At 49.1% G+C, this 461,373-nt stretch carries 405 protein-coding genes, 3 tRNA genes, 9 pseudogenes and 1 riboswitch (2 of these 418 cut by a window edge); of the genes and pseudogenes, 165 read left to right on the plus strand and 252 right to left on the minus strand.

What is annotated here, in order from left to right; all coding sequences use genetic code 11:
- A protein-coding gene (locus tag P0078_RS11940) for an alkaline phosphatase D family protein (protein WP_282934549.1) crosses the window boundary here: on the plus strand, positions 1-1,167 show its 3' portion. It extends 495 nt beyond the left edge of the window; 1,167 of the gene's 1,662 nt are visible here — the last part of the coding sequence; its start codon lies off the left edge, out of view; it ends in the stop codon at positions 1,165-1,167.
- 68 nt (positions 1,168-1,235) lie between these two features.
- Here P0078_RS11940 and P0078_RS11945 read toward each other — a convergent pair whose 3' ends face one another.
- Positions 1,236-3,323, minus strand: a complete 2,088-nt coding sequence (locus tag P0078_RS11945; protein WP_282934550.1) for a GGDEF/EAL domain-containing response regulator — start codon at positions 3,321-3,323, stop codon at positions 1,236-1,238.
- A 381-nt stretch (positions 3,324-3,704) separates the two neighbouring features.
- Positions 3,705-4,745 carry an EF-P beta-lysylation protein EpmB gene (epmB, locus tag P0078_RS11950; RefSeq protein ID WP_282934551.1) on the minus strand — a complete coding sequence of 347 codons (1,041 nt, stop codon included), beginning with the start codon at positions 4,743-4,745 and terminating at the stop codon, positions 3,705-3,707.
- 750 nt (positions 4,746-5,495) lie between these two features.
- Here epmB and P0078_RS11955 point away from each other — a divergent pair.
- From P0078_RS11955 to epmA, 4 genes are all read left to right on the plus strand, one after another.
- Positions 5,496-6,206 carry an iron-containing redox enzyme family protein gene (locus P0078_RS11955; protein WP_282934552.1) on the plus strand — a complete coding sequence of 237 codons (711 nt, stop codon included), beginning with the start codon at positions 5,496-5,498 and terminating at the stop codon, positions 6,204-6,206.
- A 202-nt stretch (positions 6,207-6,408) separates the two neighbouring features.
- Positions 6,409-7,203 (plus strand): aldolase, encoded by a 795-nt coding sequence (locus tag P0078_RS11960; RefSeq protein WP_282934553.1) that lies wholly within the window; start codon positions 6,409-6,411, stop codon positions 7,201-7,203.
- Between the two features lie 313 nt (positions 7,204-7,516).
- Positions 7,517-8,089, plus strand: a complete 573-nt coding sequence (gene efp / locus P0078_RS11965; RefSeq protein WP_108731510.1) for an elongation factor P — start codon at positions 7,517-7,519, stop codon at positions 8,087-8,089.
- A gap of 53 nt (positions 8,090-8,142) precedes the next feature.
- On the plus strand, positions 8,143-9,096 hold the full coding sequence (gene epmA / locus P0078_RS11970) for an EF-P lysine aminoacylase EpmA (RefSeq protein ID WP_282934554.1): 954 nt from the start codon (positions 8,143-8,145) through the stop codon (positions 9,094-9,096).
- On the opposite strand, the gene P0078_RS11975 is transcribed toward epmA, so the two are convergent.
- From P0078_RS11975 to P0078_RS12025, 11 genes and pseudogenes are all read right to left on the minus strand, one after another.
- Complete coding sequence (locus P0078_RS11975; protein WP_282930216.1) at positions 9,083-9,895, minus strand: GNAT family N-acetyltransferase; 813 nt, start codon at positions 9,893-9,895, stop codon at positions 9,083-9,085. The two genes, epmA and P0078_RS11975, sit on opposite strands and share 14 nt — an antisense overlap.
- Positions 9,896-9,987: 92 nt before the next feature.
- The gene (gene cysE, locus P0078_RS11980; protein WP_413664156.1) at positions 9,988-10,815 is read right to left on the minus strand and encodes a serine O-acetyltransferase; all 828 of its coding nucleotides are present in this window, start codon (positions 10,813-10,815) and stop codon (positions 9,988-9,990) included.
- Between the two features lies 1 nt (position 10,816).
- A pseudogene (locus tag P0078_RS11985) lies at positions 10,817-11,802 on the minus strand (serine/threonine protein kinase).
- Between the two features lie 159 nt (positions 11,803-11,961).
- On the minus strand, positions 11,962-12,432 hold the full coding sequence (locus tag P0078_RS11990; RefSeq protein WP_282930217.1) for an ankyrin repeat domain-containing protein: 471 nt from the start codon (positions 12,430-12,432) through the stop codon (positions 11,962-11,964).
- Positions 12,433-12,488: 56 nt separating this feature from the next.
- Positions 12,489-13,988: a catalase gene (locus tag P0078_RS11995; RefSeq protein ID WP_282930218.1), complete on the minus strand. Its 1,500-nt coding sequence runs from the start codon at positions 13,986-13,988 to the stop codon at positions 12,489-12,491.
- Between the two features lie 165 nt (positions 13,989-14,153).
- Complete coding sequence (locus P0078_RS12000) at positions 14,154-14,540, minus strand: DUF6632 domain-containing protein (protein ID WP_282930219.1); 387 nt, start codon at positions 14,538-14,540, stop codon at positions 14,154-14,156.
- Between the two features lie 25 nt (positions 14,541-14,565).
- Complete coding sequence (locus tag P0078_RS12005) at positions 14,566-14,943, minus strand: VOC family protein (RefSeq protein ID WP_282930220.1); 378 nt, start codon at positions 14,941-14,943, stop codon at positions 14,566-14,568.
- A 154-nt stretch (positions 14,944-15,097) separates the two neighbouring features.
- Positions 15,098-15,514: a hypothetical protein gene (locus P0078_RS12010; RefSeq protein WP_282930221.1), complete on the minus strand. Its 417-nt coding sequence runs from the start codon at positions 15,512-15,514 to the stop codon at positions 15,098-15,100.
- 197 nt (positions 15,515-15,711) lie between these two features.
- The gene (gene acs, locus P0078_RS12015; RefSeq protein WP_282934599.1) at positions 15,712-17,649 is read right to left on the minus strand and encodes an acetate--CoA ligase; all 1,938 of its coding nucleotides are present in this window, start codon (positions 17,647-17,649) and stop codon (positions 15,712-15,714) included.
- A gap of 216 nt (positions 17,650-17,865) precedes the next feature.
- Positions 17,866-18,231, minus strand: coding sequence for a cupin domain-containing protein (locus tag P0078_RS12020; RefSeq protein WP_282930222.1), 366 nt, complete (start codon positions 18,229-18,231; stop codon positions 17,866-17,868).
- 40 nt (positions 18,232-18,271) lie between these two features.
- Positions 18,272-18,766 (minus strand): 2-thiouracil desulfurase family protein, encoded by a 495-nt coding sequence (locus P0078_RS12025; RefSeq protein WP_282930223.1) that lies wholly within the window; start codon positions 18,764-18,766, stop codon positions 18,272-18,274.
- Between the two features lie 169 nt (positions 18,767-18,935).
- Between P0078_RS12025 and P0078_RS12030 the strand changes: the two genes are divergently transcribed.
- Complete coding sequence (locus P0078_RS12030; RefSeq protein ID WP_282930224.1) at positions 18,936-19,853, plus strand: polysaccharide deacetylase family protein; 918 nt, start codon at positions 18,936-18,938, stop codon at positions 19,851-19,853.
- A 44-nt stretch (positions 19,854-19,897) separates the two neighbouring features.
- On the opposite strand, the gene panD is transcribed toward P0078_RS12030, so the two are convergent.
- Together panD and panC are read right to left on the minus strand one after the other, a co-directional pair.
- Positions 19,898-20,284 carry an aspartate 1-decarboxylase gene (gene panD / locus P0078_RS12035; protein WP_108731498.1) on the minus strand — a complete coding sequence of 129 codons (387 nt, stop codon included), beginning with the start codon at positions 20,282-20,284 and terminating at the stop codon, positions 19,898-19,900.
- A 13-nt stretch (positions 20,285-20,297) separates the two neighbouring features.
- Positions 20,298-21,146: a pantoate--beta-alanine ligase gene (gene panC / locus P0078_RS12040; RefSeq protein ID WP_282930225.1), complete on the minus strand. Its 849-nt coding sequence runs from the start codon at positions 21,144-21,146 to the stop codon at positions 20,298-20,300.
- Between the two features lie 293 nt (positions 21,147-21,439).
- On the opposite strand from panC, the gene P0078_RS12045 reads away from it, so the two are divergent.
- From P0078_RS12045 to speB, 5 genes are all read left to right on the plus strand, one after another.
- Complete coding sequence (locus P0078_RS12045) at positions 21,440-22,108, plus strand: DUF6515 family protein (RefSeq protein WP_282930226.1); 669 nt, start codon at positions 21,440-21,442, stop codon at positions 22,106-22,108.
- Between the two features lie 234 nt (positions 22,109-22,342).
- Entirely contained in the window at positions 22,343-24,265 is a 1,923-nt protein-coding gene (speA, locus tag P0078_RS12050) for a biosynthetic arginine decarboxylase (protein WP_282930227.1), read from the plus strand.
- A gap of 71 nt (positions 24,266-24,336) precedes the next feature.
- On the plus strand, positions 24,337-25,530 hold the full coding sequence (locus P0078_RS12055; RefSeq protein ID WP_282930228.1) for a saccharopine dehydrogenase family protein: 1,194 nt from the start codon (positions 24,337-24,339) through the stop codon (positions 25,528-25,530).
- A 70-nt stretch (positions 25,531-25,600) separates the two neighbouring features.
- Entirely contained in the window at positions 25,601-26,794 is a 1,194-nt protein-coding gene (gene nspC / locus P0078_RS12060; protein ID WP_282930229.1) for a carboxynorspermidine decarboxylase, read from the plus strand.
- Positions 26,795-26,857: 63 nt separating this feature from the next.
- On the plus strand, positions 26,858-27,730 hold the full coding sequence (gene speB, locus P0078_RS12065; RefSeq protein WP_282930230.1) for an agmatinase: 873 nt from the start codon (positions 26,858-26,860) through the stop codon (positions 27,728-27,730).
- Between the two features lie 78 nt (positions 27,731-27,808).
- Here the strand turns inward: speB and P0078_RS12070 are convergent, their stop codons facing one another.
- Positions 27,809-27,985: a hypothetical protein gene (locus tag P0078_RS12070; protein ID WP_282930231.1), complete on the minus strand. Its 177-nt coding sequence runs from the start codon at positions 27,983-27,985 to the stop codon at positions 27,809-27,811.
- Between the two features lie 44 nt (positions 27,986-28,029).
- On the opposite strand from P0078_RS12070, the gene P0078_RS12075 reads away from it, so the two are divergent.
- Positions 28,030-28,530 carry a DUF6515 family protein gene (locus P0078_RS12075; RefSeq protein WP_282930232.1) on the plus strand — a complete coding sequence of 167 codons (501 nt, stop codon included), beginning with the start codon at positions 28,030-28,032 and terminating at the stop codon, positions 28,528-28,530.
- On the opposite strand, the gene P0078_RS12080 is transcribed toward P0078_RS12075, so the two are convergent.
- From P0078_RS12080 to rpsF, 9 genes are all read right to left on the minus strand, one after another.
- On the minus strand, positions 28,520-29,605 hold the full coding sequence (locus P0078_RS12080; protein ID WP_282930233.1) for a winged helix-turn-helix domain-containing protein: 1,086 nt from the start codon (positions 29,603-29,605) through the stop codon (positions 28,520-28,522). The two genes, P0078_RS12075 and P0078_RS12080, sit on opposite strands and share 11 nt — an antisense overlap.
- 552 nt (positions 29,606-30,157) lie before the next feature.
- Positions 30,158-30,346, minus strand: a complete 189-nt coding sequence (gene csrA, locus P0078_RS12085; RefSeq protein ID WP_282930234.1) for a carbon storage regulator CsrA — start codon at positions 30,344-30,346, stop codon at positions 30,158-30,160.
- Positions 30,347-30,986: 640 nt separating this feature from the next.
- On the minus strand, positions 30,987-31,589 hold the full coding sequence (locus P0078_RS12090; RefSeq protein ID WP_282930235.1) for a hypothetical protein: 603 nt from the start codon (positions 31,587-31,589) through the stop codon (positions 30,987-30,989).
- On the minus strand, positions 31,586-31,711 hold the full coding sequence (locus tag P0078_RS12095; protein WP_282930236.1) for a hypothetical protein: 126 nt from the start codon (positions 31,709-31,711) through the stop codon (positions 31,586-31,588). Before P0078_RS12095 ends, P0078_RS12090 begins: the two co-directional genes overlap by 4 nt.
- A gap of 455 nt (positions 31,712-32,166) precedes the next feature.
- The gene (gene dnaB, locus P0078_RS12100) at positions 32,167-33,609 is read right to left on the minus strand and encodes a replicative DNA helicase (protein ID WP_282930237.1); all 1,443 of its coding nucleotides are present in this window, start codon (positions 33,607-33,609) and stop codon (positions 32,167-32,169) included.
- Between the two features lie 109 nt (positions 33,610-33,718).
- Positions 33,719-34,165, minus strand: a complete 447-nt coding sequence (gene rplI / locus P0078_RS12105; protein ID WP_282930238.1) for a 50S ribosomal protein L9 — start codon at positions 34,163-34,165, stop codon at positions 33,719-33,721.
- 36 nt (positions 34,166-34,201) lie between these two features.
- A complete protein-coding gene (locus P0078_RS12110; protein ID WP_282930239.1) occupies positions 34,202-35,044 on the minus strand; it encodes a hypothetical protein in 843 nt (280 codons plus the stop codon).
- A 43-nt stretch (positions 35,045-35,087) separates the two neighbouring features.
- On the minus strand, positions 35,088-35,318 hold the full coding sequence (rpsR, locus tag P0078_RS12115; protein ID WP_108731487.1) for a 30S ribosomal protein S18: 231 nt from the start codon (positions 35,316-35,318) through the stop codon (positions 35,088-35,090).
- A gap of 12 nt (positions 35,319-35,330) precedes the next feature.
- Positions 35,331-35,774 (minus strand): 30S ribosomal protein S6, encoded by a 444-nt coding sequence (gene rpsF, locus P0078_RS12120; RefSeq protein WP_282930240.1) that lies wholly within the window; start codon positions 35,772-35,774, stop codon positions 35,331-35,333.
- Positions 35,775-36,127: 353 nt separating this feature from the next.
- Between rpsF and P0078_RS12125 the strand changes: the two genes are divergently transcribed.
- Both P0078_RS12125 and P0078_RS12130 read left to right on the plus strand, forming a co-directional pair.
- A complete protein-coding gene (locus P0078_RS12125; protein WP_282930241.1) occupies positions 36,128-36,955 on the plus strand; it encodes an alpha/beta fold hydrolase in 828 nt (275 codons plus the stop codon).
- A 230-nt stretch (positions 36,956-37,185) separates the two neighbouring features.
- Entirely contained in the window at positions 37,186-37,992 is an 807-nt protein-coding gene (locus P0078_RS12130) for an isocitrate lyase/PEP mutase family protein (protein WP_282930242.1), read from the plus strand.
- A 453-nt stretch (positions 37,993-38,445) separates the two neighbouring features.
- Here P0078_RS12130 and P0078_RS12135 read toward each other — a convergent pair whose 3' ends face one another.
- The 3 genes from P0078_RS12135 to rnr all read right to left on the minus strand — a co-directional run bounded on the left by P0078_RS12135 (position 38,446) and on the right by rnr (position 44,478).
- Positions 38,446-40,356 carry an RCC1 domain-containing protein gene (locus tag P0078_RS12135; RefSeq protein ID WP_282930243.1) on the minus strand — a complete coding sequence of 637 codons (1,911 nt, stop codon included), beginning with the start codon at positions 40,354-40,356 and terminating at the stop codon, positions 38,446-38,448.
- Between the two features lie 615 nt (positions 40,357-40,971).
- Positions 40,972-41,727, minus strand: coding sequence for a 23S rRNA (guanosine(2251)-2'-O)-methyltransferase RlmB (gene rlmB, locus P0078_RS12140; RefSeq protein WP_282930244.1), 756 nt, complete (start codon positions 41,725-41,727; stop codon positions 40,972-40,974).
- 12 nt (positions 41,728-41,739) lie between these two features.
- Positions 41,740-44,478 carry a ribonuclease R gene (gene rnr, locus P0078_RS12145; protein ID WP_282930245.1) on the minus strand — a complete coding sequence of 913 codons (2,739 nt, stop codon included), beginning with the start codon at positions 44,476-44,478 and terminating at the stop codon, positions 41,740-41,742.
- Between the two features lie 242 nt (positions 44,479-44,720).
- Between rnr and P0078_RS12150 the strand changes: the two genes are divergently transcribed.
- Positions 44,721-44,807 (plus strand) — tRNA-Leu (locus P0078_RS12150).
- Positions 44,808-44,970: 163 nt separating this feature from the next.
- On the opposite strand, the gene P0078_RS12155 is transcribed toward P0078_RS12150, so the two are convergent.
- From P0078_RS12155 to P0078_RS12170, 4 genes are all read right to left on the minus strand, one after another.
- Positions 44,971-59,358 (minus strand): filamentous hemagglutinin N-terminal domain-containing protein, encoded by a 14,388-nt coding sequence (locus tag P0078_RS12155; protein WP_282930246.1) that lies wholly within the window; start codon positions 59,356-59,358, stop codon positions 44,971-44,973.
- Positions 59,359-59,417: 59 nt separating this feature from the next.
- A complete protein-coding gene (locus P0078_RS12160) occupies positions 59,418-61,379 on the minus strand; it encodes a ShlB/FhaC/HecB family hemolysin secretion/activation protein (protein WP_282930247.1) in 1,962 nt (653 codons plus the stop codon).
- Positions 61,380-61,459: 80 nt separating this feature from the next.
- Positions 61,460-63,967 (minus strand): bifunctional serine/threonine-protein kinase/formylglycine-generating enzyme family protein, encoded by a 2,508-nt coding sequence (locus P0078_RS12165; RefSeq protein WP_282930248.1) that lies wholly within the window; start codon positions 63,965-63,967, stop codon positions 61,460-61,462.
- Entirely contained in the window at positions 63,951-64,091 is a 141-nt protein-coding gene (locus tag P0078_RS12170) for a hypothetical protein (protein WP_282930249.1), read from the minus strand. Before P0078_RS12170 ends, P0078_RS12165 begins: the two co-directional genes overlap by 17 nt.
- Before the next feature lie 589 nt (positions 64,092-64,680).
- Here P0078_RS12170 and P0078_RS12175 point away from each other — a divergent pair.
- The 6 genes from P0078_RS12175 to P0078_RS12200 all read left to right on the plus strand — a co-directional run bounded on the left by P0078_RS12175 (position 64,681) and on the right by P0078_RS12200 (position 70,482).
- On the plus strand, positions 64,681-65,169 hold the full coding sequence (locus P0078_RS12175) for an Hcp family type VI secretion system effector (protein WP_282930250.1): 489 nt from the start codon (positions 64,681-64,683) through the stop codon (positions 65,167-65,169).
- A 163-nt stretch (positions 65,170-65,332) separates the two neighbouring features.
- Positions 65,333-67,240 (plus strand): type VI secretion system Vgr family protein, encoded by a 1,908-nt coding sequence (locus P0078_RS12180; protein WP_282930251.1) that lies wholly within the window; start codon positions 65,333-65,335, stop codon positions 67,238-67,240.
- Between the two features lie 13 nt (positions 67,241-67,253).
- Entirely contained in the window at positions 67,254-67,832 is a 579-nt protein-coding gene (locus P0078_RS12185) for a DUF6931 family protein (protein WP_108731475.1), read from the plus strand.
- Positions 67,833-67,835: 3 nt separating this feature from the next.
- Positions 67,836-68,129, plus strand: coding sequence for a PAAR domain-containing protein (locus P0078_RS12190; RefSeq protein ID WP_282930252.1), 294 nt, complete (start codon positions 67,836-67,838; stop codon positions 68,127-68,129).
- 692 nt (positions 68,130-68,821) lie between these two features.
- Complete coding sequence (locus P0078_RS12195; protein ID WP_282930253.1) at positions 68,822-69,301, plus strand: DUF6795 domain-containing protein; 480 nt, start codon at positions 68,822-68,824, stop codon at positions 69,299-69,301.
- Between the two features lie 26 nt (positions 69,302-69,327).
- Positions 69,328-70,482 (plus strand): lipase family protein, encoded by a 1,155-nt coding sequence (locus tag P0078_RS12200; RefSeq protein ID WP_282930254.1) that lies wholly within the window; start codon positions 69,328-69,330, stop codon positions 70,480-70,482.
- A 97-nt stretch (positions 70,483-70,579) separates the two neighbouring features.
- Here the strand turns inward: P0078_RS12200 and tssH are convergent, their stop codons facing one another.
- The 19 genes from tssH to P0078_RS12295 all read right to left on the minus strand — a co-directional run bounded on the left by tssH (position 70,580) and on the right by P0078_RS12295 (position 94,826).
- Complete coding sequence (tssH, locus tag P0078_RS12205; RefSeq protein WP_282930255.1) at positions 70,580-73,246, minus strand: type VI secretion system ATPase TssH; 2,667 nt, start codon at positions 73,244-73,246, stop codon at positions 70,580-70,582.
- 41 nt (positions 73,247-73,287) lie between these two features.
- A complete protein-coding gene (gene tssG / locus P0078_RS12210) occupies positions 73,288-74,418 on the minus strand; it encodes a type VI secretion system baseplate subunit TssG (RefSeq protein WP_282930256.1) in 1,131 nt (376 codons plus the stop codon).
- On the minus strand, positions 74,382-76,211 hold the full coding sequence (tssF, locus tag P0078_RS12215) for a type VI secretion system baseplate subunit TssF (RefSeq protein ID WP_282930257.1): 1,830 nt from the start codon (positions 76,209-76,211) through the stop codon (positions 74,382-74,384). Before tssF ends, tssG begins: the two co-directional genes overlap by 37 nt.
- A complete protein-coding gene (tssE, locus tag P0078_RS12220; RefSeq protein ID WP_282930258.1) occupies positions 76,211-76,684 on the minus strand; it encodes a type VI secretion system baseplate subunit TssE in 474 nt (157 codons plus the stop codon). Before tssE ends, tssF begins: the two co-directional genes overlap by 1 nt.
- Positions 76,685-76,689: 5 nt before the next feature.
- The gene (tssC, locus tag P0078_RS12225) at positions 76,690-78,204 is read right to left on the minus strand and encodes a type VI secretion system contractile sheath large subunit (protein WP_282930259.1); all 1,515 of its coding nucleotides are present in this window, start codon (positions 78,202-78,204) and stop codon (positions 76,690-76,692) included.
- 108 nt (positions 78,205-78,312) lie between these two features.
- Positions 78,313-79,800, minus strand: coding sequence for a type VI secretion system contractile sheath large subunit (tssC, locus tag P0078_RS12230; RefSeq protein ID WP_282930260.1), 1,488 nt, complete (start codon positions 79,798-79,800; stop codon positions 78,313-78,315).
- Positions 79,797-80,318 (minus strand): type VI secretion system contractile sheath small subunit, encoded by a 522-nt coding sequence (tssB, locus tag P0078_RS12235; protein ID WP_282930261.1) that lies wholly within the window; start codon positions 80,316-80,318, stop codon positions 79,797-79,799. Before tssB ends, tssC (P0078_RS12230) begins: the two co-directional genes overlap by 4 nt.
- Before the next feature lie 44 nt (positions 80,319-80,362).
- Positions 80,363-81,658 carry a type VI secretion system protein TssA gene (tssA, locus tag P0078_RS12240; RefSeq protein ID WP_282930262.1) on the minus strand — a complete coding sequence of 432 codons (1,296 nt, stop codon included), beginning with the start codon at positions 81,656-81,658 and terminating at the stop codon, positions 80,363-80,365.
- A gap of 178 nt (positions 81,659-81,836) precedes the next feature.
- Positions 81,837-82,607 (minus strand): hypothetical protein, encoded by a 771-nt coding sequence (locus tag P0078_RS12245; protein ID WP_282930263.1) that lies wholly within the window; start codon positions 82,605-82,607, stop codon positions 81,837-81,839.
- A gap of 145 nt (positions 82,608-82,752) precedes the next feature.
- Positions 82,753-83,478, minus strand: a complete 726-nt coding sequence (locus P0078_RS12250; protein WP_282930264.1) for a SapC family protein — start codon at positions 83,476-83,478, stop codon at positions 82,753-82,755.
- 18 nt (positions 83,479-83,496) lie between these two features.
- A complete protein-coding gene (gene tagF, locus P0078_RS12255; protein WP_282930265.1) occupies positions 83,497-84,171 on the minus strand; it encodes a type VI secretion system-associated protein TagF in 675 nt (224 codons plus the stop codon).
- Positions 84,172-84,185: 14 nt separating this feature from the next.
- Positions 84,186-87,728, minus strand: a complete 3,543-nt coding sequence (gene tssM, locus P0078_RS12260) for a type VI secretion system membrane subunit TssM (protein WP_282930266.1) — start codon at positions 87,726-87,728, stop codon at positions 84,186-84,188.
- Between the two features lie 57 nt (positions 87,729-87,785).
- Positions 87,786-88,649: a type IVB secretion system protein IcmH/DotU gene (gene icmH / locus P0078_RS12265; protein WP_282930267.1), complete on the minus strand. Its 864-nt coding sequence runs from the start codon at positions 88,647-88,649 to the stop codon at positions 87,786-87,788.
- A gap of 1 nt (position 88,650) precedes the next feature.
- Positions 88,651-89,988, minus strand: a complete 1,338-nt coding sequence (tssK, locus tag P0078_RS12270; RefSeq protein ID WP_282930268.1) for a type VI secretion system baseplate subunit TssK — start codon at positions 89,986-89,988, stop codon at positions 88,651-88,653.
- Between the two features lie 70 nt (positions 89,989-90,058).
- Positions 90,059-90,667, minus strand: a complete 609-nt coding sequence (gene tssJ / locus P0078_RS12275; RefSeq protein WP_282930269.1) for a type VI secretion system lipoprotein TssJ — start codon at positions 90,665-90,667, stop codon at positions 90,059-90,061.
- A gap of 28 nt (positions 90,668-90,695) precedes the next feature.
- Complete coding sequence (gene tagH, locus P0078_RS12280; RefSeq protein WP_353057003.1) at positions 90,696-91,493, minus strand: type VI secretion system-associated FHA domain protein TagH; 798 nt, start codon at positions 91,491-91,493, stop codon at positions 90,696-90,698.
- Complete coding sequence (tagH, locus tag P0078_RS12285; protein WP_282930271.1) at positions 91,469-92,440, minus strand: type VI secretion system-associated FHA domain protein TagH; 972 nt, start codon at positions 92,438-92,440, stop codon at positions 91,469-91,471. Before tagH (P0078_RS12285) ends, tagH (P0078_RS12280) begins: the two co-directional genes overlap by 25 nt.
- A gap of 89 nt (positions 92,441-92,529) precedes the next feature.
- A complete protein-coding gene (locus P0078_RS12290) occupies positions 92,530-94,026 on the minus strand; it encodes a type VI secretion system contractile sheath domain-containing protein (protein ID WP_282930272.1) in 1,497 nt (498 codons plus the stop codon).
- A gap of 80 nt (positions 94,027-94,106) precedes the next feature.
- Complete coding sequence (locus P0078_RS12295) at positions 94,107-94,826, minus strand: transposase (RefSeq protein WP_282930273.1); 720 nt, start codon at positions 94,824-94,826, stop codon at positions 94,107-94,109.
- A 191-nt stretch (positions 94,827-95,017) separates the two neighbouring features.
- On the opposite strand from P0078_RS12295, the gene P0078_RS12300 reads away from it, so the two are divergent.
- From P0078_RS12300 to P0078_RS12315, 4 genes are all read left to right on the plus strand, one after another.
- Positions 95,018-95,881, plus strand: a complete 864-nt coding sequence (locus P0078_RS12300) for a Stp1/IreP family PP2C-type Ser/Thr phosphatase (protein WP_282930274.1) — start codon at positions 95,018-95,020, stop codon at positions 95,879-95,881.
- Positions 95,882-95,897: 16 nt separating this feature from the next.
- Positions 95,898-98,648 carry a DUF6531 domain-containing protein gene (locus P0078_RS12305; RefSeq protein WP_282930275.1) on the plus strand — a complete coding sequence of 917 codons (2,751 nt, stop codon included), beginning with the start codon at positions 95,898-95,900 and terminating at the stop codon, positions 98,646-98,648.
- On the plus strand, positions 98,606-98,986 hold the full coding sequence (locus P0078_RS12310; RefSeq protein WP_282930276.1) for a hypothetical protein: 381 nt from the start codon (positions 98,606-98,608) through the stop codon (positions 98,984-98,986). The genes P0078_RS12305 and P0078_RS12310 overlap by 43 nt, the downstream gene beginning before the upstream one ends.
- 93 nt (positions 98,987-99,079) lie before the next feature.
- The gene (locus P0078_RS12315) at positions 99,080-100,102 is read left to right on the plus strand and encodes a succinylglutamate desuccinylase/aspartoacylase family protein (RefSeq protein ID WP_282934600.1); all 1,023 of its coding nucleotides are present in this window, start codon (positions 99,080-99,082) and stop codon (positions 100,100-100,102) included.
- A 7-nt stretch (positions 100,103-100,109) separates the two neighbouring features.
- Here P0078_RS12315 and P0078_RS12320 read toward each other — a convergent pair whose 3' ends face one another.
- The 13 genes from P0078_RS12320 to P0078_RS12380 all read right to left on the minus strand — a co-directional run bounded on the left by P0078_RS12320 (position 100,110) and on the right by P0078_RS12380 (position 115,541).
- Positions 100,110-101,330, minus strand: coding sequence for a lytic murein transglycosylase (locus P0078_RS12320; protein WP_282930277.1), 1,221 nt, complete (start codon positions 101,328-101,330; stop codon positions 100,110-100,112).
- Between the two features lie 177 nt (positions 101,331-101,507).
- Positions 101,508-102,161, minus strand: a complete 654-nt coding sequence (gene trhA, locus P0078_RS12325; protein ID WP_282930278.1) for a PAQR family membrane homeostasis protein TrhA — start codon at positions 102,159-102,161, stop codon at positions 101,508-101,510.
- 141 nt (positions 102,162-102,302) lie between these two features.
- The gene (locus P0078_RS12330; RefSeq protein ID WP_282930279.1) at positions 102,303-103,625 is read right to left on the minus strand and encodes an adenylosuccinate synthase; all 1,323 of its coding nucleotides are present in this window, start codon (positions 103,623-103,625) and stop codon (positions 102,303-102,305) included.
- Between the two features lie 112 nt (positions 103,626-103,737).
- A complete protein-coding gene (locus tag P0078_RS12335; RefSeq protein ID WP_282930280.1) occupies positions 103,738-104,931 on the minus strand; it encodes an ATP phosphoribosyltransferase regulatory subunit in 1,194 nt (397 codons plus the stop codon).
- Positions 104,932-105,130: 199 nt separating this feature from the next.
- Complete coding sequence (gene hflC, locus P0078_RS12340; RefSeq protein ID WP_282930281.1) at positions 105,131-106,003, minus strand: protease modulator HflC; 873 nt, start codon at positions 106,001-106,003, stop codon at positions 105,131-105,133.
- An 11-nt stretch (positions 106,004-106,014) separates the two neighbouring features.
- Positions 106,015-107,169: an FtsH protease activity modulator HflK gene (hflK, locus tag P0078_RS12345; protein ID WP_282930282.1), complete on the minus strand. Its 1,155-nt coding sequence runs from the start codon at positions 107,167-107,169 to the stop codon at positions 106,015-106,017.
- A gap of 186 nt (positions 107,170-107,355) precedes the next feature.
- Positions 107,356-108,666: a ribosome rescue GTPase HflX gene (hflX, locus tag P0078_RS12350; protein WP_282930283.1), complete on the minus strand. Its 1,311-nt coding sequence runs from the start codon at positions 108,664-108,666 to the stop codon at positions 107,356-107,358.
- A gap of 131 nt (positions 108,667-108,797) precedes the next feature.
- Positions 108,798-109,082 carry an RNA chaperone Hfq gene (gene hfq / locus P0078_RS12355; protein WP_020413623.1) on the minus strand — a complete coding sequence of 95 codons (285 nt, stop codon included), beginning with the start codon at positions 109,080-109,082 and terminating at the stop codon, positions 108,798-108,800.
- A 191-nt stretch (positions 109,083-109,273) separates the two neighbouring features.
- Complete coding sequence (gene miaA / locus P0078_RS12360; RefSeq protein ID WP_282934601.1) at positions 109,274-110,197, minus strand: tRNA (adenosine(37)-N6)-dimethylallyltransferase MiaA; 924 nt, start codon at positions 110,195-110,197, stop codon at positions 109,274-109,276.
- A 70-nt stretch (positions 110,198-110,267) separates the two neighbouring features.
- Complete coding sequence (gene mutL, locus P0078_RS12365) at positions 110,268-112,154, minus strand: DNA mismatch repair endonuclease MutL (protein ID WP_282930284.1); 1,887 nt, start codon at positions 112,152-112,154, stop codon at positions 110,268-110,270.
- A gap of 45 nt (positions 112,155-112,199) precedes the next feature.
- Complete coding sequence (locus P0078_RS12370) at positions 112,200-113,510, minus strand: N-acetylmuramoyl-L-alanine amidase (RefSeq protein ID WP_282930285.1); 1,311 nt, start codon at positions 113,508-113,510, stop codon at positions 112,200-112,202.
- Between the two features lie 55 nt (positions 113,511-113,565).
- On the minus strand, positions 113,566-114,060 hold the full coding sequence (tsaE, locus tag P0078_RS12375; RefSeq protein ID WP_108731443.1) for a tRNA (adenosine(37)-N6)-threonylcarbamoyltransferase complex ATPase subunit type 1 TsaE: 495 nt from the start codon (positions 114,058-114,060) through the stop codon (positions 113,566-113,568).
- Positions 114,060-115,541, minus strand: coding sequence for an NAD(P)H-hydrate dehydratase (locus P0078_RS12380; RefSeq protein WP_282930286.1), 1,482 nt, complete (start codon positions 115,539-115,541; stop codon positions 114,060-114,062). Before P0078_RS12380 ends, tsaE begins: the two co-directional genes overlap by 1 nt.
- 134 nt (positions 115,542-115,675) lie before the next feature.
- On the opposite strand from P0078_RS12380, the gene queG reads away from it, so the two are divergent.
- Positions 115,676-116,785, plus strand: a complete 1,110-nt coding sequence (gene queG, locus P0078_RS12385) for a tRNA epoxyqueuosine(34) reductase QueG (protein WP_282930287.1) — start codon at positions 115,676-115,678, stop codon at positions 116,783-116,785.
- Positions 116,786-116,798: 13 nt separating this feature from the next.
- Here the strand turns inward: queG and orn are convergent, their stop codons facing one another.
- Positions 116,799-117,338, minus strand: coding sequence for an oligoribonuclease (gene orn / locus P0078_RS12390; protein ID WP_282930288.1), 540 nt, complete (start codon positions 117,336-117,338; stop codon positions 116,799-116,801).
- A gap of 86 nt (positions 117,339-117,424) precedes the next feature.
- On the opposite strand from orn, the gene rsgA reads away from it, so the two are divergent.
- From rsgA to asd, 3 genes are read left to right on the plus strand one after another with little or no spacing between them, the layout of a single operon-like run.
- Entirely contained in the window at positions 117,425-118,465 is a 1,041-nt protein-coding gene (rsgA, locus tag P0078_RS12395) for a small ribosomal subunit biogenesis GTPase RsgA (protein WP_282930289.1), read from the plus strand.
- Positions 118,462-119,256 carry a sulfurtransferase gene (locus tag P0078_RS12400; RefSeq protein ID WP_282930290.1) on the plus strand — a complete coding sequence of 265 codons (795 nt, stop codon included), beginning with the start codon at positions 118,462-118,464 and terminating at the stop codon, positions 119,254-119,256. Before rsgA ends, P0078_RS12400 begins: the two co-directional genes overlap by 4 nt.
- Positions 119,257-119,281: 25 nt before the next feature.
- Positions 119,282-120,145 (plus strand): archaetidylserine decarboxylase, encoded by an 864-nt coding sequence (gene asd, locus P0078_RS12405; RefSeq protein ID WP_282930291.1) that lies wholly within the window; start codon positions 119,282-119,284, stop codon positions 120,143-120,145.
- A gap of 51 nt (positions 120,146-120,196) precedes the next feature.
- Here asd and P0078_RS12410 read toward each other — a convergent pair whose 3' ends face one another.
- From P0078_RS12410 to P0078_RS12465, 12 genes and pseudogenes are all read right to left on the minus strand, one after another.
- The gene (locus tag P0078_RS12410; protein ID WP_282930292.1) at positions 120,197-121,168 is read right to left on the minus strand and encodes an HD-GYP domain-containing protein; all 972 of its coding nucleotides are present in this window, start codon (positions 121,166-121,168) and stop codon (positions 120,197-120,199) included.
- The gene (locus P0078_RS12415; protein WP_282930293.1) at positions 121,165-121,548 is read right to left on the minus strand and encodes a DUF3391 domain-containing protein; all 384 of its coding nucleotides are present in this window, start codon (positions 121,546-121,548) and stop codon (positions 121,165-121,167) included. Before P0078_RS12415 ends, P0078_RS12410 begins: the two co-directional genes overlap by 4 nt.
- A gap of 170 nt (positions 121,549-121,718) precedes the next feature.
- Positions 121,719-122,798, minus strand: a complete 1,080-nt coding sequence (gene hemE, locus P0078_RS12420; RefSeq protein ID WP_108731435.1) for a uroporphyrinogen decarboxylase — start codon at positions 122,796-122,798, stop codon at positions 121,719-121,721.
- 160 nt (positions 122,799-122,958) lie between these two features.
- Positions 122,959-124,377 (minus strand): glutamate synthase small subunit GltD family protein, encoded by a 1,419-nt coding sequence (locus tag P0078_RS12425; protein ID WP_282930294.1) that lies wholly within the window; start codon positions 124,375-124,377, stop codon positions 122,959-122,961.
- Positions 124,378-124,397: 20 nt separating this feature from the next.
- Entirely contained in the window at positions 124,398-128,846 is a 4,449-nt protein-coding gene (gene gltB, locus P0078_RS12430) for a glutamate synthase large subunit (RefSeq protein WP_282930295.1), read from the minus strand.
- A gap of 341 nt (positions 128,847-129,187) precedes the next feature.
- A complete protein-coding gene (gene aroB, locus P0078_RS12435; protein ID WP_282930296.1) occupies positions 129,188-130,273 on the minus strand; it encodes a 3-dehydroquinate synthase in 1,086 nt (361 codons plus the stop codon).
- A gap of 67 nt (positions 130,274-130,340) precedes the next feature.
- The gene (gene aroK / locus P0078_RS12440; RefSeq protein WP_282934602.1) at positions 130,341-130,862 is read right to left on the minus strand and encodes a shikimate kinase AroK; all 522 of its coding nucleotides are present in this window, start codon (positions 130,860-130,862) and stop codon (positions 130,341-130,343) included.
- The gene (locus P0078_RS12445; protein ID WP_282930297.1) at positions 130,862-133,078 is read right to left on the minus strand and encodes a type IV pilus secretin PilQ; all 2,217 of its coding nucleotides are present in this window, start codon (positions 133,076-133,078) and stop codon (positions 130,862-130,864) included. Before P0078_RS12445 ends, aroK begins: the two co-directional genes overlap by 1 nt.
- On the minus strand, positions 133,078-133,608 hold the full coding sequence (locus P0078_RS12450) for a pilus assembly protein PilP (protein ID WP_282930298.1): 531 nt from the start codon (positions 133,606-133,608) through the stop codon (positions 133,078-133,080). The genes P0078_RS12445 and P0078_RS12450 overlap by 1 nt, the downstream gene beginning before the upstream one ends.
- Positions 133,605-134,222 carry a type IV pilus inner membrane component PilO gene (locus P0078_RS12455; protein WP_282930299.1) on the minus strand — a complete coding sequence of 206 codons (618 nt, stop codon included), beginning with the start codon at positions 134,220-134,222 and terminating at the stop codon, positions 133,605-133,607. Before P0078_RS12455 ends, P0078_RS12450 begins: the two co-directional genes overlap by 4 nt.
- Positions 134,223-134,233: 11 nt before the next feature.
- Positions 134,234-134,809 carry a PilN domain-containing protein gene (locus P0078_RS12460; protein ID WP_282930300.1) on the minus strand — a complete coding sequence of 192 codons (576 nt, stop codon included), beginning with the start codon at positions 134,807-134,809 and terminating at the stop codon, positions 134,234-134,236.
- A gap of 1 nt (position 134,810) precedes the next feature.
- A pseudogene (locus tag P0078_RS12465) lies at positions 134,811-135,884 on the minus strand (pilus assembly protein PilM).
- 148 nt (positions 135,885-136,032) lie between these two features.
- Between P0078_RS12465 and P0078_RS12470 the strand changes: the two are divergent.
- Positions 136,033-138,693 (plus strand): penicillin-binding protein 1A, encoded by a 2,661-nt coding sequence (locus P0078_RS12470; RefSeq protein WP_282930301.1) that lies wholly within the window; start codon positions 136,033-136,035, stop codon positions 138,691-138,693.
- 63 nt (positions 138,694-138,756) lie between these two features.
- Here P0078_RS12470 and P0078_RS12475 read toward each other — a convergent pair whose 3' ends face one another.
- The 6 genes from P0078_RS12475 to pilG all read right to left on the minus strand — a co-directional run bounded on the left by P0078_RS12475 (position 138,757) and on the right by pilG (position 149,520).
- Positions 138,757-139,236, minus strand: a complete 480-nt coding sequence (locus P0078_RS12475; RefSeq protein WP_282930302.1) for a chemotaxis protein CheW — start codon at positions 139,234-139,236, stop codon at positions 138,757-138,759.
- Positions 139,237-139,271: 35 nt separating this feature from the next.
- Positions 139,272-145,529 (minus strand): hybrid sensor histidine kinase/response regulator, encoded by a 6,258-nt coding sequence (locus P0078_RS12480; protein ID WP_282930303.1) that lies wholly within the window; start codon positions 145,527-145,529, stop codon positions 139,272-139,274.
- A gap of 139 nt (positions 145,530-145,668) precedes the next feature.
- The gene (locus P0078_RS12485; protein WP_282930304.1) at positions 145,669-147,810 is read right to left on the minus strand and encodes a methyl-accepting chemotaxis protein; all 2,142 of its coding nucleotides are present in this window, start codon (positions 147,808-147,810) and stop codon (positions 145,669-145,671) included.
- A gap of 160 nt (positions 147,811-147,970) precedes the next feature.
- On the minus strand, positions 147,971-148,510 hold the full coding sequence (locus tag P0078_RS12490; protein WP_282930305.1) for a chemotaxis protein CheW: 540 nt from the start codon (positions 148,508-148,510) through the stop codon (positions 147,971-147,973).
- Positions 148,511-148,526: 16 nt separating this feature from the next.
- The gene (gene pilH / locus P0078_RS12495) at positions 148,527-148,889 is read right to left on the minus strand and encodes a twitching motility response regulator PilH (protein ID WP_108731421.1); all 363 of its coding nucleotides are present in this window, start codon (positions 148,887-148,889) and stop codon (positions 148,527-148,529) included.
- A 235-nt stretch (positions 148,890-149,124) separates the two neighbouring features.
- Entirely contained in the window at positions 149,125-149,520 is a 396-nt protein-coding gene (pilG, locus tag P0078_RS12500; protein WP_020413651.1) for a twitching motility response regulator PilG, read from the minus strand.
- Between the two features lie 350 nt (positions 149,521-149,870).
- On the opposite strand from pilG, the pseudogene gshB reads away from it, so the two are divergent.
- The 9 genes and pseudogenes from gshB (at position 149,871) to P0078_RS12545 (ending at position 158,484) form a co-directional block, all read left to right on the plus strand.
- Positions 149,871-150,826 (plus strand): annotated as a pseudogene (gshB, locus tag P0078_RS12505) (glutathione synthase).
- A 92-nt stretch (positions 150,827-150,918) separates the two neighbouring features.
- Positions 150,919-151,830, plus strand: a complete 912-nt coding sequence (locus P0078_RS12510) for an energy transducer TonB (protein ID WP_282930306.1) — start codon at positions 150,919-150,921, stop codon at positions 151,828-151,830.
- Between the two features lie 34 nt (positions 151,831-151,864).
- Positions 151,865-152,449 (plus strand): YqgE/AlgH family protein, encoded by a 585-nt coding sequence (locus P0078_RS12515; RefSeq protein ID WP_282930307.1) that lies wholly within the window; start codon positions 151,865-151,867, stop codon positions 152,447-152,449.
- Between the two features lie 20 nt (positions 152,450-152,469).
- The gene (gene ruvX / locus P0078_RS12520; RefSeq protein WP_282930308.1) at positions 152,470-152,892 is read left to right on the plus strand and encodes a Holliday junction resolvase RuvX; all 423 of its coding nucleotides are present in this window, start codon (positions 152,470-152,472) and stop codon (positions 152,890-152,892) included.
- Positions 152,893-152,969: 77 nt separating this feature from the next.
- Positions 152,970-153,887 (plus strand): hydroxymethylbilane synthase, encoded by a 918-nt coding sequence (gene hemC / locus P0078_RS12525; protein ID WP_282930309.1) that lies wholly within the window; start codon positions 152,970-152,972, stop codon positions 153,885-153,887.
- Position 153,888: 1 nt separating this feature from the next.
- The gene (locus tag P0078_RS12530) at positions 153,889-154,671 is read left to right on the plus strand and encodes a uroporphyrinogen-III synthase (RefSeq protein ID WP_282930310.1); all 783 of its coding nucleotides are present in this window, start codon (positions 153,889-153,891) and stop codon (positions 154,669-154,671) included.
- Between the two features lie 120 nt (positions 154,672-154,791).
- Entirely contained in the window at positions 154,792-156,120 is a 1,329-nt protein-coding gene (locus P0078_RS12535; protein WP_282930311.1) for a uroporphyrinogen-III C-methyltransferase, read from the plus strand.
- The gene (locus P0078_RS12540; protein WP_282930312.1) at positions 156,117-157,367 is read left to right on the plus strand and encodes a heme biosynthesis HemY N-terminal domain-containing protein; all 1,251 of its coding nucleotides are present in this window, start codon (positions 156,117-156,119) and stop codon (positions 157,365-157,367) included. The genes P0078_RS12535 and P0078_RS12540 overlap by 4 nt, the downstream gene beginning before the upstream one ends.
- A gap of 88 nt (positions 157,368-157,455) precedes the next feature.
- Positions 157,456-158,484, plus strand: a complete 1,029-nt coding sequence (locus P0078_RS12545; RefSeq protein WP_282930313.1) for an alpha/beta fold hydrolase — start codon at positions 157,456-157,458, stop codon at positions 158,482-158,484.
- A gap of 196 nt (positions 158,485-158,680) precedes the next feature.
- On the opposite strand, the gene P0078_RS12550 is transcribed toward P0078_RS12545, so the two are convergent.
- The 16 genes and pseudogenes from P0078_RS12550 to P0078_RS12625 all read right to left on the minus strand — a co-directional run bounded on the left by P0078_RS12550 (position 158,681) and on the right by P0078_RS12625 (position 174,048).
- The gene (locus tag P0078_RS12550) at positions 158,681-159,010 is read right to left on the minus strand and encodes a hypothetical protein (RefSeq protein WP_282930314.1); all 330 of its coding nucleotides are present in this window, start codon (positions 159,008-159,010) and stop codon (positions 158,681-158,683) included.
- A 307-nt stretch (positions 159,011-159,317) separates the two neighbouring features.
- Positions 159,318-159,821 (minus strand): hypothetical protein, encoded by a 504-nt coding sequence (locus tag P0078_RS12555; protein ID WP_282930315.1) that lies wholly within the window; start codon positions 159,819-159,821, stop codon positions 159,318-159,320.
- A 578-nt stretch (positions 159,822-160,399) separates the two neighbouring features.
- A pseudogene (ubiD, locus tag P0078_RS12560) lies at positions 160,400-161,865 on the minus strand (4-hydroxy-3-polyprenylbenzoate decarboxylase).
- 156 nt (positions 161,866-162,021) lie between these two features.
- Positions 162,022-162,291: an RNA-binding regulator gene (gene rbp, locus P0078_RS12565; protein ID WP_108731407.1), complete on the minus strand. Its 270-nt coding sequence runs from the start codon at positions 162,289-162,291 to the stop codon at positions 162,022-162,024.
- Between the two features lie 270 nt (positions 162,292-162,561).
- A complete protein-coding gene (gene rho / locus P0078_RS12570; protein ID WP_108731406.1) occupies positions 162,562-163,821 on the minus strand; it encodes a transcription termination factor Rho in 1,260 nt (419 codons plus the stop codon).
- A gap of 365 nt (positions 163,822-164,186) precedes the next feature.
- Entirely contained in the window at positions 164,187-164,516 is a 330-nt protein-coding gene (gene trxA / locus P0078_RS12575) for a thioredoxin TrxA (RefSeq protein WP_282930316.1), read from the minus strand.
- Positions 164,517-164,663: 147 nt separating this feature from the next.
- Entirely contained in the window at positions 164,664-165,878 is a 1,215-nt protein-coding gene (hemW, locus tag P0078_RS12580; protein ID WP_282930317.1) for a radical SAM family heme chaperone HemW, read from the minus strand.
- Positions 165,871-166,488, minus strand: a complete 618-nt coding sequence (gene rdgB / locus P0078_RS12585) for an RdgB/HAM1 family non-canonical purine NTP pyrophosphatase (protein WP_282930318.1) — start codon at positions 166,486-166,488, stop codon at positions 165,871-165,873. The genes hemW and rdgB overlap by 8 nt, the downstream gene beginning before the upstream one ends.
- Before the next feature lie 92 nt (positions 166,489-166,580).
- Positions 166,581-167,030: a DUF4426 domain-containing protein gene (locus P0078_RS12590; RefSeq protein WP_282930319.1), complete on the minus strand. Its 450-nt coding sequence runs from the start codon at positions 167,028-167,030 to the stop codon at positions 166,581-166,583.
- A gap of 140 nt (positions 167,031-167,170) precedes the next feature.
- Positions 167,171-167,761: a methionine biosynthesis protein MetW gene (gene metW, locus P0078_RS12595; protein WP_282930320.1), complete on the minus strand. Its 591-nt coding sequence runs from the start codon at positions 167,759-167,761 to the stop codon at positions 167,171-167,173.
- The gene (metX, locus tag P0078_RS12600) at positions 167,761-168,945 is read right to left on the minus strand and encodes a homoserine O-succinyltransferase MetX (protein WP_282934603.1); all 1,185 of its coding nucleotides are present in this window, start codon (positions 168,943-168,945) and stop codon (positions 167,761-167,763) included. Before metX ends, metW begins: the two co-directional genes overlap by 1 nt.
- A 137-nt stretch (positions 168,946-169,082) precedes the next feature.
- Positions 169,083-171,005 carry a dynamin family protein gene (locus tag P0078_RS12605; RefSeq protein WP_282930321.1) on the minus strand — a complete coding sequence of 641 codons (1,923 nt, stop codon included), beginning with the start codon at positions 171,003-171,005 and terminating at the stop codon, positions 169,083-169,085.
- Between the two features lie 323 nt (positions 171,006-171,328).
- Complete coding sequence (locus P0078_RS12610) at positions 171,329-171,937, minus strand: YggT family protein (protein ID WP_282930322.1); 609 nt, start codon at positions 171,935-171,937, stop codon at positions 171,329-171,331.
- A 67-nt stretch (positions 171,938-172,004) separates the two neighbouring features.
- Entirely contained in the window at positions 172,005-172,838 is an 834-nt protein-coding gene (proC, locus tag P0078_RS12615) for a pyrroline-5-carboxylate reductase (RefSeq protein ID WP_282930323.1), read from the minus strand.
- A 179-nt stretch (positions 172,839-173,017) separates the two neighbouring features.
- Positions 173,018-173,305 (minus strand): hypothetical protein, encoded by a 288-nt coding sequence (locus P0078_RS12620; protein ID WP_282930324.1) that lies wholly within the window; start codon positions 173,303-173,305, stop codon positions 173,018-173,020.
- 38 nt (positions 173,306-173,343) lie between these two features.
- On the minus strand, positions 173,344-174,048 hold the full coding sequence (locus P0078_RS12625) for a YggS family pyridoxal phosphate-dependent enzyme (protein WP_282930325.1): 705 nt from the start codon (positions 174,046-174,048) through the stop codon (positions 173,344-173,346).
- Positions 174,049-174,117: 69 nt separating this feature from the next.
- On the opposite strand from P0078_RS12625, the gene P0078_RS12630 reads away from it, so the two are divergent.
- Positions 174,118-175,152, plus strand: a complete 1,035-nt coding sequence (locus P0078_RS12630) for a type IV pilus twitching motility protein PilT (protein ID WP_108731395.1) — start codon at positions 174,118-174,120, stop codon at positions 175,150-175,152.
- Between the two features lie 60 nt (positions 175,153-175,212).
- Positions 175,213-176,364, plus strand: a complete 1,152-nt coding sequence (locus P0078_RS12635) for a PilT/PilU family type 4a pilus ATPase (RefSeq protein ID WP_108731394.1) — start codon at positions 175,213-175,215, stop codon at positions 176,362-176,364.
- Between the two features lie 643 nt (positions 176,365-177,007).
- On the opposite strand, the gene P0078_RS12640 is transcribed toward P0078_RS12635, so the two are convergent.
- Positions 177,008-177,754: a LytR/AlgR family response regulator transcription factor gene (locus tag P0078_RS12640; RefSeq protein WP_282930326.1), complete on the minus strand. Its 747-nt coding sequence runs from the start codon at positions 177,752-177,754 to the stop codon at positions 177,008-177,010.
- Positions 177,751-178,908, minus strand: a complete 1,158-nt coding sequence (locus P0078_RS12645) for a sensor histidine kinase (RefSeq protein WP_282930327.1) — start codon at positions 178,906-178,908, stop codon at positions 177,751-177,753. The genes P0078_RS12640 and P0078_RS12645 overlap by 4 nt, the downstream gene beginning before the upstream one ends.
- Positions 178,909-178,997: 89 nt before the next feature.
- Between P0078_RS12645 and argH the strand changes: the two genes are divergently transcribed.
- Positions 178,998-180,422, plus strand: a complete 1,425-nt coding sequence (argH, locus tag P0078_RS12650) for an argininosuccinate lyase (RefSeq protein WP_282930328.1) — start codon at positions 178,998-179,000, stop codon at positions 180,420-180,422.
- Positions 180,423-180,429: 7 nt separating this feature from the next.
- On the opposite strand, the gene cyaY is transcribed toward argH, so the two are convergent.
- Positions 180,430-180,756: an iron donor protein CyaY gene (gene cyaY / locus P0078_RS12655; protein WP_282930329.1), complete on the minus strand. Its 327-nt coding sequence runs from the start codon at positions 180,754-180,756 to the stop codon at positions 180,430-180,432.
- A gap of 107 nt (positions 180,757-180,863) precedes the next feature.
- Here cyaY and lptM point away from each other — a divergent pair, with 107 nt between their 5' ends.
- The 4 genes from lptM (at position 180,864) to P0078_RS12675 (ending at position 184,262) form a co-directional block, all read left to right on the plus strand.
- On the plus strand, positions 180,864-181,214 hold the full coding sequence (gene lptM, locus P0078_RS12660; protein WP_282930330.1) for an LPS translocon maturation chaperone LptM: 351 nt from the start codon (positions 180,864-180,866) through the stop codon (positions 181,212-181,214).
- A gap of 11 nt (positions 181,215-181,225) precedes the next feature.
- Positions 181,226-182,536, plus strand: a complete 1,311-nt coding sequence (lysA, locus tag P0078_RS12665; protein WP_282930331.1) for a diaminopimelate decarboxylase — start codon at positions 181,226-181,228, stop codon at positions 182,534-182,536.
- A 34-nt stretch (positions 182,537-182,570) separates the two neighbouring features.
- The gene (dapF, locus tag P0078_RS12670) at positions 182,571-183,401 is read left to right on the plus strand and encodes a diaminopimelate epimerase (protein WP_282930332.1); all 831 of its coding nucleotides are present in this window, start codon (positions 182,571-182,573) and stop codon (positions 183,399-183,401) included.
- 123 nt (positions 183,402-183,524) lie between these two features.
- Complete coding sequence (locus P0078_RS12675; RefSeq protein ID WP_282930333.1) at positions 183,525-184,262, plus strand: DUF484 family protein; 738 nt, start codon at positions 183,525-183,527, stop codon at positions 184,260-184,262.
- Here the strand turns inward: P0078_RS12675 and P0078_RS12680 are convergent.
- The 5 genes from P0078_RS12680 to P0078_RS12700 form a co-directional block, all read right to left on the minus strand.
- The gene (locus P0078_RS12680; RefSeq protein ID WP_282930334.1) at positions 184,252-184,560 is read right to left on the minus strand and encodes a hypothetical protein; all 309 of its coding nucleotides are present in this window, start codon (positions 184,558-184,560) and stop codon (positions 184,252-184,254) included. The two genes, P0078_RS12675 and P0078_RS12680, sit on opposite strands and share 11 nt — an antisense overlap.
- A 383-nt stretch (positions 184,561-184,943) precedes the next feature.
- Positions 184,944-185,282 carry a P-II family nitrogen regulator gene (locus P0078_RS12685; RefSeq protein WP_108731383.1) on the minus strand — a complete coding sequence of 113 codons (339 nt, stop codon included), beginning with the start codon at positions 185,280-185,282 and terminating at the stop codon, positions 184,944-184,946.
- A gap of 87 nt (positions 185,283-185,369) precedes the next feature.
- The gene (locus P0078_RS12690; protein ID WP_282930335.1) at positions 185,370-186,629 is read right to left on the minus strand and encodes an ammonium transporter AmtB; all 1,260 of its coding nucleotides are present in this window, start codon (positions 186,627-186,629) and stop codon (positions 185,370-185,372) included.
- A gap of 54 nt (positions 186,630-186,683) precedes the next feature.
- A complete protein-coding gene (locus tag P0078_RS12695; protein WP_282930336.1) occupies positions 186,684-187,022 on the minus strand; it encodes a P-II family nitrogen regulator in 339 nt (112 codons plus the stop codon).
- A 51-nt stretch (positions 187,023-187,073) separates the two neighbouring features.
- The gene (locus P0078_RS12700; RefSeq protein WP_282930337.1) at positions 187,074-187,799 is read right to left on the minus strand and encodes a TorF family putative porin; all 726 of its coding nucleotides are present in this window, start codon (positions 187,797-187,799) and stop codon (positions 187,074-187,076) included.
- A 420-nt stretch (positions 187,800-188,219) separates the two neighbouring features.
- On the opposite strand from P0078_RS12700, the gene P0078_RS12705 reads away from it, so the two are divergent.
- From P0078_RS12705 to P0078_RS12715, 3 genes and pseudogenes are all read left to right on the plus strand, one after another.
- The gene (locus P0078_RS12705) at positions 188,220-188,468 is read left to right on the plus strand and encodes an accessory factor UbiK family protein (RefSeq protein WP_282930338.1); all 249 of its coding nucleotides are present in this window, start codon (positions 188,220-188,222) and stop codon (positions 188,466-188,468) included.
- Between the two features lie 29 nt (positions 188,469-188,497).
- Positions 188,498-189,325, plus strand: a pseudogene (locus tag P0078_RS12710) (YifB family Mg chelatase-like AAA ATPase); the annotation flags it as partial.
- Between the two features lie 79 nt (positions 189,326-189,404).
- Positions 189,405-191,291: a hypothetical protein gene (locus P0078_RS12715; protein ID WP_282930339.1), complete on the plus strand. Its 1,887-nt coding sequence runs from the start codon at positions 189,405-189,407 to the stop codon at positions 191,289-191,291.
- A gap of 91 nt (positions 191,292-191,382) precedes the next feature.
- Here P0078_RS12715 and P0078_RS12720 read toward each other — a convergent pair whose 3' ends face one another.
- The gene (locus tag P0078_RS12720) at positions 191,383-192,252 is read right to left on the minus strand and encodes an ImmA/IrrE family metallo-endopeptidase (protein WP_282930340.1); all 870 of its coding nucleotides are present in this window, start codon (positions 192,250-192,252) and stop codon (positions 191,383-191,385) included.
- On the minus strand, positions 192,253-192,645 hold the full coding sequence (locus P0078_RS12725) for a helix-turn-helix domain-containing protein (protein WP_282930341.1): 393 nt from the start codon (positions 192,643-192,645) through the stop codon (positions 192,253-192,255). It lies immediately after the preceding gene.
- 286 nt (positions 192,646-192,931) lie between these two features.
- On the opposite strand from P0078_RS12725, the gene P0078_RS12730 reads away from it, so the two are divergent.
- The 6 genes from P0078_RS12730 to P0078_RS12760 all read left to right on the plus strand — a co-directional run bounded on the left by P0078_RS12730 (position 192,932) and on the right by P0078_RS12760 (position 197,386).
- On the plus strand, positions 192,932-193,156 hold the full coding sequence (locus P0078_RS12730; protein ID WP_282930342.1) for a DUF2188 domain-containing protein: 225 nt from the start codon (positions 192,932-192,934) through the stop codon (positions 193,154-193,156).
- A gap of 95 nt (positions 193,157-193,251) precedes the next feature.
- Positions 193,252-193,608: a patatin-like phospholipase family protein gene (locus P0078_RS24595; RefSeq protein ID WP_353057071.1), complete on the plus strand. Its 357-nt coding sequence runs from the start codon at positions 193,252-193,254 to the stop codon at positions 193,606-193,608.
- 188 nt (positions 193,609-193,796) lie between these two features.
- Positions 193,797-194,159 carry a patatin-like phospholipase domain-containing protein gene (locus P0078_RS12745; protein WP_282930343.1) on the plus strand — a complete coding sequence of 121 codons (363 nt, stop codon included), beginning with the start codon at positions 193,797-193,799 and terminating at the stop codon, positions 194,157-194,159.
- Positions 194,153-195,295 carry a CBASS cGAMP synthase gene (locus tag P0078_RS12750; RefSeq protein ID WP_282930344.1) on the plus strand — a complete coding sequence of 381 codons (1,143 nt, stop codon included), beginning with the start codon at positions 194,153-194,155 and terminating at the stop codon, positions 195,293-195,295. Before P0078_RS12745 ends, P0078_RS12750 begins: the two co-directional genes overlap by 7 nt.
- A complete protein-coding gene (locus P0078_RS12755; RefSeq protein WP_282930345.1) occupies positions 195,292-196,923 on the plus strand; it encodes a ThiF family adenylyltransferase in 1,632 nt (543 codons plus the stop codon). Before P0078_RS12750 ends, P0078_RS12755 begins: the two co-directional genes overlap by 4 nt.
- 172 nt (positions 196,924-197,095) lie before the next feature.
- Positions 197,096-197,386 carry a Mov34/MPN/PAD-1 family protein gene (locus P0078_RS12760; RefSeq protein WP_502867276.1) on the plus strand — a complete coding sequence of 97 codons (291 nt, stop codon included), beginning with the start codon at positions 197,096-197,098 and terminating at the stop codon, positions 197,384-197,386.
- 265 nt (positions 197,387-197,651) lie between these two features.
- Here P0078_RS12760 and P0078_RS12765 read toward each other — a convergent pair whose 3' ends face one another.
- The gene (locus P0078_RS12765; protein ID WP_282930347.1) at positions 197,652-199,178 is read right to left on the minus strand and encodes a hypothetical protein; all 1,527 of its coding nucleotides are present in this window, start codon (positions 199,176-199,178) and stop codon (positions 197,652-197,654) included.
- Between the two features lie 461 nt (positions 199,179-199,639).
- Between P0078_RS12765 and P0078_RS12770 the strand changes: the two genes are divergently transcribed.
- The gene (locus P0078_RS12770; protein ID WP_282930348.1) at positions 199,640-200,188 is read left to right on the plus strand and encodes a GmrSD restriction endonuclease domain-containing protein; all 549 of its coding nucleotides are present in this window, start codon (positions 199,640-199,642) and stop codon (positions 200,186-200,188) included.
- 171 nt (positions 200,189-200,359) lie between these two features.
- Here the strand turns inward: P0078_RS12770 and P0078_RS12775 are convergent, their stop codons facing one another.
- The 3 genes from P0078_RS12775 to P0078_RS12785 all read right to left on the minus strand — a co-directional run bounded on the left by P0078_RS12775 (position 200,360) and on the right by P0078_RS12785 (position 204,762).
- A complete protein-coding gene (locus P0078_RS12775; protein ID WP_353057072.1) occupies positions 200,360-200,914 on the minus strand; it encodes a 3'-5' exonuclease in 555 nt (184 codons plus the stop codon).
- Positions 200,915-201,133: 219 nt separating this feature from the next.
- Positions 201,134-203,758: a S8 family peptidase gene (locus P0078_RS12780; protein WP_282930349.1), complete on the minus strand. Its 2,625-nt coding sequence runs from the start codon at positions 203,756-203,758 to the stop codon at positions 201,134-201,136.
- A gap of 32 nt (positions 203,759-203,790) precedes the next feature.
- Positions 203,791-204,762 (minus strand): AAA family ATPase, encoded by a 972-nt coding sequence (locus P0078_RS12785; protein WP_282930350.1) that lies wholly within the window; start codon positions 204,760-204,762, stop codon positions 203,791-203,793.
- A 136-nt stretch (positions 204,763-204,898) separates the two neighbouring features.
- Here P0078_RS12785 and P0078_RS12790 point away from each other — a divergent pair, with 136 nt between their 5' ends.
- Positions 204,899-205,204 carry a helix-turn-helix domain-containing protein gene (locus tag P0078_RS12790; RefSeq protein ID WP_282930351.1) on the plus strand — a complete coding sequence of 102 codons (306 nt, stop codon included), beginning with the start codon at positions 204,899-204,901 and terminating at the stop codon, positions 205,202-205,204.
- A gap of 131 nt (positions 205,205-205,335) precedes the next feature.
- Here P0078_RS12790 and P0078_RS12795 read toward each other — a convergent pair whose 3' ends face one another.
- From P0078_RS12795 to P0078_RS12810, 4 genes are read right to left on the minus strand one after another with little or no spacing between them, the layout of a single operon-like run.
- Positions 205,336-206,445, minus strand: a complete 1,110-nt coding sequence (locus P0078_RS12795; protein ID WP_282934605.1) for a TniQ family protein — start codon at positions 206,443-206,445, stop codon at positions 205,336-205,338.
- Positions 206,402-207,289, minus strand: coding sequence for a TniB family NTP-binding protein (locus P0078_RS12800; RefSeq protein WP_282930352.1), 888 nt, complete (start codon positions 207,287-207,289; stop codon positions 206,402-206,404). Before P0078_RS12800 ends, P0078_RS12795 begins: the two co-directional genes overlap by 44 nt.
- A gap of 2 nt (positions 207,290-207,291) precedes the next feature.
- Positions 207,292-209,184 (minus strand): TnsB C-terminal domain-containing protein, encoded by a 1,893-nt coding sequence (locus P0078_RS12805; RefSeq protein ID WP_282930353.1) that lies wholly within the window; start codon positions 209,182-209,184, stop codon positions 207,292-207,294.
- 4 nt (positions 209,185-209,188) lie between these two features.
- Entirely contained in the window at positions 209,189-209,845 is a 657-nt protein-coding gene (locus P0078_RS12810) for a TnsA endonuclease N-terminal domain-containing protein (RefSeq protein WP_282930354.1), read from the minus strand.
- A gap of 20 nt (positions 209,846-209,865) precedes the next feature.
- On the opposite strand from P0078_RS12810, the gene P0078_RS12815 reads away from it, so the two are divergent.
- The 4 genes from P0078_RS12815 to P0078_RS12830 all read left to right on the plus strand — a co-directional run bounded on the left by P0078_RS12815 (position 209,866) and on the right by P0078_RS12830 (position 211,635).
- On the plus strand, positions 209,866-210,573 hold the full coding sequence (locus tag P0078_RS12815; RefSeq protein WP_282930355.1) for an ATP-binding protein: 708 nt from the start codon (positions 209,866-209,868) through the stop codon (positions 210,571-210,573).
- A 129-nt stretch (positions 210,574-210,702) separates the two neighbouring features.
- The gene (locus tag P0078_RS12820; RefSeq protein WP_282930356.1) at positions 210,703-210,990 is read left to right on the plus strand and encodes a putative quinol monooxygenase; all 288 of its coding nucleotides are present in this window, start codon (positions 210,703-210,705) and stop codon (positions 210,988-210,990) included.
- A gap of 7 nt (positions 210,991-210,997) precedes the next feature.
- On the plus strand, positions 210,998-211,441 hold the full coding sequence (locus P0078_RS12825) for a MarR family winged helix-turn-helix transcriptional regulator (protein ID WP_282930357.1): 444 nt from the start codon (positions 210,998-211,000) through the stop codon (positions 211,439-211,441).
- Positions 211,438-211,635: a putative antibiotic biosynthesis monooxygenase gene (locus P0078_RS12830; RefSeq protein WP_282930358.1), complete on the plus strand. Its 198-nt coding sequence runs from the start codon at positions 211,438-211,440 to the stop codon at positions 211,633-211,635. The genes P0078_RS12825 and P0078_RS12830 overlap by 4 nt, the downstream gene beginning before the upstream one ends.
- Positions 211,636-211,667: 32 nt before the next feature.
- Here P0078_RS12830 and bla read toward each other — a convergent pair whose 3' ends face one another.
- The 5 genes from bla to P0078_RS12855 all read right to left on the minus strand — a co-directional run bounded on the left by bla (position 211,668) and on the right by P0078_RS12855 (position 214,500).
- Positions 211,668-212,540 (minus strand): subclass B3 metallo-beta-lactamase, encoded by an 873-nt coding sequence (bla, locus tag P0078_RS12835; protein ID WP_282930359.1) that lies wholly within the window; start codon positions 212,538-212,540, stop codon positions 211,668-211,670.
- 197 nt (positions 212,541-212,737) lie between these two features.
- Positions 212,738-213,295: a GNAT family N-acetyltransferase gene (locus P0078_RS12840; protein WP_282930360.1), complete on the minus strand. Its 558-nt coding sequence runs from the start codon at positions 213,293-213,295 to the stop codon at positions 212,738-212,740.
- A gap of 10 nt (positions 213,296-213,305) precedes the next feature.
- On the minus strand, positions 213,306-213,809 hold the full coding sequence (locus tag P0078_RS12845; RefSeq protein WP_282930361.1) for a GNAT family N-acetyltransferase: 504 nt from the start codon (positions 213,807-213,809) through the stop codon (positions 213,306-213,308).
- A 17-nt stretch (positions 213,810-213,826) separates the two neighbouring features.
- Complete coding sequence (locus P0078_RS12850) at positions 213,827-214,279, minus strand: YaiI/YqxD family protein (RefSeq protein ID WP_152450565.1); 453 nt, start codon at positions 214,277-214,279, stop codon at positions 213,827-213,829.
- A 2-nt stretch (positions 214,280-214,281) separates the two neighbouring features.
- Entirely contained in the window at positions 214,282-214,500 is a 219-nt protein-coding gene (locus P0078_RS12855; RefSeq protein WP_282930362.1) for a DUF3565 domain-containing protein, read from the minus strand.
- A 153-nt stretch (positions 214,501-214,653) separates the two neighbouring features.
- Here P0078_RS12855 and rep point away from each other — a divergent pair, with 153 nt between their 5' ends.
- Positions 214,654-216,687, plus strand: a complete 2,034-nt coding sequence (rep, locus tag P0078_RS12860) for a DNA helicase Rep (protein WP_252084133.1) — start codon at positions 214,654-214,656, stop codon at positions 216,685-216,687.
- Between the two features lie 514 nt (positions 216,688-217,201).
- Here rep and P0078_RS12865 read toward each other — a convergent pair.
- A complete protein-coding gene (locus P0078_RS12865; RefSeq protein WP_282934606.1) occupies positions 217,202-217,624 on the minus strand; it encodes a c-type cytochrome in 423 nt (140 codons plus the stop codon).
- A 321-nt stretch (positions 217,625-217,945) separates the two neighbouring features.
- Between P0078_RS12865 and P0078_RS12870 the strand changes: the two genes are divergently transcribed.
- Positions 217,946-218,022, plus strand: a tRNA-Arg gene (locus tag P0078_RS12870).
- Between the two features lie 160 nt (positions 218,023-218,182).
- The gene (locus P0078_RS12875) at positions 218,183-219,163 is read left to right on the plus strand and encodes a site-specific integrase (RefSeq protein WP_282930363.1); all 981 of its coding nucleotides are present in this window, start codon (positions 218,183-218,185) and stop codon (positions 219,161-219,163) included.
- Positions 219,164-219,233: 70 nt separating this feature from the next.
- On the opposite strand, the gene P0078_RS12880 is transcribed toward P0078_RS12875, so the two are convergent.
- Both P0078_RS12880 and P0078_RS12885 read right to left on the minus strand, forming a co-directional pair.
- Complete coding sequence (locus P0078_RS12880) at positions 219,234-219,671, minus strand: hypothetical protein (RefSeq protein WP_282930364.1); 438 nt, start codon at positions 219,669-219,671, stop codon at positions 219,234-219,236.
- 202 nt (positions 219,672-219,873) lie between these two features.
- Complete coding sequence (locus P0078_RS12885) at positions 219,874-220,071, minus strand: helix-turn-helix transcriptional regulator (protein ID WP_282930365.1); 198 nt, start codon at positions 220,069-220,071, stop codon at positions 219,874-219,876.
- Positions 220,072-220,270: 199 nt separating this feature from the next.
- Here P0078_RS12885 and P0078_RS12890 point away from each other — a divergent pair, with 199 nt between their 5' ends.
- Both P0078_RS12890 and P0078_RS12895 read left to right on the plus strand, forming a co-directional pair.
- Positions 220,271-221,254: a DNA cytosine methyltransferase gene (locus tag P0078_RS12890; protein WP_282930366.1), complete on the plus strand. Its 984-nt coding sequence runs from the start codon at positions 220,271-220,273 to the stop codon at positions 221,252-221,254.
- Positions 221,255-221,878 carry a hypothetical protein gene (locus P0078_RS12895; RefSeq protein ID WP_282930367.1) on the plus strand — a complete coding sequence of 208 codons (624 nt, stop codon included), beginning with the start codon at positions 221,255-221,257 and terminating at the stop codon, positions 221,876-221,878.
- A gap of 40 nt (positions 221,879-221,918) precedes the next feature.
- Here P0078_RS12895 and P0078_RS12900 read toward each other — a convergent pair whose 3' ends face one another.
- Positions 221,919-222,899: an IS630 family transposase gene (locus tag P0078_RS12900; RefSeq protein ID WP_282930368.1), complete on the minus strand. Its 981-nt coding sequence runs from the start codon at positions 222,897-222,899 to the stop codon at positions 221,919-221,921.
- Here P0078_RS12900 and P0078_RS12905 point away from each other — a divergent pair.
- Both P0078_RS12905 and P0078_RS24600 read left to right on the plus strand, forming a co-directional pair.
- Complete coding sequence (locus P0078_RS12905; protein ID WP_282930369.1) at positions 222,898-223,155, plus strand: PDDEXK family nuclease; 258 nt, start codon at positions 222,898-222,900, stop codon at positions 223,153-223,155. The genes P0078_RS12900 and P0078_RS12905 overlap by 2 nt on opposite strands.
- A 52-nt stretch (positions 223,156-223,207) precedes the next feature.
- Complete coding sequence (locus tag P0078_RS24600; RefSeq protein ID WP_353057073.1) at positions 223,208-223,474, plus strand: restriction endonuclease; 267 nt, start codon at positions 223,208-223,210, stop codon at positions 223,472-223,474.
- Here the strand turns inward: P0078_RS24600 and P0078_RS12910 are convergent.
- The 3 genes from P0078_RS12910 to P0078_RS12920 are packed head-to-tail and all read right to left on the minus strand — an operon-like array spanning position 223,446 to position 227,510.
- Positions 223,446-223,880, minus strand: a complete 435-nt coding sequence (locus tag P0078_RS12910) for a very short patch repair endonuclease (RefSeq protein ID WP_502867277.1) — start codon at positions 223,878-223,880, stop codon at positions 223,446-223,448. The two genes, P0078_RS24600 and P0078_RS12910, sit on opposite strands and share 29 nt — an antisense overlap.
- An 11-nt stretch (positions 223,881-223,891) precedes the next feature.
- Positions 223,892-225,322: a hypothetical protein gene (locus tag P0078_RS12915; RefSeq protein ID WP_282930371.1), complete on the minus strand. Its 1,431-nt coding sequence runs from the start codon at positions 225,320-225,322 to the stop codon at positions 223,892-223,894.
- The gene (locus P0078_RS12920; RefSeq protein WP_282930372.1) at positions 225,303-227,510 is read right to left on the minus strand and encodes an ATP-binding protein; all 2,208 of its coding nucleotides are present in this window, start codon (positions 227,508-227,510) and stop codon (positions 225,303-225,305) included. Before P0078_RS12920 ends, P0078_RS12915 begins: the two co-directional genes overlap by 20 nt.
- A 231-nt stretch (positions 227,511-227,741) precedes the next feature.
- Between P0078_RS12920 and P0078_RS12925 the strand changes: the two genes are divergently transcribed.
- The 3 genes from P0078_RS12925 to P0078_RS12935 all read left to right on the plus strand — a co-directional run bounded on the left by P0078_RS12925 (position 227,742) and on the right by P0078_RS12935 (position 229,929).
- Positions 227,742-228,113, plus strand: coding sequence for an HNH endonuclease (locus tag P0078_RS12925; RefSeq protein ID WP_282930373.1), 372 nt, complete (start codon positions 227,742-227,744; stop codon positions 228,111-228,113).
- Between the two features lie 816 nt (positions 228,114-228,929).
- Positions 228,930-229,277: a hypothetical protein gene (locus P0078_RS12930; RefSeq protein WP_282930374.1), complete on the plus strand. Its 348-nt coding sequence runs from the start codon at positions 228,930-228,932 to the stop codon at positions 229,275-229,277.
- Complete coding sequence (locus tag P0078_RS12935) at positions 229,267-229,929, plus strand: hypothetical protein (protein ID WP_282930375.1); 663 nt, start codon at positions 229,267-229,269, stop codon at positions 229,927-229,929. The genes P0078_RS12930 and P0078_RS12935 overlap by 11 nt, the downstream gene beginning before the upstream one ends.
- 71 nt (positions 229,930-230,000) lie before the next feature.
- Here the strand turns inward: P0078_RS12935 and moeA are convergent, their stop codons facing one another.
- Positions 230,001-231,242, minus strand: coding sequence for a molybdopterin molybdotransferase MoeA (gene moeA / locus P0078_RS12940; protein WP_282930376.1), 1,242 nt, complete (start codon positions 231,240-231,242; stop codon positions 230,001-230,003).
- A 41-nt stretch (positions 231,243-231,283) separates the two neighbouring features.
- Positions 231,284-231,949: a two-component system response regulator NarL gene (narL, locus tag P0078_RS12945; RefSeq protein ID WP_108731363.1), complete on the minus strand. Its 666-nt coding sequence runs from the start codon at positions 231,947-231,949 to the stop codon at positions 231,284-231,286.
- 198 nt (positions 231,950-232,147) lie between these two features.
- Between narL and P0078_RS12950 the strand changes: the two genes are divergently transcribed.
- Entirely contained in the window at positions 232,148-233,761 is a 1,614-nt protein-coding gene (locus P0078_RS12950) for an MFS transporter (protein ID WP_282930377.1), read from the plus strand.
- Positions 233,762-233,815: 54 nt separating this feature from the next.
- On the opposite strand, the gene P0078_RS12955 is transcribed toward P0078_RS12950, so the two are convergent.
- The 13 genes from P0078_RS12955 to P0078_RS13015 form a co-directional block, all read right to left on the minus strand.
- On the minus strand, positions 233,816-235,015 hold the full coding sequence (locus tag P0078_RS12955) for a hypothetical protein (RefSeq protein WP_282930378.1): 1,200 nt from the start codon (positions 235,013-235,015) through the stop codon (positions 233,816-233,818).
- Between the two features lie 100 nt (positions 235,016-235,115).
- Positions 235,116-236,234, minus strand: coding sequence for an ATP-binding cassette domain-containing protein (locus tag P0078_RS12960; RefSeq protein WP_282930379.1), 1,119 nt, complete (start codon positions 236,232-236,234; stop codon positions 235,116-235,118).
- On the minus strand, positions 236,234-236,956 hold the full coding sequence (gene modB / locus P0078_RS12965) for a molybdate ABC transporter permease subunit (protein WP_282930380.1): 723 nt from the start codon (positions 236,954-236,956) through the stop codon (positions 236,234-236,236). The genes P0078_RS12960 and modB overlap by 1 nt, the downstream gene beginning before the upstream one ends.
- Positions 236,953-237,735 (minus strand): molybdate ABC transporter substrate-binding protein, encoded by a 783-nt coding sequence (gene modA / locus P0078_RS12970; RefSeq protein WP_282930381.1) that lies wholly within the window; start codon positions 237,733-237,735, stop codon positions 236,953-236,955. Before modA ends, modB begins: the two co-directional genes overlap by 4 nt.
- Positions 237,720-238,199 carry a molybdopterin synthase catalytic subunit MoaE gene (gene moaE / locus P0078_RS12975; RefSeq protein WP_282934607.1) on the minus strand — a complete coding sequence of 160 codons (480 nt, stop codon included), beginning with the start codon at positions 238,197-238,199 and terminating at the stop codon, positions 237,720-237,722. The genes modA and moaE overlap by 16 nt, the downstream gene beginning before the upstream one ends.
- 10 nt (positions 238,200-238,209) lie before the next feature.
- Complete coding sequence (gene moaD, locus P0078_RS12980) at positions 238,210-238,455, minus strand: molybdopterin converting factor subunit 1 (RefSeq protein ID WP_282930382.1); 246 nt, start codon at positions 238,453-238,455, stop codon at positions 238,210-238,212.
- Positions 238,456-238,476: 21 nt separating this feature from the next.
- The gene (gene moaC / locus P0078_RS12985) at positions 238,477-238,968 is read right to left on the minus strand and encodes a cyclic pyranopterin monophosphate synthase MoaC (RefSeq protein WP_282930383.1); all 492 of its coding nucleotides are present in this window, start codon (positions 238,966-238,968) and stop codon (positions 238,477-238,479) included.
- A gap of 3 nt (positions 238,969-238,971) precedes the next feature.
- Positions 238,972-239,514, minus strand: coding sequence for a molybdenum cofactor biosynthesis protein B (gene moaB / locus P0078_RS12990; RefSeq protein ID WP_108731355.1), 543 nt, complete (start codon positions 239,512-239,514; stop codon positions 238,972-238,974).
- A 2-nt stretch (positions 239,515-239,516) separates the two neighbouring features.
- The gene (gene mobA / locus P0078_RS12995) at positions 239,517-240,116 is read right to left on the minus strand and encodes a molybdenum cofactor guanylyltransferase (RefSeq protein ID WP_282930384.1); all 600 of its coding nucleotides are present in this window, start codon (positions 240,114-240,116) and stop codon (positions 239,517-239,519) included.
- Between the two features lie 4 nt (positions 240,117-240,120).
- The gene (moaA, locus tag P0078_RS13000; protein WP_282930385.1) at positions 240,121-241,098 is read right to left on the minus strand and encodes a GTP 3',8-cyclase MoaA; all 978 of its coding nucleotides are present in this window, start codon (positions 241,096-241,098) and stop codon (positions 240,121-240,123) included.
- Positions 241,087-241,237, minus strand: a riboswitch (molybdenum cofactor riboswitch). Its footprint overlaps the gene before it by 12 nt.
- 195 nt (positions 241,238-241,432) lie before the next feature.
- Positions 241,433-242,650: an alginate export family protein gene (locus tag P0078_RS13005; RefSeq protein WP_282930386.1), complete on the minus strand. Its 1,218-nt coding sequence runs from the start codon at positions 242,648-242,650 to the stop codon at positions 241,433-241,435.
- A gap of 143 nt (positions 242,651-242,793) precedes the next feature.
- Positions 242,794-243,177 (minus strand): MFS transporter, encoded by a 384-nt coding sequence (locus tag P0078_RS13010; protein WP_282930387.1) that lies wholly within the window; start codon positions 243,175-243,177, stop codon positions 242,794-242,796.
- Between the two features lie 23 nt (positions 243,178-243,200).
- Positions 243,201-244,094 (minus strand): MFS transporter, encoded by an 894-nt coding sequence (locus tag P0078_RS13015; protein WP_282930388.1) that lies wholly within the window; start codon positions 244,092-244,094, stop codon positions 243,201-243,203.
- Between the two features lie 411 nt (positions 244,095-244,505).
- Between P0078_RS13015 and P0078_RS13020 the strand changes: the two genes are divergently transcribed.
- From P0078_RS13020 to P0078_RS13035, 4 genes are all read left to right on the plus strand, one after another.
- Positions 244,506-245,981 (plus strand): NarK family nitrate/nitrite MFS transporter, encoded by a 1,476-nt coding sequence (locus tag P0078_RS13020; RefSeq protein WP_282930389.1) that lies wholly within the window; start codon positions 244,506-244,508, stop codon positions 245,979-245,981.
- Between the two features lie 101 nt (positions 245,982-246,082).
- Positions 246,083-247,855: a bifunctional protein-serine/threonine kinase/phosphatase gene (locus P0078_RS13025; protein ID WP_282930390.1), complete on the plus strand. Its 1,773-nt coding sequence runs from the start codon at positions 246,083-246,085 to the stop codon at positions 247,853-247,855.
- A gap of 262 nt (positions 247,856-248,117) precedes the next feature.
- Entirely contained in the window at positions 248,118-249,206 is a 1,089-nt protein-coding gene (locus P0078_RS13030; protein ID WP_282930391.1) for a GTP pyrophosphokinase, read from the plus strand.
- A gap of 27 nt (positions 249,207-249,233) precedes the next feature.
- Entirely contained in the window at positions 249,234-250,670 is a 1,437-nt protein-coding gene (locus P0078_RS13035; RefSeq protein ID WP_282930392.1) for an SEFIR domain-containing protein, read from the plus strand.
- Between the two features lie 72 nt (positions 250,671-250,742).
- Here P0078_RS13035 and csrA (P0078_RS13040) read toward each other — a convergent pair whose 3' ends face one another.
- Positions 250,743-250,931, minus strand: coding sequence for a carbon storage regulator CsrA (csrA, locus tag P0078_RS13040; RefSeq protein WP_282930393.1), 189 nt, complete (start codon positions 250,929-250,931; stop codon positions 250,743-250,745).
- A gap of 912 nt (positions 250,932-251,843) precedes the next feature.
- On the opposite strand from csrA (P0078_RS13040), the gene P0078_RS13045 reads away from it, so the two are divergent.
- From P0078_RS13045 to P0078_RS13105, 13 genes are all read left to right on the plus strand, one after another.
- Entirely contained in the window at positions 251,844-252,341 is a 498-nt protein-coding gene (locus tag P0078_RS13045) for a DNA-deoxyinosine glycosylase (RefSeq protein ID WP_282930394.1), read from the plus strand.
- Between the two features lie 95 nt (positions 252,342-252,436).
- Positions 252,437-252,700: a hypothetical protein gene (locus P0078_RS13050; protein WP_282930395.1), complete on the plus strand. Its 264-nt coding sequence runs from the start codon at positions 252,437-252,439 to the stop codon at positions 252,698-252,700.
- Positions 252,697-252,852, plus strand: a complete 156-nt coding sequence (locus tag P0078_RS13055; protein WP_282930396.1) for a hypothetical protein — start codon at positions 252,697-252,699, stop codon at positions 252,850-252,852. The genes P0078_RS13050 and P0078_RS13055 overlap by 4 nt, the downstream gene beginning before the upstream one ends.
- Complete coding sequence (locus P0078_RS13060; protein WP_282930397.1) at positions 252,852-253,115, plus strand: type II toxin-antitoxin system RelE family toxin; 264 nt, start codon at positions 252,852-252,854, stop codon at positions 253,113-253,115. The genes P0078_RS13055 and P0078_RS13060 overlap by 1 nt, the downstream gene beginning before the upstream one ends.
- Before the next feature lie 366 nt (positions 253,116-253,481).
- The gene (locus P0078_RS13065) at positions 253,482-253,787 is read left to right on the plus strand and encodes a hypothetical protein (RefSeq protein WP_282930398.1); all 306 of its coding nucleotides are present in this window, start codon (positions 253,482-253,484) and stop codon (positions 253,785-253,787) included.
- Between the two features lie 285 nt (positions 253,788-254,072).
- The gene (locus P0078_RS13070; protein ID WP_282930399.1) at positions 254,073-254,477 is read left to right on the plus strand and encodes a YybH family protein; all 405 of its coding nucleotides are present in this window, start codon (positions 254,073-254,075) and stop codon (positions 254,475-254,477) included.
- Between the two features lie 210 nt (positions 254,478-254,687).
- Positions 254,688-255,179, plus strand: a complete 492-nt coding sequence (locus tag P0078_RS13075; protein WP_282930400.1) for a DUF4240 domain-containing protein — start codon at positions 254,688-254,690, stop codon at positions 255,177-255,179.
- Positions 255,180-255,305: 126 nt separating this feature from the next.
- Positions 255,306-255,623 (plus strand): hypothetical protein, encoded by a 318-nt coding sequence (locus tag P0078_RS13080; RefSeq protein ID WP_282930401.1) that lies wholly within the window; start codon positions 255,306-255,308, stop codon positions 255,621-255,623.
- Between the two features lie 109 nt (positions 255,624-255,732).
- Positions 255,733-256,077, plus strand: coding sequence for a hypothetical protein (locus P0078_RS13085; protein ID WP_282930402.1), 345 nt, complete (start codon positions 255,733-255,735; stop codon positions 256,075-256,077).
- A gap of 183 nt (positions 256,078-256,260) precedes the next feature.
- Positions 256,261-256,713, plus strand: a complete 453-nt coding sequence (locus tag P0078_RS13090; RefSeq protein WP_282930403.1) for a hypothetical protein — start codon at positions 256,261-256,263, stop codon at positions 256,711-256,713.
- A 505-nt stretch (positions 256,714-257,218) separates the two neighbouring features.
- Positions 257,219-257,611, plus strand: coding sequence for a hypothetical protein (locus P0078_RS13095; RefSeq protein ID WP_282930404.1), 393 nt, complete (start codon positions 257,219-257,221; stop codon positions 257,609-257,611).
- Positions 257,612-257,763: 152 nt separating this feature from the next.
- On the plus strand, positions 257,764-258,126 hold the full coding sequence (locus P0078_RS13100; protein ID WP_282930405.1) for a hypothetical protein: 363 nt from the start codon (positions 257,764-257,766) through the stop codon (positions 258,124-258,126).
- 95 nt (positions 258,127-258,221) lie between these two features.
- Entirely contained in the window at positions 258,222-258,554 is a 333-nt protein-coding gene (locus P0078_RS13105; protein WP_282930406.1) for an energy transducer TonB, read from the plus strand.
- A 778-nt stretch (positions 258,555-259,332) separates the two neighbouring features.
- On the opposite strand, the pseudogene P0078_RS13110 reads toward P0078_RS13105, so the two are convergent.
- Positions 259,333-260,494: pseudogene (locus P0078_RS13110) on the minus strand (IS3 family transposase).
- An 852-nt stretch (positions 260,495-261,346) separates the two neighbouring features.
- Between P0078_RS13110 and P0078_RS13115 the strand changes: the two are divergent.
- From P0078_RS13115 to P0078_RS13130, 4 genes are all read left to right on the plus strand, one after another.
- Positions 261,347-262,612, plus strand: coding sequence for an efflux RND transporter periplasmic adaptor subunit (locus P0078_RS13115; RefSeq protein ID WP_282930407.1), 1,266 nt, complete (start codon positions 261,347-261,349; stop codon positions 262,610-262,612).
- Between the two features lie 462 nt (positions 262,613-263,074).
- The gene (locus tag P0078_RS13120) at positions 263,075-263,782 is read left to right on the plus strand and encodes an ABC transporter ATP-binding protein (RefSeq protein WP_282930408.1); all 708 of its coding nucleotides are present in this window, start codon (positions 263,075-263,077) and stop codon (positions 263,780-263,782) included.
- Positions 263,775-266,204, plus strand: coding sequence for an ABC transporter permease (locus P0078_RS13125; protein WP_282930409.1), 2,430 nt, complete (start codon positions 263,775-263,777; stop codon positions 266,202-266,204). The genes P0078_RS13120 and P0078_RS13125 overlap by 8 nt, the downstream gene beginning before the upstream one ends.
- 135 nt (positions 266,205-266,339) lie before the next feature.
- Positions 266,340-267,419 carry a glycosyltransferase family 2 protein gene (locus P0078_RS13130; protein ID WP_282930410.1) on the plus strand — a complete coding sequence of 360 codons (1,080 nt, stop codon included), beginning with the start codon at positions 266,340-266,342 and terminating at the stop codon, positions 267,417-267,419.
- Positions 267,420-267,742: 323 nt separating this feature from the next.
- Here the strand turns inward: P0078_RS13130 and P0078_RS13135 are convergent, their stop codons facing one another.
- Positions 267,743-269,449 carry an ABC transporter ATP-binding protein gene (locus P0078_RS13135; RefSeq protein WP_282930411.1) on the minus strand — a complete coding sequence of 569 codons (1,707 nt, stop codon included), beginning with the start codon at positions 269,447-269,449 and terminating at the stop codon, positions 267,743-267,745.
- Positions 269,450-269,851: 402 nt separating this feature from the next.
- Here P0078_RS13135 and P0078_RS13140 point away from each other — a divergent pair, with 402 nt between their 5' ends.
- The 7 genes from P0078_RS13140 (at position 269,852) to P0078_RS13170 (ending at position 282,383) form a co-directional block, all read left to right on the plus strand.
- Positions 269,852-270,844 (plus strand): glycosyltransferase family 2 protein, encoded by a 993-nt coding sequence (locus tag P0078_RS13140; RefSeq protein ID WP_282930412.1) that lies wholly within the window; start codon positions 269,852-269,854, stop codon positions 270,842-270,844.
- Between the two features lie 328 nt (positions 270,845-271,172).
- The gene (locus P0078_RS13145; protein WP_282930413.1) at positions 271,173-271,952 is read left to right on the plus strand and encodes a GNAT family N-acetyltransferase; all 780 of its coding nucleotides are present in this window, start codon (positions 271,173-271,175) and stop codon (positions 271,950-271,952) included.
- Positions 271,953-272,008: 56 nt separating this feature from the next.
- Positions 272,009-273,217, plus strand: a complete 1,209-nt coding sequence (locus P0078_RS13150; RefSeq protein WP_282930414.1) for a DUF6271 family protein — start codon at positions 272,009-272,011, stop codon at positions 273,215-273,217.
- A gap of 35 nt (positions 273,218-273,252) precedes the next feature.
- Complete coding sequence (locus P0078_RS13155; protein WP_282930415.1) at positions 273,253-279,798, plus strand: non-ribosomal peptide synthetase; 6,546 nt, start codon at positions 273,253-273,255, stop codon at positions 279,796-279,798.
- Between the two features lie 2 nt (positions 279,799-279,800).
- Positions 279,801-280,280, plus strand: coding sequence for a thioesterase domain-containing protein (locus P0078_RS13160; protein ID WP_282930416.1), 480 nt, complete (start codon positions 279,801-279,803; stop codon positions 280,278-280,280).
- Between the two features lie 123 nt (positions 280,281-280,403).
- Positions 280,404-281,483 carry a cupin-like domain-containing protein gene (locus P0078_RS13165; RefSeq protein ID WP_282930417.1) on the plus strand — a complete coding sequence of 360 codons (1,080 nt, stop codon included), beginning with the start codon at positions 280,404-280,406 and terminating at the stop codon, positions 281,481-281,483.
- A 159-nt stretch (positions 281,484-281,642) separates the two neighbouring features.
- Entirely contained in the window at positions 281,643-282,383 is a 741-nt protein-coding gene (locus P0078_RS13170) for an aspartyl/asparaginyl beta-hydroxylase domain-containing protein (protein ID WP_282930418.1), read from the plus strand.
- Between the two features lie 374 nt (positions 282,384-282,757).
- Here the strand turns inward: P0078_RS13170 and P0078_RS13175 are convergent, their stop codons facing one another.
- The 8 genes from P0078_RS13175 to P0078_RS13210 all read right to left on the minus strand — a co-directional run bounded on the left by P0078_RS13175 (position 282,758) and on the right by P0078_RS13210 (position 291,922).
- Positions 282,758-282,994, minus strand: coding sequence for a carbonic anhydrase (locus P0078_RS13175; protein WP_282934608.1), 237 nt, complete (start codon positions 282,992-282,994; stop codon positions 282,758-282,760).
- A 134-nt stretch (positions 282,995-283,128) separates the two neighbouring features.
- Positions 283,129-283,467, minus strand: a complete 339-nt coding sequence (locus P0078_RS13180) for a hypothetical protein (RefSeq protein WP_282930419.1) — start codon at positions 283,465-283,467, stop codon at positions 283,129-283,131.
- 170 nt (positions 283,468-283,637) lie between these two features.
- Positions 283,638-284,285: a carbonate dehydratase gene (gene can, locus P0078_RS13185; RefSeq protein WP_282930420.1), complete on the minus strand. Its 648-nt coding sequence runs from the start codon at positions 284,283-284,285 to the stop codon at positions 283,638-283,640.
- 1 nt (position 284,286) lies between these two features.
- On the minus strand, positions 284,287-285,111 hold the full coding sequence (locus P0078_RS13190; protein WP_282930421.1) for a peptidylprolyl isomerase: 825 nt from the start codon (positions 285,109-285,111) through the stop codon (positions 284,287-284,289).
- A 54-nt stretch (positions 285,112-285,165) separates the two neighbouring features.
- Positions 285,166-285,855, minus strand: a complete 690-nt coding sequence (gene narI / locus P0078_RS13195; protein WP_282930422.1) for a respiratory nitrate reductase subunit gamma — start codon at positions 285,853-285,855, stop codon at positions 285,166-285,168.
- Between the two features lie 4 nt (positions 285,856-285,859).
- On the minus strand, positions 285,860-286,582 hold the full coding sequence (gene narJ, locus P0078_RS13200; protein ID WP_282930423.1) for a nitrate reductase molybdenum cofactor assembly chaperone: 723 nt from the start codon (positions 286,580-286,582) through the stop codon (positions 285,860-285,862).
- Between the two features lie 19 nt (positions 286,583-286,601).
- Positions 286,602-288,149, minus strand: coding sequence for a nitrate reductase subunit beta (gene narH / locus P0078_RS13205; protein WP_282930424.1), 1,548 nt, complete (start codon positions 288,147-288,149; stop codon positions 286,602-286,604).
- A 2-nt stretch (positions 288,150-288,151) separates the two neighbouring features.
- Positions 288,152-291,922 (minus strand): nitrate reductase subunit alpha, encoded by a 3,771-nt coding sequence (locus P0078_RS13210; protein ID WP_282930425.1) that lies wholly within the window; start codon positions 291,920-291,922, stop codon positions 288,152-288,154.
- A 320-nt stretch (positions 291,923-292,242) separates the two neighbouring features.
- Here P0078_RS13210 and P0078_RS13215 point away from each other — a divergent pair, with 320 nt between their 5' ends.
- Positions 292,243-294,093: a histidine kinase gene (locus tag P0078_RS13215; RefSeq protein ID WP_282930426.1), complete on the plus strand. Its 1,851-nt coding sequence runs from the start codon at positions 292,243-292,245 to the stop codon at positions 294,091-294,093.
- 481 nt (positions 294,094-294,574) lie between these two features.
- Positions 294,575-295,168: a hypothetical protein gene (locus P0078_RS13220; protein ID WP_282930427.1), complete on the plus strand. Its 594-nt coding sequence runs from the start codon at positions 294,575-294,577 to the stop codon at positions 295,166-295,168.
- Between the two features lie 205 nt (positions 295,169-295,373).
- Here P0078_RS13220 and P0078_RS13225 read toward each other — a convergent pair whose 3' ends face one another.
- The gene (locus P0078_RS13225; RefSeq protein WP_282930428.1) at positions 295,374-296,573 is read right to left on the minus strand and encodes an alginate export family protein; all 1,200 of its coding nucleotides are present in this window, start codon (positions 296,571-296,573) and stop codon (positions 295,374-295,376) included.
- Between the two features lie 386 nt (positions 296,574-296,959).
- Here P0078_RS13225 and P0078_RS13230 point away from each other — a divergent pair, with 386 nt between their 5' ends.
- On the plus strand, positions 296,960-297,403 hold the full coding sequence (locus P0078_RS13230; protein WP_282930429.1) for an SRPBCC family protein: 444 nt from the start codon (positions 296,960-296,962) through the stop codon (positions 297,401-297,403).
- Between the two features lie 201 nt (positions 297,404-297,604).
- Here the strand turns inward: P0078_RS13230 and rtcA are convergent, their stop codons facing one another.
- The 5 genes from rtcA to P0078_RS13255 all read right to left on the minus strand — a co-directional run bounded on the left by rtcA (position 297,605) and on the right by P0078_RS13255 (position 301,690).
- Complete coding sequence (gene rtcA / locus P0078_RS13235; RefSeq protein WP_282930430.1) at positions 297,605-298,624, minus strand: RNA 3'-terminal phosphate cyclase; 1,020 nt, start codon at positions 298,622-298,624, stop codon at positions 297,605-297,607.
- 45 nt (positions 298,625-298,669) lie between these two features.
- Positions 298,670-299,830, minus strand: a complete 1,161-nt coding sequence (locus P0078_RS13240) for a slipin family protein (protein ID WP_282930431.1) — start codon at positions 299,828-299,830, stop codon at positions 298,670-298,672.
- 369 nt (positions 299,831-300,199) lie between these two features.
- Positions 300,200-300,271 (minus strand) — tRNA-Ser (locus tag P0078_RS13245).
- A gap of 14 nt (positions 300,272-300,285) precedes the next feature.
- On the minus strand, positions 300,286-300,414 hold the full coding sequence (locus P0078_RS13250; RefSeq protein WP_282930432.1) for a hypothetical protein: 129 nt from the start codon (positions 300,412-300,414) through the stop codon (positions 300,286-300,288).
- Positions 300,415-300,460: 46 nt separating this feature from the next.
- The gene (locus P0078_RS13255; RefSeq protein WP_282930433.1) at positions 300,461-301,690 is read right to left on the minus strand and encodes an RtcB family protein; all 1,230 of its coding nucleotides are present in this window, start codon (positions 301,688-301,690) and stop codon (positions 300,461-300,463) included.
- A 219-nt stretch (positions 301,691-301,909) separates the two neighbouring features.
- On the opposite strand from P0078_RS13255, the gene rtcR reads away from it, so the two are divergent.
- The 3 genes from rtcR to P0078_RS13270 all read left to right on the plus strand — a co-directional run bounded on the left by rtcR (position 301,910) and on the right by P0078_RS13270 (position 305,930).
- On the plus strand, positions 301,910-303,508 hold the full coding sequence (gene rtcR, locus P0078_RS13260) for an RNA repair transcriptional activator RtcR (protein WP_282930434.1): 1,599 nt from the start codon (positions 301,910-301,912) through the stop codon (positions 303,506-303,508).
- Positions 303,509-303,568: 60 nt separating this feature from the next.
- Complete coding sequence (locus P0078_RS13265) at positions 303,569-305,059, plus strand: C13 family peptidase (protein ID WP_282930435.1); 1,491 nt, start codon at positions 303,569-303,571, stop codon at positions 305,057-305,059.
- Between the two features lie 91 nt (positions 305,060-305,150).
- Entirely contained in the window at positions 305,151-305,930 is a 780-nt protein-coding gene (locus P0078_RS13270; protein WP_353057005.1) for a TSUP family transporter, read from the plus strand.
- 84 nt (positions 305,931-306,014) lie between these two features.
- On the opposite strand, the gene P0078_RS13275 is transcribed toward P0078_RS13270, so the two are convergent.
- The 11 genes from P0078_RS13275 to P0078_RS13325 all read right to left on the minus strand — a co-directional run bounded on the left by P0078_RS13275 (position 306,015) and on the right by P0078_RS13325 (position 318,610).
- Entirely contained in the window at positions 306,015-307,241 is a 1,227-nt protein-coding gene (locus P0078_RS13275) for a glycosyltransferase family 2 protein (protein ID WP_282930437.1), read from the minus strand.
- Positions 307,238-308,221: a glycosyltransferase family A protein gene (locus P0078_RS13280; protein ID WP_282930438.1), complete on the minus strand. Its 984-nt coding sequence runs from the start codon at positions 308,219-308,221 to the stop codon at positions 307,238-307,240. Before P0078_RS13280 ends, P0078_RS13275 begins: the two co-directional genes overlap by 4 nt.
- Before the next feature lie 268 nt (positions 308,222-308,489).
- Entirely contained in the window at positions 308,490-309,161 is a 672-nt protein-coding gene (locus tag P0078_RS13285; RefSeq protein ID WP_353057074.1) for a DUF5700 domain-containing putative Zn-dependent protease, read from the minus strand.
- Positions 309,083-309,532: a hypothetical protein gene (locus P0078_RS13290; RefSeq protein ID WP_282930439.1), complete on the minus strand. Its 450-nt coding sequence runs from the start codon at positions 309,530-309,532 to the stop codon at positions 309,083-309,085. The genes P0078_RS13285 and P0078_RS13290 overlap by 79 nt, the downstream gene beginning before the upstream one ends.
- A gap of 252 nt (positions 309,533-309,784) precedes the next feature.
- Entirely contained in the window at positions 309,785-311,569 is a 1,785-nt protein-coding gene (locus P0078_RS13295) for a DUF885 domain-containing protein (protein ID WP_282930440.1), read from the minus strand.
- A 199-nt stretch (positions 311,570-311,768) separates the two neighbouring features.
- Positions 311,769-312,506 (minus strand): YopT-type cysteine protease domain-containing protein, encoded by a 738-nt coding sequence (locus P0078_RS13300; RefSeq protein ID WP_282930441.1) that lies wholly within the window; start codon positions 312,504-312,506, stop codon positions 311,769-311,771.
- A 979-nt stretch (positions 312,507-313,485) separates the two neighbouring features.
- Positions 313,486-314,310, minus strand: a complete 825-nt coding sequence (locus tag P0078_RS13305) for a hypothetical protein (protein WP_282930442.1) — start codon at positions 314,308-314,310, stop codon at positions 313,486-313,488.
- A gap of 1,115 nt (positions 314,311-315,425) precedes the next feature.
- Positions 315,426-316,433, minus strand: coding sequence for a fumarylacetoacetate hydrolase family protein (locus P0078_RS13310; protein ID WP_282930443.1), 1,008 nt, complete (start codon positions 316,431-316,433; stop codon positions 315,426-315,428).
- A complete protein-coding gene (locus P0078_RS13315) occupies positions 316,430-316,990 on the minus strand; it encodes a VOC family protein (RefSeq protein WP_252084079.1) in 561 nt (186 codons plus the stop codon). The genes P0078_RS13310 and P0078_RS13315 overlap by 4 nt, the downstream gene beginning before the upstream one ends.
- A gap of 14 nt (positions 316,991-317,004) precedes the next feature.
- On the minus strand, positions 317,005-318,084 hold the full coding sequence (gene hppD / locus P0078_RS13320; protein WP_282930444.1) for a 4-hydroxyphenylpyruvate dioxygenase: 1,080 nt from the start codon (positions 318,082-318,084) through the stop codon (positions 317,005-317,007).
- A gap of 274 nt (positions 318,085-318,358) precedes the next feature.
- Positions 318,359-318,610 (minus strand): hypothetical protein, encoded by a 252-nt coding sequence (locus tag P0078_RS13325; protein ID WP_282930445.1) that lies wholly within the window; start codon positions 318,608-318,610, stop codon positions 318,359-318,361.
- Positions 318,611-318,960: 350 nt separating this feature from the next.
- Here P0078_RS13325 and P0078_RS13330 point away from each other — a divergent pair, with 350 nt between their 5' ends.
- Both P0078_RS13330 and P0078_RS13335 read left to right on the plus strand, forming a co-directional pair.
- Positions 318,961-319,941, plus strand: coding sequence for a calcium/sodium antiporter (locus P0078_RS13330; protein WP_282930446.1), 981 nt, complete (start codon positions 318,961-318,963; stop codon positions 319,939-319,941).
- 139 nt (positions 319,942-320,080) lie between these two features.
- Positions 320,081-321,067, plus strand: coding sequence for a glycerophosphodiester phosphodiesterase family protein (locus P0078_RS13335; RefSeq protein ID WP_282930447.1), 987 nt, complete (start codon positions 320,081-320,083; stop codon positions 321,065-321,067).
- A 6-nt stretch (positions 321,068-321,073) separates the two neighbouring features.
- Here the strand turns inward: P0078_RS13335 and P0078_RS13340 are convergent, their stop codons facing one another.
- The 7 genes from P0078_RS13340 to P0078_RS13370 all read right to left on the minus strand — a co-directional run bounded on the left by P0078_RS13340 (position 321,074) and on the right by P0078_RS13370 (position 327,003).
- On the minus strand, positions 321,074-321,394 hold the full coding sequence (locus P0078_RS13340) for a chaperone modulator CbpM (RefSeq protein ID WP_282934610.1): 321 nt from the start codon (positions 321,392-321,394) through the stop codon (positions 321,074-321,076).
- Between the two features lie 5 nt (positions 321,395-321,399).
- Entirely contained in the window at positions 321,400-322,371 is a 972-nt protein-coding gene (locus P0078_RS13345) for a DnaJ C-terminal domain-containing protein (protein WP_282930448.1), read from the minus strand.
- Between the two features lie 242 nt (positions 322,372-322,613).
- Positions 322,614-322,982, minus strand: coding sequence for a hypothetical protein (locus P0078_RS13350; RefSeq protein ID WP_282930449.1), 369 nt, complete (start codon positions 322,980-322,982; stop codon positions 322,614-322,616).
- Positions 322,983-323,292: 310 nt separating this feature from the next.
- Positions 323,293-323,856, minus strand: a complete 564-nt coding sequence (locus P0078_RS13355) for a TFIIB-type zinc ribbon-containing protein (protein ID WP_282930450.1) — start codon at positions 323,854-323,856, stop codon at positions 323,293-323,295.
- A 121-nt stretch (positions 323,857-323,977) separates the two neighbouring features.
- Positions 323,978-325,687: a flotillin family protein gene (locus P0078_RS13360; RefSeq protein WP_282930451.1), complete on the minus strand. Its 1,710-nt coding sequence runs from the start codon at positions 325,685-325,687 to the stop codon at positions 323,978-323,980.
- Entirely contained in the window at positions 325,688-326,341 is a 654-nt protein-coding gene (locus P0078_RS13365) for a YqiJ family protein (protein WP_282930452.1), read from the minus strand.
- Positions 326,341-327,003, minus strand: coding sequence for a PspA/IM30 family protein (locus P0078_RS13370; protein WP_282930453.1), 663 nt, complete (start codon positions 327,001-327,003; stop codon positions 326,341-326,343). Before P0078_RS13370 ends, P0078_RS13365 begins: the two co-directional genes overlap by 1 nt.
- A gap of 560 nt (positions 327,004-327,563) precedes the next feature.
- Here P0078_RS13370 and P0078_RS13375 point away from each other — a divergent pair.
- From P0078_RS13375 to P0078_RS13425, 12 genes are all read left to right on the plus strand, one after another.
- On the plus strand, positions 327,564-327,701 hold the full coding sequence (locus tag P0078_RS13375; RefSeq protein WP_282930454.1) for a hypothetical protein: 138 nt from the start codon (positions 327,564-327,566) through the stop codon (positions 327,699-327,701).
- Between the two features lie 37 nt (positions 327,702-327,738).
- Positions 327,739-328,881: a nicotinate phosphoribosyltransferase gene (locus tag P0078_RS13380; RefSeq protein WP_282930455.1), complete on the plus strand. Its 1,143-nt coding sequence runs from the start codon at positions 327,739-327,741 to the stop codon at positions 328,879-328,881.
- Positions 328,799-329,005 carry a hypothetical protein gene (locus P0078_RS24605; protein WP_353057075.1) on the plus strand — a complete coding sequence of 69 codons (207 nt, stop codon included), beginning with the start codon at positions 328,799-328,801 and terminating at the stop codon, positions 329,003-329,005. Before P0078_RS13380 ends, P0078_RS24605 begins: the two co-directional genes overlap by 83 nt.
- Before the next feature lie 341 nt (positions 329,006-329,346).
- Positions 329,347-330,978 carry a TldD/PmbA family protein gene (locus tag P0078_RS13385; RefSeq protein WP_282930456.1) on the plus strand — a complete coding sequence of 544 codons (1,632 nt, stop codon included), beginning with the start codon at positions 329,347-329,349 and terminating at the stop codon, positions 330,976-330,978.
- Positions 330,979-331,013: 35 nt separating this feature from the next.
- On the plus strand, positions 331,014-332,345 hold the full coding sequence (locus P0078_RS13390) for a TldD/PmbA family protein (protein ID WP_282930457.1): 1,332 nt from the start codon (positions 331,014-331,016) through the stop codon (positions 332,343-332,345).
- A 27-nt stretch (positions 332,346-332,372) separates the two neighbouring features.
- Complete coding sequence (locus P0078_RS13395) at positions 332,373-334,004, plus strand: TldD/PmbA family protein (protein ID WP_282930458.1); 1,632 nt, start codon at positions 332,373-332,375, stop codon at positions 334,002-334,004.
- Positions 334,005-334,218: 214 nt separating this feature from the next.
- Positions 334,219-334,944: a DUF4159 domain-containing protein gene (locus P0078_RS13400; RefSeq protein WP_282930459.1), complete on the plus strand. Its 726-nt coding sequence runs from the start codon at positions 334,219-334,221 to the stop codon at positions 334,942-334,944.
- Between the two features lie 2 nt (positions 334,945-334,946).
- Positions 334,947-335,945 (plus strand): AAA family ATPase, encoded by a 999-nt coding sequence (locus P0078_RS13405; protein WP_282930460.1) that lies wholly within the window; start codon positions 334,947-334,949, stop codon positions 335,943-335,945.
- A 5-nt stretch (positions 335,946-335,950) separates the two neighbouring features.
- Complete coding sequence (locus tag P0078_RS13410; RefSeq protein ID WP_282930461.1) at positions 335,951-336,853, plus strand: DUF58 domain-containing protein; 903 nt, start codon at positions 335,951-335,953, stop codon at positions 336,851-336,853.
- Between the two features lies 1 nt (position 336,854).
- Positions 336,855-338,075 carry a BatA domain-containing protein gene (locus P0078_RS13415; RefSeq protein ID WP_282930462.1) on the plus strand — a complete coding sequence of 407 codons (1,221 nt, stop codon included), beginning with the start codon at positions 336,855-336,857 and terminating at the stop codon, positions 338,073-338,075.
- The gene (locus P0078_RS13420; protein WP_282930463.1) at positions 338,068-340,299 is read left to right on the plus strand and encodes a hypothetical protein; all 2,232 of its coding nucleotides are present in this window, start codon (positions 338,068-338,070) and stop codon (positions 340,297-340,299) included. Before P0078_RS13415 ends, P0078_RS13420 begins: the two co-directional genes overlap by 8 nt.
- On the plus strand, positions 340,292-341,983 hold the full coding sequence (locus tag P0078_RS13425) for a hypothetical protein (protein WP_282930464.1): 1,692 nt from the start codon (positions 340,292-340,294) through the stop codon (positions 341,981-341,983). The genes P0078_RS13420 and P0078_RS13425 overlap by 8 nt, the downstream gene beginning before the upstream one ends.
- Here the strand turns inward: P0078_RS13425 and P0078_RS13430 are convergent.
- Positions 341,972-342,535 (minus strand): lipocalin family protein, encoded by a 564-nt coding sequence (locus tag P0078_RS13430; protein WP_282930465.1) that lies wholly within the window; start codon positions 342,533-342,535, stop codon positions 341,972-341,974. The genes P0078_RS13425 and P0078_RS13430 overlap by 12 nt on opposite strands.
- 140 nt (positions 342,536-342,675) lie before the next feature.
- Entirely contained in the window at positions 342,676-343,452 is a 777-nt protein-coding gene (locus P0078_RS13435; RefSeq protein ID WP_282930466.1) for a ferredoxin--NADP reductase, read from the minus strand.
- 124 nt (positions 343,453-343,576) lie between these two features.
- Between P0078_RS13435 and P0078_RS13440 the strand changes: the two genes are divergently transcribed.
- The 3 genes from P0078_RS13440 to P0078_RS13450 all read left to right on the plus strand — a co-directional run bounded on the left by P0078_RS13440 (position 343,577) and on the right by P0078_RS13450 (position 345,646).
- Positions 343,577-344,458: a LysR family transcriptional regulator gene (locus tag P0078_RS13440; RefSeq protein WP_282930467.1), complete on the plus strand. Its 882-nt coding sequence runs from the start codon at positions 343,577-343,579 to the stop codon at positions 344,456-344,458.
- Positions 344,459-344,732: 274 nt separating this feature from the next.
- Positions 344,733-345,224, plus strand: coding sequence for a hypothetical protein (locus P0078_RS13445; protein WP_282930468.1), 492 nt, complete (start codon positions 344,733-344,735; stop codon positions 345,222-345,224).
- A gap of 23 nt (positions 345,225-345,247) precedes the next feature.
- Complete coding sequence (locus P0078_RS13450) at positions 345,248-345,646, plus strand: hypothetical protein (protein ID WP_282930469.1); 399 nt, start codon at positions 345,248-345,250, stop codon at positions 345,644-345,646.
- A 54-nt stretch (positions 345,647-345,700) separates the two neighbouring features.
- Here P0078_RS13450 and P0078_RS13455 read toward each other — a convergent pair whose 3' ends face one another.
- From P0078_RS13455 to P0078_RS13545, 19 genes are all read right to left on the minus strand, one after another.
- On the minus strand, positions 345,701-346,234 hold the full coding sequence (locus P0078_RS13455; protein WP_282930470.1) for an acyloxyacyl hydrolase: 534 nt from the start codon (positions 346,232-346,234) through the stop codon (positions 345,701-345,703).
- 36 nt (positions 346,235-346,270) lie between these two features.
- Positions 346,271-347,497 (minus strand): beta-ketoacyl-ACP synthase, encoded by a 1,227-nt coding sequence (locus tag P0078_RS13460; protein ID WP_282930471.1) that lies wholly within the window; start codon positions 347,495-347,497, stop codon positions 346,271-346,273.
- Positions 347,497-348,225, minus strand: coding sequence for a 3-oxoacyl-ACP reductase FabG (gene fabG, locus P0078_RS13465; RefSeq protein WP_282930472.1), 729 nt, complete (start codon positions 348,223-348,225; stop codon positions 347,497-347,499). Before fabG ends, P0078_RS13460 begins: the two co-directional genes overlap by 1 nt.
- The gene (locus P0078_RS13470; RefSeq protein ID WP_282930473.1) at positions 348,226-348,672 is read right to left on the minus strand and encodes a hotdog family protein; all 447 of its coding nucleotides are present in this window, start codon (positions 348,670-348,672) and stop codon (positions 348,226-348,228) included.
- Between the two features lie 5 nt (positions 348,673-348,677).
- A complete protein-coding gene (locus P0078_RS13475) occupies positions 348,678-349,838 on the minus strand; it encodes a beta-ketoacyl-ACP synthase (protein WP_282930474.1) in 1,161 nt (386 codons plus the stop codon).
- A 2-nt stretch (positions 349,839-349,840) separates the two neighbouring features.
- A complete protein-coding gene (locus tag P0078_RS13480) occupies positions 349,841-350,287 on the minus strand; it encodes a DUF3261 domain-containing protein (protein WP_282930475.1) in 447 nt (148 codons plus the stop codon).
- A gap of 131 nt (positions 350,288-350,418) precedes the next feature.
- Complete coding sequence (locus tag P0078_RS13485; protein ID WP_282930476.1) at positions 350,419-351,603, minus strand: NAD(P)/FAD-dependent oxidoreductase; 1,185 nt, start codon at positions 351,601-351,603, stop codon at positions 350,419-350,421.
- A 3-nt stretch (positions 351,604-351,606) separates the two neighbouring features.
- On the minus strand, positions 351,607-353,871 hold the full coding sequence (locus tag P0078_RS13490; RefSeq protein ID WP_282930477.1) for an MMPL family transporter: 2,265 nt from the start codon (positions 353,869-353,871) through the stop codon (positions 351,607-351,609).
- Positions 353,872-353,875: 4 nt separating this feature from the next.
- Positions 353,876-354,490, minus strand: coding sequence for a LolA family protein (locus P0078_RS13495; RefSeq protein ID WP_282930478.1), 615 nt, complete (start codon positions 354,488-354,490; stop codon positions 353,876-353,878).
- A gap of 2 nt (positions 354,491-354,492) precedes the next feature.
- Complete coding sequence (locus P0078_RS13500) at positions 354,493-354,927, minus strand: acyl-CoA thioesterase (protein WP_282930479.1); 435 nt, start codon at positions 354,925-354,927, stop codon at positions 354,493-354,495.
- On the minus strand, positions 354,917-356,476 hold the full coding sequence (locus P0078_RS13505) for an HAL/PAL/TAL family ammonia-lyase (protein WP_282930480.1): 1,560 nt from the start codon (positions 356,474-356,476) through the stop codon (positions 354,917-354,919). The genes P0078_RS13500 and P0078_RS13505 overlap by 11 nt, the downstream gene beginning before the upstream one ends.
- Positions 356,473-357,396, minus strand: a complete 924-nt coding sequence (locus P0078_RS13510; RefSeq protein ID WP_282930481.1) for a lysophospholipid acyltransferase family protein — start codon at positions 357,394-357,396, stop codon at positions 356,473-356,475. Before P0078_RS13510 ends, P0078_RS13505 begins: the two co-directional genes overlap by 4 nt.
- On the minus strand, positions 357,393-358,133 hold the full coding sequence (locus P0078_RS13515) for a glycosyltransferase family 2 protein (protein WP_282930482.1): 741 nt from the start codon (positions 358,131-358,133) through the stop codon (positions 357,393-357,395). The genes P0078_RS13510 and P0078_RS13515 overlap by 4 nt, the downstream gene beginning before the upstream one ends.
- The gene (locus P0078_RS13520) at positions 358,126-359,832 is read right to left on the minus strand and encodes an ApeI family dehydratase (RefSeq protein ID WP_282930484.1); all 1,707 of its coding nucleotides are present in this window, start codon (positions 359,830-359,832) and stop codon (positions 358,126-358,128) included. Before P0078_RS13520 ends, P0078_RS13515 begins: the two co-directional genes overlap by 8 nt.
- A gap of 9 nt (positions 359,833-359,841) precedes the next feature.
- Entirely contained in the window at positions 359,842-360,369 is a 528-nt protein-coding gene (locus P0078_RS13525; RefSeq protein ID WP_282930486.1) for a COG4648 family protein, read from the minus strand.
- A 20-nt stretch (positions 360,370-360,389) separates the two neighbouring features.
- Positions 360,390-360,644: an acyl carrier protein gene (locus P0078_RS13530; protein ID WP_202862844.1), complete on the minus strand. Its 255-nt coding sequence runs from the start codon at positions 360,642-360,644 to the stop codon at positions 360,390-360,392.
- Positions 360,645-360,655: 11 nt separating this feature from the next.
- Positions 360,656-360,913: a phosphopantetheine-binding protein gene (locus tag P0078_RS13535; RefSeq protein ID WP_282930487.1), complete on the minus strand. Its 258-nt coding sequence runs from the start codon at positions 360,911-360,913 to the stop codon at positions 360,656-360,658.
- The gene (locus tag P0078_RS13540) at positions 360,910-361,695 is read right to left on the minus strand and encodes a lysophospholipid acyltransferase family protein (protein ID WP_282930488.1); all 786 of its coding nucleotides are present in this window, start codon (positions 361,693-361,695) and stop codon (positions 360,910-360,912) included. The genes P0078_RS13535 and P0078_RS13540 overlap by 4 nt, the downstream gene beginning before the upstream one ends.
- The gene (locus P0078_RS13545; RefSeq protein ID WP_282930489.1) at positions 361,685-362,410 is read right to left on the minus strand and encodes a beta-ketoacyl synthase chain length factor; all 726 of its coding nucleotides are present in this window, start codon (positions 362,408-362,410) and stop codon (positions 361,685-361,687) included. The genes P0078_RS13540 and P0078_RS13545 overlap by 11 nt, the downstream gene beginning before the upstream one ends.
- Before the next feature lie 355 nt (positions 362,411-362,765).
- Between P0078_RS13545 and P0078_RS13550 the strand changes: the two genes are divergently transcribed.
- Positions 362,766-363,485 carry a 4'-phosphopantetheinyl transferase family protein gene (locus P0078_RS13550; RefSeq protein ID WP_282930490.1) on the plus strand — a complete coding sequence of 240 codons (720 nt, stop codon included), beginning with the start codon at positions 362,766-362,768 and terminating at the stop codon, positions 363,483-363,485.
- 27 nt (positions 363,486-363,512) lie between these two features.
- On the opposite strand, the gene P0078_RS13555 is transcribed toward P0078_RS13550, so the two are convergent.
- Positions 363,513-365,138, minus strand: a complete 1,626-nt coding sequence (locus P0078_RS13555) for a M28 family metallopeptidase (RefSeq protein WP_282930491.1) — start codon at positions 365,136-365,138, stop codon at positions 363,513-363,515.
- Between the two features lie 231 nt (positions 365,139-365,369).
- On the opposite strand from P0078_RS13555, the gene P0078_RS13560 reads away from it, so the two are divergent.
- Positions 365,370-366,508, plus strand: a protein-coding gene (locus P0078_RS13560) for an IS3 family transposase (RefSeq protein WP_282930492.1) whose coding sequence is annotated in 2 segments (ribosomal slippage) — positions 365,370-365,619 and positions 365,619-366,508 — 1,140 coding nt in all. Because the reading frame shifts where the segments join, the coding sequence is not laid out codon by codon here.
- Between the two features lie 162 nt (positions 366,509-366,670).
- On the opposite strand, the gene P0078_RS13565 is transcribed toward P0078_RS13560, so the two are convergent.
- The 10 genes from P0078_RS13565 to P0078_RS13610 all read right to left on the minus strand — a co-directional run bounded on the left by P0078_RS13565 (position 366,671) and on the right by P0078_RS13610 (position 376,235).
- The gene (locus tag P0078_RS13565; RefSeq protein WP_282930493.1) at positions 366,671-367,312 is read right to left on the minus strand and encodes a hypothetical protein; all 642 of its coding nucleotides are present in this window, start codon (positions 367,310-367,312) and stop codon (positions 366,671-366,673) included.
- 20 nt (positions 367,313-367,332) lie between these two features.
- On the minus strand, positions 367,333-369,558 hold the full coding sequence (locus P0078_RS13570) for a zinc dependent phospholipase C family protein (protein ID WP_282930494.1): 2,226 nt from the start codon (positions 369,556-369,558) through the stop codon (positions 367,333-367,335).
- Between the two features lie 242 nt (positions 369,559-369,800).
- Entirely contained in the window at positions 369,801-370,565 is a 765-nt protein-coding gene (locus P0078_RS13575) for a hypothetical protein (protein WP_282930495.1), read from the minus strand.
- A gap of 14 nt (positions 370,566-370,579) precedes the next feature.
- Positions 370,580-370,990: an ACT domain-containing protein gene (locus tag P0078_RS13580; RefSeq protein ID WP_282930496.1), complete on the minus strand. Its 411-nt coding sequence runs from the start codon at positions 370,988-370,990 to the stop codon at positions 370,580-370,582.
- Between the two features lie 360 nt (positions 370,991-371,350).
- The gene (locus tag P0078_RS13585) at positions 371,351-372,025 is read right to left on the minus strand and encodes a hypothetical protein (RefSeq protein ID WP_282930497.1); all 675 of its coding nucleotides are present in this window, start codon (positions 372,023-372,025) and stop codon (positions 371,351-371,353) included.
- Positions 372,026-372,070: 45 nt separating this feature from the next.
- Positions 372,071-372,550 (minus strand): hypothetical protein, encoded by a 480-nt coding sequence (locus tag P0078_RS13590; protein WP_282930498.1) that lies wholly within the window; start codon positions 372,548-372,550, stop codon positions 372,071-372,073.
- A gap of 265 nt (positions 372,551-372,815) precedes the next feature.
- Positions 372,816-373,280, minus strand: coding sequence for an ecotin family protein (locus P0078_RS13595; protein WP_282930499.1), 465 nt, complete (start codon positions 373,278-373,280; stop codon positions 372,816-372,818).
- Between the two features lie 44 nt (positions 373,281-373,324).
- Complete coding sequence (locus P0078_RS13600) at positions 373,325-374,521, minus strand: c-type cytochrome (RefSeq protein WP_282930500.1); 1,197 nt, start codon at positions 374,519-374,521, stop codon at positions 373,325-373,327.
- A gap of 123 nt (positions 374,522-374,644) precedes the next feature.
- On the minus strand, positions 374,645-375,331 hold the full coding sequence (locus P0078_RS13605) for a thiol:disulfide interchange protein DsbA/DsbL (protein WP_282930501.1): 687 nt from the start codon (positions 375,329-375,331) through the stop codon (positions 374,645-374,647).
- A gap of 229 nt (positions 375,332-375,560) precedes the next feature.
- Complete coding sequence (locus P0078_RS13610) at positions 375,561-376,235, minus strand: c-type cytochrome (RefSeq protein ID WP_282930502.1); 675 nt, start codon at positions 376,233-376,235, stop codon at positions 375,561-375,563.
- A 124-nt stretch (positions 376,236-376,359) separates the two neighbouring features.
- On the opposite strand from P0078_RS13610, the gene yihA reads away from it, so the two are divergent.
- Positions 376,360-377,019: a ribosome biogenesis GTP-binding protein YihA/YsxC gene (yihA, locus tag P0078_RS13615; protein ID WP_282930503.1), complete on the plus strand. Its 660-nt coding sequence runs from the start codon at positions 376,360-376,362 to the stop codon at positions 377,017-377,019.
- 75 nt (positions 377,020-377,094) lie between these two features.
- Here yihA and P0078_RS13620 read toward each other — a convergent pair whose 3' ends face one another.
- The 4 genes from P0078_RS13620 to polA form a co-directional block, all read right to left on the minus strand.
- Positions 377,095-377,307 carry a hypothetical protein gene (locus P0078_RS13620; protein WP_282930504.1) on the minus strand — a complete coding sequence of 71 codons (213 nt, stop codon included), beginning with the start codon at positions 377,305-377,307 and terminating at the stop codon, positions 377,095-377,097.
- Positions 377,308-377,320: 13 nt separating this feature from the next.
- Positions 377,321-377,779, minus strand: a complete 459-nt coding sequence (locus tag P0078_RS13625; protein ID WP_282930505.1) for a hypothetical protein — start codon at positions 377,777-377,779, stop codon at positions 377,321-377,323.
- A gap of 740 nt (positions 377,780-378,519) precedes the next feature.
- Positions 378,520-379,488, minus strand: a complete 969-nt coding sequence (locus P0078_RS13630; RefSeq protein ID WP_282930506.1) for a ribose-phosphate diphosphokinase — start codon at positions 379,486-379,488, stop codon at positions 378,520-378,522.
- An 864-nt stretch (positions 379,489-380,352) separates the two neighbouring features.
- Positions 380,353-383,091 carry a DNA polymerase I gene (gene polA / locus P0078_RS13635; RefSeq protein WP_282930507.1) on the minus strand — a complete coding sequence of 913 codons (2,739 nt, stop codon included), beginning with the start codon at positions 383,089-383,091 and terminating at the stop codon, positions 380,353-380,355.
- 334 nt (positions 383,092-383,425) lie between these two features.
- Here polA and P0078_RS13640 point away from each other — a divergent pair, with 334 nt between their 5' ends.
- Positions 383,426-383,719, plus strand: a complete 294-nt coding sequence (locus tag P0078_RS13640; protein WP_282930508.1) for a hypothetical protein — start codon at positions 383,426-383,428, stop codon at positions 383,717-383,719.
- Positions 383,720-383,793: 74 nt separating this feature from the next.
- Here the strand turns inward: P0078_RS13640 and P0078_RS13645 are convergent, their stop codons facing one another.
- Positions 383,794-384,564, minus strand: coding sequence for a metal ABC transporter solute-binding protein, Zn/Mn family (locus P0078_RS13645; protein ID WP_282930509.1), 771 nt, complete (start codon positions 384,562-384,564; stop codon positions 383,794-383,796).
- A gap of 232 nt (positions 384,565-384,796) precedes the next feature.
- On the opposite strand from P0078_RS13645, the gene znuC reads away from it, so the two are divergent.
- The 3 genes from znuC (at position 384,797) to P0078_RS13660 (ending at position 389,225) form a co-directional block, all read left to right on the plus strand.
- Positions 384,797-385,582 carry a zinc ABC transporter ATP-binding protein ZnuC gene (gene znuC / locus P0078_RS13650; protein ID WP_282934611.1) on the plus strand — a complete coding sequence of 262 codons (786 nt, stop codon included), beginning with the start codon at positions 384,797-384,799 and terminating at the stop codon, positions 385,580-385,582.
- A complete protein-coding gene (locus P0078_RS13655) occupies positions 385,583-386,383 on the plus strand; it encodes an iron chelate uptake ABC transporter family permease subunit (RefSeq protein WP_282930510.1) in 801 nt (266 codons plus the stop codon).
- 229 nt (positions 386,384-386,612) lie between these two features.
- Complete coding sequence (locus P0078_RS13660) at positions 386,613-389,225, plus strand: TonB-dependent receptor (protein WP_282930511.1); 2,613 nt, start codon at positions 386,613-386,615, stop codon at positions 389,223-389,225.
- Between the two features lie 82 nt (positions 389,226-389,307).
- On the opposite strand, the gene P0078_RS13665 is transcribed toward P0078_RS13660, so the two are convergent.
- From P0078_RS13665 to P0078_RS13710, 10 genes are all read right to left on the minus strand, one after another.
- On the minus strand, positions 389,308-389,478 hold the full coding sequence (locus P0078_RS13665) for a hypothetical protein (RefSeq protein ID WP_282930512.1): 171 nt from the start codon (positions 389,476-389,478) through the stop codon (positions 389,308-389,310).
- A gap of 2 nt (positions 389,479-389,480) precedes the next feature.
- A complete protein-coding gene (locus P0078_RS13670; RefSeq protein ID WP_282930513.1) occupies positions 389,481-389,660 on the minus strand; it encodes a hypothetical protein in 180 nt (59 codons plus the stop codon).
- Positions 389,661-389,672: 12 nt separating this feature from the next.
- Positions 389,673-389,804, minus strand: coding sequence for a hypothetical protein (locus P0078_RS13675; protein ID WP_282930514.1), 132 nt, complete (start codon positions 389,802-389,804; stop codon positions 389,673-389,675).
- Between the two features lie 186 nt (positions 389,805-389,990).
- Entirely contained in the window at positions 389,991-391,187 is a 1,197-nt protein-coding gene (locus P0078_RS13680; protein WP_282930515.1) for a dipeptidase, read from the minus strand.
- A 197-nt stretch (positions 391,188-391,384) separates the two neighbouring features.
- Positions 391,385-392,176 carry a CPBP family intramembrane glutamic endopeptidase gene (locus P0078_RS13685; protein WP_282930516.1) on the minus strand — a complete coding sequence of 264 codons (792 nt, stop codon included), beginning with the start codon at positions 392,174-392,176 and terminating at the stop codon, positions 391,385-391,387.
- A gap of 56 nt (positions 392,177-392,232) precedes the next feature.
- Positions 392,233-392,901 carry an SCO family protein gene (locus P0078_RS13690; RefSeq protein ID WP_282930517.1) on the minus strand — a complete coding sequence of 223 codons (669 nt, stop codon included), beginning with the start codon at positions 392,899-392,901 and terminating at the stop codon, positions 392,233-392,235.
- 7 nt (positions 392,902-392,908) lie between these two features.
- On the minus strand, positions 392,909-393,802 hold the full coding sequence (cyoE, locus tag P0078_RS13695; RefSeq protein WP_282930518.1) for a heme o synthase: 894 nt from the start codon (positions 393,800-393,802) through the stop codon (positions 392,909-392,911).
- Positions 393,803-393,839: 37 nt separating this feature from the next.
- Complete coding sequence (locus P0078_RS13700) at positions 393,840-394,931, minus strand: COX15/CtaA family protein (protein ID WP_282930519.1); 1,092 nt, start codon at positions 394,929-394,931, stop codon at positions 393,840-393,842.
- 25 nt (positions 394,932-394,956) lie between these two features.
- Entirely contained in the window at positions 394,957-395,595 is a 639-nt protein-coding gene (locus P0078_RS13705; RefSeq protein ID WP_282930520.1) for a redox-active disulfide-containing membrane protein, read from the minus strand.
- Positions 395,582-396,358 carry an SURF1 family protein gene (locus P0078_RS13710; RefSeq protein WP_282930521.1) on the minus strand — a complete coding sequence of 259 codons (777 nt, stop codon included), beginning with the start codon at positions 396,356-396,358 and terminating at the stop codon, positions 395,582-395,584. The genes P0078_RS13705 and P0078_RS13710 overlap by 14 nt, the downstream gene beginning before the upstream one ends.
- Positions 396,359-396,473: 115 nt before the next feature.
- On the opposite strand from P0078_RS13710, the gene P0078_RS13715 reads away from it, so the two are divergent.
- Entirely contained in the window at positions 396,474-396,614 is a 141-nt protein-coding gene (locus tag P0078_RS13715) for a hypothetical protein (protein ID WP_282934612.1), read from the plus strand.
- Between the two features lie 45 nt (positions 396,615-396,659).
- Here P0078_RS13715 and P0078_RS13720 read toward each other — a convergent pair whose 3' ends face one another.
- From P0078_RS13720 to coxB, 4 genes are read right to left on the minus strand one after another with little or no spacing between them, the layout of a single operon-like run.
- Positions 396,660-397,550, minus strand: coding sequence for a cytochrome c oxidase subunit 3 (locus tag P0078_RS13720; RefSeq protein ID WP_282930522.1), 891 nt, complete (start codon positions 397,548-397,550; stop codon positions 396,660-396,662).
- A gap of 5 nt (positions 397,551-397,555) precedes the next feature.
- Complete coding sequence (locus tag P0078_RS13725; RefSeq protein ID WP_282930523.1) at positions 397,556-398,128, minus strand: cytochrome c oxidase assembly protein; 573 nt, start codon at positions 398,126-398,128, stop codon at positions 397,556-397,558.
- A 3-nt stretch (positions 398,129-398,131) separates the two neighbouring features.
- Positions 398,132-399,682 (minus strand): cytochrome c oxidase subunit I, encoded by a 1,551-nt coding sequence (ctaD, locus tag P0078_RS13730; protein WP_282930524.1) that lies wholly within the window; start codon positions 399,680-399,682, stop codon positions 398,132-398,134.
- Positions 399,683-399,702: 20 nt separating this feature from the next.
- Positions 399,703-400,848 carry a cytochrome c oxidase subunit II gene (coxB, locus tag P0078_RS13735; RefSeq protein ID WP_282930525.1) on the minus strand — a complete coding sequence of 382 codons (1,146 nt, stop codon included), beginning with the start codon at positions 400,846-400,848 and terminating at the stop codon, positions 399,703-399,705.
- Between the two features lie 953 nt (positions 400,849-401,801).
- On the opposite strand from coxB, the gene P0078_RS13740 reads away from it, so the two are divergent.
- Entirely contained in the window at positions 401,802-402,248 is a 447-nt protein-coding gene (locus P0078_RS13740) for an MATE family efflux transporter (protein WP_282930526.1), read from the plus strand.
- Entirely contained in the window at positions 402,191-403,087 is an 897-nt protein-coding gene (locus P0078_RS13745; RefSeq protein ID WP_282934613.1) for an MATE family efflux transporter, read from the plus strand. The genes P0078_RS13740 and P0078_RS13745 overlap by 58 nt, the downstream gene beginning before the upstream one ends.
- Before the next feature lie 211 nt (positions 403,088-403,298).
- Here the strand turns inward: P0078_RS13745 and P0078_RS13750 are convergent, their stop codons facing one another.
- From P0078_RS13750 to P0078_RS13760, 3 genes are all read right to left on the minus strand, one after another.
- Positions 403,299-404,000: a hypothetical protein gene (locus P0078_RS13750; RefSeq protein ID WP_282930527.1), complete on the minus strand. Its 702-nt coding sequence runs from the start codon at positions 403,998-404,000 to the stop codon at positions 403,299-403,301.
- Between the two features lie 124 nt (positions 404,001-404,124).
- Entirely contained in the window at positions 404,125-404,403 is a 279-nt protein-coding gene (locus P0078_RS13755) for a YheV family putative zinc ribbon protein (protein ID WP_282930528.1), read from the minus strand.
- A gap of 35 nt (positions 404,404-404,438) precedes the next feature.
- The gene (locus tag P0078_RS13760) at positions 404,439-406,487 is read right to left on the minus strand and encodes a M3 family metallopeptidase (RefSeq protein ID WP_282930529.1); all 2,049 of its coding nucleotides are present in this window, start codon (positions 406,485-406,487) and stop codon (positions 404,439-404,441) included.
- A 65-nt stretch (positions 406,488-406,552) separates the two neighbouring features.
- Here P0078_RS13760 and P0078_RS13765 point away from each other — a divergent pair, with 65 nt between their 5' ends.
- The 3 genes from P0078_RS13765 (at position 406,553) to P0078_RS13775 (ending at position 408,645) form a co-directional block, all read left to right on the plus strand.
- Entirely contained in the window at positions 406,553-407,107 is a 555-nt protein-coding gene (locus P0078_RS13765) for a gamma carbonic anhydrase family protein (RefSeq protein WP_282930530.1), read from the plus strand.
- A gap of 19 nt (positions 407,108-407,126) precedes the next feature.
- Positions 407,127-408,041 carry a LysR family transcriptional regulator gene (locus P0078_RS13770; RefSeq protein WP_282930531.1) on the plus strand — a complete coding sequence of 305 codons (915 nt, stop codon included), beginning with the start codon at positions 407,127-407,129 and terminating at the stop codon, positions 408,039-408,041.
- Positions 408,042-408,126: 85 nt separating this feature from the next.
- Complete coding sequence (locus P0078_RS13775) at positions 408,127-408,645, plus strand: hypothetical protein (RefSeq protein WP_282930532.1); 519 nt, start codon at positions 408,127-408,129, stop codon at positions 408,643-408,645.
- Between the two features lie 32 nt (positions 408,646-408,677).
- Here P0078_RS13775 and P0078_RS13780 read toward each other — a convergent pair whose 3' ends face one another.
- The 9 genes from P0078_RS13780 to P0078_RS13820 form a co-directional block, all read right to left on the minus strand.
- On the minus strand, positions 408,678-409,079 hold the full coding sequence (locus P0078_RS13780; RefSeq protein WP_282930533.1) for a hypothetical protein: 402 nt from the start codon (positions 409,077-409,079) through the stop codon (positions 408,678-408,680).
- Between the two features lie 15 nt (positions 409,080-409,094).
- Positions 409,095-409,928 (minus strand): shikimate dehydrogenase, encoded by an 834-nt coding sequence (aroE, locus tag P0078_RS13785; RefSeq protein WP_282930534.1) that lies wholly within the window; start codon positions 409,926-409,928, stop codon positions 409,095-409,097.
- Complete coding sequence (locus tag P0078_RS13790; protein ID WP_282930535.1) at positions 409,925-410,374, minus strand: DUF6841 family protein; 450 nt, start codon at positions 410,372-410,374, stop codon at positions 409,925-409,927. Before P0078_RS13790 ends, aroE begins: the two co-directional genes overlap by 4 nt.
- A 30-nt stretch (positions 410,375-410,404) precedes the next feature.
- The gene (gene hemF, locus P0078_RS13795; protein WP_282930536.1) at positions 410,405-411,310 is read right to left on the minus strand and encodes an oxygen-dependent coproporphyrinogen oxidase; all 906 of its coding nucleotides are present in this window, start codon (positions 411,308-411,310) and stop codon (positions 410,405-410,407) included.
- Between the two features lie 28 nt (positions 411,311-411,338).
- The gene (tsaC, locus tag P0078_RS13800) at positions 411,339-411,905 is read right to left on the minus strand and encodes an L-threonylcarbamoyladenylate synthase type 1 TsaC (RefSeq protein WP_282930537.1); all 567 of its coding nucleotides are present in this window, start codon (positions 411,903-411,905) and stop codon (positions 411,339-411,341) included.
- 16 nt (positions 411,906-411,921) lie between these two features.
- Positions 411,922-412,047 carry a hypothetical protein gene (locus P0078_RS13805; RefSeq protein WP_282930538.1) on the minus strand — a complete coding sequence of 42 codons (126 nt, stop codon included), beginning with the start codon at positions 412,045-412,047 and terminating at the stop codon, positions 411,922-411,924.
- A gap of 152 nt (positions 412,048-412,199) precedes the next feature.
- Positions 412,200-413,633 carry a catalase gene (locus P0078_RS13810; RefSeq protein ID WP_282930539.1) on the minus strand — a complete coding sequence of 478 codons (1,434 nt, stop codon included), beginning with the start codon at positions 413,631-413,633 and terminating at the stop codon, positions 412,200-412,202.
- A 128-nt stretch (positions 413,634-413,761) separates the two neighbouring features.
- A complete protein-coding gene (dprA, locus tag P0078_RS13815; protein ID WP_282930540.1) occupies positions 413,762-414,928 on the minus strand; it encodes a DNA-processing protein DprA in 1,167 nt (388 codons plus the stop codon).
- Between the two features lie 78 nt (positions 414,929-415,006).
- Positions 415,007-416,077: a LysM peptidoglycan-binding domain-containing protein gene (locus P0078_RS13820; RefSeq protein WP_282930541.1), complete on the minus strand. Its 1,071-nt coding sequence runs from the start codon at positions 416,075-416,077 to the stop codon at positions 415,007-415,009.
- Positions 416,078-416,260: 183 nt separating this feature from the next.
- Between P0078_RS13820 and def the strand changes: the two genes are divergently transcribed.
- The 9 genes from def (at position 416,261) to P0078_RS13865 (ending at position 426,328) form a co-directional block, all read left to right on the plus strand.
- Positions 416,261-416,767, plus strand: coding sequence for a peptide deformylase (def, locus tag P0078_RS13825; RefSeq protein WP_282930542.1), 507 nt, complete (start codon positions 416,261-416,263; stop codon positions 416,765-416,767).
- A 70-nt stretch (positions 416,768-416,837) separates the two neighbouring features.
- Positions 416,838-417,785, plus strand: coding sequence for a methionyl-tRNA formyltransferase (gene fmt / locus P0078_RS13830; RefSeq protein ID WP_282930543.1), 948 nt, complete (start codon positions 416,838-416,840; stop codon positions 417,783-417,785).
- Between the two features lie 2 nt (positions 417,786-417,787).
- Positions 417,788-419,095, plus strand: coding sequence for a 16S rRNA (cytosine(967)-C(5))-methyltransferase RsmB (rsmB, locus tag P0078_RS13835; RefSeq protein ID WP_282930544.1), 1,308 nt, complete (start codon positions 417,788-417,790; stop codon positions 419,093-419,095).
- Positions 419,096-419,125: 30 nt separating this feature from the next.
- On the plus strand, positions 419,126-420,511 hold the full coding sequence (trkA, locus tag P0078_RS13840) for a Trk system potassium transporter TrkA (RefSeq protein ID WP_282930545.1): 1,386 nt from the start codon (positions 419,126-419,128) through the stop codon (positions 420,509-420,511).
- A gap of 86 nt (positions 420,512-420,597) precedes the next feature.
- Positions 420,598-422,049, plus strand: coding sequence for a TrkH family potassium uptake protein (locus P0078_RS13845; RefSeq protein ID WP_282930546.1), 1,452 nt, complete (start codon positions 420,598-420,600; stop codon positions 422,047-422,049).
- 97 nt (positions 422,050-422,146) lie between these two features.
- Entirely contained in the window at positions 422,147-423,178 is a 1,032-nt protein-coding gene (locus P0078_RS13850) for an efflux RND transporter periplasmic adaptor subunit (RefSeq protein WP_108731210.1), read from the plus strand.
- A gap of 46 nt (positions 423,179-423,224) precedes the next feature.
- A complete protein-coding gene (locus tag P0078_RS13855; protein WP_282930547.1) occupies positions 423,225-423,920 on the plus strand; it encodes an ABC transporter ATP-binding protein in 696 nt (231 codons plus the stop codon).
- Positions 423,917-425,077 carry an ABC transporter permease gene (locus P0078_RS13860; RefSeq protein WP_282930548.1) on the plus strand — a complete coding sequence of 387 codons (1,161 nt, stop codon included), beginning with the start codon at positions 423,917-423,919 and terminating at the stop codon, positions 425,075-425,077. Before P0078_RS13855 ends, P0078_RS13860 begins: the two co-directional genes overlap by 4 nt.
- A 63-nt stretch (positions 425,078-425,140) precedes the next feature.
- A complete protein-coding gene (locus P0078_RS13865; protein WP_282930549.1) occupies positions 425,141-426,328 on the plus strand; it encodes an ABC transporter permease in 1,188 nt (395 codons plus the stop codon).
- Positions 426,329-426,361: 33 nt separating this feature from the next.
- Here the strand turns inward: P0078_RS13865 and P0078_RS13870 are convergent, their stop codons facing one another.
- Positions 426,362-426,625, minus strand: a complete 264-nt coding sequence (locus P0078_RS13870; RefSeq protein WP_282934614.1) for an LpxL/LpxP family acyltransferase — start codon at positions 426,623-426,625, stop codon at positions 426,362-426,364.
- 2 nt (positions 426,626-426,627) lie between these two features.
- On the minus strand, positions 426,628-427,248 hold the full coding sequence (locus P0078_RS13875) for a lysophospholipid acyltransferase family protein (RefSeq protein ID WP_282930550.1): 621 nt from the start codon (positions 427,246-427,248) through the stop codon (positions 426,628-426,630).
- Between the two features lie 159 nt (positions 427,249-427,407).
- On the opposite strand from P0078_RS13875, the gene glyQ reads away from it, so the two are divergent.
- From glyQ to P0078_RS24610, 5 genes and pseudogenes are all read left to right on the plus strand, one after another.
- Positions 427,408-428,364, plus strand: a complete 957-nt coding sequence (gene glyQ / locus P0078_RS13880; RefSeq protein WP_282930551.1) for a glycine--tRNA ligase subunit alpha — start codon at positions 427,408-427,410, stop codon at positions 428,362-428,364.
- On the plus strand, positions 428,364-430,445 hold the full coding sequence (gene glyS / locus P0078_RS13885) for a glycine--tRNA ligase subunit beta (protein WP_282930552.1): 2,082 nt from the start codon (positions 428,364-428,366) through the stop codon (positions 430,443-430,445). The genes glyQ and glyS overlap by 1 nt, the downstream gene beginning before the upstream one ends.
- Before the next feature lie 56 nt (positions 430,446-430,501).
- Complete coding sequence (gene gmhB, locus P0078_RS13890; protein ID WP_282930553.1) at positions 430,502-431,053, plus strand: D-glycero-beta-D-manno-heptose 1,7-bisphosphate 7-phosphatase; 552 nt, start codon at positions 430,502-430,504, stop codon at positions 431,051-431,053.
- Between the two features lie 301 nt (positions 431,054-431,354).
- A pseudogene (locus P0078_RS13895) lies at positions 431,355-433,660 on the plus strand (S8 family serine peptidase); the annotation flags it as partial.
- 273 nt (positions 433,661-433,933) lie between these two features.
- The gene (locus tag P0078_RS24610; RefSeq protein WP_353057077.1) at positions 433,934-434,335 is read left to right on the plus strand and encodes a hypothetical protein; all 402 of its coding nucleotides are present in this window, start codon (positions 433,934-433,936) and stop codon (positions 434,333-434,335) included.
- Between the two features lie 66 nt (positions 434,336-434,401).
- On the opposite strand, the gene P0078_RS13900 is transcribed toward P0078_RS24610, so the two are convergent.
- Together P0078_RS13900 and P0078_RS13905 are read right to left on the minus strand one after the other, a co-directional pair.
- Entirely contained in the window at positions 434,402-435,676 is a 1,275-nt protein-coding gene (locus P0078_RS13900; RefSeq protein ID WP_282930554.1) for a serine hydrolase domain-containing protein, read from the minus strand.
- Between the two features lie 426 nt (positions 435,677-436,102).
- Positions 436,103-437,098 carry a GlxA family transcriptional regulator gene (locus P0078_RS13905; protein WP_282930555.1) on the minus strand — a complete coding sequence of 332 codons (996 nt, stop codon included), beginning with the start codon at positions 437,096-437,098 and terminating at the stop codon, positions 436,103-436,105.
- Between the two features lie 369 nt (positions 437,099-437,467).
- Here P0078_RS13905 and P0078_RS13910 point away from each other — a divergent pair, with 369 nt between their 5' ends.
- From P0078_RS13910 to P0078_RS13920, 3 genes are all read left to right on the plus strand, one after another.
- On the plus strand, positions 437,468-438,640 hold the full coding sequence (locus tag P0078_RS13910) for a class I SAM-dependent rRNA methyltransferase (protein WP_353057006.1): 1,173 nt from the start codon (positions 437,468-437,470) through the stop codon (positions 438,638-438,640).
- A 159-nt stretch (positions 438,641-438,799) separates the two neighbouring features.
- On the plus strand, positions 438,800-439,243 hold the full coding sequence (locus tag P0078_RS13915) for a GNAT family N-acetyltransferase (RefSeq protein ID WP_282930557.1): 444 nt from the start codon (positions 438,800-438,802) through the stop codon (positions 439,241-439,243).
- Between the two features lie 128 nt (positions 439,244-439,371).
- A complete protein-coding gene (locus P0078_RS13920) occupies positions 439,372-440,052 on the plus strand; it encodes a phosphoadenosine phosphosulfate reductase domain-containing protein (RefSeq protein ID WP_282930558.1) in 681 nt (226 codons plus the stop codon).
- A 221-nt stretch (positions 440,053-440,273) separates the two neighbouring features.
- Here P0078_RS13920 and P0078_RS13925 read toward each other — a convergent pair whose 3' ends face one another.
- Positions 440,274-440,780 (minus strand): SRPBCC family protein, encoded by a 507-nt coding sequence (locus tag P0078_RS13925; RefSeq protein ID WP_282930559.1) that lies wholly within the window; start codon positions 440,778-440,780, stop codon positions 440,274-440,276.
- Between the two features lie 96 nt (positions 440,781-440,876).
- Between P0078_RS13925 and P0078_RS13930 the strand changes: the two genes are divergently transcribed.
- Positions 440,877-441,770, plus strand: a complete 894-nt coding sequence (locus P0078_RS13930; RefSeq protein ID WP_282930560.1) for a LysR family transcriptional regulator — start codon at positions 440,877-440,879, stop codon at positions 441,768-441,770.
- A 251-nt stretch (positions 441,771-442,021) separates the two neighbouring features.
- On the opposite strand, the gene P0078_RS13935 is transcribed toward P0078_RS13930, so the two are convergent.
- From P0078_RS13935 to dnaA, 5 genes are all read right to left on the minus strand, one after another.
- Positions 442,022-443,803: a hypothetical protein gene (locus tag P0078_RS13935; protein ID WP_282930561.1), complete on the minus strand. Its 1,782-nt coding sequence runs from the start codon at positions 443,801-443,803 to the stop codon at positions 442,022-442,024.
- A gap of 310 nt (positions 443,804-444,113) precedes the next feature.
- Positions 444,114-446,534 carry a DNA topoisomerase (ATP-hydrolyzing) subunit B gene (gene gyrB / locus P0078_RS13940; protein ID WP_282930562.1) on the minus strand — a complete coding sequence of 807 codons (2,421 nt, stop codon included), beginning with the start codon at positions 446,532-446,534 and terminating at the stop codon, positions 444,114-444,116.
- A gap of 18 nt (positions 446,535-446,552) precedes the next feature.
- Positions 446,553-447,659, minus strand: a complete 1,107-nt coding sequence (recF, locus tag P0078_RS13945) for a DNA replication/repair protein RecF (RefSeq protein ID WP_282930563.1) — start codon at positions 447,657-447,659, stop codon at positions 446,553-446,555.
- 117 nt (positions 447,660-447,776) lie between these two features.
- Positions 447,777-448,883 carry a DNA polymerase III subunit beta gene (dnaN, locus tag P0078_RS13950; protein ID WP_108731194.1) on the minus strand — a complete coding sequence of 369 codons (1,107 nt, stop codon included), beginning with the start codon at positions 448,881-448,883 and terminating at the stop codon, positions 447,777-447,779.
- A 33-nt stretch (positions 448,884-448,916) separates the two neighbouring features.
- Positions 448,917-450,560, minus strand: coding sequence for a chromosomal replication initiator protein DnaA (gene dnaA, locus P0078_RS13955; protein ID WP_282930564.1), 1,644 nt, complete (start codon positions 450,558-450,560; stop codon positions 448,917-448,919).
- A gap of 511 nt (positions 450,561-451,071) precedes the next feature.
- Between dnaA and rpmH the strand changes: the two genes are divergently transcribed.
- From rpmH to atpB, 11 genes and pseudogenes are all read left to right on the plus strand, one after another.
- On the plus strand, positions 451,072-451,206 hold the full coding sequence (gene rpmH / locus P0078_RS13960; RefSeq protein ID WP_020413885.1) for a 50S ribosomal protein L34: 135 nt from the start codon (positions 451,072-451,074) through the stop codon (positions 451,204-451,206).
- Positions 451,207-451,235: 29 nt separating this feature from the next.
- The gene (rnpA, locus tag P0078_RS13965) at positions 451,236-451,622 is read left to right on the plus strand and encodes a ribonuclease P protein component (protein ID WP_282930565.1); all 387 of its coding nucleotides are present in this window, start codon (positions 451,236-451,238) and stop codon (positions 451,620-451,622) included.
- A complete protein-coding gene (yidD, locus tag P0078_RS13970; RefSeq protein WP_108735100.1) occupies positions 451,619-451,852 on the plus strand; it encodes a membrane protein insertion efficiency factor YidD in 234 nt (77 codons plus the stop codon). The genes rnpA and yidD overlap by 4 nt, the downstream gene beginning before the upstream one ends.
- An 8-nt stretch (positions 451,853-451,860) precedes the next feature.
- Positions 451,861-453,530 (plus strand): annotated as a pseudogene (gene yidC / locus P0078_RS13975) (membrane protein insertase YidC).
- A gap of 79 nt (positions 453,531-453,609) precedes the next feature.
- Entirely contained in the window at positions 453,610-454,986 is a 1,377-nt protein-coding gene (mnmE, locus tag P0078_RS13980; RefSeq protein WP_282930566.1) for a tRNA uridine-5-carboxymethylaminomethyl(34) synthesis GTPase MnmE, read from the plus strand.
- 865 nt (positions 454,987-455,851) lie between these two features.
- A pseudogene (mnmG, locus tag P0078_RS13985) lies at positions 455,852-457,740 on the plus strand (tRNA uridine-5-carboxymethylaminomethyl(34) synthesis enzyme MnmG).
- 85 nt (positions 457,741-457,825) lie between these two features.
- Positions 457,826-458,455 carry a 16S rRNA (guanine(527)-N(7))-methyltransferase RsmG gene (gene rsmG, locus P0078_RS13990; protein WP_252083956.1) on the plus strand — a complete coding sequence of 210 codons (630 nt, stop codon included), beginning with the start codon at positions 457,826-457,828 and terminating at the stop codon, positions 458,453-458,455.
- A gap of 126 nt (positions 458,456-458,581) precedes the next feature.
- Complete coding sequence (locus tag P0078_RS13995) at positions 458,582-459,391, plus strand: ParA family protein (protein ID WP_282930567.1); 810 nt, start codon at positions 458,582-458,584, stop codon at positions 459,389-459,391.
- A gap of 12 nt (positions 459,392-459,403) precedes the next feature.
- Positions 459,404-460,306 (plus strand): ParB/RepB/Spo0J family partition protein, encoded by a 903-nt coding sequence (locus P0078_RS14000; RefSeq protein ID WP_282930568.1) that lies wholly within the window; start codon positions 459,404-459,406, stop codon positions 460,304-460,306.
- 202 nt (positions 460,307-460,508) lie between these two features.
- Positions 460,509-460,871: an ATP synthase subunit I gene (locus P0078_RS14005; RefSeq protein ID WP_282930569.1), complete on the plus strand. Its 363-nt coding sequence runs from the start codon at positions 460,509-460,511 to the stop codon at positions 460,869-460,871.
- Between the two features lie 49 nt (positions 460,872-460,920).
- A protein-coding gene (atpB, locus tag P0078_RS14010; protein ID WP_282930570.1) for a F0F1 ATP synthase subunit A crosses the window boundary here: on the plus strand, positions 460,921-461,373 show its 5' end (the start). It continues 474 nt past the right edge of the window; only the first 453 of its 927 coding nucleotides appear in the window; it begins with the start codon at positions 460,921-460,923; its stop codon lies beyond the right edge, outside the window.

A 461,373-nucleotide genomic window follows, 5' to 3' on the forward strand; every position in this document is an offset into this window, starting at 1 on the left:
CTGCACCTGGGGGATTACATTTACGAGTACGGACCCGGTGGCTACGGTACCGGCACGGGCCTGGGGCGAGAGCCAATCCCCGCCAAGGAAATGGTGGATATCCAGGATTACCGCCTGCGCTACGCCCAGTACCGCTCCGACCCGGATTTACAGGAAGTACACCGCCAACACCCGTTTATCTGTGTCTGGGACGACCATGAAACCACTAACAACGCATGGGCTGGCGGTGCCGAGAACCACAATGTCCAAGATGGCGAGGGCGACTGGTTTGTACGCCGCTCGGTAGCCAACCAGGCCTACTTCGAGTGGATGCCCATCCGCGATAACGGCATCTTTGATCTATTTGGTGACAGGGCCATCTACCGCAGCTTCCGCTTCGGCAATCTGATGGACCTGATGATGCTGGATACCCGCATCGCCGCGCGCTCCGAGCAGGCCAACTGGTTCGATCAGCAGACCGCCGATGACCCGGAGCGCAGCATCCTCGGTACCCAGCAGGAACAATGGCTGCTCAGTAGCCTGACCCAGTCCCAGTCGGACGGCGTACGCTGGCGGGTATTGGGGCAACAAGTAATGATGGCGCAACTCACCCTGGCCAGGGATTTGTCTGTGAATATGGACCAGTGGGATGGTTACACCGCATCCCGCGAGCGTCTGTTCGACCACATTGCCGACAATAATATCGACAATTTTGTCGTCCTCACTGGAGATATCCACAGCTCCTGGGCCTGGGACCTGGCCAGCAATCCTTTCAGTATTTTGAAATACGGGCGTCTGACCGGACGCGGCGCCCTCGGCGGAGAATTTGTCACCCCCGGAGTAACCTCCAGCTTCCTGGACAAATCCCACCTGACGGATGTTGCAGCGATTGCTATGGACGGGTTAATACCACACCTCAAGTGGGTGGAGATCACCCAGCGCGGTTACCTGTTGATGGATGTTTCCCACTCCCGCGCCAAGGCCCACTGGTATCACGTGGATACAGTCACCAGTCAGAATTACAACGCCAGCCTGGCAAGGATTTATAAGCAGGAAGCGGGGCAGAACCATATCCAGCGTGCCTGGAGTGAAAGCACAGCTGATGAGTTGGTACCGGCACCGGCACCGCAGTACGGCGCCCTAGCGCGCAATACCATCGCCGCCCTACGCAGCCGCTACAACGTCTGATTTGCAGGCAATAAAAAACCGCACCCCTGTTAAGGCGGTGCGGTTTTTTAAAAGCTTACAGAGAAAAATTATTCGAGACTGAAATCGAAGTTCATATCCTCCGCCGGCGCCTGCACATAGTACCCCTGAATATAATCAGTACCGGTCTGCCACAAAGTCGGCAGCATACTGGCCTGCTCAATATGGGGCACTATCACCTTGGTATCCGCCTCACCCAAGCGCTGTACCAATCCTGCCAGGGAGTCACTGCTCTCGCCTTCATCCTGGACCTCGCGCACGAAGGAGGGATCGATCTTGGCGATATCCACTTTCACATGCTCAAGAGCCTTGAACGGATTGAGTCCGGTGCCGAAATGACAGACCGAAACGCGACAACCCAATTGCTGGACCTGAGTGGTAAAGTCCCGGGCCGCGTGCAGGTTGCTGTTGATATCCTCCTGACGCAACTGGAAGATCACCGTTCCCGGAGCAACCTTGGCAGCTTTGAAGGCAACCCCCAGCCAGCCGGGTAAGCTGCTGTCCACCAGTGAAGCAGTGGTGATATGCAGCATCAAAGAAATATTCTTACCCTCAGCCCTGGCGGCTGCGGCGGCCTTGATCGCGGTAATAATTACCCAGCGATCCATTTTCGCCGACAGGCCCGCATCGCCGAGTTCCTGCAGGAAGGCCAGCGGTGCCAGCTCTTCCTTGTCATCGAGCATACGCACCAATACTTCGTACAACTGCTCGCCAGTTCCCTGCAAACTGAGAATTGGCTGGTAGAGCAGCTTCAGACTGCCGGCCTCCAGGGCCTGAACCACCCGTGCACGGTGATAGGTATCGGCGTCGGCACCACCTTCAGTATCCGGCTCGTAGAGCGCAAAATTCCCACCTTTCTTTTCTTCACCCAGAGCCTGCTTGTGAGCAGATAACGCTTGGTCCAGCACCTGTTGCGCACCGCTGGAGGCTTCACTCATCAAGGAAATACCGATAGAGGCGGTAATTTGCAGGGTTTTGCCATCTGCATCGAAGATGGTGTCGGAAATCTTCTTCAATATATCCTGCGCGCGTTGCTCGATGCTGTCCGGAGTCGTATTCGGGCTGAGCAGGCAGAAGGCATCTTCACTGTACCGGGCCAGGGTATCGCCACTGCGTTGGCAGGATTTAAGTAATTCCGCCATGCCTTTTTGCAGAGCATCGGCACCGGCCACCCCAACAACTTTCAACACTTCATCTTCAAAGCGATCCACTTCAATCAGCATCAGACCGCCGGTATTGTGGGAGTCCGCTGCAGATTTGATGCTGGAATCCAGTACCTGCAGGAAGTGCTGACGATTGAAAAGCCCCGTCAGCGGATCGCGGTTCTTGATATCGCTGAGCTGCGCTTCCAATTGCTCCGTATCACCCCGGCGCGAGGCAATACGCACCTGCAGACAGCGCTCATCGTCGTAGGTGGTACTGAGTACCTCTGCGCGGGTGGGCAGGGATTCGCCAGAGGCGGTCTTAGCGGTAAATTTCCACTCTTTCGCCTCCAGCTCATTGTTGTCGATAGCGCAGCTTTTGAGGAATTCACGCCCCTCTTCCTGCTCATTTTCAGCCAGCATATCAATCAGTGGCTGGTATTCGATGTCCTCGCCAGAGTCGTAACCAAAGCGCTCTGCAAGGGAGTCATTGGCGTAGACAATCAAGCCATCAGAAATATAAGCGATGGCATCTTTGGAGCTATCAAGTAGCTCCTTGGCACGGTTAAGGGTCGCGTGATAGCGGCGGTCGTGTAGGCGAGCCTGACGGCGATTGGCGAGCGCCCCCAGCTCCCGCTGTATCACAAAGAGAAGGTGTTGGTCTTCATCCACCACTACGACATCGCGGGCTCCGAGCTTCAAACCTTCCACCACGGGTTGGGCACCGGTGCGCTCGGTCAGCATAATTACCGGGACATCTTTTTGCAGCTTGCTGATGGTGCGCAACGCCACTGAGGGGGGCACCTGAGTACTGCTTTCAGCCGCGATCACTAAATCCCAGGTTTTATCCTGGAGCAGGCGGTTAAACACAGCCTCGCTGGCCACATGCTGTGCTCGGTTGGGACGGCCTGCGTTGTGCAGCATACTCACAAGGCGCTGGGCTTCCGACGGGGTATCGTGAATCAGGAGAAGTCGTATTGTGTCGTTGCTACTCATTATTTGCTCTATTTTTTTAATGGCGGCACACAGCTACCGCTGGCGGTAATTTTAGGGGGCGTCAAGGATGGCATACAAGGGTAGATCAAACTGGTACCTGTGATCTAAATCACACAACGCTCCCCTATAAAAGCTTCCGCCTTTCCCATTTGCGAAACCACAGCCGCTAACCAAACTTTCCCAACCTAAGAAGCCCCTGAATACAGCGCTATAAAGCGAAATAGCAGCTGCTGAATAGGTCGACCGGCCAACTATATCTGGCACGGGCGTTACGGGGTTAGCCTAGATCAATTTGGCGATATTTATTCGCCCAACCTATTTCTCTTCATGAAAATCCCTGTCGAATATACAAAGACAACCCTTACAGCTATCAGCTGAGGTTTAGCTATGTTCAGCAACTACCGGGGACTTTGATGGGACGCCGGGGATTTCACGCACCAGTTTGGGTACCAGATAACCGGGTAACTGCTGGCGGAGATGTTCGATTAACTCCAGCGCTTTCGCATCAGAGACTTCAAAATGTGCGGCACCATTTACTCGATCCAGCTGATGCAAATAGTACGGAAGTACTCCTACTGCAAAGAGGGATTCGCTCAACGCGCCCAGCGCCTCACGACTATCATTGACGCCTTTCAATAGCACCGCCTGGTTGAGCAGGGTAACCCCTGCGCTTCGCAACTTTTGCAGTGACTCCCGCACCTCACTATCAATTTCATTGGCGTGGTTGCAGTGCAACACCAGCACGGGCTTCAAGCGGGAACCAGTAAACCAATCCAGCATTTTCTGGTTTACCCGGCTGGGAGCAACTATCGGGAGGCGGCTGTGAATTCGCAGCTTATCCACATGGGGAATGTCGGCCAGCTCATCAGTGAGCCAGGCCAATTGACGGTCACTCATTACCAAAGGATCACCGCCGCTCAGAATCACTTCGCGCAGCTCAGTGCGCGCGCGAATGTAGTCTAGAGCTGCCAGGCTCTGTCTGCGAGTTAAGTGGTTGTCGCCGTATGGGAATTCACGTCGGAAACAGTAACGACAATTGACCGCACACTGGCCCGCAGTGATCAGCAGTAGGCGCCCGTGGTATTTGTGAACAACTCCAGGCAGAGGGTTAGCTTCTGCCTCTTCGAGAGGATCTGAACTAAATCCCGGCACTTTCTCCAACTCATCCGCACCGGGTAAAACCTGTAACAACAATGGGTCTTCGGGATCGCCGCAACGCATGCGCCGGACAAAGGGGCGCGGCACGCGCAGGGAAAAGCCAGAAGCTGCTTGCAAGGCCTTCGGGAGCTTATGCGGGTCTAGCTGTAGTAATTGAATCAACTCTGCCGGATCAGTGACCAGATCAGACAACTCATCCTGCCAGCAGCGGGATTCCTGTGTGTCGATTAGCTCTATACCGGGGGCCGATGATGACGCCATCATGGGAATACACTACAAAATAAGAGATTGTATCAGATCCCCCGCTGCATTCTCCCGCTACCACTGACAGTGACGCCCACATAGGGTGCCATGACCAAGTAGACATGAGAATTCGCACAACTTCATTAAATAAACGGTATCTGTTTCAGCCCCTATCTAGCGAGTTAGTTAAGCCCTCAAATCGATTTCCCAGGGTAATTACATAAACTGAATTTATCTTTTCAGAAACTCCATAAACATAACCAACAAATCTCCATCAATCTTCTACGGAAAAATATCGGATAGTTGGACTATATCTTTAAGCAACCAGAACCTTAACTCTTCTTTACCTGATTTTAGGAATAGACTCATTATCGGCGAAGCAAGTATTCACTCCACCTACCAATAAAAACTCCTACCTCACAAAACACTCCACTGCAATAAAGAAAATCTACACAGTCGACATTTCTACAGTGAATTCAGGGAGCAAAAAACATCCCCCCTTGATAAATCCGGCAAGGATAAAGCAAAGCAAAAATTATTTATTAATAAAATTTTTATCACTAGAAAAAACATCTTCCAAAAACCATCAGCAAATATCAAAAAATTCATAATTCCCTTATTCACAATAGGGATAATTCGGTGTTAATTTAAACGTCGACAAAGAGAAACCACTTTGTCAGCCCTGCCATAGGCGGGCACTACCAAGAAATAAATAAAACACCTAAAAGGTGTTCAAACAGTAAGTTTAGAATTACAAAAAGGAATTACTCAATGGAAATGCAGCTTGAATTGCTTGAAGCCAATAAAGACCTACTGATTGAGCAAACTCGCGCACATCCTTTCTTGAAGCGTTGCCGTGAAGGTTCCATTACGCTGGACGAATTAAAAATATTTTTGGTTCAACAAGGGATCTACAGTGGATTTTTTGTTAGATACCTCTGTGCAATGATGGCAAACCTCCCGAGTAACCACGAAGTCCTGGAGCTAGCCGAAAACCTAATGGAAGAGCTGGGCCTGGAACCAGATAGCCCCAAACCCCACGCAGAAATCTATCGCGAAACCCTCGAGCATTTTAATTTGACCCTGGAAAACGCGGAAGTTTTACCAGGCACTCAGCACCTGATCGATACCATGTTCAAAAACTGCCGGGACCTCAGGGCCAGTGCAGGGTTGGGTGCCCTATGCCTGGGAGCCGAAGCCCTGGTACCCGATTTATATACAGATATTGTTGCCGGATTCCGCTCTTGCGGCGTATCCGATGCAGAAATGCAATTTTTCCTGCTGCATATTGAATGTGATGACGGCCATGCAGAAACCATTCGCGATATTATGGTAGATATCGGCTCCAAGGATCCCAGCCAACTGGACATAATGCTTGAAGCCGGGCGCCACCTTGTAGAGGCCCGCTTACAATTCTTCGATTCTATTGAAACCGCCTACCACTCCACTAAACATAAAAAAGCTGAAGCTGTTACAGCTTAATTAGCAAGCACTTATCAACCCACTCACAGGTGTTGTTGGAGAAAGCACGGGCATAGGGAAATGCCACCAGCATAAATTCGGCAGAGATCGAATCATTTTGAGTTAGGTTTTTAAAAATTATTCTGCGATAAGAAAATAAAAAAGGAAAATTTATTAAATATCGCAGAATTAATATGACTTGCTGTGAGAATTGGAGATAACAATGGCTGAAACACTATCACTGGCAAAAAACGAACTGGTTGAACGAGCCAGTGAAGCAATGAAACAGCACCTCAGCACCCCCGAGTGGTCTCTGAGAGAAAAGCTTTCGCTGACTTGCCGAATTTTATTTAACGATGGTCACGACTCCGGCCTGGCTGGGCAAATTACCGCCCGCGCGGAAAAACCCGGTACTTATTACACCCAACGCCTGGGCCTCGGCTTCGATGAAATTACCTCATCCAATTTATTGGAGGTCAACGAAGACCTCGAAGTACTGTCCGGAGAGGGCATGGCCAATCCGGCCAACCGCTTTCATTCCTGGATCTACCGGGCGCGGCCCGATGTGAACTGCATCGTGCATACCCACCCCATGCACGTATGTGCGCTTTCCATGCTGGAGCGCTCGCTAAAGATTTCCCATATGGACGCCTGCATGTTGTATGAGGATATTGCCTTCCTCAAAGACTGGCCGGGTGTACCCGTGGGTAACAGCGAGGGCGAGCTGATTTCCGCCGCTATTGGGGACAAGCGCGCAATCCTACTGGGACACCACGGCCTGATTATGGCCTGTCGCTCTGTAGAGGAAGCCTGTGTAATGGCGGTTCAGTGCGAGCGCGCTGCCAAACTGCAAATACTGGCTGAATCCGCCGGCACCATCCAGGATATTGATCCCGAACTGGGCCGCGAAGCCCACGACTGGATTCTCCAGGAAAAACGCACGCAAGCGACTTTTGCTTACTTTGTGCGCCGGATGCAGAGGAAAGGTTATGGCGGCGGGGACGACCCATTAAGTTAAGTGCTTTTGTGCAATGGGCCAAGGCCCATTGCACTGCCGGTTGCAGCAATAATTGCAGCTTGGCTATAACAACCGAAGCGCCTCCCCTCCATTTCTCTCTGGCTATTCGTTCAAGCTCCCACCCTCCTGTATAATCCCGCTCCATCATGCAGGGCTGGCGGTGAAGTCTCTTTTCCCCAGCCAGACGAGTTACCTGCGGCTACCATTTGTGGCGGAAGCGGAGGGCGTTAGCCCAGCCTTGGCCGGAATCGGCTAGAAACAAAAAACTCGTTAAAAATCATATAGATAAATGACTTAAAGGGCTCTATTTGCTATGGCTAGTTACTCCACTAACGAATTCAAGGGCGGCCTCAAGGTGATGCTGGACGGCGACCCCTGCTCAATCGTGGAAAACGAATTCGTCAAACCTGGTAAGGGCCAGGCGTTCAACCGCGTGAAGCTTCGCAACCTGAAAACCGGTCGCGTATGGGAACGCACCTTCCGCTCCGGTGAAAGCCTGGAAGCTGCGGACGTGATGGATCGCGAAATGGAATACTTGTACAACGATGGCGAGTTTTACCATTTCATGGAGCCCGAGACTTTTGAACAGCACCAAGCCAGCAGCGATGCTGTGGGCGATGCTTCAAAATGGCTCAAAGAGCAGGATATCTGCACTGTAACCCTGTACAACGGCTCTCCGCTGGCAGTTACTCCACCCAACCACGTAATCCTGGAAATTACCGATACCGATCCGGGCCTGCGCGGAGACACCGCCCAGGGCGGCACCAAGCCGGCCACTTTGGCTACCGGCGCCGTTGTGAAGGTTCCTCTGTTCCTGGAAATCGGTGAAACCATCAAGGTAGACACCCGCACCGCCGAATACCTGGGCCGTGCCAAGGAAGACTAAGTACCTCCTCCCCTCGAGCGGCCTACGGCCGCTCATCTCCAGAGCTACCTCCCATGAGCACAGATACCTGGCACCCCACCGCCACTATTGCAGCCCTGCGCCAACGCGCTGCTCTACTCGCTGAAATACGCACATTTTTTGCTGAACGAAACGTTGTGGAAGCCGAAGTTCCGGTGCTATCCCAGCGCGCCACCAGCGACCCCCATATCGAGTCCATCACCACAGAGTGCCGGGGCGAAAACGCCTACCTGGCCACCAGCCCGGAATTTGGTTTAAAGCGTTTACTCGCCGCAGGACTCGGAGATTGCTACTACTTGGGTAAGGCTTTTCGCCAGGGCGAATCCGGCGGTCGACACAACCCCGAGTTCACCATGTTGGAGTGGTACCGCTGCGGTTGGGACGATCACCAACTGATGGAGGAGGTCGCCAAGCTGCTCTGCGGTATTTTGGCGACGGACCAGGTTCAGTCCCTCAGTTACCGGGAATTGTTTTTACAAGAGCTGCAACTGGACCCCCACAGTGCCAGCGAAGCCGAGCTGATTTCCTGCGTTAAGCGGGAAATGGAATTGTCTTTTGTACCCCGTGAACGCAGTGAGTGCCTGGACCTGCTGATGAGCCACCGCCTGGAACCCACCATGAGGGAGGGCATCACCCTGCTCTACGACTTCCCCGCAGAGCAAGCGGCACTGGCAAAAGTCGTAGCGGACGAACAGGGGACCCCCGTCGCCAGGCGCTTCGAAGCCTATGTCGGTGGATTGGAACTGGCCAATGGCTATTGGGAGCTGACCGACAGCGTGGAACAGCAGCGCCGCTTTGAAAAGGATCTGGAATACCGCCGTGCTAACCAGCGCCCTGTACACCCCTTTGAAGAACGTCTGGTTGCGGCCCTGGATCAAGGCATGCCCGAGTGCGGCGGGGTCGCGCTGGGAGTCGACCGACTGCTGATGTTAAAAGCCGGTTACCAATCGATTGATGAAGTTATCGCCTTCCCTTTCAGTCGGGCTTAGCGGCCGCCGGCGCCGGAGTGTATTGATAGCGGGCAACCTCGCCAACTGCAAAAAAGCCACTATCGAGCAGTAGCTGCTGACGATCCGCCGGCACTAAAGCCACCAGATTTTTATGGTGGCTACCCTGGGCAGCGGTTAGCAGATGCTTGAACAGGGCCCGACCAATCCCGCGACCCCGGTAGTCCGGAAGCGTCACCATGTCATAGAGTCCCAGTGCATCCGCTGCCGCAAACAGGCACCCAGCGGCAACCGGCACACCATCCAGCTTAGCGAGAAATAATTTCAGTCGCCCGCGTCGCTGCTCGGGAATTTCCTGCAGGCCCTGATAGAAGTGCGCCAACTGTGCCCCCTCCAGCTCCCCTGCCGCCGCTGCCTGCACCGCGCCGTAATCAGGCAAGGCCTCCTTTTTCACCGCACTAATAGTCAGCTGTTCCACTACCGGAACCTCGGCAACGCTGAGTCGGGGTATCTCGGCGGCCATAGCTACCAGGGACTGGCGCCGCTTTAGCCCAAGCTCATCCAAAGCGTCATTGTCCAGGGGTTTGGAGGCACTGTGCCAAAGAGTGAAGGGGCTGTGCCGCTCGGCAAAATAATCCAGCGCAAAACGCTGAATAATGCGCGGTGGCATTACCATATTGGAAATCACCTGATTGAGCCCAATGGAAGGCAGGCCGCTATCACTGCGGACAATACCTGTAATTTCCTTGGTGCAATCCGGAGTTACCAGGCTCGCGCGGTAATCCGCATAAGCCTCCAAATTTCGGCAGGTAAGATTTTTAGCGCTGAGACTATATTTCATGGGTCAAAGGATAGTGCCAAGAACAGTGCCGTTGCATCATTTCCCCAGTGATCCCAGCCCCGCAGCCGGTGTTCGCTACGGGGCGACAAGCCTTACTTCTGTACTTGCGACAGGGCACACTGATCCATGGATAATGCCGGTTCAGCACAGGTGGCTGCCCCGACAACTTTTGCCGGCACTCCGGCCACTAACACCTTTGCCGGTACCGTTTTAAGAACCACACTTCCGGAAGCAATTTGGGCGCACTCGCCAATTTCAATATTGCCCAGCACCTTGCTGCCCGCACCGATTAAAACCCCGTGGCGGATTTTCGGGTGGCGGTCCCCGCTCTCTTTGCCAGTGCCGCCCAGTGTAACGGACTGCATGATGGAAACATTGTTTTCCACTACAGCCGTTTCACCTATAACGATACCGGTCGCGTGATCCAGCAATATACCGTCACCCATACGCGCAGCCGGGTGAATATCCACACTGAATACGACAGAGACACGGTGCTGTAAGAACATAGCCAGGGAGCGGCGCTGCTGCTGCCACAGCCAGTGGGCCACACGGTGAACCTGCAAGGCGTGAAAGCCCTTAAAGTACAGGAAGGGCTCGTGCAGGGAGTGGCAGGCGGAATCCCGCAGGTAAATTGCGTTCAAATCCGCTCGCGCCGCATGCCCTATGGAAGGGTCAGCTTGTAGCGCCTCATCGATAACCTCGCGAATTAACAGCGCCGGTGCCACCGCATTGTCCAGCTTGTTGGCCAGGTGAAAGCTGAGCGCCGCCTCCAGGGAATTGTGGTTCAGGATGGTCGCGTGTAGAAAGCTGGCCAGGATCGGCTCCCGCTCTACCTGCTGCGCCACCTCTATACGAATCTTCTCCCAGATCAGATCCGCCTCGGCCTCGGTGCATGTCGCATCCATTATTGCTTTCTCCATGTTACACAGCCCCCAGGGTCAAGGGGGGCTCCAGCAGCGCCGACTGCTGCTCGCGCAATGCCAGTATATGCTCTGCCCAGTAACGGGCAGTATTAAACCAGGGAAACGCCTGGGGAAAAGCCGGGTCCTGCCAGCGCCGCGCCAACCAGGCAGCGTGATGCATCTGCCGCAGGCAGCGCAGAGGCTCCACCAGCTGCAACTGCTGGGGATCAAAACTATAGAAGGTTTCATAGCCTTCCAACACTGCATCCAGGTAGGCGGTTTGCTCTGCGCGATTGCCGGAAATCAACATCCAGATATCCTGGATCGCCGGCCCCATCAGGCAGTCGTCCAAGTCCACAAACCAGGGAGTCTCATCCCGCCACAGGAAGTTGCCACTGTGACAATCACCGTGCAGGCGCAGCATATCCCAGTCCCGCTCAAACAGCGGGGCTATCTGTTCGATAATGTGGCCCGTGACGGAAGCGTAGGCCTCCTGGTTCTCACGTGGCAGGAAATCTCCATTCAGGATAAATTCCCGGCTATCGATTGCGAATCGCTGCAAAGTGAGGGATGGGCGATAGCTGAAGGGTTTGGCGCTGCCAGCCGCATGAATGCGACCCAACATGGTCCCCACCTGCTCCAGGTGATCAAAGTTATCCAGCTCCAACTGGCGACCGCCCCGTCGGGGAAAAGCGCAAAACGGAATCCAGCGGACTCCATCAGGGTGCGCCCATCAAACTGTATCGGTGCCACCACAGGAATTTCGGCCTCTGCCAGCTCCAGGGTGAACTGGTGCTCCTCCATTATCTGCTCATCACTCCAGCGCCCCGGGCGATAGAACTTGGCAATCAACGGCTCGGCATCCTCAATACCCACCTGATAGACGCGGTTTTCATAACTGTTTAAAGGGAAAATACGCGCATCGGAAATCAGCCCGGTAGTCTCGACACAGTCGATCACCACGTCCGGCGTGAGGGCTTCATAGGGATGATGATTCGAGGTCATAGTGGGTACCAACTGGATTGCAGCTGGCTATGCTAACGCGGTCGCGGGGGCGGGGACAAACTGAGAAATGTGCCGCAAGCTAAAGCGGCCAACTCAAGGGGAGTTCACGCAGGACAGGAGCGGTGACACCACCCAATGCCAACCGCACAAAAAACTGGCTTAACCGCCATTTGCCCGCTGTTGCTGCAATAGCTGAACCATTTGGTCACGACCAAAAACTTCGGCAAAATCCTCTGCGGAGTGGCCGGCCTTATTCACCTGCTGCGAATCGCAATCCTGCTTTAGCAGGGTTCGTGCAAGGGCAAACTCACCGCGAAAAATCGCTGCCATCAGGGCAGTATTGCCACGGCGATCCTGGGCACAGGCATCTGCACCTCTCTGCAACAGGTAGTCCACAGCCTCCCCGTTGCCGTTGTAAGTGGCAATCATCAGTGCCGTATAACCTTTCGGGCTGCGTACATCCAGGGGGAAACCCGCTTGCGAAAATTCACGCAGCACCTCGGTATCACCAATCCTGGCTGCGGCAAAATAATACTGGGAGAGTTCGATAAAATCAGATTCCGTTTTTTCCGGCTCCCCTGCCTGAACCCCCAGGGTGAGAAAGAGTAGTGCGAATAAAAATGATCTCATAATTTCACCTGTATAAATTTAGCGGGCGACCTCTGTCGCCCGCACTTGGGTAAAAATTACCGGGCCAGTTTTTTCACGCGATCCAGATCTCCACCAACTGCTTTGGTTAAGCGCTGTCCGTAGTCCTTGTCCGCTTGATAGAAGTGGCTCAGCATAATGTGCTTAGTGTTTTCATCACTCACTTTACCCAGATCACCAGCGAGGTTTTCAATCAGGTTCTGACGCTCTTCAGGACTCAGGCTGCGGTAGAAAGCACCCGCCTGGGCAAATGGCAGTTTCTTTTCAATGGCCTTTTGCTGGGTGCTGCCATTCAATGCCTTGTTGCTATAAAGACCTTTGGGGTCCTCGTTGCGCGCATCGATGCGGCTCGGCTGATAGTTCACATCTGAAGTCTGCTGGCCGTAGTTACCCGCTCCATCCTGGTTCCAGTTACTTACTGCAACGAGGGGCCGGTTGATAGGCAATTGCTGGTGATTGGCCCCCAGGCGATACATTTGCGTATCGGAATATGAGAACACGCGGCCTTGTAACAAGCGGTCTTCCGAAGGCTCAATACCCGGAACAATATTGGCCGGCGCAAACGCGGATTGCTCAGTTTCCTGGAAGAAATTAGTGGGCACACGGTTGAGTGTCATGGTGCCGACTTTGGTTTCCTTCACGTCCAACCACATTTTGGTGGCGTCCAGGGGGTTGTAATTAAAGCTGTTAAGCTGGGAGGGCTTCAGAACTTTAATAAACAGATCCCACTGGGGGTGCTCGCCTTTTTCAATCGCGGCATACATATCGCGAGTTGCGTGGCTGAAGTCCTTGCTCTGAATTTCTGCTGCCTCTTCCGCAGTCAGGTTCTTGATACCCTGACGGGTTTTCCAGTGGAATTTCACATAGTTCACTTCACCCTTGTCATTGATAAACTTATAGGCGTGAACACCCCAGCCATCCATCTGGCGCAAGTTAGCCGGTGTTCCGTAATCGGAATAGACCCAGCTCAGCATATGGGTGGATTCCGGCACATGGCTAAAGAAATCAAAGAAGCGGTTGGGGTCCTGTTGATTAGTCACCGGGGAAGGCTTCAGGGAGTGAACCATATCCGGGAATTTAATCGCGTCGCGGATAAAAAATACCGGCAGGTTGTTACCCACCAAATCCCAGTTACCCTCTTCCGTATAAAACTTGGTGGCAAACCCACGGGGATCACGCAGGGTTTCCGGGGAACCTTTTGAGTGGATTACTGTTGAAAAACGCACAAACACTGGCGTTTTACTACCGCGCTCAAACACCGCTGCGCGGGTTAAATCACTGAGGTCAGCCGTCGCAACAAATTCACCGTGAACACCAGTTCCACGAGCATGAACTACACGCTCGGGAATACGTTCACGGGCAAAACGCTGCAATTTCTGAATCAGTTGAACATCTTGCAGCAAATTACCGCCATTTTCTCCAGCAGTTTGTGCGTTCTGGTTGTCTCCGACTGGGGCGCCATTATCGCGAGTCAATGTCTCTGCATTGGCACCGCCTATCAGACCGATAGTTAATGCAAATAAGGGTAAGTATTTCATGGGATTATTTATCTCTACTGCCATCTCTATTACAGGAGTAGAGCTTATAGGGGAGAACAATAAGCGGGAAATTAGACCTTGTTATCGCTCTTATAGCAGGGATCAATAATGATGAGTCAGAAAGAGCAATTCAAATTTTTCAACAAGTCAAAATAAAGAAACTGTTCAATCAGATTTTTCTTGCTTGGGCATAAGGTACCAAAGCACAGCGGCAATCAAAAAAAGGGCGGGGATATCTCCCATCAAATTAATCCGTTCTGTTTTATCCACCAATGCCTGCACCAACATAATGACGGCATGTACAAGGCTGGACCATATGGTAAACCAAATTAAACTGGCATTCGCAGCGGGATTTTTTGCAGCGCGTATCAAGAACACCCCCAGGGTGACATAAATACCGATAATCATTTGCTCATACTCAGGCTGCCGTGGGGTCCAGCCCCACCCTTCCGGCCAAATCCACATCATCATCGGGTAAATCGCCAGAATAAAAAGCACTCCTACAACGACCAGCGCTATTGGCAGGCATTTTGCCCGGGCTGTCTCATTCATAATTTACTCCCAAATCTCGATCGACTTATTCCTGTAAGTCCCCCGGTAAATGACACACTACTTCCAGGTTATGTCCATCGGGATCAAGTACGTAGGCGGCGTAATAACCAGGGTGATATTGTTCGTAGACAGCCGGTGCACCATTGTCCTTGCCTCCGGCCTCCAGGGCCAAGCGATAGAATTCCCTGACCACTTGCCGCTCTTCAGCGCGAAAGGCGATATGCAATTGTGGAGTGGTGCTGGTCCCCCCACGAATCCAGAGTTCCGCTTTATCTGCCCAACCAAAGCCCGCCCAATCGTCAAACTCCATCACCAACTGGTATCCCAGTGGCATCAGCGCCTGCTGATAGAAGTCCTTACTGCGTTCATAGCTGTGCACATAAAGGCGGATATGATCAAGCATCGTATAAACCTTGGGAGGGAAGCGGATACTTCTGCAAGATAGCCTAGCGAGGGGAGTCACGCCGACTTGCCGACTTTTAGACGTGCGAGACAAAGAGGAGGTTGTGGCAGGTAGTTCACTTCATGCAGTCATACCCGCCACTGCAAGGTTGGGATTAAGGGGCGATATACCAGTGATAAATACCGTAAGAAGCGACGCCCAGACCAAAGAACAGCTGCCCCACCAACAAAACCCTGAAAGCGAAAGTGTATCGGGCCAAGTCACCTCGGCGAATGGCATCGTTGGAAAAAATTCTCGCTTCCTCAGGGAATCCCATTTCCAGGGTTTTCAGTGCCGGAACAGCAAGCTTGATAAGCTGGCGGCTGCGAATGTCCATCAGCCAAAATACGGTTACCAGTATGACCACAGACCCTCCCAGCAACGCCAGGATTAGAGGGTGGAAGTCTTTCTCCATGGCAGTGAAAATTCCGCCCTCAACAAACATGGTTAACACAACAAAAAAATTAAAAACCTTGAGGCGCTGATCGGCGGCGAAGCGGTAGTGATCGCAGAGGTACTGTCCCTGTTCCAAACGGAATCTCCTTAACTGTAAATACCCTGAAAACAATATCCGGAGTTAGAGGGTTACTAACTGTGCAAAGCAGCAGGCATTTACTTGTCTATTTAGCTGAAAATGGCGCAAAAATCGGGGAGGAATTTAACCTCTTGCCCCAATGAAAAGGCCGGGCTATGCCCGGCCAATAAAACCTTCACGCGCCAAACCTATGGTCAGCGATTTTCGCGGTGATCAATCAATGCGTCAACCACAGTGGGATCGGCAAGAGTGGAAACGTCTCCCAGATTGTCCAGCTCATTGCAGGCAATCTTCCTCAGGATACGCCGCATGATTTTGCCGGAACGGGTTTTTGGCAGTGCAGGCGCCCATTGGATAAAGTCAGGCTTGGCAATTGGTCCTATCTCCTTGCGGCAGAGTTCAATTAATTCTGCCTTCAGCTCATCACTGGGTTCATGGCCGGATTTAAGCATTACAAAGGCATAGATTCCCTGCCCTTTGATATCGTGGGGATAACCTACCACCGCCGCCTCCGCCGTATCATTGTGCAGTACCAGGGCGCTCTCAATCTCAGCTGTTCCCAGGCGGTGTCCAGAGACATTTAACACATCATCAATGCGCCCTGTGATCCAGTAATAACCGTCACTATCGCGGCGGGCACCATCGCCGGTAAAGTAATAACCGGGGAATGCGGAAAAATAAGTATCCAGCATTCGCTGGCGATTGCCGTACACATCCCGAATCATGGAGGGCCAGCTCTTTTTAATCACCAGAGAGCCCTCGCCCTCCCCTTCAATCTCCCGGCCTTCACTATCCAGCAGCGCGGGCTGGACGCCAAAGAAGGGCCGAGTGGCTGACCCGGGCTTCAATGCCATGGCACCGGGCAATGGGGTGATCATCTGCGCACCGGTTTCAGTTTGCCACCAGGTGTCCACAATCGGGCAGCGCTCATCGCCCACCACGCTGTAATACCATTCCCAGGCCTCCGGGTTTATGGGCTCACCCACGGTGCCTAAAAGTCGCAGGGAGCTGCGCTCGGTGGCTTTTACAAACTCGTCACCCGCTCCCATCAGCGCCCGAATCGCTGTCGGCGCGGTGTAGAAAATATTGACCTGATGCTTATCCACAACCTGCCAGAAGCGTGAGGCATCCGGGAAAGTGGGCACGCCCTCAAACATCAGACTGGTGGCCCCGGCACACAATGGTCCATAGACGATATAGCTGTGCCCAGTGATCCAGCCCACATCGGCAGTACACCAAAAAATCTCTCCCTCGCGATAATCAAAGGTATATTTGAAGGTCATGGTGGCCATCAGCAGATAGCCGGCAGTGGTATGCAGGACCCCTTTGGGTTTACCGGTAGAGCCCGAGGTATAAAGGATAAACAGCGGGTCCTCCGCTCCCATCACTTCAGGCGTGCAGTCCGGCTCCATCTCACCTATGGATTCGCCATACCAGATATCCCGCTTGCTATTCCAGTCTACCGGTGTGCCCGTGTGTTTAACCACAATTGTCGTATGCACATTGGGGCAGTCCACCAGTGCTTTATCCACATTGGCTTTTAGCGGTACTCGCTTACCGCCGCGAACGGCTTCATCAGCAGTGATCACCAGGCGACAATCGGAATCGAGAATACGGTCTTTCAGAGACACCGGGGAGAAACCACCAAATACTACCGAGTGCACAGCGCCGATACGGGCACAGGCGAGCATGGCGTAGGCCGCCTCGGGGATCATCGGCATATAAATACACACCCGATCCCCCTTTTTAACTCCCCGGGATTTCAGCAGATTGGCCAAGCGACACACATTTTCGTACAGGCTCTGATAACTGATCGCCTTACTGTCAGCGGGATTATCTCCCTCCCACAGAATTGCGGTCTGCTCGCCACGGCTGGCCAGGTGCCGATCGATACAGTTCACGGTCACATTCAACTGGCCATCGGAGAACCAGGCGGTATGGCCTTTGTGCAGATCCTCCTCAAGAACCTGGGTGAACGGCTTGTCCCACTGCAAAAAGTCCTTGGCCTGTTGTGCCCAAAACGCCTCCGGGCTTTCCACCGACTGGCGGTACATTGTCTCGTAGTCTTCGGCGCTAATAAGCGCATTGGCAGCAAAACCGGGGGAGACTGGGCGGGTATGCACTTCAGACATCATCTTCTCCTTTATTATTAGCGTGGCATGGCTAGCCTAGAGAAATCTGAGTTTATTAGAGCTTTATTCTTGTCACTTTATAACATAGCCGCTGCGAAACAGTCCCCTCATCTCAAAATTAGGCATGGGCCGAGGACAATCCAACGCAGGCCCTGAAAGGTGCAAGTTAATCAGACAAGCAAACAGCAAAAGAAAGTTGATTAACAGCTCAATCACTTAGATCCAGACATCATTTTTCGCAGTTAGATCTCCACCGGCATCGCCCGTATTAACGACCCCTTTAGGCTCAATCAATAGTACTTCACATTCCTGTTCAGCTCTGGGTTTATGCTCCACACCCTTAGGTACTACCGTCATCTCACCAGGTCCAAGGGATATAACACCATCGCGAAACTCGATCTGCATATGCCCGGAAACTACAACAAACACCTCATCGGTAACGGGATGATCATGCCAGGTAAATTCACCCTGGATCTTAACCAGTTTAAACTGGTAATCGTTCATCTCGGCAATCACTTTAGGGGACCAGTGCTCTGAGAACAGGTTCAATTTTTCTTTAAAATTGATAACTTTAGAATTCACTTTTATACCTACCTTTAATATGACTATATATCTGGAAAACTTATTTATCTCTGGATACTTCCAAAAGTTTTCTAAGCCTGCCCACAATATTCTGGTTAAATACCTGTATACCCTCCCTCTTCAGTAGCGCAGATACAACGCCAGAACCAACTATTTTCGCACCAGAAAAACTACCATCGTAAATATAATCACTACCACATGATGGGCTATTTTCCGTAAGTACTGCGTACTTAATATTGTGCTGCAGACACAGCTGTAATGCCCGTTTAGCTCCCCGTATAAATTGCTCAGTTAAGTCTTCGTTATTTATCCCTAAAACTTTGGCTGAGCCCGCTAAAACCTCTACACCCCTACCGCCGCTAATCTCAGCCGGCACCCTGGGAACAGGCAGTCCGGCTACAACCTCTGGACATAGAGGTACTATCTCTTGAGTTTCTATAATCCAATCAAAGTGATTGTTGTGGACCTCAACATGACTACCGTTGTAACGCACAGCACACCCCAGGAGACAAGAACTCACTAATATTTTTGCCATATACACCCGCGACCAAAGTGGACACAATAGAGAACAATGTTTAAACGATGCTTAGATTACCCATATAGATTGCCCAGCAAGTAAATTAAGACAGAAAACCGGCGAACCGAGACAAATAAATCCAAACTTAGCAAACGGCCTCTATATTAACTTACAAGAGAAATAAACCATGCAGCGCTCAATCTTTATTTTGATAAGCTACCTGTTAATAATTCCTGTGGTTAATGCCAAACAACTGGCCATCACATTCGATGACGCTCCCCGCAAAGCCGACGGTTACTTTGACGGGCCCACTCGGGCCAAAACGCTCATTGAAAGCCTGGAACAGCATAAAATCGGCAAAGTAGCCTTCTTTTCCAATACCCAATCCTTCGATAAAGAAGGATTGGAACGGATGCACCGCTACGATAAGGCTGGGCATATTATTGGCAATCACACCCATAGCCATCCCAATTTTCTGGAAACAGGGCTATCCACTTATCAAGCGGATTTTTTGCAGGCCCACCAGCTGCTTCAACAATTTGACAACTTTAAACCCTATTTTCGCTTTCCCTATCTGCGCGAGGGAGAAACTGTCGAAAAACGCGATGGTATCCGGGATCTACTACAGAAAAATAACTATCAAAATGCCTATATCACCTTAAATAACTACGACTGGTATATCGAGGAACTTTTCCAAACAGCAGTGAAAGACGGAAAACCAGTTGATATGGAGAGACTCTCCAACTTTTATGTCGACGTTCTTATGGCGAGCATTAAGTACTACGACGATATGGCAATTAAATATCTCGGGCGATCCCCAAAGCACGTGATACTGTTGCATGAAATGGATATTTCAGCCCTGCTTATTGGTGATCTGGCTGAACGACTGAGGAAGGAAGGCTGGGAGATAATTCCTTTAGAGGAGGCCTATCGGGACCCCATCGCCAAATACCAACTCGCCCAACCGATTAAATATAACCCTGGCAGAATCGGCAAAATCGCTTTAGCTAAAGGACAAAAGAAAAATCTCTGGCACTACACCCTGGACGAGTCCTACCTGGAAAAGAGGTTTAATCAGGAAGTGTTATTAATGTCTGGTCAATAAGCAGCGGGGATGCTACAGGGCACAACGCCCTGTAGCGAAAAGAGTCAGGCTTCGGCTAGCTGAACCGGAATAGTATTAGTGCTGCGCTCTACCTTGTTGTTCTCATCCAGGTAGACCAGCTTGGGCTTGTGGCTATCGGCTTCGCCCTCTGTCATCTGCGCATAGGAAGCAATAATAATACGGTCACCCACCTGTACTCTGCGTGCAGCGGCGCCGTTCATGGAGATAATACCGGAACCGCGCTCGGCGAGGATCACATAGGTGTGGAAGCGCTCGCCATTGCTCACATTGTAAATATCGATTTTCTCGAATTCACGCAGACCAGCCAGTTCTACCAGGTCCTCATCAATTGCACAGGAACCGTCATACCAGAGTTCGGCCTGAGTCACTGCGGCCATGTGCAACTTGCACTTCAACATTTCAATTTGCATAGTTGGATGCCCCTCAGAGTTCCAGGGAAACATTGTCGATCAGGCGCGCTGCACTGGTGTACATAGCTCCCAGGATCGTGATTTCTTTATCGTCATCTGCCGCTGGCTGTAAATCCTTGCTGTAACAGATGGAGAAGTAGTCAACTCGAAAGCCACTCTCTTCAATTCTCTTGCGCGCCTCTGTCTCGAGGTCGGCGAAATCCCGGCGTCCAGCCACAATTTCATCCTTAGCCCAGTTAAGTGACTGGTTGAGCACGGCAACCTTCGGTCGCTCTTCCGCAGTGATATAACCATTGCGGGAGCTCAATGCCAAGCCATCTTCCTCACGGTGCACCGGCGCCGCCACAATTTCCACCGGCATACACAGGTCTTCCACCATACGGCGAATCACTGCTAACTGCTGGAAATCCTTAATCCCGAAAATAGCCTTATCCGGCTGCACAATGTTGAAAAGCTTCGACACTACGGTGGTGACCCCTTCAAAGTGACCCGGTCGGCTGGCGCCGCACAGGACATCGGTCATTGCCGGACAAACCACGCGGGTCTGCTGGTCCATGCCATTGGGGTAAATTTCACTCTCATCCGGATGAAACAGGAAGTCACAGTCCGCTTCGCGCAGCCTGGCCATATCCCGCTCCATAGTGCGCGGATACTTATCCCAATCCTCGTTCAAACCGAACTGCAGTCGGTTGACGAAGATGGATACCACAACCAGATCGCAGTGTTGCTGGGCGATTTTGACCAGCTCTATATGGGCATCGTGCAAATTGCCCATGGTTGGCACAAAACCGACGGTCTTGCCGTCTTTGCGGGCCTGGGCCAGCGCCTCGCGCAGACTTGCTACGTGGTGGAAGACTTGCATCTTGCTACCGCTCACTATGAATCAGCGCGGCATCATACTCGCTGAGACCAGGTGTCTCAACATAGCAAAATTGCCGTTCTCTATAAGGTTTCGCCGCAGAATCCCGCCTGTGGCCCCACCAGCCAGTCACCGCCAAAACCTGAACTACTGGTCATCAGAAGCATTATCGGCTGCCGCCGAATTTTAACGCATTCAGTTCAGGAAGTGTTCAGACCCGCCAAGGCAAACTTCACGCCAAGATACACAAAAGACCTGAATTGAAAGAAAAGAGCCCAGTGCTCGGGAGAGATGTTATGAGACACCTCACTACGGCTATCGCCACCCTAAGTCTGCTGCTGATCGCGGCACCCGCCCTGTCCGAGTCGCATCGCGGGCACCAGCGCGCCATGGACGACCACCACAAATATGGGAGAGCCGAACGCGAGCAACGCCATATAGAGCGCAACCACAGTAAGCAGCATCAGAAGCAGGAAAAAAAGCAACGCAAACAGGAACGCAGGGAAGAACGTCAGCACCGCCGCGAAGTGCGCAATGCCTATAAAGCAGGCTATAGCAAAGGTTACGATAAAGGACATCGAAAAGGGCACAATAGCGGCCATCGTCACGAGTACCGCGCCACCTACAGGCCCCGATACCGCCATGGGTACAGTGGACACCGCCCTCACTACCGTCCCTCACACTACGGTTACGGCTACCGCTGGCGTCACCTGCCAAAAAATTTCGTCAGCATCAGTATTGGTGCTGCGGGTTTCTACTACAGCGATGGGATTTTTTACCGCCCAGCTACTTCTGGCTACGTAGTAGCACAGCCCCCCCACGGCGCTATCGTGCACAGCCTGCCGGCTTCAGCGCTAACCGTAGTTGTGGGTGGACACAATTACTACGTGGCCTACGACACCTACTACCTGTGGGACCACAGCCATCGCGGCTACCGGGTTGTCCCCAGACCCAGCGTGATTTAGTACCCAATACCATCCCCTGCGTGCGGCCTCCGGGCCGCCTTTTTTCCAGTCTGCCTCCCTGTATTAATTGCCAATTACGGCACCCTGTCACTGCGAGCAAAAGCACCGCTGTAATACTGCTTGTCCATTTACTTTTTTATACACAAAAATTAGCGTTTTTTTATCTATAGTTATTGCTTTCCGGCCCTGCTGGGCCCAAGATTCGCGCCCGCCAAATATCAACAGAAAGGCGCCATGAAGAAGCAACAAGTAAAAGACTGGACTTGCGAAGATTCGGCCGAACTCTACGGCATCCGCAATTGGGGCGCCGGATATTTCGATTTGAACGAAAATGGTGAAATTTCACTGCAAGTCGACGGCCCCAACGGGGTATCACACAGCGTTTCCCTAATGGACATTGCCCGAGGCGCCACCGAGCGCGGCCTGGGAATGCCCCTGCTATTGCGTATTGAGAATTTACTCGAAGCGCAGATTGCCCGGATTAACGAATCCTTTGCCCGCGCTATCGATGACTGCGGCTACGGCAACGTTTTTCGCGGTGTATTTCCCATTAAGGTGAATCAGCAGTGCCAGGTGATTGAAGAAATTGCCAATGCCGGCCGCCGTTTTAATCACGGACTGGAAGCAGGCAGTAAAGCGGAGTTAATTGCCGCGCTGTCCATTCTGGATAACACCGAATCCCTGATCGTCTGCAACGGTTACAAGGACGAGGAATTTATTAACCTCGGTCTACAGGCCCAGCGCCTGGGCGTGCAGGTTTTCTTCGTCGTGGAAACTCCCTCGGAAGTAGAAACCATTATCCGCTGCGCCGAGCGCGAGCAGGTGCGCCCGAATATTGGCGCCCGGGTAAAGCTCGCCTCGAAAGTTGGCGGCTACTGGAATGCAACCAGCGGCGACCGCAGTATTTTCGGCCTGGGCAGTAACGACCTGATCGCCATGGTCGATCAGCTGCGCAATCACGATATGCTCGACTGCCTGAAACTACTGCACTACCACCTGGGATCACAGGTACCCAATATCCGCGATATCCGCACCGGAGTTTTGGAAGCCTGTCGCTACTACGCCGATCTGGTGGAAGAAGGCGCGCCCATGGGCTACCTGGACCTGGGCGGTGGCCTGGCAGTGGATTACGATGGCAGCAAGACCAATTACACCCACTCCAAGAATTACTCCCTGGATGAGTACTGTGTCGATGTAGTGGAAGCCATTATGGGCACCCTCGATAGTGAGGGGGTCGAGCACCCGGTAATTATCACCGAATCCGGCCGCGCCACTGTGGCTTACTCCTCAGTGCTGCTGTTCGATATTCTCGACACCACCCGTTTCGAACCGGTGGAACTCGAACACACCAGGATCAGCGAGGGCGACCACCAGATGCTGCTCAACCTGCAGGACGCAGTGCGCAGTATCACCCCCAAAAACCTGCAGGAGAGCTACAACGACGCCCTCTACTATCGCGACGAGGTGCGCTCCCTATACCTGCACGGCCAGGTGAGCCTGCGCGAGCGCGCCAATGCGGAAAACTTGTTCCTGCAGGGCGCCCAGGATATTCGCAAACTACTGGATGAAGCCGAGGAGATTCCTGCAGATCTGCAAGCGCTGCCGGAGGTACTGTCGGATATCTACTACGCCAATGTGAGCGTATTCCAGTCGGTGCCGGATATCTGGGCTATCGACCAGGTATTTCCATTGTTGCCGATCCACCGCCTCGACGAAGCACCGACCCGCTCCGCCATCATCGCCGATATCACCTGTGACTGTGACGGAAAGATCGACCGCTTTATTGGCCGGGAAAAAGAGCAGAAAACCCTGCCGTTGCACGAACTAAAAGATGGCGAAGACTATATCCTCGGCACCTTCCTGATCGGCGCCTACCAGGAAACCCTGGGCGACCTGCACAACCTGTTTGGGGACACCAACGTGGTGAGCGTGCGCATTCAGGAAGACGGCAGCATCGACTTCAGCCATGAGATTCACGGCGACAGTATTTCCGATGTACTGAGTTACGTAGAATATCAACCCAAAGCGCTGTTCGAGCGCTTCCGCCGCCTGGCGGAACGCGCCGTTAAACAGGGGCTGATTACCGCTGCCCAGCGCAAGCAGATTCTGCAGACTTATACCGCCAGCATGAGCGGATACACCTATTTCGAAAAGTAAGTTTGAATAATAAGGCGCCAGCGCCTTTGAAAAGATAGCGGCAGTAAAAGCCGCAGATTAAGGAGATCTTTATGGCCAACGTACTGATCATCGGCGCCGGCGGTGTCGGCCAGGTGGTTGCACACAAGTGCGCACAGGTTGCTGAAGTATTTGAAAATATCACCCTGGCAAGCCGCACCAAAAGCAAGTGCGACAAGATTGCCGCTATGCTGCCGCGCAAAATCGACACCGCTGAAGTAGATGCGGACAATGTGCCTGAATTGGTAAAGCTGATCGAGAAAGTGAAGCCGGACTTGGTCATCAACGTGGCCCTGCCCTACCAGGACCTGCACATTATGGATGCCTGTTTGGAAACCGGCGTGCACTACCTGGACACCGCCAACTACGAGCCGCCGGAAGAGGCCAAGTTCGAATACAAATGGCAGTGGGCCTACCAGGAAAAGTTCGAGAAAGCCGGCCTGATGGCTCTGCTGGGCAGCGGTTTCGATCCCGGCGTCACCAGTGTATTTACTGCCTACGCCAAGAAGCACCACTTCGATCGTATCCACACCCTGGATATCCTCGACTGCAATGCCGGCGACCACGGCCTGCCGTTCGCCACCAACTTCAACCCGGAAATTAATATCCGCGAGATCACCGCCAACGGTCGCTACTGGGAAAATGGCCAGTGGGTTACCACCAAGCCGATGGAAGAAAAACGCGTATTCAACTTCCCCGAAGGCATTGGCGATAAGGATATCTACCTGCTGTACCACGAAGAGCTGGAATCCCTGTCCAAGCACTTCCCGGAAATTGAGCGCGCGCGTTTCTGGATGACCTTTGGCGAGAGTTACCTGAAGCACCTGGAAGTCCTGCAAAACGTCGGTATGACCGGCATTGAGCCAGTGGAATTCCAAGGCCAGCAAATTGTACCTATCCAGTTCCTTAAAGAGCTGCTGCCAGACCCCGCCAGCCTCGGCCCACTGACCAAAGGCAAGACCTGCATCGGCAACATTATCCGTGGCACCAAAGACGGCGAAGAGAAAATCTACTACGTCTACAACACCTGCGACCACCAGGACTGCTACAAAGAAGTTCAGTCCCAGGCGATCTCTTACACCACCGGTGTCCCGGCAATGATCGGTGCCAAGATGATGCTGGAAGGCAAGTGGATGAAACCCGGCGTGTGGAATATGGAACAGATGGACCCAGATCCCTTTATGGACGACCTGAACAAGTACGGCCTGCCCTGGCAGGAAACCTGGCTGGATAAACCTTTCCAGTAAGCCGTACTTTTCTCAGACCTCCGGGGTGGGCCCCAGCGCCCGCCCCAACGCACCAGGATATAACGCCCCCATGGACCTCACTCCCCGCGTTGACTACTTCGGACACTTTGATCCCTACCGCGTACCCTCACCCTGCTTCGTCGTGGATGAGATCGCCCTACGCGACAATTTGGCACTGCTCGCCGACGTACAAGAGCGCAGCGGCGCCAAGGTACTGGCAGCGCTCAAAGCCTTTTCCATGTTCAGCACCGGACCCATCGTGGCTGAATACCTTTCCGGCACCTGTGCCAGTGGCCTGCACGAAGCCAAGCTGGGTTACGAAGAATACGGCGGTCGCGACAAAGGCAAGGAAGTCCATGTATTTAGTGCCGGTTACAAGGACGAGGAACTGCGCGAAATACTGCAATTCGCCCACCATGTGGTTTTTAACTCTTTTTCCCAGTGGAAGCGCTATCGGGAACTGTGCCTGGATATGCAGAAGCAGCGGCCAGAGCTAAGTTTCGGCTTGCGGATTAACCCGGAGCACTCCGAGGGCCACACCGATCTCTACGATCCCTGTGCCCCCTGCTCACGCCTGGGAATCGTGCGCTCGCTGTTTGAAAACGAGTCCCTTGAGGGCATTAGCGGCCTGCATTTCCACACTTTATGTGAGCAGGATTTCAAACCCCTGGAGCGCACTATCGCTGCGGTAGAGGAAAAGTTTGGCGACCTGATTCCGCAGATGGAGTGGATCAATTTTGGTGGTGGCCACCACATTACCCGCCGCGACTACCAGGTGGACGAACTGGTCGAAGCGGTGCGCAATTTTGCCGAAAAATACGATGTGCAGGTTTACCTGGAACCCGGCGAGGCAATTTCCCTTTTCGCCGGTATCCTTGTGGCCGAGGTAGTGGACATCACCTGGAATGGCGAAAACCAGGCCATCCTGGACGCCTCCGCCACCTGCCATATGCCCGATGTGCTGGAAATGCCCTACCGACCGGAAATTACCGGCGCCGCTCGCCCCGGTGACCTTCCCCATACCTATCGCCTGGGTGGGCAAAGTTGCCTCGCCGGCGATAGCATCGGCGAATACAGTTTCAGTCAACCATTGCGGATTGGCGAACGCCTGGTATTCGAGGAAATGGCCTATTACACCATGGTAAAAACCAATACCTTCAACGGTATCCCCCTACCCGCAATTGCCCTGTGGAACTCGGATACCGACGATTTGAAGATGATCAAAGCTTTCGGCTACGAGGATTTCAAGGAACGCCTCTCTTAAATAGTGCCGATAGAGATAGATGCGGCAGGCAATGAGTTCTTGCCTCCGCCAGAGGACCAGTAGATGTTGTCAGAAAACGAATACCCCATTTTTCTCGGCTCCGAGATCGAGCAGCCGAAGCCGGAAGACGCCCTCTTTCACATTATCCCCATCCCCTATGAAGAGACCGTCTCCTACGGCGGCGGCACCGGCAAGGGCCCAACTTCCATTCTGGAAGCCTCCTGGCAGCTGGAGACTTTCGACAATTTCTCCAATCCCTGCGATCTGGGCATTTACACTCGCTCACCGGTCTCGGTTTTCGGCCCCGCAGAACAGGTGATGGACAATATCGCCGCAGCCACCAAAGAGGTATTGGCACTGGGCAAGATGCCGGTGGGTATCGGCGGCGAACACTCCGTGACCTGGGGCATTATCAAGGGGCTACTGGACGCCGGTGAAACAGACTTTGGCGTAGTGCAAATCGATGCCCACGCCGACCTGCGCGATCGCTATGAAGGTCACAAACACAGCCACGCCAGCGTGATGCGTCTAGTGGTAGAAGCCGGTGTTCCCCTGTTCCAGCTGGGAATCCGCGCCTATTGCGAAGAGGAAGTACAGGCCCGCAAGGACCACAACGTAGGCTACCTGGATGCCCACCAACTGGTGCCCAACAACGTGCAGGAATTCCAGTTACCGGAGAATTTCCCCAAGAAAGTCTTCTTTACCCTGGATGTGGACGGTATGGACCCATCGGTCTTCCCTTCTACCGGCACCCCGGTACCCGGCGGTCTCGGCTGGTACCAGACCCTCAACTTATTCGAATCTGTTGCGCGACAAAGAGAGATAATTGGCTTCGATCTGCTGGAATTTGCGCCGATCGAGGGCTTTCACGCCTATGACTTTGCCGCCGCACAACTGATGTACAAATTGATGGGAATCATCCAGCGCAACCGCTGACTGCAGCTCCAGGCTCCGGCACTTTGACAATTCTTAACCAATTAACCTGTCTTTAATGTCAGTTTAAGAGTTAGTATGTCAAATGTGAGTAATCACTTCGCTGGAGAGACTGTGAATAAACTGAATGTCGTAATTGGCGCCAGTGCGTTCCTGGCACTGGCCGCTTTTGCCTTTAGCCCACCCGCCGATGCGCGCGGTTATGAGCGCGGGGAGATCATCGCCACCACCACCGTGGTGGAGGTTATCGCGGACCACGTATTTCGATCGGATTCATTGCACCCGTTCTACCTGTGGGCCATGTGCGTGTCGCAGTCGGCGGACGCCCCTTTTACTACCATGGCGGACATTTCTACCGCCACGGCCCTCGTGGTTATGTGGTTGTCGCTGCCCCCCTGGGCGCCTCGGTAGTCACCCTGCCAACTAGTGCTGTGAGAGTCCAAGTAGGCGGAATTACTTATTACCAGTACGCCGATGCCTATTATCAATGGCACCCGGCTACGCGCACTTATGTTGTGGTAGCACCACCCGCAGTGGCTGTAGCTCCAGCACCCGTGGCCGTTGTTCCTGCGCCAGCGCCGGCTGTAGCAGTCCCCGTTGCAACGGCAGCAGCTCCCGCTACTGTGCCTGCAACCCCGGACCCTGGCCCCCAGGGCTTCCAGCCCGGACAAGTGGTGGAAACCTTACCCAAAGGCTACGCCGCTGAAATTATCAATGGCATCCAGTACTACCGCTATGGCGGCAATTACTTTATGCCGACCCAGCGCGATGGCCAGGAGGTCTACGTAGTCGTCAAGCTGTAAGCGCGGCTTCGCTTTGCAGCCCGTGAAAACGGGCAAACTGCCCCAGAGCCCGGTGGTAGCTCGCCTCTAGCGAGACACCGGGTTTCTTATTCCAGTGCAGGGCCTCTACCCTCAATACACCCGCATCCCGATCAGCCTTCAAGTCCACCTGCCCCACGAATTGGTCGCCATATAAAATCGGTAGGCAAAAATAGCCATAGCGGCGCTTGGCCGCCGGCACATAGCACTCCAATTGATATTCAAAATCAAACAACCGGCGCAGGCGTTTGCGCTGCAATATCAGCGGATCAAATGGGGATAACAGGCGCACTTTGCGAGATGGTCGTACCGGCTCCCAGTCCAGGTGCTCAGTGAGCATCAGCTCTTTTCCCCACTGCGTGAGTTCGCCGGTTGCCAGCATACGCTTAATTGCCAGCTGGATAAGGGGTTTGTCTTCCCGGCGCAAGTAAGCAATTTCCTCCGCTCGGCCAATCCCCTGGCACCCCAGAAAAGTGCGCACCAGATGGCTGCCGTACTCAATTTCCGAGGCGGCATTGGTCGGGATATTTGCCGGCAGTATCCGCTCCGGGAGATCAAAGACTTTTTGAAAGCCCTCCCGGTGGCTGACCATCAGCTCACCTTCATGAAACAACTGCTCCAGGGCTTTCTTCTCATCGGACCACTCCCACCATCCACTCTTGGTGCGCACAAAATCGCTGGCCCTCAGCGCGCCCTCCTCTCGCACACGATCGAGAACATAGCGGCACAACTTGGCATTCTTCTCAAACCAGTGGCGCTGACCCGCGCGGATACGATCCATACGCACCCGTGCATAGTGGTAATGGGCCATTGGCAGATAGGCGGCGGCGTGGGACCAATACTCGAATATTTCGCGACGTTGCTCCGCTTCAGCCAGGTGTGTCTCGCGGTAGCGGGGCAGGCGATTGTAGAGCTGGTGATGGTGGGCCCGGGTAATTCGCTGAATGGCATCCAACTGCAGGGCCCCCAGATGTTGTAACAACTGCGACAGCCCACCGCTCCAAGGGTTGTGGATAAATTGGCGCTGCAGCACCAGTGCGCGGATCTTTTGCTCCATTAGCAAAGTGCGGTTCCCCTTTACCGATGAACAGTAAATACTCTAAAACTCTCAAGGTATAAATTAAAGAGCCCCTGAATAACTCCGCAATATCCCTGCGGGTATTGCAGGCTACCGATGTTAGGCGCAACTCGCCGCAAATGGCTAGCCCTTTGCAAGAACTGCACTTTAGGGCTTGCAGAGACATCACGGAGGTGTGCAGAAATTTCCTGATTTAAAACAAATCGATAAACCTATATATATCCCGAATTCAGATGCCCATGCTTTCAACATATTTGAAGAAATTACTACTGGGGAGGAAGGAAAGAATACACTTCACTCGAGACACGCTGTGAATACATCCCTGTAAGCTCCTAATCGGCATCCATGCCTCATAGGGTCCCGAGCGCAGTGTATTATTTCCTTCTCCCTTTTTAGTAAATATAACCAGAAGTGAAAAGAAAGTGGCAGCAGCGGATGAGTCAAACCATTACCTTTTGTGCCGTGGGCTGCACGAAAACTGTAGATTAAACTTACCGCTGTGCCAGGCAGTCCATAGCCACAACTAGACTCTCAACAACTTCCATTCCTCTGTGTTACTTCCTTTCGGACACGTATATATATTTCTTCACGGTGCACGGGTAAGGATTTTGGAGCACGTATTCCTATCTTCACCTGATTACCCTTAACTTCCAATACGGTGACTGACACATTACTCCCTATCCTTAAGTTTTCACCTGTACGGCGCTTTAAGATCAACATAGTTATTGCCTACTGATACTCAAATCATGGGTAGCCCCTCCGTAATGGAAGGCCAAAAAATAATGTTTTAGGGAAATACGGGGTGGTGCGCGGGAACGGTAGGCGAAGAAGAAGAAAAGGCGGGCACTACGCTCCCAGAGCTTGGGGAATCGCTCCAAGCCGCTGAATGTTCTCCACTTTATTGAAGACGAGCGGGTTTCTAGCGTACTATGCATATAGCCATCTTGATAGGGTCTTTATCAATTTGGTCAGCTGGCCCCTGGTGTTCGCCCACCTTGGGTCAGCGCCTTTTACTTACTCTTACGTCACACTACCGTTCTCCTTTGAGGGGAGGGTTGTTGAGAAAACTCTTAGATATTTTGATTCTCTCGAATCCCTTTGGCCACCGGCCTTCAGAAAGCCACTAAATCACAGCCAAAATACCGATAAATATCTATCGATTCTACGCAGCTTTGATACTAAAACAAACTTAATAAAATCCAATAAGATAATTTTTGTGCCAATTTTTCATCTGCGACTATAAAAATTTATCTCACTATAAAATTGGAAATTAGAAATATAAGAGCGAGCGTTTAAAAACAGCCGTAAGATAGTATATAAATTATTTATTGATACCCCATGGCAGACCGCTCCCGAGCTCTTAACCTATATTGATAAGGCGAGACTGTTTTGAATTGGCAGAAAGAAGAGCTGTACCAAAGCTCAAGCCTTCCAGATCGAATTCTTCGCAAAGATTTTTGAATTTTTCATTGCAAAAGCAAACTGAACATCCTTCCCAATAGCTCCTGAATAATAGCTTTTCCCTAGCCTCTTCACCAAATACTAACGATTTAATAGTCTGTGTGTCTGGCTCGCTATGGAAACTACGCGATAAATCTGGACTCAAATCAGTCAGGTTATTAAATAAGTAATAGTTGTACCCTGAAACATTTAAAGGAAGAAATTCACCAAAGTCGTCCAGCATCAGGCGAAAGACAGCATACGCCCTCTCTGAAAAAACAAGGTTGGGTCCCGACCAGATACAAATACTGGGGATCTTAACTGCCTCAGGAAATGCTGGTGGAGACTGGAAAACTGTTTTTATTGGCCCCCAATAGCCAGCTAGCTTCTTTTCCTTTATCCCCATATAGACAAAATCCATAATATGATCATCAGCATTTAGTTGATCAGCAATATCCTCCATATCAAGAGGTATCTCCTTGTATATTGCAGGATTGGTAGTTAACCTATAAATCTGTTTCATACCCTGTTCCAATCTATATTCTCAGGCTCTAAAATCTCCCTTGGATATCCACTGCCTTTTAGCTTTAAATCCTTTAAAGCTCTTAAAAACATCCCATCAACTAATGTGAGTTCCATATTCACAACGACCCCTCTTTCATAATTATATCCATATAATGGATTGTGGATGGGGCGGCCAGGGATTGACCAGGAAACGGCCTTAAAAAGAGAGGCTATTTCTTACCTATGATTATTTATAGATTTCCTGAAGAAAAAGAATACGCAGAGTACTACGCTGAACGCCCATCCCCCCTAATCCAGTAACGCGCAGAACAATCTTGGGCATCCATAGACTTAATTTAGCGGCACTGCTCTCTTTCAGCCGGGTGAGACTCGCGGCAAAGGGAGGCAATGGTAGAGCTGGTGGTGGACCCGGGTAATTCGTTGGAGGGAGCCCAGGTGTTGCGCCAGCCCCAACAGCCCTTCAGTCCAGGAGCTATGGATAAATTAGCGCTTTAGCACCAATCTTTTTTTTCGCATAACAAGAGGTGGCTCCCCTAGGTTCGGATATTCGACAGCCGCGAACCTAGCAGAAAGGCTTATTCGCCCTGGTAGTATTCCGGCGCCAGATTATCGAAGCGAGTGTATTTGCCTACAAACGCTGCGCGGCAGGTGCCGATCTCACCGTTACGCTGCTTGCCGATAATCAACTCGGCCATCCCTTTATCCGGGCTGTCCTCGTTATAGTATTCATCGCGGTAGATAAACAGGATCACGTCAGCATCCTGCTCGATCGCTCCGGATTCCCGCAGGTCCGAGTTCATCGGCCGTTTGTTGGGGCGCTGCTCTACTCCCCGGTTAAGCTGCGACAGGGCAATCACCGGGCATTCGTATTCTTTCGCCAGCGCCTTGAGAGAGCGGGAGATTTCGGAGATCTCCTGGGTACGCCCCTCGGTAGACCCCTTCACCTGCATCAGCTGCAAGTAGTCCACCATAATCATGGCGGGCATACTCTTGGCCTCAGCGTCTTCGCGGCTTAACTTGGGGTTCTCGCGCATCAATTTGTTGATGTGATCGCGCACCGTGCGCTTGGTACGTGCGCGCACCTCGCTGGGACTCAGTGCCGGCGTATCGTCGATATACAGGGACTTGCCTTTCATCTTCTGCACGGCGCTGGACAGCTTGGGCCAATCCTCTTCCTGCAGCTTGCCGTTCCTGATGCGCCCCTGGTCGATACGACCAATAGAGGACAACATCCGCATCACCAGGCTGTCCGAGGGCATCTCCATACTGAAGACCAGCGTCGGGCTCTCCTGGCAGAGCATGGCGCTCTCGATAAAATTCAATGCGAGCGCGGTCTTACCCATGGAGGGACGCGCGGCGAGAATAACCAGTTCGCCCGGCTGCCAGCCGGAGGTGCGCTGGTCCAATTCGGTAAGACCGGTACTGATACCGGTGATATCACCCTCGGTCTTGAACAGCTCATCGATGCGCTCGACAGTCTTTTTCAGCAGCGTATCCACGCCGACAAAGCCGCCCTCTTTGGCGCGCCCCTCGGCGATTTCCGCCACGCGGCGCTCGGCCATCTGCAGCAGGTCGGCGGAAGCGAGACCACCGGGATTAAAACTGGTGCGGCTGATCTCACCGGCAGCGGCGATCAGCTGGCGCAGCATGGAGCGCTCACGCACGATCTTGGCGTAGGCGACGATATTCGCTGCGGAGGGAGTGTTTTCGGCCAATTCCGCCAGGTAGGCAGGGCCACCCACTTCACCGAGCAGGTCGCGGCTGGCGAGGCCTTCGGCGAGGGTAACGATATCCAGGGGCTGTTCGCCATTACTCAGCTCGCCCATAACCGCAAAGATCTTGCGGTGACTGGCGCTGAAGAAATCCTCTTCACTCAGCTGTTCGGCAACGGCATCAATACGGCCCGGGTCCAGCATCAGGCCGCCAAGCACAGACTGCTCCGCCTCTACCGAATGCGGTAGGGGTGAACTCTCTTCGCTGTGGATCTCTTCTTCAGGGGCGGCGTATTCGTCGATCATGGGACTTTACTGGATAGTAAAAACAAAACAGGCGCTGGACCCGATAGGGTGCAGCGCCCGATTGTAGCGCGGCTGGCGCCCGAAGCACCAACCGTTCGTCAACAAAACCTTACTCGGCTTCGATAACGACTTTAACTGCAGCAATTACGTCGGAGTGCAGCTGTACGTCTACGTCGTACTCGCCCACTTCGCGCAGCGCGCCTTCCGGCAGCTTAACTTCAGCTTTAGCTACTTCAACGCCACCAGCAGAGATCGCTTCAGCGATGTCGCGAGTGCCGATAGAACCGAACAGCTTGCCTTCGTCGCCAGCGTTAGCAGCGATGGTAACAACCAGGTCGGCCAGCTTGGTAGCGCGGCTCTCAGCTTCAGCCAGCTTAGCGGCAGCAGCGGCTTCCAGTTCAGCGCGCTTAGCTTCGAACTCAGCAATGTTAGCGGCGGTAGCAGCAATTGCCTTACCAGTCGGCAGCAGGAAATTGCGGCCAAAACCGGCTTTAACATCAACGCGGTCACCCACGTTGCCCAGTTTGCCTACTTTATCGAGCAGAATAACTTCCATCTCGGTTTCCTCAATTTCTGTATTGTGCGGGCGCGCTTATTTGGAAGAGCGTCCGCGAATATCTATCCAGCTATCTACCAGGGCCAGGCCGCAGAGGAAGCCCGCCAGGGGCAGCCCTCCAATCACCAGCATGATGTACATCGCTACCAGGGGACCTACCCCCCAACCGCGACTGGCAACCAACCAGTGGACCAGGGCAATACCAGCTACCACCATCGGGAACGCAATCACCGCTCCCCAAAATGCGTAGCCTGGGGTTACCAAGCTGACTACCCACAACAACATGCTTGTCGCTGACAGCCACAGGGGCAGGCGCAGCTGGTGGAACTCCTGGCGGAAACCGCCGGGGTTGTACAGCAGGGCCTGCCAGTAACGCCCCAGTACCAGAGCCAATGTGGCACTTATCGCCGAAATCAGGCTCAGGTAACCGGTAATTTGCAATTCACCCGAAAATATCTGCTTCAGTTCATCCATTGGAACAGTATTGGGCTGTTCCGCTGCATTCTCGACTGCCTGCAAGAACCCTTGCATCAGTCCTCCACTGAAGAGAGAGGTCAGCAATATGCCTGCTGCCGATACCGCCGTTACAGCCACCAGGCCAGTGGCCCAGGAGCGACTGCTGCGCAATGCCATGGCGCCGCAAAAAACTGCAACAAAATGGCCTGCGGATATACCAGTCACCAGTGGTGGTACATGACCACTCATACCCATAACGACAATCGGCAACAGAGCCCAGGCCAAAACCATCAGGCCGTCACTGCCGCCTCGACGCAAACTCACCAGAGCGAGAATTGCCGGGCTTATCAGCGGAATCCCCAACATGGTGAGGATTACCGCCCTGACGCGTCCGCGCATAATAAATTCAGCTACGGCGCGCATATCTAGATAGCTTCTCTATTAATGAGTCTAAGCAAACTGCGGCTTAGGCTTCGTGGCTGTCCGTGTACGGCAGCAGGGCCAGGTAGCGAGCGCGCTTGACCGCAGAGGCCAGCTGACGCTGATACTTGGCTTTGGTACCGGTGATACGGCTAGGAACAATTTTGCCAGTCTCGGAGATGTAGGCTTTCAGGGTATCGAGATCTTTGTAGTCGATACGCTTAACACCTTCAGCGGTGAAACGGCAGAACTTGCGACGACGGAAAAAACGTGCCATCTGATAATCCCCTTACTCTTCGCTTTCAGCGTTATCGGAAGAAGCTTCTGCAGCGTCGGAAGAAGCTTTCTCTTCTCCGGCGCGCTCGCGACGCTCGGTGCGCTCTGCACGGGCAGCTTTGCGCTCACGGCTTTCTTTTTCCGCTTTCATGATCGGGCTCTCTTCAGTGATCGCCTCGTCTTCACGAATTACCAGATTACGGATAACCGCATCGTTGTAACGGAAGTTGGTAGTCAGTTCCTCAAGGGCTTCTTCAGAACATTCTACGTTCATCAGAATGTAGTGAGCCTTGTGGATCTTGTTGATCGGGTAAGCCAGACGGCGACGGCCCCAGTCTTCCAGACGGTGAACCTGTCCACCGCTCTCCTTGATGGACGCAGTGTAGCGCTCCACCATGCCAGGTACCTGCTCGCTCTGGTCCGGGTGAACCAGGAATACAATTTCGTAATGACGCATTTTAGCTCCTTACGGGTTAATCAGCCTCTCGGACAGTCCGATGAGGCAAGGAGTACAACGGGCACGGATAAACCGGGCCCATTGCGGGCGGCGTATTCTAGGCAGTTGTGGGATTGGTTGCAAGTTGATCAATTACTTCAGCCCAATGCCTTCGCTAACCCGGTTGCAAGTTAACCAGTTGCATCAGGCCCTGTGCCTTCGCCCACCCGGTTGCAAGTTGATCAAGATGACCACCCTGCCACCTTTTTGATTTCCCTGATTTGGCGGATTGGGACACAGCACTGCGCGGTCTGGTCATGGGTTTGGCAAGCTGGCTTCGCCTATGATGCCGGACTGCTAACGGGAGAAGTACCATGCCCCAACAAACCCACCAATTAGAATTTGGCGCCTTCCAGGTACCAGTAACCACAGTACACAACGGCGAAGGCCCCCTGGTATTGGTACTTCCCGCGATGGGCGTACCGGCCAACCGCTACCGCCTGCTCTTGGAAGAATTGCAAAAGCTCGGTTACAGCACCGCTATCAGCGAACTGCCCGGCACCGGGGAGAGCCTGCCGCGCCCCCACCGAAATGCAGACTACGGTTACAACGATCTGGTGTTTTCATTTATCCCACAGTTAATCCAACTGCTGGAACAGCAATTCCCCCAGGGGCCAACACTGATTCTCGGCCACAGTATCGGCGGCCAAACCAGTACGCTGGCGGCCCGCGCCGGCCTCACCGGTAACGCCAAGGTTGTCAGTATCGCCTCCGGCCATGTGGACCACCGCAGCTGGAGTGGCCTGCACAAGTACGCCATCCTGCTCTTCGCCTCAATTGCCAGTGTGACCTCAAGCCTGCTGGGTTATTTCCCCGGTGCGCGCATGGGATTCGGCTGGCGCGAAGCCCGCAGACTGATGAAAGACTGGGCACGATCCATATTTAGCGGCCGCTTTGCACCGGAGGATCGCTTTGGGCAAATGGAAAAGACAAGCCAGCCCACCCTGCATATTGCGCTGGACGGCGACCCCTTCGCCCCTATCCAGGCCGCCCGCAAATTAGCGGCAATCGTCGGCGGTGAAACCCGGGAGATGCAACCTACCTACCCCAAAGGCAATCCTCACCTCAGCTGGATCAAGAATCCCGCCCCCGTAGTTGAGGCGGTACAGCAGTGGCTACATAAAGATCCCGCTCTCAACTGATTTTCCTTTTTTCCTTTTTCTGTCTCTTTCCTACATGGCTAAGAAAGTAATTCACAGCTTTCTCGGCCATGCATTAATAACACTTGTCTGCTCCCCCTCTCCCACATCGCAACCAACAACCTTAATTGCCCTTCCAGTTTTCACGGTTCAGTTCCGATTGTGGCCAGTGAACCAATCTCTTGAGCGGTAAATTCACTACTCAAACAACATCGCTCAAGTAGGTTATCCCCATGAACAACAGCCCATTCAATACCTTCATCAAGTTGCACCAAACTGACTCCCCATTGATCCTGCCAAATGCGTGGGATGCTGCCAGCGCTTTAATCTGCCAAAACACAGGCGTCCAAGCAGTGGGCACCAGCAGTGCCGCCGTCGCCTGGTCGCTGGGTTATGCCGACGGCGGTACCCTGCCAGTTGAGGAACACTTAAGCGCTATCGCACGAATTGCCCGGGTAACCTCTTTACCTCTGAGTGTGGATATTGAAGGTGGATATTCCCAAAATCCCAAACAGGTAGCTGAGCTGGCCTGTAACATGGTTGCGCTGGGCGTTGCAGGCATCAATATTGAAGATGGTAATGACACCCCCGAATCTCTTGGCGAAAAAATCAGCGCTATTCGCCAAGCGCTTAACGGCCGCCCGCTTTTTATTAATGCCCGTACCGATGTTTATCTCAATGCACTCGCCAGCGGTGATAAAGCGGTAAATATGTGTGCAGAGAGGTTAGAGCTTTATCAGAGTGCCGGTGCTGACTGCGGCTTTGTGCCTGGGCTCTCTTCCATTGAGGAGGCAAGGAGTTTGGCAGCGGGTATCGACCTGCCAATCAATATTATGCTGCTTCCGGATATGGCCCCTCTATCGGATTTTTCTGCCGCAGGTATAAAACGTTTTAGTACCGGACCGGCTTTATTCCAGTCTGTCTACGGGCACTTAAGCGAATCATTAAAGCCGCTGACAGTGGTTAAAAGTGATAACGGTTTGTTTGGCAATGCGCTGGACTACGGTACATTGAATTCTGCATTTGTTGAGAGTATTTAGAGAGAAGCTTATAGCCAGGGTATATCAGTTTATGGCTTTTAGCTATTTACGGGGATTCTTTAGCTAACCTTCTGCACAAAACAAAAAGATAAAATAAGAAAGGGTCAGAAGAAAATATTGGGGGTATATGATTCTAATAGCGGACTGGAACAGAAATCCCAATAAAAGATCCATCAGAAAACTGCTGTCACGCAAATAGCTATTACCGGGATACCCCACTAAAAATATGAAGTAATCTTTTGAGCTGCAAATAAAATATTATTTGTACGAGGTATATTTAGCAAAGCAGATGGATGCTAGACAGCTAATATATTTATCTTGGCAAGCCGACAATCAATAGCTACCTGATTGTCGGCTTAAGGCATACCAGTCTGTAATATCCACCAGATCAACCGGCAGCATTACCATCAGAAGTCAGTAAACCGCTCCCAATTCCAGCAATATAATTTCTATTTAATAGAAATCAATCTCACTGCTGTCGCCAGCCCCTGTTTCATCGCCCCAAGTCACCACAGACTTGTCATCTTTTATTGCTGCAAAGGATGAATAATTGGTAAAAACCTCCAACACCCCACTCTCTAATTGATCACTGACACTGCTAGTATCAGTATAGTCACTGAGCCCCCAACTAATTACCGATCCATCAGCTTTTAGCGCGGCAAAACCCACATTACTCGCACCACTATAGGGATAAATCATTGCCACATCTCCAGTTAACTCAGCACTAACCTCGCTGCTATCGCCACCCCGGTCAGAAGAACCCCAGGTAACGACCGAACCATCTGATTTTAAAGCGGCATAAGCATAATTAGCAGTAAAGAGAGTTTCGACATCGCTCGCAATCTGATCACTCACTTCACTACTATCGCCACCATAGCCAGAACCACCCCAGGTAACCACCGAGCCATCTGATTTAAGGGCTGCTATAGCTCCGGCAGTTGCAAATACATCAACAACACCGCTGGAGAGTTCTGTGCTCACAGTACTGCTATCGCCACCATAGCCAGATGCACCCCAGGTAACGACCGAACCATCTGACTTAAGTGCGGCAAAGGAAACTTCCGATGCAAAGATAGTTTCGACTTCACTGGAGAGTTCCGCGCTAACGGCACTGCTATCACCACCGAGATCCTCGTCCCCCCAGGTTACAACAGAGCCATCTGACTTAAGTGCGGCAAAAGCATATCTATTCGGAAAGACAGTCACTACATCACTGGAGATTTCTGCACTAACGTCGGTGCTATCACCACCTTCATCTTCGTCTCCCCAGGTCACTACAGAACCATCAGATTTCAGTGCAGCAAAAGCATCTTTGCTTGAGACAATAGCCACTACATCACTGGAGATTTCCGTGCTAACGTCACTGCTATCGCCACCGACAGTTGCGCTTCCCCAGGTTATTACGGAACCATCGGATTTCAGCGCTGCAAATGCATATTCTGATGAATAAATATTAACAACATTATCAGCTAGGTCCGCACTCACAGAGCTGCTGTCTCCACCATAATCAGCAACTCCCCAGGTAACAACAGAACCATCAGATTTTAATGCCGCGAAAGCAGAATTCGCAGAAAAAATCTCAATAACATCTCCGGTTAAGTTGCCACTAACCTCACTAAAGCTGACATAATCATCATCTTCATCATCGGGCCATGACACAACCGAGCCATTATTTTTTAATGCCGCAAACTTATACCGGGACGAAAAAATTTCACGCACATAGACAAGGTGTTCAATTTCCATATCCGCCGTTTCACCGCTAAAGGAGGCGGTCAAGGTAGCTGAGCCACTCTCCAGTGCGGTGATAAGGCCAGCCTCTACCGTCGCCAAGTTGGTATCGCTTATCGACCACTCCGCTTCTTCTGTAACATCTTCTGAGGAGTCATCGTCATAGTAAGCGGTGAGATAATATTGATCAAAATTTGAGGTATCCCTGTCCAGCTGTACGCTTTCAAGGATAGGGGCCAACTCAACATCCACCTCAGTATCCACCCCTTCATAGGAGGCATACAGAGTAAATGACCCACTATGTAGCGGGGTGAGCAGCCCGGCATCCACCGTTGCCAGGTCAGTGTCACTCACGGACCAATCCGCATCACCCGTAACATCAACGGAAGAGTCATCACTGTAGTAAGCCGTTAAAAAATACTGGTATTCATTCGAGCTATCTTGTTCCAGCCCAATACTTTCCAATGTAACGGTTTCTGTGGTGCCGTTACCGCCACTACTGCTTCCGCCACCACCACAAGCACTGAGTAGACCAACCGTGAGCGTTAGTATTCCCAGGCGTAAAATGTGCAAAATGTGCAAAATGTGCAAAATGTGCAAATGCCAAGACTGATATTGGCCTTTAATTCCATTCATATAAACCCCCTCCAATAAAGCCGTCATAATAAAAAGCCAAGTGCCATATAGCAATTAAAATGGCTTTCGAATTGCAAATATTTCGACTCACTCCAACTATATAAGCATCATAAAAATCAAAACATTAAAGGATAAAGCCCTACCTTTATATTTGAATAAATACGAACAAGATATACAGATACAGGAGTACCACTTAAGGCACTCAACCCCAATACCCTGGAGGTTTCCACTTACTATTGCGATTAAAAAACAATTTTTTAACCTGCATTTAGATCTATATTTTTATTGGAAAGCTTAAGCTGCGGTAAATTAGAGATAATTAAATACGGGCATTTAAAAATTAAGCTCCGCCTTCCCCAAGAGGAATTTCACGAAAACAATATCGCTGTATAAAACTGGCAATCCGCCGATTATTATTTATCAAAAAATATAACCATGGCGAATCTAAAACCGCTAAGTATATCCGTAAAGCACGGCAACTGCCGCTAACCTATGGTTACGTTAATGAAGTCAAGGTATAAGTTTTGTAAACGAGTCTCTGAATAGTTCGGTAAGGCCTCTGGCTTTCAGAGGCCCCATAAACTTTCCTCAGTCCGCACATCTCATACAGGCTACTTAGCCGTTGCGCTGACGCACAGCCTCGAACAGGCAAACACCCGTGGCAACAGAAACATTCAAGCTGCTGACCTCTCCCGCCATAGGAATTTTAATCAGGTGATCGCAGTGTTCCCGGGTTAAGCGCCGCAAGCCGCTGCCCTCGGCACCCATAACCAGCGCCAGGGGGCCGGTTAATTGGCTTTGGTATACATCCTGTGTCGCCTCACCGGCTGCACCATATATCCACACTCCCGCCTGCTGCAGCTGCTGCAGTGCGCGAGCCAGGTTAGTCACGGTAACAAAGGGTAATACTTCGGCAGCGCCGCAGGCCACCTTGCGGGCTGTTGGTGTCAGCCCGGCGGATTTATCTTTCGGCGCAATCACCGCATGTACTCCGGCAGCCTCTGCCGAGCGCAGGCAGGCACCCAGGTTGTGGGGATCAGTCACTCCATCCAGCACTAATAAGAAAGGTGCTTCCCCCCGCTGATCCAGTTTTTTCAGCAGGTCGAACAGGAATTTTTCATCGTGTACCTTTGTTTTGCCAGAACAGATAGCAACGACACCCTGGTGATTAGCGCCATCCTCTACTTTGTCATCCAGCGCTCGCCGGTCAATAAAGCGCACGGCAATATCATTTTTTTCTGCCTGCTGAATTATTTTTTGCAGGCGCTGGTCCTTGCGTCCACGCAGTAGCAGAAGCTCCGATACATTCTGCGGAGAACCTTTTAGGAGGGCCTGCACCGCGTGCAGGCCATAGATAACTTCCTGACTCAATTTATTCCTCGATCACTTTTTCTTTTTACTGCTAGAAGAAACCTTTTTCTTCTTTTTTAACTTACCCGAACGGGTTTTGGCGTTTTCAGCCTTTTGCGCGGCTTTACGGGCAGCCACTGCAGGCCGCTTTCCGCCTTTGCGTGTCGGGGTACGCTTTTTAATCTTGCGTTTGGGCTGGGCATCTTCGCTTTGCCCGCCTTCACCTCGCCTATTGAGCGGCTCTTTTTCCGGTTTTGCTACAGGGGCTTCAACACTGGCCTCTACTGGCACAGCCTCATCTGATCCCACCTTGCGCTTGCGGAAAGGCGAGGACTTGGCTGTGGTTTCGGTATGCTTGGCCCAGGGGTTAGCACTGGTATTGCTGGGTTTTTCTTTTTTATCGCGGCCCCGGCGCTCGCGTTCCAACTGATGTTCTACTGCCATTTCCATAGCGCGGGCACTCACCCGCGTACTCTCTTTCTTTTTCTTCGACTCACGCTTTGCGCGTGGGACCAGTTCATTCAAGGTGAAATCCACCTTGCGCTCTTCGAGATCCACCCGTGCAACCTGCACGGTGACAGAATCACCCAAATGGTAACGCTTGCCACTGCGCTCCCCGATAAGACGCTGGTGCGCCTGCTCAAAACGATAATAGTCTTTGGGCAGGGCAGTGACATGAATCAGGCCCTCCACGTAGAGTTCATCCAACTCCACAAATAACCCAAAGCCGGTTACCGCACTGATAACACCGGAATAGGTTTCGCCCACATGGTCCTGCAGGTATTCACATTTTAGCCAGCTAAGCACATCCCGGGTCGCATCATCGGCGCGCCGCTCGGTCAGCGAACACTGCTCCCCAAGTTGCAACATGGCCGGCATGTCGTAGGGTAAAATCTGCTCTCGAGCAATCGGTTTGGCGCCGGGCACAGAGTAAACTTTTTTTACTACCGCAGCTGGGTTGGCGCTGCCGTTGCGTATCAACCAGCGCAGCGCCCGGTGCAGGAGCAAATCCGGATAGCGGCGAATCGGGGAGGTGAAATGGGCATAGGCCGGGTAATCCAAACCGAAGTGTCCGCGATTCTCCGGCTGGTAAACCGCCTGGTTCATAGAACGCAGCAGCATCACCTGAATAATATGCGCATCTGCACGGCCCTCAATCTGCTCCATCAGGTCCTGGAAATCTTTGGGCTGGGGCTCACCACCACCGGGAAGGCGCAATCCCAATTCACCCAGGTATTCGCGCAAATTACTGAGTTTTTCCTCTTTGGGCGCATCGTGTACCCGGTAGAGTGCGGGCAGTTCCGATAGCTCCATCAGACTCGCCGCGCTGACATTGGCCGCGAGCATACACTCTTCGATCAGCTTGTGAGCATCGTTGCGCACCACCGGAATAATCCGCTCAATTTTTCGTTGGGCGTCAAATATTATCCGGGTCTCAGTCGTCTCAAAATCAATAGCACCCCGGCGCTCCCGCGCTTGGCGCAACGCCAGGTAGAGGTCGTGGAGATTGTCCAGGTGTGGGGTGAGGGTCGCAAATTGCTTGCGGGCACCACTGTCGCGGTTATCCCGCTCATCGAGTATTTGCCCTACCTGGGTATAAGTCAGGCGCGCGTGGCTGCGCATAACCGCCTCAAAGAAACGGTAATCCTGAATTTCACCGCTTCGGGTGATGTGCATTTCGCAGACCATACACAGCCGATCGACATCGGGGTTCAGGGAGCAAAGGCCGTTGGACAATTTCTCCGGCAGCATGGGTACAACGAAATCCGGAAAATAAACCGAGTTTCCACGGCCGTGCGCTTCCTCATCCAGCGCACTACCCGGACGTACATAGTGGGAAACGTCGGCAATGGCCACCAGCAATTTCCAATTGCCATCGGGTAAAAGTTCACAGTAGACCGCATCATCAAAATCCCGCGCGTCTTCACCATCGATAGTAACCAATGGTAACTGGCGAAGATCCACCCGGGATTTCTTGTGGTCCTCAAGCACTTCATCGGCAATTTCATTGACCTCGGCCGTCAGTGCACTGGGCCAGGTGTGGGGAATTCCGTAATTGCGAATCGCAACGTCAATCTCCATACCCGGGGCAAGGTGGTCACCGAGAACTTCGCTAACCTCACCTTGCGGCACTTTATCCCGGCCCGGTTGGGTAACAATTTTTACTACGACATACTGGCCGTGATCGGCTCCGGCGGTATCCTCAGAGGCCACCATAATATCCAGGTTAATACGGGGATTGTCCGGGCGCACAAAACAAATACCATTTTCCCGGTACAGACGCCCAGCCAGCTGCTCGGTATTGTGCTTGATCACCCGAACAACAGCGCCCTCGCGTTTACCGCGAAAACCTCCGGGCGTTTCCCGCACTAATACTTCGTCACCATCAAAGACTTTGCGCATCTGTCGGTGGGATAAAAAAAGATCGGTGCCGCCATCGCTGGGGATAACAAAACCAAAACCGTCCCGGTGCCCCATAACCCGGCCGCGTATCAGGCTCATTTTATCCAGAACACCAAAATCACCGGCACGGTTGCTGGCAATCTGCCCATCCCGGGACATGGCGATCAAACGGCGCCGCACCCCTTCGCGGCGATCCTCATCGGTTATTTCCAGTAAATCGGCCACCGCTTCCCAGGGCACAGGTTCCGCCTGCTTCTCAAGGACTTGTAACAAGTACTCCCGACTGGGCACGGGCTTTTCATATTTCTCTGCCTCGCGCTGGGCATGAGGGTCAATATTGAAGGGGTCTGAGGTATTTTTTTGAGTCAAAACAGCATCCGTTGTTGGGCAGTTGCCAGGGTTGGCAACCTCCGGAGATTATCCGGCCATAAAGAAAGGCGGCGCCGATGGTGGATTCCTGGTCAATAATTCGCCGCTATTGCACGCATTATAAGCGATTTCGCCGATTTTCCCGACCCAAGAAAAAAATGTTGAAAAAAGCGCAACGCAGCCGTTGACACAGGGGGGCAGATCTCTATAGTTCGCGTCCTCAACGGAGCACACGTTGAATTGCCCAGGTGGCGGAATTGGTAGACGCGCTAGCTTCAGGTGCTAGTGACCTTACGGTCGTGGAGGTTCAAGTCCTCTCCTGGGCACCAATTCCAAAAAGGCTGACTCGCAAGAGTCGGCCTTTTTTCGTTTGGGCGATTAATTTTCCGGCCTTCACTTTTAGCTCTCTCCTTCTCAAATCCCTGCCAGGAAAATTCCGGGCACAAAAAAAGCCGGCCCTGAAGACCGGCTTTTTGCAAAGGAGAGTTTACTTTAGTGCCCTGCACTGCCTCCATTAAAGTCCCCAAGATCTACAGCGATATCGCTGGGTGCATCGCTGGTACCCAGCTCCAGTTCAGCATCAAACTTAGGTGTGGTTTCCGCCTCCTCAGCAGCTGAAGCTACGGCAGGACTCAGCTCTCCAGACTTGAGACGCATCTCAGGGGAGTTCACTGCATCGACACCACTACTGTAAGGCTTCACAGCACTAAAGATCGCGGGGTCTACATGGCTGAAATCCTCTACCGCATTCTGAACTGCTGATTTGAGGCCCTGGGATGCCTGGGCACCAGCAACTGACTGCAGCTCGTCACCAGTACTGGTAACCGTCGGGATCTGGCCAATAAAGTCGGGCTCATAGTAACTGACGGAATAGATATCCAGTGTATTGGTGACATCCATGCGGAGAGGGTTAGTCGCCTCACCAATAATGGTCCACAGCTCAGTTTCTGTTCCCAGGGTCACAGCGGATGCAGTGATATGGGTATCTCCGTAAGTTTCAGCGGTCAGGATGCCAAAGCTGGAGCTGGCCAGGGAGACAGTGCCCCGCCCTGCATCGATCTCGTCAATCACAAGATCTCCAGCAGCGAGCACACTGATATCGATATCCGCGCCCGAAGTGGCAACACCCAGGACACTAACATCCGTCTCAATATCTACATCGCCACCAACAACCAGTTCGGCACGATCAGCGGTCAAGCTACCGCCGATTGTGTCTGTTGAGCTGCTGGTGACATAAATATCGCCCTCACCATCGTAGCCCAACCGCATATCGCTGAACTGGAGTCCGGCCCCGTTTTTATTGAAGCTTTCGGATCTATTTCCGCCATCTTCAAAATCAAATGCACGATCGGTCAGGACGGTAATACTGTCAGAGGTGTTATCCAGATATTCGAAGCCTGTGAAGCTAAAGTTACCTACCTGGTTGCCACTGCTATAAATCTCCCAGGTAGCACCGGACAGGTTGTATTGGAAATCATCAGATCCGCCACCACCAGCAAGCTCTACATCCTGGCCAATATCAGTTTCTACCGTCAGCAGGTCATTGCCAGCACCAAGGGAAATACTGTCAATCACAGTGCCGGAGAAGGTGACGGTGTCACTGCCTGCACCAGTATCAATCCCGGTGAGTTCACCACCGTTTAAATTAAACTCGTCAGCACCTGAACCGGCAGTAATAGACTCGATACCGGTAATCGTGAGTGATTCCCCACCACTGGAAACTGTGTGTTCAGAGTCATTGATATCCCAGACGGCATCAATATCTGCACCATAAACAGTATCTGTGCCGGAACCTGCAGCAACACTATCCAGGTCGGCAAACGTTACTCCGCCAATCGTCATGGTATCCAGAGCGCTAAACTCATACTCACCATCGATATCCTGGCCAATATAACTTCCCGCCCCTTCTACGAGTTCGAGGTTATCAAAATAGACGGTCAAGCCATTTACTTCAGCCTCTACACTGCCTTCGACAAGTGAGTTGCCGGAGCTCGTGGAGGTCCAGGTAGCGCCATCCGCACTAACGGTGTCGCTACCACCTGCGCCATCTACCGTTTCCAGCCCACTGAAGTCGATGCCCGCAACACTGATATCGCCATCGGAGCTAAGGGTAAAGTCATCGTCACTGTCAGTGGCCACCAGGGTGTCATTACTACCCGACGTATTTACTTCTTCAAGGCCGGTAAAACTGATGCCCGCAGTTTCCAGTGCCTGATCCCCCTGCAACTGGAACTCAGCAGAATCGTAGGTGTTTGTCAGGACGGAAGTGACCGCACTGGAAATGTTATAGAAGGACAGTGAGCCAGCAGCTACCTGGTTATCAGTACCCGTTAATGACAGGCCATCACTGTAGGCGCTGGCATCCAGGCTATCATCACCGCCATTGCCATCCACCGCAGACATGCCGGATACGGTCATGCTGTAAACTTCTACATCCGCATCAGACTGGAGCACAAATGCATCATCATTGGTTGTAGCAACCAAATCTGCATTTACGGCGGTGAGATTATCGATGTTGGTAAAAGTGATGCTGCTGTTAACGGCTTCGTTATCAGTTCCCGTGAGGCTCCAATCTGCACCGTCTGCACCAGTAGCAGTATCATCACCCGTTCGAGCGTTAATGGTACTCAATCCGGTAAAGGCGATACCGTAGCTGGTCGCGGCATTATCACCATCTATAGTGAAGCTATCCGCGCCAGTAGTGCCTATCAGCGCTGAAGTCACGGCACTGACGATGCCATCAAAAGTCAGGCCAGCCACCGTTACCTGATTATCGGTGCCGGTAAGCCTCAAGCTATCGCTATAGGCGCTGGCGTCCAGGCTGTCATCACCACCCTGACCATCGACAGCAGACATACCGGAAACGGTCATGCTGTAGACTTCGATATCACCAGTCGACTGCAGCGTAAAGGCATCTGCACTGCTGCTTCCCAACAGATCGGCATCGGTTACAGCAAGGCTATCGACACCGGCGAAGCTAATGCCACTGCTGCTGGCTTCATTATCATCCCCTTCCAGAGTCCAATCAGCACCGCTAGCGCCAATAACACTATCGCTGCCAGAGCCCGCCTCAACGGTATCCACCTCGGTAAAGTTAATTCCGGCGACCTCTAAGGCATTATCACCGGTGATGGTGAAGCTATCCGCATCACTGGTACCGGTCAGCACTAAGGTCTCTGCATCTGAAATGCCGGAAAACACTAAGGTGCCGGCGCTGACTTTTTTATCCGTGTCGGTGAGGGTCAGGCCATCGGTAAAGTTCGTGGCATCCAGGATGTCATCACCATTGCCAACCACCTCGGACATGCCGGAGACCGTCATATCATTGACTTCGACATCGCCGCCAGAGGTTAGGAGAAACGTTTCTGTACTGTTGCTGTAACCCTCAAGGTTGGCATTGACGGTAACCAGGGTTTCCACGCCGGTAAAGGTGATACCGTGATTGGTCGCCTCATTAGTATCGCTTCCCAGGACCCAGTTTTGACCGCTGGCCCCGGTGACACTGTCTGTGCCATCCATGGCGTTAACGCTGTCAATATCGCTGAAGGCTATCTGATTGGCCTTCAGGGCTTCATTGCCTGTTACCTCGAAGGTATCGTTCCCCGCCGAACCTTCCAGGTCACCGCCACTGACACTCTCAATATCGCTGAAGGTGATTGAGCTTGTAGTCGCCTCATAGTCATCACCAGTCAGGGTTACGGTGCTGATCGCAGTAACACTGTCACTGCCTGTTCCCGCATCCCCCGCATCGACCGTGTCCACACTGCTAAAGTTGATGCTATTGGCAGTTAGGCTGTTATCACCGGTTACGACGAAGCTATCTGCTGAATCAGAGCCTTCGAGGCTATCCGCAGTGACGCTTTCAATATCACTAAACGTAATTAAGTTCGTTTCGGCTTCATAGGCTGTGCCGGTCAGGGTTACGGTGCTGATCGCGGTAACACTGTCACTGCCGGTTCCCTCATCCCCGGCATCGACCGTGTCCACACTGCTAAAGTTGATGCTATTGGCAGTTAGGCTGTTATCACCGGTCACGACGAAGCTATCTGCTGAATCAGAGCCTTCGAGGCTATCCGCAGTGACGCTTTCAATATCACTAAACGTAATTAAGTTCGTTTCGGCTTCATTGGCTGTGCCGGTCAGGGATACGGTGCTGATCGCGGTAACACTGTCACTGCCTGTTCCCTCATCCCCCGCATCGACCGTGTCCACACTGCTAAAGTTGATGCTATTGGCAGTTAGGCTGTTATTACCGGTCACGACGAAGCTATCTGCTGAATCAGAGCCTTCGAGGCTATCCGCAGTGACGCTTTCAATATCACTAAACGTAATTAAGTTCGTTTCGGCTTCATAGGCTGTGCCGGTCAGGGTTACGGTGCTGATCGCGGTAACACTGTCACTGCCGGTTCCCTCATCCCCGGCATCGACCGTGTCCACACTGCTAAAGTTGATGCTATTGGCAGTTAGGCTGTTATCACCGGTTACGACGAAGCTATCTGCTGAATCAGAGCCTTCAAGGCTATCCGCAGTGACGCTTTCAATATCACTAAACGTAATTAAGTTCGTTTCGGCTTCATTGGCTGTGCCGGTCAGGGATACGGTGCTGATCGCGGTAACACTGTCACTGCCTGTTCCCTCATCCCCCGCATCGACCGTGTCCACACTGCTAAAGTTAATGCTATTGGCAGTTAGGCTGTTATCACCAGTTACGACAAAGCTATCTGCTGAATCAGAGCCTTCGAGGCTATCCGCCGTGACGCTTTCAATATCACTAAACGTAATTAAGTTCGTTTCGGCTTCATTGGCTGTGCCGGTCAGGGATACGGTGTTGATCGCGGTAACACTGTCACTGCCTGTTCCCTCATCCCCCGCATCGACCGTGTCCACACTGCTAAAGTTGATGCTATTGGCAGTTAGGCTGTTATTACCGGTCACGACGAAGCTATCTGCCGAATCAGAGCCTTCGAGGCTATCCGCCGTGACGCTTTCAATATAACTAAACGTAATTGAGTTCGTTTCGGCTTCATTGGCTGTGCCGGTCAGGGTTACGGTGCTGATCGCGGTAACGCTGTCACTGCCTGTTCCCTCATCCCCGGCATTAACCGTGTCCACACTGCTAAAGTTGATGCTATTGGCAGTTAGGCTGTTATCACCGGTCACGACAAAGCTATCTGCTGAATCAGAGCCTTCGAGGCTATCCGCCGTGACGCTTTCAATATCACTAAACGTAATTGAGTTCGTTTCGGCTTCATTGGCTGTGCCGGTCAGGGTTACGGTGCTGATCGCGGTAACGCTGTCACTGCCTGTTCCCTCATCCCCGGCATCGACCGTGTCCACACTGCTAAAGTTGATACTATTAGCAGTTAGGCTGTTATCACCGGTCACGACAAAGCTATCTGCTGAATCAGAGCCTTCGAGGCTATCCGCCGTGACGCTTTCAATATCACTAAACGTAATTAAGTTCGTTTCGGCTTCATAGGCTGTGCCGGTCAGGGTTACGGTGCTGATCGCGGTAACGCTGTCACTGCCTGTTCCCTCATCCCCCGCATCGACCGTGTCCACACTGCTAAAGTTGATGCTATTGGCAGTTAGGCTGTTATCACCGGTTACGACAAAGCTATCTGCTGAATCAGAGCCTTCGAGGCTATCCGCAGTGACGCTTTCAATATCACTAAACGTAATTAAGTTCGTTTCGGCTTCATTGGCTGTGCCGGTCAGGGATACGGTGCTGATCGCGGTAACACTGTCACTGCCTGTTCCCTCATCCCCGGCATCGACCGTCGTCACGCTGGTAAAGCTGATATTTGCAGCATCCAAGGCGTTATCACCGGTGATGGTGAAGCTATCCGCATCACTGGTACCGGTCAGGGCTAAGGTCTCTGCATCCGAAATGCCGGAAAATACCAGGGTGCCGGCGCTGACTTCATTAGTGCTACCGGTGAGGGTCAGGCCATCGGTAAAGTTCGTGGCATCCAGGCTGTCACTACCGTCGCCAACCACCTCTGACATGTCGTAAACCGTCATATCATTGACTTCGACATCGCCGTCGGAGGTCAGAACAAACGCATCCGCATTGCTGCTACCCTCAAGGTTGGCACTCACGGCAACCAGGCTTTCCACACCGCTGAAAGTAATACTGCTATTGGTTGCTTTGTTATCTTCAGTAGTCAGGGCCCAGTTTGCACCACTGGCACCAGTCACACTATCGTCACCGTCTGCGGCATCAATAGTAGTGCCAAATCCTGTCACAGTAATCTCATTGGCTGTGACTTCTGTAGCGCTCACTACGACAAAAGTATCGTTATTGCTAGAGCCGGCCAGGGTGCCGGCAGCCGTAATACTTTCAATATCGCTAAAGGTAATGGAGCTTGAGGTTGCTTCATTATCATTGCCGGTCAGGCTTACGGTGCTGGTCGCAGTAACACTGTCACTGCCTGTTCCCTCATCCCCAGCCTTAACTGTCGTCACGCTGGTAAAGCTGATATTTGCAGCATCCAGGGCGTTATCACCGGTGATGGTGAAGCTATCCGCATCACTGGTACCGGTCAGCACTAAGGTCTCTGCATCTGAAATGCCGGAAAACACTAAGGTGCCGGCGCTGACTTTTTTATCCGTGTCGGTGAGGGTCAGGCCATCGGTAAAGTTCGTGGCATCCAGGCTGTCACTACCATTGCCAACCACCGCTAACATACCGGAAACCGACATCTCATTGACTTCGACATCGCCGTCGGAGGTCAGAACAAACGCTTCTGCACTAGAGGTACTCACAAGGTTGGCATTGACGGCAACCAGGGTTTCTACGCCGGTAAAGGTGATACCGTAGTTGGTCGCCTCATAATCATCGCTTCCCAGGGTCCAGTTTTGACCGCTAGCCCCGGTGACACTGTCTGTGCCAGCCATGGCGTTAACGCTGTCAATATTGCTGAAGGCAATCTGATTGGCCTTCAGGGCTTCATTGCCTGTTACCTCGAAGGTATCGCTCAACCCCGAACCTTCCAGGTCACCGCCACTGACACTCTCAATATCGCTGAAGGTGATTGAGTTTGTAGTCGCCTCATAGTCATCACCAGTCAGGGTTACGGTGCTGATCGCGGTAACGCTGTCACTGCCTGTTCCCTCATCCCCGGCATCGACCGTGTCCACACTGCTAAAGTTGATGCTATTGGCAGTTAGGCTGTTATTACCGGTCACGACGAAGCTATCTGCTGAATCAGAGCCTTCGAGGCTATCCGCCGTGACGCTTTCAATATCACTAAACGTAATTGAGTTCGTTTCGGCTTCATAGGCTGTGCCGGTCAGGGTTACGGTGCTGATCGCGGTAACGCTGTCACTGCCTGTTCCCTCATCCCCGGCATCGACCGTGTCCACACTGCTAAAGTTGATGCTATTGGCAGTTAGGCTGTTATCACCGGTTACGACGAAGCTATCTGCTGAATCAGAGCCTTCAAGGCTATCCGCAGTGACGCTTTCAATATCACTAAACGTAATTAAGTTCGTTTCGGCTTCATTGGCTGTGCCGGTCAGGGATACGGTGCTGATCGCGGTAACGCTGTCACTGCCTGTTCCCTCATCCCCCGCATCGACCGTGTCCACACTGCTAAAGTTAATGCTATTGGCAGTTAGGCTGTTATCACCAGTTACGACAAAGCTATCTGCTGAATCAGAGCCTTCGAGGCTATCCGCCGTGACGCTTTCAATATCACTAAACGTAATTAAGTTCGTTTCGGCTTCATTGGCTGTGCCGGTCAGGGATACGGTGTTGATCGCGGTAACACTGTCACTGCCTGTTCCCTCATCCCCCGCATCGACCGTGTCCACACTGCTAAAGTTGATGCTATTGGCAGTTAGGCTGTTATTACCGGTCACGACGAAGCTATCTGCCGAATCAGAGCCTTCGAGGCTATCCGCCGTGACGCTTTCAATATAACTAAACGTAATTGAGTTCGTTTCGGCTTCATTGGCTGTGCCGGTCAGGGTTACGGTGCTGATCGCGGTAACGCTGTCACTGCCTGTTCCCTCATCCCCGGCATTAACCGTGTCCACACTGCTAAAGTTGATGCTATTGGCAGTTAGGCTGTTATCACCGGTCACGACAAAGCTATCTGCTGAATCAGAGCCTTCGAGGCTATCCGCCGTGACGCTTTCAATATCACTAAACGTAATTGAGTTCGTTTCGGCTTCATTGGCTGTGCCGGTCAGGGTTACGGTGCTGATCGCGGTAACGCTGTCACTGCCTGTTCCCTCATCCCCGGCATCGACCGTGTCCACACTGCTAAAGTTGATACTATTAGCAGTTAGGCTGTTATCACCGGTCACGACAAAGCTATCTGCTGAATCAGAGCCTTCGAGGCTATCCGCCGTGACGCTTTCAATATCACTAAACGTAATTAAGTTCGTTTCGGCTTCATAGGCTGTGCCGGTCAGGGTTACGGTGCTGATCGCGGTAACGCTGTCACTGCCTGTTCCCTCATCCCCCGCATCGACCGTGTCCACACTGCTAAAGTTGATGCTATTGGCAGTTAGGCTGTTATCACCGGTTACGACAAAGCTATCTGCTGAATCAGAGCCTTCGAGGCTATCCGCAGTGACGCTTTCAATATCACTAAACGTAATTAAGTTCGTTTCGGCTTCATTGGCTGTGCCGGTCAGGGATACGGTGCTGATCGCGGTAACACTGTCACTGCCTGTTCCCTCATCCCCGGCATCGACCGTCGTCACGCTGGTAAAGCTGATATTTGCAGCATCCAAGGCGTTATCACCGGTGATGGTGAAGCTATCCGCATCACTGGTACCGGTCAGGGCTAAGGTCTCTGCATCCGAAATGCCGGAAAATACCAGGGTGCCGGCGCTGACTTCATTAGTGCTACCGGTGAGGGTCAGGCCATCGGTAAAGTTCGTGGCATCCAGGCTGTCACTACCGTCGCCAACCACCTCTGACATGTCGTAAACCGTCATATCATTGACTTCGACATCGCCGTCGGAGGTCAGAACAAACGCATCCGCATTGCTGCTACCCTCAAGGTTGGCACTCACGGCAACCAGGCTTTCCACACCGCTGAAAGTAATACTGCTATTGGTTGCTTTGTTATCTTCAGTAGTCAGGGCCCAGTTTGCACCACTGGCACCAGTCACACTATCGTCACCGTCTGCGGCATCAATAGTAGTGCCAAATCCTGTCACAGTAATCTCATTGGCTGTGACTTCTGTAGCGCTCACTACGACAAAAGTATCGTTATTGCTAGAGCCGGCCAGGGTGCCGGCAGCCGTAATACTTTCAATATCGCTAAAGGTAATGGAGCTTGAGGTTGCTTCATTATCATTGCCGGTCAGGCTTACGGTGCTGGTCGCAGTAACACTGTCACTGCCTGTTCCCTCATCCCCAGCCTTAACTGTCGTCACGCTGGTAAAGCTGATATTTGCAGCATCCAGGGCGTTATCACCGGTGATGGTGAAGCTATCCGCATCACTGGTACCGGTCAGCACTAAGGTCTCTGCATCTGAAATGCCGGAAAACACTAAGGTGCCGGCGCTGACTTTTTTATCCGTGTCGGTGAGGGTCAGGCCATCGGTAAAGTTCGTGGCATCCAGGCTGTCACTACCATTGCCAACCACCTCCGACATGTCGTAAACCGTCATATCATTGACTTCGACATCGCCGTCGGAGGTCAGAACAAACGCATCCGCATTGCTGCTACCCTCAAGGTTGGCACTCACGGCAACCAGGCTTTCCACACCGCTGAAAGTAATACTGCTATTGGTTGCTTTGTTATCTTCAGTAGTCAGGGCCCAGTTTGCACCACTGGCACCAGTCACACTATCGTCACCGTCTGCGGCATCAATAGTAGTGCCAAATCCTGTCACAGTAATCTCATTGGCTGTGACTTCTGTAGCGCTCACTACGACAAAAGTATCGTTATTGCTAGAGCCGGCCAGGGTGCCGGCAGCCGTAATACTTTCAATATCGCTAAAGGTAATGGAGCTTGAGGTTGCTTCATTATCATTGCCGGTCAGGCTTACGGTGCTGATCGCGGTAACGCTGTCACTGCCGGTTCCCTCATCCCCGGCATCGACCGTGTCCACACTGCTAAAGTTGATGCTATTGGCAGTTAGGCTGTTATCACCGGTTACGACGAAGCTATCTGCTGAATCAGAGCCTTCAAGGCTATCCGCAGTGACGCTTTCAATATCACTAAACGTAATTAAGTTCGTTTCGGCTTCATTGGCTGTGCCGGTCAGGGATACGGTGCTGATCGCGGTAACACTGTCACTGCCTGTTCCCTCATCCCCCGCATCGACCGTGTCCACACTGCTAAAGTTGATGCTATTGGCAGTTAGGCTGTTATTACCGGTCACGACGAAGCTATCTGCTGAATCAGAGCCTTCGAGGCTATCCGCAGTGACGCTTTCAATATCACTAAACGTAATTAAGTTCGTTTCGGCTTCATAGGCTGTGCCGGTCAGGGTTACGGTGCTGATCGCGGTAACACTGTCACTGCCGGTTCCCTCATCCCCGGCATCGACCGTGTCCACACTGCTAAAGTTGATGCTATTGGCAGTTAGGCTGTTATCACCGGTTACGACGAAGCTATCTGCTGAATCAGAGCCTTCAAGGCTATCCGCAGTGACGCTTTCAATATCACTAAACGTAATTAAGTTCGTTTCGGCTTCATTGGCTGTGCCGGTCAGGGATACGGTGCTGATCGCGGTAACACTGTCACTGCCTGTTCCCTCATCCCCCGCATCGACCGTGTCCACACTGCTAAAGTTGATGCTATTGGCAGTTAGGCTGTTATCACCGGTCACGACGAAGCTATCTGCTGAATCAGAGCCTTCGAGGCTATCCGCCGTGACGCTTTCAATATCACTAAACGTAATTGAGTTCGTTTCGGCTTCATTATCATTGCCGGTCAGGGTGACGGTGCTGATCGCGGTAACGCTGTCACTGCCTGTTCCCTCATCCCCGGCATTAACCGTGTCCACACTGCTAAAGTTGATGCTATTGGCAGTTAGGCTGTTATCACCGGTCACGACAAAGCTATCTGCTGAATCAGAGCCTTCGAGGCTATCCGCCGTGACGCTTTCAATATAACTAAACGTAATTGAGTTCGTTTCGGCTTCATTATCATTGCCGGTCAGGGTGACGGTGCTGATCGCGGTAACGCTGTCACTGCCTGTTCCCTCATTCCCGGCATTAACCGTGTCCACACTGCTAAAGTTGATGCTATTGGCAGTTAGGCTGTTATCACCGGTCACGACAAAGCTATCTGCTGAATCAGAGCCTTCAAGGCTATCCGCCGTGACGCTTTCAATATAACTAAACGTAATTGAGTTCGTTTCGGCTTCATTGGCTGTGCCGGTCAGGGCTACGGTGCTGATCGCGGTAACGCTGTCACTGCCTGTTCCCTCATCCCCGGCATTAACCGTGTCCACACTGCTAAAGTTGATACTATTAGCAGTTAAGCTGTTATCACCGGTCACGACAAAGCTATCTGCTGAATCAGAGCCTTCGAGGCTATCCGCCGTGACGCTTTCAATATAACTAAACGTAATTGAGTTCGTTTCGGCTTCATTATCATTGCCGGTCAGGGTGACGGTGCTGATCGCGGTAACGCTGTCACTGCCTGTTCCCGCATCCCCGGCATTAACCGTGTCCACACTGCTAAAGTTGATGCTATTAGCAGTTAGGCTGTTATCACCGGTCACGACGAAGCTATCTGCTGAATCAGAGCCTTCAAGGCTATCCGCAGTGACGCTTTCAATATAACTAAACGTAATTGAGTTCGTTTCGGCTTCATTGGCTGTGCCGGTCAGGGTTACGGTGCTGATCGCGGTAACGCTGTCACTGCCTGTTCCCTCATCCCCGGCATTAACCGTGTCCACACTGCTAAAGTTGATGCTATTAGCAGTTAGGCTGTTATCACCGGTCACGACGAAGCTATCTGCTGAATCAGAGCCTTCGAGGCTATCCGCCGTGACGCTTTCAATATAACTAAACGTAATTGAGTTCGTTTCGGCTTCATTATCATTGCCGGTCAGGGTGACGGTGCTGATCGCGGTAACGCTGTCACTGCCTGTTCCCTCATCCCCGGCATTAACCGTGTCCACACTGCTAAAATTGATACTATTAGCAGTTAAGCTGTTATCACCGGTCACGACAAAGCTATCTGCTGAATCAGAGCCTTCGAGGCTATCCGCCGTGACGCTTTCAATATAACTAAACGTAATTGAGTTCGTTTCGGCTTCATTATCATTGCCGGTCAGGGTGACGGTGCTGATCGCGGTAACGCTGTCACTGCCTGTTCCCGCATCCCCGGCATTAACCGTGTCCACACTGCTAAAGTTGATACTATTAGCAGTTAGGCTGTTATCACCGGTCACGACAAAGCTATCTGCTGAATCAGAGCCTTCGAGGCTATCCGCCGTGACGCTTTCAATATAACTAAACGTAATTGAGTTCGTTTCGGCTTCATTGGCTGTGCCGGTCAGGGTGACGGTGCTGATCGCGGTAACGCTGTCACTGCCTGTTCCCGCATCCCCCGCATCGACCGTGTCCACACTGCTAAAGTTGATGCTATTGGCAGTTAAGCTGTTATCACCGGTTACGACAAAGCTATCTGCTGAATCAGAGCCTTCGAGGCTATCCGCCGTGACGCTTTCAATATAACTAAACGTAATTGAGTTCGTTTCGGCTTCATTGGCTGTGCCGGTCAGGGTGACGGTGCTGATCGCGGTAACGCTGTCACCGTCTGCTCCCCCATCCCCTGCATCAACCTTGGTCACATCACTAAACCTGATGCCTTTGGCCCTTAGACTGTTATCACCCGTCACCTCGAAGCTATCTGCTGAATCAGAGCCTTCGAGGCTATCAACACTCATAGTGTCAATATTACTAAACGTAATTAAGTTTGTTTCGGCTTCATAGTCATTGTCGGTCAGGGTCGCAGTGCTGATTGCTGTGATATTGTTATCACCACCACCCAAATCAACTTCTTCAATACCAGAAAAGGAAATGGTATCGAGGGAAAATGCGTTGTCACCAGTAATGGTTATATCATCGTTATCATCTGACAATGTGAATTTATCTGAATCACTGCTGCCTGTAATAGTACCGGCATTACTTACAGTAAGGTCGCCCAACGTATTTTCTGTTGCATCAGATCCGGTATCACTATATGAGTCATAACCTACGGTTAAATCAAAATTATAAACATCGATAGTGCCTGAGTTAGTAAAAGCTCCGCCGGCCTGAATAATCAGGTCACTACTACCAGTGGCCTTAATAGTGGCTTTTGAATCGACTGTCACATCACTGTAAGAAGTTAGCGTGAGTGTTGTATCCTCGCTCCAGCTAATACTTTCATTAACTAGGATGCCGTAGCCCCCATCATTTCTTGACTCTCCTGTATCAGTGACATTAATTACATAATTATTATTCTCTAGTCCTTCTTCAATTGATCCTGCGGTAATACAGTTCGACGCATCGCCACAGTCACCGTCACCCACGATATCCATCCAACCCGGGTCCAACAACCAGGTGCCGGTCTCCCCATCCCCATAAGCAAGGGTGGAAACAAACATGTTGTCTTCATCCAGATTCAGGTAAATCTTGCCGGAAGTTTCTACCAGGCCGCCATCACCGCCGTCTTCCCCTGACTCGGCGAGAATCGTACCGCCAAAATCAGTAGTGTCATCGGCCCAGACAATAACGGTGCCACCATCGGCATCGCCAACACCGCTGGCATCGATATTGGCTTCTGCCGTGACCATGGTGGTTTCGGCATTACGAACATCTTCATTATTCCCCTGGTAGTCGCCGCCAATAAGGACTTCACCACCGGAGGAAGTACCACGGGCATCAATATTCCCGCTGACAACAACTTCATCACCCAAAACAGCAACGTAACCGCCACTGCCAGAGTCAGCGGCTACCGAAATATCTCCGCTGTGCTCAGCAAAATCGCCCTCCAGGACAACCTCACCACCGGCGCTGCCGGATGCATCCAGAGTTCCACTATTGACGACCCCGGAACCCGATCCAAACAGGCGGATCTTGCCTCCGCTGGTATCAATACCACGAGCGGTTATTGTGCCTTCATTGTTTACTGCGGCAGTAAACAGGTCGCCGGAAACACTGGCTTCCATCACAACTTGGGCGCCGTCAATGGAACCTTCGTTTAATACGGCACTATCGAGGCCGAGGTCATTTTCCATAACCTCTTTAGTTACTTTGAGGCCGATCAAGCCATCCGCATCAAAAGTTAATAAAGCTTCATCAGCTGCTGCCAGGGTAACAAGTTCTGCACTGATTAAACCGCTAGAGGCATTTGTTACCTGCTTACCAACCAGGACTGCGCTGGACGCATTAATTACACCCCGGTTAATAACAACCCCTGAGGAACCCGACTCGCCTTTAAAGGCAAAATCGCCGTTCATAAAGTCTTCAGGGCTCATATCGAGCCCGGACGCGGTTATCGCACCGACATTAACTGTGGCTGTTTCGGTAAAGAGAACTCCTCGCGGGTTCACCAGGATAACGTGGCCGTTGGCTTCTATCGCACCTTGGATCGTGGTGACATCCTGATCCAGGATTCGGTTCAGTACGATAGAGGAGGAGTCCGGCTGCAGGAATTGAACCAGTTCCTCTTCACTTAAATTAAAAGAATCCCAGTCGATTGATAACAGGTCTGTTACCTGGTCGACCGTTGTTGTGGCCCCATCGACATCGATGGTGCCGCTACCGCCGGTTACCACACCGCCTTCAGGTCCAGCATGAACCATCGGACTGATCAGCCCTGCAAACAGGCCTGCATAGGCAAAACTTGATACCTTAATGGCACTTGCTAATTTTCTTAACTCAAGCTTTTTGTCTTTGGCTTTCATACCAGCACCTTGCGAAGAGGAACCTTGCTACTTTTAAGTTTCGAGGAAACAGTATTTGTTCAGTTATAAAAAACGGAGAAATCAGCGTAGACGGTGGGTTCGTCTTCACCAATTGCAATATTCGTTATCGAGGAACTCGACATAATTGGCCAAGCGACAGAGACCTTACTTGAGAAGCTGTCACTCCAATTCATCTTAAACAGCATTCCGCCTCCGGAGAATCGAGCCCAGTCATCCTCCACAGTCTCCTCATAGTTATTCACATAGCCATAGCCCACATCGGCAATCAGTGCTACTTGGAAAATGTCATTTAAACGCTGATTAAACAGGATCGGGTTCATGAACTCAGGGAAGTTGAGGTACCACTCTGCGGTAACCACTGCCCCAATATCTGCAGAGAAATCTCTTGCTGAGAACGCGCGCACGCCATTGGCGCCACCGAGGGATAATTGCTCAAACCCTGGCAGATTACTCTCACTGTATTGAGCTCTTCCTTTCACGATTAACCTTGAACGATCATCAGTAAAAGGCATGGGTAAAAAGAGCAGTGAGCTGGTGTTAATTGCCAGTTTATTAAAGTCGTCCCCTCTTCCCTCTTCAACCGTATTTTGATGCTCACCATATTGTGCTGTAGCACTCAAAACATTGAGCATTGGAATGAAGCCACTGGAAAGGCTATCCATATAAAAACCGACTTCACTGCCATAGACGTGGTCATTAGTGAATTCAATAATGCCATCAAGGTCTGATTTCTTTTCTGTCAGACCGAAAGAGCCAGTGAGATTGAAATCCCTGGAGCGTCGGAATTTATGGTCTAAAGACAATGCATAACTTTTATTAACACCGGAAATTTCCAGTAAGTTAATTACGTTATCTTCATCGGTCTCATCGTAAAGACTAAATTCATTATGATCGGCAGATATTTCCAGGCGGGTGCGAGGGCCAAATAACGGGAAGCTATATCTGAACTGGCCGAGGTCAGAACCAAAATCGTCATCTGACTCAGGGTTTGATTTCAAATATCCCAGGGTCAATGCATCACCAAACCCAAGGGGGTTCAACCAGTCGACAGTTGCGTAAAGTCGCTCACTACCGGTATACAGTGAACCGTGGTTATCAGCCCTGAAAGTTGCACGCCAGGAGTCTGATTCGCGCACTTTTAAATTGAGCTTGGTTTCACCAGGGTTATCCCCCGCACTGAAATACCCAGTAACATTTAATCCGGGCAAGTCGTTAAGTAAATATAACCCTTCCTCGATATTCTCATGATTTACCAGGTGGCCGCGCTGCTCTTCGAAGGGCTCCGCCAGTTTTTCGTCTGAGTAATTTTCGTTATCTTCTGCAACAACCTGTCCGAGGAGTCCCTCTTGTACGGTAAGAGTGACCACCCCATTTTCTACATCTTGAGCGGGAATTTGCACTTGGGCCAAAAACAGCCCCTGGCGACGATAGAAACTTGTCAGTTCTGCGGCGATCTCTTCGAGATCTCCATAACTTAAGCCTCTTTCTCTATTTTGTTTTTCAATTACACCGACCAGTTTCTTGAGCTCCGCTGGCCCCAAGCCACCTGGATTAAACTGGGCGTTCATGTTGCCGAGCAATATTGCCAGCTCTTCAAGGTTATCTACGGTGTAACCGCTAGCGAGAATTTGATCCTCTTTCATGAATTTTGCCCGAAGATCCTCTGCCATTTCCTCTACAACTTCTCGGGAAATACCAAACTCTGGAAACTCTTCTAAGCGGTGAAACTTGAATTCTTTTACAGTGATCCGCGGTCCCTGGTTCCTCTCGGAGACCTCAGGGATTTCAGTGTTTAAGTTGGGATCTTCTGCTTCATAAGTACGCTGCAGGAAATCTTTAGTTACATCCACCTCAGTAATTGTGGAGGTATCCTGATTAAAGGCTTCCCGGACCCGGCTGCGAAAACTGGATCCATCATCCTGGGCAAAAACCGGTACTTGCGATACAAGAAAGCCAGCACCAATAAATAATGCCAACTTACTTTTTTCTAGCCCAAGCATATTTCCCCCAGTCTTAATCTCTAAATTTTTAATCTAACCAACTTGACTATCGTATCGACATTCGCTGGTAATTGTTTAACCTAGTTAACATCTCTAACGATACGGAAACCGGTGAATTCGTCGGGCTGGCCATTATGGAGTTTCTTGGTTGTTGCCAGGCAGCGGCTCATCGGGTCAATACGACTTCCCCCGAGAGCAAGTAATTCACCTTCTGTACCCAGCCCCCACTCCTGGACATTACCTACCGCATTCAGCAGCCCAAATCCGTTGGAGGACCCGGCCCGGGTGGGAACCATTTCAGCGCCTTTTTCGATGCCGCCATACTTCAAGTGGCAGTTTCGATCCGCCACCTCGTCCTCTCCCCTGGCACTGGCGGCTGCAAACCACTCCTGTTCCGAGGGCAAGCGGTAACGATAGCCTGTCTCATCACTGAGCCAGCTTAAATAAGCCTCCGCTGTTGCCAGGGATAGGTTATTGGCCGGCAGCCCTGATGCAGCCGGGGTCTGCTCCCCGCATTGACCAGCTATACGGCAGAATTGAGCCAACTCGGTGCTGCTGACCTCGTACTTACCCACTGCCAGCGACCTGCCACTCAACCCTTTGATCACGACCATTGTCGGCCCTCTGCTACCATCCGCTAAGCGATCGCGGCAGGTATAGCGGTCGCCTCTGCGACCACTTCCGGGGACTAAATGGCCGCAGAAGTCCAACTTGAAATCTTTCAATGGTTGGTATGCAGGCAGGAGAGCCCTGAACTGATCAACCAGGACCTCTGTTTGAATTGGGTCTTTCATACCCAGGTTGGTTGCGCAATTCACAAGCTCTTCACCCACTACAGGGCGTATCTGCAAGGCTTTTGCACTATCCAGTTTTGCCAGGCGGGCCAACTGGGAGCCTACTGAGGAGGCGCTCATTGTAAAACCACAGGTAAGCGCCACTTCCATATCATCAAGAACAGCGTCGATCTGCTTTTGCTTGAGGGCAGCCAGACGGCGGCGTTCCGCGCGCTCTTCAGCCAAACGGATGCGCTCGGCCTCACGCTCTTCTGCAATCCGCTCCGCCTCTAGGCGCGCACGCAAGCTCTCTCTATCATTCGCCAGCTGAGTCTTGATAGCTTCAGCTTCTTTTGACTCGCCATACCAGTTGGCTACACCCGCTAGCATGACATCGGCCTGATCGAGGTTACCCAGATTTAACTGACCCGTTGCAGCGGCGAGGAAAAGTTCTGAGACTTGGCGACGGGAAGAATCCAAAAATTCTTTATCCACAGGGTTCAGCTCGGAGTATTCCTCTAACTCCAGCTGAAGATCCCGCTCCCAGGCTGGGGTCAAAATACTCAAGCCAATCAGCCGGGTGATAGCCTCTTTCTTGTCGCTAATGCGCCGGGCCAATAACTCCTGCTCATGCTTAAGCTCAAGCTCAACCCTGACTCGCTCTTGCTCTGCAGCATTTTGCTGCTGCAGGTGGCCGTAACCTACAACTGCGCCCCCCAGAACCATCACAAACGCACTGCCGAGCACCCACTTCCAGGCATGGCTAACAAAAAATGCCTGAACGAATTTATCAACCGTACTTGTACGATTTTCCCGCTTCAGCTCAAGTGCTGACTCAAGCGCCCGCCACTGCCGGCGGTTGAGCCCTTTGATCCGCTTGGGCCGTAAGCCTTGCTCCAAGGCTTTGTCTGCTGGCGTTTTGTTGTAAGGGTGGCGACCGCAGAACAGCTCGTAGGCAACACACCCCAATGCATATACATCATCACTCGGTGCCGGCTCTGCCCCCTTGAGCATCTCAAGGCTCGCATAGGCCGGGGTGAGAGCTCCGAGAGTACCTGCATCAAATACTGTGGTTTCACCAGCCTTATTAGCGATGCCACCCTCAGAAACTGCTCGGGCAATACCGAAATCAAATACCTTTGCACCCTTTTTATTGGTGACAAAGATATTGCCCGGTTTAAAGTCTGAGTGAACAATCTTGTGGGAGTGGGCGTATATCAGGGCCTGGGAGATATCCCAAAATACCGAGCGGGCACGCTCTGGCTCCAGCCCCACATCCGCATGATCGCGTAACAACTTGTCCAACGGAGCACCCTCAAGGAACTCCATTGTCATAAATACGCGATCCCCATCACGGTCAAAGTCGTAAACCGTTACGATATTAGGGTGCGCGAGGGTCTGAGACTTCCGTGCTTCCCTCTGGAGAGAGATAAATGCATCAGGGTGCTTTTGGAAGTCATCATTAAGCAGCTTGATAGCGACATAGGGCTCGCTGTCATTGGCTTCCAACTTCCGGCGGTCCAGAGCTTTGTAAACCGCTCCCATTCCCCCTACACCCAGAAGCTTATCCAGCTCAAACCGGCCTTTGATCACCGTTTTGGTCACGGCATTTGAGCCGGCCGCCTCCAGAGGCTCAGACAATATAGCTGAATCGGCAGAGACCCCACCCAAAACCTCATCAACCCCAGCTGCATCCCCTGTTCGTCTTGGGGTGGACACAAAAACTGTCGCATCAGAGCTAAAACCGGCGGCAGCCGAGGGGATTACAGGTTGCGCACCTTTAACAGGTTGAGCACCTTTAATGGGGGTGATCATTGGCTCCGGTCTTATCCTGCTGGACAATGACGGTGATATCACCATCTTCTGTCAGCCCACTGGTAGATTCGCTCGAGCCCGGCGGAGTGCCACTCGGCCGAACAATACGTGTCTTATCGTTCAATTCCGCCTCCATGGAAAACCATTACGACACATCCAAATTCGCAAAAGCTTTGTTATTGGTCGATTGGGTAAGGCAATAAAGTAGGGTGCGAAGTATATCGAACAGCCTATGGGGCAACAATGAATCAATATTCAAATAAATTTGCCTTAACGCGCCATCAAACTATTATTCGAATCCAGCCCCCGAAATCATTGAGCATTACCTCTTTAAAGGGATGGATTACATATTATTACATAGCGAGTTTATCAAAATAGTACGGTTAAATGCTTTCAAATAGATGTTCGCCTGTCAATCAATATCCATGACCAAAATCATCAACTTAGCCTCAACAATGAGTTGTTAATTTTTATAAGTAAAAAAATAGTGTCAGAGTCAATTAGAGCAAACAGGCAGAATCCGTAACAGCTGAAAACCGCTTCGCGAAATTAGTGCCAGAGTCGATTAAATAACTAGAAAATTAGTTTTTTTTTCGCGTTCTCTTTGTTTAAATCACCTCAGTTGCTACCGCGACAACAACCTAAACAACTGCAAGTCGCGATGGTACGGAATTAACCACCAACATCACACGCCAACCAATGAGGGACACCCCATGGCTATTTACATGAACTACAACGACAAAGCTGTAAAAGGTAATGTTACTGCTTCTGGCTACGAAGACTGGATTGAAATTGACAATCTGCACTTCGGCGTTGGCCGTGGCATCACCATGGAAGCCGGCGCTATGGCAAACCGTGAAGCTTCTCGCCCAAGCCTGAGTGAATTAACTTTCAGCAAGCGCTTGGACGCAGCTTCCGGCGGCCTGCTCAAAGCTTCTGTAACTGGTGACGAAGGCGTTAAAGTAGAGATCCACGTAGTTCAAACCGGTGCGAACTCTGTTGAGAAGTATGCTGTTTACAAACTGGAGAACGTCCTGATTTCTTCTTACAGCACTTCAGCTTCTGCTGGCGGTCCTCCCTCTGAGTCTGTTGCTCTGAGCTACGCCAAAATCGAAACTGAGCTCAACCACGCTGACAAGAGCAACAAGAACCCAACCAGCATGCGTGTTGGATACTGCCTGGAAACTGCCAAGGCCCTGTAAGCCAGATCAAAGTGCGATCTGCTTACAAAATGGTCTGCGGAAACCCCGCAGACCATTGTCTGGCAGTTCTTTAGCTGAGCGCTTACCGAGCTTTCAGCTAAAGAACTGAATACACAAAACTATTACTACTCTCAAGGCACCGTAGGGATAGTAGGGGCTGCCCATGACTACATTAAATCAAGATAGAAGACTAATTAAGGTCGACAGCCCGCTCGGTACCGATGCGGTAATCGCTACCAACTTACAAGGTGAAGAGCATATATCCAAACTCTTCCGCTACGAAGTTCAGCTTCTCTCTGATGATCATGCCATAGACCAGAAAGATATCGTTGGTAAGGCCATCACCATCTCTGTACATCACTCAGAAACCCCTCGTTATATCAATGGTTACGTAACTCAGCTATCTCTTCGCGATGTTACCGCAGAAGGAATACGTAGCTATAGCGCCACAGTTCAACCGGGCCTGTGGTTTACCAGCCTCGGGGGCTCCAACAGAATCTTCGAAAAGAAATCAGCAAAACAAATTCTTGAAGAAGTTTTGGGTGAATACAGTAAGGTTATCAAAGTAAGCACCAAGTTAAATGCTGAATATATAACCCGCGAATACTGTGTGCAGTTCGATGAAAGCGATTTTGAATTTATCAATCGCCTTATGGCTGAAGAGGGAATCTCTTACTACTTCAAACACTCAAACGGGCAACACGAGCTTGTTCTCTGTGATGATAGCCAGGACTTCTATGACTGCGACAGCGAGCAAATAGAATACGATGGTGGAGGTAGCCACCCAACAAAAAATACTATCAGTAGCTGGCAGCGAAACTTTAATTATCACGGTGGCGGTTTTGAGTTAAAAGATTACTGTGAATTTACCGCTACAAAAGACAATAAGCAGCAGGTTAAAACCACCAGCCAGCTAAATGATGTCAGCAATTATTTGCGCGGAATGTATGGGTTAAACCACTTCCAGGCAGATGGCGAAAATAAACATAAATTTACCGATAGCTACCACAAGGCGCTCGCGGAGCGCTCCATGGAAGCGCAGGAAGCTTTATTTGACGTAAGCCATGGCCGCAGCGATTGCCCTTCATTTACAGCTGGCGGCCGCTTTAATTTTGATCACACTGTATCTTCAGAGAAAGGTAAGTATCTAATTACCTCTGTACATATCTCTGCAAGCGATAGTAATAGCGACGCGACTCATTTCCACAATACATTTAGCTGTATTCCTGCAACAGTAACACCAAGGCCTGAGCCCTCTATCTTTGCGAAGAAAGTTCACTCTCCACAGGTCGCACGGGTTCTTGAAGTTAAGGCTACAACCTCAGATAACTCTCAGGACCCCTATACCCAAATCAAAGTGAAATTCCCATGGAACTCACAGCAAAACAGCTGCTGGGTACGGGTAATGCAATCTTTTGCTGGAAAAAACTGGGGGGCAAACTTTGTTCCCAGGGTAAATCAGGAAGTTATTGTAACTTACATAAATGGTGACCCAGATAGGCCGCTGATTACTGGGGCTGTATACAATGGTGACAACCCAGGACCCAATTACACAGCAACTCAAAGCGGCTGGAAAACCGAGTACGAAAGTAGCGCCTTTAATGAACTTCGCTTTGATGATAAAGGCGGGAGTGAAGAAATTTATATGGAGGCAGGTAAAGACCATAACTTTGTCGTCCATAATGACCAAACAGGCAAGATAGAAAACAAGCAGACCCTAGAGGTTAAGCAGGATCGCTCTATTACGGTTACCGATGGCAGTGAAGTTGTTACCATCGCAAAAGGTGATCAAAAACTTAATGTCAGCAAGGGTAATCAGGTTGTAACTATCGGGTCGGGAAATCATACGCTCAAAGTCAGTAAGGGCTCGCAAACTACCGATGCTATGGGAGCAATTAAGATTACTTCCAAAGCATCTATAGAATTGAAAGTTGGCAGCAGCAGTATCAAACTAACTCCAGCTGGCATCACCATCAAAGGAACAATGCTCTCCTGTAAGGGCGACGCTACTGCGGAAGTTAAAGGTGGTGGCATGCTGACGCTGAAAGGCGGCGTCACCATGATTAATTGATGGGGAGATAGCAATGACAGACCTCATTAAAGTAGAAGCATTAACAGCCGATGAGCTTCTCAAGAATTTTGAAGTTAGTGACGAGGCAGAAGAACACCTGGTGCCAGATACCGCACCAGAAGTCAGTATAAACCGCCTTGTAGATGCCGGTTTATTTCCAGATGCAATTAAGCTATTAGCTCACGGCCTCCCTAAGCGGGAAGCCGTATGGTGGGCCTGTCTCGCTGCTCGAGACATCCAGGGGCCACAAACTGATGAAGACAATGTTAATGCTTTGAATGCAGCGGAGACTTGGGCGAAAAAGCCTAGTGAGGAAGCTCGATTACGCTGCAAGCTGTTTGGTGAAAAAACTAAACATAAAACTCCTGCGAGCTGGGCCGCTACTGCAGCAAGCTGGTGTCATGGCAGTTTAGCTGCTGAGGGTGAGCCTGTGGTAGAGCCACCCGAGCATCTATATGCTCACGCGGTCGCCGGCAGTGTCACTCTTGCTGCCGTGTTATCTGACCCTGTTGATCCAAATAAGAGATTCATGCGCTATATGGAGCAAGGCCTTGACCTGGCCAGAGGCGGAAATGGTAGGGCTGAGGGATAAATCATGGGAAAACCAGCTTCTCGTGTTGGTGATATGCACGTATGCCCAATGGTCACTGGCACTGTTCCCCATGTAGGCGGCCCAGTACTTAGCCCAGGAGCCCCAACTGTTATTATCGGCGGAATGCCTTCAGCCACTGTGGGAAGCAGCTGTACCTGTGTCGGTCCACCAGATAGCGTCGCAATGGGAAGTACAACGGTAATGCTGCAGAAAAAACCTGCAGCGAGAATGGGCGACACTACCGGCCATGGTGGAAATATAGTTATTGGCTGCCCTACAGTGTTAATAGGCGGATAAACTGGGACTATCTTGGCTGATTACTAATTTCGGCGTAACGGCATAGATAAAATTGGAGACCAACTCTCCCCCCAAGCAAGATCACCTCATATCTATAGTGAAGAACATTGAAACGTGTCCGCTTTTTTAAGTGGACCGTTCCAACGCATCGCAACCGCTAAACAAAGATAGCGGCTAAAAAATTGACCTTAATCCGCAAGGTAATATTTCTCGCGATATAAAAATATCGCCTTCTTTATTAAGATGTTTCGCCACCTGCAATGGGTGAGCTATTTCCCCATCAAAAATAACTTATATCAAGAAGTCTTTGCCAAGTATATTAAAGCTTACTTAGACAGACCGAGAACAAGCAATTCAACAGTCAGGCACTCAGTCAAAGCAAGCGGAAGCTGTCTAGCCGCTAGAGATACTCTATCAACTAAAACCTCAACCTTAAAAGAGAGGCAAGCCAATCTTATTCCGTTAAAATTAGCACAAAAATACCAATTAAATATAAACAATATGTTTATAACAACCACAGCATAATAATTAAAATATTTCACACAAAGCAAATACAACATATTCCAAAAGCGGAATATTTGAATATTTTTGAAAACAACATTTACCCAAATTAACCTAAGGCAAACTTAGAGTTAACAATACAAGCAATCAAACAACAATTACCTTAATCAAAAAGGTTTGAGCATTTCAGCATGCATGAAAAATATATATTTAATTTATTTTCAATATTTTTTCTATTAATTCTTGTGTCACCTGGAGGAACTTACGCTATGGCTTCTTTTAATCCTTTTAAAGCTTGTACATTTTCAGAAATGAAAATCAAGCTAACCTTAAATGGTAAGCCTATATCAGGAGCCCAAATTACACGCTCAATCCAATGGCAAAAAGAATGGGTAGATACCTTCACATCAGATGAAGATGGGGTTGCTGTTCTCCCAGCTAAGTTTTCAAACTCCTTAACCCAGGTCTTACCTGTTGAATTTGTTGTCTCTCAGGCTATTGACGTCAACTATGAAGATAAAAATTATGAGATCTGGGTTTATGCAAAAAGAAACCCCGGGGAAAACTCCGAAATGGGGAAACCTTTTAACTTAACTTGCGAGCTAACTGACGAAACCAGACTGGAAGAAGTATTCGATTCCGCCCTATTGACTTCATGCCAATTTAATTGAATAAAAACAAAAGGAGTAGATATATTATGCTGAGTCCGAAATATACTGCAAAACTTGCTGCAGATACTTACCTGGTAAAAGAAAGCAGGACAAGGAAATTATTCTATGAATTGTATAAAAATGATTTTGACATAGATGAAAAAATAACAAACAAAATAGATGCCGAGGCCGGCGCTTTTATTTTCTTGAAAAGCACTGACGCAAGAGGCATAGCGACCCTAGGAAAAGGGCAACATAAAGGACAGGCTTTCTTTAGTATTTTAGGTACTGATAGCCTGTACGATCTATTAACAGACCTAAATACTGGAGTTAGGCGATTCCATACTGGTGGCGCTGTACACCAGGGATTTTATTATACTTTCGAATCTCTATTACCTCAGCTCGAAAGATTTGTACAAAACCTGCCTAGTGATATTCACACCATTAATTGCCTTGGTCACAGCCTTGGCGGAGCGATAGCTACACTTGCTGCAGATTGGCTATCATCCAATACAGAAAAATCTATAAAACTGTATACGTTTGGTAGCCCAAGAGTTGGGCTTGACCACTTCGCAAGCGGCTGTAAACGCAAACTTAAATCCGAAAATATTTATCGCGTTTACCATCGCGCAGACCCCGTTCCTATGGTCCCCACATGGCCGTTTATTCATGTTCCAAATGGTGGTACCGGGGATTTTGAATTACCGACCCCCAGCCACAACCCTGGAACTAATCACAGCAGTAAAACTTATGTAAAGTCTGTTTCCCCCAACGGAACCAGTCTAGATTGGGACACAGTAAGACTTAGAAAACCCAAAGGCAATATAGAAAAAAGCGTTGAAGCATGGTTAAGATCAGATGGAGTCCTATCCTTAACCTTAAATACAGCATGGATAGCTGGTGAAGCACTACTGTGGGTTCTTAAAAAGATAGCTCACCTTGCAGGAATTTCTCTGGTAGTGGCAGGTGGTACTACCTTCACGCTTCTCGATAGACTTGCGATCTTCCTACACAAGGCTTATGAAATCAGCAAGGACATCTCTTTCTGGGTATTGCGGCTTATCCGCAGATTAGCTCAGCTTATTGGTATAGCTGTTGTGGAGGGTGCCGATATCACTGTCTCCTTTATACGCATGATATTTTTACGCATGCACCATATGGTATCGGAATTGGTAATGAGAGCAGGCAGAGGCAACCAGTAAATTTTCATTAAAACCAGTTGTATCTTTATGGTTATTAGTGGTAACTAGCCCAGCAGTAAAATCTAACAGCATTACTGCTGGGCTAATTCGCTCTACGTTATTCTACGGTGTAGCTGAAATCTCCCTCTTCTGTAGCAGAGACTTTAATTGCTTTAACTTCTTCACCCCTTGCCATTTTATCCAGGCATTCACTCGCTAATTCTGGCAACAAGGTTTTGTTCAGAATTACTTCAATATTTCGAGCACCTGTATCTGCTTCGTGACAACGAGCAACAATGTTAATTAGAACATCTTCATCGTAACTGAAGGAGGCTCCGTAATGCTCATGAACACGCTTCTCGATCTTGCGCATGTTAATTCTGCAAATTTCTACCAGGTTCTCATCATCGAGAGGGTAGTATGCGATTACATTCGCTCGCCCAAGGAATGCGGGCTTGAATTTCTGCAACAAGTGCGGACGGATATTATCCATTAACACATCAGGCTCAGGCTTTTCTTCAACTTGATTAAAGATAGCCCTGATTGCATCCTCTCCCGCGTTGGAAGTCATTATTATCACGGTATTCTTGAAGTCGATGTCCCTTCCCTCACCATCCTTGATGGTGCCCTTATCAAAGAGGTTATAGAAGACATCCTGTACGCCGGGGTGAGCTTTTTCCATCTCATCCAGCAGGATTACAGAATAAGGTTTGCGACGTGCGGCTTCCGTGAGTACACCACCCTCTCCATAACCGACATAACCGGGAGGAGAGCCCAGGAGCATAGATACTTTATGCTCTTCCTTAAATTCAGCCATATTAATGGTTGTGATATTTTGTTCACCACCAAATAACTCATCGGCCAGTGCAAGAGCAGTTTCTGTCTTACCTACACCACTCGTACCACAGAACATAAACACGCCTACTGGTTTACGTGGATCTGTCAGTCCCGCGCGAGAAGTACGAATCGCCTGAGCTACTGCTTCAATTGCATGAGGTTGGCCAATAACACGCTTGTTCAGGCGCCCTGCCAAAGTTTTAACGGCGACAATCTCATCACTAACCATCTTACCAACGGGAATCCCGGTCCAGTTAGCAACCACCGCAGCAATCGCCTGCTCATCAACAGCAGGTTGCATTAATGGGGTATCACCTTGAATGGCCTCAAGCTCAGCAGTTAATAATTTGAGCTGTTGCTGATAATCAGCTAGCAGGGCTTCGTCTGGGGTTTCTTCACCGCCATCCTGAGCCTTCATAAACTCAACATCAATTTGGTCGCGGAGCTGTTGAATCTGCCCAATTAATTCATTTTCTTTAAGCAGCTGCTGCTCAAGAACCTCTAAACGCTCTTCTTCAGAGGATTTAAATTCTTTAAGCTCAGCCAATTGCTCTTCATGCTCACCCATTGCTGCGTTTTCACGCTCTAGTTTTGCTAAGGTGGTATTAGTACGATCAATATTAATTCGAGCATCCTCAATCGCACCTGGAGTAGCAGACTGACTCAGAGCGACACGGGCACAAGCAGTATCCAGCAGACTGACGGACTTGTCTGGTAGCTGGCGCCCTGGGATATAACGATGGGATAGTTTGACTGAAGCTATAATTGCCTCATCTAAAATTCGTACTTTGTGGTGCTCCTCTAGTGAGGTTGCAATACCACGCATCATGTCAATCGCATTACTCTCATCGGGCTCCTCAACCTTTACTACCTGGAATCGACGAGTTAACGCGGGATCACGCTCAAAGTACTTTTTATATTCTGCCCAGGTTGTAGCGGCTAAAGTGCGAAGTTCACCGCGCGCCAAAGCTGGCTTCAGAAGGTTTGCCGCATCGCCTTGACCTTCCTTACCTCCCGCACCAATCATCGTATGCGCTTCATCAATAAACAAAATAATTGGTGTAGCAGATGCCCGCACTTCTGAAATTACAGATTTCAGGCGGTTTTCAAACTCTCCTTTTACACTTGCGCCAGCTTGCAGTAAGCCCAGATCTAGCGTGCGCACTGCAACACCACGAAGAGGTTCGGGCACATCACCACTAGCAATACGAAGTGCAAAACCTTCAACTACCGCAGTCTTACCAACACCCGCCTCACCAGTCAGGATGGGATTATTCTGGCGCCGGCGAGTAAGGATATCAATACATTGGCGAATTTCTTCATCACGCCCAAGTACAGGATCAATCTCACCTTTTTTTGCTCTCTCGGTCAAATTGATGGTGTATTTATCTAATGCCGGAGCTTTAGAAGCTGCCGCAGCGACTGCTGCTGCACCATCACCCATATCTGCAGCTGCACTAATATGGCTGGATTCACCACTTTGCCCAAACATTGCACGAGCAGTTTCACGAATAGATTCCGGGGCGATTTCTTTAAGTTCTGGGCAAGACTCTAAAATTTGGCGACGAGAAGTTTCTTCCAATAAAAGCGCTGCCAATAAATGCCCAGAACTAATTGCTTTATGACCATAGTCAATGGAAGCCAACATCCAGGCATTCTTTGCAGCTTCTACAATGGTAGGAGACAAAGAAGGGGGACGGCTGCTACCAGCACGGAACCCGGCAATTGCAGTAGCCAGTTGCTTGGCAAAATTCGCCGGATTACAGTCGTGCTTTTCGAGCAAGTGGTACAAGTCGGTATCAGACTGGTCCAGTAGTTTTAACAACCAATGCTCTAGTTCAACATTGTACTGGTTCTGCGATAAACATAGCCCCGCAGCCCCTTCAAGTGAATCCCGCATATGCGGTGTCATGGTATCAACCAATCTCTTCAAGTCGATATTGATCACGTTGATTATCCTTTCCTAAATAATAATGTTGTTAATTGTACTTATGCAGCAGGTAAAGCTTCATCAGGTGGAATATTGTCTGCACTCAAGGTAATCTGAACCAGCCTCTCTCCATCTTGCTCACTGGCCATATGAGTATTCCATCCCAATAATGGCTCATTCTCAGCTTTTCTATTTAACTGAATTGGTGCTACTTGGCTGGTTGAAAGTGTCACTGACAACTCGAAATCCATTTCAATGCCAGCACTAAAACGGATAAATTCCTTAAGTGACTCTAATTTCTTCGTACCAGGTGCAATAGTCATATATTGCTCATAAGGCATTGACTCGATAATTACCTGGAATTTATTTTGGGCCTGGAAACAGTGCGTACCCAAAATGGTGTTTACACCCAGGCAATTATTAACCCCATTGGGCGCCTGAACGCTCGGCAAACGACACAGAATATCATCGGGCAATTCATCCCACTGCCCTTGAAACTGCTCAATACTTACAGATAAATCAAAGAAGTGCTTAATCATGCTGGATAAAGCAGTTGCTGAGCAGCGTCCACTGGAGAGGTGCCCACCCATGCCCACAAGCGCTTCATCTGGCATGGGCATACGATAGCGCATTTCACTGGTCCCAAGCCCAGCTAAAGAAGCAAGAGCTTGGGTAAACTTGTCTGGCTCTCGGGAATTCTGTAAACGCTGCCGCTCATAATTCACCGGTAACTGATACTTATGCCAAGCCTGGTAAAAAAGTGAAATACTGCGGTGATTAAACATATCAAGGAAATCACGCAGCGCGGTACTTTTTTCTCTGAGTTCCCTTTGCACAAGCTCTGTCAGGTAATAAGGCAATACCCCCTGACTACCGATTAACCCCGTGAACCCCACTTCCATTTGCCATTGGTGTGAATCGTCTTCATTAGGGTCTTCATGCTCAACAGCCTTTTTCTCTAGACGCAGGACATCTGAGCCTGTAAAAGACAAATTAGGTTGGGAGCTAAATTTTATCAATTCTTTAGCAGGTGGAGCCGCACTGGCTATTGGCTCCTTATTAAAATTAGCACCTGCTAAATGAACCGCCCGCTCGACTAACCTTACCGCTTGAAAAAAATCAAAGTTATAAGGCTCTCGACGCAAGCGCTCAATTACAGTAACGCTTTTTCGCCGGCTCGAGGTGGCCATCGCTTCAACTCCCCATCCCTATCACTCATAGTGGCAATCAGTTTTGTAAATGAATTAATCGAGCAATAAAGCCCAAGAAAACGCTCTATTATACTGGCAAATAGCAATGGGCTTGTTCCATTTAGCATCATAGAATCAAGCTCAATTTCAACTTCTGTACCACGACACAACACTACACTTTGGTCAATTTGAATTGGTGCAGTGACGGGCTTGGTATTAAGCTTTAACAATGATTCAATCAGGTTGCGAGTGCTCGCAGAATCACGAAAATCATAAAGCCTAAATATTTCTTTTAGAGCATTACACCCTTCTGGTCCGGATAAAGATAGGTGATTCAAGTTTAGATGAGAGATAAGCCTCCAATACCCCCTCTCCCGACGAGGAGGCCTCAACGTTGCTGTTGGGGAGACCACACAACTAATTCGACTTACCGGTAAATCGCCATCAACAACTTCCAAGTAAGGCTGGGCATTACCATTGGGTAGCTTTTTAGCCAGATTTCTATTACAACAGGTTAGTTTTATATCTAAAGTCTGATCACTAATTCTATGTGGATTGAAATCTAGATCGACTAAAGTAATATCGATCTCAGACGCCTGCTCGTTTCGATGCTCGCCTTCAATTACATCTCTACGACGGCTATACCAGAAAGCCGACTGATCTGCGTGGTGTTTACTATGCTGAATACCATAGAAGGGCCGGTAATTAGTTACTCCTCCATCACCATCAGTCGCTGCGACTTGATCAATTGAATATATTTCCAGGCCTTCGCTGCGACGAGCATCAGGAACCACATGGTAATTATATTGCGTGTGACTGAGTGGTATCGGGTCTGCACTTTGCTTAAATAGATTTACAGCCGGAGCACATCCCAAAGCAAACATACTTGGGCTAAGTTGCTTTTCTAATTCTTCATGAGTCTCAGACAAGTAAAAATATAAATTTAATGTGTCTTCAAAATTCTCATTTAGAGCCTCACCAACATCAAGCACATCCAAAAATAAGAACTTTTCTGGAAAAGCAAAATATTCTGTGAGTAACCTATACCCTACAAATGCGGTATCAGGATATGGCAACAAGCCTTCGTCCGGACTAAGGCCCACTTGCTGTATTTTATCTGATGAGATAAAGGTCGGCTTAGGATCACTCTCTCCACTAGCAACAACAAGCTGTACACATTTACTTAAAATTAAATCATATAAGCTATATATGTGAGACGGCTGTCCACGCAAGAAGAAGCGTAGATTCTTTAAGTCCAGGTCAGAAAATTTCAAACTTGGGCTAAACGTTTTTAGCGATAGTTTTAGAACTGCGTTAGCTCCCTGAACGTCATTACAACCTGGCGCTATGAAAGGCCTTGGCATAAGGCTGGCGCTTACAGCCTGAAAAGGACAAATCTCTGCTGGGTAACACGTTGTGAATCGACAGGTTTGCCCATGAAAACTATCACTCTCCAGTAGAGTTTCTTTTTCTACAGGAGTTATCGCATCCAAATCCTTCTCGGGTTCAAACTGAACAATTGCACAGGATGGAATTGGGCGAAGATAGTGGGGATAAAGAGTCTCCAGCATTGCATCTGTTAACTCTGGGAAATCATCGCTTAGCTTTTGCTGAACTCTGGCATTCATATAAGCAAAACCAGACAGCAAACGGCCCACTAGAGGGTCATCGACCGTATCTGCATTTAGCTGAAGCCTAGATGCAGCAGCAGGGTGCATTTTTGCAAATTCAGCAGATGTTTGCTGAATAAATGCAAGTTCACGCTCATAGAGATCTATTAATTTTTCACTCATCACATAATCTCTGAAACATCAACCAGCTGGGTAACCGGATTGAGTGCCGAGTCAAATACAATTACTTCTGATGCTGGATTAACGTGTAATACTGCTTCCACCCGAAAGCGAATGCTCGGATCTTCAACATCTACCTGATCTTGGGTAGTCACTTTGACCGAGCGTATTCTCGGTTCAAAATTTAGAATTGTTTTTTCAATATCCCGGCAAAATTGTTTTCGGCTAGTCGCTGAAGTCAGGTTTACTGTTGATAGGTCCGGCAATCCATAGTTAACATTAGACTTCTGTAAATTTTCATGAGTTGCCGGCGCGGAAATACATTTGTATCGTGTATTGAATAAGTATTCCAAATCACGGCGCACCCCTTCGCGGAGCTGTCTCAACACTTGGTGAGATTGATGCACATCCATTTTATTAGACGATTGCAACAGTCGATCAAGCACCGGAGCCAATAAACGCTTTTCTCTCACCATAATAATTAATTAGCTCCTGCGCCAATTGTTGCCAGAGCTGTTGTAAGCTTCAGTTCGGATACAAGATGATCAACGGTATAATGGCTCTTAAGGTGAATAACACTTTGATAGCTACCTGCCTTTCCTGGCTCATCCATTACTTGAACACGAGATTCCCGCAGTGGATATCTAGCCTGCATTTCCCAGGAAAGATCATCTCTACCTGTCGTATAGTCATTTAACCAGCTCTGTAACTTCCGCTCGCAGTCTGCTGCATTCAAATAGGAGCCGACCTTATCCCTGATCATTACCTTGATATACTGAGCAAAACGGGAGGCGCAAAGGATTTGCTGTAACATCGAGCTAATACGCGCATTAGCTGTTGCAGCCTTAGTGGAATATTGCTGTGGCCTTTGTAGTGACGGAACACTATTAAAAGCGCTGTACGGAGTATCATAACAGTGACTTAGGCAAACATAGCCCAGTTCACTTAATTCTCTCTCTGCAAAATCAGTAATCAAAATCGAGGTAGCCATCTGAATCATGCCAGGACTACTATCTACTCGATAAGGCATCATCGGTAATTGAGTCACGAGCCCTCCGCCCAGGTGGTCGCGAGCAACCCCCCTGACATGTGAAAACCACCCAACCTCACTAAATTCTCGAATTAATACAGCACCTAAAGCAAAGCAGGCATTACCCCATAGATAATTTTGGTTATGTGACGCTCTTACCTGTTCTTGAAATCTCAGACCTCGATAGCAAGAAAACTCTTGATTATAAGGTTCCCTCATCAGTATTTGGGGGAGAGTTATCGCAATAAAGCGACTATCTTCCAAATCTCTAAGTCCACTCCATCGAATATATTCTTTTTGACGAAAAACCTCAGAAAAATTAATGGGCTTTGCCAGGTCTGAATACTTGTCGACACCAAAAAGCTGTGGTGCCGAAGAACAAATAAAAGGAGCAAATGCTGCAGCCGCCGTATGAGCTATACCTTGTAAGGTAAAAACATCGTCATAAGGATGGTCAGGTAAAGGACGGTGAGATACGTAGTAATCCCCAAGTAAAAAGCCAAAAGGCTCGCCTCCAGGGGTACCAAATTCTTCATTGTATACAAGGTGAAATAAGCCAGATTGATCAAAGTCTGGAGCTCTCTCAATATCTTTAGCCAAGTCCTTCCAACTGGCATCCAGGACTTTGATCTTGATATTGTCAGCGTGTGGTGTATCAAACACCAACAGGGATAAACCTCTCCAACTTGCTTCCAGCCGCTGAAACTTCTCGTTATGAATTATACGATTTAACTGATCACAAATTAACTCGTCCAGCTCTGCGATAATTCTACTTAAGTATTGACGAACGGAGTAATTCTCTCTATTTGCACAAGAGCACAATTCCGTTAGCCAGTATTCAAATGCAAAAAAATCATCCGGTTCTTGCAGAAATTTTCTGAGTTCATTCTGCTGCCCTCTCGCCAATTTTTTCGACAGAATATCAGATTGATTTTCTGCTATTTGGTCATGTCCTGCACGGGGCACCGGTATACTCCAACTAGAATTATTGTTTGAATAAATGACGATATAACTTAGACCTTGAATAAGGTCCTGTGAAGAGAAGGCCCCACCCAGAAGGGTGAGGCCAGAACATTATCCCGCAGATGGGATATTTGCCACCATGCGCAGAGATGTCGTCAATTCTTCCATCTGCAGCCAAGGCCTCAGGTAGGCTACTGCACTGTAACATCCGGGCTGACCAGGAATTTCTTTAACTTCCACCCGAGCCTCAGACAGCGGATATTTCGCTTTCATTTCTGCACTGGCATCAGGGTTAGCATTTGTATACTGGGAGATCCACTTATTCAGCCAGCGCTCACAATCACTCGCTTCCATAAAGGAGCCCACTTTATCCCGTGCCATTACTTTTAAGTAGTGAGCGATACGAGAAGTTGCCATCAGGTAAGGCAGACGTGCAGAGATTTCCGCATTGGCAGTTGCATCGGGGTCGTCGTATGCCTTTGGCTTTTGGGCACTTTGAGCACCAAAGAATACAGAGTAATCGGTATTCTTGTAGTGACACAGAGGCAGGAAGCCCTGAGCACTGAGTTCAGCTTCTCGGCGATCGGTAATTCCGATCTCGGTGGGGCATTTCTGGTCGAGATCACCATCATCACTCTTGAATACGTGAGATGGAAGCCCTTCCACTTTACCGCCACCTTCAGCACCACGGATAGCGGTACACCAGGAATTCTCAGCAAATGCTTTAGTCATGGTGGTACCCATAACATAAGAAGCATTCATCCAGCAGTATTGATCGTGCTCTGCAGGGCGGGAAACACCGTCTTCATCCACCTCGAACTCTTCAAAGTCAAATGCTTCAATCGGCTTGGTATTAGCGCCGTAAGGAGTACGAGCCAGGGTACGAGGCATTACCAGCGATACGAATCGGGAGTCTTCACTATCACGGAAGCTACGCCATTTAATATATTCGGCAGACTCAAAAATACCACCCAAGTCTCTCGGCTTGGAAAGCTCTGTATAGTCATCAAAGCCAAACATGCCGGCACCTGCCGCAGCAACAAACGGACAGAAGCCTGCCGCAGCAACATTGGACATCTTACTTAGGAGCTCGATATCTTCTGGATGACTGGTGAACTCGAAATCACCAATCATTACACCGTAAGGCTCACCACCAGCAGTGCCAAACTCTTCTTCATAAATTTTCTTGAAGGTCTGGCTCTGATCGAACTCAACCGCTTTGTCCAAATCGCGGAACAACTCGCGCTTGCTCAGGTTGAGCATACGAATTTTCATGGTCGCACCGGTTTCGGAATTCATTACCAGGTGATTTAGACCACGCCACGACCCTTCCAGCTTCTGGAATTTCTCGTCATGTAAAATCGCAGACAACTGCTTAGACATAGCTTTGTCAATCGCGCTTACAGCGCTCTTGATAGTCTGAGTCAGGCTGCGGTCCCAGGTAACAGTCCCCTTCAGGACCTGCTCCGTCAGATTCGCAAGTAAATCTTGCGCTTCTTGGGGAGCAGTTTGCTTGGTTGCGGCAATAGCCTGGTCGAGAAGGCTTGCTGACTGTTCTTCAGCCTCACTGCCTGCAACATTTTCTACTTCTGTACTCATTCTGAATCCTCTCCTTTATCCTCACCCAAGCCCAGCTGCTCAGAAATTGCGCTGACATTTTCAGTACTCTGAAGGATATCCTCGAGCACTTTCTCAAGCTCTTCTGAACGATCGGCCTTACTCAGCAAATCGCGTAATTTACTGCGGGCTTCTAGTAACTGTTTGAGAGGCTCAACCTGCCCAACAATTTTTTCTGGTGAAAAGTCATCCATATGGTTGAAGTCGAGATCAACAGCCATTTTGCTGCCGTCATCAGATAGGGTGTTCTCCACCTGAAGATTCAGCTTGGGATTTACTTTGCCCATCACATCGTTGAAGTTGTCGCGGTCGATTTGGACAAATTTACGATCTTTCAGCGCCTTACGATTCTCTGCGTTATCACCAGAGTAATCACCCATAACGCCAGCCACAAAAGGAAGCTCCTTTTTGACTTCGGCTCCGTTAGTTTCAACATCGTAAGTGATATGTACACGAGGCTTACGCACACGCTTAAGTTTATTGTGGATGCTTTCAGACATCTAAGGTCTCCTTTCCGACTTTAGGGACTGCTGTTCTTAGTTAATTACCAACCAGTGCTGGCTTCTTCTTGCGGTTGCTCACCCCAACCTTCATCAGAGACTGGCGCGGATACACCTTCACTAGGTGTATCTGCGGCAACCGCAGGAGCTGATGAAGTGCCACTTGTAGTCACTGGTGGGGTTATATATTTTTGTGTATCCGTGCCATCGAGGCGAACTCCCGTCAACTGCGAGTAAAGCGCCTTCGAATGGTCATCGGGTAGCAATTCAGACATCAGTTCAGACACTGTCATTCGTCCCCAGCCTATCAACCTTTCTAGGCCAGGAGCCAGCGGCGTATGGGGCTCATAAGTACGGAAATACTTTGCCGCCTGCTCGAGCAACTTTAAAGCATCTTCCCTGGATACCACTGGACCTGAGGGAATAGCCACTGCACCTGTAGAGACAGTAGCAACTGCAGCACCCGCTGCCTGTTCCTCACCTGTAGGCTCCTCAGAAGATTGCGACTCCAGCTCAACTTGAGCCTGCTCTAGAGATTCCAATTTGGCTTTATAAACAAAGCGGCTTGTTCTCAACACCTCATCCAGCAGGGATGAAATATTAGTGGAGGGAGGTGCATCATGGCCACAGCTTTGTCTCAAACTGTCATTGATTGCCTTGAAGTGCTCAATCGCTCCCTCAATTGTCTGAATCAGGTTCTGAGCCCATTCCGCGCTCGCGCTACTTACACATTGATCGACCTGTTCGTAGCTATAACCCAGAGTCTCTATTCGAGCAGCCTTCGCATCCTCATCTGCGATCTTGTCAGCATCTCGGGCCTGCTGATATTGGAAGAATGAGAAATCTCCATAATCACCTTCTGGGGTAATAGCGGCGCTGCGAATGGGCATCATCAAGGTGCCATCTCCACCATCACCATTCAGGCCCGTAATGGGGGCAACCTTGGTCTCAAGACCATCCTCGTCTGGCAAGGGGTACAGGCCTTCCCAGTGCTGCTCGATCAATGAGTCAATCAGTTGCAGGCCATCTCTTAAGCCAATAAAACCGTGCAGGCGAATCAAGGCTTCGGTATACCAACTGGCAACCTCCAAATCCTTGCTCTTTTTCCCGAGGATGCCTTCAGCGGCCTTGGCCACATCTCTCCACGGCGCTAACAGATCTGTATCTACATCGTCGAACATCGCTGAGCGCTCAGCGGCCCGCGCGCTGTTGCGTGCATCTTTGATCGAGTAGTAATCAGAAGTCGGCGAACGATCCTCTCGGATATCATCCCCTACGGGGTTATCCTCTGAGATTGGAGCAACTAGTTCATCGATATTTATCGTGTTTGGGAATGCCATCAAAAAAGGCCCTTATACCGAATCAAATCCTTTAATCAGAATTCTGAGAAGAGTACACGTTGTAGATATCTAATCAAGGCAAATAATGCGCTTGGTACCTATTACTTTAAAAAACACGTGCGGTTGACTATTTTACGCTATTTATTTTTGTTAAATTTTGGCTTCTTATTCCAAGCCATTACATAGGAACTAGTGTTGATTCGCAACTGCTCGGACTAGTCATAACTTTAAATGTGGCAAAAATATGCAAGAATTCAGATCTACTGTTTTCAAAGTTCTCTAAGGATGACCACAAAAACACAGAATAAAAACTATCCTGACACTCAAAGAATGTGACTAAGTAGCGAACTGGCGTTTTTGTTACCTCGGCAGACATCTCATAGATATGGCCATTTTGAGTGTTACTTATCAATGGTTCCGGCCCGGATATAAGGGCTCCGTTATCAACCCGAGTCAGGCACTGTTCTATTTGAGCTTTACCGAAATGGTCGACCGATAATTCCTGAGGAAGCTGAGACCGATCTTGCTTCAGCACAATTAAATAGCGGTTTAATTCTGGATTCCCCGCCTGAATTACCGCCTCGCCATTCAAATTGTCAAACTTTTGCCAGCCAACCGGAATACCAATTGAAATTGTCCCCGCTGCATTGCCCATAAATTCAAGAGCAGGAGGCAAAGGAGAGCCACCACAATTACTGGACTTTGCAGTACAGTGTATTAAATGATCATCCAAATTGAGCTGCGTATGCCAACCGGCCTCCCAGAATTTTTGCATTAGCTGGCAGGCTTCCACCCTGTCGTCAGTAATTTTAATTTGAGATTTCGTGCCTGTAAGAAGTCCTTTAATCTGACTGAACCCCAGTCCAAATTCACGACCTAGTGCGGCTATTGCATAGCGCCGCTCTACAGAACTTCTTATCTCCCCGGTAAAAACTATTCCATAAGACATACCAGTAACCTTAGCTTCCTGCTCTGATAATTTTTTGAAAAACCAGAACCTCTGATACGCTTTTTCTGACTTTGATCAGATCTTATACGTTTTCTTTCTTAATCGTTCTGGATCAACAATCCTTAAATTAAAAACCAAGCTCCCATCAATGAAGAACTTTTGAATAATTTTTTTTATGCAGCGCCCTTAGATTTGATGATTGAAGTAGCGAAAACAAATGTGCATAAATAAATGGTAGGCAACCTATATCGCGTAATTTTAAGAATTCTGTAGCTCCAAGCTTTCGCACCTTATCTTCCGAAATACAGTAAACTCCTTTCAGTTTATGTTTTGTTTCACCGGGCAAATCTATATTTATTTCTTGCTCTTTAAGTAAATCAAACTTCTGCAGCGATTCAACAAACTTCCAGGTTTGTAGTTTTTTAAGGTGTATATTTTCCAACTCTCTTTGCGCTGCTAAAAGGTGTTTACTTGGCTCTCCATTATGCTCAAACAAAGCAACCCCTTGAGAGCTGTCTTTACTCGCGCACAAGAGAGAAGACTCAACACAAACATATGCATTGGATAAGTCATCCTTTTTGTATCTCAAGTAAAAAGGATGACTGCGAATAGAAACGGGAATATAGTCCCCTTGCCATCGACCTTCTTGCCAAAAAAGATTTTCCCCTGGAGTTACGCCAAGCAGCGCACAACTTTCAAGTTTTCCCGTCTCTTTTGACTTTGTAAATATAATGGGGCTTGTACGAGAGACCGATATAAACTCAGACAATAGAATTGGACAAATATGTAAATTCTTACTATGTGAAAGATCATGCTTAAGCAATCGATAGTTTCTGTGTTTCTTCTTATCTAGAACAACCAACTGTCTCACGTCACCCCCTAAATCCCATCATAATTGTTGCTGTTGTCGCACACCTAGCATTGAGCTATAGAGCTCGGGGCCCGGCAGTGAGGGAGAAAGTAAAGCCGTCGGCGCCAAATGTTGTGAGCCCTCACTCCACCAAAGACTATAGGTTGAAAAGGTATTCTTTCCCATTTGCCCCAGTAACCCAGCAAAACTTCTTTCCAAGTTGTTTGATTGTCCTGAAGAAATTATGAAACCCTCCTGCGCTGGAGGCAGGGAAATAATGCCTGCCCCCTCAGGAGGAGGACTAAATGCCTCACATAACTGATCTGCATGCAACATATTTTGCAGGGCTGTAATTGCTAACTCAGATAAACTCTGGAACCAATTTTTAGCATCTGACATAAAAGCAAATGCATCTATTACAGGGGAAAGGGGCGTAGCAAATGTTAAAGGGAAGTAGCGCCCAACACTATCTACGCTGGGCACTAAAATTCCTGCCCATGCATTGGCGTCAATAACCCCTTTGCAGTGAACAAATCGCCAAATAGGGCTGGTCAAGTAGTAGTCCAGCCACTCTTGACCTACCAATTCACGCGATCCAAAAACGGCACGCTGAAGCCACTCATCCCATACCGAGACAAAACTGCCGGGCAGCTGCCGCTGAACAAAGTCCCCATGCCCAGGCAACTTACCAAAAATACCTACTGTATTCTGCAAATCACGTACTCCGTCTACAGGCTCTCAGGGCATCGATATCCACGCAGCAAGCTACGATCAAAAGGATTGTTAACATTAGATGCGATTAATTTAAATTGAGCTTTGCGCCCTTCCTCTGAGAAGGTAACAAAGTGCTCCGCATTGCTGCGTCCTGCTTCCAAGTCGGAACTCGCCAGTAATCTGTACCACGCCCAATCCCCTTCAAAGTGCTTACGATGTACCGTCTCGTTTAAATCTTCGAAGATGATACGCACACGGTTACTTTCACCACCTTGCCAAGTCAGCTTTTTAGCAGTTTTCGGGCCATGGGAATAAGGTACTCGCTGCTCACCTAACTCAAGTTCAAACAAGCGCACACTTGAGTCCAGTTTCGTTGGTTCAATACGGAAAGAATATGAAGCTCCCTCACCGATACTAAAGAAGGTTTTGCGGATACGCTCTGCTCTCCGAAGCTGAGAGAGTGCCTCTCGAGAAAGACTGATTCCCTGCCCTTCAACATACTTAATTTTCCAGTTTCTGGTATCCACAAAGGGCTTCAGATACTGATTAACAAATTTCTCTTCAATGCCCCCCGGCTTGAAGTACTGGTTAAACTCCATTACCGGCACTTCCTGCTCTCGGTCACTTCGTAGGGGGTATCGATTAGCCAAGCTATTGCTATAGCTTTGATACACTTCTTCTCGCCAAACGCGATTGATATGTGCTTTCGTCTTGGCCATTACAAGCCCCCAAGCACTATCAGCGATATCAGTTAACCACTGATCAAATGGTGCTGGCGCATTAGCAGCTTTGACCCGGAGTTGCTTAATGGCATCACTACCGCCTGCGAAGCGCGCTTTTGCTCGACCAAAAGCGGCCTGATTAGAATCTGGGGCGCTATCAATCTCCGTTAGATACTCCTGAATTTGATTGATCGTCGTAAGGTACTCTTGGATCCTAGCCGGCCGACCTTTTTCACTCTGGGTGATTCTTTGAATTTCTTCAAACCTCACATCCACGATGTTGGGCTTATAGTGATCCTGTAAAGCGCTAGTGGCGCCACCTAATGCTGCTTGCCCGAGTTTTCGAGTGGTGCTCGATACTGGTAAAGGTACTCCTGAAGCACCAACAGGTACCTCAGGGCGCAGAGTTAAGCGCGTGTTATCAGAGGTAATCTCCGTAATCGCCAACAATGGCGAATAGATCGGATCAGACAGTTTTGACAGGACATCCAGAGCTTGGGAGGTACTACCAAATCTTTGGATCTTGAACCCACCAATAAAGCCCTGCCAGCGCTGTAAGTACTCACCCAAATAGATTCGCTTCACTTCCTCACCGAGTTTTTCCCGATCGGCTTCAGTAAAGTCCTCTCCACTCAGATCACCGCCATAAATCCAGCGCTCTTCAGCCATATTTGTCATTAGCTGAGAGTCTGCTCCAAAGTCCAATTCTTTATAGCCAGCTTTGGTGTAAAGGAATGGGATCGTAAAGCTTGGACTATTGGCCCCCATACCAAAAATTTGCTGGGTGTCACCTCCAATTTCCTGGTAGAGGTCTACAGGAGTCAATCCGAAATCACTATTTTGTAACTGAGCAAACAAACGCTGAGGTACTGGGATTCGACGTAATTGCTGTCTTGCTCGAGCCACTACTCTTTCATTTGCCTCAATTGAACTGGGCAAAGGTTGAGTAAATAGCTGGTCCAGATGGTAACGTAGCTCTTCCTGCCGAGCCGCTTCACCTGGCAGTTGCCGCTCCCACCTTGATGTGTAATAAGCTTCTATAGTTTTCAGGTCCAGCTTATCCTTGTTGAAGAACATCAAATAGGTTTTGAGTGTACTTACCAGCGCAGGATCATTACTACCGAGACGACTCAGGTCACTTTCAATATCACGCAGCAAGGCGGGCAGGTAAATAAACTCTAGCTTATGTCGATAAAGATCATTTGCTGCCGTATCTATTCTGGTGTCATATAGCCCCAAATTAGCAATCCAAGGGTGCTCCTCGCGGTCATATACTGCGCTGGCACGCTTGAGAGGCTCGAGCAAGTTCAATGCACTGATAGGCGTAATACTTTTGCCCTTCAGCTCATTTTCCGCACCTTGGTATTCACTTAGGTTCTCACTGACTTCACCCATGGATAATTTGTTCTGCGCAAGGCTTCCACTCCACAGGAAAATGGCTCCGACAAAGCCGGCCGTTAAGGTGGCAAATACCCCCCGGCGCAACCAAAGATTGGCCGACTCAATCCGGCGATTAACGCCTACAAGCTCTGCCTCAGGAAAAACTACATCCTTAAGCAGCCTGTTTAAGAAAAAGCTCTTCCCAACACCTTGGAATTTCGGCCCTACACTTCGCTCCAACCCAAAGTCAGCGGTTACAGAGGACATCATTCGGTCAACAGGGCTACCTTCCTGTGTGCCACTGGTAAAATAAACTCCCCTGACCATCGGTACTGTTTCATAGCGATTTGGGCCAAAAGTTTGTTTTACAAAATCTGCCAGGATATCCGTTAGGCTCTCCATTCGAGCAGGGAAACCTTGCAGTAATGCCCGCTTCTCTATATTTCGTTCCTGATGAACACGCCATAAAACTCGCTGGTTCAAACGCTCTATCAGTTGCTCAAATTCACCTTTAAAGTTATCGAGAGGGGCACCAACTGTTGCATTGGCTTCGCGGGGGAAGCTCATTCCCCAAACTTGTTCACGCTCAGCTTGTGAGAGATTGTCGAAAAATTCAGTAAAACCTGCCACCAAGTCACATTTTGTGAAAGTGAGGTAGATAGGAAAACGAATTCCCAGCTCTTGCTGAAGTTCATTTACTCGCTGACGAAGAACTTTTGCTTGGTGTTGTCGCTGCTCTTCTGTTTGCACCATTAAGTCTTGCAAACTAATTGCAACCAAAGCGCCGTTAATCGGACGTCTACGACGATACCTTTTTAACAAGCTCAAAAAAGCCTTCCAGGCACTATTATCGTAAACCCGGTGGCTATCTTGGGTTGTATAACGTCCAGCAGTATCAATTAATACTGCATCATTGGTGAACCACCAATCACAGTTACGGGTACCACCTACCCCACCGAGAGCTTCTTTCCCATGACTCTGAGCCAAGGGAAATTCCAACCCGGAGTTCACCAAGGCCGTTGTTTTACCACACCCGGGAGGACCAATAATGATGTACCAGGGAAGTTGATAAAGGGATACCTGTCCCTTGTCTGACTTGAACCGGGCACTGCGTAACACACTCATTGCTTCACGGAAGCGACCTGAAAGGGCTTCCATCTCCTCAAGAGAGCGCTCTTCGTCTGGATCTGCAGAATCAGCTTCTTGGGACTCTTCAATGCCTTTAATTAAAGCTTGATTTTGGCGCCGTTCCACCAGCCACTGACTAAGGTTCCACACCAGCCAAATAGCAAAAATAAAGACGATAATCGTTAGCCGGACAGAGTGCGAAAGCGTGGCATTATCGCTGCCAAACTTAATGTAATCAGCCGCAAACCAAATAAGAAGGGAAAGGGCTGACAACCCTATAAACCCCAGCACCCACTTATTGGTAAAAAAATTACGCAAGTGTTTCATGAATTGCTCCATCTTCCAGAGTATCTATCGCACCCCGGATCAATATCAGCCCGAGTGTTACCCTTCCCCTTGCGGAGACTCACTATCACTTTTGGACAAATCTAAAATTTGGTCTGCGACTGGTGTCGTCGTTTCATATAACCACCAGCGATAACCACTGTAAGTTGCAACTAACAAGCCCAGGACCACACTCATAATCACCCATAGGGGAATGTAGTGAATAAGCCGTGACTTTCGCTCTACACATCCCTCCCAGCGCGGCGAAAGATCTCTATCCATTGGCTGCTTGTGTTGCTCAATTGTTCTGTACAGCTCATCACGAATTTGTTCTATCTGCTCATGCCCACGTTGCACGAGTCGATATTTGCCCTGAAAACCTAGGCTTAAACACAGATAAAAGAGTTCGAGCAATTCCAGATGACTTGCGGGGGTTTCCAGCATTCGCTGTAATATGACAAAACACTTCTCCCCACCAAATGTCTCCTTGTGGAATAGACTGAGCAGGGAGTGCTGGCTCCAACCGCTGGCAGTCCCCCAAGGTGTTGTCAAAACTACCTCATCTACAACAGTGCAAAGCAGATAACGGGCAGTTAGTACTGACTCTGGCGTAAGGGCAAGCTGCTTTGCTTCCCTTTCGAAGCTTTGAATTTCCGTGGTAAGCCGTTTATGCAGATCAGGAACATTAGCGTGATTCATTGTTGTACGTAACTTAATGATTACGCCTAATAACTTTGAGGCCGCAGATACTAACGGGTTAAGGCTATTGCGCACCTGGGCCTCGACAGGGGCATCCTGGCTGGCAAAGAATTGTGGCTGGGCCTGAGCTGCTGTCGGTGCCGCCGCAGCACCGGGTGTTGGAATCAAAACTGTTCTATCACCGGCATTGGGCGCTCGCGGCGGAGTAAAACTATCATTACTCATATCAATTATTCCTTATAGCCCAGAGTTCCATGGTCAATCCAGGAAACTCAGCGCCAAGATGTACCGCAAAACCGCCCGAACGAGTCATGGCTTGCCACAGTTCTCCGCTACGCTCGACTTCAAAGTAAGTAAACCCAGCATGGTAAGGAATTTGTCGAGGAGCTACAGGCAGCGGACGCAGAGTCAAACCAGGCAGCTGTGCAGAGATTAGCTCTCTAATCGCTTCGACAGGGGCGACCTTCGCCTGTGTCGGGAATCGGCTACGCAATAGGTCGCCAGGCATATCGGCTTTAGCAGCCATAATAAAGCTGGCCGACTTTAATAATGATGGGTCCGTAACGGGCGCAACATAAATTCCAAACTTGCGCTGAACCAACTCCATTGCGATCGCTGTTTGCTCCAGTACAGTGGACAGAGACTGCCTAAGCGCCGAAAACAATCCGGCAAAGCTAACCTGTAAATCTTCATGGGCATAAGCAGGAATTTCTGGAGGACGTTTGGACTGAGAAGTAAAAGTCGAAAGCTCACCGGCCAACTGGAGCAATTCAAGAAACAAGCTATGCGGATGCAAGCGAGGCTGAGCCGTAATTTGTTTCAAAAGAGGCTCAAAACGGTTTATTACTTGCAGCAATAAATAATCAGCAATTTCTGCAGAGCCACTACGACCACTATCACTTAGGCGATGGCCTAGAGCTGAACCTCGGTGATCAAGTAACCCTTTAACTTCTTCAATATACGCATTGATTACCGAGGAGGTCTCCGCATTTAGCAACGGCGGAATATAGTCAGCATCCAACTCCACCGGCTTTTCCGGTTGGCGCTCTTTAATTCGGGCAACGCCAACCGCAGCGTAACCGCTGAGGTCATCACTGCCCAACTTCAGACAAGCCCTTAACTTTCCGACCTGAATCCGTGCGGATTCACCGGATGACGCAGCACTATTTCTAGCGTCAAAATTCGAAGCCTGATAACGAGCCTGAGGGAAATCCTCTTGATCCCTAATAGACTCCTGGCTACCCGGGCGCTTCATCGGCACACACAGGTAAACTACTTCATCGCGAGTATTAACCGGAACGTCCAAAACATCCGGCAAATGCTCAGTCTCAGGGGCAAGTATCGGAGTGCCATCTGGAAAAACAGCTTTCACTCTCGATAGAGAAATTTTCCCCATCGATAACGGTTCGCTGTCAATTGCCAGTTCCACAATCCCCCAGGTGTAAGGTCCAAGGGGAGCTGTGCGCGCTTCGACAAGCTGTTCGAGATAGCGATCCTGTTGTTGAAAATGCTGAGGGCGCAAAAACATACCCTCGCTCCAGATCACCTTATTGTTTGCCGACATAAATGTTCCTTAGAAAAGCTCGCATAATATTTTTAGGGCAAAAGTTATTACCCTAGCAATAACTTTTGCCCTACTGAGATTGCTGCATATCAGGGAGCGTCTTTTTCATTCGTTCATAATCTTCTTTGGAGATAGTCACTGTATCTCCATTTTCATCATCGTCACCGCGAGTAGTCAGCTTTGCCCTGCGGCGCTTGGCAATATCTTCGGGCGAACCAATTCGCGTATCGGCAAGCGATACCTCATATTCATTTTTCTTGTGATCTGTAATTGGCAGCACCATTAATGCCTGAGCATCTTGATACTGTACAAACTCCGCTAATAGACCGATATATTTAACATCTGGTGTAAGTGCCAGTTCTTCTATTCGCTGCTCTCCCGGAGCGAGTTCCTTGAGAATCACCGTATCAATCAAGTCATTACCCAAACGCGATTGCGCATTTTCATAAAGATTCAGGAAGTCTTCACGAGCAAACTGGCGCTCATCCGCAAGCATAAATACTCGGATAACGACGGGTGAAGCTCGGCCATCATCATCGGGGTTTATATCATTTTGCGTTTCAACAACTAATTCGAGGCTGGTATCCAGGTTTAACGTTCGCCTTGTCGTTTGACAACCGACAACTGCGACAGTCAGAACCGCTATTAAACTGAGTTGAAATAGTTTCTTAATCGACACAAGCAATTCCCTCTTTTTCGTCAACTTATTAATTTGTAATATTTCGAGCATTTTTTAACTCTGATAACTGATTTTCATATGTAACTGCAAATTCATCACCAAATAACTTGCGATAGCAATTATCTGGATCACCTACTAGCTCCCTGTAAATTGCAGTGAATCCTTCCCATTTTTTTGCATTTTTGTTTCCAAAAACACCGGAAGTATTTCCCAGTCTCCGCTCAATGTTCTCAGGGCTAAAGAATTTGAGCATGGCACTGTAACCAGCTCTCATTCCAGCCAAAACCGCAACTTGATGATCTGACAAATCATCAAAACTATCTTTCACTGCCTCAGCCGGATTCATAAACGCACCGGTACCCGCAAACATAGCTTCCAGAGCATCCCTTTCTGTAACACTGAACTTCAGAGGGTTGTTGGCCTCTGTTTGAATCATGGTTCTCTGAACACGCAACTCATTCTTAATACTGTTTCGCGCGCGTAAAAGGTCAATGAGACGAGCCACCGTCTCTCGCACAATCTCTGCAGCTTGTTGGTCCGCCTGTTGTAATTGGGCTGGATTCATATTCAGGCCGAGGGTGGAGGCAAAAACACTACCCCCAGAGGCTCCCATGGGTTGTGCAGCTGGCGGCTGTTGCAAATGCGAAAATTGTTGGGCCTGAGTTGCCATATCAGGTTGCGGGGTTGCCATATTCGGTTGCGGAGTTGCCGGCCCCGTACTAAACCCTGGAGCGCCATCGACTTGCTGCCCCTGCATAGCAGCAAAAGAACCAGCGAAGGGGTTATCCTGCGCTGGTGGAGTTACTGGCTGCTGGGTAACCTGCACGGGCGACTGAGGCTGCGCAAGCTGGGGCTGGGGCTGTATAGCCTGAGGTTGTGGTATCGGAGCCACCACAGGCTGCGACATTTCCTGGAATCCCCCATTGGAACTTGGGGCTGGGGAGGTGCCATTTGAGGTTCGGGCACTGCAACTGTTTCAACAACAGGCTCCGGCACCGGCTGAGGGTTTAGCTGCATTGAGTGCTGGTCAGCTGGTACATGGTCTTCTGCACTTCCATCTTTCCACCACTCATCATCAGACCACTGATTACCCGATTGCTGTTGATCAGTAGAACCTAATAACCCTCCCATTGGTGATGCTTCTGGAGCACCACCAGCGAGGCCGGACTGACTAAAGGTGGCAAGCGGATCTAGGGGAGCCGATTCCGCAGTAAGGAGGCTATCGCTGGAAGGGGTATTACTCTGACCGCCTAACCCCACTGAACCCCACTCCCCGGTTTCAGCAGCACCTGTAGGTGCGCCTGAACCCGGCTCAAGCCAACTATCTAATTCCTTTGCTTCAGCCTGGCTTTGCATTTTTGCCATGGCATCTGCACTAAACGTTGTCCGATCCGAGGTATCGAGAAAATCTGCACTGCCCAGCCCTTTGGGAAGCTCCCCTTGCTCTTTGGGCTTACGCAATGAAACTTTTAATTTATATTCTCCGAGAACGATAAGATCGCCCTCTTTTAATGGAACCTGGTTTCCCTTCCCTAGCGGATTTTCCGAATCATTGTAATAAGTACCATTAGTACTTGTATCTACCAAAAAATATTGATTTTCAGCAAAGGAGATCTGTGCGTGCTTTGAGGAAACCACCCGATCCGGATCAGGTAAAACCCAATAATTATCGGCAGAGCGACCCAGACTGCCACCAGCTTTCGTGAACAGTTTTGTATGTTTAAGCATATTGGCGCCAGAAGGGTCGGCCAATACAGATAGAATTAGATCCATTTATTCCTGACTCACAATAGTGGTTTATTCAAGGTCTTCAGGTAAATCTTTTGCTGATTTAATTCTGCAAAAATCCAGTCCTTGGGCAGTTAAGCCCAAGGACCTTTGAGTGTACCGCCCCCGAGGGAGTTAAAACGTGGAAGAATTACCTGATCACTGCCCTGTACCGAACGCATGGTACTAATGCCCGCCTGCATAAACTTTGCAGCTGAGCGATCTGTCAGTAGTGCTTCTGCGCATGGAGTTAACAACTCCCCATGCGGTAACTTGCGTAAATGAAGGGGCAAATTCTCATAACTTGCGGATGATGGAGTCTGTAGCTTGCCAGTCAGAGAAAAATCTTGGCAAACAGCTAAAGCCAACAGGTAAACACTATTTCCCCAAAGATAATATTCATGCCCCTGTTCAGAGGTTAACTCTTCAAAATCAAAAAACTCGGTAGTCGATGTATCTTTTCCAAAGGGAAGTCTCAGCATAAACCTGGGAGCTGCCAGTGCTACATGTTCACTAGCGGAGTATTCCCGTACAGCCTGCCAACTTTCTGCAAACTGATCACTCAAGGGGTAATACCAATCATCTGGGTCTACTGAACCCGATAAATTTGGACATCCCGCTAGTTTTGGATCTCCCCCCAGTAAGAGAGCACTATTTGCCGCTTCTGCTATCGTCGACAAATCTATCAAAAGATGCAGATCTCGCTCTTCATCAGTAATGAAATAGTCACCTATGACCAGGTTGTAGGGAATATTTCCTGCCGCGGTTTCGCGCTCAACCAACAATTTAAATGTCTGTGATTTTTCCAGATCACTTTCAGCTTCAGCAAAATCAGCAAGGAGTTCTTCTTTGCTGACATCTATTAAATAAAAATCCAGATTTCCATGCTCTTCCACACGCCTTAACAAAAGCTGCAGGCTCAACCAGCTGGCCTCCAACTGGCGAAAATCACTGTGATGCATCAATTTACGCATTGCATCAGAGGTAGCCTCAGCCAGTGCATTTAAGTACTCAGCTTGACGGGGATCTTCACTTTTCTGCACATAAGGGGCGACAATATCTTTTATAAGCTGGTCAACCTGGAAGGTACTTTGCCCCTCTTTAGCATTGCGTTCACGGCCCGCAGCCAGAATCTCATCCAGGATTGACTGCTCACTGTTACGCGCTTCCAAGCCTGGCTGAGAAGCCAACTCTGGCTTCCACTGTTGAATCTCTTCAGCAGCTTGCTGGAATTGGCGAGGGTCCAGCAATCTGCGCTCCAGCTCAATAAACTTCTTAAATAAGGGCAGACGGCTATATAAATAATCTGGGTGCAAATCATCGAAACAAGGTAGACCCAAGGGGCGGTCCAATACGGGTAGCTGTAATCTCACCGCCAGATCTGCAAAAACCCCCTCAAAAGTATCGCGGTTCAGCAGATATACCCTTCGACTGGAAATCGTATCGGGTTCACACTGACGACGACTTGCCCTTCCACTGAAGTCACCCAGGATTGCTACTTTCAATCGATCAGTGCCTGAATCCATAACTGTTTTTTCCTTATTGTTATCGCCAAGGATCTGAAATCCCGCTGAAATGCTGGGCCTACTCACAATTTGTCACCTGCTGACAGGGCTTAATCGCCCTGATTATTTTGACCTGTTAATGCCTACTGCTCATTTTGGGGCTTCAACTAGGCAGTATCTACAGCTTCTTTTTCGCTTTTATTTGCCTTTTTGGGCCGGCCCCGTTTAAGCGGTCGCACCCTTTGGTTAACGATCTGTTCAATTTTCTCTTTAAATGCATCCCCGCCAAGTACATGGCCTAACTTAATCGTTTCAGCGATGTAGTCGAGCAGCTTTCGATCAAAACTGTACTGAAACAACTCTCTGTAGGATTGCGCCCGCTCCACCACAGTGTCGCCAAGAGACAGATATAAACGATGATCTTTAATCAAATTATCTTTTTTAATATTCACATGGTGGTTAAAACTTGACCACTCATAATTCTCTAGGGAGTCTGCCAATCCCAAATACAAGGGGCGCAGCTCTACATACCGGTAGCAAGTCAACAAGTACGCGTCAGAATCAATCAAGCTAGACTTGTATCGCCCTCGCCACAGAGTCCCTGAACGCTTATAGCGGTGGTTTATAAACTGCACATAGCGGCGCCCAAGGGATTGCATCATAGATGATATCCCATCCAGTATCCTGGGCGTAGCTATGATCTGGATCATATTAGGTAATAAAACATATGCGTGAACGTCAACGCCATATTGGTCTGACGCGTTACGCAAACTAATCAAATAATATTGATAATCTTCTTCATCATAAAAGCAGGGCAGATTGTTGTGTCCAACCTGCACAATATGCTGAGGAACATTTATCAAATTGAGCCGGGGCAAACGAGGCATTTTGCCTATAGATCCTTTGTTATCAGGCGTAAAGCCTTTTCTGTAGAGGGCATAAAGCCCTTATTATCGCAAATCAGTGAAAAGTATTTCAAACTTGGCATTCGGGCAAGTTAACATTACCCTCGGTGATCGGCTGTATTACTATTACGCCGCATTGTAATGCTTTTTATTAAAGGGGAGTTGCACCAGACATGGATCAAATTAGTCTGGCGGTCAACGGGCGCACTGACATTGGTCAGGTTCGTGAGGAAAACGAAGATAGTATTCGCTGGCACGCGTCGGCGGAGCAGCCCTTTGCCTATATTGTGGTAGCCGATGGCATGGGCGGTTATACGGGCGGTGCCACCGCCAGTAAAATCGCAGCTGAGACAGTTCAAGCCCATCTCGATGACCTGCTGAAACATACTTTTTTCTCCTGCACCTCTGAACAACAACAGCTTATATTGCGCGCGACCCTTATAGACGCAGTAAACAGCGCAAATACAGCCCTCATCAACACTAAAAACCTAAACCCCCAGTTCTCTAACATGGGGACAACACTGGTTGCTGCGGTTATGTGGCGCGACTTTTTAATTGTTGCGCACGTTGGGGATTCTCGCGCGTACCTGTGGAACAATTATGGATTGCAGCGTCTTACAAGAGATCACAGTGTTGTACAGGAGATGATTGATTCTGGTCAATTGACCCCCGAACAGGCCAAAGAATCCAATATTCGCAACCATATTACCCGTGCCTTAGGCGTTTCCAATAATGTGGAAGCGGATATTAACAGCTGGAAACTTACACAAAACGCACTCCTTTTGTTATGTAGTGACGGCCTCACCGAGTATCTTGATGATCACGCGATAGAGCGTGTGCTAGCTACTCATCGACCAGCGCTGGAATGCGTATATCGGTTTATTGACGATGCGAATCGCCTCGGAGGGCGAGATAATATTACTGCGGGAATACTGGAATACTCCTCGCAGCCACTACACCAGATTCTCCCTCACGAACAAAATGTTACTGAACGTCCCAAATCCCCAGACGTAACAATTCGAAAGTTACACCGCTAATTTGATCTACCGGATAATGCAATATGACACCGGAACGTCTTACCCAGCTGATACCCCACTTACTCGACACGCTCACCCCCCCGAAATCAACCTTTCCCACGAGAGCCCTGCATCAGCCGCACGCTGGCTCTCCCAGATTGAACAAATACCAGAAAATTCGATAAGCAATCTACAGAGGGAGGATATTTGGCCTGAGCTGCCACAGATAACCGCCAATCGTTACAGTATTGATTCGGCACCTGTAGTGCCCCTCTTGTATGAAGCTGACAGCTTTCCAACCCAATTAACCAACACTCCTGGCGTTAACCCTGCAAATGAGGTAATTCCAAGCCTGGAACGTTCACATCAGGTCGCTGGGCATATTATCAGCGCAACTGGGGAAGTCGCTTTTGAGCGGACAGATGTAACCATTCCTGGACCATTGCCATTTGAGTGGAAACGCTACTTCCGATCATCCCTTAGTGAAGACGTCGGTATTGGTGCCGGTTGGCGGCACTCTCTAAGTGAAAGACTTGTTGTGCATGACAATAGTGTCAAGCTAATCACCGCAGAAGGCAGGTCTGTAAGCTTCAAATTACCTGCCATTGGACACGGCAGCTACAACCGCTTTGAACGGTTGATGCTATTTAGGCAGAGCCTACACAGTTATCGTTTGACGACATTTGATCAACACCACAAAATTTTTCGCGCTGACGGTGTAAATAGTGCCCTCCCCCTTGCAGAGATAAGAGATCAATTTGGCAATGCATTAACAATTGACTATGAAGAAGGCTTACCTAAAAAAGTAGTCAGTTCATGGGGCCGTGTTATTGAATTTCATTGCCAGAACGGTCATATCTCTAACTTAGTAAATAGTCATGCCGTAGAGGGGCAAAACAGCCTCTGCAGTTACAATTATTACGAGGGCCAGCTACTCGAAAGTTGCAGTGGACTTAGTAAGGAGAGCTACCAATATAACAACACACAGCTAGTTCACCTGAAAAACAGCCATTTCGGAAGCTATAGATTTACATATGATGCGTACAACCGGTGTCACTTACTCAACTCGAATGAGTTAACCACTCACTTAAGTTGGCACGCGAGTAATAATACCTGCACTATCGAGCCAGAACTTTCCAGTCCAATTTATATACGCTTCAATAAGTACGGCCAAAGAATCTCTAAACAGCAACAAAGCCGCACCCTTACCTGGCTATTTGACTCTTATGGCAATCTCTGTGAGGAGATAAAGGCAGATGGCAACAGGCTTTTTTATCGTCATGATGAATTCGGCCGACTGGTTCGCTCCACCTCCAACAACAGTAGCAGTCGATATCTTTATGACGATCGAGGCTACCTGAGTGCAGCTCTCATTAACGATGAGACATTGTGGCATTACCAGTTTAACGATCAGGGGCGCCCAGAACGCATTATCGATCCGGCAAAACAAACCTGGAAGTTTCTCTACACAGATCGGGGCCAACTCACACAGATTCAGGACCCCGAAGGGGGCAAAGTAGACTTCAGCTGGGATGGGCAAGGTCAACTACAAACGGTACGTAGGGAAGAGAAACAACTGGGGTTTGAGTACGACCACTGGCAGCGAATCACTTCAATAAAAATGAATGGCGAAGTATGGAGTGAATGGAGTTATGGTAATGCCGGTGAATTGCGTGAAGCCCGCCTCGGTATTCACCAATACGGTTTGGACTACTCCGATCGCGGCCTGCCCAATGCCATTCATGGAGATAGCGGCCAAAGCATCCTTTGTGATTATGACAACGCCGGCAGGCCCACCTATATCAACTTTGCCGATGGCAACAATTGGAAGCTAAGCTACTCCCCGAAAGGCGAACTGACCTGCCTGGAGAGCCCGGCGGGAAATTACTATTGGAAATATGACAGCCACGGGCAATTAACTAGCCATAAAGCCCCTCAGGATCGGATCTGGCGCTGGCACTACAATATCAACGGTAGCCTGCATGAGTATTGTGATAATGATTCCCGCTGGTACTTTAATTACAATAACAGCGGAGAATTAACCAGTATTCGCAATAACAGCGGCCAAAATAGTGAGTTCCACTACGACCAACAAGGCAGGTTGGTTCAAGCAGATAACTCGCTCTCCTCCGTTCGCTTCAAATACGATAGTCGCAGTCGAGTGATTGCGGAACATCATGATAGTGCCGAGATCCGGGACTTCAGCCTTCAGTACCAGTATGACAACCGTGGTTGGCTAAAGAGTGCCAGTTCTGACAACCTCGATTTGTCTTATACATTTGCCCCTTCTGGGGCTCTGTATGGGATCGATGCCAACGGCGAAGCCATAGTGCGTACCGAGCCTACAGATCGGGGCATCCTGCAGGTTCAGGGAGAAATTCGCAGCAATCACAATTATTCATTTGGGCGCTTGATTGGCCTGGAATGTGGTCAAACCCTTTCCTGGCATTTTGATAAATCCCCCTCTCTACAAATGACCAACCCCCTGCGAGCTCAACAAAGTCCGCCACAATCCCAAACCGAAAGCGATAAGCGTGGCAATGTTATTTGCGAGCGCAATATTCCTGGCCGAAAAGACTATCAGTATCAATACGATGGCTGGGGCCTAATGAGCCATGCGGAGTGCGGGGAGTTTAAAACTTACTTCCGCTACGATCCTTTTGGCCGGCGGCTAAGCAAAACCTGCACTCACCGAAAATCCACGCGCCAACGGCGTGTTGTCACTATCTGGAGTAGCCTTGGTATTTGGGGGAAGCTCATAATATTGACGGCAAATCCCGAGGCCTAAGCCACTGGATTCACCAACCTCAAACCAATGCCATCTTATGCCAATGGACTACTGACAACATCGAATACTACCTTTCCAACCCCGATGGAAAACCGCTGGCGATTTTCGATGCCCAAGGCACCGTGCAATGGTCCCAAGGTGGTGAGACCGGGGAAAAAGGTAAGGACCCCCACAATCAGGGGCCTAGCGCCTGGCGGGGAACTAACTTGCTCGCGGATGTAGAGACCGGGCTGTGGTACCACCCCTCAGGCTACTGGAGCCCTGCCCTCGGTATCTGGCTAAATGGGGACCGCTCTCATAACTTGACGACTTCTGCCCAATCAATCGGGCAGCTGTAGCGAAGTACTCGGGCAGCTGCATCAACATTTGCTGCCCGGGTCAACTCTTATCTGCCTATACACTATGGGAATATCTATTTGCCCGTGAGTGTTATGGAAGAGCGCTCGGATTTTGAGATCGGTGGGGTCCATGTCGCCAGGGGCGAGTCCTGCCATATTGATCTGCCCGTTGTGCGGCTTTACACAAGCACAGAAATGGCAATCCCGGTTTATGTGCAGCGCGGTAAAAAAGATGGCCCCAGGATGTTCGTTTGTGCCGCCATACACGGTGACGAACTCAACGGTATTGAAGTAATAAGCCGGCTTATCCAAAGCGGCCGCTTGAAGTCATTGCGCGGGACCCTGGTTGCAGTTCCAATGGTTAATGTTTACGGGGTACTGCAGCACACTCGCTATCTACCTGACAGGCGCGACCTAAACCGCTCGTTCCCAGGGTCGGCAAAGGGGTCTCTCGCCGCACGTATGGCTCACGTCTTCCTCAAGGAAATAGTCACCAAATGCGACTATGGCATCGACTTACACACAGGAGCCGTACATCGCAGTAACCTTCCCCAAATTCGCGCTAACTTGGACGACGAGCAAACCCGAAAACTCGCCAAGGCCTTCGGTGTTCCCGTGCTACTCAACGCTTCTATTCGCGACGGATCCCTGCGCCAAGCAGCCGCGGATCTCGGGGTGAGAGTATTACTGTATGAAGCTGGTGAAGCCCTGCGCTTTGATGAACTCAGTATCCGCGCGGGTGTTAAAGGTGTGATCAATGTGATGAAGCACCTGGAGATGTTGCCGCAAACCCGAAAGACAAATGTGATAGAGCCATTTGTTGCTCGACGCAGCGGTTGGCTTCGCGCGGGGGATAGCGGTATCGCCAATCATCTTAAGGCACTCGGGGACCAGGTCTACCGGGGCGACCTACTGGCGACCATTGCAGATCCATACGGCCAGGAACTGGACCAACTGACCTGCGATGAGGATGGAATCATTATTGGGCGACAGAATATCCCTCTGGTCCAGGAAGGCGAGGCGATGTACCACATCGCCTACTTCCGTGAACCCGAGGGTGTTGTCGAGAACCTGGAACTACTCCAGGATACGCTCCTACCGGATGAGAACTTTTAGGGAGTCCCTATTGTTTCTTCAACAACTCCAGGACTTCCCTGCTCGGGTAGCCCTGAACTTCAACGCCGGCACTCTTTTCAAATTCACTCACCGCTTTGCGGGTACCCGGACCTGCCTTGCCATCAATTTCTCCGGTGTAAAACCCTTTTTGTTTGAGCAACTTCTGCAACTCCTCCACTTGAACACTATCCAGTGGAGTAAATGGGCGCTTCCAATCATTTACCAAAGGCGCACCGCCGCCAATCCGGTCTGCCAACAGGCCTATAGCTATCGCATAGCGATCTGAATTGTTGTAACGCTTGAGGACAAAGAAGTTCTTGAACACTAAAAATGCCGGGCCATTGCGGCCGTCTGGTAACTTTAATTCGGCAATGGCTTTCTTGCTGGGAAAGGGCTCGCCATTGGCTCGTGTGACGCCGAGCTTCTCCCATTCGGCTACCGACATCTTCCCTGCAGGCATTTTACGAGCGGGAATCTTGACCTCATAGCCCCAGGGTTTTCCTCGCTGCCAACCGTTACTGGATAGCAGGTTGGCGGCAGTCGCGAGCGCATCCGGAATGGAGTTCCAGATATCCCGTTTACCATCACCATCGATATCCACCGCATAGGCTTGATAACTGGTGGGAATAAATTGGGTATGCCCCATAGCTCCGGCCCAGGAGCCCAACAAATGCTCACCCTCGATATCACCGGCCTGCAAGATTTTTAGCGCGGCCAGCAGTTGCTGACGGCCAAACTTTTTACGCTGGGGATCCGCATAGGCGAGTGTTGCCAGTGAGCGAATGACACTGCGCATTACCTTGTCGTTGCCGAGGATGCCGCCAAAACTGGATTCCACAGACCAGATCGCAAGCAGGATATTGGGGTCCACCCCGAAGCGCTTCTGGATCTTATCCAGCCAGGGCTTCATTTTCTCCTTTTCCCGCTTGCCTCGCTCAATCGCTCTCTTTTGCACCCGGTTATCAAAGTATTGCCATACCGGAGCTTTGAATTCAGGCTGATAGGCTGCACGATCCAGAACCCATTGGTCTGGAGAAGTGATTCCTTTAAAGGCTTGGTCGTAAACCTCCGCGGAGATTCCACTCTTGATCGCGGTTTTACGGAACTCCTTTACCCACTGTTCGAAGGCCGGATCGGCCTTCTCTTGTGCATGGGTACTGGAAACCAGGAGAACCGCGCTTATCGCGAGAATGGCAGACAGATATTGAAACCATTGCAGTTTGGGCATGGAGTTACCTTCGACACAACTTTTGCTCGCTCAAGGGTAGAACGAGCCACTCTTATCCGAAAGGTGGATTGGCCGATAACCGTTGAACTTCCCACCTACTATTAAACTGGACAGTCACATGAGAGGGAAGTTCGTGCTGCTCACCTTTAGGGTAAGCTCTGCCGCAAAACGGGAAGATTAGGGAATGACGTAAAACAGCACCGCAAAGAAGTGCAAAATACCGCCCGCCAGCACAAAGAGATGCCAAATCGCATGGTGGAAGCGCAGGCTGCGCCAGAGGTAAAAAGCGATTCCACCGGTGTAGCAGAGACCACCGAGAACTAACAGCCACAAACCGCCAGTTTCCAGGCTGTCCGACAGCGGCTTGATCGCCGCCACCACGACCCATCCCATCAAGGCACTGAGAGTAATAGACAGAGCTCGGATCTTCTTCAGCGGGGTGAACTGAATAATCAATCCGATCAGCGCGAGCCCCCAAATAATACCGAACAGCCACCAACCCCAAGGGCCCCTCAGGGTAACCAGGGTGAAGGGAGTATAGGTTCCAGCAATCAATAGAAAGATTGACGAGTGGTCCAGGGTCCGCAGTATTGCTTTGGCGCCGATATGGCTGACTGCGTGGTACAGCGTGGAGGCTAGGAAACAGAGTATCAGGGTGGAGGCATAGACGCTGGAGCTGACAATATGCCAGGCGTCCCCGCGCAGGGCAGCAAATCCGGTCAATACACCCAGACCGGCAATCGCCAGAAGCGCTCCAACACCATGTGTCACACTGTTGGCGATCTCTTCAGCAAAACTGTAACGACTGGCAACGGAAACGGAAGATGACATAAATTAGCCCGGTTAAATTCAGGTCATAAGCCTGCGTGTAGTGCACGACCAATAACTTGGAACAGGTCTAATGATCAGAGGCCTCACTTAAAATAGCAAGGCCATCACCAGACTGCACATTCACAACCGGGCGGTCAGGGCTTAAACGCTAGCGTTGTGAATACCCATTTCGCACAAAGCGGAAGATTCGCGAACAATGGTTTCGTTGCGATCGGGGCCTGTAGAAACAATGTCTACCGGAGCGCCCACCAGCTCTTCGATTCGAGCGATATAGGCGCGTGCATTGGCCGGCAAATCCGCTTCACGACGCACACCGACAGTGTTCTCTGTCCAACCGGGCATAGACTCATAAACCGGCTCGACACCTTCCCAACCTGCAGCATCAAATGGTACTGGGACTTCTTCACCAGCGCTGTTGCGGTAGCCCACACAAACCTTTACCTCCTCGAGACCATCGAGAACATCCAGTTTGGTCAGGCACAGGCCAGAAATACTGTTGATTCGGATCGCGTGGCGCACAGCAACAGCGTCAAACCAACCGGTGCGGCGCTGGCGGCCAGTAGTAGCGCCAAACTCGTGACCTTTTTCACCCAGGTGACGACCAACTTCGCAGTCCAGCTCGGTAGGGAATGGGCCACCGCCAACGCGGGTGGTGTAGGCCTTGGTAATGCCCAATACATAATCCAGGTACAGAGGACCAAAACCAGAACCAGTAGCGGTACCGCCAGCAGTGGTATTAGAGGAAGTTACGAACGGGTAGGTACCGTGGTCAATATCCAGCAGGGAACCCTGGGCGCCTTCGAACAGGATATGCTCTCCGTTCTCGCGCGCTTTGTGCAGGTGATCGGCAACGTCGGTGATCATCGGCACCAGTTGCTCGCGCCAGATCTTGGCCTGCTCAACGGTGTCCTCATAACTGACCGGGTCAACTTTGTAGTATTCGGTCAGAGCGAAGTTGTGGTAATCAATCAGCTCTTTCAGCTGGTGGCAGAAGTTATCCCAGTTGCACAGATCACCCAGGCGAAGACCGCGACGAGCAACTTTATCTTCGTAAGCGGGACCAATACCGCGACCTGTAGTACCGATCGCTTTGGCGCCGCGTGCTTTTTCACGGGCCTGGTCGAGGGCAACATGCACAGGCAAGATCAGCGGACACGCCGGGGAAAGACGCAGGCGCTCGCGCACAGGAACTTCGCGCTCTTCCAGCTCAGCCATCTCTTTCAGCAGCGCCTCCGGGGAGAGCACCACACCATTGCCGATCAAGCAGGTTACGCTGGGGCGCAGGATACCGGAGGGAATCAGGTGCAGTACGGTTTTTTCGCCATCGATAACCAGGGTGTGGCCCGCATTGTGACCACCCTGGAAACGCACTACCAGCGAGACCTTCTCGGTTAGCAAATCGACAATCTTGCCCTTGCCCTCATCGCCCCACTGGGTACCCAGTACTACTACGTTCTTGCCCATCTGTATAAATCTCTAAACTCAGGTTTTTCTCTGCGGGAGCCGGGGCCCCACATAAATGGATGTCTGCGGGTAGGCCCGCGCGATAATAGGCACATCCACTGCGCCCGAAAAATCAGTCTCGTGGTTTTACTACCCACGAATCACCCTCAGCAACCAACTCTCGGTCACAGCGGGAATCCAGTTCACTATCGGCACCACCAGCAAGGGCTGTGATGACCACTTCACCTTGAGCCCGCAGCTCGTGAATCGCCTTCCACAGTTCAGCGCCCTGGGAGCCTCTGACATCTGGCGCCAATATCGCAGCGCCCTCTTCAACGGCAGTGCTGCCCAGATTACTCAATGCCACCAGGTCACTACTGAAGCCTGTTGCTGGGCGATCGCGCCCAAACACGGCTCCGATACCGTTGTAGCGTCCACCATTGGCCAATGCCTGGCCGTGGCCCGGTGTGTAGGCGGCGAATACCAGACCTGTTTCATAGTCGTAGCCGCGTACTTCACTCAAATCGAAGAACAGTGTCACCTCTGGATAGCGCTCATTCAGAGCCTCAGCTACCTGCCTCAAATCGGAGACTGCCGCCAGCAAATTTTGCGGGGCTCCAGAAAAGAGTTCGCGGGCCTTATCCAGGCATTCCCGTCCCCCAACCAGCCCCGGGAGCGCCTTCAGCCACTCGGCAGCCTTCTGGTCGCCAACATTCTCCTCGACCCACTCGCACAGATCAGCAGTCGCCTTGCTCTGCAACATGGCCAACAGGGCGCTGCGCTGCTCGTCATTGAGGCCCGCCGCTTCAACCAGACTCTGGTAAATCGCGACGTGGCCCAGGTCCAGGTGCACTTGGCTGACACCCGCTACCTGAAGGCTTTGCAGCATCAGCGAGATCACCTCAAGGTCTGCACCGAGGTTGTCCACACCAAACAGTTCGGCGCCAACCTGTATCGGCGCTCGCGAACCCATCGGGGTTCGCGGCTTGGTGTACACCACCTGACCGGCGTAGCAGAGGCGGTTGGCGCCTCTGCGGGGAAAGCTGTGGGCATCAATCCGGGCAGTCTGCGGAGTCATATCCGCGCGTATACCCAAAGTGCGTCCAGATATCTGGTCGGTAACCTTAAAGGTGCTCAGATCTACATCATGGCCCATCCCAATCAGGAGGGACTCGGTGAATTCCAACATCGGCGGTATCACCAACTCGTACCCCCAGCAGTGGTAGAGGTCCAGTAGTTGGCGGCGCAGAGTCTCCAATTGCACGGCATCCGCAGGCAGAATTTCTGCAATGCCATCCGGTAACATCCAGCGATCGGCTTGAGTCATGATGAAATGAATTCGTCAGCGAAGAAATTGCGGTGCCACAGCGCTTGCCACAAACGAGCCGCAGCACTTCCCACAAAAAAACCGGGCTGGGCCCGGTTTGCGTGATTTTAGCATCAAGTGCTAACAGGAAGGTAGGGTTATCGAATCTAACCCGGCGCCTATAGCACCAGTTGCCCAGTGCTACACAGCATTTTCAGCCCTACTCTCCTTTCGGGTCTTTCAGGTAGCGGAAGAATTCGCTATCTGGATCGACCAGCAGCATATCAGACTTGCTCCGGAAGGACTCCTTGTAAGCCTGCAGACTGCGGGTAAAGCGGTAAAACTCCGGATTCTTGCTGTAGGCCGCAGCGTAAATAGCTGCCGCCTCTGCATCACCCGCACCGCGTAACTCTTCCGCCTGGCGGTAGGCCTCAGACTCAATCACCACTCTTTGGCGATTGGCATTAGCCTTGATACGCTCACTGGCCTCCTGACCCTTGGCGCGATGATCCCGCGCCTCCAGCTCACGACCAGCGCGCATACGCTGGAACACAGACTCGGAGACTTCCGGTGGCAGGTCAATCCGCTTGACGCGCACATCAATCACATGCACTCCCAGGTCATCCTGAGCCACCTTATTCAGGTTCTTGGTGATCTCCGCCATCAACTCATCGCGCTCGCCACTGACTACCTCATGCAGATCGCGCACACCAAACTCGTTCCGGAGCTGATCATTGATCCGCTCCGACAGCAGGCGCACCGCATTGCGATCGTCACCACGAGTGGCGATATAAAACTTATCCACATCAGAGATTCGATATTTGGCATACGAATCAACCATCATGAATTTGTTTTCACTGTTGAGCATACGAACGGGGCTGGAATCCACCGTCTGAATACGCGCATCAAACTTGCGCAACCTTTCCGCAAAAGGGATTTTGAAGTAGAGACCCGGCTCGGTGTAGGTGCGCACCAGCTCACCAAAGCGCAGTAACACGGCTTTTTCAGTCTCTTTCACTACAAAGGCGCTGGAAGAAAGTACCAATACTCCAACCAGGATGACAACAATGATACCCAGTGTTTTGTTATTCATATCATCCCCTCCTAGCGAATAGTCTGACTGCGACGGGTGCTGGCGTCATCCCGACGAAGGCGCTCAATAACACGCTGATAGACTTCCTCAATCATTACAGGCGAGGTGTCCTGGCTTTGGGCTGCTCGCGCTGCTCCAGCGCCGCCTTGTGCCAATTTATCTAGTGGCAGGTACATCATGTTATTGCCGCCCTCGACATCCACCATCACCTTGGAGGTGTTGGCCATCACGTCCTGTACCGCATCCAGGTAGAGACGCTCGCGGGTAACTTCCGGGGCACGCTCATATTCAGCCAGCAGTTTCTCAAAGCGCACAGCTTCACCTCGGGCACTCTCGATGACGCGGGCTTTGTATGCCTCGGCCTCTTCGATAATGCGCTGAGCCTGACCGCGGGCAACCGGGATTATCTGGTTAGCATCAGCCTGAGCTTCATTTTGCAGACGCACCTCGTCCTCACGGGCTTTGGTTACATCGTCAAACGCATCCTGCACTTCGCGCGGCGCCTTAGCATCAGTCAGGTTAACCACATCAATGCGTATACCGGTCTGGTACAGGTCCAGATATTCCTGTAATCGTTCCTGCGTATCGGCAGATACTTGGGTCCGGTTCTGGGAAATCACACCGTTTAAAGTGAGAGAGCCCACCACGTGACGAAGGGCGCTGTCGGTGGCTTCCTGCAAGCTCTTCACCGGATCGCGAACACGCAGTACAAAAGACTCAGCATCCCCAACCTGCCACTGCACAGTGAGTACCACTTCTACGATATTGGCGTCTTCGGTCAGCATCTGACCGGTAGTGCGCTCGGTACGCACCTCAGTCATATTGACCTTGGTGACGTTATCGATAAGCGGCGGATTCCAGTGCAGGCCAGCAGATTCCGTGGAGTGGTATTTGCCCAGGCGCAAAACAACCGCCTGTTCGTTGGCGTTGACCTGGTAAATCCCCAGGCCGCCATAAATCAATACGGCGAGACCAATAACCAGTACCCAGGGAAATTTGACAGAGTCGCCACTTGGGCTGCCGCTGCCACCACCACCAAACAGGCCACCTAGTTTCTGCTGAATTTTTCGCAGTAGTTCATCGAGATCGGGCGGGCCTCCATTATTGCGGTTACCGCCACCACCCCAGGGGTCTTTATTGTTACCACCCGGCTCATTCCAGGCCATTTAACTTACTCCAACTATGATCACTTAATCTTTTACTTCGGCGGATTCTAGCATCCATTGCCGACAAAATATTGCCGACAGGCCCTAGCCTGAGGCAAGTGGGCAGTCTGCGGAGACCAATCCCGAACAAATTCGACTAAAGGTCGCAATATGACCTGAATTTTAAAATCAATGTTTATACAACAACTACTCGGCAATGGGTTCTTCCAAAACCCATTCCGGCGCGTCATTGCCAGCAATATGTGGCGCCAGCAGACGCTGGAAATCACTACGCGGCAATAATATTTGCAATTCACAGTCACCATTGTCGCGGTAGACTTCCGACTGCACCGCATTAATTTCAAATAGCTGCGCTCGCAGCCTGGACTGATGAGGCTTCACTACCAATTGCCCGCGCACCATTTGCTCGCCCAGGCGCTCGACAATAGCCTCAATCAAAAGCTCACAACCCGCACCCGTTACCGCAGAAAGCCAAACTGCCCGGGGTACACCCTGATCATCCCGGTCTATACGCGGTTCAAAATCTGCCAGCAGATCAATTTTGTTATAAACCACCAGTTGCGGCAGTTCCGAAGCATCAATTTCTTCCAGAACCGTTTGCACTTCTTCCATCAGGTGTAACCGATCATCTGCTGCGGAATCCACCACATGTAGAAGCAACGTCGCACTGGCGGCCTCTTCCAGGGTTGCCCGGAATGCCTCTACCAGTTTATGCGGCAAGTGGGAGACAAATCCCACCGTATCAGCCAATACCATGGCGCCAACATTGGGTAATTCAACCCTGCGCATAGTCGGGTCGAGGGTGGCAAACAATTGGTCCCTGACATAGACATCTGCATCGGTCAGGCGATTAAACAGGGTCGACTTGCCCGCATTGGTGTAGCCAACCAGAGATACGGTGGCCATTTCTGCCCGGGAGCGCGCGCGGCGCCCCTGCTCCCGCTGGCGGCGTACCTTTTCCAGCCGCTTCTCGATGGAGTCTATGCGCGCGCGCAGCAATCGCCGGTCTGTCTCCAACTGGGTTTCACCGGGTCCACGCAGGCCTATACCACCCTTTTGCCTCTCCAGGTGGGTCCAGCCTCGTACCAGCCGCGTTGCCATATGGCGTAGCTGGGCCAACTCCACTTGAAGCTTACCTTCGTGAGTTCGCGCACGCTGGGCAAAAATATCCAGAATAAGCCCTGTGCGATCCAGCACCCGGCACTTTAATTCGCGCTCAATATTGCGCTCCTGACTCGGAGACAGGATGTGATCAAAGATAACCAGGGCGGCTTCCTGATCCTTGACCACCTGGCGAATCTCCTCCAATTTACCTCGGCCAACAAAAGTCTTTGGGTCTGGAGTGGCGCGCTGGCCGAAAATAAAACTGACAGGATCTGCTCCGGCAGATAGGGCCAACTCCTCAAATTCACGAGGGTCGTCGGGACTGTCGATGGCGGAGAGTTCTAGGTGTACCAGTACTGCGAGCTCACCGGATTCCGGTCGATCGAAAAACAATGGGAATTCTCTATTGCGAAAAGGGCGTGATAAGCCCTGACTGAGGTGACAACCGGCAAGCCCTGCAAGGGGCTCACCGAGCTGCTGGCGCCCCGGCAAAACGGGGTGCAGGTGAAATTGATACGGATCTTTTAGCTAAAGGATTCGCGCTCACCGCCTTCACCATTACCCTCGCCGCCGTGCTGGGCTGCGGGATTCAATAGCGGTACGCGCACTGCACGCGACGGAACAACCGTAGAAATGGCGTGCTTATACACCATTTGGCTCACAGTATTTTTGAGTAACACCACGAACTGGTCGAAGGATTCAATTTGCCCTTGGAGCTTGATGCCGTTTACCAGATAGATAGAAACCGGAATACGCTCTTTGCGCAATACGTTGAGGTAAGGGTCTTGTAAGCTGTGCCCTTTTGACATCTTTTTTCTCCTTGTCAAAAAGCTGAATGCGGTATGCAGGCCGCAATCGCACCCGCGAAGAGCGCGGATCAAAAAACGACTGAGGTTGAATACGCGTATAAGTAGTGTAGTAGCGAGCCGGAAAAGGCCGGACTCTGTGAAAACTGACTGAACGGGCTTGTCGTTTAATAGCCCAACCACGTTATGGATGCTTAAGCGAGAAATTTCAAGGCTTCAGCCAATATTTCGTCATTCTCACGCACCCCACCTTGCTCATCCTGAGTGTACAAAGTTAGCAGGTCTGGCCAGCGCCGCAGCCAGGTTAACTGGCGCTTGGCAAGCTGCCTCGTCGCCGCAATTCCAGCGGCCACCATATCATCGTAATCGGTTTGGCCTTGCAAGTGTTGCCAAACTTGTCGATATCCCACCGCGCGAATTGCCGGTAAGTCCTCGTGCAGGTCTCCCCGGTCCAGCAGACCCTTGACTTCATCAATAAAGCCCGCCGCTAGCATCTTGCGAAAACGCAGTTCGATGCGCTGGTGAAGCAGGGAGCGATCGCGGGGCATAATGGCCATCTGGCACACTTGGTACTGCTCCTGTATTCCCCCAGCTTCCTGCTCGCGACGCAACTGCGAAAGCGGAACACCGGTGAGGCGGTAAACTTCCAGTCCCCTTTCGATACGCACCGAATGGTTGGGATGTAGCTCTGCCGCCAACTGCGGGTCCACCTGGGCCAGCTCCGCATGCAATGCAGGCCACCCTTCACGCTCTGCGCGAGCTTCAATTTCTGCTCTCACCGCTGCGTCCGCCTCAGGCAATTTTGCCATGCCTTCCAACAGAGCACGGAAATACAACATAGTTCCGCCAACCAGTAATGGCACTTTACCAGCAGCGGTAATTTCTGCCATAGCTTCCAGCGCATCTTTGCGGAAGCGGCCTGCCGAATAAGACTCGGATGGGTCGCAGATATCGATCAAACGGTGAGGGTAAGCAGCTAGTTCTTCCACTGAGGGCTTGGCCGAGCCGATATCAAGGCCTCGATATACGAGAGCAGAATCAACACTAATTAATTCCACCGGCAAACGATCGGCGAGCGCCATGGCCAGATCCGTTTTGCCGGAGGCCGTTGGACCCATCAAGAAAATTACACGGGGCTTATCACCCGGCAAGCTGTTATTCAAACTACCACCCACTTCTGCCGCGTACCTATTGGCCGCGCATAAACCACTTATCCATATCTGCCAGTTTAACCTGAGTCCAGGTCGGGCGACCGTGGTTGCACTGGCCACTGCGCTCCGTGCGCTCCATGTCCCGCAGCAGAGCATTCATTTCAGGGATTGTCAGACGTCGGTTTGCGCGAACAGAACCGTGACAAGCCATTGTCCCCAGCACTTCGTTGATACGCTCAGCAATACGGGCGCTGTCGCCCTCGCCGAGCAGATCCGAGAGTACATCGCGCACCAGCTGTTCCACTTCCGCACCGTGTAGCATTGTGGGTACCTGGCGCACCAGCAAAGTCTCCGGGCCGGCCCGCTGCAATACGAAACCAAGCGCGGTAAACACCTTGCTGCGCTCCTCGAAGCAGTCCGCTTCCCGCTGGCTGACGGCCAGGCTCACAGGAACCAGAAGGGGCTGAGCCTGGATTCCACCGGCCGCATAAGCCACTTTCATCTGCTCATAGACAATGCGCTCATGGGCAGCATGCATATCGACAACAACCATCCCGTGCTCGTTTTGCGCGAGAATATAGATTCCATGCAACTGCGCCAGAGCAAAGCCCAGCGGCGGCACTTCTGATTCGCTTTCAATGCCCGCACCGGCCCCTATGGTCGTCCCGGAAGGCGCTTGGGGCACGGGCACTGGCCGGCCGCTAGGGGCACCTTGCGGCTGTTGTGTCGCCGGGGATGAGTCCTGATACGGTTGGTGCAGAGCGCCGTAAGCGTTCATCTGCTCGCGCAAATTTGAGGGCGAGGGGCGATTGCTGAGTGGCATTTTATGCTGCCCGGCAAATTCACCGGCCTGCAAACCCGTGACCTGTTCCTGGCGCTCCTGCTCTGGCTCGCTTTCTGTTTCCTCTTTCTGCCCCGGACGCACATCCGCCAGGGCCCGGTGCAAACTGCCAAACAGGAAGTCGTGTACCAGGCGACTATCGCGAAAACGCACTTCGTGTTTGGTCGGGTGCACATTCACATCGACGGAAGCCGGGTCCAGCTCCAGATAAAGTACAAATGCCGGATGGCGACCGTGGTACAAAACATCGGCGAACGCCCGGCGCACCGCGTGGCTGACCACCTTGTCGCGAATAGCCCGGCCATTGACATAAAAGAATTGTAAGTCGGCCTGGGAGCGCGAGAATGCGGGCTCCGCAACCCACCCCCACAGGCGCAGGCCGCTGCGCTCCACATCGATATGCAGCGCATTCTGCATAAACGCCGGCCCACACACCTGGGCGACACGGCGCTCCATTTCCACCCGCCCGGTGCCCGCACGCAGATTATGCACACCCTTGCCGTTGTGGCGCAGGCTGATAGAGACATCAAATCGGGACAGCGCCAAGCGCTTAATTGTCTCGTCAATGCGATTGAATTCTGTTTTTTCTGTGCGCAGGAATTTCCGCCGAGCGGGCGTATTGAAGAACAGGTCGCGCACATCCACCGTGGTGCCACGGGGGTGAGCCGAGGGCGCGAGCTGTGCCTGCATGTCGCGGCCCTCCGCACTTACCTGCCACCCCTTGCCACTTTCATCGCGGCTGCTGGTCAATGCCAGACGCGCCACCGAGGAAATACTGGCGAGGGCCTCGCCGCGAAAGCCCAGGGTGGCCACCGCCTCCAGATCCTCCAAAGCGTGAATCTTGGAAGTCGCGTGGCGGGCCAGGGCCATTGGCAGGTCTTCCCGCTCTATGCCCTTGCCGTTATCGCGCACTTTCATGCGCTTGCTACCTCCGCCGTCCACATCGACCTCAAGTCGTGTAGCGCCCGCATCAAGGCTGTTTTCCAGCAACTCCTTGATTACTGATGCCGGGCGCTCAACTACCTCACCGGCGGCAATCTGGTTGGCAAGGCGAGGAGAGAGTTGCTGGATTTTATCGTGCATGAATCTGGCCTGTTAATGCTGCAAGGACCGCTCGACACTGAGGTCTCAGCCGGAAGGAATGCTCAGGGTCTGCCCCACTCGAATCACGGAATTCTTGATGCCATTCGCTCTCATCAGGGCGGCGACGGAGATATTATATCGCGCCGCGATACCCGAAAGGGTCTCCCCGCGGGCGATAACGTGGTTGCGAGATTTATCGCTCTGGTTGGCGGCGAGCCAGGTATCCGCCGGGGGGCGGCTCTTAAAGTGCGCCACTATACCGTCACTGAGCTTTTGCGCCAGCTTGCGCTGGAAACTGGGATCGCGCAGGCGTTTCGCTTCCTGGGGATTGGTAATAAAACCCGTCTCCACCAAAATTGAAGGCACATCCGGCGAACGCAGCACCGAGAAATTGGCCTGCTCCACCTGTTTTTTGTGCAGATGAGTGACGGTGCCAATCTGTGACAGCACACTGGCACCAATATCCAGGCTGGCATTCATGGTGGCAGTCATGGAGAGGTCGAGCAATACGCCGGCAAGGGTGTCGTCCTTATCGCCCAGGCTCAAACTGCCGGCGCCACCGATAAGATCGGACTCGTTTTCCCGCGCGGCCAAAAAGCGGGCGGTTTCACTGGTTGCGCCCCGGGAGGAGACCGCATAGACCCCAGCGCCACGGGCATCTTTACGGGTAAAGGCATCGGCGTGGATCGACACAAAAAGGTCCGCACGCATATTGCGCCCAATTTTTACCCGTTCCCGCAGAGGAATATAGTAATCCCCGGTGCGCACCAGTTTGGCGGTAAAGCCCTTCTCACCGTTTATCTTTTTGTGCAGCTGTTTGGCAATCGCCAGCACCACATCCTTTTCCCGCAAGCGACCGGGACCGGAAGCCCCGGGGTCTTCCCCGCCGTGCCCTGCATCAATAGCGACAATGATATTGCGCTCACTACTGACCTGCTCCAGCGTCTTCTCGCTGCCTTTAACCTCGTCGTAAAGATCGATCACCAATCGATCCGGCAGGTTTTCATGGCGCCGCAAAGCAAAGCTGCGCGGATTGGCCTGCTGCTTAAGGTCCAATACAACCCGTAGATCTTTTTTATTCTGACGGGCGTGGCGCACCCGGGCGATCGGCGTCTTCTCCAGGTCCAACTTGTCCAGCTCGGCCTTCAACTCGGTATCAGAGAGGTCGACAACCACCCGGTGGGGACTCTTGAGGGTGAATAACTTGTGCTCTGCCGGGCCGCTCAAATCTAAAACCAGACGCGTATGGTCGGGTGCTCGCCAGACGCGCACACCTTCCACTTGCGTCGCAGAAGCTGGCAGGAAAACTGCCAGCCACAGCGCGACAACTAACAGAGACCGCCACATAAAACTCATTACTTCCCAGCCCCTTTGCTTATTGGTATCAGTATTTCCCTGTGTTCAGGCGTTTTCAGGATGCTCGCAGCAGCTTCTGCAGCAGGTCTATTACGCGCTCCCCCTGGGGCGAGTGCGCAATTAACCTGAGCTGGCGACCACTTTCCGGCACTTCCAACTCAACTTCCAAGTCTGGAGCGGGCAATATGCCCTCGCCCCGCTCAGGCCACTCTACAAGGCTCAAGCTCTGCGCAGAGAAATAATCCCGCACCCCCATAAACTCCAACTCTTCCGGATCACCCAGACGATAAAGATCGAAGTGGTAAACCCGGTGAGCCTCGAGTTCGTAGGGTTCCACCAAGGTGTAGGTGGGGCTCTTTACCGCACCCTCGTGCCCAAAGGCCCTCAGTACCCCCCGACAAAAAGTTGTCTTTCCCGCGCCCAGCTGGCCATTTAAATACAGCGTCAGCCCCTGTTGCAGGCCCGCCGCAAGACAGGCCTGCCCGAGCGAGCTGCCGCCGGATACGGTGGCTGCTTCATCGGCCAAATGTAATTTCAATTCACTCGCCATCAATCTACCAAACGTCTAATCCAGGGCAATAAATCCGTAGCGAGTAATCCCCGCATACCCTCTTCGGCAGCGCGATTACCCGCCTCTCCATGTAACCACACCGCCAGTCGGGCAGCCTCCACCAGCGGCAAGTGCTGGCCAATCAATGCTGCAACAATACCGGTGAGAAGGTCTCCCATACCACCGGAAGCCATACCCGGGTTACCGCTGTTGATAAGGTCAACACCACCATCATGTGCAATCAGGGTGCCGGCGCCTTTTAATATCACCACGCCACTGAATTTTTGCTGAACTGCAATAGCAGCTGCGCGCGGATCGGCGAGCACCTCGGCGGTATCACAACCCAGGAGGCGGGCGGCCTCCCCCACATGTGGGGTCAACACCCAGTCATCCCGCCGGACCCCGGCCAGAACCCGGCCCTCGGCGAGAATATTCAATGCATCGGCATCTACGACCAAGGGCGCCTCAGCTCGGCCGGCTCGCGCCAGCAGCTGCTCACTCCAGGGGGAGCGTCCCAAACCGGGGCCCACTGCAATTACGCTGGGGCCTTCGAGCAGCGGTTCCAGCTCCTGCCCGGAAATCACCGGATGGGCCATCACTTCTGGACTGCGAGTTAACGCTGCGGACAAATGCTCAGGGCGGGTCGCCAGGGAAATCAGCCCGGCTCCACAGCGCGCTGAGGATTGCGCAGCCATCAATGCAGCACCGCCAAATCCGGTATCACCGCCGACAACCAAAATATGGCCAAACTGGTTTTTAAAGCTATCGGCGGCACGCGCTGGCAGGCGACGGATGGCATCAGCCTCGTAACGCATAGCCAAAGGCTCAACTGCTCGGTAGGCAGCCTCAGGTGCCCCCAAGCCTTCGAAAATTACCTCTCCGCAGAGCGCCGGGCCGCGACCGCAGTAGAGCCCCATTTTGCGGCCGATAAAAGTCACCGTCATATCGGCACTAACCGCCTCGCCGGCACTGCCGGTATCGGCACTCAGACCGGAGGGGATATCCACAGCCAACACCGGGCCGGGGCTTTTGCGGATTCGCTCAACCGCATGCGCCACGCCGGAGCGCAGCTCACCGCTAAAGCCCGTTCCCAGCAATGCATCCACAATCAGTGTATTGGCGTCTGCCGTATCCAGCTCTGCGAGAGAGTTCACCACCTGGACACTTTCCCGGCAGGCGTACTCATAGGCCTCCCGGGCATCGCCACTCAGGTGCTGAGAATCGGTACACGCATAGACGGTGACCGGGATTTTCTTTTGCGCGGCGAGGGCGGCAATCACATAGCCATCCCCACCATTGTTCCCACCACCGCAGAATACCTGGAGGCGGTCGATCTCCGGCCAGCGCCTGCGTAGATGTGAAAAAGCCGCGCGACCGGCGCGCTTCATCAGTTGAATGGAGGGGATTTCCAGTGCAGCAATCGTCTGTCGATCCAGCTCACGTACCGACTCGGCACTGTATAGAGGTTGAGGCGTGTCCATGCAGCTCCCGCGATGTGGTCAAGAATTCATCTGTGGCAAAATAGGCAATTACATCGCCATCGTTTGCGCCAACCGCAAAGTATACCGCCCCGGCCAGGCATTGTGCTTGCAGGGAATATCGAGCCGCTTTATCTATGACCGAATCACTGCTCGCCGACTTAGCCCAACAGATCAAAATTTGGGGCAGAGAACTGGGCTTCCAACAAGTGGGTATTACCGATTGCCAGCTGGAGGAGGAAGGGGAACGCCTGCGCGCCTGGATTGATGCGGGCTATCACGCTGATATGGACTGGATGGGCGCTCACGGTGAGAAACGCTGGCGCCCCGAATTATTGGAGCCGGGAACACTGCGGGTAATCAGCGTGCGTCTGGACTACCTGCCGCCGGACACCCAGCCGATTAAAGTGTTGAAGGATGCGAGTAAAGCCTATGTATCCCGCTATGCGAATGGCCGCGATTACCACAAGTTGATCCGCAAACGCCTGGCCAATCTATCAAAGCAAATTGATACCTATTGCGCCGAGCGGGGCATTGAATCGAAAGGTCGGGCTTTTACCGACAGCGCCCCGGTGATGGAGAAGGCCCTGGCAGCTAAGGCCGGCCTGGGCTGGATTGGTAAAAATACGCTGGTACTCAACTCGACCGCCGGCTCTTACTTTTTCCTCGGCGAAATCTACACCAACTTGCCACTCCCCATAGATATCAGCGAGGAGCATGATCAGTGTGGCGACTGTGTCGCCTGCCTCAGGGTTTGCCCCACCGATGCCTTTATCGATGACCGCACCCTGGATGCGCGGCGCTGCATCTCCTACCTCACTATTGAAAACAAAGGCCCAATCCCTGAGGAATTTCGCGAGCCCATCGGCAACCGGATATACGGCTGCGACGACTGCCAAATAGTGTGCCCTTGGAATAAGTTCGCCAAGCCCACCAAGGAAAAAGATTTTCATCCCCGACACGGACTGGACAATGGTGAGCTACTGAAGTTGTTTACCTGGAGCGAAGAGGAGTTCCTGCGCAAGACTGAGGGTTCGGCGATTCGCCGAATCGGCCACGAGCGCTGGCTGCGCAACCTGGCTGTTGCCTTAGGCAATGGGGAGGCCACGCCCGAAGTCATCAATACCCTGGAGAGTGCGCGCGCCGACGCCACGCCCCTGGTGCTAGAGCATATCGATTGGGCGCTGGAGCGGTTGCGCAGCGGGCGCAGGCGCAAGCGTAAAATCAAACGCAAGCCCGCTGGCTAATCGAGAGTGGGGGTCAGAGGCGGAAAAAAGTCTCGCGGTAGTGGCGCAATTCCTCAATAGAATCGCGGATATCATCGAGCGCCAAATGGCTGCTGTGTTTTTTAACTCCATCCAAAACCTCTGGGCGCCAGCGACGAGCCAATTCCTTCACCGAGCTGACATCCAGGTTGCGATAGTGGAAATAGGATTCCAACTCCGGCATATATTTCACCAGGAAGCGGCGATCCTGGCCGATAGAGTTGCCACACATGGGAGATGCTCCCTCAGGGACCCACTGTCGCAAGAACTCCAGGGTCTCCCTCTCCGCGCCCCTTTCGGAAATACGGGACTCTTTAACCCGCGTTACCAGCCCGGAACCACCGTGCTGATCGGTATTCCATTCATCCATTGCATCTAGCAGGGCATCGCTCTGGTGGATGACCATTGAGGGCCCCTCAGCGAGAATCTCCAGGCGTGAATCCGTCACGATTGTGGCAATTTCAATAATGCGCTCTTTGTCCGGATTTAGGCCTGTCATCTCCAGGTCAATCCAGATCAGGTTGTTCTGATCCACAACGGGTCTCCTCAAACTTTCCGCGCAAGTTACCGCAACTACCCTGCAATAGCTATAATCCGCCGCTAGTCTCCAGGTGCTAGTGCATGAGTAAACGCAAATTAAATCGCCGCCAACAGTGGCGTATCAACAAAATCCAGCAGGAACGCGAAGCCCGCGCCCGCAAGCGCGAGCAATCTGCCGAAGAGGCCCTGGAAGAGGGGCAACTGGGGCAGGAACAGATCGGTCTGGTTATCGCCAACTATGGCACACAGGTTTTAGTGGAGAGCGAGAGTGATCCGAGCCTGCGCCAGCGTTGCCATTTGCGCGCCAATATCGAAACCCTGGTGACCGGCGATCGCGTTGCCTGGCACCCTGCCAGCGAAGACAGCGATGGGGGCATTGGTGTTATCGGCGCGCGCCTGCCGCGCAATTCCGAGCTGCAAAGACCCGATCGCTACGGCGACCTGAAAACGGTCGCCGCCAATATCGATCGCATATTGATCGTTATCGCCCCCTACCCCGAACCCTTTGCCAATGCTATAGACCGCTACCTGGTAGCCGCAGAGACCACCGGCATAGCACCCATGCTACTGCTCAACAAAACCGACCTGATCGATGAGCGCAATCGCGATTCATTGGAGGAGCTACTCGCCCCCTACCCGGAGCTCGGCTACCCGGTTTTACGGTTATCGACCAAAACTGGCGAGGGCCTGCCCGAGCTGCTGGAAACCCTTGCGCAAGGATGTAGCGTTTTTGTAGGGCAGTCCGGGGTGGGCAAGTCATCCCTGGTCAACGCACTGCTTCCCAGTGCCGGCGCCCGCACCGGTGCCCTTTCAGAGGCCACACAGAAGGGGACTCACACCACTACAGCGGCGGAACTGTTTCACCTGCCCAGTGGGGGTGATCTGATAGACTCCCCAGGCATTCGCGAGTTTGGACTCTGGCATATGGAGGAGGCCGCCCTACTGGAAGGGTTTGTGGAATTCCGACCATTTATAGGACACTGCCGCTTTCGCGACTGCCGCCACCAGGGCGAACCCCGTTGCGCTATCCAGGAGGCTCTGACCGATGGAAAAATTAGCGAGCGTCGCATGAATAGTTTTCTGCATTTGCGCAACAGCCTGGAATCGGAGAACAAGTTTTGAAACTGATCATCGAAGCGGATGAGCTCGCGACTCAGCTTGAGCGCGAAGAACTGCTGATTGTAGACCTCAGCTCACCCCACAATTACCTCAACGGCCATATCCCAGGGGCCGTTCACCTGCCGTTCCAGGCGCTGATGGCTGGCACCGCGCCCGCACCGGGCAAACTGCCCGGCATCGAACAGCTGACCCAGGTGTTTCAAGCTATCGGCTTAAAGCCGGAACAACATGTGGTCGCCTGTGACGACGAAGGCGGCGGTTGGGCTGGGCGCTTTTTGTGGACCTTGGAAATGATAGGCCACCGCAATTACAGCTACTTGAATGGTGGCATGTTGGCCTGGCGAGGCGCCGGCCTTCCTCTCACTACCGAGGCACCGGATATCGAGCCGAGTGATATTCAAATCACCGTCAACAGCACAGCTGCGATGGACGCCCAGCAAATCCAGGATCAACTGGGCAATGATGAATTCCTTGTTTGGGATGCTCGCTCACCCCAGGAATATCGCGGTGAGCGAGTCCTGGCAATGAAGGGCGGTCATATCCCGGGAGCAATCAATTGCGAGTGGACCCAATTGATGGACCCGCAAAAAGACTTGCGTATTCGTGCGGATGCCCGCGAATTCCTCGCTGCACTGGGAATTGATAGCTCACACAAAATTGTCACCCACTGCCAGAGCCATCACCGCTCCGCTTTTACCTGGTTAGTGGGCAAGTCCCTGGGATTGGATATTCGCGCTTATCCAGGCTCCTGGAGTGAGTGGGGCAATTTGCCCAATACGCCGGTACAGCAGTAGATACATTGAGAAAAGACGTAGATTTATGAACCCTAAACTTTTTGCCGCCCTGCAATACCTAACGCCGCAACACGCACTCTCCCGCGCTGCCGGCTGGTTGGCGAATACAGAACTCAAGTGGATCAAAGATCCTTTCACCCGCTGGTTTGTGGATAAGTACGGTGTAGATATGCAGGAGGCCAAAGAGAGCGACTGCACTGCCTACCGCACCTTCAATGAATTCTTTACCCGCGAACTGGTGGACGGAGCCCGCCCCATTGTCGAAGGGCAACACACCCTCGCCAGCCCTGCCGACGGCGCCATAAGCCAGCTGGGCCAGATCCATAACGGCCGTATTTTCCAGGCTAAAGGTCACGACTACAGCCTAGTTGAACTGGTGGGCGGTGATCCCAAGGTAGCGGCGCAATTTAATGACGGACACTTCGCCACTGTGTATCTGTCACCGAAGGATTATCACCGGGTGCATATGCCCATGACCGGCACCCTGCGCAGCATGACCTATGTGCCCGGGCAGCTTTTCTCTGTAAATACGGTAACGGCAGAAAACGTTCCGCGCCTGTTCGCGCGCAATGAGCGTCTGGTCTGTGTATTCGATACTGAAGCCGGACCCATGGCAATGATCCTGGTGGGTGCAATGATTGTCGCCGGTATCGAAACCGTATGGGCCGGACAAGTCGCTCCTATCCAGCGCAAAGTCATCAATACGGATTATCTGGATAAGGCACCCATCCACTTGGAGAAAGGTGAGGAGATGGGACGCTTTAAGCTGGGCTCTACCGTCATTATGCTATTTGGCGCAGACCAGGTGAGCTGGCTCGACCAGCTGGAAGCCGAGTCGCCTGTGCGCATGGGTGAGCATTTCGGTAATTTACTATCCGGCAAGGACTGATATTAATAAGGAGAGGCGGCAGTTTTAACAGCCGTCTCTGAAAAAGGGGGCTTATTTTGTCAGGCGCGTCAGCAGCTGCCCCAGTCGACCACCGCGGAATAAATAATTGTCGCGAATATTCGCCGCATCCACCTGAGGGTAAGCTCCGGGTTCTATATCCCTGAGGATACTGATCTTTTCCTCGACACTCATCTTGCCACGCTCGATAAGCTTCTGTTCTCGATCCTCAACTTCAGCCAAGTCACACAGGCGAGGCTTGCTGAGCGTCTGTTTTTGCCCATCGAGAACGATCATTACCTTTGGTCGCAAGCGCCGGTCGTAGGTCTGTTCCACCACCACGCCAACCTCTCCAGTGGACAGCTCTACCTGGGTACCAGTGGGGTAGAGACCAATAGCCTGGATAAACTCCACCACCAGCTGTTCTTGATAGGCGATACCCCGCAGGTCATATAACTTGGCAACCGCCCGGGATGGCGCTACCGGCTCACTGGAACCTCTTGGGTTAGTGGCTTCATCATAAAAAGTCACTATTCCGCACATGCGCGCCAACACTGAAATCCTGTCACCGCGCAAGCCCTCAGGGTAACCACTACCATCGTGGCGCTCGCAGTGGGCACTAATGACTTCGATAACCTTCGGATCTATTTCTGGGTCTGCCGACAGCATCTTGACGCTGTGCTGCACAAACTTTCGATACTCCAATTCACTGCGCGGGTCGCGCTGCTTCATCTGCAGCACTTCCCCGTCGATAGCCAGCTTGCCTACATCCTTCAGCAGAGTAGCCACCCCGAGCTTTAGTAAATCACTGCGTGAAAGACCGATATGGCGGCCGAATAGCACCGCCCAAATACTGGCACGCACCGAGTGACTGTAGGTGTGCTCATCCTTATCTCGCACACGAGCCAGCCAGGCAAACGCATCGGGACTGCGCAACACACTTTCTACTAAATCCTCAACGACTTGGTTGACCTGCTGCACCGGTATGGGCCTGTTGTTGGAGACAAGCCCCATTACCTCATTCATACCATAGAGGATCTGGCCGTGAAGCTTGCGCGCATTACTGGCTTCCCGTTGCGCCGGCTGCGGAGGGGGTATTTTTTATGGGAAACAGTGACAGGTTTGCAGGGGATAGTGACCGCTGTGCGGCCGGAAGCACGGCCCTTTGCGGAAGTGTCGCTGCCCCCGAGTAATCGGCGCAGGGTAACTCCGGCACTGCCGACAGTTTTGTGTATATCGACATAAACAAACCGGCAGTATTTCTGTAGCTGCCGAATTTCTTCCAAATCGCGGATATAAAAACCCTGCAGCGCAAATGGAGTGCGTGTCCAAGGCCTGTCGAGCTTGGAGACAAACATGCCGCGCTGTAAATCACCGACAGAAATTTTTGCTTGTTCGATTGCCACTGGGGAAGGTGCCGACAACTGTAGTTAACGCTAAAAAGCTGCCCTGAAAGACCCCGTGGCGTAAAATCCTCGGTCCTCTGGGCAAGCTCACCTTTATATCATGGAGAGATATTAAGGTTCACCCGCCCAAAGTGAGACTGCATTCACAGACTCAGAGATCAGTGACCCGTTTAGGCGTGATATTGGGCTGACAGCTCTACCACAGCTTCAATCATGGCTCCAGCATGTTTCGGATCTACCTTGGGGGTAATTCCGTGACCTAAATTGAAAACGTGGCCACTACCCTGACCAAAAGACTTCAAAACAGCCGCCACTTCTGTGCGAATTCGTTCGGGACTCGCATAGAGAACAGCTGGATCCAAGTTGCCTTGCAGGGCCACCTTGTCTCCCACTCGGGCGCGGGCACTGCCAATGTCTGTCGTCCAATCCAAGCCCAGGGCGTCAGCGCCAGTATCAGCCATTGCTTCCAACCACTGACCACCTCCCTTAGTGAACAGGATGGCCGGCACTCGACGACCGTCGACTTCTTTAATCAGCCCCTGGAGAATTCTCTGCATATATTTCAGGGAGAATTCACGGTAAGCACTGTGGCTGAGTGCCCCGCCCCAGGTATCAAAGATCTGTACGGCCTGGGCTCCAGCGCGAATCTGGGCGTTCAGGTAATCGGTAACAGAGTCGGCCAGCACCGTGAGTAACTGGTGCATCAGCTCAGGGCGGTTGTAGAGCATTTCCTTACAGCGGGCAAAATCCTTGCTGGAGCCACCTTCAACCATATAAGTCGCCAGCGTCCAGGGGCTGCCGGAGAAGCCGATAAGCGGCACGCGACCATTCAACTCGCGGCGGATGGTGGACACGGCATTCATCACATAGTCCAAATCCTTTTCGCTGTTCACCACTTCCAGGGCTTCGATATCAGCCGCCGTGCGCAGGGGCTTGTGGAACTTCGGGCCCTCTCCTTCAGAGAAATAGAGGCCCAGGCCCATGGCATCGGGAATAGTCAGGATATCGGAAAACAGAATGGCGGCGTCCAGCGGGTAGCGCTCCAGAGGTTGCAGCGTTACCTCACAGGCCAGCTCAGTATTGCGGCACAGATCCATAAAGCTGCCAGCTTCGGCGCGGCTGGCTCGATATTCCGGCAGGTAGCGCCCCGCCTGTCGCATCATCCACACGGGCGTTCGATCCACTGGCTGGCGCAGAAGGGCGCGAAGAAAGCGGTCGTTTTTCAATTCGGACGGTTTGGTATCAGACATAGGCACACCGAGCGGGCTAAAAAAACGGGCATTGTACAGGGGCTTGGCCGCTATACACAGGGTGGCAAAGATATTGCGAGGTGCCTATTGGGACTGGCACAAATGTGCACGGAATAATTGGGCAGTGAGGGACCGTGCCCCCACTGCAAATCAGAAACGATTAAATATCCAGGTAATCGAGAATACCTTCACCGGCCTGGCGCCCTTCCCAGATAGCGGTCACTACCAGGTCGGAGCCGCGCACCATATCGCCGCCGGCAAACACCTTCTCATTGGAGGTCTGGAATTTGTATTTTTGTTTTTCTGGAGCGACGACGCCACCCCAGTCGGCAACTTCAATATTGTGCTGCGGAAACCACTCCGCCGGGCTGGGACGGAATCCAAAGGCCACCAGAACGATATCCGCCGGGATAATTTCTTCAGAACCGGGCACCACCTGAGGGCGACGGCGGCCGTTTTCATCGGGCTCACCGAGCTCCGTAGTAACCACTTTAACCCCGGCCACCTTGCCATCTCCAACGATCTCAACCGGCTGGCGATTGAACAGGAACTGTACGCCCTCTTCCTTGGCATTGGCCACTTCCCGACGTGAGCCGGGCATATTTTCCTCATCGCGGCGGTAGGCACAGGTTACGCTCTTAGCACCCAATCGAATCGAGCTGCGGTTACAGTCCATGGCGGTATCACCACCACCGAGAACCACCACGCGCTTGCCCTCAACCGAAACAAATTCGGAAGCATCGCGCTCCCAGCCCATATTGCGATTTACGTTGGCAATCAGGAATGGCAAAGCATCGTGAACACCGGGCAGATCTTCACCGGGGAAGCCGCCCCTCATGTAGTTGTAAGTGCCCATCCCCATAAAAACAGCATCGTAGTCATTGAGCAGCTGCTCAAAACTGATGTCCTTACCCACCTCAGTATTGAGACAGAACTCAACGCCCATCTCAGTAAACACTTCCCGGCGCTGCTGCATTACCGACTTCTCCAGCTTGAACTCGGGAATACCAAAGGTAATCAGGCCACCAATTTCCGGGTGCTTGTCGAACACCACCGGCTGCACGCCATTGCGTACCAAAATATCAGCGCAGCCCAGCCCAGCCGGGCCGGCACCAATCACCGCTACTCGTTTACCCGTTTTCTCAACATGGCTTAAGTCCGGGCGCCATCCCAGGGCGAAGGCTGTATCAGTAATGTACTTTTCCGCATTGCCGATGGTGACCGCACCAAAGCCATCATTGAGGGTACATGCGCCCTCACAGAGGCGGTCCTGGGGACACACCCGGCCACAGACTTCCGGCAGAGTATTGGTTTCGTGGCAGAGTTCAGCTGCCTCAATAACATTGCCCTCGCTGATCAGCTTCAACCAGTTGGGAATGTAGTTGTGTACCGGGCACTTCCATTCGCAATAGGGGTTGCCACAATCCAGGCAGCGGTGCGCCTGGCTGGCCACCTGTCGCTCGCTGAAAGGCTCATAAATTTCAACAAACTCGCCGGTGCGGGTGATGATGTCCTTCTTCGGCGGATCGATGCGACTTACGTCGATAAACTGGAAGTCGTTGTTCAGTCTGTCTTTCATACTGTTTCTCCACCCCGCCTTTATTCGCCGCGCTTGCGCACGTCGGAAAGAAGATCTGCAAGGCTCGCCGCCTTTGGTTTAACCAGCCAGAAACGGCTCAAGTAATCATCGAAGTTATCCAATAACTCGGCGCCCCAGGCGCTCTGGGTCTCCGCCGCATACTCTTCGATAACTTCGCGCAGGTGACTCTGGTGTGGCTCGAGAATTTCGCTGCTGATTCGGCGCAGCTCGATCAACTCATGGTTGCAGCGATCGAAGAAATCCCGCTCCATATCCAGGACATAGGCGAAGCCACCGGTCATACCGGCGCCGAAGTTAAATCCGGTGCGCCCGAGAACCGCGACCATACCCCCGGTCATATATTCACAGCAGTGATCTCCAGCCCCTTCGACTACCGCAAAGGCACCGGAGTTGCGCACGGCGAAGCGCTCACCGGCACAACCCGCCGCAAATAACTTGCCGCCAGTGGCACCGTAGAGACAGGTATTGCCGACAATACTGGTTTCCTGGGAGGCGAATAAGCTACCTTGCGGCGGTCGTATAACCAGCTTGCCGCCGGCCATGCCCTTACCCACATAGTCGTTGGCATCGCCATCCAGATACATATCCAAACCACCGGCATTCCATACACCGAATGACTGGCCGGCGACCCCTTTGAGGCGCAGTTTCACCGGAGCTTCAACCATGCCCTGGTTACCGTAGCGCTTGGCGATCTCACCGGACAGGCGTGCTCCCAGGGATCGGTCACAGTTGGTCACGTCGTAGCTGAACTCGCCACCTTTAAAGCCTTCGATAGTCGGCAGGATATCCGCCACCATCTGCTCCGCCAGTTCGCCTTTATCCCACGGATCATTCGTCGCGGACTGACAGGTTTGCGGCTTGCTGTCCAACAGCTCATCCGTATGTAATAGAGGTGCGAGATCCAGCTTTTTCTGCTTGTCAGTTTCGCCATCCAGTACGCGCAGCAAGTCCACACGCCCCACCAACTCTTCCAGGCTGCGCACCCCGAGCTTGGCCATCCACTCGCGGGTCTCTTCGGCGACAAAACGGAAGAAGTTCATCGCCATTTCTGCGGTGCCAATATAGTGCTCGTCACGCAGGTCTTTCTTCTGGGTGGCGATACCGGTGGCACAGTTATTCAGATGACAGATGCGCAGATACTTACAGCCGATCGCCACCATGGGTGCCGTACCAAAACCGAAGCTCTCGGCACCGAGAATTGCCGCCTTGATCACATCGAGGCCAGTTTTCAGACCCCCATCGGTTTGTACCCGAACCTTGCCGCGCAAATCATTGGCACGCAGGGTCTGGTGGGTTTCCGCCAATCCCAGCTCCCAGGGCGACCCGGCATAGCGAATCGAGGTGATTGGGCTGGCTGCTGTGCCGCCGTCGTAGCCGGAGATGGTGATCAAATCCGCATAGGCTTTGGCAACACCCGCAGCAATGGTGCCAACCCCGGGCCGCGATACCAGTTTTACCGAGACCAAGGCATCGGGATTGACCTGTTTGAGGTCGTAGATCAGCTGCGCCAAGTCTTCGATGGAATAGATATCGTGATGCGGCGGCGGGGAAATCAGGGTCACACCGGGCACCGAATAGCGAAGCCGCGCGATCAGTTCGTTGACCTTGCCACCGGGCAGCTGACCGCCTTCACCGGGCTTGGCGCCCTGGGCTACCTTAATTTGCAATACCTCGGCATTTACCAGGTAGTGCGGTGTTACGCCAAAACGACCGGAGGCAATTTGCTTAATCTTGGAGACTTTATCAGTGCCAAAACGGGCAGGATCTTCACCGCCCTCGCCACTGTTTGAACGCCCACCCAGGCGATTCATCGCTTGAGCCAGGGATTCATGGGCTTCGGGGGACAGGGCCCCCAGGGACATGGCCGCCGTATCAAAGCGACGCAAAATCTGCTCTGCCGGCTCCACATCTTCCAGAGCTACCGGTTCGATGTTCTCCTTGAAGTCCAGCATATCCCGCAATGTCGCCACCGGGCGCTGGTTAACCAGCTCCGCGTAGTCCCGCCACGCGGCATAGTCACCGGTGCTGGCAGCGCGCCGCAGGGTAGTCACCACATCCGGGTTAAAAGCGTGATACTCCTGGCCGTAGACAAACTTGTGCAGGCCGCCGGGGGAAACAGGTTTGCGGGCTTTCCAGGCAATTTCAGAGCGGGCCGCCATATCGGCTTGCAGCTCGGGGAAGCCGGCACCTTCAATGCGAGTGGGCGCTCCGGGGAAACACAGGTCCACCACATCCTTGGAAATACCCACCAGCTCGAACAGCAGTGCGCCGCGATAAGAGGCAACGGTGGAAATGCCCATCTTGGACAGGATCTTTAACAGGCCCTTGATAATGCCGTTGCGGTAATTTTTCTGCGCCTCAGCGGCATCCAGCAGCAATTCACCGGTATCGATCAGGTGATTGATAATGCTGTAGGAGAAATACGGGTGTACTGCGGTGGCACCGACACCAACCAAACAGGCCAACTGATGTGCATCGCGGGCGCTGGCGGTATCCACCACAACATTGGAGTCACAGCGCAAGCCCGCATGTACCAGGTGGTGGTGCACCGCGCCTGTCGCCAGCAGTGCATCGATTGGCAAGTGCCCCTCGCGAATATCGCGATCGGACAGTACTACAATCACAGCCCCCGCCCGCACTGAGGCCTCAACTTTGGCGCAGAGCTGTTCAATCGCCGACTTGAGGTCCTGTTCAGCGGGGTCGTAGTTCAGGTCGAAGATCTCCGCTTCGAAGCCCGGGCGATCAAGGGATAAGAGTGCCGTGTACTTCATATGGGAAAGTACTGGCGAAGACAGGATCACCCGATCCGCGTGCTCGGGGGTTTCCTCAAATACGGATTTCTCTCGACCCAGGCAGGTTTCCAGGGACATCACCACAGTTTCCCGCAGGGGGTCAATTGGCGGGTTGGTTACCTGGGCAAACTGCTGCCGGAAGTAGTCATAGAGCGAGCGGTTGTAACGGGACAAAACCGCCATCGGCGTATCATCGCCCATTGAACCGACTGCTTCCTGGCCCGCCTCAGCCATGGGCCGGACGACTTTGTCGCGCTCTTCCAGGGAGGAGCTGAACAGCTTTTGGTAGACCTTGAATTGCTGGTGGGAGAAGTTGTTGTCCACCGGCGCGGTAACCAAAGTAGAGCGGATACGGCGTGCTTTATCCTTTAGCCAACGCTTATAGGGCTGTGCCCGCTTGAGCATATTATCGATGTCAGCGGTGTGGTAGAGCTTACCCTCTTGGGTGTCCACCGACAGCATCTGCCCCGGTCCAAGGCGGCCCTTAGCCACAACATCTTCAGGGGCATAGTCGTACACGCCCACTTCGGATGCCACGGTGATCAGGTCATCCTTGGTAATCACCCAGCGCGAGGGGCGCAAGCCGTTGCGGTCCAGGGTACACACGGCATAGCGGCCATCCGTCATCACCAATCCAGCCGGCCCATCCCAGGGCTCCATATGCATGGAGATATATTCGTAAAAAGCGCGCAGGTCCGCATCCATTCCTTCAACATTTTGCCAGGCCGGCGGCACTAGCATGCGCACGGCCCGGTGCAGCTCCATGCCGCCCGCCAACAGCATCTCCAGCATGTTGTCCAGGCTGGAGGAGTCGGAACCCTCACGGTTAACCAGGGGCACCAGCTCATTCAGCTCTGGAATCAGGTCAGTGGCAAATTTACTGGTGCGAGCAACAGACCAGTTACGGTTGCCGGTAATTGTGTTGATCTCACCATTGTGCGCCAGCAAGCGGAATGGCTGAGCCAGGGGCCAGCGGGGCATGGTGTTGGTAGAGAAGCGCTGGTGGAAAACACAGATCGCGGTTTCCAGGCGCGGGTCGGCCAGTTCTGGGAAAAACTTGGGCAGATCAGCCGGAATCATCAGGCCTTTGTAGGAGAGGACACTGGTTGAAAGGCTGGCAATATAGACTTCGCTACTTAAGCGCAACTCGGCTTTGCGACGGGCCACATAGAGACGGGCATTGAATTTCGCCTCGCCGAGGGGCTCGTCTGCATTGTTGATCAGCAACTGCTCAAAGTGTGGCAGGCAATCCCGGGCAATAGGGCCCAGACATTCCGGGTTAGTCGGTACGGTGCGCCAGCCGACGGTCTTTAGGCCCTGAGCTTGCAACTCAGTTTCGAGAATTTTGCGGGCTTTATCGGCTTCGGCTTGATCTAGTGGGAGCATGATTGATCCCACTGCGTAGGTTGCTGTCAGCTCAGCACCAAACAGGGTCTTGGCTTCTGCGCGGAGGAAAGCATCCGGCTTTTGCAGCAAAAGACCGCAACCATCACCGGTTTTACCATCGGCGGCAATACCACCCCGGTGGGTCATGCAAGTGAGGGATTCAATGGCCGTCTGCACTAACTTGTGACTTGCCACACCGTGCAAATGAGCGATCAGACCAAAACCGCAGTTGTCCTTAAACTCATCCAACTGATACAGACTGCTACCCATAGAATTCCTCGTCGCTATCGATTGGGGGACCACTGGCGCTTAAAAAAAGAAGTGCCTGTTATGGGCGAATGTCACTTTAAGCTTCGCGCTACGCTCTCCTGCGGTCCCTTGGAAAAAGATCCCGAGATAAAAAAAGCCCTCTGCTGGGGCTTTTTTTGTTGTTATTGGCGGTTTTTTGCCCCGCCTTTCCTTTCGGGGGGCGCAATATTACTTGCCCAACACTACATTTTCAACTTTTAGCAGTGTATTAGTCTGTCAAATCAAACAAAACCAAACTTATCTTCTAGCAGTCAATCTTTCTGGTACTCAATCCTATTTTTAAGACAATAAGAGCAGGGTTATCACTCAGCACCACAGTTTTTCAGTGCATTTATAATCATTTTTCTAGGGGTATCATCGACAATAATTGCTTCTCCCAGCGCCTTTAGCAGTACCAAACGCAATTTTCCGTCCAACACCTTCTTATCCACCTGCATTACTTGGAGGAATTCATCGGTTGTCATACCTTCCGGTGCCTGCTGCGGCAAATCAGCCGCCTCTAGCATCACTCGCAACCGCTCCACCAGCTCTGCATCGATATCTCCGCGCAATCTGGATAACTCCAACGCCATAACCATGCCGGCGGCAACGGCCTCACCGTGTAACCAACTGCCATACCCCTGGACTGCCTCAATAGCGTGGCCGAAGGTATGGCCAAGATTCAGTATCGCCCTACGACCACTCTCGCGCTCATCACTGGCAACAACATCCGCCTTGTCGGCGCAACAGCGCTCAATAGCGTAAGCCAGTGCTGCGGGCTCCCGCGTTAGTAACTTTTGTAAATTCTCCTCGATCCATTCGAAGAATGGGCTGTCACAGATCAATCCGTATTTAATGACCTCGGCGAGGCCTGCGGAAAATTCACGTGCAGGCAATGTGGCAAGGGTATCGGTATCCGCAAGGACAAGGCGGGGCTGGTGGAAGGCGCCAATCATATTTTTACCAAGAGGATGATTAACGCCGGTCTTTCCCCCAACAGAGGAGTCAACCAAAGACAGCAGGGTAGTCGGTACCTGAATAAAGTTAACCCCGCGCTGATAACAGGCTGCAGCAAAACCGCACATATCTCCAACGACACCACCGCCCAACGCGATTAGTGTCGTAGTGCGGTTGTGACGCTTTTCCAGCAGCACATCAAAAATTCGATTCACTGTGTCGAGTGATTTAAAAGCTTCACCATCGGGAAGCTCGACAACATCCACTTTATCGAGCCCTTTTAGCCCTTCCAATAATGTCGCCAAATAAAAAGGAGCAATAGTTTCATTGGTAACAATGCAAACTTGCCGGCCTTTAATGTAAGGGAGGATATATTGCGCGTCACCGAGCAAACCTGAACCAATAATTATCGGATAACTACGCTCGCCGAGTTCTACGTTAAGGCTTTGCATACTGCTCTCAATCCCCTAGTGCTTATCTCAACAGAAGTGAGACGCACTTTAGCACAGACGCTTGGGACTAATCGGACAGCAGGCTGCCTAAGTGTTCTGCGACCAGGAGGGATGCTTGTTTGGGGGAGAGGTCATTGGTGTCGCAAATAATATCTGCAACCTCACGATACAGAGGTTCGCGCTCCTGCAAAATTTCCGCAATACGCTGACGGGGGTTGGGTACACGAAGCAACGGGCGATTGGTATTCTTTGAAGTACGCTCCAGAAGCTGATCGATATTGGCCTGCAAATAAACTACATGGCCATATTTTTGTAGCTGGCGTCGATTCTCCTCGAGCAAAACTATTCCGCCACCGGTACCGATAACCTGGCACTCACCCTGGCAGAGCTCTTCCAATATTTCACTCTCACGACGGCGAAATCCGGCTTCGCCTTCCACATCAAAAATCCAGGGAATATCCGCACCAGTGCGCTCTTCCAGCACTTTGTCGGTATCGGCAAAAGGCAGCTGCAATTGCGCTGCCAACAACCTGCCGATCGTAGACTTGCCGGCCCCCATGGGGCCGACCAGGAAAATAGAGCGGGTGATCACTTAGAGTAGAAAGCCTCGTCTTCAAGAATACGCGGTGTGATAAACATCAGGATCTCACGTTTATCGTCCGTGCGTATAGTCTTCTTAAACAAGTTACCGACATAAGGGATATCTCCCAACAAAGGAACTTTTGTTTCACTCTCTACGACGGTACCTTCAAAAATACCACCGAGAACAATTGTTTCTCCATTGCGAACTAGTACCTTCGTAGCTAAGGTATTGATATTAATCGAGGGAACCTCGCCATCCCCCACACTGACATATTCTCCAATACTATTCTGCTCAATATTTAAAGACATAATAATATTGTTGTCTGGAGTGATTTGAGGGGTCACATTCAGCTCTAATACCGCCTCCCGGAAAGTAATTGAAGCAGCTCCAGAAGAGGTAGTTTCCTGATAGGGAATCTCAACACCAGACTGAATATTGGCTTCTTGTTTATCTCCAGTGACAACTTTAGGCTGGGAGACTACTTCGGCCAACCCACTGTCCTCTAGGGCTGACAACTCCAATCCAAGGTAAAAATCATTTTTCAGTATTGCATAAGCAATACTACCTGCTGGGTTAGCCACCCCCAGATCGACTAGGAGCGGATCAAAGTCTCCTCCACTCAAGCTTCCCAATGCTTGATCTTCATCTAGAGAAACACCGCCAGCGCCCACACCATAAGTACTATCATTTACATCAGTTCCATCTACAAAATCCCACTGCACACCCAATTCACGCTGGAAGTCGCTAGTAGCAGTAACAATTCGGGCTTCAATCATTACCTGACGAATAGGGATATCAATTACTTCGATCAACTCTCGGAACTGAGCAATCTTATCTTCGGTATCAGTTAGAATGATAGTGTTTGTACGCTCGTCTACAATTGCACTGCCACGAGAAGACAACATAGTTGGAGTATTTGCGGAACTGTTACTAGTGCCGCCACCAGCAAATCCTCCTTGGCTGGATCCACTATTCTGCCTTCCAGAAAAAAGCTCGAATAGCTCTCCCGCATCGGCATAACGAACACTAATATACTCCGTTCTCAGCGGGGCTAACTCTTCTAACTGCTTGCGAGTCTCCAATTCTTGGCGCTCTCTCTCAGCTATTTCCGCTGCTGGAGCAACCATAATAACACTGCCTTCCTGACGCTTATCCAAACCTTTGGCTTTCAGAATTAGAGCCAGGGCTTGATCCCAGGGTACTCCATCCAGCCGAAGTGTAATTCGCCCCTGAACAGTATCACTCGCCACTAAATTAAGATCAGTAAAATCTGCAATGACCTGTAGAACTGAACGAACTTCGATGTCCTGGAAATTAAGAGACAGCTTCTTTCCATCAAACTGAAATTCTTTTTCTTTCTCCCGAATTTCTTGAGCGGAAAGAGGTTTGACGCTAAGCACATATTCAGTATCTGCTTGATAGGCCAAATAATCGTATTCAATATCACTTGGATCTACAGAGATAACCGTATTACGGCCATCATAATCCACAGTAATTGAGCTTACGGGGGTAGCAAAATCCGTGACGTCCAGTCTCTGGCGTAAACCTTCTGGCAGCCCTGCCCCAAGAAAGGTTAAATAGATTTTTCCGTTTGTGCGTTCAACATCAATGTTTACCGCAGGGTCAGTCAGGCTAACGATGACCTTACCCTCACCCTCCTCGCCTCTACGAAAATCTACATTGTTTACGGCTACATTACCTGCAGATTGAAACTGTTTTTCCCCACCTAAATCCAAACCACTGTCATGTGCATTTGCATTTGCATTTGCATTTGCATTTGCATTTGCAACCTGATTAATAACCTGAACCTCATTTTCTGAAGTTTCAGACCCTATTTCCATCACCAACTGATTACCCTGGCGCTCACTTGAGTACACCGGTAGCTCATCAAGGTTCACTATCAGGCGCGTGCGGTCTTCACCAGAAACTATCACGGCACTTCGAGCGGCACCAATTCCAAGAGAGTATTTTTTTTGCGGGAGCGCACTTTCAACCCCAGCAAAATCTAAAACGATTCTAGCAGGCTGCTCTATTGTATAGCCTGTCGGCTCCGGGGGAGCCTCACTAAAAGTCAGCCGAAGTTGGACTCGGCTCCCAGGAAGTTCAGCAAACTGAATATCATTAAGCTGGTTTATTTGAGCATGCGCGACCGAAAGCATTGATAGACCAACCAGAATCAGTTGGAGTCGAGCCATAAAAAAGGCGAACTGCTTAATGTTCATTATCCGTTGTCCCTCTCTTCCAACGTCAGTGCCCGTGGCCGTTCAATCCAGCCTCCGGTACCATCCGGGATAATTTCTAAAATATCTAGCTGTGCATTAGTGGCATTTACCACTCGGCCATGATTTTTTCCAAGATAGTTACCAACCGTAATACGGTGAATCCCTCCGGCACCATCATTAATCAAGGCCCAGATCTGACCATCCTGGGACAAACTTCCGACCATCGATATTGCATCGATGCTAACTCCTTCCAGCAACTCTCGTTGGCGAGTTAAGTCCGGAGCAATATCAAGCCTGCGCCCAACTATCCGTTGCTCAGACTCAAGAACAGGGCGAGTAAAAGGACTTCTTTGCGCAGCAGCAGCGTAAATATATGGGCTGTATGGAGTAAATGTAGGAATAGGTTCAATTTGCCCCTTTGGTCGACTCTCCACTTTAGCCATGCGGTCGCGCAACTCGGTATAGTCAGAGCTGGAATCACACCCGGCAATGACTAAAAAGGCGGCTACAATCGCGAGGTTTTTAATCATCCCTCTTCACCCTGATCTTTATAACGATAGGTCTTGGCGTTAATCGTCATACTGAGCAAACCGCCTTCTTTATCATTTACGATCTTAAAATCGTGTAAAGTCACTATTCGGGGCATACCCGCAATACCACTGACAAAAGCTCCAAATTCATGGTATCCACCTTTAACAGATATCTGGATTGGCAATTCCACATAGAATTCTCCAACCCGCTCTCTCTGCAGGTCAATATCATTAATCGTTAGGCCACTTCCACGACCATATTCATCAATATCTTCAAGAAGTCCTGGCACTTCAGTATCTTTAGGAAGCTGTTCAAGCAATGCTCCAAAAGTTAGATTCATTTCTTTTAATTGAGCTCGATAGGCATCCAAATTAGCAGCCTGCTTTTGCTTACTCTCAAACTGTTTAAACAGTTGCTGCTCTTTACTCTCTGCAAGTTCCAGTTGTCTATAGCGCTCATTAATCAAAGCGTAATAACCGAGGCCCGTAATCACCGCCGACACAATAATTAGTAGTGCTATGCGTCCAGGTAGGGGCCAAACTCCCATACGGGAGAGCTCGATATCACTGAGATCAAGCTCGTTTATCTGCTTTAGCGTTTCTGCCAATGCCATGGTCCGATCCCTTATTTTTTCTCAGTGCCTTGTTCTTCATCCTGCTTTCTGCCGGTAACGTTAACCGTCAATTTGAAAGAACTTGCTTGTTCACCAAATCTTGGGCTCGCGGTAACTCCAGCTAAAGCCGGCGACTCATACCAATCAGACTGGTCAAGATTCCGCATAAAGGAAGAAACACGATTATTAGACTCTGCCACACCCGAAATAGATAGCTTTTTCCCCTTCCGCTCAATTGAATTAAGCCATAGTCCCTCTGGAGTAGCTTGTACTATTTCATCAAAATAACGCACAGAAAGAGGCCTGTTCCCTTGCAACTCCTGGATCACCCGCATACGGTCAATCAGCTCCTGCCGGCGTTTCTTGAGATCCTTAATCTCTCTTACCTGAATATCTAGCTCTTTAATCCTGTTCTTCAGAATCTGGTTATCTGCATTTTGGTCGACTATTTGTGCATCGACAGTCTTCATCCAGCCAAATACAGCAGCGGCCACTATAAGAACAACCACGACTATTATTTGCTGAAATTCTTTTTGCTTTTGTGCGCGATACTCTTGGCGCCAAGGCAGAAGGTTAATCTTTGCCATATCAGTAATCCTTCTCCCTCATCGCCAAACCAGTGGCAATCATCAATGAGGGGGCCTCATTTGCTAACGCCTGGCGATTTACCCGTGAAGACACACTCATTTTCAGGAATGGATTAGCAACTAAGGTAGGGCGGCCCAATTTCTCACTAATCAGCTCCCCAATCCCCTCCATAGCGGCAACCCCACCTCCTAGAAGGATATGGTCAACATCACTATATGAAGTAGAGGAATAGAAAAACTGCAAGGACCGGGTTACCTGTTGCACTACTGCATCGCGGAACGGCTCCAATACCTCAGCGAAATAATCATCGGGCAGCCCGCTCCCCCTGGCGTTTTGCTAGGCTCGCCTCTTCAGCTGAAAGGCCATAACGACGTTGAATCTCATCGGTAAGCTGGCGCCCTCCAAAGAGTTGTTCACGGGTATACACCGTTTTGCCATCCACAAGAACCGACAAGGCACTCATCGTCGCCCCAATATCGATTACCGCAACTACCAGTTGCTCTTGCGGGGAAGTTGATCTTCCAGTAGCGTGTAAGTGCGCTCAATAGCGTATGCCTCAACATCCACTACACCGGGTTCCAGCTCCGCCTCTCCCAACGCTGAGATCCGCTGCTCAATATTTTCTGTACGGCACGCCGCGAGCAGGACCTCCATTTGGCCTTCCCCTTTTTCAGAAGGCCCCTGCACCTCAAAGTCCAGGCTGACTTCTTCAAGTGGATAGGGAATATACTGGTCAGCTTCAGCAGCAATCTGAGACTCTAAATCATCATCAGTAAGGTCCGCTGGCATTTCGAGGGTCTTGGTAATCACTGCTGATCCAGACACCGCAACGGCCGCTTCTCGCAAGCGTGTCTTGGAGCGTCGTACAACTTTGCGAATAGCCTCAGCCGTCGCCCCCACATCATTGATATTCTTATCAACTACAGCATTGGGTGGGAGAGGTTCCACGGCGTAACTTTCGACACGATATTTGTCGCCGTTGCGACTTAGCTCCAGCAACTTGACCGCAGTAGAGCTAATATCGAGTCCCAACATGGCCTTGGGGCCTTTGCTCAGAAAAGGGAAAATTCCCATTTTTTCTTATCTTTTCCGTGGGTTATGAGGGTTTGATGTTATAGCACTTTAAATTAACGCTTCAACCTGCATTTGCATAGGTAATAGCGCACAATATTCGTATAATTATTCACCTAATCACTTTGATGAAGTACACAGAAGCAGTTTCATGACCGTAAAAGCCCGCAATCGTCTGCTCGCACTGCTTTGGCTCGGCCTTGCCGGTGTAGCCGCTACAGCAATGGCCCTGGCCAGTATCTATCTCTACCTCAAACCGGGGTTGCCCTCAGTGGAGAGCCTCCGCGATATCCGCTTACAAACCCCTCTTAGGGTCTACTCACGGGATATGAAGCTAATCGGTGAGTTCGGTGAAAAGCGGCGCAACCCTATCACGATCGAGCAAACGCCAGAACCCTTTATCAAAGCGATTCTCGCCGCTGAGGATGCAAGCTTTTACTCCCACAATGGTGTTTCCATCAAAGGTTTGATGCGGGCGGCCTCGCAACTGATTAAGACCGGCTCTATCCAGTCTGGTGGTAGTACACTGACAATGCAGGTGGCGCGCAACTTCTTTCTCAGTCGAGAGCAGCGTTTTGTGCGCAAGTTCAATGAAATTTTGCTATCGCTGCAAATCGAGCAAGAGCTGACCAAGGACGAGATCCTCGCCCTTTACATCAATAAGATCTTTCTTGGAAACCGCGCCTATGGTTTCCAGGCTGCAGCTCAGGTGTATTACGGCAAAGATATCAAGGATCTGAATCTGGCTCAGTGGGCTATGATGGCGGGACTCCCCAAAGCGCCATCAACCTTCAACCCTCTCGCCAACCCCTCCCGAGCCTTGGTGCGCCGCAACTGGATCCTGATGCGGATGCTCGATCTCGGCTATATCAACCAGGATCAATATAACCAATCTATCACTGCGCCAGTAACAGCCAGCTATCACAGCCGCGACCTCGACCTGGATGCACCCTATATTGCCGAGATGGCACGGAAGGAGGCAGTAGACCTCTTTGGCGACAACGCTTATACCGATGGCTACCAGGTCATAACAACGGTAGACAGTCGACTGCAGGAGTCGGCTCGCAATGCGCTTCAGCACGGTCTGGAAACCTATGATGCGCGCCACGGCTATCGTGGCCCAGAGCAGCGTCTAGCACCGGAATTGCTGCAAGATAGCGACCAACTTATCGACTTACTCAACGAGATTCCGATTCTCGGTGGTCTGGAACCCGGCGTTGTCACTGCAGTAGAACCCAAGAAACTTCAAGTTCAACTGAGGGATCGGCGCGTAATTGAATTGCCTTGGAGCAATGGGCTCAGTTCTATCAGGCCCTATATTTCTGAGAGCGCCCGGGGAGCACGCCTTCAATCCGCTGAAAAAATGTTTGCTCCCGGGGATGTTATTCGGCTGCGCAAGGTCGTTAAGGAAAAGAAAGAGAGCAACTCCAGTAGCGAGATGATCGCCACCGCCGTAGATGAGCCTCTTCAAGCCGATCCATTTGCGGATCCCGAGGGCGGTGATATCGAGCCTGCCGAACCCCAGGTGACCGAGGAGTGGGTTCTAGCCCAGGTCCCGGAAGCACAGGGCGCCCTGGTATCTATTGAACCGGAAGATGGCGCTATCCGCGCCCTTGTCGGTGGTTATGACTTCCGCCAGAGCCACTTTAATCGGGCCACTCAGGCAGCCCGGCAACCCGGCTCCAGTTTCAAGCCCTTTATTTACGCCTCCGCGATCGAGCGCGGATATACAGCGGCGAGCATTATCAATGATGCCCCGATTATCTTTGAGGAAACCAACCTGCAAGATGTATGGCGGCCTGAGAATGACGGGGGGACCTTCCTCGGCCCAACCCGCCTACGTATGGCTTTGTACAAGTCCCGCAATATGGTCTCAATCCGGTTGCTACAATCCCTAGGACTGGACTACGCCCTGGGCTTTGTCGAGGGCTTTGGGTTTGAGCGCAGCAAGCTCGCCCGCAACCTGACCATTGCTCTAGGTAGCTCCGCTCTCACGCCCTTGGAAATGGTGCGCGGCTATGCCGCCTTCGCTAATGGTGGCTACCGAGTGGAGCCCTACCTGGTTGACCGGGTATTGGATGTTAATGGCGAAGTCCTGTATCAGGCACTGCCTCTCACTGTATGCGATAACTGTCCCGAGCCGGGCACAGGCTCTGAAACCCTGTCCGCTGAACCCGTCGATCTCGCGGAATTACAGCTGGAAGGACAAGGGGTCGATCATGGTCAAGAGCCAGCAGAGCTACACGTACTGCCCGTTGGCCCCCTCGACCCGAGCAAGAGCCAAGCGCGTCCTCGCGCTCCGCGAGCCATGTCCGCAGAGACGGCATACATAATGGATTCGATGCTCAAGGATGTTATCAAAAAGGGTACCGGGCGCCGCGCTCTGGCGATGAAACGCGGTGATATTGCCGGAAAGACCGGAACCACCAATGGTCCACGGGATGCGTGGTTCTCGGGTTACAGCCCCTACCTGGCAACCAGTGCCTGGGTTGGCTTCGATTCCTATGGCGAACTGGGTAAAAATGAATACGGTGGCTCGGCCGCCCTGCCTATCTGGATCGATTTTATGAGCAGCGCCCTCGAAGGTCTTCCCGAGCGCCACCTGGCTCAACCTGATGGCATAGTCACGGTACGCATCAACCCCCAAAATGGCTTGCGCACCTCTTACGGGGGCATGTTTGAGATATTCAGGACCAACCGGGTGCCCGGCCGCGAGGTATATAACCCATATCGCAATCGTTACACCGATGAAGATATGGATATGCCCAGCCAGGATGGCCGGGAAGATTCTTTACCGGAAGAGCTGTTCTAAGCGAACAGCCCAACCAAAAAAGGGGCCTTTGGCCCCTTTTTTGGTAATACATTGCAAAACAAGTCAGTCACTGCGATAGCGCAGGCAGGCCCGCTCTAATCCCTGCAGGTCGGGAATAACCGCCTCCTCACCAGACAGCGCCACATGCATTAACTCTCCAGGGCTTAGCGGCTGCTCTCGCAGCGCCAACTCCTCAGGGGTAACCCGTACCAGGCGCGGAGTACCGCGCAAGAGCAATGCAAAATACGGCAGCTCACCATCGGGGTTTCCCGTACTCAGCACCGCAATACGCCCCTCTTCTGCAACTGCTCCCAAGGCACCGCCACGCATCACTTCAAAAGATACCACTGGCAGGCGCTGCTCCCGCCAGATCAGATCTCCCAAATACCATTCGGGCACGTCTTGAACTGCCATCGGCGTTTGCATTGCAACAACCTCTGAGAGGCTGTCCACCGGCACCAGCAGCTGCCCCTGCTCAAGGGGCAATAACAGGCTGCTCACTTCCTGGGGGACATCTACCGGCAGCGCTTCAACTTCACTCATTGCCTATCTCTATATTATTCCTGATATTTGCCGCCTCAGCTTCCGACAGCTTCGGCATCTGCGTACTCACGAATAGCCGCCAGCAGTACATCTTCCTGGTAAGGCTTACCCAGGTAGTGGTTAACTCCCAGGGACATAGCGTGATCGCGGTGCTTATTACCGGTACGCGAGGTGATCATTACGATAGGAATATCGCGTAGGCGGCTGCTGGAGCGAATATGGCGCGCAACCTCGAAGCCATCCATACGCGGCATCTCAATATCCAGCAAGATCAGATCCGGGATCTTATCCTGCAGCTGGATAACAGCATCCTGACCATCCTTTGCAGTGCTAACCAGATAGCCCTCTCTCTCCAGGAAGCGCGTCGTTACCTTGCGCACTGTAACTGAGTCGTCCACAACCATAACGGTCTGCTGGCGCGCCTCCTGCTCGGACCGAACTTCAGGCTCTTCCTGAATTTGAAGCTGTGGCACTTCCGGCCTTGCCAGCTGAGTGGCCTGGCGACGCAGCAGGGCGTGTGCGTCGAGAATCACCACGACGCTACCGTCACCAGTTACCGTTGCACCTGATACCCCTTGAACCCCGGAGAACTGTGGGCCGAGGCTTTTCACTACAATCTCGCGGCTTCCCTTAATGGCATCTACCTGTAATGCCATAGCGTGCCCTTCCGAGCGCACCAACAAAACGGGCAGTTGCATATCATCGACACTGAGCTTGGGTTGAGCACCAGACTTCAGCAGAGTACCGAAATAGCTAACCTGATAGAGTTCTCCCGCGTATTCGAAACGCGCATCATCTGAGCGATAGTAGTGCTCCAGCTCAAATGGGCTGAGGCGCACAATACCTTCGATGGTATTCAGCGGCAGTGCAAACAGGTCATCGCCAATTCGCACCATCAAAGCGCGGTTAACCGAAACTGTGAAAGGCAGACGAACGACAAATTCTGTTCCTGCGCCTGCTTCTGAATTGATGTGAACGCTACCACCAATCTGCTTCAGCTCGGCGGATACAACGTCCATGCCCACACCCCGGCCAGAGATCTGGGTAACTTTTTCTGCAGTGGTAAAACCGGCCTGCAGAATGAACTGAAGAATCTCATTATTCGAGAGCTCAGCATCCGGCCTCATCAGGCCATTTTCCACCGCCTTTTCCCTTACGCGGATCAAGTTGACACCGGCACCATCATCGCGGATGGTGAGGACAACTTCACTGCCCTCCCTTTTCAGCGCCACATCAATACGCCCACGCTCAGACTTGCCGGCAGCCAAACGCTCCTCTGGCATTTCAATGCCGTGGTCTACAGCGTTGCGGAGCATGTGCTCCAGCGGCGCAACCATACGCTCCAACATGGACCGGTCCAGCTCGCCTTCAACGTTGGAGAATCCCAGCTCGACCTGCTTGCCCAGCTCAGCACTCACCTGGCGAACGATACGACGCAGACGCGGTACCAGGCGGGAGAAAGGTACCATGCGGCTGCGCATCAGACCTTCCTGCAATTCGGTATTTACTCGGGACTGCTGGAGCAACAGGGTCTCTGTATCACGCGCCTTGTTATTCAGGGTGGAGCGCAGCTCCATCAAGTCAGATGTGGACTCCAGCAGGGAACGGGACAATTGCTGAATAGACGAGTAACGGTCCATTTCCAGCGGATCGAAGTCGCCGTCCTGCTCAGCCAACTGCTCCTGGCGGAACAGGATCTGGGCCTCGGTCTCGCGGTCCAGGCGGCGCAGCTGTTCGTTGAGACGCACCAGCGTCACATCCATCTCGTCCAGGGCGAGACCGAACTCACTCATCTGCTCTTCAAGACGACCACGGGAAATTGCAGTCTCACCGGCGAGGTTTACCAACTCCTCCAGAAGTTCAGCAGCGACACGCACCATCTCCTGGGGCTGGTTCCGGGTCGGTGCCGCTACCTCCTGCTCTGCATTACCGGCTTTGCGGATAAACGGCAAAACGTTATCGCTTTCCTGACCTACAGCAATCTCGGGCAGCTGTGTAGCAACTACATCAGCATCCGGCTGAGCACTCTCGGCCGCAGTAACCTCATTACCATGTTCCGCATCCGCTGCAAGCACAGTTTCTTGAGGTTGTTCGTCTGAAACTTCAGATTCAATAACTGCTTCTGCAGCTGCCGAGTTAGCCGGCTTCTGATCCGCCCAATCGGTGCTGACCAGCTGTACAAAAGCATCAAGCTGTTCACCAGCCATCCAGGCGCGAACTGTCTCTACTCCATCGGCGAGACGATCGTGGATACCATGGGCATTGGCGAAGAAATCTGCGGAGGGCCGATCGTTGTCGCGCATGCCTTCGATCACCGTTTCAAAACGGTGAGCTACTTCACCCAACCCCATTAGGCCAGCCATACGTGCACCACCTTTAAAGGTGTGCAATACACGCTTCAGGGCCTCACCTTGCTCGCGGCCTTCCGGCTCCTCTTCCCAACTCTGGATCAGTTCCTCTAGCTCATCGGTAAGATCTCCCGCCTCCTCCATAAAGACATCGACAACATCCGGGTCAATGTCTGCCAACAACTTCTGTAAATCGACTGATCGAGCGGAATCCTGTGATGACACCTCGCTACCCGGTTGCTCGATAGCCAGGTCGCCAGCAGGTTCAACTTCAGGTGCAGAGAAGGGTTCTTCAAGTTGAGAAACGTCCTCAACGGCGGCCTCTACTTCTATGGCCTGCAATTGAGGAATTTCCGAATCCTCAGCCTCGCCATCGAGAGATTCCCCATCGTGCGACACCTGTAATACAGGTGGCTCAATCCACTCATCAGGGGATGCTTCTGAAACCAGAAGCTCGGTTACTTCCGTGGGCTCCGGCGCCCGCTCTTCAGGCTCGGCAATAGCCAGTGCTTCGCTATCGATTCCCAGTTCATCGAGATCGTAGTCATCTTCTGCTGAAGAACTGGTTTCCTCACCCTGAGCCAGGTAGCGAAGCGCCTCTTCCACAGCTTCGCTGACTTCAGGGAGGTCTTGTGCTGCTGCTACTGCATCGATTAAATCGAGCAACTCGTTGTGTCCCTGCTCAAGAGAGGCCCATAGCGCTGGCTCCTGCTCAAGATCACCAGCAAGGACTTTGCGATAAACATTCAGCAACAGCTCAGCGAGTTCGGCGAGGATCGGCAACTGCGCCCGGCTGGCCGCCTCCTGCAGAACATTGAGTTCGTCAGCGACCAATACAACACGACTTTTATCTGCCGGGTCGGCGCGCCACTCAGTCAGCATTTGGTCTGCATCAAGCAGCACCCGCATGCCATCAGCCATCAAGACTTCGAGAAGCTGGGGATCGACCGCGCGAGGTTCATTCGCCTCACGCTCGCGAATCAAGTGACCTACAGAGCGCTCCTGCAATTCGGCAACGCGGGCAAGGAACTGTTCCGATTTCTCTATTGCGAGAGGCTCTGAAGAGCGAATCTGTTCCAGCACTTCACGCACATAGGTGGCGCTATCATTGATCAGATCAAAAATATCTGCATCGATAGGCACCTGATAAATACGCAGCTCTTTAGCGAAGCGCTCCAGTGGCGCCATAATTTCGGCAACCACTTTGACTTCCGCCATATGTGCGGAGCCTTTTAGTGTGTGGAGTGCCCGGTGCATTGGATCGCTGGGAACACCATACAAAGGCGCGGCAGCCTGCATATCCAACAGATACTCATCTACGACATTGAGGTGCGTCTCTGCCTCCTGGGCAAAAATTTCCCAGAGTTGAGCCAGGTCTTCTCCGGTGTCCTCAACAACGTCAACTGCCGCGACACCGCCTGCACTTTGGGCTTCCAGATCAGCGGGCATCTCTCCCGCACTCAGCTGCTCAGCCCAAGCTTGTAACTGCAGGGTAAGCTGCTGATCGGGGTCGCTCTGTCCGTGTTTAAACGCCTCAATCATTGAGGGGAACTTCTGATACACCTGCTCAATCAGGTATACATGGGCAGGCCCGGGTTTCACACTGCCATCGATAACCCGGTTGAGCATATTCTCCACAGACCAGGCCAGTTCACCAATATCCAGGGCCTCGACCATACGGCCCGACCCCTTCAGGGTATGGAAGCCCCGACGAAACTCTACCAGGGCATCCTGATTGGCAAAATTGGCAGCCCACTCCGGGAAGTAGCAACTGATATGCGCAAGAACTTCCCCGGCTTCTTCCAGGAAGATCTCGATAATTTCATCGTCAATCAGGCTCTCAGTGTCATCACCGAGTTCCTCCGTCGTATCCGCGACCTCTGCAACTGCAGCAACCGGCTCAACCTCAGCAGGCTCTACTACCGGTGCAGCTTCAATGAAGTCAGCAGGCGCTTCTTCAGCCTCAGGAGCCTCTATCCCAGTTTCAATTTCAAGTGTCGGGGCAGCTTCAACCTGAGGAGTCCCATCAGAGAACCAAGACTCCTCCGGAGCTGACTCTTTGTCGATTTCCAGCTCGGACTCCACAACAGAACCTGCGTCATCGACAGGCAGCTGCAAAGTTATGGCAGATGACTCTTCCGCTTCTATTTCAGCTTGAGAGTCCAGAGGTTCGTCAGAAACCACAGTGGCTTCATCATCGGGGATTAAATCGTAATCAATAAGATCTGGCAGTTCGGGTTCTGATACCGGGGACGCTTCGAGACTGGCGTCGGCCTCACTCCCACCGACGATCTTCAGCGAAACGCCCAAAGCCTCTACGCTATCTTCAGCCAGTGCCAAAAGCATTTCTGCATCAGCCAGACCTTCCGCACGACGCTCCAGGTAGTATTCGACACTGGTAATGGCATCTGCCAGAGTATCCAGCATTGTCCATTCGGGCTGTTCCCCAGCCTCAATCAGGGAGCTGCCAATATAGCGGTTGCAAGCGGAGATGATTTCACCCGCTCGCTGGTAACCCACCATTTCGAGACCACCACAGACTTCCTGTAAACGCTGTGGCACACGGCTCAGGTAACTGATATCCCAGTGGCTGGCCACATACTCCATGACCGCTTCTTTTACCGCTTCCAGACCGAGTCTGGCCTCGCGTAATACAGAGTCAGTGGCGTCGCCCATAATGGGCTGCTCATCGTCGACTTTTTTATTGCGATCGACAGTGGCGGCAAGCGCTGAATCGAGCTGAACCAATTCCCCGGCGGCACGCATCAGGTACTCTTCAACGTCAGTACCACGGGAAGCATCGCGAAGGTCTTCGTAGATACTGCGAGCACGAACCCGCTGCGCCTCCAATCCCAAAATACCGAGTGTATCCGCGAGACGCTTGGCCACAGCGGCAGTGTCAGACAGCGAGGGTTGTTCTGTATCAGTTGTACTGGGCTCCAGTGCTTCACGCACCAACTGCAGTTCATCGCGCACTGCAGCAATTGCACTGCCTAAGGCTTCTGGCCCCATCGCCAATACGTCTTCAGTATCCGGGCGAGGTGTACCGGGAACTGCCTTATCTAGTGCGAAGCGCTGGTAGAGTTTTTCACAGTGCGGCCCATTCGGACCGGCGAGGTAGACATAAAAAAGTAGGTTGCGCAGAAAGTCCTGATCCAGGCGTGCATCCAATACCTTTGCGCCACGCCCCTGCAACAACCTGAATTCAATATCCACCTTGCGCAGCAAGTGACGTAGCGCAGGTTGCACATTGATACGGTGCTCGCTAATTGCCTCCAAAATTCCGAACAGTACCTCCCACAGGGACTGGCGGCTGCTGCCACTGTAAAGCAGCTGCATTTTTTCAATAATTTTGGTGAGGTAAGCCAGGCTTTCGCCACTGTTTACATCCCGGATCAGACCAGCAGCCGCAACGTGATACATCTTGCGCAGCTTGGTGACCAAGTCATTTAAGCGGGCGCTATCGGCAACGAGAGGCTGACGCTTTCCGATCACCCTTGCCAATGAAGACAATTCCGGCGAGAAAATGGCTCCTTCACTGATCAATCGCTCACGACGCACCGCGCGCAAGTCATTCATCAGGGGGAGCAAGAGAACGGCATTGTCACGACGCTGAAAAGAGACCTTTTCAAGATAGAGGGGCAACTCCAGTAGCGCGCGCATCAGAAATTCGCGCGTCTCATCGGTATTTTCTACCGCTCCAGTGGCGAGGGCCTGGATAAGCTGCTCCATCTCTTCAGCCAGCATTGCAGCACCGCTGAGCTGTGCCATATGCAAGCTACCATGCACTTGGTGCACCAGTGACAAGCTATTTTGCAGAAGAGAGGCACCCGCATCGGGTTCTACAGCGAACGTCTCAAGAAATTGGCGCGCTTGTGCCAAAGTCTCGTTAATTTCACCGATCAGCCAATCCAAGGCCATGAAGTTCGGATTGTCGTGACTCACGCCAAGTCCCCAATAATTTATTCAGTACTCAAGCGCTACAGTTTTCTGCGAGAAAAACTCGCGGATTTATCGGAAGCAATTCCGTGCGCCCCTTTTGCGCCCGGCCAACTTTCATAATGGCCGGGCATTATTGTGTGGGTTAGGCCAGGGCCCGGTCTTCGCGGGACTCCAATGAATGAGTATCTTCACCTTCAATAGCGAAAGTATCTGTATCCATTTCCGGCAACTCCACGTCATACAGCTCGCTGTTGCTTTCAACACTTTCCTCTTGCGGAAGTTTGAAACCGGCAACGGATTCGCGCAGTGCACTCGCGGTCTGCGCCAGGTTACCAATGGACTGGGCGGTAGCTTGGGTACCCGCAGAAGTCTGCGAGGTAATTTCCTGAATCACGTTCATCGTGTTGGAAATGTGGCCTGCAGACGAAGCCTGCTGACGAGCAGCGTTAGAAATGTTCTGAATCAACGATGCCAGGTTGTTGGATACACTTTCAATTTCTTCCAGTGCAACACCCGCATCCTGGGCCAGACGAGCTCCACGTACCACCTCACTGGTGGTTTGTTCCATGGAGATTACCGCCTCGTTGGTATCGGACTGAATCGCTTTTACCAGACCTTCGATCTGCTTGGTTGCAGCTGCAGAGCGCTCCGCAAGTCGCTGTACCTCATCCGCAACCACCGCGAAGCCCCGACCGGCATCACCGGCCATGCTCGCCTGGATCGCGGCATTCAATGCAAGAATGTTGGTCTGATCGGCAATGTCATTAATCAAACTTACGATATCGCCAATTTCCTGGGAGGATTCACCCAGGCGCTTAATTCGCTTGGAGGTATCCTGAATCTGCTCGCGGATGTTATCCATGCCTTTGATGGTGTTCTGTACCACCTTGGCGCCATTACTTGCGATATGTACCGAGCGCTCGGCTACCTGGGCAGATTCAGAGGCGTTGGCAGATACCTGGTCAATGGTGACCGCCATTTCGTTAACCGCAGCGGAAGCTCCGGCGATCTCCTGCGCCTGGTGTTCAGAGGCCTCGGCCAAGTGCAGTGCAGTCTGCTGGGTTTCCTGGGACAAGCCAGATACTTCCTGTGCAGCACCATTAATCCGCGATACCAGCACACGCAGCTGGTCAATAGTAAAGTTAATGGAGTCGGCAATCGCACCAGTAAAGGCTTCGGTTACCGTTGCAGAGGTGGTCAAGTCACCGTCGGCGAGGTCGGCCAGCTCGTCCAGCAGCTGCATAATCGCGTGCTGGTTACGCTCGTTGGTATCTTCCTCTTTTTTCAGGTTTCGGCGGGTACCGGAGAATGCCATCGCCATCATACCGAAGATCAACAATACGAAGACCAAAGCCAGTGCAGCAATGGTCAAGTTGTTGGGCTGGCGATCATCTGAAAGGTTTACGATTCGGTCATTCAGCGTACTCAATGCTTCGATCAGCTGGGGAGATGACGCGATAATGCCGTCAGAGGCCTGGCGGGTAGCAAACAGGGCCGGAGTTGCTTCGAAGATATCCCGTACGGAGGTACTTACGAAGCCGAACAGCTCAGTAATTTCATCCAGTGAGTGGCGAGCCTCTTCATCAGTAATACGGGAAATCCCCATCACCACATCGCCGCTCTTCATGCCGTCAACCACCTTACCGAAAAGACTGGCGTCGGTATTAAACTGGTCAGCGGCGGCTTCGGCATCATCACCACCTTGGAGCATTTTATCGATATTTCGACCAATACGCTCCGCACGCCATACCTGTAACTGGGCCTGTTCCACCTGATTTGCCGGGGCGTTGTTAGCCAGCAGAATTTCTACAATATTGTTGTGCTCCGCCTGCAGTTCAGGAAGCGAGTCACTCAGCGTTGAAGCGATATCGTTAAGAAATACGATGGTTTCCTGGTTGCCGATAATCGTGTCAACCTGCTCGCGCAAGCTGCGCCAAACCTGGTCGTAAGCAGACAGCTGCGCGCCCAGAGCACGGCGACTATTGTCGTCCATTCGCTGAAGCTGGTTCCAGGCAGTAGCCATTTCTTCGGTAACGTTTTCCAGTTCGGCGAAAGCCTCACTGTCACCCGCAGTAGCCGCCGGCGCATAGGAAACTACCTGATAGGAAAGGGCCCGCAACTCGGCAACTTGCTGCAGATATTGTTTATCCTGCTCGTCTCGAGTCTGTACCAAATAAATACTGACAATAAGCCCCGCCAGCGTGGCGAGTACCAGTAGACCTAATACCAGCGCGGCAGGATTACTGCGCAACGCGGAAAAGGAACTCTGGGAGCCTGGTTTCATAATTTACTCCTAGCGGGCCATTGCATTAGGCCGGTTTAATACCACTTTAGTTTTAACGCTTTAATGACAAGACCCCTCAGTCAGTGCTGCACATCCCTGCACTAATTGCGGGCCACCCGGTCGGCCACCCTCGGCTACCGGAAAGAAAGAACTGGATTAGTCAGCGTAAAGCTGCATCCATAAAACGCGCATCGTTGATCAGTGCCCGCATATCGAGAACGAGCCAACGTTGCTGCTGTAAAACAAACTGGCCGTGCACCATTGGCGCAAATGGTGCACTCAAATCTGTCGGTGCCTCACGGGCATACTCAAACGCCAAGTGCTGCATCCCAAACAATTTATCCACGATAAGCCCCACGTAGGTCTTATCCCTCTCGAGCACCAAGACACGACGTTGCTGGCGCGGACCTGAGAGGTAGCCACCATAAAAAGCAGCGAGATCAATAAGGGGAAGCAGGCGACCACGAACATTAGAGACGCCTTTTACCCAAGGCTGAGCGCCGGGGATAAAGGTGTGCTGTGGCACTTCGAGCAATTCCACAACGTCATCCATAGAGGCGACAAAGTGGTTATCCAGAAGAGAGAAACCGATACCGGTCCAGTAGGGTTTGATTTCCCGGCGGCCGGGCAGACCGGTGGCCTGCGCTTTGGCGCGCCGTGCAATATCAACCAGAGCTAAGTAAGGTGTTTGTGACTGCACTTTTCGCAGCTGGCTATTAGGCCAACACCTCCCCGATCGCATCCAGCAATTTACTCTCATCGACAGGTTTGGTCAGGTAAGCCCTGGCTCCCTGGCGCATACCCCAGACACGGTCTGTATCCTGATCTTTGGTAGTTACCATAATGATCGGAATTTCGCCGGTATTGCTGTCTTTACTCAATTGGCGGGTGGCCTGGAAACCGTTGAGACCCGGCATCACAATATCCATCAGGATTAGATCGGGGCGTTCGGCGCGGGCTACTTCAACTCCGCTTTCACCGTTGGGAGCGGTGATTACTGCGTGGCCATTTTTTTCAAGAATGGTTGTCAGCTTATGTGTTTCTGTAGGAGAGTCATCAACTATTAGTACTCTTGCCATCATTTCCCCCATGACATCTTTTCGGCAACAACTACTGCGCTCGGCGGTTTTTGTTGTGATTATCCTCGCTAGCATGTGCCGAAATGCACTATGACTACCGATAGTGTGGGTACAAAAATTAATCGGCCTGTAGCAACCGGAAAATCTGTACTCTAATTAAATTTTGGTACCGAGCTTGTGGGCACAATGCCCACAATGGAATCCGTTATCTATATTTTCTTTTTCTGTTAGCCGCTTATGCGGCATGGTGCGGCTTGGCATGAGCGGAAATAGCACCCAGCAGCTCGCTCTTACTAAAAGGTTTGGTCAGATATTGATCGCAACCAACAACACGCCCTTTTGCCTTATCGAACAAACCATCCTTACTCGACAGCATTACAACAGGGGTGGAGCGGAATTCGCTGTTATTTTTTATTAACGCACATGTTTGGTAGCCATCCAGGCGCGGCATCATAATATCGACAAAAATGACATCCGGACGGGAGTCCGCGATTTTTGCTAACGCATCAAAACCGTCTGTCGCGGTGACCACGGTACAGCCCGCCTTTTGCAGCAACGTCTCCGCAGTGCGGCGAATTGTCTTACTGTCGTCGATCACCATGACAGTCAGACTTTCCCAGTTAAGCTCCATAGTCTTTTTTGAATCCCCTGTTTACTTATTTTCGGGCACGCGAAAACTTTAGTTGCGCCCTTTTTTCAAACCGCTTGCGGGGTCCGGGCGCCTAGCCTGGCGAAGGTCGCACGCTGAGACGAACTTTTATCACAGAACCCCAGGCGAATCTAGCTGAGTCGACACACTGCAGGCGACACAGTTCAAATTATCACCACTTATGCATTCATTGGAGGTATTGCGTTAAGAAGGTTGCACCTTCGCAAAGCTGCTCTTACCTTATCTATCCAACAACGCTGGTAGCGGCCACAAATTTGGGAGCAAAACCAGTGATAACTGGGATAGAAATACCCAACGATTTGGAAACCCGTATGAATTATTCCCTCGGTGTGGTGATGGACCCCATCGCCCAGATCAATTTTAAAAAAGATACGACGCTTGCACTGTTACAAGCCGCACAAGATTGTGGTTTCCAGCTGTTTTATTTCGAGCAGAGCCATCTTTACCTGGAGAATGGGCGCGCAACTGGGCGCGGCTGCCCTATGCAGGTTTTTGACGATGCGAATCGTTGGTTTTCTCTGGGAGAGTCTAGAGAAATGCCACTCGGCGACCTGGATGTAATCCTGATGCGTGTCGACCCCCCTTTGATAATGAATATATTTATTCCACTTATATTCTCGAAGCCGCAGAGCGCGAAGGTGCAACGGTAGTCAACAAGCCCCAGGCACTACGCGACTGCAATGAGAAAATTTTTGCGACAAGTTTCCCCCAGTGTTGCCCACCGGTTCTAGTTAGCCGCGATATGACCAAACTGCGGGAATTCCACCAAACCCATCAAGATGTCATTTTCAAACCTTTAGATGGTATGGGCGGTGCAGGAATTTTCCACTGTAAACCTGACGGCGCCAACCTGGGAGCGATTCTGGAAATGCTCACCGATCACGGCCGCCAGCAAATTATGGCGCAACGCTACATCCCCGAAATCAAAGACGGGGATAAGCGTATCCTGGTCGTTAACGGTGAAGCAATTCCCTACTGCTTGGCGCGAATTCCGGAAGCGGGGGAAACTCGTGGCAACCTTGCAGCCGGCGGACGCGGTGAAGCACGTCCCCTCACCGATAGGGACCGCTGGATCGTTGAGCAAGTCGCTCCTACTTTGAAGGAAAAAGGTCTGTTATTTGTCGGGCTGGACGTTATTGGTGACTACCTAACAGAAATTAACATCACCAGTCCCACCTGTGTACGGGAAATCGATGCCGCTTACAATACAAACATCGCAGCTCGACTAATGAGCGGCATCACACACCTGTTGGCACAAAAAAGGTAAACTGGGTGTTTGATAACCCTCAGGGCGATTTACCACTGGGTACAAGGCTGTGTGATATACACGCCCGAATAAGTAGTAGTTGATAATAGATAATGAATTCCTCTGCCAACGCGACACAACTTCACGCAATACAACGTGATCGCTTTGTGTTCTCATTATTTCTTGCCGTCGCCCTGCACGTGCTAATTATCTTTAAGCTGGTTATTAACAAGCCGGAAGGGGCTCAGGCGCCGCCAACGCTTGAAGTAACACTTTCTCTGCAAAATTCCGCTCAAGCACCTGAGGATGCCTATTACTTGGCACAACACAACCAATTAGCCAGTGGTACTGCTGACTCTCCCAAAGAGTTATCCACTAAGCGCCGTGCAGAGTTTGCCGATACGCAAATTCATCGAGTAAACCCGTTACCCCAACAACAAGCTGCACGACCAGCTGAACAGCGACGCCTATTAGTTACCACAATTGGTGAAAGTCCGATTCAAGCTCCCGAACTTTCAGCGGAAGACAAGTTTTCTACGGAAAAACGCGGCGATGCTCCCAATGACCTGCCACTGAGTAACCCAAGAATAGCCAGCTTAGAGGCGCGCCTCGATAAAATTCGCCAGACTATTGCCGAGCGCCCCAGAGTTCGCAGGCTAACTTCTGTAGCTACCAGGGCTTCTGCAGATGCTGCATATTTACATGAGTGGCGCCAGAAAATAGAAGCTGTTGGCAACGATAACTTCCCGGAAGAAGCCCTGGAGAAACAAATTAGTGGCGAACTGCGAATGATGGTTAGACTACTTCCCACCGGAGCAGTCGAAAAAGTTGTTATCCTTCAATCTTCTGGTGAGCGTATTCTCGACGATGCGGCCCAACAAATTGTGCGACTGGCTGCACCTTTCGCCCCATTCCCAGCAGAGATAAAGAGCGAAGTGGACCGACTGGAAATCATCCGGACCTGGCAATTCGAAAGAACCGGGGGACTCACTACTTCTGCAGGGGATCTGCCCAGCCGAGGCTAAAATAGGCTTTCAACTGGCGGTTTATTAGTGATCTATGCCGAATTCGAATATTGATAGCGACCTGACTCACGGAAACCTGCGCGGCCAATTCCTTCTGGCCATGCCCGGCATGGAGGACCCGCGCTTCAAGCACGCTATCGCACTGATTGTTGAGCACAATAGCGACGGTGCCATGGGCATAGTGATCAATATGCCCAGTAAGGTGCACTGGCACGAGGTATTCGAGCAGCTGTCTCTGGAGGATCTCAGCTTGCGCGGTGACGAACCAGTTCTACTGGGCGGTCCCATGTCACCAGAGCAGGGATTTGTACTGCACGGCACCGGCATGCACTTCGACTCTACCACCGAAATCAATTCAGATATCAGCCTGACTGCCTCCAAGGACATCCTCGAATCCCTCGCCGCAGGACGCGGCCCTGACGATGTACTACTCGCCCTCGGCTACGCGGGCTGGGGGCCCGGTCAGTTGGAGCAGGAGCTGACAGAAAACGCCTGGCTGACACTGCCGGCAGAGCCCGAAACCCTATTCGCCACACCGGTCGAAAAACGCTGGCAAAGCGCCGCCGCCCGCCACGGCATCGATCTTTCCGGCCTCGGCTCCCAAGCTGGGCACGCCTAACAGAAAAATTACTGCCCCCTATGAATAAACCCGTCACAGCGCTAGCTTTTGACTTTGGAACCCGCTCGATTGGCGTAGCTTACGGCCAGAGCCTTACCGGTGGAGCACGGGAACTGGCCCCACTGCCCGCTAAAGATGGCAAGCCCAATTGGGACTCCGTCGAAGGCCTGATCAAAGAGTGGCAGCCCCACCTTTTACTGGTTGGCCTCCCCCTCAATATGGATGGCAGCGAAAGTGAATTTGGCGTGCGTGCGCGAAAATTCAGCCAGCGCCTGCACGGTCGCTATGGACTACCGGTAGAGCTGATCGACGAGCGTTTAAGCACTCGAGCCGCCAAGGAAGAGGCTAACGAACGCGGACATCGTGGCAACTACGCAAAAGACCCAGTGGACTCAATAGCCGCACGGATAATTCTCGAAGACTGGCTGCGCACCAGGGGCTAGCCCCTCGACTACAGAGAGCCTCACTGCATTGCGACTCTGTTAGAATGGCCGCTTCAACCAATAAGTGATTGAGCCGCATGTCTATAGATCGTATTCGCATTGCCACCCGACAGAGTGCTTTGGCTCTGTGGCAGGCCAACTATGTCAAAGACCGCCTGCAACAGGCGCATCCCGAACTTCTTATCGAGTTACTGCCCCTCACCAGCCGGGGTGACCAGGTTTTGGACATCCCACTAACCAAAGTGGGCGGCAAAGGCCTGTTCGTTAAAGAACTGGAAGTGGCGATGCTCGAAGGCCGTGCGGACATCGCAGTTCACTCGATGAAAGATGTCCCCATGGAATTCCCCGAAGGACTTCACCTACCGATTATTTGCGAGCGTGAAGACCCCCGCGATGCCTTTGTCAGTAATATTTATGACAGCCTTGATGACCTACCCCAGGGAGCAGTAGTCGGCACTTCCAGCTTGCGCCGACAGTGCCAATTACTTGCCCGTCGCCCGGACCTCAAAGTCACCTTTTTACGGGGCAATGTGAATACCCGACTGGCCAAGCTGGATGCCGGCGATTACGACGCAATCATCCTCGCTGCGGCCGGACTGCTGCGACTTGAGATGCCGGAACGCATCCGCAGCTTCCTGGCAACAGACATCCTGCTCCCCGCTGGTGGACAGGGCGCAGTGGGTATCGAGTCGCGCCGCGATAGCGAACTGGAAGCCTTGATCCAACCGCTCCACTGTCCGGAAACCGCAGCCCGACTCAGTGCGGAGCGCGCCCTGGTTAAGCGCCTCAACGGCGGCTGCCAAGTGCCTATCGGCTGCTACGCCGAGCTGGATGGTGACACCCTGTGGTTGCGCGGACTCGTTGGCAGTCCCGATGGCAAAACCATGATACATGCCAACAATCGTGGCCCTGCCGCTGAGGGAGAGCGCCTGGGTACTGAGCTCGCGGAACAGTTACTGGCCGATGGTGCCGATAAAATCCTCGCCGCTATCTGATATGAGCGATCTCACCTCCGACCTTCTGCAGGGCAAACGTATTCTCAGTACGCGGCCAACGCAGCAGGCTGATAACTGGTGTGCGCTACTGCGCAGCCTGGGGGCCCAGGTAGATAACATCCCCATGCTCGGCATAGAGCCAATTGAGGATCAAGCTGCCATACAGGCCTTAAAAAACTCAATCCTCGATTTCGATCAAACGGATGTCGCGATCTTTGTTTCCCAGAACGCCGTGCGCTACGGCGTAGACTGGCTTGAAGATTATTGGCCACAGTTTCCCCAGGGTCCTCGCTTTTTGGCGATCGGCGCAGCAACCGCAAGCGCCCTGGAAAAGCGCGGTATACCCAGCGAGCAAAGTGGCAATACGATGAACTCCGAGGAGCTGCTGCGCCTACCCTGTTTACAGCAGTTGGATGGGAAAAGAGTCCTTATTTTTCGCGGCTCCGGTGGCCGCCCTCTTATCGGCGACACCTTGAGTGATAGGGGTGCGCGAGTAACTTATTGCGAACTCTATCGGAGAGTGCTGCCACCGGAGGCTGCAACCTCCCTGGCTGAGTATAAATTCCAACCCGATATTATCAGTGTGCACAGCGGTGAAACACTCGATAACCTGGTTACCTGTATCCGCCAGATAAACCGCAATACACTCTTTGAAACCGCTCTTATCTGCCCGAGTATACGAGTTGCCAATCGGGCAAATGAGCTTGGTTTTGCCCGTTGCTATAGCGCGCTAAATGCCGGCGATAACGCTATGCTGGAAACACTGCGTAAAGCCCTCGGCTGATTTGCTATCGAATTCTCGACCGCTTTGCGCTAAAAATCTTAAAACGGCGTTTAGCCCGCTATTAAGGCTCGCGCCACTCGTTATAATCTGACGACATTTTCCACCTGCGCCGCCATACCCATGACCGATAAAAAAGATCAAAATATAGCCGCGACCAATGAGCCCCCGGAAAACACAAAGCCTGTAAAAGGCAAAAGTAATTTCGCCAAAGCCTCAGAGGAAAAAGCCTCTACTGGTAAAGCCAGCGGGGGTGCTGCGGCCAGTAGATCCAATGGGCTGTGGTGGTGGCTACTGTTCATCCTCATTTTGATTGCTGTGGCCTCACTGGCCTGGTTTAACTCTCCTCAGCTGCGCGAACACCTTGGCGCTTACCTCGACTATCTACCCGGAAAAACGGCAGCCCCGGAGAGCACCACCACTATTACCCCTGCAACGGAAGTGCCGGTTGCCGCTGAAAACACCACCCAAGCGCCGACCTCCAATATCACTTCGGAAACCCCAGCTGCTACCCCTGCCCCAACTGAACCCCAAACCCCCGATTATTCCGGGGAGTTCAATCAGCTGGAGCAGGCCGATGCCAATTTACGCAATCAACTGGAGCGACAAAATCGCACTATCGCCCAACTGCAGCAGCAACTGGCTTCCATGCAGCGCAGTGTCACCGCACAGGGAAACCGCTTGGGTCAGCTGGGAAATGTAAGCCGCGACGATTGGCAATTGGCTGAGGCAGATTATCTGTTGCGTCTAGCCAATCAGCGCCTGCTTCTCGAAGACGATAGTCGCGCTGCGCTGGGGCTGGTCGAGCGCGTGGACGAGATATTGCGCGATGTGGACTTACCGGATCTGTACGGGGTACGCCAACAGCTTGCCCGTGATATCACCTCACTGAAGCTGGTCCAAAACATCGATCGCCAGGGTTTATACCTCCGTCTCAGCGCCTTGGAAGAACAGCTAATCCGCACAAATATCCAACCACAATTCGATATGGCTTCGGCAGAACAACCCAGTGAAGAGCAGCCCACAATTGAGGAGAGTGCCCCCCTATGGAAGCGGGAGTGGCACAACTTCACCCGCTTCATGCGCGAATCGGTGCGCCCCATTGATGGAGACATCAACCCGGTAATGCTGTCCCCACAGAGTGAAGCTCGCTTTCGCCAGACTCTGCGCCTTTATATGGAGCAGGCCCAACTGGCATTGCTTCGCGGCGATACCACGGTTTACAGGGACGCTCTGGATAGTGCGCGGTCGCTACTACTCAGTTACGGCACTGCCAGTCCGCAGCGCGATGCACTGGCCCAACAACTGACGGACCTTAGCAAACAGCGCATCCAGGTCGAAATGCCCGATCTCAGCGCCTCCCAACTTGCCCTGCGCAATTTTATTGAGCGCTTACACAAAACATCCGGCACCGCCGCACCAACTGCCTCGCAACAGGAGGAGAACCAGTGAAAAAACTGTTCTTCACCGCACTGGTACTACTGCTGCTCGGCGCTTTTCTACCGGAGGCTATTAACAATTATCCCGGCTACCTGGTAATCGGTATTGGCGGTGAGCTGAATAAAGGCTACGAGATGAACCTCTGGTTCGCAATTTTCTCGCTGGCAGCAGCTCTAATTATCCTCTTCTTTGCCATTTGGCTGGCTCGCAGTATCTTTCGCGGATTCCGAGGTAGTGTCGACCGGCTGAGGTTTGGTCGCCAGCGTGTAGCGCGCCGACGCCTGACCAGCGGCTTGGTGGAATTTATGGAGGGCAACTGGTCCCGGGCACGCCGTCAGCTGCTGAAGAGCGCCCCTCGATCTGAAGCCCCGCTGATCAATTATTTGGCGGCAGCGCGCAGCGCCTTTGAGCTGGGCTTTCGTGAGGAAGCCAATGAATTACTCGCCAAAGCGGAGGCCTGTGGTGAAGATACCCGCCTCGCTGTAGCACTAAGCCAAGCTCGTATGCAGCTCCTGGATAAACATTACGAGCAGTGTATAGCCAGCCTGGAACGCGCCAAGCAGCTCGAGCCGAAACATCCTGCCCTGTTACAACTTCTCAAGCAGGCTTATTACCTTCTGGGTGACTGGAGCCGTCTTCGCGCATTACTGCCCGAATTGGAGAAACATGCGAACATGCCCGAAGCTGAGCTGCACCAGCTTGAACTCGAGGTGTATCAACATCAGCTGACCGAAGCAGCTAATCGCAAAGATATCGATAAATTACACGATACCTGGCAAAGCCTGAGTGGCCGCTGGCAACGCAACGAAGCCCTGCGCAGCCTCTACGCACAGCAACTGCATCGGATTGGTGAAGACACAGAGGCAGAGAAGCATTTGCGCTGGCTACTCAATCGAGCTTGGGACCCCAAGCTTGCCGAACTCTACGGCTGCCTGGTAGGCGCCGACCCTGCGGCACAAATATCTGCAGCTGAAGGCTGGCTGAAAGAGTATGGGGAAAGTGCTGCATTGCTAACCTGTCTCGGGCGCCTCTCAATGCGCAATGAACTTTGGGGCAAAGCTCAGCAATATTTTGAGAAAAGCCTATTGTTGCGCCAAGATCCCGCTACCTCCGCTGAACTGGCTCGCCTATTTCAATCCCTTGGGGAAAAAGATAAAGCAGCAAAACTCTATGAGGAAGGCTTGCTACAAGCAGTCAAGGACTTGCCCCAGTTGCCTATGCCCAGTCAAGGCACTCCCCTACTAGGCGCTCACGCCTGAATCATCTCCCCTGAAAGGCCGACGGGCCTTTCAGCCACTCCCCAATTGCGCCTATAGTGAACTCCCGTTTACCAATAAGGACACGGCTGTGACCCTCTTTGTGCACTACATAGTTGCCTTACTTTTTACCGCCAGTGTGTTTTTTACTGGCCATGCATCCGCTGAATATTCAGTAACGCCTCAAGATAAAGCCTTAACTGATTACGAATATCCCTATCCAGTTCATCACCTTCATTTCGCACAACAGGGGCAGCCACTGGCAATGGCCTTTATGGATGTACCGCCTGCAGAGGGTAAAAATGCAAGAGGAACGGTACTCCTGTTGCACGGTAAGAATTTTTCGGCGGCCTACTGGAAGGAGACTATCTCCCAACTCAGTCAGCTAGGGTACCGGGTTATAGCACCGGACCAGATCGGTTTCGGAAAATCCAGTAAACCGCTTACCCAATATACTTTTCAGGGGCTTAGCAACAATACCAAAGTTTTATTGGATAAATTGAAAATAAGAGAAGTTATGGTAGTTGGGCACTCTATGGGAGGTATGCTGGCTACCCGGTTTACCCTGATGTACCCGGAGCGAGTCAAAAAGCTAGCACTTGTAAACCCTATAGGCCTTGAAGACTGGAAGCGATGGGTTCCCTATGAACCTTTGGACAAAGCCATTGCTCGCGAGAAAAAACAAACTCCAGAATCTATCAAACGCTACATGAGTAAAGCCTACTTTTCTGAGCAGTGGCGCGAAGAATATAACCCGCTACTGGATATTCAAGCTGGCTGGACCCTGGGACCCGATGCGGCTCATATGGCAACCGTGGATGCCCTAACCTCCGAAATGGTATTCACTCAACCTGTACTTTATGAGTTTGCCAATATCAAGGTGCCCACCCTACTGATTATAGGTACCCGAGATCGAACAGCTATTGGCCGCGCCCGTGCGCCTAAAGCTGTACAAGGAAAATTAGGGCGTTACGATAAATTAGGCAAACGTGCAGCAGCAGAAATCCCCAAAGCCGAATTAGTCGAAATGGAAGGGGTTGGACATTTACCCCAATTCGAAGCCTTTCCAGCTTATATTGATGTTTTAAGTAAATTTCTTGCAGCTCCTATTGGAAAGTAGGACCTCCTGCCTGCCCAGTAGAAACCCAATCCAGGAAACACATCATTGGCACGGAGGCTGATGTGTAGAGCATCCATTTGCAGAAAGTTATAGCTTGCACGCAAGGAAACTATTAGTAATCAATGATAGTGCAAATGGCGATTTAACATTTAATAAGTTGCCGCTTGCAGACTTTCTACGAGAATTTATTTCGTTTTTAAACAGCCCAGGGCAATCCCACAAAGAGTAGCATGGCAAAATAAGTAATTATCCCTTGTAAAAGGGCAATTAGAATAGCCTTTAAAAAACCCGTACCAAGTACCAGCATATAGGCAATAGCAGCCAGGGGAATTGTCATTAAAATTCCAGCGCTATCCGTCACACCCGGCAACATGCCGCCAACAATTCTTTGAATAATTAGGGCCAACAGCAAAGCGAAAAGACAATAAAATACACCCGTATTTTTCGCCCCCAACATGGCAGCTGCCAACTTCAGAGGCAGAACAAGAACTGCCACCATAATAATTACAAAAATAATTAATTCCATTTGTTACCTCTCCATTTAATTTTAGTTATTTACTCACTTCCAACTTCTACCGTTTCCCAACCCCAGGAATTAGATATCCACTTGTTTTCAATGCAGCATGTCGCCATAAGCAAAAACACAACCCGGACATAGCGCGCACTGTCACCCCATGCCAATAAGCTGGCAACAGCATGCAAATTCAGTCGCGAATCATACTTATATAAACCAAAACCACAATAAAGTTCACAAATAAAAAAGCTGGCGCGAATTTCGCTCCAGCTTTGAGAAATAATACATCTAAACTATCAGTTAATAACGATTTGGCAGCTTATTTACGTATCAGGGTCAGGGATGAGGGTAACTGCTCCCCGTTCTTCAAGTAAGTCTCTTCCCGCTGTAACTTGCCGTTACCTAACCAGGTCAAAGTGAGACTATCCAGACGACTCTTACTGTCCAAAGTAAAATTAGTTACATCCTTGAAAGAGAATGCCAAACTATTTTCAGCACTATTTTTTTGCCAACTTAGCCTGGGCTGATTACCCTGGGGACAATAGTGCGCCACTATTAAATTATCATTATCCAAGTGGTAGACCGTCAGGGAATGTTGGCGCCCGTTATAGAGCCAACTTTCCAGTACTACACTTCCCCCAGCTGTATCGGAAAAACTAATAACAAAATCGTCATTTTTTGCCCCTTCCTCTCTCCACTCTCCAGCTAGCCCTTTGATCTTTTCAAAAATTGCCTCTGCACCATTACCCTGGCTGGCAATTACAGGCTGAAATATTGCTATACCAAAAAATAGAACTACTAGTTTTGATAAATTTCCTATCATATTCCCGTCCAACCTTAGAAAAATACACAACAAGCCCCCTCAAAATAGAAATTTCAAGAGTGGTCATCCCACAGTTGTTTTTTTATATTTTCATGAGACGAATAGCAATACGCTTCATCGCATTGGCCGAGTTAATATCCATATCTCTGTTCATCAAGAATATTAATTATATTTAATTTCCAATTCAAAAATAAATGGCGACAAATACGCTCGAATTAGCCCCCACACTTTTATTCTGGCAATGGCTATTCAAGGTATGGCTGCATACCAAATAACTACAGATATAAACTCTTCGATATTATTATTTCCAGTATTTTATTCCTGCTCACTTGGTACTAATACCAAAATACGAAAACAACTATCTCTATCAGGCGTACTAAATAAATTCTCCTCATTAAAGCATTCCTTATAGTTAATTCAGAGCCACGGTCGACCCCATACCTAACTGCGACGCCAGCAATAAAAATTATATATGTAGAGAAAGAGGAAAAATAAAGAGTGACCGCTAAGCGGTCACTGTACTGAGCGCCATCAGAGGCGCTTATTCGGACGGGGGTGCTGAGAATATAACGCCGTGCTTATTCGAGGCCCAATTTAGACCATATTTCATCAACCTTTTTAACCACATTCGGGTCGCGCTCAATAGGTACACCCCACTCACGACTAGTTTCACCTTCCCATTTATTAGTCGCATCAAAACCTATTTTTGAGCCTAAACCGGAGACCGGTGAAGCAAAATCTAAATAATCAATCGGAGTATTTTCTACCATCACCGTATCCCGCGCCGGGTCCATACGTGTGGTCATCGCCCAGATTACATCTTTCCAATCCCTGGCATTGACGTCTTCATCAGCGACAATAACAAATTTGGTGTACATAAATTGACGCAGGAACGACCAGACACCCATCATTACCCGCTTGGCGTGACCTGCATACTGCTTCTTCATGGTGACCACGGCGAGACGGTAAGAGCATCCCTCCGGCGGCAAATAGAAATCGACAATTTCAGGAAATTGCTTTTGTAGGATTGGCACAAAAACCTCGTTTAAAGCCTCGCCTAAAATCGCAGGTTCATCCGGTGGGCGCCCGGTATAGGTGCTGTGGTAAATGGGGTTTTTCCGGTGCGTAATCTTCTCTACCGTAAATACAGGGAAACTGTCCACTTCGTTGTAGTAACCGGTGTGGTCCCCATAGGGCCCCTCGTCAGCCATATCATCGGGATAGATAAAGCCTTCCAGAACATATTCGGCACTGGCAGGCACCTGAAGATCACTGAGTAAGGCATCGGTCACTTCTGTCTTATCCCCCCGCAGCAGGCCGGCAAAGGCATACTCAGACAAAGTATCCGGCACTGGGGTAACGGCCCCCAGAATTGTGGCGGGATCGGCACCCAGGGCAACAGCTACCGGATAGGGTTCACCGGGATGCTTCTTACACCAGTCCCGATAATCCAGCGCCCCCCGCGATGACTGAGCCAGCGCATAATCAAGCGGTTCTTTCCGATTAATTGCATCCGGTATATGCCCAGGTTTTGCCGTTTCTTCTCAGGCCCTCGGGTAATTACTAAGGGCCAAGTGACCAGCGGAGCGGCATCTCCCGGCCAGCAAGTTTGGATTGGCATCTGATGCAGATCAACCTGATCCTTCTCAAGGACTATCTGTTGGCAAACTGCACCCTTTACGACTTTTGGCCCCATATTCAGGACCTGCTTAAAGACCGGCAACTTCTCCCAGGCATCGCGGAGATTTTCCGGTGGCTGCGGCTCCTTGAGAAAAGCCAGCAGTTCTCCCACTTCACGCAGTTCGGCAACACTCTCTCTTCCCATCCCCAGGGCGACTCGCTCTGGTGTTCCGAAAAGATTGGCAAGAACTGGGGTCTCAAAGCCTACCGGGTTCTCAAACAACAATGCAGGCCCCTCAGCTCGCAATACGCGATCGGAAATTTCTGTCATTTCCAAAATGGGGTCAACAGGGTGCTTGATTCGTTTTAGTAGGCCGCGCTTTTCCAGCAACTTAATAAAGTCGCGTAGATCTTTATATTTCATGGGCTAACAAGGCGTGACTATAAACCAGAGCGCAGTGTAAAACAGAAGGCGCAGGATGGGTAACAACACACCAATTGGAATGAAGAGAGAGGCGGGAGGGAGTCGCGGCTCGCAAGCCTAGGCTGCGAGCCGCGGAAATAATAAGCTTTTTACAGCTTAGAAGCGGGGGCGACGCGGACGATCTTCGCGAGGCTTAGCTTCGTTAACGCGGATGTTACGGCCAGACATAGGCTGGTCGTTCATCTCTTCGATAGCTTTGCGTGCTTCATCGTCGTTAGGCATTTCTACGAAACCGAAGCCTTTAGAGCGGCCAGTCTCACGGTCGGTGATAACAGTAGCCCGAGAGATCTCTCCGAATGCACCGAAAGCTTCGTGCAGGTCGTCAGAGGTTACCGCGTAGGCCAGATTTCCAATATAGATATTCACAAAAGGTTCTCACTAGGTGTGTGGGCTGTCGTGCAGTCACAAATGGATAACCAGCTCCACCAGATTAACCATTTGAGATTGGCCCTTTCGGAGAAACTCCTGGGCCAATTCAGTAAGGCGCGTTGCCTAAAATCCATATCAAGCGCCACAATGTGGAACTTTATATGCCTAATGGCTCGCCTTTTCAACAGTAATAGACGTAATTAACCGCCTTATTCTGCTTTAAGTAAATAAAGAGCGCCTTTATAGACGCTACTTTATATACAACAATTATTTCCGTTTCATGGATAGGAAGAATTCATCATTTGTCTTGAAATCTTTCAATTTATCCACTAGGAATTCAGTCGATGCCACATCTTCCATATCGTGTAACAGCTTACGTAAAATCCACACTCGCTGCAGCTCGCCCTCTGGCATTAACAGCTCTTCCCGGCGAGTGCCAGATCTGCGCACATTAATGGCCGGATATACGCGTTTTTCAGCAATCTTGCGATCCAGCTGCAATTCCATATTACCGGTACCTTTAAATTCCTCGAAAATCACTTCGTCCATTTTCGAGCCGGTATCGATAAGTGCAGTAGCAATAATAGACAGACTTCCGCCTTCTTCAATATTTCGCGCTGCCCCAAAGAAGCGCTTCGGGCGCTCTAAGGCGTGAGCATCAACACCACCGGTTAATACTTTACCGGAGCTAGGAACTGTTGTGTTGTAAGCGCGAGCCAGGCGGGTGATAGAGTCGAGCAAGATAACCACATCTTTCTTGTGCTCAACCAGGCGCTTGGCTTTTTCAATTACCATTTCCGCAACTTGTACGTGACGTGCCGGCGGCTCATCAAAAGTAGAGGCAACAACTTCACCGCGCACGGAGCGCTGCATTTCTGTCACTTCCTCAGGACGCTCGTCAATCAGCAGTACGATCAAATGGCACTCTGGATTATTGCGCGTAATGGCCTGTGCCATATTTTGCAACATAATCGTTTTACCGGCCTTCGGCGGCGCAACAATCAAGCCGCGCTGACCTTTCCCGATTGGAGCTACAAGATCAATAATACGACCAATCAGGTCTTCGGAGGAGCCGTTTCCGCACTCGAGGGTGAGGCGATCGTTGGGGAATAGAGGAGTGAGGTTTTCGAAAAGAATTTTGTTACGTGCGTTTTCCGGTTTGTCAAAATTAATTTCGTTAACTTTTAATAAGGCAAAATATCTTTCACCTTCTTTCGGTGGGCGAATCTTTCCGGAAATTGAGTCACCCGTACGTAAATTAAATCGGCGAATCTGACTTGGAGATACATATATATCATCCGGTCCCGCAAGATAAGAGGAGTCAGCAGAACGCAAAAATCCAAAACCATCTTGAAGGATTTCTAATACGCCGTCGCCATAAATATCTTCACCGCTTTTGGCGTGGCGCTTGAGGATATTGAAAATAATATCCTGCTTGCGCGAACGGGCCAGGTTTTCAAGGCCCATGCCTTTGGCTATTTCAATCAACTCTTCAATGGGTTTGGTTTTTAATTCGGAGAGATTCATACCAATTGCTTATTAATGTTTCTGTTGTCATATGGCGCGGACACGCCTGAAATTTTGAGGAGGGGTTTGATATTAGAGATTAGCTCGTTTATTTACCCGATACACCTAGGTACCTTTTCCTACCAAGAACACAGTACTCAGTAAACTTTTGCTCTCCATAATCAATTTATGGAGCATTATCAGAACAAGTTCAACTCGAGGAGTATACGCGCCGGGGATGGTCAGGGACCCTGTGGAGGGGCGTTTTGTCAGCTCGTCTCATTTAATTCAAGACCGCTGAACTATTTCAGAATTACAGCCAGTATAACGGGTGTTTCCAATCCTGCAAAGAAATTTACCCCCTTTGCAGGATGGAAACGACAGTCTTACAGCTGACCGTCGATAAACTCAGTCAGTTGCGCGCGGGACAGTGCGCCGACTTTAGTACCTTCGACATTGCCGCCTTTGAACAGCAGCAGCGTGGGGATACCACGGACATTGTATTTGGCCGGGCTCTCTTTATTCGCATCAACGTCTACTTTTACGATCTTCAACTTATCGCCGTAGTGGCCTGCCAGGTCTTCCAGCACTGGAGCGATCATCTTGCACGGACCGCACCACTGTGCCCAAAAATCTACCAACACCGGGCCTTCAGCTTTGAGAACTTCTGCTTCGAATTCAGCGTCAGATACGTTGACGATTGAGTGCTCGCTCATATTGCATTCCTGTTCTTTAGTTACTCGATGCGTGGGCACCGCCGACGCATCTTCTCACGGTCACAGCAGTGGTTATACAGCTGCGATGCACCATTGCCCTCAAAATTGGGGCGCAAAATGGGATTTCAAGTCTTTCCTGCCACAGACTTACGCCTGCTCCAGGAAGCGCTGCAAAATCTCATCGATATAGTCAAAGCCAAAAGCCGTGGCAGCAATCCGCTTATCGAGACACTCTACAAGCTCCATTGCCATCAGGGTAGGCCATTGTTTTTGCAACTCGGACATCGGCAGCCCGGTGTAGCGGGTAAAAGTATCACTGGGAACACCATCCGCCAGGCGAAGGGCATTCATAAGAAACTCCAGTGGCAAATCCTCATTCTCAACCCTGTCAGTATGGGGTTCAGACAAGGCACTGTGCAGCAGCTCGGGCTGTTGCCTGGCGATAGACAAGTAGTCCCTTGGAGTACGTGTGCGACGACTGCGCAGAATTTGCCCAGTTTCAGCTAGGGTTACCTTGCCATGAGCACCGGCACCAATCCCCAGATAATCTCCGAATGACCAATAATTAATATTATGACGGGACTCAAGTTCGGGTTTGCTATAAGCCGACACCTCGTAACGACGATAGCCCTCGGACGCCAGTAGTTCGCGTCCGCTGCCCTGCATACTGGCGATCAGCTGGGAGCCGGGGGTGACTGGTGGCGCACTGTAGAATGCGGTATTTGGCTCAATCGTTAATTGGTACCAGGAAATATGCTCTGGAGACAAGGAAATTGCCCGGCGCAAATCGCCAAGGGCTTCCACCTCGGTCTGATTGGGCAATCCGTGCATCAGGTCGAGGTTAATATTGTCAAAGCCCGCGCGACGCGCCATCGCCAGGGCACCTTCGGCCTCTTCTCCACTGTGAATACGTCCCAACTGTTGTAGCTGATTGGAGTCGAAGCTTTGCACTCCAATAGAAAGACGATTAACTCCAGCAGATCGATAGCCCGTGAACTTGGCTTGTTCAAAAGTGCCGGGGTTGGCCTCCAGGGTTATCTCGACCCCCTCAGCAAAACCCACCACCTGCTCAGCAGCCTCCAGGATCTGCCCAATTGCTTGGGGGGAGAACAGGCTCGGCGTTCCGCCACCAAAAAAGATGGACTGCAATTTTCGCCCCTGCACCCAAGGCAACTGGCTGATCAGGTCCTGGCGCAACTGCGCCACATACTCGGATTCCGGCAGGGCGTAGTCGGAATTAGCCCGGTCTCTATCAGCCTGGTGGGAGTTGAAATCACAGTAGGGACATTTGCGCACACACCAGGGGATATGGATATACAGGCTCAGCGGCGGCAGCTGTAATTCAGCAATCTGATCAGGCAAGGTCGGCACCCTGCATATTTTGCTGCCATAAAAGCTCAAATTGAGACATAGCCTGGGCTCTGTGGCTCAGTCGATTCTTCAAATCTCTCGGCAGTTCAGCGGAAGTCATTCCCTCAGATTCAACAAAGAACAGCGGGTCATAACCAAAACCCTGCTCTCCCGCCGGCTCCCGCAAAATTGTCCCGCTCCATTTTGCACTAGATACCAAAGGCACCGGGTCATCCCATTGCCGCACAAAAGCCAGCGCGCAATGGAAACTGGCAGTGCGATGCTTAGATTCAACATCCACCATGGCCTCCAATAACTTCGCATTGTTTTTTTCATCAGTCGCCCCGGTACCTGAGTAGCGTGCAGAGTAAATTCCCGGCGCACCACTCAATGCATCTACCGACAGCCCGGAGTCATCGGCTAATGCCGGCAGGCCACTGATACGGCTGGCGTGGCGGGCCTTAATCAAAGCATTCTCAATAAAGCTCAATCCGGTCTCATCAGCGTCACTTACCCCAAAGTCAGACTGAGGAAGAACCTGTATATCCCATGAGGCGAACAGCTGTGAAAATTCGCGAAGTTTGCCGGCATTACCGCTGGCAAGAACAATTTTATTTACCATATTGCTTCAAACAAAAAGCGGGCCTCGGCCCGCGGTGAATCTTAAAGAAGGGGTTTCGACCAGCTCTCAGCTAGCGGAACCTTGGCAGATGTCTATCGGTTCAATCTGCGACGGAAAGTAATCGTCTCACTTTTACCATTGGGCAGCTTGATATCTACGTTAAAGGTAAGGGTCTCCTCATCCTCAAAGCGCAGGGGTGCGAGATAGTAAACAGCATCCCCTTCCCGAATTTCTTTGAACTTAAGTGGTCTTGACTGCTGGATCAGGTTGGTAGCTGTGCCAGACATCTCAGCGCTGAGGCCATGGGTTCCGCCCTCTTTCTTGACGACAGAGACATTTACATAGGCCCGATCTTTTGCTCGAGCCAACTGGTACTGACGGGCGATATCCGGCTGGATAAAATCGCTATTGAACACTGAATAGACTACTCGATAGTCGCCAAAATCAGCGTAGTTCTTAATCGTACGCGCTTCTTGCGCGGCAGCGCCGACAGATAAAAATAGCAAGGCCACAAAAGCAGCCAGGGTAAGGATGCGTTTCACGCTCCACCTCCAGTTGTTATAGGCACCACCTCTCCCGGTAGGTTTGGTGGTCAATTCCAGTCAGGCCCCCTCAGGAGTGCCTCTCTCGATCTATTTATCGCGCCAAAGTCCTCCACAAAAGAGCTGGCGCAAATCTTAGTTTAGCGAGTTAGATGATAGATGGCTGTCTCACCAAACAAATTTGGTAAAAAGTCTTTGAATGCCCGCCCAACCATGGACTCAGAAACCACTTGCCGATGCAGAATCGCCCAGCCGTTTTCCCGGCATAACACCTCAAAGTCTGTAAAAGTACAAAAGTGAATATTGGGAGTGTCATACCATTCGTATGGCAATAAGTCGGATACTGGCATGCGCCCGGAGAATGCGAGGTGCCAGCGGGCCTTCCACTGCCCAAAATTGGGAAACGTAATAATGCAATCCCGCCCAACCCGGAGCATTTCCTCTACCACTAAATGAGGCTGACTCAAGGTTTGCAGTGCCTGGGTCATCACCACAGCATCAAAGCTGCCATCAGCAAAATTTCCCAGCCCTGTATTCAGATTTTGCTCGACAACATTGACCCCACGGGCCACACATCGCTCTATTTGCTCGGGATCAATCTCCAGGCCATAGCCTTTCACATTTTTATTTCTCCCCAGCTGATCGAGCAGCGCACCATCGCCACAGCCGAGATCGAGAACCCGGCTGTTGGGAGCGATCCATTCCTGGATCACATCCAAATCTATCCGCATCAGTACACCTCCTCAGCAATTTCTGCCGCAACTCTCTGCATATAGGCACGAAATACACCTTCATAACGACCATTGGGCAGCAGGAAGGCATCGTGTCCCATTGCTGACTCTACTTCGGCATAGCTGACTGGAATATCCGCGTGCATCAGGGCATCGGCGATTTCCCTCGAGCGCTCCGGCGCAAAGCGCCAATCAGAAGTAAATGACACCAATAAAAACCGACACTTGGCATGGGAGAAGGCCTCTACCGGGTCATCCCCGTATTCCCGAGCTAAGTCGAAGAAATCTAGCGCTCGAGTCATCAGAATGTAAGTATTGGGATCGAAGGTGGTGGAAAAACTGGCTCCCTGGTAGCGCAGATAACTTTGTATCTGAAACTCCACCTCTTCATCCGATCCCTGTTGAAAGCTGCCACTGCGCAATTCTCGACCAAACTTGCGCCCCAACCCGTCGTCGGATAAATAAGTGATATGTCCGATCATACGCGCAACGGCCAGGCCTCTACGGGGTAACTTATCCTGTTGGAGGTAGTGCCCATCACAAAAGTCTGGATCGGATGTTATCGCTTGGCGTGCGGTCTCATTAAACGCGATATTCTGTGCAGATAACTTCATGGCAGAGGCAATCACCACACAATTACGCAGGCGCTCAGGGTATTCCAGTGACCAGCGCATCGCCTGCATTCCACCGAGACTGCCGCCAACAACCGCCGCCCATTGTCGAATACCTAGCATATCCGCCAGACGCGCTTGACTGTGGACCCAGTCGCGGACACGCAGTGATGGAAAATCCGGCCCCCAGGTAGTGCCGGTATCCGGGTTGATGGATACGGGGCCGGTAGATCCGTGGCAACCGCCGAGATTATTAACGGACACCACAAAGAAATGATTAGTATCTATCGGCTTACCCGGACCGATATAGTGGTCCCACCATCCCGGGCGCTTATCGTCAGCACTATGTCGTCCCGCAGCATGATGGTGCCCAGACAGGGCATGGCAAATCAGGACTGCGTTACTCTTTTCCCTATTTAGTTCACCGTAGGTTTCATAAACCAGAGTGTAATTTTTGAGAACGCGGCCACAGGCCAGCTCCAGAGGCTCACTAAAATGATGGCTTTTGGGCTCCACAAGGCCCACGGAGCCAGCGTCATCAGTTGTGGCAGTTTGGGCTTCCGGGGAAGCGATAGGGTTTTCCGTTGGCAAGGCACTGTATCTGTCAGGTTGAAAGGCACTGCCTGGCAAATTGCCGAAGCAGTCAGTGAACAAGAACACTGCAACTTATAACAAATGCCAGCCAGAACCAATATCAATTAGTACCCGGTTCAAGTGATTTGGGAGGCCTTCAAAGGCGTAACATTGTGCGCACGCGGCGCCGGTGCAACAGGCTGTGGCGCTGAACTGTTGTGCCGCAGTAGATCCTCTAGCGCCACCAGCGCCTTATCATTTCGTTGAACCTCATCCTCCAGTGTTCGAAGATCAGTACGGCGGCTGCGAGTTTTCTGCTTTAACTCGGTAAGCTTAATCAGATGGCGATTAAGTAATTGCTTCTGGTATTGCGCGTGCTGCTTGAGGGGTTCGAGAGCCTGCTCCAGCCAGCTCTCAGCATTGTTACTCATTTCGTCGTAAAGCCTACCCACTTCGCTGGCAAGCGTAGTAATAAAACGCTCACTGAGACGATTGCGACGCGCCAGTAGTAACTGCGGCGAGCGCCTCAGCTGTGCGGCCTGGCGATGCAACCCGCGCAACGCAAAGCGGAATTTGCGAATCGTGAAATACTGCTCGGCATCATCCACTTTCTTTAAACTGGAGCGCTCGAAAACAGCGTCGAGCAAGCGATTAGCCTGATCCACTTCCCGCTCAAGATTGGAGAGTTGGTGATCCACTCCCTCCATAAAGGTATCAATAGCCTTGGCCATTCCCATGGGCGTCCAACGGCGATTGAGAGTAGCCAGGGTATCGTCAATCAGCGCCTGCAACTGCTGCCTGGAAATCGGCGTCAACAGCGATGCACTCTGTCTAGAGAGCATTCTCTGGCTCGACTTAAGTGTCAGCAACTCCTGATGGCAAAGCTTATGTTGTTCACGAACAGTCACCTGCAGCTGCTCTAACTCTGCAAGCTGTTCAGAAGTATTACCACTGTTACGCTGTAAGTGAGCTAGTGCCGCACGCCCACTATTTAAGCGACGCTTGAGTAGATCGCGGGTATCAGCCATCAAGGTAAGCGCTTGATGTAGTGAGCGGTGTTCTGCCATTTTATGACGATGCTCTAACAGACGCTGCACCAACATCCGCTCAAACTCACCAAAGCGGCTGTTTCGGATCAAATCCGCATCTCGTTGCTGTCGCCCCAGCAGGGCCATCTTTGCAGATACCCCTGCAACACTTTCTTGCGGCAGGGAGAGGAGACGGGCTACTTCTGCACGCATGCGGCGCAACAGTAACTCAGCGTCCTCTTCGGGGTCATCCCATAGCACATCCATCTTGTTTAGCAGTGCCATCACAGAAGTTCCGCGATGCTCCTGCAACGGTGCCAGGTGAGTCTCCCACATGCTCATATCAGTGCCACTTACGCCCGCATCAGCGGCCAACAAGAAGGCAACAGCCTGAGCACCAGGTAAAGTGCTCAAAGTGAGTTCCGGCTCATTGCCGAGGGCATTCAGCCCGGGAGTGTCGATAATACGCAAACCTTGATCTAACAATGGATGCGGCAAGCAAATCAGAGCAAAACGCCATGCTGGGATTTCGACAAGATTCCCTTTGCCATCCAGATGGCGGCGGTCAAAACCGTAGCGGGCCGCCTCTTCCGGCATTACTGACTTGGTTGAGGCAACCTTTAACAAAGTCTCCCTGGTCGCCTCTGGATCATTGGCATCAAACTCGTGAGTTACCCACTTTTGCGGTATTCGACGGAAACTTTCGAGACTGGTATTTGTTGCCAGGGTCTCAATTGGGAGTAGCCGCAAGCTAGCCCGTTCACCACCATCACTGAATATTTCGGTTGGGCACATCGTCGTACGCCCGGGTCGTGAGGGAAGTAAACGCTGGCCGTAAGTTTGCGACAGCAGCGCGTTGAGCAACTCCGTTTTCCCACGTGAAAACTCCCCGACCAAAACCAGGGTAAACTGGTCGTCGGCGAGCAAGGCGCGAGCCTGTTGTACAACCTGGCAAGCACCTGCAGAGTTGGAAAAGTGCTGCTCTAGCCATTGACTGAAGTGGGCAAATTGGCGATCGAGATTTTTTTCCAACGGTCGTAGTCGGAAATATGCTGGCGTAAATGTGCGTCTTCCATTTCACGATGTTCTTTTTATTGAGACCCAATGACTACCGGCCGCCCCCTAAGACGAGGGAAAGGGCCGTCAATTGATAGTATTAGAGTCTAACATCGCGCCAGGTGCGATCCAGTGTGCGTAGGTGAAGAAATGTTCAGCCGGTCACAATTTAGAAGCGGCCCCACAGGAATATCTGAGCCTTTCGAGGGGGCGTAATGCAAAGTGTGGACCGGCGGGCAAGCCCCGAACCGAGAGTAGGTTGAGGCTGCAAAGATATTGTTGGGTGGTACAGTGGCTATTTAAAAGCCGGGGATATGCCAAAACAGGCTGTAGACAAAAGCAGGCATATTGGCCATTTGGGCAAAACCAATTAGCAGTCTGTTAATCACAGTGAGCAGGATAAAGACAAATATTGGGCTGATATCAATCACCCCCAAAGGCGGAATCAGGCGCCGCACAGGCCCGCAGAATGGCTCCAGGAGTTGGTGCAGTAAAATTAGAATTGGATGGCCGCTATTCGGCGCAATCCAGCTGGCAACGATAGAGACCAATAAACCGACAAACACCATCGCTATCACAGTGGAAACACAGCCGATCAACGACCACAGCAGAGCACTGAGGGGGTTTACCAAACCGTAACCTGCCATCACAGCGCAAGCCATAATCATCGCCCAACCGACTATCAACGCCAGCACTACGGAGGCCATATCAACGCCAAAAAGTCCTGGCACCACTTTGCGCAACGGCAGCAGCAAAGGGTTGGTAACCTTCACAACTCCCTGAGATATGGGGTTATAAAAATCCGCACGGCCCAACTGCAATAGGAAACGCAATAACACGGCGAAAAGGTACAAAATGCCCAGTATGCCCACGACATAAACGCCGATATCGCTGAAGGTATTGACCATGGATAAACCCTAAACAAAAAGATTTTTAGCAGCCACCGCTGCACCTACCCAATTGGATCGGAACCTGTTACCGATCCAATTCCTTTGCCATTTCCGTCGCCCGCTCCTCGCAATCGCGCATGGCATCGGCCACTAACTGCGGCAACCCACCCTTCTCGAACCGTTGAACAGCTCGCTCAGTGGTTCCACCTGGTGACATCACATTGCGCTTCAACTGGGCGACGTCAACATCGCTGGCGACCGCCAGTTTGGCGGCGCCCAGGGCAGTTTGCAACACAAGGCGCTCCGCATCCGCACGAGCAAGGCCACCGGCGGAAGCCGCATCAATCATGGCCTCCATAAACTGGAAAAAGTAAGCCGGTGCCGATCCCGCTACCGCAATCACCTGGTCGATGCCACGCTCTTCCTCAACCCAGTAGGAGATACCCACCGCATCGACAATGCGCTCGGCAAGTTCCTTCTGTTCACCCGTTACCTTGCTATCGGCATAGAGACCGGTAACTCCGGTTTGCACCAGGGCCGGGGTGTTAGGCATAGCCCTGACAATAGGGAGGTGTATTCCCATCCAACGGTGGTAAGCCGCGAGCGGGATTCCTGCAGCAAAAGTGATAATCAAGGGCGAGCGATCCACCAAATGGGGTTTCAGTCCTTCACAAAGTTCCCGCATAACCTGCGGTTTCACCGATAGCACAATTACATCGGCATCGACAATAGCGGCAATATTGTCGTCACTAATAGCTACCCCGTGGCTCTCGGCAAAAGCATTGAGTTTATCCCGATCACGGCCTGTAGCAGTGATCTGGTCCGCCGGATAACCGGAGGCCACCAAACCACCGATCACTGCCCCCGCCATATTGCCGGCGCCACCAATAAAAACCATCTTAGGGTTCGCTGTACTCACTCATATCACCTTGGGCGGTTGCAAAATTTAGTCGCATTCTCCTCCTGGGAGGATTCATTAATATGTGGTCGTTCAAGCCCAATAACAAGACACACAAGGCGATAGTCTTAGTTAGAAGAGGGAGCTATTCAATTAGCTTCATTTGGCTAAGTAGCGCTATCAGAATAGAGAAACAAGCATCAACGAAACAAAAAAGGAAATGTTTCCACAATCGCAATCAAGTTAAGAACAATCGCCAATATCCAAAGCCAATAACGGCTCTTATCCCCGAATATCCCAGTAACTGCCGAATTCAAAAAGCCGGTAACCAATGAGATTTTGGGAGAGACAAATGCAAGCAGGCAGATAAAAGCCAACCACTCAAGCGCCACCCAAGTCACCAGTACACTATTCGTTACAGACAGAGATAGCACTGCGCTCACTGATAAAAGCAGCAGCAATACATCTACAGTCCCAGATTTTGTCATCCTATATCCCAAAAAAATCTACTTGCGTACTAATTCTGTCATGCAGAATAGTTTCGTGCCCCAAAAATATCTGTGCCGATACGCACAATAGTGGCGCCGCTGGCAATAGCAGCCTCCATGTCTTTAGACATCCCCATGGATAGAGTATCTAAGGCCTGCTCGGGAAATGCTTCGCGAAGACTTCGCAGCAGCCCTGCCAACTGGATAAATGGTTTTTCCTGCTCAAATACATTGTCACGAACAGCGGGAATCGCCATCAAGCCGCGCAGGCACAGCCCCGGCAATGTCATCACTTCACGCGCCAGAGCCACCAAATCCTGTGGAGCTATGCCAGACTTGCTCTGCTCGCCATCGATGTTCACCTGCAAGCAGATATTGAGTGGCGCCATGTTACTGGGGCGCTGCGCCGACAGGCGCTGGGCGACTTTTAAGCGATCCACCGTGTGTATCCAATGGAATCGCTCCGCCACAGCTCGACTTTTGTTCGATTGCAGCGGCCCGATAAAATGCCAGTGAATATCCAGGTCGGACAGGGCATCCTGCTTTTGCAGGGCTTCCTGTAAATAATTTTCGCCAAAGTGATGCTGGCCAGCTGCAAAAGCGATCCGCAAGTCTTCCGCCGGCCGTGTTTTGGAAACCGCCAGTAGAGTAATTTCTGCGGGGTTGCGATCGCAGTTGTTGCAGCATGTCACAATCCGCTCACCTACTGCATTCAGGTTTTCGACGATTGTCTCTTTGCGCATATACTGATGCCCTTACCGATTTGAGCGGCGATTTTACCTGAGCCCAAACAAGAACCATAAGGTAGCAGTATGGATATCACTGAACTCCTCGCCTTTAGCGCCAAGCAAAACGCCTCGGACTTACACCTCTCGGCGGGCCTGCCGCCGATGATCCGTGTCGACGGCGACGTGCGCCGTATCAACCTGCCCTCAATGGAGCACAAGCAGGTACACGGCCTAATCTACGAGATCATGAACGATAAGCAGCGCAAGGATTACGAAGAACTACTGGAAACAGACTTTTCTTTTGAAGTCCCCGGTGTCGCCCGCTTTCGTGTAAACGCCTTTAACCACAACCGAGGTGCCGGCGCCGTATTCCGGACCATTCCCTCCAAAGTTCTCACTATGGAAGACCTGGGAATGGGTCAGGTATTCAAGCAGATTTCGGATACTCCCCGTGGCTTGGTGCTGGTAACCGGGCCCACGGGTTCCGGTAAGTCCACCACCCTGGCGGCGATGATGGACTACATCAACGACAACAAATACGAGCATATCCTCACCATCGAGGACCCGATCGAATTTGTGCACGAATCCAAGAAGTGCCTGGTGAACCAGCGGGAGGTACACCGGGATACCCACGGCTTTGCCGAGGCACTGCGCTCTGCACTGCGTGAAGACCCGGATATCATTCTCGTGGGTGAGATGCGGGACCTGGAGACCATTCGCCTGGCGCTGACTGCGGCAGAGACCGGTCACTTGGTATTCGGCACCCTGCACACCACTTCCGCCGCCAAAACCATTGACCGTGTGGTGGATGTATTCCCGGCGCAGGAGAAAGCCATGGTGCGTTCAATGCTATCGGAATCCCTACAGGCCGTTATCTCCCAGACGCTGATGAAGAAAAACGGCGGTGGCCGGGTCGCTGCCCACGAAATTATGCGCGGTACCCCAGCCATCCGTAACCTGATCCGCGAAGACAAAATCGCGCAGATGTACTCGGCCATCCAGACCGGAGCCAGCGTCGGCATGCAGACCATGGACCAATGCCTGGAAGACCTGGTGGCACGTCGCATCATCAGTCGCGAAGTGGCTCGCGAAAAAGCCAAGATGCCGGAGAACTTCTAAACGGCCAAAACCCGCCCCCAATCTGGGGAAGAAAAGTCGAGATAAAACGCGGTAATCACCATGGATATTGAAAGACTTCTACAACTGGTTGTAGAGAAGGGCGCTTCGGATTTATTTATCACGGCGGGCGTCCCGCCCTCCATCAAACTGCACGGCCGAGTGGTGCCCTGCAGCAGCACCGCGCTCACGCCAGAGAAAGCGCGCGAGCTGGTGGTGGGAACCATGAACGAGAAACAGCGGCGCGAGTTTGCCGAGCAAAAGGAATTGAACTTCGCGATTGCAGTGCGCAACGTGGGGCGTTTCCGGGTATCGGCCTTCTTTCAGCGCAATCTGGTGGGTATGGTGCTACGTCGCATCGAAACCAAAATCCCCACTATCGATGGACTCGGACTACCCGACGTACTCAAAGACCTGGCCATGACCAAACGCGGGCTGATCATTTTTGTGGGCGCCACCGGTACCGGTAAGTCCACATCCCTCGCCTCCATGATCGGCCACCGCAATGAGAACACCAAGGGCCATATCATCACCATTGAGGACCCGATCGAATTTATCCACCAGCATCGCGGCTGTATTGTGACCCAGCGCGAAGTGGGCCTGGATACCGAGTCTTTCGATGTAGCCCTGAAAAACACTCTGCGTCAGGCACCAGATGTTATTCTGATCGGTGAGGTACGCTCCCGTGAAACCATGGACCACGCCATCGCTTTCGCCGAGACCGGCCATTTGTGTCTGTGCACCCTCCACGCCAACAATGCTAACCAGGCCCTAGATCGGATCATTCACTTCTTCCCGGCAGACCGCCACAAACAGTTGTTTATGGACCTGTCCCTCAACCTGAAGGCGATGGTGGCCCAGCAGCTGGTACCGACCCCCGATGGCGATGGCCGCCGTGCCTGCCTTGAGATCATGATCAATACCCCACTGATGTCGGACCTGATTCGCAAGGGCGAAGTGGATAAGATCAAGGAGTTGATGAAGCGCTCTGGTGAGCAGGGAATGCAGACCTTCGACCAGGCACTCTACGAGCTCTACGATGGAGGAGAAATTACCTATGAGGATGCCCTCTCCCACGCTGACTCTGCCAACGATTTGCGCCTGATGATTAAACTCAAATCCGAATCCGATGCCGAGTACTTAAATAGTGCCGCTGGAGAGTTGAGTCTGCAAAATGATTCAGAGTACGGAGACGGTGGTCCTCAACTCTACTAGCCCCCGATCCAGCCAGATCAAAACCGTTTACAGGCCCCAGGCTTGTAAACGGTTCTCACCCGTTATAGTCCACTGCGGACATCTCTGCGGAGCAAAAGCTGATCCCGCCCGATAATAAATATCCTTGTTGGCCTCTACTTGCAACGCTTTTATTGGAGGAAACATAACCTCTCTCTGAGCCTCCGAATTCCTGCGAAAATCCCGTTTATAGAGTGGACAGTCAAAGTGAATAAAAAGTCGCTTTGATCACTGGCGGCAACCGGATCATCGGTACCACTACAGCCCGATTACTCGCCCTGATGGGATACCAAGCTGCCATTAGTTACCGGCCGCTTAAGCAGCAAGTAAAGGAGCTGCCGATACACTGATCGTCGGTCTACTCAATTGGGAAGTTGCCGATGACGGTGTTCGCGTAAATGATGTAAGACCCGGGTTTATTTATATTGATATGCACGTTGATGGTAGCAACGTCCAACTTTACCATCGGTTCACTTATTGATATCGCAGGTGTGAAGTGGGAATAAAAGTTAGGTAAGAGGCCGTTTTTTCATAAACCCAGGCAGGCGCGAATAATCAGGGTATGTTTTTGGAATTAATGGTGGCAACCGTACTCGCTGTTTTTATCCGCAGAAGTATTTAAGTTCTAACACATCTCTGCGATTAGGCCTTTTACCGAAGGCAGCATACGCCGACTCACCAGCGGCGCTGCTGTTACACCGTCCAGCTCTACCCGGTAATTTGTACCATCCCGTCTCAACCCGGCTATATATTGTACGGCCACCAGCGCACTGCGATGTATACGCACGAATCGCTGCCCAAACTCACCCTCTAACTCTTTTAATGACTCATCCAGAATGGTCTCTCCAGCGGGGTGGTAGGCTACAACATACTTGCTGTCGGCGATCAGGCAACGGATAGAGTCTACATCCAGCAGCTCTACCCCCAGGCGACTAATCGCCTTGATACGGCTCCGACCACTGAGCTCCACCTGATCCTGCTTAGTTAACAACTGCTGCTGCGGCTTACTCAGACGCTGCGCTTTGGAAACTGCCTCCCGCAGCTGTTCAACATTCACAGGTTTTAATAGATACCCAACCGCTGAGGTGGCAAAAGCGGGCAAAGCAAACTCATCGTGAGCAGTGCAGAAAATTATTGCCGGCGGACACGCAAAACTGGATAACTGCTGAGCCAATTCCAGGCCGCTACCACCGGGCATTTCAATATCCAATAGCACAAGGTCCGGGTCGAGGTCGCGGATCTGTGATAATCCAACTTCAATATCTGCCGCTTCTCCCACAGCAATACAATTATCAATCTTCTCCAACTGCCGGTGCAGACGGGCACGAGCCAAAGGCTCGTCATCAATAATCAGTACGCGCAATTGGGTCACTCCATCACCTCGATAGTTTTCTTGGATTTTATGGTGGTCTCTGTTTCCCGCCGGTCCACTTCCCGGGGAGATAAGGGTAGCTGTAGTATGACCCGATACCGGCCCTCCTCCCGACAAGCGGTAAATTTGAAGCGATCGCCGTAGTACGCAGTGAGACGCTGGCGAATATTCTCTGTCGCCATGCCATTACCAGCCTTTGTCGAAACTGCACTGCCCTGCGGCAATGGGTTTTCAATAACAACCTTGAACATGCCCTCCTCTTGCGAGAGTTGCACGCTAATCTCCCCGCCTGCCCGCAACTGTGCCACACCGTGCAACACCGCATTCTCCAATAGGGGTTGAAGCAACATACTGGGCAGCTGAACCTTATCCAGGCCCGCGTCTAGCTGCCAACTCTGGCGCAAACGCTCCCCCAGACGCAGGGCTTCAATCTCCAAATAGCGTTGGGCTAGAGTAATCTCTTGCGCTAAAGGCACCAGCTTTGGATCGGCGAGGCTTGCACGAAATAATGCACATAAATCCTCGACCAACCGCTCCGCGCGATCAGGATCAACAGCGATCAAACTAGCCAGACTGTTCATACTGTTAAAAAGGAAGTGGGGGCGAATCCGCGATTGAAGTGCCTCGATTCGGGCGCCGAGCTCCGCCTGCTGCTGGTTGTAGAGTTGCTGTTGAAGATAGGCGTAGCGCAATACCACTCCCGCACAAATAGCCCCAAGCAGGCAGTCGCCCGCAAACCCCCAGCTGTCAAAGCTGGTCTGTAACAGCACCGCGCGCAGGGAGCGCTGCACTGCCATCACCAATATGAGCACCGACAGCACTGCAATAAAACTCAAGCCGCCAGCGAGTTTGTGGGGCATTTTCGCCAGGCTCGGCCGAAGTCGGCAAAGTAGCGCGGCCGAGGGCAATATCACCCACTGGATCACCAGAGAGATCAGCCCCAGGCGCTGCCAGCTGAATTCCGGTAAACCATCCAGGGCCAGGACCAGTACCAATGCCAGCAATTCCCCCATCAATACCAGTACCGCCAGAGAGGTGACACTACAGAGGTCTGGCAGAAACGGAAGCTGCCCAGATAGCGCAGAATCCTTATTTCCTGTGCGATATTTTCGAATTTTCTGCGTTATAATGCCCGACGGCCAGGGGAATGACATGCAGTTGTTATTCTTGATTGTCCCAAAGTTCCAAGCGCAAGATATCACCAAGCTCCCCAGCCTTTCATCTCACTGCAGCCAGGAAAACCATGAGTAACGAAAAATCCCCCTCCGAGTCCGCCAACAATCCTGCCGCCAAACTCTGGGGCGGCCGCTTTAGTGAAGCCACCGATGCCTTTGTCGAGCGATTTACCGCCTCGGTGACTTTTGACCAGCGCATGGCCATGGAAGACATCCAGGGATCACTTGCCCACGCGCAGATGTTGTCAGAAGTGGGGGTATTAAGTGCTGATGAATATCACAAGATAGCCGACGGCCTGAAAGGCATCGCCGAAGAGATAAAAGCGGGAGAATTTCCCTGGTCTGTGCAGCTCGAAGATGTCCATATGAATATCGAAGCGCGCCTGACCCAACGCATTGGTGCCACTGGCAAAAAACTGCATACCGGCCGCTCGCGCAACGATCAGGTGGCAACCGACATCCGCCTGTGGCTGCGTGGGCGCATCGATCTGATTGCTGCCGAACTGACCCGCCTGCAAAATGGCTTGGTCGATTTGGCGGAGCGCGAAGCCGATACCATTATGCCCGGCTTTACTCACTTACAGAGCGCGCAACCGGTGACCTTTGGCCACCACTTACTGGCCTGGAATGCCATGCTGAGCCGGGATTTCGAGCGCCTGATGGATTGCCGCAAACGGGTTAACCGCTCACCGTTGGGGGCCGCAGCACTGGCCGGCACCAGCTATCCGATCAATCGCGCACGCACAGCCGAGTTGCTGGGCTTCGATGCCCCCACAGAAAACTCCCTCGACTCAGTCAGCGACCGGGATTTCGCTATCGAGTTCTGTGCTTTCGCCGCGCTGCTGCTCACCCATCTGTCTCGGGCCAGTGAAGAGCTGGTGCTGTGGACTTCCAGCCAGTTCGACTTTATTGACCTGCCCGATCGCTTCTGCACCGGCTCCTCAATTATGCCGCAGAAGAAAAATCCCGATGTTCCGGAGCTGGTGCGCGGAAAAACCGGCCGGGTTAACGGCCACCTGATTGCGCTGCTCACACTGATGAAAAGCCAACCGCTGGCCTACAACAAGGACAACCAGGAAGATAAAGAACCGCTATTCGATGCCGCCGATACCGCACTGGATTGCCTGCGCGCGTTTGCCGATATGGCGCCGGCACTGAAGGCAAAAAAAGAAAATATGCTGGAAGCTGCGGCCAAGGGCTTCTCCACCGCGACGGATCTGGCCGATTATCTGGTACGCAAAGGGGTGGCCTTCCGCGATGCTCACGAAATTGTCGGGCAGTCCGTATCCTTTGCTATTGAACAGGATAAAGACTTATCCGAACTCAGCCTGGCCCAACTACAACAGTTCTCAACAGAAATTGGCGAAGATGTATTTGAGGTGCTGACTTTAGAGGGCTCGGTTGCGGCTCGCGATCATATTGGCGGTACCGCACCGAACCAGGTGCGCGCGGCCTGTAAGCGCGCACGGGAAGAGATTTCGCAGCGCGTTTAAGCGTTGTTTAAGCGGATAATCCGAGGGAAACCTGTTCGCCTTGCTGCTCGCTCAATACGCGGTCGAGCAAAGTCGGCAGGTCCTCACCGGTCGTGGTGCACTTCCAACCAGGGTTTTCAAAAGAAAGATGGTAGCCACCGGATTTGGCGGCGACCCACAACTCCCGGTTGGCGGACTGGCGCGAGAGAATTACCTGGCTGCCATTGTCTTCCAGGGTCAGGGTCAGCACCGCATCACTGCGTTCGTAGTCGATATCCCAATCGCAGTGATCGAGTGCATCCTCAATACCGATTAGAGTCTGCTCCACAGCCGCATCATATTCCGCTTGGCTCATCTTTGGTTACTTCTGTTACCGTGTAATGTGTTGAATCAGGTGGGCCGCTATACTATCAGGCTTTTGCCGGTTGCCGCTGTGAATCTCCGACTCTCAGGATGTTATCGATGCTCAAAAAACGACTCTCTCTATTAACAATCACCATCGGTGCCACTGCACTGTTACTGGGCTGTGGCCAAAAAGGTCCTCTCTATCTTCCACAGGACCCCGCCATGCCCGCCTCCAATATTCCAGGTGGCCCGCCGGAGACAGTACCCACCAGTGGTGCAGCACAACCCGGCGAGCCCGGCTCTGCAGCAGAGCAAGCGGTGGAAACCGTTGATGAAATTGAATCTGAAGACGGCTATGGGCCCGACTTTGATATCGATGACACCATTGAGACCGGCCCGACTATCGAAGTCGACGACGAATCGGGCACAGCGGATGACTCCAATGTCGAGGAAGATTTAGAAGAGTAAGAACCGGTCATATGAGAGAGTTTAGTTATCGCGACGGTAGCCTGTGGGCTGAGCAGGTTTCACTGGAACAAATAGCTGAGAATTTCGGCACCCCCACTTATGTGTACAGCCGCGCACACTTTGAACGGCAATATCGGGATTACGCCGAGGCCCTCGGCAATCGTCCCGGCCTAATCTGCTACGCAGTGAAAGCCAACAGTAACCTGGGCATTCTGTCAGTGCTGGCACAGCTGGGGGCGGGCTTTGATATTGTTTCCGGCGGGGAACTTGAGCGAGTGCTGCTCGCCGGCGGCGACCCATCGCGAATCGTATTTTCCGGAGTGGGTAAAACCTCAGAGGAAATGCGGCGCGCTCTGGAGGTTGGGGTGCACTGCTTCAATATTGAATCAGAAGCGGAAATTGATCGCCTTGAGCGCGTGGCCGCAGAGTGTGGCAAGACCGCCCCAATTTCCATCAGGGTCAATCCCGATGTGGATGCCCAAACCCACCCCTATATTTCCACCGGTCTCAAAGAAAATAAGTTTGGCATCGCCATAGACAAGGCGATCGAGGTTTATCAGCACGCGGCGGATTCCGAGCATCTGAAAATTACCGGTGTGGACTGCCATATCGGTTCCCAGCTCACCGAAGTCGCCCCCTTCCTGGATGCACTCGATCGCCTGCTGGTTCTTATCGATCAGCTCGCCGAGCTGGGAATTACCCTGGAACACCTGGATCTGGGCGGAGGCCTCGGTGTGCGTTATCGGGGTGAGGAACCACCCCCTGTCGGGGATTACCTGGCGGAGGTCCACAAGCGTATCGGCGAACGCAATTTATCCCTGATTCTCGAACCCGGCCGCTCCATTGCCGCCAACGGCGGCGCCCTGCTGACCCGGGTCGAATACCTGAAGCGTACCGAAGAGCACAACTTCGCTATCGTCGACGCCGCCATGAATGACAACCTGCGTCCGGCCCTTTACCAGGCATGGCAGGATATTGTGCCAGTGACACCGGACGAGAGTGAAAGTACTCTGTGGGATATTGTCGGTCCGGTATGCGAAACGGGTGACTTCCTGGGTAAAAACCGCTCCCAATCTCTGCGAGAGGGGCAACTGTTAGCCATGTTGTCGACCGGTGCCTACGGTTTCACCATGAGTTCCAATTACAACAGCCGCTGTCGCGCTGCTGAAGTACTTGTGGATGGCGACAAAACTTACCTGGTGCGTGAGCGGGAGACTTTTGCCGACTTGGTTCGCGGTGAGACCACTGTCCCCAAAAGCCTGATCAGCTACTTGCATCGCAGTGGGGTCCATTTTTCAGCCCGGGCCCCAAACCGCAGCTAACGCCGCGGAAAATCAGTACGAACAGAGAAATGGAATGCGCGTTAAATTCAGCAAGATGCATGGGCTCGGCAACGATTTCGTGATGCTCGACGGCGTCAGCCAAAAAATTAAACTGACCCCGGAAAAAACTCGTCGCCTGGCAGACCGCTGCCTCGGCGTGGGCTGCGACCAGGTACTGCTGGTGGAGCCGCCCCGCACACCCGAGGCGGATTTTCGCTATCGCATATTTAACGCCGATGGCAGCGAAGTGGAAAATTGCGGCAATGGCGCCCGCTGCTTTGCCCGCTTTGTACGTGAACGCCGCCTTACCGGTAAGAAAAATATCCAGGTAGAAACTGCCGCCGGTTTACTACACCTGAGAGTACTGGACGGGGATCAGGTTAGTGTCGATATGGGAGCACCGGTCCTCGAGCCCCAAAAAGTACCTTTTTCCGCCGATCGCCGTGCAGAGTCCTATCCCCTGGAAGTGGACGGGGAGACCTTCACCATTGGTGCTGTATCCATGGGCAACCCTCACGCGGTTCTGCTGGTGGAAGATATCGCTTCCGCACCGGTAGAAAGACTCGGGCCCCTAATTGAACGCCACCCGCGGTTCCCACAAAAGGTCAACGCTGGCTTTCTGCAAGTGGATACACGCACCGAAGCCCAGCTCAGGGTATTTGAGCGCGGGGTTGGCGAAACTCGTGCCTGTGGCACAGGCGCCTGTGCTGCCATGGTATACGCACGCCTGCGAAACCTGGTGGATGACAAAGTCCAAATTCAGCTCCCCGGCGGCATACTGACAATTCACTGGAGCGGACCCGGCCAGCCAGTTACTATGATCGGGCCCGCAACCACGGTTTTTCACGGGCAGATTATTCTCTAAACAATTGTCCGGGTATTTGGCAGTAAACCCGCCACAAGCGGGTACGGGATAACTCAGAGAGCAGAACGCTTCATCACATCAGTTGTCCGATGCCCCATCCCCGTGCCAGAAAAAGCAAACACAATGGAACACACAGACGCCAATCAGCCCCCAGAAGAGATTGCCGGCGACACTCACAAGGAAACCCAGCGTGACGATAAACTGCTGGCACGGCAGGTAGCTCGCTACCTGATTCAAAATCCAGAGTTCTTTGAAGAGCGCATGGAACTGCTGGAAACCATCAAGTTGCCGCGGGAAAATGGCAAGACCGTGTCGCTGATGACCCACCAAACGAATTTGCTGCGAGAGCGCAATATCGAAATGCGCCAGCGCCTCGACCAGCTCTTGCACAACGCCCGGGACAACGACCAGTTATTTTTCAATAGCCGCCGACTTATCCTGGCACTGCTGGAAGCTGAAAATATCGGTGAAGTCACAGAAGCTCTCTATGCCAGTTTCGCCGCTGACTTCAATGTTGAGTTCACCAGCCTGACTCTATTCGAGCCATTATCTGCTCCCCGCCAAAGCCTGGGACAAGTTCAGACCAGCATATTTTCCGATGCCGAGACGGCAATTGGCGGAATAATTCGTAACGGCCGCCCCATCTGTGGTGTTTTGCGCCAGCGGGAAAAAGAATTCCTATTTGCGGAAAAAGCGCAATATATCGCTTCAGCTGCCGTAGTTCCTTTGGGCAATCAACTTGGCACCCTAGCGGTAGGCTCTGCTGATCCCCAGTACTACCGGTCTAGCCTGGGTACTTTATTCCTATCCTATATCGGCGAAGTCCTGGAGCGCCTGCTACCGAAACTGCTCAATCGGTAAAAGCTCTGAGAGGCTGAGAGGGGTTTGGCCAACTGTCACTCCTCCTGCAGGAGGAGCAACAGCGACCAGAGAGATTAGATAGGGCGGCTGCCATATTTTGGCTGCGGTTTGCGCGGGGGTCGGCGGTAACTTCTGGATCAACTTCACTAATCGCGCCGCCACCGGCGAGAAACTCCTCTACATCGGAACTTAACTGGCTTCTGGCGCGCTGGCGAGAGGTGATACTGCGTTCTTCTGCAAATTCCTCGGAGTCCTTGCTGCGAGAGTTCTTACCCTGATCTTCATAACCATCTTTCATAGCTAAAACCCTGTAACCTTTACTCCTGTTACAGAGGGAGTACCTCTGTGCCGCCCCTTTCCCGCGGCATCTACAAAACTGACAACCACTTTTCAGTGGCGATCCCCTACCGCGTCAATAGCGGCGATTAATTTATAGGCAGTTCCCCACCCCCGTGCCAGTAACACAAGGAGGAGGCTGTAGAGTTTTTTGTTGGGAAATGAAATGGGAATATTTCAGTTAGTTATGCAGATTTTTGCGCCTGCCCCCGTAGCAGGTATTTCAAGCAAAATAGATAACAAAGATCGAAGGCGAGATAGCGGGACTTATCAGAAGTGCGTATAAAGCCCCTTGCGGGGCTTATGATACTCAATCGCTACGTTATGAAAGAGTTATCAAACAGGTTACACAGCTTCGCTACCGGTTTCACCGGTACGGATACGAATGACTTCTTCGAGAGCCGTGATAAAGATTTTGCCGTCACCGATTTTGCCGGTTTGCGCCGCCTTGGTGATTGCCTCAACAGCGGAGTCCACCATCTCATCATCAACAGCGAGTTCCAATTTTACTTTCGGTAGGAAGTCCACCACATATTCGGCGCCACGATAAAGTTCTGTATGGCCTTTTTGACGCCCAAAACCTTTTACCTCGGTGACGGTCATTCCCTGCACGCCCACTTCAGACAGGGCAGTGCGTACATCATCCAATTTGAAGGGCTTTACTACAGCCGTAATCAATTTCATCTTGAGTATTTCCCCTGATTCGTCCTCGTCGAGAGAACCTTACCCAGGCCACTGCCCCGCCTATGGGGCAGCACCGACACTGTTAACTTACTTGTTCATAAATTCCGGGTAAGCTTCCATTCCGCATTCGGTCAAGTCAACACCCTCTTGCTCCTCATCTTCGCTCACACGGATACCAGTGACGAGCTTGAGGAGGTACCACACTGCAAATGAACTGACGAATACCCAGCCAAAGATGGTCAGTGCACCAATCAATTGCCCGCTGAAACTGGAATCATTGTTAGTCACAGGTACCAATAGCAAACCGAGCAAGCCGACAACGCCGTGTACAGAGATAGCGCCCACCGGATCATCAATTTTCAGCTTATCCAGGGTGATGATAGAGAAGACCACCAACACACCGGCGATCATACCGAAGAGGGTTGCCTGCAATGCAGTCGGGGTCGAAGGCTCCGCTGTAATTGCCACCAGACCGGCCAGGGCACCATTTAGCAACATGGTCAGATCAGCTTTACCGAACAGGATACGGGCGGTGATCAGTGCAGCAATAGCACCACCGGCAGCAGCGGTATTGGTATTCACAAAGACCATGGCTACGGAGTGTGCACTGGCAGCATCTCCCAGTTTCAGCACCGAGCCGCCGTTGAAGCCAAACCAGCCCATCCACAGGATAAACGTACCCAAGGTTGCCAACGGCAAGTTAGCACCGGGAATAGCATACACCTGACCGTTGGGGCCGTATTTGCCTTTACGCGCGCCCAGCAGCAAGACACCAGCAAGCGCAGCCGCTGCGCCCGCCATATGCACGATACCGGAACCGGCAAAATCAGAGAAACCGAGATCGCCCAAGTTATACAGGCCGAAAACCTCTTTACTACCCCAAGTCCAGGCACCTTCCAGTGGATAGATGAAACCGGTCAAAACTACTGCAAAGGCCAGGAAGCTCCACAGCTTCATACGCTCGGCAACCGCACCGGACACAATGGACATGGCGGTAGCTACAAAAACCACCTGGAAGAAAAAGTCTGAAGCTCCGGAATAAACGGAGTCACCTTCAAAACCATTTTCTGCAGAATCGCTGAGGACGCCTTCCAGACTAAACGCCTCAATACCGGACAATGCCCAGCCACCATCGTACATAATGGCGTAGCCAGTCAGCAGATACATAATGCAGGCAATCGCAAACAGGGCCACATTCTTGGTGAGAATTTCCGTGGTATTTTTGGAGCGCACCAAGCCGGCTTCCAGCATGGAAAAGCCGGCGGCCATCCACATTACCAAGGCGCCGCACATCAGAAAGTAAAAAGTATCAATTGCATACTGCAATTGAAAAATTTGGTTCTCCATATTCCTCTCCGTTCAAATCTGGATATTTATTAAAATTATGTTTTCGGTTTTTAATTAAATTGCTGCATTACCGGTTTCTCCGGTACGTATGCGCACGACCTGCTCAAGCTCTGCGACAAATATTTTTCCGTCACCGATCTTGCCACTCTGCGCGCTAGAACCAATTGCTTCGATAACCGCATCCAGTTGCGAATCTGCCACCGCTATTTGCAGCATGGTTTTCGGAAGAAAATCCACCACATACTCTGCGCCGCGATACAATTCCGTATGCCCTTTTTGGCGACCAAAGCCCTTCACTTCAGTGACCGTTACACCATTAACCCCCGACTCCCGCAGGGCATCTCTCACAGCATCCAGCTTGAAGGGTTTAATGATTGCAGTGATTAATTTCATGGTATTCCCCTAAAGAAAACGAGCCCTCGCATTAACGAAGGCCCTTTTGTATTACCAGGTATAAGTCGCGCCGGCGAGCAATGTAGGTTCGCACCAGTCAGTCTCGTAACATTCGCTATCGCTAACATCGGTGCCCACGAAAGAAGCGCTCAGGCTCAAGCCACCAAATTCTTTACTGAGGGAAACGGAGTAATCGATATAGGAATCAGATCCATCGAGAAAACCTTCTTCTTCAAAGAGGTTTAATCCCAGATGTAGATCGAGAGAAAGATCTGAGGGAAGAGCGAAACTATATTCCGCATAAGGGTAATAAAATTCACCGGTATCCGCCCAATAATCATCGGAATAGGCAAACCCCAACGTTAAATCTGAAAAACTCAGGCTGCCGTATATTTCCTGATAATCTTCATCTTCACTTCCGCCGTGATAGGCGTAATAAATGTAGCCAACATCAAAGCTAACGCTGTCATTGATATCCGCACTATAACCGCCGTAAAAATCCTGTTCATAGTCGGTTTGATCAGTCTCGTAATCAAAATCCACTTGGGATGCCCAGGTGCCAATATAAATGCCGTTTCCAAAATCGACATCGACACCACCCTGTAATGCGGGGCCTCCATCAGTCTGGCTAATACCACGGAATCTATAGTCAGAAACAAGACCCACATTGGCACTAATGCTGGGACCGCCCTCGGCAGCCATCGATAAATTTGCAGCGCCCAGTGCGAGAACGGCACCGGTGACGAGAGTGGCAACTTTATACATTTTATTTTCCACTTTGATCCTCCAAGGCTTTTGAAGCTGTTTTTTCGAGTGCTTTTATGGCGCCGCCTGCAATCAGTCCTTCACTGTCGGGTGTGACAGAGGGTCGCTTGCGTCTCGTGAACTGCTACTTTCCCAGACTCCCAATGATCGTTAATGGGACACCTGCACAGATTGTTTGCAGACTTGATGCCAACACTGCAACCGCAAGCAAAATCAATAAGTTAGGAGTAATTGAATTAGTAAAATTCGTACGAATAGAAACTCGGAGGCAAAGTGCTGCACCAACATGGAACTGCCTTTCTTCCTTTGCACTGAAGTGGGGAGGTAAAGATTAAGGTGCGCTCAGAACGGTGCGCTGTTAGGCTGCTTTTTCCAAAAAATGCACTGGGTTACAATCCCGTGCTATTCATATCCATCTTATTTAGCGAGGAAATGCCCGTGGCAGCAGATAAACTGCAACAGCTGCTGAAAGAGCTACAACAACAGGGCGCCGTGGTGACCAGTGACTTGCGCAGTGCTCTGGAAGTATCACTGGATAAATTGCCATTGGTCTCCCAGCGTGAGTTCGACACTCAGGTGGAGATACTGCGCCGGACCCGGGAAAAGCTGGCACGACTCGAGGATAAGGTCGAAATGCTGGAGCAAGCCCTGGCGCAGAGAGACAGCGCCGCCAAGGACTAAGCCCAGGGAGCCACTTCAAGGATGAAATCGTGAGCCTCTCAGTCACCTACTCCCGAGCTCAGCTCGGGGTCTCTGCACCTCTGGTAACCGTAGAAACCCACCTCGCAAATGGCCTCCCTGCTTTTCATATTGTGGGTTTACCGGAAGCGGCGGTACGGGAGAGCCGCGACCGTGTGCGCAGCGCCCTAATCAACAGCCATTTCGACTTCCCCCAGCGCCGTATTACCGTCAACCTCGCCCCCGCCGACTTACCCAAGGAAGGTGGTCGCTACGATCTGGCCATCGCCATCGGCATTCTCAGTGCCTCGGGACAGGTTCCCACCGAAATTCTGGAACACTATGAATTTATTGGCGAGCTGGCACTCACCGGCGCCTTGCGGGAAGTAAGTGGTAGCTTACCGGCAGCCGTAGCCTGCACCAATGAAGACCGTAAACTCGTTGTGCCTACCGAGAACGGTGCGGAAGCCGCGCTGGCAACCGGCGAAGTCAGCATTGCCAACTCCCTACTGGAAGTTTGCGCCGAACTTCATGGGCGTGAATCTATGCCCAAAGCTGTTGCAGAGCCTATTGCCGAAGCGCACCTGTGCGCAGACTTGGCCGATGTGCGCGGCCAACTAAAAGCCCGCCGCGCTCTCGAAGTGGCAGCAGCCGGGAGCCACAATCTGCTTTTTTACGGTCCGCCCGGCACCGGCAAAACCATGCTGGCCAGCCGCCTGCCAGGAATATTGCCCCCGCTGACAACTGAAGAGTCACTAGAGGTAGCGAGCGTTTACTCCAGCGCAGGCCTACCTCACCAGAGCCTGCGCCCTTTCAGGGCCCCACACCACAGCGCCTCCCCAACAGCGCTGGTCGGTGGGGTGTAAGTTCCACAGATATTTGCAAATGAACAGTAGAAAGTGTAAATATGACTAAGTTGAATAAGAATCAGCCTTTTCTATGTCCTTCCTTAATACTGCCCGCCTTGCTGGCAAAGTAGGGATCTGGCGTGTAGATGGAGTTGGCGAAGTATCTTTACACCCAAATTCCGCACCGACAATTGAGATTCACTACTCAGGGATAACCCCCCACGCAGTAAATAATCCCTATCACAAGTCAGCTCCTAACGGGGTACATTTGACCGTGAAGCACTTTGCTTCAGAGCTTCGCGACTACCTAGTAGGCTCAGTTTGGGATGGGAGTTCCGGTAACTGTATCAGGCGGCCGGGTGACAAGCCTCTCAGAGTGGAAATAGATACTAGAGGTGCAAGACTACTTAACTTAAATGCCCCTGTTGAAATCAACTCTCAAAAAATACGGTCTTTAATTCCAAAAAAATATCTAAGGTTTTCCGATAGAACTTGGCTAAACCTAAGAAATAGTTTTTATTGTCTCGTGCCTACTGTAGATGATAGAAAGAGCGGCCTGAAATGGTTGGTAATACCAGCTTCCGAACTATATCGAAGATACATAGCCGTTAGTCGGAAGTTCTGCAACTCAGGGCTAACAGGAACAATTGATAAATTTGTTGATTGGAATGAATCTATTACCGCAAATGGGGAGGCTAATATAACACTTAGAAGGCCATTGGAGTCCCTAGAAAAACGCGTTATCTCAAGGGCTGTTTTTTCTCCATATGCAAAACTCTCAATGTTAACTCCTCACAAATACCTTTCTATGGTTACCTCCAAAAACAGAACAATAAATAGTAACGATAAGTTAGCGCCAGTTATTAAGTTCAACTTTCCTTTTTTAGACACCACCCATTTAACTGTCACCGGAAAAAGGATGCCGCTTGGAAAAAGAGGCGGCTCATACAAAGAAGAATGGGCATTATATGTGATGGAGATACATCGATGCCACTATGAAATGGATTTTCACTCTAACTTTATAAAACAGTACGATCCTGAATATACTCCTCAGCATTCTACTTCAACTATCCAGGGTGATTCATTCTCTCCTGGCATATACAATTCGCCTTTGCTTGATAAAAACATTGATATAAATGATCTGCCGGCCGACAGCAATATTCAGCGCCTTTCGGGCGTGTACTTTAGCGATCCTTTTCCTGGATTAACAGGTACATTTAGATACACCCGCCCAACTAGCCAACAAAGTAAAAATAAAAATAAATCCGAGGTCGTCGACGAGGAGGAGATTACCGGACATACAAATAATGACGGAAATTACAGTAAAGATTCAAAAGGAAATCAAGGTATATCAACAGCAGACCAACCTATCCAAACACTTAATAAGGATATTTCTCTATTTATTGATACTGTAATTGAGTTCAGAAAAATTGTTAAAGACAGAAAATGGAAAGTAGTAACCAGAAAGGCCGAAGATGGAACAGTGGAAAAAGGGGAAAAAGTCGCCATGTTTCCATCTTATATTGGATCACAAAGAACTTGGCATAAAATAGATAAAGACTTGGAGAATTCAAGAACTAGGCAAGTTGTTTGGGTAGAAATAGATATCGGTAGTAATTGTTATCTATATATGGCTGAAATGGAATTAAGGCCTACAGAAAAGTCAGGCCAGTGCACTCTCCTAATGAAACTAAAGAAGTCAAAGCAAATGTCAGAAGTAGTTTTCAAGGAACTTCTGAGATTAACTTGCCTACAGTATAGGTGGCCTATACCAAGGCATAAGTGGAAAGAAGAAAAAGATGCAACCAAAGCACAATACCTATTTAATATACTTGATATTAAACGGCAAAAACATCCGATTGCAAAAAAGGCTTCAAATTCTAAGAGCACCCCTAAGAAAGTTTGCCCAAAGGAGTGGGCAGAGGTTTTACTAAATAAAATTGATCGAGAATTACTAACCAGCATTCATATAGAGTAATAATAACTAATTATACCCACGTAAAGTTATCATAAAATTTAATAGTGATATCATTTAAGCAAATACCGCATCCTACGCCGGACTGACTACGTTATCGGCGTCGATTACGCCCTGGCCAAGGAAGCTCTCCAGTAAGTTCGGGCAGGAGACCATCGTCTCTAACTCGCAAGTTGAAGCGATTTACTTCAACTTGCGGTAATTCTTCGTGTTCCAGCCAAAGTAAAGAGATGGTTGTATCGGTCTGAGAGTAGTGCCGGGAAAGCTCCCAGAGATAAAGACCTTTTTCCCAATCATCAAACCAAGCATCTTGGGTAACCTCGTCTGTTTCCGTCAAGCTCTTACCTGTGGATCGGATACGGTGAGCCACTGATCCAGCTGGGATTGTCGATTTAGGGGGTATCCAAGCTCCAACTTGCCTCAATGAAGTAGAGCGTGCGGTATATCTTACTGCGCCACGATCCATAGTGACGAACGCGCATGGCGCATCACTGAGACTGGCATATCTTGACGCAGCGGCCGGGAACGATGTTCTGAATTGATCGGCCATGAACTGAATAAGTTCCAAGGAGGGCCCTTCCCTGGGAACCACCGAAAGCCATTGCTGATAAGGCATGAGTAGTTCTGCAGCAAATGTATCGCAGGCTACCTCATTAGGGTGCCGCTTAGCATATGACCAAGAAGGAATCTCCTCGTGACTCGACTCCAAGCCCAGTACAATATGAGCTATCTCGTGGCAAACAGTAAAGCGTTGACGCTCTTCAATTTCCTGGGAATTAATCGTGATGATGTGTTTCCCGTTTGGCTTGGTAATGGTATACCCGGACTCCCCCTCCCCAAGCTCATCCTTCTTTAGCTTCGCATTGGCTGCACTTACATAGGGCGAGAGATCGTTCTGGATATCAGAGATATCAACTTTCGCAATGAATGTACGTGCCCTATGTCTGACTTCTGCTTCGTTCACTCAATCATCCTCATCCTCATCCTCAAGGGCCTTATAGATTCGTTTTATCAAATTCGCAGGTTCCGGCCTCGCGTTGCCCCGGTGCCTGACACCGGCTGCCATCGTAAACACGTAGCCTTCAATAGAGGGTTCTTGTAACACATATATAACGAGATCTGGATCTGTATCCGCATGGGAGGCTAGCCAAGTTACGATTTCTGAGTCTCTTTCTGACGGCTTTAGTACTTTTAATAGCTTTTTAACTAGGTCTAGGGATGGATTGGTCTTCTCACCGGTTTCTAAGCGGTGAATGTATGCGTGATCCACTGACGATAGCTGCCCCATCTCACGCAGGGAAAGTGTTCTTCGTTCGCGTAGCGTCTTAATCGCGACGCCCAAGCCTGTTCGCGGCATAAGTTCTGATCCTTGTTTTTACATTTCAAAGGTTTGATCGATATTTAAACAGCCCTGCTTTCAGTCGGGCTAACAAGCACATCCTGTAAGGAAGTTGCATCACTACCAATGCGCTGATACATTGTTGTCCAGCCAGGCAACGAATGCAGTAAATATTATGAATTTCTTAAGCTCTGGCTTGGCCCACCTGTTGTCTGTGTGAACAACGAATTGTCCTGCAGAGGGCGGCCACTGACAACTCAGCTAAGTAGCTGGGATTCACAGATTTGACATCAGGAGAGCCACTATGGCTAAGAAAAATCAGCATGTCGTTCCTCACAAGGATGGCTGGGCTGTGAAAGGTGCCGGCAATAATCGAGCAACGTCTGTACATGACACACAGCAACAGGCAATTAATGCGGGGCGGGATATTGCTCAGAATCAGCAGTCCGAACTTGTCATCCATCGTCGAGATGGCCGCATCCGCGATAAGGATAGCCATGGCAATGATCCTTATCCGCCGAAGGGGTAGGCACCGTGACCGATATCCCGACATATCATGTGCTTGCGCTGTCCGGGGGCTACCGTGGCCTGTATACGGCCACGGTACTTGCCGAGCTCGAGGCCGTGCTAGGTCGCCCTATCGCTTCTCATTTTGACCTGATTTGTGGAACGTCTGCAGGAGGAATGCTGGCTCTGGGATTGGCATCGGAGATCCCGGCTGGTGACCTCAAAGCGCTGTTCGAGGATGAGGGCAGCCGCATTTTCGGCAATCGCAGCACTATACGACGACTATTGGGATTTTGGCTGAGAGCAAAGCACGACTCCCAAGGTCTTCGAGAGGTACTAACTGAGCGCTTCCAGGCCGCGACTATAGGCGACTTGAAGCACCGTGTCCTTGTCCCGGCCGTTAACTACACGACAGGACGAGGACAGTTCTTCAAAACCCCCATCACCCTTCATTTGAGCTCGACCACCGTCTAAAAATTGTCGATGCTGCATTGGCCACAGCTGCTGCGCCGGTTTATTTTCCACTTGCGCGTAACAGTCGTGGTGTCTTCGCAGACGGGGGGCTGGTAGGTAATGCACCTGGCCTGTTTGGGCTGCACGAGGTCAGAACGTTCCTAGCACCTGAACAAAACGCGCGGATTCGGGTTCTAGCTATCGGCACTATGACTATCGGCGCGACCATTCGAGGCGATACCAACCTTGACCGCGGGTTCGGCAAGTGGGGGGGCGACCTCTTCGACCTAGTGATATCTGCACAGGAGTCCTCGGTAGACTACATGCTTCGGCAGTCCTTGGGGGACGACTACTTCCAAATAGACGATCAGGCCACGCCCGATCAAAGCAAGGATGTGGAAGCATTGGATCGCGTATCTGTTGGAGCCACGAATACGCTCAGGGATCGGGGTATCCATGCTGCGCAGCGTGTACTTGGTAATCACCGCTTTCAACCATTTCGGGAGCACCGGGCTGGTGAACCTACCTTTTACCACGGTCCCAATAAAAATACCCAGGAGGCCACATGCTAAATCTCAGTCCACTGTTCTTCACCAGCGCTGCTGATGAAACCTGCATGCACGAAAAGCTGGATCTGACACGTGAGCAACGCGACACGATTACCAGTGCGCGTAATGACGTTCGCAATTGCCTCCGCATGGGTATCCCCCGAGTATTAGAAAAGAGGGGATATACAGAGACAGTGCCTCAACCCCGGTTCTTTACTCAAGGCTCCTGGGCATATAAGACACTAAACTCCCCGGCGCAGCAGCCGCAACAGGCTGACATCGATGATGGCTGCTACCTACCATTGAGCTTCTTGTCGCAAACACGTCGGCCAAGCACTGCTGCCTCAGTGTTCTTTGCCGCTACGGAAGAGGCATTGCGGACCTTAGTCCAGGAGCGGGGATGGAAGCTCGAAACCAATAAGGCGACCTGCATACGTATCGTGATTGACACATATGCTCATATCGATATCCCGCTGTATGCCATTCCAGACGAAGAATTTGGCACGCTCACCAAGGCCTCTATTGAGCGATATGGATATAGGTCACTCGAGGAGGCGATGACTAGCGCTGAGCGAGATGCTTGGACAGCGTTACCTGCCGGCAGAGTTCTACTGGCTCATCGCGAGTGCGATTGGATGCCCTCAGATCCTCGACCGGTGAAGGATTGGTTTCTGGGTGAAGTAGATGCTAAGGGTGAGCAGTTTCGCCGAGTTGTTCGCTACTTAAAGGCGTTTCGGGATTGGAAATGGCCTAGCGGCGGACCCTCATCCATTCTGCTTATGGCCGCTGCGGCCCCAATCTTTGAAAGGCGTGATCGACGCGATGACCTTGCTCTACTGGACGTTGTCACGGAAATACCGACTCAATTGCGCGCAGGGGTCAATAACCCTGTGGATAGTGCCGAATCATTGACTGACAGGCTTGGTAAGGACGACGTAGAGGAAGCTGCAAAGGCATTTGAAGAATTTGAGAGGGTACTTCGTGGGGCTACGAGCGCGGATAGTGCTTCGCAAGCCTGCATTTGGGTACAGAATGAACTTGGCCCTCGCTTTCCGAACGACCCCAACCGAGTAAAGGTGGTATCTGTAGCGGCAACGATCGCGGCAGCTCCTGCCACTGCCGGCCCGAGTGAGCTCATTGGGCGCACGAAAGCCGGATGAGGGGTAATACAGCCATAGCGGATGTGGTCGAATCCCTCAGGGAACGAGGCTTTCAGTTTGTTGGGAAGTCGACCAACGGCTGGTTCAAATTGAATGGTCATTTGTGCCCCCCTGGCGCCGATAGAGTCTATCCATGTGAAGTTCAGTTTGATCCCACATTCCTCAATATGCCCCGTATCCGGTTACTCGAGACTCCCTCGGGATTGCCAGCAGTTGTACCGCATCTCGGTGCAGGTGGCGATCTTTGCTATCTCGCCGAAGGCTCTGTCACATTGGATATTTACGACCCTGTAGGGCAAACGCTCGCCTGCCTGGATCGCGCCTCTTCCGTACTTGGTCGGATTATCGGCGGAGAAATGGTTGAAGATCTCGCGGAAGAGTTTTTTGCTTACTGGCGCGGCGAGTGCTGCTTCGTTGACATAGAAGGCAATAGCTTGGGGCGGCAGCAATGTATCGTCGCTGAGGCAGGTGGGAGATTTCTATGGTTTATCACTGACAACGAGGACAGAACTGTAGAAAAGATTAGGTCGCTCAGCGCTAAAATCGCCCCAATAACAATTCTGACCTACCGTATCAAAACTAGCGCGCAGCCTCGTCCCCTAATCAGTAATTGGCCCCCTGTAACAGTAGGAGACATCTTATCGTGGCAATCCACTCTAGACCGTCGCTGTCGTCGCAAGATCCATGCCCGTATCAAGGAAGGCATTAAAAACAAGGCCAACGGTGCCCTTATCATTATCGAATCGCCATTAATGACTTATGGACTTGCGATATGGTTCGACCGAAAATTATTGAGTCAAAAGGAGAAGCGAGCAGATCGCAGAGATTTGAGCTTCGGACTGAAAGTTATTCCCCTCTCGGTAGTTAGAATTGACAGTAAATATCTTGCCCAGCGGAACATACCTGGATCAAAAACATTGGCAGGTATCAATTTAGCGATAGCAGGGTGCGGAACGATTGGTGGTTATCTATCAGAAATGCTTGTGAAGGCTGGCGCAGGAACTTGCGGCGGAACGCTCACTTTGGTGGACTTTGACCACCTTTTCCCACAGAACCTAGGGCGTCACCGCTTGGGGTTTTCAGACTTGTTGAAGAATAAAGCTGAAGCAATGGCGAATGAACTCAGACGCTTAGCGCCAGGAACTGACATTCGTGCACTCCCGGTGGATGTAAGGCAGGCCGAGCTCGGGAGATTGGATCTACTTATCGATGCAACCGGCGAAGAATCTCTTGGGCATTGGTTGTGCCGTAGCTATTCACCTCCATTACCCATGCTGTCAATTTGGATTGAAGGGCCAGGGACGGCTATTCGAGGTTTTTTGAGATCGACAACGTCGGGAGCATGTTATCGGTGTCTTTGGCATAGTAATAGAAGAGGGGAACTTCATACTACAGTCGAACCCCTTCCGACCACTTTAGCCGGGCATGGGTGCGAAGGGCTCTACGTTCCGTTCCCTGCATCGGTGTCAGTACAAGCCGCAAGTTTAGGGGCTGAAATGGCGCTTGACTGGATCAATGGTGCTCTCTCACCCGCGTTACGAACCCGATTGGTCGATCCCTCTGCGCAGCTTGCAACACCTGATTGTGATCCAATTAAAGATCCGGATTGCCCCATATGCAATTCTTGAGCTCCTGGACAACCACTGACAAAAGAACTTTGCTGCATTTCTCAGAAAGCACATTACAAACGTTCACTCAGTTTATTCAGCGCTGTTACGGTGACCACGAAGCTGGGGGCTATTACTTGGGTCAGTTCATGGAAACCACATGTGGATTGAGCAAGCAACAGCTCCTACTGAAATGGACAGGCGTCTCCCCTGTATGTTTGAGAGGATGCAATATGGCCATGAGAGCATTGCACAATCTCGATGGGTAGCGACTCACGGTACTATCCGATACCTTGGCGAATGGCACACCCACCCAGAAGACGACCCTTATCCGTCCGGTCTAGATATCTCCGAATGGGACCGCCTTGCAGGAAATCGCAAAGATAATCGCCCGCAACTTGCTGTCATTGTGGGGAGAAAATCCCTTTACGTTGAACTGGTGCCAAATATGGAACCCAATATCGTGCTTACACCCATCGACTAATTACATAGAAAGTTAAATGTTAGTTTACATATAACGATCTGATATTGATAAGGGCGCTCTGTAACAACGTTTAAGTATTGTGTAAGTCGCATTATCTGTATTAGCTCAAGTCTGAGCTAATACGAATAAATTCATCGGTAAAGGGATTTACCGCAACCTCAAAAACTCAAAAACTCAAAAACTCAAAAACTCAAAAACTCAAAATGCGAAATTTAGTATAACCCAATGTAAACTGGACCTTCGGATTAAATTTTACTACCCACCTTTAACCAGAGCATTCACCTTCCATCGATTTATCAAAAGCTCTTTCTAGCTTTGATAAAGGATGTTTATAGAAGTGCTCGTCATATGATTTTAAGAGGGATTTAGGCCTAACTCTTTTAATATATTCGCGTACGGCCTCACCATCTTTATACCCAATGGAGTACTGCTTTATTCGTTCAGCTAATTGTTTTAAATATTCCTCGGCTTCATCCTCAAAACCACCACATGTCCAATACTCAAAATAGAACTTACTTTCTCTAAATCTACTTTCCTGCCTCAACAATCTTGCAATGGGAACCACACGATCTTTATACCAGCGCTCTACTTCTTCTTTTTTTATACGGACAGTTGGCTGATAAGCTTTACATTCATAAATCCAAACCTGTTTATGCTCAAGGACACGAAATATATCGATTTCATATGATTTCGCTAGTGCAGGATCGTTAATAATCTTTCCGATATCTATCGACCCATGATCTTCTTTTAAAACACAATGACCAACTAGTAATTCAAATAATGATCCACGAATATTTTTTGCGGCGCCTTCAATATGTCCAATTTTTTGGAAAATTTCGTCGACTATTTCCGGCCGCTTTGCCGCCATACTCGCCATTCGAGATAAAGTATCAATAAGTGACGACAAACCTTCAGCGATATTTTTTCCAAAAAGATTCTCAATAGTACAAACTATTATCCCAGCACTCTTTGCTGCCTGGAATGCTTCTTTCGTAAATCCTTTGGCAACTATACAGAAAAGTACCGGATTTAATTTTTTCAGTACGGAAGTAAGTTCTGTTTTTCTAATAAACGCCTGTATCGAACGCATGTCCATTATTGCATCTACAGCAATATCACAAACAAAAAAACCAGCTTTTAGACTGCTATCTCGTCCATTTCGTAAAAAGGGTCTTAAATAGGATGGAGCGGTAATATCCCAATTGAAAGTTCCAACTGTAGGTAAATGATCTTCTTTTTCATCACGACATTCGATAGCATTATAGCTAACAATATTTAACTTACGCGCCCATTCTCTTACTGCTGAGATTAAGATTTGCTCTGCAATTATCTGACCTCGAAATTCTTCTAAAGAAATTCTATTTATTCTAATGTGACAGTTTTGATGAAAAGTTATACAAGGCCCTATACCGTCATAATTAATCGTCTGAATTACATTTACTGCCTTAAGTCGTTCAAGAACATCATCGCTTGCAACTTGCTTTTGCTGTCTTATCGGGGAACCTGAGATAATCGGAAAATACTTTTCAAGTACAATCCCGCCCCTAGCCCGAAGGGAGTTTAATGCGGCAGAGTAAGCTGGACTCGAATCATCAATCGCTTGAATCAAAGCGTCCCAATACTCCGGCGTACCATAAGTATTCTCATGGTATAAAAAGCTCACTTTTTTTGGGAAGGTGATACCAATTAATCGCTTAATTGAGCCCTGATCTACAGCTCTTTGTATTCTCTTACGAGCAGTTGCGTGTTTAACCCCATTCTTAGCTATCTCCTCAATGAGGTCTGCTGACAAGCAAGGCCCACACCTTAATAAGTATCCCGGAATATCCATAGTCCCCTCAGCTAGATGTCACACAGCGCTATTTATAATACTTTTCTACCTATACAAGAGTCAATTTTGGCCTTGCCACTGACTTGGAATTTTTTGTATATAAATCAATGAGTTATGAGTATAGGTTTCTGAAAAAATCAACTTTGATGTCACAGACTCGATTCACAAGTAGTCATTCTATTGGTTTACAGCGCTAATTTGATAAGACACCAACAGGAGCCTTGCTTGCTAATTGATCACCTTTAGTTTTATAGACTTACCGGTCACAATGGCGCTTACGTGAAGCTCTCAGAGGTAGGATACGAAACAGAGACCGATACAACGCTGAGGCTAAGCAGTACCTCTATATGCCTAGAGTAAAGTATATTTAAGCGACCCCAAACCTAATATACGGCCCCTCGCAACTAAGCAGAGACATTGCTATGCGTCTAATCCTATCGGCCATCTTGTTAACAGTCCTTACCGACTGTCTCGAAGTAAAAGCCAACGATAGCAGAGGCTACAACCTTCGCGAGTGGCTACCTCGTTGGTCTGATAGCGATGGTGACTGTCAAAGCACCCGCCATGAATTGCTTATCAGGTACTCTTTAGCCCCCGTAACATTCACCAATGAAAGCGGTTGCATTGTTGAAACGGGTTTATGGTTAGACCCTTATACAGGGCAGTTTTTCAGATTAGCCTCCGATTTAGATGTAGAACACATTGTTCCCCTTTCTTGGGCTCACAAACATGGTGGCTCGGAGTGGACTGTAGAGCTTAAGAGGAAGTTTTCTGAAGACCCCGAAAATCTTTGGCTTGTAGACGATGGTAGAAACCAGAGTAAAGGGGACAAAGGGCCAAATCGCTGGCTGCCACCTTACGAGCCAGTACAATCTATCTACATTCAGAGATTCTTAGCCATAGTAAAAAAGTATGACTTACAGATTAACAAGGCCGAATATGATCAGATTTTAGCCCAGCTTGAAAATTGAGCTCTTCTTGTATGGGATACTATTCTTGCTTTCCTTCAGCAGTAGATGAGTCATAGAAGTACTAAATGTTAATTTTTGATGATCGCATTTGATTATACATGGAGGATAGAAATTAAATTCTACTTGCGCCGACATAAAGAAACTATTTCCTAAAAAAGGATTGGTCAGAAATTATATCCATTTCTCTAGTTGAGGAAGTATCCTTGCAATATTACAGGCATCGTCTTCACCACGATGTGGTTGTCCCTCAAACTCTAAATCTAAAAACTTGAGAGCACTTCCTAAACCAGTACGGCGCTTTTTACCTAGCTTTTTTTGCCATAGTGCCTTCAGGTTTATATGAGGCTTATCAAAAAATATTGGGGCACAGTTGTGACGCTCTTGTTCCACCTGGATTTGGTTATAATCATATTTCCCCCAGCTAGCCCAAGCCTGATAGTCATAGTTTTCCAACCATTTATTTATCAGGACTGTCGACTCCTCAAAACTTGGAGCCATCAGCACATCCTTAGGGTCAATACCAGTAAGCTGACTACAGAAACTACTAAGAATAGGGTTAACTGTGGGTTTCACTAGTTCGCTATGGCTTGCTAGCACTTCTCCTTTTAAACTAGCAATGGCTAGCCCAAACTCAATCACCTCCATATCTTCAACAGACTGCGGACGATCATCCCAACATGTTGCTTCAAGGTCTACGACTAATAAATGGTTGATGTTAGCCTTAATATACTTTTTCCTCGTCTACTTGTCTCAATGTAAGGTTTATTTGTATTTATCTCAAAGAATATAATTTTTCACTCTCGATAAGAGTATAAGATAAGAAAAGAGTCAAACTATATTAGTTCTGCCTGATTTGACAAGGGGGCTTACAAAGATTATGCCAGCCCCTTAAAGTGTAATTATTTTCTTATGACTGATAAAGAATATTGATTATCTCAATTTATTTTAAACCACATCGATTTCGCTCTTCACACCTTCAAAGATTGCTTCTCGAACTTCTTCATAAATTGGCAGATCTGTGCCAGGGCAATCCAAGGTTGCTACGATGGCATATGGCACATTTACTTCAGCAAAGCCAGCAATAGCTCTACAATTTACTGTTACTTTCAATATGTCATCATCTGAAAAGTTTGATGCTTGGTCACCGGTTCTAACCTCATGGAAAACAGTTCCACTCTTTAGATGATGATGGTAATAGTCGCCATCTTGGACATTGAGAACCTTTCTATTTGTTGATACCCAAAGCTGTGCGCCTCTATATTCTTGATGCCCAGCATTTATAGGTGATGTCCAGGCTACAGTAATAATAAGTCTTCTGAAAACAGTTTTCGCTGAAAGGCTCTGCGGTAAAGGAAATGTAAATTCCTGCGCCTCATCACCTTTTATAACACCAGTTCTAAGTAATGTAGCCTGATTAGATCTACAGCCATGTATCCTTTGTTCATTAACCTGTCCAAAACCTAATATTTGATTCAAGTCAGACTTGAATGTTCTACTATTTTCCTTCTTTTTTAGGTGTTCCTTTATTAGCCCAGTAACATTGGTACAATGTTCAGATCCATGAACTAGTAAAGCTTTCAAAATTACAGAATCTGGAGCACTGGACAAGGCATGGCTATCTGAAATTCCACGCAAGTCACTTATTGTTTCATATAGAGATGCTAAACGCCTGGTAGCTAAAGCGGCAGCGTTACTTGTTCCTGATACATAGCAGTAATTATTTACATTACCTATTGATGGGCCAGGAAAAGCACATTTTAATCCTGGACCAAACCTAGGAGTGTCTGCAGCTTCAAGTCTTACATCATCATTCGCGGTATAAGTCCTGTTTATATATGTTAACTTTCCGCCCGGCATCATCAACTCAGGTTTTACTGAGCGTTGTCTCCCTAAAGTAATGGGATTAATAGGGCTTGGCATTCCTTTGGTAGTAATAGGATCAATCTGACCTACAGGTATTTCTCCTTCAAACTCATCTTGATGTACAGCTTTTACAGTTATCGCATTTACGGCCTCTGCGGGTGACATCATACGAAGAGTGTGCCTTTGTTTATCAGTCGCTTTTAAGAATTCAGCTTCTATATTTTCAGGGCTTAATTTCTTAAAAGTCTCTTCATTGATTCCTTTCAAAACTATACTTTCACGGATGTTTCCAGCACTTATTACAAAAAGTACGTCATATTTAAAAGACAACCAGTCAATCATTTTTGCCCAGGGGCTTAATTGATTATCAAACAGTCTATAGGGATCACCAATAGAAAGATTAATGATCTTTATATGAGGAGCCTCAGGAGGTTGTCCATTTTCTCCAACTTTCATACGACGCACTGCCCTATGAACTAAGTCCAAAGGAAGGTGATTCTCAGGAATTGTTTCTGTTCTTCTTCCGTTAAAGTCAGGCTTACCTGGAAACATGATTGGCCTGACATACAGCTTTCTCATTAATGGCTTTTCAGGTCTGCTAAGATCGCCATGAAGTATTAGAGAGCACATAGAGGTACCATGTACCTGATTCCTGGGGCTATCATATTCCGCTTCAAAATCATCGGGATCATCAATAGAAATTCTCCCTTTTAAGGCTGTATGATTTTCTAAAGGAAGTCCATCTAAAACGGCCACTACGGGCTCACTAGCCTTGTATTCTTCTAGGTTTGATGCGTCATCAAAATCAACAGATGAATTAAATCCCGTCCCGTCTGTAGGAGCTACTGCACATTGTCCAACGGGTCGGAAATACATCACTTCATCGCACCGCATTAAGTCAAGCTCTTCCCCATGTGAGCGAACAACTGCATCAACTTGACTTATCGGGAGCGTTCCAAGCAGTGCATGGTACCCAATTGATTCAAATGTATATTGGCTAACAATATTACCCCCAGAAGAAATAATTGTCTTTCTTACTTTTTCTTCTGCTAACTGCCTAGCAATGGAAGACTTCCTGAACCATAACTCAATTTCAAAATTTACTAATTTTTCAGAATCAATATCTCTATAGTAATCGACTTGCTCTTTCCAATCTTCAAGCAAGAAAGTATTTGCTAAGCGATCTTGTGTATCCCAAAATCTTATATCTGACAGCTGCAGAAAAGCATCTCTTAAAGCGACATTATAACCAATCGGTAGTTTATTATTTTCCTTATACTCTTTCCAGATTGAATGAAGTAGCTTTAACCCAGATATATTGCTCATTGCCAAATAAGCAAATTTCTTTACAGGCTTTATATCTTTTTTTTCACTTTTACTGAAAAAGATATCTGACTGGAATTTATCTTCGATAAGATTTTGAGAAAGGTACTCAAATCCATTAACTTTTGATAGTTCATCCGAGAATTTTTGTATATCCCCGGCCACTTCTAGAACTAGCACTTTCTCAGGAGTAAACCCATCTGGAGATTCGCTTAATTCGGTATGCTCAGAAAACTTAAGTTCAAGCTTTTTAAGCTTAGGAGAAATTCTTTTAAATTGTTGGCCTGCTGTTGGCGTATATATTTTTGGACCTCCGCCGTTAAGGTTATCTCGTTTTTTACCTACAGCTTGCTCTTGAAAAGTTAAAAGGGGGCGCACATCCATTTGCAATCCTTAACAAGTATGTAAAAAGACTATTACTCTGTATTTTTATATCTATTTTTCCAGTAGGAAAGTCTGCTTGTCGTTATCGACTTAATTTTTTTTGTACTATCAGGCAAGCTCAAAACATATCTACGCTGTACGTCCAATCCGAATTCTTCTAATTCCGCAAAACTTAGTCCAGATAGATGCTGAGCAAGTGTACTTGAAGCAAAACCAAGAGAGTGCCCTATACGTTCCTGAAAACTATCAAACCACTTTTCAGCCATTTTTTTTGTAGGCCTAGGTATATCTATTTGAACTTGAAAGCGTCTCCAAACTGCTTTATCTAGCATTGAAGCGTGATTTGTAGCTCCAATCACAACTACATGACTAGGAAGCATATCAATTTGCTTTAGAAGAGAATTTACAACGCGCTTAATTTCTCCGCTTTCATTTAAGTCTTCTCTTTCTTTACTAATCGCATCAAATTCATCAAAGAAAAGGACGCACCGTTGAGACTTCACATGCTCAAATAACATATCTAGATTCTGGGCACTCTCACCCAAAAATCTATTTATAATACCCTCGTACTTTACTACATATAGCGGAATGCTTAGATGATTGGCGAATGCTTCTGCGAGAGTTGTCTTACCATTTCCTGGCGGCCCAGATAAGAGAATTTTATGCCTAGGCTCTAAGTTATAAGATCTAAGTAAATCTTTCCTTGCTTGCTCCTCAATAATTTCTTTGAAGGTTGAAACTACACTATTGGGGAGAGTAAGGTCATCTAAAATTTTTTGTGCAGGAAGCTCATAGAATGCATTTTGCAATTCAGGCGCAAAAGTAAATTTTTGTTGATTAACCTCAACGGAAGTAACCAGAAGATTACGTAATTTCTCTGCCAAATGATGATGCTGCCTAGAGGCAGCTTCTGCAGCCAATGCTTCTGCTGTTTTCTTAAAACGTGGCAAATCTCCCTTGATGCCCGTTTCTACTAGGCTGAGTACTAAATCCGCCCTAGCCATATTTCCCTCCAAGCCGAATCCATTTACGGCACTCGTAAGACTAATCCTACATTGACATGATTACAATACTGGTTATTTTAATTCAAATAATGAATACTTTCTATTGGATTATGCATGTAATGACACGGATGATGACATGAATTTTGCCAATACAATCTTAAAAGCGAAACAGCTAAAGGGAATGAATCAGCTAGAATTCGCTAGTTTTCTTGGAAAAAGCCAATCTCAAGTTTCCAAATACCTTAATGGCAAAAGTGTACCACCATATGACGTATATATTCGTTGTATGAATATCACTTCAGTAGAACAGGAACTAAATACCAATTCAAATGAGGTATATGCTCAACTGAAGGAAGCCATTAGATTTTTGAGAGGGAAAGAAAATATAGAGTTTTGTCAGGCACTACTATCTATAATTACTGCATATAGAAATCAAATTTAAACCTAGCACTAGGCATTGATATTTATTGCAAAACAGGGGCATTTATACTAGTTAGCTATATCTTTTAAAAACCTTTACAGCATTCCTGGCGGTTTCTCTTGAAACCCCCAAGATATCTGAGAAAGTTTCGGTCACAACAGGAAGATTCTTTTTTTGATGTACTCTCCAGCACAAACCATCTCAGTTTGTGTGGGGATATAAGGTCTAAGCTCCAATTCTGTATTTATTACCTCATAGAGCCAAAACGGCAACTCATTTATATGGTCTGAGAATGATGACCGAGTTATCCCTGTCTTGGTACAGAAACGAACAAATCTAGTTGGCCAATCCTGTATCACCCAAGAAACGAAAGTTAAAACTTTAATTCTTTTATGGCAATCTAGATAATCTAAAGACCAATCTTTCATTTCTTCGACAAAGAGTAAATCGACCCCTAATTCTCGCTTGATTCTAACTCTAGCCAAATGCCCCCTTCTGCCCAATACAGCACTAACAATAAAATATAACCCTGAATAAAATGATATAGAGCATGGTAAACTATATCCAGGAACTGCCCAGCGATTGGCCTTAAAGTTAGTTATTAACTCTATATAATTATCTATCAATCCACTTTCAAAGTCATCATGGACAATAGAAGGAGCTTCTTTGAAATTAAAAAAGCAATTATAACAAACCTCAACCCCAAAAACAGGGAAAAGGCTTTTCTTTTTACCTGTACCAATTCTATGGAACATTATTAACGATAAACATCTAGGACACTTATCATAAAGCACACAATCATGCCTCTCACACATAGCAAATAAAGATAGTCTCCAGTGCCTTCGGTAGTATATTTTCTCCTCTAAACATCGAGGACAAAACTGTAATCCTGGTCTTTTGTGTTCTCTATGATAGATCCCTAATGGCATAATCCATCTTGAATTTCCATTGATCGTTACAGAATCGAATAAATATCCAAGATAATTATTTAATGTAAGTCTTTTTAATTTTTCAATTGATTGACCTGATTGCTTTTCTAAAAGCTCTAACAAACCTTCAGGTTGATGCCTATCTATATCTACATTCCAAATAGATTGCTTATATAGAAGCACCTTTGAATAAAAGGTATGCGGGAGATATCCATTCGAAAATGACAGACGAATCATCCAAGAAGACAGCAATTCGTCTTCATAGGGATGAGGATGGATTGGTAGCATACTATACTCTTGATGCTCTAGCTTTTCTTTCACTTGGAGAAACATAGCCACATTGATTTAAGTCTCCATCTTCAATCTTTTCTTTTCCCTTTAATAGGACATATTCTGCTGCAGAATTTAGCAGCATAGAGATTTCCCCAATTGTCCCTTCAGCCATAGCAAGTATTTTTCCCGCAAGAGGTGCATTATAAATAAAGGAACGCTCCTTCAATGGCAGCAATGCTTCAAAGGATGCAAGAAGCTGTCTATATTCTTTGTTCATCTGCCATTGGGGAAGAATCTCTGGAACAAATCTATTTTCAATTTGTGAATCAACGCTGACAGCTCTAAGAAGATCTCCTGTGCCACACCCAACTATTGATATCTGAAGCTGATTACTTAAATACTTTATCATGTTAAGAAACTGCTGTTGTCTAACTGATGCACCGGCCAAAACGTTATGGAGTTCATCAATTATTAGCACTTTCAATTGTATTCTTTCAAGTATATTTATTACTTTTGCTCGCTTTACATCAGTTGAGCCTGCCGGGACAGTTTCAAATAACCCGCCAAGTATTTCAGAGTAAAAACCCGCTTCACTTGGAGATGGTGGTGCCTGTATGTAAATGACTGGCGCAATAATATGTTCACCCTCTGGATTTTCAGATGCTTGATTTAAATTTGCAAAATGTCTTACTAGTTTTGTCTTTCCGTTATTTGTTCTGCCGACTAATAACATATTTGGCATTCTGGATTCTTTTGGATGACGAACTAAGTCATCAAGCTTTGAAAGCACTTCCTGAGCTCTTGGATATCCTATCCAGCGTGGCTCCTTTATCCACTGTATTCTTGCTTGCCTATCAAGCTCAACGACATTATGTATTCTTGGATGCAAGTGTTCTAACAACATTCTTAATCTCGGCCTACCTGTATATCATTAAAAGGTTTTATGTCTTCATCGTTAATTTCAATTTCTTTACTAGGATTTTCAAACTGAGGAGCTTTATCACTTTTTGAGTGAATATCTTTCCATCCAGGCCTACGAGCAGCCATTCTTCGCTTTCTCTTTTCTGATGCGCGGTGTTGCCTTGCTAATCGAGTTTTCTCAATAGCCTCAGCTTCCACTTCTCGCATCTTTTTAATCCCCTTAAAAATCATATTTTCATCAATATGTGTATATTCGTCTTCATTTAATTTTTTAACAACGAACTTTAGCTCCCATAGACTGATGGCCGGTCGAGTATTATTTAGATATGGGACAGGGCAGTATGTATTAGTTATCGGGTCTAGGAAATAAATTACACTTATATCTCTAGGGTCCCTAGCAAAAATAAATTTTCTTGCTCTTCTCTTGTCATTCGGATCAGTACTCCCAACCCACGGACGTAGTATTGGTGAATAGTAATATATATTATCTACCACAACTCCATCACGTTGAATGGTTCTTTCGACATACGGGGTAAAATTAAGTCTGAAGGTCTCCTCATCATCAATGGGAGCAGGGAGGCCAACACCAGGGAATTCTGAAGTACCTTGAATATATTTTTGATAGAGCTTAATTGGAGCAACATCATTAATCCCTCTATGTTCTCGATGGTGATAGCAATAGACAATAAATATTGTAAACCAAAGCTCTAGTTCAGAAAGTGTCAGGCACGCTCTTCCCTCTGAATCATAATCTAGTTTTTCTCCTACACTTGAGAAGGTAGTCCCGGGGAGATTATGGCTTTCTTTCATGAAAGTTCGGAATGCACGCTCTACGTGGGGGCCATAATTTGGTTGCCCCCTCGGTCGATGCTCTAGTGTAATTCCATATTCTCGGCATGCCCTCTCTAGCATTTTGCCTCTAAATTCCTTTGCATTATCTACATGGATCATTTCCATTTTTCCATAGACTGGCCATTCTGCATGAACATCTCTCTTTGCTAACCAATGTTCTTTTCTTAATACAGCATGCGCAATACACAATCCAGCTGTAGACGCGCTTGGTGGATCTAAAGTTATCCTAAAACCAGTTATCATTTTTGTGGCTACATCAATAGCAATGGTCATATAGGGCCTTCCAATTGGAAGCCTATGATCCTCATCTACTATTATCAGATCTACTTTAGTGTGATCGATTTGAACAATCGCATTTGGAAATTTACCTCCAGGAAATTGACCCTTTATTGGCTCATATTTCTGCTTAGCGACTTTAGTCCCATATCGTTTTTTTATTCTTTGCTTTTCATCTATTTCATGTACTCTTGCATAAATAGTATTTTTATGCGGAGGATCTAAATCTAACTCTTTACATTCGTTTTTTATATCGTTATATAGCCTAACTACTGAAGGGCGTTCCTTTCTTAAATAATTTTTTTGTATGAATAGGTTAACAATCTCTTCTACTTCCTGGGATAGCTTTGTTTCACCTTTATCTGCCCTTTCAACTCTCAAGAGAGACGAAACTAGTCCAGTTTCTTCAAATCTTCTAATCCACCTATAAATTGTTGTTATACTTTTCCCAGCATTATTTGCAGTGTTTTTTACATCTTCGGCTGTTCTACATTGCATTTCTAGAAGAGGCTTTATCAACTCAAAGCGTTTAACTGCTTTATCCCACTCTTTGTCATCTGCTGATAGATGAGGTGCATGTTTTTTGGGAGACGATATTGATGGTGATATACTGATATCTTTTATATGTGCTATTTCTGTTTTTGAATTATCCAGAGTTCGAATTATGAATTCAGAAAACCCTTTTAACTCAAGGACTATGGCAGCTTCATCTCGCCAATAAATAAGCTGCCCAGGCTTTATATTCTTCATTTAATTATTTCTCTATTGGCCATAACTTTGAACGCATACTTAGAGGGGAATTTAGGTCACATCCGATTACACCTGAAAATACTAAATGCCAAATTACTGGTATCATACGCGCTCTATTATTTCGATCCTTACAAAGCGCACACAATAGTAAATCTGGATCAGCTTCATCCAGATCCCACAATGTAGTCATTACATGTCTTTTCATTTCATCAGAAACATTTCGATCTTTGAATGCCCATAGAAATTTCACATTATCTAAATATGGTGTCCTAATTTCCCTCTCCGTGTATACATGGAAGCGCCATCCCCTGTTGAGGCACTCAGTCTTAGCCGCACGAAATTTAGGTAGTAGATTCTTCCACTCTTTCCGGAAGTCACAGCGGTACTTCACTTCATACAGGATGGGGAGTTCCCCAGCACTAGGCTGGAACTGTATCAGACCGTCAGGTGTATAAGATAACGATCGTCCTTTCCCATCTATATAATCGATCGTCAATGGCTGAGGCGTGAAATTCAACACTAGAGGGTCAAAACGAAGCACCTCCATGAGATCACGCTCTAAAGAGGATTCATAACGCCCCATATCGGGTACCAGGCCAGATACGCTGCGGTTGGTAATCCCTATAAGACGCACTGGTCGATGCTGTAATATGGCGCTCATTTGCACTTACCTGTGTATTTTTGAAGAATATTGCCACTTTTCGGTGTATCTTACATGGGGGCAGTACTCCACGGCCCGGTGAGATATCCCTCGCGCACCGGGGAGTCCTATTCCTTGATGAGATGCCCGAATTTCCCAGGCACGCTCTGGAGATACTGCGGGAACCTCTGGAGAATGGTGAAGTGCGAATCTCCCGCGCCCGAGCCCAAGTCACCTACCCCGCCCACTTTCAGCTGGTCGGGGCTATGAACCCCTGCCCTTGTGGGTATTTAGGCGAGCCCCGCTGTCGCTGTACCCCAGACCAGATAGATCGATATCGCAACAAGCTCTCAGGCCCTCTGCTGGATCGTATCGACATGCAGGTAGAGGTGGGCACTATGAATGCCGTGCAATTACAGGACTCAGCTCCCGGAGAAACTTCCGATGCCGTGAGAGAGAGAGTTTGTGCAGCACGTAAACGACAAATACAGCGGCAAGGCAAGACAAATAACTTGTTAAAAGGCACAGAACTGGAAAAACACTGTGCCTTGGGGGAAAAGGAGAAACACCTCTTACGTCAGTCGGTGGAAAAACTGGGGCTATCCGCGCGTAGCTACCACCGTATTCTTAAAGTAGCTCGAACCCTGGCAGACCTCGCTAATTTGGAAAGTATCAGTACTGCGCAAATTGCCGAAGCCTTGGCTTACCGCAATTTGGATAGACGTCAGACGGTAATTTCTTCAAGTTAGAAACTATTTATTCAATCTTGCCATTAATAAAAAACATTATCCTGATTTAGTACAGAAATCATTATTTTATTGACCACCAAAACAATATGATTATCATGGTAACTATATTATTATTGATGAGTAGTAATCATGAATCACAATCTCTTCATTATTGCCAAGATTTCTCCCAAGACAGAGTTCTTTGACCAAGCCAAGCAGGCCATCTTATCCATAGTGACTAATACGTTGAAGGAAGAGGGCTGCCTGCAGTTTTCTGTGCACGAGGACGGGGAAAACCTGTTTTTATACGAGGAGTGGCGCAGTCAGGAAGATCTCGATAAGCATTACGCTATGCCCTACATCGCCCCGATATTCGAAGCCTATCAAGAGTGGCTAAAAGAGCCTGTGGAGATCAATAAGCTGGAGAGGTTAGCTTAATACCCTTATGTTTTTTCTCAAAGAACTTCCCTCACAACAGATGGTTGAGGGATATTCCAAACGATTTTCTGTAAAAGATCCCGCTGCCGTTCAGGGTGCTCTTACCATGATGCGGGATGCGAGTCTGCTATTGCGGGAGCTGGAGAGTTATTTTTCCGAGCACGGAACCTCCCAGCTGCGCTTCCTGGTGATGATCGTTATCGACCGGGAGCCTCAAAGAGACACTTTGCTGGCTTCAGAAATTGCAGAGCGCATCGATGTTTCTCGACCGGTAATGACACGAACCCTGAAAAGCATGGTGGAAGATGAGCTCATCGTTATGGAAGCAGACTCCAGCGATGGTAGGGCAAAATGTGTAGCACTTACCAAGAGTGGAAAACAATTTTTACAGAAAATATTGCCGAGATATTTTAAGACAATTTCCAAATTTATGGAGGAATTGAACAAATGAAGAAACCGATACTACACGCCCTGTGCATCTGGGCATTGGTTTACCCTATTGTTACTCTATTACTTCTAGGGATGCAGGCACTGGAATTACAAATTGCAATTGGTTTAAAAGCGCTAATAATGACCGCTATTTTGGTCCCACTAATGTATTTCTATCTTGTGCCAAAGGTACATCAATTTTTGGCTCGGCATTAATTATGCCGAGCCATATTTTGTAGCACCAATATCTAGTCAGTAGAATCTCTCTCAGATTCTAGCTGTTCATTTAATTTTTCTTCCGCTTTCTGTGCATACTGAAGGCAGCTTACTGATTTTTTCTGTATAGCTGTGTTTTTAAACTCCCAGCCGCTGGCAGGTACATGGGGGGTAACTAGTAAATCACAAGGTAAATCGCGCACACGGGCAAAGCTTGTGCGGAAGTCCTCTACTATATTGGGATAGCGGCGGTTATCAATCAGTTGATAACTAGGCGCTGTAAGGCTATCCACATAAGCTATATCTGTAGCTTTACCTTCAACATTGTCTTCCCAGGTCCAGGCCATACTGCCTGGTGTATGGCCTGGGATAAAATGTACGCGTAGACGCAAATCCCCTAGAACCACTTGCTCTCCATCGTGCAGAATACGATCCGCCTTTATTGGCGGATATAAAAGTTCGTCGGCAAAGTGAATATCATTAGCGCCGCCGCGAGCCATTAACACCGCTGACTCGGCATTGGTTACTACCTGAGCGCCCGTCACACGTTTTAACTCAGCTATAGAACCAATGTGGTCTGCATGAGCCTGGCTGTGCAAGATTAATTTGAGATCCGAAGGGGCAACTCCCAATCTGCGTATATTCTCCAATAGGTGCTCGGCCGTCTGCTCCATGCCACCGTCAATTAGAATCGATCCCTCTTTGCCTTTTAATAACAGTGAGGTAATTCCCTCGGTACCTATTTGCCACGTATTACCTGCAATCTTTAGCGGCGCTACTGGCTGGCGCCAGGATTCCGGTACCTTGTAGGTTTCCAGTTGTGGTAAGACAGCAAAGTTTTCCGCTGCCGAAAAACTGGGATAAGCTGCCATTACTATTGCGGCCAATTTGATTCTTATCTTCATCCACTATTCTCTATATTTCTGCACCAGATATAAAAACAAAAGCTTCACTTAATACAGTATTTTTAACCCCTGAATTCAGTCAAAACTATAAGCCATCAGGAAAAATTTTAATTTCCTGTAGTTTATGGTTTCTATTGCCTCCCAAAAAAGCTTGATCCTATCTGAGCGCTGAAAATCTTGAATCGAGGCCAGTCAAATCAAATCTTTTGCCACTCATCAGCACTCAATCGATAAAGACAATGCCGCTGTAAATTACTGTCATTAGGGACCAAAGGGTGCTCAAAGACAAGAGAGTCTCTCTGCATCCCAAGCCGCTCCATCACCCGCTGGGAACGAAGGTTTTGCAGTGCAGTAAAGGAAACAACTTCGCTGAGATTCAGGGCATTAAAAGCTACATCCAAAGAGGCTTGTGCGGCTTCAGTGGCATAGCCTTTTCCCCAGTGGGGAAAGGCCAAGCGCCAGCCTATCTCTACCGCTGGAGTGAAGGGCAAATCTTCAGTCACATTTTTCATGCCCACAAATCCAAGAAGCTCTTTAGTCTCTCTCAGCTCCAAGGCCCAAAAGCCCCAGCCGTATTTCTCAATATGCGCAATACTGCGATCCACACCGGCGTCGCTCTGTTGTCGCGTCAGCAATGAGGGGAAGAACTCCATCACCCTGGGGTCGGCATTCATTTCTGCAAGTACAGGCTTATCTTCCTCTCGCCACTGGCGCAGCTGTAAGCGCTCTGTCATAGGTTGTATTAATTCAGGCATGGAATATTCGCTATTCAATATTTTGTTTCTGCTGAAAATCTACAGACGGTGCGACCATAAAATCGCACTGATCCAGCCATTTTCGCTGCTCTGGATAAGCCGCTTCCTCAAAGCCCAATTTCTGGTAGAGAGTCCGTGCCGCTAGATTAGTACGCAGGACAAATAAAGAGCACTCGATTGTATCCAGGGCTCTGGCTCCTGTTTGTGCAAGCTGTACTGCTAGCGCACGCCCTAATCCGGCTCCGCGATGATTGGGAGAGACAATTAAGCGACTTAAGTGGCAGCGGCCCAGGTGTTGGTAATACTGCCCAAAAGCCAGCACATCACCGCTGCTGTCCTGAAGTGCGTAGCTGGGCAACTCCGGCCAACGACAATCCTCCAAGAAGGACCTCCCCTCGAACGGAAACCTGAAATCAGGACCACCCCACTGTTGGCACTGCTCCCTATCAGGTAGCCAGGACATCAATGTTGGGAATTGCCACTCTTCCATTGGCTTCAGTCTCAAGTTCTCCACGGCAATTCTCCTTAAAGTTACTTGCGACTCTTTGCCAGCCATCTATCTAACTGATCGGCAAAAGCTTTGCGGTCCGCCTGGCTAAGGGCCGGTGGTCCGCCGGTATGCACGCCGCTGGAGCGCAGAGTATCCATAAAGTCCCGCATATTCAGACGCGCGCGGATATTGGCTTTGGTATAGCGCTCCCCACGGGGATTAAGGGCTTCAGCACCCTTGTCGATCACCTCTGCTGCCAGGGGGATATCGCTGGTAATAATCAGATCCCCCGCCTCGCAGCGCTGCACTATCTCGTTATCCGCCACATCAAAACCCGCTGTCACTTGCACGGAGCGAATATAGCGCGACGGCGGCACCCGCACCGCTTGGTTGGCCACCAAAGTCAGTTCTGTGGCTGTGCGCTCAGCAGCGCGAAACAGGATTTCCTTGATGGCGACCGGGCAGGCGTCGGCATCGACCCAGAGTTTTGTCATGGCTATACAACCTTATCGAGCGTATCGGGCGGTGCGCCCTCATCGCATTTCTTGCAATTGAGCTGGAATCCCAGCATAGACTCGCGCCCTTGTTCAGTGATCACCCAGGGCCGGTTGGTCCAAGGAGGATTGTGGCGTACATGTTGGAAGTGGCCACAGGCGAGCTCCGCCACCCAGTGATTCTCTTCATCCAGGTGGTAGCCGGCGATGGGTTGTTGCACGGGGTTACACAAGCAGGGAATAAGGCGCAGTTATAGCCAATCCCAAGGGCAAAGTATACGTGTGGCCGGTGGTTCGCACTGGTACTGGGATGATTCGAGCCAAGACTGCTAGAATCTCCCGCTTTTCCGCGACGCGAAGATGCAGCCCCATCTATGACCCAGCTCAACCCCCGCCAATCCGAAGCCGTGAAGTATGTCGATGGCCCCTGCCTGGTACTGGCCGGTGCCGGCTCCGGCAAGACCAGCGTAATCACCCGCAAGATCGCCTACCTGATCGAGCAGTGTGGCTACGCCGCGCGCAATATCGCCGCCCTCACCTTCACCAACAAGGCGGCACGGGAGATGAAAGAGCGGGTCAGCAAACTGCTGGCGGGCCCGGATGGCAAGCGCTCAAAAGCGAGTCACGGTCTCACCGTATCCACCTTTCACAACCTTGGGCTGAATATCCTGCGTAAGGAATACCGCGCCGCCGGCTTTAAGCCCGGTTTCTCCATCTTCGATGCGGAAGACGCCCGCGCCCTGATCAAGGAGCTGATGCTCAGGGATGGCGACCTGGATACAGACCTGTTGGATCGAGTACAGAACCAGATCTCCAATTGGAAGAACGATATGCTCACCCCGCGCCGTGCCCTGGAGCAGGCACAGAGCCCCGGTGAGCAGGCCATCGCGGTTGCCTACGATCGCTACTGTGAAGCCCTCAAGGCCTACAATGCCGTCGACTTCGACGACCTGATCCTGCTGCCGGTGCAGTTGTTCGACAAAGATCCAGAGTTGCTGCAACGCTGGCGCAAAAAGATTCGCTACCTGCTGGTGGACGAATATCAGGACACCAACAACTCCCAGTACCTGCTGGTGAAGCTGCTGGTGGGCGGGCGTGGCGGCCTCACAGTGGTGGGAGACGATGACCAGTCTATCTACGCCTGGCGCGGCGCGCGCCCGGAGAATATGAGTGCGCTGAAGACCGACTTCCCCAATCTGCGTCTGATCAAACTGGAGCAGAACTACCGCTCCACCAGCCGCATCCTCAAAGTGGCCAACCACCTGATCGCCCACAATCCTCACGAATTCGACAAAGCATTATGGTCCGATCGCGGTCTGGGTGAGGAGATCCGCGTGCTCAAAGTGGCCAATGAAAACGAGGAAGCGGAGCGGGTCGCCAACGAGATTTTTCTGCAAAAGAGCCGTCGCGGCTGCAAGTTTATGGATTTTGCCGTGCTCTATCGCGGCAACCACCAAGCGCGCCTGATCGAAATGAAATTGCAGGAGCACCAGGTTCCCTACCAGATGTCCGGCGGTACTTCCTTCTTCGCCCGCGCCGAAATCAAGGACGTGATGGCCTATCTGCGCCTGTTGGTAAACCCGGATGATGACAACGCATTCCTGCGCATTATCAATACCCCGCGTCGCCAAATAGGTACCAGCAGCCTGGAAGCCTTGGGCAACTACGCCAAGGGCCGCGAGATCTCCATGTTCAAAGCCTGCTCGGAATTGGGCTTTAAGGAGCATATCAACGAGCAGGGCTACGAACGCCTGAATCGCTTTGCCCTGTGGCTCGAAGGGGTACAGCGCAACTGTCGCGATACCACTGCCAATGGCGCCCTGCGCGAGATGCTGGAAGATATCGACTACGCCGGCTGGCTATCGCAAAACGCCAGCAGCGAGAAAGTGGCCGAGAAGCGCATGGAGAATGTGTATTGGCTGTTGGAAAGCCTCAACAAAATTATGGAGGGCACCGACGACGAGCTGGAGCAGGATATTCGCCTGGAACAGGCCATCTCCAAACTGATCCTGCGGGATATGCTGGAGCGCCAGGAAGAAGAGGAAGCCACCGATAAGGTCAGCCTTATGACCCTGCACGCCGCCAAGGGCCTGGAATTCCCCCACGTGTTTATGATCGGTATGGAAGAGAACTTACTTCCCCACCGCAACAGTATTGAAGACGACAACATCGAAGAGGAGCGCCGCCTCACCTACGTGGGTATCACTCGCGCCCAGCGCACCCTCACCATGACTTTGGCAGGCAAGCGCAAACAGTTCGGCGAAACCCAGGACACAACACCCAGCCGCTTTATTGACGAATTGCCGGAAGAAGATGTGTTGTTGGAAGGATTTGGTAAGGCGACGCCGGAGCAGAATCAGGCGAAGGGAGAGGAAACTTTAGGGTCTTTGCTGAGTATGTTTGATTAGTTCAAAACTATTCTACCTACGACACAAGTACCCAATATCCCAGGGCCGCCCTTCTGCGGCCTTTTCCTTTCTATAACTTAACGACCCGCAAAGGTGTCACGAAGCTGCTCAAAGGAATCTCAGGTATCTTATCGGCTTTTTAGTGCCTCTAACGTTTTACAATACTTAACCAGTACCTTCTCGGTTGCCCTTTTAACTTCAGCTGGAGTCGCAACCTTCACAATACGTCCTAATACTTCCTTATCTTGGACCTGAACAGTTCCAGTCTTAGTTTTTACTGTGTAAACCTGATTCATTTAAAGCCCGCCTAGTGTTTCTCAATATTCTTGTAACCCTACGATCCCAAAAATTTTTACAGTAAACAACGGTAAATCCATGGTGCCCTATTAATTCAGCCTAGGAACACTCACTGACGGCGAATCAGCAGCACCTAGATAGTGAGAATGAATATCAATAATTATCCACAAATAAAAAAGGCCACTCAATGAGCGGCCTTTTTTCAATAGGAAACAGCTTACTTACTATTATCCACCATGTAATTCACAGCAGCCTTGATCTCGTCATCGCTACAATCCATACACAGGCCTTTGGCCGGCATGGCATTAATACCGTTAATGGCATTGTTGTAGAGAGTATCCATGCCCTTAGCGATACGCGGTGCCCAAGCTGCGGCATCACCGAATTTAGGCGCACCTGCAACGCCCATTGCATGGCAGGTCTGGCAGCTTGCGTTGTAGATATCCTGGCCACTGCGAGCAGCACCGCCGCTAGCACCTTCAGGTGCTGCCGCTACCGCCGCCGCACACTCTTCACCTTTCATGCAGGTTTCACCTGCCGGAGCAATTCGCTCTGCGATTTCTTCATCGACAGACTGCTGGGCCACTGCTGTAGCCACACTGACGGCCAGTGCCGCCACAATTCCCAAAATACGCTTCATCATATTCCCCCAAAAGGACCGAAGTGAGTTGGCCCACAAACGTTCAAAATATCGTCGCAAACTCCTACGCGGCGCATTATAAGCACTGCATCGCCACCTGCCAAAGACTATATAACCCAATAGAATGTCCTTTAACCCTACCCCCAGCTTCTGTATAATCCGCCTCCTATTGGCACAGATAGCCAATTAAACCGCCCGTAGCTCAGCTGGATAGAGCGTCGCCCTCCGGAGGCTGAGGGAACGGGAAAAAGCGGTAAAATACAGAGGCTTTGGCCCTCTTAAAACTGCCAAAGAGGTTAGCAGTTACATACCTCACACTACCCGCTCGTAGCTCAGCTGGATAGAGCGCCACCCTCCGGAGGTGGAAGTCGGGGGTTCGAATCCCTCCGAGCGGGCCATCTTTCTTTTGGCCAATCGGGCCAAAATCGGGACACTCAGATTCAAAACGACGAAATAACACCTTTACGGGTATTCCCGCAGAACGGTGTTTCGGACGTTCTGAATTACAGTACGCCATGAGCGCGCGCCATTCATCCTTTGACTGGCAACGAGGTACACATGGCATCAATTACCCAGACACCCGATGGATCGTATCGGGTCAAAATTAGAAAACGTGGCTACGAGCCTATCTCCCGTAACTTCACTCGTAAGGGGGAGGCTCAACGCTGGGCGCGCGAAGTGGAAACCGAGATGGACAAGGGGATCTTTGTCTCCACCATTGAGGCGGAAACCATTCTTGTTTCTGACATTATGGACCGCTACCAGGAGGAAGTGGCTTCAACCAAGAAATCGTTCTATGACATCAAATGCAGATTGAAATTGCTGCGAGCGAGTTTTGGCCATCTGACTTTGGCAGCTGTAACCCCTTCTATAATCAAATCCTACAGGGACGAGCGATTGACAACCCGCCAGCCCGAAACCGTCCGCAAGGAGCTGGGAGTACTTAACAGGCTTCTGGATTTTGCGATTCGAGACTGCGAAATCTATATGCCTCGCGGCAACTCTATGGCGAATGTGCGCCTTCCTCCCAAAAGTAAAGGGCGCGAACGTCGCCTCAACCACGGCGAAGAACAGCAACTGGTTCAAGCGCTATCCGAATACGGCGGTTTCATCCTGCCCTTCTTCTTATTCGCACTGGAAACCGGTATGCGGCGTGGGGAGATAGTTAAACTTGATTGGAAGGACATCAACCTTCAGAGCAGGACAGCTGTATCCTGGGATACAAAAAATGGAGAAAATCGAACAATTCCGCTATCCACACGAGCTGTATCAATCTTGCAAACTATGCCTCGACATATCAGCGGTCGTATTTTCCCGATTCGGGGAGATTCAGCAACGAAAGCGTTTTCACGGTGCCGTGAACGTGCAGAAATCAAGGACTTGCGCTTACACGACCTCCACCATGAAGCCACCTCAAGATTTTTCGAGCTGGGTCTTTCTCTCATGGAAGTATCAAGTATCACAGGGCATAGAGATCTCGCCATGCTGCAACGCTACACACACCTCCGACCTCAAGATATAGCGAAAAAGCTTGGCTAGAGCAACAATCAGCCATAGCAAGCTTAGTTAACAAGCAAGAAAGTCCCGGAGGAAAATCCGGGATCAAATATTATCTACCAGGAAATATCTCTAACTTCTGCTCATCATTAGTCTTATAAAACTGTTTTTTGTGCCTGTTAATCATCCGACGAATGTCTTTCATTAACCAGCTCATCTCGCGGAATCGTTGAAATTTTGCCTCTGTAAAAGCGCAAATCCAATATTCGCCATCGCTACTGGAAAAACGCTTAAGTTGGGAGTGTGTGTATCCACTCTTACGCGGGTTTATTGCTGTCCGAACAAACGTCAATCCATCAGTTGGGCGACGCTGATAAAACCGGTACTGGTTTGAGCCATTTTCCTGTCTGACATACGACCCAATATATCCATAGCGCTCTCCCCATCGGCGCAGTCCCAGTTTCTCATCATGAAAATCGTCACAGGCGTACTTTCCAGCCAAGGCTAACCCGTCATAGAAAACATCTAATCGTTCGACAATTCCCAGCAACTCCTCAAATACTACGTAATAAAAATCCCAAGAACCTGGGTAAACTTCAGCCCTAGTCAGTTCGTCAGAATTTAAGTATTCAGCTAGCCGGTCAGGATCAAAGATAATATTTCGTGCCAGCTCCCGATAGCGTTGCTTGCCATCGTAATCATAGCTCTAAAGAGATTGCCTCAATGCGGAAACAGACAAAGCATCAAATGAATCAATTTCCATAGCGCCCTCCTGAAGTATCAACACGATGCATCTCAATCCATTCGTTCACCTCGGACTCTTTGTAGAGAGGCTGCTTACCGGGTCTATAATAGGGAGGCCCACTGCCATCAGCATTGCGGTTCAGCAAAGTTTTTCGGCTTATTCCGAGCTTCTCTGCGGCTTCATCAATAGTTAAGAATTTACTCATCTTTTCCCCTGCTAGGTTGATTGCGATGAGAGAGATATTACCTGTACAGGCCACCAACACCCTTCTGCAGATAGCACCGTAAAGGTGCTATTTTTTAGTTTCAGGCAATTTTTATAGCCAGTTGATTGGTGCCCTTTAAATTAGGGTTGTCGGGATAAACCTGGTACTATTCAGCCCCAAGGAAAAAGGGCTATTTGTAATGATTAAATTTGTGGATTTGTTCTGTGGGGGCGGCTTCGGATGCCGTGGTGCCGTTACAGCTGGGGCGGAGCCCATCCTGGCTGTGGATGCCTGGGATCTGGCTGCTGAGACCTATCAAAGCAACTTTCCAGATGCAGAGGTTCTCTGCTCACCAATCGAAGAGCTGAATCCCAAGCAACTTGCCAGGAAGCACAAGCCTGACGTACTTCTGACCTCCCCGGAATGCACCTCTCACTCTATTGCCAGAGGAGCCAAACCTGGCTGTGAGAAGAGCAAGGAAACAGCTATAGGCATCATCCCCTGGATTGAAGCCATGCAGCCGCGCTGGCTGATCGTAGAGAACGTCAACCGCATGAAGAAGTGGGGGCGACATAACGAGCTGATTTCGACCATAGAGTCCTATAACTATACAGTTAACGATTTGCTGCTCAATGCAGCCGACTTTGGCACTCCGCAAGCCCGCAAGCGTATGTTCTTGATATGCGACCGTGAAGGCACGGTCATCACAGAGAAGGATCTTAAGGCTTTACATCGCCGGAGCAACAAAACTGCCAGAGATATCATTGATTGGTCAGGACAATATAAGAGCAACCTTCTCTATAAAGAAGGCCGGGCTCAGGCAACTATTGACCGCGCAGAACGCGCCATGAAAGAACTGGGCAAGAAGAAAGACTTTATTATTGTCTACTATGGCTCCGACTATGCAGGTGGCTGGCAATCCCTTGATTCCCCGCTGCGCACCATCACCACACTGGATCGTTTTGGGCTGGTTACCTGGCAAGGCAACACACCATATCTAAGAATGCTCCAACCCCCTGAATTAATGAAAGCAATGGGAGCCGGGTCAAAACATGCTCTTCCTCACGGGAGCAGGCGAGATAAGGTAAAGCTCTGTGGTAATGGAGTCTGCTCGCCTGTCATGGAAATCATTTTTAAGAAAATATCTCAGGTTTATGCCAGTGAAATGGAGCTTGCCTCATAAATGGATTTAGCCCAGTGCGACTTTATTGTTGATCAAGTATACGGTGGGTCGCGCAATGGAAACGCATCTGACGATCCTCTACCAAAACTACTGGGCGTAGATAATAGCGCTGGCTTCCGTCACCTGGGGAAACGCCCCGGTGTTGAAACCCTAAAACTGCTCGCACTAAAGTCGAACTTTAACGACCCCGACTGGCCGGATAACCTGAATACCGAGAACGGCCTATTCACCTACTACGGTGATAATAAGTCGGTTGGCGATATTCATGATACACCCAGGCAGGGAAACCTGATTCTCCGCAATCTCTTTGATGCAAGACACTCCATTACTGAATTTGATCACTTTCCAGTCATACTTCTGTTCGGAGGCACCGGCGAATACCGGGATGTAAGGTTTCTTGGGCTGGCAGTCCCTGGAGCACAAACACTGGGACCAGATGAAGATTTAGTAGCCATCTGGCGTGCAAAAGGAATAATCAACGAACGGTTCCAGAACTACAAATCTACATTCACTGTCCTGGATGTACCTACAATAAAACGGGCATGGATCAACGACATCAAAAATGGCACCGCCGTTACATCACCACACGCCCCCAAGCCCTGGCTTGACTGGATTACTACCTAGGCAGCAGCAAAGAATACAGTCGACTCTTGAAAAAATGATTTCACAAGTTTTCTATTTTTTTGATGCTCTGCAAATCTGCATTTGCACGGCTCAGTAGTGCCTCACCTTTTTTCAGCGGCTTCTTTGAGGTCCCTATATTTCTCATATGATTCCAGACCAACTCATCTGGATTTAGGTCTGGTGCATATGGCGGTAAGAACACCATTTCAAGCTTTCCATCCTGTGAATCGACATACTCCAATACCTTTTTCGATTTGTGTACTGGGTGCCCATCAACAATGAGAATCACTGGTCTTTTCTGACTTCTCTGGAAATTTTTGAAGCATTCTACGCACTTTTCTGCCGTGAACTTTCCACTATAAATATGATACCAGAAGCCACCTCTATTCGATAACGCTGAGATCGCATTGATTGACTGTCTTTGACCACTCGTTTTTACCACTGGAGTTTTTCCTTTTTCTCCCCATGTCCTTTGGAGTGGATCGTCTGATCTGATACTAGCCTCGTCCAGCCAAAATATTTCTGCACCAGTTTTTTTCGCATAAGATTTAATCTTTGGGTAGACTTCCTTTACCCATTTATTCACCGCCTTCTCATCTCTCTCGTAAGCTCTTCGTAGAGGCTTTTGTGGCGTCAGGCTCAGTCGATGTAGAAGTGTGCCGACACTAGAAACGCTAAGTTCAATTTTGAATCTCTCAAAAATCAAATCCGATACGATCTGACGTGTCCACAATCCGAAATCAAAGCCATATTGCCTTGGATCGCCACCAATAATCCATCGCTTGACTTCCTCTTCTTCAATAGCTGACAGTTTTCTACCGCGTCCAGGTCTAATTTTTGGAGATAGCGCTTCAATACCTTTCTCCCGAGCAGTCCTTAACCATGGGAAAATAGTTCTGCTCCCCAGCCCTAAGCTACGACTAACCTCCGCCGCAGATTCTCCATCAAATACTCGCTGAACAGCAATTTTACGTATGAGGTGCTGCTCCTCAGTACTAAGTTTTCTGGCATCGTATTTCATGCAGTTTATATTACCAGAGAGTACTGATCATTTCTGCCCCGCTAGTAAGTCCCGAACGTACAAACCTCTCTATGCACCTCATAGCATAGAAATACGCAGCAAAGAGCAACAGCTTCCAAAAAACCAGGAAAGCCAAAAAGTCTTATCCCTGGTTTACGATAAATTTAAAGATAATCCGTTTGATTTTGAAAAGTGTGCCGTTGAAATTGCTCGACTAATGATGCCCGATATTGGCTCCTGCGAGGTAACCAGGTGATGGAGGAAGGGATGCTGTAGGAACGTATAAAATAGGCTCAGGACCCAGCGCTATTGAAGTAGAATTTGCCCTGGAAGCCAAATGTTACAAACCCGGATCAAGCGTGGGAGTTAAAGAGCTCTCGCGGCTGCTATCCCGGCTACGCCATAGGCAATTTGGCGTTTTAGTCACCACCTCCTATCTTGGCAGCCAAGCATATAGTGAGCTCAAAGAGGATGGCCACCCTGTCGTGATTATTTCCGCCGAAGACATAACTTCATTATTGAAGGAGCGAATAGGCTCTACATCTTCTATAGCCCATTGGCTGGAGAATATTTAGCTTTTCGGTCAGAGAGAATCGCCACCAATCGTTCAGCACAGTCAGCAAGCGATTCCTTGATCTCATGTTCCCACACACGGATAACAAGCCAGCCCTGCTCCTTTAACAGGCGATCATTTTTCCTGTCTCGATTGACGTTTCCTGAGATTTTGTTTTCCCAGAACTCTGCTCTCGTCCTGGGAGGCTGGTAGTGCTCTGGGCACCTATGCCAAAAACAACCATCTACAAAAACGACTGTTTTAAAGGAAGGGTAAACAAAGTCAGGTTTTCCTGGCAGCTTGTTTTTTATTCGATGCCTAAAACCCATTGCCCACAACGACTTCCTTAGGGCAACCTCTGGCTTTGTATTTCTCCCCTTTATTTGGGACATGCAATATGAGCGTTGCCCGGGAGTCAAAACATCCATAAGAGGAAAGCCTATCTGAGGCTAACGATTCCAGGTCGGGTTACCATTCCACCAAACCACGCTAAAACTTCCTGTAATAACTGCTCTCGAATTCGGCCTTTAAGCTGTAGCCGGTCTACATCAGGTGTATGTTCTTCAGCCACCTCGACTTCGCCAGACCTTACAGAAATATATTCACCTTTATCTCCCATTGGCAGAATAAGCTTTGAATTAAAAATAAATCTATACTGCGATTTCTCATCTATGAATATCGGGGTTTCTTTTAAATAGTCTCCTGCCAGCTTTTTACCTCCAGTATAAAAGTGTTTTTTGCTTTTATCAGGAACTTTTAAGCCAACCAAAAACTTCCGCCAAAATGCTTTATTGTTTGCATGGTCACATGCAGGAGTGACATCCATAATAACCAAGCTGACATCATCAGCCAGATCATTATCTGACTCAGCATCACGCCTCTTATTTTGGTCTTCCGCTACAAACGCATCAATAACAAACTCTTTAATATTTTCTCTTGATACATCAATACCCCCAAGATTTACCGGTGTTCCATATGGCCATTCATAAATACAACCCGGAGAACGCCTTATGCTTTTATTCTCCCCGTCCCAATGAAGCATTGTATTAATCAAACAAGACTTAATACTCTGTTTAACGGACTCATCCACCAGGACTTCGTCTACGGCCATATGCCCAACCTGGTCATATAGCAAGCTGGATAGAATTTGGTACAAAGGGAAAGATAGATCTTCAGACTTACTCAGCCTCTTTCCTTCCTGGGCTTGCGCCAGCTGAAAAAGAACTCCACCTAAAGATCGATCCATTTCCTCAACAGTGTTTGTTTGAACCATACCCCACAATTTATTAATAACCCTGGACGCACTGGATCTGATATTTGCTTCCCATAGATTGAGAGCATCTAATGACTTAGCCAGTGAGATAGAATCTTTAACACAAGCGAGCAATTGATCTTTCTCCTGACCACTAAGCTCCGACTCACTCTTTAAAACACCATGCTGGCCATCTGTTGCATAAGGTCTTTTATCTATAACTGCGAAATGATAGGGCTTTTTCCCCTCGGGAAGGTGTTCCTTCAGATACTCGAATAGATTCTTGGCATACTCATCTCCCTTATCTGGGTCCTCTCCCCATGTAGACCACGCGATCATGAACCAAGGGCCATTCGCATCTGCCAAAAGGCGGTTTATACCGGCTGCCGCCGCCGCATAGTCATCATGACCGGGAAAATCAGGGGATACTAATGCAATATCCTGAAATATGACTCTGATACCCTCAAACTGTTTGCTTTGATCAAGATCCGCAATAATTTCCTCATCATAATGAAGGAAAAAGCTTGGGATTTGAGATTTCCATAGCCGACGAACTATAGCCTCACCATCTTCTGGCTTATCATCTATTACTAAGACTCTATTTCTGTACGGCATCATTTACTCCTTTAAAGACCATAGCTATCACAGCCCCATCACATGCTTTTGGTGTTTCAACTGCATGCCTCTCTGGAAAGCTCAACCTACCTCCGTGAGATTTCATCATCATATCGCTGTAATACAACCCGATCCCCATACCATCCGTTTTTCTCGAAAAAAATGGCTGGACTATATCTTCAGGGCTATCGACAAAACCAGGCCCATTATCGGCCACAATGATTGAAGGCCCATCTAAATCGAAGCTTGGCCCAACCCAAATTATGGATTGATCACTCTCAGTCTGTGACGCCCAGTAAATTGCATTATCAATAAGATTAACCAAGGTCGCCGTTAACATTCTACGGACACCCTTTATTTCAAAATCTAGATCCTTAAGATTTTCAAAACCATTAACAAATTTTATATTGTGATGCTTGAAGCGAAGCTCTTGTGTTATACACGCGTAAGACACCAAGCGCGAAGCGGATATCTTCTCCATTTTCCCCTTGCTAACCATATACATGGCGCCGCGGAGCAGAGAAACAAGCCCTTTTGACTGTTCTTTTAAATGATCAACACTTTCGCCTTCAGATATAGCCGCATGTAAATTTCTGACGCCGCGCTCCAGCTCGTGAAATACAGTAACCAAACCAAGACCAGCTCCAGCAGAGGAAAGAAGGACATCCCTGGTTTCCTTATAGGATTTAGAAACCTGATCAACCAAGTCTCCAATTTCTGCCTCTAGTTTTTTCTCATGCACTGTAGCTTTCAAGTCATTTAAAAGCTCGTCGGTTGTTTTCTTCTTCCTTGGTTCATTTCCCGGCTTACCTGGAGGTATGCTCAACACAGATCTAAGAACCTTCTTATCCTTATTCCTCTCTGCCTCAAATTCCGTAAGAATACAGATCATTGCATACTGTAATTCGTTATAGGCTGCGTTTTCTATAAAACCTTCCCTATTAGTTTTTTCTTTCAAATTAAAACTGTGTTCAAGTTCTAAATGAACCTCACCAAGCATAAGTTGATTGCTTAATTTTCCTGTTGGCCGCTGAATTCTTCTATGATCGAGCCCTAGCCAATCATCTCCAGGTTCGCCATAGTTATAGACTCGAAGGTCATCACGATAGACACGAATTCCGCCTTGATCCTTCAAAAACTCTGAAAGCCCGGACATCTCATCCTTCAAGTATCGGTCCTTAACTTCTCGGTCCAGATCAAAGGCAATTATTGATCCTTTCAATGGACCAATGCCGAGGCCACTATCATCCGTATTCGACGCTCCTAGAATTGGGCGTTTTGGACGCTTATTTCTCTTCTTCCAGCCATCTTCATCCGGAGGACTCTTCGTGAAGAACTCAGAGTATTCCCTCGTAGCAGATACAGATCGATCATCTACCAAGCCAGGGTAGTCCGCCTTGATAGATTCGAGAGGGTGGAAGGAATACTCATAGCTCAGGCCATGATCATCCATCTCAAATGTTAACCTGAACATCGATTGATCACGCGCTGTATCTGGATCGAAGAAGCCGTCCAGCCATTTCTTATCTGGCTCTAAACTAAAATTCACAGAAAATCCGGTTTCCGAGCTTTTGTCCACTTTTCCACTGGTCATGCCCAGAACAGATCTGTATAGCTTTCTTATATCCCCTCTTCGCCATTTCTGTTTTAAGTTGGATATGGTAATTCTTGTTCCATGAGAATCGCCCAAGAAGGTCTCAGGAACCCTCTCCTTGATATCGATTTTTGCTTCATCTAGGTATTTATGTTGCTCCAGATCAGACCAGTTTATTTTGACATGAACTTCTGCACTATCTTTAGCTCGAGTTACCAGTTCAATCTGTGTCCCTAGCCTGTGAACAGCAAACCTGCCTACCCCTTTTTCCCCAATAGGTAATCGCCCTTTCTCTGTACGAATTCCTTTAGCCCTAGACTCACCTTTATGACCATGAGCCGGCTCCATCCATATATTCGTAACTGTATTGAAGTCCATTCCATCACCATCATCCTGGATTTCAATTTCTCCACCGTCTTCGTCGATGTTTAAGAGTAGCAATGAGACATTACTGGCATCTGCGTCATATGAGTTCTTGATTAACTCAAACAAGGCTAGAGTGTGATTTTTGATCAACTGCTCTCCCAAAAGCTCCATTATCCGAGCTCTGGGGCGAAAGTCCTTTTTAGTCTTCTGTAGATCGTTTTCACTCGTCATTCTTATATGTCCCAGCTGAAATTCAGCTCCATTTTCATATCTACTGTCTACTTAATAGGTCAAGGCCTTCGTGGGGATCTACTCCAAGCCCCGCGCAATAAACTGAATACTCATATATATCTAGCCTTCTTTCCATCATCTCTACCTTCTGCACAAACGAGTGCGGCTCGTCCAAAATCTCGGCGAGTGCCCGCATGATCCTACCACGTACTCTTTCAGAATCGGGGGTTGATGATGCTATTCAATGACATGATGTCACGGTCTCTTGAGCTGGCAAAAGATATGCTACCTCCTGAAGAGACGGATCAACTATTTGTCAGACCCGGTATTCTGAAACGTAAGTCCATACCCAAATGGGTTCAACGAGCTGTTTTCTTTAGAGATCGAGGGCGCTGTGTCCTCTGCGACAAAGACTTGTCGGGCACATTAAACCTCGAAAACCTGGAGAACTATGACCACATAGTGCCGCTGTCAAAGCACGGATTGAACGATGTCACTAATATTCAGTTGCTATGCAAGGAATGTAATCAAATTGATAAGAAAGGTGGCCAGCCCATCACGTCTAATAAATACCAATCCTGGTATTCATACGACGATACCTAAAAATCGGGCCAAAATCGGGACACTACGAGTGGGATTTAACGGGAATTAGCTTGCATCAGCGGGAATCAAAGTTATTATAAATCAAGGCGTTAGCGCTAAGTGGTTGTCCCGGTTAGTGCCGAATTCGCCCTCCGGAGGCGAAGGTCAGAGGTTCGAATCCTCTCAGGCGGGCCATATACAAAAAAGCCCGCTGATGCGGGCTTTTTTGTATATGGCTAACTCCCAGGGTTTTGTTCGGACTCAGGTTCGACTCGGAGGCAGCAAAGCTGCCGTAGAGCAGCGAGCCCAACGGGCGAAGCTAATCCTCCCGCACACTACCCGCATAAGCGGGCTTCCTTGTATATGGCTAACTCCCAGGCTTCGCTCGAACTCAGGTTGGATTCGGAAGCAGTAAAGCTGCCGCACAACACCAAGCCCAAAGGGCGAAGCTAACTTTCCTGTCAGAATTATTCACTTCAAGCAAACCGGGTACGCACCTCTCCCTAACCTCCCCCAGTTTTTTAAACCCACAATAAATCAAAAGACTTTATAGCGGCCATAAGTGAAACCATTCTTGTCTCATATTTTATTTATGTGATTCAAATAGGTAGATACATTAAGCTATTACGAAAAATTTTATGCCAAGCACTAGATAATACAATTAAGTTACTAATTAGATGCTTTAGAAGACCACACCCAAAATGTAATCTAATGTACTCTCTTGATCGCTTCCCGCAAGGGCGCTTTCTTGCTTAAATAGTATAAATATCTTATTACTTTGGATAATTTAATCTAAGAAATGAAAAACCTTACATGATTTGTTAAGGAGGTTACGTAATGGAAATAATATCTGTATGGCTTATTGAGCACAAAGCATCGCTTGATGAGTTTTCTCCCATGAATGAAGATGGCTCTGAATTCATGATTGGAACAGGATTTGTTCCAGCCAGTAGCCAAGAAGACGCCATGTCTTTATTTGAGCAATACCTTGATAAGCAGGGAATGAAAATATTGGAGCTGAAAAGCTGCAAGCAATACGACCCTGATGATTTTGCCGAATCTAGTGAAGATGACAAACGTGTAATGCTTGCGGCATCCAGCTCAATGGAAGATGAGCAGATCCGCTATATCGGCATTTCTTCTGAAGCAATGGACTGCGATGAGGTAGGGAGGCATGAACAATAACCCTAGAGGTGCTATGACCTTCGCTGAAGGTATGTATGACTACAAAGTTGATGTAGATGTTATTTTTAACAATGGTAGAGACAAAAAAGATTTTGTCTTGAGGACCAGCTTATGCTCATATTCTGACTGGAAAGCAAACTATTGTAAGGGAGCATCACCTTTTAAACTTTTTGTAAAAGGTGCAGAGAGAAAAGCAGCTATCGTTGATCGTGAACTATGGGTATTTGAAATTGATGCAACTGATGTTGCCGATATTATCGCAGCAGTAACCATAGCATCCGAATACTTTAGGGTCAGTCCTGCAGATATCATTGGCAATATTTATGTAAAAAACTTAAATGCCGAGTTTGAGCGGGATATGCAACCCCAAGCTTTGGTTAATGCAAATAAAGGTCTATATCAAAATACTTGCAGTGCAATAGTTGCAGCTGCCAGAAGCCTTGGGTATGCGGGGCCTCTAAATTTTTGGGTGTTTAGCAATAGCAAAAACCCAAAAATACGCCAACAAGCCCTACATGATGCTTTAGTTGCGGGTGGAGCATCCAACGTATCTACAGACCCAATATCACATAAATATTGGGTAGGTAGTAATGACGGCTTCGCCCAAAGAGAAATAAAGACTAATCTACATTTGGCCAAGCTAAATATTTGAGCAACTCAACCTTTTGCAAATAAGAAGATGTAAATAATTTTATTGGAAGCTTCCAGTAATGCTGGAAGCCCCTACGCCAACGGCACCCCCAAAGGCTCAATCACCACCTGCTCCCCAGCCTCTACACTGCCACTCTCTCGCGCTAAAACGATAAAGCAGTTAGCAGCAGCCAGACCGGAAAGAATATGGCTCCCCTGGGTACCAACCGGTTCTACTACCAACAACCCATTTTCATCACTGCCATAAACACCCCGCTGGAAATCGGTTCGGCCGGGCTTTTTCTTCAGGGGTTTTAACAGTTTCGCCTGTAAGGTCTGCGGGCCAGTCCACTGATCGCCTTTCATCACACTCAAGGCGGGCACGGCCAGCTGGTAGAAAGTTACCAGGGCGGAAACCGGGTTGCCGGGTAGGCCGAAGAACGGGGTTCCCTGTAGGAAACCAAAGGCAAAAGGTTTGCCGGGCTTCATCGCCACTTTCCAGAAGCCGATCTCTCCCAGTTCCTCCAACACTTCACGGGTGTAATCCGCTTCGCCAACGGAGACTCCACCAGAGGTAATAATGGCATCGGCCTCTTCGGAAGCGCGCTGCAAGGCATCCGTAATGGCCTGTTTGTTATCGGGCAATATACCCAAGTCCAAAACATCCAGGTCCAGCTGTTCCAGGGCGGATAACAGGGCGATGCGGTTGCTATCGTAAATATCGCCCTTACCCAGGGCTTCACCGGGCTGACGCAATTCATCGCCGGTGGAGAAAAGTGCGACTACCGGTTTGCGCACGACTTTCACTGTGCCCACTCCGGCAGCGGCGAGCAGGGCAATATGAGGAACGCTAATGCGCTCTCCGGCCTTAAGGAGGCTATCTCCTTCGGCTACGTCTTCACCGCAGCGGCGGATATGGTCGCCAGTGCGAACTTCGCAATTTATTCGTATCGACTCCCCTTGGGCATCGACATTTTCCTGCATCACTACCGTATCTGCACCGGCCGGTACTGCGGCTCCCGTCATAATGCGTACGCAAGTGCCGGGGTTTACCACACCGTCAAAAGGTGCTCCGGCGAATGATTTGCCGATCAGCTCCAGCGGCAAGCCACTGGCCAGGTCTTCGAAGCGCAGGGCGTAACCGTCCATTGCGGAGTTGTCGCAGGGCGGTAGGTTTACTGTGGAGATAACATCCTTAGCCAATACCCGACCGGCGGCTTGTGCCAGGGGCAAAGTCTCAGTGCCACTGATTGAGCTCAGTGCCTCAAGAAGTTTTTCGCGGGCGCTTTCGATGGGCATCAGGCCCGGTTGGCTACAGCAGTCGATAGTGGGCATGGACAATATCTCTTACTTCATTCCTTTGTAGTTGGGAAAAATCAGTGGCTGCGGTTTTGCGATTCCGGTCGCTTTTGATTAACCATCCACACAGCGGCTTCCACCCGGGAGCGCATGCCCAACTTTTTCAATAAGTGTTTAACGTGAACCTTTACAGTGGCATCACTGATATCCAATTCACGGGCGATTAACTTGTTACTGAGGCCATCGGCAATCAATTGCAAGATCTGGTACTCACGACTTGTGAGCGTCGACAGGGTATCCGCACCGGAATTGTCCGGCTTGCGCAGGGCGGAGGCGAGGATCTCGGTCAGGCGCTGGCTGATAGCGAGCTTGCCGTGTGTGGCCTGGATAACCTGATCGAGAATATCTTCCGGCTCCATATCCTTGAGCAGGTAGCCATCGGCACCGGCGCGAATACAGGAAACCACGTCCGCGTTGTTATCGGACACTGTCAGTATCACGATGCGTGAAGCTACATCGGCCGCGCGCATTGCCCTCAGGGTATCCAGCCCATCCATACCGCGCATATTCAGGTCCAACAGAATAAGGTCCGGCTCATGCTGTTTGGCCAGCTCCAACGCTTCCTCTCCGCTACTGGCCTCGGCTACTAACTCCAAGCTGGGCTCCATAGCAAACAATTGCTTGAGACCTTTACGAAACAGAGGATGGTCATCAACCATCATTACCGTGGCAGAAGAAGTCATGGGGTGTCCTGCTTCATTGCTGTAAGTTGTACTAATTCTGAACAGTGACTTTAACACAGGGCTCAGTGCCTGCGCTTACCCCCAAAGGGGTAGCTATTACGCGCGGGGGCAAAAGGGTTACTTACTGTTGGTAATTGAGCAGGGATACACCCCGGCCCATAGTGGCTGGACGAATCATTTCGAGGAGGAGTGGCCGCCGTGTCTGACATCTACGAGTGGGCCCCAGAGGACAGCAAATTCTGGCAGTCCAAGGGCAAAAAAATCGCAAACCGGAATTTGTGGATATCCATTCCCAGTTTGCTGTGCGGCTTCGCCGTATGGCTCTACTGGGGCATTATTACCGTTCAAATGCTCAACCTTGGCTTCCCCATTGCCAAAGCCGATCTGTTTACCCTGATGGCAATTGCCGGCCTCACCGGCGCTACCCTTCGAATACCCAGTAGTTTCTTTATTCGATTGTTCGGTGGGCGCAACACTATTGTATTCACCACGGCCCTGTTGATGATTCCCGCCCTCGGCACCGGTATCGCACTGCAAAGCAAGGACACCCCACTGTGGGTATTCCAGTTGCTGGCACTGCTGTCTGGTATTGGCGGTGGTAACTTCGCCTCTTCCATGTCCAATATCAGCTTCTTTTTCCCCAAGGAAAAGCAAGGCTTGGCACTTGGCCTGAATGCGGGCTTGGGTAACTTCGGTGTTACCACCATGCAGATCCTGGTACCGCTGTTTATGACCTTCGGTGCTTTCGGCGCTGCTGGCGGCGATCCCATGACCCTGGTGAGCAGCTCTGGCTCTCTGATTGGTAAAGTACCAGCCGGTTCTGAAGCGTGGATTCAAAATGCCGGTTTTGTATGGCTGCTGTTCCTGGTTCCACTGGCCTTTGTCGGCTGGTTCGGTATGAACAACCTGCGCACCGACGAAGTAACCCCGGATGTGGGCAGCTCTATCGGCGCGATGTTGAAGATGACCATGATGTTGGGAATCGGCCTCTTCACCGCAATCACAGGTCTGTGGCTGTTGCTTCCCGAAGCGGCCAACGGTTCAGGCTGGGGGGTGCCCAAGGAAATCGTTCTGGTACTGGTAATCGCCGCTACCGTGTTCGGCTTGAAGCTTCTGCCCGGTGAGATTAAAACCAGCTTGCAGCGTCAGTACCGTATCTTCAACAACAAGCACACCTGGGTGATGAGTGTCATTTACACCATGACCTTTGGCAGCTTTATCGGTTTCGCAGCGGCCTTCCCCCTGGCTATCAAGGTCATCTTCGGATACAGCCACGTAATGGTGGACGGGGTTATGACTCACGATACCATCAACAACAATGGCCCCAGCGCCCTGATGTACGCCTGGATGGGTCCATTTATCGGCGCTCTGATTCGCCCGGTAGGTGGTTGGATCTCCGACCGCATCGGCGGAGCCCTGGTTACCCAAATCTGTGCTGCAATCATGGTGGGTAGTGCCCTGGGTGTGGCTTACTACATGAAGGCCGCCTACGGCTCAGCCACTCCGGAAGAGTTCTTCCTGCCCTTCTTCCTCCTGTTCCTGGTGCTGTTCGCCGCTACCGGTATCGGCAATGGCTCTACCTTCCGCACCATCGCCATGGTGTTCCCGAAAGAGCAGGCAGGCCCGGTATTGGGATGGACCTCAGCAGTTGCCGCCTACGGTGCCTTCTATATTCCCAAGGTCTTCGGCGAGCAGATCAAAGCCACCACTCCGGAATACGCTCTGGCAGGCATTGCCATCTTCTACGCGGTTTGCCTGGTAGTTAACTACTGGTTCTACCTGCGCAAAAACGGTGAATTCTACAATCCATAATTTGGTCTCACGGGCGGGGAACCGCTGTTGCGGGGAGGTTTAACCTCCCCTTTTTTATTTCACCTGAACCAATATCGGTGTTATATCCGAACCTTCAAGCAGGCTGGATATCAGCTGTCTCTCGGTATCCCTGCGATAGTAGATCGTCACTTCATCCAAGTCTTCAACGGTCGGCATCGTCGGGCATAGATACCTGGCAATAGCCATACACATCTGCTCATAAAAATCTAAATCGTGCAGCTTATCCAGATAGATATGGCCCCCTGCGATATCCTCAGCACTAATCGTATAGTTGTAACCTACCGGCGGCTGAAAATAGTAGGCCTGCACAGTAATAGATCCATCTGCACTTTCAGTGACTTCGTATTGGACAGGTCTGCCGCAGATACTCTGTTGGTACCCAATAAGATCCTCCGCAACTGAGGCAAGACTGTCATCTGTCTCAATGGTGCTCTCAATTTCACTGTAGGCTTGATGAATAGCTTCAAAGCAGCTCAAGCAAGACATAACACCCGCTTCTTGCAGCTCTGGCAGCAGTTCTGTCGCCATATCTTCAAGCAATTGCACCAGCTTTTCTGCCGAAATAGCGTCGCGAAAATAGTAAGAGCCTTCTCCCTCAATCGCCGACTGGAAGATTTTTAGCTTGCGCTCCGGGCAATAGAAATCGAGGTGGTAGAGAGGCTGTTCTGGATCGGAAGTGTGGTTACTCAGCTCTACCTTGCCCAAATACGGAATAAAGAAGGTAAAGGACCAATACTCCGGGCAGTGTATAAATCGCCGGCAGTGCTCTTCGATATAACCGGGCAAATGTTGAAGGTCGAAGAAATTGGCCAGATGGTAGTTACCACCCTGGTATTCCGCTATGGAGTCAAAGTTATAAAACGGGTGCTCGCCGTGGAAATCTATCTTAACTCTCTGCCCACTGGCTGCGCGGCAAGCCAGATGAAAGTACAAGGCATCGTCTTTGTAAGTAGAGTGGATAACGATAGCGTCGCCCTTTCGGCGAAGCTGATAGCGGAAAGCATTGACCCGGTAGGGCTCACAATCCTCAAGTAGCTCGGCAATTTCCAGCTCACCCGATTCCAGGCGGCTTACTCGATAGTTGTGCCCGCCTTCTTCTATGCAGCGAGTAAGTACCGGGTGTAGATCCTCAATGGTCACAGCTTTCGCTAAAGGTAAGCCCTCGACCTGTGCTTTTTCCCGGTAAAACTTATCGCTCTCGTTAAAGAGGGAAATTCCCAACAGAACGCCCATAGGAGCACCACTCAGTTAGCTGGTGTTCAAACTTAGCAAAAAAATTGCTGGGGTTTTAGGGATCGAAGAAATGCACTTTCAGAAATTGCCCTGGAACTACTTACAAACCGGCAAGACTACCGGCCTTAAACTGGGCAAAGTAGGTAGTGCCTTCACGCAATTCCAGGCGCTCGCAGGAGAGACGGGAAATATCTGCGTAGAACACCTGATCAGCAGCGGCTAACTGTAAACGAATGCGGCCATCGGTAAGCTTCTGCTTAGCAACTAAAGTTACCGGCAGGCAATTGAGGATACTGGAAAGTCCCGGCTTCTCCACACTAAGGCTGATATCTCCAGCTTCCAGCAGAAAAGCTGCGGTATCACCTTTTCGATAATGGCCTGTCACCCTATCTGCAAAGATGGAAATCCCACCTAAATCCAAAGTCAGCAGGCCATTGTTTAGGGCTTCCACTCGCGCTTCAATCCGGCTGCGACAGCTATCCCCTACGCCGTGGCTATTCAGGCGCTGGGCAATTTCAGGTAAAGGAAGTGGTGCGGACAAATTGGCAGAATCCATCCACAAACAGCGCTGGGCCAGAAGCTGGATTTCATCAAAGTCGTGACTGGTCCAGATTACCAGTGCCGGATATCGGGCCCAGAAATCCCGCAGGGTCGGCAATAGGCGCCGAAGTACCTGGGCGCGGTCAACCGCTGAAAGCGGCTCATCAAATAATTGCAGCGGCGCGTTGTTATAAAGCTGGCGCAATACAGCCACTCGCTGGGCCTCTCCACCAGAGAGTAACTCCACCGGCTGATGTAGCAGCGCTTCAATACCAAAAGCCTTTAGCAGCCGACCACACTCTTCCTCGGACAATGGCCTGCGGCTGTAACGGCGGGCTAGTGCCAGGTTATCTGCCACCGACTGGCCGGCAAACAGGCGGCTATCCTGAAAGCCTAAAGAAAGTGTTCTTTTGTGGGTAACCAGGGCGCGGCGTCCGCGCTGCCAAACCGTATTGGCAAAAGTGATATTGCCACGGCAGTGACGCTGGCCCGCCAAAGCAGCCAGTAATGTGCTCTTGCCACTGCCGGAGGGACCGGTAAGGCCAAAAATTCCAGAGGCTGGCAGCTCTAATTGCCAGGGAGTCGCAGCGTTAAGCAGAGTCACCAGCCCTGTAACACTCAGTCCGGTAGAATCAGAGGTGGTAGACGCAGTACCGAATAGGGGCAAGGTGATTTCCACTAGCCCAGCACCCCCATTACCGGTTTAGCCTGCTCGTTGTTCGATCCGCGCGGGGCCAAACTATGTCCCAGCCAACGGGCAGCGAGTAGCAGTACCGTAGTAATTCCCATCAACATCAAAGCCAGCCGGTGCGCCGCACCGTATTCCATCGCCTCCACATGTTGATAAAGAGCAATAGAAACCACCTGGGTCTCACCGGGAATAGAGCCACCAATCATCAGCACTACCCCGAACTCACCCAGGGTATGGGCAAACGTTAAAGCGCAGGCACTCACAATAGCGGCGCGACTCGCCGGCAAAAGAACTTTTAACAATGCCGCCCAGGGCGGTATACCCAGCACTGCGGCAGCCTGGGTCAAGCGCTGGCCATTGGCATTAAACGCGGCCAACAGCGGCTGCACCATAAACGGCAGGGAATAAATTACTGACGCAAATACCAGGCCGGTAAAGGAAAACACCAAAGGGCCATCAAAAAGTTGTGACAGCCACTGCCCGGGGGCATAGTTAGGGGAAAATAAAAGCAGTAAATAAAAACCCAAAACCGTGGGTGGCAGTACCAGCGGCAGGGTAATTAATACCTCGATACCGTGGCGCCAGCGGCTCTGCCATTGGCTCAATTTCCAGGCCAGGGGCACGCCGATAATAAACAGGAGCAAGGTAGTTAAGCCGGCCAATTTTAAAGTTAGCCACAGGGCCTGCCAGTCGGCAGCGGCGATACTCATGAGCCACTCCTTCCATCTCTACTTCGATATTGAGTCGGTAAAACACCGTAACCCAAGTGGTATAACTGCGCCTGCACTTCCCCTGAACGTAAATAGTTAGCGAGGGATTGTGCCTTTTTAGGTCGGCGACTCTGGGTGGGAATCAGCAGCTGCTGTTCAATGGGTTTATACAAATGCTGCGGCAACAGCCAATAGTTATCGCGGCCGGCTGCTTGCATCTGGCTGGCGGCGACAAAGCCCAGCTGCGCATTGCCGGAATCCAGCATTAAATAGGCTTGGCCGGCATTGTGAGCCCGGGCCAATTGAGTTTGTTTTTTCTTCCACAAATCCAGGCTTTGCAGCGCTTGCCGTGCGGCACTGCCGAATGGCGCTACTTTCGGATCGGCTAATACAATTTTATCGGGCCAGGTTTGCAGTAACTGCTCGATATTCGATTCCGATTTTGGGTGCCAGAGGGCCAGTAAACCCAGGGCGTAAGTCTGACGACTGTTGCCCAGTGCCCCGCCCTGCTTTTCCAACAGTTCGGGGCGCTCGCGATCGGCGGACAGGAATAAATCGAAGGGCGCGCGGTGCGCTATTTGTTGGTAGAGCACCCCGGAGCTGCCGCTACTGATTTGCACCACACAGGCATGGCGACGCTCAAATTCCGGCAGTACCTCTTCCAGTGCCGGGCGGAAGCTGGCCGCTACCGCCACCCGTAAGGTGCAGTTATCCGCATTAACCGGTAGCGCAATAGCCACCAGTAAAGCGGATAGCAGCAGGCTCAGCCGGCGGACCACTTTTCCATCTCCGCAGCATCGCTGGCCCGGGCTTCGACCCAGCGCTCTGAAGGCTTACCGGACTCTTCCGCAACCGCTTCGCGCTTCCAGAAAGGCGCCTCAGTTTTGAGGCGATCCATGATGTATTGGCAGGCAGCAAAGGCAGCCTGGCGATGAGGGCTGGTGACGCCGACAAAAACAATCTCATCGTTGATCTGCATGGGGCCAACACGGTGGACGATAGTCGCACGCCCCAGGGACCAGCGATCGCGGGCATCATTGATAATCCGTTGCAGGCTTTTTTCGGTCATGCCCGGATAGTGTTCCAGGGCCAGGCCGCAGACATCACTACCGGCATTGAAGTCCCGCACCGAACCCACAAACAAGGCGCAGGCACCATCACCACTGTTGCCCTGCAGCGCAGTATATTCAGCCGCTACGTCGAGGGGCGTTTCACAGACTTCAATACGATCAACGGCTTTCATATTGGCACCACTAGCCGCCGGTAACCGGCGGGAAAAATGCAACTTCATCCCCGGCCTTCACCTGGGCTCCGGTTTCTGCCAGCTCCTGGTTCAGGGCCATACGGATATCGTCTCTTTGCAGGTGCGGGCTCCAATCCGGGTGCTGTTCACATAGGGTTTTGCGCAACTCGCTGATACTGCCGGAAAAGTCCTTCAGGGTAGTCTCGCCCATGCCCAATTGCTGGCGCAGACGCGCGAAAAACAGAACCTTTACCATCGCTTTACACCTCTGAAATTTTTACGCCTTGTCCGCAGCATCGCCGCGCCAGTGGCCGCGCTTACCGCCGGTTTTTTGCAGCAGGCGGGTCGGGCCGATTTCCATCGCCGGGTCCACGGCTTTGCACATATCGTAAATGGTCAGCGCCGCTACCGAAGCTGCGGTTAACGCTTCCATCTCAACGCCAGTGCGCCCGGCCAAGCGGCAGAAAGCGGTGATATGCACACTGTGTTTTTCCGGCTGTAATTCGAAATCCACCGCTACTTTGGTCAGCGCCAGTGGATGGCACAGGGGAATTAAATCCGAGGTTTTCTTCGCGGCCTGGATGCCGGCGATACGAGCTACAGAAAGCACGTCACCTTTTTTATGCGCCCCTTGGCTCAGCAGTGCAAAAGCCTCTGCACTCATACTGATACTGCTCTCGGCCAGGGCGCTGCGGTCAGTGATGTCCTTCTCGGTAACATCCACCATGCTGGCTTCGCCGCGCTGGTTTAAATGGGTTAATTGGCTCACAAATTACCCCCGGCTCTCGCAGGGCGCGCTGGCAAAGCGCACATGGGGGATAAAGTTACAGGGCTTGTGGCGGGCATCCAGCTGCTCCAGCAATATGCCTTCCCAAGCCGTGCGGCAGGCTCCGGTGGAACCGGGCATACAACATATCAGCGTGCGATTAGCCAGGCCGGCGAGCGCGCGGGACTGAACGGTGGAGCTGCCGATATCCCCCAGGGAAATATGGCGGAACAGCTCGCCGAAGCCGTCGACGGTTTTATCGAACAGCGGGCTCAGGGCCTCTGGCGTGGAGTCGCGATCGGTAAAACCGGTACCGCCAGTCACCAATACCACCTGCACTTTGGGATCGGCAATCCAGGCGGAGACCACCGCGCGCATCTGGTAAACATCGTCCGGGGTAATGCGCTTATCTGCGAGCTGATGGCCGGCAGTTTTGAGGGCTTCCACCAGGTACTGGCCAGAGGTATCAGTCTGCTCGTTGCGGGTATCGGATACGGTAAGTACCGCGATATTGAGCGGTACAAATTCTTTGCTAGCGTGTGCGGACATAATCAGTGGTCTCTCAAAAAACTGTTTTCTGGAGTTTTATCCGGCGTACTCAAGCCGAGATAATCTGCCGGCGTATTGATATTGCGATGCCAATCGCCAGCATTTTTTATGGGTATGGATTTGGCCCCCAGGTGACGCAGCAGCGCGCCGACAGAATTGCGCGCACTGCCTTCGATGGCACGGCGCAAATAATCCAGGCAATCGCCATTTAAAGGCAGCCACAGGGGAAAAAAGAAGTTTTCAAAATAACAGGGCCGGCCACTTGTCTGCCCTTCAGCCAATAACTCTGCGAGGTGCTTCCGCCCGAGCAGAGGCATATCTACCGGAATCACCAGGGCCGAATCGGCACCGGTTGTCAGGGCCACCGAATAAAGGCCGCCCAGTGGGCCACGCTCTGGCACCAGATCCTCGATAGCTCCGGGGCGGGCGCCGCTGGTGACGACTTTTGCCAGCGGAAGCTCACTCAACAATGCCTCAGCATGCTGCAAGAAATTGCCCTGTTGGGGGTGGGCCAGCAGGGCCTTATCGCGGCCCATCCGGCTGGAGCGGCCGCCGGCCAGCACCACGCCGATTGTCGATTTACTAACAAGAGCCCTGGCCATAACCCTAGCCCCCCAGCATCGCCAGGTTGCGGGTAGCGCCGGTAAAACCTTCATGCAGCTGATGGCCTGCGGTCTTATCGACTATCAACTCGCGGATATGAGTTGCCAGTGCCTCGCTATCGCCATCGGCGATGATTTCGCGCATATCAAAGCCCTGGTCGGCAAACAGGCACAGGTGCAGCTTGCCCTGGGCCGATACCCGCAGGCGATTGCAGCTTGCACAGAAGTCCTTGCCGTAAGGGGTAATCAGGCCGATACGACCGGCGTAATCCGGGTGGAAATACTCCCGCGCCGGACCGGCATCGCGGGTGCGGATAACTTGTTCCCAGCCTTCCCGCAGCAGCAGAGTTTCTATATCGCCACCGGAGACATGGTTGCTGGCGAAGAACTCGCGGTTATCGCCGGTGCGCATCAATTCAATAAAGCGCAGGGTCACCGGAGTCTCGCGAACCCAGGCGAGGAAATTATCCAGCTCGGCCAGGTTGTACTGGCGCATCAGCACTGCGTTGACCTTGGTATCGATACCCAAGGCCAGGGCGCGATCCAGGCCTGCTAAGGCTTTATCCAGGCGATTGTGACCGGTGATATGGTGGAATTGAGCCGGGTCGAGGCTGTCGATACTGACATTCACCTGATCCAAGCCCGCGCGGTGCCAGTCGTCAATCTGACTGGGCAAGCGGTAACCATTGGTGGTGATGGCTAAGCGGCGAATCTTATCGCTAGCGCGCACGGCTTCGAGCAGCGGCACCAGGTCTTTGCGCAGGGAGGGCTCTCCGCCGGTAAGGCGTACCTTTTCCGTACCCAGTGAAGCGAAAGCGCGCACTAATGTGCCCACCTCAGCGACTGAGAGAGGATTTTCCCCTTCCAGGGAACGTCCGCAACCGATGCCCTCGGGCAGGCAGTAGTTGCAGCGGTAGTTGCAGATGTCCGTCACGGACAGGCGCAGGTAATAAAACCTACGGCCAAAATTGTCTTGTAACATTAAACGCCTTTCCAATTTCGGGAGGCCGCGCAGTTTCCCGCTAGACCCTGGTGGCCGGTACGGCCACGGTCCCGGCACCTTGCAACGTCAATAAAAAATGGCGCTGTTTAGGTAGCGGGACTCGGTGTTTAAACTGATGTCAGTGTATCAAGCTGGTTAATTTATGCTTGGGGCAAAGGTGGTACTCCCTTGGCGCTCGAATTGATGTCCCTTTAGGGACATCAAAATGTGGAGCTTCAGTCGATTATAATTTATAGATCAGAAAATCAGGTTCAAGGTGCGGGGAAAACCCCGGCCGAAGCCGGGGGCCTCGCTAAGGAGTTCTTTCAGCCGCTTAGAAATTAGCGGTTACCATGATCCAAAGTTTGTCGGTGTCAGCATACGCTGTGGAGTCATCATCAGCATCGAAAGCGGCGTACTTAACCAGAGCGGAAATATCCTCGGTGATTTTGCGCCCATAGCTCAGGTTCCACTCATCTCCGTAACTTTCAGAACCCTCGGCCGCTTCAAAATTGTGATAGGTCAAACCCAGCTTGCCGCCGGCCACTTTCATGGAACCGCCAACATACAGATCTTCGACACCATCAGCGGGGGTTCCCAGGAATTTATCAGTGAAACCCTGGAATTTATGCAAGGTAGCCAGCGGGGTTTTAAAACCAACGTCATTGTCGGAACCCAAAACTTCATAACCGAGTTTTGCCGCAACTGGACCCAGATCAGCCCCAAGCTCTGCCAGGTAATAATTGGCACTATAGTCATACTGGTTATCACCAATATCTGACTGGTGCGCATAACTCAGGTTGGCTTTTACCGGACCGAATTTACCTTTGTAATCTACCCCATAAGTGCGGCTGGCATTATCGGTGAGATCTTCCAGATCCAGGTTGTAAACAAAAGCGCTGATTTTATGGTTTTCAGCTACTGGATAAATCGCGTGTAGCAGTTGGATGTCGCCGCCCATATCGGAACCAGCACTGTCTTCACCGAAAATACGGTTAACGTTGTAGACGTAGCTATAATCCAGCTGGAAACTATCGGCACTGCCATACTGATAACGCACACCATCGTAGGTCTGCTCGTTTTGTCTCCAGCCAACACCGCCGACAAATCTTTGCCCATCCAGGTTAATGCGCTGGCGGCCGGCGGTAATTATGGAATTCTCACCGCTGTAGCGAATGTAGGCCTGGTTAATTTCAGTTCCTTCCGGATCAGCCACCACCGGATATCCATCTTCACCATTAACAGTGGAGTTGTAGCTGTCATTGCCAACCGCAGTTACATCATCCATTTCCAGGAAGCTGGTAAAGCCACGGTAGCTGCCACTGCGCCAGTTGAGACGGGTTCTTAAAGTGGATGCAACTGCTTCATCATCGATACCATCCTGATCAACAGTCTCTACGCGGTAACGCAGATTCAATCCGACTTCACCGGATTTCAACGCATCTACCAGAGTGGCATTTTCACTTTCCTGCGCAGCGGCCTGCAATGCGACAGTGCTGCAGGCCCCCAACAGTAAAGCACCGAGAATTTTTGGAAATTTGGAAACGGTCATGACGCTTTTCCTTTGCAACAACGGAGTGAACAGTGACAAATTACAATTTTTCAGACTCGACTGAAACCATATATTTTTTCCTGCTTAATTAATCTTTACTCCCTAGCCTTTACACAGGCGTAATCCCTTATTGGTAGTGGGCACTACCTATCCGGCAAAGCCTCGGTTTCACTGGTTTCCTCAAGCAGGAAATTATTTTGCTGTGCGTACTGTAAACGCTGCATATAATTTTCTCTTTGAATCGCCAAATACATAACCAACATACAAATAGCGAGCACACCGTAGAGCAGCATAAAGGCCGCACTGTGGATACCTACTAAGTCCTGAGCGATTCCAAAAAGAACAGGCAGGGTAAAACCACCGAGGGCACCAATAGTGGCTACGGTACCGCCAACACTCCCCATATGCGCGGGGAAATTATCGTGCAGCGCTTTGTAAACAGAAGCGCGGCCAAATCCCTGGGCGATACCAATAACCAGTAGCAGTAAAGTGAACAGCTCAATACCCACTTCAATATTTAAATGCACATCCCGTTCCACCCCATGAATCGTCATGCTGGTGGGCGGGTAACTGAGGAAGAAAAGACAGACCAGGCAGGTCCAAAAAACACTCCAATTGACGGTGCGCGCACCGTAGCGATCGGCAAACCACCCCCCAAAGCGCGCAGTGAACTGGAAAGGGCCACAAACAACAGGGTTAGAGCCATTGCCACCGGCGTACTGACTTGGTACACCGACAGATAGTAATTCGGTAACCACAATAAAAGCGCAAGAAAACTGCCAAAAACAAAGTAATAGTAGAGCCCATAACGCCAAACCCGGATTTGCGTTAACGGCTTTAAATGACTGCGCAGATCCGGTTTTCCCCGGCTGCGCATATAGCGGGTTTCCTCTGGTGCAAAAAATTCGAATAAAACCATCATCAGGATAATCCCGGCTCCGTAAACCGGCCCTATCCACTCGCGGCCAAACCAATTTTGAATGGCAGGAGCCAATGCCAAGGTAATTGCAGCTCCGGCATTTCCTGCACCAAAAATGCCCATCGCAGTACCCTGTCGCCCTCTTTCGAACCACGGGCTGATATAGCGAATTCCCAAAACAAAAGACACCCCGGAAATACCCAGCCACAACCCCGCCAGCAAATGGGCCCCGTAGCTATCGATAAAGGGCAACAAAAAGAGCACCGGCAGCAATAACAGCATCTGCAATAAAATCAGCTTTTTCGCAGAAAAATATTCCACCAGAAATCCCGCCGGAAAACGCAGCAGCGCCCCGCTCAAAATCGGCGCAGCCAGTAGAACCCCGTATTCAGTTGCAGACAGATCCAACTGTCCGCGAATCTCTACCCCCAATACCGCGTAGAGCGTCCAAACAGAAAAGTTAGCGGCGAACATGGCCGAGGCAAATATCAGCGCACGCCCGGCGAGTTGCTGTGTATATTGCACGGCAGGCATCTCCAAAATATTGGCTGTCGAAAATTAATTGCCACCCCGGTTATGCACCGCATTGAGCCCCGCCCCAGATAAGTGATCACAGAAATACAGCGGGGGCGAGAAATCTACAGAGGCAAGCTACTGGCAAGATGCACAAAAAATCGGCTAGCGACAATTACTCCCAAAAACCCTTTTTAATCATTATCAATTTCCGCCAACTACCCCCACAGGGGTAGAAACGCACTAAAAACCGCCCCTACCCACTCCGAGCGACTAACCCCAAGGGGTTACTCCCTTCCAACTACAAATCGATTTCCCTTCCACTTACCCCTTTTGCGCGCTTTCCCTCTGGCGCTGCTCAAATACTATCGGTCATGACCCTATCCACCTCTAAAAATTTCTGAGAAGCCGGAGAAAATAGTCATGAGTCAATCCAGCGGCCTCAATTTATTTAATTGGGGCGATCCCAAAATAAAGACGCTGCACGTTACTTGGTTTGCGTTTTTCCTGACTTTCGTGGTGTGGTTCTCCCACGCTCCGCTGATGGTCTTTATCAAGGAAGCGTTCGACCTCACCAGCCAGCAAGTAAAAGCCCTGTTAATCCTTAACGTGGCACTCACCATCCCCGCCCGTATCATTATCGGTATGCTGGTGGATAAATTGGGGCCGCGCTTGGTGTACAGCGGGCTGCTGATGACCTCATCTTTAATCTGTTTGGGCTTTGCCACCGCAGACAGTTATGAATCCCTGGCCCTGTTCCGCTTCCTGCTGGGATTTGTGGGTGCCGGCTTTGTAATTGGTATCCGCATGGTGGGTGAATGGTTCCCAGCCAAACAAGTTGGCTTGGCAGAAGGTGTTTACGGCGGCTGGGGGAATTTCGGTTCTGCTGCCGGTGCCATGACCCTGCCCACCATCGCCCTGCTGTTCGGCGGTGAAGATGGCTGGCGCTATGCCCTGGGCCTCACCGGCATCATCGCCGGCCTGTACGGCATCATCTACTACCGCGTTGCCCGCAACACTCCTAAAGGTTCCACTTACTTCAAGCCGAAGAAGAGCGGCGGCCTGGAAGTGACCAGCAAGCGGGATTTCTACTTCTACCTGCTGATGAATGTGCCCATGTACCTGGCACTGGCAGCGTTGGCTTACAAACTGTCTCCCAGCGGCGTAGCCCTGCTGAGCCAGAATGCCACTTACGCAATGTGGGGACTGCTGGTAGCACTGTTTGCCTTCCAGACCCGCATGATCTGGAATGTAAACAAAGACCACCTGCGCGAAGGTGTGCCCGAGCTGGAGAAATACAACTTCAAGCAGGTAGCCATCCTCGACCTGGCCTACTTCGTCACCTTCGGCTCAGAGCTGGCCGTGGTTTCTATGCTGCCCCTGTTCTTCCTGGAAACCTTTGAAGGATTGAGCCCGGTGAAGGCCGGCCTGCTCGCCTCTGGCTTCGCCTTTATGAACCTGGTGGCTCGCCCAACCGGTGGATACTTCTCTGACAAACTGGGGCGCCGCCGCAGCCTGATGTTCCTGATCGGCGGCCTGGCAGTGGGTTACTTTGTACTGAGCCAGATCAACGGCGGCTGGTGGATTCCCGCTGCGGTAATTGCCACCATGTGCTGCTCTTTCTTCGTGCAGGCCGGTGAGGGTGCCGTATTCGCCGTCGTACCCCTGGTGAAGCGTCGCATGACCGGGCAGATCGCCGGTATGGCCGGAGCCTACGGCAACGTGGGTGCGGTTACTTTCCTTACCGCCCTGTCTTATGTCAGCTACAGCCAGTTCTTCCTGATTATCTGCGGCGCAGCAGCGGTGATCTTCTTCGCCTGCCTGTTCCTGGAGGAGCCCAAAGGCAATATCGCCGAAGTGCTACCGGATGGCACAGTGCAGCTGATCAGCGTGGAATAATTGGAAAGCAATTATCCAGCAACAAACGCAAAGGAGGGCCAATGGCCCTTCTTTGTTTTTCGCCGTTGGTCTGAGGGGACGAAACGAGAGTGGAGAAAGCTGTGAGCGAAACCAATTCCGGGGTGCAAACAGAAACCGAAGCAAACCCCGAAGCCCAGACACCGCGATTGAGCCACGGCCTCTGCACCAGTGCCGGCATCAAACCGCAGAACGAAGACGCGGCAATCTATCACTGGCCAGCCAGCCCGCACTTACAGGAATACCTGGGCGCAGTCGCCGCACTGGCCGATGGAGTCAGCTCCGCCGAAGCCGGTGCCCAAGCCAGCCACACCGCCACCGAGCAGTTTGTGCGGGACTATTACAAGGTGCCGGATACCTGGTCTGTGGCCCACGCCGGACAGAAAATCCTCGCCTCCATTAACAGCAAGCTATACCGCAAGAGCCACGACTTTCCCCAACAGGAAAAGGGCTTCCTCTGCACCTTCTCTGCCCTGATTTTTAAATCCCGCACCGCCCACTACTTCCATATCGGCGACAGCCGTATCTATCACCTACGCGGTGACAACCTTAAATGCCTCACCCGGGACCACAATATCACCCTGGCCCACCGCCAGCAGATGCTATCCCGCGCACTGGGAATGGATACCGGCCTGCAAGTGGATTACGGCCAGCTCAGCCTGGCTAAGGACGATGTACTGCTGATTACCAGCGACGGTGTGCACGACTTTATCAAACAGGATTTGCTGCGCGAGCTGCTGGCAGATACCCAAATAAGCGAACAGGAAACAGCGGAAACCCTGGTGCGCCTCGCCGAGGAAAACGGCAGTGACGATAACCTCTCCGCATTAGTGGTAAAGGTAAAGGCATTGCCACAAACCACCCTGGACGACTACAGCCGCCAGCTTACTCGTCTGCCATTCCCGCCGGAATTGGAACCCGGCATGGTACTAGACGGTTACCAGGTGGAACGGGAGCTATTCTCCTCCCAGCGCAGCCAACTGTACCTGGTGCGCGACAGTGCTACCGGCGAAATCCTGGTAATGAAAACCCCCTCGGTAAATTACGAGGACGATATCCACTATATCGACCGCTTTATTCAGGAAGAGTGGATAAGCCTGCGTATTCGCAGCCCCCAGGTAGTGCGCCTGCACCGCCAGACCCGGCCGCGCACCGCGCTCTATTACCTGATGGAATATGTGCAGGGCAGCACCCTGGAGCAGTGGATCACCAACAACCGCTTTCCCAAACCGGCGGAAGCGTTTCGCATCCTTAAGGAGATTGCCACCGGACTACAGGCCTTCCACGATCAGGAAACCATTCACCAGGATTTGCGCCCGGCCAATATCATGATCGACAGCGATGGGCGGGTAAAAATTATCGATTTCGGTTCAGTCTACGTCGCCGGCAGTGCCGAGATTTTTCGCCCCCTGGAGCACCCGGAAGCGCTAGGCACCGCCAGCTATTCCGACCCCCACTATATCCTTGGGCACAACAGCGGTATTCGCGGCGATATCTATGCCCTCGCCACCATTGCCTACGAAATGTTTACCGGCGAACTGCCCTTCGGCGAAGAGATCGAAAACTGCCGCTCCCACGCCGACTTCGAACGCCTGCGCTACCGCACCGCCAGCCAGTTTAATCCGGTAGTCCCCATCTGGTTCGACCGCGCCCTGGAACGCGGATGCAGTATCGACCTGGAACAGCGCTACTCCACCCTCACGGAATTTATGCGCGATCTGGCTAACCCCAACCCGGATTACCTAAGGGAAGATCCTACTGAGAAAGGGGATGCCTCTTTGTTTTGGAAGATCCTTTGTGGGATTTGGGTGGCTACTTTGTTGGCGGTGGCGGCGTTGTTTTCTTCTAGTACATAAAAATACAGACTTTGGCACGAAAGTACCGATTCGTATATCTGCAGTATTGGATACGCAAGGCCATTGACTTTTATTGAGATAAGTATTTATTTCACAAAATTAAATACTAGCTATATTACAACCGGAGCATATTCCAGAGTAATTTATTGCCAATTCTGGCTAACATGCTAATTTATTACCCTCCCTATTATTGAGATGTACGAGCAAGTAGTATGATACATCTTAATTTTAAAAACATAATTAGCTTTCATAAGGTTCAAGAATGAATAAAGCCATTGAAGAGTACTCAAAAATAAGGCCTTTGTATTATTCTTACACTGAGAGGATTAAGGATCTTGTTGCTGAGCTTCTTCAACTTAATGACATTAAAATTCATTTAATTGAAGGCAGAGCAAAATCTGTTGAAAGCTATTCTGAGAAAATCAACAGACCAGGAAAATCATATAAAAATCCAATTAAAGAACTATCAGATTTATCTGGAATAAGAGTGATAGTTTATTACCAAGATGATGTTAATAAAGTAGCCGAAGTATTAAGGCAGGAATTGGATATTGTTGAATCAGAGGTTTCACACCAACCTAATAAATACTCGCCAGATCAGTTTGGATATATATCACTACATTATGTTATTCAGCTTGACAATGCTCGAACAAAGCTTCCTGAATGGAAAGTTTATAGTTCCTTTAGAGCTGAAATACAAATTAGAACCGTACTACAGCATAGCTGGGCTGCTGTTTCACATGCTCTTCAATACAAACATGAGTCAGATGCGCCGAAACAACTAAGGCGAAAGTTATTTAGACTGGCTGGACTTTTTGAACTGGCTGACGAAGAATTCGTATCGGTTAGAAAAACAACTTTTGATGTTAGAAATAATGCTGCACATGCTATAAAGAATGGAGATAACACCCTTTTAATAGATGCTCTTTCTTTGCAAGAATTTATTTCTCAGTGGAATGATCTAGCCGCTATAAAAAGCTATATGCGTCATATTGGGTATAAGTTTGAATATGATGAAGGGTATGAAGATGATGTCGACTATTTTGGCTCAATTGCATTTCATTGTGAAAGAATAGGAATTGAGAACATAGGACAATTAAAAGATGCATTAAATAGAGATTTTAAACGCTACCTAAAGATAATAAGCTCTAACAAGGCATGGCATGTATCAGATAGTTTTACACTTTATTTACTATTAATTCGATCTAAAATTGAAAATTTCACTACTATGGACTTAGTTAACACTGAGTGGGATAAATCCATCTCAGAAAGAGTTATACAAGGGGCAATCAAGGATTCCCAGGAAGAAGCCAATAAGGGAACACAGCCATCGACAGAACCTATTACATGATCTACTAAGCAATATAGAGAACAATAAATGGAAGCAATAAAGTTATTTATATCTTATAGTTGGACCAGTCCTACACATGAAGCATGGGTCTTAGATCTAGCTACTGACCTTCGCACATCGGGTGTAGATGTAGTATTGGACAAGTGGGATCTGAAAGAAGGACATGATGCTGTTGCCTTTATGGAAAAGATGGTCACAGATAAATCGATTAGTAAAGTAATTATTGTTTCTGATAGGGCTTATGCCGAAAAAGCAGACGGTAGAGCTGGAGGTGTAGGAACAGAGACACAAATAATTTCTAAAGAAGTTTACGATAATGAAGAGCAAGATAAATTTGTTGCAGTAGTTCCAGAAAAAAATATTGAGGGCAAACCATATTTACCAACATATTATAAATCCAGAATCTATATAGATTTATGCGAACCAGATACCCACTTAGAAAACTATGAAAAGCTACTACGGTGGATTTTTGATAAGCCCCTACACGTAAAACCAAAAATCGGTAAACCTCCATCATTTTTAGATAATGAAAACCTAATATCTCTAGGAACTTCAGCAGCATACAAAAGGGCTGTTAATGCAATTAAAGAGTCAAAAGCATATGCTTCTGGTGCATTAGATGAATACTTAACTATTTTTTCAGAAAACTTAGAAAAATTTCGCATAACAGAATATGAAGGAGAACCTGATGATGAAATTATAAATAATATTGAGTCATTTCTTCCATATAGGAATGAGATAATTAAAGTATTTTTTGTAATATCACAGTACGCTCCCACAAAAGAAAATGCATTAAAAATCCATCGTTTTATAGAATCAATAATCCCTTATCTGGACAGGCCTGAAGGAACAAATAGCTGGAGCACGTGGGATTTTGATAATTATAAATTTATTATTCATGAACTATTTCTATATGCCGTTGCAATTTTCCTAAAAACTGAGAGATTTGAAATGGCAAATATTCTTTTAAAGAAACAATATTATGTTTCGAAACGATCCGAAACCACCAGCAGCGGAATGCTACAATTTACTGAAATCCGCCAATATATGGAGTCTCTAGAACATAGAAATCAGAGGAAAGAAGCCAGAAGACTCTCTTTAAGATCCGATTTGTTAGAGCAGCGTTCTCATGGATCAAGCCTGGACTTTAGGTATTTAATGCAAGCTGATTTTCTACTTTTTATGCGGGCAGCTGTAGAGGACAATGACGGATATTCAGGTTGGTGGCCTGAAACACTATTATATTTATCTAGGTTCCATTCCGCTTTTGAGATTTTTGCTAGATCTGTGTCCATTGAGTATTTTAATAAAGTCAAACCTCTATTGGGAATTGAGAAAAAGGAAGACTTAAACCCCGTATTTGAGAATTTTAGAAAAGATCGTCAAAGGTTGCCTAGATGGGACATACATTCTATCAACCCTGCCGGGCTTTTAGGGTTTGAATTGATAGCTACTAAACCGTAAAGGTACAGAATAAGCGCCTACAAACCGACCTCCGACAGTTTAGATGGGCGCTTCATACTAATGCCCAGATTTTCAACAAAGCTTGTTTCCCAGAGTTCGCTCCTTTCGAACACGGATATAAATTTCTTCACGGTGAACAGGTAAAGATTTGGGAGCACGTATTCCTATCTTCACCTGATTGCCCTTAACTTCCAATACAGTGACTGAGACATTGGCTCCAATCCTTAAGTTTTCACCAGTCCGGCGCTTTAAGATCAACATAGTTATTTCCTACTGATACTCAAACCATGGGTAGACCTTCCTACGATGGAAGGCTGAGAAAGTAACGTTGTGAGGAAATACGGGTGGTGCGCGGGAACGGTAGGCATAGAAGAAGAAAAGGCAGGCACAACGCTCCCAGAGCTTGGGGAATCGCTCCAAGCCGCTGAATGTACTCCACTTTATTGAAGACGAGCGGGCTTCTAGCGTATGATCCATATAGCCATTTTGATAGTCATATTATCAATTTGGTCAGCTGGCCCCTGGTGTTGCTGCACCTTGGGTCAGCGCCTTTTACTCTCTCTTACGTCACGCTACCGTTCTCCTTTGAGAAGATGGTTCTTTAGAAAACTCTTAGGTGTCTTGATTCTCTCGAATCGCGTTGGTCTTTGGTCACCGGCCTATAAAAGGCCACCCAATTCCGGCCAAAATACCAATAAACATCAATCGATTTTACGCAGCTTTGACACTAAAACAAACTGAATAAAATCCAATAAGATCATTTTTGTGCCTATATTTTTATGTGTTCACACTGTGGAAATTTTCAGTTGTCCATAGAAAAAGGGGATTGGATAGGTAGTTTTCTCCAGTTGTAACATTGGAATTCATGAATCAACTAATCACCAATACCACCGCTCTATGAGTTTGCCAGTCTTATATCGATATAAAAGACCTCACTACCTAGGTATCTTGTAGCCTTTGAAAATATTGCTATGGGTTATCGATGACCACCCTATTTTTAGTGGCGACGATATTTTCGTTAAGTACTTAAATCTTGGCCGCTTGGTACGATAGTCCATTCTGGTTAATATTGTTGATTCAGAACGTCCTTTGATTAAGGTGATCTCCCATTATTGAAATATGTTGGCAAGTGGTATAATCCAGCTTCTTTTGAACACCCTGTTAGGCACCACAATGAGCACTATTGCAGGCTTCAGTCCTATCGCAGATAAAGCATCTCGTATTCTAATTTTAGGTAGCATGCCGAGTGAGCTTTCACTCGAATACAGCCAGTATTATGCCAACCCCCGAAATGCATTCTGGAATATCATGGCTGGCATTGTTGGCTTTAGTGCTGAGTTACCCTATGAAGCTCGTATAAAGGCATTAAAAGCATCAGGGATCGCACTTTGGGATGTACTTCATACTTGCGTTCGTTCAGGCAGCCTTGATAGCTCTATTAAATCAGGCTCTCGGGTTCCAAATGACTTTCAATCATTCTTTGAAAAGTATCAAAATATTTGTAAAGTTGGGTTCAACGGAGTAGAGGCAGAAGAGAGCTTTAATACTTATGTTAAACCCAATATAAACTGTGAAACTATTAGCTTTGTTCGCTTGCCTTCATCAAGTTCTGCTTATGCAGTAACCTTGGAAAATAAAATTGAAATATGGCAAGAGAAACTCACTCCCTAACAAACGGCGACATTATCATACGTCTCAAAAGACGCGCTTCGCTCGCCTGAGTAACGAGCATATGCTCAATATAAAACAAAACTAAGGAGATCTAAATGGGTATTGATGAATATATAGAAAAAGATGTAACTGATACGGAATCCATTTTGAATTTCGTAAACTCGATCGAAAAAAACAAGTCGGAATTAGTTTTATCGACTAAAGGGAAGGTTGTTGGGGCGATACTTACAGCTGAACAATACGAATGGTTTCTTGACCAAATAGATGCTCAGCAGGATATTGAAGAAATTAATAGCCGCTCAAAGGATAGGCAAGGATCTCAGAGTTTAGATGACTTTAAAAAGGAGCTGGATAAATGATCGACAGTGAAGATAAAAAGCTTACAAATGAAGAAAGAGCTGAAATTGCTAAGCGAAAGCTGGAAATGGAAATCCAAAAAAAAGCAAATCAAGTAACTTCACTTTCTGAACTTAAAAATGAATTAAGAGAACCAAATAAAGGGAATTGGTAATGGCATATGATGTAGTAATTCACCGTGAAGCAAAAAAGGATATTAAAAAACTACATCCTCAAATTAGGGACCGTGTGATTTCGGCATTAGAAGCAATCTCTGAAGACCCAAGGCTTCATGGATCTATTCAACTATCTGGTTACTCTGACTTATACCGGTATAGAGTGGGGCATCATAGGATTGTATATAGGATTAATGATGGTGAATTGGAGGTTTTAGTATTGGATGTAAAGCCGAGAGGCGAAGTATATAAAAAGTACTAATATAAAAAGATTGTATTGCCTTTAAAAGGTATGGGCTGGGACGGCTTACACTACGTGTTGTACCGTCTTAGCTCTTATATTCTCGTATTCTGTGCTATGAATTAGCTCTTAAACTAACTTGAATGCTATAATTTTTTGGCTGCATTTTAGCCCCTGAAAACTGAAAACATATCGTACGTCCGGCTCCTCAAGCAAAAGACTTACACATATTTTTATATTCAAAAGGCTTAAGTTCGAAAAAGACAGAAATAAAAAGGGCCACTATTTCTTAACCGTTACAGATCAAACGCTTCTTACTCAGTTAGTTTCAAAACTTAAGATTGTTGCCCCAAGAATGGCGTTAATAAGAGAAGGTTTTTCTTACCTATGATTACTTATAAATTTCCTGAAGAAAAAGAATACGCGGAGTTCTACGCAAAAAAGTTAGATGATGAACTTATCCTGCAATTCCTTCAAAATGGCATTATTTTAAACAAATCTCAAGCCGAGCATATCTGTCGTTTCTTTTGGGCTATGGTAGATGCATCAATTGAGGGCGAAAATAACGGAGTAAAGCTTCAATGGAATGAAGGAGCTGAATTTTGGAACGGGAAAATAATGAACTCTATTTCAGCACACCTTGAAGCCCTAGGCTATGAAGAAGAATGGGAAAATGAAGTCGATAAACAATAAGCATAACTTATAACAAAAACGTAGTATTCTAGTGTACACGCTTAGAGGGTTATAGTTATCCGAACCCCAGCAATTAACAAACCGCTGTAGTTCCATACGTTGGTCGATGCGGCGTTATGAGTAATTAGGAATTTTACGCCAATAAATACAAATACGTTATTATCGAGGTTTTTTAGACTGGAGTGGTTCCCCATTTTTAGAGTATATTCCCGGGTGCTATGATGAGGTTTTTTGAATACGCTGTTTATATGTCTTTCAAACCACTAATCTAATGAGAGCCAACCAATGAATAAAGCTAGCGTCGATGAAATAAAATCACTTCTTTCCGACTGGGCCGAATCAACTCGCCAAGATAAAAAAGACAAAATCTTGGAAAATCATCAACCAGAAGCGGTCATCTTTGATGTCCTGGCTCCCATTAAGTATGAAGGGAAGCTTGCGTACAGAAAGAGCTTTGATGAATGGCAGCCACCTTTCGCCATTCCATGCCTTTTCGAGCTATCAGAACTAAACATTCAAGCGGGAGATGACACGGGTTTTGCTCATTGTCTTATAAATTGTGGAGGTACCTTACCGGACGGAAAACAGGTTAAAGACACCGTTCGCGCAACCTTTTGCTTTGTTAAAACTAAGGATTCATGGCAATTTGCTCACCACCATATTTCGTCGCCAATGAAGGTTGGTAAGTGAGCCGAAACTTATAGCAAGGGAAACTATACTGAACACCCATAGGTCAGTGGTGTGCTTAGTTACATAGATACCTCTCATATTTTTTACAAATATCAGCTGGCATAATAATAAATATCGCTCTATTCAGAGTGCATTTAGACTCTTGATATTTGTCAGTGGATGATATGATACAGCTTAGTTTGAATACGCTGCTGTATAAAAGGAGGGGCCGTGGAAGACTCTAGGTTTTGGGATATTGTTGAAAGCGTTACAAATCGAGTTTCTGATATTGAAGACATTTTCGAGGGGTTAGTTGAGGTTGTAAGCAAACTCACCCCTAAAGAAATTATCGCATTCAAGCAAAAGCAATATGAGGTAAGTGACCTCGTTTATCGTTGGGATATTTGGGCTGTAGCCTATATCTTAAATGGTGGCTGTTCCGATGATGGCTTTACTTATTTCAGGGCCGGCTTGATCTCTGGTGGGCGAGAGAAATTTGATGCAGCACTTAAAAATCCTGAATCGCTTGCCGATTGGCTACCTGAAGACTTCGAAGCGGAGGACTTCATGTATATAGCTAATGATGCCTACGAGAAGGTCACAGGAAAGGAGTTTCCTTATGACCGCCTTACTTCTGAAGGCAGAGATGATCCCGTTGGCGAAGCGTGGGATGAGGACGATTTACCCAAGCGATATCCTGCTTTATATAGTAAGTATTTTTAACTTCGGGTATTGTCCATAGTAAAACTATATACAGTAAGCAGATTTCCCATCGTTTGATTTCATAACGAGCGTTATGTTCGCACAAGACGAGCAAAAAGAAAGCTGCTACTTGATTATGGGGTTATCTTGCGAAGCAAAGTGAATAAAAAATTACTCGGCATACTCCCTGGTATAGGGGCCTATGTCTATACCTTGGCAACTCAAGAAACTTTATCAGCCTCCAGCGTATTTGGATGGTTGGCATACTCTATATCCATTGGATCAATAATATTCTTTGCCATCAGTGCCCCCTATGATAAGCAGAGCTCATTCACTGTCTTTGGCCGAAATCAACGCTATAGGACTGCTGTACCCGTTATCCCAACCAACGTAGCACTCAGTATCGTTGGGGCTATAGCAGCCTCTCTAACAATCAGTTTTGTTCTCTACCATGTCAGCCAGTAGCCACTTAATAAGGCTTGCAGGCAAGACAGTCTACTCCTCCTACCTTCATCTGCAGTTATTATCTACTAGGCAAAGCTTAAATTCCCATGTCAACTCTAGAAGTAAGTAAATGAAAGAAGTCATCCCGATATCTGAGCAGCAAGCAAAAGCGAAATTGGTAGAGCTTCAAGGAGCAAAGGTCTCTTATGCCTGGAGAGGGCATGGAAGCGCAATCTTTTTGGAGTTGGGTGAGCTGACCCAGTCGAAACGAGGAAATAATCCTTCCGGTGATCAAACAATAATGATTGAATGGTCATGGCGACTGGAGAATAAAGATTCAATATTACTGGGAAGCTGGAGTGACCCAGATGAAATCAAACGGTTCCCAAAATTATTAGTTGACACCAATATAAAGAAGATCGATTTCTTTAGCCGAATTCCTGAACTAGAGATATCACTGAGCAAAGACCTATGATTGCTGACGTTTATGACGGAGAAAGCGTATCCTGAGTGGTCAATCAGGTTTAAAAATGGACAGTGGCTATATTATGACAAAGGTTCTTTCAACATTGAAACAACAAGTGCATAGTGAATTTTCACAAACAGATTTTAGATTTTTAAATAGCATTCTCTAATACGAATTTATATATCAATAAAGATGAAATTTAAGTTTAAAAATATAACAATCTTGTCACTTTTTTTAATGCTACTATCGCCTTTTTCATTTTCTTGCACTGCAATTGATAGTGTCAGATTTTATGAAACTGAAGTTGAGGTTGTATTGCGAGAATGGAACCAAAAGGGATTTGGCAATAAGATCGAAACCTCTACGATAACGATAATAACCGCACCTGATTATAAAGGTGATATCGTTATTCTACGCAATAATGACGAGAAGTCCGGTTTCATTGCGGAAGTTTACAAACCAAAACCGAATGCACTGAACCCTGATCTATGGAAGTTTGTAACTGGTAATGTTGAAAAATCCATAGTGAAACAACCTAACGGCACATTCCATTTATCTGAGATGATTGATAACGGGGTAAGGGTTGAGATTATTAATCTTAATAATAAAAGCTTGAAACCAATGAATTTCTCAGAAAGTGGTTAAATTATCAGTTTCATTTATAGTGAAATTGCTTACAAGCTTGGATATAACAAGTTCCTCGGTAAAGCAGGCTCTAATTACCAAAATCAAGCAGATCTTTTAAAGAGAAGATAGTATTATCTCAAGAATAGATATAAAGTCATACAACTATAGGCATGATGAAGCGATCAGTCACAGTTATTATTGGGTTAGGCATTCTGCTATTCGTGGGCGCTTTATTGCTTTCGCAACCCATAGCTTGCAGCACAGATTACGAGTTTCAAAAATCCCCTGTTGTAAAACATATTGAATCTAAAGGTTGGCCAATAAAACATCTTACTCCAATGAATAATCCTGATAACAGTTGCCAAGCAAGTTTTCTTTATAGATCAGACAATCAACACGTAAAGTTTGTTGTTGTCGCCGGCACTAAAGTGACATGGTGGGACTTCAATGAACGCGATTAATAGAAATTCCAAAAAACTGGCACTATTGAACAGCTAGTTATGTATCAAGTAGGAAGAAATGAATGGCAATAAAATGCCCTGAATGCAAGTCGAAAAATGTAGATGAAGTATTCCCCTTTAGTTTTTCTAAGTCGCGCTGCCCAGATTGTGGTTTTGAATACATTTTAAGTATTTGGTACCGCCTATCTGTTCATACGTTTTTGTGGTCGGTGCTGATATTCTTAGTCATTCCTTTTAACTTTATTGCGTCAGCTGATAATATTTCTAATACAGTAGGGTTTACATTGATTGGCTTGATGATGATTTGTCCTATGGCCTACTGGTATATCACGTATACATGCTATCGAGTAGAAACTCCCAATAGGGTTAGTAAAACCAATTTTTTGATTTTTTGGGTTCTTACAGTGGCAACATATACCCCAGCAGTTATCTATATGGCAGGCTCTAATGCATAACAATGCGCTGTATGTCAAAGGCCAACTTTGTGCATTTTTACCCAGTCGCTGCGCTCCCATTATCGTGCATAAAGCGTCCAAAACTGTCCGCAGCTGAACGTGGCGATATTAATCAATTACTAACATCAGCCTTAAACTAAAGAAGAAGAAAATTGAAATATCTATTCCTGACTCTTATCTTTCTTACCATTTTCGGCTGTGCTTCTCAAGCGCCGAGAGAAATTTTGTTACCGAAGATCATGAATATTGAAGGTAAGAATTTCATTTCTGCAAATGTATTCAAAGAGTATGAATTAGAAATAAGCAGGCCAAAGGGTGGTGAATTCACTGTAAATATACCAGAAAAGGAAGCACCAAATTACTATGCATGCGGTGGAGTTTACTGGGACGAGTCCCTATATGCTCAAAAGATTCTAGAAGAAGCAGATTTAGTATTGGATTTTAAGGGCGTGAAAGAAGTTTGGGTCCCAATTGAAGGCGAGCCTAAAAAACTATATATTTTCGAAGTTCGGTAGTATAGCGAGTTTCTGTATCCGATTGTGTACACTTTTTTCGCCATACTGAAGCAGGACGGATTCATTCCGATAGGACAATAAGGAATCAATACCTTATGAGAATAGCCACATTATTTATATTGCTTTTTTTCGCTACATTTAGCTATTCTGAAGAGATTACCAATTGCCCCCAAAAACTTCAACGAATTGAAGGATATGACCCTAGTTATCCAATCCGAGAGAGCCGACAACCTGTAGATGGCTGGGTAGTTCTAACCGCTCGCCTTAATCCAGATGGGGAATTAGAAGAAGTCGACATTGTAGAATCAGTGCCACATAAATTTTTTGATCAATCTGTTTTAAATGCTGTAAGCAGTTGGAAGTTCGACTGGTCGGGTAGCTGGTGTAAGTATAAAACTAAGATTATCTTCGTATTTAGTGGCTTGTAGTGGCACACCAGATTTGGCCACTTGACTTTGAGTGGTATTATCACGCTCAACAGAATCAGATGGAATAGTGACCAAGTCGAGCAAAAAACATTTTCCTCCCGGATTCCGTTGGGAATCTGCGCAGCTTGTAGTCGACCAAAACTATACGATGAAAGAAGCTTACGAAGCCATGGGAGTAAGCAAGTCTACGATAGAGTCGTGGGTTCGTAAGCTTCGCTGAGTGCGAGATAGAAAAGCACCTGAAAGTATCGCAATCACACCTGACCAGCTACGCATTCAAGAGCTCGGGCGATAGCTTAGATGGGTTGAGGAGGAAAGAAATTCTAAAAAGGCTACGGCCCTCTTGATGTCTGACTCGCTGAAAAATTCACGGTAATCGAGCGATTGCAGAAATGCTATGCTTTTTAAAAACTGAGTGAAGTAATTAGTGTACACCGGAGCTGCGAGACAGGCCTCATGAGCAAGAGCCAGAAGAAATGCAATTGTAGGCTCTAATTAGAGCCGCCTATAAAGTTGGCAACAGCTCAGCCGATACCGCGCTGGACAGTGAATAAAGCTACTTGGCCTAGAAAGCGCTCAACTACCGAGCCATCGATACAGGAAATCCGAGCAGCCACATATTGATGTGCCGAATTATCTAGACCGGAAGTTCGATGTAGTTGAACCCACGGCGATATCACGTATATGTGGATAGGAACTCGCTGAGCATATCTTGCCGTAGTGTACGTAAACCTGTTGGGTGGGCGTTTGATTCTACCCATCAACAACGGACACACCGCTAAGCGACTAGTTGTTCCTCAAACGCCTCGGGGCTGGGATAGCCATTGGCGCTGTGTAAGCGATTTCGATTGTAGTCTATCTCTATATACTCAAATACGGTTTCTCGCATGAGGCACCTCGCAGGAAAGCGGTTACCATGGATTGCTTCTACCTTAAGTGAGTGGAAGAACATTTCGGCACAAGCGTTATCATAGCAATTACCTTTGGCGCTCATGCTGCACCACAGATCATAAGCTGTAATTAAAGATTGATAATCTTTAGAGCAATACTTACTTCCCCTGTCAGTATGCACAATAACATTCGTAGGTTTCTTACGGCGCCACAAAGCCATTTAAAGAGCGTCACAGACCAATGTAGCTGTCATCATTTCTGACATCGCCCAACCAATAACCAGCCGACTATATAGGTCTATCACTACAGCCAGATATAACCAACCTTCTTCCGTTCGTAGGTAGGTAATATCCCCAGCCCATTTCTGACTCGGCACTTCCGCATTGAAGTTCTACTTGAGCAGAGTTAGAGCTACTGGCAGACCATGTTTTGAGTAGGTTGTGGCTTTATATCTTCTGCCTACTTTAGCCCGTAGGCTCTGCCGACGCATGCTGGCAGCAACTGCTTCTTGATTATATTTACTCCCCTCACTGGCCAACTCCTTCGTAAGGCAAGGCGCGCCACTACGTTCTTTACTGGCTATAAAGCGCTGCTGTACCAAGTTATCGAGCTGCATCCGGTACTGCTGCTGCTTGGATTGGTCGGCCGATCTTGACACCCAATCGTAAAATCCACTGCGGGATACGCCGAATACCTTGGCCATCGCTTTGATGCTGAATTCATGCCTGTGCTTTTGTATGAAGGCGTACCTCATTTCAGGCTCTTTGCAAAGTACGCTGCGGTCTTTTTTAAGACTGCCAACTCCTCTGCCTACTCAGCCAGCTACCGCTTAAGTCCAGCATTCTCTGTGGCAAGCTCTCTCTCGGCATCTCCTGGCTCTGATGTAACTTTACCTTACTTCGCCATCCGTAAATCTGGGAAGGATGCAACCCAAGCTGTTTAGCGGCAACGCTTACCCCGACCTTAAGCGCCAGTGCTAGGACATCCTTTCTATACTCCTCCGAGTATTGTTTACGAGTGGTTTTGGTTGGATTACTTGGTCTTGTCATAGAGCACCTCTGCTGCGTAGTTTATCGCTTAAGAGAGTATCCGTCATAGGTGGGTAGGATCATTGTAATTCTCGGAGATCTTTAGAGCTTGGGTAGCCGCCGTATTGTAAGCTGCCCCTGTCATACAAGCTAAGAAATAATAAAAATATTTAAAGTCGTAAACGTCGCTAATTTAGTAGAACTTTATACTTATCATGAAGCTTTAATCACTAAATGTCGTAGTATTAAAGGCAAATAGCTGTTTATGGAATATACTAAAAAATATTAAGGACGTCTGAAAAAATTGTATTCCTTAAAAATAGGACATACCGATAGAACCCTCATGAAAAATTAATAAAATAAAACAAATTTTTTAAAGATGATACACAAATCAAAATAAGTATCACAACAAAGTGAAAAAATAACAATATTCATCTTGGGCTAAACACTCCTCAACTATTCACTGCTATACGGTAAGCTGGATATCCACCCCATTGCCAGTTTGACATTGCCATATTGCATATCTACTCCCAAAATATGAACGTATAACTATTACCCACTTCTTTAGTAATAATGCAAGTTTTCCCTAAATTCCTGGTTAAGATTCGAAGAGTTAGCACACGTAGTTAGATCACAAATTGGTTACTTGTGAAAGCAAATTTCGTGTGCTAATACCGATAACGCTCTGTTAATTTTTGTCAATTACATATTCACCTTATCTTTATACTTGCCATGCACCCCTTGTTTTGCGTATTTTATCGCAAAGAGAGGTTTCATCATTGCTGGGTAAGATCTTATCAAGTTTACACATAGTAAACCGATCCGCATGGAAACTAGAGATCAATGGTCTGAAAACAATAAGCAGTCGTACATATGGATGAAGTAATACAGAGACGCAAGCTACCCTTAAAAAAAGCAACAATAGTAATAGGGGCTCTGATACTTGTAGCTCTGATAGTTGTCTCAATATCAGGTAACCCGGCCTCAATTGAGGTAGATACTAAAAGACTCGTTATTTCTCAAGTCGAAGAAAAGATATTTAGCGAGTATATCCCAGTAATTGGTACGGTTACGCCTCAAACAACTGTCTATTTAGATCTACAAGAAGGCGGTATCGTCAAGGAAATATATATTCAGGGGGGGACACTGGTTCAAAAAGGAGATGTTATTCTCCAGCTTGCTAATGCTAGTGCGCAAAAATCAAATGTTGACTCCGAATCGCAAGCTCTAAGAACACTTAATGACCTAAGAACTCAGAAAATTAACTTAACCCAACAGTACTTGCAGAGTAAGGAAAATCTTTTAGATCTAAATAAGCAACTACTTGATGCTCAAAGGCTATTTTCAAAGTTAACTAAGCTTTACGAAAATGATGGGGCTAATATCACACAAAATGAATATGAAGAAGCCCGTGATATGGTTTTATATCTCAAAAAGAAAATTGAGTTAAAAGAAGAACGCATCAAACAAGAGAATACTTTAAGATTACAACAAGAAGAACAAATTGATGATTCTATTAAAAGGTCAAATAGAAGTTTAATTATTCTTTCGGATATTATGAACAGCTTGGAGGTAAGAGCACCTATAAGTGGGCAATTGTCATCCATGAATGCAGAAATCGGGCAGAGCTTTAATCGTGGGCAGCGTGTCGGACAGGTGGATAAGTTAGACCACTTTAAAGTGCGTGTAAAAATTGACCAGTACTATATATCCCGGGTATCAGAAAACCAAAGTGGTCATTTTAAATTTAACGGTAAAAATCACGAAGTTATTTTAAGTAAAATATATCCAGAGGTTATTGATAATCAGTTTATTGCTGATATGGACTTCATCGATGGCTTTCCTATTGGAATTAAACGAGGTCAAACACTCAGTATAGATTTAGAGCTTGGAAATGCATCTACCACAAAGACTTTAAAAAAAGGTGGGTTCTATCGCTATACAAGTGGAAAATGGGTATATCGGGTATTAGAAGATGGCTCTGGAGCAAAAAAAGTAAAAATCACACCAGGGCGTCAAAACCCTCAAACATTTGAAATTCTTAATGGTTTAAGTGCTGGTGACAAAATCATAACCACTAATTATGAAGATTTTGGCGATGCAGACGAAATAACGTTCAAGTCACCAATTCAAGGATAAATTACTTTATAGCAAGTGCCAGGGAGTTAGCTCTGGCATAGCTGTTACTTCTGACAAATAAATTATGCTCAATGGGAAAGTTCACAAACTGAAGTGGGTTGGTAACTTGGATCAAGCACAAACAAATTCGATAAATTATTATAGCAGCTAAAAATGATTTAACAGCGCCATTAAAAGTATAGCGGTTATATTTAACTTTAAATATAAGTTTTACTGTTAAGGCCCTAAATATTAACACAAAAAAGGTATTGGCAATGCGAAATAATACTATAAACATGCTGGAAAGAATTCACTTTGAAGTTGCGGATATATGCCTAATTAAAAACACCATTATTCAGATTCAATACCATCTATAAAGGTTAATTTTGGTATACCCTCAAGTAAAATTTTATGAATATGAAGTTGTAAACTTCTAACAAAAAATATTTAAATAAATAAATTAGGCGAAACTAAGGCAGGCAAATGACGAATTCACCAGTTATCCTTATCGACAATCTAAAAAAAATATTTCTTACAGAGGAAGTAAAAACGACTGCCCTGAACGGAGTTAGCTTAGAAGTTCAAAAAGGGGAATTTGTAGCCCTTATGGGCCCATCTGGATGTGGGAAATCCACTCTGATGAACATATTAGGACTTATCGATAATCCTAATTCTGGTAGCTACAAGTTTCTAAATGAGGAAGTCGGAAAATATAATGAAAGGCAGCGGGTTCGTTTGAGGAAAGAAAACATAGGCTTTGTTTTTCAAAGCTTTAACCTTATCGATGAACTAACTGTATATGAGAACGTAGAACTACCATTGCTGTATAACAAAGTACCAAGCTCAGAAAGAAAAGCAAAGGTAGAAGCAGTTATAGCAAAAATGGATATGACTCATCGTATTCACCACTTCCCGATGCAGCTATCTGGCGGTCAACAGCAGCGGGTTGCCGTTGCTCGTGCACTTGTCCACTCTCCGGACATAATTCTGGCTGACGAACCTACTGGTAACTTAGACTCAGTCCATGGCGAAGAAGTTATGAAAATATTTCAGCAACTTAACTCTGAAGGGACGACTATCGTAATGGTTACCCACTCAGTGAAAGATGCTACCTATGCCCATCGGGTTATTCGCCTTCTCGATGGGAAAGTCACAGAAGAGGAGATAGCTGAGGTATCACTAAATGTTTAAGAATTACCTACTAGTCGCATTACGAGGCCTGTCTCGCGAAAAAGTATATGCCGGTATAAACCTCATAAGTTTATCTTTGGCTGTTGGCTGCTGCTTAATATTATCTCTCTATATCCGTAGCGAACTCACATATGACAGGCACCATGAAAATCACAATAGTATTTACCGCGTTACAAATGAAATTTTCAACCGAGGAAAAGGTGAACGATTTTCCATCACTTCTCAAGCGCTGGGGCCATTACTAGTAAAGGAATACCCAGATATAGGTGAATATGTTCGCTTTAAATCAATGGGCAAAACTCTTCTAAAAACTGAAGATAATGAGGCATTTTGGCAAGACGTCATAATGGCAGACCCAAACGTATTTGATGTGTTTACTCATGAAATAATATATGGAAATACAGAAGATGCATTATTAGACCCATATGCAATTATTATTAGTCAAAGGACATCTGACTTCTATTTTGGTAATGAAAACCCTGTTGGTAAAACTCTGTATACAGATACAGGGAGCTATCAGATAAAAGCCGTTTTCCGTAATCTTCCAGATAATACTCATTTAAAGTATGACATAGTTATGTCTACTAAACTCCTCGATAACCTGGGGCAAGGTGATGCAACACTTACACCTAGGCGGCTATTTTACATTGGATTCATGACATACTTTCATCTGGCAGATACATACTCTGAATCAGATTTACAACGAATTCTCGCAGAATTTAATGAAAAAATCATGACTGAACCAGGTAGAGAGTTTGAACTAACCATAGACTTTCATACTCAGCCCTTACTAGATGTTTATTTTTCTAGTGGTTGGCAAGGTGGCCCTCCGAGTGGAAATATATTTTTTATTTACGGATTTATTGCTGTAGCAATATTTATTCTATTGGTAGCCTGTATTAATTATACAAACCTAGCAACAGCCAGAGCTACGAAACGAGCTAAAGAAGTCGGTGTACGTAAAGTTCTAGGCGCAGAGAAATTTCAGTTAATTTGTCAATTTTTAGGTGAGTCAATTGTATATACAATTTTGGCATTTATAATAGGTATCATTGGAGTAAAACTTGCTGAAACTTATACACCATTAGTCTACTTGCTTGATAAGCTTAGTCTTGTTGACTTCTCAGAAGACAAGTTATTTCTATGCGCTCTCTTTTTTGGAGTTAGCATTGTCGGTATAATAGCCGGAGTTTATCCAGCTTTCTACTTATCATCTATACCTCCAGTTGCATCACTTACAGCAAATAAAAAAGCATCTGCTAATCGAATAAGTATTCGACAGGTATTAATCTTTATTCAATTCTTTGTATCAATCAGTGTTGTAGCTTGTACATTGATTATGGGGCAGCAAATGCATTATGCAGCTAATAAATCCCTAGGATACCAACAAGAAAATAAGCTCGCTATTCAACTATATGGTGCGGAGGCAATCCAAAAAATCCCACTTATAAAAAATGAACTTATGGCAGATCCAAATATTCTCGGCGTCGCTGAAACTTCATTTGTTCCAGGTAGCGGAGCGAGAATTAGTCTTATGAAAATTGAAAACAATGAAGGGGAATTTGAGAAAGTTGGCCTCTTTCACATGACTGTTGGAGATGAGTTTGTCGATGTAATGGGGTTGGATATTATTAAGGGGCGAGGGTTCTCTAAAGGACAGTCTTCCAATGAGCAAGGTGCAGTACTGGTCAATGAGACATTGGTCAAAACTCTTGGCTGGGATAATCCATTAGGAAAACGAGTCGAGATGTTCAATGCTACAGTTATAGGAGTGGTACGTGACTTTCATGTAGGTTCATTACATGACCCTATTCCATCCCTTATTCTACGTCCGTTTAATATTGTTGATTATTCAAGCTTGTCTAGCTCCCAATTAAGCATGATGAATAGAACTCTGGCTATAAGTATTAAAAATACTAATGTTAGAGATACTATTGATAAAGTTGAGAGCGTAGTATCACAGTTTGACCAAGAACATCCATTTGAATTCAAATTTTACGACAATCTTCTTCAGGAACTATATGCCGATGAGAGCAATTTAATGAGCTTAATCGGTATGTTTGCCGCAATTTGTATATTCATTTCATGTCTGGGTTTATTTGGTTTATCAGCATTCACAACGGAACAAAGAACCAAAGAGATTGGAGTTCGAAAGGTTCTTGGTGCATCAACGTATCAAATAATTTATATGCTAGTCAAACCGCAAATGATTTTAGTAATAATCGCTTCATTTGCTGCCTCTCTCACTTCTTATTGGATAATGAATGATTGGCTTAATACATTTGCTTACAGGGCAGATATTGAGATTTGGATCTTTATCCTAGCCACCCTCATTGTTGCAACAGTTGCATTTATAACGGTGGTATTACAATCCGCAAGTACTGCAAATGCTAATCCAGTAAAATCTTTAAGATATGAGTAATATTGATTTCTAAATGTAAATCATTTTACCTTTTGAACCATATACTTGAACCCGCTCTATAAATTGGAGCGGGATTGTTTTAACTCAAGTGGATAATGCTTCTTGTGGATATAAACTCAATTTGGAGTATAGCCTATGACTAACTATTTAGTGTCGGTAGTCTTACCTTATAGTAATAATAAATGTAGCTTGTTAAGTACTTTAGAATCACTTCAGAATCAGAGTTTGTGTTCTTTCGATTATGAAATAATTGTAGTAGATGATGGGTGTCAAGACGACAATATAGAGCAATTGATTTATACAAAGATCCCTGATGCCAAGATTAATTATTATAGTTATTCTGACAAAAAGGGAGCTGCTTACGCGCGAAATTTTGGATGGAAAAAATCTACAGGACAAATAGTTATTTTTTTGGACTCAGATCAAATCGTTAAATATAATTTTGTAGAACAGCATTTAACTTTTTTTGATGCAATACCAAGTAGTGAATCTATAATTCAAATAGGTTTTAGAAATGAGGTTGATATAAATACTCATGCCGGTGATAAAAAAATTTATAATAAAGTGACCCATAAAGATCCAAGGTTTTCCATATTTGAATGGTATTCTGAAAATATGCAAATGCTTTTAGGAGCATGGCACCTTTGTTTTTCACATAATATCTCTATCAGGCGAGAAGATCTTGAAAAATATGGTGGATTTGACGAGGACATTTTTTCTGGGTGGGGCTTAGAGGATAGTGAGTTCGCATATAACCTATCAAAAAATGGCGTTAAAATTGCGTACAACCCTAATATATTAGTGTATCATCTTAGCCATCCTGTAAGCTGGAATTCCGACAGCGGCTACAAAGCTTGGAACAATAATTTACAAGCTTTTATTGAAAAACATCCAGATTATCCTGTAATAGCTCAATCAATATTTAGTGAATTTTTTAATCCTGAAAAAAGGCGACATCACATACAAAAAGGTGATGATAGGCCATGGATTTCTTGCTATCGCAAATTTGAGGAAGTAATTAGGACATTTTTTGGATACAGGAAGTATAACAAAGAAATAGTTATGAAGAACCCAAGATGGAACGATATAATCCAAAAATTAAATCAATTTCCCGATAAAGATATAACAGTTCTAGTGCCAAAAGGGGACATAGAGCTAATAGCTAAAATTCAACTATCTAAAGTCACTGAGCGAATTGCACTCTTCACATACTAATTTAGTTTAAAAAATAAATATTTACAATCCAGCAACGCCTTTTCGGTGCCTATGTCTACATCTATCAACTTTAATTTACCTCACATCAACACTATTACTAAGAATTTAAGTGTGTGAAGTACATCTATTCCAATTATCCCAATAGATATTTGATAGTTTGAGGTAGGTAAGACAATATCAGCCAGATATCACACACAGTCTAAAATTTAAGTAGAACTCGTAAATAGGATCATACCCAAAACGGCTCTTAGATTTGTCACCTTGATTATAATGGCTACCCAAATTTTCAAGGTGACTTCCTAAAAATAGCTGGATTCACTCTATCAAGCTTTTTCTAAAGTAGTAGTATGTCCTTTAGACTGATGTAACCAAAATCGCGAATAGACACCACCCATCTCTATAAGGGATGAGTGGGGGCCTTGCTCAACGATAGTACCATTTTCAATCACAACTAACCTATCGAGCTTTGATAAAGTTGATAGCCTATGCGCAATGACAATTACTGTACGTCCTGTCATCAATTCATCTAGATTCTGTTGGATCGAATTCTCAGCTTCTGAATCTAGTGCAGACGTGGCTTCATCCAATATTAATATAGGTGAATTCTTCAAGAACGCTCGTGCTATTGAGAGTCTCTGCCGTTGCCCCCCACTAAGGGTAACCCCACGTTCACCTACATGCGCTTCATATCCTCGTCTACCCTGGGAGTCCTCCAGAGATAAAATGAAATCATGTGCAAAAGCTCGTTTTGCTGCTTTAATTATATCCGAATCTGATGAATTGGGACTTCCGTATCGTAAGTTTTCCCAGATAGATCGATTCATTAGAGAGACGTCCTGGCTCACTACAGCAATATTTTTTCGTAAACTATCTTGACTGACGGTGCTTATATCTTGGCTATCAATCAGAATTCTACCACCCTGAATGTCATACAACCTAAGAAGTAACTTAATAAGTGTTGATTTCCCGGCTCCCGAGGGACCTACAATTCCCAATCTCTCACCCGCATTAATCTCTAAATTTAGGTTCCGTATTACAGTATTACTATTATCATATCCAAAACTAATATTGCTGAATTCAATTGATCCGTAGGATAGATTTAGTGGCTGAGCTGAAGATTTATCCTGGACATCCTTTCGCTTCGTGAATGTAGTAATGCCGTCCTTAATCATCCCGAAGTTTTCAAAAAGGGACGAAGTTTCCCACATTATCCAATGGGAGATGCCGTTCATTTTTAAAACTAGAGCACCTGCAGCCGCTATAGCGCCTGTGGTTATAGCGCCTTTTGACCAAAGAAGAATACAAAGAAAACCTACACTCAAAATAAGGAACGTACTCAAAATCCATACACGGCTAGTAACTCCGGTTGCCAATCTACTGTTCTTATAGCTTGAGGTGAGGAGTAATGACATCGCGTTTCTAGCATAGTTTCTCTCTAACTCAGCACTAGAAAATAGTTTTACCGTCTCAATGTTTGAGTAGGTATCAACAAGTCTTCCAACTAAACATGAATTAGCGTCCGCCCTTTCTTTTGCGGCTAGAGCCAATGTTGGTAAAGCCCTGTAGAGTATGAAAAAGTATGCCAGTAGCCATATCAAGAAGGGAACAACTAAATATAGGTTTAGGGCTGCAACTAAGCCAAGCGAACTAACTAGGTAAATACAAACATACAGGACACCGCAAATCATTTTCCTTGTGGCTTCTTGCATAGCAAATGCAGTCTGCATTAACTTTGTTGCTAGCCTTCCGGACAATTCATTATTGTAATAATTCAAGCTATGTGTGAGTAATTGGCGGTGCAGAGACCAGCGAATACTCATAGGAAAATTTGTTAATATGGTTTGATTTATAAACAGTGTTTGTAGAATTGATAGTGCAGGTAGTGCAACTAAAGTACAACCTGCCCAGATTAGAACATTATCTTCTGTGAATGAGAATGCTGTTTCCGGGGTGTGATCATCCAACCAGTCAACAACTCCACCAACTAGACCATAAAGAGACACTTCTAAAATCGCGATAGTAGCGGTCAAAACTGCGGCGACTAGGATATATTTCTCTACCCCTAGTGTAATATCTGAAAAATTTAACAAATTGATTAGATGGTGTGTCTTCTGGCCAGTTCGGAAATGATGCGAGTAAACGTTCAAAAAAGAAATACATTCTTTAGTCCCAGAGAATTTATGTTATGGAACAACTATGGAAAGGCTGTGCTTAGTTCAACACCTTTCGGCGCTATGCTCAACACAAGACAGTCTAACTTTAGTGCTTCTATAAATTTCAAGCAAATAGTGTGGATAGATGCAATCTGTATTTTGGAACGTAAGTGCGAAAATTTTTGTGAAGTGTATCTTGCTTAAAATTCCAGAAGAAATGAGCATACTAAATAATTGCTTCCAGCCGCACAAAAGTTTCTGGAAATCAGGGAGATCTTAGTGAAATATCTACCAGTCATATCTGTAATTATTCCTGTTTACAATAAAGAAAAAACTATAGAACGCACATTAATTTCTGTTTTTCGTCAAGAATATCGATCAATCCAGGTGGTAATCATTGATGATGGCAGCACTGACGATAGCACCATAGTTATTCAAAATCTGCAGAAAGAACACCATGCAATTGAGTTTATTAGACAAGAGAATACAGGTCCGGGACATGCACGCAATGTTGGACTAGATCGTGCCACCGGTGATTATGTTGTTTTTTTAGATGCTGATGATGAATGGGAACCTGACTTTCTCACTCATGCAGTCAATACTTTCCAAGAACATAAAGATATTAATGTCTACGCTGCCTCGCACTACCGAACATCTAGCGGTCAAAAAAAGTCTTATAGTGAATTTTTTAGTGAGTTTGGAGTACCAAGAGGAAAGTTTAAGGTAACTTCATCTATGTCTGTATATTCACTGCTAGGATTAGTTTGGTTTTTCCATTCAAGTATGATTGTATCAAAAATTTCAACAATAAAGAGATACGGTGGATTCTACGATCACAATAAATCCGTTTTTGGGGAAGATTCATACTTGTGGATACAAGTTCTGCTTAATGAGACTGGATTTTGCGAACTTGAACCTTTAGGTTGGTATCATACAGAAGATTCTTCTCTTTGTGGAGCGGGACCAGGGCTTGAAAAGGCTGCATTTCTTAGATTTCCGGAAAGATTAAGGGAAACCTGCCCAGAGTCCATGAAAGATCTACTTGAGAAACTTCTTGGTGTATTTAATCTGTTATATATGCTGTCTTCACTAGGTAAGACGCGAAATAAAATTCAATCAGCTCTCAGTAGCTATCCTGGACTAAAATCCCTAAATGATGGTAAGAAATTTGAGTCTACAATCAGAAAAATAGATAGTCAGCTACTTGAATTGTCAGACCAATTAGAAGTGATAAATTTTACACGTGGCCCCAAGCTTAATGGGCCGTGGTGAAAGATTCAAACTATATGTTCTTTATTTATCTATTTATAGATAGTGATAGCTATTTGATTTGGGATAGAATCAATGGAAATTTCGAAATTGAGCATTATTTATAATATAAAATATTAAGAATTTGATTCTTTTGATAAAAATTAACTTAGCAAGATCAATTTTAGAAATTAAATCTAAAAATATAAAATTTTTCGGTTTAGTGAAAAATTATCACTTTGTTACCAAAGAGACTAAGAAATAAAGTATAAATGTAAAGGGTTTTCACGGTACTTATATCCAAGGAATAATTTTTTAGTTTAACTCCGACCTGTCAAAGAAAGGAACAAAGGTGGCTTTTGAGTATAGTCACAGACTGAGGATGTCGCTTGTGGTAACAGTCTGTCCGCTAGGACATAATAACACACTCAAACCATTATTTGATAAAAATACACCCAATAAAGCCATATTGGATGCTGTATTTAATGGGACAATTACTGGCCGTGCCTATGTCGATACAGAGAAATCGCCAGCGCAGGCAATACTAGTATCAGACTTTCTGAAATGCGCTTTTATAAGCACAAATTGTACGACTGAATTTTTAGTTCAGTTTTCGGCCTTACATTTATCAAACGGTTTAGAGTATATATTTACGCACGAATATTTATTTTTTGAATTAGAGAAATATCTCGACATATCAATCCGAAAGGAATTTATTCGAGATCCCTTAAAACCCATACCTATCTCTGGCCGTATAGCTAGCATACCAAGCATAGAGCAATTTTACTCTGCTCAGTGGAAAGATATCTTCACACCATGTTGTGGTGATTTTAATACCTTTATATCAAATCATATTGCTATTTATGAGATTAGGCACGGGATTATCGTTAGTGAAGGTTATGCGATTTGTGGAGAAAATATAGCTGAACTCGGTGCCATTTCACATGCTGAGTTTCGTGGTCAAGGCGGGGCAACCACAACCTGTTCACATATTTTGTCTTTTTGTAAAAAAAATAATTTAACACCTGTCTGGACATGTCGAGCGGATAACTCTGCTTCTATCGCCACTGCCTACCGTTTAGGTTTCGAGCATCATCGAGATTATATGTTTGCTAGGTGGCAGAGGTCTTAGCTTGTACAAAAATACATCTTTTCCATTTTTCGCTGTCTAAAGTTATGAGGGATAATATGCGGCGCTCAAAAAATGCCTACTGGATACCGACAAATCGATGTGTAATGCAGAGTCTTAAATCTTATGCACACGAACTTAGTGAATGTGCACCATATATTCCAATGATTATTATGGATTCCGGTGATAAGGAAATAGAAGCACACAATGAACAAGCTGTTAAATTTGTAAACAAAAAATATAACAATATAAAAATATATCATTTTAATCAGGAAGAGCAGGCTAAAGTTATTAGTAAAATTCTGCATCACGCTGGTTATGAACACCTTTTCAAATTGTTCATACATTCAGGGGTTAATTACGGTGCAGTAATGAACCGAATATTTCTGCTAAGTGCAGCAATGAATATAGATATAATTCACCGCCGTGACTCAGATACTCATCTCCAACCTAACTGCCCTTTTCCAATTGAAGCTGAAATACAGCTCATGAATTGTAAGGGCAACTATGTGGCAGGAAGTGGATATGTGGGAGAATGGAGCCTAGATCTTAAACCTTTTATTAAGCAAGATGCTGCTCTATTCAGTGTATTTTTTTCTGCTTTAGGTGTCCCTGAAGATCTGCACGATCAAGCATTTAATTGCTTGGAAAGCGGCGCTAAAAGTTATTTTAAAAACGATGACTTTAACAAAGCGAATACGGAAGGGTTTTATTACCCTGATGCTGGAAACTTTGTTTTGAAAGATCTTCATAAAGAGTTTCCATGTCTACCATCTGATGCAATATCATCTGATTACTTCATGTTTCGCATGGCATATGCATTTGGTAAAAATGTAATTTTTCATGAGCGTAGGGTAAGCCATAAATATCACGATAAACGAAACAGTAATTATAATTCATATATTAAATCATTGATTAAATACAGCGATATGCGCCCAATTTACTGGAGCTTGAAAGATGAGATTTACGATATTTCTGACCAAATAAATAAAACATGTAACACATCAAGAAATAAATATATCGCAGACATAATTGTCAATAAGTCTCAAGATAATATTAATCACCGAATAAAAAATATTGAAAACATAGCCTCAGAATTTATCTCGAAAGTATACCCAGAGGCGGCCAAAGATATTTTAGAAAATAGCGATAGAATTATAGAAGATTGTAACAATGATTATCAAAATCATGCCCATTTACTCTATGCATGGCACAAAATTATAGCTTCCGCAAATAAAATATCTTTCGAGTTGGAAAACCTAAATTAAATGCAAATTTATGGCTATAATTTTGAGAATGCAAAATGAACAATAAAACACATATTAAAACTGATGATTTTAATCTAAATAGCCTTTGGGATAATATTTTTCCATATGTAAAAAATAGGCCTGCGATCTATTTCAAAGAGAATACAATTTCTTATTATGAGTTAAATAATCGCATATGTAGACTCGCTAAAAAGTTAATTGATAATGGAGTAAGTCGAGAATCCATTGTGGCCGTTCATTGTGCTCGAGGCCCCGACGCAGTAATAGCTCTGCTTGCTATTATTCGAATTGGTGCAGCATATCTTCCTTTGGAACCTGCATTACCACTGCAAAGGAAAGAATTTATTCTTCAAGATAGTAATCCGGCCTTGGTCGTCATTGATAGTCATGAAAATAGTTTGTTTAATCTTTCAGGTATCAATGAGATAAATATTAATGATATTTACTATCCAAACCAGCTAGAAGCAATAAACTTCAAAAATTGTACTTATAAAAATACTCTTGCATACGTAATATATACTTCTGGAACTACTGGCAAGCCAAAAGGGGTTCTAATTGAACACGCAGGAATCACAAATTTTCTTCTAACCTATAAAAAGATATTTTCAATAACTCCAGACGATCGAATCGTTCAGTTTGCAGCATTATCATTTGATGCATCTATATCTGAGATTCTAATGGCCTTACTCAATGGTGCTTGCTTATATATATTACCAGATGAAATACGTAAAGATGCACTACTTACTCAGCAATATTTGAAAGAGAATCAAATAACTATTGCTACTTTGCCTCCTCAGTTTTTGTCTTGTATTGAGCCCTCTTTAACTGAACTTAGGACAGTTATAGCAGCCGGCTCACCGTCAAATTGGAAAACAGTAAATCGCTGGAAACCATTTGTTAAGTACTACAATGCATATGGTCCATCTGAAGTAAGTATTGGAACTACTGTTTCTTTAGTGAATACCTGTGAACATATGAATGGCCCTGTACCCATCGGTACCGCTAATGATAATCTGGAACTATTTGTACTAGATAAGAACGGAGATCTAGTAAATTATGGTGAGGTAGGAGAGCTATGCATTGCAGGCATCGGCCTTGCACGTGGCTACTTAAATCAAGAAAAATTAACTAATTCAAAATTTATTCCGGCAAGTAATTCTTTTCCTCGCTATTACAAAACCGGAGACTTAGTAAGGTATCGTACTGACGGGCAATTTGAGTTTATAGGAAGACTTGATGACCAAATTAAAATAAGAGGACATAGAGTTGAGTTAAAAGAAATTGAAACTGTACTTCAAACATTTTCCACCATCAAAGATGCGTTTGTGTCTGCCGAAAGTAGAGGAGATGACACTGAGATAATCGCTCACATAATACTGCATAATCAGAAAGAGATCACCTCAGTAAAAGAAGAAATAAGTTCAATACTTCCTCAATATATGTTACCCCAACATATTATTAGTGTCGACAAATTCCCATTAACCATAAATGGTAAAGTTGATGCCTCAGCTTTACCCACGCCTAGTATATCTGAATTCTCTGGTGCGTTCCTACTACCCACACAAAATAAAGGAATGAGTTTATTTGTTGACGCTATTTCTTCAATACTCAAAATTGACAAATATAAAATCCCTGCTGAATTTAGCTTTACACAGCTCGGTGGTGACTCAATTAAGGCTATTCAAGTATGTAGTATTTTAGCAAAATACGACCATTTTTTAAAAACAAGTGACCTAATGGAATCGCTATGTCTAGATGATGCTATAAAAAAAATTACTCTAAACTTTAAAAGACCATTGCAGGAGACGTTAAGTGGCGAATTACCTCTCAACCCTATTCAGAAATGGTTTTTTGAACATGCTATCGATGGCTACAATCATTTTAATCAAAGCGGGTATATTAACTGGCATTGCACACTTGATTTAGATTTGGTGCAGAAAACTCTTAATTATTTATACGCTTATCATGATGGTTTAAGAACTAGATTCAAACTTAATCAATCTAAAGAATGGATTGCATCTATAGGACAACCTAAAGCTGTTAGCTTAGAGAGCTTTGATTCTGGGAATATAAATTTACTTTATGAAAAAGCAACTGAAATACAAAGTCAATTTGATATCGAGAAAGGTGCTTTGTTGCATGCTTGTCTATTCAATGGGAAACATCTACTAATTTCTATTCATCATTTAATTATAGATATGGTAAGTTGGAGAGTTTTGATTGATGATTTCCATTCAATATATAAAAGCCTAGAAGCAGGAAAGCAGCCTTCTCTTCCCAAGAAAGGTCATGATGTTAGACTTTGGATTGAGTCTTTAACTCAATATGTAAATAGTAAAGAGGCAGCCAGGGAGGTTAGTTATTGGGAGAACATATGTCAGACCGAAACCCAGTCAATTACGCGCGACAATAATGACTTTGTGAATACTGCAGGACTAAGCTCGCTTGCCACTTTAAAGGTCGATATCGATACCACTTCTAAGCTGAAGGGAGCTGCGAACAAAGCTTTTAATACGAAGGTAAATGAACTTCTACTTGCTTCATTCTCCCGAACTTTGGCTCAATGGAATGGAGAAGGTAAGTACGGTATTAGTCTAGAGGGGCACGGTAGAGAAGATTTCGGTAAGAACCTGGATGTTGGGAGAACCGTTGGCTGGTTTACAACCTTTTTTCCTGTGATTCTAAATTCGTCATTATCAACTGAAGTCGGTACGACTATTCGTGAAATTAAAGAACAAATTCGTTCAATTCCTAAAAATGGATTTTCATATACTGCACTAAGATATTTATCTTCTCCGGAGATTAAATCAAAGCTCGAAATGAAACGCCCTATTCAGATCGTTTTCAATTATTTAGGCGAGTTTGTAGAGCAAGATCCACTTGATCGGAAAGGGAACCTCTCACTTGGAATGGAGTTCGATAGAAATTATCCCAGGCCTGATGAGCTAGAATTTAATTTATATATCTCAAATTCCATCCTAAATATTGAATTACGCTACCCGCTTGAAGCATTCGAGGAGGAATCAATTAATGAGCTACTAGCTATCTTTTACGAATGTATTAAAAGCTTAGTAAAAACCTGTGTCATAACTAAAAATACTCAATTTAGTCCATCCGATTTTCAAGTTGCTTATTTGAACCTGGATGAGTTTGACCGGTTAATGGCAGATTATCCTGGCACGACAAATATGTATAGTCTGTCTCCTACATTAAGAACAATGTTGCTAGATGAAAAAAAGGGGAGGCTAAGTGGGTACCATGTCCAGCACGAATTCGAACTCTCCGGAGATTTTGATACATCACGTTTTTATCAAGCCCTTTGCTATATTGTAAAAAAGAATGAGTCTCTCCGCAGTATTTTTACAAAGGTTGGATCGGATAAAGGTATCCAGCTTGTACTCTCCAACATTGAAGTTGAATTTGAATCCTATGATTATCGACTATATGACAAAGATACTGCAGATCAAAATATAATTAATTTATTACAGAAAGATCGTAAAAAGGGGTTTCAGGTTGATTTGGTCCCTCCATTCCGTATCTATGTATGCTTTATTCCTCACGATAAAGTTAGAGTTATTTGGAGCTTTCACCATATTATTATGGATGGATGGTGCTGCGATATTCTATGGAATCAGTTAAAGTCAGCTTATTTTGATTCATATACTGCCATTAATTCTATAGCGCCATTACAAACTTTCCACGACTGGGTTGCGAAACAAGATAGTGAATCGTCAATTGAATATTGGCGTAGAGCCCTTGAAGGTTATGAATCAATTGCATCACTGCCTTGGTCGACGCCACTTATAAATACAGGAAAAGATGAAATTCTGGAAGAGCACATTAGGATTTCCAAAAGGGAAGTTTATGCCATTACAGAAATAGCATCTTCACAACACGTAACCGTTAGTACAATTTTGATGTCTATCTGGGGATTACTATTAGCTAGATATAACCAATTAAAAGATATTCTATTCCTTCAAGTTGTATCTGGCCGCTCATCACAGGTGCCTGATATTGATAAGATGCTAGGGTGTTTTATAAACACTATACCAAGACGTGTTAATCTTAATAACAATAATTTGTTTAAAGATCTCCTTAAACAATATAGTCAGCAGGTTAATGAAAGTAATTCATATGATTATTTAGCTTCAACTGATATTTTGGCAACACAGAGAATTTCTACAAATCGCTTTGATCACATCGTCAGTATTGATAATTTTAACTCTGGTGAACCTGGAGGCGAATCACCTTGGAATATAGAAAGAAAAAAATGCATAGAAGGTATTGCTTTTCCTCTAACTCTTGATATCCAATTAGGCGATACTATTGATATATCAGTTGCCTATTCATCAACATCCTACTCGTCTGAGTCTGTCAAAATTACTCTAGCTCATTATATAGAGCTTCTACGATATTTTATTGATAATCCAAATTGTCATCTGGATGACATTCAACTCCCTAGTTATCAGCCAGGGAATCTATCTGGTCAGCAACAGCTCAAGGTTCAAGATGAAGATATTACGCCATTACTAATTGATTTAATTGATGACTCTATGTCACGTAATGCTAATCGCACTGCTATTCTTTGGAAGGATAAAGAAGTGTCATATGCTGATCTTTCTTACCAGACAGCTGTGATTTCTAATCGGTTGATTGCTCTAGGCATCACCCAGGATTCATTAGTCGGCATTCACATATCTCGCAGTCCAAAGCAGATAGCTGCAATACTTGCCGTTTTATATGTTGGCGCAAGTTTTGTTCCCTTAGATCCATTCTATCCAGAAGAACAACTCAAGATAATTATCAAATCGTCTGATCCAGATTTAATTATTACAAATGACCATCACCTTGCATGTAAAACACTAGGAAATTTTTCACTTTTGACTCTTTCCACCCCGGGAAATACGAGTATAGATCTAGTAAACCATCGCTCCCAAAAGTCATTTAGAGTTTCAAATTCTAACCGTCATCCACTTATGATTCTATTTACGTCGGGATCAACTGGAACTGCTAAAGGTGTAAAAATTCTAAATCAGGGGATTGTAAATCACTCGAGATATTTTGTAGATCGATTAAATATACGCAATAGTGATAGGATTCTTCAATTTGCATCAATAAATTTTGATGCGGCCTATGAAGAAATTTTTCCATCATTAATTGCTGGAGCTTGTTTGGTACTTCGTGATAGTAATATTGTTGAATCTTTTGAATCATTTCATGAGCAAATTTACAAGCAAGATATTACTATACTTGATCTTCCTACAGCATATTTTAATCAGTGGTCTGATTATATTTTTTCAAATGTAGTTCCAGATTACTATACGGAGAAATTAAAATCGGTCGTAATTGGGGGAGAAGAGGCACTTACTGATTTTGTACGGAAGTGGATTCTTAGTATGAAAAATTCAATCTCTCTTTTTAATACCTATGGTCCTACAGAGGCTACTATTATATCTACTTTATACGAAGTTCCAAAAGTAGCTCCTGCCGAAAATTCAGTAATACCAATAGGGTCTGAGATAAACAACACTGTATGTTACGTGCTTGATAGCAAACTTCGTGAAGTTGCACTGGGAGAGGTCGGCGAATTATATATATCCGGACTGGGCGTTGCGGACGGATATGTAAATGATGATGCTAAAACGAATACTTATTTTCATTTACTTCCTGAAAAGAAAAGTAATAATTTATTTTATAGGACGGGCGATATTGTTAGGAGAAATGAATTTGAAGAGCTTATCTTCATTGGACGCAATGATAATCAAGTAAAACTAAGAGGACAGCGTGTTAATCTCGATGAGATAGAAACATGCATTAATTCACTTTCATTTGTAATCTGTAGCAAAGTACTTATTAAGCAAGATAAAAATGGGCCATCCATTGTTGCTTGTATTCAAGCAAATGATTCGTGGACAGCGAAGAACTTGAAATCTCTGCTATCTACAAAACTTCCAGATTTCCTAATACCCAGTAAATATATAGCTGTATCAACATGGCCTTTATCAGCTAATGGGAAACTGGATTCTAAGAAGTTGCTAGCCAAACCTTATGTTATCGATAAAATGGTTGAAGAGCCACCGGCAAGTTCTATAGAAATACAACTAGCAAAAATATTTGAAGATGCACTTGAAACAAAAAATATTTCGTTAGATGAAAGCTTCCTATCTCTAGGCGGGCATTCTCTTCTGGCCATTAAAGTTGTAAGTATGATTAATCAGGAGATGAATTGTTCTATCCATATTAAGGATTTATTGGAGGCTCAAAGTATTCGTGATCTTTCACGACTACTGATATTGGGATCATATAAAGATATTGATCCCCTGATATCCTTGAAAGATGGCGAAAATAGATCAATTTTCATGGTTCATCCAGTAGGTGGTCATATTACGTGTTATCTACCTTTGGTTGATATTTTCCCTAAAGGTATTTCACTATATGCTTTCGAATCTATTTATCAGAAGCAGCCTGTCCATAAAAAACTCTCAGTTGAGGAAATGGCTAAAATCTATGCAGAAAGATTATTAGCCACTAGAAACAATCAGAGAATTATTTTAGCTGGCTGGTCCATGGGGGGATTGTAGCAATGGAAATGGCTAGAATCCTGCATGAAAATGGTGTTGATATAGAAAAATTGATATTAATTGATTCTTGGGTTCCAGATTTAATTCCAGTGCAAAATAGTTCCACCGAAAAACTTTTCAGTTTCTTTAAAGATATTCTAGCCGGAGATCTTGAAGATAACATAACAGATATTATCAAATCAGCTTCTTTACAGATATGGCATGAACATATAACGAAAACTCGAAATATAGGTATATCCTTTGATGATTGTAGGCGACTATTCAATTCATATTGTAATAATGAAATCGCAATGCTTCAGTATAAACCAAAAACCTATAGAGGTGACATTTCGTTAATTCGTGCAGCTCAACATGGGTTAAGTCATAATGTCCAAAGTGATTTGGGTTGGTCAAAATACTGCCCCAACCTCAACATTATAAATTTGGAAGCAACACATTATAGCATACTAGCTCAACTTTCAGCTGAGCACTTTCTTGAATAGAACTTTAAATAGGATATTAATTTATATATTAAAAATATGTTTTTTTGGCATTTAATTAATAGATTTTATCTTTGGTAAATAATGAAAATTTCAACTGAAACATTACTAAAAAGAATCCCATACGTGGAATTAAAAGATAATTTGCATTCAATTATCCTATCTGAAGAGCCTGTAATTATTACAAATGCACTTACAGGTAGTAACTTATGTTGCTGGGATTTTGATTACCTTTCAAAGATGATGGCAGGAACCAAAGTTAACGTTTGCCAGGCAAAAAATAGCATTTATTCTGTTAATCAAAAAAGTGGGAAGTCCCATGAAGAAGCTATTCGAATTCGCTTTGATGAATATGTCAAAATTATTACGGGGGAGAAGGCAAATGATGGACGTACATATATGCAAATGGGATCTTTTAAAGGGGAATTTTCTCATCTATTTCAGGATATTGAAGTCCAAAGGCTTATTCCAGAAAAAATTCTAAGTTCTGCATACCTTTGGGTTGGTCCAGGCGGAACAGTATCGCCGCTTCATTATGATCCAGAAAATAATTTTCTAATTCAAGTGAAGGGTTCGAAACGGTTAATATTATTTCCCCATCGTTATATACCTAATTTATATCCATACGACGAATATGAATGTAGCCATCCACATTTACTTCAGGCTGATATTACATCACCTGACTATAATCTATTCCCTGCAATGAAAAATGTTGAAGCAACAGAGGTTGTCTTAAAAGAAGGGGAAATGTTATTCCTTCCAAGTGGATATTGTCATCAAGTGCACAGTGAATCTCCCTCGGTAAGTGTAAATTTATGGTGGTCAACCTTGGATTGGCAATTTCTTAAGCCTCACAATACTAGATTATTTTATTGGGGACGAAACAATCTATTCAATCGAATTACCTCTACAATTCTTGAACAATATAATTCTATCCCTGATTTAGGGTATGCATTAATCGAACTGGGCAATATTAATGCAGCTTGTTTATTTCATTTTGCACTAATTGAACGTTTAAGAATAAAGATAAATGAATTTGAAAATGTTTATAAACGACTTTCTAGTGCAGTAAGTAATCTTGGGCAGACAAGTGATCTGGATAAATTTGAAATATGTTTAAATACTAACAATCTGCTAGTTAAACATTTAAATAGTATTTCCGCTGAATTCAATTCCAGCAGGAGTACTTCAATATGGGCAACATGAAATATTTCGCAACAATTTTTATTTAGGTCAAATGCTATAGATAGTTAAGGCCAATAAATATAATCGGAATAAGTATATTTATAATTTTTTCATTTTAAAACATTTAGCAAGCACTGAAACACTGAAGTTTTTTTGATTTAGTAATTAGTAGGATTTGAGATGTTAGATATTTTTAGTCATGACCTAGATGCAATTAGAAATAGATACGGCAACCAGTCACTTCATCGTGTTGAGAAAATGTTCGAGACACAAAGTTACCGAGATCCGATGCAATCAGATGCAAAATATATATTACCAGAGCTTTCTACCGCGCCATGGCTAGAAACTAGCACTTTCCCAAAACTTGACCCTCTTATTAGTGCACTAAATAATGGAGCAAAAGATATTAAACTCGAAATAAATAGGGCATTAAATGAACAGAGGTCAGTGGTTGAAAAATATGATCACTATCTTGGCTGTCAGCCGGACTGGGAAGCTATCTATCTTTTTAAAGAGGGTAAACCGGTTCACAAGATGGCAGAAGTCATACCAACTGCATGGGGTATATTAAATCGGGAACTTAGGAATTGGCATTGTCCATTACTTGAAGTGCATTTTTCAATTTTACATCCAGGCGCTTTGATAAAGCCACATTGTGATTTGTGGAATTTTTCAATTAATCTTCATTTAGCTATAGATATCCCAGAAGATGACTGCGGTATTATTGTTGCAAATGAACACAGGAATTGGGTTGAAGGTGAATGCCTTCTATTTGATTACTCATATATTCATGAAGCGTATAACAACTCTAATAAGTCACGTATTTGTTTACTAATGGATATTTGGCATCCAAACGTCACTCAAGCAGAAAGAGAAGCGTTGGTAGTGATTATTAGAAAAATACGAGAAATGCTCAACTGAGTAACGATAGCTAAAATCCATGCGGGTGTTTTAACACAAGTACTGCATGGATATAAGGCAAAACCATTTCGACCAGCTTTCATTATTCAAAATTAATTTTCTGGTCGAAATACTCAAAAATAATTATTCCTAGTAATCTTAAGATGCAAACAATTTACCAAAGCTATATCCATATTTATACGAAAGTATTCTTATCTACGATATCTTGGTAACAAGATAAAGTATAACTGCCTCCAATGTATTTTTTCCTGCTTACTCTATTGCAATAAGGTAATCCTAGTCTTTATCACGTATGCCCCGAGTAGGGGGCAGAGCCTTTTATATGATATGTCCAAAGTTGGATAAAGAAATAGGTAGAAGGGTTATCCCACCTCCTACATCTCACCATAAACATGATAAATCTCCGGCACCTGGCCGCGATCATCCATCCGCATACCCAGGTCCCGAATCAGACCGTCACGAATATCGTAGATCCAGCCGTTCAGGCTGAGGCGTTGGCCTCGGTCCCAGGCGTGCTGGACTATTTTGGTCATGGCTAGGTTTTGTACCTGTGCCATTACATTCAATTCACAAAGGCGCGCTGAGCGAGATTCTTTTTTGTGTTGGTTAATTTATCTAAAGCTTTTACTTACAGTAGGCCGGTTTTTTGGGGCCACGGGTAGATTCATCCCACCGATGGTTGAATTTAAAGTAAATATAATATCGTGAATTTAATTCAACCATCGATGCTATTTTTAATCCAAATTTATATTAGGTGATCAAATTCACCTTTTTTAAAGGCTGCTTCCACATAGTAGATTGTTTTTTCATATATCCCCAGCTGCACATCATCGAACATTTCTTCATGTTCTTCACTGAAATTTGGATGTTCTTCATCGTAATAAGGATACATAAGCCTAGCCTTCTTCTTCTCAATCACAGCCAAATCAATAAGAGCCTCAGCTTCCTCTCGGCTTAAAAATATAGGTGGCTTCTTATCCGCAGTAGGAAATGCGTCTTTTAGAGCCTGATATCCCTCTTTCTGCACAATTTGAGCAATTTCTTCAACAAGCTCAACAGGCATAATTACTTCACGCTTAATCATGTAATTGTTTTTTTAGATAAAGTGCCGGAATTGTACTGCTTTTTACCCGTCGAAAAATAACTAATCACGAAAGCACTGTAAAGCGACAGATGGAAGTTAAATATGAGGAAATTTGGAGCCAAGCTGCATTATGTATGTTGAGCGTCGATAGCCAGGAAGGAGTTTAGACTTCACCCCTCCTCCTGCACCTCACCATAAACATGATAAATCTCTGGCACCTGGCCACGGTCGTCCATCCGCATTCCCAGATCTCTAATCAGGCCGTCGCGAATATCGTAGATCCAGCCGTGCAGGCTGAGGCGTTGGCCTCGGTCCCAGGCATGCTGGACTATTTTGGTCATGGCCAGGTTTTGTACCTGTGCCATCACATTTAATTCACAAAGGCGCGCTGAGCGGGATTCTTTATCGAGAGATTCCAGCTCTTGCCGGTGGCGGGCGTAAACATCCTTGATATGGCGTAGCCAGTTATCCACCAGGCCACATTCGCTGTGGCCCATGGCGGCCTGGACTCCGCCGCAACCATAGTGGCCACACACCACCACGTGTTCAACCTTGAGTACTTCCACTGCGTATTGCAGCACCGAGAGGCAATTAAAGTCTGTGTGTACCACCACGTTGGCAATATTGCGGTGAACGAACAGCTCCCCCGGTGCCATGCCCACAATCTCGTTGGCGGGCACGCGGGAATCGGAGCAGCCGATCCATAAATACTTGGGTACTTGCAGGCGGCTCAGGCGTTGGAAAAACTCCGGGTCCTGTGCCGTCCTATCCTCCGCCCAGGCGCGATTGCGTGCAAACAGCTGGCGAATTTCTGCCACCTCAGTGGGCCTCCCCCGATAAATCCAGCCCAGAGATTTGCGCGGCCTGCACCATTTTTTGCAGGTAGTCGCTGGTCATCTGGCGGCGGCGTTTTTCGGTCAGGTATTCCTCGATGCGCTCCGAGACATACTCGTATTCCAATGGGCGGCCTGGTTCGCATTGCTCTACATAAATCAGGTGCACACCGTAGGGGGTCTCCACGGGTTCCGCTACCAAACCGGTGCCCTGCTCGAACACTGCACGCTCGAAGGAGGCGACGGTGTCACCGCGTCCTACCTGGCCGAGGCTACCACCGGCTTCGGAGGAGGAGCAGGCAGAGTGGGATTGGGCTAAACGAGCGAAAGATTGTAGCGGATTGGAGTCGGCGCGAATCTGTTCCAGCATATTCTCGGCTGCGGTGCGTGCCTTGGCGCAGGCCTCGGAGTCATCCGGTGCGGCCGGGATCAGGATATGGCGCACTTCTGCGAGGGGATCGGAGCGGAACTTATACGGGTGGGCTTCGAAGTAAGCGCGGCACTCGGCGTCGGTTGCCGGGTTCACTTGTAGCTCGCCTTTTAATAGATCTGAGACTGCGCGATCGAAAGCCTCACTGTGCAAGTCTTCATCGGCAGCGCAGAGACCCTGCCCTGCAGCTCGATCTCGTAACAGCCAGCCGATAACCAGAGCGCGTGCGGCGCAGTAGATCGCCTGACGCGGAGAATCGGCAGGCTGGTACTGCATCTCCTGGTAGATCAGGTCGGCGGGGATTTCAGTTCCGTTGACGGCCACTACCTCGGCCATCTCAAATTCGCCGCCGGCAGCATCAGTGGCCAGTAATGTATTCATGACTCAACTCCACACTGGGCCCGCTCATGGCGGGCCATTTAATAGTTACAGGGATTAACGCGCGGCTTTGGCGCGAACTACCTGGTAATTGCGGCGGAAGTACTGCACTGGAACACTCCATACGTGTACCAGGCGGCTGAAGGGGAACAGCAGGAACAGGGTCATGCCGAGGAAAATATGCAGCTTGTAAATGATGTTCACTCCGCTGATTGCAGCAGCTGCACCGGCACCATCTAGCGTGACAATGGACTGAGCCCAAGCCATCAGTTTGAGCATTTCAGCACCGTCCATATGGCCGGCAGATACCACAATACTGATCAGGCCGAGGATCAATTGCGCGTAGAGCATCAGCAGTATGGCCAAGTCCATTTTGGAAGTGGTGGCGCGTACGCGCTTGTTGGTGAGGCGGCGCTTAACCAGAATAGTGAGACCGATAAAACAGATCACCCCGAAGAAACCACCGATCCCCATTGCCATCATCTGCTTGGTGGAAGCTTCAATGCCGAGGAAGTGCCAAACCGCTTTGGGTGTGAGTAGGCCGACAAAGTGGCCCGCGAGAATGGCGATCACCCCGATATGGAACAGGTAACTGCCGATGCGCAATTGCTTGCGCTCCAACAACTGACTGGAGCCGGTGCGCCAAGTGTACTGGTCGCGGTCGTAGCGGATCAGGCTACCCACCAAAAATACCGTGAGGGCGACAAAGGGATAGATGGCGAAGAGCAGCGTATTCAGATAGTTCATCTTGTTACTCCTGTGGTGCGGGCTGGGCAGAATTCTGCGCGGCGTTGGCCCAGTTAAGGGGCTGGCCGTCGCGCAGCTGCGCATTGCTGGGCCGCGTTATTGACTGGTCGCAATTGTTGGCGCCGCTAAAGCTAACGGCCTCTTCCTCCCAGATCTTGTCCAGCGCCTCGGGGGTATCGTCACGTTCTTCGTTGGCGACTTCTTCCTTGAGTGCTGTCAGATCGACATATACCCCGGCCATCTGCAAGAGCGCATCCATCAGCAGGTGATAGGGACTCTCACGCTTGGACAGACGCGCGCTCAACAGGGCTATCACATGGGTAATATCGTGAACCCAGCCGTAGGCTGCTTCCCCCTGGGTGGCACAGAACTCTAAGTAGGTGGGCAGGTAATCCGGCAGTTCGCGCTCATTCAGCTCAAGGCCGGCGCTGCGATAGCGCGCGGTCAGGTCTACCATGGCTTGCCCGCGATCACGGGATTCGCCGTGGATATGCTCGAAGATATGCAGGGATACAGCGCGGCCGCGCTCGAACAGACCGTCGTATTCGCTCTGCCAATCGAGCGCATCCATACGCTCGTAATGGGAGATAAATGCCAGCAGCTTGTCGCGCAACGGAGCATCCAGATCCTCGGATTCAGCCAACCAGCTGGTCAGCTCATCCAGGTGCGCCACCAGCTCATCGGACGGGTAATCCAGCAGGCGGGCGATCAGGTTTAGTACTTTCATCGGTATTCTCCGCTCGACCTTAGTCGACTACTTTGGCGGGTATTACTTCGCGCACTGCGTGCTGCTTGCCACCGAAAATATTGGTGCTGTCGTTGCCGGTGCTACAGCCGTTGCCGAAGCTGAAACCACAGGAGGACTTCATGTCGTAGGCGTTTTCGGCGTAGGCCTTATGGCTTGAGGGCACCACGAAGCGATCCTCGTAATTGGCCAGTGCCATGTAGCGATACATCTCTTCTACCTGGGCTACGGTCAGGCCAGCCTCTTCCAGCAATTCGCGCTCCTGAATGCCGTCCACATGGATGCCACGCATATAGGCGCGCATCACAATCATGCGTTCCAGGGCACGGGCCACTGGCTTCTCGTCGCCGGCGGTGAGCAGGTTGGCCAGGTATTGCAGCGGGATACGCAGGGTGGAGAGATCGGGGATCTCGGCGCCGCGACCCACGGTAACGGTTTCCACTTGGCCGGCCTGTACTGCGTTCTGGATCGGAGACAGGGGTGGCACATACCAAACCATGGGCAGGGTGCGGTATTCCGGGTGCAGCGGCAGGGCGATCTGCCAGTCGATGGCCATCTTGTACACCGGAGATTTCTGCGCAGCTTCGAGCCAGGCTTCGGGGATACCTTCGGCGCGGGCAGCTTCCTGGACCTTGGGATCGCTGGGGTCGAGGAAGATATCGCACTGGGCCTGGTAGAGCGCTTTTTCGTCTTCTACAGAAGCGGCTTCCTCAATGCGGTCTGCGTCATAGAGCAGTACGCCCAGGTAGCGGATACGGCCTACACAGGTCTCGGAGCAGATGGTTGGCTGACCCGCCTCGATACGTGGGTAACAGAAGATACACTTCTCAGATTTACCGGTTTTCCAGTTGTAGTAGATCTTCTTGTAGGGGCAGGCGGATACGCACATGCGCCAGCCGCGACATTTGTCCTGATCGATCAGAACAATGCCGTCCTCTTCGCGCTTGTAGATGGCACCGCTGGGGCACGCAGAAACACAGGCCGGGTTGAGGCAGTGTTCGCACAGGCGCGGCAGGTACATCATGAAGGTATTTTCAAATTCACCGTAAATGTCGGCCTGCACCTGCTCGAAGTTTTTGTCCTTTTTACGCTTCTCGAATTCGGTGCCGAGAATCTCTTCCCAGTTGGGGCCCCATTCGATTTTTTCCATGCGCTCGCCAGTAATCAGCGAGCGCGGGCGGGCTACCGGTTGGTGCTTCTGCTCCGGAGCCTTGTGCAGGTTCTGGTAGTCGAAGTCGAACGGCTCGTAGTAGTCGTCGATCTCCGGCATATCCGGGTTGCCAAACAGGTTGGCTAGTACGCGGTGCTTGCCACCGATCTTCGGCTGCAATTTACCGTTCTTCTTGCGGGTCCAGCCGCCGTTCCATTTGTCCTGGTTCTCCCACTCTTTGGGGTAGCCAACACCGGGTTTGGTTTCGACGTTATTGAACCATGCGTATTCAACCCCCTCGCGGGAGGTCCACACATTTTTACAGGTCACCGAGCAGGTGTGACAGCCGATACATTTATCGAGGTTCAGCACCATGCCTATCTGGGCTCTAACTTTCATTGCTACACCTCCTCTCGCGTCGGCTCTTTGACGTCTTCACCATCGAGCCAATCGACCTTGTTCATTTTCCTGACCACCACAAATTCATCCCGGTTACAGCCCACAGTGCCGTAGTAGTTGAAGCCGTAGGACTGCTGGGCGTAGCCACCGATCATATGGGTGGGTTTCATCACCGCGCGGGTTACGGAGTTGTGGATACCGCCCCGGGTACCGGTAGTTTCCGCTCCCGGTGTATTCACGATGCGCTCCTGGGCGTGATACATCATGGCCATACCGTCGGGCACTCGTTGAGATACCACTGCGCGGGCAGCAATGGCGCCGTTGACGTTGAAGATTTCGATCCAGTCGTTGTCTTCAATACCCGCCAACTTGGCGTCGTACTCACTCATCCAAACGATGGGTCCACCGCGAGACAGGGTGAGCATCAGCAGGTTGTCGGAGTAGGTGCTGTGAATGCCCCACTTTTGGTGCGGGGTGATCCAGTTCAGCAGGATCTCCTTGTTACCGTTCGGCTTCTGGTTCAACACCGGTTGCACGGTTTTCAGGTTGATCGGCGGCTTGTACACACACATGTTCTCGCCGAAGTCACGCATCCACTCGTGATCCTGGTAGAACTGCTGGCGGCCGGTGATGGTGCGCCAGGGGATCAACTCGTGCACATTGGTGTAGCCGGCGTTGTAGCTCACATGCTCATCTTCCAGGCCAGACCAGGTTGGCGAGGAGATAATCTTGCGAGGCTGCGCCACGATATCGGCGAAGCGAATTTTTTCGTCTTCCTTGGGCTTGGCCAAATGGGTGTGATCGCGCCCGGTAACCTCACCGAGGGCTTCCCAGGCCTTCACGGCTACCTGGCCGTTGGTTTCAGGGGCCAGTGACAGAATCATCTCCGCAGCATCTACCGCACTGTCGATACGGGCGCGGCCATCGCGAGCAGTCTCATCTTTCCAAGTGCGATTGAGCTTCTTGAGGAAGTCCACCTCATCGTCAGTATTCCAGCTGATGCCCTTACCGCCGTTGCCGAGTTTCTCCAGGAGCGGGCCGATAGAGGTAAAGCGGTTGTAGGTGTTGGGGTAGTCGCGTTCCACCTCAATCATGCTCGGCGCGGTAACGCCGGGGATCAGGTCGCACTCGCCTTTCCACCAAGCCTGTACACCGAACGGCTGGGCGATTTCTCCGGGGGTATCGTGGTGGATCGGCAGAGTCACCAGATCCTTTTCCACCCCCAGGTGGCCATCGGTCAGGTTGGAGAATTCCTTCGCTATGCCCTTGAAGATTTCCCAGTCACTTCGCGCTTCCCAGGCCGGGTCCACCGCCTTGGTGAGCGGGTGAATAAAGGGGTGCATGTCTGAGGTGTTGAGGTCGTCCTTCTCATACCAGGTGGCCGTCGGCAATACGATGTCGGAGTAGAGACAGGTGGTGGACATACGGAAGTCCAGTGTCACCAGCAGATCCACTTTGCCCTCGCTGGGGGCGTCATGCCAGGCCACGTCTTCTGGTTTTTTGCCGCCTTCTTCACCCAGGTCTTTGCCCATCAAACCGTGCTTGGTACCGAGCAGATGGCGCAGCATGTACTCGTGGCCCTTACCAGAGGAGCCGAGCAGGTTGGAGCGCCAGATAAACATATTGCGCGGGAAGTTCTGCGGGTTATCCGGGTCCTGGTTGGAGAATTTGAGCGCACCGCGCTTGAGCTGCTGCACCGTGTAGTCTTTGGCAGACATACCTGCGGCGGCGGCATCTTTAGTCAGTTGCAGGGGGTTGATCCCCAGCTGCGGCGCGGAGGGCAACCAGCCCATGCGCTCGGCGCGGCTGTTGTAGTCGATGATGGAAGCCTGCCACTTGCTCTTGTCGGCCAGCGGCGAAACCACTTCATCCATCTCCAGCTTCTCATAGCGCCATTGGCTGGCGTGGTTATAGAAGAAGGAGGTGCCGTTCATATGGCGCGGTGGGCGCTGCCAGTCGAGCCCGAACGCGAGTGGGGTCCAACCGGTCTGCGGACGCAGTTTTTCCTGCCCCACATAGTGGGCCCAACCACCGCCGCTCTGGCCGATACAACCGCACATCATCAGCATATTGATGATCCCGCGGTAGTTCATATCCATGTGATACCAGTGGTTGAGACCCGCTCCCAGAATTACCATGGAGCGTCCACGGGTCTTGTCGGCGGTGTTGGCAAACTCACGGGCAACCTGGATGACATTCTCACGACGACAGCCGGTCACCTTTTCCTGCCAGGCGGGGGTGTAGGGCTTATCTTCGTCGTAGTTCTGAGCACAGTTGGGGTCGTCAAGGCCGTGCTCGACACCGTAGTTCGCCAGGGTCAGGTCGTAGACGCTGGCTACTTTTAGAATCTCGCCATCTTTGTTTTGAACAAGCTTCACCGGCACCTTGTAGTCGATTACTTCATCGTGTTCGGTGTGCTGGAAGTAGTTGTGCTCGTGGGTCTGGCCGCCGAAATAGGGGAAGGCGACCTGTGCGATTTCATCGGCGCAGTCTTTGAGGCTGAGCTTCAGCTCCAACTCTTCGCCACTGCGACCATCGCGCTGTTCAATATTCCACTTGCCACGGCCTTCTTTCGCTGAGGGCTCTCCCCAGCGATAGCCCATGGAGCCCTGAGGGGAAACCAGCTGGCCATCGTGATTAACACCGATGGTTTTCCATTCCGGGTTGTTATCCTGGCCGAGGTTGTCCGCCAGGTCAGAGGCGCGCAGGAATCGGCCCTGTACCAGCTTGCCGTCGCGCTCTTCCAGGGTCACCAACATCGGCATATCGGTGGTGGTGCGCACATACTCGGTGAAGTAGGCGCTGGGCTTGTCGACGTGGAATTCTTTCAGGATCACATGGCCGAAGGCCATCGCCAGAGCCGCATCGGTACCCTGGCGCGGTGCCAGCCAGGTGTCGCCAAACTTGGAGCACTCTGAGTAGTCAGGGGTGACCACACAGGTTTTGGCGCCCTTGTAACGTACTTCACTGAGGAAATGCGCATCCGGGGTACGGGTTTGAGGCACATTGGAGCCCCATACGATCAGGTAGTTGGAGTTGTACCAGTCGGCGGACTCGGGTACGTCGGTTTGCTCACCCCAGACCTGCGGTGAGGCGGGCGGCAGGTCACAGTACCAGTCGTAGAAACTCAGGCAGTTGCCGCCGATCAGAGACAGATAACGGGCACCAGCGGCGTAAGACACCATGGACATAGCGGGAATCGGCGAGAAGCCGGTCACCCGGTCGGGACCGTATTTCTTGGTGGTGTAGACGTTGGAAGCGGCAATCAGCTCGTTAACTTCATCCCACTTGATCCTCACAAAGCCGCCCATACCGCGGCGCTCTTTGTAGGACTGCGCCTTGGCCGGGTCTTCGACAATACTGGCCCAGGCCTCCACCGGATCACTGTGTCTCAACTTGGCTTCGCGCCAGAGTTTTACCAGACGTTTGCGGATTTTCGGGTACTTGAGGCGGTTAGCCGAGTACATATACCAGGAGTAGCTGGCACCACGGGGGCAGCCACGAGGCTCGTGGTTGGGCAGGTCCGGGCGGGTGCGCGGGTAGTCAGTCTGCTGGGTTTCCCATGTGACCAGGCCGTCTTTGACGTAGATCTTCCAGCTGCAAGAGCCGGTACAGTTCACCCCGTGGGTAGAGCGCACGATCTTGTCGAACTGCCAGCGACGACGGTAGCCATCTTCCCAGCTGCGGTCGTCATTCGTCTTTTCCCCGTGTCCTCCGGAAAAGGGCTCTTTTTGTTTCTTCAGATATTTCAGTCGGTCCAGGAAATGGCTCATGCGGTACTCCCAGGGCATCGGCATGCGGTTAAAGCATCGGTTTACCGGGAATATAAAAGGGAGGGACGGCGGGATCACCTGACCAAAAAGGGGTAGAAAAGCGACGAACTACCCCCGAATAGGTAGGGAAACGACGCCAGGGGGCCGTTATGGTGGAGTCCTATCCCAGCAATAACAGGGCCTCTGTGTAAAAAACAGGCGCCAGGTTAAATTATGTGCAAAACTGGCGATCTTTAGTGGTACCCACAACTTTGTGCGCCAATGGACGGCACAATAGAGATCAGCCATCCACAACCGCCCCAGGGCGAAGTGAATCCGATATGCTGAACCGAATTCGACAGTCCATCGTCTACCGCATCGGCACCCTGATGCTGCTCACTGTACTGGTAGCACTGAGCTCTATGGTGGCGTCCTATATTATCTCCGATGCCGCCGAAAACGATGCCGCCGCCGTTAACCTGGCCGGCTCATTGCGGGCTATGAGCTACCGCCTTGCGGCCACCGCACCCTCCGGGGATATTGAAGCCACGGCTGAGTTGGCAGACGAGGTGACCGCACGCCTGACCCGGGTACTCAGCATTTCCGACTTCACTGCCAGCGATAACCTGCCCGCAGCGCGCAATTACCGCAAGGTAATCGAAAGCTGGGAGGGAGAAATCCGCCCACTGCTGGAGTCCATTGCCGCCGGGCGCACTTCTATGGACTCCTTGCAGTTAGCCAACCGCCTGGAGCCCTTTATCGGTGATGTGGATACACTGGTGTTCGATTATCAGACCATCGCCGAGGAAAAAATAAGCCTGCTGCGTTTGGTGCAGGTGGGCTCACTGTTTGCCATTGTGACCCTGGTGTATCTCTCCCTGTGCATACTGCACCGCTCTGTGGAGCAGCCTCTAAAGCAGCTGACCAATCGCTCCCTGAGCATCGCCCAGGGAGACTTCAACCAAAACCGCCTGGAGATTAACAGCGAGGACGAGCTGGGAGTATTGGCACGCACCATCAACTATATGAGCGATGAAATTCATGCGACTCACCGGGATCTTGCCCATCGCGTGGAGCTAAAAACCTCCCAATTACAGAAGAGCCATAAAGCGCTGGACTTCCAATACCGCTTGGCACGACGGATCAGCGAGGGCCCGCTCACAGGGGCGGAGTTGGGCCAGTGGCTGGGAGAGTTCGCCAATGTCGCCAGCCTGGACAACCTGGATCTGTGCCTGATGACCCCGGAGGGCGAGGCCCCCTACGAGCATCTGGTACAGGGGCTAGGCAACACTCAGTGCACTGGTAGTGAATGCCATATCTGCGTAAACACCTGCGGTCCCTCTGATGAAGACCAACAGCGCGTGTACCGATTCCCGCTGGAAGTGGACAAACGCAATTACGGTGTACTCACCTGCACTCTGCCCCGAGGCGAGAGCCTTGATGAAGAACAGCAGCAGCGCCTGGCTACCTTTGCCGACAGTGTCACTGCAGCCATCGCCATCAACGAGCGGGAGGCACAGGAGCGCCGTGTTGCCCTACTGGACGAGCGCGCGATCATCGCCCGGGAGCTACACGATTCCCTGGCCCAATCCCTGTCCTATCTGAAAATTCAGGTTACCCGACTCAACCGCGCCAATCGCAGTGAGCAGGTGGACAAGTCCAAGGTAGAGGAGATTATTACCGAGCTGAAAGAGGGTCTGGATTCCTCTTACCGACAGCTGCGCGAACTGCTCACCACCTTCCGCCTGCAAATAGGACCTGGCGGCCTGCGCAGTATCCTGGAGCAATCTATCCTCGCTTACCGCGAGCAGCACCCGCAAATTAATGTGCTGCTGGATTACCATCTGGACGAGGTGCCCCTCACTCCCCACGAGGAAATTCACCTGTTACAACTGGTGCGCGAGGCCTCGCAAAACGCTGTGTACCACTCCCAGGGCGATATGGTGCAGATCAGCCTGACCCAGGCCGACAACCACTCCCTCAATGTACGCATCTGCGACAACGGCATCGGCATCAGCAATGCACCAGAGAAACGCAATCACTTCGGTATGTCGATCATGCAGGAGCGCGCCAGCAACCTGAATGGCAAGCTGAATATCCGCCGCCGCGACGAAGGGGGCACCGAAGTGCAATTCAATTTTATTCCCCTCTACGCCCGCGAGCGGGAGTTGGTGTGGAAAGACGTGGGGTGATAACTCTCTACCTTTATGAAAGGTCACTTGGGGCTAGCAAATAATTGCCGCCCCTATCTTTCGAAATCCGCCAGTATCTTTATTGCTAAAAAGGGAGAAGGAGAGAATACACCGCGCTCGGGACCCTATGAGGCATGGATGCCGATTAGGAGCTTACAGGGATGTATTCACTGCGTGTCTCGAGTGCGGTGTATTCTTTCCTTCCACCCCAGTAGTAACTATCTTCAACGACCTTATTACCTATCCAAACGCTCTTCCATCCTGAAGCTCCTCCAACACCCAAGTAGCTATCGTCAAAAATACTGACTCTTAAATTGACCCCCAAGGGCCAACCGCGAGCCCATATGCTACAAGTACTTATCGCTAGCCTATCCCGTGATTCACACCAATCACATTGGTGAATATCAGCCTCCTCGATGGCCTGGCATCCAACCATTCCATCAAGCAATGACTATATCTATTTAATAGAGAGGAGAGGTTTATGAAACTGAGTTCATTGCCCAGAGCCACTTTCTTAATGTTGGCAGTATTTCTGCTGGCTTATTCTGCATTCACGGTTTCCGATAGCCATAACAAAAAAGAGAAAGATCCATCAGCTGCCAAGCATGGGGCTGGTGGTGAGAAAGCCTGGTCCAAAGCGGGCAATGACAAGATGTTCACCATCTTTAAATCTGACTTAACCACCGCTAATGAGAATATGCTCGGCAAGAAGGTGAATCCACAAACCCCCAAAGATGCCAATGGCTTCTTTATTGGCGCCTACAACAAACAGTCACATATGCTGCACTTTATGGTGGGCTACAGCGATCTATCAAAGGGCGGGGTGGCAATGTCGCACTTCCATATGCAATGTGCAGGCGATGGCAAAGAACCCCTATTTGCAAGCCGGGTAAACCCAGTGGCCCAATTATTCAAACTATCTGCGGAATGCCCAATCACCCGGGCATGGTTCCCGACTGGCCCGAGACTAAAACTGACAAGGGCAAGCATGGCTTGGCAAAAAAATGTGCTGAAGGCACCAGTGGATATATTATGGGTAAATGGATGGTGGAGGAGCCCTATCGCAAGGCGCTAATGGATGGGAAGGTCTTTGTTAACTTGCATACCCAGCTGGACCCCAAGGGTGAGGTTTCTGGCCTGTTAACAATGGACAAGTAGATTGTAAATTTACTGACGCGTCTATAAGCCAAAATTTACTGCTGAGACAAGAAAAGGCTGGGCTTAGTTATGTACAAGCCCAGCTTTTTTATATCTACCTGAAAATTGTTAATTAACAAAAATCAGAATTTTGCGGTAAGCATCAACCAAAGCTTATCGGTATCTTCACTGTAATCTTCTGCATCGTAGGCTGCATATTTTACCAACGCTGAGAAATATTCATTAAACTCGTGACCGTAACTGATATTCCACTCGGTACCGTAGTCCGCTGAACCTTCATTGGCCTCAAAACTGTGATAAGTGATACCCAAATCACCCCCGGCAAGCGCCAGGCTGGCACCGAGATATAAATCTTCAACACCATCTGCTGGAGTTTCTATGAACTTATCTGTGTAGCCCTGGAATTTGTGTAGTGTCGCCAGTGGTGTGCTAAAACCCACACCGTCGTCAGAACCCAGAACTTCATAACCCAACTTGCCTTTTACTGGCCCCAATGGTGCGGCAACTTCAGCAAGGTAATAATCCGCCGCAAAATTATTGGGATTATTGCCGATATCCTCCTGGCGGGCATAACTCAGCTGAGTTTCAAACAGGCCAAAATCTCCCCGGTAAGCGGCACCGAAAGTACGGGATGAGAAGTTCTCAGCGTTATCCAGGTCCAGGTTGTAGAAGAAGGCAGTTAACTTATGCGCTTCTACCAGTGGATAGCTGGCATGAAACAGTTGAATATCCCCATCCAGGTCCGATAAGTCACTGTCTTCACCAAAAATACGGTTTACGTTGTAGATATAGCTGTAATCCAGCTGTAACTCCCCTTCCCCGCCAAATTGGTAACGCAGGCCGTCATACGTCTGTTCATTCTGGCGCCAACCCACGCCACCGATAAAGCGCTGATCGTCCAGGTTAATTCGCTGTCGACCGGCAACCACCATAGAGTTAAAACCACTGTACTTTAAATAGGCTTGATTAACCTCAGTGCCCTGGGGGTCGACAACGACGGGGTGCTCAGTATTGCCATTCACTGTTGAATTGTAATTGTCGTTGCCAATTTCACTAATGTCATCCACTTCAAAAAACGCATCAAAACCACGGTAGTTGCCACTGGTCCAGTTCAGCCGGGTTCTCAGGGTCGAGGCGATAGCAACATCGTCCATATTGTCCTGGTCAACGTTTTCTACCCGGTAACGAAGATTCACTCCCACCTCTCCTGAAGTCAGTGCATCAGTGAGTGTGGCGCTTTCATTCTCTGCTGCGATAGTCTGGTAGCTGGAAATCCCAAGGATGATGGCCGCGATTACGGTGGACAATTTCTGTTGTTTCATTCGCCGTTCCTTTGCAAAAATATTTTGGGTGGAAGGCAACTGCACAAATATGATCGAAACCATTCCCGATCACAGCAGTTATCCCAGTGCGAGTGCATTATGCAGGCGGAGTACCCAGCGATTTATTGATGTATATCAGATTGATGCCTCGCTTTTAGAAAGATTTCCTAGAGGTTTCTGAATAAAAAATTTGTTTTGGAAAATAACATTGGTTAAGCAAAGTTAAAAAAATTAAAGGTGGCGGCTACTAACAAAAAAAAACCGTAAAAATTTTTATATTTATCGACCAAATTAATGGGCCTTAAAAACTTGTGAAATTAGTGCCAGCTGCTAAAAGTTATATTCAAATTAGCTCCAGCAATAATAACCAAAAGGGAAAGACAATCATGCCTGACTACACCACCTCTTTCTTAAGCCCAGTCACTCAGGAAGAAGCTTACCGGGCAGTTGCTGAAAAGATGTCCCAATGGTGGACGCCAACTAGCGGTCCTTTCCTGGCAGTGGGTGATACCGCCAAGACCGGATTTGGTGGCGAGTCCTATTGGGTGTTTCGCGCCAAAGCTTTGGTGCCGCAGAAGTTAATCGAACTTGAGTGTATAGAGTCCAATATGGTTTCTGAGCAGGTTGATGATCCACAAGAGTGGCAGGGCAGTACTCTTCGCTTTGAATTTTCTAGCGAGCCCGGTGGCACCCGCCTCACCTTTACCCATATCGGTCTCTCACCGGAGATGAAATGCTGGAAAATGTGCAAAAGCGGATGGGATTACTATTTGCCAGGAAGCCTTCAGGATTACCTCAAAGATGGGGCTGGCAAACCGAATAGCTATTAGTGAGATAGAAGGGCCCCGCAGATGCGGGGAACAAGAGGTGTGAAAGCAGGGCTTTTAATCGCCTTCCGGTTTACCGCTGCATCTACAGAGAACACTAAAACTCTAACCTATTGTTTTTAAACAATTTTTCGACGGCTTTGGCAATGTCTCAGGGCTGGGGCAACCCAGCCCCTTGTACCTAACATCGGGCTTTCTTTTCTCTTAGCAGTTCTCAACCACTACTCGCCACTGATCCTCTCCCACTTGGTTCAAATCGATGGTCACTCCTGTTATCTGACGCACGACTTCGATATTGGTCAAGAGGTGGAGGCTCGGCTTCAGGGTAGTGAAGCTTCCACCGACCCCCAGCACCAATGGGAGTATTAGCTGGTCAGCCAGATGTTCGCCCACTGGCACGCCGGCGTGCATATAGCGTTGCATCTGCCGAATCGCGCGATCGGCAACACGCTCAGCGCTAACACCCTGCTCCCCCATAGCCTCAAACACCTCAGCCACTTGCTGGGACTGCAGACGCAGGGAGAGTACATTGCCAGGCCCTTGGGACTTCACCTGCCTTTGATGCAGACGCTCCGATCGCCATTCGCACTTCTTACGGACCTGCGCCAGCTCCCGCTGGGCCACATGAGCAGGGATATGGGCCGAGGTCGCCACAGCTTCAGCATCCAGAAGTTCACCCCGTTCTGTCAGCTCCAGTTTTGACCACTGCGATAGCGGCTGGATACGTGTGCGCCATGAACCACCCCCGGCAGGGTAGAAGCCATAATCATCCAGGGCCACCTCCACACCAGCGCCCATACGAGCCAACAGGGGCAAATATGCCTGGGCTATAAAATCAAAGCTGGGAGCCTTTTTATTATGAGTGCCACCTTCAAGACACAACTCACTGACACCATCGGACAATAACAACGGCAGCAATACGGTTTGAAACACCAAACTGGTACTACCGGCCGAGCCAATAGAAAAGTGGTATTTACCGGGACGCACTTTCCCCGGTGCAAAAGTAATTTCCGAGGCACCCAATTGTTCGCCGCTGACTTCGGCATGGCTAATCGCTTTAGCTGCTCGCAAGCAGGCTAAGTGCTGGCGCAACAAACCGGGTTTTTTACGACCTGCTCGAATATTTTTAATTCGAACCGCTATTCCCAAACAAACAGACAAGGTGAGGGATGTCCGCAAAATCTGTCCGCCGCCCTCCCCCTGGGCGCCGTCTATCTCAATCACTGTTTAATTCCTTAAAATTTACATCTTTTTTAGTGAGTGGCGTCTTTAAGCCGTAGGGCGCAACTTCACCAACTCATTCATCACCCCATCGAGACCGCCATATACGGAAATCTTATCGATGCGGGTGCTGACCCGCTCCAAAGCTTCCAGTTCTTTCAAGCGCAACAGTACCGGGTTGTTATCCATCAGCTTGGCGGTATTGTGCAGAGATCGCATAGCTTGGGTTTCTTCCCGGCGCTTAATCAGGTTTGCCTCAGATTCCTTCTGCGCTTCTACAACCTGATTGAGGATCATCTTCATATCGCCGGGCAAAATAATATCCTTGACCCCGACACTGGTAAGCTCGATACCAAATGTCGCCAGCTTGTCACGGATGCCGGTCGCAATCACAATATTCAGCCTATCCTTATCGGCCAGAAGGCTATCCAGGGTTTGGGTACCCACGGCCTCGCGCAAGTGCAGCTGCAATTCGCGATAAATAAAACCTGTACTATCGCTGAGCTTTAGCGCTACTTTTTTTGCATCGGCAATTTTGTAAGCGCCAGTCAAGTTGACACGCAGGCTGACCCTATCCTTGGTCAGAATTTCCTGGCCGCTAACTTCGATGGTTTTCAACCGCAAGTCCAGTACCTTAACCTCGATAGAGCGGTTGTATTTCCAGTAGCCATAACAGCCGGGCTGTAACACCTTTTCCAACTTACCGTTGACCATTAACAGGCCCACGTGCTCATCGGGAATCTCGTTGTAGCTTACCGCCTGAAGGGCGGTGCGCATTTGTCCAGCACGTACACCTCGCCCCAGTAAGCCCAGGACTTTTTTATCGATGGCGTATTCCTCAGAGATATCCACGATTTCCACTCGCACGGATTCACCGCCCTTCCACACAGCGCGAAAAGTACCCGGTGGCAAAATATCGACCAAGTGATTATCCCGGTAAAACAATCCCACCTGATGGTCTGACAATTCATAGGATTGCAGGTATTCACCAAGGATCTCACCATAGGTGTTTAACAAAAATTTGGCTTTGATTTCACCGAATACCACATCGGTAATATCGTAAGTTTCTGCCCGTACATCACCGGACAATAGGGATATACGATGGCTGCCAGGTGGCAGCACCCCTTCAAAACGGTTGCGGCGAAATAGCAACACTCGCTCGCTATCCGCAACATCCACGTTCTTCCATATTTTGAACAGAGATATCATGGTTCTTATCTTTTATTCCATTTCCATACTGCGTTACCCCATGGGGCCGCAAAGGTGGGGCCCGTCCAGCGACTGGTGGTAAACCGTTTGTGCCGAGCAGGACCCAGCGGCAGAGGAATTGCAACCTTCTCCACCAGGCTCACCCTGAGCCTTCAGCCAAATTCCCTGGCCAGGAGAAACAATGACAAATCTTGCCGCTGGATCGCACAGGGCAAACCCACGATTAACGACACAGTTGCCGGAGCACCTCCGCGATAAACCGCTAAATCCTATTTACCGCATCGAGAGGTTGTCGGACCCCGGATAGATTTTTAACAGGGAGTCGAACCCCAGGCTCTCGCCTCTTTCCAGATCGTTTTGAGAACGATGGGACTTTGGCAGGAATCGAACCTGCTACCAATCGATAAGTTATCGACTGCTCTACCAAATGAGCTACAAAGTAAATGTTTGAACTTCTATCCCGTGGGTACACCTGCCGCCATAGGCGGTGATGCCAGGCCGGGATTCAGAACCGGCTCCGCTGACGGGCTAAAGAACTCAAACTCGGTTGCGGCAACCCGGCGAATTCGTCCGGCGGCCTGCATACTTTAGCAATTGCCTTAGTTCGGCCGATCCCTGGCCTAAAACGCGTCAGCCTTTGACGCAAACCACTTGCTTGAGGGTGTAGACGATTTCCACCAGGTCTTTCTGTGCTGCCATAACCTTTTCGATAGGTTTGTAGGCCGATGGGGTTTCATCGATCACACCCTCGTCTTTTCGGCATTCCACATCGGCGGTGGCCGCGCGATGCTCTTCCAGGGAGACCAGCTTTTTGGCCTTGGTACGGGACATCACTCGTCCGGCCCCATGGCTACAGCTACAGAAGCTTTCTTCGTTACCCAGCCCCCGCACAATAAATGACTTGGCCCCCATACTACCGGGAATAATACCCATTTCGCCGGCACGCGCTCTTACAGCGCCTTTCCGGGTCACCAATACATCCTTGCCGTAATGATGCTCGCGGGAGACATAATTGTGGTGACAATTCACCGCTTCCATACACGCCTCAAAATCCATCCCCAGGGCCTGCTTCACCGCGTTAATAGTGCGCGCCATCATCACTTCGCGATTGATACGGGCAAACTCCTGCGCCCACTCCACCGCTTGCACATAGTCGTCAAAGTGCTCGGTACCTTCCGGGAAATAGGCCAGGTCATTGTCCGGCAAGTGGATATGCCAGCGCTCCATATCCCGCTTGGCTTTCTCAATAAAGTAAGTACCTATTCGATTTCCCACTCCCCGAGAACCACTATGCAGCATCAACCACACGCTACCCTGTTCATCCAGGCACATCTCGATAAAGTGATTGCCTGTACCAAGTGTTCCCAAGTGATTGATATTATTAGTATTTTTTAATACCAGATGCCTCTCTTTGAGCAGTTCAAACTGGGCGGCCAGAGGCGCCCAACCGGCAAGTGCATCGTCCGGTGGATTCTCCCAGGCCCCCTTGTCCCGCCCTCTCCCCCGGTGTCGGCCAGTACGTCCGTGGGGCACGGCTCGTTCGATGGCGCTGCGCACTCCAGCCAGGTTGTCCGGCAGTTGCGCCGCCATCAGGCTGGTGCGAACCGCCATCATGCCGCAGCCAATGTCCACCCCTACGGCAGCGGGAATTACTGCCCCCAGGGTTGGGACTACGCTGCCAATGGTGGCGCCTTTGCCCAGATGTACATCGGGCATCGCCGCGACCCATTTATGGACGAATGGCATCTGCGAGATATTTTTGAGCTGCGCTTTGGCTTCATCTTCAAAAGGCACACCCAGGGTCCAAGACTTAATCGGTACCCCACCTGCCTGCATTACTTCATATGGCATTGGTTTCATCTTCCACTCCTTTTGAAACCGCGCTTGGTATTCATGTGTTTCATTTAGTTATTGATATAGCGAATTGGGTGCCAACTTTTGCAGACAACTGAAAAATACTTGTAACCTATTGTTTTTTAACGATTTATTTTTTATCTCAGGATTTTTTAGTAGATTTTTTGAGACAGGGGATTCATAAATTTCTATCTTTTTTGATAGTTAAATCATATTTTAGATAGAATGAAGACAATCGCTATCAGTATTCTCGGTACCAGCAAGGACCGGCGCGGCAAAGGCGACAAGCGCTGGGATAAATGGCGCCCAAACATTTCCATGTGCCAGCACGATGACCTATTGATCGATAGGCTGGAGCTCCTTTTCGACAACCACTCGAGAAGCCTGGCTGACCAGGTCACAGAAGATATTGCGCGGGTCTCTCCAGAGACCGAAGTGGTCCACCACCGGGTGAACTTCAATGACCCTTGGGATTTCGAGAGCGTATATAGCAATCTGCTGGATTTCGCCCGCGCCTATAGCTTCAAGCCGGATGACGAGCAGTACCTGGTGCATATCACCACCGGTACCCATGTAGCTCAGATCTGCTTGTACCTGTTAACAGAGGCGGGGTATTTCCCCGGGCGTCTGCTGCAAACTTCCCCAGCGCGAAAGAACAGTAGCTTGCCGGGCGAGTACCAAATCATCGATTTGGATCTGTCCAAATACGACCAGATCGCCTCGCGCTTCCAGAGGGAACACCAGGAGGGCACCACCTATCTGAAGGGTGGAATCGAGACCAACAATCTCGCCTTTAACCAGATGATCGAGCAGCTGGAACAGGTCTCGATCCGCTCCGACGCCCCCATACTGATTACCGGCCCCACAGGGGCAGGTAAATCCCAGCTGGCCCAGCGTGTCTTTGAACTACGCAAGCAGCGGGGCAAGCTAGAGGGTGGCCTGGTAGCGGTTAACTGCGCCACCCTACGCGGCGAAAATGCCATGTCCGCCCTGTTCGGCCATCGTAAAGGCGCCTATACCGGTGCCACCACCCACCGGCCAGGCTTGCTTATGGAAGCAGATAAGGGCCTGCTGTTTCTCGATGAAATCGGTGAGTTGGGATTGGATGAGCAGGCCATGTTATTGCGTGCGATTGAGCACAAACGCTTTATGCCTTTCGGCTCTGATAAGGAAGTAAGCAGTCACTTCCAGCTGATCGCCGGTACCAACCGGGATCTGGTACAGCTCTGCCAAGAAGGTAAATTTCGCGCGGACCTGCTCGCCCGTATCGATCTATGGACCTACCGACTGCCCTCTCTACGAGAGCGTATTGAAGACCTGGAACCCAATATAGATTTTGAGCTGGAGGCTTTCTCCAGGAAATCCGGGCATCTTGTCAGCTTTAATAGAGCAGCACGGGAAAAGTACCTGAGTTTTGGGCGCTCCCGCGAGGCCAGCTGGTCTGCGAACTTTCGCGATCTTAACGCCAGTATCTTGCGTATGGGTACCCTCGCCGACGGTGGGCGTATCACGACTCAAGTGGTGGAAGAGGAAATCCATAGGCTGCGAATTAAATGGCAAAATCCACTAACAGATTCATCGCTACCTCTTGCCCACATTGAAGCACTGTTGGGCCCTGATCAGATCGAACAGATGGATTACTACGAGCAAATCAAACTTGCTGGGCTAATTCAAGTTTGTGAAGAATCCAACTCGATGGCCGAGGCCGGACGCAAATTATTTCAAGTGAGCCGCACCTCAAAAAAATCCAACAACGACTCACACCGGGTACGCCAACTTTTAGATAAATACGGTCTTAAATTCGACCAGCTGAATAAAACATAGAGGCCACTTAGCATCATTTTTTGTTAGTCTGATTCCAAAAGCCGGATGCTGGATCATGGAATGAAATACACCTATTTAACGCCGTTTATTTTCTTACTCAGCGCCTGTGAGCCAACCCAGTTCGCGGGTGGTACCGCCTTGCCAGATGGCTCTGTTTACAGAGGCGAGATGCTTAACGGTCTGTTTCATGGATGGGGTCAGCTCGAATGGCCCAACGGAAGCCATTATCGTGGCGACTTTCAAGAAGGTCGCATGACAGGTGAAGGTGAGTTAACTGGAAGTGATGGCTGTAGCTATAAAGGGGAATTCCTCAATGGAGAACCCCACGGCAAAGGCCGCTATACCTGCGATGAAAATGAATGGGCGGGAGAATTCCATGAAGGGGAGCTGCAAAGCGGTACTTTAAATTGGGATGAAGGTGGGCGTTATCATGGTGAGTTTTTAAACTTTGATCCCCACGGCGAAGGCAAACTCACTGCAGAAGATGGCAGCTTTTATCAGGGCAGCTTTGAAAACGGTTTTTTAATACAAGGTAGCTATTCGGATAGCGATGGTCATCGTTATACCGGCAATTTCGAATACGGCTCCTATTCCGGCGAAGGTGAACTCACACAGCCCGACGGTACGATTATCCGTGCTACTTTCCGCTATGGAGAAGCAGAAGGAGAAGGCGTACGAATAAGTACGGATGCTGAAGGAAACACTGTCGAGGAGTCTGCCTATTTCTCCGGTGGTACCTATTATCCCAGCGAAGACGCCTGGCGCGCACAGACAGATATTCCCGGTGCCCAAGTAGAAGCCAGGCTCTACAGCGAGAGTGAGCGCTTACAAAGTGCCATAGCCGCCCTCCCCTCACAACGGCCCGGCGTACGCGATATTTACACCCTACTGATAGGTGGTGACGGTACCTCTCCAGTATTTGCCAGGGAGCTGGACTGGGTGGCAGAGCGCCTCGATGAAGCCTTTAGCATTGACCAACGTATGCTACGCCTCAGTAACGGCGGCGGATACGGTTTCCCCCTGGCTACCCGCACCAGTATCCAGGAAAGCCTTAATGCAATTGATCAGTTAATGGACCCCAAAGAAGATTTACTTCTCATACACCTGGTCAGCCATGGTGCTCGAAATGGAGATTTCAAAATTGCCGAGGGGGAGATTCCCCTAAATGATTTCTCACTGAAAGATGGGCAACGATTGCTGAACAATATTAACGCCCAGTACCAGTGGATCGTTGTTTCAGCCTGCTTTTCCGGTCAATGGGTAGAAGCCCTACATAGCCCCAATCGGGTCATCTTTACTTCGGCCGCTGCGGATCGCAGCTCCTTTGGATGTAGCGATGATTCCGAGCGCACCTGGTTTAGTTCCGCGCTTTACGGTGAAGCCCTCAATCAGGGAGTGAATAATCCTGAGGCATGGTTTGAAGCCGCTAAGTTAAAAGTAACCGAGATGGAACAGGAACAGGGGATTAAAAGAAGCCGCCACTCCCTGCCCCAATATTCAGTGGGAGAGAATTTCCTAATGTGGTGGCATGGAAAAAAATCGATTTATTAATTTTGGAATTCCAGTACAAACCGACTAAAAAATTATTTTTGGTACTAATCACTATCCACCATAATACCAAGCGAAAGGAGATACCTTCTTGGTGTTAGCTAGCCTCTCTGTAGAATTATTGTTTGTTTTGTTTTTCGTTGCCGTTATTGCGGGCCTACTTGATACACTAGCAGGTGGGGGCGGCCTGATAACTGTACCGGCCCTTATTCTTAGTGGCGTCCCGCCACTAGCTGCCTTGGGTACCAATAAATTACAAGGCAGTATTGGTACTGCAACTGCTACCTACATGATGCTTAAAAACAACAAGATCAGTTGGAATGGAATCAAAAATCTAATGCTATTTGCCTTTATTGGTGCAGCCATGGGCACAATAGCAGTACAGTTCATCAATACTGATGTTTTGTCATTTATTATCCCTGCTGTTCTTTTATTTATCGCTATTTATTTTATAGTTTCTCCGTCCCTTACTCACAGTAGTACTAAACCCAAGGTCTCAAGAAAGAAATACCAATATGGCGTAATCCCATTTATTGGTTACTATGATGGTATGTTTGGCCCCGGAACTGGATCATTTTTTGCCTTATCAGGCGTTGCCTGTAGGGGACAGGATTTACTAACCTCCACAGCCAATGCAAAACCTCTCAATTTTTCCACTAATATCGCATCTTTAATCGTATTCTTATTTGCCGGTCAAATTTTATGGGTTGCGGGAATCTTAATGATGATTGGACAAGTTATAGGTGCCTGGCTGGGATCTCATTTTCTATTTAAAATTAATCCTGGTTATTTACGGGGATTGGTAGTTCTTATGTGTGGTGGAATGTTAATAAAATATATCCACTCTATGGGATGGATAGATTATATTTTCTGAAGGGTATGGAGGTGGCTGGAATTCAGAAAAATCAGATTAAACATTAAGACTTTGGATTGTTTTATGGAGCATCTAAAAAGATCTTTAATGAACTTCTTTTTTAAGCTCCATCAACTCCTTCTTGATCTCGGTGATTTGATTCGATAGCTTGCTCTCAAAATCCTCATTGATTATCGACATATACTGCTCAAACCGACTCTGTTTTATTAGATATTCTAATCTTTCTAGCAATTCATCATTGGAAACTCTTCTCTTGGCTCGTTTCCTGGTAAATTTTATCAGTGGCTTTACCCAGTCAGGCAGTCGATAATAAGTATTTTGAAAACCTCTGCTCATGGAGTATCTAAAACCATTTTTCCGTATATAGATAGATAGCTTTGATGGTAGTAACCTATAAAATAGATTTAAATATTTATCCATCTTACTGCAGTCGGAATACCACTCTCTCACCAAACTCTGCTTATCTCTATCTAACTTCAGAGCGCCTAAAGCTTCATTAAATTCTCTTTCTGTATATTTTTCGATTAATTTTGACTTGGTTAATAGAGAAATTACATTTTTATCACCATAAAGCGGTCGTAATTCTATCAAATACAGCAACCAACATCCCAGAAGATCATTCTTATAATCCGCATCACTAGCATTTTTTGTTAAGTAGTCAAATACAAAATGGTATTGATTCACCAATCGCCGAACCATTAGATCACTTTCCTTTTCATCCACATTGACTAAACTATACGACCCAATTTCTGGCAAAATTAATATTGATTTAGCCTTGATGGTTGTTATCCAATGTAGAGAGTGACCATTAACGCAGGAACCCAAAATAAATTCGGATACTTTATTTCCACAAACAAAGTCCCTGCGATAAAACCTCCTGACATTTATAGAATTTATTTTTAAAACAAACCTGGATTTATCGCCAATAGATTCTGAAAATTTTTGTAGGGGTTTATTATGGCTAAAAAATACTATATCCGGATTCTCTCTATTGACTATACTCTGTAATTTGGGGATCAATGTAGGGTACCAACAATCTCCCTCATCGATAAATCCAACATACTCTCCAAAAGTATTTTTTACTCCAAATTCAAAAATTAGCTGGTCATCAATCTGTGAAGTACTCGGAATATAAATACTTCGAATTCTGGGCATTGAACCTGTAAAATTATTAATCCGACTGCACTCATCATTTTCGCAAAAATGAAGAACAAGAATCTCTATATCCTTGTATTGCTGTCGAATAATACTCTGCAGACAGGTATTGAGATAGACACCGCTAGACTTTGAAATAACGACAATCGAAATCATGCGCATACCACTGAAGTTCGGTAATCTAATACAGAATTAGCAGTATCTGGATCTTTGTCAAAGAGCATTCTCAAATCCGCATTACTCAATGATAGAAAAGATCTTGTAAACTGAGATAGAAAGCTCCCCCTATACTCTTCGTCAAGATTACGCCAGCACCAGTTAAACAATGCTAACTTGCTTTTGACATACAAGTGGTAAAATCTATCTCTAAGATTAATATTCTCATTAAAGAAATCTTCAATCTCATCAAAAACCTGTAATACAGATATACGCCGTGCATCTGAAATATTTGACAGCCTATCTCCTGTGGAATCGACATGATGAATACAAAAAGGGGATTCAAATAATGCAATATCTTTAGCATTTGTGAGCAAATTCCAATGTGCTAACACATCATTATGTACAGGCGTTTGTGAAAACCTAAGGGAAACCCTTTTTGCATAACTGGTTTTAATCAATCTATTCCAAGGGAAGGGTGTTAAACATAGAATGCTATCAAGATCAAAAGTGGAGAAAGTCCTGTTAACAAAGGCTCTAAGCGCCCTGTAGAAAATGGAATTGTCATCACCTGCCATACCGAGATTAATAGTGCTTCCGGGAAATCTACACTTATAGGCCATCAACAAAACATCACTGTTAACTTTTGTAGCAATTGAAACAGCTCTATCCAACATATTTGGGAGGATTAGATCATCGGCATCAAAAAATAAAGTCAGCGGTTCAGCTATTTGATCGAGAGCGCTATTCCTACAATAGCCTGCCCCATTGTTACCATCGTTTAAAATAATTTTATATGAGATTCTATTTTTCTGAAGAAAATCAGCGGCCAACCCAGCCGTGGTATCTGAGGAATTATCGTCAGATAAGTAAATTTTTACATCAGTCGTATTATTATGAACAATAGAGTTCAACGTATTAACAATATTATTTTCTTCATTGTATGTTGGTATCACCACCCCAACTTTACTGTTAGGCATACAAATTCTCTTTATAATTCTCTCAATTATCCCAAAGCAGCAGAATTAAATGTAAACACAATAAGTAAATTAATTTGAATATAATCAAGTCTGATAAAGGCTGTACCACTTAAAGTAGACAGCTATACACCTTTTTTCAAACTTATTAATCGATAATTTGCTTAAGCTAGATGCTTTCGGGAAGGCTAGGGTATGTAACAAGAGAATTAGACGCCTACCCAAGGCGCCTAGATTTTCCAGAACCAACTCTTAGAGTTTTGATTAGGTGCTATATGGCAAGAATAATATCTTCAATCGGTTTATCAAATTTTATTAAATCTTTATTTTTCTCATCTTTATATAGCTTGATATAAGCTTTAAACATAGCTGAAGGTGATTCCTGCAAAAGTGAAACCAGATAATCCCTACCCTTTAACTCTTCGATTCTATTACCGATATAGAAACCTACAAAATACAACGGACTATCCCATACTGCAGAAAAACCCAAATGATAGATTTTGTCAAAGTCTAAACTTGAGTCAATGCATGCACGAAAAAGCATTATTTCAAATAAAACAAAGTTACTATCTATTCGCTGCAAATTTCTTTTAAATTTTTTCTTAAACCATTCTGTGTACTCTTTTCCGTCTGTAACATTTAATGGAGAACCCACAATAGAGGCTATACCCTCCAGACGGGTTTGATTTAAGATTTTCTCACAATTAGAGTCTGGATTTTCTCCCTTTCCATAAAAATTGGACTGAACAACATGATATAACTCATGTGTTGAAAGTGTCAGTAAACCTTCATAATCTCCTTTAAAATACTGCAGCGCAATATAAAAGTTATCATCTTTGGCCCAACCGTCAGAAGTTCCCCCGACTACCATAAAAATATTGGTATCAAAGGAAATATCTTTAGGAGAATAATCACCAACCCCCTCTTTACACTGTTTAAGTATTGCTGAGGATTGCTCTTTATTATCTTGAGTATATCTTCAACTTCGGACAATCGTTCATTTAACTGTTGAAATCTAAAGGGATCATTTTTAACTGGATTACCTTCAACAACGTCGATCAAACTAGACCGAAATGACTCAGTATTGGCTTTACTGTCAAATCTTGAGGTTTGATGGATCGTTGCTTGTATACCCTGCAAACTCACCAGCTTATCTAATTGATCATCAGATACTTTGTCTCCAGATAAAATATCAACTAATCTATCAGCACTCTCAAAATCAATTGTTATATTATCCGTTACTTTCCCTGAGGAAAAAGCCGTAAGACTTATCAGCGACAAGCCTAAAAAAATCACGCACTTAAAGATATTCATTTTACCTCTCGTAAAAATGTAAAAGAAAAGAATAACCAGGTATTTAATCTAAAAAGAATGCTTATTGTGTGATTATTAGACCTTTATTGCCTACACAACCTCCACTCCGAATATGAGACAAAAACAATGCACTTTATGCCAACAAAGCGACTTGTGTTTTCAGCTGTCTCTAAGAAAGTTTTGCTTACGACAGAGGAAATCTTAAAAAGATTAAATCCCACCCACAGGTTGTGAATGGGATTCAGGGTAGGCTTAGGCAGACTTCTGTTCTTCAATAAAGCGCTGCATCTGCTCTTCCAGCATCGAAAGAGGCAAAGCACCATTACTTAACAGTGCATCGTGAAACGATCGCAAATCAAACTTATCGCCAAGCTCCTTTTCCGCAAGAGCTCGCAGCTGGCGAATTTTGATTTCCCCCATCTTGTAAGATAGCGCCTGCCCCGGCCAGGATATGTAGCGATCTACTTCTGCGCGTACATTTGCTGGGGACAGCGAGGTGTTATTAGATAAGAAGTTCAGTGCCTGCTGCCGTGTCCAGCCGTGAGAGTGAATACCGGTATCGATCACCAAGCGAGCGGCACGCCACATTTCATAGCTGAGTCGCCCAAAGTGCTCGTAAGGAGTGGTGTACAGCCCCATCTCTTTACCCAGTCGCTCTGAATAAAGTGCCCAGCCCTCTCCATAAGCGCTAAGGTAAAGGTTGCGACGAAAGTCCGGTACATTCTCAAGCTCTTGCGAGAGAGCATTCTGTAAGTGGTGGCCAGGTACAGCTTCATGCAGGCTGAGAGCTGGTAGCTCATACAGGGGTCGCTGGTCCAACCCATGAGTATTCAGCCAATAGGCACCGCCACGGGTGCCGCCAACGGCGGCTGGGTTATAAGAAGCTGTGGTGTAGTTGGGTGCTATTTCACTAGGCACCGGTACCACGCCATAGGGCGTACGTGGTAACAGGTTAAAGAACTCCGGCAGTACGTAGTCAATACGTTTGGCAATATAGGCCGTTTCCTTGAGCAGCTGTTCCGGTGTTTTGGCATAGAACTGCGGATCTGTACGCAGGAATTGAGTAAACTCAGAAAAACTTCCTTTAAAGCCTGACTCCTTAATCAGAGCTTTCATTTCCGCGCGGATTCTCTTCACCTCAGCAAGTCCTGTGCGATGGATCTCTGCGGGGTCCAGATCCAGAGTCACGTAGTAGCGGATGTTGTGACGATAGTAGTCACTGCCACCGGGCATCTGCTCAGCACCCAGGGTCTTACTGGCAGCCTTCAGGTAGTCACGCTCAAGGAAATCCGCCACCCGTCCAAATGCGGGGATCGCCACTTGCTCAATCGCGGTAAGGCCCTGCGCACGCAAGCGCTTTTGTTCATCGGGAGCTATGGTTTGCGGCATTTCAGCAAAAGGTTTGTACAAACTGCTCTTGCTGGGATCTTTGTATACCTGGGCGCGTACAGTTGGTGCTATACCTTCAACAACGATTTTGGGCAGCACAAAGCCTGTGCGAATTCCCTCGCGCATGTTGGCAATATTCTCATCGAAATAGCGACCAAACTCACCAATACGGGCGATATAGGCTTCGTAGTCAGCGACATCCCTCATCCCCAAACCACTATTTGCCTCCAGTGCACTAGCGTAGAAGCTCGAGAAGGTGTTCAGGGGAATTCGATCAAGGAACAGCTCTTTTTCTTCAACGGAGCTGGCCAAGACCCAAGAGAGCAGTTCACTGTTCACTCGATCTGAGGCACTCAGCTTACTTTGGTCAATCGCTTCCAGACGCCCTATAAAAGCCTGCTCTGCCTCAATACGACGCTGGCGGTCCTCGGCAGTAACGCCTGGCAGCTTGTGGTTATAAGCGGAAACCCCAACCCGGCCCGCAGTAATCGGGTTCTCTCTAAGGGTGAACTGCCAGTGATCGGCAATAACACTCTGAAGCTCTTCGGTAGCAGTTGCAGCCCAGGCTGAGGGCACCATTAAACTGGCGGTAATCATCGCTCCCGCCAGTGACTTCAGATAATCAGTAAAGGATCTCTTGGATTTCACCCTGGGCTCCATAGTGTTGTTAGTAGCTTTAGAGAACAACAGAGCTTGCTCAATTAATTCACCTAATGACCATAGGGAAGCAAGCTTGTTTCAGCACTATACATGAAGGGAGCTAAAGGGGCTCGGTGGGATAAACATGCCACTACGGCAAAGGCGGGGAAGTATCCCTCCCTCCGCCAAGTGGTCAGCCTATTGACAGTTAAGCAGCATGGGAATAACAGAACACATCGTATTTTTCACTCAGTCCGAGGGAGTACATCGATTTACTCCAAAATGAGTTGATAAACCAGTTGCGGAATTCGTCCGTGGTTGGGAACCAAAATTCACCAAAATTTGGATCGAAAAACGCTACATCCTCTGCAACCCAGGCCGCCATAGCATGACCTCCCATTTTTCCTTCAATGCCGATCTTCTTATAGGTACCCACACCTTTAGGCGGCTTTCTCAGAATTTCATTAACCAGATTGGCCGGATTCTGCCGTGTCGTTTTTCCTCTCCCATAAAAGTCGCCATGAAAAGCCTGGATTCGATCCGGGGCATTTGCTCCACGATTCACGACGCTGTCATTTGTGTGTACTCTTAGAATATTATTGGATCGGAGCCATGACTCAGAGACCCTATCCTGATTAACGGCATTTCCACCAATCTGGTGCAAAGTCATTACGTGAAAAAGATGCTGTTCACTCAGTGTGCCATTGGGGAAAAGCCAATTCCAAAGGCTGCCTTCCTTTGCGTGATGCTTTATCCAGTGTACAGAAAGAGATTCACAAATTCCGGCAGAGGTATCTTTATGTATAGTGATCAGTCCCTTCACCGGATTTAAACACTGACTGAAATTGTACAGGAGCGTGCCACCATACTGTTGCACCGATCTCTGAACAGGAGCAACTCTTGTTCCAGTAATTGAAAGTACTGTTTTATCAAACCAAATTGGCATACCCACACCTCTGTATTTGCAAAAATATAAGCACTCTGTCTAGTGCATTACTGTGTCTGCGTAAGATTGAAACAAAAAAAAATTAGGGTAGGTAGGTGTCTATTTTTTTTTAAAATCGACTCTGGAACTTTTTTATTTTCGCTATAAACGCCAACTTAAAATCGGCTCTGGCACGGATATAAATTTGACTCTGGCACTATTTTTAATAGCTAGGAACATCATTGCTATTCATCAAAAATTTTCCCCTGTATCAGACTAAAACTCACAAACTAGTCAACTTGCACATATTCTATAAATCGACTCTGACACTATTTTTAATTAAAAAAAATCGAATTATGACTGAGTTCCTTTCTGCTTTACGCCGTATTTATCTATAGATGACAGGCTATGCCTGCAGTTTCAGGTAAGTAACCACCAACTCGATATGGTTGTCTTCAAGGTGAATGTATAGTCAGATGGGCTTAGGGAGCCTCTGAATAATTCCATGGTTCCTATGTCCTCAGAGCAGTTCGCAATCGAGGCGCGGCTTTGTGCAATGTCCAAGCCTTTCCGAAAATCACATCACTAAGTGTAATTCGCTCTGAAAACCGGACAAGATGGGGCTTGATGGCCACGGCTACTGCGTTGCGGCTTTTGCAAAGAACTGAGGCCATTAGTGCGAGCTGTACCTGACATTTTTAGCCTTCAAGACCCGCTGAGATATTACGAAATTGGTCGGAGGCTCCATAAATAAAGGTAACGGCTAGCAAAAGAAGGCAGCCGAGAATCCGGCTGCCAAGTGCCCATGGGGGGAGGGCTAAGAGGGTAGCATTGGTAGCGTTCTACTATTCCACCAGTACTACAAATTAAAACAATACCTAACCTACGCCCGACAAATATAAGAACCAACTTTATAGCCGCAGATTCAGCCATAGATAACTATTGGTCCAAAATAATAATTGATAAGGGATATTATTGATCTGGCTTATATTTTAATTTATTAAAACCCAATTTTTTCTTTTCTTCCTACACCAAGACCTCTATATGGTTGGGGAAGCCTGAAATTAACAGGATGGTATTCCAAATGTACAGGTTGAGCATTTTGGGAAATCTGTATAAATTTCTTAGCTTGACGTGCTTTCTTACTCTCAATATCCTCAAGCGCTATTTTATACTGCTCAGAATCTTTCGGTATTCTTCTCAACCTCAATATTTTAAGTGCTGGATCTTCTGGCGGCTGAAGACCTCCCTGATCTATGCCACCAAATTCAATGTCTTTTGATTTGATAGGTGTAAAATAGCTAAATTCCACTCCATTCTTCACAATCATTGCCAGCACTTTCATGTCGGGACTCATCGCATATTTTACTTTATGCTGTCTAAGGAGATTGAGAGCTCTCTTGGTAGGTGCGTTGGGCAGTTTGAGCCTTCTATAAACCTCTTTCAGTCCTTCTTCACCATCTTCCCAGCCAAATACAGCCATTTCAGGTGAAGTATATTTAGTTTGCTGGCCGGCATAACTCTGATTACCCGGCCCGGCCCACGAAAGAAGGCCAGCGGAATTAGATGCTGTATGCTCTTGAAGTAAACCTGGATCTAAGGCAAAGCTACGCATCATGGCTACGCCTCTGTAATAGAGCCACGTTTCATTCATATTTGGACATTTGCAGCCCATTACGCCGTTGACCTTATTCTGACACTTAAGAAATCCACTGAAGCCGCCCTTATGGGCATTCAAGCCTAATTTAGGAACCAATCCTCCGGCACTGAGAATGTCAGCTTTTGAGCGGGTTAGCTCGCCTCTTCTACCTGTTAATATCGGCATACTTTCTCTCCATAACTTCTATCAGGTTTTTCAAAAAAACTATTAAAGCTTTAGCTAAACTCTATCAGCCTATCTCACATCAAAACCGAGAAAATTTAGCATTCACGAAAACCCATAAAAACTAAAAAAACAACGAGCTATGTTCCACTGACGTAAAGCCTGAGAAGAATAGTTTTACCAATCCAAACTGGTATTTTTATTTCCTGGATTTTTTTAGTAGTAATAGGCATTCAAAAATCCTTTTAAACAAACATCACAGAATTTTTTGGAAGTCCTAGATTGGATCATGCCTGGTATTGAAACAGAAAAATTTTGGCGCAAAAAGTCAAACCCAGGACTTTTTAAATCCACTCTGGCACCATTTTTTTAAGCCATATAAGTTTTAAGCCTGGAAGGGAACTCGAGGAGCTGTTAGGCGAATTTAATTGATTATTGTATTGTTTTTTAATCAGTATCTTGTAAGTGGAGAAAATTTGTAGAAAGACTTGTTACACCTTGACTACAAAATGAGATTCTAGTCGCGCAATAAAAATAGGATAATTACTATTTACGCTAACGGTATATACAAAACCATTCAGTTCTCTAATTGCTTAAAAACTGTCAGCATAAAAGCTGACTTTAGCCTACACGATGATCACAGTGCGCTACGGGAAGCTATCGCGAATCCGTCAATCGAACCCGGTGATGAAGCCTGTGTAATAACCTTGCCTTAGGGGCAGCCCCGGCTAAGTATCTGCTTTGACCTGCGCTTTCCCGAACTCTACCGACGTTGGCAATAATCAGCGCGGAGGTTTCTGTGGTGCCTTCGGCGTTAACTCACGCCACCGGAAAGGCATAATGGATAAATTTATTGGGGGCACGCACCATCGAGAATGGCTGTTTATGATTGCGGCCAACCAGAACGGCGCGCACTAGGATAAAAGACGTACCTGGGCACACTCTTTGATTATTGAGCTATGGGAAACCGTGATCGCCGCCCGGCCAGATGCTAAAAGACTGGCCACGGCGCGTTGCCAAATGCCGCCGCTCTCCATGTACCAGCTCGGTGTCTAAATAAAAAAGGACACCCAACGGGTGTCCTTTTCCAAGATCTTAGCCGTGACCAAATGGTAGTGTTAAATCTGCTCTACCGTCTGCTCAATACGCCCAAAAATAGATTGGCCCTCACCATCCAACATCTCAATAGCGATGGTATTGCCAAAGTCCATAAACGGTGTGCTCGCTGAACCCTTTTGGATGGTCTCAATCATGCGAATCTCAGCAATACAGCTGTAACCAACACCGCCTTCTGCTACAGGCTTACCGGGGCCGCCATCCAACTTATTGGACACGGTTCCAGAGCCAATAATAGTGCCTGCACAAAGTGGACGAGTTCTGGCCGCATGGGCGACCAGTTGCCCGAAGTGGAAGGTCATATCCACACCGGCATTGGGCTCGCCAAACTTCTCACCATTCAGATGGGAAACCAGTGGCAGATGCAATTTACCCTCGCTCCAGTTTTCACCCAGTTGTTCAGGGGTTACGCAAACAGGGGAGAAAGCACTAGAGGGTTTGGACTGGTAGAAACCAAATCCTTTGGCCAGTTCTGCAGGTATCAAACCGCGCAGGGATACATCATTGACCAACATTACCAACTTGATATGGGACAGTGCATCCTCAGCGGACACCCCCATAGGGACATCATCGGTAATCACGGCGATTTCTGCCTCGAAGTCGATGCCAAAGCCATTGCTTTGCGGCATTTTTACCGGCTCGCGCGGGGCCAGGAAGGTATCGGAACCACCTTGATACATGAGCGGATCACTGTAGAAGCTCTCCGGCACCTCGGCACCGCGGGCTTTGCGCACCAGCTCAACATGATTCACGTAAGCACTACCGTCGGCCCAGTGATATGCGCGCGGTAAAGGTGAAGCACACAGAGTTTGGTCAAAGGCTTCCCCTTGAATCTCACCATTCTGCAGGCGCTCATGTAGCTTCTCCAACTTGCTGCTGACAGATGCCCAATTGTCCAACGCACTCTGCATGGTGGGGGCAATATCGCCAGCTGGCACCATACGGGTAAGATCGTCGCTAACAACAACCAATTGGCCATCGCGGCCGGATTTAAGGCTGGCTAACTTCACTGTGCCTCCCCTTCAGTTTTTTCCACAAATTCTTCTTCCCCATGCATCCAGGCGGCGTGCCTTGGGGCTTTTTTAGTACGCGACCACTCTTCCAACATATCCTCAGCAACCCGCTTCAGCTCTTTGTGCATACCAGGCTTGGCGGTATTGGCGGCCAGCTCAATACGATGGCCGTTGGGGTCGAAGAAGTAGATCGACTGGAAGATAGTGTGATTGGTAGGGCCGAGTACGTCGACCCCGGCCGCCTCCAGTCGCGCTTTAGTCTCAAGCATTTCTTCCATGGACTCCACTTCGAAAGCGATATGCTGCACCCATTTAGGTGTGTTCTCATCGCGCCCCATCTCCGGGGAGTTAGGGATTTCGAAGAAGGCAAGCACATTCCCCATACCCGCATCCATAAAGACGTGCATGTAAGGGTCCGGCTCACCGGTTGAGGGTACCTCGTTTTCGGCAATGGCCAGCTGGAAGTCCATGCCGAGAAGATCGCGGTAGAATTCCACTGTCTCCTTGGCGTCCCTACAGCGATACGCCACGTGGTGAATGCGCTTAATGCCCATTGAAGCCTCCGTTATTATTCCTTTTCTTTAATGACGCCACGCTTGAGCTGGTCGCGCTCAATGGACTCGAACAGGGCCTTAAAGTTACCCTCACCAAACCCTTCATCTTCCTTGCGCTGGATAAACTCAAAGAATACCGGGCCGAGCATATTAGCGGAGAAAATCTGTAGCAGCAGGCGTGGTTGGCCGCCCTCGGTGGTGCCATCCAGCAGGATGCCACGGCTCTGGAATTCTTCAGTAGGTTCACCGTGCCCAGGCAGACGCTCTTCCAGCATTTCGTAGTAGGTGTCCGGCGGCGGGGTCATAAACTCCATGCCGCGCTCTTTCAGGCGATCCCAACAGGCAATTAAGTCATCACAAGCAAAGGCGATATGCTGGATACCTTCGCCGTTGTACTTCATCAGGAACTCTTCGATCTGGCCGCCGCCACCAGCTGCTTCTTCGTTCAGCGGAATACGGATCTTGCCATCCGGTGCAGTCATCGCCTTGGACAGCAGGCCGGTGTATTCACCTTTGATATCGAAGTAACGAATCTCGCGGAAATTGAATAGGTCTTCGTAATACTTGGCCCAGTAATCCATACGGCCGCGATACACGTTGTGGGTAAGGTGATCCAGAGTGTGGAAACCACAACCTTCAGGGCGACGCTCTACGCCTTCTTCCCAGATAAAGTCGATATCGTAGATGGACTCACCATCTTCGTAGCGATCAATCATGTACAGGGTTGCACCGCCAATACCTTTGATTGCCGGCAGGTGCAGTTCCATCGGGCCGGTATTCACATGAACAGGCTGTGCACCTTTACGCAAGGCCTCTTCGTAGGCGAACTTGGCATCTTTCACGCGGAAGGCCAGGCCACAAGCGGAGGGACCGTGCTCCTGGGCGTAGTAATAGGCGTGGCTGTCGGGCTCGTAGTTGGTGATAAAGTTGATATCACCCTGGCGCCACAACTCCACTGCCTTGGAGCGGTGACGGGCGATTTTCTCAAAGCCCATGGCGGAAAAAACGGTTTCAAGGATGCCTTTTTCCGGCGCAGTAAACTCTACGAATTCGAAGCCGTTAAGTCCCATCGGGTTTTCAAATAAGTCGGCCATGCGGTCCTCCATTTCTTATCATCGCAGCACTTCAAAGCGGGGCTGCGGATTGTGGATTTAAAGCGCAAACGAAGTTAGTTGCAGATGTAACTAATGTCAAGAAACTCTGGATCAGCTAACAAATGAGTACTAAAAGAGTATTTTTAGTCACCAGCCTCCAAAGCTAGCGCCTGGAAGAATAACCAGCTGGCAACGGGTCCTTGGACAGGATCGGAAGAGTAATCGGGAGCCGGGTGCGACACATTGGCTGCGCCACACCCGTGCACAGCCGACCTTATTTACGCGTGCATTTTCCGGTATCGGTACGACACATATGATCCTTGTGAAACTTGCCGGTCATCTGGTCGCACTGGGATTTGCTCACATCTCCGGCACAGGCATTTTCGGCATGCTGGCAGCAACCGGTTTCAGCGGTACCCATTCCCTTACCGCCTTCCATACCTTCATCTTTCTTGCGCTGTTCGCAGGCAGACAGGGTCAATACCATCGCTGCGGCCAGTATCCCAATTGAAGCTTTGAGTCTCATTAAGGCCTCCTAAATACCCGGCTTAGCGGCCGGTGACATGGATATCGCGGAATCTGCCGCGCATAGCTTTGTGCGACCCGCGTAGATTTACCCGACATCTCCACCAGCTCAGGGATTTTGCGATTAGGCGCGCCATCCCATTGTCACCCTGCAGATTTACCGGGCCATGCATTGACTGTAGCCCACACTGGCAGCGAAACCATCTGACTGACGGGACATTTACGTTAATTTGCCCCTGACAGCCCATCCAGATAGCTGAATACCTTTTTGTATTTGCCAGAGCCGGTACAATCGGCCCCCGTTTGTCGGGTAAAAAGCCCCGACAGGAATGTATTTATTGAGGACCCCCTATGCTTCTCGCCGCTGCTGCCATCATTGCCGGCTTTATTGTGCTGGTCTGGAGTGCCGACCGCTTTGTGGATGGAGCTGCCGCCACGGCCAAACACTGCGGCATGCCCACATTATTAATTGGTATGGTGATCGTCGGCTTTGGCACTTCTGCCCCTGAGATGGTGGTCTCAGCCATTGCCGCATTAAACGGCAACCCAGGCCTGGCCCTGGGTAATGCCTATGGCTCCAATATTGCCAATACCGGTCTGATTCTCGGCTTCAGTGCCCTACTGATCCCCCTCTCAGTCCACTCAAAGATTGTGCGTAAAGAGCTGCCACTGCTGCTGGCAATCACCCTGCTCAGTGGTGCCTTCCTGTGGAATGACCGCTTGGAGCGCTGGGAGGGCATTGTTCTGTTATTCGGTTTCTTCGCCTTGATCGGCTGGAGTATCTTTTCTGCCATGCGCAATAAAGGTGACCAGCTTGAGGGAGAAGTAGAAACTGAGCTGGAAGACAACCCTATGCCGCTCGGAACTGCCATATTTTGGTTGATAGCGGGACTGGTGCTATTGATTGTCAGCTCCCGAATTCTCGTATGGGGAGCAGTCACCATTGCTGAATCTTTGGGGGTTAGTGACCTGGTAATAGGCCTGACTATTGTTGCCCTGGGAACCTCACTGCCGGAACTGGCCGCAACCTTAGTGGCCGCACGAAAAGGTGAGCACGATATCGCCATCGGTAACGTTGTCGGCTCCAATATGTTTAACCTACTGGCAGTAGTCGGTATTGCCGGTACCATCGCTCCCATGGAGCATGTACCACACGAGGTGCTGTCCCGTGACTGGCCGATGGTTCTGGGCCTCACAATCGCCCTGTTTATTTTTGCCTACGGCTTCAAAGGCCAGGGCCGGATCAATCGCTGGGAAGGCTCCGCGCTGCTTATGGCATACCTCGTATATACCGGCTACCTAGTGGGAACCATTACCAAAGCTGCACTCTGATAATATTTGGGGTGGTGCCGCACCACCCCATAGTTACCGCCTGAATTCACCGTAATTCACCACCTCTGCGCCCATTTCTCTTCCCAAAAACTGACTAATATCTGCAAATACTTTCCAAGGAAAAGTGCTGAGCAGCTTGATGAAGAGAAGCACCATTGGCAAAACCGTCGCGCTAACCGCCCTATTTGGACTCGGTGCAATTTACCTTCCCAATGCCTCTTGGCTGGCGACAGCCCAGCAAGGAAAACCGATCCTGATTGCCCATCGCGGTGTCTACCATACTTACAACCGGGATAATTTAGCCCGTGACGTGTGCACCGCCGCCCGTATCCATACCCCGCAACACCACTACCTGGAAAACACGATTCCCTCTATGGAAGCTGCCTTTTCCCATGGCGCGGACATTGTCGAAATCGACGTCCATCCCACCATTGATGGCGACTTCGCAGTATTTCACGACTGGACCATAGACTGCCGCACGGATGGAACAGGTGTCACCCGGGAACAGTCCAGAAAGGACTTAAAGAAGCTGGATATTGGTTACGGCTATACCTTTGATGGCGGCAAGACATTTCCCTTTCGTGGCCAAGGGGTGGGCTTACTTCCCACTTTAAAAGAAGTCTTACTGCACTTTCCCAGCAAGCAGTTTCTGATCAATATTAAGAGTAATGATCCGACAGAAGCAGACCGATTGGATAACTATCTTCGGCTACACCAATTGCCTATTAATTCCCGGCTTATGATCTACGGCGGCGATCGCCCAATTAAAAGGATACGGCAGCTGCGGCCAAATGTACTGGCCTTCAGCAAAACCAGTGCCAAGCAATGCATTCTGCGCTACGTGCTACTTGGTTGGAGCGGTTATTTCCCCGAGGCTTGCCGAAACAGCATTGTTGTTGCACCCAATACCTGGCGGTGGGCTTTATGGGGTTGGCCCAATCGCTACTCTGAACGAGTGGCCAAAGCCAATAGCTTGGTGATGGCGGTGGACCATAAAAATGGTAAGCGAGGCTTGCCCGGTATTTACACACCGGAAGAACTCAGTTTTCTGCCCGAAGGTTACAGCGGAGCTATTTGGATTGAGAAGATAGAGCTTATTGGTCCATATCTACAAGCAAGGCAATAAATAACCTTAGCGTTTTCGAACTTTCTCCAGCCGTGCCAGATGCGCCTGAAGACGCTCTATTTCTTCCAGCAGCTCTATCGCTAATGCAGCGCCGGCAAGATTTACCCCCAGATCTCGCTCCAGGCTGTAAACCCGGCGCACCCGGCGCACACAAATTCCGCTAAAGCGCCACTGCACTTCCCTGCTACGCGGCTCAATAATTCCCTCCTCAACCAAGGCAATAATGCGCTCCGCCGGCACACCACAAGCCCGACACAGTTCACTCAAAGTTAACTCACTCTCTTCATCCAGGAGAACACCGCTAAGCTGCTCAACCTTTTTAGGCATCACAATTATCCTCCCATGGACTGACGCGGATTGAAGTTGAATGCGTCGCCAAACTGACGGTATGCCTCGCGTTCAATATCAGTAGTGGCTGGCGGCGTAACAGTTTGCATCACTATATACATATCCCCCGGCTGCTTTGCCGGGATACCGCGGCCCTTGAGGCGCAGTTTTTTACCATTGGTGCTGTTTGCTGGAATGGTCACTTTAATGGGACCATCGGGAGTGGGTACCTGAACTTTGGCTCCAAGCGTTATCTCCCAGGGAGCCAAAGGCAAATCCAGGTAAACCGTTTTACCTTCTGTATGGAAAAGGGGATGGGGGTTGAAAGCAATTTCCAGGTAGAGATCACCAGGCTTACCTTCTCCAATGCCAGGCTCACCCTGTCCAGCTAAGCGAATCTGTTGCCCTTCAGTGATCCCCTTGGGAATTTTTATATTAAGAGTGCGCTCACGCAGTTGCGGTCGCCCATCTGCACCCAATACCGAGTGCTTTAAGGTTACTTGGCGTGTACCGCCACGATAACTATCTTCGAGGTCTACTGTGATGCGGGCATAGGTATTTTCACCCTGGGCACTATAAGAGCGGCGCTGCCCCTGCCCATAAGCCTGACGAAACCCGCCGCGGCCAAACAAGCTTTCAAAGAAGTCACTAAAAGCTTCAGGATCAGCTTCGGTATATCCACCACCGTGAAACTCAAAACCCTGGTCCCAATTGGGGGGCGGTCGGAAATCCTGGCCAGACTGAAAACCACTGCCGAGCTGATCGTAAGCAGCTCGCTTCTCTGGGTCCTTCAATACTTCATAGGCCTCATTTACTTCCTTAAAGTGTTCTTCGGCGCCCTCCTCTTTACTGACATCCGGATGATATTTACGTGCTAATTTTCGATAGGCACGCTTAATCTGTGCCTGATCCGCACTCCGATCCAGGCTGAGTATTTTGTAATAGTCCTTGTATTCCATGGCTTTAATAAAAGCCAAAGATGGTGCATTTTGCCATGCATAATTTAATTAACTAGCAGAAGAATATGTCAGTGATGAGTGAATCCGCCAACCTAATTTAAGAGTCATTAGGATGCGGAACAAACAGCATTAAGGTGAAGACACTGAGGATAATTATTAAACTTCGATATGGCGCATTTATACTTTAAGTCCAGCAAGCATACCGCAATACATATATTATATTTGACGCCGACATAAAATTCGGCGCCAAATACCACAGGTTAATGACCTGTTTCATACCACATATCAGCACTCACATACTCAATACTGCCATCAACATAGTGAATATATGCTTGGCCTTGATTTGTTGAATAGGCTCTTACTGTCACATTGCATGAAAGGCCTGAACTACAACCTTTTATCCAATTTATTCGATCAATAGACTTGGTTATATTCGTAATAGTCCATTTACCAGAGGTGGAATTTCCAAAACTAAAGTCTATCCCCGTGCAGCTAGAGGTGCCATTGCCAAAAACTTGACCTCCAGACTTTACATTGAGTTGACACACAAGATTAGCAGATAGCGCAGGCAACGAAATAGATGCACCCACTAATAGTAAACTTGCCAGTAATAATTTTTTGATATCCATATACCTAACCTTAAATTTAAATGTCTCTATTATTTTTTTAAGTAAACAACGAATTTGAGGTTATCATTGAACAGTTGCGCTTCCTATACGACTCCAAAAATACGCCATAAAAATAAGCTAACCAGTTATCAAATCAAGACAATTAAATTCCATTAATTCAAAAAAACAATGTAATCAAATTAAATCTGTAATTTTTTCGGATATGATCGATTGAAAATAAATCTGTTTTTACATGAGAGTACAATGGAGCTAATATTCTAGGGAAGCCACGTTAGTCAGCCTCCCTGGAACAGGACATATTGATTAGGCGTTAACGTTCAGCAGAGTAAGGATCTTCCGCATTTAAATAGGCCAAAACATCTGCTTTCTGTTCGGTTGAATTAAGCCACTTGCGAACTTCTTTAGCTTTATCATATAAGTCATCGCCAAATTTACTCCGATACATTTCAGAAAAAGTCTCTTGGGCCTTATTCTCCCTGATCTTTTTCTGCCATTCATGAGTAACTAAAAAGTTAAGTGAGCCAGCAAGTCCTTCAGCTTTTAGTAAATCCCACTCGCCTTTATCTAACCAAACTCCACCGACAACAGTGCTGTAATCAATACGGTGCTCACTACTAGCAATAATTTTTATCTTTTGCATTATGGAGCCAGACACTGGGCACAGGATAGCTCGTTTAGTATCTTCGGCAACTACATCATTCAGATTACTAATGTCTTCTGAAAATTTGTATTCAGGATTTTGTCTTTTCCAGCTTAAGTAATCTTCAATAAGAATCCAGTTACCCTCACAGGAAGAACAGGTATATCCACGAAATAACTCTTCGATAGATCCTGGTTTAAGAACGCCATCTTTACAGCTGGTACAGCGCTTCATATTTTGTACCTTAATAAAAAATAACCCGGATCTATCTATTTAGAACCGGGTTATAAGAATCATTTATTTCTAAAAACAATAGTTAGTTTTGTACTATATAATTTAAAAAATGTACGTTGTTTTAACTATCAATCTCAGTAGTCTTATTGAGGTCGCCAACTCCAGCTTCTTTTAAGAGCGAGTCTACCAGCGGCGCCATAGCTCGGTGTTTTAGAGCACTACCCACCAGAGCCTCAGGCAAGCTTTGTCCTTTGGATTCAGCCTCGCCATCTAAAATGCCGCTGCTTGCTCTACCATCAACACCATTTAAGCCTTCAACAGAGATAATTTTCATTCCCTCAATACTTTCCATCGGCTTAACGCTTTCACGGATAATATTGGGCAGATTTTCGTGCAGACTGAGGACCTTCTTAAGTGCAATCTGGGCCTCATTAAGGCTATTAAAAGCCTCATTCATCAGGCGCTGCCCCTCAGCGTCCACCGCATATTTTTCACGATCAGCTTCGACTTTAATACGAATAGCCTCAGCTTCAGCTGCAGCCTGCAAGCGCAATGCTTCAGCCTTATCCTCTGCAGCTGCTTTCTCTGCATCGGCCATTACCTTAATACCCGTGGCCTGACGCTCCGCTACTTTTTGAGCTTCGATAATTTCAATGCGCTTATCACGCTCAGCAACTTCAACATCCTGAGCCGTGCGAACTTGCTCTTCGGCTTTTACGGCTTCAGCTCGAGCTACGTTGGCCTGTTGGTCCGCAAGAGATTGCTCTTTGGACTTTTCTGCAACAGCAATTGCACGTTCCTGCTTGGCAATTTCCACTGATTTCTCTTTGGAAATACGCTGCTCATCGAGAATACGCTCACCTTCAATCTCTTGCTCTTTCAAGCGTCGCTCTTTCTCGATTTCCAGTAACTTAGTTGCCTGTTCCGCAGCAATTTGAGATTGGCTCACCTCGCGCTGGGCTTCAATTTCAGCCTTGCGTGCGGCGCGCTCCTGCTCTGCTTGTTCACGGGCGATATCCGCCTTCTGAGCAGCTTCACGATTTTCCAGCTCGCGCTGTTGCTCCAAGTGTGCGTAACGTTTTTCCTTATCAATTTCTAACTTTTGGCGTTCAGCTTCGAGGTTTTTCTTCTCGATCTGTACCATAGTTTCCTGCTCGACATCATTGACCTCTTTACGACGCGTCTCAATAGAGCGGGTCATGCTGGCGAGGCCCTCAGCATCAAACACATTATCCTGATTGAAGAATTCTTTATGGGTTTGATCCAAACCGGTCAAAGATACAGCCTCGAGTTCCAATCCATTTTTTAATAGATCTTCGGAAACTACCTGCTGAACTTTTTGTACAAACTGACTGCGCTGCTCATGCAATTCGGCCATTTCCATTTCAGCTGCTACAGAGCGTAACGCATCAACAAATTTACCCTCGATCATTTCTTTTAATGCTTCGGGGTCTAAAGTACGCAGCCCCAAAGTCTGTGCAGCATTGGCTATCGCATCTACATCCGGTTTTACCCGCAGATAAAATTCAGCAAGTACATCAACACGCATACGATCCTTGGTGATCAGCGCTTGATGCTCTTTACGGGAAACCGCCAGGCGCAAAGTATTCATGTTCACAGGAATAATTTCATGTAGAACCGGTAGTACCAATGCACCTCCATTCATTATGACTTTTTGACCACCCATACCAGTACGCACAAATGAGCGTTCTTTTGAGGCTCTTGTATACAGGCGCGCAAAAATAGTTCCAATAACAATTAAGGCCACTAGTACAGCCCCGGCAATAAATACCATAACCGGTAGGTTTCCTATCACTTCTAGATTCTCCATTTAGTTATTCTCCATAAGATGTATACTGCTGGGGCGTGTTACTCGAAAATGTGCTCCCAGCTCTTCAACCAGTAACACCTTATCCCCCTGATTAAATGTTTCACTTTCATCCGGTTCCACCATCACATAATGTGTAGTTCCGTATTCATCACTAAAACGTGCTTCTGCTGGTGAACCGATTTCTGCTTTACCGATCGTAATAATAGCTACACGGCCAATAAAGGAATTTCTCTCAACTGCCTCGGATTCATCACCCACAGCAAAGCGCCGCATAATGTTGCCAACAAAACGTACCTGAGGTAGCGCAAGAAAAAAGACTGCCACAGCAAGTAAACCGCCTGGCAATAAATATCCAACAAGAGACTCTATGAGCATTTGGGCTACTAGGCCGGTGACTCCAAAGCTAACCAGAAAAGTTACTAACAGTATAAGTGCAGGAACTTCACCGAAACGCAACCACCCAAGCATCTTAGTCATCCCGCCAGACAACCCTGTATCTGGCACGTCAACATCAAAATCTGGTAATAAATTATCCAGTAAATCTGAAATACCAACACCAATCAATGTCATGACGCCTTCAAGAAGCGCTATCATAAACATTAAAATCAGCGCACCAGTAAAGATCAGGTTTTGGTCTTGCAATAAAAATATCATCAGCCCCCCGATTTAATCTTGGCTAAACGTTCTTTCACACGATTATTTCGCGCGAACTCCTCAAGCTCTGCTAATTTGCTGGCATCTATCCCAGAGTCAAATGTCGATATAGCTATATTACCTACTGCTCGATTAAATGCATCGGTAGCTTGTTCTACCTGGGCTTTTGGCTTTCTATCCCTGCCATATTCATCGGCAGTAACTCTATTGCTTACCTTTTTATTGGCTGCAATAAATTCTTGTAATTGCTCACGCATTTCACGTTTCTTACCTTGCAGGGCAAGAATATAGGAACCTAGTTCCTTTATTTCTATCTCATTTTCATTGATCGCTTTTTCTAAAATTGGAAGTTGCGCCTCAATATCCATTTGTTTGGCAATGGCGACTTCAGCCAAATCATCACGACCTTCATTTATAGCAATATCAATTTGTTCAGCTAAATGCTTATGACGAGCATTTTCATCGCTTAACGCTCTACTGTTTAGATACTTGGATGCCTCCACCTTCCCTAGCTGATCTCGCACATCTGCAATTGCATCATCCACCTCCCGAATTGCCTGCTCCATCACTGACTCTGGTGCAGTGGCTTCAACCGAGTCCACGACGGCATTGGCGGACACAGAGATTAAACGTGATATGCGCTTTATAAACCCTTCACTCATAACTTATCTCCTGCTCCCAAATAGAAAAATCCACCTTATTATTAGCTACAAACTTCAAATGATCTCGAAACAGTATCCAATCTCTCACTAAAGATACTGTTTATGCTTTCCTGCTATGACGGCAAGACAATTTTTCCGCAAAGTATTACGAGTCTGCAGCAGAGTTTTTATAAGTAGCTCAATAGGATTGGAATCAATAGTAAATTATATCAATGCCGTATTCTCTACGAGCAATTCCAATATCATTCAAATTAGTAAACTGCGATGACTTTTTCCCAAACAACAAGTCATTAATGGAAGGAACGCTTCTACACAGGAAAGTTATGACCGGGCAGATTTTTTTGCTCTGCCGAACCTCTCTCTACAGCAACCAATTTACGCATTTTTTACTTTGTGTGACAGCGCTACTGCAATCGATCGACACCAAGGTAGGCATAGTCATCCGCCGATAAACACGCCGAAATTTACTGGAGTTCATTGAGCATGACGTTCCTTTGCCTCACATGCATATAAATGTACACATACCAATAGAGTAGGTCAATCAATAGAAGGTAAAATGAGTGGATGACAAGTTTTTAAACGTGGGTCGCTTGCTTTTATGCTTTGCTAAAGTAGCAGCTATTAGCGCTGTAAAACTGAACATTGTGGTTGGCATACAATTCAAAAATCAATTACACGCTATAACAGCAGGTAAATAGTAACATAAAATCAACGCCAACTTATGGTTTTGAAAATATGAACGCGCCCAGTTCTAATTCATCCTTTCAGTGCTTGGAAAATCCTATTCTCAATGTCGATAGCTATAAAACTAGTCATTATCTGCAGTACCCCCCAGGAACATCACATATTAGTAGTTATGTAGAGTGTCGTGGTGGAGAATTTACGTCGACGGTATTCTTTGGCTTGCAGGCGTTTATCAAGCAATACCTGAGCACCCCCATCAGTTCTCATCAAATTGATGAAGCTGAAAATATTTTAACCCCCCATGGACTACCATTTAACCGTGATGGATGGAATCATATTTTAAATGACCACAATGGTTTAATGCCCCTTGAAATTGCAGCGATAGAAGAAGGACAAGTCATTCCAGTAACCAATGTTTTAGCTCAGGTTGTAAATACCTGCCCCTCCTGCTTTTGGCTCACCACTTATATTGAAACTGCACTTTTACGGAGCATCTGGTATCCATCAACCGTAGCTACCCAGAGCCGCGAAATAAAGAAAATTATCTCACAGTATTTATTTGAAACAGCGGAAAATCTGGATACGCTGGAATTTCGTTTACATGATTTCGGGGCTCGGGGAGCCAGCAGTCTCGAAACAGCCATGCTGGGAGGCATGGCTCATTTAGTTAATTTTAAGGGGACTGATACGATATCCGGAATATTAGCCGCAAAAAGATTTTACAACGCCGCTGTACCTGGAGCTTCCATTCCCGCCGCTGAACACAGCACAATTATCGCTTGGGGACAGCAGCATGAGGAAGATGCTTACCGTAATATACTTGAGCAATTTTCTGGGGAAGGAAAAACTGTGGCTGTTGTCAGCGATAGCTATGATTTATGGAATGCTATAGAAAATATCTGGGGAAAAAAATTAAAGGATAAAGTTACTCACGGTGGCGGCACATTAGTAATAAGGCCTGACTCCGGCAACCCAGAAGAAATCGTGATAGAAGCAATAGAAAGGTTGATGCGGATATTTGGCTCGCAGAAGAATAAAAAAGGGTATCGATTACTCCCCCTTTATTCGGGTTATACAAGGAGACGGTATCACCCGATTTGTAATCCCGAAAATTCTCCAAGCAATGAAAGAAAACAATCAAAGCACAGAAAATCTGACCTTTGGTATGGGAGGAGGATTACTACAAAAAGTTGACCGCGATATGATGGGGTTTGCAATGAAAGCCAGCGCTATCTGTATCAATGGCAGTTGGTACGATATTTTTAAGAATCCGAGAACCGGACCCGAGAAAAGGTCCAAGGGGGCCGCCTTGCGTTGATTCGCGGCGATGATGGTGCACTTCGAACTATTGTGCAGAGCGACCTAAAATCAGAGGCTAACCTGCTGAGGCCCGTTTACCGCAACGGTATCCTGCTTAAAGATTTTACTTTCGACAAAGTTCGAAGAAATGCTGCTCTTTGAATCCCTTTCCACCCTCACAACGTCTTACCCCTACGAAACTTCACTTTACCGAGCGAGTACTTTACAACTTTAGGTTGGTCCTGTTAGTTGTGCGTATCCAAAGTCTGACCTCCGTGCACATAAGGCCTCCAGCGTCAGTCGTAATAACAATAAGTACCCGCAGAGAGTGCTCATGCTCTCGTGGGGTAAAGGTAGCCAATGGAAAGAAGAAAATTCCTCAAGATCGCCGGCGTCGGCTCCAGTGGTATTTTGTTGCCGCTACAGGGCATTCAGGTCAGCGCCGAGCAGCTGCTCAATGAGGGCATGCACAGCTCCCATAAAAGACACCTGGCTGATGTAGTCCTGAATACCGCGCGCAAGGCCGGGGCCAGTTATACCGATGTACGTATCGGCCGCTATCTAAACCAGTACGTTATGACCCGCGAAACCAACGTGGAGAATATCGTCAACACAGAATCCCTTGGTGCTGGTATTCGTGTGATCGCCAATGGCACCTGGGGCTTCGCCGCCACCAACGACCTTACAGCGGATGGCGTTGCCCTTGCCGCGCGCCAAGCAGTTGCCGTAGCTAAGGCCAATGCGAAGTACCAAACTGAGCCCGTGCGTTTGGCACCGGTAAAAGGGGTGGGCGAGGTTTCCTGGGAGACACCTATCGAACAAAATGCCCTCCAGGTCCCCATCAGTGAAAAAGTCGATTTCCTGATGGATGTTAACAATGGGGCACTCAAAGCTGGGGCCAACTATATCCGTTCTTCCCTGTATCTGGTCAATGAGCAGAAGTACTTTGCTTCTAGCGACGGCTCCTATATTGACCAGGATGTCCATCGCCTCTGGGCACCTATGCAGGTGACCGCTGTTGATAAGCAGAGCGGTGCTTTCAAGACTCGCAACGGTCTCAGTGATCCAGTGGGAAGAGGCTATGAATACCTGGCCGGTCACGACAAAGACAAGATTCGCGGTCAGACCACGCTCTACAAAGCTTCCTATGATATGGCCGAGGATGCAGTGCTTGCAGCCGAGCAAGCCCAAGCCAAGCTGTCAGCCAAGTCCATCGATCCGGGCAAGTACGATTTGGTACTGGAACCCTCACATCTGTGCCTGACCATCCACGAATCTGTGGGCCATCCTCTTGAGCTGGACCGCGTGCTGGGTTACGAGGCCAACTATGCGGGAACTTCCTTCGCCACCCTGGATAAGTGGCGCAGCGGTAAATTCCAGTACGGCAGCGATAAGGTCACCCTGTTTGCCGACAAGGTGCAACCGGGCTCCCTCGGTGCCGTCGCCTATGACGACGAAGGGGTTAAAACCAAGCGTTGGGACTTGGTGAAAGACGGCATCCTGGTGAACTACCAGGCTACCCGCGATCAGGTGCATATGATCGACCAAAAGGAATCCCACGGCTGCAGCTATGGCGATAGCTGGTCCAGCGTGCAATTCCAGCGCATGCCTAATGTCTCTTTGGCGCCAAGCGAAAAAGAATACTCGGCAAAATCCATGATTCGCGATGTGGAAAAAGGCATCTACATTGTCGGACGCGGTTCTTATTCCATCGACCAGCAGCGCTACAACTTCCAATTCGGCGGGCAGCTGTTCTATGAGATCAAAAACGGCGAGATCGTCGGCCAGGTTGAAGACGTCGCGTACCAGTCCAACACCCAGGAATTCTGGAATTCCTGCTCGGCGATTTGCGACAGCAGTGATTACCGCTTGGGCGGAACCTTCTTCGATGGCAAGGGCCAGCCGAGCCAGGTGAGCGCAGTCTCCCACGGCTGTTCCACCACCCGTTTTGACCAAATTAATGTAATCAATACCAAGCGCAAGATTTCCTGAGCGGCGCACAAGAATAAGTAATTGGAGAAAAGGCAATGGCCATTCTGAGTAGAAGTGAAGCGAAGCGTATTCTCGACAAGGTTTTAAAATACAGCCGCGCCGATGAAGCCAGCGCGCAGCTGGCCGGCAGCGAAACCGGCAATATTCGCTACGCGCGCAACAGCGTTTCCACCAGTGGTATCGTCAATGATATCGAGCTGGCCGTAGAGGCCCGTTTCGGCAAGAAATCCGGTGTGGCCACTATCAATGAATTCAGTGATGCCTCCCTGGAAAAAGTGATGCATCGCGCCGAAGAGTTGGCCAAGCTATCTCCGGAAAACCCGGAAGCCATGCCGATGCTGGGACCGCAGAAATATGTCAGCGTAGACGGCTTCGCCAAGTCCACTGCAGATATCACTCCAGACCAGCGCGCCAAGGCTGCGGCAGATTCCATTATTGCAGCCAAGGAAAAGAAAGTGGTTGCCGCAGGTTACCTGGAAGACCAGCGTTCTTTTGCTGCAGTCGCCACCAGTAAAGGCTTGTTCGGCTACCACGCTTCTACCTCTGCCAATTTCACTGTAACTATGCGCACCGAGAATGGCCTGGGTTCTGGTTGGGCCGAAAGTGACGTTACCGATTTCGGTGCAATGAATACCGGCAGCACCTCCTCTGTCGCCATCGACAAAGCGGTCCTGTCCCAGGAAGCCCGTGCCCTGGAACCGGGCAAGTACACCGTGATCCTGGAGCCCAATGCGGTGTCCGGCCTGGTGGGTTACATGATGAGCGGCTTCGATGCGCGCAGTGCCGACGAGGGCCGCAGCTTTATGAGCAAAAAGGGCGGCGGCAACCGTACCGGCGAGAAGATGTTCGACAAGCGAGTAAATTTCTACTCCGACCCCACCAGCCTCGATGTGCCGGCTCAACCCTGGACCGACGGTGATTTTATGCAGCTGGGACGCACCGAATGGGTGAAAGATGGGGTAGTGAAAAACCTGGCGCGCAGTCGCTACTGGGCCGAGCAAAGCAAAGGCGAAGTGGTCCCTGAGCCCAACAACCTAATTATGGTCGGCGGTGATAAATCCACCGAAGAACTGATCAAAAATACCCGCCGAGGCATTTTAGTAAGTCGCACCTGGTATATCCGTATGGTCGATCCGCAGTCCATGCTCCTGACCGGCCTCACCCGCGACGGCACCTTCTATATCGAAAACGGCAAGATCAAATACCCGGTGAAGAACTTCCGCTTCAACGAGAGCCCGGTAATCATGCTCAACAATATCGAAGATATGGGTGTACCCCAGCGAGTGGGTATGTGGGGCATGTCCGCCATGATTCCCGCGTTGAAAGTGCGCGACTTCACCTTCAGCAGCCTTTCCGACGCCGTATAACAGCCAGCACCCATCGAGGATAACGAAATGGAAAGAAGAAAATTTCTCCAGCTCAGCGGTGCCGGCCTGGGTGTTTCCATGTTGCCGCTGTCCGGCAATCTGGTCGCCGAGAGCAAACTGACGCAAAGCGGTGTTGATCTCTCGGTAAAAAAAGAATTTGCCGATGTCGCCCTGAATACCGCCACTAAACTCGGCGCCACTTATGCCGATGTGCGTATTGGTCGCTACCTGAACCAATATGTGATCACCCGCGAGATGAAAGTGCAGGACGTGGTGAACACCGAATCTATCGGCATGGGGATTCGGGTTATTGCCAACGGCACCTGGGGCTTTGCTGCCACCAATGACCTGACAGCCGATGGCGTCGCTCGCGCCACCCGCCAGGCAGTAGCTACCGCCAAGGCCAACTCCAAGTACCAGCAGGAGCCCGTACAGTTGGCTCCGGTAAAAGGCCACGGCGAGGTGAGCTGGCAGACACCCATCCAGAAAAACGCTATGCAGATCCCCCTGGCCGACAAGGTGGACCTGTTAATGGACGTGAACAAGTCCGCTATGGATGCCGGCGCCAGCTATATCAACTCCATGTTGTACCTGGTGAATGAACAAAAGTATTTTGCCTCTACCGACGGCTCCTATATCGACCAGGACGTTCACCGTTTGTGGGCGCCCTTCTCGGTCACCGCAGTGGACAAGAAAACTGGCGGTTTCCGTACCCGCCAGGGCCTCAGCCAGCCGGTAGGACGCGGCTTTGAATACCTGGATGGCCGCGCCGAAGACAAGATCCAAGCACAGACAGTGCTCTACCGCGACTCCTACGATATGGCCGAAGACGCACGCCTGGCGGCGCAACAAGCCAAGGAAAAGCTTACGGCTAAATCGGTCAAACCGGGCAAGTACGACCTGGTGCTGGACCCAAGCCACCTCTGGCTCACCATCCACGAATCCGTCGGCCACCCACTGGAGCTGGACCGCGTGCTCGGCTACGAGGCCAATTTTGCCGGTACCTCTTTCGCCACTATCGATAAATGGCGCAGCGGCAAATTCCAATACGGCAGCGACAAGGTCAACCTGTTTGCCGATAAGGTACAGCCCGGCTCTCTCGGCGCCGTCGGCTACGACGATGAAGGCGTGAAGACCCGCAACTGGGATCTGGTAAAAGACGGTGTGCTGGTGAACTATCAGGCCACCCGCGACCAGGTACATATGCTGGGGCAAAAGGAATCCCACGGCTGCTGCTACGCCGACAGCTGGTCCAGCGTGCAATTCCAGCGCATGTCCAACGTTTCGCTGTTGCCTGGCAAGGAGGAGCTGAGCGTCGACGATATGATCAAGGATGTGGAGAAAGGCATTTATATTGTGGGTGCCGGTTCCTTCTCCATCGATCAGCAGCGCTACAACTTCCAGTTTGGTGGACAACTGTTCTACGAGATTGAAGACGGCAAGATTACCGGCATGGTGGAGGATGTCGCCTACCAGTCCAACACCCAGGAATTCTGGAATGCCTGTTCGCAGGTCTGCGGCAAAGATGATTATCGTCTGGGTGGTTCCTTCTTTGACGGTAAGGGACAGCCGATGCAAACCAGTGCCGTGTCCCACGGTAGTTCCACAGCACGCTTCGACGGTATCAATGTGATCAATACCAAGCGCAAGCTGGGCTAACCACTGATCCACACGGGAGCTGGCCAGCAAACCAGTCAGCTCCCAGTATTGAAAATAAATGGGTAGAAGGAAATAAGGTGCTCCGTTCGAGACCGTATGAGGCATGGATGCCGATTACGAGCGTACAGGGATGTATTTACAGCGTGTCTCGAACGGAGCACTTTCTTTCCTTTGCTCTCAACAATAAAAACCAACGCAGTAACAGAGTTATCCCGTGTCCCTCACCCGCAAGGCTTTTCTCCAGCGCCTGATCCTGGGTAGCTGCGCCGCAGCGCTGCCGCTGGGCACACGCGCACAAAATACCGCACCGGGTAGTGCACAGGAGCACTACGATTTTTATTTCACCCGCTTGATGTACGAATCCGGTGACTGGGATGTGGATCAGCGCATGCCCTCCAACCTGCTCAATTCTCTGGTGGAGTACACCAATCTCAGGGTTGACCCCAAAGAGCACATAGTGCCGCTGGCCGATAAGAAAATGCTGCTGGCGCCTTTCTGCTACCTGGCCGGACACAAGCTGGTGCAATTCACTACGGAAGAGGCAAAGAATTTTCGCGATTACGTCAATCGCGGTGGCTTTGTATTTGTTGACGACTGCAACCACGATATCGACGGTCTCTTTGCCAAATCCTTCGAAGCGCAAATGGCCGAGCTGTTTGGCGAAGACTGCCTGCAAAAACTCCCGGACAATCACGACCTCTACCGCTGTTTCTTTCAATTCGATGAATTGCCGGTAACCAGCTTTGAATTAAATGGCTGGGGTGATGATCTGGTACACGACTACCTGAAAGCCATTGTTGTAAACGGCCGTATCGCCGTGCTTTACAGCAACAAAGATTTCGGCTGCGAATGGGACTACGACTACCGCAACAAACGCTGGCTCGCCATCGATAACACAAAATTTGCGGTGAACATTGTTATTTACGCACTGACGAGCTGATTATGCTGACCACCCTGGAAAATAGTATCGAAGAACAACTGCACAGCCTCGACAATCTTCAACAGGAAATTGCGCGGGTGATTGTCGGCCAGAAACCTGTGGTGGAACAGATGCTGATCTGCCTGTTGGCCGGCGGCCACGCCCTACTCGAAGGGGTGCCGGGACTGGGTAAAACCCTGCTGGTAAAAACCCTCGCCGATGCCAGTGCGCTGGATTTTAAGCGGGTACAGTTCACCCCGGATTTAATGCCCGGAGATATTCTCGGCAGTGAGATCCTCGAAGAGGATCACAGCACCGGCAAGCGCTTTTTTAAATTCCAGCAGGGCCCGGTTTTCACCAATATCCTGCTCGCCGATGAAATTAACCGCACACCGCCGAAAACCCAGGCAGCCCTATTGGAATCCATGCAGGAAGGCTCGGTAACCGTGGGCGGTAAAACACTGAAATTGCCCGATCCTTATTTCGTACTGGCCACACAAAACCCCATCGAGCAGGCCGGCACCTATCCCCTGCCGGAAGCTCAGCTGGACCGCTTCCTGTTAAATATTCATATCGACTATCCCGATGAGCGGGATGAAGTTGAAATCCTGCGCTCCACCACCGGTGCCAGCAGGGTCAAACCCAGCCCCAGCCTGGATGCAGAGCAATTGCGCGAAATGCAGCAACTGGTGCGGGAAATTCATGTTAGCGACGATTTGTACTGCTACGTGGCGGCACTAGTGCGCGCTACCCGTATGGAAACCAGCGGCAGCGATACCCTGCAACAGTGGATCAAGTGGGGCGCCGGCCCCCGCGCGGGGCAGGCTCTGATTCTCGCCGCCAAGGCCCGCGCCCTTTTGCAACGACGCCTCGCCATCACCCGCGAGGATATCCGCAGCCTGTTACTGCCAGTGCTGCGCCACCGGGTGCTGCTCAGCTTCCAGGCCCAGGCCGATGGCGTGCAGATGCCACAGCTGATTGATGAATTACTGACGGCGGTGCCGGAACCGGGCCGGGACTGATCAGCGTGGAATACCTGTCCCCCAAAACCCTGGCCAGTTGTCGCGATCTGGTATGGCTGTCGCGGCATATCGCCGAGGGCGTAATGCTCGGTGTGCAACACAGCCAGCGCCGTGGCACCGGCCTGGAATTTCACCAATACCGAGGTTATCAAGCGGGTGATTCCATCCGCCATATCGACTGGAAACTGTTCGCCCGCAGCGATCGCTACTATGTGCGCGAGACCGAGCAGGAGAGCCGTATGCACGTGTGCTTTGTACTCGATAGCAGCGCCTCCCTGGGCCAGGCAAGTTTTATCGAGCCCAGCCTGAATAAACTGCATTACGCCAAGTGCTGGATCGCCAGCCTGTGCTGGCTGCTCAACGCCCAGGGAGACAGCTTTTCCCTATTGGCGTTTAACAGTAGCAGAACGGTTTATGTGCCCGAAGGCCAGGGCGAGAGCCACCAGCGTCAAATCGCTCTTCAGCTACAACAACTCGACGCCAGCGGCCACTGGCCAGATCGCGCTCAACTGGCGCCGCTGTGGCAATACTTTGAACGCCCCTGTCAGGTGGTGTTACTGAGTGATTTTTTTCAACAGGGCAATGAGATCGGCGATTTTGCCGCACGCCTGCATGCCGCCGGCCGCCCCTGCCTGCCACTGCAGTTGTTAGTTGAAGCCGAGCAGACTTTTCCTTTTGTCGGAGAGCTAAAGCTGCTCAATCCAGAAGTAAGCGCCGGTACGCCCGCAACTTTAGAAGTAGACGCCGAGCGGCAACGCCAGTCTTACCTGGATACTTTTGCTCAAGCACAGAGCGAGTTAAAAGCACGCTTTGCCGCACAGGAGTGTTCACTGCAGACCGACCTTATCGAGAAGCCTGTGGAAAAGTCACTGCGGCAATTTATTCAGCTGCACGGCAGGTTGTGCTGAGATGTTGTGGATAAATAACTTATTTCAATCCCCACAGTGGCTATGGCTATTCACAGCCCTGATTATCCCTATCGCCATTCATTTGCTGCGCCGAAGTAATCCACAGCAGATCTCCTTTGCTGCGCTGCAATGGGTACAAAGATATTCACAGAGTCGCGCGCGCCGCCCTATTGTGGATAACAAGTGGTTGCTGCTATTGCGCCTGCTAATCGTCGTACTGCTGGCAGGTTTATTGGCACAGCCGCTGATTAAACGGGAAATTTATCCCCAAGAGGGCGTGATACTGGTAGACCCCAGAATTGGGGCGGGCGAAGCGAATACATTTATCCACAATTCACTGCCACAGCTTGTCGGGGAAGGTTATAAAGTACTGTGGTTATCCCCAGAAACACCTTCCGTAACCTCACCCCCACCACAAAATGTGGACCTGTGGAAAACTCTATCAGTACTATCACGCCGGGCGGATTTGCGCAGGGCTCATATCCTGTTGATAAACAACGGGGTTCCAGCATCCCACCAGGCACTAAGAGTCAGTCCCCATTGGCAGTGGCACGGCCTCGACAAAACATCCATAGCTCCGAGCCCGGTATTACCGAGTATCGCTTTAATGGGCAAACCACCCAGCTGGTGGGCGCCAGTGCTGGAAGACTGGCAAAGCAATATGCCGGGACTATCGGTGCATATTCAGGAACAAGAAGAGACACCCAATGCCGAGCAGGCAGATTGGTTGATCTACACGGGCCCCGCTCCCCTGCCACAAGCCGTGCTGGAATTTGTTTCAGATGGCAGCCTGTTAATCACCGACAACAGCATCCCCCCTGCCGATAATCTCAACTTCGTTGCTGTGGATAACAGCCAGTCAGCTCAAGCGGCCTCAGTGGGACGGGGAAGTTGGCTGCGCTACGAAAGTGACTGGTACAGCGAGGCCTTTTATCGCCGCGCAGATTTACCTGAACGTTTATGGCAGCACTGGTCTGGGCAAGACTGGGCTCTGCAACACCAAAATCGTGGCCACTGGTCTGCCAATAAAGTAGTGGCAGACATAGCTGGGGCAGGCCTTCCTGTAGAAGACAGCGAGGTAGAAAACCGCCGTATTGAACAACTGCAACCCTGGTTAATAGCCGCCCTACTGTTACTTCTGGCTTTTGAACGCCTAATTGCCCTATCTCGTCCCCCAGCCATCATGGCAATCGATAGTAATAGGGAGGCCGACCATGCATAAGCACCAGTCCACCCTTAACGCTGTGCGCAGGCGCTGGCAACTGACAGCCCTGTGGCCCTATCTCTGGCTTGCCACTGGCCTCAGCCTTCTGGCGGGCTTGGGCATTTTTGTATTCGGCTGGCCACAGTGGCTATTGCTCGCCTGGCTCGGAATTATTGTTGTAGCAATTCTATTGGATCGCAGCTGGCGCCCAAGCCCTGAAAGCCTATGTCGACAATTGGATGGACAATATCCACAGCTGCAAGACAGCAGCCAGTTGCTTAGCCAACAGAAAACCAACCTAAGTCCATTGCAGCAATTACAGCGCACGCGTATCGAAACAGAGCTGCAACAACTGCTGGAAAGTGGCGACCGGTCGTTTTTCGGTCCAAAAAAACTCCGCAGTACCCTGACAAATGCTTTTGGTGCCTGCCTGGGACTATTGTTATTTGTACTGAGCGATTCTCACTTCACCGGGGATAAAACTGAGACCACGCAACAAAATACGGCTATTCCCGTTGCCGAAAAGCTCGCCATAACCCGCGCGGCAACCCATATCCAGCCGCCCGCCTACACTGGGCTCGCAGCCGACAGCCAATCCCTACAAGTCGATGTGCCGGAGCAGTCTGCGGTCGAGTGGCAACTTGAATTGAATCAACCGGTGCAAGGGCTGGAAATGCTGGCCGAAACTGAGCGCTTCGCCTTTTCTCCACTAGGTGATCTACCCAGTAAAAAATGGCAATTACAACGCACGATCGCTAAGGCAGACTTTTACCAGCTCTCAGTGCAACTCGCGGAGAGCCAAATGCTATTGCCGGAAATCCATAATATTCGGGTGCAAAAAGACAGTGCCCCGGAGTTTACCTTTGAGGCACCCAGCTTGCGCGTCGATACCATTCAAGGGAGTACCCAAGGTATTCCCGTGAAGGTAATAATTAGTGATGATTACCAGGTGAGTTCTGCGGATTTATTGGTCACCCTCGCCAGCGGCACCGGGGAAAATTTACGCTTTCGCGAAGAGCGTATTGCTCTCACCAGTTTGCAACCCACTGCTTTATTAACAAACTCCTCGGAAGATAAGAAAGCAGCTCGCTACGATTTCCTCCTGCCCATTCACCAGTTTTCCATGGAAGCGGGAGATGAACTTTACTGGTATTTGGAGGCCAGGGATAACCGCGAGCCCAGCGCCAACGTTGCCAAGAGCCAACACTTTATCTTGCGCTGGCCGCAAGAAGAGATTTTCGGGCTGAGTGACAGCGAGGGGATGGCGATTAAGATATTACCGGAGTACTTCCGCAGCCAACGCCAGCTGATTATTGACACCGAGGCCCTACTAGCCGAGCGAGAGCAGCTGCATCCACAGGAGTTTCGCAAACGCTCCGAGGGTTTAGCCTATGAACAGAATTTGCTGCGCATGCGCTACGGCCGCTTTCTCGGCGAAGAGGATTCGGAAGCGGAGCATTCTGGAGCAGAAAGCGAGAAGCACGATGATAAAGAGGAGTCCGAACACGGCCATAGCCACGACCATACAGAACAAGGTGAGCACCAGTCACATGGCGAAGAAAATGCCACTCCCTTTGCACAGCGAGACTCCCATTTCCAACAGGCAGAGCGCGTAGCTGCTTCTGCCGGACACCGGCATGACAGCTCAGAGCATGCCACCCTGTTCGACCCCCAAACCAAGGAGCTACTGCGCAACGCTCTGAATGCCATGTGGAGTTCCTGGCGCGACCTGTCGGTTATAGAGCCCCAAGCCTCCCTGCCCCACCAGCACCGGGCTCTGCGCTTTATCAAGGAAGTACAGCAGGCTTCGCGTATTTACTTACAGAGAGTCGGGTTCGAGGCGCCCCCCATAGATGAAAGCCGCCGACTTAGCGGTGAACGGGAAGACGTAGCGCCCGAAACTGTCGACAGTGCCTTTGAACAAAAACAAAGAGCACAGGTGCTCGCCCTAATGGCCCAAGTAGACTCTGGCGCCGAACTCGATACCGATCTGCTGGTGCAGATAAATGAGCTAGCCACAGAGCAATCACTGGATCTCGGCCTGGAGCTATCCAAACAGCTGCGTTTATACCAGCAGCGCCACCAGCAACCGAATTGCATTGATTGCACAAACTCCCTGAATCAGCTGCTCTATCAGCTACTGCCAGCACCGGAATCTGCGCCTTCACTGCCTTTGCAAACAGAGGCCGACGGCCATTTCAGACGTTGGCTACACCAGCAAGGGGGAAATCATTGTGATTGATTTCTTGATACCCGGCCTGTGCCTGTTGGCCTGCTTAGCATCACTCGTACTATTGCACCGCCGAGGTGCCAAGCCGTTCGACTATGGCCTGCAACTGGCGATTTGGTTGAGTGCCTGGATACTTTGGCAGCCGCCGGCAATCATTCCCGTCGAGCGCAATATCTCTATCGACAGCAAACAGCTGGCGAGCTCACAACCAATGAATCTCAATGGTGTGGAAAATATCTCTCTCAATGGGGAGCCACTCGGCCGCGACAAACTGCGGGACCTGGCACCGGTGCGTCTGGAGTTATCGAAGATCCAAGAGTCTGATGGCCGCTGGGAATTGGACTGGCAGCGGCAAATTACCTTGGGTGATTCTTTAAAGTTAAAGGTTCACAACAACCAGCCACTGACTGAAAACGTAAAAATTAGCCTGCTCAATCCCTACGGCCATATTGAAGACAGTCTTGAGCTGAAAGTGGGAGAAACAATTCAGGCACAACTCACTGCCACTCCAAAACTCGCGGGCCCCCAGCTATACCTAGTACGGACGGAAAGCGAAACCGGCGAAACCCATACAGATCCTTTACCCATCCTGGTGCGAGAACCGCTCCAGCCCAAATTGTTACTGTGGCTGGCACGCCCCTCTTTTGAGACAGCCGCCCTCTCCCGCTGGCTGCGTCAATCCGGTGTAGCAGCACAAGTGATGACCCAGTTGGCACCTGAAATTAGTAGAAAAGAGACTCTCAATGGGCTTCCACTTACCGAGTCTGCGGATCTACTCACAAAGGAAAGTCCCTTCGATTTAGTCATTCTCGATAGCAGTTTGTGGCCGCAACTCTCCTCTCAACAAAAACATCAGCTCAGCGAGCTGGCCACCACAAAGTCACTGTTATGGTTAGTCAGTGGCGATAGTTCTGAAGAGTTTCTCCAATACGCTGCAGCCCAATCCATGCCTCTGCAAAAGGGAGAAGATACCCGTTTACACTCCGGCTTTGGCTACCAAAAAGCGGACAATCCAGAGATTCCCCCACTGCGTAATCTTGGCTTCAAAGTCACACAGCTCGGCTCCTACGACTTTTTACTGGGCAATGGAGAATCCCCACTTTTCTGGGGGCGTTCAACTGAGACACAACACCTGGGGTTTATCCTATTTAGTGACAACCATCGCTGGCTAACCAGTGGCTTTACTACTGAATTCGCCAGCCTATGGAAGTCCATTATTGATTACCAACTCAAGCATTTGGGTAGTCAGCAGCCAGTAATCCTCTCCAATGAGTTACCGCGTACACAAGAACGCATCACCCTATGCAGCCCACTTTTTTCTGATCAGAGTCCATTCTTATCAGAGTTTCAAGATAGCTCCCGCTTTACCAAAGGAATCGCCGCAAGCAGAAGTTCCCAGGGGCAGTGCTACAGCTTCTGGCCCCAAAATTCAGGTTGGCACCAGCTTTGGACTGAATTGGAAGGGGAGTCGGTACTAGACTTCTATATCTTTGCCAAAGAGGACTGGCCTCTATGGCAGCAGTCCCTGAATGCCAGGGAAACCCAACTAATGGCTGCCGCACGTTTGGGGCCAGAAGCAAATAATCACGCAAACAGGGTTTTGTTGGGGCGCCAATGGCCGGCCCTTATATTGCTGTTACTAGTGTGTATAAGCTGGTGGCGGGAACGCAGGCTTTTGAATAGATCACGACCCTGAGGGCTTCGCCGTAGGTTTATTTCCCGGCTTAGCCTCTTGCTTGGGAAATATCATCTGGTCGACGGGATACCCCAAAGCTTTGGCCTTCTGTAAAAACTGCTCCAACACATCCTTGGGCATGGTTGGGGTGCGGGACAATATCCACAGATAGGATTTATCGTAGCCAGATACCATCGCGTATTGGTAGTCATCCGATAGAGCAATCACGATATAGGATGAGTAAAAGGGGCCAAGAAAAGAGACTTTCAAATGGCCCACATTTTTCGGGCCGACAAACTCGGCCCTCCCCTCCGCCATTTGCCAGGCATCGCGCACTTTTGAATAGCCGGTATTGATCACCGCGACAGAACCATCATGGTTGAGACTGTAGTCGGCAGTTACCTGGGTCAGGCCGCGCTCGAATGAGTGATCCAATCGAGCAATCTCATACCAGTGACCTAAATATCGCTGTAGCTGGAAGTTTTGGACAGGCTCAACCCCCTCCGGCACCCGTGTACAGGCACCCAGCCAGAAAAAGGAAAGCAGTAATACACCCAGTGAAAACAGCTTCATCTAGCCACTCCTAGCAAGCTCCCCCTCAAGTCAGAATAGAAGGCAGGGGTTTCACAAGATCAGGATAGTTTCGGGAATCTGTATTTCACCCATAAAAAAACCACCGCGAGGGTGGTTTTTTTATCGCTGGACTGACCAACTTATTTTTCGACGAAAGCGCGCTCAATCACATACTCGTGAGGTACACCTGCGCGGGTCTCCTTGAATCCCCAGTCATCGAGGATATTGGTGAGATCCTTCAGCATTGCCGGGCTGCCGCACAGCATAAAGCGATCTTCCTCAACACTCGGCTTGGGCACACCCAGATCGGTGAAAAGCTTTCCGGACAACATGAGATCAGTCAGGCGGCCAGTATTGCGATAGGGCTCACGGGTCACGGTTGGGTAGTAGAGCAGTTGCTCGCGTACCATCTCGCCAAAGTACTCGTGTTCCGGCAGTTCGTTCTCGATCTGCTCCTGGTAAGCCAGCTCAGAAACATAGCGAACACCGTGAGTAAGGATTACCTGGTCAAAACGCTCGTAGACCGTGGGATCTTTGATGATGCTCATGAAAGGTGCCAAGCCAGTACCCGTGGACAGCAACCAAAGGCGCTTGCCCGGCAGCAGGTGATCCGCCACCAGAGTACCAGTGGGTTTTTGGCTCACGTAGATCTCATCGCCCGGCACAATCTTCTGCAGGCGGGAGGTCAGGGGGCCATCGGGAACCTTGATACTGAAGAATTCCAACTCGTCTTCGTAGTTGGCACTGGCAATAGAGTAGGCGCGCAGCAGTGGACGGCCATTGTCCTGCTGCAAACCGATCATCGTGAAATGTCCGTTCTCAAAGCGAAAACCCGAATCCCGGGTGGTCTTGAAGCTAAACAGTGTGTCGTTCCAGTGATGGACTTCCAACACCTTCTCTATATTCAATTTGGACATAAACTTAAAACCGGTTATTCCACGAGTCTCTTGATAGTTGAATTTTAGCCCTAGAAGATCTATTGGCAAAGTGGGATATTTCGATATTCCTTATCTATTTTAACGATCAACTGGAGATATCCCCTTGCGCTACACGCTCCGCCAGTTAGAGGTGTTCCTTGCCTGTGCCCATCACGAGAATGTCAGTCGTGCTGCGGAGAGCCTGAGTATGTCCCAGTCCGCAGCCTCCACAGCGCTGAAAGAGTTTGAGCAGCAGTTTGAGTTGCGCCTGTTCGAGCGCACCGGTAAGCGATTGCGTCTCAATGAACTGGGACGGCAATTGTGGCCAAGGGCGGAAGAACTCCTGGAGCGAGCCCAGGAACTTGAGCAGACACTGGCCACTCACCGGGAACTGGGAAGCCTGAAGATCGGAGCCACCCTGACCATTGGCAACTACCTGACTGCCAGCGTGATGGCTCGTTATATGGAAGAGCAGCCCGGTACTCAAGTACAACTGGAAGTTGCCAATACCGCAGCGATTGCCGAGAGGGTGCTCAATTTTGAATTGGACCTGGGATTAATTGAAGGAGAGATCAATCACCCGGATCTGGAAATCATCCCCTGGCGCCATGATGAGCTGGTTGTTTTCTGTGCACCAAATCACCCTTTGGCAGGCCGCAGGCGCCTCGCCGATAAAGACCTGATCGGTGCGACCTGGATCACCCGGGAATCGGGCTCTGGAACGCGACAGACTTTTGAGAGAGCCATGGCAGGGCTATTGCCACAACTACATATCCTATTGGAATTGCAACATACAGAAGCGATCAAGCGAGCCGTAGAAGCGGGGCTAGGTATCAGCTGCCTTTCCCGTGTTTCATTAACTGATGCTTTAAAGCGCGGCTCGCTTATTGAGCTACCCGTACCACATAGAGACTTTCATCGAGAGTTCTATTTTGTCCTGCATCGACAAAAATACAGAAGCGCCGGAATTAAGCGATGGATGGAATTATGTGACTCAGCAGGATAAAAAAAGATTAATTATTTGAGAAAATTTGTATTTAAATCATAGAGTTATCTAGCTTGCTTAAAATCAGTAGAATTACACCATTTCAGCCTATAAGCCATATGGGCTAACCCTGAATTTTGCATATGAAGAGTTCTCATCCATGTCCATCATCAATTCAAGATCTACTACCCATCTATTTATTTTGGTAAATTACGCAACCTAAGACGACCTCCCCAACTTATAGTTTTATCTATGATTATTTAAGTGGTCTGCTCCTTACTTACAAAGAGATTATATGAAGATTAAAGGAATTTTATTGTTTGGTGCTGTTTTCAGCCTCTCACTACCCGCTTACGGAAATGGCCTGATTTCCATCAATAAAAAAGCCGAATATCACGACGAAGAATTAATTGCATCCAATATAGTTAAAGAGTGTAATAACCTTGGTTATCAATTTTCTAGCTCAGCCAAGAAATTTCTTGGTAAGCATGGATTTGCCAGTTCACTAGACCCAGAGTTGGATATTCAATCAGAGGGATACAGTCTTAAATTAACAATTCTCAATGCATATAGCGGAAGATATATTTCAGGTAGCCATCAAAAATCAGTCTCAATTGAGGCTGAACTCTACAAAAACGGCGACTTGATAGATACTCTCAAGACCACCAGAAATTCAAGTGGAGGTTTATTTTATAAATTCAAAAGCTCCTGCAGTGTTCTCGAACGTTGTGTTCACACCCTTGGTAATGACGTAGCCAAGTGGATCTCTAGAAACCATAAAATTTAGCTTCACCCCAATAAGGAAATTTCATGAATTATATTATTAAATCTATATCTATTGCAGCCTTTGCATTAATAGTATCTGGCTGTACAAGTAATCCGGTTATGAATATTGAAAGTAGACTAATTCCCGATCGTCTTGACGGATCAGCTCAAACTCAAGATTCAATTAAAACATCAATTATTGCAGGGTGTATCGCGAGAAACTGGACTTGTCAACAAGTTGCTCCTGGGAAAATATTAGCCACCATTAACGTTCGCAAGCATCATGCTGAAGCAGATATTATATATAACCTTAATAGTTATAGTATCACCTATAAAGACAGCGATATGCTTGACTATAGTGAAAAATATTACACCATTCACAGAAACTACAATCGCTGGGTTAGAAATTTGAATGACGCAATTATAAAAGAACTGTCCATTTGATAGTTTTTATATCCCCAGTAGCTGTGACTACTGGGGAGCTATCTTAACTGAAAATCAGATTTTCATGCCCAAATTAATAACAAACGGAACATCTATTCCATCATTGTCACTGAACAGGTTGGCGTTGGAGAAGTGTTTCCAGGAAACCATTAGCACCAGATCTTCTTTCCCTCTCCAGTTAATTCGCGCAGCATATCCAACCTGTGCCTGGAAAGAAAAGTTATTATCCTGACGACGGTTTCCCAATTGGTTGCTGGAAATATAGCTAGGACCCAACGCTCTAACAAAGAAATAAGGTTGCCCCCAACTTCTTTGCCTGGGATATAGATTTAATTGAGGATAGATGGAAAACGCTCTTATACGTTTATTTTCATCAGCATCAGTAGTTAGCTCAGTATAGCTAACACCTATATCAATATGCTGACGGTAACTCTTTTTAAATGTTTTAAAGGAGTAATCTATCCCGTAGGTTTTATTATTCTGACTTGAATCAGGTTGCGGGCCACCGCCAAAACTCACTAAGAGTTCATCAGCAGTAACTGGCTGAGCCAAAAGAATTGTCGAAACTACAGCCAGTACCCACTTCATATGCTATCCCTAGATTAAAGCTCTCTGAGAGGAAAATTAAATACGTCTTTTAAATATTAAAGACGTATTGATTCCGCCAAAGGCAAAATTATTACTCATCACATACTCAGTATCGATGTGCTTTCCACTGCCTTGGATATAATCCAACTCCGCACAGTCAGAATCAACCTCTGCCAAATTAATCGTGGGATGGAACCAACCGTTACGCATCATCTGAATGCTTGCCCAAGCCTCCAATGCGCCACAGGCACCCAGCGTATGACCGGTATAGCTCTTAAGTGAGCTTATGGGTACTGCACGCCCAAATGCATTACGGGTTGCGTGGCTTTCTGCAATATCACCTCGATCTGTAGCTGTGCCATGCGCACTGACATAACCTATTTCGCTAGTCTCTACCCCAGCCTGTGCTATTGCCTGCTGCAATGCCACCTGCATAGTTGCCGATTGAGGTTGGGTGACGTGGCTGCCATCAGAGTTGGTTCCAAACCCTGCGACCTCTGCATAAACCCTGGCTCCACGGGCAATCGCGTGTTCATATTCTTCCAAGATAAGTGTACCGGCGCCCTCGCCGATAACTAATCCATCCCGGTTGCGATCGAAGGGACGTGGAGACAATTCAGGGGTATCGTTCTTTGTTGAAGTCGCATATAAGGTGTCAAAGACCGCAGCCTCGGTTGCACACAGCTCCTCTGCACCACCGGCCACCATAATGGTTTGGCTACCATTGCGAATTGCCTCATAGGCATACCCAATCCCCTGGCTTCCAGAGGTACAAGCGGAGCTTGTGGTATAAACCCGTCCACACAAGCCGAAAAATACCCCGATATTGACCGCCGCCGTATGGGACATCATTTTTATATAACTGGTCGCATTAAGGCCGTCGGTGCGGTGATTTATCAACATATTGCCGAAATCAGCCACTGCTGACGGAGTGCCTGCTGACGAGCCATAGGAGACTCCGACAGCACCACTTTTGAGAATGGGGTCATCCAACAATCCCGCATCCTCAAGCGCAATTTCACTGGCGCGAACCGCCATTAATGAAACGCGCCCCATGCTACGCACACGTTTACGGTTGTAGTGAGCCGGTTTTTCGAAATCCTTTACCGGCGCGCCCAGTCGGGTTTCAAGCCCCTCATACTTATCCCAGTCTTCCATGTAGGAAATGCCTGAAAGACCGCTCTGTAAAGCCTGACTAACCGAGTCCCAACCCTGGCCGATAGGGGATATTCCGGCCATTCCTGTAACAACCACGCGCTTCATTAGCAGAGACCACCATTTACTGAGATAACTTGACGGGTGATGTAAGCAGCACGTTCGTGCATCAGGAACGCTACAGTTGCCGCCACTTCTTCTGGTTTACCCATTCTGCGGGCAGGCACCATTTTTAAAATTTCTTCAACGGGCAAGTCTTCATCCAACATATCGGTGTCAATGAGGCCCGGAGCAACACAATTCACGGTAATCTTTCGCTTGGCTAACTCCAACGCCAATGCCTTACTCGCACCGATCAAACCCGCTTTGGATGCGGAGTAATTTACCTGGCCGCGATTTCCAGCAATGCCGGATACAGAAGTCATCACGACAATACGGCCGGGCGCACGGCGCCTGACCATAGGCATGGTTAAGGGGTGTAAAACATTGTAAAAACCATCCAGATTGGTGTGTACAACAGAATCCCAATCTTCAGCAGGCATCGCAGGGAAAGCATTGTCGGCAGTAACACCAGCATTGCACACAATGCCGTAGTAACAGCCATTACTCTCGACATCTTCCAATAAGACATCCCGTGCTTGCTCCCGGTCGGCAATATCAAACTGCAAAATTCTGCTTTTTCGCCCTAACTTAGCAATCTCTTCTGCTGTTTCCTCTGCTTGATCACGGCGGCTGCGGCAATGTAAAACAATATCGTAGCCATCTTCAGCTAACTGAAGTGCAATCGCCCGGCCAATACCACGACTGGAACCGGTAACTAAAACCCACTCTGACATTTAGTTTCTTTCCTTCAAATACTGTTCTACGTTATCCGGCTGATAAACATTAAGCCGTGCGCTCTGCTCGATAGATGAGCCGGTTATCACACACTCAAATGTCGCCATGCCATTTTCAGCCTGGAGAATGCGCTGGACATCAATTGTTAATTCTTCACCGCAGCGATAACTCTCGATATTTGACAGGAACTTGCGAGTACCCAGTAAAAAACCCAGGCGAACGTCTTTACCCTGTTCTTTTGCATGATATCCGGAGAAAGCTGCGATGGATTGGGCCATATATTCAATACCCACGTAAGCGGGAACACGACCGTTGCGGGAAAATATTCCATCATCACGAACTCGCAACTTTGCCTGTAGCTGCTCCTCGCCTACAGAGATCACTGCATCGAGGAGTGACATATTTCCACTGTGTGGAACCAGTTCTTCAGCAGTATATTTGTGCATCTATTTTACCTCTGACTGCCCAAGATTACCGAGCAATTACTCCCACCAAAGGCAAAAGAGTTACTCATTACATAGCGCAATTTTCCAGGAGCCTCGTGGCCTTGATACAGGTTCAGTCGCACTATCTCCGGGTCATAGTGGCCATCATACTGATGGCGGGGAAGTTGATCATATTGTAAGGCAAGCCAACAAAAAGCCGCTTCAAGAGCGCCTGCAGCACCCAGCGTGTGCCCAGTAAAAGGTTTTGTGGAAGAACACGGTAGTTGGCTTCCAAACACTCTTTCAACGGCTAGAGCCTCCATAGAGTCGTTATGTGGCGTTCCCGTACCATGAAGATTCAGATAATCAATGTCGGCGGTATCCAAGCCAGCATTCTCCAGAGCCCCGCGCATACAGGCTTCCGCACCACGTCCTTCTGGGTCTGGGGCCGACATATGGTGGGCATCAGACGTGGCAGCAACACCGGATAGAACCACAGGACCAGGCTCTTTGCTCAGCACAAACATTGCTCCAGCTTCACCGAGGTTAATACCATCCCGATTAACGCTGAAAGGATTGGTCTGGCCGGCACTAAGTGCCCCCAGGCTATGAAACCCCCGGACTGTCATGCCACAGAGGGAGTCCACACCGCCAACAACAACGGCGTCACAAGTACCGGTTGAGATAAGGCGCCGGGCACTGGCAAAAGCATTGGCACTGGACGAGCAAGCTGTGGAGACGGTGAGCTGAACGCCTTGGATTCCCAGGTACTTCGCAACAAAGGTACTCAAACCAGCCATTTGCTGTTGAAGCCGATAATTATATCCGGTCTCTTTCTCACCACTTAAGTAGGCCTCACCTGAGTCTATTCCCGAGGTTGAGGTTCCCATCACAACGCCAATTCGGCCCGCACCATGTTTTTCTATTAGTTCAGCGACTGCACTTTCAATTTGAGTCAGCACAGCCATAGCCAGCTGGTTATTGCGGCAGTGGTAATCTTGCAACGAACTCGGTAAATCAGGCAGCTTCCCCTGCACAATACCCAGATTCCCTCTGTATTGTGGCAAATAGGTTTCATCGACCTGCATATGAGAACTCTCATCACCGAACAAGGAATTAGCTACTGCCTCAGCAGTATTTCCCAGGGTGCAGATGATCCCCATATGATTAAGATAGAAATTTTTCATACTTAGAAATTCCTAATGCTTAACCTATAACCCAGTAGTTTGTGCTCCAGCTCAATTTGGGCCTTCCAAATATCTTTACTGCTATAGCGAGCCACTGAATTCACTTCACCATTGCGTGAGAGTTTTCGCGTGTAAATTCCCTCGACAATAGCCTCGTCCAAATTCCAGCCTATGGGCAATACTTCACGAAGCTGGGCAATTGGCCAGTATACAAACTGGATATCTGCCAGCAATTTCTCTGGTGGCACTCTCTCTGCTCTACTCATGTGGTAATGGGTGCTGACCTCATTACCATCGTATGTAACATCCAGCAGGCTTATCCCTTCAGGGCTGAGAAGAGATATCTTTAAACTCTCCATAGTGTGGAAAGTAGCCGCCATCAATTCATACTCATCGCCTTGATAGATAATGCGTAAATGTTGATTGAGCTGGCGCGGTCCCTCGCTCAATAGTGGAGCCAAAGGCCAACTTTGCAGCTCTTCTTTCCTCCCCCTGTGGACATACATCCCACCAGGGCAAGAAAGCTCAAAAACAGTATTACTTGGCGGAACATATTTCTACCAGTGTATTCAATCGACGCTCAGCGGCGGCAACAAACGGATTTTTTATCCCATGCATAACCAGCCAAGATTGAGCAAATCATGCCTTTTATTTCTTTTTGATCGGTTTGATAAAAAATTACATCCTGGAAACGACCGTCATACCAAGCTTTGACATAGGTTTTAAAAACTTCCACACCGTGCTTCAGGGGTTCAACAAACTCTTCATCCCAATCAACCGCCTCCCCTGAGAGCTGGCGATGCAGGCACTCAACTGCTAACTCAGAGGATTTCATTGCAATGGTAACACCGGATGAAAATACCGGGTCTAGAAATTCACCGGCATTCCCCAAAAGCGCAAAACCAGGGCCAGCCAGTTTGGTCACATCACTGGAATATCCGCGAATACGTTGTATTTCCGTATCGAATTTGGCATTGCGCAGAGTTTTTGACAACTCGGGAGCGGAGGCAATAGCCCCTTTCAATATCTGTTCCGGATCCTGCCCCCAGGTCGAAATCTTTTCTTTCTCACCTACAACCCCAATAGAAGCTCTTCCATCTGCAAAGGGAATCAACCAATACCAAATATCCCGCTCACTGGGATGCACAGTGATTAAGATTTTATCCCGGTCAAAATGGCTATCATCAATATTGTCTTCAACATGTGTAAATACGGATTCTCGAACAGGAAACTCTGACGGACGATCGAGATCAAGTAATCGCGGTAAAACTCTGCCAAAGCCACTGGCATCCAATACAAAGCGCGCCTGGAAAACCAGGTTTTCGCCATCATTCTCGGCAATTAACTTTGCGTTATTCTCAGCAATATCAACTGACACTACAGAATGGCGATAATAGACCTTAACACCCTGGCGCTCTGCTTCATCAGCCAGGATTTTATCAAACTTAGCTCGCTGTACCTGGAAGGTAGTGCCATGCCCAGGGGAGAACTTCTCCCGAAAATCAAATGATGTACGAGCACCATCCCACTCAAAAGCAGCACCATTTTTATATTGAAAGCCCGCTGATTTCACAGCTTCTAACATATCTGCTTTTTCAAGATACTCGATACATTGAGCCAGTAGGCTTTCACCAATAGAAAAGCGAGGAAATTCTTCCCGCTCAACTATCGAAACTTGCCAACCTTTTTTAGCCAATAACGCACCTGCGATAGCTCCGGCAGGACCGGCACCAATAATAACAACGTCAGACTTAATTTCTTTCATTGGCTAATATCCCTTACCCCGTGTACAAAAAAATAAAAATGCCAACAACAAAGTTAATACTGTGCCCACAGCCAGGACTAACCCAAAATTTGCTATCGCCGGTGTGCCAGACAATGCTAACAAACCAAACCCTAAAAAAGTTGTTAACCCAGCCATAGCTATCGCCAGCAGGGTATAATGCTGCTCTGCCTTTCTGCTTGTATGGCTAAATATTGCATAATCTATACCAATACCAAAGACAAGTAATAAAGCCGCAACATGAAATAAATTAATTGCTGATCCCTGTAAAATTACTATCGCCAGGGTGCCTAGTACTGCGCTGGATGGAAGTGCAACTATACTTAAGGCTTGCTTTATTCCTGTTTTAGTTGCAGTTACCAGAAATACAACAATGAATATTAATGGCAGTAATTGCAGCAACAGATCACGCTGTTGTGACATAACATTAGAGATACTTCTGGTAGTATCAACATAGGTTACTCCAGGCAGTAACTCTAAAGATGACAAATCCTCTTTTAAGCCATAAATACGTACCACAGAATAACAGTGATTATTTTCACAACCCAGCCATAATCCTTTATATTGCCGACCTGCAACTGGCAACCATTCAGAGAAATTAAAGGTATTGAATGGCTGTATTTTAGAACTTAACTGCTGGTTAATATCTTGTTCAGAATAACCCAATTGCTGATAAAAAGACCTGACAGCATCCCCACTGTAAAACTTCGACAATAACTTCCAGTCAGCTTCTTGAACCTCTTTTGGAGGTATCCGGTTAGTTACCCCCTGAAAACCACTAATAATTTCCTTTTCTACTAAATAGCCTAGTTGATTTCTAAGTTCCCATTCTCGTGTTAATACTTGTTGTTCATCTTCACCAAAAACCAAAAAATAACGGGAGTCTGGCCGGGATTTAATCAGAGAATTTAGCTCTATTTCATCTTGTGTAAGAAATTCTGGAGGCTGGTAAAACAGTTTTAGGTCATCATTAAATTGAATTTTCTGAAGTGCCGCAGATCCAAAAATCAACAGCCCAACCAATGGAAACAGGTAGTACCTAATATTGAGTTTAGGAAACTGACTGGAAAACGATAAAGGCCTATGCTTAATATTAATCCAGCGTGGGAATAGCAGGATTACAGTCAACCAAGCCCCTATTAAACCACAGCCGACAAAAACCCCTATTTGTTGTAAAAGCGGAAAAGGTGTTAATGCAAGAGAGAAAAATGCCAAGCAGCTTGATATCAAGCCCAGCAATAGCTCAGGTAATATATCCTTATCTTTTGGCTTGCCCAGCCTCAATCTATTACAAATAAAGTGAAATGCGTAGTCAATCGCCAATCCAGAAACCGTTGTACCAAATACAAAAGCCAGTATATGAATTTGGCCCAAAATAATAATAACACCAGATATACCACTGGCCACGCCACATAGAATTGCGAATGTACAGGCTAGTAGAGGTTTTAATGAGCGAAAGACAACAATACATAGACAGCAAATAGCAAGGATCGAAAGGGAGCCAATCAGGCGTATTTCATCCTGCGCCATAGCAGCAGCATACTCTGTATGCAGGGGGGCTCCAGCTACCAGCAGCGAATAACCATTTTTTTGAGCCCATTGCTTTAATTCTGACTGTAAAGAAAGAAGTGATATATCGCTCTCTCCAGTCAAATCAACTGGTGCGGCCAGCGTATAAAGCAGGGTAAAAACTTTATGTCCTTCTGTATGTACCGGAATTCCATCAAAGACTTGTGGAGTAACTCCAATATCAGCGGTAAAGTAATTGCGAAAAGTTGAGAAAGTATCTTTCTCCAAATCAATTCCAGCGCCGTCAGGCCCGTATAATTTACTCAATTGACGCTGTATAAGTTCCTCTGGGGTAGCATCTAATAACGCCCTATCTTCAGGGCTGAGTAGCTGTTGGCGCAGAGGAAAGAGCAGCTCCCACTCCTCTTTATAGCTTTCAGAGTCGGCCCAACGATATTCAACAGACTCTAAAGATTTTGCGGCCTTTAGTTTCTGCGCCAACTCTTGGGTATGCCTGGCCAGACGATGTGATTCTTTTCCTTCAGAAACTAAAACCCAAATTAAACTTCCCTGTAATTGCTGACTGACTTTTTTCTGGATGCCAGCACTACTTACCGAGTCGGAGTTATTATCAGCTAATAACAAAATATCTGTTTGTAGCCAGCTGGATTGATAGCGTAATACAGTTATCCCAATAATTACACTAACAAAGGAAAGCCAAATAACAACTCGACGTGACATGAAATTATTTCTGGTTATCTTCTGAGAATTCACTCAGTAGTTGACTGTTATTAGCTTCAACTGAATGTAAATTAAAAATATCTATTTCAGTAATTGCCATGTTGGCTTCAGCTAGTACTATTTTCCGAATCTTTTTGTCTCCCACGACTTCTATCGATTCAATAACCTTTCTAAAAGCCTCTTGCTTGGGAATTAAGTTAATTCTCCATTGCTCTTCTGCGATCTGTGGTCCCACCGTAAAAGTCTGATCCAGTTCGCTAAAATCACCACTGATAATCTTTAATAGAGGATCAGCCACATGATTTCCTACAATATTGCTATTGACCCGATTACCAGAATCAGCATCATCTAGCTTAAATATTCGATGGGATTCTATTGGATTCTCTATTCGCCAGCTTAATCCTAACTCTTCAGAAATAGCCAGGATGCCTGAAGAAACCAGAGGCCTGGGCAACTGGGGCAGCCTCTTTGTCTGGGAAAAAGTGCCAAGCATCTGTGGAGATGACACAATATTTTTCTCTATCTCCCGCAAAACCGCCTGCTGCTCTGAAGTCAAAGCAGAAGTTACTGTGGAAAATAGAAAGCAAATAAAAAATAAAACCAAACGCTTGGCAGTCATCACTAATTTACCCCCAATTTTTCCAGCAAAATTGGAGGCGATGCAAACAGCATTTCGGCACTGCTTATTTCGACAGCTACCTGTACGGTATGTCCTTTTGTTAAGCGTACACCGGTATCTCTATCTGTTATCGTATAATTGATCTTAAATCGATTTTCATATTCAGAAACCTCAGCGCGAATAACAATCCACTGCTGAAATCGTAAAGGCTTTGCATATCGTACGCGCAAATCTATGACCGGCCAGGCAAAACCTGATTCCTTCATCTGTTGGTAGTTATATTCCAACTGATCAAACAATGCACATCGGGCTATTTCAAAGTACTTTGCATAATGCCCATGCCAAGCTATCTCCATCATATCCACATCGTGGAAAGGAATTTGTAGTTCAACTTGTGCCGTCCATTTTTCAGGGCGCATAGATTTATTAGTTTTCATATAAGCGCCAATGTCTTTGCTGAATTAACGAAACGAATTTTCTCAATGGCTGTTCAAGCTCTCTATCTTCCTCCAGAAAAGAAAATTCATCTCCTATCTGCCTGATTGTGGTATTAAGAGCGGTAGATAATTTTTCCAAATCCACTCCTCCACTACGAACTCGAAGCTGAATGCCCTGCCAAGCAACCATCAGTGCCGCTGCGGTTGTTTGCTCCGTTAACTGTAATACCCTGATACAGTCCCTGGCAGCAATGGTGCCCATACTGACCTTATCCTGGTTATGACACTCCGTTGATCTGGAAAAAACGCTTGCGGGCATGGTCTGCTTTAGTGCTTCAGCAGTCCAGGCACTCGCACCAATTTGAACAGCCTTAAAGCCATGGTTAATCGATCTTCGAGGCGCGGTTACACCTGATAGGTTTGCCGGGAGTCCATTATTGAACTTAACGTCTACCAGTTGGGCTATTTGTCGATCCAGTAAGTCAGAGAGGTTTGCTACCGCATTCTTCAGGCTATCCATGGCGAAGGCTATATGCCCACCATAGAAGTGCCCACCATGAAGCACCCTCTCGTTTTCACCATCAATGATCGGGTTATCATTGGCACTGTTTAGTTCGTTATGAATAAACTGCTGGAGCCAGGGCAGAGAGTCCTGTAATACACCCACTACATGGGGAGCGCACCGAAGTGAATAGCGATCCTGCAATCGGCTATTTTGTCTTGGAGCGGCACCAACATTGAGATCGTCATGAATCCACTTTGCAATTTGGTTTTGACCGGGGTGAGGCTTCACTGCAAAAAGCGCGCTATCGAAATGATAGGCATTGCCATCCAACGCAACGCTCATCATGGCGGTAATACGAGCACTCAGCTGTGCTAGATACTCTGCCCGTTTGTAGGCTAAGCACGCCAAGCCAGTCATTGCGGCGGTGCCATTCATTATCGCCAAACCCTCTTTTGGGTATAGCTTCAATGGCTCAATCTGTAATTCATCGAATACCTCAGCAGTATCTCTCTGGTGGCCTCGGTACCAAACTTTGCGCTCCCCGCACAAAACCGCAGCAACATAAGACAGTGGGGTCAAGTCGCCACTGGCTCCCACAGAACCCTCTTGGGGAATTACCGGAATAATGTCTTTCTGAAGTAACAAAACCAATTGCTGCAACAGCCGATATCGGACCCCTGAACTGCCCTTTGCAAGGCTGGCAATCCGGGCAGCAACAATCGCTCTACTCTGCTCAAGAGTAAAGACTTCCCCCATTCCACAACCATGGAAGGTAAATAACCGATGAGGTAACTCTTCCACCAGGTCTGCTGGAATACTTTCGGTACAGGAATCACCATATCCAGTGGTTACTCCGTAGATCACACCTTCCTTCTGCCAAAGGCTATCCAGGAACTCGGCACCGCGATTTATCCTTGCGACAAAGCCCTCTTCATCAGATAGAGAGATATCGCCACGGCCAGCTGCAATGGTGTTTACCTGATCAATAGATAGATCTGTGCCATCAAAGACTATTTGGGTTCGTTGTAGTACTGCTGAATTCATTTTTGCTGATCCCAGAACGGGTAAAAGTTATACCATTGCAAAGGTGCTATATGACAATAGCGTTCCAACCGTCGTGCAAACTCCTCGACAAGAGAGCGAATATGCCCCTCTCTGTCACCGCGTTTCATCACAACGCGATCGCAGAGTTTTTCCATATAAATATCGTATCCGGAAGTACTGCGCAGACAGAAAAGCGTGTACACCGGGCATTTGAGCAGCGCAGCAAGAATATATGGCCCCTGGGGAAAAGGCGCTTTTCGCCCTAGGAATTCTGCCTCGCAGGTGCGCCCCATAGAGTTAATAGGTGTTCTATCACCGACAATAACAACCAGCTCCCCGGCTTCAACAGCCTCGGAGAGTCGCATCGCTAGAGCGGGAGTTACTTCTGTCACCTGGATAAGCCGTACTTGACTCAGGGGATTGAGCATTTTCATCATGCGATTAAATTTCACCGCATGCTTTGTATGCACTAGCACATTTACCCGTACCTTTGTCAGGCTGCCAAGCGCTCTGCAAACCTCCAGGTTCCCGAGATGGGAGCCAATTATTAATCCACCCTGGCCACTAGCCGCCAACTGGTGAAGACCCGCTCTTTTTGGGAAATTTACCTGACTATCCGGGATACCCACAAACCAGGCTTCAAGCTTTTCTCTAGCGCTGTTAGCAAAATTAAGAAAAATTCTAAATCCGGTTTTCCAATTCGGTTCTATACCGCTAGATGGGTAGCGTTTGGTGAATAATTCCAAGTACTCACGGATCGAATTGCGGCCACTCTGATTTTTTAGGTAATAGCATAAAACTACCGGGTATACCGCAACTTTAAAGGCGATCGGACCCAACCAGTGATGCAACCAGAATAAGAACTTGATGCCCAGGAAAAAGCCTTGTTCCCGGTATTTTGACCAGTGTAAATTACTCACGCTTTTCGCCCTACTGTCGAAATACGCAGAGTTCTGGCCAACATGCCAAAAAATAGACGGGTGTGCATTGCCGATATAAGGAAGTTATCCTCAAATCCCCGGAAATGGGAAACGCCATCTATTGGGTAGCTCACATTAACAGGTACCTGGCAAAGACCGCCTTTGCTCCAATACCACCGTACCAAGATCTCTGGATCAAAATCCATTCGATCACCGGTATACTCGTTATCTAACAAATCTACAGTTCGAGATAAGGGATAACAACGCAGCCCACACATGGAATCCTTAATCTCCAGAGAAAGAGTATTAATCCAGATCCATACATGAGTTAGATAGCGTCCCCACAAACGAACTTTAGGTACTGATTTATCGTATTGCGGATAGCCACAAATCAGTGAATCAGGGCACTTTCTGCTTTTCTCTAGGAATTGAGGTATGTCAGCGGGGCTGTGTTGACCATCGGCATCGACTTGAATTCCATGACTATATCCAAGCTCTTTCGCAGCTCGCAGACCACTTTTTACCGCAGCACCTTTTCCACCATTAGCCTGGCGAACAACCAAGTGAACCCGGGGACCATAGCTCTGCTCTAAGCGTTGTAGTTCAATTCTACAGGGTTTATCACAGCCATCATCTACCAGAATGTAAGGCAGGTTAAAGCCATCCAGAGATGCCAACGTCTGTGCGATCGCCCCCTCATGATTATAAACGGGTATTACAAAACAAAAGTTAGACATGGCTGAAGCACAACCTACCACTGCTATATTCTATATTGCCATCTTGAGTGTTTCGAAAAGAATAATTTAATTTGTTCTTTTCCTGGCTGAACTCCAAAGATAAAGTGACAGCATCACCGGGCATCATTAACTGCTTAAATTTAATCACTTCCATTTGGGTAAACGTACTGCCGGCTTTTACAAGTGGGCGGCCAAAATGCATAGCCCAATCCAGCTGTACCACTCCCGGCACTACCGGTGAGCCTTCAAAATGACCATCCAAGCAAGGCAAATCGTCATTAACCGTAAAATTAACTTGACGAGTATTATCTAATATTTCGCTGCTAATAATCTGTGGCACCATTGCTGCCGGAATTTCATCAAAAAGTTGCATTAGCAGGTCTCTCGTTATTTTTCCCTGTAAGTTAGTGGGAATTTCATCAACAAAACGCCAAGAACGTGGCACAGCCACGCCATCAAGATCCATGGCCAGGGTTTCTCTAAGTTTACGAACAAGAGAAGCCTTTCCTTTCTTTTGCAATAGTTCTTTCCCGGATTCCGTAAGTGTGGCAACAGCGGCAACTACTTTTCTTTTACGCTCCAGGACAAGTGCATTGGCTTTTACAATATATGAGCTACCAACTAGTAGGGACTCAACCTGTGTAAGAGAAATTCTTTTCTCTTCAATCTTAATAATGCGATCAGCTCGCCCCTTAAGTTCGAACATATCGTCTGTACTTATCTGTACTTTGTCCTGACAAATAAACTCCTTGGGCAACCACGGAGAAGAGACTTTGAGTAACCCATCGCTGTTTTTTGCAATGTTCACTCCTTTTAGTGGACTCCAACTTTTCTGACGCAATTGATTACGCCAGGCAATCCCCCCGGTTTCAGTGCTTCCATAGACCTCTATGGGCTGGATTCCACACAACTGATCAATCGCCTTTGCATCTACTTCCAGTAAAGGCCCCCCAGAAGAAAAGATATCCACTAAGGACTTTCCTAACTCCCATGGCCAGGAAGAAATACGGCGACTTAACTGTGCAGGGCTTGCAACCCACACGGCAGGCCCCCATTTCTGGGCGTCTTGGAGTAATCCCACAATATCCACATAAGTCTTACTAACAAATCGACGCCCGCTGGCTAGCGGCCACAGTAATTTAAACAGTAAGCCATATATATGCTGGTGGCTTACTGTTGCCAAAGTAGTTGTATTAACCACCCGGGATGACCACTTCAGATTATGGGCCTTAACCTCATTGAGCAATTGAGATAGGGTTTTATCAACAGTTTGTGGTTCACCACTGGTTCCTGATGTGAATAATTGAATACCAGCATCAAAATAACTGGGAACAGATAGCTCTTCGCTATATTGATCCGGAATATTTATACTAAATGCCGAGCTATCTTCCCAGCTGCCCAGTAATAGGGTTTGCTCACCCAGTTTTTGCTGGGTAAATCGCTTGTTATTTGCCGGAATAACAACGACTTCACAACAAGACATAGCGGCAAAAAAGAGCAAACTAAACTCGTAACTATCTTCACAGAAAATGGCAGCTCTCTTGATCCCAGCTTCGTTTAGGGATTTTTTTAGCTTTCGCTCAACAAATGCCAATTCACGTTTAAATTGTGCGAATGAAATTTCCCCACGACTTGAATAGCTAACTACTGCTTGGTCATTCGAGTAACCAAACACCTGTTCAAACTGTACTTTGTCCACGGCCTTAACTCACACCTTATTTTGGACGCGACGACGCAGTAGCCATTCACCACCCATCATAATTCCCATTAACACATATGAAACAAGGCCATTGTAAAGAGTCCAGACTTTCATATCGCCGTTTAAAACAGTTGCCAGTGCGAGGCTTCCATTAATTAAAAAGAATAGACACCATGCCTTGGTAACCTTTCGTGTATATAGAATACCTTCAGGTGGCAAATCTGGAGTCGTAAGGCGAGCAAGCCGTTCTACTAATGTTTGCGGTTGACTCAAACTGTATAAAAACAGTGAAAATAGAATCAGGTTACAAAGTACTGGATACCAAAGAAGTCCGTTTGAATCGCCCCTTAACCAGGAAACCCCAACAACAAAAGCCAAGGCCACGGCCATTAACTTGGTGCCAATCGCCTTATTCGCGCCGCCAAACAATACCCTTAAAACCGCAACCATCAACAGCAGTAACAGAATACTACTTAAAGACAAGTATTCTATGCCAAAGTAAATTGCCATAGGGTACAGTGTCAGAATAATGACCAATATTAGCTGCGCGAATCGACTCACTTCTCTGCCATTACCTTTTCAATTGCACCAACTACATCTCCAACAGTTCTTACACTTTTGAACTCTTCAGGTGCAATTTTCTTTCCTGTTACTTCTTTCAAGCGAACAATTAGGTCCACAGCATCAATACTATCTATATCAAGATCATCAGAGAGGTGGGCTTCTTCTGTTATATCTGCCTCATCGACCTCAAACATCTCAACCAGAATTTCGGTCAATTTTGGTAAAATTTCTTCTCTGCTATTCAACATAAATACCTCTATTATGCGCAGCTGCTGCTGACAAAATTTGCCAGGCTATTCACATTAGCAAAATGCGATTTTGTATCTTCACTTTCTGCATCTATTGATATGTTGTATTTTTTCTGCAGAGCAAGACCTAACTCTAGTGCATCAATAGAATCCAGCCCCAGGCCCTCTCCAAAAAGGGGCTCATCTGCTACGATTTCTTCTGGAGTAATATCTTCCAGATTTAATACATCAATAATCAGAACTTTAAGCTCTTCAACTAACTCTTTCACGCAGCACACTCCTCGGTAAAAAATGCTTTTAATTCTTGAGTAACCTCTCGGGCTACTTGTGGTGTTTCATCTTTTTCTTTTACTTGAATAAAACTCTCTGATTCATTCACATCAAATTGAAAATGTGGTCGACTCAGAGGAATACTGTACCAAGGAATATTTTTCATCAGCATCGGTGGATTACACCGTATTGTTACCAGAGTTGGGGTCACCCCGGAGCGTAACGCCATGTAGGCTGCCCCACGCTGAAACCTAAACGGTTGTCCTGGTACAGAGCGAGTTCCCTCTGGAAAGAGAACTACTGATTCCCCTTTTTGTAGTGATTTCGAAGCCAGTTCGATAATCTGTTCCGGGTCATCATTAGGTATATAGCCTGCAGTCATTACCGCGCCGCGCATAAACGGGTTTCTAAATAAACTGGCTTTTACAATACAGTTGGCATTCGGTATTCGGGATATTAGAAATACCACATCAATAAGCGATGGATGATTTGCCAATATCAATTGGCCTGGTTTAGCTAACTTTTGTTCATCACGAAATTGATAAGTATAGATACCCGTGATATGCATAAAGCCAATAAACAATCGAAAAGTGTTGTGGATACACAAACGAGCCTTGCATTTTCGAACTTCTGTGTCCCGATAGATCACCTTTAATGGTGGGAACAGAACAAACCGCAGTATCAATCCACCAATACCGAACAGGCTAAATGCTATCGCCGTAGCAACCAACCTTAGCCAATACTTGTCTTTTTTCTTTGACGGTAGAAGGTTAACAGGCATTGATCTGTAGCTCCCATCCTTCGGCAACTGATATACGCCCCTCTCCATCGATCAAAGATCTAATTAAAGGAAGCTGGTAATCAGGCTCAATAAATACCGACTCAGCTCTCGCACACTTACTGGCAGTCAATGATAGTTTTGTATCAGTATCACTAGATTTATGTTTTGCCAGGCGTAGAGCAGTTGCACAAATATATGTTGAGCTCTCAGCGCTGGAATGGTACATCTCAGGCAGTGTTTCTTCACAGAACACTAAAAGCAATTCCTCAACGCCTTCCTGAAGAAGACCAAAAGACTCTATAAACCCTGAAAGTATAGGAAAATCTCCTCCTGCTAGCGCAATTGCTGGAGACCTGGTTTTACAGGCAATAGAGAACTGTCCTGCAATTGCGTTGTGTACAGAAAGTCCAAATGCAGTTGGCGATAGGTCTTCACTTGCTGCAACGCCTTGTAGCAATGAATAAGTCCTCATTGCTTCGCCATGCACTGAGCAAAGCAATAAAGGAATATCTTCCTGCTGTAATAGCGGAAAAGCGGTATTAAAAACGGCTTTGGCTAGCGGACTCAAACGACGGCGCTGCATTGCAGGAAGAAAAGACACATCCGCCTGGCTACTTCCACCAAGCTGCTTTTCTCCTCTACGCCAACCCTGCCAATCCGATTGATCTGATATTCCCGAGCACCATGCTCGCCATTTACTGACAACAAATTCCATAACCAAACATTAATTCTGGAGCAAAGCTCCATCCCCCAAAATCAAAAAGCTGAAGCTGGCCTTTCCCACCATTATTTTTAATTGGCTAATAGGTATTGCGCGACCAGAGACAGGGCGGGAATGGTACACAAAATGACCAATAGCCGCCAGTAAAAGCGCTGAATTATAGGTCGAAGTGCAGCCTTAGATTACAGTGAAATACACGGGCTTTTCCGACCACTTATTCTCTCGTACCATGGTACACATTTGCCATGGAAACTTGTATTGCACAGCCCCCCAGCCGTTAAAGTGAAGGTTTTTTAAGTCGACCAGATTCCATCTCTTCCAAAGAGAACAAATTCTTAGGGGTTATCAAATGCCTTACTTTACCTGCTCTTCCTTCAATAGCTGGTCAGGAAACTGGCAGGGAGATTCCATTCACCTGCTGGGAAGCACTGAGCTCTCACGGCTGGAGAAAATACACAGTATTAAACGCCGAGCCCAGTTCCTGGCCGGGCGAATATTACTGCGCACTTTAATTGCGGAGCAATACGAGTATTCACCTTGGGAAATTACAGTTGAGGCTGAAGCACCGACCATTGCTATGGTTAGAGGAAAACCCCTTTGTCATATTTCCATAAGCCATTCCGATGACTTTGTTGCCGTAGCAATAGCGGAAACTCCAGTAGGTATTGATTGCGAAAATGAGTCCCACCAAAGGAATTGGTTGGCCATGGCTAAGCAATACTTCCACAAGGCGGAGATAACCGAACTAAACTCGCTCCCGACATCGCAAGTAGCTGCTTGTTTCCTCACTAAATGGACCGCCAAAGAAGCATTAGCTAAATGTTCTGGTGTCGATTTGGGGCAGCTGCTGGCCTCAGCTCCTGTAATTAACCGACCTCAGCAATTGAACCATCCGTACAAGAATTACCTATTGTGGACAGGACAGCCGAGGCCTGGAGCCTACCTAAGCCTTGCGGTTAAACACAATCAAGCCAGCTCTGTCGTAACCCCAATAGGCACATTTAGAGCTAGCCACTGCGAAAGAACAAGCAAAAGTACTATCCTGAAGCCAATCAATGGTTTCAGTTAGGGCTTGCTCCCAGGGTGTTCAAGCCGCTCACTCCCTGGAAAATAAATCCCCAAAGAAATCACCGTCGTACCAGTATGGTTGCCTGTCTGCATCGGCAACTTGCCGGGCAATCAGGTAATTTACCTGGGTAAATTGCTCAGCCGCCTCATAATTAATCTGCTCGTCCGCAGCATCCCCTGGCTTGTGGTAGCGCTCGCGGAAGAAACCCATCTGTGCAGCAGTACCATCCACACTGGGGTCTTTTGCCTCCCTTCCGGTAATCAAGTAGATTGAGGGCACTCCGCGACGGACAAAATTGTAGTGGTCACTGCGCACGAAGATAACTTCCTCCGGCATGGGATCGGGACTGAGTTTAAGCCCGGAACGGTTTGCAGCCTCCTCCGCAACTCGCCCCAAAGATGAATGTTCAGCACCGAAAGCAATAATATCGCGGAATGGATAGAGCAGCATGGGCATATCAAGGTTGATATTGGCTACGATCGATTCCAGTGGCACCGTGGGGTACTCGGCAAAATAATCCGATCCCAGCAAACCTTTTTCCTCTGCGGTAACAGCAACGAACAGCAGTGATCTTCGAGGATTTTGCCCGGATTCAACAAAAAGACGTGCGGTTTCCAACATCACCGCGATACCGGCAGCGTTATCCTGGGCACCGTAGTAAATCTCGCCGTCCTCTTTCTTTCCAACATGATCCAGGTGTGCGGAAAAAACAACATATTCATCTTTCAGGAGTGGATCACTTCCCGGTAAAACGGCCACTACATTCGGGCTGGTTACGCGCTTGTGGTTAGAGCTGCTGCTCATTTTTGCACGGTAACTAAGGGGGAAGCCTTCTGGAGTTATTCCTTGCTCAATATCGGCAAAAATACTTTCAAGACTGCGCTCAGCGCCATCAAACAGCTTGCCGCCTGCAGCGATGCTCAACATAACTCCCGGGTGCATCCCCGGGATTGCACTACCGGGCATACCAGTCTTTTTCACCCAGTCAAAAGTGTCATCAAAACGGTGCTTCGCATAGTAGTCAAATGGGCGGCGTTTCTCCCGCTCAGGTGTATAAAGGCGAACAAAACCCACAGCGCCATGTTTTGCTGCAACCTGGCGTTTGGTGCGAGGAGAGGAGTGGTGAGCCCCCACTTCACTGGGCAAGCTCTGCGGCCGGCCAGCTAACACAACGACAATCTTTCCCTGTACATCCAGGCCGTGATAGTCATTAATGCCAAAATCCGGAGCCTCAATACCGTAACCGACAAATACCAACTCGGCATTGATCTGCGAGCGCTCACTCAGTGCGGAGGGCGATGCTAGAAAGTCCTCGCCAAATTGCATGGCGATTTCATCGTTCTGGCCCTCTAAGACAAATTCAGGATCACTCCCATCCCAACTGGCACTGCGAAAAGGCACTTCCTGGAAGTAACCTTGCTCCCCTGCTGGAATCAGCCCCATCTTTTTAAATTGGCCAGCCACATACTGTGCCGCTTGGAGATAGCCTTCACTACCAGTATCACGCCCCTCCAACTCTGCTGAGGCGAGGAAATTAATATCCCGGCGAATGTAATCTTTATCTGCTGTGGGACCAGTGTTCTCAAAGCTTGAGCTGGTGCAAGCAACCAGAAGTGCCATAATCAAGGCACCCAATAAACTCTTAATTCTCATGGGGAGTATTACTTCTCAGGAAAAAAGCGTGACTGTTCGTATGGACAGGTCGTATGGAATTGCAACACTTAAGTTACACTTAGACTGTCGAGCAATGGCCCATCTTACCACGATCTAGGGCAATCTCCGACGGGATTTAGTGAGTGCTTTTCTAGCAAGCCCCCCATTTGTAGTGGTCTAATCCTTCCGGACACTTCGTTAAGATGGTAAAACTACCTAGCGAGGTGAAGTATGACAACAAAAGGTACACGCCGGAAATTCAAGCCGGAGTTCAAGAAAGACGCCGTAGCTCTTGTCTCAGAACAAGGGTATTCGATTTCCAAGGCCGCAGAGGCTGTAGGAACCACTGCTAACAATCTGCGACGCTGGATAAAGGAGCTGGAGCAGGAAGAGAACGGAGTAAGGTTGGATTCGGGCGAACGAGCTGAACTGGATCAACTGCGACGTGAAGTAAAGCAATTGCGGATGGAGAAGGAAATCCTAAAAAAGGCCAGCGCCTTCTTTGCGAAAGAAATGAAATAAAGTACGAATTTATTAAAAAGCAGCAAGGTAGCTTTCCAGTTAGAGTGCTCTGCCGAGTAATGCAAGTAAATAAGAGCAGCTATTACGAATGGTGTCGTCGTAGTGATAGCCCAATAGATGGCCAGATTTGGCAACTATGCCATCGATTGAAGGCCTTATTTGCAGAATCTCGTGAGAGTCTCGGAAGCCGTCGGTTAATGAAGCTGTTGCGCAAAGAAGGCTTTGAAATTGGGCGTTATCGAGTCCGCAAACTCATGAAAAAGCTCGGCTTGGTAGTAAAACAGAAGAAGCGATTTACACTAACCACAAATAGCAAGCACCAACTGCCAGTTGCTGAGAATCTTCTAAATAGGGATTTCTCACCGAGTGCTAAAAATCAAGTTTGGACTACGGATATTACCTACATCTGGACTTTGCAGGGTTGGTTATACCTAGCAGTGGTAATTGATCTTTATTCACGCCGGATTGTTGGCTGGCACTTAGACCGCCAGATGGAGACGGCCCTGGCAAGTCGTGCACTGGTTATGGCTATCAATTTGCGCACCCCAACAAAAGGTCTGCTGCATCACTCTGATCGAGGTAGCCAGTATGCCAGCCATAGCTACCAAGCGCTACTAAAGCAGCATGGAATGGTGTGCTCAATGAGCCGCAAGGGAAATTGTTGGGACAATGCACCTACTGAGCGTTTTTTTAGTAGCCTGAAGCGGGAATGGTTAACAGGAAACCTCTATCCGACAAGGGAGGGTGCGATAACAGACGTGAGGGCCTATATTGCGTATTACAATTCACGCAGAATACATACAACACTGGGGGACGTAACCCCTATCGAATTTGAAAAATGTGCTTAGGAAAGTGTCCGGTTGGAGTTGACCACAACAATTAGACATGGGGTTCTACAAGCTTGAAAGTAAAAATATGGCCCCAAGACACACAAAATGCAATCTGGGGCCACAGTAATGATAAAACGGCATTTTTTAATTATATTTCTGGTCGCCGTTACTGACTCTTACTTAAGGTAATATGCATTCCGCCACAGGGAAATTTTCATCCACAGTGGTGTATGCGGAGCCAGCATCAAGAATCCAGTCATAGCCAATAATTGTGGGGTTAGTGACCCCAGCCGTTAGCGGCCCCTTAAACAGACCATTGAATAGTGACACTCTCGCACTCTCATCATTCCATAGTGCAAAACCACTATCGGAGGCGTAAGAATCGCAAAAGCGATATTTATCTTCACTACCAATAGCCCGTGGTAATGCCGGGGCAAACATCATCCACTGATGATTTCCATCAATACTCTTGAAGGCATCAGCTACTAGATTATCAACACTCATTTCGTCCAAGATAGACTCATCAAGGCCCTGGGTTTCAGCCAATGTGATCAAGCCGTCTCTATCCAACAATGCTAGTTTTGCCAAAGTAATCGCATTTGCTACTACAGGGTAATCCGTCACGCTGTAATCACCATTGCTATCCAGACGCATCTCAGCAGTGACTCGATAGGCCATATCTGGAATCTTAACCAAATGCTCAGCACCTGACTCAGCAGTGGTGTACCAACTATTCAACCCATCACTGGTCATGGGACTATCAAGAAGTTCAAGTAGCTCTTGATATTCTTCAGGCACTACATCCGTAGCCTCTTCAATCAATAGCTCTTTAGCTCCATCTTTTAGCCCATCGATTTCCCCCTTAGTGCCTCCCGTGCAACTCGTAGATCTACAGGTATCGGTGCATTATCGAGAATACTTAAAACATCGGATAACGCATCCACCATACCGTTAACATTCTGCCAAACTTCACAAGCTTGAGACGGTACTCCAATTAAAGTTGGCCCATAACACGCCACCCAATCCGCAAGAGGATCTACACTGCTGGCACTTTCATCCATGGTATTAACCATCATGGTAGCTGTAGTACGCGTATATTCAGTCATGGCTGTATCAACACTGCTCTGCCACATTGAAAAGACGGACTGAATTGGGCTCATATCACTTTCTAAAAGCTGCCAAAGATCAATTAAAGCATTGACTGTCGCATTCAAATTGTCTTCAACTTCTTTCAGCTTTTCATAAGCTGCTTTAGCATCGTCTATATTTTGTTGAGCCTGTTGATTTACATCGTCTTCAAGTTCATGAATAGCATTCAGCAATGCATAATCTGCAGCATTAACAGCCTTACTTAAATCCTCACAAAGACCGCCATCGTCAGATGATATTTTATTAGAGTTTATCGAAATAACTTCTTTGCCAGATTCTGATTCAGTAACCAATATCGAAGTAATTATTCCATCAGAAAATTTAACACTCCAATTATACTCTGTAGTGTTTATTAGAATGGGCGACAGAACATCTCCGGCTCCAATCAAAATAAAAGGCGGAATAATCGAATCCCGGATCATTTCGACAAGACTATCCACTACTTCTCGATGATAAGGGGATGCATAATCAGCAAACTCTGTAGTTTCATCATTCAGAATTGCAGCTATATCTTCCGGTGTAAATCCTGGTGAATTATAAATGAAATCACTCAAAACCCTTGATCTTCCTGATTCTCGAGCCCAATCCAAAGCATAATCAGAGTATAGATCAGAAGCAGAAATATTCTCCTCCCCTATCGTGTACACATAGGGATCATCATCCCCAAAGATATCTAAAATACCTAGTGGGTCAATAGACCATTCAATAGCATCCTCAACTCCGTCAATCCCTAACAAACCTGCAAATGGATCTAATTCAATTGCAGTTTCTAATATCCCTGCAGGATCTATCGTATCAATAGCATATTCACAGCCATTAACAGCCAAATCAGTGCGCCAATCCAGTACAGCTTTTTCCAGTTCCTGTCTTTTATCTGTCAGGCTATCTTGTGAAGACTGCAGTTTATCCATTGCAGAGGTCACGGAGTCAAAGCCAAAATTCTCAAAGTCACTCCTATAACCCAGCAATTTATCACTTATAGACTGAATCTGATCAACTCCGACATTGACCTCATCTATAAGAACGTTACCAATATCTACTAAATCACTAGCTAACTCGTCAGAGACATCGATGTCATATTTTATTTTGGCTACCAATTGTAACACCCAAACATCAATGGCATGCCAATAACCATACTCATCATTTGCCTGCTTTCGCAATTGTTCTCTTAAATTTGAGATTGCAACTAAATGTAAAGCGTAAGAGTTTTTAGCATATTGCTCCGTTGGAATATCGGCATAAATTAGCTCATCCCGGAGAAACTCAAATAGATCATCATCCTCGAGATTAATCCTTTGATAGGGCGCTCCCAGCGCAATTCCCTGGTAATCACGTAAGACGGGCACCTTTGAATCTATGTACGATTCCAGCGCTATATGGCGTTTTTCATTTAATTGTTCGCCATCACCAAGTTCAAAAATATCCCCTGAGTACTGGTTAACATATGTATGTGCAAATACATCTGCTGATGCATGACTCAAGTAACCATATATATAGGCACGTGCTTTATTAGATATTTCTTTCTTGGTTAATAAGTATTTCAACCAATCATCAGTGTGATACCGGCTAGAGTCTAACTCTTCAATCACATCCCCAGCTTCATTTTTTCCTAATGCTCCAGGATGTACACTCGTCTGCCCTACCACAAAATCCGGAGCAGCATCTGGCCCAATATTTCCAAAAAGATATGCAGATTGATTCTCCAGAATTGCCGAAGAAACCTCTTCTGATACAGGGATATCATAAAAATTATTATTGATTTCAAAGGTCAAATTTCCATCATCTGCAAGGTCATTAATAACCTGCTGCCCAACGAAAACATGACTTTTTAATTTAAATGCCCACCCATTATTTGTCACCATCAATCCTAGCAAAAGGAAGCTTAACTGCCCCCCAAACTTTTTCAGTCCATGCAACATTTATAATAATTCCCTTGTATAAAAAATAGAATCAAACTAAAAGTAGAGGGAAAGCCCCAAAATATTTACCCCGCGAGATTATAATACACTTGGAAAGATAATAAAAACTAACCTCGCTCTTAACGAAAGGATAATAGCATTTATCCAAAACACCGATGTATACATAGATGCTCAGCTTATAATAAAAATCTAATTGTATAGATTAAATAACCTAATCAAAAACAATACCTACATCATTATCTTCATATAACCTTGTTATTTATTTTATGCGGCACTCTCATATTAGGGAACGCCCTCCCAACCGCATAAACTACTTTCTCGTAGGCATTATCCGCACAGAAATCTCCATGGGCCGCAAGAAAGTGCAAAAACGGCTGCCTTAGGATTTGTTCGAAGTCGTACTTCAACCACAGCCCAGGATTTTTATCACTTGGTACCATCCTTGCTCTCCAAGAGGGAGCTATCTGCATTCCTCGACGGATACCAGAAAACCTCAGCAGGTTTTTCCCAAACCAAGTACATCCGTGCCATGACTGCCAATACTGCAAAGCATCACAACTGACCAGTAGTCCGCCACTAAACGGGAGCCACAATACGGCCTCTGGAAACCGACTTTGGGAGAAGACAATAAAGCGTCCCCCCGGTATTGGACAAACATCCTCCTGTCGCAACACCTTATCTGCTTTTGGCGGATAAAAATCTGAGCCGCGCTGTGTCCAAAAGGTAAGATCAAAGTGATCTCTGTAGTAGAGATCATCACGTCCATGGTGATAGCCGAGCCGTATCGCGTGACTCACTCGCCCGAGGTCTTTTAACTTTTCCTCCTGCTGTGGACGCAATCTGATGGGATTAATCAAGGTAAGGTGATCCTGCCAGCGAGCGATTCCCATATTGCGATTGATAGTCACCCCCGGCGCTAGTTTGATAGTTCCGGGAACATAAAAAAAATTAGGTAACAACTGGCGAATCTCGCCATGGGGCTCTGTGGGGGGGTAGTTGATACGCACTGGCAGGCTACATATCAGCTATATTGAACTCGATTTCGAATACCGCGCAGAATTTTTACTGCAAATTCCGCGCGCTCATCAGGGACAAAAATGTGGTCACAGTGTAGTGTGGAAACCACGCTGGTATCTATTCCAGCCTCCATTAATTCCTGGGCAACCACAGGAATAACCCGCACCGCATCAAGGCTAGCCAGGATCTGCAAAGTGATTTGGCGAAATGGGGCGCTTGCAGCAATATCTAATTGCCGAGCCGAACGTTGAGGCAGTATCACACTCATTCCCTCACCTTCTCGGAAGAAACACAAACTCTCTGACAAAATATCTGTAAACCGATTATCTGAAACCTGACAAAATACATAGATTTCATCGTGCAGCTTGGGATACAAAGTTCTCAATGCTCTCACTATGGATAGATCAGCTTTCATGCTTTCATTGCCGTCTGGAAGTTTTCTCCAGCCTGATGAATACGACCGGCTTCTATACAATCGCACTGTTTTTGGATCAATCTTGCTGATTAATACCTGTACTTCAGGTGAAAGTAGTCCAATTCTAAAACTACTTTTCGCGGGATATCTATTACCCGGCAGGATATTTTAATTTGGAAAAAGCAAGATCACGCATTTTTTTAGAATTATTTTCCTAACAGGGTTAGCTGTTTAATAACTAAATATTTTTAAGAATTTTCCTGAAGTTTCAAGAAGTCAGATTTTAGGTGGTGGATAGTTAAAAATATATTGATGGGATTAATTCTTATTAAGAGAAATTGACCCAATGACGGCAAGAAGTTACGGATTTCTCAGCTCTTCACCATCAAATTCCGGTTCATTGGGCGCGGGAGTTGTATCCACTTCCGACGAATCCTGTTCAACCTCCCAGCTCTTCAGCACCGCATCAATATCCTTTTCCAGGCGCACACGGGGAAATTTGGGGCAGGGTGAATCTCTATCTGGATCATGCCATGCGGACAGGGGGGCTACAAAAACCACATAGGATTTATGCAGACGATTTCGTCCAATACTCACTTCCGTCCATGTTGTTTGCCAGGCAAACTTTCCCCTCACCGCATAATCGCTTTCGTAGGATTTTAAAGTGAGAAAATAGGGATAAATCTTCCCTCGCTTGCAAATAATTCTGCGTCCGGTCTTTATATTGGCCATTTGAGTAAATGGATCAAAATACCAATTAATATCGTATCCAAATACGAATTGCATCTCTCCATTTTGCCTTAAAAAAGCGTAGGATCTCCCAGTGCCATCGGGCTTGAGACTCCAGACATGCCGCGCTTCACCATCGCGGGAAATCAGCCAGGCCCCAACCCATTGACTGGCATCGTAGCGTGATTTTGCATGCCAGCCTTCATTGAGTGTTTTTCGTTTCTCTTCACTGGCATTTGCACTTACGACAAAAATTAGCAGTGGCAGGAAGAGATAGAATTTTATCCATTCCCACCCACTACTCATCTTTTCCACGCACGGATTAAATAGCGTTCGCACGGAAGTAAGCTGCTAGCGACTGACAATATCCGGACAACTTGCACCGGCCTTGGGGGTTCGCCAATCAGCCAACCGACGCTGAAAGCTCAGAAGTCCGCCGCCCGCCTGCAGCCAATGACGGCCATCAATCACTGCAAATAGGAGGGTGGCACGGCTCCAATCTCGAAATGCGACAGATACAACCCCGCCCTTACAGCGCACCGAGGTTCCAGTTTTAACTCGCACCCGGTCACCATCCAATTGCCAGTTAATGGCAAAACCATGGGTCAATAGGCCTTTGGCATTAAACCCATAGGCATATCCGGAGCCATCGGCATGCAGTTGCCACACTAATTGATCATCGCCTTCACTCACAACCAACCAATTTCCCGCCCACTTTTGCTGGGCGGACTCCGCCGAGGCCCACATTGGTATCGCTAGGAAAATTGCTGTGACAAATGGAACAACCGGCTTGATAAAATGCCGCTTTGGTAAAAGACGCAAAAACTTCATGCGCAGCCCTACGGTATCGGCCCCAGTGCATTACAGGGGGCGGGTTATTCAAAAGACGACTGGGGAAGTCGCCAATTTTCCTTTCCGATTACGGGGCTAAAGCCTCACTTATCGGCATGAAAAAACGCTTCGGCGCTATTTTTCACATCCCTCGAAAAGTAAGGCTAGACGCAATTTACAACGGTGGCAGGTTAAACGTTAAAAATATTCAAATTTACGACAAATTCACAAAAAGAATGCCAAGTCATTTTTACCGGTAGTCCAACTATCTGGATTTTGCTTCGGAAAAATTCTTGTCTGCTCTCCACACCCGATACTTTAACTGCACGCCCTGTGGCAGATATATAACCATTGGCAACTTACTGCTATAAGGCAGCATCAAGCCATCACCGCGCACGGTGATAAATCGCCGGGATTCACTGCCTTGGGCACAGACCTTTTGCGTATCTGTGGTCGGGGTCAAGTCGGACAGGACATAAAAGGGGTAACCCCAGCCTGGGAGTATGTCCTTACGCAATGGAGCGCTAAAGCTTTGCAAGTTGCATTCCGCGACTTGGCTTTTTCCCGGTATCAATTCAACCCTAAAGCGACTTTCATCAACAACCTTGGGCAGCTTGATAACGTGACGTAACTTGCCATCAACCTCCTCTGGAAATGCATCCAGAGGCTCAGAACTGTGGCAATCCAGGGCCAGTAACAACATGAAGGCAGTGGCAACTAATTTTGACATGGTATGGCCTCACTACTGCGCCGGGAAATGGCGGACAAAACTTTTTAAAGTCTAGTTCGCTTTTGTCTTCGCAGTCCCCACCAGAGCAGCACCCCCAAACCAATTGCCAAAGCAAACAGAGCGGCAGTCCATAGGTATCGCTCCTCCCCCATCGCAGGTGGCTCCAACTTGGAGTGGGCCAGATTGAGATCCGCCCGCAGATTTTGAAACGCGGCAATAACTTCTGTAGAACTGGCACCACCAATCAAGTCACCCCGCAATTGCTGCCATTGGACCTGAAGCTGCTCCACCAGTACCTTGTCACGAATCAGCAGCTCCTGTCGTAACGGCCTATACCCATCACGATAAGCCAGCATTAACTTACCGTATGCCGCTGTTATATCTCCTCCTCGATAGTCCGTCTCCGCCAGCTGCAGCAAGCCAATTGCGCTGATAAGAGGGGGGATCAGAGTGCGTACAAGGTGGGGGTTTCCGCGCCACCACATCAATGCTTGTTGCAGAGTTGGCTCTAGTTCCGCCGGTTTAGTGGTCGCCATTCCCGGGAGTCCCAGTAACCCGGGATAACGGGTCGCCAAGTCGGAAGAGGGTGGTAACTGATTCGCCACTGGAAAAGCAGCGACAGTCACCGCTAATGCCCAGCGCTGTAGGCCGGTCAGATCTCCATCAATGTCGACTGTGTGAATAGAGTCAGTTTCTGGGTCCAGGGTGTTATAAAGATCATAAAGACTGAACCCCGCCATTCTCTCAAGATCATTGAGGGCTGGGCCTTCATTACTACCCTCACCGTCGACACCGTGGCAGACGGCACACCGCTGCTGATAAACAGGCATCATAAAACCCGGCGAGGGCAAAGAGTAACTGGGTGACCGCTGCAGCTGATACAAAGCAGCAAGGCGATCGGCGATTGCATTGGCTCGACGGCGCACCTCTGCGCTGGAATCCTTATCCTCAATCGCCTTACGCAAGCCCGAGAGGCTTTTCTGCAAACCCTGCCGACCAGGCCGATCGGGGAGTTGAGTGACCAGACGCAGTACTTCTTCTACCTGTTGCTTCTGTAGTTCATACAGAGGAGTGTCCAGTCGCTGCCCGTTCTCTACAGCGTCGCCGTAGTCTACCGCTATATAGGAGAGAAGATTGCTGGCCTGAGCGGCCACAGTATTGCTGCTTGACGTGTTCTGGGCTGAAACAGGTGCGATTAAGCCAGCTAGGAGAGTAAACAGTAAAATCCATTTGAATCCCATTAGTGGCTTCCGGATCGGGCAAGGTTGATCGATGTTAGGAGCCTCTCGACAGATTGCGGGGCACCTTTCTTAGGGTAGAAATAAAAAACCCCGCTCGAGGCGGGGTTTCTTCAATCGGAAAGCTTAGCCGCGATCCGCTCGCTCTTTGGCAATCAGGTAATCCGCCACTTGCAGCATCAGCTCCTGGCCATTGCTCTTACCTTTATATCCCGGGAAAGAGGAACTGATACGGTATTTACCCGCAACAACTACTTCCGGGGTACCGGTCATTTTGTAAGCGCGCTGATTGGCCATACCTTGCTTCACTTTGCTGTTGATAGCGAAGGAATTCATCAGCTTCGCAGCTTTGGCACCATCTTCACCATGTTTGTTAAACAGTGCCTCAATAGCTTTCAAATCGGGCTTCCAGTTGCGACCTTCACGGATAGCCAGCATCTGACGCTGATTGTAGATAGTGTTAAAAATTGGAGTGTGCATCTTCTCCAGAACGCCCATCGCATCAGCAACGTAGAAAAGGCGTGCATGAACATCCATCACCGGCTGCCAGATAGCTGGCAACTTCAGCAGTGCCACATCGCTGGGCATCTTTTCTTTCCAGCGCTTTAAGGTCGGTTCGAAGTTGTAGCAGTGGGCACAGCCATACCAGAACATCTCAGTCACTTCGATCTTGTCGGTGCTTTTTTGCGGCACCGCCTGTGGCAATACCTCGTAATGCTGGCCCGCTTTAAACTCGCCACTCTCCTGGGCGCAGGCAACGAGACTGAACATTACAGCCAAAACCATAGTGATTGGGGCGAGAACTGCTCTCATAAGTCATCTCCAACTTTTATTTAGTGGTGCGAACGCCGTTAGCCGGCGGGCTGTCGAGCCACTGAGGACACAATAGACAACGCAGATTATTTAAGTTCCCAGACCCTCACGCAAGGAAACACTGCAAAAACTGCCCAGTATGCCCAGGTAATGAGGTCTTTTGATTAGGCGACAGACACAAAAAAGGCCGGTCTCAGACCGGCCTCAGTGTACTCAAACCCTGTGACTATTAGTCAGTCAGGCCTGCAATATAGTTGGCCAGCGCCTTGATCTCTGCATCGGAGAGTTGCTTGGCCACGGTGCGCATAGTGCGAACTTCACCGTCATTGTTGCGAGTACCCGCACGGAATGCTTTCAGCTGGGCTTCGATGTACTCTGGATACTGACCACCCAAACGAGGGTAACCGGCCGGCGCATTGCCCAGTCCAGCAGGTGAGTGGCACCCCATACAGGCGGGAACACCAGTCTCCATATTGCCACCGCGGTAGATTTTACGTCCAAGCATCAGGCCGTCGACGTTCTCACCGTTGTTTAGCATCACGGAAATAGCCTCAGATCCGGTCAGCTGCATTGGCTGCGAGGCAAAGTAAGCGGCGATATCCTGCAGGTCCTGATCGTTGAAGTTGTCCAACTGACCGATCATTTGCGGCACATCGCGGGCCTTTTTACCGTCAGGTGTACCTTTAATATCTTTAAGCTGCTTATACAGATATTTTTCGCCGAGTCCGGCAATCTTTGGAAAAGCCGGAGCAATACTGTTACCGTCTGCACCGTGGCAGGCTGCACATTGAGCGGCTTTTGCCTTGCCCGCAGCAGCGTCGCCCGCAGCCAGCGCCAAGGGCACGGCGCCCAAGCCGAAAACTAAACCGAGTGCCAGTGCAGTGTTCTTGATAATGCTGTTCATACGTCGTCCCGTTGCGCGCTGAGAGATGGCGTTTCGCACCGCCCCCGATAGTCCTGCGACGCGAAAACGGCGGCATTATATACTTGCGCGCCAAGCGAGTGTACCGAATAAACAGACTTATACGATGTCAAATACAGAATTTAAAGCCCAACCACCAAAACTGAACTACCGTTCCATACAATTTCTCACCAGTGCCCCCACCCTGACTGAGTGTCCGGAAGACTTTGGTGCCGAGGTGGCCTTTGCCGGTCGCTCCAATGCGGGCAAGTCCAGTGCTATCAATGCGCTCACGGAAAACAACAAGTTGGCGCGTACCTCTAAAACACCGGGACGCACCCAGTTGATCAACTTCTTTCGCCTCTCCGACCAGCAGCGCCTGGTGGATCTGCCCGGCTATGGCTTTGCCAAGGTCGCCCGCAGTATGAAAGATGAGTGGCAGCGCCATCTGGCCACCTACCTTGAGAAGCGAGAGTGCCTGCGTGGACTCGTGTTACTAATGGACATTCGCCAGCCCCTCAAGGAGTTCGATCTGCATATGCTCACCTGGGCAGTAGAGGCCGAGCTCCCAGTGCACATCCTGCTAACCAAGGCCGACAAGTTGAAGAACGGTCCAGCCAACAATACTCGCTTTGCCGTAGAGAAGACCCTCAAGGAACAGGGACTTAATCACGGGGTCACTCTGCAGATCTTCTCATCGACCAAAAAAACAGGCCTGGATAAACTCGAGCGCAAGCTCAATGAGTGGCTGGAAATCCCAGAGGAAGCCGCCCCCACTGAAGATTAAACGGGCTGGGAGCCTGGGGGCAGCGCCCCCGAGCAACACAAGCACTTCAATTTTTCTCACACCAGGAGGAAATTCCTAAAAGTGAACTCCGGGCACACCAGTTGCCGCTGCTTTGCGCTTCTGTTCGGGGATCAGGGAGCGAAGCAGTACCCGGTGCAGCCGTCGGCGTGCCCCCGGAGTTAAACAATGCAATTCCTCTGCATGTAAGTACCTCTGCGCGAGAAGAGCGGCAAGGGTTTCTTCGTGTATGGCAATTGTCAGCAGACGGGAATTGCCATCAGCACTCATCTTTTCACACTCCTCAGTGCAAGCTGTTTCCGCCATTGATACAGGCGGATAATCTTGCTGTGGAGAAATTGCGTACCTGATGCTGTGTCTCGCCGGGGTAGAGTGAGCTGATACAATCCGCCGCAACCCTTTGCTTATGGCTGTCGCCCAACTCACGGGCGAGCACTGAGCTGGCACCGGCAAGTATGTAGTTTCGAAGCTTTTCATCGCCCAATTCCCGGTAAGCAGCCATTAACCAGATAGCGCTTTCACTAAAACGCGTTGCCGAAATAGCATAAGTTGGCCACTGCCTCTCCAAAAGAAAGCTGGCCAGATCGAAGGCACATCCCAAGTAGGGTATTGCTTCGGCGTCATTGGACTCTTCAAGCAAAAGCTTGCCGCGCTCAATCCAATCGAGCCATGCCTTTTCCGCACGATCCGTGTCAGCAGTCAACCATTGGCGATGGTTGGCACATAAGTAACGTAAATTCACCGACAACCCCCCATATTTGATTTAGACCAAAGATAATGCGAACCATTATCATTTGCAAGTGCATTTACGGGTAGCTTTTGCTTTTGTCGTGAATTTTTTGGTGGAGTCATTTGCTTAAATAAAAAAAGCCGGCAGATGGGGGCTGCCGGCTAGGGGACAGTGCCCTTGGGGTGGGGCACTTGTCAGACGCACCCAGGGGGACGGGTACGCCTGAGGGTTCTTTTCAATCCAAAACCTCTTTGCCTAGTTCGATAGTAGGCTGGGCTTGCAAGCTTCCCAAGCACATGTTTGCACCTTCTAAAATTGCCAAGCTTAGACCCCAGAAAGCAATTACTCCGAAATTAGGATCCAATCGATATAACCGGGGGCCTGCAATCAATTCTGTGATATCGCCGAGAATCTTGAAGGTTGCCGATCTGAAGAGCTGCTTAGCGTAGAATTCAAACTGCTGCACAATTTGCAGAGTTATACAGAGACTTCCAAAGCCCCCTTCTCGAATGGGAAAGAAAAATTACACAGGTACAAAAAATAAATTTGTGAAGGACATAAAAAAACCCCGGAGTTGGGGACCATCCGGGGTAGAAAAAGCTAAACGCTTTGGGGTTAGGGAGCAACAATGAACTGATTACTTGGATAGGCTCTCAAGCCCGATGGTTCCCGCCCCTTTGGTAAATAAGTGTAAACAAAATACGTGTTTTGGCGCCTCATACGTTCTTCTATGTAAAGGCGGTCGATTTTTATCAAATTGTTAGCTCAGCCACTGGCCCATTGCTGTGCAGGCGGCGAATACAATCTGCTATCAGTGGCGCGCAATCTATCCATTCGCAATTCCCTTGTAACTGTGACTGAGGCAATGAATTAGTCACTATAATTGATTCCACCGGCAGTCGCGCCATCGTCACATGAGCATCCTCGCTGAATTGGCCATGAGTACAAAACACTAGGATGCGTAGCGCCCCCGCTTTTGTCGCAGCTTTTACTGCTCCCGCAACTGTAGCGCCAGTAGCAAGTAAATCATCAATAATAATGACTGTGGCGCCTTTAACTTCCCCAATCAATGTTCCACCGCTGATCAAAGTGCCACTGCGATGCTTCTCTACAAGCGCACTTGCCACTGAAACTCCAAATGCATCTCTCAACGCTAAACGAAATTTTTCCGCACGTTTGATGCCTCCCTCATCTGGCGACAGAACAACCAGGGGGTCCAAGTTTCCAGATAGGCGAACTCGGGCAGCTTCGATCCATAGAGGGCGAGAAACTAGATGGACAGTTCGGCACCGAAAGGCATTCTCGAAAGCCGCAAGGGAGTGAACATCCATAGACACCACCACATCAACCCCTGCAGCTTCCAGGAAGCTGGCCATATAACGACTGGGTAACGGGTCACGCAATCGGGTTCGCCGCTCCTTTCTCCCATAACAGAGATAGGGAAAGATTGCAGTCACCCTTGCAGCACCAGCATCCCTTAGTGCCCCGATAAAGAAAAGACAGCGCATAAGCTTTTGGTCAACGCAACTACTGGCATCGGTGTAAAGGGATTGGACCAGAAAAACATCCGCCCCTTCCACATCGTCCAGTGACCTAACTTTATGTTCCCCATCATCAAACTGGCGCTCTTCATGGTGAGAAACCGGCTCACCCAGACTTGCCGCGACACGTCCAGCGAAATCTGCTCCAACATCAAGACTGAATAATTTAATACGCCCCATAAGCTCACCACCCTGCCTGGCGCCTCTCGCTCGCTAAGCGCCTTGCCCACGTTTTAATAGAATTATGGACGGTGGAAGTTAGGATCTGGAGTACCACAAGTGTTGTGGCTTATCGACAACGAGGGAGGAAGAGTCTTTGCCCATCAGGGCTAGCTCTAGGCAAAAAATAAAGGGGTTCAAAATATTGTGTTAGTTTTTGAGCTGAGATATCGTCAAATTCCAAAATGCAATTAAAGGGAAGTAAATTATGCAAGCAGAAACTGATACCAAGGCTGGCCCATCTATCATTGACACCTATCCTTACCCCCTACACCAGAGCATTAGGGTTGGCTATCTCTCTCTAGCTAACCTATTCAGATCTATAAATGCTGCTTTTGGCTCAGGCCCCTTCAACTTTTGCAGGGGCTCCACTCCACAGAAGCTGGCAATCGATATAAGGCAATAAAATTGCAACGAAGTGAGACTCCAGTTATGCCGGGGTCTTTAAGGCTACTGATATCGCCGCAGATCCAGGCCAGACGAATCGAGTTACTTCCTACATTTTGACAAAAGTGGCCGGTAAGCTCTGACTTACCGATAGAAGAGAAGTTAGACCGGGAGAGAACAGATAAAAAAATGCCCCGGACTTGGGGGAGTACCGGGGCAAACATCTGACTTCCTTGGGGGATGATGACGCATTCCAACAATCTTGCCTGTTTAGAGGGGCTGTCGCCGGAACAGTTCCACGGAATTTCAAAAAGCTTGTAAAAACGCCTAACAAAACACAAAAGTTGGCACTTTATTCATCCGTACCAATAAGAGCGCGCCAAAATGTTCCGAGCAGCACGCCCTATCCCCAATTCTTAGGTGGCTTCTTCAGTCAAATTAGTGTGCCTGATCCCAATCTCGGCCCTGCCCCAGATCCACAATCAGGGGAACGTGCAGTTCTGCCGCACCCTGCATCAATTCAACAATGCCAGCGGCCACAATTTCGACCTCATCCTTGGGTACTTCAAGAACCAATTCATCGTGTACTTGCATAATCATCCGGGTAGCCAGCTTCTTCTCTCTGAGCCAGTTATCCACAGCGATCATGGCCCGCTTGATAATGTCGGCGGCAGTGCCCTGCATTGGCGCATTAATTGCGGTCCGTTCTGCTGCTTGGCGCTGCATACCGTTGCGTGAGTTAATTTCCGGCAGATAGAGGCGGCGTCCAAACAGGGTTTCCACATAGCCCTTTTCCGCGGCCTGTGCGCGGGTATCTTCCATATAGCGCAATACACCTGGGTAGCGCTCAAAGTAACGGTCGATATAAGTTTGGGCGTCGCCCCGGGGGATATCCAACTGCTTGGCCAGGCCAAAAGCCGACATGCCGTAAATCAAACCAAAGTTGATCGCTTTGGCCCGCCGGCGCTGCTCATCAGTCACCTCATCCTGAGCTACTTCAAAGACTTCTGCCGCCGTCGCGCGGTGAATATCTGCGCCTTGAGCAAATGCATCCACCAACCCTTGGTCCCCAGACAGGTGAGCCATAATACGCAGCTCAATTTGGGAGTAGTCCGCAGCGATGATCTCACTGCCACCATTGATTCTTGGGTCAACGGTGAAGGCCCGACGAATACGGCGCCCCTCCTCTGTACGAATAGGAATGTTCTGCAAGTTGGGGTCACTGGAGGACAGGCGCCCCGTAGCCGCAACCGCCTGGTGATAGGAAGTATGTACACGACCGCTACCCGGGTCGATCATCTTTGGCAGTTTATCTGTGTAGGTATTCTTCAGTTTGGCCAGGCCGCGATACTGCATTATCAGTGCGGGCAGTTCGTGGTTGTGGGCCAATTCTTGCAATACCGCCTCAGCGGTAGAGGGGGCACCTTTGGGGGTCTTCTTGATCACTGGAATCTGCAGCTTCTCAAACAGGATCGCTCCCAGCTGCTTGGTAGAGCCCAGGTTGAACTCCTCGCCAGCTAATTCGTAAGCCTGCTGTTCCAGTTCTCGCATTCGCTGCTCAAGTTCAGCACTCTGCTCCGCCAACATCTTGGCATCGATATAGGCACCGTTACGCTCTACACGCGCGAGAACCGGTAGTAGAGGCATCTCAATCTCATCGAGCACTTTTACCAAGCTTGGCTCGCGCTCCAAACGCGTGCTCAGTTCATCGTGGAGACGCAGGGTGATATCTGCATCTTCAGCCGCATAGGGGCCCGCTTTGTCCAATTCAATTTGGTTAAACGTCAGTTGCTTGGCGCCTTTGCCGGCAATATCCTCGAAGTGAACCGTGTTCTCCCCCAGGTACTTGAGTGCGAGACTATCCATATCGTGGCGGCTGCCAGTGCTGTCCAGAACATAGGACTCCAACATGGTATCCCGTGCGATGCCGCGCAATTCAATATCGTAGTTGGCCAGGATATGACTGTCGTACTTCAGGTTCTGCCCCACCTTCTTCTGCTGCGGATCTTCCAGCAGGGGTTTGAGTTTGGCCAGTACTTCGTCAAACGGCAGTTGCTCTGGTGCACCCATATAGTCGTGGGCCAGGGGAACATAGGCTGCACGATAGGGCTCCACCGCGAAGGACACCCCCACTAATTTTGCCTGCATATAATTGAGGCTGGTGGTTTCCGTGTCGAAGGCAAAGATGTCTGAACTCTTCAGTTGTTCCAGCCAGGCATCGAACTCCGACATTTCTGTGACGATGACGTAATCGCGCTCAACGGCTTCCGCCATGGCTTCTTCAGCCTCTTCACTGGTTAGCTCTTCTAACCAGCCGCGAAATTCATTCTGCGTGAATAGCTCAACCAGTGCCTCTGTATTGGGCTCTGAATTGTGCAGTTCCTGGGGGTGATAAGGCATCTCCACATCGGTTTTGATAGTAGCGAGCTTATAGGAGAGTTCTGCCGCCTCGCGATGCTCCGCCATCTTTTTACCGAGGGTTTTTGAGCCACGGAATCCCAGCGGTGCAATGGCATCCAGGTCGGAATAAATGGTCTCCAAGCCTCCCAGATTCTGTAACAGTGCAAGAGCGGTTTTCTCGCCCACACCTGGAACTCCGGGGATATTGTCGGATTTATCTCCCATAAGGGCGAGAAAATCGATAATCAGTTCTGGACCTACGCCAAATTTCTTAGTCACGCCCTCGCTGTCCATTTCGGTATTGGACATGGTGTTAACCAAGGTAACGCCCGGACGCACCAGCTGCGCCATGTCTTTATCGCCGGTGGAGATTATGACTTGCTGCCCCTGACTCTGGGCCTCCAGCGCCAAAGTGCCGATTACATCATCAGCTTCAACACCATCGACCACCAAGCGCGGCAATCCCATAGCGTCGATGATGTCGTGAATGGGCTGAATCTGCTCGCGCAGGTCATCCGGCATAGGAGGGCGGTGGGATTTGTACTCGGCAAACATCTCATCGCGAAACGTCTTGCCCTTGGCATCAAAAACAACCACTACAGGACTGCCTGGATGCTCCTTGAGGTGGCGGCGCAGCATACTGATCACACCGCGCACCGCACCAGTAGGCTTACCCTGGCTGGTGGTCAATGGCGGCAACGCGTGAAAAGCGCGATAAAGGTAGGAGGAACCATCCACCAAAATCAACGGGGCGGCTGAGGTGTTTTGTTTGCTCATAGACGATGAATTCTTGCTTGCTTAGTTTGGCGTTCAGGACGCGCGGCAGGCCGATAGGATAACGCCCTTCGCTCTGTTTTTCCGCTTACTGATTCTTTCCCGCCAGACACCGTAGGCAACCTCTGCACAAAAGCCCACTCGACTTACCCCGCCGATTAAAACTATCGGCGCATCGATCTCACCAAATCCCCAGGCTTGGCTAGTCTTGCCGGTAGCGACCTTATGCGTTCGCTACTCCCCGGAAATCAAATTGTCACAGGCTGTCCACCGGCAGTCAGGGATCTTTTATTTCCAAAAAACTGTGCCACCCGATGTTGAAGGAAGGATTCTAAAGATGAGAGGAGTGATGCGTGCCACCCTGTTGTTTGCCGCAAGTGTATTTGCCATTTCGGCAAATGCCGGCTCGGATTGCAGTGCAGAGCATACCGCTGAAGTCAAAACGGCTGATGAAACACATTCACAGCCGTCAGGAGTAGAAGAGCACGAGCTGATACTCAGGCAGGCTATCCGTGAAAGAGAAAATGACTTGCTAGAAAGGCAAAAGCAACAGTTGGAAAAACTGCAGCAACAGGCGGAAAGAGACGCTGCTCGGGCAGAGAAACTGCAGCAGATAACCAATCGTTCCTAAGAGCTACCACACAAGATCCCGCCCCTCCTTGAGCCGGCGGGATACTTGGTACCTTTAAGGGCCTCTGATTGAACCTACTTCTGGTCGGGAACTTGGCTTAAACAAGTACGGGCCTGGGTCAACAGGGATTCTATCAAGTCCCTATAGTCAGCATTTTCACTCAACTGATCTCCCAACAGGTCCAAAGCGGCGTAACGCAATCCCAAATTGTCAGCCAGTTGTTGATCGCGGTCATTAGCCGGCATTTCACCAAAGAGACAGCCATCGCCAATCTGGGACAAATTCAGCATCGCCTTGGCACCATAGCCTCCGCCACTGCCATCCCCCAGGGCAAAGGTCTCCACTCCTGCGGAACCAAAAAAGTGGCCATAGGCATCGTGGGTAACAACGATGGGAACTTCGCGATACCCATACAAAGCCCGGTCGAGTGCTTTCTGCAAGTTGGCCATCGCACTGGAAAACTGCCGTGCACGCCCCATAAACAACTCCGCCTGCTGTGGCTGTAATTGCGCCAGGCGCTCAGCGATCTGCGCCGCAGCTATTGCCGCATTGCGGGGGCGCAACCAGAGGTGGGGATCGGTAGCACTGGCTCCCTCATATTCAAGGGTCTCGATATCCAGCAGCTGCATTTGCCGGCCTGCTGGTAACAGCGCTGCCTGTTTTGCCAATACCCCCTCCATTTGTGGCCCTAACCACACCAAAAGTAGAGCGCGTTCAAGTGCAGCTCGATCGGAAACGGTGGGGGCATAGTGGTGGGGATCGGCTCCCTCAACTAGAACCCGAACCGGAATATCCTCACCGGTAATTTCTTGGGCAATCAGGGCTAATGGACGTACGCTGACCACTAGCTCTCCACCACTGTCGGATTCCGGTTTGCTACAGGCCTGGAGAAAGAGCCCGATTAGAAGCACCGTGGAGATTGTAAAAAGACGTTTGAAGGGATACATCAGTGACATTAGGCGGCGAAAAATTGCGATATAATCACAACCAGCGCCAAGCTGCCAGCCTGGTTATCCATATCCGGCACATAAGGTATGGAGGCAAACATCCTAAAGACTTCCCTGCGGAGATTGAATTCTGAATCCACCCCAGCCGCTTATCACAGCTGACAATATCGCCCTTCAGGTGGGCGGCAGGCAGTTACTTAAAGATATTACAGTCGAATTGTCCCAGGGGGAGATTGTCACTTTAATTGGCCCCAATGGAGCCGGCAAAACCACTCTCCTTCGCCTTCTATTGGGGCTCAGCAAGCCGAGCCAGGGCCGCGTATGGCGAAAAGCAGGGTTGCGTATCGGCTACATGCCGCAACGGCTTCACATCGATAGCTCAATGCCCATGTCAGTTGAACGCTTCTTACAGCTTGGCCAACCGGCGATGAAGCCCGAACAAGCACAGTCGGCATTGGAGAGAGTGGGCGCAGGGCAGCTTTTAGGCTCCTCTCTGGCAAATCTATCCGGTGGAGAAATGCAGCGGGTCTTACTCGCCCGTGCCGCATCACGCAAACCTCAGCTGCTGGTCCTGGATGAACCCACTCAGGGAGTAGATGTCGGTGGTCAAAGTGAGTTGTACCAGTTAATTGCCACTCTGCGCGACGAGCTCGGCTGCGGTGTGTTACTGGTTTCCCATGACCTTCACTTGGTTATGGCCGCCACCGACCGGGTCCTTTGTTTGAACCAGCATATCTGCTGTCACGGACACCCGGAGCAAGTAAGCCGCCACCCTGCCTATCTGGAATTATTTGGGGACAAGGTCGCCCCCTATACCCACCAGCATAACCACCAACATAAATTAAGTGGAGATATTGCGCCCGCAAGCAGCTGCAATCATCAACACACAAATACAAAAAACAAAGAGCAAAAATAAGTGGTCGATTTCGGCGAATTACTGCACAGCCAATTTCTCTGGTACGCCCTCGCCGCAGGTCTTATGGTCGCTGTTGTCAGCGGCCCTTTAGGCTGCTTCGCTGTGTGGCGACGCATGGCCTATTTCGGCGACACCCTGGCTCACTCAGCCCTTCTCGGAGTGACGCTGGGTTTTGTACTTCAAATTATGCCAACGGTGGCTGTCGGTATTACTTGCTGTGTACTGGCACTGCTGCTGATGTATTTACAACAACGCCAAAAACTCGCTGTAGACACCTTGCTAGGCATATTGTCCCATTCAATGCTGGCACTGGGGATTGTCACCGTTAGTTTCTTCAAGATTAAGGTGGATCTCTTATCCCTGTTGCTGGGAGATCTACTCGCCGTTAGTGGTCAGGATTTGGTATTGATGGCTATCGCCGCAGCCACAATCTTGGGGCTGCTCTACTTCCTGTGGGAACAATTATTGGCTTTTACCCTGCACGAGGAGTTGGCTTCGGTAGAAGGTATCCCTATCGAGCGGTTGCGGATAGCCCTAATGCTGATGCTGGCAATACTGATCGCCATTGCAATGAAAGTTGTGGGGGTTCTGCTAATTACCGCCCTGCTGATTATTCCTGCAGCTACCGCGAGAAAACTGTCCCCCACACCAGAGCGTATGGCGGTGCTGGCCTCATTACTGGGATGCTTAGCGGTAGTACTGGGCCTTCTAGCCTCTATCCTATGGAATACGCCGGCGGGTCCGTCCATTGTTCTGGCCGCAGCACTGTTCTTCCTCACTTCACAACTGCGAAACAGTTAAAGCCCCTGCGGGCGAACCTCATCCTAATTTCTTATTTGATATCGCCATTTGTCGCAAATTGGCGTGCAAATCTACTTCTCAATGAGATATTTGTCACCATTTATCGCAATAAGCTGATGGTTAGCCGCTAGCCAATTGTGTCAGTTTTCCGTCGTTGCTAGTGTTGCCCGACGACCAGCCTCTTTAGGACGGTCACCAATAATGACAAAAAAAATGGACGCACAACGATATGGAAAAATTCTCTCTTCGTCGCAAGGTATTAACTACAGCCATAGTGGCGGCAACCGCTGCCACTAGCCCGCAAACACTTTTTGCCGCCGAGGATCAGGCGATGGAAGAAGTAGCGGTTGTAGGCTCTCGCATTAGTCGCAACGCTGAATTTGAAACAGCGACACCAATCCAGGTAATGGATCGCGACGCAATCGAAAGATCCGGCTACACCAACCTGCAGCAACTTTTTGAGAAAAACCCAGCCGCCGGTAATGGTACCTTCTCAACCCGAGGCAACAATCAGGACTCTACGGCCAACGGAGCTGCCGCAGTGAGCCTCCGCGGCATGGGCGCCGATGCCACTTTAGTACTGGTGAATGGCAAAAGAGTAGCTATCAGTGCATTTGCCGAGAGCATCACCACCAACTTTGTGGACATCAATAGTGTGCCTTTAGCGGCAATTGAACGGGTAGAAGTCCTAAAAGATGGCGCCTCAGCAATCTATGGTTCCGATGCCGTCGCTGGTGTGGTCAATCTGGTATTACGCAAAGACTTTGAAGGCACTGAGGTATCTGTCGATTACGGTGGTGCCGATGGTTACGACGAGCAATCCATGTCTGCCGTCTGGGGCATCAATGGGGATGACTCAAACCTGACTGTTATTTTCGACCACCATAAAAATAGCCGCCTATCCAGTACCGAGCGCAGTGGCCTGGACACTGCTAACCAGTCCAGCCGCGGTGGAATGGATTTCCGTTCATCTAGGGGCTACCCCGGAAGCTTTAGTGTCAATGGTACTATTGTTCCCGATCCAGACTGCCCAGATGAACGCGATACGGGAGAAGTCTGTGTCTATGATTACGGCCCCTGGACCCTGCTCACTCCAGAATCTGAGCGCACAGGCCTATTAATGCTGGGCCATACCCAGTTAACCGAGAGCGTAGAATTCTTTAGCGAGATCGCTGTTCAGCACAATACCTCCGTAGCCCAAGGTGCACCCACCCCACTGGACGGCGATGCAGGTCTCTATGTATTGGCTGACCACCCCAATAACCCATTCGGAGAAGATGTAGATATCTACCGCTATCGCACTGTAGATGCCGGCGCCCGCCAGTGGGATATCGAAACCGACAACCTACGCGGTGTCTTCGGCCTACGCGGCTCTATAGCCGACTGGGACTGGGAAGCTTCCGTACAGCGCTCCCGCAGCGAATCCACGCAGACCGGAGATCGCTCCCAGGGCTGGGTGCGTACGGACCTCCTACAAGAACAGATTGATGCCGGTAATTACAATCCCTTTGGAGGGGTTCAGAACCCGGATTCTGTGATCGATGCCATTACTACCAGCTTGGTGCGCCAAGGCAAGTCTGAACTGACCAGCTATGACTTATCAGTCAATGGGGATTTATTTGACACTTCCAGTGGCACCATTGCCATGGCTGCGGGTTTGGAGTACCGGGAGGAGAAGGCTTCCGATATTCCTGACGACCAGTTCCAGCGTGGCCTGATCTTCGGTACTGAGTCAGTATCCGCCAGTGCAAGCCGGGATATTTCCTCAGCTTATGTCGAAGTTGCCATTCCTCTTCCCGCCAGGTTCGACCTGACTGTAGCTGCTCGCTACGATGACTACAGCGACTTTGGCAGCACCACCAACCCAATGGCGAACTTGCTGTGGACGGCAACCGACCAGCTGTCTCTGCGCGCCTCCTGGGGCACGGGCTTCCGTGCACCATCACTGGCTCAGGTAGGCCTCGGCCCATCCCAAGAATCACTATTCTTTGTGGATACTTACGGCTGTGAAGTTAATGATGCTTACTGCGCAAGCACAGATTACACCATTATTTTCTCCGGTAACCCGGATCTAGATGCTGAGGAGTCTGAATCCTTCAACATCGGCGCTGTGTACGAGCCCATAGAAGATCTGCAACTCTCTATCGATTACTGGAATATCACCCAGGAAGGCAAGATTGATGAAGTACCCTTTGGCTATATCTACAGCCTTTACTGCTGGGATCAAGACAGCACCGTCTGCCGTCGCGATACACCGCTAGAAGGCGAAACCCTAGGCGCCCTGCAGTCTATCGATAGCAGCTTCACCAATATCGGCGAACAGGATGTATCAGGTGTAGACCTTAGTATCGTCTACAGTGGATTCGAGTTAGTAGGTGGTGAGCTTGGTCTGCGGCTGGATTACTCCTACCTGGCTGAATTTGAGCGTGTTGAACTGAACTCCAGCGGAGATGCATTTATAACCCGCGACCTGGCTGGCGAGTACGAGTATCCACAACACCGATGGAACGCTACCGCTGACTGGACCTTTGACACCTTCGGATTTAGCGCCGGGCTCAGCTACATTGGTGAATTTGAGGATACCCCGGACATCGATTTCGACGGGACTCTCGACTATGACACCAATAATTCCCGCACTGTAGACTCCTTCCTGACCATGAATATGCAGGCCCGTTATACCGGCTTCGAGAGTATGGTTTTGAGCCTCGGCGCGGATAACGTGTTTGATGAAGAGCCACCTTTCGCAATCGGTGATGGTAATGCGGACCTATATGGTTACGTGCAGTCACAGCATGATCCCCGTGGCCGCTTTATCTACGGCAAGATGACTTACAGTTTCTAGTATTTGTTATTAACCAAAAACAGAAAGGGAGACCTTTAGCCTCCCTTTCTGTTTCGCATTTATTAAGGTACTTGACCTATAATTACTTTTCCACTCCATTCCTTCTAGATTTATTTGCTGCGACCTCAAATGAAATGCGTTGTTTAGCCATCTCTTCTCCAGCCTTTCGAAACTCGCGAATTCCCAGCAAAATACCAACCAATTCAAAAAGCGAAACTGCCACTCCAATAAATAATAGGTAGATTTCTGGCACGTCTAATTCCTGCGGGCTAGCAAAGCTGTCACTTTGAAATAGATACCCAACGTCAGAATAGTGGGAACCCAAAGTGCGGTAAAAATGCCCTGCTCCTTATAGCCGTTAAACCACAAGCCGGCTGACAGTGCCAGAGAGACTAAAACCGCCACCAAGATAAAGAAATCTGATACTTTTAACACGCACCACATCCTCTAATCTTCATCAAATTTCCAGAAACCAAGCGCTGCCATTAGCAAGCCGAAGATAGTTATACCTGCAGGAATCCGCAATCCCAGTACACCAAAAACATCCAACATAGAGGGAATAAAAGTAATAAACCCCAAAATACCCCACAGAAAGAATACACTGGAAATCAGTATTCCAGTCCAACCCACTATCAATCGTAACTTTTTGGATCGAAAATAATCGGCCAAAATTAAAGACTTCGCTAATAGTATAAGAACGGGCTTCATCGGCTCGAACACTAATAACAGAATAGTGCAGTCTAGCTAAGTTCGAAGATTAGGTGCCTAACCTTTATGGCGCTTGGCATAAGCTTCATTAGCTTGCCAAACTCTGACTAAATTTCCACCCAGAATTTTTTTAATATCTCGCTTGCTATATCCACGTTTTAGTAGTCCTTCAACCAAGTGTGGGTACTCTGAGACGTCTTTTAAACCGATTGGCAGACTATCTCCGACGCCATCAAAATCTGAACCGATGCCAATATGGTCAACTCCTACCAGGTTTCGGATATGATCGAAATGATTAAGAACATCATCTAATTTCGCAAAGATAAACTTCTCACGGGAAAGCTTGTCAGTGTATTCCTCCACTTCCTTACTATCTTTGGACAAGCCTTTTTCCTTAGCAAAAATATCAACCAACTCACTTATTTCACGGTATGAATTCAGTGATTCTTTACTGATAAATGTGGAGCCAAAGTTAATCATGATAATGCCACCGTTATCGGCTAATGCTTTTATCATTTCATCATTCATATTTCGTTCAAATCCCGGCGTAAAATGCCTTGCCGAAGAGTGTGAAGCGATAATAGGAACAGCAGATAAATCAATAACTTGCCAAAAAGCCGCATCCGACACATGGGAAATATCGATCATTACTCCCATCCGATTCATCTCTCGTACCAAGCGCTTTCCAAAAGCACTCAAACCTTCCCAAGGCCTGTTTTTATCATACGAGGAATCAGAGATATGATTGCTCTTTGAGTGGGCTAAGGTAATGTACCTCACCCCTCTATCAGAGAAGTACTTTAAGTTGGTAAGATCCCCCTCAATAGGAGCCCCGTTCTCTATACCCAAGGGTAAAGAAATTAAGCCGGCATTGACTTGCTTTTGTAGATCATTTATTGACTTAGGTATTGCAAATTTATCCGGGTGCTGTTTGACCATTGCCTCTACTTTATCAATCAAAGTATCTGCATAAGATTTGGCAATACCCTCATCCTCCTTTTCTGCTGGAACATAAATAGACATAAAAGGGGCATTTAGTCCACCTGCTTTAGCTCGAGGGTAATCAAAGTCTCCCTTATCCGTACTAATCCCAACATCTTCTTCAGCTTGTTCGAGACGATAGGGAACATCCACATGTCCATCAACAATCAAATACTCTTGAACCAGTTCTTGAGCTAGATCTTTACCTTCACCTGCAAATACAGGGTTGCAAGTTAGTGCACATAATGCTCCAACTAAAAAATAATTTTTCAAATGACAATCTCCCTATTTGTATGAATATATCTGCAAAATTCACGATAGATGATGTTCATCTAGAGCCACATTTCTTAAGTACATTAATTTGATTCGTTAATCCACAAAGATTAAATCGTTGTCTTTCTTATAGCTGCAGATTGGCTGAATCTTAGGGGTAACATTAAAACAATGACCAAAATTAGATGATGTATAGCTTAGCCGGGTAACGGGTAAGGTAGCAAAAGCATATGCAAAAGATTTACCCCCCAATGCGCCATTACGCATATCCAAAAATTCTGTCGCAATGTCCAAATCAATGCATAACAGATTGAAGCGACTATCAATAATAGCACTGCGGAGATATCTGTTGACCACCCTCCATGTAGAAGCACAAATACCGTAGCTACAACTGGTACGGACAACCAGCGCCAGCGCCCTAGTAGCTCTTCGCTACCCCGCTGTAATATCCACCGGAAGAAGCCCTCCTCAGAAATGCAAACAATTACTAAGTTAATCATTGCTGCAACGGCGATAGTGCCAGTAAATTTTATCGAAGGTGTATACAGGAGTAGACCTAATGCAATGGGAGTAAATATAGCCAATAAAAGATAGGGTAAGTCCGTAAAACGGAAGGTCTGCTTCATGCGCAACATAAAAGCCAATAAAGCAATAGAAATAATTGCTTTACCGCTGTTTATACTGGCATAGATAAGATTACCACTTGTATCTGTATAGGGCGCTAATACTTGGACACGTTCACTGCCGGGAAGCAAATTTAATCCCGATATAAGCATTAAAAGAGCTACAGAAAGAAAAGACAGCGCTCTTGACCAACCGCTAGTAGACTCAATTGCCCGCAGAAAAATCCAGATTACGGGGGCTATCAGCCCACTCCAGCCGAAAGGAATGAAACAAAGTGATAGCAAGATAGGTGCAGCCCAAGGACTCACCATACCAGATGGTGTCTGATCTCTTCTTCTCCTTAAAGCAGCAACTTCATTTTGCATCGATTGGCCCAGAATTAATATCTTATTTGATAACAATAGCTCATACGATTCCTTCACTATCCATTAAAGGTCGCTCGTATTGAACGATAGGTCAACTTCATTTTTGCAGGATCTAAAGGTGCCTTAAAAAAAGCGTGATAATGCCCTCTAGGATTAATTAATACAACTTGAGACCCATGATCGATAGTATAACCGCCCTCAGCAAGAGAAACTTTATTAAAAGGTACATTTAGCTGAGTGGCAAATTTCTTCAGCTTAAAAAAATCACCGGTAATACCACGAAATTCAGAATTAAAATACCGGACATATTGCCCCAACAGCTCCGGCTTGTCCCTACTTGGGTCAACCGAGACGAGTACTACGTCTGTAGATGCTCTGGTACTTTCGTCTAAAGTTTTATAAAAATTATTAAGTGTAGATAGAGTTGTTGGACAGATATCTGGACAGTGGGTAAACCCAAAAAATACCAGAGTCCACTTACCTTGAAAGTCTTTGGTATAGAAATCTCTACTGTCATCAGACAATAATTGTATATCTTCTATGATTCTTGGTCTCTGCAGTTTTACAGTGCCATTAATTCTAAGCTCCTCATCAGTGATAATACGAGGCTGTCCGAGCTTATGTATGAATCCTGCAAGCACAGCAAGAATCAATACTAAAAGAACAATAACGGTAATTCTAATTCCACGTTTCTGTTTATCGATGGCAGAATATTGATTTTCCACTTTTCCCTCACACTTCAATTAAATAATGATCTAATAGCATGATAAAAAATAGTGCCATTAAATAAATTATCGAATATTTGAAAGTCTCCATACCAGCATTGGGTTTTTTTCCAATGAGCATTACAAAGCTCCAATAAACAAAACCAAACCCAAGTACGACAGCACCCAGTAAATATAACCACCCAAACATCGCGGTAGCAAAGGGCAATAGGCTAACGGCCAGTAAAATAAAGGTATACAAAACTATATTTAGGTTTGTATAGGGTATTCCATGCGTAACCGGTAACATAGGAATATCAGCTTTTGCATACTCTTCTTTTCTATGTACGGCAAGGGCCCAAAAATGTGGAGGAGTCCAAGCAAAAATAATCAATACTAACAACAATGCATGCCCATGCACTTCCCCAGTAACCGCAGTCCATCCCAGTAAGGGCGGAGCGGCTCCTGCAAGCCCACCTATAACAATGTTTTGTGGTGTGGCGCGTTTCAGGAACATGGTGTAAATCACCGCATATCCGAGAAGAGATATTAAGGTTAGCCAAGCGGTAAGGGCATTTACAAAAACCAATAGGATAAACATCCCCGTCACGCCCAAGCTAAGAGCAAAAGCAATAGCTTTAGTTGGCTCAACCCGTCCTTTCGCAATCGGGCGATTGCTAGTACGAGCCATTTTTGTATCAATATGACGATCAACTAAATGATTTACTGCCGCAGCACTACCCGCACAAAATGCAATTCCCAAATTACCAAATACTAAAATATCTAGCGGCACCATTCCTGGAACAGCTAAAAACATTCCAATAACAGAAGTTAACAGCATAAGCATAACTACTCGAGGCTTAGTAAGCTCATAGTAGTCCCGCCATTGAATTTGATGTATTCCCGTGGAATTTATGGCCATATTCGCACCTATTTTTATATTTATATACGCTTAATATCTAATTAAGATTGGATACGGTAGTTAAACCTTCTCCCCGCTCTATTACTTCCACATCGACTACCTCTTGTTTATTTATAATGACAGCATTCATTGTGTATATTCGGTAACAAAAAGTTAGCAGACTAAGAAGTAGAAGAGCTGCGCCAGCATTGTGTGCCACAGCAATCCCTAATGGTAGAGACATAACAACATTTGCTATTCCCAAGCTGACTTGAAGAAGTAGTACCCCGTTAAGCCATAATGACCAACCTATCAACCCAGACCTCCAAGCTAAAACTGAAAGAATGAGTACAATTGCTGTTGTAATCAGTGCTCCAATACGATGGGCAAGATGTATTGCCGTACGTGCATCACTCTCTAATGCACCACCTAAATAATTTGGGCCAATTTGTTGAAAAATATTAAAGCCTTCTACAAAGTTTGCCTGTGGCCACCATTGGTTATGACAAGTTGGAAAATCTGGACAAGCTAAAGCTGCGTAATTAGAGCTGGTCCAACCACCGAGTCCAATCTGTAGAATTACTATTGCAACTGCAGTCAGAGCAAGTAGCCGTAATCGCCTTATTCCCGGCAAATACCTCCCATGTAATTGTCTAGGTTTATCAGCCAACCTTTCACAGAGAATCCACAACATAGATAATGTTGCCATTCCACCTAATAGATGAGCAGTAACTACCTGCGGCCAAAGCTTCAAGGTTACCGTCCACATCCCAAAAGCAGCTTGCAGTATAATAATAATTAAAAGAATATGTGTTTGCTTAAAGGTTGGGGCTTGCCGATCTCTCCAAGCAAGATAAGTGAGTAATACAACGAATAAAAGTAAAGTTCCTGCAAAGTATCGATGAACCATTTCCGGCCAAGTTTTACTAACATCTACCGGAGAGTCCGGAAAAATCATATTGGCCGTTTTAATTTCTTTTATATCATTCGGCCAGGTGAGATGACCATAACAACCAGGCCAGTCTGGACAGCCCAAACCGGCATCCACCAACCTAGTAAATGCACCTAGAACAACAACTACGACAGCTAGAATACAGGCCGCCCAGGTAATGATATGTCGCCAATTCTTAGGGGTTTCTTGTTTAGACACTACTGAAAATCTCCGAATACTATTCTTATTGCTCGTAGGAGTACTTCAATAATCTTTTTATATCTTTAAGCAATTGGTTTCCGCTATGTTGCCGATCATAGGCCATCATTGCATAACCCTCCTGATCAACCAGCAACGCCTTGGTTAAAGTCACACCGTCATGATCAGTTTTTTGTACCAACTGCTTAAAGTTTTCATCATCCAAATTCACTATTTTTAGTTTCGGATGCTCAATTTGTATTTGTTCTTGTCGTTCTTCATCCAAACTATCACCAACCACCAGTAGCCTCTCAACCCTATGAGCTTTTTCCCCCAGCCGAATATGAACCTGCCTACTTATATACAAGAGATCTTCACAATCTTTACCACAATCACTGTCACTTAATATTAGATAGCGCCATTTTGATTCGCCCTCTTGTGCCAGGGATTGCTGTTGCCCTTGAAAGGTGATTTTTATTTCAGTGATATCAAATGGGGGCTGCAATAATTCACCTTGATTAATCGTCTCTTTAGGCATGCCTAAGCCCGTATAGTAAACGACATAGGCAGCTGTAATTGGGAGTACGACGGATGCTAGCACTGAGAGTCCTTGAATGATTTTATTCGCTGGCTTCCTTTTGCTCAGATTTCTTTCAGGTGAAACTGGCTGACTATTTGATTTCATTTTGAAACTCCTTTTTCAAACTTCTACTCAATCTACGACGTAATCTAAAAATAATATTTGTGGCTGAATAAGCCCATAAAAGCCAGATAGCTATTGCCATCGTGAACCACTGGAAAGCATACGCTTGATGTTTTTCAGGGCCACTATTGAAAAAATTCCAATCAGTAATTAAAGCTGCACCTGAATCCGCAAACAAACGGATCGACCATCTATTGTTGACTAAACCGATAGCCTCAATGAAATTTGAATTTATTTGTTGAATTCTATTTTTAAAAACCGGGTCTATACTAACATTCGAGTAGGATTCAGTATCGATAGGGTATAAGTAGCCCTGAAGTGATTTCACATCAAGTAAAGCTGTTACTTCAGGTAAGCTATCTCGGTCGCCAGCAGAGGGAATCCAACCTCTATTGACAAGCCAATCAGTATTTTCTGTTGAAAATACTTGTAGTACTTCATAGCCCACACGACCGTTTCTGGTCCGGTTATCCAGAAAATATATTTCCTTCTGGAAAACTCCCGCTAAAGTTACAGACGCATACTCTTGATAAGAACTTAGATTTGAAATTTCCTGCGGTTGCAGAGAGAGCCTACTCTCTACCTTTTGTATAAGTTCGACTTTCTGCTTTGCTCTATCAAGCTGCCACAATCCTAAAAAAATAAAAAGGATGAATGCACCCAGAGAAAATATCGTGATGGGCCAATTGCGAATCAGTGGTAAACTGATATCTTTCGCAGAAGCTGATGGAATATCTACTATCATGCGCAACTACATAAATAATGGAAAATAATAAAATGTGGCTAAAGATTGTTATTGTTGTCCTATTCCTTTCCGTACTTGTCAGTCTTTCAAGTGCACTTTTTTTCTACTTAGAGATATGGGAACACCTCAATCCAAGCGCACACTCTACGCATTAGGTATTAGAATACTCCTAGCGTCACTCTTACTTCTTGCCATTTGGTACGGCTTTGAAAGTGGCATTTTGGCAAAAACGGCACCTTGGGCTGATAAATATTAAGAAAACAAAGGCTTTCTATTTATACGATAGAAAGCCTTGCCCACATTAAGCACCTAGAACATATACAAATATAAACAGCCCGACCCAAACTACATCGACAAAATGCCAATACCAACTTGCTGCTTCAAAGCCGAAGTGATCATCAGGTCTAAAATGATTGGCTATCACAGACCTTAACAACATGATCAACAACATAATTGTACCGAGTGTGACATGGGCACCATGAAATCCGGTCAGCATAAAGAATGTTGTACCATAGATTCCTGACTCAAGTGTTAACCCCAAGTGTTGATAGGCTTCGTAGTATTCTTTACCTTGTAGAAAAATAAACGCCCCACCCAATGCCACAGTGATTGCCAGTAATATATTGAAATTTTTTCTTTGATTCTTTTTCAGGAAAACATGTGCGAAGTGTACAGTTACACTGGAGGTGAGAAGTATGATGGTGTTCCATAGTGGCAAGTGCCATGGGTCTATCACATCTTTAGGCCCCATAAATTTTGCCGTTTCTCCGTTTGCTGCGGCGTCAGGAGTCACATATAGGGGCCAGCTACTTTCGAATCCCTCCCAAAGCATATTGGAAATTCCACGATCACCTTCACCACCTAGCCAGGGAACTGTAAAATTGCGTATGTAATAAAGTGCTCCAAAGAACGCAGCAAAAAACATCACCTCAGAAAATATAAACCAGCCCATCCCCCAAACATATGATCTCTTTAACTGTTCACTGTTGAGCCCTGCCATATTCTCTTTGATTACGGCAGCAAACCAAAACCACAAAACTGCGGCCATCGCTAACGCACCGGTGAAGAAAATATAAGAGCTTCCTCCATTAATCCAATTTGCTGCGCCGAACGCTATTAGGAATAGACCTATCGTCGCAAAAATTGGCAGCCTGGATTGTTCGGGCACGTAATAACTGCTTTCACTAGCCATAATTTTTATCCCTCTCGCTCGGGGTCGATATCATTCTTATCGGTTTTATTGGCAAACCTTTCCGTTACATCAAACAACGTATAGGAAAGCGTTACAGTATTAACACTTGCGGGAAGATCTGGATCCACAATAAAACGTAGTGGTAATTCTGCAGTCTCTCCCGCTTTTAATTCTTGCTGGTTGAAGCAAAAACACTCTGTTTTATGAAAGTACTCAGCAGCTTTGAAAGGAACCATACTGGGAATTGCCTGACCAACCATATCCCTAGATGTCTTATTTTCTGCAATAAAAACAGTATCTTTAATTTCTCCAGGGTGTACTTTCAAAGACATCACACTCGGGCGAAATTCCCATGGCATATTTTCATTATTGTTTGCCACAAATTGCACTGTGACCAGCCTATTTTTATCAACCGCAGCTGGCACAGCTTCATAACGACCACCGGTTTTACCATTGAGCCCTGTGATTTCACAGAAGACATCGTAAATAGGCGGCATAATGAAAATTGCAAATACCAGCATGCTGGTCGCCACGGCCAGCAGCTTGATAGTTACCTTTGCATTTGCTCCAACTTTCATAGGTCAACGTACAACCGGTGGCGTACTAAACGTGTGATATGGGGCCGGGGAAGCAACCGTCCATTCCAGTCCTTCAGGATCATCCCAAACCTGATCAGATGCTTTTTTCCCGCCCATTACAGTTCGAACCACATTAAACAAAAATACTATTTGTGCAGCGCCAAATAGGAAGGCACCGATACTGGATATTTGATTGAAATCCGCAAATTGCAGTGCGTAATCAGGTATCCGACGTGGCATACCGGCCAGGCCAACAAAGTGCATTGGGAAGAAAGTTACATTGAGACCAATAAATGCCAGCCAGAAATGTACCTTGCCCATAACTTCGCTATACATATGGCCAGTCCATTTAGGCAACCAATAGTAAACACCAGCAGTAATTGAGAAGATTGCACCAGGAACCAGCACATAGTGGAAATGGGCAACCACAAAGTACGTATCGTGATATTGGAAGTCTGCAGGCGCAATCGCTAGCATCAGACCAGAGAATCCACCGATGGCGAAAAGGATGATGAATGCAATTGCAAAAAGCATCGGGGTTTCAAACGTCATGGATCCCCGGAACATGGTAGAAACCCAGTTAAAGATTTTCACTCCTGTAGGTACAGCGATCAGCATTGTGGCATACATAAAGAACAGCTCACCAGCAATCGGCATTCCCACAGTAAACATATGGTGCGCCCATACGATAAAGCTCAGGAATGCAATTGCTGCGGTGGCATATACCATGGAGCTGTATCCAAAAAGAGGCTTACGAGCGAAGGTGGGAATAATTGCAGAGATAATGCCAAAGGCCGGCAAAATCATAATGTAAACTTCCGGGTGCCCAAAGAACCAGAACACATGCTGGAATAAAACCGGATCACCGCCACCGGCTGCGCTGAAGAAACTTGTGCCAAAATGAATGTCCATCAACATCATGGTCACTACTCCGGCTAACACCGGCATTACGGCAATCAAAAGGTAAGCAGTGATCAGCCAGGTCCATACAAACAACGGCATTTTCATCAAGGTCATACCAGGAGCACGCATATTCAAAATGGTAGCGATAATGTTGATCGCACCCATGATGGACGAGGCACCCATAATATGAATGGCAAAAATGAAGAAGGTTACGCTGGGTGGTGCATATTCCGTTGAAAGTGGCGCATAAAATGTCCAGCCGAAATTAGGTGCTCCTCCTTCCATAAATAAGGTCGATGCCAACATTGCGAAAGCAAAGGGCAAAATCCAAAAACTCCAGTTATTCATTCTTGGCAGTGCCATATCTGGCGCACCAATCATCATTGGTATCATCCAGTTAGCCAACCCCACAAAAGCCGGCATAACTGCACCAAATACCATGATCAGACCATGCATAGTGGTCATTTGATTGAAAAATTCCGGCTGTACAATTTGCAAACCGGGCTCGAATAATTCAGCGCGTATAACCAATGCCATACATCCGCCGAGCAGGAACATCGCAAAACTAAACCACAAATACATAGAGCCTATATCTTTGTGGTTGGTCGTATAGAGCCAACGCTTTATACCGGGCTGAGGACCATGTGCCATTCTTAAATTCCTCCGGGCGCTTACTGCTTATTCTTGAAGTTGAGGATATCTACGGGTTGGACGGTATCACCCATCTCATTGCCGAAAGCGTTTCGCTGGTAAGTAATTACCGCAGCCAGATCCACTTCTGATAGCTGCTCACCAAAAGCCTGCATTGCGGGGTTTACCGTAGAACCATCGATAACGATATCTAAGTGGCCATTGAGGGGACCGGTAGCAATTTTTGATCCAGCAATCGCCGGGAATACACCGGGTACTCCCTGCCCGTTCGGCTGGTGGCAGGCGGCACATGTGCGTGTATAGACTTTTTCACCCTGAGCAAAAAGCTCTTCGAAGGTAAATGTCTTCGCTGTAAGTTCACGCATTTTCATGGCTTCTGCTGCACGAGAACTCAACCAGGCATCGTATTCAGCCTGTGGCACAGCTTTCACAACAATAGGCATAAATCCATGGTCTTTTCCGCACAATTCAGCACACTGTCCGCGATATATTCCCGGCTCCTCAATACGCGTCCAGGCATCATTGATAAAACCGGGGATTGCATCTTTTTTAACGGCTAGATCTGGGACCCACCAAGCATGTATCACATCATTGGCAGTTATCAGGAAGCGGATTTTTTTCTTGATAGGAACAACCAGGGGCTCATCGACTTCTAGGAGGTAGTTGGCACCCTTAGGCTGGAGGTTATCAATTTGAGCTTTGGGAGTGGACAAGCTGGAAAAGAATGAAACATCAGTGCCCCGATATTCATATTTCCACTTCCACTGATAACCGGTGATTACGATATTGAGATCTTCTTCCTCAGTATCGTAAATATCATAGAGTGTTTTGGTGGCCGGAATCGCCATCAGAATCAGGATGACAGTGGGAATAATAGTCCACACCAACTCCACAACCGTGCTCTCATGAAATTGGGCCGCTTGGTATCCCTTACTTTTGCGGTGACGCCACATGCTGTAAAACATGATGCTGAACACCAATGCCCCTATAGCCACACAAATCCAAAAGATCAGCATGTGTAGCTCGTAGGTGGTCTGGGCGACTTCTGTCACCCCCTGGGGCATATTAACCCCCCAGCGCTCAACGTCCTGCTCATTCGCTAACACCGCTTGTGCAGATAGCGAAGTAGCCAGCAAGGCGAACAGCCGATCAAAGCCTTTCAACATCGCCTACAGATCTCCGTGGTTGCGGGTCTCTCAGAGAAACCCGTAATTTTTATTTTGGCCACTGGCCTTCACGGATAAGCGAATTTTACCTGTATCAACTGCCTAACAGGATTAATTCCACACAAAATTTGTGGACATACTGTAGTAACACAAGACTACATACACTGGGCGAGGAGACCACCTCGCGTTACTGCCGTCAGTGCAACTTGTTATTCTTAGTAAAAGATTTTTTACTCCAGATGTCGTCGTCCGGAAAGGTACAACCAACAACCAGTTTCTTTATTTGTCGCAACTACTGCAGGTACAAAAGGAACACATCGACAAGAAAAAGTCAATCGGGATCATTTTTGAATAACGTTGTCGCTTTGTGAAAAAATTCGGTGATTAACAAATAAATTTAACCACTTTGATAGGATACTTTTCCACAAGTAGAAAAAAAGTCGCTCCAAATAGAGACATGGCAATTTATTTGGTGAAAGATGACAACTAATCAAGCATTAATAATGCTGCCACGAGAAGTATAAATCCTCGGGTTCAAGTGCCCCTGATTGCTTTTACACAGATTGACAACAATTTTTAATCTCTAATACTAAATTCTGACTGCTTCACACAACCAAGACAGATTAGTTTCAATAAGCTTGAGGATTGTCAGGCAGATCAATACAGAATCCTGTACTATCTACACTCAATCAAAATGATTTTTCCGCCAAATATTTCGTTTCGATTTTGTAAGCGTTATGAAATGAATTGCTAATAGCAGTATTGGGAGACCGATTTAGGAAAAGTAACTTATCAGCTCTGTACTGACACCATTGGTAGAATCCACCTGCACAGCTTTTCTTTTTCCGATTTCGGCTAGAAGCCAATCTATCCGTTAGTTGTTATGACTTATGCCTTCTTCTACAAAACTTGAATCCCAACCTATGTCTCGCGTCTGGAATCTGGCTTGGCCAATGATACTGAGTAATATTTCAGTGCCCTTACTCGGGATAGTAGATACCGCAATTCTTGGTCACCTTCCATCTGCAGAGTACCTATCCGGTGTAGCTATCGGGGCTAGCGTAATGTCGATGCTTTTATGGGCATTTGGGTTTCTGCGCATGGGTACTACCGGACTGGTGGCTCGGAGTACAGATCTTGGGATTCAATGGTTAGTACGTGCACTAGTATTAGCCATGGGGTTGGGAATCACTCTGTTTATTGTTGCCTCTCCTTTAATCTACTATATCGTTGAGTGGATGAATGCCAGTCAGGAAGCACAACCCCACGCACTGGCCTACCTACAAATACGTCTGTTATCTGCCCCCTGGCTCTGGCAAACTTTGCCATTCTGGGTTTTTTTATTGGTCGACAAGATAGCCGTGCGCCTCTATATATACTTTTCGCTGCCAATCTACTGAACATAGCCCTCGATTTCCTATTTATTCTTGGCCTGGGCCTAGGGGCAAAAGGTGCAGCAGCGGCAACGGTACTCGCTGATATTTTTGCATTTCTACTGGGTCTATATCTTCTTTCCAGGGTTCATGTTGATATCTGGTCTTATATACGCAAAGAAATTGGGCAGAAGAAACTTCTCCCCTGGATCGATTCATCCCCATGGATCAATCTTTTAAAGATAAATACAGAATTATTTATAAGAACCTGTTTGCTCTTGCTAACACTCAATTTTTTTACTGCCCAAGGGGCAGCCCAAGGTGATAATGTACTTGCTGCAAATGCTATTCTTATACAGTTATTAATGATGACTTCCTATGCCCTGGATGGTTTTGCTCATGCTACCGAGGCCTTGGTTGGGGAATCTATAGCAAAGAGATCAACGACTCTATTCAGAAATACCGTTCGCAGTGCAGGTTTGTGGGCCCTGGGAAGCGCTGTCCTGATTACGCTGGTACTAGTTTCAGGGAAACCCTTGATTTTATCCTTATTTACAGATATCAAACCAGTAATCCACCAAGCGGAACAGGTATATTGGTGGCTCTGTGCATTACCTTTATTAGCGGTTTGGAGTTATCAGCTCGATGGTGTTTTTATCGGTGCTGGGAAAAGTCGCGATATGCGTAATACTATGTTTATAGCCTCAGTACTGGTTTTCTTTCCCGCCTGGTGGTTTACAAGGGATTGGGGGAATACAGGCATATGGTTCAGCTTGTTTTTGTGGATCGGAGCACGATCTTTAGGACTCATAGTATATTTTCAATACTACACTGTAACCAATTCCTGGATACGTAAATTACAGTAAAACTGTGGCAGGATATTTAGAGTTATTTTTTAATGTATAAATAACAGAATATGACAAATTTTGCGATTGAGAAATTAACTATTTCAGTCAGGATTACTCACTATCAAAATAGTAAATCTCTTATGATGCTACAAACACATTTAAAGCTATAATCTCAGGTTGGTAAATAATGAGCGGGCAAAGCAACAAATAATAAAACCCGCTCATATTTTTAATAGCTTGAAGACTGTACCTGTTTTTGCACTAGAATTTTCTTAAAATTTCCATAAAACGCTCCCTCTCCCTGTATAACAGCGCCATATAGGTCTTCAACCTTCTGCTTTAATTCTTGGCTATAAAAATATAGGCTGCCGTTTCGGACACTATAGGACTTTGGATTCTCAGCCATGGTTTTGTAAAAAAGGGATACTCTTTCCAGATAGGTATCTGCCTGCTTTTTGGAAAAATTACCTTGTTGGTAATTATCTAAAACCTGAGAACTGATTTTTTGAAGAGTTAATTCGCGCTCTTTATCTGAAAAACGAAAGGCTTTTAATTGCGTATTGATATCTCGCTTTAGGTCTTTCATATAGCGAGCTGCAGCTTCTGCTGATTCATATAGTGCGTGAATAGTCTTTTCCCGCTTCCGCAGAGCACCGCGATCTTTCAAGGTATATATATTGGAGATTTCCTTTTCGGAGAAATCGCCCAGGGGGCGAAAAATAGTGACATGTTGCAAATTGCTATTCCTTGTGAGCTTGTCACAAATATTTATTGCATGTCTCCACTTTTCAAAAGATTCTCCTTTAAGGATTTGACCAGGTAAAGCTTTTACAGCCACTCCCAACCTATTTTCCTCTTCAATGTAAAAATCTGGATGGGCTTTCCAGTCATTGGCTTGTAAACGGAATAACGTAAGTATCCCCTGATTCACACAGCTCGCCAATAGGTAGGCAACTTGTTCTCTCTGCTGCTCTGTTTTTTTCGATGGCGATCAAGGCCATAGAGACCTATGATCGCAACCGCAATAAAAACCACCAGTATAAAAAATATTTTTTTCACTTTTTACGGCTACTTGTGGGTTGGATAAGTTTCACTGGCTCCTCGTGAATATCTTTCTCTGTATCTTGGTTAACACGAGTAGACAGTTCTGTTGGCGCTGACTGCAATCGAATTTCATCCTTAAACCCACAGGCAACACATTCCCTATAATTTTTCCCATCCTTGTGATAGTTAATAATTTTATCCATTTCGCTACAGCGGGGGCACACAGCCCCTGCAATAAAGCGTTTTTTAACGATCTTACCAGACTCAGCCGAATCTTCTTTCTTCATCATGACTACTACTCAATATTTCATGATTGACTTATCCGTTACACAGGACTGATATTCAGCTCTTGCTGCTCGATACCAGAGTGACGCAATAGGGCATCAATTTGCGGCTCTCGTCCACGGAATTGAACAAACAGCTCCAACGCATCACGGCTACCACCCTGTTCCAAAATACTGTGCAGAAATTTATTTCCCGTCTCTCTATTAAAGATACCATCTTCTTCAAATAGAGAAAAAGCATCTGCCGAAAGCACTTCTGCCCATTTATAGCTGTAATATCCTGCGGCATAACCACCAGCAAAAATATGGCTAAAAGCATTTTGGAAGCGGTTTTCTGCGGCGATAGGCACAACAGCAACCTCTGCTCGTACCTGATCCAGTAAAACCTGAACTTTATCGGCGGTCAATGCCTCTTCGCTGGTATGGAGGCGAAAATCAAAAAGTGCGAACTCCAACTGGCGTACTGTAAACATGGCAGACTGGAAATTTTTCGCTGCCAGCATTTTATTCAGTAAAGCTTCGGGAAGGGCCTCTCCAGTTTCGAAATGTGCAGAAATTATGGAAATAGCCTGGGGTTGCCAACACCAATTTTCCAGAAATTGGCTGGGCATTTCCACCGCATCCCAAGCAACACCATTAATACCAGAAACTGCTGCCACATCAATCTGTGTCAGCATATGGTGGAGGCCATGGCCGAATTCATGGAATAAAGTGGTTACTTCCGTGTGGGTTAAAAGTGAGGGGATATCACCTGCAGCCGGACTGAAATTACATACTAGATAAGCTATAGGCAACTGGAGTCCGGTGAGCGTGTGGCGACGACTACTTACTGTATCCATCCAGGCCCCGCCACGTTTTTTCTCACGTGCGAATGCATCCAAATAGAAACCAGCTATCTTTTCGCCGTCTCTCAGCAGCCAAAAGAACTGCACGTCGGCATGCCAAGTAGCAACGCTGGTATCTTCTTCAACTGTGATTCCGAATAATTTATCCACCACAGTAAAGAGGCCGTCAACGACTTTGGCGTAAGGGAAATAGGGTCTTAATTCCTCTTGGCTGATGGCGTATCGCTGCTGTTTGAGCTTTTCTGCGGCCCAGGCCACATCCCATGGTTGCAACTCTTCAATGCTGAGTTGGTCTGCAGCAAACTCTTTCAGCTCAGCCATTTCTCGTTGGGCTGCTGGCCTGGCTCGTTCTGCCAGATCCTGTAGAAATTCCAGAACCCGCTTTGTATTTGGAGCCATTTTGCTGGCCAATGACAACTCCGCATAGCTGTTCATTCCCAGTAAACTGGCCTGTTCAGCGCGCAATGCGAGAATTGCCTCCATCACTTCGGAGTTATCGTATTCACCTGCCTGGGGACCAACTTCGGATGCGCGACTAACAAAAGCCAAATGGACATCCCGACGCAGAGATCTATTTTCAGCGTGGGTCATAACAGCGAGAAAGCTGGGCCCCTCTAAGGTAATCAGCCACCCATCCAGACCTTTTGCCTCAGCTGCATTCCGTGCAGCGGCGAGAGCAGTTTGAGGAAGCCCCTGAAGCTGAGCTTCATCATTCGTATGCCAGGTCCAGGCATTGGTTGCATCGAGGACATTGTTGGCAAATTGGCTGGATAACTCCGCCAAACGCTGACTGTTAACGGCAAACTTTTCACGGGACTCTCCTTCAAGGCCTACACCACCGAGTTCAAAGTCTCTGACTCCCAGCTCCAAAGACTTCTTGCGTGCCTGTTGCCAGTTTGCAAATTCGGGCGACTGCATTAATTGGAGGTACAGGTCGTAAAGTTCGCGATTTTGCCCCTGCTTTGTCCAGTAAGCCGTCACTTTGGCTAAGGCGGCCTCATAGGGCGCCCGCCAGGGGCCACTTAGAACGCTGTTCAGGTGACTGACTGGGGAGAAGGCTCGATTTAGCTGGTCTTCCGCCTGTTCCAGAGGCACCAGCGTATTATCCCAGCTAGGGGTCTCCAATCCCTGTTGAAGGGTTTGCTCACACTCTTTAATCAGTTCGGCGATGGCGGGTTCCACCTGCTCGGGCTCGAGATTATCAAAAGGCGGCAGCAGCGGGATATTCAACAGTGGATTGGACATATAAGACTCTGTGCTCGAATTAGGATAAAGCTATGATAGAGGATTCATTGTACAGGAGCTTATTTATGTCCCCACTGCGCAGCCACGATGATTCCCACGGCGAGAAGTTTCCAGAACTTGGCGACAGCGTATATATCGATCCGCAATCCGCAGTCATTGGTGACGTTACCCTGGGGGATGATTGCTCCGTATGGCCCATGGCCGTTGTGCGCGGTGATATGCATAAGATCCGAATCGGCGCGCGAACCAGTGTACAGGATGGGGCCGTTCTCCATATCACCCATGCGGGACCATTCAACGCCGACGGTTGGCCGCTGACTATTGGCGAAGATGTCACTATCGGTCATAAAGCCTGCCTGCACGGCTGTACCATCGGCAACCGGATCTTAATTGGTATCGGATCTATTGTTCTCGACGGAGCCACTATTGAGGACGATGTCGTACTGGCAGCCGGAGCACTGGTTCCGCCCGGTAAAACCCTGGAGAGTGGTTATCTCTATGTAGGCGCCCCCTGCAGAAAGGCGCGCCCCCTGTCTGACAAGGAAAAGGCTTTCTTTAAGTATTCCGCTGAAAACTACGTGAAACTGAAAGATCAGTATCTCCTTAAACAGCAACCATAGTGACAGCCGGCTCCCCGCTATGCTTAACCTGAATATGGACCAGCTGCATATTTTTGTGCGCTCCTGTGAAGTCGGATCTTTTTCGGCGGTTGCTCGCGAAGTGGGCCGGGCTCAGTCTTCTGTAAGCAGCTTGATTCAAAATCTTGAACTTGACCTGGGGCTGACTCTCTTTAACCGCGAAGGGAAATATCCCCAACCCACCGACGCCGCTTTGGCATTACTGCCATTAGCACGTCAATCGTTGGGGCAGTTGCAGCGCTTCCAACAGGCGGCAAATTCCTTCCAGCGGGGAGAAGAGCCCCAGCTCAATATATTATTTGAAGAGCTGGTAATGCCGGATCGACTCAACGATATGCTGGTAACTTTCAGCGAGCGCTTCCCGCATACTGAGCTTCAGCTCGGCAGTGTTACTGGGGAGGAAGCGGTCCAGCAGGTGACACAGGGTGAAGCCGATTTTGCCTTTGTCACCTCAAGGGATTCCTATCCCAGCTCGCTGGATACCAGTAACCTGGGACAACAGCGGGTACTTAGCCTGGCCTGTCCGGAACATCCCCTGGCCCAGAAAAAACAATCCTCATTGAATGAAGCGGCCCAGCACCGACAGATCACCACAGCACCAGAATCCCAAAGGTACCGTTGGCAGCTCTCTGCACAGACTTGGCGAAGTGATTCTCTGCTACAGGCCCTGGATCTGGCATGTAAGGGGGTTGGGTGGGTCAATGCGCCCTACGAACTGGCCCGCCCCTTTTTAAAAAGCGGCAGGTTGGTTGAGCTCAACTTAACCGGTTCTCTCAATACCTGGAGCCTCGGTGTGGATCTGCTCTGGTCCAAGCAGACGCCACAAGGCTTAGCTGCGCAATGGTTTGCCCGGGAGTCCCGGCGACTCTACGGTAACTTTTACAGCCCACCTATCGAAATATCCGATAGAAACTAATTTTTACCTATCAGGCTTTTACATAAGACTTGGCGTTGTAGGCCGATGGTCTGTGACTCAATCCGACTTGATTAGGAGCCAAACTATGTCCAAACAGCAATATCTCCAGGAAATGGAGGCCTTCTCCCAAAAATACCGCTATGACATGGACTACTTGCGCGAGTTTCTTCAGGGCTCCCCAGAAGGCTTTGAAAAATTCAGAAATTTTCAGCCCTTATCCATGCACAGGGAGTTTTTACCTATTGATGTTTTTTGGGTGAGTAAGATAGCGGCAATGCAAGTAGCTGATTGCGGCATGTGCCTGCAACTGAATGTGCGTATGGCCTTAGAGTCTGGTGTTGAACCCCACTTGGTGAAAGCTTGTATCCAGGGCGGCAGCGGCCTGCCTGAGAACTTGCAGGACATTTTTGATTTTGCAACAGCCGTGGCCAGCTACAAAACGATCGACCCTGTTCTCAATGAACGGATAGGTGCACAACTGGATAACCGACAGAGAATCGAGCTGGGGGTCAGCGTCGCTACCGCGTCGGTCTTCCCCACAATCAAGCGGGCTATGGGATATACCCAAAGCTGCAGCCTGGTTGAGATCGAATTTAAACAGTGATGTGGCAGGCCTTGGCAACCAAGGCCTCCTCACTATTTACCCTGTAGCCGCAGCAGTGCCGATGCACCTATGCCGCCAATGGCACAAGCTAGAACGATAACCAGGGGCGTCATTTGTCCCAGTACCAGAGCACCGTAGTCATAACCTCTCTGCGGCAGAAGATACAACAGCATCAACCCTGCCGGCACCAGGGATAAGAGGAAGCCCCGTATTAACCAGGCGTTGCGCAAAGGCAACAAAAACAGCAACCCGAAAACTCCACCCCAAACTACGCGCTGGTACAGGTAGGCATTGCTCAGGGATGGCGCCAAATCTACCCCCAAAAACTGGGTGAAGCCATACCGCCCCATGGCCCATAGCCCCACGGCATAGCAAAGCCCACCGAAACACCCCACAGCAAAACAAATCGACAGGTTTCGCACAATATCACGCACAAAGCTTTCTCTCTTTTAATTATCGGTTGTCTGATTGAGGTCCCGGCGCAACTTGGCCATGATCGGCGCTGTTTCAGGACGTACACCACGCCACAGTAAAAATGACTCAGCGGCCTGCTCTACCAACATCCCAAGGCCATCAGCACTCTCTGCGCCCTGTCCACGCGCCCATTGTGTAAAAGGCGTTGGCTTGGCTCCATACATCATGTCGTATGCTTTGCCATGACTCGCAACGCAACCTTCAGGCAATGGAGGTAGCACACCGCCTAGGCTTGCAGAACTCGCATTGATAATCAGGTCGTAGCAGCCTCTCAACTCCCCCAGGCCACCGCCGCTCAACTCTCCCAACTGGGAAAATTCTGCCGCAAGCTGCACTGCCTTTTCTGCGGTGCGGTTGGCAATATGCAAATGCGCGGGTTGCTCTGCCAGAATTGGAAGCAGTGCTCCCCGAGCAGCACCACCAGCACCAAGCAAGAGAACTTTTCTATCCCTGATTTCCCAACCCAAGTTGCTGTTAATATCAAATACCAGACCAGCCCCGTCGGTGTTATCGCCGAGAATCTTCCCGTTTTTCGCCAGAGCCAGAGTGTTAACTGCGCCAGCGGAAGCTCCCCGTTCAGTCAGGGTGTCTGCCAATTCGAAGGCCTGTATCTTAAAAGGCACCGTCACATTGAGGCCACAACCACCCCCAGCAAAGAAAGCCCGTACGAAGCCGCTAAAGCCATCCTGGGGGGCAAGCTGCTTACTGTACTCAACCCCCTCTCCCGTTTGTGCCGCAAAAGCGCTGTGTATCTCCGGTGAGAGAGAGTGTTTTATGGGATTGCCCACTACTGCATAGCGATCACTCATGACCTCATCCTTTTGCGCGCTCTCACCGCCTCTCGAATCTTGGCACTTTCATCGACAATTATCAGGCCATCTATTTTGAGACCGTCGGCAGCTTCAGCAACCAAATAGCGGGTGTGAGAACTGTACAGCTCTACCGCCTTTTCCTCCCCCTGTGAATGAAGCAGGGTCCAACGCAAGCTCGCAAGGGTGCTGTATTCGTTTAACTCTATCACTTCAGTGACAGTGCCAAGAATCTGACAGACTCCCAGCCGGCGGTAAGCGTTGAGTAATTTAACCACTTGCTGGATAAACTCATCCCTCGCCACAGCGAGCTTTACGCCATCCTCCCGATAGTAATGCAGAGGGAAGCGATAAAAATCAGCTATCTGTTCCACATCTCCCGTTTCAAAATGCCGCCTGTAATCGAGAAACAGGGAATTAATGCCTTCCAATCGCGATGGGTGCACAGCAAATCTCCATTGTGACAAATTGGCTGCCTATACCCAGTCTCTGTGCGGCAGAAAATCGGTGTAGAGTTTTTCTTCCTCAGAGCCCGGCTCCGGTTGCCAGTCGTATTTCCAGCTCACCAACGAAGGCAGGGACATCAGTATGGACTCAGTTCGCCCGCCACTTTGCAAGCCGAACAGGGTGCCACGGTCAAATACCAAATTGAATTCCACGTAGCGCCCGCGACGATAGAGCTGAAATTCACGCTCACGCTCACCGTAAGGAGTCTCTTTGCGCTTCTGCACGATTGGCAAATAGGCCTCCAGATAACTATCGCCAACTGCGCGCATAAGCGCAAAAGCGTTGTCGTAGCCGCCTTTATTAAAATCATCAAAAAAGAGCCCGCCAACTCCCCGTGCTTCATCCCGATGCTTCAGGTAAAAGTATTTATCACACCACTGCTTAAAGCGGGGATAGATCTCACTGCCAAAAGGCTCACAGGCCTGCTTGGCTGTTTGGTGCCAATGTACGACATCCTCGTGATAGCCGTAATACGGGGTAAGGTCATAGCCACCACCAAACCACCAGATGGGCTCAGCTCCAGGCTTTTTAGCCACAAATAGACGCACGTTTGCATGGCTAGTGGGCATGTAGGGGTTGCGCGGGTGAATTACGAGAGAGACGCCCATCGCCTCAAAAGAACAGCCGGCCAGTTCCGGGCGATTTGCCGTAGCCGAGGGTGGAAGTCCATCCCCATAGACATGGGAAAAGTTCACGCCCCCCTTTTCAATCAGGTTGCCCTCTTCCAGTACCCGGGTTCGACCACCACCGCCACCGGGCCTTTCCCAATTATCTTCGCGAAATGGTTGGCCGTCTTCTTCACTCAGGGCATTACAAATGCGGTCTTGTAGGCCGAGGAGATAAGCCTTTACTTCCTTGGTATCGATATCACTCATAGGCGAAAACTACGTCACTGTTTTGAAATTAAGCACCCGCCCTCAGTACGCGGCCACTTTGCAGATCGCGTATTTCACTGGGGGCGCTGCGACCACCGGTTGAGCCGCCACCGACAAAGTCGAGATCGCGGCCGAAATAGCGCAGTACCTGGTATTTATTGCGGGCGGGTTGAGACCCGGCCGGGTTTGCTGAAGTGGATACGATAGCACCGCCAAAGGCGCGTGTTAACGCAGCGGTAAACGGATGATCGGTGCAGCGCAGGGCTACAGATTTATGCACCCCACAGACCCAGGAGGGAATCAGGTCCCGATGGGGTACAAGCCAGGTAACCGGGCCCGGCCAGCTGCGATCCAACTGTTCCTTTTGTCCATCACTGAGATCGCTGAGGAGGGGGGCAAAATGTGTTCTATCACCGGAGACCAGGATCAAACCCTTTTCAAGCGGACGATGCTTGAGTTGTAACAGGCGCCTAACAGCCAACAGGTTATTGGGATCGCAAGCCAAGCCCCAAACAGATTCAGTGGGATGGGCAATAACACCACCCGCTGCCAGGGCGCGGGCAGCCTGATTTACGGAAAGTGGTGAGTACTTCATCTTATTAATGCCGGTTTTACTTCATCTTTACGCTGCTGCAAATCTTGCTGCAAGGGAATATGGAACGGACACCAAAGGCAACTTCCACTACAGGCACATCGAAGTCAAAACCCGTCAGGATCGCTACAAAAGGCTTTCTCATTTCGACTCGCCTTAATGTCAAGCGAGGTGAACCGAGGCAATCTAGCGGATTGCCCAACTGTGCACAAGTTGTAACCGCCTTGCTCAGCCCAGCTTTCTATTTCAGACAAAGGCTGTGGCAATTTATATTAAACAAGACCTGCGAACCGCTCCTCAAAGCGCCATTTTTACCCCTGACGCATAGCTGGGATGTACTTTGTGGAACTCAGCCAATTGTCGCTGAATTACTTCATCTGGTACACCCGCCATCGCTTCTGCAATATTGCTGTATAAACGCTGCTTTTGTTCATCGTCGAACAAATCAAAGAGCGCTCGAACCTGACTGTAATCGTCATTACCTTTGCGGTGGTCATATCTATCTGCCGCACCGGATATTGGTAACGGGGGTTCTTTCGCTTTTGGGTCCCCCTCTGGTCCAGAAAAACTATTCGGCTCATAAAAGGCATCCGGATTACCACTGCGGATACCTGTACTATTCATTTCACCATCCCGGTAATAATTATGGACCGGACAACGCGGTGCATTCACAGGAAGACTCTCATAGTGAGTTCCCAAGCGATGACGGTGTGCATCGGCATAAGAGAATATACGCGCCTGCAGCATCTTATCTGGTGAGAAACTGATACCCGGTACGATATTGGATGGGGAGAAAGCTGCCTGCTCAATTTCTGCAAAGTAGTCTTGCGGGTTGCGATTCAACTCCATGGTTCCCACCTCGATGGGAGGGTAATCCCCGTGGGGCCAAACCTTGGTGAGGTCAAAGGGGTTGTAACTTGTTTTGCCAAGGTCTGCCTCGGTCATGACCTGAATTTGGAATGTCCACTTCGGACATTCCCCATTTTCTATCGCGCTGTACATCGCCTCCTGGTAACTCTCCCTCGAGCGTCCAATCACAGCTTCAGCTTCCGTATTGGTAAAATACCTATGTCCCTGCTGGGTCTTGAAATGGAATTTCACCCAGAAGCGCTCCCCATTGTGATTCCACAGGGAGAAGGTATGGGAGCCATAACCATTCATATGCAACGGAGATATGGGCAAACCGCGATCGGAGAACAGTATGGTCACTTGGTGAAGACTCTCGGGACTCAACGACCAGAAATCCCACATGGCTGTGGGGGAGCGCAAGTGAGTGCGTGGATGCCGTTTTTGTGTGTGGATAAAGTCCGGAAATTTGTAGGGGTCTCGTACAAAAAAGACTGGCGTATTGTTGCCGACCAAATCCCAATTGCCCTCCTCCGTATAAAACTTCAGTGCAAAACCACGCACATCCCGTTCCGCATCAGCTGCACCCAATTCACCGGCCACGGTTGAAAAACGGGCCAACAGTGGGGTCTCTGCCCCCGGCTGCAGCACCCGGGCACAGGTGTAGTTTGAGATATCACCGGTAACCCTCAAAATCCCATAGGCGCCCCAACCTTTGGCATGTACCGCCCGCTCGGGTATACGCTCACGATTTTGGTGAGCCAGTTTTTCAATAAGCTGATAGTCCTGAATCAACAGGGGGCCATCTGGCCCCGCTGTAAGACTGTTTTGGTTATCGGGAACCGGAGCGCCGGCATCAGTGGTGAGTTTGGGTTTATCCGCCATAATCAGACTCCAGTTTTGGAATCCACTGAGTATTAACGCTGCCATAGAACTGCGCGAATTGATCGGCGGCTACACCAACAACCAAGATGTTTCTGACTGAATAATTTTATAACTTCCTTCTAAGACCTTTAGGGACTCACTAACTCCTCAGGGGTTTTAGCCAGTACCCTCCCGTCCGTGTAGCGGCTTCCCTTCAGAGTTAGCTGGTAAGACCCTGTGAGTTGCTCGACCAAGCCCTCTAACTCCAATTCCATCAATACAGCCATTAAATCACCCGGCTCAATTCCGGTATCCCGCGATAAAAGTTCGATACTTCGAGGCCCACCGGCAAGCGCCCTGATGACTTGTTGCTGAAGCTCTGGCAGCGGTTTAGCGGGGGGGAGATCAGTAGGTGTGGGGTCTGCCAGTAAACCGCCAAGCTGGCTAGCTACATCTGCGCTGGTTTCAACCAGTGTCGCACCTTCTTTAATCAGGTGGTGGCAACCCCTGGCCATTGGGTTGTGAATAGAACCTGGGATCGCAAAAACCTCTCGATTCTGCTCCAGCGCCAAACGCGCCGTAATCAGAGAACCTGAGCGCATCGCTGCCTCTACCAGTAATACCCCCATTGAAAGGCCACTGATAATCCGGTTCCTCCGAGGAAAATTCTTCGCCTCAGCACTGCTGCCAAGAGGCAATTCGCTGACCAGGGCGCCGCCTGCAGCGAGAATATCCTCCGCCAGGGGGCGATTGTGTTTGGGATAAATGCGGTCAACGCCACTACCCAAAATAGCGATCGTAATGCCCGCAGCCTGTAGCGCCCCCCGATGAGCTGCGGCATCCACGCCCAGGGCCAGCCCGGAAGTAATAGCAAATCCGGAACCCGCCAATTCTACGGCGAAGGCCCGAGCATTATCCAAACCTGCCACAGTGGCCCGACGGGCACCCACCATCGCTACCTGAGGCAGCTTCAGAGCGCTTCTTTCACCACGGATATAGAGCACAGGCGGGGGGCGTGAGGTCTCAGATAACAGGGCGGGATAATCGGGATCGCTGTGACAAACTAGCTGTACCCCCAGGTCTGCACAGCGGGCCAGCTCACGCTCAACCCAATCAGCGAGCTCACTGGCGGCAGATCGGCTGGAAAATTCCCGCCACTGGATTTGGGCCCGCGGTGATAATTTTTGCAGAAGAGGTTGAGGAAACTGCTGGAGAGCCTCTTCGGCAGTGGCAAAGTGCTCCAGTAATTGCCAGTAGCGAGCCGGGCCAATTCCCTCGAGACGCAGCAACGCCATAGTAGCGGTCAATGCATCCATGCAACTTACCATTTTCTGTTTTGATAGTTGTGCGGCAGGGCAAACAGCAACACCTGCCGCGAGATTTTCTGGGATCGCTTAGGGGTTGCGCACCATATCCATCACTGCCAGCGGGCGACGAGCGTCCAGTACCAGGGCTAGGCTCATTTTTTCAAAGGTGCGGAACACCATTAACTCACCAGCGCGGGTATCCGGAAGCTTAACCACATCACCGGCAATACGATCGCGTACCGTTGAACCCGCTTTGTATATCGCCAGGACATTGCCCGGCAGTAATCCTTCCCGTTCACCAATATTGAGGATTACGACATCAAATTTACCAATTTGGGTAACCCCTTCATCAACCCCTACAATCAGGCTATCGATAGCGATAGTGGGCGCACTGGGATGAAACAGGGCTTCAATTGAGCGCTCCTCCACCGGCATCAACCGGTCATCGAGGCGAACCTCACGGGCAGTGCTGCGTACGCCCATAGTCGCAACAGAAAAGTCAGGATTGTTGTCCGGGTCCAGTTGGAGCAAGTCGACAGAACCTACGCCAAGGGCTTGTCGCCCGAGGACTTCACCCGAAACAGGGTCGGAGTAAACGGGGCCGGGGCGATAAATACCATAAGACGGCAGTGGAGCACCAAAATCACCGCGCGCATAGATGGTATCACCCGCTCCCATCAGAATATGGTCATCGGAGCCGGAAACAATGTAAGGGGTACCTTCAAAAGCACCGGGCTCGACAATACGGGTACGGGATAAGAAAGCATTAATTGCATCCAGCGGAATCGCCGGAATTGCATCCTCAACTGCCTGGCGGCGGATCGAGGGCGACAGGCGGTTGCCATCAACCCCCGGCGACAGTTGATACGCCCGGGGGCCGCGTTGCAGCTGTAGCTGTGGTTGGCCGTCTATATAAACAAGGCGCAGGCTATCTCCTGGATAAATCAGGTGGGGGTTTTCCACCTGTGGGTTCACTTGCCAAATCTCCGGCCAGTACCAGGGTTGCACCAGAAACTGACTGGAAATATCCCAGAGCGTATCGCCCTTTTGCACCACATAAGCGTCGGGGTAACTGGGGTTCAGGCGAACCTGATCCTGTGCTTCGACACCAAGGGCAACCGCTAACATCGAGATCGCGGCCAGGATAATTTTTTTCATGGAAGCATTCCTATGCTCTTTATCGCTATAATTCTCAGCGCCGGGCCACTCCCGTGAAGGGAGCGAGACCGGACCCGGGCGCATAGCGCCAGCAAAAACAGGGGTCCACTCGGTAAATTTTGAGCGCGATCATAATGTTATCAGCGCACGTTCAACGAATACTAGAAGTTTGTCACAGGTGTTATGGCTAAACTCGAGATACTGGAATTTCCCGATCCGCGCCTGCGCGAGGTCGCTAAACCCGTCGCTGAAGTGACCGACGCCCACCGCCAATTGCTCGACGACATGTTTGAAACCATGTACGCCGCGCCCGGCATCGGCCTCGCCGCCATCCAAGTCAATGTGCAGGAGCGCATTGTGGTGGTGGATATCTCTGAAGACGGCAATGAACCGCTCGGGTTTATCAACCCCGAGATCGAAGTGCTGGACCCGGAGATCCACCAGTACGACGAGGGCTGCCTGTCAGTTCCCGGTTTCTACGAAACGGTGGAACGCCCGCGCAAAGTGCGTGTTAAAGCCCTGGACCGCAATGGCGAACCTTTTGCCCTGGAGGCCGAGGGATTGCTGGCGGTCTGTATCCAACATGAAGTCGATCATTTGGACGGCAAGCTGTTCGTGGATTACGTCTCGCCACTGAAGCGCAACCGCATCCGCTCCAAGCTGGAAAAATCCCAGCGCCGCCGCGCCTGATCTGCGCCAGCCGCAGGAGCCTGGAGCTGCCGCCTTACGGCAGCTCTCCCCCTTACTTGAGAGCAAGTCAGTGAATATTATTTTTGCCGGTACGCCGGACTTTGCCGCTGTGCACCTGCAAGCGCTGCTCGACAGCGAGCACAATGTCATTGCCGTTTACACCCAACCGGACAGGCCGGCTGGGCGTGGTAAGAAATTGCTCGCCAGCCCGGTGAAACAGCTGGCACTCTCCCACAATATCCCGGTGTACCAACCCCTGAGCCTGCGCGACGAGACGGCCCAGGCGGAGCTCACTGCCCTTGGAGCGGATATTATGGTGGTGGTGGCCTACGGCCTGATACTACCGCAGGTGGTGCTGGATACCCCGCGTCTGGGCTGTATCAATGTGCACGCCTCTTTGTTGCCGCGCTGGCGCGGTGCGGCACCGATCCAACGCGCGGTGGAAGCGGGTGACAGCGAGAGCGGTGTCGCCATTATGCAAATGGAGGCGGGCCTAGATACCGGCCCAGTTTTGGTGGAAAGCCGCTGCGCGATTACTGAGTCCGATACCGGTGGCAGCTTGCACGACAAGCTGGCGGAACTCGGCGGCCCATCCCTCCTCCAGGCCTTGGCTCTACTGGAAAGTGGCAGTGCCAACCCTCAGGTACAAGACGATACCCAGGCTAACTACGCCAACAAAATTACCAAGAAAGAGGCGCAGATCGACTGGCAGCGCCCCGCTGCTGAACTGCATCGATTGATACGCGCTTTTAACCCCTTCCCGGTGTGCTGGAGCACTTATCAGGACAAGAAGGGCGAGCAGCGCCTGCGTATCTATAGCGCCGCCATCGAACAGGGCTGCCACAGTGATCAGCCCGGTACCATTCTCTCCAGTGACGACGAAGGTATTTTAGTGGCCTGCGGCCGCGAGGCCCTACGCCTCCAATTAATACAGCTACCGGGTAAAAAAGCGCTTCCCGCAGCAGAAATTTTGAAAGGCTACCGGGAGCAGTTCGCCCCGGGTACCAAACTGGGATAATTATGAGCAGAGATGTACGCGCCGAGGCCGCCCGAGTTATTGCCTCACTGCTGGAAGAACGTGGCTCGTTGGCAAGACTTCTGCCTGCCGCCGAGGACAAAGTCGAGGAGCGCGATCGCCCCCTGTTGCGGGAGCTCTGTTACGGCAGTGCCCGCACGGCACCGCGCCTGCAATTGATCGCCGCCAAGTTACTGCGTAAAAAAGTCTCGGATATTGAGGTCAATGCACTGATCCTGCTGGGCATCTACCAGCTCGAGTACACTCGCATCCCCGATCACGCCGCCATATCTGCAACCGTCAATGCCGCGCGCAGCCTCGGTCTGGACAGAGCGACCGGGCTGATCAACGGGGTGCTGCGCAACGCCCTGCGCAACAGTGAGCAGCTTCAGCGCAAGCTGTCCGGCAATCCACAGTTCAGCTCTATGCACCCGGCCTGGTTACAGCAGCAGATTAAAGCCGCCTGGCCTGAGAAGGCGTCAGACATCTTCCGCGCCAACAATGCCAACCCACCCATGACCTTGCGGGTAAATACTGCCAAGATCTCGCGCGAGGACTATTTACAACAGCTCGATGAAACCGGCCTCTCCGCCGAGCCCTGTACTATTTCCCCGGTCGGTATCACCCTGGTTGAGCCGGTTTCAGTCACAGTGCTACCGGGCTTTGCCGAGGGCTTGGTCAGTGTTCAGGATGAGTCCGCACAATTAGCGGCGCTGCTGTTACAGCCGCAGGAAAATGCCCGGGTGTTGGACGCGTGTGCGGCACCTGGAGGCAAGAGTTGCCACTTATTGGAGCAGGAATCCAGCATTCAGTTGAGCGCGTTGGATATTGAGGAGGACCGCCTGGTGCGGGTCGAGGAAAACCTCGAGCGCAACGGGCAGAGTGCCGAGCTTATCTGTGCCGATGCCACGTCTCCGAATGAGTGGTGGGACGGGCAGCAATACGACCAGATACTACTGGACGCACCCTGTTCGGCAACCGGGGTAATTCGCCGCAACCCGGATATCAAACTATTGCGCCGGGAAGCAGACATTACCGAGTTAGTGGCTTTGCAGGGCAAGATCCTGCGCGCTCTTTGGCCCCTGGTTAAACCGGGCGGGCAGTTGCTTTACGCCACCTGTTCCAGCCTACCGACGGAAAACAGCGAAGTCGTCGCAGCGTTCATTGCGGAGACAGAGGATGCGAGCGACAATACCCCTGAACTGCTAAACGATAAGCCCTGGGGCGAGAAACAAGTTGCCGGTATGCAGCTTCTACCCCAAACCGGCGGCGGTGACGGTTTCTACTACGCTCTGCTGAGCAAAGCTGAATAACGACGTCGCTAGTCGCGAGTCTCATCCGATATGAAAATTGTCATTCTCGGCGCCGGCCAGGTGGGCGGCTCTCTGGCGGAGGCCCTGGCCTCCGAGCGCAATGATATTGTCCTGGTGGACAGCGACGAGAAAACCCTGCGCGAACTGCGCGACCGCATCGATATCGGCGTGGTACTGGGCCACGCCTCTCACCCGGATATTCTGATGGAAGCCGGGATTGAGGATGCGGATATCCTGGTTGCAGTCACCAATAACGATGAGACCAATATGGCGGCCTGCCAGATTGCGCACTCTCTGTTTCGCGTCCCCACCAAAATCGCCCGGGTACGGGCCTCCTCCTACCTGCAATACCCGGAATTATTCGATACCCAGGCCATCCCTATCGATGTACTGATCAGCCCGGAGCAACTGGTTTCAGAGTATATCTCCCGCCTGATGGAACATCCCGGAGCCTTGCAGGTATTGGATTTTGCCGGTGGTCGCGTACAGCTGGTAACGGTTTTAGCCGTTCAGGGCGGGCCTCTGGTTGGGCACCAACTGCGCTATTTGCGCGAGCATATGCCCAAGGTAGATACCCGGGTTGCTGCGATTTATCGCCGCAACCGGCCAATTATTCCCCAGGGTGATACGGTGATTGAAGCCGGCGATGAAGTGTTCTTTATTGCCGCGCGAGCAGATATTCGTGCGGTAATGAGCGAACTGCGTCGATTGGAACACGGTTATAAACGAGTGGTGATCGCCGGCGGTGGCAATATTGGTTTGCGCTTGGCCACCCGGCTGGAGAATCGCTATTCGGTAAAAATTATTGAGCAGAGCCACGAGCGCTGTGTATTTTTATCCGAGGAGCTGTCCCACACCATTATCCTGCACGGCAGCGCCTCCGATCAGGAGCTGCTGTTGGAAGAGAGCATCGAAGATACCGATGTTTTTCTTGCCCTTACCAATGACGACGAGGCTAATATCATGTCGTCACTATTGGCCAAACGTCTGGGCGCACGCAAAGTGATGACCCTGATCAATAACCGCGCTTATGTGGACCTGGTACAGGGCGGTGAAATCGATATTGCCATCTCACCGCAGCAAAATACGATTGGCAGCCTGCTCACCCATGTGCGCCGAGGAGATATGGTCAACGTCCACTCCCTGCGTCGAGGTGCAGCTGAAGCCATTGAGGTTATCGCCCACGGTGACGAGCGCACCTCCAAGGTGGTGGGGCGCAAGATCGAAGATATCGACTTGCCCGAGGGCGCCTCGATTGGCGCCATTGTACGGGAAACGGAAAATGGCAGCGAAGTTTTGATGGCACACGATGATGTCATTGTGCAAAGCGATGACCACGTGATTGTCTTCCTTATCGACCGCCGCCAGACCCGCCATGTAGAACAACTGTTCCAAGTTGGTTTTGGCTTTTTCTGAGCAAATAATATTTTCGTTTTCCGGCGATAACGGTCTCCGCCGTCCAGATAACATTGCAACAAATAACGATAGGCTGATAGGCGCCAATGCGAATTGCGGTAATTGCGCGAGTTTTTGGAATTCTCTTGACGGTGTTCAGCCTGACTCTGCTGCCGCCGATTGGCGTATCCCTTTGGTATGAAGATGGTACTCACAGCGCATTTGTCGCAGCTTTCGTCATCACTCTGATCACCGGCCTGTTCATGTGGCTGCCAGTGCACGATTTGCGCGAAGACCTGCGCACCCGGGACGGATTCGTGGTGACATCTTTGTTCTGGCTGGTACTGGGCAGCTTCGGTGCCCTACCCTTTATTATCAGCCCACAGCCTGATTTGAGTATCACCGACTCTATTTTTGAATCCATCTCGGGGCTAACAACCACCGGCGCCACGGTGATTACCGGGTTGGACTCACTGCCTCCTGCCATTCTCTACTACCGCCAGCAGTTGCAGTGGTTTGGCGGTATCGGCGTAATTGTTATCGCCCTGGCCATCCTGCCGATGCTGGGTATCGGTGGTATGCAGCTGTATAAGGCAGAAATTCCCGGCCCGGTAAAAGATACCAAATTGACTCCACGTATTGCCGAGACAGCACGGGCACTAATTGTTATTTATGTGATTCTAACAATCCTCTGCGGCATCGGCTACTGGTGGGCCGGCATGACGGTATTCGACGCCGTTGGCCATGCGTTTTCCACTGTGGCCAATGGAGGCTTCTCCACCCACGATGCCAGTATGGGGTTCTACGCCCACAACCGCGCGATCATGATTATTTGTATCGTGTTTATGTTTACTGCTGCCATTAACTTCGGTCTGCATTTCTTCGCATTTCGCAACAGGACCCTCAGCCACTATTGGCGCGACTCAGAATTCCGCTTCTACGTTATGCTGATTCTCGGTGCCGGCCTGTTGATCAGCTGTTACCTGTGGATATTGAATATCTTCTCCCCCGGTAACAGCCTGCTACACGGTTTCTTCCAGGTGGTCTCGATCAGCACCACTGCCGGCTTCGCCTCGGAAAATTTCTCAGCCTGGCCAGTATTCTTACCCTACGTCCTCTTGCTGTTAGGTATTCTCGGTGCCTGCGCCGGCTCAACCTCGGGGGGCATTAAGGCGGTGCGCGGTATGCTGATTATGAAGTCCGGTATGCGCGAGCTGAATCGCCTGGTACATCCCAATGCGGTTATCCCTATCAAGATCAATCGCAAAATTGTCCCCGATCGAGTTACCGACGCAGTGTGGGGCTTCTTTGCGGTCTATGTTTCATCCTTTTTTATCCTCGCCATTATCGTCATCGCCACCGGTGAAGACTTTGTCACCTCCGTTACTACAGTAGCCTCCTGTCTGAGTAATATCGGACCCGCCCTCGGCGAAGCCGCTGCCCACTATGGCGCGGTTAATGAAGTCGCCAAATGGTTTCTTATCCTGGCGATGCTGATGGGACGCCTGGAAATATTTACCCTGCTAGTACTACTTACCCCGGCTTTTTGGCGCCACTAACGACACAAGATGTCATGGCCACGCTAACGCGTGGCAATATTTTTTAATTTCTGCCACAGTTGCTGTTTACAGGAAGTAACTAATAAAAACAGGCTGTATGAGCAGAGATACTAGTGCGCTGCTCGGTCAACTCAAAATTGATCGGGAAACAGCGCCCGAACCCAGTTCCCCATCGCGCAAAGTTATATTGGCGGCATCTGTCGGCCTAGTTACTGGCATAGTTATAGGCCTTGCCGGCGCTTCTCTATTTGCAGAAGACAGTACACCAGTGCTCCCCCAAAGTAGCGAACCTCAAGCCAAGACTCTCAGCTTGATTCCCAGGGAGGAAAAATTTCACGAGACCATTCTTAATGCTTCCGGCTATATCACACCGAGGCGCATGGCTACGGTCTCTGCTGAAGTAATGGGCCTGATCAGTAGTGTGGATGTCGAAGAGGGAATGCAGGTCGAGGAGGGACAGGTTCTGGCCCGCTTGGATGATGCCAAAGCGCGGGTCGCGCTGGATTTTGCCCAGGCACAAATTCAAGTGCTTCAAGCCAAGGAAGCGAGTATTCACGCGAAGTTAAAAGAGGCTGAACGCCAATATCGGCGTTTTGCCGGACTTCGAGACAAAAATTATTCCAGCAAAGCGCAGCTCACCCAAAGTGAATCCTCGGTAGAGGGGTTACGGGCAGACTTAAAAAGTGCCCGCGCCAATATTCAAGTCGCCATTCTTGAAGCTGAGAGGCAGCGCGAACGCCTGGCAGATCATATTATCCGCGCGCCTTTTGCCGGCGTAGTCACGACAAAAAATGCACAACCTGGCGAGATAGTTGCCCCCAGCTCTGCCGGCGGAGGTTTTACCCGCACTGGAATCTGTACCATCGTGGATATGAATTCACTCGAAATCGAAGTGGATGTGAACGAAGCCTTTATCGGCCGAGTTGCCAAGGGACAGAAAGTTAACGCCAACCTGGATGCCTATCCGAACTGGGACATCCCAGCTACCGTTATCGCCATCATTCCAACGGCCGATCGAGCCAAGGCGACTGTCCGGGTACGAATCGCTATCGATGACAAAGATGCCCGAATCCTGCCGGATATGGGCGTTAAAGTGGGCTTCCTCGCAGGCGAGGCCGCAGCTCCCTAGCAAACACCAATAAAAACACAACAGTATTTATAAGAGGGAATTTGAGATGTCAGAGGAAGTGTTGTTTCAGCTGAAGGATGTCAGCAAAAGTTTTACCAAGGGCAAAGAGACCATTTCCATTTTTGAATCCCTGAATATGGAAATTGATCGCGGTGATTTCGTTGCCATTATGGGGCCTTCGGGCTCCGGTAAAACAACGCTGTTAAATATGTTGGGCGGCGTCGATCAACCCAGCGGTGGAGAGATATGGTTTGACAGCGAGCGCATTGACTCCCTCAATGAAGGCGCCCTAACCCGCTGGCGAGCGAGAAATATTGGTTTCATTTTCCAATTTTACAATTTAATGCCGATGCTCAATGCCCAGCGCAATGTAGAGCTGCCGCTACTGCTGACAAATCTCTCCAAATCACAACGCCGCCACAATGTGGAAACCGCACTGGCCCTGGTGGGATTAAGTGATCGGGCAAAACATATGCCCAGTGAAATGTCCGGCGGGCAACAACAGCGTGTTGCCATCGCTCGCGCGATCGTTTCCGATCCAAAACTGATTCTGTGTGATGAGCCCACTGGCGACCTGGATCGGGCCACAGCAGATGAAATACTGGAAATGCTGCAATTGTTAAACCGCGATCACGGCAAAACCATCGTGATGGTTACCCATGATCCCGCGGCTGCAAGATACGCCAAGCGCACCCTGCATCTGGATAAAGGACAATTTGTGCAGAGGGAAATAGTGGCATGAGTGATTTTTATTTGGTTTTTAAAAATATGACAAGGAAGCCCTTGCGGCTATTCCTTACCTGCTTTGCTATTTTTATCGCCTTCTTGATTTTCGGTGCGGTTACCAGCCTCAAGTCCGCATTAAATTCCAGCGTGGAATTATCCGCTGATAATCGTCTGGTGGTATTCAATAGAATTAACTTTACCCAGTCACTACCCATTGCCTATGTGCAAAAGGTTGCAGCCGTCGAGGGAGTGAAACATGTAACTCATCTCAACTGGTTTGGCGGTTATTTTCAGGAACCCAGCCGGCAGGTCGTTTCAATGGCTGTAGATCCAGAATCCTATTTAAAAGTCTATGAAGAAATTGTTATTCCCGAGGAACAAAAGCAGGCTTGGTTTAACAATCGGCAAGGGGCTTTGGTTGGGGAAAAACTCGCGCAGATTTACGGCTGGAAAGTGGGCGATAGGATTCCTTTATCCTCCAATATTTTTTCGCACAAAGATGGTGGCTACACCTGGGAATTTGTGATTTCCGGGATTTTTAAAGGGGATACGGAACAGTACGATACACGCCAATTATTGTTTCATTATAAATATTTTATGGAGACACAGACTTTCGGTGGCGACTGGATTGGCTGGATGGCACTAACAACCGATGATCCCGCTATCAATGAAAACGTCGCAAAAACTATCGATGATAATTTTGCCAACTCGCAGAATGAAACCGATACCAGTACCGAGAAAGCATTTAATAAAGCCTTTATTGAACAAATCGGAAATATTGGCTTAATTATTTTTTCTGTGGTGTTTACTGCCTTTTTCACCATATTGGTAGTGGTTGGCAACACTATGGCGCTGGCTATTCGCGAGCGTACCGGGGAAATCGCCGTATTAAAAACCCTGGGTTTTTCCAGCACCCGTATTTTCCGAATGGTGCTGTCGGAGTCCCTGTTAATTGCCTTTGTCGGCGGCCTTTCCGGCCTGGCCGCAGCCTGGCTGCTGGTCGAAGGGGTAAAAACCTTCCTTGCCCGCTTTTTGCCTAACTTGATTTTGGATGGTGATATCGCCCTGCAAGCCATTCTATTTATGTTGTTGTTGGGTCTGATTACCGGGCTGATGCCAGCCTTTCAGGCTCTGCGACTCAACATAGTAACTGCATTTAACCGACAACAATAAACTGGTGCCCCACTGAAACTACACAATAGTTTTCACTGGGGAAGCCTTAAAGGAGAAGAAATTATGGGTTCTCTTATTGCACAAATTGTTTCGGTAACCCTGATGAATCTGGGCAGCCTGCGTCGACGCCTGTGGATGTCACTGGCCATGGTATTTGCCTCGGCAGTTGTCGTCGCAATCCTGCTGGCGTTTCTCGCTATGGCCAAGGGATTTGAGGCGACCATGAGTGGGGCCGGCTCCAGCCAGATCGCTATCCTGATGCGAGAGGGGTCTGCCAGTGAAATCAACTCTGTAATCCTGCAGGACCAGGTCAACCTGATTGCGGAATCGGCCGGTGTTGCCAGGGATACGAACAGCCCGCTGGTATCACCGGAGCTCTACGTTATTGTCGATGGCCTGAAGAAATCCACCGGCACCGAAGCCAATATCCCCCTGCGCGGTCTCAATGAAACCGGCATGGCCATGCGCAATAACATGCGTATGGTGGAGGGGCGAATGTTTACTCCCGGCACTAACGAAATGATTGTTGGTGAAGGGGTATTGCGTGAATTTAATGGTTTCGAAATCGGTAAAGAAGTGCGCTTTGGCAAAAACCTGTGGACAGTTGTTGGGGTCTTTTCCACAGGGGGTAATATATTTGAGAGCGAGCTGTGGGCAGATATCAAAATTATCCAAAGTCACTACAACCGGGGTAACAGCTACCAGTCAATCCGTTTGCAATTGGAGAATAACGGCGATCTCAAGCCCATTCAGGAAACCATTAAGCGCGAGCCCCGCCTGAACCTGGAAGCGCAAACCGAACAGGAGTACTTCGCCAGCCAGGGTAAACAGCTGCAATATATCGCTACTTTTGGCTGGATTATCAGCTCTGTGATGGCGCTAGGCGCATTGGCCGGGGCGCTCAACACCATGTATACCTCGGTAGCGGACCGGGCTCGTGAAATCGCTACTTTGCGCGCATTGGGGTTCAGCAACTTCTCCGCGTTCTGCGGCACTATTGCTGAGGCCATGGTTTTAGCTGTTGCCGGTGGGCTTTTGGGTTCCCTAGCTGCTTACCTGTTTTTCGACGGTCTCAACACCTCAACTCTGGGAGGCAGTTTTACCCAGGTGGTGTTTAGTTTTGAGATGTCCCCAGACCTGTTTGTGCAGGGCGCCGTATTGGCGCTGGTGATCGGTTTTATCAGCGGCTTCTTCCCAGCCTGGCGCGCGGCACGCATGCCGGTTGTGGTCGCTTTCCGGCACGCGACTTAAATAATTTTATGTGGGGGCTTCTATGAAGAGCCCCTACTTTTTCTTGCGGTAAATTTTACTCTTGCCTTCCGGCTGTTTCCTGAAGCGCTTGTATTCCCACTGATACTGTTCCGGTGCCTGGGCAATACAAGCCTCTACACCGCGATTCATCGCCGCCAGGGAAACTTTCTGCTCATCGCTATAAATGGCCTTTTCCGCAGGAACAAATACCAGCTCAAATCCACCTTCAACGCGCTTGCCGAAACCAAACACCACATGGCAATTAGTGCGCTGTATCAAATTGTGAACCAAGGTCATCGTCAATGCGGGGCGCCCAAAGAAAGGGGCAAAATCCCCCCCATATCCGGCTCCTGATCGGGAAGTATCAGGGCAAAATTACCGGCTTTGAGAGCCTTAAGTAGCGAGCGAACCCCATGTACGTTGGTGGGAACCATCTTGCCACCGGTCACTTCCCGCCCATTGCGAATAACTGGGTCCAAAGCTTCAATTTTGGGAGGCTGGTATAGCACTGTGCAGGGAGCCAGGGTGCCTACATGCAAGCCAAAAATTTCCCAATTGCCCGTATGCGGCATCAGTACAATTGTGCCGGTCCTGCCTTCTTCACTCCCGTCGAGCAAGTGCTGGTTGCGCACTCCCACAATCGCATTCTTACTTTTGGCCCAGGGGGTGTTCCATAGGGCCGCCATCTCAAAGCCGGTCATTGCAGTACCGATCACGCTCTCTCTGGCGAGCCGTTCGCGCTGCTTTGGGTCCATGGCCGGATAGCACAACTCCAGGTTTATACGGCTCAGGCGCAGCCCCTCGGAGCGCGTCCACACAGCAATTTTGCCAACGAGTAAACCGAGGTGTCGCGACCAAGACAACGGCAGTTTGCCAATGATTTTCAGTGCCCCTACTGCAAGGCGCCCTTTAATATCCACTGAATTACTTCCTATCCACAAAAGCCATTTTGAGACGGCTATCTAGTTCGAGAATGAACATTGACACCTCCGAAGCGGCTATAGCGCTTTAAGCACAGGAGCCGCTGCCGCTATAATTGCGTCCCTTTGCCCACAGCAGATACTGATCCGGAGATAGCGGTGTCCAAGCAATACGATCTCAGTACCTTTCAGGGACTCATTTTTGCCCTGCAGGATTATTGGGCGCGCCAAGGGTGCGTCATTCTACAGCCTCTGGATATGGAAGTGGGCGCCGGCACCTTTCATCCAGCGACCTTCCTCCGTGCCATAGGCCCGGAAAACTGGAATGCGGCCTATGTACAGCCCTGCCGCCGCCCTACCGATGGCCGCTACGGCGAGAACCCCAACCGCCTTCAGCACTACTACCAATACCAAGTAGTAATGAAACCATCCCCGGACAATATCCAGGAATTGTACCTCGATAGCCTTCGCGCCATGGGCGTAGATCCCGCTGTCCACGATATTCGCTTTGTTGAGGACAACTGGGAATCCCCAACCCTGGGCGCCTGGGGCCTCGGCTGGGAAGTTTGGCTGAATGGTATGGAAGTTACCCAGTTCACCTACTTCCAGCAGGTTGGCGGCCTCGAGTGCTACCCAGTTACCGGCGAGATCACCTACGGTCTTGAGCGTATCGCCATGTATCTGCAAGGTGTCGAGTCTATCTACGATTTAGTGTGGACCCGCAACCCGGATGGCAGCCCCGTCACCTACGGCGACGTTTTCCATCAGAACGAAGTGGAAATGTCCCACTACAACTTTGAACACGCCGATGTGGAGTTCCTGTTCGCGACCTTCGATCACTGCGAGCGCGAGAGCACACGCCTGATTGAGCTGGGCCTGCCGCTCCCCGCTTACGAGCAAGTTATGAAGGCCTCCCACGCCTTCAACCTTCTGGATGCGCGCCACGCCATCTCAGTAACTGAGCGCCAGCGCTATATCCTGCGCGTACGAACCCTGGCCCGCGCCGTGGCACAGGCTTACTACGATGCGCGCCGCGCCTTAGGCTTCCCCATGGCAGATGAAGCACTGCGGGCAGATATTTTGGCGGAAGACATCGAGCAAGAGGAGAAGCAGTAATGGCTCAGGATTTTCTGGTAGAGCTGGGCACCGAAGAGCTGCCGCCCAAGGCGTTACACAAATTAATGAGCGCTTTCGCCGATGGTATTACCCAGGGCCTCAAAGGCGCCGAGTTGTCTTTTGGCGAAGTTAAAGCCTACGCAGCCCCCCGTCGCCTGGCCGTAGCAGTATTCGGTTTGGCAGATAAGCAGCAAGACAAACAAATTGAAAAGCTGGGCCCGGCTGTCAAAGCCGCTTTCGATAAAGAGGGTAAGCCCAGTAAAGCCGCTGAGGGGTTCGCCCGCAGCAACGGCGTAGATGTTGAAGAGCTGGGACGCAAAGAGACCGACAAAGGCGAGCGCCTGGCCTTTATCAGCGAGCAAAAAGGCGCTGAAACCGAATCCCTGTTAGCGGGCATTGTCGAGAAGGCATTGGCTCAACTGCCAATTCCCAAGCGTATGCGCTGGGGGGCGCGCCGCGAGGAGTTCGTGCGCCCGGTGCACTGGCTCGTCATGCTGTTTGGCAACAAGGTAGTAAACGGTGAAGTACTCGGCTTAAAAGCCGGTAACACCAGCCGCGGTCATCGCTTCCACTGCAATCGCGAGCTGGAGATCCACTCCGCCCACGACTATGCACAGGTTCTGCGCGAACCCGGCTACGTAATGGCTGACTTCGCCGAGCGCCGCGAAGCCATTCGCGCCCAGGTGATCGCCGAAGCCAACAACGTCAATGGTGAAGCAGTCATCGATGACGATCTGCTCGACGAAGTGACTGCACTGGTTGAATGGCCTGTAGCCCTCACCGGTCGCTTCGAAGAGCGCTTCCTAGAAGTACCCGCTGAAGCCCTGATCTCCTCCATGAAGGAGCACCAGAAATATTTCCATGTGGTAGATGAAGATGGCCAATTGCTGCCTTTCTTTATCACCGTGTCCAATATCGAGAGCCAGGATGCCGCCCAGGTTATCCACGGCAATGAGCGCGTAATCCGTCCGCGCCTGGCGGATGCCGCCTTCTTCTTTGAGACCGACAAAAAGACCAGCCTGGAATCACGCCGCGAGAAACTGCGCCAAATCGTGTTCCAGCAGCACCTGGGTAGCGTCTACGACAAGACTGAACGGGTAGCCGCCCTCGCCCGCACCATCGCTGAGAAAACCGGAAGCAACGGCGACTGGGCCGAGCGCGCCGGCCGCCTGTGCAAGTCGGACCTGGTTACCGAGATGGTGTTCGAGTTTGCCGATATGCAGGGCATCGCCGGCTACTACTACGCCGAAAATGACGGCGAGCCGTTGGATGTGGCCAAGGCCATGTACGAGCAGTATATGCCCAAGTTTGCCGGTGATGAGCTGCCCGCCAGCGACACCGGCACTGTAATCGCCCTGGCGGATCGCCTGGATACTTTGGTCGGCATCTTCGGCATAGGCCAACCCCCCAGCGGCTCCCGCGACCCCTTCGCCCTGCGCCGCGCCAGCCTGGGGATCATCCGTATTCTCGTAGAGAAGCGCCTCGACCTGGACCTGCGCGAATTGCTGGAATTGGCCCGCGACAACTACCCGCGCACCGCCCTGGGTGAATATGACAAGGTGGTGGAGCAAACTCTGCAGTATGTACTGGAGCGCTTCCGCGCCCGTTACGAAGATCAGGGTATCGCCACCGAAGTATTTATGTCCGTTGCCGCGCGCAAGCTGTCGCGCCCGCTGGATATCGACAACCGCGTGCACGCGGTCAACGCGTTTAGCCAGCTGCCGGAGTCCGGTGCTTTGGCCGCCGCCAACAAACGCGTTTCCAATATCCTCGCCAAATTAGACAGTGCTGTACCCAGCAGTGTTGATGAAGCTCTGTTGCAGGAAGAGGCGGAAAAGGCTCTCTTCGCCGCAGTACAGGTTGCCCGCACAGAAGTCGAGCCCCTGTATAGCGATGCGCTCTTCGCCGAGGGCCTCGCCGGTCTGGCTGGCCTACGTGAAACCGTAGACAGCTTCTTCGACCACGTGATGGTAATGAGTGACGACGAGCAACTGCGCAACAACCGCCTGGCCCTATTGGCCCAGCTGCGCGCACTGTTCCTCGAAGTTGCCGATATTTCCCTACTGGTTCCTGCCAAGTAATGACTTGCAGAGGCGGGGCATTAAACCCCCGCCTCGCAAATCAGGGAGATACTAATATGGCAATTATCATTCTCGGCCGCGACGGGGTGATCAACGAAAATCCCGATAAATTCGTCAAATCCGCCGACGAATGGCAGCCCCTGCCCGGCAGTATTGAAGCACTGGCAGCGCTCAGTCAGGCCGGCCATCAACTGGTGATAGCCACCAACCAGAGTGGCCTGGCGCTGGGCCAATTTGATCTGGATGACCTGGAAGAAATGCACGCTAAAATGCGTACTCAGGTGGAAGATGCCGGTGGCGAAATCGCCGCTATTTTCTACTGTCCCCACGGCCCTGAAGATAATTGCCGCTGCCGCAAACCCCTGGCGGGTCTGCTAGATGCAATCGAAGCGGAATTTGATACCAGCCTGCACGACTGTTATTTGGTTGGAGATAAGCTGGCAGATCTTTATCTGGCGTTAGAGAAGGGGTGTAAACCCGTTCTGGTAAAAACCGGTGCAGGTGATCAGACTTTACAGCACCTAATCGAGCAGCCGGATCCCCGCCTAACCACCACCTCAGTTTTCGCTGATTTGGCGCACTTTTCAAAATATCTCCTCCCCCAGTAAATCTCTCACCGGTACCCCTGCAAGATTAATTGTGCGCCATATTTCGAACTTAGTGCACTGTGTTCGACACAACACGTTTATCCGCCCGCCAAGTTATTGAGTTGCACGACACATTCCTATAAAAGCGATTGGCGGGAGGGCGAGCCCATAGTTGTATCAGCACGTTGTGCCAAGCCATGGATGGGCAAGGCTTGAGTGACGCTCTAAGTGGTTCTGCCAGGGAAATGGAGTATTGCCCTGGTGGAGAGCTCTTTTAAGCCTTTTGTTGCCGCCTGCACAAAACAACAAAAGGGATATTCCAATGAAAAGAAAAATTCTTTCTGCCCTGACAGCAGGTATATTGCTATCCAGCAGCGTACTTGCTGATTCAGCTGCGGAGAAGTTTGCCCCGAGTCAGGAAAAAACAAAAAAAATCTATATTGTTCAACTTGATGGTGAGCCTCTAACCTCTTATAGCGGCACCATCCCGGGCTTATCAGCTACCAAACCGGCCAACCGTGGCAAACTCGACCCTCAAAGCAGTAGCTATCAACACTACTCTGACTTTCTTAGATCGCGGCGGGAGCAGGTTCTATCCACAATCCCCAACGCGCGCACAGTTCACGAATATGACACCGCATTTAATGGCTTCGCTGCGGTAATGAGTGAAAAAGAAGCAGCTGCACTTCGCGGCCGCGCTGACGTCAAAGGGGTTTGGGAAGATGAACTATTAAAACCCCATACCGATTCCACTGCGGATTTCCTCGGTATCACAGATATGCCCAGCCCCTGGCTCTGGGGCATTACCGGCGAAAATATAGTAGTGGGTATTATCGACTCCGGTATTCACCCGGAGCACGAAAGCGTCGCCGACATAGCGACACCCTTGCAAGGCAACTTGGGAGCCCATGTTCCTTACGGTTCAATTCCCGAGTCCTTTACAGGCGAAGGCTGTGAATTCGGTAACAGCGACCAAAACCCCAATGATGCCGCATTTACTTGTAACAACAAGCTGATTAAAGCCAAGTCTTTTTCCGATGCATTTCTGGCCAATAAAGAGTTGGCGGACTATGAATTCCTTTCAGCCAGAGATGCAGATGGGCATGGGACTCATACCGCCACAACGGCCGCCGGTAACTATGGCGTTACTACTCCAGACGGGAAAACCCTTACCGGAATGGCACCGCGAGCCCGCATTGCAGTGTATAAAGTTTGCTGGGATGCTCCTGACCCGGACGATAGCGGTTGCTCTTCGGCCGACTCAATGGCCGCTATTGATGAGGCCGTAGCCGATGGTGTCGACGTAATCAACTATTCGATCGGTGGCTCTGGTACTACTTTTAGTGGTGCCGATGACATCGCATTCCTATTTGCTGCAGATGCCGGCGTTTTTGTCGCCACATCTGCCGGAAATAACGGGCCTGGCCCAGAGACCATGGGTACCCCTTCAGGGATACCTTGGATAACCGCAGTCGGCGCTTCTGAAGATGACCAGAGCTTTGGCTTAGCCCTACAAGTATCCTCACCAGAGTCGGTTTCCGGCATTTACGAGGGGCGTGAGGGCAATGGCACAGTAAGCCTTGAAGAGGTTGGAGCAGTATCTGCTGAGGTTGTTCTCAGTGAGCCGTTAGAAGCTTGTACTGAAGTTACTAACAGCGAATCTTTGGAGGGCAGTATTGCCCTGGTGAGACGTGGAGGTTGCTCCTTTACTGATAAATATAATAATGCGGCCGATGCCGGCGCTGTAGCTATCGTAGTTTACAATGATGGTACTGCCGATGACCGCATCAATCCGATCACGATGTCGGCCCCGGATACTCGCATTCCCGGCATGATGATTTCTTTCTACGAAGGCGAGACTCTTGCAGCCAGTGGCGGAGTTTCCGGAGTTATTGATCCGTCTCAGTTGATTGCCAGGGAAGACCGCGTCGCAAACTTTTCATCCCGCGGCCAGAACGGTGGGGCGCCGGATATTATCAAACCGGATATCAGTGCCCCCGGGGTTGGCATTATCGCGGGAATTTCTCCGGTATTAAGTGGAGGAGAACTGTTTGGGGCTCTGAGTGGCACTTCCATGGCGAGCCCGCACGTGGCCGGCGTAATGGCCTTGTTAAAGCAGGCTAACCCGCACTGGAGCCCGGCAATGGCCAAATCCGCACTGATGACGACTGCGCGCAATGATTTGCGTAAGTCTTACGGTCTAGCGGATGCAACACCATTCGATATGGGTGCCGGTGCCATAGTGCCCCGTGACGCCTTCAAGCCAGGTCTGGTTTACGACGCGGGCTTTAATGATTATCTCGCCTTCCTTTGCGGCGCTGAACTCCAACCCGAGTTGGTCGATAGTGCAACCTGTGATGCGTTGACGTCCTTGGGATACTCTATCGATTCCAGCGACCTGAACCTCGCTTCTATGGGAGTCGCTGACCTGCTCGGCAGCCAGACCATCAAACGCCGGGTTACCAGCGTCGCTCCCGGCCAGCGTTGGTATTGGGCATCCATCAACGCACCACTCGGTATCGATGTAGATATCAATCCGAAAGTTCTGCGCCTCAGGGAGGGGAGAGTGCTGAGTTTGAAGTAACCTTCACCGCCACAGAGTCCGCCGAAATGAATACTTGGGTTTTTGGCGACCTCACTTGGCAATCCGTGGGGTCTCAGATTAGCGTGCGCAGCCCAATTGCTATTCGCCCTGTTCCGCTAGCTGCACCCCAGCAATTAACTGGCAGCGGCACCAATGGCAACCTCGATCTCAATGTGGGCTTCGGCTACAACGGTGATTTCCAGGTGAATGTCACTGGCCTGGCAGAGGGTGAGGCCACTACAACCACTGTTGAAGATGGCGATGTTCAAGTAATTTTCTTTGATATACCTGAAGGAACAGAGCTTGCGCATATCGCTATGTATGATGCCGATGTGGGCGACGGTAGCGGAAGTGACGACCTGGACCTGGAAGTTTATGGCCCAGCGCCAAACTATCCCGAAGTCGGTACCAGCGGCAGCGCCACTTCCGCAGAGTCAGTTTCCCTGGCTAACCCCTCTCCCGGTCAATATGCAGCCGTTGTTGTCGATTATGCGACATCCGCCGGCCCCACCAATTTCAGCTTATTCAATTTTAATCTGAACGGGGACAATGGAAATACCGCAGTGGATGCGCCGGCTCAAGCACAGATTGGCGGAACTGGGGTAGTTTCTTTGGAGTGGATGAACATTACTCCCAATACCCGCCATCTTGGTATTTTGGCTCATGGTGACGGAGAAAAAGAATTTTCCGAAACTCAGGTCATGATTAATACTCAATAGGCCTCACACGCTAATAATTGATGGTAAGAAGTGAAAGTCAAAACCGGCCGGAGTTTGGCCGGTTTTTTATTCGCAATTGAGTGTATTCTGCTGATGAATAAAAGCGCTCGCTATGTCTAGGGATACTCGACCAAAGTCCCAAAAATCTTTTGTCTTTCGATTGATATTCACAGCAACAGAAAGCTGATATTCCGGTAATATCATTAACCAACTCTGACTGCCACGACTAACTCCGCCGTGATTGGCCACTTTTGTTAATCCTACCTCAGGGATTTCTACTTCAGTCACCCGCCAACCCAAGGCATAGTTTTGTTCATTCACTTCACCATTGGCCAATTTTTGTGGCGCCCAAAATATCTCACGGACTCCTGGGGACAAGTAGTCTGCTTTCAGGAACTGAGCCCCCAGTCTCACCAAGTCACTGGGTGTGGAAATAAAGCCTCCCCCCGGCAGGCGATGACTTAAATCCACTGGACGCCATTCCCGCAGGCGAAGGGCACTGCCAGACAAGCCATTACTTTTGTAGAAACGAGCAATATTACGTTCTATATCACCATTCAGTGGCGATACCTCTGTGCTGTTCATTCCGCTAAGCGTAAATACCTCATCATGCATCACTTCCAGGTAAGGTTTGTCCTCAGCACCAGCCAAAACGGCTCCCAGAAGAACTGTGCCCAAAGTACTGTAATAAAAATCGGTACCCGGTTCGAAAAGTAATTCACTAGCATCAAAAATTCCAAGAGCCCGATACATATCCTCATAGTGAACATCCAGTGCCAGAGTTTGATACAACCCCAGCCAATCGGAGTTCTTTTTATAATGTGGCAAGCCAGACATATGGGAGGCCAATTGGCGCGGGGTCATTGACGCCCAATCGGGGTTTGGTAAGGGTTCCAAATAATTTGAGATAGATTTATCCAGATCAATAGCCCCCCTCTGTACCAAACGCGCCAATGCGGTTCCTGTTAAAGCCTTAGAGGTGCTACCAATACGAAAGCGAGTCTCTGTAGAAACAGGTACTCGCTCTTCTAAATCGGCCCAGCCGGCGGCCCCTGCCCAAACTACTGCACCACAAGCAGATACTGCCGCAGAAATTGCCGGAGCACCGATTTTCTCACGATGATCTTCAATTGCTTTAAGCGATTGCCCTGCGGCAAGCTGCAATCCAATATCGGAAAGTTCTTGCGTGGACGGCGCTTTTGTAGGTAGAGCCTGCCACCCCAATGGACTTAACGGCACTGCATTTAGTGACCAGGCATAGAATTGATAAACTGGCCAAAACATATAAGTAAAACCACACAGAAGTGTGGCCACGCTCATCAATATGAGCTTACGTCTCATACCCCCTCCGAATTAAGCTTTAGGTCTGTTGCCCGATTTAAAAGCAAGCTTGACACAATTAAAAGTGTCGCAGGAGACACATTTACGACCAATTCCGACACGATTTTAGGTCGGCCCTAGGTCTCAAATTTTATTCTATTCCCATGCTTCCTATGCGGTGAACAATATCGAAATTTATTTTTAGATTTTTCCATAAAGAAGTATTTCATTGGCAAACTAATAAACTCTAGCGCCATTAGGGTATTCATAGGTTTACCTCCAACTCAGTAAATTTTCTCTAAAGTTGAAAACTAACCTTCAATAAACAATTATTAAAAATTCCGTTTGGGAGAGATTTAAAGAATCATTTACTTTTTAACTAGGCTAAATATAAATCTCCCAAATTAAATATTAACAATTGGCTGCAAGTAATTAATAATTATATTTTTAGTGAAAACGCTTTCGATATTCACTCGGCAAAATACCCTTATGCTTTTTAAAGGCTCTTCTCAATTGCTCTTGGGATTGAAAACCACATAGTTTTGCGACCTTCTCCTGAGATTGATTTTGCTCAGAAAACAACTGACATGCTCTTTCCACTCTTATCTGTTCAAGAAAGCGGGCGGGTGTCACACCAAGTTCACGTACAAAAGTACGAGCAAAATTTCGCGGACTCATTGCCGCCTCTTGAGCCAGCCTTTCTACAGTGATTAGTTGCTCTATATTTTGGTACATCCACTCAATTAAAGCCGCAAAACGATCGCTATTTATCTGATTCTCCAAACGAACACTGAACTGCTGCTGCCCACCATCCCGTTTTAGATACAGTACAAGGATACGCGCTAGATTAAGCGCCAAGCCCCGCCCATGATCTTCTTCAATCATGGACAGAGCCAGATCTATTCCTGCTGTGATACCTGCAGAGGTGTAGACATTACCATCGCGTACAAAAATCGCATCTGGATCAACTTCAATTTCAGGAAATGTTTGCAGTGTCGGCACATCCGCCCAGTGTGTTGTAGCCCGCCGGCCATTAAGGACACCAGCTCTGGCAAGTATTAGGGCTCCGCTGCATATCGACCCAATTCGAGCCACTTTTGCCTGCTGTCCGGCCAACCATTTAAGAAATGTGCTATTCGAGCAAGCCTCTAGGCAAGACTCTGGAGGCAAACCACTAACTAGCAGTGTGTGGATATCTTTGACATCTTCAAAGGCCTGGTCAATGTAGAGTTTGATACCAGTTGATGTTTTAACTGGGCCCGAATCTAGCCCCACAAGCTGGATTTCATAATAGTCATTGGTAAAGCGCCCTTGTGAGCGAAGCTGATCATTCGCTAGAGCAAAGACCTCCAAGGGGCCAGTGATATCCAAGCTGGTTGCCCCTGGGCAGACCACCATGGCGACCTTTCTAACTTCACTTTTTGTTTGTTGGCGCTTATTCATCTCGGCAGTTTTCCACAGTGTTTGGGTGACAAGAATGACGTATTGGCGCTAAATTCTGCCATTTTCAGTCACTTTAGACACCCTTCACAGAAACTTTGAGGGCACTTCTCCTGACTGTAGGCGTTTTAAGCTTCAAGAGTTTGTGTGTATTTCATTGATATTCGCCCTCAGTATCAAGCGATGATCTATGCAGATAGGCTGTTCTATTTCTGAGCATGATAAATCCTTCATTTTCATTTGCTTGCACAAATTCTTTACCAAAGCCCAGTGATAGACACCTCCTAGGTACTGGAATCCAGACTTGACCTTCACCTTGGAGTCCGCACAATTGGCCCCAATTTTGTACCCATTGACGGAGATTCCCTTTTGGTGGAGTTGATTCTAAACCGAGGCGCAGAACGTCGACTCAAGCGCGGCCACTTGTGGATTTACAGTAATGAGGTGGATACCAAGCGCTCCCCACTGAAGGGAATTGATGCGGGTAGCCAGTGCCAAATCCACGATAGCCAAGGCAAGTTACTTGGCACTGCTTTTGTAAATCCGAGCCAGCTAATTTGTGGCCGAATAGTCAGCCGAACTATTGATTTTTCCAAGGATACTGTTTGTGAGCGCATACAAACTGCTTTTGAGCAACGCCAACGGTACTTTTCCCATCCCAGCTACCGGATGGTATACGGTGACTCTGACTGGCTTCCGGGCTTGGTAGTGGACAGGTTTGGGGATTATTTAGTAGTCCAGGTCAGCAATTGGGGAATGGAGCGCTACCAACAAACGATTGTGGATAAGTTGGTCGAGATGGTTAACCCCAAAGGCATCCTGCTGCGCAATGACCATCAGGGTCGCGCAGTTGAAGATATGCCGCTGGTACACACTGCGGCCTTTGGAGATGTACCCGAGATGGTCCCGTTCGAGGAGAACAGCGTTCCACTTCTGGCCCCGGTACACCAGGGGCAGAAAACCGGTTGGTTTTACGACCACCGGGAAAACCGCAGGCTATTGAATCGCTGGGTCAACGGCAAAAGAGTATTAGATCTGTTTTCCTACGCAGGCGGTTGGGGTATTCAGGCACTGGCCAATGGTGCGGCAGAGGTAGTGTGCGTAGACGCCTCACAGCAGGCCTTGGACTGGTGTTTGCTCAATGCGGATCACAATGGATTCGCCGACAAGCTCAAAACCATCCAGGGTAGGGCACTGGATGTCCTCAAAGGGTTGGTCGCAGAGGGGGAGAGGTTTGATGCGATTGTGCTCGACCCACCGGCTTTTATTAAGCGGAGGAAAGATCATAAAGCCGGCTTGGCGGCCTATCGCCATATCAATGAACTCGCAATGCGTTTGTTGGCGAAGGATGGGCTGTTAGTAAGCGCTTCCTGCTCTATGCATCTGCAATCCGATGAGCTTCTCGACTGTGTGCGTGGCGCCGCGCACCGATTGGGGCGCAAGGCGTCAATTCTGGCCAGTGGTGGCCAGGGCGCAGACCACCCAGTCCACCCAGCAATCCCTGAGACCAATTACTTAAAGGCGCATTTCGTCCATCTGGGCTAGTCCCACCTTCAATTCATGCTATCCCCGGCGGACTGTATCCACAGCTCAGTCCGCTCTTCCTTCAAATTGATGTAAGTACTCACTTCTTACAATGGGTTTTTTGGGATGTGGCGCCCTTTTTGACTAGGATTTGCCCAATTGTTCAGGATGGTGCTTGTTATGCTTCGAGCCGTAAAAGACACAGATCTGGATCGACTTGAGCAGCTCTGGTTGCACTCTGCGGCTCACTCCCACCCCTCTCTTCCACGTCAATTTTGGCTGGACCGCAGCCACCAATTCCGCCTGGACCACCAGGGCTCCAAACGCTGTATCGTGTTTACTGATCGACACGCAGCTGTGGCTGAAGCATTTATTACTATTACCAAGAATTATCGACTGGCTTACCTGTGCGTCAGCCCGCTATTTTCAAACTGCGGCATAGGTGCTCAATTGATATCAAAAGCGAGTCGGGGGCTCCCTAGGCTCCAGGCTGAACTCCTCAGAGAGAACCTACGCACACGTTACTTTCTCCAAAAGCATGGGTTTGTCGAAAGTGACCGCCACTATGAGGCCGAATACGGTCAACATATACTCGTGATGTCACATGACGCAGCTTTCACTTAGCACATCGAAGGTGAGAAAGCCGCTACTTATAACTTTAACTTCTTGAATCACTTCTTTTTATTGTTTCTACGCGACTCTTGAACCGGGTAGCATGCCTCCATCATAATTTTCCTGAGCGCTGAATTTTTATGGGACGCAACGCTTCCAGCCAAACTTTACAGCCTATTCCAGAACGCACCTTCCATCACGATGCGGATCTGGGGTCCATGAACCTTCGTTTCGCTGGCGCCAAGCCAAGCGAAATTATGCAGTTCACCATGGAACACGCTCAGAACCCGGTGGTTTTTACTAATTTCCGCCCATTGGCGATAGCCTTTCTCCACTTGGTTACGCGCGCCAAACCGGATATCCCGGTAATTTGGGTGGATCATGGATATAACACCCCGGAAACCTATCGCCATATTGAAAACGTGGTCAAATCTCTCGATTTGAACCTGCGCACCTACTCACCGAAGATGTCCGCGGCCCACTACAACGCTGTGTACGGGGGAATCCCGCAGCTGGACACCCCAGAGCATGACTTCTTCTCCAGGACCGTTAAATTGGAGCCGTTTAACCGCGCTATGCAGGAATTACAGCCGGATGTATGGCTAAACGGTATCCGCCACGATCAGAATTCGCACCGCAAAAACCTGGATATTTTCACCCAGGGCAACCACGGTACTATTCGAGTGGCACCGATGTTCCACCTGAAGGAAATCGATGTGGAAGAGTATGTTTATGAGAATGACCTCCCCGATAACGATATTTACTTTGATCCAACTAAAGGTGAGGAGCACCGGGAGTGCGGATTGCTGTTGGAAAAATAGAGTGGAATACTCGGCGAGGACTAGCGTACTTCGCCTATCTCTTTAACAAGACCTTCTATCCCAGCCGTTTATAAAGTAATTACTTTTTACGTATTTACCGAATAATAAAATCTATTACAAAAGGCGAGTCTCGACTCGCTGTATTTTTTCAAAAAGGAGACTCTTCTATTTACTTCCGCGTAAATCCAGAAGAGTCCTTAAATTACTTATCATGCGATAGGCTAGGCAACTGCCCCTTTTGCAAGATGACCTCCTTTTTCCATGTAAATTTTCAGGTCCTTCAGCATTTGCTCAAATTGAGAGCCAGTCATCTTCTTCACCACAGGACTCAACACGCCTCCTAAAGCATTTAACTCCATATTTGCAGTGAAATTCACTGTTGTGCCTCCACCAACAGAGGGGCTTAATTTAAATTGAGATAAACTCTTTTTAACGGGGAATCCCGGTGGCGTATTTTTGGTTTCAACCGAGACATCCAGTTCATAGTTTTTCTCATCAAACCTTGTAATAGTTTCATCTGCGACAAGACCCGACGGTCCCTTATTTGTCAGCACACAAACCCGGCCTTCTACACTCGCATTTTCAACAGGTTTTCCCTCCTTAGCGAAGGAGTGAGGGATTAACGTCATCCACTCGTAAGCTGTATCAAAATCAACGGCGAGGACTTTCCAGACCTCATCAATTGGGCGGTTAATTGCGATTTCTCGGTTTACTTGGGCTTCTTTCATCTCTGATCTCCTGGGTTTCTCTACGGAGTGCTATTGACGGGAGACAGATTAACTGGACACTATATGCAACGGAATACAGCAAAATAGGACAGTGTGTTGCATAAAGAGTCCATAGATTGGGGAGATATCCAGTTCTTTATCGCAGTAGCCAGGAGTAAGAGCGCTCGCAGCGTTGCTGACGACTTTAAAGTCAGCCACTCCACAGTCTCTCGCCGTATTGATGCCCTGGAGGAAAAGCTCCAGGCCAAGCTGTTTTATCGCAGCTCCAAAGGCTATCAGCTGACGGAGGATGGTAAAGCGATGCTGGACTACGCCCAATCGGCAGAGCAGTATCTAAATGCCGCGCAGAAGCATTTACAGGGCGGGAGTAACCAGCTCTCCGGGGAAGTTCGTATCACTATGCCGGATGTAGTCGCATCGCACTTAATTATCCCCTACCTAAATGACTTCTCACGTACGTATCCAGAGATCAACGTACAGCTACTGGTTACTAGCCACGTTCTCGATTTGGAAAGTCACCAAGCCGACATAGCACTTCGTATTCTCCCCAAAGGCGACGTCGATGTTTCGGATCGACTTGTTGCTCGCAAGCTCGCCGACCTACCCAGTTGCTGTTACGGTTCTCCGAGGTATATCGAGAAATCTGTACCTGACGATGGCCACTGGCTCGGCTGGAGTGGCGATGACGCCACATTGAATTGGGCCAAAGACACGCCCTATCCACAGATGCCTTATCAGCACCAGATTAATCACGGTTTGATACAGCTAGAGGCAGTTAAGAGTGGACTGGGGCTGGCCAGGCTGCCCTGCTTTCTTGCAGATGGTGCTGAAGGAGTCGTTCGGGTCCCTGGGGCAGCTCCATCCAGCCTGCATGAACTGTGGCTAGTCTCCAACCCAGAGCACCGCAATGTTATGCGTTTTAAGGTTTTTAGGGAGTTTATCGTGAAGTTGTTTAGCCGCCTGAATGATAAGTTAATAGGCAAGGCTTAACTGCATCGACTGATATTTTTCTAAAAGTGATGGGATGTATTGTGGCTTTAGTGATAACTCAATACTGATTTACACGCTTTTTGGCCATAATTTTTGCCGACCAATACCCAATTTTCTGGGAGCTGATTGTCAGAGTGGATACTTGGTAATGGGGTAATCGGCTCATCCACTCTCATCACCAAGCTTAATATTGTCGCAAAGCAAGCTCTATTACAGCCTACTTTGCGCCTTACCTAACGCCCACTGGATAATTACATCCTCGTAGTTGAATTCACCAATACTTCACCTTCCGCGTAGAGTTCACAGCGATCCCTTATCTGGTACTGCTTTCGCTGTTCCTCACAGGCCTGAAGAGCGCTTTGACTCGCCTCAGCTTGGGTGCTTCCACCATCTTCGTTAAAACCGGCCACAAATGCGCCACGATAGTCCACAGCCATTGCCAGGGCCTTGTTTCCTGAGTACTTCCTGTAAGTTGACATTAGTTGGCCCAAACCACTGATCTCAGGCTCGAACTCCAATCCCTCTTCCTCCTCCAACTCATCCAGCATCGACTGCAACTGTGCCCGCGAGCCCTCTTCTGCAATTTGCATGAATAGCGGTTGGGAGACTTTTGCGAAAAGATCTTTATCTCGGTCCAGGTAAAGCTCCAGCACATACCACCAAGCAATTCCTGTTTCTCTCGGTGCGCGTAGATACGCCTGCTCCAACATTTCCGTATACTTCTGGCGGGGATACCCCAAAACTTGCATTGTGATCGCCAGTTCATGCCAGTACGCCGGTACTTCCCCATTGGCATTTACCAATTGAACATATTTATCCCGGATACGTTTCATGTTTCTGGGACTGGGGTGTCCCTCCTCCGCCAAGGCTGCCGATAACTCATTTTTTGCCTGGGCTTCAAGATACCAGGTTTCTCCCTGGTACTGCGCCGGAATAGAGTTCAAGACTTCCTCAGCGCGGGAATAGTTTCCTTCACCTGTCAAGGCAATGGCCAGTGCGGACTTTAACGATGGGCTAGAAGCCTGCTTTTTATCTGCATAGGCAATATATCTCTCTAATGCTTCGGAACCCTGCTCTGAAATTGCCATAAAGTAGGCCAGTTCTGCGACTGCGGTACTACTTTCCATCAGGTTAACGGTGGGGGACTCAACAACACCATTATCGGTAAGCTCTCCCTCGTAATAATTGAAATGACTTTTCGGCAATTTCTTATACTGCTCATTGAGTTCTTCAAAAGTCATTCCCAGAGCTTCAGGTAGGCCCGCAATTGGATCATCGCCAGCATTGAAAGCCTCCAAATATTCATTTAAGGCTTTATTTCTAGCTTTATCGAAAATCATCCAGTGAGCTAACATCCATCCACTGGCATAAAGTGCCCCGGTATCCCTTGAATTCAGTGAACCAGGAGTGGCTGAAAGCAGCTTATCCAGTGGTAACTCTCTCGCTCGAGTAAGACTAATCGCTCGATCAACAGGTATTTTTCCGAAGCTGTACTTTTTATTTTCCTCAAAATCTACCGTGGAAAATACTTCAGCAATACCTTCACTAAACCAGTAGGGGTAGAGATGCTGGCTTCCGCTATAGGTCAAAAAATGCGTATATTCATGAAACAACGTCTGACGGGCCGGGTTGTCAGGAAGGACGCGATTTCCGTTTAGGTTTAATAATGCAAAACTCCCATACGCAGTATTATGGAATTGTCCAATGACAGTTCTAGACGACTCACTACCGCTGACTCCTTTAAAGCTGAGCCGATCATCCAGGGCGTATATCGTCAACTTTTGTTGATCTGCTGAATACCTGATGTATCGTTTTGCGAAAATTCGAAATCGTTCCAAGTCTATTGCCAGTTTTTCAACTTGCTTGGGGTTGTCATTGGTAACGATCCGAAAATGCTCGGTTTCGATCTCATACCATTCGGAATTCACTAATTTCTGCGTGCTTGTGCAACCGTATAAAGCTAGTGCAATCACACCACAAGTAGCTACAAAACGACGAGCATTGCCGAGAATAGAAGAGATTAGGTTCCCCATAAGCCTTATGGTCCGTTTAATTTTATTTTTTCGTAGAAATAGATAGGTAGGAAGGTTACCTATAATTTTTTCTTTTTAAAAATACAACAAAATTATTGCTTGGCCAGAATTTACTAAAAATTTTACTGTTTACTTTGATTGTTTGTCAGTAATTTCAGGCTTTAAAGGAAGAACAGGTACGGATCGGCGTGACGCTTTTGATAGGGGAGAAAAAAAGACCGAATTTGTCGCAAGTTATTTTTATACGGAAAAAATCCCACAGTAATTCCCCTTTTGGGAAATTACTGTGGGATTTTCAGAAAAATGGCAATTAGACGTCGAGGTTTTCTACTGCCAAGGCGTTGGTCTCGATAAAGTCACGGCGTGGCTCTACCTGATCACCCATCAGAGTTGTAAAGATCTGGTCCGCGGCAATGGCATCTTCAACGGTTACCTGCAGCATACGGCGGCTCTCTGGGTCCATGGTGGTTTCCCAAAGCTGCTCTGGGTTCATTTCTCCCAGTCCTTTATAGCGCTGGATACCGTAACCTCTGCGACTCTCGCCCATCAGCCAGTCCATCACTTCAGGGAAGCTGCCAACAGGGTGCAGCTTCTCGCCGCGCTGGATAAAGGCACCCTCTTCCAATAGACCCACCATTTTCTCACCCAGAGCGCAGATAGACGCGTACTCGGCGGAATCGAAGAACTCGTGGTTAATCAGGTAGTCACTGCCAACACCGTGGGCCACGATATGGATATGGGGCAGGAATAGGCCGCGCTCGGTGTTCTCCTGAACCGTCACTTCGTGACGACGGGTTCCACCACTTTCTTCGTCACCGAGTTTCTCCTGAAGTTTCTCACTCCAAGCTGCGACTTTCTCCTGGGACTGCAGGTCTTCCTGAGACAAGTTGGGCAGGTAGATCATGCTGCGCAGCACTTCCTCGGGGTACAGACGCGACAGGCGGTCGATTGTCGCCAGTACGCTGCGGTATTCGCCTACCAGGCTCTCCAGGGAGGCGCCAGAAAGCCCAGGGGCGTCCGGGTTCACAAACAGAGTGGCGCCTTCCAGGGCAGCGTTGGTGAGGAACTGGGTTAGAGCGCCCTCATCCTTCAGGTACTGTTCCTGTTTGCCCTTGGAGATCTTATACAGCGGCGGCTGGGCGATGTAGATGTGGCCCCGCTCGATCAGCTCCGGCATCTGACGGAAGAAGAAGGTGAGCAACAGGGTACGGATATGGGCTCCATCCACGTCAGCATCGGTCATGATGATGATGCTGTGGTAACGCAGTTTGTCCGGGTTGAACTCGCTCTTGCCGATGCCACAGCCCAGTGCGGTAATCAGGGTACCCACTTCGGCACTGGAGAGCATTTTGTCGAAGCGCGCTTTTTCCACATTAAGGATCTTACCCTTCAGCGGCAGGATCGCCTGGGTGCGGCGATCGCGGCCCTGCTTGGCTGAACCACCGGCGGAGTCACCCTCCACCAGGTAAATTTCAGATAGTGCCGGGTCTTTTTGCTGGCAGTCTGCCAGTTTTCCGGGCAGGCCGGCAATATCTAACGCTCCCTTGCGGCGAGTCATTTCGCGGGCCTTGCGGGCCGCCTCACGGGCTTTGGCCGCATCGATCATCTTAGTGACGACAGATTTGGCTTCCTGTGGGTTCTCCATCAGGTAGTCTGTAAAGTGGTGGCCCATCTCCTGCTCTACAGCGGGTTTCACTTCGGATGAAACCAGCTTGTCCTTGGTCTGGGAGGAGAATTTCGGGTCCGGTACCTTCACAGAGATAATCGCGGTGAGACCTTCCCTTGCGTCATCGCCAGTGGTGTTCACCTTGTCTTTCTTGCCCAGGCCTTCCCGCTCGATATAGCTGTTCAGGCCACGGGTCAGGGCTGCACGAAAGCCCGCCAGGTGGGTACCGCCGTCGCGTTGGGGAATATTGTTGGTGTAGCAGAAGATGCTTTCCTGGAAGCTATCGTTCCACTGTAATGCCACCTCTACTGCAATGCCGTCTTCACGCTGGCTCTGGAAGTGCAGAACCTTGTTAATCGGGGTTTTGTTCTGGTTGAGGAACTCCACAAAGGCACTCAAACCACCTTCGTATTCATAGACCTCTTCCTTACCGCTGCGCTCGTCCTTCAGGACAATACGCACACCGGAGTTCAAGAAGGACAGCTCGCGCAGGCGCTTGGCCAGCACGTCGAAATGGAATTCGATATTGCTGAAGGTGTCCTCTGAGGGTTTGAAGTGCACCGTGGTGCCGGTGGCATCGCTGTCACCCACAACTTCCAGAGGTGCCTGGGGCACACCGTGGTGGTAGGTCTGCTCGTGGATCTTGCCACCGCGACGGATAGTCAGCTTCAGCTCCTTGGACAGAGCGTTTACCACCGATACCCCTACCCCGTGCAAACCGCCGGAGACCTTGTAGGTGTTGTCATCAAATTTACCGCCCGCGTGAAGGACGGTCATAATCACTTCTGCTGCAGAAACCCCCTCTTCCGGGTGAATCTCTGTCGGGATACCACGGCCATTGTCCGATACGGAAATGGACTCATCCGGATGGATGGTTACACGGATCTCATCACAGTGGCCGGCCAGCGCTTCATCGATGGAGTTGTCGACCACCTCGAATACCATGTGGTGCAGACCGGTGCCATCGTCGGTATCACCAATATACATTCCGGGGCGCTTGCGCACCGCATCCAGGCCTTTTAATACCTTGATACTGCTTGAGTCATAGCTTTGCTGCTCTGACATTTATTCGCTCCATTAAACTTATTGTGCGGCCGAAGCTTCGGCACTGATCTTCCCATGTTCCACGTGGAACACTTTCGGGCAATTCCAAGGGGCATCTAGTTGCCGCCAGGGGCGGCTTGTAGTGCCCTCCTCAATTCCGGTTACAAGCACCTGGCTGGCACAACGCCCAACCCAATGCGCAAAAATCTGTTGGTTACTGTTATCCAGCTCTGCCGGCAAGTCATCTACCAGGAATACTGGCATATCTCCCTGCCTACAGACTACCTCCGCCATGGCCGTGCGCATTGCACACACCAACATCTTCTGTTGGCCGCGAGATAGGATATTGTGGGCCGACTCACCGGCTACGCTAAAACGAATATCCGCCCTATGGGGACCAATACGCGTATGTCCCTGTGAAACATCCGATTCCCGTGATTCAGATAGAGCGCTACGCAGGTCAACTTCTTTACGCCAACCACGACGGTAACTCATATCGACACGGCTCAATAGGCTCTGTGGTAACTCACCAAGCAGTTGTGAAACGGCAGACTGCAATTGAGAAAACTGAGCTAATCGCAGATCGTTTACACGATCGCCACTAAGGGCCAACTGCTCTTCCCATACGCCGATGCTGGCCTCATCGATTTTACCACGACGCAGGAGAGCATTTCGCTGCCGCAGTGCGATTTGATAATTTTTCCACTCCTGGGCAAATAAATGTTCCACGTGGAACACTGTCCAATCCAGCAACCGACGCCGAACGCCGGGGCCACCATCAAGTGCGGAAAAACTTTCACTGTTTATCAATTGAAGTGGCAGGCAACTAGCAAGCTGTGAGCTGGATTCCGCTGGAGCCTGGTTAACCCTGATTCGGCCCGAGCCATCTGCGAGGCGCTCTACCCCCAAGTTAAGACCTGTATCGAGCTGGGCAAAAACCGTAAGCCCACCAGTATCATGCTGAATAACCGATTTATGCTGGCGAGAGCGAAAGGAACGACCGGTTGCCAGCATATGTACCGCCTCTAACAGTGAAGTCTTGCCACTGCCATTCGCACCACAAAACACATTAACGCCAGGACCCAGTTTGAGATCGGCAGAGCAGATATTTCGAAAATTAGATAAGAGAAGACGGGTCAGCGCCACAGACACCTCCCCCAGAGTGAAGAGCGCGATGCACAGGCATCGCTTTGTTTATCGGCTACCCCACCGAGCGGGGAGGTAGCCTCAATCCATTCAGAAAAGAGCAATGGGTGGGCTGCCTTACAGGCGCATAGGCATAATCACGTACAGTGCATCACCTTCTTCAGGTTGCTGCAGCAATGCGCTGCTATTGGCATCCGCTAGACTGATACGGATCTGGTCACTGTGAATAGCACCAGTGACGTCCAGCAGATAGGAAACGTTAAAACCAATCTCCATTGGCTCACCTACGTAATCCACCATCATCTGCTCTTCCGCCTCTTCCTGCTCCGGGTTGTTGGCAACAATTTGCAGCAGCCCCTCAGAAACCTGAAGGCGCACCCCACGGTATTTCTCGTTGGAGAGAATCGCCGCTCGGGAGAAAGCTTGGCGCAACCCCTGGCGATCCGCATAGACCACATTGCCCGCGCCTCGCGGCAATACGCGCTCGTAGTCAGGGAATTTTCCGTCTACCAATTTAGAGGTGAAAGTAAACTGACCACTAACCACACGAATATGGTTGTTACCCAGCACTACCTGTGCCTGTGCATCGCTGTCTTCAAGCAAACGACCCAGCTCAAGTACGCCTTTGCGCGGCACAATAGCCTGGATAGGCGTGGCGACATCCAAGCCGGGGGCATCGCGATCGCAAAGCGCCAAGCGGTGGCCATCAGTAGCAACCGCGCGCAGCTGCTGCGGGCGACACTCTAGCAGTAAACCATTCAGGTAATAGCGCACATCCTGCTGAGCCATAGCAAAACTGGTGGCTTCTATCAGGCGGCGGATCTCGCGCTGGGAGATATCGAAACGAGTCTGTGCACTGGCCTCTTCCTGGTTCGGGAAGTCCGCTGCGGGCAGAGTCGACAGCTGAAAACGGCTGCGGCCACTGCGCAGTATCAGGCGCTCGCCATCGCGCTCAAACTTTAGTTCAGCACCATCGGGCAGAGAGCGACAGATATCCAGCAGCTTGCGTGCGGGAACAGTCACCTCGCCCTCCATTTCTACACCGTCTACACCGAGACGGCCGACAATTTCCACTTCCAGGTCAGTACCGGTCAGGGAGAGTTCCTGGCCCTGTAACTGCATCAACACATTGGCCAGGACTGGCAGTGTTTGGCGTTTCTCAACAACACCGGCCACCAGTTGTAACGGCTTCAGAAGGGCGTCCCGGCTCACATTGAATTTCATCGGTAGTTTCGCCTTGTTTTGTCAGTTATTCGATTAAGTGGTCAGCGACCGTGTCAGCAACTTAACGTCCTCGCGAATATCCGCGTCGGACTCCTGCAACTCACGTATTTTGCGGCAGGCATGCAGTACTGTTGTGTGGTCGCGACCACCGAAGGCATCGCCGATCTCCGGCAAGCTGTGATTGGTCAGCTCCTTGGCCAGGGACATAGCGACTTGGCGGGGACGGGCCACCGAGCGACTGCGCCGCTTGGAGAGCAAATCCGCCACCTTAATTTTGTAGTATTCAGCGACAACCCGCTGGATATTATCCACACTGACCAGTCGATCCTGTAGGGCCAACAGGTCTTTTAGTGCTTCGCGCACAAGGACATCGTCAATAGCGCGACCGGTAAATTGCGAATTGGCAATTACGCGGCGCAGTGCACCCTCGAGCTCCCGCACATTGGAGCGAATACGCTGCGCAATAAAGAAAGCGGAGTCGTGAGGTAAATCCACACCCACCTGCTCGGCCTTCTTCATCAAAATAGCTACACGGGTCTCGAGCTCCGGAGGCTCTACAGCCACCGTTAATCCCCAGCCAAAGCGGGATTTCAAGCGCTCTTCCAATCCGTCGATCTCTTTCGGATAGCGATCACAGGTTAGGATAATCTGTTGACCACCCTCCAGCAGGGCATTGAAGGTATGGAAAAACTCCTCCTGAGAGCGCTCCTTACCGGCAAAAAACTGGATATCATCAATCAAAAGGGCGTCAACAGACCGGTAATAGCGCTTAAAGTCGCTGATGGCATTCAGCTGTAGCGCTTTCACCATATCTGCAACAAAGCGCTCGGAGTGCAAATACACCACCTTAGCATTGGGGTTGCGTTCCAGCAGTGCGTTGCCAACTGCGTGCATCAAGTGAGTTTTCCCCAGACCCACGCCCCCATATATAAAGAGGGGATTGTAGGCGCCGCCCGGATTGTCAGAAATCTGTTGTGCCGCAGCGAGGCCCAGCTGGTTGGACTTACCTTCAACAAAGGATTTGAAAGTAAAGTTGCGATTGAGTGAGCTACCGTGCTTGATGGCCCCCTCCACCTCAACCTGCCTGGCCGGCTGCTCCGGTACGGAGCGAGCCATACCATTCATAGCCGGTGGTCGCAGATCTGTCAGGGCCAGTTCGCCTGTCGTCATTTGCTCGGCAGTCACCTCCTCAGCCATCGCGGGATGAGGCACCGGCCTGCTGGCACCAAACCCAGACCCCAGCGGTGAAGTCACCGGAGGTGGCGCAGTGGCAACAGGTGGTACAGATACCTGTGGCGGTACTACTGCCGGCTGGACTGGAGGTGGTGGCGGAGTTGGCGCCGATGGCGCAGGTGTCGGTACCGGTGTCGGTGTCGGTGTCGGAGGGGCATTATTTGTTACATGGCCGCGCTGGAAGCGAGCCGGCCGGCGAGCGGTAATCTCAAGCGCCACTTGCAGAGGGCGCCCCGGTGCAAACTGTTGCACCAACTCGCGAATGCGGTTCAGGAATTTATTGCCAACCCAGTCCAACACAAAGCGGTTCGGAGCGATCAGGCGCAACTCGCCCTCCGCACTAACGGGATTGACGCGCAACGGCCTGATCCAGGTATTGAACTGCTGAGACGGCAGCTCGTCCTGTAAACAGCTCGCGCACTGCTTCCATACGGATTCAGTCAAGAAACCCCCCAAAAAACCCCAAAATGGTAAGACCAAGGAGAGACGGCAAGGCCGGATTAGAAATCACCCGGGACCGTCAAATAAGATCGGCGCAGTATACCTTTCCACCTTTAGGTTATCCACAAGAAAGACTGCATCTGTTGAAAAAACTGCGCAAAAAGATCCACACAATCAAGGATTTGCACAACAATTAGACAATTGAGGTGGAAACCCTTCGAAAGTTATCCACAGGAAGCTGTGGGTATCTTGGGGTCAATCAGTGGGCATTCAGAGATACCCCTGATGACTCAACGACTTGTCTAGTTGGCGTAAAAAATTACAGTAAACTCGCGCACCAATAAAAAGAATTTCCCTGATTAGCGCGTTGCTTTCGCTGCTGGCTTTCTATACAATCCGCGGCCTTCGCAGCGCGTAGCTCCGTCTGCACCGGCTTTGTGCCGGACCGGAGTCCAGGCCGCGGCCGGGAAAGGTCCCGAGAAATTTTGAACACAAAGTCTCAGGTAGCAAGACTATGAAACGCACATTTCAACCAAGCAACTTGAAGCGCAAGCGCACTCACGGTTTCCGCGCTCGCATGGCAACCAAAAACGGCCGTAAGATTCTGGCCCGCCGTCGCGCTAAAGGCCGCAAAGTACTGTCTGCATAAGATCTCTTCCCTTTTAGAGATATCTCTTTATGCAGCAGGTGCGCAGCAGCTTCGGATTTGCCAAGACGCTGCGCCTGCTTAATGCGGCGCAGTATCGCTTGGTATTCAATGAAAACCAGGTGCGCGCCGCACACCCTCATCTGTTGATCCTCGCCCGTCCCAACTCCTTGGAACACCCGCGTCTCGGCCTCGTTATTGCTAAAAAGCATGTACGCAACGCCTCCGACCGCAATCAAATCAAGCGTATAACCCGGGAAACCTTCCGTCTGCAGCAATATGATTTGCCGCCGCTGGATGCCGTGGTGCTCGCGCGCCCTGGGGTCGCAGATCTGGATAAGGCCGAGTTGGCGAAACTACTGAATAAACTCTGGCGTAAACTGGCCAAGCGGGCTCGACAGCCGCAACCCCAACCATGAAGTGGATACTGATCAAGCTGATCCATGTATACCGCTACCTGGCCAGCCCCTGGGTAGGCAACCAATGTCGCTTCTACCCCACCTGCTCCCGGTACTCTGAAGAGGCCATTGAAACTCATGGAGCGATAAAAGGGGGTTATTTAACTCTGCGCCGCCTTATAAAATGCCACCCCTGGCACCCTGGTGGATTGGACCCGGTTCCCCCCACCAGACACAAGAACACGCTCTAGGTAACAAGATGGATTGGCAACGCTATACGCTGCTCGGCGGAATTCTCGCGGTTCTCCTGGCACTTATCTTCCAGTGGAACGCATTTCAAGAGCAACACACTCCTGAACTCGACCGCGAAACCGTCGTGCAGACTGGCGGCGAGACTGTCAGCCAAATACCCGCCGAAACACCCGCGAGCACCGGCGACAGTGATGTTCCCCAACTTCGTTCCCAGGTGCCCGCTTCCGATGAAGGCAGCAGTACTGAGAGCAAGCTGATCAGTGTCACCACCGACGTTTTTGATCTGCTCATCAATCCTCGTGGCGGCGATATCGTCAAAGTGGCGCTGCGCAAACAGCAAGAGAAGTTGGATACCCCGGACCAACCCCTGATCCTGTTGAACCAGACCCGCAACCATACCTATATTGCCCAAAGTGGCCTTATCGGTAAAAATGGGACCGACAGCGCCGCTGGCCGCCCGGTTTTCAAGGTGGCAAAAACCGAATATGCGATGGTTGAGGGCGACGATACCCTGATAGTAGACCTGACTCTGCAACAGGAAGGCGCCAATATCACCAAGCGCTTCACCTTCAAGCGTGGAGACTACCTGATCCAAGTGGCCTACCTGGTGGATAACACCAGTGACAAACCCTGGTCCGCGGCCATGTTTGGTCAGATTAAGCGCGATGCCAGTGAACCCGCAACCGACACCGGTTTCGGTATGTCGCCTTTCCTCGGCGCTGCCATCCGCACCAACGAAAAGAACTACTTCAAGCAGGACTTCGAGGAGATTGCTGAAAGCCCCACCCGCGAAACCATCGAAGGTGGCTGGGTAGCTATGGTTCAGCACTACTTTATCAGTGCCTGGATTCCCCCCAGGACGAGCGCAATACTTTTGAATTGAAGGAGCTATCCAACGGCCTCTTCCGCATGGGCTTTACCGCACCTCAAGTGCAAATCCCCGCTGCCACCCAAGGCGAGCTGAGCGCTTCTTTCTACGCTGGCCCGAAAGATGTCTACCGTCTGGAAGAAATCTCCCCCGGCCTCGATCTGACCGTCGACTACGGCTGGCTCTGGTGGATCGCCAAACCGCTGTTCGGTGTCCTGCACTTTATCCAGGAGCATATTGTCAGCAACTGGGGCTGGGCGATCATCCTGCTCACCGTATTTATCAAGACGCTGCTTCTGCCACTGTCCGCCGCTGGCACCAAGTCCATGGCGCGTATGCGCAAGTTTGCGCCGCAGATGAAAAAGCTGCAGGAGCAGTACAAGGATAACCGGCAAAAACTGGCGGAAGAGACCATGAAGCTCTACCGCCGCGAGAAGATCAATCCGATGGGTGGCTGCCTGCCGATCCTGCTGCAGATGCCGGTATTTATCGCGCTCTACTGGATGCTCACCGAAACCGTTGAGCTGCGTCACGCGCCCTGGATTTTCTGGATTCACGATCTGTCGGCGAAGGACCCCTACTTTATCCTGCCGGTATTGATGGGCCTGTCTATGTGGTTTATGCAAAAGCTGAACCCGGCGCCCACCGACCCAACCCAAGCCCGCATCATGCAGCTGATGCCGGTGATGATGACAGTGTTCTTCCTGTGGTTCCCAGCGGGTCTGGTTCTGTACTGGATCGCCAACAACCTGATTACCATTGCGCAAACCTGGTATATCAATAAACAGGTGGATGCCGGTAAGTACTAACCAGTACCGATCTGCAGCAACACAATAAACAAGGGCCGCAAATGCGGCCCTTTTCCGTTCTGTCGAGTAAACTCAGCCGATGACACAAGAAAGCCTCAATCGCGACACTATTGCCGCTGTTGCCACCGCGCCCGGGCGCGGCGGTATCGGCGTTATCCGACTGTCGGGCACAAGAGCCCTGCAAATTGCCCAACAAATCTGCGGGGAAAAATCCCTCCAGCCCCGCTCTGCCCACTACCGGAACTTTACCCACAAAGAGCAGTTAATCGATCAGGGATTGGCACTCTTTTTCCCTGGCCCCAACTCCTTTACCGGGGAGGATGTGGTGGAGCTCCAGGGACACGGCGGTCCGGTAATTCTCGATCAGCTACTTCAAGCCGCTATCGAATTGGGCGCTCGACAAGCCCGCCCCGGAGAATTTTCCGAGCGGGCTTTCCTCAACGACAAAATGGATTTAACTCAGGCCGAAGCGATCGCCGATTTAATCGACGCCGGCAGTGCCCAGGCAGCGCGAAATGCCATGCGTTCACTACAGGGCGCGTTTTCCGAGAAAATCGAAGACCTGGTGGAAAACCTCACCCACCTGCGTATCTACGTGGAGGCCGCCATTGATTTCCCCGAAGAGGAAATTGACTTCCTCGCCGATGGCAAAGTGGCAGCTGATATAGAAACCCTATTGGCACAAATGGTGGGTGTGGAAGCCCAGGCGCGTCAGGGTGCGATAATGCGCGAGGGAATGCGAGTTGCTATCGCAGGCCGCCCCAATGCAGGGAAATCCAGCCTGCTCAACACACTGGCCGGACACGACGCCGCTATTGTCACCGATATCGCCGGTACCACTCGGGATATCCTGCGTGAACATATTCATATCGACGGTATGCCCCTCCAGTTTGCCGATACTGCGGGATTAAGGGATGCTCCGGATAGAGTTGAACAAATTGGTATCGAACGCGCCTGGGAGGAAATCCACGGCGCAGATCGGGTACTACTTGTCATGGATGCAGAGCAGCTCCACTCCCTGGATCCCACACAAGTTTGGCCAGAATTTACCAGTCAGCTGAGAGATCTCAACAAACTGACATTAGTACTGAACAAGATTGACCTCACCGACTACAGCGCTGGACTTCAGGCACACACTGAAGGCGTGCCAGTGATTGCCATCAGTGCAAAAACAGGTGCCGGGCTCGATGCGTTAAAAGAGCATTTAAAACAGAGTATTGGTTTCAGCGGCGCTGGAGAGGGAACATTCAGTGCCAGGCGCCGACACCTGGACGCACTGGGCCGGGCACAAGCTTTTATACATCAGGGCCAGCGGCAACTTCACACTAGCGGTGCAGGCGAACTGCTCGCCGAAGACTTACGCCAAGCCCAGCAGGCTCTGGGAGAAATTACAGGCACCGTCAGTGCCGATGAATTACTCGGCAAGATCTTCGGCAGTTTTTGTATCGGTAAGTAAACGCTCCATCCCAACTTCCAAGTTATCCCAAGGGGGAGGCTACTTTATCCTCCCCCACTTCTCTACTTCCAGCTTCCCAACATATTTCTCACTTCTTTTACACAGGCTTAACCCCGACTTTCAGGGCGGGTAAATTAAATCCCCAATTTTTCCCGATCTTATTAAATAGATTCGCGAAAAAATCTGGCAAAAAACTCTGCAAAATAAGATATGGCGCCGATCGAGTTATACATGTCCACGGGGATTTCCCGTGGATATCTTTTCACTTGCTTCAATCACCTATAAATCACATAGATACAGCAACAAAACTCACAGACTTATACAATATTCACTCTTACGCACAATTAACCCCCAAGTCTTATCACCCTCTACGCACAAGCTAAAACCTGAAATTGCCAGGTGTGAGTAAAAAAGGGGATAAACACCTGCGTAAGCAACGAATGCTATGATGATAACTTTCCCGCCAGCACGAGGCGCGCAAAGTTGTCCCGGCTTTCCACAATCGTCTACCGGGGTTGCCCCCCTTCAGCCAAGGGGTTATTGCCCATGTTTTCATTAATGTATCCTATTGATTTATAAGGTTTTTTTTTGCTTATACATGATTTGCCGGGCACTAATAAAAACAACTAAATCAAAAACCTCTCTCTAAGAAATACATTTATTCATTTATATAAACTTAAGAGAGTCCAAAAAAATGATTTCCTTAGAGAAAGAGCTCGATATGCATGGAACTGGATAGTCTCAGTTTTTACAGCTTTACAAGCGTCTACCAACTAGAGTGCAGGAATATGCTTGTAGCCAATTGCTGACTTATACCTACTGCCTATAAAATGTGCGCCCCCAGTTGTAACCAGTAGCACCCACTATGGAATTCCCTAAGACCTATGATGTGATCGTGATCGGCGGAGGCCACGCAGGTACCGAAGCCTCACTGGCAGCGGCACGTATGGGAGCTTCCACTCTGCTGCTGACCCACAATATCGAGACCCTTGGACAAATGTCCTGCAACCCGGCGATCGGCGGTATCGGCAAGAGTCATCTCGTGAAGGAAGTCGATGCCCTCGGTGGCGCTATGGCAACGGCAACAGACCTGGGCGGAATTCAGTTCCGGGTCCTCAATGCCCGCAAAGGCCCCGCAGTAAGGGCAACTCGTGCCCAGGCCGATAGAGCCCTTTATCGCGCCGCTATCCGTTCAATCCTGGAAGCACAGGAAAACCTGGAGATCTTCCAACAAGCGGCGGATGACCTGATTGTCGAAGGTGAACGGGTTGTGGGCGTTGTCACCAATGCGGGGGTGCGCTTTCGCGCCAAGACAGTGGTACTGACCGCAGGGACTTTCCTCGGTGGGCGTATACATATCGGCTTGGATAACCACGCCGGCGGCCGCGCTGGAGACCCGCCCTCGATTGCCCTTGCAGATCGTCTGCGCGAACTGCCTTTCCGCGTCGATCGCCTGAAAACGGGCACCCCTCCCCGTATTGATGCCCGCTCGGTAGATTTCAGCGAGCTGGAGGAGCAGTGGGGAGATAGCCCTACACCGGTGATGTCCTACCTGGGCAGCCGCGATCAACACCCGCGCCAGGTCTGCTGCTGGATTACCCACACCAATGCCCGCACCCACGAAATTATCCAGGGGGGCTCGATCGCTCGCCCATGTACTCCGGCGTAATAGAGGGGATTGGCCCGCGCTACTGTCCCTCCATCGAGGACAAGGTGCACCGTTTTGCGGACAAAGACAGCCACCAGGTGTTTATCGAGCCGGAAGGGCTGACCACCAACGAGCTGTACCCCAATGGAATTTCCACCAGTCTGCCCTTCGACGTGCAGATTGAGCTGGTGCACTCCATCAAGGGCTTTGAAAAGGCGCATATCACTCGCCCGGGCTATGCGATTGAGTACGATTTCTTTGACCCGCGCGACCTTTTGCCGTCCCTGCAAACCAAATTTATCCAGGGGCTCTATTTTGCCGGCCAAATCAATGGCACCACCGGCTACGAAGAAGCGGCCGCCCAGGGACTCCTGGCTGGCGCCAACGCCGCTTTGCAGGCCCAGGAGCGCGAAGCCTGGTCCCCGCGCCGGGATGAAGCCTACCTGGGCGTGCTTGTGGATGATTTGATCACCAGCGGCACTAAAGAGCCCTACCGCATGTTTACCAGCCGCGCGGAATATCGCTTGTTGCTCCGTGAGGACAATGCTGACCTGCGCCTGACCGAAAAAGGTCGCGAATTGGGCCTGGTCGACGATACCCGCTGGGCAGCGTTCAGTGAAAAGCGCGAGGCGATCGCCCGGGAAACCCAGCGACTACAAGGTACCTGGGTGCACCCAAAGACGCCCCAGGCCGCCTCTGTAGAAACCAAATTGCCGCAGCCATTGGCGCGGGAATATAGCCTGATGGACCTGTTGCGCCGTCCGGAACTGGGCTATCAGGATGTGGCGGGCCTCAAAGGGGAAGCGGTAACCGACGAGCAGGTTGCCGAACAGGTGGAAATTTCGGCCAAGTACGCCGGTTATATCGATCGCCAGCGCGAGGAAATTGAGCGTTTGCAGGCCTACGAAGATACCCCGATCCCGGCGGACTTCGACTACAGCGATATTTCTGGTCTGTCCAATGAGGTTAAGCAAAAGCTGGGAGAGACCCGCCCAGATACCCTGGCGCGGGCCTCGCGAATACCGGGCGTGACGCCCGCATCCATATCCCTGCTGTTGATCCAGTTGAAAAAGCGCGGGCTGCTGAAGCGCAAAAAAGCGGTATAAATCGGTTTTCCACAGGGTATCCCGCGAGGCCCTGCGGGGTTTGAATTTCGCGGGACTACTGGGGGATAGACCCATTTCTCACTCAATGGAACAGTTTCGTCCGCGCCTGTTAGAGGCGGCGGCACAGATGTCGGTGGTACTCAGTGACCGGCAGCAGGATCAGCTACTGGAATACCTGGCGCTTTTTGCCCGCTGGAACAGTGCCTACAACCTGTCCGCCATACGCGACCCAGAGCAGATGCTGGAGCGCCATATTATCGACAGCCTCAGTGTGGTAAATCTCTGTGGCGAAGGCTCTTTGATCGATGTTGGTAGCGGTGGCGGCCTGCCGGGAATTCCTCTGGCAATTGTGCATCCGGAGCGCGCCATTACCCTGCTCGACAGCAATGGCAAGAAGACCCGCTTCCTGTTCCAAGTCGCCAGCACCCTGCCCCTGCCCAATATCACGGTAGTCAATGAGCGGGTAGAAGCCTTTGTGCCAGAACAGCCTTTTGCCGGTGTGGTGTCCCGCGCCTTTGCCTCCATCGAAGATATGGTCAATGGCAGTGAGCACATGTTGGCACCCAGGGGTCGTTTTTATGCCATGAAGGGCAAGCTGCCTGAGGATGAGTTGAGCGCTCTGCCAAAAGGCATTAAGGTCGAGCAGGTGCACCGGTTGTCGGTGCCCGGCTGCGACGGTGAGCGACATATGATTCAGCTCTGTCGCACAGAATAAGATGATAGTTTGGCGGGTTTGTCGCCCGCCCAATCCTGCTCCCCTATCGTGGGGCACAACAGCCGCCGCCCGAAGCTGAGCCGGCGTCGGGGCAAACGCACCCGGAAACAACAAAGGACAAGAATCTTGAGCAAGATATTTGCTGTGGCCAACCAGAAAGGCGGGGTTGGCAAGACCACTACCTGCGTCAACCTGGCCGCATCTTTGGTTGCCAACAAGCGGCGCGTATTGCTGATCGACCTGGACCCCCAGGGCAATGCCACCATGGGCAGTGGTGTGGATAAAAGTGACCTGGAGGTGTCCGGTTACGATGTGCTGGCCGCTGAATTACCTGTTGAGCAGGCCATTGTATCCACAGAGAGCGGTTTTGATTTGATCCCGGGCAACGGTGACTTATCTGCGGCAGAGGTGGAGTTGCTGAATCTGGAGGGGCGCGAATCCCGCCTGCGCCGCGCCCTGGCTGCGGTGAGTAATCGTTACGACTACGTGATTATCGACTGTCCGCCATCGTTGAATATGCTGACGGTAAACGCCCTCTGTGCAGCTCACGGCGTATTGATTCCCATGCAGTGTGAATACTATGCCCTGGAGGGGTTGTCAGCACTGGTGGACACCATCACCCAGATCCAGCAGGCCGCCAATCCGGACCTGAAAATCGAGGGTATCTTGCGCACCATGTACGATCCGCGCAACAGCCTCACCAGCGAAGTGTCGGCGCAGTTGCAGGAGTTTTTCGGCGACCGTCTGTATCGAACCTGTATCCCGCGCAATGTCCGTTTGGCAGAGGCTCCCAGCTTCGGCAAGCCAGCGCTGGATTACGACCGCCATTCGAAAGGGGCTATTGCCTATCTGGCACTGGCTTGCGAAATCAATCGCCGCCATCCCGCCAATCCATCTTCCAATAAGAAAAGCCGCCCTGTGGCGGAAGCCGTATAAGGGGTAATTACTATGGCCGCCAAACGCAAAGGACTGGGCCGGGGTTTATCCCACCTGATCAGCAATAAAAACAGCACCGCGATCGCCGAGGCTACCGGTGAAGCTGAAACCGAAACCGCCGTGGTCGACGGTGAGTTGAAGGAGTTGCCGATAGAGTTTTTGCAGCGCGGCCGCTACCAGCCACGCCGGGATTTTCCACAGGAATCCCTGCAAGAGCTGGCGGACTCGATACGCGCCCAGGGCATTATGCAGCCGATCGTTGTGCGCGGTATCGGTGAGCAGAGCTATGAAATCATCGCCGGTGAACGGCGCTGGCGCGCGGCCCAATTGGCGGGACTGGAGAAAGTGCCGGCACTGGTGCGCAGCGTTTCCGATGAAGCTGCCATCGCTATGGCGCTGATTGAAAATATCCAGCGCGAAGACCTGAATCCGGTAGAGGAAGCTGTAGCCCTCAAGCGTTTACAGGATGAGTTCAAGCTGACCCAGCAGGAAGTGGCCGATGCGGTGGGCAAATCCCGTACCGCAGTAACCAACCTGTTGCGACTGTTAAGCCTCAGTGAAGAGGTGCGGACTTTCCTGGAGCGTGGCGATCTGGAGTTGGGGCACGCCAAAGCTCTGCTCGGTCTATCCGGTGCCACCCAGCGCTCCGCTGCGCGCCAGGTGGTCGAGCGCAGCCTTACCGTGCGCCAGACAGAGGCGCTGGTGCGCCGTTTACAACAGCCGGCTGCCCCCGCACCGGAAAAACCGAAGCCCGACCCCAATATCCGTCGCCTGACTGAGCGCCTGGCAGAAAAAGTCGGAGTGCCCGTATCTATCGATCACAACGATAAAGGCAACGGCCGCCTGGTACTCAAATACACCACCCTGGAAGAGCTGGATGGAATCCTGGCCCACCTGGGTTACGCCGAGGACTGAGGCCACAGGGAAATGTGCGTCCTAGTGGCGCGCGCAATAACTGTTGGCAAATACTCACTGCGGCGAGTAATTCCGTGCAAAACCTCCTGAAAATCAAATAAGTTGACGACATTTGCCGGTTGAATCGGCGATGCTGTTGCCGCATAATTCGCACGCCCAAATTTTGGGCGGACAGCGCAAAAAAAGTCGGCTTATCCCGTCTATGACAAAACCCCCGGTATTACGAATAGCCGCGGTACAGCTTCTGCTGATATCGGTGGCCAGTGCGGCACTGCACTTGAGCGGTAAACCGGTGACTGCGCTCTCCGTATTTATCGGCGGTGCCCTGTGTGCACTGCCCGGAGCATATTTTGGCAGGCGCGCCTTTCGCGATAGCGGTGCGCGCGCGGCCCATCGCGTGGTAGGCAATTTCTACCGCGCGGAAACCGGCAAATTTATATTGACCATGGCAGGTTTTGCAGCGGTGTTTGCCACCGTCAAACCACTGAATGCCGCGGCGCTTTTTATCAGCTACGTCCTCTGTGTAATCGTGCAGTGGATTTTGGTAGCGCGCATGGTCCGCTAGCCGGTGGATAAGAAAAAAGAATTCTTACTTTTACGATTGTTGAGGAACTATGGCAGGCGAAGCTCAAACCGCGACGGGGTATATCCAACACCACCTGCAAAACATGACTTACGGCAAGCTGCCGGCCGGGTATACCCGCGCCGACGGTACTGTGCTGAATGAGTCTACTTGGACTATGGCGCATTCCTCCCAGGAAGCTGCGGATATGGGCTTTTGGGCCCTGCACGTAGATACCCTGGGCTGGTCTATCGGCCTCGGTCTGATTTTTTGCTTCCTGTTTGCCCGCGCAGCCAAGAAGGCCAGTGTGGACAAGCCCACAGGCTTCCAGAGCTTTGTGGAGCTGGTTACCGACTTTATCGACAAGCTGGTTAAGGAAACCTTCCCCCACCGCAACACTATGGTTGCCCCGATGGCTCTGACCATCTTTGTGTGGGTTTTCCTGATGAACCTGATGGATTTGGTACCGGTGGACTGGCTGCCGATGGCTGCCGCCAAGATCTCC

This window comes from Microbulbifer sp. VAAF005 (assembly GCF_030012985.1).
Lineage (GTDB): Bacteria > Pseudomonadota > Gammaproteobacteria > Pseudomonadales > Cellvibrionaceae > Microbulbifer.

Excerpts from the sequence above, each read along its gene's own strand:
- P0078_RS13725 (WP_282930523.1), bottom strand. The coding sequence starts at position 398,128 with ATGAAAGTTGGAGCAAATGCAAAGGTAACTATCAAGCTGCTGGCCGTG.
- P0078_RS12000 (WP_282930219.1), bottom strand. The coding sequence starts at position 14,540 with ATGAATGAGACAGCCCGGGCAAAATGCCTGCCAATAGCGCTGGTCGTT.
- P0078_RS12915 (WP_282930371.1), bottom strand. The coding sequence starts at position 225,322 with ATGATGCCGTACAGAAATAGAGTCTTAGTAATAGATGATAAGCCAGAA.
- P0078_RS13035 (WP_282930392.1), top strand. The coding sequence starts at position 249,234 with ATGGAAGCAATAAAGTTATTTATATCTTATAGTTGGACCAGTCCTACA.
- P0078_RS13515 (WP_282930482.1), bottom strand. The coding sequence starts at position 358,133 with ATGTCTAACTTTTGTTTTGTAATACCCGTTTATAATCATGAGGGGGCG.
- polA (WP_282930507.1), bottom strand. The coding sequence starts at position 383,091 with ATGAGCAAACAAAACACCTCAGCCGCCCCGTTGATTTTGGTGGATGGT.
- P0078_RS12850 (WP_152450565.1), bottom strand. The coding sequence starts at position 214,279 with ATGACAAAACTCTGGGTCGATGCCGACGCCTGCCCGGTCGCCATCAAG.
- trkA (WP_282930545.1), top strand. The coding sequence starts at position 419,126 with ATGAAAATTGTCATTCTCGGCGCCGGCCAGGTGGGCGGCTCTCTGGCG.
- def (WP_282930542.1), top strand. The coding sequence starts at position 416,261 with ATGGCTAAACTCGAGATACTGGAATTTCCCGATCCGCGCCTGCGCGAG.
- P0078_RS13605 (WP_282930501.1), bottom strand. The coding sequence starts at position 375,331 with ATGAGAGCAGTTCTCGCCCCAATCACTATGGTTTTGGCTGTAATGTTC.
- P0078_RS12110 (WP_282930239.1), bottom strand. The coding sequence starts at position 35,044 with ATGCGCGCCGTAGCTGAATTTATTATGCGCGGACGCGTCAGGGCGGTA.
- P0078_RS13340 (WP_282934610.1), bottom strand. The coding sequence starts at position 321,394 with ATGCCTAAAAAGGTTGAGCAGCTTAGCGGTGTTCTCCTGGATGAAGAG.
- queG (WP_282930287.1), top strand. The coding sequence starts at position 115,676 with ATGACCGAATCACTGCTCGCCGACTTAGCCCAACAGATCAAAATTTGG.
- P0078_RS12030 (WP_282930224.1), top strand. The coding sequence starts at position 18,936 with ATGCAGCGCTCAATCTTTATTTTGATAAGCTACCTGTTAATAATTCCT.
- P0078_RS12025 (WP_282930223.1), bottom strand. The coding sequence starts at position 18,766 with ATGGCAAAAATATTAGTGAGTTCTTGTCTCCTGGGGTGTGCTGTGCGT.
- P0078_RS12155 (WP_282930246.1), bottom strand. The coding sequence starts at position 59,358 with ATGAAAGCCAAAGACAAAAAGCTTGAGTTAAGAAAATTAGCAAGTGCC.
- rpsR (WP_108731487.1), bottom strand. The coding sequence starts at position 35,318 with ATGGCACGTTTTTTCCGTCGTCGCAAGTTCTGCCGTTTCACCGCTGAA.
- P0078_RS12955 (WP_282930378.1), bottom strand. The coding sequence starts at position 235,015 with ATGGGCGTTCTGTTGGGAATTTCCCTCTTTAACGAGAGCGATAAGTTT.
- P0078_RS12190 (WP_282930252.1), top strand. The coding sequence starts at position 67,836 with ATGGGAAAACCAGCTTCTCGTGTTGGTGATATGCACGTATGCCCAATG.
- P0078_RS13810 (WP_282930539.1), bottom strand. The coding sequence starts at position 413,633 with ATGGCGGATAAACCCAAACTCACCACTGATGCCGGCGCTCCGGTTCCC.
- P0078_RS13600 (WP_282930500.1), bottom strand. The coding sequence starts at position 374,521 with ATGGGATTCAAATGGATTTTACTGTTTACTCTCCTAGCTGGCTTAATC.
- P0078_RS13315 (WP_252084079.1), bottom strand. The coding sequence starts at position 316,990 with ATGGGCATTAAGCGCATTCACCACGTGGCGTATCGCTGTAGGGACGCC.
- P0078_RS13495 (WP_282930478.1), bottom strand. The coding sequence starts at position 354,490 with ATGACTGCCAAGCGTTTGGTTTTATTTTTTATTTGCTTTCTATTTTCC.
- P0078_RS13900 (WP_282930554.1), bottom strand. The coding sequence starts at position 435,676 with ATGAGACGTAAGCTCATATTGATGAGCGTGGCCACACTTCTGTGTGGT.
- epmB (WP_282934551.1), bottom strand. The coding sequence starts at position 4,745 with ATGATGGCGTCATCATCGGCCCCCGGTATAGAGCTAATCGACACACAG.
- P0078_RS13775 (WP_282930532.1), top strand. The coding sequence starts at position 408,127 with ATGTCCAAACAGCAATATCTCCAGGAAATGGAGGCCTTCTCCCAAAAA.
- glyS (WP_282930552.1), top strand. The coding sequence starts at position 428,364 with ATGGCTCAGGATTTTCTGGTAGAGCTGGGCACCGAAGAGCTGCCGCCC.
- P0078_RS13580 (WP_282930496.1), bottom strand. The coding sequence starts at position 370,990 with ATGAAAGCTGATCTATCCATAGTGAGAGCATTGAGAACTTTGTATCCC.
- P0078_RS13160 (WP_282930416.1), top strand. The coding sequence starts at position 279,801 with ATGGAAATGGCTAGAATCCTGCATGAAAATGGTGTTGATATAGAAAAA.
- hemF (WP_282930536.1), bottom strand. The coding sequence starts at position 411,310 with ATGAGTGATATCGATACCAAGGAAGTAAAGGCTTATCTCCTCGGCCTA.
- P0078_RS13360 (WP_282930451.1), bottom strand. The coding sequence starts at position 325,687 with ATGGAGAATCTAGAAGTGATAGGAAACCTACCGGTTATGGTATTTATT.
- cysE (WP_413664156.1), bottom strand. The coding sequence starts at position 10,815 with ATGGAGAAAGCAATAATGGATGCGACATGCACCGAGGCCGAGGCGGAT.
- P0078_RS13855 (WP_282930547.1), top strand. The coding sequence starts at position 423,225 with ATGTCAGAGGAAGTGTTGTTTCAGCTGAAGGATGTCAGCAAAAGTTTT.
- P0078_RS12530 (WP_282930310.1), top strand. The coding sequence starts at position 153,889 with ATGAGCGATCTCACCTCCGACCTTCTGCAGGGCAAACGTATTCTCAGT.
- cyaY (WP_282930329.1), bottom strand. The coding sequence starts at position 180,756 with ATGAGCCAAGCGGAATATGATGCGGCTGTGGAGCAGACTCTAATCGGT.
- P0078_RS12130 (WP_282930242.1), top strand. The coding sequence starts at position 37,186 with ATGAACAACAGCCCATTCAATACCTTCATCAAGTTGCACCAAACTGAC.
- P0078_RS12840 (WP_282930360.1), bottom strand. The coding sequence starts at position 213,295 with ATGCCTGAATTAATACAACCTATGACAGAGCGCTTACAGCTGCGCCAG.
- P0078_RS11990 (WP_282930217.1), bottom strand. The coding sequence starts at position 12,432 with ATGAGATCATTTTTATTCGCACTACTCTTTCTCACCCTGGGGGTTCAG.
- P0078_RS13225 (WP_282930428.1), bottom strand. The coding sequence starts at position 296,573 with ATGAAACAACAGAAATTGTCCACCGTAATCGCGGCCATCATCCTTGGG.
- P0078_RS12515 (WP_282930307.1), top strand. The coding sequence starts at position 151,865 with ATGCCGAATTCGAATATTGATAGCGACCTGACTCACGGAAACCTGCGC.
- dnaB (WP_282930237.1), bottom strand. The coding sequence starts at position 33,609 with ATGATCGACGAATACGCCGCCCCTGAAGAAGAGATCCACAGCGAAGAG.
- P0078_RS12645 (WP_282930327.1), bottom strand. The coding sequence starts at position 178,908 with ATGTCATTCCCCTGGCCGTCGGGCATTATAACGCAGAAAATTCGAAAA.
- P0078_RS13505 (WP_282930480.1), bottom strand. The coding sequence starts at position 356,476 with ATGAATTCAGCAGTACTACAACGAACCCAAATAGTCTTTGATGGCACA.
- ruvX (WP_282930308.1), top strand. The coding sequence starts at position 152,470 with ATGAATAAACCCGTCACAGCGCTAGCTTTTGACTTTGGAACCCGCTCG.
- P0078_RS12680 (WP_282930334.1), bottom strand. The coding sequence starts at position 184,560 with ATGAAAGATGGTTATGAAGATCAGGGTAAGAACTCTCGCAGCAAGGAC.
- P0078_RS13715 (WP_282934612.1), top strand. The coding sequence starts at position 396,474 with ATGGGAACACCTCAATCCAAGCGCACACTCTACGCATTAGGTATTAGA.
- P0078_RS13045 (WP_282930394.1), top strand. The coding sequence starts at position 251,844 with ATGAGCACTATTGCAGGCTTCAGTCCTATCGCAGATAAAGCATCTCGT.
- P0078_RS13865 (WP_282930549.1), top strand. The coding sequence starts at position 425,141 with ATGGGTTCTCTTATTGCACAAATTGTTTCGGTAACCCTGATGAATCTG.
- P0078_RS13020 (WP_282930389.1), top strand. The coding sequence starts at position 244,506 with ATGAGTCAATCCAGCGGCCTCAATTTATTTAATTGGGGCGATCCCAAA.
- speB (WP_282930230.1), top strand. The coding sequence starts at position 26,858 with ATGTTGTCAGAAAACGAATACCCCATTTTTCTCGGCTCCGAGATCGAG.
- gltB (WP_282930295.1), bottom strand. The coding sequence starts at position 128,846 with ATGGGTAGCAGTCTGTATCAGTTGGATGAGTTTAAGGACAACTGCGGT.
- rplI (WP_282930238.1), bottom strand. The coding sequence starts at position 34,165 with ATGGAAGTTATTCTGCTCGATAAAGTAGGCAAACTGGGCAACGTGGGT.
- P0078_RS13105 (WP_282930406.1), top strand. The coding sequence starts at position 258,222 with ATGAGAATAGCCACATTATTTATATTGCTTTTTTTCGCTACATTTAGC.
- lptM (WP_282930330.1), top strand. The coding sequence starts at position 180,864 with ATGCTCAAAAAACGACTCTCTCTATTAACAATCACCATCGGTGCCACT.
- P0078_RS12730 (WP_282930342.1), top strand. The coding sequence starts at position 192,932 with ATGGCTAAGAAAAATCAGCATGTCGTTCCTCACAAGGATGGCTGGGCT.
- P0078_RS13470 (WP_282930473.1), bottom strand. The coding sequence starts at position 348,672 with ATGCACAAATATACTGCTGAAGAACTGGTTCCACACAGTGGAAATATG.
- P0078_RS12300 (WP_282930274.1), top strand. The coding sequence starts at position 95,018 with ATGGATCAAATTAGTCTGGCGGTCAACGGGCGCACTGACATTGGTCAG.
- P0078_RS13555 (WP_282930491.1), bottom strand. The coding sequence starts at position 365,138 with ATGAGAATTAAGAGTTTATTGGGTGCCTTGATTATGGCACTTCTGGTT.
- lysA (WP_282930331.1), top strand. The coding sequence starts at position 181,226 with ATGAGAGAGTTTAGTTATCGCGACGGTAGCCTGTGGGCTGAGCAGGTT.
- cyoE (WP_282930518.1), bottom strand. The coding sequence starts at position 393,802 with ATGGCCATAAATTCCACGGGAATACATCAAATTCAATGGCGGGACTAC.
- moaE (WP_282934607.1), bottom strand. The coding sequence starts at position 238,199 with ATGAAAGCCGTTGATCGTATTGAAGTCTGTGAAACGCCCCTCGACGTA.
- fabG (WP_282930472.1), bottom strand. The coding sequence starts at position 348,225 with ATGTCAGAGTGGGTTTTAGTTACCGGTTCCAGTCGTGGTATTGGCCGG.
- rpsF (WP_282930240.1), bottom strand. The coding sequence starts at position 35,774 with ATGCGTCATTACGAAATTGTATTCCTGGTTCACCCGGACCAGAGCGAG.
- P0078_RS13740 (WP_282930526.1), top strand. The coding sequence starts at position 401,802 with ATGATACTGAGTAATATTTCAGTGCCCTTACTCGGGATAGTAGATACC.
- P0078_RS12090 (WP_282930235.1), bottom strand. The coding sequence starts at position 31,589 with ATGAAACAGATTTATAGGTTAACTACCAATCCTGCAATATACAAGGAG.
- rdgB (WP_282930318.1), bottom strand. The coding sequence starts at position 166,488 with ATGGTAAATAAAATTGTTCTTGCCAGCGGTAATGCCGGCAAACTTCGC.
- P0078_RS13925 (WP_282930559.1), bottom strand. The coding sequence starts at position 440,780 with ATGAAAGAAGCCCAAGTAAACCGAGAAATCGCAATTAACCGCCCAATT.
- P0078_RS13570 (WP_282930494.1), bottom strand. The coding sequence starts at position 369,558 with ATGTTGCATGGACTGAAAAAGTTTGGGGGGCAGTTAAGCTTCCTTTTG.
- bla (WP_282930359.1), bottom strand. The coding sequence starts at position 212,540 with ATGAAGATAAGAATCAAATTGGCCGCAATAGTAATGGCAGCTTATCCC.
- P0078_RS13090 (WP_282930403.1), top strand. The coding sequence starts at position 256,261 with ATGAAATTTAAGTTTAAAAATATAACAATCTTGTCACTTTTTTTAATG.
- P0078_RS12555 (WP_282930315.1), bottom strand. The coding sequence starts at position 159,821 with ATGATAGGAAATTTATCAAAACTAGTAGTTCTATTTTTTGGTATAGCA.
- P0078_RS12935 (WP_282930375.1), top strand. The coding sequence starts at position 229,267 with ATGAACAATAACCCTAGAGGTGCTATGACCTTCGCTGAAGGTATGTAT.
- P0078_RS12725 (WP_282930341.1), bottom strand. The coding sequence starts at position 192,645 with ATGCCGCGAACAGGCTTGGGCGTCGCGATTAAGACGCTACGCGAACGA.
- P0078_RS12675 (WP_282930333.1), top strand. The coding sequence starts at position 183,525 with ATGGAACACACAGACGCCAATCAGCCCCCAGAAGAGATTGCCGGCGAC.
- P0078_RS13845 (WP_282930546.1), top strand. The coding sequence starts at position 420,598 with ATGCGAATTGCGGTAATTGCGCGAGTTTTTGGAATTCTCTTGACGGTG.
- P0078_RS13115 (WP_282930407.1), top strand. The coding sequence starts at position 261,347 with ATGGATGAAGTAATACAGAGACGCAAGCTACCCTTAAAAAAAGCAACA.
- rsmG (WP_252083956.1), top strand. The coding sequence starts at position 457,826 with ATGGAACAGTTTCGTCCGCGCCTGTTAGAGGCGGCGGCACAGATGTCG.
- P0078_RS12535 (WP_282930311.1), top strand. The coding sequence starts at position 154,792 with ATGACCGATAAAAAAGATCAAAATATAGCCGCGACCAATGAGCCCCCG.
- aroE (WP_282930534.1), bottom strand. The coding sequence starts at position 409,928 with ATGAGTGATCGCTATGCAGTAGTGGGCAATCCCATAAAACACTCTCTC.
- P0078_RS12795 (WP_282934605.1), bottom strand. The coding sequence starts at position 206,445 with ATGTTTCTCCAAGTGAAAGAAAAGCTAGAGCATCAAGAGTATAGTATG.
- P0078_RS12610 (WP_282930322.1), bottom strand. The coding sequence starts at position 171,937 with ATGGTCAATACCTTCAGCGATATCGGCGTTTATGTCGTGGGCATACTG.
- P0078_RS13420 (WP_282930463.1), top strand. The coding sequence starts at position 338,068 with ATGCATAAGCACCAGTCCACCCTTAACGCTGTGCGCAGGCGCTGGCAA.
- asd (WP_282930291.1), top strand. The coding sequence starts at position 119,282 with ATGAACCCTAAACTTTTTGCCGCCCTGCAATACCTAACGCCGCAACAC.
- P0078_RS13490 (WP_282930477.1), bottom strand. The coding sequence starts at position 353,871 with ATGTCACGTCGAGTTGTTATTTGGCTTTCCTTTGTTAGTGTAATTATT.
- P0078_RS12780 (WP_282930349.1), bottom strand. The coding sequence starts at position 203,758 with ATGGATGTGCGCCCCCTTTTAACTTTTCAAGAGCAAGCTGTAGGTAAA.
- epmA (WP_282934554.1), top strand. The coding sequence starts at position 8,143 with ATGAGCACAGATACCTGGCACCCCACCGCCACTATTGCAGCCCTGCGC.
- coxB (WP_282930525.1), bottom strand. The coding sequence starts at position 400,848 with ATGTTGAAAGGCTTTGATCGGCTGTTCGCCTTGCTGGCTACTTCGCTA.
- P0078_RS12080 (WP_282930233.1), bottom strand. The coding sequence starts at position 29,605 with ATGGAGCAAAAGATCCGCGCACTGGTGCTGCAGCGCCAATTTATCCAC.
- metW (WP_282930320.1), bottom strand. The coding sequence starts at position 167,761 with ATGCGGATAGATTTGGATGTGATCCAGGAATGGATCGCTCCCAACAGC.
- tssC (WP_282930260.1), bottom strand. The coding sequence starts at position 79,800 with ATGAGTACAGAAGTAGAAAATGTTGCAGGCAGTGAGGCTGAAGAACAG.
- P0078_RS12245 (WP_282930263.1), bottom strand. The coding sequence starts at position 82,607 with ATGTCTTATGGAATAGTTTTTACCGGGGAGATAAGAAGTTCTGTAGAG.
- P0078_RS13390 (WP_282930457.1), top strand. The coding sequence starts at position 331,014 with ATGGCCATTCTGAGTAGAAGTGAAGCGAAGCGTATTCTCGACAAGGTT.
- P0078_RS12820 (WP_282930356.1), top strand. The coding sequence starts at position 210,703 with ATGAATCACAATCTCTTCATTATTGCCAAGATTTCTCCCAAGACAGAG.
- P0078_RS13430 (WP_282930465.1), bottom strand. The coding sequence starts at position 342,535 with ATGAAGCTGTTTTCACTGGGTGTATTACTGCTTTCCTTTTTCTGGCTG.
- P0078_RS13590 (WP_282930498.1), bottom strand. The coding sequence starts at position 372,550 with ATGAAGTTTTTGCGTCTTTTACCAAAGCGGCATTTTATCAAGCCGGTT.
- P0078_RS12695 (WP_282930336.1), bottom strand. The coding sequence starts at position 187,022 with ATGAAATTAATCACTGCAATCATTAAACCCTTCAAGCTGGATGCTGTG.
- tssA (WP_282930262.1), bottom strand. The coding sequence starts at position 81,658 with ATGGCATTCCCAAACACGATAAATATCGATGAACTAGTTGCTCCAATC.
- P0078_RS12910 (WP_502867277.1), bottom strand. The coding sequence starts at position 223,880 with ATGGATGTTTTGACTCCCGGGCAACGCTCATATTGCATGTCCCAAATA.
- moaD (WP_282930382.1), bottom strand. The coding sequence starts at position 238,455 with ATGGTAAAGGTTCTGTTTTTCGCGCGTCTGCGCCAGCAATTGGGCATG.
- nspC (WP_282930229.1), top strand. The coding sequence starts at position 25,601 with ATGGACCTCACTCCCCGCGTTGACTACTTCGGACACTTTGATCCCTAC.
- P0078_RS13630 (WP_282930506.1), bottom strand. The coding sequence starts at position 379,488 with ATGGGGCGTATTAAATTATTCAGTCTTGATGTTGGAGCAGATTTCGCT.
- P0078_RS13540 (WP_282930488.1), bottom strand. The coding sequence starts at position 361,695 with ATGCCTGTTAACCTTCTACCGTCAAAGAAAAAAGACAAGTATTGGCTA.
- P0078_RS13370 (WP_282930453.1), bottom strand. The coding sequence starts at position 327,003 with ATGAGTGAAGGGTTTATAAAGCGCATATCACGTTTAATCTCTGTGTCC.
- dapF (WP_282930332.1), top strand. The coding sequence starts at position 182,571 with ATGCGCGTTAAATTCAGCAAGATGCATGGGCTCGGCAACGATTTCGTG.
- P0078_RS13385 (WP_282930456.1), top strand. The coding sequence starts at position 329,347 with ATGGAAAGAAGAAAATTCCTCAAGATCGCCGGCGTCGGCTCCAGTGGT.
- P0078_RS12320 (WP_282930277.1), bottom strand. The coding sequence starts at position 101,330 with ATGCCCAAACTGCAATGGTTTCAATATCTGTCTGCCATTCTCGCGATA.
- P0078_RS13250 (WP_282930432.1), bottom strand. The coding sequence starts at position 300,414 with ATGCAGGCCGCCGGACGAATTCGCCGGGTTGCCGCAACCGAGTTTGAG.
- P0078_RS13280 (WP_282930438.1), bottom strand. The coding sequence starts at position 308,221 with ATGCCTAACAGTAAAGTTGGGGTGGTGATACCAACATACAATGAAGAA.
- P0078_RS13275 (WP_282930437.1), bottom strand. The coding sequence starts at position 307,241 with ATGATTTCGATTGTCGTTATTTCAAAGTCTAGCGGTGTCTATCTCAAT.
- P0078_RS13545 (WP_282930489.1), bottom strand. The coding sequence starts at position 362,410 with ATGGAATTTGTTGTCAGTAAATGGCGAGCATGGTGCTCGGGAATATCA.
- P0078_RS13705 (WP_282930520.1), bottom strand. The coding sequence starts at position 395,595 with ATGAAATCAAATAGTCAGCCAGTTTCACCTGAAAGAAATCTGAGCAAA.
- P0078_RS12625 (WP_282930325.1), bottom strand. The coding sequence starts at position 174,048 with ATGCGCAAAGAGACAATCGTCGAAAACCTGAATGCAGTAGGTGAGCGG.
- panD (WP_108731498.1), bottom strand. The coding sequence starts at position 20,284 with ATGCAAATTGAAATGTTGAAGTGCAAGTTGCACATGGCCGCAGTGACT.
- rtcR (WP_282930434.1), top strand. The coding sequence starts at position 301,910 with ATGAAGACAATCGCTATCAGTATTCTCGGTACCAGCAAGGACCGGCGC.
- P0078_RS13290 (WP_282930439.1), bottom strand. The coding sequence starts at position 309,532 with ATGAATATCTTTAAGTGCGTGATTTTTTTAGGCTTGTCGCTGATAAGT.
- tssB (WP_282930261.1), bottom strand. The coding sequence starts at position 80,318 with ATGTCTGAAAGCATCCACAATAAACTTAAGCGTGTGCGTAAGCCTCGT.
- tssG (WP_282930256.1), bottom strand. The coding sequence starts at position 74,418 with ATGGCCACCTCGAGCCGGCGAAAAAGCGTTACTGTAATTGAGCGCTTG.
- argH (WP_282930328.1), top strand. The coding sequence starts at position 178,998 with ATGAGTAACGAAAAATCCCCCTCCGAGTCCGCCAACAATCCTGCCGCC.
- P0078_RS13215 (WP_282930426.1), top strand. The coding sequence starts at position 292,243 with ATGCTGAACCGAATTCGACAGTCCATCGTCTACCGCATCGGCACCCTG.
- P0078_RS12200 (WP_282930254.1), top strand. The coding sequence starts at position 69,328 with ATGCTGAGTCCGAAATATACTGCAAAACTTGCTGCAGATACTTACCTG.
- P0078_RS11995 (WP_282930218.1), bottom strand. The coding sequence starts at position 13,988 with ATGAAATACTTACCCTTATTTGCATTAACTATCGGTCTGATAGGCGGT.
- P0078_RS12125 (WP_282930241.1), top strand. The coding sequence starts at position 36,128 with ATGCCCCAACAAACCCACCAATTAGAATTTGGCGCCTTCCAGGTACCA.
- P0078_RS12920 (WP_282930372.1), bottom strand. The coding sequence starts at position 227,510 with ATGACGAGTGAAAACGATCTACAGAAGACTAAAAAGGACTTTCGCCCC.
- P0078_RS12885 (WP_282930365.1), bottom strand. The coding sequence starts at position 220,071 with ATGAGTAAATTCTTAACTATTGATGAAGCCGCAGAGAAGCTCGGAATA.
- P0078_RS12875 (WP_282930363.1), top strand. The coding sequence starts at position 218,183 with ATGGCATCAATTACCCAGACACCCGATGGATCGTATCGGGTCAAAATT.
- P0078_RS13460 (WP_282930471.1), bottom strand. The coding sequence starts at position 347,497 with ATGAAGCGCGTGGTTGTTACAGGAATGGCCGGAATATCCCCTATCGGC.
- rho (WP_108731406.1), bottom strand. The coding sequence starts at position 163,821 with ATGAATCTCTCCGAATTAAAAACCAAACCCATTGAAGAGTTGATTGAA.
- P0078_RS14005 (WP_282930569.1), top strand. The coding sequence starts at position 460,509 with ATGACAAAACCCCCGGTATTACGAATAGCCGCGGTACAGCTTCTGCTG.
- tssM (WP_282930266.1), bottom strand. The coding sequence starts at position 87,728 with ATGAAACACTTGCGTAATTTTTTTACCAATAAGTGGGTGCTGGGGTTT.
- P0078_RS13210 (WP_282930425.1), bottom strand. The coding sequence starts at position 291,922 with ATGAGCCATTTCCTGGACCGACTGAAATATCTGAAGAAACAAAAAGAG.
- P0078_RS13915 (WP_282930557.1), top strand. The coding sequence starts at position 438,800 with ATGCTTCGAGCCGTAAAAGACACAGATCTGGATCGACTTGAGCAGCTC.
- P0078_RS12380 (WP_282930286.1), bottom strand. The coding sequence starts at position 115,541 with ATGGACACGCCTCAACCTCTATACAGTGCCGAGTCGGTACGTGAGCTG.
- P0078_RS12455 (WP_282930299.1), bottom strand. The coding sequence starts at position 134,222 with ATGGCATTGGCAGAAACGCTAAAGCAGATAAACGAGCTTGATCTCAGT.
- yidD (WP_108735100.1), top strand. The coding sequence starts at position 451,619 with ATGAAGTGGATACTGATCAAGCTGATCCATGTATACCGCTACCTGGCC.
- P0078_RS12160 (WP_282930247.1), bottom strand. The coding sequence starts at position 61,379 with ATGCTTGGGCTAGAAAAAAGTAAGTTGGCATTATTTATTGGTGCTGGC.
- P0078_RS12185 (WP_108731475.1), top strand. The coding sequence starts at position 67,254 with ATGACAGACCTCATTAAAGTAGAAGCATTAACAGCCGATGAGCTTCTC.
- P0078_RS13070 (WP_282930399.1), top strand. The coding sequence starts at position 254,073 with ATGAATAAAGCTAGCGTCGATGAAATAAAATCACTTCTTTCCGACTGG.
- P0078_RS11955 (WP_282934552.1), top strand. The coding sequence starts at position 5,496 with ATGGAAATGCAGCTTGAATTGCTTGAAGCCAATAAAGACCTACTGATT.
- hfq (WP_020413623.1), bottom strand. The coding sequence starts at position 109,082 with ATGTCAAAAGGGCACAGCTTACAAGACCCTTACCTCAACGTATTGCGC.
- P0078_RS13355 (WP_282930450.1), bottom strand. The coding sequence starts at position 323,856 with ATGAAGCGCTGTACCAGCTGTAAAGATGGCGTTCTTAAACCAGGATCT.
- panC (WP_282930225.1), bottom strand. The coding sequence starts at position 21,146 with ATGCAAGTCTTCCACCACGTAGCAAGTCTGCGCGAGGCGCTGGCCCAG.
- trhA (WP_282930278.1), bottom strand. The coding sequence starts at position 102,161 with ATGTCATCTTCCGTTTCCGTTGCCAGTCGTTACAGTTTTGCTGAAGAG.
- trxA (WP_282930316.1), bottom strand. The coding sequence starts at position 164,516 with ATGAGCGAGCACTCAATCGTCAACGTATCTGACGCTGAATTCGAAGCA.
- csrA (WP_282930234.1), bottom strand. The coding sequence starts at position 30,346 with ATGTTGATCTTAAAGCGCCGTACAGGTGAAAACTTAAGGATAGGGAGT.
- P0078_RS12905 (WP_282930369.1), top strand. The coding sequence starts at position 222,898 with ATGCAGTTTATATTACCAGAGAGTACTGATCATTTCTGCCCCGCTAGT.
- P0078_RS13180 (WP_282930419.1), bottom strand. The coding sequence starts at position 283,467 with ATGATTAAGCGTGAAGTAATTATGCCTGTTGAGCTTGTTGAAGAAATT.
- rnpA (WP_282930565.1), top strand. The coding sequence starts at position 451,236 with ATGCAGCAGGTGCGCAGCAGCTTCGGATTTGCCAAGACGCTGCGCCTG.
- P0078_RS13710 (WP_282930521.1), bottom strand. The coding sequence starts at position 396,358 with ATGATAGTAGATATTCCATCAGCTTCTGCGAAAGATATCAGTTTACCA.
- P0078_RS13050 (WP_282930395.1), top strand. The coding sequence starts at position 252,437 with ATGGGTATTGATGAATATATAGAAAAAGATGTAACTGATACGGAATCC.
- mnmE (WP_282930566.1), top strand. The coding sequence starts at position 453,610 with ATGACACAAGAAAGCCTCAATCGCGACACTATTGCCGCTGTTGCCACC.
- P0078_RS13475 (WP_282930474.1), bottom strand. The coding sequence starts at position 349,838 with ATGAAAAATTTCTATCTTAATCATATGGGGATCATCTGCACCCTGGGA.
- P0078_RS13935 (WP_282930561.1), bottom strand. The coding sequence starts at position 443,803 with ATGGGGAACCTAATCTCTTCTATTCTCGGCAATGCTCGTCGTTTTGTA.
- P0078_RS11975 (WP_282930216.1), bottom strand. The coding sequence starts at position 9,895 with ATGAAATATAGTCTCAGCGCTAAAAATCTTACCTGCCGAAATTTGGAG.
- P0078_RS13660 (WP_282930511.1), top strand. The coding sequence starts at position 386,613 with ATGGAAAAATTCTCTCTTCGTCGCAAGGTATTAACTACAGCCATAGTG.
- P0078_RS13380 (WP_282930455.1), top strand. The coding sequence starts at position 327,739 with ATGAACGCGCCCAGTTCTAATTCATCCTTTCAGTGCTTGGAAAATCCT.
- P0078_RS13550 (WP_282930490.1), top strand. The coding sequence starts at position 362,766 with ATGCCTTACTTTACCTGCTCTTCCTTCAATAGCTGGTCAGGAAACTGG.
- P0078_RS12470 (WP_282930301.1), top strand. The coding sequence starts at position 136,033 with ATGACCGTAAAAGCCCGCAATCGTCTGCTCGCACTGCTTTGGCTCGGC.
- P0078_RS13365 (WP_282930452.1), bottom strand. The coding sequence starts at position 326,341 with ATGATATTTTTATTGCAAGACCAAAACCTGATCTTTACTGGTGCGCTG.
- icmH (WP_282930267.1), bottom strand. The coding sequence starts at position 88,649 with ATGAGTAATGATAGTTTTACTCCGCCGCGAGCGCCCAATGCCGGTGAT.
- P0078_RS12925 (WP_282930373.1), top strand. The coding sequence starts at position 227,742 with ATGATGCTATTCAATGACATGATGTCACGGTCTCTTGAGCTGGCAAAA.
- P0078_RS13765 (WP_282930530.1), top strand. The coding sequence starts at position 406,553 with ATGTCCCCACTGCGCAGCCACGATGATTCCCACGGCGAGAAGTTTCCA.
- P0078_RS12690 (WP_282930335.1), bottom strand. The coding sequence starts at position 186,629 with ATGGAGAACCAAATTTTTCAATTGCAGTATGCAATTGATACTTTTTAC.
- gmhB (WP_282930553.1), top strand. The coding sequence starts at position 430,502 with ATGGCAATTATCATTCTCGGCCGCGACGGGGTGATCAACGAAAATCCC.
- P0078_RS12410 (WP_282930292.1), bottom strand. The coding sequence starts at position 121,168 with ATGAATGAGGTAATGGGGCTTGTCTCCAACAACAGGCCCATACCGGTG.
- P0078_RS12785 (WP_282930350.1), bottom strand. The coding sequence starts at position 204,762 with ATGGCTAGGGCGGATTTAGTACTCAGCCTAGTAGAAACGGGCATCAAG.
- P0078_RS13720 (WP_282930522.1), bottom strand. The coding sequence starts at position 397,550 with ATGGCTAGTGAAAGCAGTTATTACGTGCCCGAACAATCCAGGCTGCCA.
- P0078_RS13435 (WP_282930466.1), bottom strand. The coding sequence starts at position 343,452 with ATGTCCAAATTGAATATAGAGAAGGTGTTGGAAGTCCATCACTGGAAC.
- P0078_RS13620 (WP_282930504.1), bottom strand. The coding sequence starts at position 377,307 with ATGAGTGCTGATGGCAATTCCCGTCTGCTGACAATTGCCATACACGAA.
- speA (WP_282930227.1), top strand. The coding sequence starts at position 22,343 with ATGAAGAAGCAACAAGTAAAAGACTGGACTTGCGAAGATTCGGCCGAA.
- pilH (WP_108731421.1), bottom strand. The coding sequence starts at position 148,889 with ATGGCAAGAGTACTAATAGTTGATGACTCTCCTACAGAAACACATAAG.
- dnaN (WP_108731194.1), bottom strand. The coding sequence starts at position 448,883 with ATGAAATTCAATGTGAGCCGGGACGCCCTTCTGAAGCCGTTACAACTG.
- rep (WP_252084133.1), top strand. The coding sequence starts at position 214,654 with ATGACCCAGCTCAACCCCCGCCAATCCGAAGCCGTGAAGTATGTCGAT.
- P0078_RS13330 (WP_282930446.1), top strand. The coding sequence starts at position 318,961 with ATGCTTCTCGCCGCTGCTGCCATCATTGCCGGCTTTATTGTGCTGGTC.
- P0078_RS12315 (WP_282934600.1), top strand. The coding sequence starts at position 99,080 with ATGGAAGAGCGCTCGGATTTTGAGATCGGTGGGGTCCATGTCGCCAGG.
- hemC (WP_282930309.1), top strand. The coding sequence starts at position 152,970 with ATGTCTATAGATCGTATTCGCATTGCCACCCGACAGAGTGCTTTGGCT.
- P0078_RS13170 (WP_282930418.1), top strand. The coding sequence starts at position 281,643 with ATGTTAGATATTTTTAGTCATGACCTAGATGCAATTAGAAATAGATAC.
- P0078_RS13060 (WP_282930397.1), top strand. The coding sequence starts at position 252,852 with ATGGCATATGATGTAGTAATTCACCGTGAAGCAAAAAAGGATATTAAA.
- P0078_RS12750 (WP_282930344.1), top strand. The coding sequence starts at position 194,153 with ATGCTAAATCTCAGTCCACTGTTCTTCACCAGCGCTGCTGATGAAACC.
- P0078_RS13240 (WP_282930431.1), bottom strand. The coding sequence starts at position 299,830 with ATGATATCTCTGTTCAAAATATGGAAGAACGTGGATGTTGCGGATAGC.
- P0078_RS12890 (WP_282930366.1), top strand. The coding sequence starts at position 220,271 with ATGATTAAATTTGTGGATTTGTTCTGTGGGGGCGGCTTCGGATGCCGT.
- P0078_RS12510 (WP_282930306.1), top strand. The coding sequence starts at position 150,919 with ATGAATTCCTCTGCCAACGCGACACAACTTCACGCAATACAACGTGAT.
- P0078_RS12055 (WP_282930228.1), top strand. The coding sequence starts at position 24,337 with ATGGCCAACGTACTGATCATCGGCGCCGGCGGTGTCGGCCAGGTGGTT.
- P0078_RS12305 (WP_282930275.1), top strand. The coding sequence starts at position 95,898 with ATGCAATATGACACCGGAACGTCTTACCCAGCTGATACCCCACTTACT.
- P0078_RS12810 (WP_282930354.1), bottom strand. The coding sequence starts at position 209,845 with ATGAGCGCCATATTACAGCATCGACCAGTGCGTCTTATAGGGATTACC.
- P0078_RS12445 (WP_282930297.1), bottom strand. The coding sequence starts at position 133,078 with ATGAACATTAAGCAGTTCGCCTTTTTTATGGCTCGACTCCAACTGATT.
- P0078_RS11960 (WP_282934553.1), top strand. The coding sequence starts at position 6,409 with ATGGCTGAAACACTATCACTGGCAAAAAACGAACTGGTTGAACGAGCC.
- P0078_RS13395 (WP_282930458.1), top strand. The coding sequence starts at position 332,373 with ATGGAAAGAAGAAAATTTCTCCAGCTCAGCGGTGCCGGCCTGGGTGTT.
- narL (WP_108731363.1), bottom strand. The coding sequence starts at position 231,949 with ATGACTTCTTCTGCCACGGTAATGATGGTTGATGACCATCCTCTGTTT.
- P0078_RS12800 (WP_282930352.1), bottom strand. The coding sequence starts at position 207,289 with ATGTTGTTAGAACACTTGCATCCAAGAATACATAATGTCGTTGAGCTT.
- P0078_RS11945 (WP_282934550.1), bottom strand. The coding sequence starts at position 3,323 with ATGAGTAGCAACGACACAATACGACTTCTCCTGATTCACGATACCCCG.
- P0078_RS13860 (WP_282930548.1), top strand. The coding sequence starts at position 423,917 with ATGAGTGATTTTTATTTGGTTTTTAAAAATATGACAAGGAAGCCCTTG.
- P0078_RS13485 (WP_282930476.1), bottom strand. The coding sequence starts at position 351,603 with ATGAAAGAAATTAAGTCTGACGTTGTTATTATTGGTGCCGGTCCTGCC.
- P0078_RS12770 (WP_282930348.1), top strand. The coding sequence starts at position 199,640 with ATGCGTCTAATCCTATCGGCCATCTTGTTAACAGTCCTTACCGACTGT.
- P0078_RS13905 (WP_282930555.1), bottom strand. The coding sequence starts at position 437,098 with ATGAATAAGCGCCAACAAACAAAAAGTGAAGTTAGAAAGGTCGCCATG.
- P0078_RS13585 (WP_282930497.1), bottom strand. The coding sequence starts at position 372,025 with ATGAGTAGTGGGTGGGAATGGATAAAATTCTATCTCTTCCTGCCACTG.
- P0078_RS13445 (WP_282930468.1), top strand. The coding sequence starts at position 344,733 with ATGAAGATTAAAGGAATTTTATTGTTTGGTGCTGTTTTCAGCCTCTCA.
- P0078_RS12760 (WP_502867276.1), top strand. The coding sequence starts at position 197,096 with ATGGACAGGCGTCTCCCCTGTATGTTTGAGAGGATGCAATATGGCCAT.
- narI (WP_282930422.1), bottom strand. The coding sequence starts at position 285,855 with ATGAACTATCTGAATACGCTGCTCTTCGCCATCTATCCCTTTGTCGCC.
- rpmH (WP_020413885.1), top strand. The coding sequence starts at position 451,072 with ATGAAACGCACATTTCAACCAAGCAACTTGAAGCGCAAGCGCACTCAC.
- rsgA (WP_282930289.1), top strand. The coding sequence starts at position 117,425 with ATGAGTAAACGCAAATTAAATCGCCGCCAACAGTGGCGTATCAACAAA.
- tssE (WP_282930258.1), bottom strand. The coding sequence starts at position 76,684 with ATGGTGAGAGAAAAGCGTTTATTGGCTCCGGTGCTTGATCGACTGTTG.
- P0078_RS13095 (WP_282930404.1), top strand. The coding sequence starts at position 257,219 with ATGGCAATAAAATGCCCTGAATGCAAGTCGAAAAATGTAGATGAAGTA.
- P0078_RS13920 (WP_282930558.1), top strand. The coding sequence starts at position 439,372 with ATGGGACGCAACGCTTCCAGCCAAACTTTACAGCCTATTCCAGAACGC.
- P0078_RS13500 (WP_282930479.1), bottom strand. The coding sequence starts at position 354,927 with ATGAAAACTAATAAATCTATGCGCCCTGAAAAATGGACGGCACAAGTT.
- moaB (WP_108731355.1), bottom strand. The coding sequence starts at position 239,514 with ATGTCCGCACACGCTAGCAAAGAATTTGTACCGCTCAATATCGCGGTA.
- P0078_RS12830 (WP_282930358.1), top strand. The coding sequence starts at position 211,438 with ATGAAGAAACCGATACTACACGCCCTGTGCATCTGGGCATTGGTTTAC.
- P0078_RS13120 (WP_282930408.1), top strand. The coding sequence starts at position 263,075 with ATGACGAATTCACCAGTTATCCTTATCGACAATCTAAAAAAAATATTT.
- P0078_RS12335 (WP_282930280.1), bottom strand. The coding sequence starts at position 104,931 with ATGACTCAAGCCGATCGCTGGATGTTACCGGATGGCATTGCAGAAATT.
- P0078_RS13005 (WP_282930386.1), bottom strand. The coding sequence starts at position 242,650 with ATGACCGTTTCCAAATTTCCAAAAATTCTCGGTGCTTTACTGTTGGGG.
- P0078_RS13230 (WP_282930429.1), top strand. The coding sequence starts at position 296,960 with ATGCCTGACTACACCACCTCTTTCTTAAGCCCAGTCACTCAGGAAGAA.
- P0078_RS12715 (WP_282930339.1), top strand. The coding sequence starts at position 189,405 with ATGTCCTTCCTTAATACTGCCCGCCTTGCTGGCAAAGTAGGGATCTGG.
- P0078_RS13220 (WP_282930427.1), top strand. The coding sequence starts at position 294,575 with ATGAAACTGAGTTCATTGCCCAGAGCCACTTTCTTAATGTTGGCAGTA.
- P0078_RS13300 (WP_282930441.1), bottom strand. The coding sequence starts at position 312,506 with ATGCCAATTTGGTTTGATAAAACAGTACTTTCAATTACTGGAACAAGA.
- P0078_RS12685 (WP_108731383.1), bottom strand. The coding sequence starts at position 185,282 with ATGAAATTGATTACGGCTGTAGTAAAGCCCTTCAAATTGGATGATGTA.
- P0078_RS13325 (WP_282930445.1), bottom strand. The coding sequence starts at position 318,610 with ATGAGACTCAAAGCTTCAATTGGGATACTGGCCGCAGCGATGGTATTG.
- P0078_RS13850 (WP_108731210.1), top strand. The coding sequence starts at position 422,147 with ATGAGCAGAGATACTAGTGCGCTGCTCGGTCAACTCAAAATTGATCGG.
- hflC (WP_282930281.1), bottom strand. The coding sequence starts at position 106,003 with ATGAATAACAAAACACTGGGTATCATTGTTGTCATCCTGGTTGGAGTA.
- P0078_RS13595 (WP_282930499.1), bottom strand. The coding sequence starts at position 373,280 with ATGTCAAAATTAGTTGCCACTGCCTTCATGTTGTTACTGGCCCTGGAT.
- P0078_RS13150 (WP_282930414.1), top strand. The coding sequence starts at position 272,009 with ATGCGGCGCTCAAAAAATGCCTACTGGATACCGACAAATCGATGTGTA.
- P0078_RS12825 (WP_282930357.1), top strand. The coding sequence starts at position 210,998 with ATGTTTTTTCTCAAAGAACTTCCCTCACAACAGATGGTTGAGGGATAT.
- P0078_RS13350 (WP_282930449.1), bottom strand. The coding sequence starts at position 322,982 with ATGGATATCAAAAAATTATTACTGGCAAGTTTACTATTAGTGGGTGCA.
- P0078_RS13640 (WP_282930508.1), top strand. The coding sequence starts at position 383,426 with ATGAGAGGAGTGATGCGTGCCACCCTGTTGTTTGCCGCAAGTGTATTT.
- P0078_RS13530 (WP_202862844.1), bottom strand. The coding sequence starts at position 360,644 with ATGTTGAATAGCAGAGAAGAAATTTTACCAAAATTGACCGAAATTCTG.
- P0078_RS12450 (WP_282930298.1), bottom strand. The coding sequence starts at position 133,608 with ATGATTAAAAACCTCGCGATTGTAGCCGCCTTTTTAGTCATTGCCGGG.
- P0078_RS12900 (WP_282930368.1), bottom strand. The coding sequence starts at position 222,899 with ATGAAATACGATGCCAGAAAACTTAGTACTGAGGAGCAGCACCTCATA.
- P0078_RS12790 (WP_282930351.1), top strand. The coding sequence starts at position 204,899 with ATGAATTTTGCCAATACAATCTTAAAAGCGAAACAGCTAAAGGGAATG.
- P0078_RS13125 (WP_282930409.1), top strand. The coding sequence starts at position 263,775 with ATGTTTAAGAATTACCTACTAGTCGCATTACGAGGCCTGTCTCGCGAA.
- P0078_RS13130 (WP_282930410.1), top strand. The coding sequence starts at position 266,340 with ATGACTAACTATTTAGTGTCGGTAGTCTTACCTTATAGTAATAATAAA.
- P0078_RS13455 (WP_282930470.1), bottom strand. The coding sequence starts at position 346,234 with ATGAAGTGGGTACTGGCTGTAGTTTCGACAATTCTTTTGGCTCAGCCA.
- P0078_RS13065 (WP_282930398.1), top strand. The coding sequence starts at position 253,482 with ATGATTACTTATAAATTTCCTGAAGAAAAAGAATACGCGGAGTTCTAC.
- rsmB (WP_282930544.1), top strand. The coding sequence starts at position 417,788 with ATGAGCAGAGATGTACGCGCCGAGGCCGCCCGAGTTATTGCCTCACTG.
- P0078_RS13190 (WP_282930421.1), bottom strand. The coding sequence starts at position 285,111 with ATGAATACATTACTGGCCACTGATGCTGCCGGCGGCGAATTTGAGATG.
- narH (WP_282930424.1), bottom strand. The coding sequence starts at position 288,149 with ATGAAAGTTAGAGCCCAGATAGGCATGGTGCTGAACCTCGATAAATGT.
- P0078_RS13760 (WP_282930529.1), bottom strand. The coding sequence starts at position 406,487 with ATGTCCAATCCACTGTTGAATATCCCGCTGCTGCCGCCTTTTGATAAT.
- P0078_RS12195 (WP_282930253.1), top strand. The coding sequence starts at position 68,822 with ATGCATGAAAAATATATATTTAATTTATTTTCAATATTTTTTCTATTA.
- P0078_RS12175 (WP_282930250.1), top strand. The coding sequence starts at position 64,681 with ATGGCTATTTACATGAACTACAACGACAAAGCTGTAAAAGGTAATGTT.
- miaA (WP_282934601.1), bottom strand. The coding sequence starts at position 110,197 with ATGGGTCCAACGGCCTCCGGCAAAACGGATCTGGCCATGGCGCTCGCC.
- P0078_RS14000 (WP_282930568.1), top strand. The coding sequence starts at position 459,404 with ATGGCCGCCAAACGCAAAGGACTGGGCCGGGGTTTATCCCACCTGATC.
- P0078_RS12805 (WP_282930353.1), bottom strand. The coding sequence starts at position 209,184 with ATGAAGAATATAAAGCCTGGGCAGCTTATTTATTGGCGAGATGAAGCT.
- P0078_RS12485 (WP_282930304.1), bottom strand. The coding sequence starts at position 147,810 with ATGAAACCAGGCTCCCAGAGTTCCTTTTCCGCGTTGCGCAGTAATCCT.
- P0078_RS13685 (WP_282930516.1), bottom strand. The coding sequence starts at position 392,176 with ATGCAAAATGAAGTTGCTGCTTTAAGGAGAAGAAGAGATCAGACACCA.
- yihA (WP_282930503.1), top strand. The coding sequence starts at position 376,360 with ATGTCAAATACAGAATTTAAAGCCCAACCACCAAAACTGAACTACCGT.
- P0078_RS12550 (WP_282930314.1), bottom strand. The coding sequence starts at position 159,010 with ATGGAATTAATTATTTTTGTAATTATTATGGTGGCAGTTCTTGTTCTG.
- moeA (WP_282930376.1), bottom strand. The coding sequence starts at position 231,242 with ATGCCCACTATCGACTGCTGTAGCCAACCGGGCCTGATGCCCATCGAA.
- P0078_RS12475 (WP_282930302.1), bottom strand. The coding sequence starts at position 139,236 with ATGAGTGAAGTTGAAGCGCTGCCGGTAGATGTCCCCCAGGAAGTGAGC.
- P0078_RS13265 (WP_282930435.1), top strand. The coding sequence starts at position 303,569 with ATGAAATACACCTATTTAACGCCGTTTATTTTCTTACTCAGCGCCTGT.
- P0078_RS12180 (WP_282930251.1), top strand. The coding sequence starts at position 65,333 with ATGACTACATTAAATCAAGATAGAAGACTAATTAAGGTCGACAGCCCG.
- gyrB (WP_282930562.1), bottom strand. The coding sequence starts at position 446,534 with ATGTCAGAGCAGCAAAGCTATGACTCAAGCAGTATCAAGGTATTAAAA.
- tsaC (WP_282930537.1), bottom strand. The coding sequence starts at position 411,905 with ATGAAGTACTCACCACTTTCCGTAAATCAGGCTGCCCGCGCCCTGGCA.
- acs (WP_282934599.1), bottom strand. The coding sequence starts at position 17,649 with ATGTCTGAAGTGCATACCCGCCCAGTCTCCCCCGGTTTTGCTGCCAAT.
- P0078_RS12460 (WP_282930300.1), bottom strand. The coding sequence starts at position 134,809 with ATGGCAAAGATTAACCTTCTGCCTTGGCGCCAAGAGTATCGCGCACAA.
- ctaD (WP_282930524.1), bottom strand. The coding sequence starts at position 399,682 with ATGGCACATGGTCCTCAGCCCGGTATAAAGCGTTGGCTCTATACGACC.
- P0078_RS12745 (WP_282930343.1), top strand. The coding sequence starts at position 193,797 with ATGACTATCGGCGCGACCATTCGAGGCGATACCAACCTTGACCGCGGG.
- P0078_RS13770 (WP_282930531.1), top strand. The coding sequence starts at position 407,127 with ATGCTTAACCTGAATATGGACCAGCTGCATATTTTTGTGCGCTCCTGT.
- tsaE (WP_108731443.1), bottom strand. The coding sequence starts at position 114,060 with ATGGCGAGTGAATTGAAATTACATTTGGCCGATGAAGCAGCCACCGTA.
- P0078_RS12620 (WP_282930324.1), bottom strand. The coding sequence starts at position 173,305 with ATGACAAAATCTGGGACTGTAGATGTATTGCTGCTGCTTTTATCAGTG.
- P0078_RS13155 (WP_282930415.1), top strand. The coding sequence starts at position 273,253 with ATGAACAATAAAACACATATTAAAACTGATGATTTTAATCTAAATAGC.
- P0078_RS12895 (WP_282930367.1), top strand. The coding sequence starts at position 221,255 with ATGGATTTAGCCCAGTGCGACTTTATTGTTGATCAAGTATACGGTGGG.
- P0078_RS13335 (WP_282930447.1), top strand. The coding sequence starts at position 320,081 with ATGAAGAGAAGCACCATTGGCAAAACCGTCGCGCTAACCGCCCTATTT.
- pilG (WP_020413651.1), bottom strand. The coding sequence starts at position 149,520 with ATGGAGCTTAACTGGGAAAGTCTGACTGTCATGGTGATCGACGACAGT.
- tssK (WP_282930268.1), bottom strand. The coding sequence starts at position 89,988 with ATGTCGGCAAACAATAAGGTGATCTGGAGCGAGGGTATGTTTTTGCGC.
- P0078_RS12135 (WP_282930243.1), bottom strand. The coding sequence starts at position 40,356 with ATGAATGGAATTAAAGGCCAATATCAGTCTTGGCATTTGCACATTTTG.
- mobA (WP_282930384.1), bottom strand. The coding sequence starts at position 240,116 with ATGGCCAGGGCTCTTGTTAGTAAATCGACAATCGGCGTGGTGCTGGCC.
- hemE (WP_108731435.1), bottom strand. The coding sequence starts at position 122,798 with ATGTCTGATACCAAACCGTCCGAATTGAAAAACGACCGCTTTCTTCGC.
- P0078_RS13030 (WP_282930391.1), top strand. The coding sequence starts at position 248,118 with ATGAATAAAGCCATTGAAGAGTACTCAAAAATAAGGCCTTTGTATTAT.
- hflK (WP_282930282.1), bottom strand. The coding sequence starts at position 107,169 with ATGGCCTGGAATGAGCCGGGTGGTAACAATAAAGACCCCTGGGGTGGT.
- P0078_RS12165 (WP_282930248.1), bottom strand. The coding sequence starts at position 63,967 with ATGATCACCCCCATTAAAGGTGCTCAACCTGTTAAAGGTGCGCAACCT.
- P0078_RS13755 (WP_282930528.1), bottom strand. The coding sequence starts at position 404,403 with ATGATGAAGAAAGAAGATTCGGCTGAGTCTGGTAAGATCGTTAAAAAA.
- P0078_RS13405 (WP_282930460.1), top strand. The coding sequence starts at position 334,947 with ATGCTGACCACCCTGGAAAATAGTATCGAAGAACAACTGCACAGCCTC.
- P0078_RS12755 (WP_282930345.1), top strand. The coding sequence starts at position 195,292 with ATGAGGGGTAATACAGCCATAGCGGATGTGGTCGAATCCCTCAGGGAA.
- P0078_RS13085 (WP_282930402.1), top strand. The coding sequence starts at position 255,733 with ATGAAAGAAGTCATCCCGATATCTGAGCAGCAAGCAAAAGCGAAATTG.
- moaA (WP_282930385.1), bottom strand. The coding sequence starts at position 241,098 with ATGTTACAAGACAATTTTGGCCGTAGGTTTTATTACCTGCGCCTGTCC.
- P0078_RS13055 (WP_282930396.1), top strand. The coding sequence starts at position 252,697 with ATGATCGACAGTGAAGATAAAAAGCTTACAAATGAAGAAAGAGCTGAA.
- P0078_RS24610 (WP_353057077.1), top strand. The coding sequence starts at position 433,934 with ATGTATGATGCCGATGTGGGCGACGGTAGCGGAAGTGACGACCTGGAC.
- P0078_RS12045 (WP_282930226.1), top strand. The coding sequence starts at position 21,440 with ATGAGACACCTCACTACGGCTATCGCCACCCTAAGTCTGCTGCTGATC.
- P0078_RS13805 (WP_282930538.1), bottom strand. The coding sequence starts at position 412,047 with ATGAGAAAGCCTTTTGTAGCGATCCTGACGGGTTTTGACTTCGATGTG.
- tssF (WP_282930257.1), bottom strand. The coding sequence starts at position 76,211 with ATGAGTGAAAAATTAATAGATCTCTATGAGCGTGAACTTGCATTTATT.
- P0078_RS12370 (WP_282930285.1), bottom strand. The coding sequence starts at position 113,510 with ATGAGTTTTATGTGGCGGTCTCTGTTAGTTGTCGCGCTGTGGCTGGCA.
- mutL (WP_282930284.1), bottom strand. The coding sequence starts at position 112,154 with ATGCACGATAAAATCCAGCAACTCTCTCCTCGCCTTGCCAACCAGATT.
- P0078_RS12425 (WP_282930294.1), bottom strand. The coding sequence starts at position 124,377 with ATGAAAGACAGACTGAACAACGACTTCCAGTTTATCGACGTAAGTCGC.
- P0078_RS13610 (WP_282930502.1), bottom strand. The coding sequence starts at position 376,235 with ATGAACAGCATTATCAAGAACACTGCACTGGCACTCGGTTTAGTTTTC.
- P0078_RS12295 (WP_282930273.1), bottom strand. The coding sequence starts at position 94,826 with ATGCCTCGTTTGCCCCGGCTCAATTTGATAAATGTTCCTCAGCATATT.
- narJ (WP_282930423.1), bottom strand. The coding sequence starts at position 286,582 with ATGAAAGTACTAAACCTGATCGCCCGCCTGCTGGATTACCCGTCCGAT.
- P0078_RS13450 (WP_282930469.1), top strand. The coding sequence starts at position 345,248 with ATGAATTATATTATTAAATCTATATCTATTGCAGCCTTTGCATTAATA.
- P0078_RS13415 (WP_282930462.1), top strand. The coding sequence starts at position 336,855 with ATGTTGTGGATAAATAACTTATTTCAATCCCCACAGTGGCTATGGCTA.
- P0078_RS12330 (WP_282930279.1), bottom strand. The coding sequence starts at position 103,625 with ATGGGCAAGAACGTAGTAGTACTGGGTACCCAGTGGGGCGATGAGGGC.
- csrA (WP_282930393.1), bottom strand. The coding sequence starts at position 250,931 with ATGTTGATCTTAAAGCGCCGGACTGGTGAAAACTTAAGGATTGGAGCC.
- efp (WP_108731510.1), top strand. The coding sequence starts at position 7,517 with ATGGCTAGTTACTCCACTAACGAATTCAAGGGCGGCCTCAAGGTGATG.
- tagH (WP_282930271.1), bottom strand. The coding sequence starts at position 92,440 with ATGGATCTAATTCTATCTGTATTGGCCGACCCTTCTGGCGCCAATATG.
- P0078_RS12865 (WP_282934606.1), bottom strand. The coding sequence starts at position 217,624 with ATGAAGCGTATTTTGGGAATTGTGGCGGCACTGGCCGTCAGTGTGGCT.
- P0078_RS12005 (WP_282930220.1), bottom strand. The coding sequence starts at position 14,943 with ATGCTTGATCATATCCGCCTTTATGTGCACAGCTATGAACGCAGTAAG.
- aroB (WP_282930296.1), bottom strand. The coding sequence starts at position 130,273 with ATGCAAAGCCTTAACGTAGAACTCGGCGAGCGTAGTTATCCGATAATT.
- P0078_RS13870 (WP_282934614.1), bottom strand. The coding sequence starts at position 426,625 with ATGACCTTGGTTCACAATTTGATACAGCGCACTAATTGCCATGTGGTG.
- dprA (WP_282930540.1), bottom strand. The coding sequence starts at position 414,928 with ATGGATGCATTGACCGCTACTATGGCGTTGCTGCGTCTCGAGGGAATT.
- modB (WP_282930380.1), bottom strand. The coding sequence starts at position 236,956 with ATGAGTATCGCCGCTGCCGACTGGCAGGCCCTGTGGCTAACTTTAAAA.
- P0078_RS12630 (WP_108731395.1), top strand. The coding sequence starts at position 174,118 with ATGGATATCACTGAACTCCTCGCCTTTAGCGCCAAGCAAAACGCCTCG.
- P0078_RS13820 (WP_282930541.1), bottom strand. The coding sequence starts at position 416,077 with ATGAAAAAAATTATCCTGGCCGCGATCTCGATGTTAGCGGTTGCCCTT.
- hppD (WP_282930444.1), bottom strand. The coding sequence starts at position 318,084 with ATGGCCGACTTATTTGAAAACCCGATGGGACTTAACGGCTTCGAATTC.
- P0078_RS13305 (WP_282930442.1), bottom strand. The coding sequence starts at position 314,310 with ATGCCGATATTAACAGGTAGAAGAGGCGAGCTAACCCGCTCAAAAGCT.
- P0078_RS12930 (WP_282930374.1), top strand. The coding sequence starts at position 228,930 with ATGGAAATAATATCTGTATGGCTTATTGAGCACAAAGCATCGCTTGAT.
- P0078_RS13255 (WP_282930433.1), bottom strand. The coding sequence starts at position 301,690 with ATGAAACCAATGCCATATGAAGTAATGCAGGCAGGTGGGGTACCGATT.
- P0078_RS12635 (WP_108731394.1), top strand. The coding sequence starts at position 175,213 with ATGGATATTGAAAGACTTCTACAACTGGTTGTAGAGAAGGGCGCTTCG.
- P0078_RS12705 (WP_282930338.1), top strand. The coding sequence starts at position 188,220 with ATGCCCGTGGCAGCAGATAAACTGCAACAGCTGCTGAAAGAGCTACAA.